Annotated in this window: 420 protein-coding genes, 7 tRNA genes, 2 rRNA genes and 12 pseudogenes (2 of these 441 only partly in view); 154 read left to right on the top strand and 287 right to left on the bottom strand. The window is 28.3% G+C overall.

All coding sequences use genetic code 11. From position 1 onward, the window contains the following. Window positions 1-434 carry the end of an NAD-dependent DNA ligase LigA gene (gene ligA / locus BPP43_RS10375; protein WP_015274899.1) on the top strand. 1,558 nt of this gene lie to the left of the window's left edge, so 434 of the gene's 1,992 nt are visible here — the last part of the coding sequence; the start codon falls outside the window, past its left edge; it ends in the stop codon at window positions 432-434. A gap of 133 nt (window positions 435-567) precedes the next feature. On the opposite strand, the gene BPP43_RS10370 is transcribed toward ligA, so the two are convergent. The 3 genes from BPP43_RS10370 to BPP43_RS10360 form a co-directional block, all read right to left on the bottom strand. Beyond that, entirely contained in the window at window positions 568-1,032 is a 465-nt protein-coding gene (locus BPP43_RS10370; protein WP_015274898.1) for a hypothetical protein, read from the bottom strand. 570 nt (window positions 1,033-1,602) lie between these two features. Further along, a complete protein-coding gene (locus BPP43_RS10365) occupies window positions 1,603-2,640 on the bottom strand; it encodes a hypothetical protein (RefSeq protein ID WP_015274896.1) in 1,038 nt (345 codons plus the stop codon). Next, a complete protein-coding gene (locus BPP43_RS10360) occupies window positions 2,628-3,380 on the bottom strand; it encodes a hypothetical protein (RefSeq protein ID WP_015274895.1) in 753 nt (250 codons plus the stop codon). The genes BPP43_RS10365 and BPP43_RS10360 overlap by 13 nt, the downstream gene beginning before the upstream one ends. 147 nt (window positions 3,381-3,527) lie before the next feature. Here BPP43_RS10360 and BPP43_RS10355 point away from each other — a divergent pair, with 147 nt between their 5' ends. Together BPP43_RS10355 and BPP43_RS10350 are read left to right on the top strand one after the other, a co-directional pair. Continuing rightward, a complete protein-coding gene (locus BPP43_RS10355) occupies window positions 3,528-4,313 on the top strand; it encodes a DUF4037 domain-containing protein (RefSeq protein ID WP_013243770.1) in 786 nt (261 codons plus the stop codon). A 101-nt stretch (window positions 4,314-4,414) separates the two neighbouring features. Then, window positions 4,415-5,023, top strand: a complete 609-nt coding sequence (locus BPP43_RS10350) for a response regulator (RefSeq protein WP_013243771.1) — start codon at window positions 4,415-4,417, stop codon at window positions 5,021-5,023. Here BPP43_RS10350 and priA read toward each other — a convergent pair. The 11 genes from priA to BPP43_RS10295 all read right to left on the bottom strand — a co-directional run bounded on the left by priA (window position 5,020) and on the right by BPP43_RS10295 (window position 16,634). Beyond that, window positions 5,020-7,014, bottom strand: coding sequence for a replication restart helicase PriA (gene priA, locus BPP43_RS10345; RefSeq protein WP_013243772.1), 1,995 nt, complete (start codon window positions 7,012-7,014; stop codon window positions 5,020-5,022). The genes BPP43_RS10350 and priA overlap by 4 nt on opposite strands. Then, window positions 7,014-7,379 (bottom strand): TraR/DksA family transcriptional regulator, encoded by a 366-nt coding sequence (locus BPP43_RS10340; protein WP_013243773.1) that lies wholly within the window; start codon window positions 7,377-7,379, stop codon window positions 7,014-7,016. Before BPP43_RS10340 ends, priA begins: the two co-directional genes overlap by 1 nt. Before the next feature lie 43 nt (window positions 7,380-7,422). After that, window positions 7,423-7,821, bottom strand: coding sequence for a 30S ribosomal protein S9 (gene rpsI / locus BPP43_RS10335; protein ID WP_013243774.1), 399 nt, complete (start codon window positions 7,819-7,821; stop codon window positions 7,423-7,425). Window positions 7,822-7,835: 14 nt separating this feature from the next. Then, window positions 7,836-8,291: a 50S ribosomal protein L13 gene (rplM, locus tag BPP43_RS10330; RefSeq protein WP_013243775.1), complete on the bottom strand. Its 456-nt coding sequence runs from the start codon at window positions 8,289-8,291 to the stop codon at window positions 7,836-7,838. 208 nt (window positions 8,292-8,499) lie between these two features. Further along, a complete protein-coding gene (aroF, locus tag BPP43_RS10325) occupies window positions 8,500-9,543 on the bottom strand; it encodes a 3-deoxy-7-phosphoheptulonate synthase (protein WP_013243776.1) in 1,044 nt (347 codons plus the stop codon). Between the two features lie 41 nt (window positions 9,544-9,584). Continuing rightward, window positions 9,585-10,328, bottom strand: a complete 744-nt coding sequence (truA, locus tag BPP43_RS10320) for a tRNA pseudouridine(38-40) synthase TruA (protein ID WP_013243777.1) — start codon at window positions 10,326-10,328, stop codon at window positions 9,585-9,587. A gap of 521 nt (window positions 10,329-10,849) precedes the next feature. Continuing rightward, complete coding sequence (locus BPP43_RS10315) at window positions 10,850-12,358, bottom strand: Do family serine endopeptidase (RefSeq protein WP_013243778.1); 1,509 nt, start codon at window positions 12,356-12,358, stop codon at window positions 10,850-10,852. A gap of 109 nt (window positions 12,359-12,467) precedes the next feature. Continuing rightward, window positions 12,468-13,397, bottom strand: a complete 930-nt coding sequence (locus BPP43_RS10310) for a lysophospholipid acyltransferase family protein (RefSeq protein ID WP_015274894.1) — start codon at window positions 13,395-13,397, stop codon at window positions 12,468-12,470. Between the two features lie 322 nt (window positions 13,398-13,719). After that, a complete protein-coding gene (locus BPP43_RS10305; RefSeq protein WP_015274893.1) occupies window positions 13,720-15,297 on the bottom strand; it encodes a hypothetical protein in 1,578 nt (525 codons plus the stop codon). Window positions 15,298-15,327: 30 nt separating this feature from the next. Next, window positions 15,328-16,107 (bottom strand): SDR family NAD(P)-dependent oxidoreductase, encoded by a 780-nt coding sequence (locus tag BPP43_RS10300; protein WP_013243781.1) that lies wholly within the window; start codon window positions 16,105-16,107, stop codon window positions 15,328-15,330. 20 nt (window positions 16,108-16,127) lie between these two features. Further along, window positions 16,128-16,634 carry a hypothetical protein gene (locus BPP43_RS10295; RefSeq protein WP_014935424.1) on the bottom strand — a complete coding sequence of 169 codons (507 nt, stop codon included), beginning with the start codon at window positions 16,632-16,634 and terminating at the stop codon, window positions 16,128-16,130. A gap of 221 nt (window positions 16,635-16,855) precedes the next feature. On the opposite strand from BPP43_RS10295, the gene BPP43_RS10290 reads away from it, so the two are divergent. Both BPP43_RS10290 and BPP43_RS10285 read left to right on the top strand, forming a co-directional pair. Beyond that, window positions 16,856-17,542: a potassium channel family protein gene (locus tag BPP43_RS10290; RefSeq protein WP_013243783.1), complete on the top strand. Its 687-nt coding sequence runs from the start codon at window positions 16,856-16,858 to the stop codon at window positions 17,540-17,542. 30 nt (window positions 17,543-17,572) lie between these two features. Next, window positions 17,573-17,782, top strand: a complete 210-nt coding sequence (locus BPP43_RS10285; protein ID WP_014933747.1) for a DUF2905 domain-containing protein — start codon at window positions 17,573-17,575, stop codon at window positions 17,780-17,782. 36 nt (window positions 17,783-17,818) lie between these two features. Here BPP43_RS10285 and BPP43_RS10280 read toward each other — a convergent pair whose 3' ends face one another. Next, a complete protein-coding gene (locus BPP43_RS10280; protein ID WP_217284017.1) occupies window positions 17,819-18,775 on the bottom strand; it encodes an FkbM family methyltransferase in 957 nt (318 codons plus the stop codon). Between the two features lie 151 nt (window positions 18,776-18,926). Here BPP43_RS10280 and fabV point away from each other — a divergent pair, with 151 nt between their 5' ends. Beyond that, window positions 18,927-20,102, top strand: coding sequence for an enoyl-ACP reductase FabV (fabV, locus tag BPP43_RS10275; RefSeq protein ID WP_013243786.1), 1,176 nt, complete (start codon window positions 18,927-18,929; stop codon window positions 20,100-20,102). A gap of 79 nt (window positions 20,103-20,181) precedes the next feature. Here the strand turns inward: fabV and rarD are convergent, their stop codons facing one another. From rarD to BPP43_RS10250, 5 genes are all read right to left on the bottom strand, one after another. Then, window positions 20,182-21,042 (bottom strand): EamA family transporter RarD, encoded by an 861-nt coding sequence (gene rarD / locus BPP43_RS10270; protein WP_015274891.1) that lies wholly within the window; start codon window positions 21,040-21,042, stop codon window positions 20,182-20,184. A 139-nt stretch (window positions 21,043-21,181) separates the two neighbouring features. After that, on the bottom strand, window positions 21,182-21,718 hold the full coding sequence (rbr, locus tag BPP43_RS10265) for a rubrerythrin (RefSeq protein ID WP_013243788.1): 537 nt from the start codon (window positions 21,716-21,718) through the stop codon (window positions 21,182-21,184). Between the two features lie 36 nt (window positions 21,719-21,754). After that, window positions 21,755-22,351: a superoxide dismutase gene (locus BPP43_RS10260; protein ID WP_013243789.1), complete on the bottom strand. Its 597-nt coding sequence runs from the start codon at window positions 22,349-22,351 to the stop codon at window positions 21,755-21,757. A 158-nt stretch (window positions 22,352-22,509) separates the two neighbouring features. Next, window positions 22,510-23,526: a hypothetical protein gene (locus BPP43_RS10255; RefSeq protein WP_013243790.1), complete on the bottom strand. Its 1,017-nt coding sequence runs from the start codon at window positions 23,524-23,526 to the stop codon at window positions 22,510-22,512. Window positions 23,527-23,545: 19 nt separating this feature from the next. After that, window positions 23,546-24,928 (bottom strand): DNA polymerase III delta subunit-related protein, encoded by a 1,383-nt coding sequence (locus BPP43_RS10250; protein ID WP_015274890.1) that lies wholly within the window; start codon window positions 24,926-24,928, stop codon window positions 23,546-23,548. A 128-nt stretch (window positions 24,929-25,056) separates the two neighbouring features. On the opposite strand from BPP43_RS10250, the gene BPP43_RS10245 reads away from it, so the two are divergent. The 8 genes and pseudogenes from BPP43_RS10245 (at window position 25,057) to BPP43_RS10215 (ending at window position 31,908) form a co-directional block, all read left to right on the top strand. Beyond that, the gene (locus BPP43_RS10245) at window positions 25,057-27,198 is read left to right on the top strand and encodes a hypothetical protein (RefSeq protein ID WP_015274888.1); all 2,142 of its coding nucleotides are present in this window, start codon (window positions 25,057-25,059) and stop codon (window positions 27,196-27,198) included. Window positions 27,199-27,201: 3 nt separating this feature from the next. Then, window positions 27,202-27,866: pseudogene (rnhB, locus tag BPP43_RS12695) on the top strand (ribonuclease HII). 1 nt (window position 27,867) lies between these two features. After that, complete coding sequence (locus BPP43_RS10235) at window positions 27,868-28,929, top strand: hypothetical protein (RefSeq protein WP_015274887.1); 1,062 nt, start codon at window positions 27,868-27,870, stop codon at window positions 28,927-28,929. Beyond that, window positions 28,913-29,174 (top strand): annotated as a pseudogene (locus BPP43_RS10230) (EscU/YscU/HrcU family type III secretion system export apparatus switch protein). The gene BPP43_RS10235 and the pseudogene BPP43_RS10230 overlap by 17 nt, the downstream one beginning before the upstream one ends. 10 nt (window positions 29,175-29,184) lie before the next feature. Further along, a complete protein-coding gene (locus BPP43_RS10225; RefSeq protein ID WP_015274886.1) occupies window positions 29,185-30,414 on the top strand; it encodes an HD-GYP domain-containing protein in 1,230 nt (409 codons plus the stop codon). Then, window positions 30,415-30,780, top strand: a complete 366-nt coding sequence (locus BPP43_RS10220; protein WP_013243797.1) for a YraN family protein — start codon at window positions 30,415-30,417, stop codon at window positions 30,778-30,780. Window positions 30,781-30,789: 9 nt separating this feature from the next. Beyond that, window positions 30,790-30,918: a hypothetical protein gene (locus BPP43_RS12590; protein ID WP_013243798.1), complete on the top strand. Its 129-nt coding sequence runs from the start codon at window positions 30,790-30,792 to the stop codon at window positions 30,916-30,918. Between the two features lie 18 nt (window positions 30,919-30,936). Continuing rightward, window positions 30,937-31,908 carry a KpsF/GutQ family sugar-phosphate isomerase gene (locus BPP43_RS10215; protein ID WP_014933758.1) on the top strand — a complete coding sequence of 324 codons (972 nt, stop codon included), beginning with the start codon at window positions 30,937-30,939 and terminating at the stop codon, window positions 31,906-31,908. Here the strand turns inward: BPP43_RS10215 and BPP43_RS10210 are convergent. After that, on the bottom strand, window positions 31,905-32,834 hold the full coding sequence (locus BPP43_RS10210; RefSeq protein ID WP_013243800.1) for a hypothetical protein: 930 nt from the start codon (window positions 32,832-32,834) through the stop codon (window positions 31,905-31,907). The two genes, BPP43_RS10215 and BPP43_RS10210, sit on opposite strands and share 4 nt — an antisense overlap. 21 nt (window positions 32,835-32,855) lie before the next feature. Then, window positions 32,856-34,319 (bottom strand): cardiolipin synthase, encoded by a 1,464-nt coding sequence (cls, locus tag BPP43_RS10205; protein ID WP_015274885.1) that lies wholly within the window; start codon window positions 34,317-34,319, stop codon window positions 32,856-32,858. A 697-nt stretch (window positions 34,320-35,016) separates the two neighbouring features. Here cls and BPP43_RS10200 point away from each other — a divergent pair. The 5 genes from BPP43_RS10200 to BPP43_RS10180 all read left to right on the top strand — a co-directional run bounded on the left by BPP43_RS10200 (window position 35,017) and on the right by BPP43_RS10180 (window position 42,888). Next, complete coding sequence (locus BPP43_RS10200; RefSeq protein ID WP_015274884.1) at window positions 35,017-35,871, top strand: DUF4261 domain-containing protein; 855 nt, start codon at window positions 35,017-35,019, stop codon at window positions 35,869-35,871. A gap of 275 nt (window positions 35,872-36,146) precedes the next feature. Beyond that, a complete protein-coding gene (locus BPP43_RS10195) occupies window positions 36,147-38,126 on the top strand; it encodes a ribonuclease R family protein (RefSeq protein WP_041752844.1) in 1,980 nt (659 codons plus the stop codon). Window positions 38,127-38,208: 82 nt separating this feature from the next. Further along, on the top strand, window positions 38,209-40,566 hold the full coding sequence (locus BPP43_RS10190) for an ankyrin repeat domain-containing protein (RefSeq protein WP_015274882.1): 2,358 nt from the start codon (window positions 38,209-38,211) through the stop codon (window positions 40,564-40,566). A gap of 157 nt (window positions 40,567-40,723) precedes the next feature. Further along, complete coding sequence (gene ruvB / locus BPP43_RS10185) at window positions 40,724-41,758, top strand: Holliday junction branch migration DNA helicase RuvB (RefSeq protein WP_013243805.1); 1,035 nt, start codon at window positions 40,724-40,726, stop codon at window positions 41,756-41,758. Window positions 41,759-41,829: 71 nt separating this feature from the next. Next, window positions 41,830-42,888, top strand: coding sequence for a M23 family metallopeptidase (locus tag BPP43_RS10180; protein WP_228369502.1), 1,059 nt, complete (start codon window positions 41,830-41,832; stop codon window positions 42,886-42,888). A 70-nt stretch (window positions 42,889-42,958) separates the two neighbouring features. Here BPP43_RS10180 and BPP43_RS10175 read toward each other — a convergent pair whose 3' ends face one another. The 9 genes from BPP43_RS10175 to BPP43_RS10135 form a co-directional block, all read right to left on the bottom strand. After that, window positions 42,959-44,392, bottom strand: coding sequence for a sodium:solute symporter family protein (locus BPP43_RS10175; protein WP_014935404.1), 1,434 nt, complete (start codon window positions 44,390-44,392; stop codon window positions 42,959-42,961). A 105-nt stretch (window positions 44,393-44,497) separates the two neighbouring features. After that, window positions 44,498-45,289: a prohibitin family protein gene (locus BPP43_RS10170; protein ID WP_013243808.1), complete on the bottom strand. Its 792-nt coding sequence runs from the start codon at window positions 45,287-45,289 to the stop codon at window positions 44,498-44,500. A 62-nt stretch (window positions 45,290-45,351) separates the two neighbouring features. Continuing rightward, a complete protein-coding gene (locus tag BPP43_RS10165; RefSeq protein ID WP_015274880.1) occupies window positions 45,352-46,587 on the bottom strand; it encodes an anaerobic sulfatase maturase in 1,236 nt (411 codons plus the stop codon). Window positions 46,588-46,744: 157 nt separating this feature from the next. Beyond that, the gene (locus BPP43_RS10160; protein ID WP_015274879.1) at window positions 46,745-49,111 is read right to left on the bottom strand and encodes an arylsulfatase; all 2,367 of its coding nucleotides are present in this window, start codon (window positions 49,109-49,111) and stop codon (window positions 46,745-46,747) included. Window positions 49,112-49,139: 28 nt separating this feature from the next. Then, complete coding sequence (locus BPP43_RS10155; protein WP_015274878.1) at window positions 49,140-51,509, bottom strand: sulfatase-like hydrolase/transferase; 2,370 nt, start codon at window positions 51,507-51,509, stop codon at window positions 49,140-49,142. Between the two features lie 369 nt (window positions 51,510-51,878). Continuing rightward, on the bottom strand, window positions 51,879-54,158 hold the full coding sequence (locus BPP43_RS10150) for an arylsulfatase (protein WP_015274877.1): 2,280 nt from the start codon (window positions 54,156-54,158) through the stop codon (window positions 51,879-51,881). Window positions 54,159-54,528: 370 nt separating this feature from the next. Continuing rightward, window positions 54,529-55,461: a sugar-binding transcriptional regulator gene (locus tag BPP43_RS10145; RefSeq protein ID WP_015274876.1), complete on the bottom strand. Its 933-nt coding sequence runs from the start codon at window positions 55,459-55,461 to the stop codon at window positions 54,529-54,531. Window positions 55,462-55,530: 69 nt separating this feature from the next. Next, entirely contained in the window at window positions 55,531-56,295 is a 765-nt protein-coding gene (locus BPP43_RS10140; protein ID WP_015274875.1) for a hypothetical protein, read from the bottom strand. A gap of 222 nt (window positions 56,296-56,517) precedes the next feature. Beyond that, window positions 56,518-58,905, bottom strand: coding sequence for a sodium-translocating pyrophosphatase (locus BPP43_RS10135; RefSeq protein WP_013243816.1), 2,388 nt, complete (start codon window positions 58,903-58,905; stop codon window positions 56,518-56,520). A gap of 187 nt (window positions 58,906-59,092) precedes the next feature. Here BPP43_RS10135 and mltG point away from each other — a divergent pair, with 187 nt between their 5' ends. Next, window positions 59,093-60,100, top strand: a complete 1,008-nt coding sequence (gene mltG, locus BPP43_RS10130) for an endolytic transglycosylase MltG (RefSeq protein ID WP_015274874.1) — start codon at window positions 59,093-59,095, stop codon at window positions 60,098-60,100. A 282-nt stretch (window positions 60,101-60,382) separates the two neighbouring features. Here mltG and BPP43_RS10125 read toward each other — a convergent pair whose 3' ends face one another. The 5 genes from BPP43_RS10125 to BPP43_RS10105 all read right to left on the bottom strand — a co-directional run bounded on the left by BPP43_RS10125 (window position 60,383) and on the right by BPP43_RS10105 (window position 66,859). Then, window positions 60,383-61,555, bottom strand: a complete 1,173-nt coding sequence (locus tag BPP43_RS10125) for an iron-containing alcohol dehydrogenase (protein ID WP_015274873.1) — start codon at window positions 61,553-61,555, stop codon at window positions 60,383-60,385. 153 nt (window positions 61,556-61,708) lie between these two features. Then, window positions 61,709-62,413: a 2,3,4,5-tetrahydropyridine-2,6-dicarboxylate N-acetyltransferase gene (gene dapD / locus BPP43_RS10120; RefSeq protein WP_015274872.1), complete on the bottom strand. Its 705-nt coding sequence runs from the start codon at window positions 62,411-62,413 to the stop codon at window positions 61,709-61,711. 193 nt (window positions 62,414-62,606) lie between these two features. Next, complete coding sequence (locus BPP43_RS10115; protein WP_013243820.1) at window positions 62,607-63,347, bottom strand: HNH endonuclease; 741 nt, start codon at window positions 63,345-63,347, stop codon at window positions 62,607-62,609. Next, window positions 63,348-64,829 (bottom strand): AAA family ATPase, encoded by a 1,482-nt coding sequence (locus tag BPP43_RS10110; protein WP_015274871.1) that lies wholly within the window; start codon window positions 64,827-64,829, stop codon window positions 63,348-63,350. It abuts the gene before it with no gap. Between the two features lie 86 nt (window positions 64,830-64,915). Further along, entirely contained in the window at window positions 64,916-66,859 is a 1,944-nt protein-coding gene (locus BPP43_RS10105) for a fructose-bisphosphatase class III (protein WP_014932259.1), read from the bottom strand. A gap of 197 nt (window positions 66,860-67,056) precedes the next feature. On the opposite strand from BPP43_RS10105, the gene BPP43_RS10100 reads away from it, so the two are divergent. Further along, on the top strand, window positions 67,057-67,881 hold the full coding sequence (locus tag BPP43_RS10100) for an SAVED domain-containing protein (RefSeq protein WP_015274870.1): 825 nt from the start codon (window positions 67,057-67,059) through the stop codon (window positions 67,879-67,881). 28 nt (window positions 67,882-67,909) lie between these two features. Here BPP43_RS10100 and BPP43_RS10095 read toward each other — a convergent pair whose 3' ends face one another. From BPP43_RS10095 to BPP43_RS10080, 4 genes are all read right to left on the bottom strand, one after another. After that, window positions 67,910-69,499 carry a peptide ABC transporter substrate-binding protein gene (locus BPP43_RS10095; protein WP_015274869.1) on the bottom strand — a complete coding sequence of 530 codons (1,590 nt, stop codon included), beginning with the start codon at window positions 69,497-69,499 and terminating at the stop codon, window positions 67,910-67,912. Window positions 69,500-69,580: 81 nt separating this feature from the next. Next, the gene (locus BPP43_RS10090; RefSeq protein ID WP_013243825.1) at window positions 69,581-69,955 is read right to left on the bottom strand and encodes a hypothetical protein; all 375 of its coding nucleotides are present in this window, start codon (window positions 69,953-69,955) and stop codon (window positions 69,581-69,583) included. 112 nt (window positions 69,956-70,067) lie between these two features. After that, on the bottom strand, window positions 70,068-70,397 hold the full coding sequence (locus BPP43_RS10085) for a hypothetical protein (RefSeq protein ID WP_015274868.1): 330 nt from the start codon (window positions 70,395-70,397) through the stop codon (window positions 70,068-70,070). 24 nt (window positions 70,398-70,421) lie between these two features. Continuing rightward, a complete protein-coding gene (locus BPP43_RS10080) occupies window positions 70,422-71,594 on the bottom strand; it encodes an MFS transporter (protein ID WP_015274867.1) in 1,173 nt (390 codons plus the stop codon). 323 nt (window positions 71,595-71,917) lie between these two features. On the opposite strand from BPP43_RS10080, the gene BPP43_RS12445 reads away from it, so the two are divergent. After that, a complete protein-coding gene (locus BPP43_RS12445) occupies window positions 71,918-72,115 on the top strand; it encodes a hypothetical protein (RefSeq protein ID WP_015274866.1) in 198 nt (65 codons plus the stop codon). A 3-nt stretch (window positions 72,116-72,118) separates the two neighbouring features. Here BPP43_RS12445 and BPP43_RS10070 read toward each other — a convergent pair whose 3' ends face one another. From BPP43_RS10070 to fmt, 6 genes are all read right to left on the bottom strand, one after another. Further along, complete coding sequence (locus BPP43_RS10070; protein ID WP_015274865.1) at window positions 72,119-73,249, bottom strand: hypothetical protein; 1,131 nt, start codon at window positions 73,247-73,249, stop codon at window positions 72,119-72,121. Between the two features lie 9 nt (window positions 73,250-73,258). Continuing rightward, complete coding sequence (gene rfaE1 / locus BPP43_RS10065) at window positions 73,259-74,251, bottom strand: D-glycero-beta-D-manno-heptose-7-phosphate kinase (RefSeq protein WP_013243830.1); 993 nt, start codon at window positions 74,249-74,251, stop codon at window positions 73,259-73,261. 73 nt (window positions 74,252-74,324) lie between these two features. After that, window positions 74,325-76,040, bottom strand: a complete 1,716-nt coding sequence (locus BPP43_RS10060; RefSeq protein ID WP_013243831.1) for a flagellar assembly protein A — start codon at window positions 76,038-76,040, stop codon at window positions 74,325-74,327. Between the two features lie 20 nt (window positions 76,041-76,060). Continuing rightward, entirely contained in the window at window positions 76,061-76,861 is an 801-nt protein-coding gene (locus BPP43_RS10055; RefSeq protein WP_013243832.1) for a class I SAM-dependent methyltransferase, read from the bottom strand. Window positions 76,862-76,967: 106 nt separating this feature from the next. Beyond that, a complete protein-coding gene (locus BPP43_RS10050) occupies window positions 76,968-77,615 on the bottom strand; it encodes a PASTA domain-containing protein (protein WP_013243833.1) in 648 nt (215 codons plus the stop codon). A 29-nt stretch (window positions 77,616-77,644) separates the two neighbouring features. Then, entirely contained in the window at window positions 77,645-78,583 is a 939-nt protein-coding gene (fmt, locus tag BPP43_RS10045; protein WP_013243834.1) for a methionyl-tRNA formyltransferase, read from the bottom strand. Between the two features lie 128 nt (window positions 78,584-78,711). On the opposite strand from fmt, the gene BPP43_RS10040 reads away from it, so the two are divergent. Together BPP43_RS10040 and BPP43_RS10035 are read left to right on the top strand one after the other, a co-directional pair. Next, the gene (locus BPP43_RS10040; protein WP_015274864.1) at window positions 78,712-79,464 is read left to right on the top strand and encodes a DUF3108 domain-containing protein; all 753 of its coding nucleotides are present in this window, start codon (window positions 78,712-78,714) and stop codon (window positions 79,462-79,464) included. Then, entirely contained in the window at window positions 79,461-81,098 is a 1,638-nt protein-coding gene (locus BPP43_RS10035) for a motility associated factor glycosyltransferase family protein (RefSeq protein ID WP_015274863.1), read from the top strand. Before BPP43_RS10040 ends, BPP43_RS10035 begins: the two co-directional genes overlap by 4 nt. Here BPP43_RS10035 and BPP43_RS10030 read toward each other — a convergent pair. Genes BPP43_RS10030 through BPP43_RS10005 form a run of 6 tightly spaced genes read right to left on the bottom strand, consistent with a single transcriptional unit; the run spans window position 81,082 to window position 86,296 of the window. Further along, entirely contained in the window at window positions 81,082-81,708 is a 627-nt protein-coding gene (locus BPP43_RS10030) for a CatA-like O-acetyltransferase (protein ID WP_015274862.1), read from the bottom strand. The two genes, BPP43_RS10035 and BPP43_RS10030, sit on opposite strands and share 17 nt — an antisense overlap. A gap of 39 nt (window positions 81,709-81,747) precedes the next feature. Next, on the bottom strand, window positions 81,748-82,602 hold the full coding sequence (locus BPP43_RS10025; protein ID WP_041752841.1) for an aldo/keto reductase: 855 nt from the start codon (window positions 82,600-82,602) through the stop codon (window positions 81,748-81,750). An 11-nt stretch (window positions 82,603-82,613) separates the two neighbouring features. Further along, window positions 82,614-84,242, bottom strand: coding sequence for an AMP-binding protein (locus BPP43_RS10020; protein WP_015274860.1), 1,629 nt, complete (start codon window positions 84,240-84,242; stop codon window positions 82,614-82,616). A gap of 23 nt (window positions 84,243-84,265) precedes the next feature. After that, on the bottom strand, window positions 84,266-84,922 hold the full coding sequence (locus BPP43_RS10015) for a hemolysin III family protein (protein ID WP_013243840.1): 657 nt from the start codon (window positions 84,920-84,922) through the stop codon (window positions 84,266-84,268). A 57-nt stretch (window positions 84,923-84,979) separates the two neighbouring features. Further along, window positions 84,980-85,432 carry a dual specificity protein phosphatase family protein gene (locus tag BPP43_RS10010; protein WP_014933793.1) on the bottom strand — a complete coding sequence of 151 codons (453 nt, stop codon included), beginning with the start codon at window positions 85,430-85,432 and terminating at the stop codon, window positions 84,980-84,982. Between the two features lie 15 nt (window positions 85,433-85,447). After that, window positions 85,448-86,296, bottom strand: a complete 849-nt coding sequence (locus BPP43_RS10005) for a D-glycero-alpha-D-manno-heptose-1,7-bisphosphate 7-phosphatase (RefSeq protein ID WP_015274859.1) — start codon at window positions 86,294-86,296, stop codon at window positions 85,448-85,450. A gap of 205 nt (window positions 86,297-86,501) precedes the next feature. Here BPP43_RS10005 and BPP43_RS12775 point away from each other — a divergent pair, with 205 nt between their 5' ends. The 3 genes from BPP43_RS12775 to hisJ all read left to right on the top strand — a co-directional run bounded on the left by BPP43_RS12775 (window position 86,502) and on the right by hisJ (window position 90,797). Further along, on the top strand, window positions 86,502-88,064 hold the full coding sequence (locus tag BPP43_RS12775) for a PEP/pyruvate-binding domain-containing protein (RefSeq protein ID WP_252832320.1): 1,563 nt from the start codon (window positions 86,502-86,504) through the stop codon (window positions 88,062-88,064). Beyond that, a complete protein-coding gene (locus BPP43_RS12770; protein ID WP_252832319.1) occupies window positions 88,033-89,355 on the top strand; it encodes a putative PEP-binding protein in 1,323 nt (440 codons plus the stop codon). The genes BPP43_RS12775 and BPP43_RS12770 overlap by 32 nt, the downstream gene beginning before the upstream one ends. A 614-nt stretch (window positions 89,356-89,969) precedes the next feature. Beyond that, window positions 89,970-90,797, top strand: coding sequence for a histidinol-phosphatase HisJ (gene hisJ / locus BPP43_RS09995; RefSeq protein ID WP_015274857.1), 828 nt, complete (start codon window positions 89,970-89,972; stop codon window positions 90,795-90,797). Here the strand turns inward: hisJ and BPP43_RS09990 are convergent, their stop codons facing one another. The 6 genes and pseudogenes from BPP43_RS09990 to pfkA all read right to left on the bottom strand — a co-directional run bounded on the left by BPP43_RS09990 (window position 90,798) and on the right by pfkA (window position 97,997). Next, window positions 90,798-91,172 carry a rod-binding protein gene (locus BPP43_RS09990; protein ID WP_013243845.1) on the bottom strand — a complete coding sequence of 125 codons (375 nt, stop codon included), beginning with the start codon at window positions 91,170-91,172 and terminating at the stop codon, window positions 90,798-90,800. 78 nt (window positions 91,173-91,250) lie between these two features. After that, a complete protein-coding gene (locus tag BPP43_RS12430; RefSeq protein WP_252832318.1) occupies window positions 91,251-92,681 on the bottom strand; it encodes a methyl-accepting chemotaxis protein in 1,431 nt (476 codons plus the stop codon). Window positions 92,682-92,694: 13 nt separating this feature from the next. Then, entirely contained in the window at window positions 92,695-94,146 is a 1,452-nt protein-coding gene (locus tag BPP43_RS12425; RefSeq protein WP_252832317.1) for a PDC sensor domain-containing protein, read from the bottom strand. A 130-nt stretch (window positions 94,147-94,276) separates the two neighbouring features. Then, window positions 94,277-95,883, bottom strand: a pseudogene (gene murJ, locus BPP43_RS09980) (murein biosynthesis integral membrane protein MurJ). 85 nt (window positions 95,884-95,968) lie between these two features. Continuing rightward, window positions 95,969-96,997 (bottom strand): WecB/TagA/CpsF family glycosyltransferase, encoded by a 1,029-nt coding sequence (locus tag BPP43_RS09975; protein ID WP_015274856.1) that lies wholly within the window; start codon window positions 96,995-96,997, stop codon window positions 95,969-95,971. Window positions 96,998-97,016: 19 nt separating this feature from the next. Next, a complete protein-coding gene (pfkA, locus tag BPP43_RS09970) occupies window positions 97,017-97,997 on the bottom strand; it encodes a 6-phosphofructokinase (protein ID WP_013243849.1) in 981 nt (326 codons plus the stop codon). A gap of 129 nt (window positions 97,998-98,126) precedes the next feature. On the opposite strand from pfkA, the gene mgtE reads away from it, so the two are divergent. The 3 genes from mgtE (at window position 98,127) to BPP43_RS12585 (ending at window position 100,321) form a co-directional block, all read left to right on the top strand. Then, window positions 98,127-99,488: a magnesium transporter gene (mgtE, locus tag BPP43_RS09965; protein WP_014935367.1), complete on the top strand. Its 1,362-nt coding sequence runs from the start codon at window positions 98,127-98,129 to the stop codon at window positions 99,486-99,488. Window positions 99,489-99,578: 90 nt separating this feature from the next. Next, window positions 99,579-100,145 carry a hypothetical protein gene (locus BPP43_RS09960; RefSeq protein ID WP_013243852.1) on the top strand — a complete coding sequence of 189 codons (567 nt, stop codon included), beginning with the start codon at window positions 99,579-99,581 and terminating at the stop codon, window positions 100,143-100,145. A gap of 44 nt (window positions 100,146-100,189) precedes the next feature. Then, on the top strand, window positions 100,190-100,321 hold the full coding sequence (locus BPP43_RS12585) for a hypothetical protein (RefSeq protein WP_013243853.1): 132 nt from the start codon (window positions 100,190-100,192) through the stop codon (window positions 100,319-100,321). Between the two features lie 78 nt (window positions 100,322-100,399). Here BPP43_RS12585 and BPP43_RS09955 read toward each other — a convergent pair whose 3' ends face one another. From BPP43_RS09955 to BPP43_RS09860, 21 genes are all read right to left on the bottom strand, one after another. Beyond that, complete coding sequence (locus BPP43_RS09955) at window positions 100,400-101,464, bottom strand: hypothetical protein (RefSeq protein ID WP_015274855.1); 1,065 nt, start codon at window positions 101,462-101,464, stop codon at window positions 100,400-100,402. 23 nt (window positions 101,465-101,487) lie between these two features. Beyond that, entirely contained in the window at window positions 101,488-102,168 is a 681-nt protein-coding gene (locus BPP43_RS09950) for a hypothetical protein (RefSeq protein WP_015274854.1), read from the bottom strand. Then, on the bottom strand, window positions 102,161-103,378 hold the full coding sequence (locus BPP43_RS09945; RefSeq protein ID WP_015274853.1) for an ABC transporter permease: 1,218 nt from the start codon (window positions 103,376-103,378) through the stop codon (window positions 102,161-102,163). Before BPP43_RS09945 ends, BPP43_RS09950 begins: the two co-directional genes overlap by 8 nt. A gap of 259 nt (window positions 103,379-103,637) precedes the next feature. Further along, a complete protein-coding gene (locus BPP43_RS09940) occupies window positions 103,638-104,306 on the bottom strand; it encodes an ABC transporter ATP-binding protein (RefSeq protein WP_015274852.1) in 669 nt (222 codons plus the stop codon). A 2-nt stretch (window positions 104,307-104,308) separates the two neighbouring features. Next, window positions 104,309-105,091, bottom strand: coding sequence for a hypothetical protein (locus BPP43_RS09935; protein WP_015274851.1), 783 nt, complete (start codon window positions 105,089-105,091; stop codon window positions 104,309-104,311). 279 nt (window positions 105,092-105,370) lie between these two features. Continuing rightward, window positions 105,371-106,093, bottom strand: coding sequence for a hypothetical protein (locus BPP43_RS09925; protein ID WP_041752840.1), 723 nt, complete (start codon window positions 106,091-106,093; stop codon window positions 105,371-105,373). 9 nt (window positions 106,094-106,102) lie between these two features. Further along, window positions 106,103-107,107: a hypothetical protein gene (locus tag BPP43_RS09920; protein ID WP_013243861.1), complete on the bottom strand. Its 1,005-nt coding sequence runs from the start codon at window positions 107,105-107,107 to the stop codon at window positions 106,103-106,105. Between the two features lie 90 nt (window positions 107,108-107,197). Then, entirely contained in the window at window positions 107,198-107,854 is a 657-nt protein-coding gene (locus tag BPP43_RS09915; protein ID WP_014933810.1) for a permease prefix domain 1-containing protein, read from the bottom strand. A gap of 2 nt (window positions 107,855-107,856) precedes the next feature. Next, entirely contained in the window at window positions 107,857-108,507 is a 651-nt protein-coding gene (locus BPP43_RS09910; RefSeq protein ID WP_015274848.1) for a permease prefix domain 1-containing protein, read from the bottom strand. A 26-nt stretch (window positions 108,508-108,533) separates the two neighbouring features. Next, on the bottom strand, window positions 108,534-108,863 hold the full coding sequence (locus tag BPP43_RS09905) for a PadR family transcriptional regulator (protein WP_014935355.1): 330 nt from the start codon (window positions 108,861-108,863) through the stop codon (window positions 108,534-108,536). Between the two features lie 423 nt (window positions 108,864-109,286). After that, window positions 109,287-110,003 carry an ABC transporter permease gene (locus BPP43_RS09900; RefSeq protein ID WP_015274847.1) on the bottom strand — a complete coding sequence of 239 codons (717 nt, stop codon included), beginning with the start codon at window positions 110,001-110,003 and terminating at the stop codon, window positions 109,287-109,289. A 177-nt stretch (window positions 110,004-110,180) separates the two neighbouring features. Continuing rightward, on the bottom strand, window positions 110,181-110,876 hold the full coding sequence (locus BPP43_RS09895; protein WP_015274846.1) for an ABC transporter ATP-binding protein: 696 nt from the start codon (window positions 110,874-110,876) through the stop codon (window positions 110,181-110,183). A 131-nt stretch (window positions 110,877-111,007) separates the two neighbouring features. Then, window positions 111,008-111,142, bottom strand: a complete 135-nt coding sequence (locus BPP43_RS12830; RefSeq protein WP_143828168.1) for a streptolysin S family TOMM toxin — start codon at window positions 111,140-111,142, stop codon at window positions 111,008-111,010. A gap of 73 nt (window positions 111,143-111,215) precedes the next feature. After that, complete coding sequence (locus BPP43_RS09890) at window positions 111,216-111,731, bottom strand: hypothetical protein (protein WP_493526474.1); 516 nt, start codon at window positions 111,729-111,731, stop codon at window positions 111,216-111,218. Between the two features lie 221 nt (window positions 111,732-111,952). Continuing rightward, window positions 111,953-112,243, bottom strand: a complete 291-nt coding sequence (locus BPP43_RS12825) for a CPBP family intramembrane glutamic endopeptidase (protein WP_493526473.1) — start codon at window positions 112,241-112,243, stop codon at window positions 111,953-111,955. 5 nt (window positions 112,244-112,248) lie between these two features. Beyond that, window positions 112,249-112,605, bottom strand: a complete 357-nt coding sequence (locus tag BPP43_RS12820) for a hypothetical protein (protein ID WP_493526472.1) — start codon at window positions 112,603-112,605, stop codon at window positions 112,249-112,251. Continuing rightward, complete coding sequence (locus tag BPP43_RS09880; RefSeq protein WP_015274844.1) at window positions 112,580-113,920, bottom strand: YcaO-like family protein; 1,341 nt, start codon at window positions 113,918-113,920, stop codon at window positions 112,580-112,582. Before BPP43_RS09880 ends, BPP43_RS12820 begins: the two co-directional genes overlap by 26 nt. Window positions 113,921-113,975: 55 nt before the next feature. Continuing rightward, window positions 113,976-115,061, bottom strand: coding sequence for a streptolysin associated protein SagC (locus tag BPP43_RS09875; RefSeq protein ID WP_015274843.1), 1,086 nt, complete (start codon window positions 115,059-115,061; stop codon window positions 113,976-113,978). 33 nt (window positions 115,062-115,094) lie between these two features. Next, window positions 115,095-116,105 (bottom strand): SagB/ThcOx family dehydrogenase, encoded by a 1,011-nt coding sequence (locus tag BPP43_RS09870; RefSeq protein ID WP_015274842.1) that lies wholly within the window; start codon window positions 116,103-116,105, stop codon window positions 115,095-115,097. A gap of 152 nt (window positions 116,106-116,257) precedes the next feature. Further along, window positions 116,258-119,035, bottom strand: a complete 2,778-nt coding sequence (locus BPP43_RS09865) for a tetratricopeptide repeat protein (protein ID WP_015274841.1) — start codon at window positions 119,033-119,035, stop codon at window positions 116,258-116,260. Window positions 119,036-119,205: 170 nt separating this feature from the next. After that, window positions 119,206-120,387 carry an AGE family epimerase/isomerase gene (locus tag BPP43_RS09860; RefSeq protein WP_015274840.1) on the bottom strand — a complete coding sequence of 394 codons (1,182 nt, stop codon included), beginning with the start codon at window positions 120,385-120,387 and terminating at the stop codon, window positions 119,206-119,208. A gap of 152 nt (window positions 120,388-120,539) precedes the next feature. Here BPP43_RS09860 and BPP43_RS09855 point away from each other — a divergent pair, with 152 nt between their 5' ends. Further along, a complete protein-coding gene (locus tag BPP43_RS09855) occupies window positions 120,540-120,905 on the top strand; it encodes a DUF1232 domain-containing protein (protein ID WP_013243873.1) in 366 nt (121 codons plus the stop codon). Window positions 120,906-120,978: 73 nt separating this feature from the next. On the opposite strand, the gene BPP43_RS09850 is transcribed toward BPP43_RS09855, so the two are convergent. Beyond that, on the bottom strand, window positions 120,979-122,250 hold the full coding sequence (locus BPP43_RS09850; protein ID WP_015274839.1) for a variable surface protein VspH: 1,272 nt from the start codon (window positions 122,248-122,250) through the stop codon (window positions 120,979-120,981). 88 nt (window positions 122,251-122,338) lie between these two features. Next, on the bottom strand, window positions 122,339-123,646 hold the full coding sequence (locus BPP43_RS09845; RefSeq protein WP_015274838.1) for a sialidase family protein: 1,308 nt from the start codon (window positions 123,644-123,646) through the stop codon (window positions 122,339-122,341). 480 nt (window positions 123,647-124,126) lie between these two features. Here BPP43_RS09845 and BPP43_RS09840 point away from each other — a divergent pair, with 480 nt between their 5' ends. From BPP43_RS09840 to BPP43_RS09825, 4 genes are all read left to right on the top strand, one after another. Further along, complete coding sequence (locus BPP43_RS09840; RefSeq protein ID WP_013243876.1) at window positions 124,127-125,023, top strand: N-acetylneuraminate lyase; 897 nt, start codon at window positions 124,127-124,129, stop codon at window positions 125,021-125,023. Between the two features lie 73 nt (window positions 125,024-125,096). Further along, window positions 125,097-125,561: a NanQ anomerase/TabA/YiaL family protein gene (locus BPP43_RS09835; protein ID WP_013243877.1), complete on the top strand. Its 465-nt coding sequence runs from the start codon at window positions 125,097-125,099 to the stop codon at window positions 125,559-125,561. Window positions 125,562-125,630: 69 nt separating this feature from the next. Further along, entirely contained in the window at window positions 125,631-127,163 is a 1,533-nt protein-coding gene (locus tag BPP43_RS09830) for a sodium:solute symporter family protein (RefSeq protein ID WP_041747649.1), read from the top strand. 38 nt (window positions 127,164-127,201) lie between these two features. Continuing rightward, window positions 127,202-128,356, top strand: coding sequence for a cyclically-permuted mutarotase family protein (locus tag BPP43_RS09825; RefSeq protein WP_015274837.1), 1,155 nt, complete (start codon window positions 127,202-127,204; stop codon window positions 128,354-128,356). A gap of 74 nt (window positions 128,357-128,430) precedes the next feature. Here the strand turns inward: BPP43_RS09825 and BPP43_RS12420 are convergent, their stop codons facing one another. The 3 genes from BPP43_RS12420 to BPP43_RS09815 are packed head-to-tail and all read right to left on the bottom strand — an operon-like array spanning window position 128,431 to window position 129,556. Continuing rightward, complete coding sequence (locus BPP43_RS12420) at window positions 128,431-128,694, bottom strand: hypothetical protein (RefSeq protein ID WP_252832316.1); 264 nt, start codon at window positions 128,692-128,694, stop codon at window positions 128,431-128,433. Continuing rightward, window positions 128,672-129,178 (bottom strand): class I SAM-dependent methyltransferase, encoded by a 507-nt coding sequence (locus tag BPP43_RS09820; protein ID WP_252832315.1) that lies wholly within the window; start codon window positions 129,176-129,178, stop codon window positions 128,672-128,674. Before BPP43_RS09820 ends, BPP43_RS12420 begins: the two co-directional genes overlap by 23 nt. Before the next feature lie 39 nt (window positions 129,179-129,217). Beyond that, complete coding sequence (locus BPP43_RS09815) at window positions 129,218-129,556, bottom strand: hypothetical protein (protein ID WP_014935340.1); 339 nt, start codon at window positions 129,554-129,556, stop codon at window positions 129,218-129,220. Between the two features lie 150 nt (window positions 129,557-129,706). On the opposite strand from BPP43_RS09815, the gene BPP43_RS09810 reads away from it, so the two are divergent. Then, window positions 129,707-130,648: a TDT family transporter gene (locus tag BPP43_RS09810; RefSeq protein WP_014935339.1), complete on the top strand. Its 942-nt coding sequence runs from the start codon at window positions 129,707-129,709 to the stop codon at window positions 130,646-130,648. An 897-nt stretch (window positions 130,649-131,545) separates the two neighbouring features. Here the strand turns inward: BPP43_RS09810 and BPP43_RS09805 are convergent. From BPP43_RS09805 to BPP43_RS09785, 5 genes are all read right to left on the bottom strand, one after another. Then, on the bottom strand, window positions 131,546-131,950 hold the full coding sequence (locus BPP43_RS09805) for an A1S_2505 family phage non-structural protein (protein ID WP_015274836.1): 405 nt from the start codon (window positions 131,948-131,950) through the stop codon (window positions 131,546-131,548). Between the two features lie 24 nt (window positions 131,951-131,974). After that, complete coding sequence (locus BPP43_RS09800) at window positions 131,975-132,745, bottom strand: cell division protein FtsQ/DivIB (RefSeq protein ID WP_013243884.1); 771 nt, start codon at window positions 132,743-132,745, stop codon at window positions 131,975-131,977. 16 nt (window positions 132,746-132,761) lie between these two features. After that, window positions 132,762-134,711, bottom strand: coding sequence for a methionine--tRNA ligase (gene metG, locus BPP43_RS09795; RefSeq protein WP_013243885.1), 1,950 nt, complete (start codon window positions 134,709-134,711; stop codon window positions 132,762-132,764). 489 nt (window positions 134,712-135,200) lie between these two features. After that, window positions 135,201-137,465: a thiamine pyrophosphate-dependent enzyme gene (locus BPP43_RS09790; protein ID WP_013243887.1), complete on the bottom strand. Its 2,265-nt coding sequence runs from the start codon at window positions 137,463-137,465 to the stop codon at window positions 135,201-135,203. Between the two features lie 14 nt (window positions 137,466-137,479). Continuing rightward, complete coding sequence (locus tag BPP43_RS09785) at window positions 137,480-138,511, bottom strand: 2-oxoacid:acceptor oxidoreductase family protein (RefSeq protein ID WP_014933835.1); 1,032 nt, start codon at window positions 138,509-138,511, stop codon at window positions 137,480-137,482. A 256-nt stretch (window positions 138,512-138,767) separates the two neighbouring features. Here BPP43_RS09785 and BPP43_RS09780 point away from each other — a divergent pair, with 256 nt between their 5' ends. Beyond that, a complete protein-coding gene (locus tag BPP43_RS09780) occupies window positions 138,768-140,609 on the top strand; it encodes a methyl-accepting chemotaxis protein (RefSeq protein ID WP_015274835.1) in 1,842 nt (613 codons plus the stop codon). A 75-nt stretch (window positions 140,610-140,684) separates the two neighbouring features. Continuing rightward, window positions 140,685-141,104 (top strand): PepSY-like domain-containing protein, encoded by a 420-nt coding sequence (locus tag BPP43_RS09775; protein WP_015274834.1) that lies wholly within the window; start codon window positions 140,685-140,687, stop codon window positions 141,102-141,104. On the opposite strand, the gene BPP43_RS09770 is transcribed toward BPP43_RS09775, so the two are convergent. The 3 genes from BPP43_RS09770 to BPP43_RS09760 all read right to left on the bottom strand — a co-directional run bounded on the left by BPP43_RS09770 (window position 141,101) and on the right by BPP43_RS09760 (window position 144,449). Then, a complete protein-coding gene (locus BPP43_RS09770) occupies window positions 141,101-142,213 on the bottom strand; it encodes an MGDG synthase family glycosyltransferase (RefSeq protein WP_013243891.1) in 1,113 nt (370 codons plus the stop codon). The genes BPP43_RS09775 and BPP43_RS09770 overlap by 4 nt on opposite strands. 88 nt (window positions 142,214-142,301) lie before the next feature. Then, complete coding sequence (locus BPP43_RS09765) at window positions 142,302-142,730, bottom strand: PepSY-like domain-containing protein (protein ID WP_013243892.1); 429 nt, start codon at window positions 142,728-142,730, stop codon at window positions 142,302-142,304. Window positions 142,731-143,093: 363 nt separating this feature from the next. Continuing rightward, a complete protein-coding gene (locus tag BPP43_RS09760; protein ID WP_015274833.1) occupies window positions 143,094-144,449 on the bottom strand; it encodes an aspartate kinase in 1,356 nt (451 codons plus the stop codon). Window positions 144,450-144,667: 218 nt separating this feature from the next. Here BPP43_RS09760 and BPP43_RS09755 point away from each other — a divergent pair, with 218 nt between their 5' ends. Both BPP43_RS09755 and BPP43_RS09750 read left to right on the top strand, forming a co-directional pair. Beyond that, the gene (locus BPP43_RS09755) at window positions 144,668-146,281 is read left to right on the top strand and encodes a hypothetical protein (RefSeq protein ID WP_015274832.1); all 1,614 of its coding nucleotides are present in this window, start codon (window positions 144,668-144,670) and stop codon (window positions 146,279-146,281) included. Window positions 146,282-146,341: 60 nt separating this feature from the next. Beyond that, window positions 146,342-146,764: a YkvA family protein gene (locus BPP43_RS09750; RefSeq protein ID WP_013243895.1), complete on the top strand. Its 423-nt coding sequence runs from the start codon at window positions 146,342-146,344 to the stop codon at window positions 146,762-146,764. 31 nt (window positions 146,765-146,795) lie between these two features. Here the strand turns inward: BPP43_RS09750 and BPP43_RS09745 are convergent. The 5 genes from BPP43_RS09745 to BPP43_RS09725 all read right to left on the bottom strand — a co-directional run bounded on the left by BPP43_RS09745 (window position 146,796) and on the right by BPP43_RS09725 (window position 147,999). Then, window positions 146,796-146,869 (bottom strand) — tRNA-Arg (locus tag BPP43_RS09745). A 66-nt stretch (window positions 146,870-146,935) separates the two neighbouring features. Further along, window positions 146,936-147,640, bottom strand: coding sequence for a hypothetical protein (locus BPP43_RS09740; protein WP_015274831.1), 705 nt, complete (start codon window positions 147,638-147,640; stop codon window positions 146,936-146,938). 91 nt (window positions 147,641-147,731) lie between these two features. Continuing rightward, window positions 147,732-147,807 (bottom strand) — tRNA-His (locus BPP43_RS09735). 42 nt (window positions 147,808-147,849) lie between these two features. Continuing rightward, window positions 147,850-147,923: transfer RNA gene (locus BPP43_RS09730), tRNA-Arg, on the bottom strand. Window positions 147,924-147,925: 2 nt separating this feature from the next. Beyond that, window positions 147,926-147,999, bottom strand: a tRNA-Pro gene (locus tag BPP43_RS09725). Window positions 148,000-148,132: 133 nt separating this feature from the next. Between BPP43_RS09725 and BPP43_RS09720 the strand changes: the two genes are divergently transcribed. The 4 genes and pseudogenes from BPP43_RS09720 (at window position 148,133) to BPP43_RS09705 (ending at window position 150,524) form a co-directional block, all read left to right on the top strand. Further along, window positions 148,133-148,534 (top strand): hypothetical protein, encoded by a 402-nt coding sequence (locus tag BPP43_RS09720; RefSeq protein ID WP_014935326.1) that lies wholly within the window; start codon window positions 148,133-148,135, stop codon window positions 148,532-148,534. Window positions 148,535-148,550: 16 nt separating this feature from the next. Further along, a complete protein-coding gene (locus BPP43_RS09715; RefSeq protein WP_014935325.1) occupies window positions 148,551-149,036 on the top strand; it encodes a PTS sugar transporter subunit IIA in 486 nt (161 codons plus the stop codon). A 1-nt stretch (window position 149,037) separates the two neighbouring features. Continuing rightward, window positions 149,038-149,799 (top strand): 3-deoxy-manno-octulosonate cytidylyltransferase, encoded by a 762-nt coding sequence (kdsB, locus tag BPP43_RS09710; protein ID WP_013243899.1) that lies wholly within the window; start codon window positions 149,038-149,040, stop codon window positions 149,797-149,799. Then, window positions 149,792-150,524 (top strand): annotated as a pseudogene (locus BPP43_RS09705) (ComF family protein). Before kdsB ends, BPP43_RS09705 begins: the two are co-directional and overlap by 8 nt. A gap of 536 nt (window positions 150,525-151,060) precedes the next feature. On the opposite strand, the gene recG reads toward BPP43_RS09705, so the two are convergent. Further along, the gene (recG, locus tag BPP43_RS09700) at window positions 151,061-153,133 is read right to left on the bottom strand and encodes an ATP-dependent DNA helicase RecG (protein ID WP_015274827.1); all 2,073 of its coding nucleotides are present in this window, start codon (window positions 153,131-153,133) and stop codon (window positions 151,061-151,063) included. A 173-nt stretch (window positions 153,134-153,306) separates the two neighbouring features. Here recG and rpsF point away from each other — a divergent pair, with 173 nt between their 5' ends. The 4 genes from rpsF (at window position 153,307) to BPP43_RS09680 (ending at window position 155,395) form a co-directional block, all read left to right on the top strand. Further along, complete coding sequence (rpsF, locus tag BPP43_RS09695) at window positions 153,307-153,639, top strand: 30S ribosomal protein S6 (RefSeq protein ID WP_014933851.1); 333 nt, start codon at window positions 153,307-153,309, stop codon at window positions 153,637-153,639. A 31-nt stretch (window positions 153,640-153,670) separates the two neighbouring features. After that, window positions 153,671-154,108, top strand: coding sequence for a single-stranded DNA-binding protein (locus tag BPP43_RS09690; RefSeq protein WP_013243902.1), 438 nt, complete (start codon window positions 153,671-153,673; stop codon window positions 154,106-154,108). Between the two features lie 24 nt (window positions 154,109-154,132). Next, window positions 154,133-154,474: a 30S ribosomal protein S18 gene (gene rpsR / locus BPP43_RS09685; RefSeq protein ID WP_014935320.1), complete on the top strand. Its 342-nt coding sequence runs from the start codon at window positions 154,133-154,135 to the stop codon at window positions 154,472-154,474. A 105-nt stretch (window positions 154,475-154,579) separates the two neighbouring features. Next, on the top strand, window positions 154,580-155,395 hold the full coding sequence (locus BPP43_RS09680) for a thioredoxin fold domain-containing protein (protein WP_015274826.1): 816 nt from the start codon (window positions 154,580-154,582) through the stop codon (window positions 155,393-155,395). 57 nt (window positions 155,396-155,452) lie between these two features. On the opposite strand, the gene BPP43_RS09675 is transcribed toward BPP43_RS09680, so the two are convergent. From BPP43_RS09675 to BPP43_RS09660, 4 genes are all read right to left on the bottom strand, one after another. Then, window positions 155,453-156,193 carry an early set domain-containing protein gene (locus tag BPP43_RS09675; protein ID WP_015274825.1) on the bottom strand — a complete coding sequence of 247 codons (741 nt, stop codon included), beginning with the start codon at window positions 156,191-156,193 and terminating at the stop codon, window positions 155,453-155,455. Between the two features lie 2 nt (window positions 156,194-156,195). Further along, a complete protein-coding gene (fliS, locus tag BPP43_RS09670) occupies window positions 156,196-156,723 on the bottom strand; it encodes a flagellar export chaperone FliS (RefSeq protein ID WP_013243906.1) in 528 nt (175 codons plus the stop codon). Between the two features lie 211 nt (window positions 156,724-156,934). Next, entirely contained in the window at window positions 156,935-158,410 is a 1,476-nt protein-coding gene (locus BPP43_RS09665; protein WP_015274824.1) for a glycoside hydrolase family 32 protein, read from the bottom strand. A gap of 26 nt (window positions 158,411-158,436) precedes the next feature. Then, window positions 158,437-159,858: a PTS transporter subunit EIIC gene (locus BPP43_RS09660; RefSeq protein WP_015274823.1), complete on the bottom strand. Its 1,422-nt coding sequence runs from the start codon at window positions 159,856-159,858 to the stop codon at window positions 158,437-158,439. 161 nt (window positions 159,859-160,019) lie between these two features. On the opposite strand from BPP43_RS09660, the gene BPP43_RS09655 reads away from it, so the two are divergent. Beyond that, window positions 160,020-161,012 (top strand): LacI family DNA-binding transcriptional regulator, encoded by a 993-nt coding sequence (locus BPP43_RS09655; RefSeq protein ID WP_013243909.1) that lies wholly within the window; start codon window positions 160,020-160,022, stop codon window positions 161,010-161,012. A 7-nt stretch (window positions 161,013-161,019) separates the two neighbouring features. Here BPP43_RS09655 and BPP43_RS09650 read toward each other — a convergent pair whose 3' ends face one another. The 4 genes from BPP43_RS09650 to BPP43_RS09635 form a co-directional block, all read right to left on the bottom strand. Further along, complete coding sequence (locus BPP43_RS09650; RefSeq protein WP_015274821.1) at window positions 161,020-161,316, bottom strand: hypothetical protein; 297 nt, start codon at window positions 161,314-161,316, stop codon at window positions 161,020-161,022. Between the two features lie 51 nt (window positions 161,317-161,367). Beyond that, complete coding sequence (locus BPP43_RS09645) at window positions 161,368-161,598, bottom strand: hypothetical protein (protein WP_013243911.1); 231 nt, start codon at window positions 161,596-161,598, stop codon at window positions 161,368-161,370. 89 nt (window positions 161,599-161,687) lie between these two features. Beyond that, a 5S ribosomal RNA gene (gene rrf, locus BPP43_RS09640) occupies window positions 161,688-161,804 on the bottom strand. A 117-nt stretch (window positions 161,805-161,921) separates the two neighbouring features. Further along, window positions 161,922-164,910, bottom strand: a 23S ribosomal RNA gene (locus tag BPP43_RS09635). A gap of 532 nt (window positions 164,911-165,442) precedes the next feature. On the opposite strand from BPP43_RS09635, the pseudogene BPP43_RS12685 reads away from it, so the two are divergent. From BPP43_RS12685 to BPP43_RS09605, 5 genes and pseudogenes are all read left to right on the top strand, one after another. Beyond that, window positions 165,443-167,936: pseudogene (locus BPP43_RS12685) on the top strand (DUF8509 domain-containing protein). A gap of 98 nt (window positions 167,937-168,034) precedes the next feature. After that, window positions 168,035-169,168: a pyridoxal phosphate-dependent aminotransferase gene (locus BPP43_RS09620; RefSeq protein ID WP_014935314.1), complete on the top strand. Its 1,134-nt coding sequence runs from the start codon at window positions 168,035-168,037 to the stop codon at window positions 169,166-169,168. A 200-nt stretch (window positions 169,169-169,368) separates the two neighbouring features. Then, complete coding sequence (gene lon / locus BPP43_RS09615; protein ID WP_015274817.1) at window positions 169,369-171,918, top strand: endopeptidase La; 2,550 nt, start codon at window positions 169,369-169,371, stop codon at window positions 171,916-171,918. A gap of 121 nt (window positions 171,919-172,039) precedes the next feature. Further along, entirely contained in the window at window positions 172,040-173,473 is a 1,434-nt protein-coding gene (locus tag BPP43_RS09610) for a class I SAM-dependent methyltransferase (protein WP_015274816.1), read from the top strand. Between the two features lie 149 nt (window positions 173,474-173,622). Next, window positions 173,623-174,906, top strand: a complete 1,284-nt coding sequence (locus tag BPP43_RS09605) for an adenylosuccinate synthase (protein WP_013243916.1) — start codon at window positions 173,623-173,625, stop codon at window positions 174,904-174,906. Window positions 174,907-175,172: 266 nt separating this feature from the next. Here BPP43_RS09605 and BPP43_RS09600 read toward each other — a convergent pair. The 4 genes and pseudogenes from BPP43_RS09600 to BPP43_RS09585 form a co-directional block, all read right to left on the bottom strand. Next, a pseudogene (locus tag BPP43_RS09600) lies at window positions 175,173-176,360 on the bottom strand (cell surface protein); the annotation flags it as partial. A 359-nt stretch (window positions 176,361-176,719) separates the two neighbouring features. Then, window positions 176,720-178,690: a TRAP transporter permease gene (locus BPP43_RS09595; RefSeq protein ID WP_013243918.1), complete on the bottom strand. Its 1,971-nt coding sequence runs from the start codon at window positions 178,688-178,690 to the stop codon at window positions 176,720-176,722. Next, a complete protein-coding gene (locus BPP43_RS09590) occupies window positions 178,687-179,175 on the bottom strand; it encodes a DUF1850 domain-containing protein (protein WP_013243919.1) in 489 nt (162 codons plus the stop codon). Before BPP43_RS09590 ends, BPP43_RS09595 begins: the two co-directional genes overlap by 4 nt. 20 nt (window positions 179,176-179,195) lie before the next feature. Continuing rightward, window positions 179,196-180,140 (bottom strand): TAXI family TRAP transporter solute-binding subunit, encoded by a 945-nt coding sequence (locus BPP43_RS09585; RefSeq protein ID WP_015274814.1) that lies wholly within the window; start codon window positions 180,138-180,140, stop codon window positions 179,196-179,198. A 295-nt stretch (window positions 180,141-180,435) separates the two neighbouring features. On the opposite strand from BPP43_RS09585, the gene BPP43_RS09580 reads away from it, so the two are divergent. The 3 genes from BPP43_RS09580 (at window position 180,436) to BPP43_RS09570 (ending at window position 184,493) form a co-directional block, all read left to right on the top strand. Beyond that, entirely contained in the window at window positions 180,436-182,130 is a 1,695-nt protein-coding gene (locus BPP43_RS09580; RefSeq protein WP_015274813.1) for an FAD-dependent oxidoreductase, read from the top strand. A 302-nt stretch (window positions 182,131-182,432) separates the two neighbouring features. After that, on the top strand, window positions 182,433-183,431 hold the full coding sequence (locus BPP43_RS09575) for a leucine-rich repeat domain-containing protein (protein ID WP_015274812.1): 999 nt from the start codon (window positions 182,433-182,435) through the stop codon (window positions 183,429-183,431). A 45-nt stretch (window positions 183,432-183,476) separates the two neighbouring features. Next, on the top strand, window positions 183,477-184,493 hold the full coding sequence (locus BPP43_RS09570; protein WP_015274811.1) for a leucine-rich repeat domain-containing protein: 1,017 nt from the start codon (window positions 183,477-183,479) through the stop codon (window positions 184,491-184,493). Window positions 184,494-184,562: 69 nt separating this feature from the next. On the opposite strand, the gene BPP43_RS09565 is transcribed toward BPP43_RS09570, so the two are convergent. From BPP43_RS09565 to BPP43_RS09545, 5 genes and pseudogenes are all read right to left on the bottom strand, one after another. Then, complete coding sequence (locus tag BPP43_RS09565; RefSeq protein WP_015274810.1) at window positions 184,563-186,293, bottom strand: RNB domain-containing ribonuclease; 1,731 nt, start codon at window positions 186,291-186,293, stop codon at window positions 184,563-184,565. A 385-nt stretch (window positions 186,294-186,678) separates the two neighbouring features. Continuing rightward, window positions 186,679-189,538: pseudogene (locus tag BPP43_RS09560) on the bottom strand (chromosome segregation SMC family protein). A 142-nt stretch (window positions 189,539-189,680) separates the two neighbouring features. Continuing rightward, window positions 189,681-190,118: a PepSY-like domain-containing protein gene (locus BPP43_RS09555; RefSeq protein WP_013243927.1), complete on the bottom strand. Its 438-nt coding sequence runs from the start codon at window positions 190,116-190,118 to the stop codon at window positions 189,681-189,683. A gap of 144 nt (window positions 190,119-190,262) precedes the next feature. Continuing rightward, complete coding sequence (gene rpsT / locus BPP43_RS09550) at window positions 190,263-190,526, bottom strand: 30S ribosomal protein S20 (protein WP_013243928.1); 264 nt, start codon at window positions 190,524-190,526, stop codon at window positions 190,263-190,265. Between the two features lie 38 nt (window positions 190,527-190,564). Further along, window positions 190,565-190,639: transfer RNA gene (locus BPP43_RS09545), tRNA-Asp, on the bottom strand. Between the two features lie 192 nt (window positions 190,640-190,831). On the opposite strand from BPP43_RS09545, the gene gpmA reads away from it, so the two are divergent. The 7 genes and pseudogenes from gpmA (at window position 190,832) to BPP43_RS09510 (ending at window position 197,970) form a co-directional block, all read left to right on the top strand. After that, window positions 190,832-191,578, top strand: coding sequence for a 2,3-diphosphoglycerate-dependent phosphoglycerate mutase (gene gpmA, locus BPP43_RS09540; protein ID WP_013243929.1), 747 nt, complete (start codon window positions 190,832-190,834; stop codon window positions 191,576-191,578). A 207-nt stretch (window positions 191,579-191,785) separates the two neighbouring features. Then, window positions 191,786-192,701, top strand: a pseudogene (gene lgt / locus BPP43_RS09535) (prolipoprotein diacylglyceryl transferase). Between the two features lie 9 nt (window positions 192,702-192,710). Next, window positions 192,711-193,838 (top strand): tRNA guanosine(34) transglycosylase Tgt, encoded by a 1,128-nt coding sequence (tgt, locus tag BPP43_RS09530; RefSeq protein WP_014935298.1) that lies wholly within the window; start codon window positions 192,711-192,713, stop codon window positions 193,836-193,838. 76 nt (window positions 193,839-193,914) lie between these two features. After that, window positions 193,915-194,736: a tetratricopeptide repeat protein gene (locus BPP43_RS09525; protein ID WP_013243932.1), complete on the top strand. Its 822-nt coding sequence runs from the start codon at window positions 193,915-193,917 to the stop codon at window positions 194,734-194,736. A gap of 293 nt (window positions 194,737-195,029) precedes the next feature. Continuing rightward, window positions 195,030-195,836, top strand: coding sequence for an amino acid ABC transporter substrate-binding protein (locus BPP43_RS09520; protein ID WP_015274809.1), 807 nt, complete (start codon window positions 195,030-195,032; stop codon window positions 195,834-195,836). A 283-nt stretch (window positions 195,837-196,119) separates the two neighbouring features. Beyond that, window positions 196,120-196,935 (top strand): amino acid ABC transporter substrate-binding protein, encoded by an 816-nt coding sequence (locus tag BPP43_RS09515; protein WP_013243934.1) that lies wholly within the window; start codon window positions 196,120-196,122, stop codon window positions 196,933-196,935. Window positions 196,936-197,154: 219 nt separating this feature from the next. After that, window positions 197,155-197,970 (top strand): amino acid ABC transporter substrate-binding protein, encoded by an 816-nt coding sequence (locus tag BPP43_RS09510; RefSeq protein ID WP_013243935.1) that lies wholly within the window; start codon window positions 197,155-197,157, stop codon window positions 197,968-197,970. A 69-nt stretch (window positions 197,971-198,039) separates the two neighbouring features. Here the strand turns inward: BPP43_RS09510 and BPP43_RS09505 are convergent, their stop codons facing one another. From BPP43_RS09505 to BPP43_RS09490, 4 genes are read right to left on the bottom strand one after another with little or no spacing between them, the layout of a single operon-like run. Further along, a complete protein-coding gene (locus BPP43_RS09505; RefSeq protein WP_014933884.1) occupies window positions 198,040-199,167 on the bottom strand; it encodes a sodium ion-translocating decarboxylase subunit beta in 1,128 nt (375 codons plus the stop codon). 20 nt (window positions 199,168-199,187) lie between these two features. Beyond that, entirely contained in the window at window positions 199,188-199,607 is a 420-nt protein-coding gene (locus BPP43_RS09500; protein ID WP_014935294.1) for a biotin/lipoyl-containing protein, read from the bottom strand. A 37-nt stretch (window positions 199,608-199,644) separates the two neighbouring features. Beyond that, complete coding sequence (locus tag BPP43_RS09495; RefSeq protein WP_015274808.1) at window positions 199,645-199,950, bottom strand: OadG family protein; 306 nt, start codon at window positions 199,948-199,950, stop codon at window positions 199,645-199,647. Between the two features lie 38 nt (window positions 199,951-199,988). Then, complete coding sequence (locus BPP43_RS09490) at window positions 199,989-201,533, bottom strand: acyl-CoA carboxylase subunit beta (protein WP_013243939.1); 1,545 nt, start codon at window positions 201,531-201,533, stop codon at window positions 199,989-199,991. Window positions 201,534-201,840: 307 nt separating this feature from the next. On the opposite strand from BPP43_RS09490, the gene BPP43_RS09485 reads away from it, so the two are divergent. Together BPP43_RS09485 and BPP43_RS09480 are read left to right on the top strand one after the other, a co-directional pair. Then, entirely contained in the window at window positions 201,841-202,485 is a 645-nt protein-coding gene (locus BPP43_RS09485; protein WP_014935291.1) for a hypothetical protein, read from the top strand. Window positions 202,486-202,682: 197 nt separating this feature from the next. Beyond that, window positions 202,683-203,267, top strand: coding sequence for a hypothetical protein (locus BPP43_RS09480; protein ID WP_015274807.1), 585 nt, complete (start codon window positions 202,683-202,685; stop codon window positions 203,265-203,267). Window positions 203,268-203,334: 67 nt separating this feature from the next. Here the strand turns inward: BPP43_RS09480 and dnaX are convergent, their stop codons facing one another. From dnaX to BPP43_RS09265, 44 genes and pseudogenes are all read right to left on the bottom strand, one after another. Then, window positions 203,335-204,900 carry a DNA polymerase III subunit gamma/tau gene (gene dnaX / locus BPP43_RS09475; RefSeq protein ID WP_013243942.1) on the bottom strand — a complete coding sequence of 522 codons (1,566 nt, stop codon included), beginning with the start codon at window positions 204,898-204,900 and terminating at the stop codon, window positions 203,335-203,337. Window positions 204,901-205,585: 685 nt separating this feature from the next. After that, complete coding sequence (locus tag BPP43_RS09470; protein ID WP_014933888.1) at window positions 205,586-206,170, bottom strand: Smr/MutS family protein; 585 nt, start codon at window positions 206,168-206,170, stop codon at window positions 205,586-205,588. Between the two features lie 13 nt (window positions 206,171-206,183). Beyond that, window positions 206,184-207,653: a transcription termination factor Rho gene (gene rho / locus BPP43_RS09465; RefSeq protein ID WP_015274806.1), complete on the bottom strand. Its 1,470-nt coding sequence runs from the start codon at window positions 207,651-207,653 to the stop codon at window positions 206,184-206,186. Between the two features lie 130 nt (window positions 207,654-207,783). Then, entirely contained in the window at window positions 207,784-208,173 is a 390-nt protein-coding gene (gene rplQ, locus BPP43_RS09460; protein WP_013243945.1) for a 50S ribosomal protein L17, read from the bottom strand. Between the two features lie 18 nt (window positions 208,174-208,191). Beyond that, window positions 208,192-209,169 carry a DNA-directed RNA polymerase subunit alpha gene (locus tag BPP43_RS09455; RefSeq protein ID WP_013243946.1) on the bottom strand — a complete coding sequence of 326 codons (978 nt, stop codon included), beginning with the start codon at window positions 209,167-209,169 and terminating at the stop codon, window positions 208,192-208,194. 30 nt (window positions 209,170-209,199) lie between these two features. After that, window positions 209,200-209,826 carry a 30S ribosomal protein S4 gene (gene rpsD, locus BPP43_RS09450; RefSeq protein ID WP_013243947.1) on the bottom strand — a complete coding sequence of 209 codons (627 nt, stop codon included), beginning with the start codon at window positions 209,824-209,826 and terminating at the stop codon, window positions 209,200-209,202. Between the two features lie 21 nt (window positions 209,827-209,847). After that, complete coding sequence (gene rpsK, locus BPP43_RS09445) at window positions 209,848-210,258, bottom strand: 30S ribosomal protein S11 (RefSeq protein ID WP_013243948.1); 411 nt, start codon at window positions 210,256-210,258, stop codon at window positions 209,848-209,850. Between the two features lie 22 nt (window positions 210,259-210,280). Next, a complete protein-coding gene (rpsM, locus tag BPP43_RS09440; protein WP_013243949.1) occupies window positions 210,281-210,670 on the bottom strand; it encodes a 30S ribosomal protein S13 in 390 nt (129 codons plus the stop codon). A gap of 22 nt (window positions 210,671-210,692) precedes the next feature. Next, entirely contained in the window at window positions 210,693-210,809 is a 117-nt protein-coding gene (rpmJ, locus tag BPP43_RS09435; protein WP_014933892.1) for a 50S ribosomal protein L36, read from the bottom strand. A gap of 20 nt (window positions 210,810-210,829) precedes the next feature. Next, complete coding sequence (gene infA, locus BPP43_RS09430) at window positions 210,830-211,048, bottom strand: translation initiation factor IF-1 (protein ID WP_013243950.1); 219 nt, start codon at window positions 211,046-211,048, stop codon at window positions 210,830-210,832. Between the two features lie 5 nt (window positions 211,049-211,053). Further along, window positions 211,054-212,394 (bottom strand): preprotein translocase subunit SecY, encoded by a 1,341-nt coding sequence (gene secY, locus BPP43_RS09425; RefSeq protein ID WP_013243951.1) that lies wholly within the window; start codon window positions 212,392-212,394, stop codon window positions 211,054-211,056. Window positions 212,395-212,406: 12 nt separating this feature from the next. Continuing rightward, window positions 212,407-212,886 carry a 50S ribosomal protein L15 gene (gene rplO, locus BPP43_RS09420; protein ID WP_013243952.1) on the bottom strand — a complete coding sequence of 160 codons (480 nt, stop codon included), beginning with the start codon at window positions 212,884-212,886 and terminating at the stop codon, window positions 212,407-212,409. A 10-nt stretch (window positions 212,887-212,896) separates the two neighbouring features. Beyond that, complete coding sequence (gene rpmD / locus BPP43_RS09415; RefSeq protein ID WP_013243953.1) at window positions 212,897-213,076, bottom strand: 50S ribosomal protein L30; 180 nt, start codon at window positions 213,074-213,076, stop codon at window positions 212,897-212,899. After that, complete coding sequence (gene rpsE, locus BPP43_RS09410) at window positions 213,076-213,588, bottom strand: 30S ribosomal protein S5 (RefSeq protein ID WP_014933894.1); 513 nt, start codon at window positions 213,586-213,588, stop codon at window positions 213,076-213,078. Before rpsE ends, rpmD begins: the two co-directional genes overlap by 1 nt. Before the next feature lie 11 nt (window positions 213,589-213,599). After that, window positions 213,600-213,956 (bottom strand): 50S ribosomal protein L18, encoded by a 357-nt coding sequence (gene rplR / locus BPP43_RS09405; protein ID WP_013243955.1) that lies wholly within the window; start codon window positions 213,954-213,956, stop codon window positions 213,600-213,602. Between the two features lie 12 nt (window positions 213,957-213,968). Continuing rightward, window positions 213,969-214,541 (bottom strand): 50S ribosomal protein L6, encoded by a 573-nt coding sequence (rplF, locus tag BPP43_RS09400; RefSeq protein ID WP_013243956.1) that lies wholly within the window; start codon window positions 214,539-214,541, stop codon window positions 213,969-213,971. A 25-nt stretch (window positions 214,542-214,566) separates the two neighbouring features. Then, window positions 214,567-214,968, bottom strand: coding sequence for a 30S ribosomal protein S8 (gene rpsH / locus BPP43_RS09395; protein ID WP_013243957.1), 402 nt, complete (start codon window positions 214,966-214,968; stop codon window positions 214,567-214,569). An 18-nt stretch (window positions 214,969-214,986) separates the two neighbouring features. Further along, the gene (locus tag BPP43_RS09390) at window positions 214,987-215,172 is read right to left on the bottom strand and encodes a type Z 30S ribosomal protein S14 (RefSeq protein WP_008723403.1); all 186 of its coding nucleotides are present in this window, start codon (window positions 215,170-215,172) and stop codon (window positions 214,987-214,989) included. Next, window positions 215,172-215,735: a 50S ribosomal protein L5 gene (rplE, locus tag BPP43_RS09385; RefSeq protein WP_013243958.1), complete on the bottom strand. Its 564-nt coding sequence runs from the start codon at window positions 215,733-215,735 to the stop codon at window positions 215,172-215,174. Before rplE ends, BPP43_RS09390 begins: the two co-directional genes overlap by 1 nt. A gap of 16 nt (window positions 215,736-215,751) precedes the next feature. After that, window positions 215,752-216,093 carry a 50S ribosomal protein L24 gene (gene rplX / locus BPP43_RS09380; RefSeq protein ID WP_013243959.1) on the bottom strand — a complete coding sequence of 114 codons (342 nt, stop codon included), beginning with the start codon at window positions 216,091-216,093 and terminating at the stop codon, window positions 215,752-215,754. 2 nt (window positions 216,094-216,095) lie between these two features. Further along, window positions 216,096-216,465, bottom strand: a pseudogene (rplN, locus tag BPP43_RS09375) (50S ribosomal protein L14). Window positions 216,466-216,470: 5 nt separating this feature from the next. Further along, a complete protein-coding gene (gene rpsQ / locus BPP43_RS12395; protein WP_013243961.1) occupies window positions 216,471-216,833 on the bottom strand; it encodes a 30S ribosomal protein S17 in 363 nt (120 codons plus the stop codon). 14 nt (window positions 216,834-216,847) lie between these two features. Then, window positions 216,848-217,054 (bottom strand): 50S ribosomal protein L29, encoded by a 207-nt coding sequence (rpmC, locus tag BPP43_RS09365; protein ID WP_013243962.1) that lies wholly within the window; start codon window positions 217,052-217,054, stop codon window positions 216,848-216,850. Further along, a complete protein-coding gene (rplP, locus tag BPP43_RS09360; protein ID WP_014933897.1) occupies window positions 217,054-217,467 on the bottom strand; it encodes a 50S ribosomal protein L16 in 414 nt (137 codons plus the stop codon). The genes rpmC and rplP overlap by 1 nt, the downstream gene beginning before the upstream one ends. After that, entirely contained in the window at window positions 217,467-218,204 is a 738-nt protein-coding gene (rpsC, locus tag BPP43_RS09355) for a 30S ribosomal protein S3 (protein ID WP_013243964.1), read from the bottom strand. The genes rplP and rpsC overlap by 1 nt, the downstream gene beginning before the upstream one ends. Window positions 218,205-218,207: 3 nt before the next feature. After that, the gene (rplV, locus tag BPP43_RS09350) at window positions 218,208-218,612 is read right to left on the bottom strand and encodes a 50S ribosomal protein L22 (protein WP_014933898.1); all 405 of its coding nucleotides are present in this window, start codon (window positions 218,610-218,612) and stop codon (window positions 218,208-218,210) included. A gap of 11 nt (window positions 218,613-218,623) precedes the next feature. Then, on the bottom strand, window positions 218,624-218,893 hold the full coding sequence (gene rpsS, locus BPP43_RS09345) for a 30S ribosomal protein S19 (RefSeq protein WP_013243966.1): 270 nt from the start codon (window positions 218,891-218,893) through the stop codon (window positions 218,624-218,626). Next, window positions 218,893-219,729: a 50S ribosomal protein L2 gene (rplB, locus tag BPP43_RS09340; RefSeq protein ID WP_013243967.1), complete on the bottom strand. Its 837-nt coding sequence runs from the start codon at window positions 219,727-219,729 to the stop codon at window positions 218,893-218,895. The genes rpsS and rplB overlap by 1 nt, the downstream gene beginning before the upstream one ends. A gap of 14 nt (window positions 219,730-219,743) precedes the next feature. Further along, complete coding sequence (gene rplW / locus BPP43_RS09335) at window positions 219,744-220,037, bottom strand: 50S ribosomal protein L23 (protein WP_173385055.1); 294 nt, start codon at window positions 220,035-220,037, stop codon at window positions 219,744-219,746. Window positions 220,038-220,048: 11 nt separating this feature from the next. Beyond that, the gene (gene rplD / locus BPP43_RS09330) at window positions 220,049-220,696 is read right to left on the bottom strand and encodes a 50S ribosomal protein L4 (RefSeq protein WP_013243969.1); all 648 of its coding nucleotides are present in this window, start codon (window positions 220,694-220,696) and stop codon (window positions 220,049-220,051) included. An 18-nt stretch (window positions 220,697-220,714) separates the two neighbouring features. After that, on the bottom strand, window positions 220,715-221,371 hold the full coding sequence (gene rplC / locus BPP43_RS09325) for a 50S ribosomal protein L3 (protein WP_013243970.1): 657 nt from the start codon (window positions 221,369-221,371) through the stop codon (window positions 220,715-220,717). Between the two features lie 125 nt (window positions 221,372-221,496). After that, window positions 221,497-221,802, bottom strand: a complete 306-nt coding sequence (gene rpsJ, locus BPP43_RS09320; protein WP_013243971.1) for a 30S ribosomal protein S10 — start codon at window positions 221,800-221,802, stop codon at window positions 221,497-221,499. Window positions 221,803-221,883: 81 nt separating this feature from the next. Beyond that, the gene (gene tuf, locus BPP43_RS09315) at window positions 221,884-223,110 is read right to left on the bottom strand and encodes an elongation factor Tu (protein ID WP_013243972.1); all 1,227 of its coding nucleotides are present in this window, start codon (window positions 223,108-223,110) and stop codon (window positions 221,884-221,886) included. Between the two features lie 66 nt (window positions 223,111-223,176). After that, the gene (gene fusA, locus BPP43_RS09310; protein WP_015274804.1) at window positions 223,177-225,258 is read right to left on the bottom strand and encodes an elongation factor G; all 2,082 of its coding nucleotides are present in this window, start codon (window positions 225,256-225,258) and stop codon (window positions 223,177-223,179) included. A gap of 20 nt (window positions 225,259-225,278) precedes the next feature. After that, window positions 225,279-225,749, bottom strand: a complete 471-nt coding sequence (gene rpsG, locus BPP43_RS09305; protein ID WP_013243974.1) for a 30S ribosomal protein S7 — start codon at window positions 225,747-225,749, stop codon at window positions 225,279-225,281. A 14-nt stretch (window positions 225,750-225,763) separates the two neighbouring features. Next, the gene (gene rpsL, locus BPP43_RS09300; protein ID WP_015274803.1) at window positions 225,764-226,138 is read right to left on the bottom strand and encodes a 30S ribosomal protein S12; all 375 of its coding nucleotides are present in this window, start codon (window positions 226,136-226,138) and stop codon (window positions 225,764-225,766) included. Between the two features lie 431 nt (window positions 226,139-226,569). Further along, complete coding sequence (locus tag BPP43_RS09295; RefSeq protein WP_228369497.1) at window positions 226,570-227,025, bottom strand: ATPase; 456 nt, start codon at window positions 227,023-227,025, stop codon at window positions 226,570-226,572. Between the two features lie 80 nt (window positions 227,026-227,105). Then, complete coding sequence (locus BPP43_RS09290) at window positions 227,106-228,965, bottom strand: V-type ATP synthase subunit I (RefSeq protein ID WP_015274802.1); 1,860 nt, start codon at window positions 228,963-228,965, stop codon at window positions 227,106-227,108. After that, the gene (locus tag BPP43_RS12390; RefSeq protein WP_252832308.1) at window positions 228,962-229,135 is read right to left on the bottom strand and encodes a V-type ATP synthase subunit D; all 174 of its coding nucleotides are present in this window, start codon (window positions 229,133-229,135) and stop codon (window positions 228,962-228,964) included. Before BPP43_RS12390 ends, BPP43_RS09290 begins: the two co-directional genes overlap by 4 nt. Next, window positions 229,104-229,487, bottom strand: a complete 384-nt coding sequence (locus BPP43_RS12385; protein ID WP_252832307.1) for a V-type ATP synthase subunit D — start codon at window positions 229,485-229,487, stop codon at window positions 229,104-229,106. The genes BPP43_RS12390 and BPP43_RS12385 overlap by 32 nt, the downstream gene beginning before the upstream one ends. Before the next feature lie 93 nt (window positions 229,488-229,580). Further along, window positions 229,581-230,906, bottom strand: a complete 1,326-nt coding sequence (locus BPP43_RS09280) for a V-type ATP synthase subunit B (RefSeq protein ID WP_013243979.1) — start codon at window positions 230,904-230,906, stop codon at window positions 229,581-229,583. Continuing rightward, entirely contained in the window at window positions 230,899-232,662 is a 1,764-nt protein-coding gene (locus BPP43_RS09275) for a V-type ATP synthase subunit A (protein WP_013243980.1), read from the bottom strand. The genes BPP43_RS09280 and BPP43_RS09275 overlap by 8 nt, the downstream gene beginning before the upstream one ends. 25 nt (window positions 232,663-232,687) lie before the next feature. After that, window positions 232,688-233,521 carry a DUF2764 family protein gene (locus tag BPP43_RS09270; protein ID WP_014935267.1) on the bottom strand — a complete coding sequence of 278 codons (834 nt, stop codon included), beginning with the start codon at window positions 233,519-233,521 and terminating at the stop codon, window positions 232,688-232,690. Between the two features lie 11 nt (window positions 233,522-233,532). Further along, entirely contained in the window at window positions 233,533-234,147 is a 615-nt protein-coding gene (locus BPP43_RS09265) for an ATP synthase subunit E (RefSeq protein WP_013243982.1), read from the bottom strand. A 737-nt stretch (window positions 234,148-234,884) separates the two neighbouring features. Here BPP43_RS09265 and BPP43_RS12380 point away from each other — a divergent pair. The 5 genes from BPP43_RS12380 (at window position 234,885) to hpt (ending at window position 238,983) form a co-directional block, all read left to right on the top strand. Next, complete coding sequence (locus BPP43_RS12380; protein WP_015274800.1) at window positions 234,885-235,076, top strand: MaoC/PaaZ C-terminal domain-containing protein; 192 nt, start codon at window positions 234,885-234,887, stop codon at window positions 235,074-235,076. Between the two features lie 127 nt (window positions 235,077-235,203). Then, window positions 235,204-236,349, top strand: a complete 1,146-nt coding sequence (locus BPP43_RS09255; RefSeq protein WP_014933920.1) for an acyl-CoA dehydrogenase — start codon at window positions 235,204-235,206, stop codon at window positions 236,347-236,349. A gap of 37 nt (window positions 236,350-236,386) precedes the next feature. Next, window positions 236,387-237,172, top strand: coding sequence for an electron transfer flavoprotein subunit beta/FixA family protein (locus BPP43_RS09250; protein WP_013243985.1), 786 nt, complete (start codon window positions 236,387-236,389; stop codon window positions 237,170-237,172). A gap of 38 nt (window positions 237,173-237,210) precedes the next feature. Next, window positions 237,211-238,230 carry an electron transfer flavoprotein subunit alpha/FixB family protein gene (locus BPP43_RS09245; protein ID WP_014933921.1) on the top strand — a complete coding sequence of 340 codons (1,020 nt, stop codon included), beginning with the start codon at window positions 237,211-237,213 and terminating at the stop codon, window positions 238,228-238,230. A 228-nt stretch (window positions 238,231-238,458) separates the two neighbouring features. Then, the gene (gene hpt, locus BPP43_RS09240) at window positions 238,459-238,983 is read left to right on the top strand and encodes a hypoxanthine phosphoribosyltransferase (protein WP_013243987.1); all 525 of its coding nucleotides are present in this window, start codon (window positions 238,459-238,461) and stop codon (window positions 238,981-238,983) included. A gap of 440 nt (window positions 238,984-239,423) precedes the next feature. Here the strand turns inward: hpt and BPP43_RS09235 are convergent, their stop codons facing one another. The 3 genes from BPP43_RS09235 to ispG form a co-directional block, all read right to left on the bottom strand. After that, window positions 239,424-240,341 carry an energy transducer TonB family protein gene (locus BPP43_RS09235; RefSeq protein ID WP_014933922.1) on the bottom strand — a complete coding sequence of 306 codons (918 nt, stop codon included), beginning with the start codon at window positions 240,339-240,341 and terminating at the stop codon, window positions 239,424-239,426. A gap of 441 nt (window positions 240,342-240,782) precedes the next feature. Continuing rightward, on the bottom strand, window positions 240,783-241,796 hold the full coding sequence (locus BPP43_RS09230; RefSeq protein ID WP_015274799.1) for an FAD:protein FMN transferase: 1,014 nt from the start codon (window positions 241,794-241,796) through the stop codon (window positions 240,783-240,785). 225 nt (window positions 241,797-242,021) lie between these two features. Next, entirely contained in the window at window positions 242,022-243,056 is a 1,035-nt protein-coding gene (gene ispG / locus BPP43_RS09225; RefSeq protein WP_014933924.1) for a flavodoxin-dependent (E)-4-hydroxy-3-methylbut-2-enyl-diphosphate synthase, read from the bottom strand. Between the two features lie 200 nt (window positions 243,057-243,256). Here ispG and BPP43_RS09220 point away from each other — a divergent pair, with 200 nt between their 5' ends. Then, window positions 243,257-243,832, top strand: a complete 576-nt coding sequence (locus BPP43_RS09220) for a CarD family transcriptional regulator (protein WP_013243991.1) — start codon at window positions 243,257-243,259, stop codon at window positions 243,830-243,832. Between the two features lie 94 nt (window positions 243,833-243,926). Then, window positions 243,927-244,934, top strand: a complete 1,008-nt coding sequence (locus BPP43_RS09215; RefSeq protein WP_013243992.1) for a PIN/TRAM domain-containing protein — start codon at window positions 243,927-243,929, stop codon at window positions 244,932-244,934. A gap of 139 nt (window positions 244,935-245,073) precedes the next feature. On the opposite strand, the gene mreD is transcribed toward BPP43_RS09215, so the two are convergent. From mreD to BPP43_RS09180, 7 genes are read right to left on the bottom strand one after another with little or no spacing between them, the layout of a single operon-like run. After that, complete coding sequence (gene mreD / locus BPP43_RS09210) at window positions 245,074-245,613, bottom strand: rod shape-determining protein MreD (protein ID WP_013243993.1); 540 nt, start codon at window positions 245,611-245,613, stop codon at window positions 245,074-245,076. Continuing rightward, complete coding sequence (gene mreC, locus BPP43_RS09205) at window positions 245,610-246,488, bottom strand: rod shape-determining protein MreC (protein WP_373367254.1); 879 nt, start codon at window positions 246,486-246,488, stop codon at window positions 245,610-245,612. The genes mreD and mreC overlap by 4 nt, the downstream gene beginning before the upstream one ends. 12 nt (window positions 246,489-246,500) lie before the next feature. After that, window positions 246,501-247,526: a rod shape-determining protein gene (locus tag BPP43_RS09200; protein ID WP_014933928.1), complete on the bottom strand. Its 1,026-nt coding sequence runs from the start codon at window positions 247,524-247,526 to the stop codon at window positions 246,501-246,503. Between the two features lie 5 nt (window positions 247,527-247,531). Then, window positions 247,532-248,470: a tetratricopeptide repeat protein gene (locus tag BPP43_RS09195; RefSeq protein WP_015274797.1), complete on the bottom strand. Its 939-nt coding sequence runs from the start codon at window positions 248,468-248,470 to the stop codon at window positions 247,532-247,534. 8 nt (window positions 248,471-248,478) lie between these two features. Further along, on the bottom strand, window positions 248,479-248,880 hold the full coding sequence (locus BPP43_RS09190; protein WP_013243997.1) for a bactofilin family protein: 402 nt from the start codon (window positions 248,878-248,880) through the stop codon (window positions 248,479-248,481). After that, complete coding sequence (locus BPP43_RS09185; protein ID WP_013243998.1) at window positions 248,880-249,710, bottom strand: CheR family methyltransferase; 831 nt, start codon at window positions 249,708-249,710, stop codon at window positions 248,880-248,882. The genes BPP43_RS09190 and BPP43_RS09185 overlap by 1 nt, the downstream gene beginning before the upstream one ends. Window positions 249,711-249,733: 23 nt before the next feature. Further along, a complete protein-coding gene (locus tag BPP43_RS09180) occupies window positions 249,734-250,150 on the bottom strand; it encodes a response regulator (RefSeq protein WP_013243999.1) in 417 nt (138 codons plus the stop codon). 231 nt (window positions 250,151-250,381) lie between these two features. Between BPP43_RS09180 and BPP43_RS09175 the strand changes: the two genes are divergently transcribed. The 3 genes and pseudogenes from BPP43_RS09175 to BPP43_RS09165 all read left to right on the top strand — a co-directional run bounded on the left by BPP43_RS09175 (window position 250,382) and on the right by BPP43_RS09165 (window position 252,660). Further along, window positions 250,382-251,383 carry a hypothetical protein gene (locus tag BPP43_RS09175; RefSeq protein WP_015274796.1) on the top strand — a complete coding sequence of 334 codons (1,002 nt, stop codon included), beginning with the start codon at window positions 250,382-250,384 and terminating at the stop codon, window positions 251,381-251,383. A 137-nt stretch (window positions 251,384-251,520) separates the two neighbouring features. Continuing rightward, complete coding sequence (efp, locus tag BPP43_RS09170; RefSeq protein WP_013244001.1) at window positions 251,521-252,081, top strand: elongation factor P; 561 nt, start codon at window positions 251,521-251,523, stop codon at window positions 252,079-252,081. Between the two features lie 2 nt (window positions 252,082-252,083). Beyond that, window positions 252,084-252,660, top strand: a pseudogene (locus BPP43_RS09165) (energy-coupling factor transporter transmembrane component T family protein). On the opposite strand, the gene BPP43_RS09160 reads toward BPP43_RS09165, so the two are convergent. After that, window positions 252,654-253,016, bottom strand: a complete 363-nt coding sequence (locus BPP43_RS09160) for a hypothetical protein (protein ID WP_013244003.1) — start codon at window positions 253,014-253,016, stop codon at window positions 252,654-252,656. The pseudogene BPP43_RS09165 and the gene BPP43_RS09160 overlap by 7 nt on opposite strands. Window positions 253,017-253,200: 184 nt before the next feature. Between BPP43_RS09160 and BPP43_RS09155 the strand changes: the two genes are divergently transcribed. Then, a complete protein-coding gene (locus BPP43_RS09155) occupies window positions 253,201-254,304 on the top strand; it encodes an ATP-binding protein (RefSeq protein ID WP_015274794.1) in 1,104 nt (367 codons plus the stop codon). Window positions 254,305-254,773: 469 nt separating this feature from the next. Then, window positions 254,774-255,925 carry an iron-containing alcohol dehydrogenase gene (locus BPP43_RS09150; RefSeq protein ID WP_013244005.1) on the top strand — a complete coding sequence of 384 codons (1,152 nt, stop codon included), beginning with the start codon at window positions 254,774-254,776 and terminating at the stop codon, window positions 255,923-255,925. Window positions 255,926-255,927: 2 nt separating this feature from the next. Here the strand turns inward: BPP43_RS09150 and BPP43_RS09145 are convergent, their stop codons facing one another. Further along, window positions 255,928-256,821 (bottom strand): ribonuclease H-like domain-containing protein, encoded by an 894-nt coding sequence (locus tag BPP43_RS09145; protein ID WP_015274793.1) that lies wholly within the window; start codon window positions 256,819-256,821, stop codon window positions 255,928-255,930. Continuing rightward, window positions 256,796-258,205, bottom strand: a complete 1,410-nt coding sequence (gene cysS / locus BPP43_RS09140; protein WP_015274792.1) for a cysteine--tRNA ligase — start codon at window positions 258,203-258,205, stop codon at window positions 256,796-256,798. Before cysS ends, BPP43_RS09145 begins: the two co-directional genes overlap by 26 nt. A gap of 249 nt (window positions 258,206-258,454) precedes the next feature. Between cysS and BPP43_RS09135 the strand changes: the two genes are divergently transcribed. Continuing rightward, a tRNA-Ile gene (locus tag BPP43_RS09135) sits at window positions 258,455-258,528 on the top strand. Between the two features lie 34 nt (window positions 258,529-258,562). Here the strand turns inward: BPP43_RS09135 and BPP43_RS09130 are convergent. After that, entirely contained in the window at window positions 258,563-259,768 is a 1,206-nt protein-coding gene (locus BPP43_RS09130) for a hypothetical protein (protein ID WP_015274791.1), read from the bottom strand. Window positions 259,769-260,007: 239 nt separating this feature from the next. On the opposite strand from BPP43_RS09130, the gene BPP43_RS09125 reads away from it, so the two are divergent. From BPP43_RS09125 to pyrF, 7 genes are all read left to right on the top strand, one after another. Next, a complete protein-coding gene (locus BPP43_RS09125) occupies window positions 260,008-260,520 on the top strand; it encodes a hypothetical protein (protein WP_015274790.1) in 513 nt (170 codons plus the stop codon). A 55-nt stretch (window positions 260,521-260,575) separates the two neighbouring features. Beyond that, complete coding sequence (locus BPP43_RS09120) at window positions 260,576-261,037, top strand: ComF family protein (RefSeq protein ID WP_015274789.1); 462 nt, start codon at window positions 260,576-260,578, stop codon at window positions 261,035-261,037. 88 nt (window positions 261,038-261,125) lie between these two features. Next, the gene (locus tag BPP43_RS12375) at window positions 261,126-261,431 is read left to right on the top strand and encodes a hypothetical protein (RefSeq protein ID WP_015274788.1); all 306 of its coding nucleotides are present in this window, start codon (window positions 261,126-261,128) and stop codon (window positions 261,429-261,431) included. A gap of 32 nt (window positions 261,432-261,463) precedes the next feature. Further along, the gene (locus BPP43_RS12370; protein ID WP_015274787.1) at window positions 261,464-261,967 is read left to right on the top strand and encodes a DinB family protein; all 504 of its coding nucleotides are present in this window, start codon (window positions 261,464-261,466) and stop codon (window positions 261,965-261,967) included. A 24-nt stretch (window positions 261,968-261,991) separates the two neighbouring features. Beyond that, window positions 261,992-262,762, top strand: a complete 771-nt coding sequence (locus BPP43_RS09105; RefSeq protein ID WP_015274786.1) for a dihydroorotate dehydrogenase electron transfer subunit — start codon at window positions 261,992-261,994, stop codon at window positions 262,760-262,762. Further along, window positions 262,752-263,666 (top strand): dihydroorotate dehydrogenase, encoded by a 915-nt coding sequence (locus BPP43_RS09100; RefSeq protein WP_041752834.1) that lies wholly within the window; start codon window positions 262,752-262,754, stop codon window positions 263,664-263,666. The genes BPP43_RS09105 and BPP43_RS09100 overlap by 11 nt, the downstream gene beginning before the upstream one ends. Beyond that, window positions 263,663-265,018 (top strand): orotidine-5'-phosphate decarboxylase, encoded by a 1,356-nt coding sequence (gene pyrF / locus BPP43_RS09095; RefSeq protein ID WP_013244014.1) that lies wholly within the window; start codon window positions 263,663-263,665, stop codon window positions 265,016-265,018. Before BPP43_RS09100 ends, pyrF begins: the two co-directional genes overlap by 4 nt. 482 nt (window positions 265,019-265,500) lie before the next feature. Here pyrF and BPP43_RS09090 read toward each other — a convergent pair whose 3' ends face one another. Together BPP43_RS09090 and BPP43_RS09085 are read right to left on the bottom strand one after the other, a co-directional pair. Next, window positions 265,501-266,022 carry a shikimate kinase gene (locus tag BPP43_RS09090; protein WP_013244015.1) on the bottom strand — a complete coding sequence of 174 codons (522 nt, stop codon included), beginning with the start codon at window positions 266,020-266,022 and terminating at the stop codon, window positions 265,501-265,503. After that, window positions 266,015-267,124 carry a chorismate mutase gene (locus BPP43_RS09085; protein WP_015274784.1) on the bottom strand — a complete coding sequence of 370 codons (1,110 nt, stop codon included), beginning with the start codon at window positions 267,122-267,124 and terminating at the stop codon, window positions 266,015-266,017. The genes BPP43_RS09090 and BPP43_RS09085 overlap by 8 nt, the downstream gene beginning before the upstream one ends. A 244-nt stretch (window positions 267,125-267,368) precedes the next feature. On the opposite strand from BPP43_RS09085, the gene BPP43_RS09080 reads away from it, so the two are divergent. The 8 genes from BPP43_RS09080 (at window position 267,369) to BPP43_RS09045 (ending at window position 275,387) form a co-directional block, all read left to right on the top strand. Further along, window positions 267,369-268,085, top strand: coding sequence for a DUF4241 domain-containing protein (locus tag BPP43_RS09080; protein ID WP_015274783.1), 717 nt, complete (start codon window positions 267,369-267,371; stop codon window positions 268,083-268,085). Between the two features lie 58 nt (window positions 268,086-268,143). After that, window positions 268,144-269,661 (top strand): DUF5312 family protein, encoded by a 1,518-nt coding sequence (locus BPP43_RS09075; RefSeq protein WP_015274782.1) that lies wholly within the window; start codon window positions 268,144-268,146, stop codon window positions 269,659-269,661. A gap of 24 nt (window positions 269,662-269,685) precedes the next feature. Continuing rightward, complete coding sequence (locus BPP43_RS09070; protein WP_015274781.1) at window positions 269,686-270,678, top strand: lysylphosphatidylglycerol synthase transmembrane domain-containing protein; 993 nt, start codon at window positions 269,686-269,688, stop codon at window positions 270,676-270,678. A gap of 19 nt (window positions 270,679-270,697) precedes the next feature. Further along, complete coding sequence (locus tag BPP43_RS09065; protein WP_013244020.1) at window positions 270,698-271,657, top strand: glycosyltransferase family 8 protein; 960 nt, start codon at window positions 270,698-270,700, stop codon at window positions 271,655-271,657. A 220-nt stretch (window positions 271,658-271,877) separates the two neighbouring features. Further along, complete coding sequence (locus BPP43_RS09060; protein WP_015274780.1) at window positions 271,878-273,047, top strand: iron-containing alcohol dehydrogenase; 1,170 nt, start codon at window positions 271,878-271,880, stop codon at window positions 273,045-273,047. Window positions 273,048-273,265: 218 nt separating this feature from the next. Next, entirely contained in the window at window positions 273,266-273,652 is a 387-nt protein-coding gene (locus tag BPP43_RS09055) for a hypothetical protein (protein ID WP_013244022.1), read from the top strand. Window positions 273,653-273,715: 63 nt separating this feature from the next. Then, entirely contained in the window at window positions 273,716-274,210 is a 495-nt protein-coding gene (locus BPP43_RS09050; RefSeq protein WP_013244023.1) for a hypothetical protein, read from the top strand. Then, window positions 274,203-275,387 carry a bifunctional ornithine acetyltransferase/N-acetylglutamate synthase gene (locus tag BPP43_RS09045; protein WP_014935234.1) on the top strand — a complete coding sequence of 395 codons (1,185 nt, stop codon included), beginning with the start codon at window positions 274,203-274,205 and terminating at the stop codon, window positions 275,385-275,387. The genes BPP43_RS09050 and BPP43_RS09045 overlap by 8 nt, the downstream gene beginning before the upstream one ends. Here BPP43_RS09045 and BPP43_RS09040 read toward each other — a convergent pair. From BPP43_RS09040 to BPP43_RS09000, 10 genes are all read right to left on the bottom strand, one after another. Then, the gene (locus BPP43_RS09040; RefSeq protein WP_015274779.1) at window positions 275,384-277,642 is read right to left on the bottom strand and encodes a transglycosylase domain-containing protein; all 2,259 of its coding nucleotides are present in this window, start codon (window positions 277,640-277,642) and stop codon (window positions 275,384-275,386) included. The genes BPP43_RS09045 and BPP43_RS09040 overlap by 4 nt on opposite strands. A gap of 264 nt (window positions 277,643-277,906) precedes the next feature. Beyond that, window positions 277,907-279,175 carry a PTS ascorbate transporter subunit IIC gene (gene ulaA, locus BPP43_RS09035; protein WP_013244026.1) on the bottom strand — a complete coding sequence of 423 codons (1,269 nt, stop codon included), beginning with the start codon at window positions 279,173-279,175 and terminating at the stop codon, window positions 277,907-277,909. Window positions 279,176-279,197: 22 nt separating this feature from the next. Then, window positions 279,198-279,482, bottom strand: a complete 285-nt coding sequence (locus tag BPP43_RS09030; protein WP_014933959.1) for a PTS sugar transporter subunit IIB — start codon at window positions 279,480-279,482, stop codon at window positions 279,198-279,200. An 18-nt stretch (window positions 279,483-279,500) separates the two neighbouring features. Further along, window positions 279,501-279,767: a PTS sugar transporter subunit IIA gene (locus BPP43_RS12365; protein WP_015274778.1), complete on the bottom strand. Its 267-nt coding sequence runs from the start codon at window positions 279,765-279,767 to the stop codon at window positions 279,501-279,503. Then, window positions 279,739-279,972 (bottom strand): PTS sugar transporter subunit IIA, encoded by a 234-nt coding sequence (locus BPP43_RS12360; protein WP_015274777.1) that lies wholly within the window; start codon window positions 279,970-279,972, stop codon window positions 279,739-279,741. Before BPP43_RS12360 ends, BPP43_RS12365 begins: the two co-directional genes overlap by 29 nt. 23 nt (window positions 279,973-279,995) lie before the next feature. After that, a complete protein-coding gene (locus BPP43_RS09020) occupies window positions 279,996-280,943 on the bottom strand; it encodes a transketolase family protein (protein WP_013244029.1) in 948 nt (315 codons plus the stop codon). A 21-nt stretch (window positions 280,944-280,964) separates the two neighbouring features. Then, a complete protein-coding gene (locus BPP43_RS09015; RefSeq protein ID WP_013244030.1) occupies window positions 280,965-281,774 on the bottom strand; it encodes a transketolase in 810 nt (269 codons plus the stop codon). A gap of 50 nt (window positions 281,775-281,824) precedes the next feature. Beyond that, the gene (gene ulaA / locus BPP43_RS09010; protein WP_013244031.1) at window positions 281,825-283,096 is read right to left on the bottom strand and encodes a PTS ascorbate transporter subunit IIC; all 1,272 of its coding nucleotides are present in this window, start codon (window positions 283,094-283,096) and stop codon (window positions 281,825-281,827) included. A 36-nt stretch (window positions 283,097-283,132) separates the two neighbouring features. After that, window positions 283,133-283,408 (bottom strand): PTS sugar transporter subunit IIB, encoded by a 276-nt coding sequence (locus BPP43_RS09005; RefSeq protein WP_014933961.1) that lies wholly within the window; start codon window positions 283,406-283,408, stop codon window positions 283,133-283,135. Between the two features lie 199 nt (window positions 283,409-283,607). Beyond that, window positions 283,608-285,230, bottom strand: a complete 1,623-nt coding sequence (locus BPP43_RS09000) for a Na+/H+ antiporter NhaC family protein (RefSeq protein WP_015274775.1) — start codon at window positions 285,228-285,230, stop codon at window positions 283,608-283,610. Between the two features lie 334 nt (window positions 285,231-285,564). Here BPP43_RS09000 and BPP43_RS08995 point away from each other — a divergent pair, with 334 nt between their 5' ends. Next, window positions 285,565-286,851: a hypothetical protein gene (locus BPP43_RS08995; RefSeq protein WP_013244034.1), complete on the top strand. Its 1,287-nt coding sequence runs from the start codon at window positions 285,565-285,567 to the stop codon at window positions 286,849-286,851. Here the strand turns inward: BPP43_RS08995 and BPP43_RS08990 are convergent. The 3 genes from BPP43_RS08990 to BPP43_RS08980 form a co-directional block, all read right to left on the bottom strand. Then, window positions 286,848-288,377: an aryl-sulfate sulfotransferase gene (locus BPP43_RS08990; protein ID WP_015274774.1), complete on the bottom strand. Its 1,530-nt coding sequence runs from the start codon at window positions 288,375-288,377 to the stop codon at window positions 286,848-286,850. The genes BPP43_RS08995 and BPP43_RS08990 overlap by 4 nt on opposite strands. Before the next feature lie 239 nt (window positions 288,378-288,616). Beyond that, window positions 288,617-289,600, bottom strand: a complete 984-nt coding sequence (locus tag BPP43_RS08985; protein WP_013244036.1) for an AAA family ATPase — start codon at window positions 289,598-289,600, stop codon at window positions 288,617-288,619. 12 nt (window positions 289,601-289,612) lie between these two features. Continuing rightward, window positions 289,613-290,056: a BatD family protein gene (locus BPP43_RS08980; RefSeq protein WP_014933965.1), complete on the bottom strand. Its 444-nt coding sequence runs from the start codon at window positions 290,054-290,056 to the stop codon at window positions 289,613-289,615. A 179-nt stretch (window positions 290,057-290,235) separates the two neighbouring features. Here BPP43_RS08980 and fsa point away from each other — a divergent pair, with 179 nt between their 5' ends. Both fsa and BPP43_RS08970 read left to right on the top strand, forming a co-directional pair. Next, window positions 290,236-290,889, top strand: a complete 654-nt coding sequence (fsa, locus tag BPP43_RS08975) for a fructose-6-phosphate aldolase (protein WP_014933966.1) — start codon at window positions 290,236-290,238, stop codon at window positions 290,887-290,889. Between the two features lie 66 nt (window positions 290,890-290,955). Further along, entirely contained in the window at window positions 290,956-291,369 is a 414-nt protein-coding gene (locus tag BPP43_RS08970) for a hypothetical protein (protein WP_015274772.1), read from the top strand. Between the two features lie 611 nt (window positions 291,370-291,980). On the opposite strand, the gene rsmG is transcribed toward BPP43_RS08970, so the two are convergent. From rsmG to BPP43_RS08955, 3 genes are read right to left on the bottom strand one after another with little or no spacing between them, the layout of a single operon-like run. Continuing rightward, on the bottom strand, window positions 291,981-292,610 hold the full coding sequence (rsmG, locus tag BPP43_RS08965; protein WP_015274771.1) for a 16S rRNA (guanine(527)-N(7))-methyltransferase RsmG: 630 nt from the start codon (window positions 292,608-292,610) through the stop codon (window positions 291,981-291,983). A gap of 1 nt (window position 292,611) precedes the next feature. Beyond that, complete coding sequence (locus BPP43_RS08960) at window positions 292,612-293,334, bottom strand: hypothetical protein (protein WP_013244041.1); 723 nt, start codon at window positions 293,332-293,334, stop codon at window positions 292,612-292,614. 31 nt (window positions 293,335-293,365) lie between these two features. Next, on the bottom strand, window positions 293,366-295,303 hold the full coding sequence (locus BPP43_RS08955) for a tetratricopeptide repeat protein (RefSeq protein WP_015274770.1): 1,938 nt from the start codon (window positions 295,301-295,303) through the stop codon (window positions 293,366-293,368). 217 nt (window positions 295,304-295,520) lie between these two features. On the opposite strand from BPP43_RS08955, the gene BPP43_RS08950 reads away from it, so the two are divergent. Beyond that, complete coding sequence (locus BPP43_RS08950; protein ID WP_015274769.1) at window positions 295,521-297,089, top strand: AAA family ATPase; 1,569 nt, start codon at window positions 295,521-295,523, stop codon at window positions 297,087-297,089. Next, window positions 297,073-298,476 carry a VWA domain-containing protein gene (locus BPP43_RS08945; protein WP_015274768.1) on the top strand — a complete coding sequence of 468 codons (1,404 nt, stop codon included), beginning with the start codon at window positions 297,073-297,075 and terminating at the stop codon, window positions 298,474-298,476. The genes BPP43_RS08950 and BPP43_RS08945 overlap by 17 nt, the downstream gene beginning before the upstream one ends. Here the strand turns inward: BPP43_RS08945 and tilS are convergent. From tilS to BPP43_RS08935, 3 genes are read right to left on the bottom strand one after another with little or no spacing between them, the layout of a single operon-like run. Next, entirely contained in the window at window positions 298,469-299,680 is a 1,212-nt protein-coding gene (gene tilS, locus BPP43_RS08940) for a tRNA lysidine(34) synthetase TilS (protein ID WP_252832428.1), read from the bottom strand. The genes BPP43_RS08945 and tilS overlap by 8 nt on opposite strands. 19 nt (window positions 299,681-299,699) lie before the next feature. Then, window positions 299,700-299,837 carry a hypothetical protein gene (locus BPP43_RS12355; protein WP_252832306.1) on the bottom strand — a complete coding sequence of 46 codons (138 nt, stop codon included), beginning with the start codon at window positions 299,835-299,837 and terminating at the stop codon, window positions 299,700-299,702. Window positions 299,838-299,852: 15 nt separating this feature from the next. Further along, the gene (locus BPP43_RS08935) at window positions 299,853-301,442 is read right to left on the bottom strand and encodes an arginine--tRNA ligase (RefSeq protein WP_015274766.1); all 1,590 of its coding nucleotides are present in this window, start codon (window positions 301,440-301,442) and stop codon (window positions 299,853-299,855) included. Window positions 301,443-301,638: 196 nt separating this feature from the next. Between BPP43_RS08935 and BPP43_RS08930 the strand changes: the two genes are divergently transcribed. The 4 genes from BPP43_RS08930 to BPP43_RS08915 all read left to right on the top strand — a co-directional run bounded on the left by BPP43_RS08930 (window position 301,639) and on the right by BPP43_RS08915 (window position 303,846). Further along, on the top strand, window positions 301,639-302,307 hold the full coding sequence (locus BPP43_RS08930) for a hypothetical protein (protein WP_015274765.1): 669 nt from the start codon (window positions 301,639-301,641) through the stop codon (window positions 302,305-302,307). A 131-nt stretch (window positions 302,308-302,438) separates the two neighbouring features. After that, a complete protein-coding gene (locus tag BPP43_RS08925) occupies window positions 302,439-302,846 on the top strand; it encodes a nitrous oxide-stimulated promoter family protein (protein WP_015274764.1) in 408 nt (135 codons plus the stop codon). Further along, entirely contained in the window at window positions 302,843-303,205 is a 363-nt protein-coding gene (locus BPP43_RS08920; RefSeq protein ID WP_015274763.1) for a YbaN family protein, read from the top strand. The genes BPP43_RS08925 and BPP43_RS08920 overlap by 4 nt, the downstream gene beginning before the upstream one ends. Window positions 303,206-303,240: 35 nt before the next feature. Continuing rightward, window positions 303,241-303,846, top strand: coding sequence for a hypothetical protein (locus BPP43_RS08915; RefSeq protein WP_013244050.1), 606 nt, complete (start codon window positions 303,241-303,243; stop codon window positions 303,844-303,846). 591 nt (window positions 303,847-304,437) lie between these two features. Here the strand turns inward: BPP43_RS08915 and purD are convergent. Beyond that, window positions 304,438-305,694 carry a phosphoribosylamine--glycine ligase gene (gene purD / locus BPP43_RS08910; RefSeq protein ID WP_015274762.1) on the bottom strand — a complete coding sequence of 419 codons (1,257 nt, stop codon included), beginning with the start codon at window positions 305,692-305,694 and terminating at the stop codon, window positions 304,438-304,440. Window positions 305,695-305,840: 146 nt separating this feature from the next. Between purD and BPP43_RS08905 the strand changes: the two genes are divergently transcribed. The 6 genes and pseudogenes from BPP43_RS08905 to BPP43_RS08880 all read left to right on the top strand — a co-directional run bounded on the left by BPP43_RS08905 (window position 305,841) and on the right by BPP43_RS08880 (window position 311,958). Then, the gene (locus BPP43_RS08905) at window positions 305,841-306,509 is read left to right on the top strand and encodes a hypothetical protein (protein ID WP_015274761.1); all 669 of its coding nucleotides are present in this window, start codon (window positions 305,841-305,843) and stop codon (window positions 306,507-306,509) included. An 83-nt stretch (window positions 306,510-306,592) separates the two neighbouring features. After that, window positions 306,593-306,988 carry a YbaN family protein gene (locus BPP43_RS08900; RefSeq protein ID WP_015274760.1) on the top strand — a complete coding sequence of 132 codons (396 nt, stop codon included), beginning with the start codon at window positions 306,593-306,595 and terminating at the stop codon, window positions 306,986-306,988. 15 nt (window positions 306,989-307,003) lie between these two features. Beyond that, window positions 307,004-307,610: pseudogene (locus BPP43_RS08895) on the top strand (hypothetical protein). Between the two features lie 48 nt (window positions 307,611-307,658). After that, window positions 307,659-308,216 (top strand): TetR/AcrR family transcriptional regulator, encoded by a 558-nt coding sequence (locus BPP43_RS08890; RefSeq protein ID WP_015274758.1) that lies wholly within the window; start codon window positions 307,659-307,661, stop codon window positions 308,214-308,216. Between the two features lie 24 nt (window positions 308,217-308,240). After that, entirely contained in the window at window positions 308,241-309,989 is a 1,749-nt protein-coding gene (locus BPP43_RS08885) for an ABC transporter ATP-binding protein/permease (RefSeq protein ID WP_015274757.1), read from the top strand. A 316-nt stretch (window positions 309,990-310,305) separates the two neighbouring features. Next, window positions 310,306-311,958, top strand: coding sequence for an amino acid ABC transporter ATP-binding/permease protein (locus BPP43_RS08880; protein WP_015274756.1), 1,653 nt, complete (start codon window positions 310,306-310,308; stop codon window positions 311,956-311,958). A gap of 246 nt (window positions 311,959-312,204) precedes the next feature. Here BPP43_RS08880 and BPP43_RS08875 read toward each other — a convergent pair whose 3' ends face one another. The 8 genes from BPP43_RS08875 to BPP43_RS08840 form a co-directional block, all read right to left on the bottom strand. Beyond that, complete coding sequence (locus BPP43_RS08875) at window positions 312,205-314,079, bottom strand: PTS fructose transporter subunit IIABC (protein ID WP_015274755.1); 1,875 nt, start codon at window positions 314,077-314,079, stop codon at window positions 312,205-312,207. Window positions 314,080-314,111: 32 nt separating this feature from the next. Further along, window positions 314,112-315,029 carry a 1-phosphofructokinase gene (gene pfkB / locus BPP43_RS08870; protein WP_014933990.1) on the bottom strand — a complete coding sequence of 306 codons (918 nt, stop codon included), beginning with the start codon at window positions 315,027-315,029 and terminating at the stop codon, window positions 314,112-314,114. 18 nt (window positions 315,030-315,047) lie between these two features. Beyond that, window positions 315,048-315,788, bottom strand: coding sequence for a DeoR/GlpR family DNA-binding transcription regulator (locus BPP43_RS08865; protein ID WP_013244065.1), 741 nt, complete (start codon window positions 315,786-315,788; stop codon window positions 315,048-315,050). Window positions 315,789-315,983: 195 nt separating this feature from the next. Beyond that, complete coding sequence (locus BPP43_RS08860; protein ID WP_013244066.1) at window positions 315,984-317,453, bottom strand: leucyl aminopeptidase family protein; 1,470 nt, start codon at window positions 317,451-317,453, stop codon at window positions 315,984-315,986. Between the two features lie 68 nt (window positions 317,454-317,521). After that, window positions 317,522-318,061, bottom strand: a complete 540-nt coding sequence (locus tag BPP43_RS08855; protein WP_014935199.1) for a hypothetical protein — start codon at window positions 318,059-318,061, stop codon at window positions 317,522-317,524. Window positions 318,062-318,098: 37 nt separating this feature from the next. Further along, window positions 318,099-318,758, bottom strand: coding sequence for a late competence development ComFB family protein (locus BPP43_RS08850; protein WP_014933993.1), 660 nt, complete (start codon window positions 318,756-318,758; stop codon window positions 318,099-318,101). A gap of 135 nt (window positions 318,759-318,893) precedes the next feature. Continuing rightward, complete coding sequence (purC, locus tag BPP43_RS08845) at window positions 318,894-319,589, bottom strand: phosphoribosylaminoimidazolesuccinocarboxamide synthase (RefSeq protein WP_015274754.1); 696 nt, start codon at window positions 319,587-319,589, stop codon at window positions 318,894-318,896. Window positions 319,590-319,703: 114 nt separating this feature from the next. Then, the gene (locus BPP43_RS08840; RefSeq protein WP_013244080.1) at window positions 319,704-320,258 is read right to left on the bottom strand and encodes a TetR/AcrR family transcriptional regulator; all 555 of its coding nucleotides are present in this window, start codon (window positions 320,256-320,258) and stop codon (window positions 319,704-319,706) included. 649 nt (window positions 320,259-320,907) lie between these two features. Between BPP43_RS08840 and BPP43_RS08835 the strand changes: the two genes are divergently transcribed. Both BPP43_RS08835 and BPP43_RS08830 read left to right on the top strand, forming a co-directional pair. Then, window positions 320,908-322,410 carry a TolC family protein gene (locus BPP43_RS08835; RefSeq protein ID WP_013244081.1) on the top strand — a complete coding sequence of 501 codons (1,503 nt, stop codon included), beginning with the start codon at window positions 320,908-320,910 and terminating at the stop codon, window positions 322,408-322,410. A gap of 41 nt (window positions 322,411-322,451) precedes the next feature. Then, window positions 322,452-325,619, top strand: a complete 3,168-nt coding sequence (locus tag BPP43_RS08830) for an efflux RND transporter permease subunit (protein ID WP_015274753.1) — start codon at window positions 322,452-322,454, stop codon at window positions 325,617-325,619. Between the two features lie 506 nt (window positions 325,620-326,125). Here BPP43_RS08830 and purE read toward each other — a convergent pair. From purE to BPP43_RS08815, 3 genes are all read right to left on the bottom strand, one after another. Further along, complete coding sequence (purE, locus tag BPP43_RS08825) at window positions 326,126-326,614, bottom strand: 5-(carboxyamino)imidazole ribonucleotide mutase (protein WP_014934006.1); 489 nt, start codon at window positions 326,612-326,614, stop codon at window positions 326,126-326,128. Between the two features lie 355 nt (window positions 326,615-326,969). Beyond that, entirely contained in the window at window positions 326,970-330,122 is a 3,153-nt protein-coding gene (locus tag BPP43_RS08820) for a glycoside hydrolase family 2 TIM barrel-domain containing protein (RefSeq protein WP_015274752.1), read from the bottom strand. Window positions 330,123-330,137: 15 nt separating this feature from the next. Next, window positions 330,138-331,583 (bottom strand): amino acid permease, encoded by a 1,446-nt coding sequence (locus tag BPP43_RS08815; RefSeq protein ID WP_015274751.1) that lies wholly within the window; start codon window positions 331,581-331,583, stop codon window positions 330,138-330,140. A gap of 285 nt (window positions 331,584-331,868) precedes the next feature. Here BPP43_RS08815 and BPP43_RS08810 point away from each other — a divergent pair, with 285 nt between their 5' ends. Continuing rightward, window positions 331,869-333,191 carry an NfeD family protein gene (locus tag BPP43_RS08810; RefSeq protein ID WP_015274750.1) on the top strand — a complete coding sequence of 441 codons (1,323 nt, stop codon included), beginning with the start codon at window positions 331,869-331,871 and terminating at the stop codon, window positions 333,189-333,191. Window positions 333,192-333,235: 44 nt separating this feature from the next. On the opposite strand, the gene BPP43_RS08805 is transcribed toward BPP43_RS08810, so the two are convergent. Then, a complete protein-coding gene (locus tag BPP43_RS08805) occupies window positions 333,236-333,466 on the bottom strand; it encodes a hypothetical protein (protein WP_013244085.1) in 231 nt (76 codons plus the stop codon). A 291-nt stretch (window positions 333,467-333,757) separates the two neighbouring features. Here BPP43_RS08805 and BPP43_RS08800 point away from each other — a divergent pair, with 291 nt between their 5' ends. Next, window positions 333,758-335,341, top strand: coding sequence for a peptide ABC transporter substrate-binding protein (locus BPP43_RS08800; protein ID WP_015274749.1), 1,584 nt, complete (start codon window positions 333,758-333,760; stop codon window positions 335,339-335,341). Window positions 335,342-335,404: 63 nt separating this feature from the next. Here BPP43_RS08800 and BPP43_RS08795 read toward each other — a convergent pair whose 3' ends face one another. The 5 genes from BPP43_RS08795 to pnuC all read right to left on the bottom strand — a co-directional run bounded on the left by BPP43_RS08795 (window position 335,405) and on the right by pnuC (window position 342,530). After that, window positions 335,405-339,151 carry a phosphoribosylformylglycinamidine synthase gene (locus BPP43_RS08795; RefSeq protein WP_015274748.1) on the bottom strand — a complete coding sequence of 1,249 codons (3,747 nt, stop codon included), beginning with the start codon at window positions 339,149-339,151 and terminating at the stop codon, window positions 335,405-335,407. Window positions 339,152-339,234: 83 nt separating this feature from the next. Then, window positions 339,235-340,305: a dGTP triphosphohydrolase gene (gene dgt / locus BPP43_RS08790; RefSeq protein ID WP_015274747.1), complete on the bottom strand. Its 1,071-nt coding sequence runs from the start codon at window positions 340,303-340,305 to the stop codon at window positions 339,235-339,237. Then, window positions 340,277-340,633: an HD domain-containing protein gene (locus tag BPP43_RS11505; protein ID WP_015274746.1), complete on the bottom strand. Its 357-nt coding sequence runs from the start codon at window positions 340,631-340,633 to the stop codon at window positions 340,277-340,279. Before BPP43_RS11505 ends, dgt begins: the two co-directional genes overlap by 29 nt. A 164-nt stretch (window positions 340,634-340,797) precedes the next feature. Continuing rightward, complete coding sequence (locus BPP43_RS08785; protein ID WP_015274745.1) at window positions 340,798-341,811, bottom strand: AAA family ATPase; 1,014 nt, start codon at window positions 341,809-341,811, stop codon at window positions 340,798-340,800. Between the two features lie 20 nt (window positions 341,812-341,831). After that, a complete protein-coding gene (gene pnuC / locus BPP43_RS08780; RefSeq protein ID WP_041752832.1) occupies window positions 341,832-342,530 on the bottom strand; it encodes a nicotinamide riboside transporter PnuC in 699 nt (232 codons plus the stop codon). A 176-nt stretch (window positions 342,531-342,706) separates the two neighbouring features. Between pnuC and BPP43_RS08775 the strand changes: the two genes are divergently transcribed. The 3 genes from BPP43_RS08775 to BPP43_RS08765 all read left to right on the top strand — a co-directional run bounded on the left by BPP43_RS08775 (window position 342,707) and on the right by BPP43_RS08765 (window position 345,134). Next, window positions 342,707-343,456, top strand: coding sequence for an SDR family oxidoreductase (locus BPP43_RS08775; protein ID WP_015274743.1), 750 nt, complete (start codon window positions 342,707-342,709; stop codon window positions 343,454-343,456). Between the two features lie 426 nt (window positions 343,457-343,882). Then, window positions 343,883-344,821, top strand: coding sequence for a UDP-glucuronic acid decarboxylase family protein (locus BPP43_RS08770; protein ID WP_015274742.1), 939 nt, complete (start codon window positions 343,883-343,885; stop codon window positions 344,819-344,821). A 70-nt stretch (window positions 344,822-344,891) separates the two neighbouring features. Further along, the gene (locus BPP43_RS08765; RefSeq protein ID WP_013244092.1) at window positions 344,892-345,134 is read left to right on the top strand and encodes a (2Fe-2S)-binding protein; all 243 of its coding nucleotides are present in this window, start codon (window positions 344,892-344,894) and stop codon (window positions 345,132-345,134) included. On the opposite strand, the gene BPP43_RS08760 is transcribed toward BPP43_RS08765, so the two are convergent. The 5 genes from BPP43_RS08760 to BPP43_RS08740 form a co-directional block, all read right to left on the bottom strand. Beyond that, complete coding sequence (locus BPP43_RS08760; protein ID WP_015274741.1) at window positions 345,131-346,321, bottom strand: MFS transporter; 1,191 nt, start codon at window positions 346,319-346,321, stop codon at window positions 345,131-345,133. The two genes, BPP43_RS08765 and BPP43_RS08760, sit on opposite strands and share 4 nt — an antisense overlap. A 169-nt stretch (window positions 346,322-346,490) precedes the next feature. Further along, window positions 346,491-347,939 (bottom strand): Asp-tRNA(Asn)/Glu-tRNA(Gln) amidotransferase subunit GatA, encoded by a 1,449-nt coding sequence (gene gatA / locus BPP43_RS08755; protein ID WP_015274740.1) that lies wholly within the window; start codon window positions 347,937-347,939, stop codon window positions 346,491-346,493. 126 nt (window positions 347,940-348,065) lie between these two features. After that, on the bottom strand, window positions 348,066-348,956 hold the full coding sequence (locus BPP43_RS08750) for a hypothetical protein (protein WP_015274739.1): 891 nt from the start codon (window positions 348,954-348,956) through the stop codon (window positions 348,066-348,068). 122 nt (window positions 348,957-349,078) lie between these two features. Beyond that, on the bottom strand, window positions 349,079-350,071 hold the full coding sequence (locus tag BPP43_RS08745) for an N-acetylneuraminate synthase family protein (protein WP_015274738.1): 993 nt from the start codon (window positions 350,069-350,071) through the stop codon (window positions 349,079-349,081). 139 nt (window positions 350,072-350,210) lie between these two features. Next, a tRNA-Thr gene (locus tag BPP43_RS08740) sits at window positions 350,211-350,283 on the bottom strand. Window positions 350,284-350,559: 276 nt separating this feature from the next. Here BPP43_RS08740 and BPP43_RS08735 point away from each other — a divergent pair. Then, the gene (locus BPP43_RS08735) at window positions 350,560-351,180 is read left to right on the top strand and encodes a hypothetical protein (protein WP_013244097.1); all 621 of its coding nucleotides are present in this window, start codon (window positions 350,560-350,562) and stop codon (window positions 351,178-351,180) included. A gap of 32 nt (window positions 351,181-351,212) precedes the next feature. After that, window positions 351,213-352,904 (top strand): LysM peptidoglycan-binding domain-containing protein, encoded by a 1,692-nt coding sequence (locus BPP43_RS08730; RefSeq protein WP_013244098.1) that lies wholly within the window; start codon window positions 351,213-351,215, stop codon window positions 352,902-352,904. A gap of 238 nt (window positions 352,905-353,142) precedes the next feature. Here BPP43_RS08730 and BPP43_RS08725 read toward each other — a convergent pair whose 3' ends face one another. Beyond that, window positions 353,143-354,270 carry a restriction endonuclease subunit S gene (locus BPP43_RS08725; protein WP_015274737.1) on the bottom strand — a complete coding sequence of 376 codons (1,128 nt, stop codon included), beginning with the start codon at window positions 354,268-354,270 and terminating at the stop codon, window positions 353,143-353,145. 156 nt (window positions 354,271-354,426) lie between these two features. On the opposite strand from BPP43_RS08725, the gene BPP43_RS08720 reads away from it, so the two are divergent. Then, a complete protein-coding gene (locus BPP43_RS08720) occupies window positions 354,427-356,031 on the top strand; it encodes a peptide ABC transporter substrate-binding protein (RefSeq protein WP_015274736.1) in 1,605 nt (534 codons plus the stop codon). Between the two features lie 272 nt (window positions 356,032-356,303). Here the strand turns inward: BPP43_RS08720 and BPP43_RS08715 are convergent, their stop codons facing one another. From BPP43_RS08715 to BPP43_RS08660, 12 genes are all read right to left on the bottom strand, one after another. Continuing rightward, a complete protein-coding gene (locus BPP43_RS08715; RefSeq protein ID WP_015274735.1) occupies window positions 356,304-356,804 on the bottom strand; it encodes a type 1 glutamine amidotransferase domain-containing protein in 501 nt (166 codons plus the stop codon). A 361-nt stretch (window positions 356,805-357,165) separates the two neighbouring features. Next, window positions 357,166-358,857 carry a phospho-sugar mutase gene (locus BPP43_RS08710; protein WP_015274734.1) on the bottom strand — a complete coding sequence of 564 codons (1,692 nt, stop codon included), beginning with the start codon at window positions 358,855-358,857 and terminating at the stop codon, window positions 357,166-357,168. Window positions 358,858-359,007: 150 nt separating this feature from the next. Then, window positions 359,008-360,132, bottom strand: coding sequence for a leucine-rich repeat domain-containing protein (locus BPP43_RS08705; protein WP_013244103.1), 1,125 nt, complete (start codon window positions 360,130-360,132; stop codon window positions 359,008-359,010). Window positions 360,133-360,348: 216 nt separating this feature from the next. Beyond that, window positions 360,349-361,404, bottom strand: coding sequence for a pseudouridine synthase (locus BPP43_RS08700; protein ID WP_015274733.1), 1,056 nt, complete (start codon window positions 361,402-361,404; stop codon window positions 360,349-360,351). Between the two features lie 352 nt (window positions 361,405-361,756). Next, entirely contained in the window at window positions 361,757-362,185 is a 429-nt protein-coding gene (locus BPP43_RS08695) for an OmpH family outer membrane protein (RefSeq protein WP_013244105.1), read from the bottom strand. 85 nt (window positions 362,186-362,270) lie between these two features. Continuing rightward, window positions 362,271-364,889: an outer membrane protein assembly factor BamA gene (gene bamA / locus BPP43_RS08690; RefSeq protein ID WP_015274732.1), complete on the bottom strand. Its 2,619-nt coding sequence runs from the start codon at window positions 364,887-364,889 to the stop codon at window positions 362,271-362,273. Continuing rightward, complete coding sequence (locus BPP43_RS08685; protein WP_015274731.1) at window positions 364,889-369,334, bottom strand: translocation/assembly module TamB domain-containing protein; 4,446 nt, start codon at window positions 369,332-369,334, stop codon at window positions 364,889-364,891. Before BPP43_RS08685 ends, bamA begins: the two co-directional genes overlap by 1 nt. 141 nt (window positions 369,335-369,475) lie before the next feature. Continuing rightward, on the bottom strand, window positions 369,476-370,189 hold the full coding sequence (gene ispD, locus BPP43_RS08680) for a 2-C-methyl-D-erythritol 4-phosphate cytidylyltransferase (protein WP_014936904.1): 714 nt from the start codon (window positions 370,187-370,189) through the stop codon (window positions 369,476-369,478). After that, on the bottom strand, window positions 370,176-372,017 hold the full coding sequence (locus tag BPP43_RS08675) for an MATE family efflux transporter (protein WP_015274730.1): 1,842 nt from the start codon (window positions 372,015-372,017) through the stop codon (window positions 370,176-370,178). Before BPP43_RS08675 ends, ispD begins: the two co-directional genes overlap by 14 nt. A gap of 130 nt (window positions 372,018-372,147) precedes the next feature. Beyond that, window positions 372,148-373,101 (bottom strand): M28 family peptidase, encoded by a 954-nt coding sequence (locus BPP43_RS08670; RefSeq protein ID WP_015274729.1) that lies wholly within the window; start codon window positions 373,099-373,101, stop codon window positions 372,148-372,150. A gap of 306 nt (window positions 373,102-373,407) precedes the next feature. Further along, complete coding sequence (locus BPP43_RS08665; protein WP_013244111.1) at window positions 373,408-374,508, bottom strand: aspartate-semialdehyde dehydrogenase; 1,101 nt, start codon at window positions 374,506-374,508, stop codon at window positions 373,408-373,410. A gap of 114 nt (window positions 374,509-374,622) precedes the next feature. After that, a complete protein-coding gene (locus BPP43_RS08660) occupies window positions 374,623-375,426 on the bottom strand; it encodes a M55 family metallopeptidase (protein WP_014934105.1) in 804 nt (267 codons plus the stop codon). 131 nt (window positions 375,427-375,557) lie between these two features. On the opposite strand from BPP43_RS08660, the gene BPP43_RS08655 reads away from it, so the two are divergent. The 6 genes from BPP43_RS08655 (at window position 375,558) to BPP43_RS12345 (ending at window position 381,095) form a co-directional block, all read left to right on the top strand. Then, a complete protein-coding gene (locus tag BPP43_RS08655) occupies window positions 375,558-376,706 on the top strand; it encodes a glycosyltransferase family protein (protein ID WP_013244113.1) in 1,149 nt (382 codons plus the stop codon). Window positions 376,707-376,875: 169 nt separating this feature from the next. After that, window positions 376,876-378,180 carry a CHAT domain-containing protein gene (locus BPP43_RS08650; protein WP_015274728.1) on the top strand — a complete coding sequence of 435 codons (1,305 nt, stop codon included), beginning with the start codon at window positions 376,876-376,878 and terminating at the stop codon, window positions 378,178-378,180. After that, window positions 378,173-379,216 (top strand): N-acetylmuramoyl-L-alanine amidase, encoded by a 1,044-nt coding sequence (locus BPP43_RS08645; protein ID WP_014934108.1) that lies wholly within the window; start codon window positions 378,173-378,175, stop codon window positions 379,214-379,216. Before BPP43_RS08650 ends, BPP43_RS08645 begins: the two co-directional genes overlap by 8 nt. Before the next feature lie 4 nt (window positions 379,217-379,220). Then, complete coding sequence (locus BPP43_RS08640; RefSeq protein ID WP_013244116.1) at window positions 379,221-379,895, top strand: SAM-dependent methyltransferase; 675 nt, start codon at window positions 379,221-379,223, stop codon at window positions 379,893-379,895. A 59-nt stretch (window positions 379,896-379,954) separates the two neighbouring features. After that, window positions 379,955-380,629 (top strand): HD-GYP domain-containing protein, encoded by a 675-nt coding sequence (locus BPP43_RS12350; RefSeq protein WP_252832304.1) that lies wholly within the window; start codon window positions 379,955-379,957, stop codon window positions 380,627-380,629. Window positions 380,630-380,639: 10 nt separating this feature from the next. After that, window positions 380,640-381,095: an HD-GYP domain-containing protein gene (locus tag BPP43_RS12345; RefSeq protein WP_232471247.1), complete on the top strand. Its 456-nt coding sequence runs from the start codon at window positions 380,640-380,642 to the stop codon at window positions 381,093-381,095. A 497-nt stretch (window positions 381,096-381,592) separates the two neighbouring features. On the opposite strand, the gene BPP43_RS08630 is transcribed toward BPP43_RS12345, so the two are convergent. The 8 genes from BPP43_RS08630 to BPP43_RS08595 all read right to left on the bottom strand — a co-directional run bounded on the left by BPP43_RS08630 (window position 381,593) and on the right by BPP43_RS08595 (window position 388,233). Next, window positions 381,593-383,539: an ankyrin repeat domain-containing protein gene (locus tag BPP43_RS08630; RefSeq protein ID WP_015274727.1), complete on the bottom strand. Its 1,947-nt coding sequence runs from the start codon at window positions 383,537-383,539 to the stop codon at window positions 381,593-381,595. An 85-nt stretch (window positions 383,540-383,624) separates the two neighbouring features. Beyond that, on the bottom strand, window positions 383,625-383,837 hold the full coding sequence (locus tag BPP43_RS08625) for a hypothetical protein (protein ID WP_013244119.1): 213 nt from the start codon (window positions 383,835-383,837) through the stop codon (window positions 383,625-383,627). Window positions 383,838-383,879: 42 nt separating this feature from the next. Then, window positions 383,880-384,170 (bottom strand): hypothetical protein, encoded by a 291-nt coding sequence (locus BPP43_RS08620; protein ID WP_014934112.1) that lies wholly within the window; start codon window positions 384,168-384,170, stop codon window positions 383,880-383,882. Between the two features lie 19 nt (window positions 384,171-384,189). Further along, the gene (locus BPP43_RS08615) at window positions 384,190-384,369 is read right to left on the bottom strand and encodes a hypothetical protein (protein ID WP_013244121.1); all 180 of its coding nucleotides are present in this window, start codon (window positions 384,367-384,369) and stop codon (window positions 384,190-384,192) included. 169 nt (window positions 384,370-384,538) lie between these two features. Continuing rightward, window positions 384,539-385,393, bottom strand: a complete 855-nt coding sequence (locus tag BPP43_RS08610) for a DMT family transporter (RefSeq protein WP_014936915.1) — start codon at window positions 385,391-385,393, stop codon at window positions 384,539-384,541. 303 nt (window positions 385,394-385,696) lie between these two features. Continuing rightward, a complete protein-coding gene (locus BPP43_RS08605; protein WP_015274726.1) occupies window positions 385,697-386,857 on the bottom strand; it encodes a tetratricopeptide repeat protein in 1,161 nt (386 codons plus the stop codon). Between the two features lie 13 nt (window positions 386,858-386,870). Further along, window positions 386,871-387,572, bottom strand: coding sequence for a phosphatase PAP2 family protein (locus BPP43_RS08600; protein ID WP_013244124.1), 702 nt, complete (start codon window positions 387,570-387,572; stop codon window positions 386,871-386,873). 13 nt (window positions 387,573-387,585) lie between these two features. Further along, complete coding sequence (locus tag BPP43_RS08595) at window positions 387,586-388,233, bottom strand: redox-sensing transcriptional repressor Rex (RefSeq protein ID WP_013244125.1); 648 nt, start codon at window positions 388,231-388,233, stop codon at window positions 387,586-387,588. Window positions 388,234-388,520: 287 nt separating this feature from the next. Here BPP43_RS08595 and BPP43_RS08590 point away from each other — a divergent pair, with 287 nt between their 5' ends. Beyond that, window positions 388,521-389,252: an SIR2 family NAD-dependent protein deacylase gene (locus tag BPP43_RS08590; protein WP_041752884.1), complete on the top strand. Its 732-nt coding sequence runs from the start codon at window positions 388,521-388,523 to the stop codon at window positions 389,250-389,252. A gap of 221 nt (window positions 389,253-389,473) precedes the next feature. On the opposite strand, the gene BPP43_RS08585 is transcribed toward BPP43_RS08590, so the two are convergent. Further along, window positions 389,474-390,364: a cysteine hydrolase family protein gene (locus tag BPP43_RS08585; RefSeq protein ID WP_015274725.1), complete on the bottom strand. Its 891-nt coding sequence runs from the start codon at window positions 390,362-390,364 to the stop codon at window positions 389,474-389,476. Window positions 390,365-390,821: 457 nt separating this feature from the next. Between BPP43_RS08585 and BPP43_RS08580 the strand changes: the two genes are divergently transcribed. Beyond that, on the top strand, window positions 390,822-391,982 hold the full coding sequence (locus BPP43_RS08580) for a peptidase M30 (protein WP_041752831.1): 1,161 nt from the start codon (window positions 390,822-390,824) through the stop codon (window positions 391,980-391,982). Between the two features lie 380 nt (window positions 391,983-392,362). Here the strand turns inward: BPP43_RS08580 and BPP43_RS08575 are convergent, their stop codons facing one another. After that, window positions 392,363-394,033, bottom strand: coding sequence for an SWIM zinc finger family protein (locus BPP43_RS08575; RefSeq protein WP_015274723.1), 1,671 nt, complete (start codon window positions 394,031-394,033; stop codon window positions 392,363-392,365). A gap of 190 nt (window positions 394,034-394,223) precedes the next feature. On the opposite strand from BPP43_RS08575, the gene BPP43_RS08570 reads away from it, so the two are divergent. Both BPP43_RS08570 and ruvX read left to right on the top strand, forming a co-directional pair. After that, window positions 394,224-395,456, top strand: coding sequence for a peptidase U32 family protein (locus BPP43_RS08570; protein WP_015274722.1), 1,233 nt, complete (start codon window positions 394,224-394,226; stop codon window positions 395,454-395,456). A gap of 35 nt (window positions 395,457-395,491) precedes the next feature. Further along, window positions 395,492-395,902: a Holliday junction resolvase RuvX gene (ruvX, locus tag BPP43_RS08565; RefSeq protein WP_015274721.1), complete on the top strand. Its 411-nt coding sequence runs from the start codon at window positions 395,492-395,494 to the stop codon at window positions 395,900-395,902. Window positions 395,903-395,945: 43 nt separating this feature from the next. On the opposite strand, the gene ruvC is transcribed toward ruvX, so the two are convergent. From ruvC to BPP43_RS08550, 3 genes are all read right to left on the bottom strand, one after another. Then, window positions 395,946-396,419, bottom strand: coding sequence for a crossover junction endodeoxyribonuclease RuvC (ruvC, locus tag BPP43_RS08560; protein WP_015274720.1), 474 nt, complete (start codon window positions 396,417-396,419; stop codon window positions 395,946-395,948). 9 nt (window positions 396,420-396,428) lie between these two features. Further along, window positions 396,429-397,175: a YebC/PmpR family DNA-binding transcriptional regulator gene (locus tag BPP43_RS08555; protein WP_013244133.1), complete on the bottom strand. Its 747-nt coding sequence runs from the start codon at window positions 397,173-397,175 to the stop codon at window positions 396,429-396,431. A 1,152-nt stretch (window positions 397,176-398,327) separates the two neighbouring features. Further along, a complete protein-coding gene (locus BPP43_RS08550) occupies window positions 398,328-399,164 on the bottom strand; it encodes a flagellin N-terminal helical domain-containing protein (protein WP_015274718.1) in 837 nt (278 codons plus the stop codon). 375 nt (window positions 399,165-399,539) lie between these two features. Here BPP43_RS08550 and purM point away from each other — a divergent pair, with 375 nt between their 5' ends. Together purM and purN are read left to right on the top strand one after the other, a co-directional pair. Then, window positions 399,540-400,550: a phosphoribosylformylglycinamidine cyclo-ligase gene (gene purM, locus BPP43_RS08545; protein ID WP_013244136.1), complete on the top strand. Its 1,011-nt coding sequence runs from the start codon at window positions 399,540-399,542 to the stop codon at window positions 400,548-400,550. After that, window positions 400,538-401,116 (top strand): phosphoribosylglycinamide formyltransferase, encoded by a 579-nt coding sequence (purN, locus tag BPP43_RS08540; RefSeq protein WP_014934126.1) that lies wholly within the window; start codon window positions 400,538-400,540, stop codon window positions 401,114-401,116. Before purM ends, purN begins: the two co-directional genes overlap by 13 nt. A gap of 188 nt (window positions 401,117-401,304) precedes the next feature. Here purN and BPP43_RS08535 read toward each other — a convergent pair whose 3' ends face one another. From BPP43_RS08535 to BPP43_RS08430, 22 genes are all read right to left on the bottom strand, one after another. After that, the gene (locus BPP43_RS08535) at window positions 401,305-402,303 is read right to left on the bottom strand and encodes an Ldh family oxidoreductase (protein ID WP_015274717.1); all 999 of its coding nucleotides are present in this window, start codon (window positions 402,301-402,303) and stop codon (window positions 401,305-401,307) included. Window positions 402,304-402,372: 69 nt separating this feature from the next. Beyond that, window positions 402,373-402,612 (bottom strand): hypothetical protein, encoded by a 240-nt coding sequence (locus tag BPP43_RS08530; protein WP_013244139.1) that lies wholly within the window; start codon window positions 402,610-402,612, stop codon window positions 402,373-402,375. 35 nt (window positions 402,613-402,647) lie between these two features. Further along, entirely contained in the window at window positions 402,648-403,007 is a 360-nt protein-coding gene (locus BPP43_RS08525; protein WP_015274716.1) for a hypothetical protein, read from the bottom strand. 788 nt (window positions 403,008-403,795) lie between these two features. Further along, window positions 403,796-405,166, bottom strand: a complete 1,371-nt coding sequence (locus BPP43_RS08520; protein WP_015274715.1) for a hypothetical protein — start codon at window positions 405,164-405,166, stop codon at window positions 403,796-403,798. 34 nt (window positions 405,167-405,200) lie between these two features. Continuing rightward, the gene (locus BPP43_RS08515; protein ID WP_015274714.1) at window positions 405,201-405,470 is read right to left on the bottom strand and encodes a hypothetical protein; all 270 of its coding nucleotides are present in this window, start codon (window positions 405,468-405,470) and stop codon (window positions 405,201-405,203) included. Continuing rightward, window positions 405,448-406,011 (bottom strand): hypothetical protein, encoded by a 564-nt coding sequence (locus BPP43_RS08510; RefSeq protein WP_015274713.1) that lies wholly within the window; start codon window positions 406,009-406,011, stop codon window positions 405,448-405,450. Before BPP43_RS08510 ends, BPP43_RS08515 begins: the two co-directional genes overlap by 23 nt. Before the next feature lie 46 nt (window positions 406,012-406,057). Next, window positions 406,058-406,435, bottom strand: a complete 378-nt coding sequence (locus BPP43_RS08505; RefSeq protein WP_013244144.1) for a hypothetical protein — start codon at window positions 406,433-406,435, stop codon at window positions 406,058-406,060. 393 nt (window positions 406,436-406,828) lie between these two features. Next, window positions 406,829-407,128: a hypothetical protein gene (locus BPP43_RS08500; protein WP_014934140.1), complete on the bottom strand. Its 300-nt coding sequence runs from the start codon at window positions 407,126-407,128 to the stop codon at window positions 406,829-406,831. A 108-nt stretch (window positions 407,129-407,236) separates the two neighbouring features. Beyond that, entirely contained in the window at window positions 407,237-408,286 is a 1,050-nt protein-coding gene (locus BPP43_RS08495) for a hypothetical protein (RefSeq protein WP_014936939.1), read from the bottom strand. 22 nt (window positions 408,287-408,308) lie between these two features. Then, window positions 408,309-408,671 carry a hypothetical protein gene (locus tag BPP43_RS08490; protein ID WP_015274712.1) on the bottom strand — a complete coding sequence of 121 codons (363 nt, stop codon included), beginning with the start codon at window positions 408,669-408,671 and terminating at the stop codon, window positions 408,309-408,311. Between the two features lie 260 nt (window positions 408,672-408,931). Beyond that, on the bottom strand, window positions 408,932-409,816 hold the full coding sequence (locus BPP43_RS08485; RefSeq protein ID WP_015274711.1) for a hypothetical protein: 885 nt from the start codon (window positions 409,814-409,816) through the stop codon (window positions 408,932-408,934). 161 nt (window positions 409,817-409,977) lie between these two features. Further along, window positions 409,978-411,189: a hypothetical protein gene (locus tag BPP43_RS08480; RefSeq protein WP_015274710.1), complete on the bottom strand. Its 1,212-nt coding sequence runs from the start codon at window positions 411,187-411,189 to the stop codon at window positions 409,978-409,980. A gap of 425 nt (window positions 411,190-411,614) precedes the next feature. Next, entirely contained in the window at window positions 411,615-411,794 is a 180-nt protein-coding gene (locus BPP43_RS08475; protein WP_015274709.1) for a hypothetical protein, read from the bottom strand. A 38-nt stretch (window positions 411,795-411,832) separates the two neighbouring features. After that, window positions 411,833-412,162: a hypothetical protein gene (locus BPP43_RS08470; protein WP_015274708.1), complete on the bottom strand. Its 330-nt coding sequence runs from the start codon at window positions 412,160-412,162 to the stop codon at window positions 411,833-411,835. Beyond that, window positions 412,131-412,409: a hypothetical protein gene (locus tag BPP43_RS08465; RefSeq protein WP_015274707.1), complete on the bottom strand. Its 279-nt coding sequence runs from the start codon at window positions 412,407-412,409 to the stop codon at window positions 412,131-412,133. The genes BPP43_RS08470 and BPP43_RS08465 overlap by 32 nt, the downstream gene beginning before the upstream one ends. 6 nt (window positions 412,410-412,415) lie before the next feature. Then, window positions 412,416-412,880: a hypothetical protein gene (locus BPP43_RS08460; protein WP_015274706.1), complete on the bottom strand. Its 465-nt coding sequence runs from the start codon at window positions 412,878-412,880 to the stop codon at window positions 412,416-412,418. An 11-nt stretch (window positions 412,881-412,891) separates the two neighbouring features. After that, window positions 412,892-413,470, bottom strand: coding sequence for a glycoside hydrolase family 19 protein (locus tag BPP43_RS08455; RefSeq protein WP_015274705.1), 579 nt, complete (start codon window positions 413,468-413,470; stop codon window positions 412,892-412,894). Between the two features lie 11 nt (window positions 413,471-413,481). Continuing rightward, complete coding sequence (locus BPP43_RS08450; protein ID WP_015274704.1) at window positions 413,482-414,078, bottom strand: hypothetical protein; 597 nt, start codon at window positions 414,076-414,078, stop codon at window positions 413,482-413,484. 1 nt (window position 414,079) lies between these two features. Further along, window positions 414,080-416,485: a hypothetical protein gene (locus BPP43_RS08445; protein WP_015274703.1), complete on the bottom strand. Its 2,406-nt coding sequence runs from the start codon at window positions 416,483-416,485 to the stop codon at window positions 414,080-414,082. Between the two features lie 187 nt (window positions 416,486-416,672). Further along, a complete protein-coding gene (locus BPP43_RS08440; protein WP_015274702.1) occupies window positions 416,673-417,551 on the bottom strand; it encodes a hypothetical protein in 879 nt (292 codons plus the stop codon). 264 nt (window positions 417,552-417,815) lie between these two features. After that, window positions 417,816-419,417, bottom strand: a complete 1,602-nt coding sequence (locus tag BPP43_RS08435; RefSeq protein WP_015274701.1) for a hypothetical protein — start codon at window positions 419,415-419,417, stop codon at window positions 417,816-417,818. After that, window positions 419,414-420,214 (bottom strand): hypothetical protein, encoded by an 801-nt coding sequence (locus BPP43_RS08430; protein WP_015274700.1) that lies wholly within the window; start codon window positions 420,212-420,214, stop codon window positions 419,414-419,416. The genes BPP43_RS08435 and BPP43_RS08430 overlap by 4 nt, the downstream gene beginning before the upstream one ends. 532 nt (window positions 420,215-420,746) lie before the next feature. Here BPP43_RS08430 and BPP43_RS08425 point away from each other — a divergent pair. Both BPP43_RS08425 and BPP43_RS08420 read left to right on the top strand, forming a co-directional pair. After that, window positions 420,747-421,487: a hypothetical protein gene (locus tag BPP43_RS08425; protein WP_013244162.1), complete on the top strand. Its 741-nt coding sequence runs from the start codon at window positions 420,747-420,749 to the stop codon at window positions 421,485-421,487. A 4-nt stretch (window positions 421,488-421,491) separates the two neighbouring features. After that, a complete protein-coding gene (locus tag BPP43_RS08420; RefSeq protein ID WP_015274699.1) occupies window positions 421,492-422,454 on the top strand; it encodes a helix-turn-helix domain-containing protein in 963 nt (320 codons plus the stop codon). A gap of 82 nt (window positions 422,455-422,536) precedes the next feature. Here the strand turns inward: BPP43_RS08420 and BPP43_RS08415 are convergent, their stop codons facing one another. Both BPP43_RS08415 and rsmI read right to left on the bottom strand, forming a co-directional pair. Next, on the bottom strand, window positions 422,537-422,833 hold the full coding sequence (locus tag BPP43_RS08415) for a flagellar biosynthesis anti-sigma factor FlgM (protein WP_013244164.1): 297 nt from the start codon (window positions 422,831-422,833) through the stop codon (window positions 422,537-422,539). Next, window positions 422,823-423,602 (bottom strand): 16S rRNA (cytidine(1402)-2'-O)-methyltransferase, encoded by a 780-nt coding sequence (gene rsmI / locus BPP43_RS08410; RefSeq protein WP_015274698.1) that lies wholly within the window; start codon window positions 423,600-423,602, stop codon window positions 422,823-422,825. The genes BPP43_RS08415 and rsmI overlap by 11 nt, the downstream gene beginning before the upstream one ends. Before the next feature lie 236 nt (window positions 423,603-423,838). Between rsmI and BPP43_RS08405 the strand changes: the two genes are divergently transcribed. Beyond that, entirely contained in the window at window positions 423,839-424,165 is a 327-nt protein-coding gene (locus BPP43_RS08405) for a cupin domain-containing protein (RefSeq protein WP_014932030.1), read from the top strand. Here the strand turns inward: BPP43_RS08405 and BPP43_RS08400 are convergent. From BPP43_RS08400 to BPP43_RS08390, 3 genes are all read right to left on the bottom strand, one after another. Further along, window positions 424,162-424,947, bottom strand: a complete 786-nt coding sequence (locus tag BPP43_RS08400) for a RecB family exonuclease (protein WP_013244167.1) — start codon at window positions 424,945-424,947, stop codon at window positions 424,162-424,164. The genes BPP43_RS08405 and BPP43_RS08400 overlap by 4 nt on opposite strands. Window positions 424,948-424,951: 4 nt before the next feature. Continuing rightward, window positions 424,952-425,773 carry an ankyrin repeat domain-containing protein gene (locus BPP43_RS08395; RefSeq protein ID WP_014932031.1) on the bottom strand — a complete coding sequence of 274 codons (822 nt, stop codon included), beginning with the start codon at window positions 425,771-425,773 and terminating at the stop codon, window positions 424,952-424,954. Window positions 425,774-425,938: 165 nt separating this feature from the next. Then, window positions 425,939-426,535, bottom strand: a complete 597-nt coding sequence (locus BPP43_RS08390; RefSeq protein ID WP_015274697.1) for a regulatory protein RecX — start codon at window positions 426,533-426,535, stop codon at window positions 425,939-425,941. A 465-nt stretch (window positions 426,536-427,000) separates the two neighbouring features. Here BPP43_RS08390 and BPP43_RS08385 point away from each other — a divergent pair, with 465 nt between their 5' ends. Further along, window positions 427,001-428,392: an L-cystine transporter gene (locus tag BPP43_RS08385; RefSeq protein ID WP_014932032.1), complete on the top strand. Its 1,392-nt coding sequence runs from the start codon at window positions 427,001-427,003 to the stop codon at window positions 428,390-428,392. Window positions 428,393-428,474: 82 nt separating this feature from the next. Here BPP43_RS08385 and BPP43_RS08380 read toward each other — a convergent pair whose 3' ends face one another. Then, window positions 428,475-429,080: a metal-sensing transcriptional repressor gene (locus BPP43_RS08380; RefSeq protein WP_013244171.1), complete on the bottom strand. Its 606-nt coding sequence runs from the start codon at window positions 429,078-429,080 to the stop codon at window positions 428,475-428,477. 76 nt (window positions 429,081-429,156) lie between these two features. Next, window positions 429,157-430,209: an O-fucosyltransferase family protein gene (locus BPP43_RS08375; RefSeq protein ID WP_015274696.1), complete on the bottom strand. Its 1,053-nt coding sequence runs from the start codon at window positions 430,207-430,209 to the stop codon at window positions 429,157-429,159. 129 nt (window positions 430,210-430,338) lie between these two features. Between BPP43_RS08375 and BPP43_RS12765 the strand changes: the two are divergent. Both BPP43_RS12765 and BPP43_RS08360 read left to right on the top strand, forming a co-directional pair. Further along, window positions 430,339-431,455: pseudogene (locus BPP43_RS12765) on the top strand (glyocosyltransferase). 69 nt (window positions 431,456-431,524) lie between these two features. Next, a complete protein-coding gene (locus tag BPP43_RS08360; RefSeq protein WP_015274695.1) occupies window positions 431,525-432,523 on the top strand; it encodes a hypothetical protein in 999 nt (332 codons plus the stop codon). A gap of 32 nt (window positions 432,524-432,555) precedes the next feature. Here BPP43_RS08360 and BPP43_RS08355 read toward each other — a convergent pair whose 3' ends face one another. Continuing rightward, window positions 432,556-433,590, bottom strand: a complete 1,035-nt coding sequence (locus tag BPP43_RS08355; RefSeq protein WP_015274694.1) for an O-fucosyltransferase family protein — start codon at window positions 433,588-433,590, stop codon at window positions 432,556-432,558. Window positions 433,591-433,797: 207 nt separating this feature from the next. On the opposite strand from BPP43_RS08355, the gene alaS reads away from it, so the two are divergent. The 7 genes from alaS to BPP43_RS08320 all read left to right on the top strand — a co-directional run bounded on the left by alaS (window position 433,798) and on the right by BPP43_RS08320 (window position 440,647). Then, on the top strand, window positions 433,798-436,392 hold the full coding sequence (gene alaS, locus BPP43_RS08350) for an alanine--tRNA ligase (RefSeq protein ID WP_015274693.1): 2,595 nt from the start codon (window positions 433,798-433,800) through the stop codon (window positions 436,390-436,392). Next, window positions 436,393-437,010, top strand: coding sequence for a HEAT repeat domain-containing protein (locus BPP43_RS08345; protein ID WP_013244177.1), 618 nt, complete (start codon window positions 436,393-436,395; stop codon window positions 437,008-437,010). A 9-nt stretch (window positions 437,011-437,019) separates the two neighbouring features. After that, a complete protein-coding gene (locus tag BPP43_RS08340; RefSeq protein WP_014932039.1) occupies window positions 437,020-437,817 on the top strand; it encodes a hypothetical protein in 798 nt (265 codons plus the stop codon). Next, complete coding sequence (locus tag BPP43_RS08335) at window positions 437,817-438,107, top strand: hypothetical protein (RefSeq protein ID WP_013244179.1); 291 nt, start codon at window positions 437,817-437,819, stop codon at window positions 438,105-438,107. Before BPP43_RS08340 ends, BPP43_RS08335 begins: the two co-directional genes overlap by 1 nt. A 121-nt stretch (window positions 438,108-438,228) precedes the next feature. Next, a complete protein-coding gene (locus tag BPP43_RS08330) occupies window positions 438,229-439,137 on the top strand; it encodes a D-alanine--D-alanine ligase family protein (protein ID WP_015274692.1) in 909 nt (302 codons plus the stop codon). A 96-nt stretch (window positions 439,138-439,233) separates the two neighbouring features. After that, complete coding sequence (locus tag BPP43_RS08325) at window positions 439,234-439,620, top strand: Fur family transcriptional regulator (protein ID WP_013244181.1); 387 nt, start codon at window positions 439,234-439,236, stop codon at window positions 439,618-439,620. Between the two features lie 181 nt (window positions 439,621-439,801). Beyond that, window positions 439,802-440,647 (top strand): bifunctional 5,10-methylenetetrahydrofolate dehydrogenase/5,10-methenyltetrahydrofolate cyclohydrolase, encoded by an 846-nt coding sequence (locus BPP43_RS08320; RefSeq protein WP_015274691.1) that lies wholly within the window; start codon window positions 439,802-439,804, stop codon window positions 440,645-440,647. A 219-nt stretch (window positions 440,648-440,866) separates the two neighbouring features. Here BPP43_RS08320 and BPP43_RS08315 read toward each other — a convergent pair whose 3' ends face one another. From BPP43_RS08315 to BPP43_RS08295, 5 genes are all read right to left on the bottom strand, one after another. Beyond that, window positions 440,867-441,574, bottom strand: a complete 708-nt coding sequence (locus BPP43_RS08315; protein WP_013244183.1) for an LrgB family protein — start codon at window positions 441,572-441,574, stop codon at window positions 440,867-440,869. Further along, entirely contained in the window at window positions 441,571-441,936 is a 366-nt protein-coding gene (locus tag BPP43_RS08310; RefSeq protein WP_013244184.1) for a CidA/LrgA family protein, read from the bottom strand. The genes BPP43_RS08315 and BPP43_RS08310 overlap by 4 nt, the downstream gene beginning before the upstream one ends. A gap of 412 nt (window positions 441,937-442,348) precedes the next feature. Further along, window positions 442,349-443,440: a DUF3810 domain-containing protein gene (locus tag BPP43_RS08305; protein ID WP_014932051.1), complete on the bottom strand. Its 1,092-nt coding sequence runs from the start codon at window positions 443,438-443,440 to the stop codon at window positions 442,349-442,351. 50 nt (window positions 443,441-443,490) lie between these two features. Further along, window positions 443,491-444,039 carry a 16S rRNA (guanine(966)-N(2))-methyltransferase RsmD gene (rsmD, locus tag BPP43_RS08300; protein WP_013244186.1) on the bottom strand — a complete coding sequence of 183 codons (549 nt, stop codon included), beginning with the start codon at window positions 444,037-444,039 and terminating at the stop codon, window positions 443,491-443,493. A gap of 20 nt (window positions 444,040-444,059) precedes the next feature. Continuing rightward, window positions 444,060-444,734, bottom strand: a complete 675-nt coding sequence (locus tag BPP43_RS08295) for a hypothetical protein (RefSeq protein ID WP_013244187.1) — start codon at window positions 444,732-444,734, stop codon at window positions 444,060-444,062. Window positions 444,735-444,933: 199 nt separating this feature from the next. Between BPP43_RS08295 and BPP43_RS08290 the strand changes: the two genes are divergently transcribed. From BPP43_RS08290 to BPP43_RS08265, 6 genes are all read left to right on the top strand, one after another. Next, entirely contained in the window at window positions 444,934-445,371 is a 438-nt protein-coding gene (locus BPP43_RS08290) for a bactofilin family protein (RefSeq protein ID WP_013244188.1), read from the top strand. Window positions 445,372-445,393: 22 nt separating this feature from the next. Further along, a complete protein-coding gene (gene map / locus BPP43_RS08285; RefSeq protein WP_013244189.1) occupies window positions 445,394-446,188 on the top strand; it encodes a type I methionyl aminopeptidase in 795 nt (264 codons plus the stop codon). Window positions 446,189-446,271: 83 nt separating this feature from the next. Further along, on the top strand, window positions 446,272-447,066 hold the full coding sequence (locus BPP43_RS08280) for a tetratricopeptide repeat protein (RefSeq protein ID WP_013244190.1): 795 nt from the start codon (window positions 446,272-446,274) through the stop codon (window positions 447,064-447,066). A 12-nt stretch (window positions 447,067-447,078) separates the two neighbouring features. Next, complete coding sequence (locus BPP43_RS08275) at window positions 447,079-448,041, top strand: acetylxylan esterase (RefSeq protein WP_015274690.1); 963 nt, start codon at window positions 447,079-447,081, stop codon at window positions 448,039-448,041. Between the two features lie 427 nt (window positions 448,042-448,468). Continuing rightward, a complete protein-coding gene (locus BPP43_RS08270; RefSeq protein ID WP_015274689.1) occupies window positions 448,469-450,460 on the top strand; it encodes an ATP-dependent helicase in 1,992 nt (663 codons plus the stop codon). 472 nt (window positions 450,461-450,932) lie between these two features. Then, the gene (locus tag BPP43_RS08265) at window positions 450,933-451,703 is read left to right on the top strand and encodes a 4Fe-4S binding protein (RefSeq protein ID WP_015274688.1); all 771 of its coding nucleotides are present in this window, start codon (window positions 450,933-450,935) and stop codon (window positions 451,701-451,703) included. A gap of 230 nt (window positions 451,704-451,933) precedes the next feature. Here BPP43_RS08265 and BPP43_RS08260 read toward each other — a convergent pair whose 3' ends face one another. Beyond that, window positions 451,934-452,446 carry a PaaI family thioesterase gene (locus BPP43_RS08260; RefSeq protein ID WP_013244193.1) on the bottom strand — a complete coding sequence of 171 codons (513 nt, stop codon included), beginning with the start codon at window positions 452,444-452,446 and terminating at the stop codon, window positions 451,934-451,936. 130 nt (window positions 452,447-452,576) lie between these two features. Between BPP43_RS08260 and BPP43_RS12330 the strand changes: the two genes are divergently transcribed. The 3 genes from BPP43_RS12330 to BPP43_RS08250 are packed head-to-tail and all read left to right on the top strand — an operon-like array spanning window position 452,577 to window position 454,922. Continuing rightward, the gene (locus BPP43_RS12330; protein ID WP_252832302.1) at window positions 452,577-453,158 is read left to right on the top strand and encodes a glycosyltransferase family 2 protein; all 582 of its coding nucleotides are present in this window, start codon (window positions 452,577-452,579) and stop codon (window positions 453,156-453,158) included. Continuing rightward, window positions 453,133-453,744 (top strand): hypothetical protein, encoded by a 612-nt coding sequence (locus BPP43_RS12325; RefSeq protein ID WP_252832301.1) that lies wholly within the window; start codon window positions 453,133-453,135, stop codon window positions 453,742-453,744. The genes BPP43_RS12330 and BPP43_RS12325 overlap by 26 nt, the downstream gene beginning before the upstream one ends. Before the next feature lie 50 nt (window positions 453,745-453,794). Then, window positions 453,795-454,922, top strand: a complete 1,128-nt coding sequence (locus tag BPP43_RS08250) for a glycosyltransferase family 2 protein (protein WP_051013562.1) — start codon at window positions 453,795-453,797, stop codon at window positions 454,920-454,922. Between the two features lie 80 nt (window positions 454,923-455,002). Here the strand turns inward: BPP43_RS08250 and feoB are convergent, their stop codons facing one another. Next, window positions 455,003-457,495: a ferrous iron transport protein B gene (gene feoB / locus BPP43_RS08245; protein ID WP_015274686.1), complete on the bottom strand. Its 2,493-nt coding sequence runs from the start codon at window positions 457,493-457,495 to the stop codon at window positions 455,003-455,005. A 110-nt stretch (window positions 457,496-457,605) separates the two neighbouring features. Then, the gene (locus BPP43_RS08240; RefSeq protein WP_015274685.1) at window positions 457,606-457,893 is read right to left on the bottom strand and encodes a DUF6506 family protein; all 288 of its coding nucleotides are present in this window, start codon (window positions 457,891-457,893) and stop codon (window positions 457,606-457,608) included. A gap of 331 nt (window positions 457,894-458,224) precedes the next feature. Here BPP43_RS08240 and BPP43_RS08235 point away from each other — a divergent pair, with 331 nt between their 5' ends. Beyond that, window positions 458,225-458,881, top strand: coding sequence for a hypothetical protein (locus tag BPP43_RS08235; protein ID WP_015274684.1), 657 nt, complete (start codon window positions 458,225-458,227; stop codon window positions 458,879-458,881). 270 nt (window positions 458,882-459,151) lie between these two features. Here the strand turns inward: BPP43_RS08235 and BPP43_RS08230 are convergent, their stop codons facing one another. Beyond that, the gene (locus tag BPP43_RS08230; RefSeq protein WP_015274683.1) at window positions 459,152-460,342 is read right to left on the bottom strand and encodes a M24 family metallopeptidase; all 1,191 of its coding nucleotides are present in this window, start codon (window positions 460,340-460,342) and stop codon (window positions 459,152-459,154) included. A gap of 25 nt (window positions 460,343-460,367) precedes the next feature. Further along, window positions 460,368-461,373: the 3' portion of an AbgT family transporter gene (locus BPP43_RS08225; protein WP_013244201.1), read on the bottom strand. The gene runs 548 nt beyond the window's last position; the window shows 1,006 of its 1,554 coding nt (coding positions 549-1,554); its start codon lies off the right edge, out of view — the gene reads right to left on this strand; its stop codon occupies window positions 460,368-460,370.

The raw sequence follows: 461,373 nt of genomic DNA, 5'->3' as shown, positions 1-461,373 counted from the left end.
CTGACTTGCTTGCTAAATATTTTACTTCGGTAGAGAATTTCAAAAAAGCTACTATTGATGATTTACAAAATATTGAGGGCATAGGAGAAATCAGTGCTAAAAGTATTTACGATTTTCTTCATAATAAAAAGACATTGAAATTGATAGATGATTTGCTTGATGCAGGGGTTAATCCTGTATTTGAAAAACTTACAACTGTAGAATCACCTCTCACTGGAAAAAATGTTGTAATAACAGGCTCTATAGAAGGCTTTACAAGGACTTCAGCAAAAGAGGCTGCCGAGAGATTAGGTGCAACTGTTCAATCTGCAGTATCAAAAAACACAGATATTTTGATTGTAGGAGAAAAAGCAGGAAGCAAATTAAAAAAAGCTCAAGAATTAGGCATTCAAATAATGGAAGCCGATGATTTTATAAAGCTTGCTAATATATAAAAAAGCTAAAATAATAATATAGTTATTATTTTTATTATATTTTAAAATAAAGTTATGATGAGATTATAAAAGGCTTCGCCTGAAAATTTTTTAAACCTTCAAGCAAAGCCTTTTTAATTTTTTTAATGATTGATTATTGTTTTTTATTGCAAACTATATCTTTATTTAACATTATCTCATTTTTATCATCTGTGTTTTTACTATAATTAATAGTAACACTAGAACCATCAGAAGAAAATTTTAAAGTACCTACAACTGAATTAGGTGTGCCTGAACTATCAGAAAGAGAAAAACTATAATCAGTACCAGCTCCTGTTACACTAAAATAACCTAAATAACTAGGTTCAGTAGTGTTGTCATTACTTGGAAGAGTTGCAGCTTTACCATCTTTTATTGATATCCATAAATAAGCATCTTTATCTAATCCAACACTTGTACCATCAAAACTATCTTTTGATACATAAGTATTGCCGTTAAACTGCTCTATACCTTTTGAATCGTCAATAGTAGAACCCGTTTTGTCAGAATTGGAACAGCTTACACTAAATACACCTACTAAAAATAAACTAAAAATGATTGATAAGATTTTTTTGTTCATAATGAACTCTCCTTAAAATTAATTTTATTATAAACATTCTTAAAAAATGTTTACCCTCATATACTAGGATTTCAAGCTCGCATAGAAGAAAGTCTATATTCATACTATTGTTATCATACATACTCCTCTCAAAAACTAGGGTTTCAAGCTCTTTTAAAATACTTTGATTAATAGTTGAAATTATTAAGATATATACGTTATTAAAAACTGTATGACTAAAAAAATCGTGCAACGAAAATATCGACTGAAAATAATATAAAATAGATAATAATAAATCATTTGAAAAGTTTAAACTTATCTCATTGTCTTGTCTTGTCTTGTCTTGTCTTGTCTTGTCTTGTCTTGTCTTGTCTTGTCTTGTCTTGTTAATAAATTAAATCTTTTCATATGAAAATATTATACTTTACATAATTATTTTGTCAACTTTTTATATGATTATAATTGAAATTGTTTAAAAAAATTTATTAAATTAAAAATTAAAAACCGCACGATGAATGAATTTTATATAAAAAATAAAATTATCATTATAAATAAAATTATATTTTTAACCTAACTCACCGTGCGGATAAATTATCTTGTAAACATCTTAACGTATCTTTCTCTATATTTGTAGCTTAATAGTTTTTTGTTATACAACTCAGAAAGCTCTTTGATTTCTGTATTATCCATTTTATCTGTGTCTATTGCATAAATATAGCTATCTTCTTTGAAACCTTTAATCATAATCTTCATATAACCATTAAATTTTTTCTCCAAAAATGTCTTAAAGAAAAATATAGAAAATACTAAAATTAAAGAATTAACTATAACATAAGCCAAAATAAAAATATAATAAGAATAAACAAACTTCTTTCCGCTGCCAAGTATAAAGAATCCCTCTCCCTGATATATAGCTGTCTCAAATAATAAATGTTTTTTCTTAAAAGTATTCCAATCTTCAATCTGATATTTAAGTTCATTATCATAATATATTAAAGCTGCATCATAAGTATTTGCAAATCCTTCATATTCTACATTATCAGATTCTAAAGAAAAAGTAGTCTGTGCCTCATATATAATATTATCTCTTATATCATTATAAGAACTAGAAATCTTTCCATCAAATGCCCAATTCAAAATGCTGTATAATATTATAAATATAAAAGCTACAACTATTGATACACATACTACAAAATTTGAGGATAAAGAAGAGAAAAAAGTATTGTTATTTTCAATGCTAAATAAATAGAAAAAATATATTATATGACTAATATAAAAAATAAATATCACATGATAAATCCTAGTTAAAAAAGAAGCAATTATACTTTCTCTTAAAAATATCCTATCAAGCGAAAAGAAATTAAAAGCATAAAATAATCCAAATATAGATAATATAAAAGGCATCAAATAAACAACCAAATAAAAAAACAACTCAATTCTAGAATATTTTTTAACATTATAGAAAAATATACATACAAAATAAAATGAACATAAAAATTCCAGACAAATTAATATATTCATTACATATTTATTAATATCAAGTATCATATATGCACACATAGATATAATAGTTAAAGAAGATATTGCCGCTACTATAAAATTAATATTATGTTTAATTAGTTTTTCCACTCTATTTCCCCTATTTTTACTATATCATACAATTTTTTAATCATATTATAATCCAATCCTAAAAATGAAGCATTATTAACTAAATTATATATAGCACTTACAAATATAGGCTGCGTATATAATATATTTTCTTCAACATATGGATATGACGATATTATCCTAGATATATTAAACAATATTGATATAAGCCTTGATGAAGAAGATAATTCATTATTTTTTATAGAATATGGTAATATACTCTTAGCAGCTATTGCTATAAATATTGGATTAATATTTTCTAAAGTAGATATATTATCAATTGAATTATCTATCATTTCTTTTGCTTTATCTCTAAACTCTTTTACATCATATTTATACTCATTGTAAATAGGAAGATATGCTATATAACTTGTATGCATTATATCTTTTAATATTAAAAGCACAGATAAATAATTAACTAATTCATCATCTGAAAGATTAAATTTATCATCATTAATAAAAGAATACTCTTCCCCGTTTTCATTTTTTATACGAGCTAATACTATTTGTTTTATTATATTACTTTTTAGAGTTTGATAAGTATATGCCGCATAATCTATAAAAGCTTCATTATTATTAGATTTTTTTATAAGTTTAATGATAGATTCTTTTTGAACTTCATAATTCTTATCATATCCAGGTATATGTGATAGAAACTCAAAATTAATATTATTTTCAACATATTCTGTAAATTTGTTATAAGCATCATTTCCTAAAAGCACGAAACCAATCCTATATTAATATAATCCTGTTTATTATATTCGGTAAAATTTATATATAGATAAGATAATTATTTTTTCTAATAGATTTCTTATATTTTTATAAAAATTATATTATAATATTTAGAAACAAATTAGGATATTTATTATATGAACACCAATATAAACAAAATCATAAACGATTATATAGAATACGCAACACAAAAAAATAATATAGATGCTATAGTTCTTTCAGGCTCTCAAACAAGCTTAATTAATGATAATATGTCAGATTATGATATTTATGTCTATTCAAAAGAAAAAGTAAATATAGAAATGAGAGAAAAATTTGCAAAAAAATATTCTATAAATTATGAACTAGGAAACAATTATTTTGAATATGGAGATGAGATTATATTAAAAGAAAACAATATTTGTTTAGATTTTATGTATAGAGATATCTCTTATATAGAAAATGAAATTGATTATGTGTGGAGAAAGTGCAATTCAAAAATAGGATATACTACAGCATTTTTATACAATATAAAAAACTCAAAAATACTTTATGAAAGTAATGATTATTTTAGAAATTTTCAAAAAGAACTAAATAAAGATTATCCGAAACAGCTTAAAGATAATATAATAGAAAAAAATTATAATGTTATGTACGCAAAACAATCAGCTTCATTCTATGAACAATTAAAAAATGCAATAAAAAGAAAAGATATTGTTAGCATTAATCATAGAACAAGTGCTATATTAGCATCATATTTTGACATATTATTTGCTATAAATGAAGAACTTCATGTTGGAGAGAAAAAACTTATAGATTATGCTAAAAAATTATGTAGCAAATTGCCAAATAATTTTGATAAAGACATAGAAGACATTATAAATAACAACAATATTTTAGAAAAAATAGAAAATCTTATTGGAAATATTAAAAAACTTTTTTAAATTTAAAATATAACTATATATTATTATCTTTATTGACAAATATATAGCTATATATTATTCTATCTTTTTTATATTATTTATTAAAAATTAAAGGAAGGTTAATGGACTTTGATAAAAATGTTATATATGAAGATGATGATTTGCTCTCTCCAATAGACGTGTCAAAAATATTAGGAGTATCGAGAACAACTGTAAATTATTGGGTAAGACATTATGGACTTAAAGCTGATGTTACACCTGGAAAAAGATATAAAATTAGATATGCTGATTTAAAAGTATTTTTAGCATTCAACAAAAGAGATAAGAGAGCTAAATTAAAAAGAAAAGTCTCTAAATATAAAATAGCAATTATAGAACCTATTGAAATTACAAGAAAGAATTATTTACAATGGCTTAGAAATGATTATGAAGTTTCAATAGTATCTAATTTAACAAATCCATTAAATGAATTAAAAAAGATACTTCCAGATATTATTTTAATGGATATTAATTTGTCTGATGATAAGGATTATTTTTATTTATTAGATGAGATAAAAAAAGAAATAAGCTTAAGAATGGCACTTATTATTATAATCACTAAAAAATATAATGAAGATGATGTAGTTAATGGTCTTGAAAAGGGTGCTTGCGATTATGTGCAAAAACCTGTTGGACAAAATGAATTAAATGCAAGAATAAAAAATGCATTAAGATTTTATATAGATGTTTAAAGCATATTAACAGGGTCTATATCAATTTCTATATAGTTACCTTTTTGAGCTATAAAGGATTTATTTAAACTTTCAAAAAACTCTTTTAGAAGTGAATGAGAAGCTGTTTTTATTAATATATTCCATCTATAATATTTATTTAGTTTACTCATAGTACAAGGAACAGCACCTAACACTTCTACTTTTTCTGTATATTGATAAGTGAGAGTTCTAGATAAATCTGCTATAATGTTGGCATCACTTTCTACTTTTTTGGCATCTATTCCACGTACAACAATTCTTACTAGTCTCAAAAAAGGAGGATAAGGCAGTCCTGCGGTATGCTTTCTATTTTCTATTTCTCTATTGTAAAAGGAAATATAATCATGCTCTTTAGCATAAAGTACTGCATAATGATTGGTATTAAATGCCTGAATATAAACAACACCTTTTTTATCTCCCCTTCCGCTTCTTCCAGCAACTTGAGTTATTAAATTAAAAGTTCTCTCAGCACTTCTAAAATCAGGTATATGAAGAGACATATCGGCAAGCAGCACGCCAACCAAAGTAACATTAGGAAAATCAAGCCCCTTAGCTATCATTTGAGTGCCAATTAAAATATCTATTTCTCTATCAGCAAATCTTTTAAATATATCTTCGTATTTCTTTGTGCCGCCGACAGTTTCTTGGTCCATTCTCTCTATAACAGCATTTGGAAATAAAGTATTAAGATTCTCCTCAACTTTTTCTGTACCAGTACCAATTCTCTCAAAATGCCCTATATTACATTTATCACATAGCTCCTCTACAAATTGAGTATAACCGCAGTAATGACACATAACAACATTCTTTTTTTTATGATAGGTAAGCGAAACAGAACAATTAGGGCATTCCAACACCACTCCGCAATGAGAACAGCTCACCACTGGTGCATATCCTTTTCTGTTTAGAAATAATATTATTTGCTCTTTTAATTCCAATTTTTTATTAATCTCTTCCACCAGTGTTTGGGTAAGCATTGGAAAAGAATCAGCCCTCTTTTCTTTTTTTAAATCCAAAATCTTAACTTCAGGCATATTAATTGATGCTGCTCTTTTAGTGAGAGTAAGAAGCTCTATAGTACCATTTAAAGCATGATAATAGCTTTCAAGAGAAGGAGTAGCACTTCCTAAAATAAGAGTGGCATTTTCTCTCTCTTTTCTATAAAAAGCAATTTGCCTAGCATGATACCTTGGAGTTTCATTAGATTTATAACTAGTTTCATGCTCTTCATCTATCACTATAATACCAAGATTAGGAGTAGGAGAAAATATAGCACTTCTTGCCCCTATCACAATTTTTATCTCATTATTTCTTATCATCTGCCAATATCTATATTTAGCAGTTGGAGATAATTTACTGTGAAGTACAGCAATTTTTCCTTCAAATCTTTCAGCAAATCTTTTTATAGTTTGAGGTGTGAGTGATATTTCTGGAAGTATTACAATAGCCTGTTTACCTAAATCTACTACCCTTTTAATAGCCTGTAAATAAACTTCTGTCTTACCGCTTCCAGTAACACCATGAAGCAAGAAGCTTTTAGATTTTTTTTCTTCTTCTATGCTTTTTAATATTGTATTTAAAACACTTTCTTGCTCATCATTAAGCTTTAAATAAGGCTTTTGTTTTACTTTTATTGGTTTTGGAGTGGTTTTCTTTTTTGAAGGATTTCCAGCAGGCAAAGCAGCAAATAATGCCTCACCATAAGAAGAATGATAATATCTGCTCATCCATTTAGCTAAATTAAATTCATTTTCAGAGCATATAGGTTCAAGATCTATTCTAGTTGTGATAGGCAGTACTTTATAATCTCCATCAAGGCTATCGGTTTCTTCTATTACAATACCTTTAGTTCCTCTATTTCTTATAGGAGCTATAACCCTACAACCTATCAAACTATCATTTATATCATCGGGTTTTTTGTATGTAAGTACCTTATCTATAGGAAGGTTAAAAACGACTTTAACATACATTACATTTTTTCACGGCGTTTTTTATCTTCATATTTAGACATACAATTAATACATCTTAAAGTATATGGTATAGCAGTTAATCTCTCTTCATTAATCTCTTCTTTACAATCTATACATTTACCATAAGAACCATCTTCAATTCTTTTAAGAGCATTATTAAGCATATCTAATTTATCTCTTTCTTTTTGCGAAAAAGATACTAAACTTTGTTTCTCATATGCCTGAAAAGCTATATCAGCCAAATCTCCATGAGCTTCTTCTTTAAGTGTTTCATAAGATTCATTACCGCTTAATAGTTCATCTAAAGTCTTTCTTTTTTCTTCCAAGATTAAATCTTTAAATTTCTTTAATTTTTTAGCATTCATTTCTTAAACACCTTATATAATATTTTAAGCGAATAATATATAATTAACGTTTTGAGAATTGGAATAGCTTTCTAGCACCAGATCTACCATATTTTTTACGTTCAACAACACGAGAGTCTCTTGTAAGGAAACCATTACGTTTTAAAGTAGTTCTAAAGTCTTGACTCTCACCTATTAAGGCTTTAGCTATACCATGTCTAACTGCATCAGCTTGAGCAGAAACTCCGCCTCCGCGTACATTAGCATATACATCATATTTGCCTAAATTTCCTGTTACTTTTAGAGCGTCTTCTACAACTTTAAGCAAAGCTGCTCTGTTACAGAAATATTCAGCATAATTTTTACCATTTATTAAAATTTTACCGCTTCCTAAAGCTATACGAACTCTAGCATTAGCAGTTTTTCTTTTGCCTGTGAATATAGTTAATTGTTTAGATGCCATTTTTTAACTCCTAATTATATATTTACAACTGTAGGTTTATTAGCTTCATGCTGATGTTCGCTGCCAGCATATACTTTTAATTTTTTAAGATGCTGTCTGCCTAATGGATTATGTGAAAGCATACCCTTAACAGCTATTTTAACCATTCTTTCAGGATTTCTTTCTAATAATTCACCATAGCTTACAGATTTTATACCACCAGGGTAACCTGTGTGTCTGTAATGTATTTTGCCTTTCTTTTTATTTCCAGTTAATACTATATCTTTAGCATTTATAATAATAACATAGTCACCATTATCCAAGTTGTAGGCATAATCAACTTTATGTTTTCCTTTTAATAAATAAGCTGCTCTGCTTGCAACTCTTCCTAAAGATTTACCTTTAGCATCTATAATAAGCCAGTTTTGTTTTATATCTTTTTGGGATAAAACATAAGTACTATCTTTTGTTTTTAAAGTTTTCTTATCCATAATACACCTTCTAAACGTTTTTAAATATTGTGGTTTTATTCTAAAATGTAACGAGTGATTAATTATAACACAAATACCTAATGAAGTCAAATTTTTTTATAGTTTACTTCACATAAATTTACAAATTCTATACTTTTTATTTAAATTACAAAAACAATAATATATTAATCACATTTCATATTTTTATATTAAAAAATCATATAATTAATTATTTAGTGTAAATTTTACCATTATGTTTTTCTTTTATTTTTGCAACAGTATCAGATATCATATTAACAGACTGCATAATATCATCAAACACCTCAGGCTTTATAGACTGTGCCCCATCACATAAAGCATGCTCAGGGTCATTATGTACTTCTATAATCATACCGTCAGCACCTGCAGAAATTGCTGCAAGAGTTAAAGGAAGTGCCATCCAAGATTTGCCGCTTGCATGCGAAGGGTCACCTATTACAGGTAAATGACTCAAACGCTTTATTGCTGGTATTGCTGATACATCAAAAGTATTTCTTGTGTAAGTTTCAAATGTTCTCACCCCTCTCTCACATAATACCACATTGTCATTACCCTGATTAAGTATATACTCAGCACTCATAAGCCATTCTTCTATAGTATTAGCTAAGCCTCTTTTTAAAAGTATTGGCTTTTTTAATTTTCCCACTTCTTTTAAAAGCTCGAAGTTCTGCATGTTTCTTGCACCTATTTGAATCATATCAACAGTATTTTCAAAATCTTCTAAATGTCTAATAGATACTATTTCACTTACAATAGGTATGCCAACCTCCTCTCTTGCAAGTTTTAATATTTTAAGTCCGTCAAGTGCTAAACCCTGAAAAGCATAAGGTGAAGTTCTAGGTTTAAAAGCTCCTCCTCTAAGCATTGAAGCTCCTGAAGCTTTTACACTTTTTGCTATACTTATTAATTGCTCCTCACTTTCTACAGAACAAGGTCCTGCTATTATTACAGGTTTCTCTCCACCTATTTTTACTCCAGACACATCTACTATAGTATCTTCTTTTTTAAATACTCTATTTGCTCTTTTAAATGGCTCTTGTACTTTTAAAACTTTTGATACTCCAGGTAAAGATGCTATTAAATCTCTATCTATTTTGGAAGTATCCCCCACCATTCCTATTACTGTATAATCCACACCAACACTTTTATGTATTCCGAGTCCTGCATTTTTTAGTCTTTCTATAATACTTTCTACATGCTCTTCTTTGGCATTTGGTTTCATTACTACTATCATAAAAAATCTCCTTAAAAAATAATATTATTTATATATATTTTCTATTTAAAAAAAGCCCTTCTAAAATAAAGTCCATGAGCAGGAGCAGTTACAAAAGCAAGAGTTCTATCCTCTTTTTTTAGTATCTCTTCTATAAAATTAACAGGCATATTCTTTCTTTGCCCCTCAACCAATGTACCAACTATAATGCGAACCATATTATGCAAAAAAGCATTACCCCTTATAATAAAATATATAGTATCTTTCTTTCTTATAGCACGCACTCTCTCAATATATCTAAACTTAGAATCATTCTCATCTTCAGTAGAGCAAAAAGATGTAAAATTATGCTCTCCTACAAGATATTTAGCATATTCATTTATAAGTTTTTCATTTATAATATTTTTTCTATAAAACCAAGAATACCTCTCATAAAAAGGAACTGATATATCACTATTTTGAACTACATATATATATTCTCTAAAAGTAGCAGAAGCCCTAGCATTAAAACTATCATCTACAACTTCAGATTTAATTATTCTTATGTCTTTTGGAAGAGCAGAGTTTAAAGCCCTGGTTACTCTTTCTATAGGCACAAGCATTTTTTCAACTCTAAAATTAGCCACCTGCCCCAAAGCATGCACCCCAGCATCAGTACGTCCGCAGCCATATATAGTGCTTTTTTTTGAATATATTTTTTGAACCGCTTTGTAAATTTCTCCCTGAACCGTTCTCAAATTAGGCTGTATCTGCCAGCCAAAAAAATCTGTACCGTCATATTGTATAGTTATTTTTATGTTTGTCATTATTATTATTACTATTAAAAATTATATTTGAGTAATCATACTATAATAATAAATTAAGTCAAATTATTATACAAACAATTATAAACTTGTTTCAAAAGTACTTGATAAAATTAGTTGAAAAAATAAAAATAATTTTACTTACAAGACAATGTTTTATATGTTATATAATAATAAATTTAAATGTATAGCAGTCTTTTTGCTTCTCGCCGTAGGCAGGCTTCTCCTGTACCAATACCGAAGGTACTTCCTACGTTCGCCCTGAAGGACTCCTTTCAGTCGCCCTGAAGGACTCCTTTCAGTCGCAAAAGAAGTGGGGTTTTACCCTACGGGTACGTTTCGCATGGGGCAAAGCCCAAATTATAAATTTAAAATACTAAAAATTAAACAGTATAACTATATATTAATTTAGTTTTGAAACAAGTCTTATATATTATAATTTTATCATTAATTATAATTATAATAAAAAAAGAGCTGAGAAATCATAATATCCCAGCTCTCAATTAATAATATCTTTATAAGTTTTATTCTTCTATAATTATAACATAAGTCATTCTAGAACGTTTTATTGTAATTGTAAATGACTTATCTTCACCATAAGATTTAACAAACTTATTATAATCATCAATATTAGATATTGTTATTCCATTAATAGCTTTAATTACATCGCCAGGTCTAAGTCCTGCAGAATAAGCTTTAGAGTTTTGAGTCATATTTACTACAACAACACCTCTCTCATTGCTTCTAATCTGAAGTCTTTGAGATATCTCTGGAGTAACATCAGAAACATCTAAGCCCATCCAAGCATTAGCATCTCTTGAGCTTTGTGATGAATTAGAACTAGGTACAACATCTTCATCTTCTTCTCTAGCCTCTATTGTAATTCTTGTGATTTTCTCTTTTCCGTTTCTTAAATATTTAACTTCAACTTTGCTTCCAACTTTAGTAGTAGCAACTTTATTAAATAAATCAACACTCTTAGTCATTCTCTCGCCGTCAAACTCTACAATAATATCACCATCTTGTAAACCGCCCTTAGAAGCAGGAGAATTAGGTATAACCTCACTTACATAAACACCAGAGTTTTGTTTAACATTTAAACCTCTAGAAAGATTTTCATCAATATCTTGTAAATATATTCCTAAATATCCTCTAGTAACTTTTCCATTCTCTTTTAAATCCTTCATAACAGAAGTAGCAATATTAATAGGAGTAGCAAATCCTATACCTATGCTTCCGCCAGAAGTAGAATATATCAAAGTATTAATACCTATAACTTGACCATGTATATTAAATAATGGACCTCCAGAGTTACCTGGGTTTATAGCAACATCTGTTTGAATATATCTCTGATATCTATTAGCACCAACATCGCTTCTACCTTTAGCACTAACTATACCAAAAGTAACAGTATTGTTTAAACCATAAGGGTTACCAATAGCAATAGCAAACTCACCAGGCTCAATAGCATCACTGTCACCCAAAGCTACATAAGGAAATACTCTGTCAGATTCAATTTTTAATAAAGCTAAATCATAAGCCTCATCATAGCCTATTAATTTAGCAGGCAACTCCTCATCTTCACCATATAAAAGCACCATAATCTTAGTAGCACCCTTAACAACATGGTAATTAGAAAGAACATATCCTTCATCATTAACTATGAAACCGCTTCCTAAAGATTTTTGACTTCTTCTTTGTCTAGGCACTTGGTCTCCAAAGAAAAATCTAAAAAACTCATCAGCATATCTATCTTCATAAGTTTGTCCAGATTCAATTTCTGTAGATATATTAACAACTGCAGGCATATTCTTATCAACAACTTCCCTAATAGCACTCTCAACCTCTAAAGCCCCGTCTAAAGAACCATTAAAAGCAGCCTTCTCTGGTGCAGCTTGAGCATGTACAACAAAATCGCCGTCTTTAGAATTCTTTTCATAAGAAAATATAAAAAATGATATTATTATTCCTAATAAAGTAAATGTAAGACCAAGATTGAGAAAAAACATAAATGATTTTTTATTTTGATTCATATATATAACTACCTCCTATAATTGTGGTTTTCTATATAATTAATTTCACTATATTGATTGAATGATGATTTCACTATATAAACCTATTATAAAAAAGTAAAGTAAAAACTTATCTATAATTATTATGCTTGTAAAAAATTTCAGGCTCTCCATTAGGACGAGTATTCCATCTAGGATGCACCCAAAGCCAATTCTCAGGATATTTCCTTATAATATCCTCTAACTTCTTAGTATATCTTTGAGTATTATGATATAAAGTCTCCTCTTTAGTTGCTTTCTCTTCTATATACATTATCTCAGATACAATTATCTTATGATGACCATACCTATCTGGAACATCATAAAGTATAGCTATAGGAGCCTTAGTCTTCATAGCCATTGCAATAGGTCCAACTGCAGTAGCACATTTCTCTCCAAAAAAATCAACATAAATTCCATCTATATAATTCTGATCGCACAAAAAAGCAACAGGCTTATTCTCTCTCAATGTATAAAATATATCTTTTAAATTCCCTTTTCTAGCAATACATTTAACTCCCCTCTTCTCTCTCCACGACTTCATATAAACATCTAATTTAGGGTTATCTAAAGGTCTCACTATAACACTAGGATTATACCCCTTAATACCAAAATATGAAGCTATATATTCCCAATTGCCAATATGTCCAGTAATTGCTACTATACCCTTATTTTCCTCAAGAGCCTTATCAAATATATCTTTGCCTTCTATCTTTATACGTTTTAATATCTCTTCATCAGACATTCTTGAAGCCTTTATAAACTCAGCAAAAGTCATCATCATAGATTTCATAGAACGCCTAGCAATAAGCCTTCTCTCCAAATAAGATTTTTCTGGAAAAGCCTGCTTCAAATTAATTAAAGCAACCTTTCTACTTCCTGGAGCTACATAAAACATTAAAATCCCTATAATCTTTGCAAAAAATATCACAAAAATATAAGGAAAAAATGATATAAACTCCATTAAAACTCTTAATGGAATATATTCAAGCATAATAATTTTTTTCGATTTGTAAGCCAATTCCTACTCCTGACTATTTCCGCTAGCATCATCATCACTATTTTCTTCTTTTGACTCAGATACCTCATCATTTGTATATTCTTTTTCTAACCTTTTTAAATTATCGTCTAAATCATCTTTTTTTTCATCATTATTAACATTATTATCTTCATCTTTTTTATTATTATATTCTTCTGCTTTTTTAGAGCCTTCTATTAATATTCCAGCACCAGATAATTCCCCTGATGTAATTAAATAATAAAAACCAGATACAAAATAATAAGCCTCTGTTAAAGCTTTTAATACATTATATCCTTGTATCCTTTTTTTACTGCCGCTGACATCAAGAAAAGAAAGTTAATATGTCATTAGGGTTTGCTATTATTCTCTCTCTCTCTACTTTATCTAATAATAATTTATCTAATTTCTTTTTTAAAGATGATATAATAGAAACTATATGCGATTTTAAGTTTTTAGCAGTATAAGATATTTGTCCATTTTTTTCAGCTAGCATTGATACCCTCTGCTCAAATCTAAGAGATGTATCTCGTTCTACTTTTAAAGCATTCTTACACATATCGCTATACTCTAAAAATCTAGAATTAGAATCTGATAATGATAAAAAGATATTATTAAAATCACTCTTATAATCTGTTCTAACCAAATTATCATAAAGCAAATTATATTTTACTTTATTAGAAACAAATAATACAGAATACTCTCTATCTAAAAAATCTAATAACACTTTTATTCTGTATATTTTATCATCATCTGATACATTGAAAAAAGGGTCGCCTTCTATCTCTATATTATTATCTGCCTTTCTAAATGAAACTACTTTCTCTATAAGTTTTACACCAATAGATTCTATTTTCATTAATTTCTCTTCTTCATTATCTTCAGAAGTTTTAGTATCTTTTGTTTCTTCTTTCTGCTGTTTTGTAGTTTCTTCTTTAAGCTTTAAATCTCTTTCTTTTTTTAATTTAGTATAATATCCAACTATATCTGTTTCTGTAATTCCTAGAAAATTATTAATATCAGATAATGTTTCTAACTTTTCTTTGCAGGCATACTGAAGTAAAGAAAATAATTTTGGATAATATTTTGAATATATTAAATCAACATCTTTTTTAAAATTAGATATTCTAGGATTAATAACACCTTTGCTAATATTGTCAACTATAGAATATGCAATTAAAGCCTTTTCACCAGCTAGTTTTAATTTTGAAGAATAAGCATGCAAAATATATAGAGGCTTAAACATAGCTTTAAGTTCATTAACATAACTGCTTGCTTTTGTAGGAGAATGTAAATCTTTATATTGTCTTAAAAAAGTTTTATAAATATTTTCATCATACTGGTCTCTTATACGTTCCAAAAGTTCAATATCTTCTAAATCATTAGAAAATTGAGCTAATATTTTTTCTTTTTTACTTTTAGGCTCTAAAGAATTATCATCTATTGGATTTAAAGCATTGAATATAAGAGTATCCATTTCTAAAAATGCTGAAATAACACTCTTATCTATAAATCCCAAAAACTTATTATGTACATTTCCGCCAAATGTTGTTATGGTTTTACTAGATAAAGCATCTAACCATAATTTTAAACCTAAAAACATACTTTTTTGTTTTTTTACAATTAATGTATTGTTTGGCTTTTCTTTTTTAGTAGATTGAGGTGTATTAGTATAAACGTAATTTCCTCTTGGCGTATTATTATTAGGATAATTATTTTTAGGCTTATTATAATTATTAGGAGTAGTTTTTCTGCTAGATGAAGAATCTGAAGCGGTTTGTTTTTTTCTATTAGTTACTACCTCACCGCCTGCATCTACAAATTTATTAAATAAATTTCTTCTGTCATCTTCTTTAAGATTATCCAGCTTTAATCTATTTCTAGTATTATCTATATCACCCATAGAAAATAACTCCTAAAAATATAATATATTTTATTTACCCCTATGTATCATAGTGGCTGTAGCCTGATTACCTGCTAAAATAGTCATACTAGATATTTGAACATGTCTTTTTCTAGTAATAACGTATTCTATATTATCGGCTATATCTTCTGCATATAAAGGGTCAAAACCCTTGTAAACATTATCAGCCTTCTCTTTATCTCCTTTAAATCTAACTGTAGAAAACTCTGTGTTTACCGCACCTGGCTTTATATTTGTTACCCTTATAGGTTTGTCTATTAATTCAACTCTTAAAACATCTCCAAACATCTCTACAAAAGATTTACTAGAACAATAAATAGCTCCGCCAAAATATGCTTCATCTGCAGCAGTGGAAGCTAAATTAATGATATCAGCATTTTTACTGTTAAGCATTAAAGGTATTATCATTCTAGTTAATACTATTAAGCCTTCGCAGTTTACTCTTATCATCTGTAAGCTGTCTTCTATATCATTGTTGTAAAAATAATCCTTACCTAAAGCAAGTCCTGCATTATTAATAAGTATATCTATATTCTTCCATTCATTTTCTAATGAAGATACAGCATTTTTTATACTATTGGTATCAGCATAATCTACTTTTATAACCTTTACTTTTACATTATAATCTTTTTCCAACATACTTTTTAGAGACTCTAATTTCTCAATTCTCCTAGCTGTTAAAATAAGATTAACGCCATTAGAAGCAAGCATCTTAGCAACCGCTTCACCAATACCAGCACTAGCTCCAGATATAAAAGCTAATCTTCCTTTAATATCCTCTTTATACATAAAAGCGCCTTTATAATTATTTATTGCTCATAAGTTCTTATTCTGCCAGCAACATCTTCAGCAGTATATTGCATACCAACCTCTTGAAGATATTTTGAAATTAAAGTATCCATTTGTTTTTTTAACCCTTTTGAATATAATTCAGCAACAACAGTACAGTTTTGTTTAGAATCCCATTTGCTCTCAACTATAGATACCCCTCTCACTCTTCCTGCAACTCTCTCTTGTATTACATACTCATCTATCATACCTTTTTCTGTAGAGCTTAAAGATTCTACATAAGAACCAACTATTTTAGCTACTATTTTATTTTTAGCATCTAGCTCTGCAGCCTGTCTTGATGCAACTTCTCTTCTAAACTTATCATCAGTATCTATATCTTCACTAGGAGAACCCATTCCCATTACCCTAAAAGTATCATCATTTATCCAACCTTCAGGATTGTTTCTGCTAACTCCAGTTCCGCAAGAAGATAATACTATCATCATCATAATAGTTATAATCAAGTATAATTGTTTATTTTTCATATAGTGTACCTCCAATTCTTTCATAATATAACTATATCTAATATTATATATATTAATAATATGATTGCAATAGTGTAAATCAAAATTTAATATTGTATAATTACACATATGACACTTATATTTTAATTTTGTTTTTGACAATTTTTTATATTAAACTATAATAAAAACATATTTAAACTAAATTTTAAAATTAAAAAAATTATTTTTATAGAGGTATTCAAATGCTACAATATGCTGTTATAGGAGTTGGTACTTTAGGTAAGGCTCTAATAAATAGATTAATGAATAAACCTTCAATAGAAGTATTGGCAATAGATAATGACATCAATGAAATAGAAGCTATAAAAAATAGTGTTACTCAGGCTATGAAATTAGATTCTACTCAAAGAGAAGCATTAGAGGCTATAGAAATTAATAAATTCGATGCTGTTATAGTTACTATAGGTGAAGATATTATGACAAGCATATTAACTTCACTAATATTAAAAGAATTAAATGTAAAAAATATAATAGCAAGATATTCTGATGAAAGACATAAAGCAATATTAAGTAAAATAGGAATCACACACCTTGTAAGCCCAGAAGAATCTATGGGTATACATATAGCAGAACAGCTTGAAGTTGGAGATTCTCTGCTTTTATATGACTTAACTGAATATCACTCTATAGTAGAGTTTCCTGTGCATGCTGGGCTTGCAGGTAAAAACTTAAAAGAACTTGATTTGAGAAAAAAATATAAAATCAATGTTGTAGCTATAAAAAAAGAAACAACTAGTATATTAGGAGAGAAAAAGATTATAGTTGATTGTACTCCAGACCCTGATGAATCTATGGTTGAGGGAGATATACTTGTAATAGCCGGACATGATAAAGATATAGAAAAATTAAATAGAAAACTTTCTGAATAATTTTTTATATATAATTTAAAGAGCAATATAATGAATAACTACTTTGCAAAAATGCTTATTGTTGTAGGAATCATTGCTATAATAATAGGCATATTAATATTATTAAAAATTCCAATTGGAAAACTTCCTGGTGATATTGTAATAAAAAAAGAAAATTTCACCTTTGTCTTCCCAATAGTAACTTCTATAATAGCGAGTATAGTATTATCTTTTATAATGTGGATAATCTCTAAATTCTAATAAAAATATTGTATTAATATATATATATTTTTTTATTTATTTTTCTTTAGGCTTGCAAAAAAGAATTGTCTCCCCTCCCCAAGGTGAATAGCTTCTTATATAATACTCATAATCATCAGCAATAGTTTTTATAAATACTGGAATCTTAAAAAAATCTTCCATAAAAAGCTCCCCTCCATGATAAATTGCAACTGCTAAACTTGGTCTATATTTTTTTATTGTGTTTACAGCACCCTCTAAAATTTTCTGTTCGGCTCCTTCAACATCCATCTTTATATAATCAATTTTTTTTATGTTATTTCTATCTACAAACATATCCAAAGTAATAGCATGCTTTTTTATTGTAGGAGTGTTAGGAGTCATAGAAACAAAATCTATATCTCTCTCATAATCTAAAAAAATCTCATTTTCTAATATTACATTATTAAGATTATATTTATCTTTAATATTTTTAAGAACATTGTAAGCATTATTATCAGGTTCAAAAGCATATATTTTAGCATTATTAGAGCTTCTCTTAGAAAAAAAGTAAGTGCTGTCCCCCTTCCAAGCACCAACATCAAATAATACATTATCTCCTTTCACTTCAAATACATCTTTTACATTATACTGCTCTAAACCAAATATATAAAACAACAAAAAATTCTCTATTTCATTAGGATATTTATGCTTTTTTAAATAAAATAATACCCTCTTTATTCCCCAAAAAAATATGTTTATAATTCCATATTTCATGCTTAACTTTATTTTTTTATTTATATTAGTATACGCATCGCTATAAAAGGCAAGCATATATCTATATAATACAATTTTCTTAAAAATATTTTTTGAATAATCTTCTTCAAGCATACTATAAAAAATATCAAAATTATCTGTATTAATCAATGCCTTTATAAAACTGTCGCTATTTTCTTTTTCTTCTATAAACTCTTTTGTAAATTTGTTTCCAAGCTTTTTTCTGCAATCAGTTAATAATTCATTAGATACACTCATAAAAATGCCATAAAAGTTTTTCTTATAGTATAACATATAAAAAATATTTATCTAACTATTATTATAAATTTTATTTTATTGAAAAAAATACAATTCTATTATAAAGTATATGTATATTTAAGATAATAATACTATTAAAGGAGATGCATAAATGATAGTAGCACCTAAAATATTGAATAATATATGTACTACAGCTCACCCATTAGGATGCAGGAAAGAGGTAGAAAATCAAATAAACTATGTAAAATCTAAAGGAAAAATAAAATCAAATGTAAAAAATGCTCTTATATTAGGAAGCTCTGGAGGATATGGTCTTGCAAGCAGAATTGCTATAGCTTATGGACTTGGAGCTAAAACTATGGGAGTTTCATTAGAGAAAGCAGCTACAGAAAGAAGAACAGCTACACCTGGCTGGTATAATAATATGGCTTTCAGTGAGTTTGCTAAAAGAGATGGTATAGAAGAGTTAAGTCTTAATTTGGACGCTTTTTTAAATGCTTCAAAAGAAGAGGTAATAAAAGAGGCTAAAAAGTTTTTTGACGGAAAGATAGATTTATTTATATATAGTTTGGCTGCTCCTGTGAGAACAGATGAAAAAACAGGTACTTTATATCGTTCTGCATTAAAGCCTATAGGTAAAAAATATGAGGGTATGGGAATAGATTTTATGACTGAAGAGTTATTAAATGTTTCTATAGAACCTGCAAATGATGATGATATAAAAAATACTGTAAAAGTTATGGGCGGTGAAGACTGGGAGCTTTGGACTAATGCTTTACTTGAAGCAGATATGCTTGCAGAAAATGCTATTAATATAGCTTATTCTTATATAGGACCAGAAATAACTAAAGCAGTTTATAGAGAAGGAACTATTGGAAGAGCTAAAGATGATATAGAAAGCACAGCTCATAGACTTGATAAAAATATGCAAAAAAAGATAAACGGACATGCTTATATATCTGTTAACAAGGCTGTTGTAACAAGAGCTTCTTCTGTTATACCTACTGTTCCTCTTTATATTGGAATATTATTTAAAATAATGAAGGCTAAAGGCTTACATGAAGGCTGTATTGAACAGATGTATAGGTTATTAAGTGATAAATTATATAATGGAGGCGATATACCTTTAGACTCTGTTAATAGAATTAGACTTGATGATTGGGAGCTTAAAAAAGATGTTCAAGAAGAAGTATTGAATGCTTGGAAAATACTTAATCAGGATAATTTAAAAGAGTTGGCTGATATGTCTATGTTTAGAAAAGATTATATGAATATGCATGGATTTGAAGTTGAGGGAATAGATTATTCTAAAGATGTAGAAATATAATTTTTTATAATAAACAAATTATTAATTAAGGGCTTTACTTTTTGTATAGCCCTTTTTCTTTTTTAAATTATTTATAAAGTTATAATTTTTTATTAGCTTTAGATTTTCTAAATATTGATACAGCGTAAAGAATAGCTGCTAATATAATAATTGCTAATGTAATAGCTCTATTAAAATTCAACTCTTCTTTATATACAAATATAGCAAGCAACGTTGCAAGCAAAGGAACAAAAAATTGCAAAAAACCTAAAGTAGAAACCTCTAAAGATTTAGCAGCTTTTGCATATAAGTATAATGGTATACCTGTTGCCACTCCTGCAAACATTAAAGTTATCCAAGTATTAGTAGGCTGAGGCGTAGCTGGAAAATAAAGTTTAGATATAATAATTGAAGGTATTAATATAGATAAAGTCTCTAAAAATAAACTCTCCCAACCAGAATATATAGTCATCTTTTTTAATATTCCATATACAGAAAAAGTTAAACCTATAAAAAATGCCATTATAGGAGGCTTGCCCAATGTAATAGTTTGATATATCATACCAATAAACATTAAAACAATAGCTAAATATTCTAATACAGTCTTTTTCTCTCTAAAAAATATTATGCCTATTAATATGCTTAAAATAGGAGCTATATAATAAGCAAGCCCTGCCTCTAATACATTACCAGAGTTTACAGTATAAATATATAAATACCAATTAAGACCAAGAAAAATACCTGCTATAAAAATTAAAACAAGAGGTTTTATTCCTCTGTATAAATTAGCTTTTTTAAATATTATTATAATAAGAGTAAATATAAAAGTAGTGATAACTCTCACTCCAAGCACAAAAGCGGAATCAAAGTTCTGAACAGCCTTCCAATATATAGGAAGAAGTCCCCACATTATATAAGCACTAGCCGCAAGAAAAATAGATTTATTGTTATTGTTTGACATAAGTTAATTAATATTCCATTTTAAATTTTTGAAATATAATAAACTCAATTTAAATATTTTCAATATAATATTTTAAAATAAAAATAAAAAAAGGAGGCCTTATTCAAGCCCCCTATTATTTTTAATTAATTATTATAAATTAATAGCTTTCAACTCTAACTTCAAAGAATTTTTTAGCATGTTTACAAGCAGGACAAATTTCAGGAGCAGCTTCGCCTTCATATATATATCCGCAGTTTCTGCATTTCCATTGAACTTTAGTATTTCTTTTGAAAACTGTACCATTTTTTACAGCTTCTCTTAATTTAGCATAACGCTCTCTATGTTCTCTTTCAACGTCACCGATTAATTTCATAGAATGAGCAATCTCATCGAAACCTTCAGCAGCAGCTTCTTTAGACATAGTAGGATACATTTCTTCATACTCATAGTTCTCGCCTTCCCAAGCAGATTGTAAGTTTTGAAGAGTATCACCTATACCATTAAGATATTTAAAATGAACTTTAGCGTGTTCTCTTTCATTTTCTGCAGTTTCAAGGAATATTGCAGCTATTTGCTCATAACCTTCATTTCTAGCAACGCTTGCAAAATATGTATACTTGTTCCTAGCCATAGATTCGCCAGCAAAAGCATCATGTAAGTTCTTTTCTGTTTTTGTTCCTTTTAAATCTTTCATTTTATTTCTCCTTAAATTGTATAATTAAAAATTAAGTTATTTTGCTTTATTTAATCTTTCTGCAACATAATCCCAATTTACTAAATGCTCTACAAAAGTAGTAAGGAAATCAGGTCTTCTGTTTTGATAATCTAAATAATAAGCATGTTCCCAAACATCGCAAGTTAAAACACCATGTACTTTATCAGCAATAGGGTTCATAGCATTAGCATATTTTCTAACTTCTAATTTACCATTATTTAATACCAACCATACCCAGCCAGAACCAAATTGTGTTTTACCGCCTGTAGTGAATGCTTCTTTAAAAGCATCAAAACTACCAAAGTCTGCCTCTATTTTACTTTTTACTTCAGCAGGTATAGCAACATCTTTTTTTAACATCTTGAAAAACTCTTCATGGTTATAAACCTGACCAGCATTATTAAATAGTGCTTGTTTTTCACTATTGTTATGAGAAAGAAGTATCAATTCCTCTATACTTTTTCCTTCCAATGATTTGTCTTTAGATACTAAATCATTAACTGTTGTTACATAAGCATTTAAGTGCTTACCATGATGGAAGTCTAAAGTATTTGAAGACATATATGGTGCTAAGTCCTCTTTGCCATAAGGCAATTTCATTAACTCAAACATATTTTATCTCCTTTATTTATTAAACATTAAAAATATTAAACTATTTTTTATTTATGTCAAGTGTATTTATTAAATAATACAATTAACTTATTAGTAATATATATTAATAAGGCATGCCAATTAAAACTGACATGCCTTAAGTTATTTTTTTTATTTTATTATTGTGCTGTTTCTGTATTTTCTGTAGTAGTGTTATTTGCTGTATTAGCTTCGTTTGCTTCTCCCTCTTTATAAACAGGAGCTACATCTCTAGATAATACCTCATCTTCTGTATTAGCATATACAAAACCTAACTCATCATAATATTTAGAATATATAGCTTTAAATCTATCAGAAGTTGTATATAACACTTTATGATATTTAGTGATAAGAAGTTTATACTTAGCAGATTTAATATTTTCATCTTCATTTTTCAAAGTAGTTAAATCCCATAAGTTATTGAACATTTCATTAAGATAATAAACTTTTCTAATATCTCCAGTATTTCCATTATTAGCTAATAAATAATTAACTCCAGCTAAATAAGTATTAAGCATTATTAAATTGCTAGCAGAGTTCTGATTATTTACTTCATTTTCTAAAGCTTTATTAAAGTGATATCTGCTCATTGAATAATAGCTAGGAGAACCTTTAAATAAATTAAGTATACCAGCATAAAGATTTAATTCATAATCAGTTTTAGCAAGTTCATTAGTTTTTCCTAATATTTCATAAGTAGGACGTATGCTATTATATAAATCTATAGCTTTATAAATTTCTCTAAGACCCAAATCAACATTGTTATCAGTAGAAATAGGTCTAGCTACTAAATCATAATAGTTAATAGCATTGTAGAACATTTCATTAGTGTCTGTAAAATTAACATTAGTATAATTTTGTAATATTTTATTAGCTTTATATAATACTCTAAAAAGATAATCATCTCTTATAATATTTAAATTAGTTTGAAGAATATTATACTCTTTATCTAAATTAGCATCATCTACATTTCTCAAATCAGCAAAATTAGGTGAGAAAGGCACTATACCTTCTACAGTATTAGTATTTTCTGCAGTATCAGTATTTTGCTCTTGAGTTGTTGTCTGCTGTTCAGTAGTTTGTTGTGCTTCATCCTGAGCATAAACAAGATTTAATGATAAAATCATTACACTTAATACAAGAAATAACTTTTTCATGTATAACTCCTATAGGTTTTTAATAATTATTTAGCCATATATAAATGTTGCTTAAAGCCTTATAAAGTATCATTTTTGGCTGACTATTAGTATTTAATAAAGTATTAATTAAAGAATCTAATTCATCTATAGCCCATATAATACTTATATCGGAAACGGAATTAGGAAGTATATAGCTTCTTTCTTCTATTTCCAAATATTTATCTTCCAGAGATTTTTTAAGAATATTAATTAATTCTCTTATGGTATCTATAATATCATACTCGCCTTCTGAGAGGAGTGTAATGATAGAAGACACTTTTGAGGCATTATTCTTTAAACTTGCATCTATGAAAGACAATAATACTTCCCTAATATTATCGCTTGTATTTGATTTTTTGTCAAGCAAATATTTTATAGCTTTAGACATACTTCCTGAAGAATATTGAAGTGCTAGGGCTGTTTTCTCTTCGCTTAGCCTTAATCTTTTCATTAGTATAGACCTTAAAGTGTTTTCTGAAAGAGATGAAAACCTAAGCTCCATCATACGTGATATTAAAGGCTTCATTCCGTCTTGAACTAATTTGTTTGTATCTGAAGTTATCAAAATAAATATATTGTTATCAGACGGCTCTTCTAATGTACGCAAAAATATATTAGGGGCTCTTTTATCCATTAATTCTATACCTTCAATTATTATTACCCTCTTTCTGCCTAATCTTGGTTTTCTGTATGTCATTTCTATTATATTTCTAATAGTATCTAATGGTATAACTGTATGAATTATATTATAATGTATCTTCTTCAATGCTGTAAAAAAATCACCATCTATAGAATATTTCTTTTTGCCGCCTTTTGCTTTTACTATATTAAGTGCATCTTTAGATTTAGTCCTAAAAATAGAATCTATAAACTCAACATTATCCTCATTAAGCTCATTTAAAGTATAATTAACAGCCAAATAGTAAGGCTCTATTAAAGCATATCTAGAACTTTCTTTTTTGTTTCCAAGCATATACTCTTTAGGCTCGCTTGATGGATAATTATCATAGCTATCAAAAAGCATAGATTCTACTTTATAAAGTATAGAACGGCATTCTGTATAAAAATTATTAAATAAATGAGGAAGTTTATATTCTAAATACTGATTAAAATATATTTCAGCATTTCTAAACCTCTCATCAGTGCCGGCAACTACTACATCAGGGTGCTTATAATTATCTACCATCTTGCAAGATTCACATTCATCACAGTAAGTGCCGTTATTTCTCTCGCATAAAAGAACTTTAGCATAATTTAAAGCACTTTCATATTTCCCAACTCCCTCTTCTCCATAAAACAAATAGGCATGATGAAGTCTGCCGCTTTTATATATACCAGCCATTATTTTTAAAGGGGTTGTTTGCCCTAATACTTTAGCCAATTATCTCTCTCCATTTTTTTATATTTAATTTATAAATTATAACAAAATTTATAGCAATATAAATTTGATATTTTACATATATGTTATATATTATATATATAAAGAAATAAATTTTTAAGGATTTTATTATGTCATTAGAAAATAACAATAATAATATATCAAGAGAAGATTTAGAAGAAATGGAAAAAAAGAATAAGAGATTATTCAAAAAAATATTATTAAACTCTGAAAGATTAGATAATGCCGAAGAAGGAATAAATAATTTACAATATCATATAGAAGCCTTAAATAGAAACCTAGATTCTATAAATGACATAGACTTAAAAATAGAAATTCTATTAGAAAAGGCAAATGAGCTAATAGAAGAAAATATTCAAAAAAATGAAATACTAATACAAAATGCAAATAAAAAGCTCGAAGAACAAAATAGTGAATTTGAAAAATCTATAAATGAAAAGTTTAAAGAAAAACTAGAAGAACAAAATATTAAAAATCATGATATTATAAAAAATATTAATGAAGTAATAAATCTAAAATTAGAAGATAATAACATAAAAAATACTAAATTAAATGAAGAGCTATTAAAGAAAACAGCAGAACTATTAGAAGAAAATACTAAGAAAAATGAAATATTAATACAAAATGCAAATAAAAAGCTAGAAGAACAAGGCAGCGAACTTATAAATAATATCAATGATGAAATAAAAGAAAAATTAAAAGAGCAAAATATTAAAAATGAACAATTCATAAAAACTCTTAATGAGATTATGAATACAAAATTAGAAGAACAAGATAAAAGAAATGATATTAAGTTAGAAGAAAACAGCAAAAAAGCTAAAGACATAAATGAAAATATCATAAAAACAACAAATGAAATGCTTGAGAAATATGACAAAAGCCATGAGGTATTAATTGACTATACTAATAAAAAGCTAGAAGAACAAGTTAAAAAGAATGATGAGTTTCTCAAAACTATTAATAACTCTATAAATATAAGATTTGAAGAGCAGGACAAAAAAAATAAAGAGTTTAATGATTTAATAAACAAAAATCATAATGAAATAATAAAAACAACAAATGAGATGCTTGAGAAATATGATAAAAGTCATGAGGTATTAATTGATTATACTAATAAAAAGTTAGAAGAGCAGAATATTAAAAATAATGAATTAATTAAAACTATTAATAATTCTGTAAATACAAAACTTGAAGAACATGACAAAAAAAATAAAGAGTTCAATGACTTAATAAATAAAAATCATAATGAAATATTAGCAAGAACAAATAGCATGCTTGAAAAATACGACAAAAGTCATGAGGCTATTATAGATTATACAAATAGAAAAATTGAAGAAAATGATATAAAAAATAAAGAGTTCTTAAAAACTCTAAATAATGCAATGAATGATAAATTGCAAGAGCAAGAGAAGAAAAATAATGAGTTCAATCAGTTAATCAATAAAAATTATGATGAAATACTTTCTAAAGCAAATAATATGCTTGAGAAATATGACAAAAGCCATGAAGTATTGATTGATTATACTAATAAAAAAATAGAAGAACAAGATATTAAAAATAAAGAATTCTTTAATACAATGAATAAGTCAATAAATGAAAAACTTGAAGAACAAGATAAAAAAAATAAAGAGTTTAATGACTTAATGAATAAAAATCATAGCGAAATATTATCAAAAACAAATAATATGCTTGAGAAATATGATAAAAACTATGACACATTAATAGAATATACAAATAAAAAAATAGAAGAGCAAAATAATAAAAATAATGAGCTTGTAAAAAATATTAATAATGCTGTTAACTTAAAGATGGAAGAGCAGGATAGAAAAAATAGAGATTTCAGCAACAGTATGGAAACAAGAATGAATGATATGCTCAAAAAATATGATAGAAATTATGAAACATTGATAGATTATACAAATAAAAAAATAGAAGAAAACAGCATAAAAAATAGTAATTACATAACAACTCTAAACAATGCTAAAAATATTATAAATGAGTTTAATAGCGACAAAGAAAAATTAAAAGAATATACAGACAGACAAATAGAAAAACAAGAGCAAAAAAATAAAGAGTTTAGAGATGATATGGCTAGACAATATGATAATATGTTTAAGACAACTGATGCAATGCTCATAAGACAAAAAGAAGCAGAATTATCATCAAAAAACAAAGCAAACAACTTTGCTATAATTATGGGTTCTTTAGCTGCGGTAGTTATAGTAGTTGTTATAGCTTTACAGATACTATAAATTATGTACTTTTTTGATAATGAAGAAAATGAAGAAATAGATAAACTGCATTATGAGAAATATTATTTAGACTTGGGCTATAAATATATTTGCGGTATAGATGAAGTTGGACGCGGTTCGCTTTTTGGAGAGGTTACTGCCTGTGCTGTTATAATGCCTTTAGATGATGATATAATAAAAGAGGCAAACGATTCCAAAAAACTTACCGCAAAAAAAGAGAAGAGCTATATAAAATTATCATACAAAAAGCATTATCATATTCAGTATATTCTGTAGCTGCAAATACTATAGACAAAATTAATATATATAATGCTACAAAACTAGCTATGCTTAAAGCAGTTGAAGGTTTAAGCATAAAACCTGATATATTATTAATAGATGCCATGAAAATCGATACTGAAATAAAACAAGAATCTATAATAAAAGGCGATTTAAAATCATATTCTATAGCATGTGCAAGTATAGTTGCAAAAGTAAGCAGAGATAAAGCTATGGATAGATTATCAGAGAAAAATAAAGAATATGATAAATACAAAATATCAAAAAACAAAGGCTACGGTACAAAAGAGCATATTGAAGCTATAAAAAAATATGGTGCAAGCGATTTACATAGATTATCATTTGAACCTATAAAATCTATAAAAGAAGAAAATAGTTTTTTTATATAAAATGCTAAACATTAATAATAAATACTCAAACATAATAATAAATAGCAAAAACTCTCAAAACATTAAAGATGGAGATATTGTAAGATATTCTCTCATGCGTAAACTGGATAACAATAAAGCTATTATTAATATAATGGGCAATAAGGTTGTGGCATTATTCAAAGATGGAATGCAAGATAAAGGATTTGCAGTCATTAACAAAGAAAATGGCAAAATAGTATTAAAGCTTCTTAAAGATGTAAACAGCATTAAAGAAGCAAGAGAGGCTATAAATAACAATGCCGTGAAAGATACTTTAGTTTTAAATAGCAATAAAGAAAATAATACTGAAATCTCTTCTATACTATTAAAAAATTCTATTAAACAAAGCCCTGAAAATATCACATATTTAGAGAGAATTATTAAATATATACCTCAATTAGATGATAAAAAAATGAAGTTTATACTGCATTCTATGTCTAATGGAATATATTTTAGTATAGATGAATTAGAAATGTTTGAGAATATTTTTTCAAAATTTAATAATTTGCATTCTATTATAAAAAACTCTAACAAAAATATTGAAAAAACCGAAATATTACTAACGCTTTTAAAAGAAATTAATGATACTGACAAAAGCCTAAAAAACTATATATCTTCAAATGGAAATTTGAGTGTATGGTTTATGCTCTTTGATATGCTTCAAGATGAATTATCTTCTGATAGTTCTAATATGCTTAATCTTCTTTTAAAGATATTATCCTCCAATAGGAGAAATAAAACTTTTAGAGAAGGTTCTTTTTTAATACCAATACCTTTTATGGTTAATAATGAATTAAAAGAGGTACTTCTTTATATAAATAGAAAAGATAATAAAGCTAAAAATTTAGAGTTTATAGCTTATGATAATAATAAAGAACTATGCAAAATAGAAATTGTAAAAGATAATAAATATATTATTAATTTGTTTTTATTTGATAAAAAATTATTTTTAAAATGCCAAAATATAAAAACAAATATAGATAAAGAATTAGAAAAGTTTGATAATATAGAATTGGAGATAAATTATGAAAAAAGAGATTGAAAATGCTGTTGCTTTGCTTTATGAGAGAGAGATACATAATGCTCCAATAGTGATATCAAAAGGTGAAAAACTTTTAGCTAAAAGAATGATAGAAATAGACTAAAAAAAATAAAGTGCCTATAGTATCAGATGAAGATACTGTAAAAGAACTTATGCATTTAGAAATAGGAGAAGAGATACCATATTCAGTTTATGAAGCAGTTAGTATAATATTAAAATATGTATATAAATTAAAGGCAGAGTAAAAAAATAATTATGGACAAGATTACTAGCATTAAAGTAGATGATATCAAGACCAAAATTGATAAGCAGGATATTTATATCTATAATGGTTTTATGGCTATTAGTAAATATATAAAATCTATAGATGAAGATATAAAAAGATTAAAAAAATGGGATATAGAAGAAGTATTTATAAAAGACTCTGATGCTAATGCTGATGGATATCAAACTCCTGAAGATTTTGAAAAGTTTGCTAGAGAATGTATAGTATACAAAAATATATACATGGGTATATTAGAAAAAGTAAAAACAAGCCTAGGAGATTTTAGATATAATAATATAGTTAATATATCCAATTTAAAATCAATCATAGACAGTATATTAGACCTTATTAATAAAAATATGAATGCAGCCATAGCATTATTAAATATTGAAAACTTAAGCAGAGATGACTATTATTATATAAGGTCATTAAATGTATCTATGATATCTTTAATGCTTGGCAAAGTAATGAAATTTCCTGAAGATAAATTACAAAAATTAGGACTAGGTGCTATACTTTATGATATAGGACTTATTAGAATACAAGATAAAGTTTTAAATAAACATGAACAATTTACTCCAGAAGAATATATTGAAATAAAAAAACATACAGTATTTGGTTATAAAATAATAAAAACAAATTTTAGATTAGAAGAAGAGATAGCAGTTATTCCTCTAGAACATCATGAACATTATAACGGCAAAGGATATCCAAGAGGAATTAGCGGCAATCAAATACATTTATATCCAAAAATCGTTGCTGTTGCACATTCTTTAGAAAAAATATTAAAACCTATAAGAATATCAAAAGACAGTAAAAGAACACCTACATATGCAAAAATTGTTAATGGTGTTAAAACGGTTGAAAATAAAACATTATCTGATGCTGTAAGAGAAATAATAAAAGGAGCTAATATTAAATTTGACCCTATAATAGCAAAGCTTGTTGTAGGAACTTTTAGTGTTTATCCTGTAGGAACAGTTGTGGTTTTGAATGACAATAGGAAGGGCTTAGTATTTGCTACTAATATTAGTTATCCTATTAGGCCAATAATAAAAATAGTATCCGATGAAAATGATAATTTTATTGAAGACGGAGAAGTAATTAATTTGATAGAAACTAATAAATTATTAATAAGCGGGGTAGATAAAGATAGTAATATTTTAGAGGAGGTAAAGTCAAGACTATTGGATAAAAAAGAAAATAATGATGGCAATTAAATGAAAAGTAAAAAAGAAATAGGCAATCTTGGAGAAGATATTGCCTTAAATTATCTCGAAAATCTTGGGTATGAATTATTAGAAAGAAATTATAAAAGCAGCATAACAAGAGGAGAGATAGATTTAATAATGACAAAAGGAGTTGTTATTGTGTTTGTAGAAGTAAAATATCGAAGACAGGGAAGTTTTGGATATGCAGCTGATGCTATCACAGAGCGTAAGAAACAAAAGCTCTATGAGACAGCTGAGGAATACTTAATTAAAAAAGGATTAAGTTTAAGTCAAAAATGTTCCTTTGGGGCAGTTTTAATAGACGATACCAACTATAGTAGAGAAATTTCTTTTGTAGAAGACATTTTTATATAGGGGTATTGTATGAAAACGGCTGTTAAAATAAATTATGAAAAAATAGAAATTTATAAAAAGAAATTAAAAGATAAAAAGTATGTAGATAAAGCTATAGAAAGGCTTGCTGGACACTTAATTAGTGCTGTTATAGATTAATATAATTAAGGGTATAAAATGAATATAATAGACAGAGGTAAATTAACTTTATTATTAGAAAGTGAAAGCTTAAAATTATTATCAGAAAAATTAGATGATAATTTTGAAAAAGCAGTTAATGAGTTATTTAATATTAAAGGCAGAGTAATAACCTCTGGAGTTGGTAAGAGCGGACATATTGCAAGAAAAGCAGCTTCAACTTTCGCTTCAACCGGAACACCTAGTTTTTTCGTTGACCCTAATGAATGTTTGCATGGCGACTTTGGTATGATAACTAAAAATGATTATTTAGTATTATATTCTAAAGGCGGAGAGTCAAGAGAGATAATAGAATTGGTAAATTGGTCTTGCAGGCAGAATATACCATATATAGCAATTACCAATGATGAGTCTTCTACTCTATCAAAAAATGCAAAAATAACATTACTCACACATGTAAAAGAAGAAGCTTGTCCTTTAAAATTGGCACCAACTGTTAGTACAACAGCTTCTTTAGCTTTATCTGATGCTTTGGCTACTGCTTTAATGGAGCTTAGAGGATTTAAAGCTGAAGACTTTGCTATATTTCACCCAGGCGGAAGTTTAGGAAGGCAATTAGCTAAAGTAAAAACTATTATGCATACCGATAACTTGCCAATTATAAATTTGGAAACATCTCTATATGATGCTTTATTTAAAATCATAGAATGTAAATTAGGCATTGCAATTATTACAGATGATAATGGTATTCTTAAAGGCATTATTGTAGATGGTGATTTAAAAAGATTATTGGTAAAAGACAAACAAATAGAAAACATTCTAAAAATCAAAGTAAAAGATATAATGAATAACAACCCTAAAGTAATATATCAAGATACACTTATAGGTGAAGCCTTGCATTTAATGGAAGGAAAAATCACTAATCTTGTAGTGGTTGAAGATACTAAAGACGGCAAAAAACCTATAGGTATAGTTCATATACATGATATTCTAAAAATAAAGGCTTTTTAAGCTTCTAAATAGCCTTTATCTAATAGAGATTTTTTTATTTTATTCGTTTCTAATTTATCATCAGTTGTAACTGTGATATATTTTAAACTATCCATACTAGATAATTTTTCTATATTAAAACCTCTAACATTTTCTAGTATAAGTATTTTAATTTTTTTATTATTAAATATTGGCTCTAAATCTTCTAAACTTCTCAAATTTCTTAGTATTACTTTTTCTAAGTTCTCTAATTTTGATAAATCTGGAATATATTTTAATTCTGATATAGAGTTTAATTCTATTACTCTTAAATTCTTTAGCTCATTTAAAAAATCTAAAGTATTTATACCCTTCCCTTTTTCAATATATATTTCTTCTAAATTAGGCATTCTCTTTGGAATCTCATCAATATGAGTAGCAGATGAGAGTATTGATAATTTTTTTAGCTGACTCATCTTAGTAAAATGCTCCACTCTAATATTTGAAGCCCCTATATCGCAAAAACTTTTTCTACTTTCTATATAAACAGAATGTTTAAGACTAAAACCATTTTCCAAATAAAAACTGCTAAGCGTTTCAATACTGTCAAGCGGACTTAAAGCAACATCTTTATCAATATTTCCGTTGATATGCAAACTTATCAAATTGCCAAGTCTTGAAAAAAGATTTAAATTACTTATAGGATTTTTTAGAGAAGCATAAAATATTAAATTTCTTACTTCTGGTATAAATTTAATAATGTCTTCTCCAGATAAATTAGAACCGCTGTCTTTTTCTGAAGAAATATTTAAAAAGAAATCAGGTCTCTCTTTTAATACATCATTTAAAAAGGGTATCATGTCTTTTGATATGCCGCTATTATCTATAAATAAAGATATTCTCTCTTTGGAAGTTTTTAATTCTAATAAATCATTTTCATTTAATGATGAGATTTTTACGTTTTTCATAATTCCTCCATTTAATAAAAATTAAAGCACAGGGGCAATAATTCTACAAGCTGAATTTCTAAGTCTAATAAGAATAGATTGCTTTTTATATTCTTCCATAGTTATTTTATGAGACCTTGAAACATCATCTTTAAAAATTCTTTCAAATTTCAAAGCTGTATCTATATCATATATAACCGCATTCATCTCATAATGCAAATAAAAACTTCTTATATCCATATTACAAGTACCACAAGACACAATCCTTCCGTCTATAGCACAAAACTTACTATGCAAAAAACCGCTCTCATATAAATAAATATTAACCCCCGCTTTAAGTAAAGTTTCAAAATAAGTTTGAGCAACCCACCAAGCTACTAATTTATCAGGCTTACCCGTAATCATTAAATTAACATTTATTCCAGATAAAGCAGCATTTTCCAAATCATGCAAAAATCCATCATCAGGCACAAAATAAGGACTTTCTATATAAATACTTTCTCTAGCATCGGCTATCATTTTTGAATAAATCTTTTGTATAGAATCCCATTTAGAATCAGGACCAGAAGATATTATTTGCATAGGGAGATATTTATCTGTAGTAGAAGAAGGAAATAATTCCTGCATAAGTGAAGAGCCATTATCCATTAAATTATCTAAATCTCTTCCTCCTGCATTATGCCAATCACATACAAAAACATTCTGTATAAGATTACATGCATCGCCTACTATACGCATATGAGTATCTCGCCAAGAAGCAAATCTCTTTCCGCCGTCAATATATTCCTGCCCTAAATTCATTCCCCCCATATAAGCAACTATTCCGTCTATAACTACTATCTTTCTGTGATTGCGGTAATTAACATATCTAGTCCAGAATATAGAAAATGGGTCATGATAATATAAAAACTCTATACCATTTTTTTTAAGCTCTCTTTTGTATTTTCTGCTTATCCTAAGCATAGAGCCAAGTCCGTCAAATATAATCCTAACTTTAACACCCTCTTTAGATTTTTTTATTAGTATATCTTTTATTTTATTTCCTAATTTATCGCTTCTCCATATAAAATATTCCATATGTATTGTTTTTTCAGCGAGTTTTAAATTATTAATTAAATCATCAAATAAATCTTTGCCTTCATCAAAAACATAAACTTGATTTTGAACAGTAATTGGAGAGTATCCGCTTTTTATTGCAAGCTTTACTAAATTAGTATGTTTTGCATAATTACCGCCCATGTTATCTATGATATTCATTTGTTCTTCGAGCAAAGAAGAGAAATGTTTTCTTATCATATCTTCAGGAAGTCTTGCAGAAAGTTTTTTTCTAGATTTTTTCCAATTTACACCCAAGAATAAATAAAAAATAGCCCCAACATATGGTAAAAACACCAACACAGTAAGCCAAGCTATAAAAGAATAAGGCGGTCTATTTTCAAGAAGCATTTTTATTGCTATTAATATGACATATAGAAAAAATATAATAGTCAATATATAAATAAACATTTAATTAAAATCTCTAATTTAAAATATAAGCTTACATATTATTATTTATAGTATATAAGACAAATACAAAAAGTCAATGAATGCTTAATATATTTTAATATGCACTAAAAATTTTTTACTTTGGTTATTTTAATTTATTTGCAGGGCTTTGCCCCGCACCCCACTTCTTTTGGTGACCCAAAGAAGCAAAAAGACTGCATTTTTTAACTTAAAATACAGGTATTATCTTACATTTTATTTATATTCCAAACATACAAAGCTAAAATACTTGCACTTTTTGCAACTTTGACGAAGTCCGCACCGCGACCGAAGAGAGTACCTTTAGGTGCGAAGGCGGGAAAAAGAACAAGAAAAAACCTGATAAAAAATAATTGTTTCAATATGCACTAAAAATTTTTTACTTTAGTTATTTTAATTATTTGTGAGGACTAGCCCCCCTGCAAAGCGTGCCCGTATGGTACACACCCTCAGTTCTTTTACCAAGTAGGTACCTTTCGGTATTGGTATAAAAGAACCTTATATCCTTCGGATACGCTTCGCGAAGAACTGCATTTATGCTCCAAATTGATATAGCTTTTTTATAAAATTATTGTAAAAAATTAATAATACCTTTATAAAAATATATAAATTGACAAAACCAATATGTTTCAATATAATGATTTTTGTATTAGATTTTATATAAAAAATAGGAATAAAAATGGATAACAAAAAATTAGAAAGCACTGAAGAGGCTCTTTTTTCTCATGTATATTTTTATAAAATTTTATTTAAAGAGAAACCACAGCTGCCAAATATAGAATTGATAAAACAAAAATTAAGAGCTCTATATAATAATATAGAAACAATCTCTGAAGATAAAAACCTATACAGCATAATGATTAATGACCTTAAAGTAAAATTTCAAGATGATAAAGAATTGGGTGTTCAAGTTTTTATGTATGAGCCTATAGAGTTTGATTATAATGGCATAAGCGATGAAGTTTATAATCAGGCTTGGGATATAAAAGATACTAAAGAATTATTAAAAGAGTGCAAATATCAAGTAATGTTAAGCGACTTTTTGGCTGGCGGATTAGATTATAAAGACAGAACTACCCTACTAAACAATTGGCTTAATATAGCATTGAATATATTTCCTGATGCTATTGCCGTATATAACGAACAAAGCGGTAAAATTTTACTTAGAGAACAATTATTAAAAAATCAATACCCAAAAAATTTAAGATTCTTATATTCAGGATTAAATATTAGATTTTTTAAAGTGCAAAATACTAATGATATGATAGTTGATACCTTTGGGCTTTATTCTATAGGGCTTTCTGATATTCAGTACCATTTCCATGATTTGAACCCAAACAATATAATACAGCATGCTATGAATATTGCTGCTTATATATTTGAAAATGGCAACATTATAAAAAGTAATGATGAAATAGAGAGTATATTTAATGGCGTAAAATGGTTATGCAGATACGAAAAATCTTTAACTAAACCGTATAGAGAGGTATTAGATATTAATACTCTTGAATATGCTTCTGGAAAAAGAAATTAAATATATAAAAAAATAAGAATTTTTAAAATAAATTCAAAATAAAGTATTGACATGTTCTAAAAATATGTTAGAATAAACTAACAAATAGTTAGAGACTATAGTTGTTTTAAGCAAATTCTTTTTGTATCCTTAAATTGATACAATATATTTTATAACCTTCATTTAATTAAACTGTTTTGGCACCTTTACAAATAGTAGGGGTGCTAATTTTTTATTAACATCAAACAAAAACATTTATTTGACATTATCTCTTTTACTGCTATAATAAAAATATTATGAAAGTGATTAAATTGTTAAGAAGAATAGATAAAAAAGGTCAAGTAAGTATAAAAGACTATAAAGCTGAATATGTTGAAAATAAAAAAGATAAATTAAGATTCGATAAAATGCTTCATAAGGCTAGTTCTATGGGGCTTATCATAAAAAAAGGTGATGTATTAAAACTCACAAAAGAAGGAAAATACTATTTAGATTCAAGCAGTAATGAAAGAGATGAAAGACAAAGTTCAAAAAAACAAGAGTTAAAAAAATCCTCTTCCAAAAAAACATCTAAAAAAGAAAACAGCACTAAAACTAATGTTATAGAAAAGCCAGATATAAAAGTAGAAATAAACAATGCCAAAAAAGATGCTGAGATAGTAGCTAATGCATATAATATACCTACTGATTTTCCAAAGAAATGTCTTGAAGAAGCTAAAATACTTCCAGATAGCATGGAAAATGTTGGGCTTGAGTTTGACAGAATAGATTTAAGGAATATAAGAACTGTAACAATAGACGGCGCTGATTCTAAAGATTTTGATGATGCTATAAGTGTAGAGAAATTAAATGACGGATACAAAATAGGCGTGCATATTGCTGATGTAAGTTTTTTTGTAGCTGAGGGTTCTGCATTAGACAGGGAAGCAAGAAAGAGAGGAAATAGTGTTTATTTAATTGATACAGTATATCCAATGTTTCCGCATGAGCTTTCAAATGGAATATGTTCACTTAATGAAGGTGTAAGCAGATTCACAATGACAGTGTTTATCACTATAGATAATAAAGGAAATATAAAAGAAAGCACTTTTCATAAAAGCGTTATAAAGTCAAGCAGAAGATTAACTTACGATTATGCTCAAGATGTTTTGGACGGCATAGAACAAGATGAAGATTGGCTATTAGAACTTTTAAAAAATGCTGATGACATAAAAAAAATACTTCTTCAAAAAAGAATAGATAATGGAAGTATAGAGTTTAACCTTAATGAAACACAAATAATATTAGATAAAGGCGGAAACCCAAAAGACTTTTTTATAGGTGAGAGAAAAGAGACTCATAAGATAATAGAAGAATTTATGCTTCTTGCAAACTGCGAGGTTGCTAAGAGATTAAAAAATATAAAGGGTGCCATTTATAGAGTGCATGACAGTCCAGATTCTGAAAAGCTAGACACATTTAGAAGAATAGCATTCAACAGAGGCTACAGACTTACAACTGACAATGAAGGCAATTTGGATTTTCATTCGTTTATAGAATCTATTATTGGAAAGCCTGATGAAAAACTTCTGCTTACCCTACTCTTACGCTCTATGAAGCAGGCTATATATGATATTAATAATATAGGGCATTTCGGTCTTGGTTTTGAATATTATACTCACTTCACTTCGCCTATAAGAAGATATACTGACTTACTTACACATAGACTTTTAAAACTATCATTAGAAGGTGCTCAAAATATGAAACCTTCTATGCAAAAGATGTTTGATAATTGTGCTAAATGGTGCTCTAGAACAGAGAGAGTTGCTGTGGAATGCGAGAGAAGTTTATATAAAGTAAAAGCTGCGAGGTTTATGAAAGAAAAAGTAGGCAAAGAATACAACGGCATCATAAGCGGCATTACTAAATTTGGTATATTTGTTGAAATAGAAGATAGAGGAATAGAGGGCTTAATAAGATATGCAGATTTGAGACATCATTATCATTATGATGAAAATGAGCAGGCAGCATACAGCAATGAAGAAGCTAAATGGTATACGCTTGGAGATAAAATAAGAATAGTTGTTCATAGAGTAAATATAGAAGAGCTATTTATAGACTTTTTGCCTGCAAGCGAATTTGATAATGCATTAGATGACAGAGATATAATAGACAGCAGAGATTTTTTAAAGAAGAAGAAAGGCAGTAAGAATAAAAAAGAAATATACTCAAGAAAATCTAAACCTTTTAAAAACAAAAGCAGAAAAGAAAAAAAGAAATCTAAAAAGAAAAGATAACACTTGATTGATATTTATAATTATTGACAATGAATACTTTTCAATATACAATCAAATTGGTTTTAAGATATATGGGGTATATATGAAAAATATTATTTCTATTTTTGTTTTAATACTTTCGATAATTTCCTGCAGCGGCGGTAACAGCGGCAATACTAAACAAACAGAAAATACTCAAACTAATCAAACTCAAACAAATGAACAAGTATATATTAATCCAACAACTACAAATACTAATGAATATGTTCAAGTTACAAAAATGTATCCTATGTATTCTCAGACTTTCTTTTTAGCTGTACAATATAATAACATAGAAGGAGTTAAATCATATTTAGCTAAAGGAGCAAATCCAAATGCTCAAGATGAATACGGTTTTACAGCATTAATGTACGCTGCTTTAATGGGATATGATGATATAGCAAAATTACTTATAGAAGAAGGTACTGATGTCAATATTAAAGATAATGCAGGTGCTACAGCATTAATGTATGCTGCTAGAGATACAAATTATGAAATGGTTGAATTTTTATTAAAAAATGGTGCTGATGTAAACATTAGAGATACAGCAGGAGAAACTGCATTATATTATAGTATTAAGCATGATAGTTTCGGGCAAGAAAATGCTATAAAAATACTTAATTTATTAATAAAATACGGTGCTGATGTAAATACTAAAAACTATGAAGGAACATCTCTCCTTGATGTATCCTATAGAATTTCAGAATCTTTTGATAAAAATAAAGAAATGTTTAAAATATTAGTTGAAAATGGTTTTGATTTAGAGTCAAGAATAAAGACGGGTAGATCTGATTATGATTATACTCCTTTAATGATAGCAGCTTTAAGAAATGATTATGATATGGTTAAATATTTGCTTGATAAAGGTGCCAATCCTAATACAGCAAATAATGAAAAGAAAACTGCTTTAACGATTGCTAATGATTATGGAAAATTTGATATTTCAAAATTACTTATACAACAAGGTGCAAATATAAACACACAAGATGAACACGGTCTTACAGCATTAATGAACGCTGCTATGATAGGAGACTATGAAATGGTTAAATTTTTATTAGAAAATGGTGCCAATATAAATACTAAAGACAATGATGGAAACACTGTATTATATTACAATATTCGCTATGATCATTACGAAAAAGAAGAAATGCTAGAAAATGCTAAAAAAATATTTAATTTATTAATAAAATATGGTGCTGATGTAAATACTAAAGACAATTATGGAGCATCACTTCTTGATACAGCTTATACAACAGAATTGGCACTAAATAGAGAAATGTTTAAAGTATTAGTAGAAAATGGTTTTAACTTAGAATCAAGAATAAAGGGTAGGGAGTATTATTCTCCTGCTGATTATGATTATACTCCTTTAATGATAGCAGCTTTAAGAAATGACTATGATATGGTTAAATTTTTAGTTGAAAAAGGTGCTGATGTAAATGCTAAAACACATTCTGAACATAGCTCAGTAGAAACTCCCCTATTACTCTCATTAGATAATGAACATCCTGACTATAGATATTATTATTATAAAAATGAAAATTCATCTGCTGCAGAATTTTTAATAAATAATGGTGCAGATATAAATGTAACAAATGAGGATGGAGAAACACCTTTAATGTATGCTTCCAAACTTCATAATATAAAAGTGGTAGAACTTCTAATACAAAAAGGTGCTGATATAAATGTAACAAATGAGGATGGAGAGACACCTTTAATGTATGCTTCCAAACTTCATAACATAAAAGTGGTAGAACTTCTAATACAAAAAGGTGCTGATATAAATGCTTTCGATAATTATGGAAATACAGCCTTAATGTATGGTGTAAATAATTTAGAAACAGTAAAATTATTAGTTGAAAACGGTGCTGATGTAAACTCTCAGAAAGGAGGAAGTACTGCTTTAATATTAGCATGTAAACCTAGTTTGGAAATAAATATAGACGTAATAAAATATTTAGTTTCAAAAAATGCTGATATAAATGCCCAAGATAATGAAGGATACACAGCTTTAAACAAAACTCTTACTACTATGCCAGACTTTGAAATAGCTCATTTTTTAATAGAGCAAGGTGCTGATGTAAACATAAAGAATAAAAACCAATATACTCCTTTGATATATCTTGGTATGCTTGAAGGTAGTTTTTATAATATAAGTTTTCAGGAAAATCGTATAAAATTAGCTGAAGTTTTATTAGAAAAAGGTGCAGATATTAATGCAAAAGATTATAATGGATACACTTCTTTAATGTGGGCTTGTACAAGAAAATCTAATGAATCATTTGTTAAATTTCTAGTAGAAAAAGGAGCCGATGTAAATATAGAAGATGACGATGGAGATACTGCTTTAGATATGGCAGAGAATCTTGAACTTAGAGAAATTGCAGATATTCTAAAAAAAGCTCAAAGAAATGGAAAGTAAATTTTTATAATAGAGTACTTAAAAAACTAATATATAATTTAATAAAACTATATTTATTTACATAAAAAATAATAATATTTATATAAAAAATAAATTTGTTATTAATCATTTTTTATAATATAATATATGCACAATTAAATAATATGGATTTTAAATATTGGATAAAGAAAGTATAACTAACTCCAATGAAAACTCTTATGATGTTAATAATTCTTCTATAAGACCAAAAGGATTCAATGATTTTATAGGGCAAGAAAATATAAAATCTAAATTAAAAGTTTTTATAGATAGTGCTAAAAAAAGAGATGTTTCTTTGGATCATATATTATTTTACGGACCTCCTGGTTTAGGCAAAACTACTCTAGCTCAAATAATAGCAGAAGAGTTAGGAAGCAATATCAAAGCAACTTCTGCCCCAGTAATAGAACGCCCTGGTGATTTAGCATCTATACTAACAACATTAGGGGAAAAAGATATATTATTTATAGATGAAATACATAGACTTAGAACGGTTGTTGAAGAAGTACTTTATTCGGCAATGGAAGATTTTTTTGTTGATATAAAGGTAGGAGAAGGTACAAGTGCTAAAAGCTTTAGAGTAAAACTTCCAAAATTTACTTTAATAGGAGCTACAACAAGAAGCGGACTATTAAGCACTCCTTTATATGATAGATTTGGAATAGTGGAGAGACTTGAGTTTTATACAAACGAAGATTTAGCAGATATAGTAAAAAGAAGCTCAAAGTTTCTTAATATCGATATAACAGACTCGGCTGCAATTTCTATAGCATCAAGGTCTAGAGGAACACCTAGAATAGTTAATAGATTACTTAGAAGAGTGTTTGACTTTGCTACGGTTTCTGATGTTTTAAAAATAGATGAAAAGTTTGCATCCGAATCTTTAGAGAAGTTGGGTGTTGACAAAAATGGCTTTGAAGCCCTTGACAAACAGTACTTAGATACTATAATAAAAAATTATAATGGAGGACCTGTTGGTGTAGATACTATATCTGTTTCATTATCTGAGCAGATAGAAACTATAGAAGATGTAATAGAACCATATTTAATACAATCTGGTTTTATTAAAAGAACACCAAAAGGAAGAGTTGCTACAATAAAAGCGTATAGCTATTTAAATATTAATGTAAAAAATAACGATAATTATAAAGAGAATACTTTATTTGATTTATAAGCTGGAGGTCTATTATTCAAACGCGAGATACTTTTGAGACAAAATCTAATATCAAATTAGACGAATATTATATACAGGAAACATCTAAAGATAAAAGTAAAGTAGCTAATAAATTTGTAAATAATTTTAAATCTAATAATAAAAAACAAGCTGCGAAATATCCAAAATATTATAATAAAAAAACAACATACAAAAAAAATCATAATAAGCTTTATCATTTGAAAATATCTATTTCTAAAATATATGATTCAACTTTGCCTATAAGAAATTTCTTCAATAAAATAATATCAGCTATCATGAAAAAAGGTAATCATGAAAGAAGCATATTAATATTTTACAATAATGAAGAAAAAGGCTTAAGCTTACCTATTAATAATTTTATGATACTATTTTTTGTATTAATTTTTGCATCTTTAATCTATACAGGTTTTGATGCATATTATAAACAAAAAGAAGCAAGAGATTTTTATAATACATTATCAGCTACAGAGGCTAAAACTTATAGTTTAATTACAGAATATAAAGATTCACTTAACAGATATTCAAAATCTTTAAAAGACTATAATGATACTATAAAAAATATTTCTTATTTGATAGATTATAATAACAACTCTTCTTTTAATAATAATAGCAACAATGATAATGATATAAATAAAACTTTAAATGAAATAGATAGATATCAAAAAAATATTTTAACATTTATGGACGTATCTTCTATAATACATAAAGAAATACCAGTAGGCTGGCCGGTTGCAGGCGGCGGAAGAATATCAAGCGGATTTGGTGCTAGACTTTCTCCTTTTACTCAGGAAAAAAGTTATCACTATGGTGTTGATATTGCAGGTCCTTATGGTACACCAATATTAGCAGCTGCTGATGGTAAAGTTGTTTTTGCAGGTTGGAAAAATGGTTATGGTTGGTTTGTACTTATAGAGCATGCTAACGGATATCAAACAGGTTATGGTCATAATTCAGAGCTTTTGGTACATGGAGGTCAGCAAGTAAAAAGAGGACAAAAAATTGCTATGATTGGAAATACTGGAAGAACAACTGGTATACACTGTCACTTTGAAGTGAGAATAGCAGGCGACCATAAAAACCCTATGCCTTATTTGAATGCTAGATTTTAAATAATAAAAAATTGTTAAAAACTAAGAGGAATATATTTTTTTAATATACTCCTCTTTTTTTATTGTTTAATTAATTATTCATATTTGAAGCATTAGGTTTTGGCTGTATTAATGTGGATAGAATTAAAAATACTATTAAACTAGCAACAATACCAGGTATTATAGGGTCTACTCCAAATAGATTGATATTTTTATTGTATTGGAAAAATATTGTAACAACACTTCCAGCTATCAATGAACCCATACTAGCTACTGCTGATAATTTTTTCTTAGTATAGTTTCCAAATAAATATGGTATAAATACTCCAGCAGCACGCAAACTAAATGAAAACATAAGTATAGTTATTAAATTAGCAGCTCTAAAAGCTATAAACATAGATATAAGTCCCACTACAACCATACAAGCTCTTCCCAAGAAAAGTAATTGTTTATCTGTAGCATCTTTATTTATGTATTTTTTATATATATCGTTTGTTGCTATTACAGAAACTGCAAGCATATCAGAGTCAGCCGAAGACATAGTAGCAGATATTAAAGCAGAAAATAATAATCCAACTATAACAGGAGGCATAGTATGAATTGCAAGCACTGGTAAAATATATCTGCTTCCCTCAGAGGTTAATAATTCTGAAGTGAGAAGGCCATCTTTTACAACGCTAGAAGCAATCAACCCCAAAAAAGCAGGAAATAAAGAATATAATATACAAACTAACCCACCCATTAAAGAACCTATCATAAGTGATTTAGAATCTCTTGCAGAAAAGAATCTCTGACTAATTTCAGGTCCAACAGAATATGATGCTATATACATTATAGTAAGTGATATTATAGTAGGCCAACCCATACCAGCAGTAAGTGATTTTTGTGCAGGTGTGAGATTAGAAATTACATGTTCAAAACCTCCGGCATAATTCAAAGCAAAAGGTATAGCAACCAAACTTCCAATAAATACTAAAGAACCTTGTATTAAATCAGTAAAAGCAACACCCCAAAGTCCGCCCATAGAAGAATATGCTGTAACTACAACTGTAACTATTACAACAGATACTTTATAATTCCAACCTGTCATAACAGTTAAAATACTTGCAGAAGCTATAATCTGAGCAGCAGTAATACCTATCATAGGAAGCCCCATAATAATAGAAGTAACTAATGCATTTGCTTTACCGTATCTATTATAAAAATATTCAGATACAGTAGTAACCATAGCATTTCTAAACCTCTGAGCCAAAAAAGCAAGTACTAAATATGCCAAAGATGCCGTAATTACATACCAAACAGCAGAAAAACCCCATTTACCAAAAGCCTGTTCTGCCAAACCAAGCGAAGTACCACCTCCAATATTTGTAGCAGCCAAAGTTCCTGCCAAAAGTATTGGTCCTAAATTCCTACCCGCCAAGGCAAAATCATTACTATTACTAATCTTTTTACTAGAATATACACCTATAAAAAGCATAGCTATTAGGTATACTATTACTATTACTATAACAATAGCTTGTCCCATATAAAACTCCAAAAAATTATTATAAAATTATTATATAATAATTTTTTAGAAAAATACATAAACTTTACAAAAAAAGTAAGATTTTTTTATATTAAATTGTAAAAATTATTTTACTTGTATCATAGGAGTAACACCAGAACCAGAAACTTGAGGCATTTTACCGTCCCATTTCTCTATATACATTCTCTGTATTAAAAGAGGTGTTAAAGATTCCTGCATTATTCTATTAGCTTCAGCTATACCCTTAGCTTTAGTAATTTCAGCTTCTGCCTCATATTTAACTTTTTCCAAATCATTTTGAGCAGTAAGAGCATTTTGAGAAGCTATTAATTTTCTCTCTATTGCCTGGTCAAACTCATCTGAAAAATCATGCTCTATAATAGAACAAGCTGCAACTGTAATGCCGTAATTCTGAAAATCTGCCATAACCTCTTTTAAAAGTTCTCCGGCCATTTCGTTTCTTTTTGTAATAAACTCTTCTATTGTGTATCTTGCAGAAACAGCATTAAGACTCTCTGATATTCTTGGATTAACTAATTTATTTTTATAATCTGTACCAAATTTTTTATATAATTCTAAAGCATCGCCAGTTATAGAATATTGAACATTCAAAGTCATTGATATAGTTTGCATATCTTTTGATGATACTGCATAAGTTTTTTCAACAGTTTGCTCTCTCACTTCCATAGTTCTAATACTATCTATAAAAGGTATTCTAAAATGAAGTCCAGGTTCTTCTTCTGATATAGCCTTACCTAATCTGCTTCTTATACCAACCTCACCTGTTGATACTATTGTAACGCTAGAAAAAATTAAAAAACCTACTATTAAAACAATAGGAAGCAGTATAAAAAGTATAGAATGTAATTTGTTAGTATTAATATTAATAATTCTCATAAACTTTAATCTCCTAAAAAACATTTTATATATACTAAAATATAAAGTATATTTTTGCAATATTATAGTTTATTATTTTTCACTATTACAATAGGGCTTTCCTTTATTCTCATAATCTCTCTAATATCTATATTATTTTCTAAAAGCTCCCTCATAGCTTTCATATAAGGGTGAATATGATAAAAATATTTTTTGTATCCTTCACATAAATAATTTTTTCCTTCCTCTCCGTCATAAAATTTATCGAATCTATTTTTAGGGCATTCTCCCTGGCATGCAAATAAGCAATCGCATCTTAAACAATTTTTAGGTAAATTGTTTTTTTTAAGTCCGAAAGTTTTTTGCTTATCTGAATCAATTATACTTCTAGGATTATCAGTTATTATATTACCTATTTTATAATCAGGATAAACATAATGGTCACAGCTATAAATATCTCCATTATGCTCAACTACAGTACAGCCGCTGCATTCTTTTGTAAATAAACATATTGTATTTTCTAATCCAAGCCAAGAAGTCAAAGCCCATTCAAAGTTCATAACAAATATTTCTCCAACATCTTTTTTAACCCACTCATCAAAAATAGATATTAAAAAGTCTCCGTAAGATTCAGGCTCTACAGAATAATCAGTAACTTTTTCATTTGAACTGCTGTTTGGTATAGAATGAGTTAGAGAAAGTTTTTTAGCTTCTTCATCTGGAAGCCTTTCTACTATAGGAGAAAATTGTATATATTTAATTTTATTTTCTTTGAAGAAATTATATATTTCCAATGGATATTTAGAAGAATATTTACTTACAGAAGACAAAACATTAAAATCTATATTATAATCCTGAAGCAGTTTCAAAGAATTAAAAACTCTATCAAAAGTTCCATTTCCTAAAATATCTTTTCTATATTTATCATGTATATCTTTATTTCCATCTAAACTCAAACCAACAAGAAAATTATTTTCTTTTAAAAATTTACACCAATCATCATCTATTAAAAGTCCATTAGTTTGTAATGAATTAGTAATTTTTTTATTACCAGAATATTTTTTTTGAAGTTTTACAACATCTTTATAAAAATCCAAAGAAGCAAGCATAGGCTCACCTCCCTGCCACACGAAACTTATTTCCGGTATATCCTGAGTTTCTATATATTTTTTTATATAATTTTCTAATACCTCATAAGACATTTTGTATTTTTCATTTTCTTGAAATAATGATTTTTTCTCTAAATAAAAACAATATTCACATTTTATATTACATATAGGTCCGAAAGGCTTAGCCATTAAATGATAACCTCTATTCATATAATCCTCCTTATAGTTAATAATATATAAAAAAATAAAATCCGCACACAATTTAATAGTATGCGGTATAAGAGAAAATAAAAATAAAAAAAATTTAAAAATATTAAATTTAAGAGGGTGTAATTTCACCCTCTTAAAATAAAAACTAGAATATTAATTATTTAAGTAAATCATCTCCTAAATTAATATTAACATCTCCCACTTTTCCATTAAAAGCATAATTATCTTTATAATCTAAACTTACTTTAGAGCCTACATCTTCACCTATGCTAAAATAGTCATAAGAAATCATTATAGGAAGCATTTTTATAGTAGAGCTTGCAACGGCATTTCCATCTATAATCATATCAATAACTCCGCTGTTTACATTATCTTTTTTATAGCTCATCATTATATTATGATTTCCTTTAGATAAAGCTGCAGGTGATATTACTTTTTGTCTTTCACCTAAATAATTATATTCATATACTAAATTACCATCATCATTTACATATAGTGCATATCCGCCGTCTAAACCTCCGTTTGCATATATAACACCTTTAGAATTATCATCTATTTCTATATCAACATTAATATTATGAGAGACTGCTCCTGTATGTGCTGCTGATAATGAGAAGAAATATCCATCATCTTTTTTGTATGTATAATTAGTTGCTCTTAATTTTGATGAAGGAGGTCTATACCAAACTGAACCTACACCAGCATATCCTATACCTTCAGGAACAAAACTAAAGAATCTATATAATCTCATATATTCTTCTGCCTCTTTTGAAACAGCCTTACCTGTCTGCATAGAAGTAAGTACATCTTTTGCTAATTGTCCATAACGCTCTATTAATATTTTACTGTCTACTCTATGAGCAAAATCAATTAATAAATTTTGTGCTCCATTAAAATCTCTCTTAACGCTTTCCTCATATTTTGCAGCCATCTCTTTTACTTTATCTGGCATAGAAGAAGCTAAATTTTTCATTTGAGTAGGGTCATTATTTATATCATAAAGCTCCCATTCTTGAGTTTTAGGATTAGTTACTATGATGTATCCGCTTCCATCTGCATAAGTTCTGTCAAGCATCATCATTAAAGCTATTTCTTTTCTAGGATTAGTCATAGGTGCTGAACTTTCAAAACTCTCTTTAAAAGATATACCCTGCATTTTTTCCTGTTTAACACCATTAACTTCTGTAAGAGGTTCAAAACCTAATACATCAAGCATTGTAGGTGAAATATCAAATACAGCTATCATCTCTTTTGATATTCTGCCTTTATCAGCTATACCATTAGCCCAAGAAGCTATGCAGAAAGTTTTAACTCCGCCGTAATGTGCTTTAGTTTTGAAATATCTTAATGGTGTATTTGAAACATTAGCCCAACCCATATTATATTCTGTTCCATATACAGCACTTCCAAACTCATCCATTAAATTATATTGAGTATCTATATCATGAACATATAAGTTTTCATTAGCATGTGCCATTAAACTTCCATTTCTTCCGCCATTATAATTTGCTCCATTATCTGAAACAATTATAAATATAGTATTATCATAAACTCCGCGTTTTTTCATTTCTGAAATTAAGCGTCCTATCTGTTCATCAGTATGCTCTAAAAATCCTGCATAAGTTTCCATATGCCTTGCAGCAACTGCTTTTTCTTTATCTGTTAAACTATCCCAAGCAGGTACATCTTCATTTCTTGGAGAAAATACTGCATCAGCAGGAATTATACCTAATTCTTTTTGTCTTTCAAATATCTTTTCTCTCTCAACGTCCCAACCATGATCAAATTTACCTTTGTATTTGTCTATATATTTTTTAGCAACATTGAAAGGTCCATGCATAGCTCCAAATGCTACATAAGCAAAGAATGGCTCATTCTTAGATTCATCAATATATTCTAAAGTTTTATCAACTATATCTTGGCTTAAATGATAATTAGGATCTGATGTATCTGGAACTATAAACTCATCTCCCTCTATCATACCACCTGGCTGATTCTGATTAGCCTGACTAGCTACAAAGTTGTAATTTTTATCAAAACCTTTTCCTGATGGCCAATGATATTTATCTCCATCTGGTGTAAACTCATCATAAGGGCCTAAATGCCATTTACCTATAGCATAAGTATTATATCCATTAGCCTGCAATGTATGAGTAAAAGGGGCATGTTCTTTTTTTATTCTTCCTGTAATATTTGGAGCTAATTCTCCGAAATCAACATCGCTTACAACTCCCATTCCAACTTTATTGGCTTCGCACCCTGTAAGAAGTGATGCTCTGCTTGGCGAACTTAAAGGAGAAGTAAAATAATTAACATACCTTATACCATTTTGAGCCAAAGCATCAATATTCGGTGTAGATATGCTTGAACCATAACAGCCCAAATCACCGAATCCCATATCATCTAATACTATATAAACTATATTAGGTTTCTCTGATTGAGTTTCAGTTGAACATGATACTGCAGATGCAGCCACCATTAAAGATGTACTGAAACAAAATCCTTTTTTGAATTTATTTGTCATATATCAATACTCCTTTTATAAAATATTTCTATTTTAATAAATCATCTCCAAGTACTATATTTACTTCATCTACCTTGCCATTAAATACATAATCATCTTTATAATCTAAACTCACTTTAGAGCCTACATCTTCACCTATACTGAAATAATCATAAGAAATCATTATAGGAAGCATTTTTACAGGAGAACTTGCAACTATATTTCCATCTATAATCATATCAATGACTCCGCTATTTACTTTGTCTTTCTTATAATCCATAACTATATTGTATTTACCCTCTTTCATTATTTCAGGTGATATAACTTTTTGTCTTTCACCTAAATAATTATATTCGTATACAAGGTTTCCATTATCATTTATATAAAGTGCATATCCTCCATCTAAACCGCCGTTGGCATATATAACACCTTTAGCATTATTAGGCACTTCTATATCAACATTAATCTTATGAGAAACTGGGCCTGTTCTTGCTGCTGATAATGAGAAGAAATACCCGTCTTCTTTTTTGTATGTATAGTTTGTTGCTCTAAATTTAGATGTTGAAGGATAATACCAAACAGAGCCTACTCCTGTATATCCTGCACCTTCTGGAGTATAACTAAAGAATTTATAAAGTCTTAAATATTCTTCTGCATCTTTTGATACAGCCTTACCAGTTTTTAGAGAAGTAAGTACATCTGAAGCTAATTGTCCGTAGCGTTTTGTTAATGTTTCAGGACTAGTTTTATGTACTATATCCATAAGTAAATTTTCTGAGTCATGGAATTCTCTTCTTACTGTTTCATATTTCAAAGCCATTTCTTTTACTTTATCTGGCATAGAAGAAGCTAAATTTTTCATTTGAGTAGGGTCATTATTTATATCATATAATTCCCATTCCTGAGTTTTAGGATTAGTTACTATAATGTATCCGCTTCCATCTGCATAAGTTCTATCAAGCATCATAAGCAAAGCTATTTCTTTTCTAGGATTAGTCATAGGATTAGAACTTTCAAAACTTTCTTTGAATGATATACCCTGCATATTTTCCTGCTTCACTCCGTTAACTTGACTTAAAGGTTCTGCTCCTATAATATCAAGCATAGTAGGAGTTATATCAAATACAGCTATCATATCTTTTGAAATCCTGCCTTTATCAGCTATGCCATTAGCCCAAGAAGCTATACAGAAAGTTTTAACTCCGCCGTAATGTGTTTTTGTTTTAAAATATCTTAATGGTGTATTTGAAACATTAGCCCAGCCTTTATTATATTCTGTTCCATATAAAGCACTTCCGAATTCATCTAATAAACTATATTGCGTATCTAAATCATGAACATATAAATTTTCATTGGCATGATTCATTATACTTCCATTTCTTCCACCATTATAATTAGCTCCATTATCTGAAACAATTATAAATATAGTATTATCATAAACTCCGCGTTTTTTCATTTCTGAAATTAAGCGTCCTATCTGTTCATCAGTATGCTCTAAGAATCCAGCATAAGTTTCCATATGTCTTGCAGCAACCGCTTTTTCTTTTTCTGTTAAACTATCCCAAGCAGGTACTTCATCATTTCTTTCTGATAATACTGCATCAGCTGGCATTATTCCCAATTCTTTTTGTCTTTCAAATATTTTTTCTCTTTCAACGTCCCAACCATGATCAAATTTGCCTTTATATTTATCTATATATTTTTTAGCAACATTGAAAGGTCCATGCATAGCTCCGAATGCCACATAAGCAAAGAAAGGTTTATTTTTAGATTCATCAATATATTTTAATGTTCTATCAACTATATCTCTACTCAAATGATAATTAGGGTCTGAAGTATCAGGAACTATAAACTCATCACCTTCTATAATACCGCCCGGCTGAAATTGATTAGCCTGTCCTGCTATAAAATTATAATTCTTATCGAACCCCTTTCCTGAAGGCCAATGATATTTATCTCCGTCTGGTGTAAACTCATCATAAGGACCTAAATGCCATTTACCTATAGCATAAGTATTATATCCATTTGCTTTTAAAGTATGAGTTATAGGAGCATGTTCGGGCTTTATTCTTCCTGACATATTAGGTGCTAAATCTCCGAAATCAACCTGACTTACCGCTCCCATTCCAACCTTATTAGCTTCGCACCCTGTAAGAAGTGATGCTCTGCTTGGAGAACTTAAAGGAGAAGTAAAATAATTAACATACCTTATACCATTATTAGCTAAAGCATCAATATTTGGTGTGGATATGCTTGAACCATAACAACCCAAATCACCGAATCCCATATCATCTAATACTATATAAACAATATTAGGCTTTTCTGATTTAGTTTCACTTGAGCATGACACTGCAGATGCAGCCATGAGTACAGATGAACCTATACAAAAACCTTTAGTTAAATTATTATTTTTTCTCATATACTATTTTATTCTCCTTGCAATTCGTATTTTTTATATATACTGAAAATTTTTAAGTTTGTCATTTTTTAGTCAACTTTTTCCCGCCGCAAAAAGTGCAAATATAAAATTAGTACGAAATAATACTAAAATTATCTTATATGTAAGATACTTTATTAAATTTAAGATAAAATATAGCCATTCGCCGAAAAGCTGGCTTCATATGTGTTAATACCACAGGCACTCCCTACGGTCGCAAAAAAATGGATCTTGCCTAAGCACGCAGAGCTGTGGGTCTAGTCCACACAAATACCTAAATTTAAAATGGTGTTTGGGCAAACTAAAATCATTTCAATATAAATATAAAATCTCCTCTAAATTCTTAATTTATCACATAGCTATTTTGTTATAATCATTATGTCCTTCAACTGTTACTTTCTCTAAATCTCCGCTGTATTCAAAATGTCCTCTGCCTTCATATCTTTCGCTTACATTGCCTTGTAAATCTCTTCCTGCTGACATTCCGTCTGTTGTATTTGCTGTCATTGGATATACTTTAGGTAATGCAAGTTTTCCGACTTCTTTATCATTTACTAATAATGAGGCTTCTCCTGAATCTTTACCTGTTTTACTGTATTTCACTTTTATAACTAACTCACCTAAAGGCAAAGGCTCATTTACTTCTATATGATATTTTGTGTCATCGTATATATATTCATAATTTAATTTATTATTTATTATATATAATGAATATCCGCCATAATGATTACCGAATGCCAATAATACGCCTTCCTCTGCGGTAGATTTTCTATTTAAATATGCTGTTATATCATAAGAACGGTTCAATGCTGTAGGTATAGCCGATATATTAACATTTATACTTGATGTATTTGGGTATAATGTTAAAGAGTTTTTCTTTTCTATATTCGCACTTAATTGCTTAGCTATTAGTTCAACATGCACTCTGTCATCAAGAGGATTAACTCCATATTTTTCTGCCTCTTTATCCCATAAGTTTTTCATCTCTTTTAATTTGCTTTCATTCTCTTTTGAAATATCTTTAAGCTGAGAGAAATCAGTATTTAAATCATAAAGAGCAAAATTATCATTATCAAAACTATCACCCTTTTTATGAGAAACTGATAAGAAGTATCCATTATCATATAAACCTCTATTACCGTAAAGCTCAAAATACTGAGTGGTTCTTTTAGTATCAGCATTTGCATCATTGAAAGTAGGAACTAAACTATATCCATGTAAAGGCATTTGTTCTATACCATCAACTGTTTTAGGTTCTTTTATGCCTGTAATATCCAATACAGTTTTTGCTATATCTGTAACAAAACTAAATTGTGTTCTTATGCTTCCATTCTGTGATTTATCAATGCCTTTAGGATAATGTATTATTAAAGGCACTCTTATTCCTCCTAAATAATTTGCACTTTCTTTATAATATCTAAAAGGAGTAGCAGAAACCTGTGCCCAGCCTTGAGGATAATTAGGTGCTAATTTAGAAAATTCATTTATTCTCTTAACATCTTTTTCTATATCTGACATAATACCATTTTTTATATTAACAGTATTTAAAGTTCCTGTAGCTTTTCCAGAAGGAGAAGGACCATTATCAGCTATTAAGAATATTACAGTATTATCAAGCTCTCCCATATCTTCTAATGCTTTTATTAGTCTTCCTATTTGTGCATCAGTATGCTCTATGAAAGCTGCATAATGTTTTTCGTATTCTATAAATAATCTTTTTGTATCTTCATCAAGTTCATTCCAAGGCTTAACATTTTCATTTAATGGAGAGAGTTCTGCATCCATTGGTACTATGCCTAATTCTTTTTGTTTTTTTAATCTTTCCTCTCTTATTTTATCCCAGCCAACATTATAAACATTCTCATACTTCTTCACATATTCTTCCGGTACCTGATGAGGTGAATGTGCTGCTCCTGTTGCATAGTAAAGCATGAAAGGTTTTTCTTTTGATATTGATTTATGGCTTTTAATATAATAAATAGCTCTGTCTGTAATATCTTCTGTTAAATGATAATTATCATCATATACAGTATCAACATGAGTATTTCCATCAACAAGTTCAGGATTAAATTGATCAGTTTCTCCGTCCATAAATCCATAAAACTTATCGAATCCTCTTCCTAAAGGCCAATTATTATAAGGTCCTATACTGCTGGTTTCCCATAAAGGAGCCACATGCCATTTACCTACTGCATAAGTATTATAATTATTATCTTTAAGTAGTCTTGGTGTTAAAGCTGCTGTATTTGTTATTTGTGCTGTAGAATGAGGAGCATCTAAAGTATAATTAGCAAGTCTTCCCATACCTACTGAATGAGAATTTCTTCCGCTTAAAAGTGCTGCTCTTGTTGGTGAACTTAAAGGAGTAACACAAAAATTATTATAGCGAAGTCCATTTTCTGCTAGCCTATCTATATTAGGTGTACTTATCTCTGAACCATAACAGCCTAAGTCTGAAAATCCCATATCATCTATAACTATATAAACAATATTGGGCTTTTCTATATTATTATTAGCTAAAACTACACTGTTATCAGCTACCGCATTATTATTACAGCTTACACTTATCATTGATGAACTTAATGCACCTGTAAATAATAATGATTTAGAAACAATATTCTCTTTATTCATAAATATTAATAAACTCCATTGTAAATATTAAGAACTAATGTTCTGAACAAATTTTCTATAATTATATAATATGATAATTTATTGTCAACAAATTTTTGAAATATTTTTCAGAAAAAATTCTCAAAAAAGATAAAAATTATATACGCACGAAAAACAAAATTCTATTATATAAACAATAATACTATTAGTAATTAACCTATAAAAAATAGTTATACTCTGCGTGCGGTAATAATATAGTAAATCTTATAAAAATTATGCTAGGCGTTGATAAAATTTAAAAAATATACAAAAAATAAAATAATTTTAAATAAATCAATAAATATCTAGAGTAGGATTTAAAAATAAAGTAAAAAAGAAATATTGATAAAAATTAAATCTTAAAAGAAGATACTATATAATCAGCAGTTGTTTTATCTGTAATTAAAATATTAAAATATTTATTAATAGCTGCAAATTTTATTATATCTATTTTCTGATTTCCAGTTACTACGCAAACTATATTTTTTATTTTTTTAAGTTCAGAAAGCATTATACAATTAATATAATACTTATCAGGATACTTAAAAGTTTTACCATCATTCATAAAAAAACTTCCAAGTACCATTCCTTCAATATTATCAATATTAAGCTTATCTACTTTTGGGATATCTTTTATATACGAGTTATAAGATTCATGTTTGCTGCTTAAACCTATTACAGCAACATCTAAATCAGTCCAAAATTTTTTAAACTCTTCTAATTTTTCCATATCATTATTATTAAGATATTTTTTTTCTGTTATTGCTGGATAATTATTAAAATAAGCTCTTGAATTAAACTTCTCTGCAAATCTATCAACTATATTATTTATTTGCAAATAAGGGTTGTTATTATTACCTAAATTTCCAACAAGAGGATAGAATATTTTTTCTTTATCAGAATCATTATATTTTAATTCTATTGAAATATTATATAAAGTTTCATTCCAACCTATACCTATTTTTTTATTTTTTCCTATTATACTTGATAAATATTCTGATGATTTTACATATAAAAGTTTATTATCATTAGAATCATCTACTATTAATACATCTTTAAGACCTAAATGTTGTTTTATTTTTTCTTCTGTCTCATCATCTTTTAAATTGTTAGGCATTGATATTTCTATTTTTACTATCTCTAGCTCTCTAGCTCTTTTTAAAATCCTTGATATTTGAGGTCTTGATATATTAAGTAATTTAGCAATATCACCTTGAGAATAATCTTCTATATAATAATATTTAGCAACTTTATATAAAAGACTTAGATCATCAAAAATATTCATTTATTTTATCCAAATTAATTTTTAAATTTATTATACAGAAAAAAATTAATTTGTCAAAATTATAGCTTTTTAATTATATCCGTCGCTTCTTCCAAAAGATATACCTAAAATTAAACCAATAGAAAAATCAGAGAAATTATATTGATTATATATATTGCCGCCTAAATTATTATTAACAACATCTGTTTTGTACTGCATACCAAAATTATACATCATATAGCCTCCAAGAGTAACAGCAAAATTAGAAACTAAATACAAAAATCCTTCAATAGTGAGTTTTATATAAGGCATTATTGGAGCTTTAAATAGATTTCTCATATCATTAACATTCCAATTATCTAAATCATCAGGTGCTGACATAACCCCGCCATATTTACTTGAAGCAACCATAGCATATAAAGGAGCTATTATTCCTGTACCTAATCCTATAGACATTTTACTGAAATTTAATTTAACAGTTGCCCCAACCAGCATAGAATAAAATCCAAGTACCTCTGTATATTTATTATTATTCTCTTTATAATCAGACATCAAAGCATTAATACTAAAACCAATATCTCCAAATAAACTCACACCTTTAATAATTCTTGTATAATCATCTTCAAATAATTTAAAGTAATTTCCTATTTGGAAAAACAAAGTTCCTTCAAAACCTAAAGTACCATCAACGCTGTCATAAATAGTGTTTTTATAATTATCATTTACTTTTATAGAATTAAATGGAAAAGCAATTCCATAATGTCCTTGAAAATTTATCTCTAAACTGGCAAATGCACTGTATGTAATAGTTATAATAAAAATGTTTATCAATAAAAAATATTTTACAAACTTCATAATAAATCCAAAAAACTTTATATTAAAAATAACAAAACCAAAATGATATCGTAAATACCTAAAATTAATAATATTAAGTATGATTAGTATTATAAATAAATATAAAATTACCATTATTTTACAATTATTCTATAATAAAAAGAATTATAGTTCATAGTTAAATAAAAAAAGCTGCCTAACTAATTAAAGTCAGACAGCTTATAATATATTTAATAAAATTTATTACTTAATAATTTGGTCAGCTATTCCAAGTAAAGCTTGAATTTTTGGTGAGAAAGCAACAACAGCACCAGCAAATACAACACTTATTAAGCTCATAAGTTTAATAAGAATGTTTAAGCTTGGTCCAGAAGTATCTTTGAATGGGTCACCAACAGTATCACCTATAACAGCAGCAGCATGATTAGGGTTAGTGATTTTGTTGCCATTTTCATCAAGTATCTTTTTACCGCCTAAATTACCAGCTTCAATATATTTTTTAGCATTGTCCCAAGCACCACCTGCATTAGACATCATAACAGCCATAGCAAAACCAGAAGTTAAACCGCCAACTAACATACCTATAACAGCAGGTACACCAAATATAAAGCCAACAACAACAGGAACAACTATAGCAAGTACAGAAGGAACAATCATCTCTTTTTGAGCAGATTTAGTACAGATTTCAACAGCTTTTTCGTAATCAGCTTTTACTCCAGCCTCTCCAGCTAATAAACCTTTAATCTCTCTAAATTGTCTTCTAACTTCCTCAACAACTCCAGCAGCAGCACGTCCAACAGCTTTCATAGTTAAAGCACAGAAGAAGAATACTAACATAGCACCGATAAATATACCAACTAATACTTTAGGGTTCATCAAGTGAATATTGAAAGCATTCATAAACTCATTCATATGTAAGCTGTAAACTATTTTCTGATATAATTCTGCAGGTGTATTAGCAGTATATTCTATAGTACCTATATTAATAGAAGTCAAATTACCAGAATTAATCATTCTGCCTAAAGAAACTTTAATCTCTTCTATATAAGCAGCAATTAAAGCCATAGCAGTTAAAGCAGCAGAACAAATAGCAAAACCTTTACCAGTAGCAGCAGTAGTATTACCTAAAGAGTCTAAAGCATCAGTTCTCTCTCTAACACTCTCAGGAAGACCAGACATCTCAGCATTACCGCCAGCATTGTCAGCTATAGGACCATAAGCATCTGTAGCTAATGTAATACCTAAAGTAGATAACATACCAACAGAAGCTAAAGCAATACCATATAAACCTTGAGAGAATGCAGAAGCACCAGCACCAAAACCGCCTGCAAAACCAAATGCTAATATAATAGAAACAACTACTGTAACAACAGGTATTAAAGTAGATTGCATACCAACAGCAAGTCCGCCGATGATAACAGTAGCAGGACCAGTTTTAGATTGTTCAGCAACCCATTGAGTAGGTTTATATTCAGCAGCAGTATAGTATTCTGTAAAGAAACCAACTACGTTACCAGCTATAAGTCCTACAATTATAGAAACAAATAATCCCAAATTGTTTGGAAGAAGCATTTTTACTAATATAAAAGCAACAACTATTATTATAGCACTGCTTACATAAACACCAACTCTTAAAGATTTTAACAATTCTCCCATAGTAGCACCTTCTTTAGTTTTAACGAAGAATACACCTATTATAGAAGAAAGAGTACCAATTGCAGCAAGTATCATAGGAAGAGATACAGCATATATAGGGCTAATATCAGGATTAATATAACCAAAAGCAGCAGAACCTAAACTCATAGCAGCAAGTATAGAACCTGCATAAGATTCATATAGGTCAGCACCCATACCAGCAACGTCACCAACGTTATCACCAACGTTATCAGCTATAACAGCAGGGTTTCTAGGGTCATCTTCTGGTATTCCAGCTTCAACTTTACCTACCAAGTCAGCACCAACGTCAGCAGCTTTTGTAAATATACCGCCACCAACACGAGCAAATAAAGCTTGGAAAGAAGCACCTACACCAAAGCTAAGCATTGTAGTAGTAACAAAGTGCATCTTAGCAGAAATAAACTCTGAAGAATCACGAGCAATATTACCTAAAGCTAAGAAGTCAGTATTAAACCAACTATTATCAAGCCAAGCATTAAGTATTATAAACCACATAGATATATCAAATAAAGCTAAACCAACAACGGTAAGACCCATAACAGCACCAGAACGGAAAGCTATAGTTAAACCTTGGTTTAGTGATTTGCTAGCTGCATTAGCAGTTCTTGCTGATGCATAAGTAGCAGTTTTCATACCTAAGAATCCAGAAAGTGTTGAGAAGAAACCTCCTGTTAAGAAACCTATAGGAATGAAAGGATTTTGTACTTTTAAAGCATAAGAAAGAATAGCAAAAATAATGAAAGCTCCAGCAAAGAAGAAAGCTATAACTCTATATTGTTGTTTAAGATAAGCTATAGCACCAGAGCGAACATGTGAAGCAATTTCTTTCATTTTGTCTGTACCTTCATCTTGCTTACGCATCCATTTGTAGAAATAGAATGCAAAAGCTAAGGTTAGAATTGCCGCTGATATTGTAAAAAAGCGGGCATTTTGAGCTAAAATTTCGTATTTCATATACTTACCCTATTTTTTGAATTTTGTTAGAAATTATACAGTTATGTAGTATATCATAAAACACATAAATTGTCAATGATTTTTGTACAATTATTATATATAGTATTATCTACTATTTTGACAATTTCTATTTATTTGGTTATAATTATTAATCAATAATCAATCATATAAAGGTTTATGCAAAATTATGAAAAGAGCTTTAATTATAATAGTTTCTATAGCTGTAATATTTGCTATATCAATAGCTAGTTTAATAGTATATACAGTTTCACCAGTAGCAAAAGATTCTCAAAAAGTATACTTTGAAATTAAGCAAGGAGAAGGTGCTTATAATATATCAAAAAAACTACAAGAACAAGGACTTATAAGAAACTCAAGATTATTCGTTGTATTAGCTAAACATTTAAAATATGACAGAAAGCTTTTAAGCGGTTATTATGAGCTTAATAAAAATATGAGCATGATAGATATAATGAAGCATTTAAATAGCGGTAAACAGGCTATGGTAAGGCTCACCATTGCAGAAGGTAAAAATATATACGAAATAGCTAACTACTTAGAAACTCAAGGTTTTACTACAAAAGAAGAGTTTTTAAAAGCATGTCATGATAAAAAAATATTGGAAAAATATAGTATTCCTTCTGATAGTGTAGAAGGATATATATTTCCTTCTACATATTATATAGTAAAAGGTAATCCTGCAGAAGTATTAGTTACTCATATGATAGATTCACTTTTTAAACAGTTTCCAGATTTGGAAGAGAGAGCCAAAAAAATTGGAAGAACTGTACATGAAGTATTAACTATGGCTTCTATTGTAGAGAAAGAAATGGGACCTAATGATGACCCTAAATTAATAGCTTCTGTATATTATAATAGATTAAATATAGATAAAAGACTAGAAGCAGACCCTACAACAATTTATGCTATGACTTTGGTAAAAGGTGATTATATAGAAAAGCCAAATCTAAAATATGATGACTTGCGTATGGTTCACCCTTATAACACTTATAAAAATACAGGACTTCCTCCAGGACCAATATGTTCAAGCAGTGCTAAAGCTATAGAGGCATCATTAAACCCTGCCAAAACAGATTATATATTTTTTGTAGCGGACGGCACAGGAAAACATGCTTTCTCTGTAACCTATGAAGAGCATTTAAAAAACATTGATAAATATATTTTTAAAAGATAACAAACAAGTATATTTTGTTATTATAAGTTTTTGTTTTTCTATCAACTTTTTCCCGTAGCACACTGTGTGGACTTCGTCAAAGTTGCAAAAAGTACAAATTTTAGCTTTATATGTTTGGAATATATAATTAAGATAATACCAACATTTTAAGCTAAATAATGCAGTTCTTTGCGAAGCGTATACGAAGCATATAAAGTTTTTTTATACCAATAAAAGATATATGGTGCGATTCAAAACCCTGTAAATAACTAAAATAAAAAAGTTAAAAATTCTTAATGCATATCAAACATTACAGCTTCTAAATATATTAAACACATCGTCTTTATTTAAAGCTCTAAAATGATTAAAAGTTAAACTGCCATTTTTTGTGGTTCTATTGGTAAGTAAATTGAGCATATCATCGTCTTGAATGCCTATTCCTAATTCTGTAAAATTGGTAGGCATATTAATTTGTTTGAAATATTCTATAGTTTTATTTATTCCTTCTAGAGCATCATCAACATTCCACACATTTTTTGCATATTTTCTAAATCTCTCTCTTGTATAATCAGAATAGTCATAACAATATTTAGCCCAATGCCCCCAAACTGTAGCAAGACTAGCTCCATGTGCTACATCAAACTGGGCACTAAGTTCATGACCAAATTTATGTGCTATAAAATCAAACTCATTACCTAAACCTGTTAAAGTATTATGAGACAAACTTCCGCACCACATAAGCTCGCTCATAGCATCATAGTTATTTTTATCTTTCATAGCTATAATACCATTTTTTATAACAACTCTAAGTAATGCCTCAGCAATAGCATCTGTAGTTTCATTGAAGCAATTATCAGCAAAATATCTATCTAAAGTATGCATCATAATATCCACTATTCCGCATGCCACTTGATAATAAGGCAAAGTAAAAGTAAAACAAGGATTCATTATAGCAAATTTAGGACGATTAAACTCTGTATTAAGCCCTCTCTTCTCTAAAGTTTCATCATTAGTAAGCACTGCTGATGTACTAGTTTCACTTCCTGCAGCAGAAATTGTAACTATGCATCCTACATTAATAGTTTTTTCTAGAGTTTTTTTGTATGTCCAAAAATCCCAAATATCAACATGAGGATTAGCTGCTCCTATTGCTATTGCTTTTGCAGTGTCTATTACGCTTCCTCCGCCTATCCCTAAAATTAAATCAGCATTAAACTCTATAGCTTTTTTTACTCCAACTCTAGCATGAGAAAGTAGAGGATTAGCTTTTACATTATTAAAAAAAGTATAATCAATATTCTCTTTTTTTAACATGTTTTCTATATTTTCTAATAACCCATTTTCTTTTATTCTATTAGAACCATAAACTATAAATACTTTTTTAGCATTTAATTTTTTTATTTCTGAAACAGTACTATCTTGAGCATTTTTTCCAAATATTACTTTAGTAGGAAGCTGTAAATTAAAACTTTGCATATTTCAAACCTTCATAAAAACAATAAATTAAAATGATTGCACTTCATTAAAATTTTAATTTTTTACAAAATAATATTTATTAATAAATTATATTTATAAAAAATCAAAAATTAAAAAATGCAATCATTTGAAAATAGTATAAAATATTTAAAATTATTTTCTTAAATCATCAACTAATTTTGTCTTATCAATAGTTTTACTGTCTTTTTCTTTAATAACTTTAGCAGGATTACCAGCAACAACTTGATTATCAGGCACATCTTCTATAACAACAGCACCCGCACCAATAACAGCATTCTTACCAATATGAACACCCTCTAATACAACAGCATTAGCTCCTATTACAACATTATCTTCTACTATAACAGGCTTAGCAGAAGGAGGCTCTATCACCCCAGCCAATACTGCACCCGCACCAATATGACAATTCTTACCAACAATAGCACGTCCGCCTAATACAGCACCCATATCTATCATAGTGCCATCTCCTACTTCAGCACCAATATTGATAATAGCTCCCATCATTATAACAGCATTGTTGCCTATTTTTACTTTGTCTCTTATTATAGCGCCAGGCTCAATTCTCGCATTAACATCAAAATAACTTAATGTAGGTACTCCAGAGTTTCTTCTGTCATTTTCTAAATAATAATCCATTATAAACTCTTTATACTCTTCCAATATTCTTTTTACTTCATCATAATCACCAACTATAAAATTAAAATCTCCATAAGAAAAAATTTTAGCATTAGTTTTTATATTTGATAAAGTTCCTTTTATATACGCTTTAACAGGTGTTTTTTTAGTAGAGTTTTTTATATAAGCAATTATATCTTCAGATTTTTCTAACATATCCATTTTTCACTCCAATGTTTAAATTTGTAGATTAACATAATACACAATTAATTAAAATTTGTCAAAAAGAATTTATTAAATAATAGCATGATTTATTATATAAAAATATATGTTTTTATTATAAATTTATATTTAATTCTTTTAACATAATGATTAAAAAATAAAATTAGATAGGATTAATAATATTATAAGAACATTAATTATTCATTATATAATTATAAACTTTTTGAAAATCATCTAAAATAGATTTATAAAAATATCTCAAATGTATTTTTGTTGAAGTTTCATATCTATTTCTTATTTCATTATATAAACCATTATAATCAATTCTTTTATAATACGCTCTATCATTATTAAATAAAGAATTAGCAGCCATTGAATATCTTTCTGAAAGTTTTAATATTTCAATAAACTGTTTTATATTCTTGTCTATATTATCATTAATATTATATCTAAAAACTAAATTTGTTTTTTCAATAATTATTTCTAGTTTAAACAAATCTACATTAAGAATATCAATTTTATGTATATATGGATGTATATTTATAATTTTTGTTAGTTTACTTTTATTACAATTATGACAAGAAGGTACTAGATTATAATAAAATAATATAAATTCTGGATATAAATATTTTGGTAAAAAATGATCTATTTCTGTGATTTCTCCAAAACCACAATATGGACATTCACTAACGGACTTTTTAATTTTATCATAATGTCCCTCCCATTTCTTAGATACAAACTCATTTTTATATAAATCTTTAAGTATACTAACTTCTTTATCATTTTCATCAAAACATGGAGATATGATACTTATATCTTTTAAATATAAATTTTCTTGTGATTTAATCATATTTAAAATTGAATCATTTATTTTAGTTTTTAATAATGGTATATTATCAAACTTATATATATTCTCATCATCTATAAAGTACATTTAATAATCCTTATTTGCTAATAATGTAGCAATAATACTTCTTCCTTCTAACCCTATTTGGTTATCATATTTCTTCAATATACCTTCATAACTTTCACCATTATTTACTTCTTCCTTTAATGCTTCATAAAACCCACTATTTTCTACTTCTAATCTAAAAACTTCTCTAGTTAATGTTCCAATATTTTCAGCAAAAGTTTCTATACTTGGTTTTCTAATAGATATTTCATTACCAAATCTATTCAAAACATATACACAAGACTTTGGTATTTCTTGTAATACAACTGGAGAATGTGTAGCTAAAATAGCAAAACCATTTCTTTGTATCAAAAAATATGACATAGCTCTTATTAAAGATGCTAATAAAGGTGGATGTAAATGATTTTCTGGTTCATCAATAATTACTAACGATTTTGGAGTAATCATTTCAACTATTTTAGTTATAGTTAATAAAATAAATTTATGACCAGAACTTGATTTTTTATATTTATTTATAATATCTTTTATAGATTGTTCTATATCGTCTTTATCTATATTTGCTAATTCTAATTCTTTAAATAAAGGATCCGTTTCTAATTTTTTTATTGTATTTTTCCATAATTTCTCCGTGATTTTATTATTTAAACATATTTTCAAGCTTTTTTCTAAATCATCTATATTATTATCATATCTATCTATAATTTTAATATCTCTATTTTTTGTATTCATAATATCTTTTAAATCATTATTTATATTTATTGGTATATATATAATTTGCTTGAACCTAATATTAAACAATTGTAATTTTGTATAAAAATTATTCTCAATATTATCATCATAATAAGATAAATCATTAATATAATTATAATAATATTTAAAAATTGCTTCTAATAGTTGTGTCTTTCCAGAAGAATTTCTACCTATAAATGCATGTATATTAGTAGGAGGAGTTGAATCAGGATGCACATCTATTATTATTTTATCATCTATATCTCTATCTAGTTTTATACCTAAAGAAAAACGAGTGTTAATATATTGATTTTGAAAAATCATTTGAGAATATTCTTCTTTTATATCTTCATAATTTGTATCTCTTAATAAGGATGTTTTCATAACAATAGAATCTTCAAATTTATTAAATATTGAAGGGTTATAAATACAATCTTTTATAACTTCTAATAGATATTTCTTTATATCATCATCCAAAGACATTAAATTTTCATAAAAATTAAATAGACCTATTGAAGCACAGCTATCATCTAAATATTTATAATCATTTTCTATTAATATTTTTTCTATAGTAGTATTAGATTTTACTGACATAATTTTAGTTTCACCAAGATAATAATACTCCATATTATTATCAACATAATGTACTTCATATAAATTTTGATATCCAAAATCATCCCAATGTTCATGTGCCAATATAATTTGATTTTTAGTTTTATAGTCTACATGACTTTGATTATGTCTCCATTGTTTATATACAATTTTAATATCCATGATAATCCTTTATTAAATTTATTGTTCAAATAATATTTATTATTTAAACGCTCAATATATATAAATTATTTGTTTTAATATTAAAATCAATTCACCTTCTCTTTTACTATACCGTTTCTATATGCATTGAGTAATTCTTCCAAATCACTTATTCTTTTGTTTAAGCCAATACCAATATCAGTTTCACCTACTGTAATTCTAGTTACAAACCTATCTACTATAGTTGTTTTTGGAGATATTCTAAAACCAGATTCTACTACTTCAGCAAAAGGTCTATGCTCTGCTATAATCATGGCATTGGAGTTTGATATTAAAGTGTAGCCTCCTATGCCTGTGCTTTTATGATAAGCCTTAGAAAGTCCTCCGTCTATTACTAAAAGTATTCCACCGCCTTTAATTGGGCTTTCACCTTTATGAGTCTTTACAGGTACATGCCCATTAACTATATGTGATTTATGTATATCCAAATCAAACTCTTTTAATATGCTCTCGCAATAATCTTTTTTGTCTATATGATAATAATATGAATTATAACTTTCTTTATGAGTTTCTTTATCTTCTATAAAATATCTTTCAAAGGTTGTCATTTTATTTTTACCGAATAATGGAGATTTTGGACCGCACCATAAATACCAGCAATAATCCAAAGCATTAAGCTGTTCTTCGCTTCCAACTTCGCAGTAAAATGCTTTACGCACCTTGTCTTCAACTTGCTTTAAATATCTCTTTCCAGATAAATATTGTCCGTCTATATATACATCATCAAAACTGCCGTCTTCTTTTGTAGGTATGCATCCATGATAAAGAAGATTTCCATTAAATATTTTATATATTCCGCCTTTAGCATAAATATAATTAGTATGCTTTTGAAGTGTTGGGCTATTGATAAAAGAAAAAGCTAAACTCTGTATTAAAGTATTTTCTCCTTCTGTAAGCTCAAAAGGGTTTTTAGGATTTATTGTTGGGAAGTTTTTATCTTTAAGCTCATAGGTTTTACCGTCAATATTAATAGTACCTTTTTTATAATCAATCTTATCAAGAAGTATACGTTCGTCCATAGCATAATTTGGGTGTCTTTTTATAAGCTGACATTCCAACTTAAACTGTATTATTGATATAGCCTTATGCATCTTTGAAGCTAAATCTTTATCAACCTCATCATATATATTTTTATCTAGAGTATTAGGTTTAAACACTTCGCAAGGGTCATCTTTATAAACCTCATTAGCAAATGATGATAAAGCCCTTAAATTTATGCCATAACTATATTCAAGCAAATCAAAATTATTATATCTCACAGCCAAACGAACAGCATTAGCAACACAAATTAAACTACCCTTAGCAGCCCCAAGCCAATGTATATCATGATTGCCCCAAGCCATGTCAACTTCATTAAAGTTCATTATACTCTCAATTACCTTATCTGGGTGAGGTCCTCTGTCATAAATATCACCTACAATATGAAGCCTGTCTATACTGCATTTTCTTATCAAAGCACATAATGCCATAATAAACTTTTCTGATGCCGACACATCTATTATAGAATCTATTATAGAAAAATAATAATTCTCTTTATTGTCTTCAACAGATGTTTGTAAAAGTTCATCAAGTATATAAGCAAAGTTCTGAGGCATCTTCTTTCTAATCTTTGACCTTGTATATTTGCTAGTAACAAGCTTGCATATTCTAATAAGTCTGTATATAGTTATTCTGCACCAATCATTAAAATCTTCTTTAGATGCTTTTTTATTAATCATATTCTTTGTATCTACTATAAGTATTTGAAGTTCTATTCTCTCATTTTCTGTTAAAGTATTTCTAAATAATATTTCTATTTTCTCTTTTATAACACCAGATGAAGTGCCTATTAAATATTCAAAGCCTTCAGATTCTCCATGTATATCGCTTAAAAAATACTCAGTACCCTTTGGTAATTTGCATATAGCTTTTAAATTAATAATTTCAACAGAAGCATCGTCTATAGTGGGGTACTTTTGAGATAATAACTCTAAATAATCCTTATCTTTCATAATAAAAAATCTCCAAAATATTGTTTAAAATACAAAAATATATATGAAAATATTTTTTTATTGTAGAATAACTCCGATATAATATATAAGTATATACAAAAAATCATATTAATCTATGATTATGAAAAATATAATAATAAATTTAAATAATTTTTTATTATACTAATATATAATTAATATAAAAAAGAGTAATGTTTATGGCTGAAAATAAAAATGTTAAAATATTTCATTCTATAAGAGGTGTCTCTCAAAACTTCGGAGAAATACCAAAAGTTGATTTAGAAATTGACTTAAATAATGAATATAATATATACAAATATAAAGATGATAATATTATAAAAAAACTTAAAAATATAATAATATCAAAATTGGAAGAAGCAAATATCACAAAGCAAGATAAAATTATACTTTATGCAATAGCACCAAACAGCATACTAGTGTCTATAGCATATATATTAGAAAAATATAAATATAATTTTGATTTTCTACCAAAACCAAAAGATTCACTTGTATGGGGATATAGAGATATTGATATTGCTGACCCGGAATTAACAAATTTTATAGAAAGCAAATCAACACAATTGAGAATATCAAATATAAATCAGCCAATAGGCATAATATTATCAGGTAGGTCTAACGTTGATAATATAGAAGAAGTTTATAAAGACAATGAAAATCTAATTATAAATAAAGGCTTTGATTACTCATACACAAACATTATAACTATCACACATGAAATAAGGCTGCAAGAAAACTCAGATAAAAGCTTAGTAAATAAAAAATGTTATGACATATTTGTAAGCGAAATAAACTCTATTTTTAATGATATAGTGTCATATAAAAATATTAAAGAAGTTCATATATTAAGTTCTATACCAGCGAATGGGCTTTTATATTTGGGAAAGAAAATGGCTAGTTATAAAAATAATCATCTCACATTTTATATTTATAATTACATCAGCAATAATAACAGATATGAATTAGGCACCATATTAAACAGCAATTTAATAGATGAATATTAAAATAATAGCTTTATAAAAATATTATTATTTATTGTAAATAAGAATAAAAAAATCTTCTTATTTCCAAAGTATCAACTACAACATCTTTTAATTTAGGGCTTTTCATTGAAGGTGCTGTATAATAATATAAAGGTATTAAAGCCATATCATCACCTATAAGCATATCTTCTGCTATATGCATATTATTCATTCTTCTATTATTATCTATTGTAGACTGTGCATCTTTTATAAGGCTGTCATAATTAATGTTGCTGTATCCTACTCTGTTGCCTGCACTTGTTGAAGTGAATAATTGAGCAAAAGTCATAGGGTCCAAATAATCACCAATCCAATCTGCACGACATACTGTATAATTTCTTGTTTGTCTATTCTTTTGAAAAACTGACCATTCTTCTTGAGTGATAGACATATCTACATTTAAATTTTCTTTCCACATCTGCTGCACCGCTTCAGCTATAGTAACTCCAGCTCCAGGATTTGTTTTAAACTCTAAAACAGGAAAATTAACTCCGTTGCTGTATCCCGCTTCAGCGAGAAGTCTTTTTGCCTCTTTAATATTTGACTCATAATCTTCTTTTGATACGCTAAAATAATTTCCGCCGTTTTCTCTAAAATCTCCACTTACATCTTTAAGTCCAAATGGAATAAATGCTCCAGCAGGTACTTCTCCGCCTTTAGTGATATTTTCTACTATATAGTTTCTGTCTATTGCTAATGCCAATGCCTTACGCACTCTTTTATCTTTTAAAACTTCATTTGTATTATTTACAGCATAATAAGCAGTACCTAAAGATGGAGTTATAACTAAATATCCTTCTTTTCTTAAAAGTTCTATATCATTATTTTGTATTCTTGATGAGTAATGTAATGAACCTTCCTTTAATGCTGGGTATGCTGTTGATACATCTGAAAGCATTATAAAATCTATTCTATTAGCAACTATATTGTCTTTATTCCAATAATTTGTATTTAACTCTAATGATATTGATTCATCTACTTTTCTCTCTATCATCTTATAAGGACCATTACCTATATATGTGTTTGGATAAAAAGTCCATTTCTCATTGTCTTCAATATAGTCAGCTCTTAATGGCGAAAATATAGGTATGCAAAATAATTCCAAAAAATATGCTGTTGGAGTTTCGAATTTTATTAATAAAGTTTTTTCATCTATTGCCTCAATTCCTAACTCTTCCTTTCTAAGTTTGCCGGCCATTATTTTATCAGCGTTTTTAATTGGCGAAGCTAAAAAACCATAAGAAGAAGCTGTATTAGGATCAACCAATCTTCTAAAAGAATATACAAACTCATCTGCAGTAATTTTTTTACCGTCAGACCATTTAGCATTATCTCTCAAATGAAATATAATATTTAAACCATCAGGAGAAACTTCCCAACTCTCTGCAACTCCTCCTACAATATTGCCTTCTTTATCTTTTGTTACTAATCCCTCAAATACATGCACAGCATAAATCATACTGTCAATTGCAGATAAATATGAAGGGTCTATACTCTGAGGCTCCGCCCCAACAGTAACCTTTATCACTTCATTATTGTTTATATTATTAGAACAAGCTAAAATAAAAATACAAGATAATACTGCAAATATTCTTTTCATTTGTTAATCCTATTTTTTTAATTATGTTAACATTAAATTATAAATATTAAATTGTCAATATTTTTTTATTTTATAATCAAATTATTGTTTAATTAAATTTCCAGAAACTTCTTTACCTATCTCTTTATATACAAAATAAAAGCCATTTGAAAAATCCAAAAAAATATAATAATCAGCCCTTTGAATCTCATATTTTTTATCTGATAATTTTGTCATATAATTAGAATCTGTATAAAAATAAATATTTTCATTATTTAATGTTATATCAACTGTAACATCTCCATTATCATTAATATCTATACTAACAACAGCATCTACATAAAAGCTATTAAATATAACTTCATCTCCTAAATATGTGCCTTTATAATTAACAAGCTCGCTTAAATAAGAAGTATTATTTTTTCTGCATGCTATCAAAAGAAAAACTACAAAAAATATTTTTAATAATTTTCCCATAAATAATTCCCTTGATAATAATTTATAATAAAATTAATTATCAATATTTTTATTTTTTATTATAAAAAATTATTGCTTAGTTAAATTACCAGAATAATTGTATGAACCTTGATTATATAATAAAAAAAAGCCCACTTGAAAAATCTAATGATAAATATTGACCTGCACTATTAACTTCAAACTTAGTGCTTGATAGTTCTTTTACTAAATCAGCATCTGCATAAAAATTAATTGTTTGATTAGACCATTTTATTTCAAGAGTAACTTTTCCGCTCTCTTCAACTGTAATTGCAGCAACAGCATCTATAGCACTTCCATTATATGTAATATCATTTGCAGTATATGTGCCTTTATATTTAATAATATTATTTACTGAAGTATTATTATTTGTACAGCCTATAAAAACAAAAACTACAAAAATTATTTTAAATAAATTACTCATAATTTGAACTCCATATAATAAAAATCATTGTTTATTAAAATTATTTAACATCACAACACTAATAAAAGCTAATACAGATAATACAGCTCCACCAAAACCAACCCATTTAAGACCAAAACTATTAAATATGCTGCTTCCAACAAATGAACCTAAAGCTATACCAAAATTAAATGAAAAAGAATTATTAGAAGAAGCTAAAGTAATGCAAGAAGGATAATCTCTCTCAGTAAAATCTAAAATATTTAATTGTACAGGAGAGTTCATCAAATACATTAAAAAACCTATACATAATATCACTACAGCAGAAGTTATATAATTATTAAGAGCAAACGGCAAAACAATCATACATATAAACTGAAGTATAAATATAAATCTTAAATTATAAACTCCATTATGCTCTGCTAATTTTCCAGAAAGTAAATTACTAAAAAGAACTGTTATACCAAAAATAAGTAATGCAGCACTAATATATTTATTATCTATATGAACATAATTTAAAAATATAGGTTTTAAATAAGTATAAAGCACATAAGAAGAAGCCGCTCCGAAAAGAATTGTCAATGTGCTTAATATAAATCGAATATCTTTAAAAAGAACAAATTGATGAAGCAGCTTTATTTTATATTGAGCAGTATTTTTTGGCAGAGAAATAAACATCATTATAAGCATAAAAATACTAAAAACAGATATAAAAATAAAAGAAGCCCTCCAGCCAAATTTATAACTTATAGTAGTGCCTATAGGAACACCAAAAATAGAAGCAATACTAAAACCAGAATAAATCCAAGCTACAACCATAGGTCTTTTTTCTTTAGAAGCAACATATGGAGTAAAAGATATTGATACAGAAATTAATGCCCCAGAAATAATTGCTAAAAATATTCTTATTATCATTAAAAAATTATAATCAAAGGCCAAAGAACATAAAAAATTACCAATAATAAAAAGTATGCTTGCAAATATTATAAAATTAAATCTATTAAACTTACCCGCAATAGCAGCAGAAAAAGGAGTAAATATAGAATAAGATAAAGCAAACATAGAAACTAATCCGCCAGCAATAACCTCACTCACATTAAAGCTTTCTGCAATATCAGTTAAAACACCTATTACTATAAACTCGCAAGTACCCAAAGCAAAACTTAATAATACTAAAGATACAATAGCCAATATATTATTTTTATTATTATCATTCATATTTTCACTCTTTTAAAATTTGTTATTATAGTATATGATAAATATCAAAAAAACAATTTAGTTTTTGTGAAATTATAAAAAAATATTAAATTATCAAAAAGTATTTATTAAATGAGGTAATCTATTTATAGAAAAAAATAATAAAAAAAATTTTAATAATTTCATCTATCACTATTTTTATATATTCATGTACAAATAATACAGGCGTAAGTAAATATCAAGGTACATATAGAGGAAGTGTTAATACAACACTAGGTTCAGAAAGACAATTAATTGTTAACACTGCTACAGTAACAATAAATGCCAATGACTCTATTAATGTAATGATGGAAGGCGGAAACATTTATGATAAAAATGTAGATATAGCAAAAGAAGAATTAACTAAAGTAAATGATGATACATATAATGCACAAAAAAATGGAAATAGTTACACATTTGATTTTTACAAAGATTATTTATCATTAACTATTACTAATACTGATAACTCTATAACAGAAGGAAAACTTTCAAAAGCTCAATAAGTTTTAAAAATTATTAAACTTTATTTTTCCATCTTCAAATAAAAATCCATAAATAGAGTCATTAAACATATTAATTCCTCTTAATTTATTAAAATCATCAGTACCCAAATATTCTTTACTGAAGTTCTGCGATACAAATGGATTAGTTTTTATAATAAAATAAAGTCCATTATCCATACCAGTATATATCACTCTGCCATTATCAGACATTCCAACCGCAAGAGCATTGTCTCTCGATGCAAGCTTATATGCCTCTTTTAAATTAAAATTATCAAAAGAAGTAGTAAATATTATATCCTCTTTATGCTTGCCGTTTTCTATACTCATTGTAAGTATAGCTAAAACATTTTTATCTGTTATATATTTACAATCTACTATTTCCCTATAAGACATAGTAGCTTCATCTGTAGTCTCTACATTATCTAAAATATATCTGTTTTCTTTTGCTCCAGTATTAATATTATATACATCTAATATAGGTACTCTCTTATCATCTCTTTTTAATACAGCAAACTTATCATTAGTTAAATAAATTAGCTTTATAACCTTTTCGTATTCATTATCTATTATAGAAGATATGCTATATAATGTTTTACCCTCTGGAGATATTTTGTTTAAAGATACAAGACCTACTTTAGTATAATTAGTATTAGTTACCTGTATAATATAAGTTTTTAAATCCGGCACATCATTTCCTTCAACTAATGGTCCCTCTGAAGGAAGAGACATTAATACATTAGTAATTGTAATATCTCCAATATATGCCAAATTATATCCTGTTATATATACATTGCTGCTATTATCTATAAAAGATATTTTAGAAGTTTCAAGACTATTATATTCCAAATCAAAAGAACTAATATTACTTCCATTAGCTATAACCATTCTAGAATTAGAAACATCTATAGCATAAACGGTATTATTTTTAATATAATAAAAATCTCCAAAATAATATTCTCCATTAACTTCATATATTTTTGGACTATTTAAATCAACTATCTCATCTTTATACACATAAATATCTTTGCCAAGCACAAGTTCTGTAACAGTTTTTGCAGGAGCAATAGGAGGCTTTGGCAAACATGCAAATACCCATATAGATAAGATAATAACTAAAAATAATAATTTTTTCATACATAGTCCTTATAAAGCTTTTATAAGCTCATCTAAAGTTAAAGTAGAAGTACCCCTTTTACCAACAACAACACCAGCAGCCGTATTAGCAATTTCAGATGCCTCTTTAAAAGAAAAACCAACAGAAAGACACATTCCAAGCACCGATATAACAGTATCCCCCGCACCAGAAACATCAAATACACTTTTAGCCTTAGTAGGTATTATATAAACTTCATCTTTAAATGTTTGTATATCCTTATCAAATAATGCCATACCATTAGCACCAAGTGTAATCATAAGCTTTGATAAACTTAATTTTTTTACTATATCATTTCCTAATTTATTTATAGAATCCGTATTGAAATTATAAAAAGGTATTTTGCTGTCAGAGCCTTCTACAGCTTCTTTTAAATTTGGAGTCATTAAAGTAGCCTTTTTATAATAAGAAAAATGTTTTATAGCAGGATCAACCAATACTTGTACATTGTTTTTGTTGCAAGTGTCTATAATCTTTTTTGCTAACTCTTTAGTAATAACTCCTTTAGCATAATCACTTATAATAACAACATTATATTCTTTTAATTTATCTACAAAAACCTTCTCTATTTTTTTATAAATATCCTTTGAATACGGCTCAACATTCTCTTCATCTATTCTCACTATTTGCTGAGTGCCAGCAACTATTCTAGTTTTTGTTATAGTAGGTCTAGTTTCATCTACTATAATACCAGCATTAGATATATTCCAATTATGCATGCTTTCTATAATAGTTTCTGATGACTTATCATTTCCTATAACACCAATAATGCCTATATCGCCTCTTCCTTCCATGTTTAACAATGAAGCAATATTTCTTGCCACATTTCCAGCACCGCCTAAATAATTTTCTTCATGATTAACATGCAAAACAGGAACAGGAGCTTCTGGAGATATTCTAATAACGTCCCCATAAGTGAATCTATCTAACATTAAATCACCAATTACTAATACTCTAGCTTTTATAATATCTTTTATTTTCATATAATACTATTCCTAATCATTATAATTAAATATTATAAACAAAATAAAGAAATTTGTAAATGATGAAAAAAGATTAACTATTTGGTCTTGTATACTCTGATTCATCTAAATGTTTAGGAGCTTTTTCAGAAATATCTCTTTTTTCTTTAGAGTAAAAATATTCTGTACCAGATATCTTATTTGAAATATATTTTCTTATATTAGAGATATATATAGTAACACCTGGGAAAAAACCTTCCATAGAAGTAATACTGCTTCCAGATAATCTTTCAAACTCTTCAGACATTTCATTTCTTTTTTGCTCTAAATCATTAGTTTCTTTTATCAAATTAGTAATTCTTTTTAATATTCCTTTTATAGCTTCTCTTTTATCTGGAGCTATTCTTGCTATGAATGCTCTTGGGTCTCTAAAATATTCAGAGCCAAGTAATGATTTAATCTTGCTAATTTCTTCTTTATTAGTTTTTAGGGTATTTGTAATTTCTTTAAATAAAGCATCTGCTTCAGGGTCTCTTCCAACCATTATAGTAGTTTTTGATTCACTTATAGCACCAATACTTCTAGCCCAAACACCATTCAATGCTTTAATAGAACCGCCAATTATAACACCCTTACCTTCTAATACTATCACTCTGTTACTGCTTGATATATCAGAATTAACTATCTGCTGACTTATAACATCATCTTTACACATAATCTTAGCATTTCTAATAAAAGATGAATAAATTTTTCCTTTTATATTAATATCGCTGTCAGGTCCGCCAATAATACCTCCGGAAACAATTAAATTACCTCCGCAATCTATTTTAGCATCTTCTATGTTACCATAAACTTCTATATTGCCCTCTGTTTTTATACTAAAACCAGGAGTAACATTTTCTTTAATAATAACAGACCCATCAACTTCTATATTACCAGTAGATAAATCCACCTTATCTATCTCAACAGTGTCGCTGACAGATAAAGTATTATTACTGCTGTTTACAAGTATGCCCCTAATTGCACTTCTTATAGTAATACCATCTTCATCAACTTTGAGATTATTACCAATCTTATAACAAGGGTCCTCATCAAAATGAGCATCAATAATTTCATTATATATATCTATGCCATCAACAGCAGGTTTCTCTGGAATAAAATGTGCCACTTGAACATTAGCATCTATATTATGTACAAAACTCCTTTCTTTAAAATCAATAGAACCATCTTCAGATTTCTTTCCAGTACCTATAGATAAATCATAATCTAAAACAACCTTCTGAACATTTCCATCAACCGGCTTTCTTCCTTCAACAAATACACATGAAACACCCTCATTATTTTTGATATTATGTTCTACAACCTCAGCAATCTTATCATAATCAACCATAAGTTTTATAGGTATCTCAGAAACCATCATTTGTATCTCTTCAAGAGTAAGCTGCCTTTTTGCTTCTTTTTGCGGAGGAAGCACTAATACACCTCTCCATTTATATGAAACATTTATAACAGGAATAACTGATACAGATTTTAATCCATTATAAGAAACATAACCATAAGTAGTACTTCTATATACACCTGTCATCTTGTCAAATTTTACATTTTTACTAGCTTTTATACCCTCTCTCTTTGATATAGACTTCAATATCTGCACTCCAGGTACAACATAATATCTTAAAAGTTCATCATATAAAGTTTGGTCATCACTATTAGAATCAACTATTTTGTCATATACTTCTCTTATGTCAATAGAATCATCAAAGGCAAATTCATAATTACTTTTGTCGATATTAAGATTACTATTAGTCATTTTTGTCTCCTTTTATTAAATTACTTCTTGCATAAGAAAAGCATAACATCGCCTTTGTTAAATTTTTTAACAAATTTATCAAAAAACTTTTTTACTATCTTATTAGGTTTCTTCTCTATAGGTATACTTCCCCAAGAAAAATCACTTATTATATTAAATCCAACTTGTTGTAAATAATTTGAAAGTACAGGTTTTGAAAATAGCCATAAATGCTGAGGCATCACAGCTCTCCAATTACCGCCATATTTTTTAGCAAACATTCCATCAGCATTCGGAGTAGTAATAGCCAAATAACCGCCTTTAGCAAGTATTCTATAAATCTCTTTTAAAGTATCTGCCGGATTTGGAACATGCTCTATAACATGAGAAAAATGTATAAAAGAAAAATAATTGTCAGGAAAACCAACATCTATAAGAGGCTTTTCATAAATATTTAAATTATAGTGCTTTCTTGCATATTCTGCAGAAGCTGAACAAATTTCTATTCCAGTAGTATCATAGCCTTTGCTCTTTAAATAATTAAGAGTCATACCAGTAGCACAGCCTATATCTAATACATTTTTGTTTGGAAGTTCATTTTCTATTCTTTCAAAACCTATATCTTTTAGAGCAAGCTGTATCAATGCAAAAAAATTATCATGATTAGCTACTTCATATTCAAAATAGTTATCATCATATATAGCATCTATTTCCTCTTGAGTGATAATAGGGTCTTGAAATATAAGTCCGCAATTTGAACACTTACTATAACTTACTAAATCTGTTTTTATATATGGTTTATATTCATCGCTATGACAAAATTCACATTTTCGTTTTTCCACAATACACCTCTTCCATTCGTAAAAATCGGAAATAAACTACATTTCTTTAGCAATTAATAATTTTTATATATAGAGAATATAATAAAATAATAAAAAAATACAAATATTACTCTGTTTTGTTATTAACAGTTAGTATGATTTCTGTATTAATTCCTATAACTTCATTGGCATTAGGAACTTGAGACAATACTACATTATTATCATAAGCTGAATTATTATCATTTAGTTTTGGAAGTATTGTAACACTAGGTATTTTTGAGATAATTTCATTTGATATTATACTAACAGCATCATCATAGGATTTTCCTGTAAGGTCTGGCATTTTTACCAAAGCCTGTTCTGGTACATTTACAACTAAATAAACAGTTCTTCCTCTTTTTACTCTCATTCCGCCTTTAGGCTCTTGACTAACTATTGTACCTAATGGATAATCTTTGAAATAATGTGACTGTATATTTAAATTCATATCTTCTTTAGCAAGTATATTAAAAGCCTCAAACGCTTCTACTCCCTGTACATCAGGAAGCACAAAAGACTCTCCTCCAGCTTTCACAACTATAAAAACAACAACTGAAACTATTATTCCCTGCAAAACAAATAAAAACAAAGCAAAAATTATTAGCCTTTTTATTACTAAAAGAGATTTATCTTCTGTTAATATTCCCTTAGGAAGTATTTTATTCATAAACTTCTTTATATAAGCATTATAAAAATTATTAAACTTAGATTTAATTTTTTTGAATAACTCTTTCATAGATATAATTATTACTCCAATTTATTTTATCAATTAAAATATTCATTTATATTTAATTTATTTCCGCATAAAAACTCTTTTACGCTTTGTCTTTTTTTGCCCTCTCTCTGAAGCTCTTTTATAATATATATTCCATTTAATGCTTGAACATGTATGCCTTCATTATCAATATGAACTATTTTACCAAAATCATTGCTGTTATTACTGCTTTCTTTATATTCGCTTTTAAAAACCTTTATAGAAACATCATTATAATAACAATAAGCAACAGGCCAGCGTACAAAAGCTTTAGTCATATTATGAAGCTCTAAAGCACTTTTATTAAAATATAGTCTTCCATCTTCTTTTTTTATTTTAGTACAATAAGTAGCTTTGCTGTCATCTTGTTTTTTTAGATTAGATATGTATTTATTAGCATCATCAAAAAACTCTTTTAAGATGTAAACTCCGCTTTTTTTTATATTATCATAAAGTTCATTAAATTGCCAATTACTATCTATATCAAACTCATCTTGCAATATAACATCGCCCTCATCAAGTTTATAATCCATTTTTTGCAATGTAGTACCTGTTTTAGAAAAGCCATAAAGCAAAGCATGTTCAACAGGGCTTGCACCTCTTAATATTGGCAAAAGTGAACCGTGTATATTCATAGGCATTATTTTTGGTATAGACAATGTTCTTTTTGAAAGTATCTTGCCATATGCTACAACTATAAAAAAATCAGCATTTAAATCAACTAATGTGTTATAAAAATCATCGCTGTTAATATTTTCTGGTTTTAATAAATTAAGATTATTTTCTAAAGCTGTAACGGTTACAGGGTTTGGTATAATATTGCCTTTTCTATCTTTTTTTGTGTCTATTGTAGAAATTACTGCTGATATATTTACATTATCTAATTTCATTAATTGCAAAATACAATCTGAAGTAAAATCTGTAGAACCTGCTATTATTACATTATACATGGGGTTTATTATATCTATAATATACTTAAAAGTCAATTATAATAAAAACGAATAAAAATATTTTTATAATTGTGTTTTTATTTTATTATTTTATAATAAATTTATAAAACCTAACAAGAGGAATGTTTATGATTAAATATGTTTTAACACTAACAATACTAATATCAAACATAGTTTTCTGCTATAATCAAACATTTAAAGAAGGCGAATATATTAAGTATGATGTATTAGCACAGGTGCCTGAGTTTAATATAAGCGGAAAAGTTGGAACACTTGAAGCTAAGGTGTTAGCTATTAGCAATGTAGATGGAGTTCCTGCTTATCACTTGTATGCACATGTTTATGGTACTGGTGCTGCTAATCTTATATATAAAATAAGCGATGTATTTGAGGCTTGGGTATCTACAAATGATTTTACTCCTTTACTTATAGTTAAAGATGCTCAAGAAGGTGAATGGACTAATTATGAAACTTCACGTTTTAATCATGAAGAAAGATATTTTATTTATAATGATAAAAGAACAACTGATGAAAAAATTACTTATGATGGTTTAGCTTTTGATGCTTTGTCTTTAGTATTTTTTATGAGATTTGTTGATAAAAATATTGGAACATTTTCAATTGATTGGCTTGAAGCTAAAAATGTAAAAAAGGATATTAGATTTATAATAGAAGAAGGTCCGGAAATAAAAACAAAATTAGAAAGAGGAAAATTAAAAACTGTAAGAATATATGAAAAGGGAAAATATGGTACAGATGCTTTAGTTGCAAAAGATAAATATAATCAAGTGCCTTTAGATGTTATAATAGCAGAGCAAAAATTATATGGGCTAACTATTAGAGTAAGAGGAATTATAAGAGAGTATAAAGACGGAAAATGATATTAAAAAAAAATATAGAAGCTTTAAATAAATATAATATAAATACTATAAAAAAACTTGAAAATATTAATAATAATGATAGCTATGAAATAAAGTTTAATAAAAACAATTTAATAAGCGTATCATACAAAAATAAAGCTCTCACTTCTCTTTATGCCCCAATAGAAGAAGCTAAAAGACTAATAGAGCAGTATATAAAAAATAATGATGCAGATTATACAGCTATATTTTTATCTATTGCTTCTTTTTATCATATAGATTATTTTTTGTCATTAAACAATAAAAATAAAGCTATAATAATAGAAAAAGATATAGAGTTATTAAAATTAATACTTTCAAATATAGAAATAAGATATGCTGATAGAATAATTATATTGTCAGAAGAAAATGATGTTTTATTGTTTTTTAATAATTTTATTCGAGAAGATAATGTTAAAAAGCTTGTAGTTATAAGACATATAAGAGCTTCTAATGTTAGCGAAGAAAATAAAAACTATTATGACAATATTACAATACAATTATCAAATATTATAAAAGAGAGATTAATGTCTCTTACATCTAATTATTATTTTGCTCCTATATGGGCAAGAAACATTATTTACAATATGCATTCTAATTGTTCTTCTAATTATTCTATAGAAAGCTTTAAAAACTATTTAAATAAAGAAACACCTCTTCTTTTAGTATCAGCAGGTGCTTCTATAGATAACTATATAGAAAAAATAAAAGAGTTATCAGAAAGCCATTTTGTTTTAGCAGTGTCTCATTCATTAAACACTCTTCTTAATAATAACATAAAACCAAACGCAGTAGTATCTACAGACGGAGGTTTTTATTCTTTAACGCATATATTAAGCCTTTTTAAAGAAGATGATATATTGCTATTTACAACTCATACATCATACCCAGTAAACAGCATAAAAAACGAAAGAAAGTTTTTTTTCTCACACAATGAAAGCCTTGAAAAAATATTATACAACACAAAAGATAATATTTATTTTCCTATGGAAGGAAGCGTTATTATGCCTGCTTTAAGAATAGCAGAGTTTTTGAATCCTAAATATATTCTTCTTGCTGGGTGTGATTTCTGTCATGTTGATGATAAGAGCCATTCAAAATATTCAAATGCAATAGCTTTAGATTTTATTACAAGCAACAAAATAAATACTTTTGAAACAAAAAAATATAAAAGACTAAATGATTATAACAAAATAAAATGCTTTGATGATTGTTTAAGAAATACTTCCTCTTCTCTTTTAAGCTATAAAAATCATTTTGAAAGTTTAGTTGCAGATTTATCAAAGAATATAGATTTTTTCACCCTCACAAAAGAATCAGCAAAAATAGAAAATGTAAATATATATAATATGCAAAAATCTTCTAATAAACAATTAAAAGATTTTAAACATATAAAAGAAAAACAAAACAAAGAACTATTAAAAAATAAATTAGAATCATTAATAAAAAATATTAACTCTAATAATTTTAATAATTTTTCTGATGATATAAATGATATATTAAATATGATTTCTCCATGGCATAGAGATTCATTTATAGAAGAAAAAATAAAATACGATGAATTAAAAGAGTATATAAATAAATGGTATAATGATATATCTATTTTTTTAGATTAAAAATATTTTCTTGCAAACTTTCTGCAAATAAACCTACATGATAACCGTCGCAAACTCTATGATTAACCTGTATGGCAATAGGCATTAATATTTTATTAGAATCATTAAAATATTTTCCTATAGTGAATATCGGAGGCAAATAATCAAAACAATTATTGATATTTAAATTAAAACCCTCAAAAGATACCCAAGGGATAGATGATATATTAAATAAATTTTTGATATTACAAGGTTTTGGCGAAAATGATGTGCTAATGCTATAAGTTTTTATATCTTCAATACAATTTTTATAAAACAAATTAAAATCATCATTATACTCTGTGTATATAGATGAGAAAGTTTTAGAATTATTATTAAATATAGTATAGCTTGGATTTACAATATCATAATAGCCAAGTTTAGAATCCTCAAAAGACATCTTAAACTCTTTTATATCGTTTACAGTCTTTGATATTAAATATATAATTGTAGGATAAAATTTAAAAGAACTATTTACTATATTTGACACTTCCAATTTTAAAGTAATACTATAAGTGCATTGATTAACATTAGAATAATGATAATAATGCTCTTTTCTCTCCCAATTTTCAATATCAATTATATTAAACATTAATTACACATACCTTTTAATTTTTTTATAAAATTATTTTTAAACTATATCTAAAGGCATTTTTCTGTTAGGCTTAGGAAACTCTTTATTTAAAAGCTCTATATCTTCTTTATCTAATATAATATTTTGAGAGTTAATATTTTCTAATACATGTTTTTCGCTAGAGCTTTTTGGTATAGGCACCCTCTTATCAAAAGACATTATAAAAGCCAATGCTATTTGACTTGATGTTGCATTATGTTTTTTTGCTATATTTTTAATGACACTATTGTTTAATATATCATTGCCTAAATTTCCAGCCTGTGCTAAAGGACAATAAGCCATTAATACTATATTTCTCTCAAGCATATAGGAAGCCAAATCAAAATCAACACCTCTTGAAGCTAAATGATATAACACCTGATTAACACTACATTTATCTCCATTTTTTATACTCTCAAGCTCTTTCATATCATCTATATCAAAATTAGAAACTCCCCAATCTTTTATAAGCCCCTCTTTCTTAGCCTCTTCCATACATTCAACTGTCTCTCTTAAAGGTACTCTACCCCTCCAATGAAGCAAATACATATCCAAATAATCAAGCCCCAAACGACTTAGAGATTTTTTTAAACTAGTAAATAAATTATCTCTACCCGCATTATGAGGATAAACCTTAGAAACTATAAAAAGCTCTTCTCGCTTTATGTTTGCTTTCTTTAAGGCTTCTCCAACTATTATCTCAGCTCCTCCCTCTCCATACATCTCTGCAGTATCTATTAACCTTACTCCGTTTTTTAAAGCATAATATATAGCATTAATTTCTACACTGCTTTTACTCTCGTTCTCGCCCATTCTCCAAGTGCCTATTCCAAATTTAGGCATAATATTCGAAGATTTTAAAATATAACTCATTAGCCAAATATTTATTTATATAAAAATCTTTTAATCTTTTTAGTAGGATTTTTTTCAAACTCTTCTTTTTGTATTTCAAAGCTTGATACTCTAGCAAAATCTGGAAGAAGTTTATTAAGATTATTTCTCACTTCATCTAATTTTGTTTTTATCTCTTCATCGTTAAGATTTGCAACCTGTTCAGCATCTAAATATACCAAAGCACAAAGTTTATTTTCTCTTTGAACAATTAAAGATTCTAATATATAAGGCATAGTATTTAATTTACTTTCAATCTCTTCAGGATAAATATTCTGTCCGCTAGGTCCAAGAAGCATATTTTTACTTCTTCCTCTTATAAATATTCTCTTTCCATCTACAAGCACACCCAAATCATTAGTCCTAAGCCAACCATCGCGAGATAAAACATCTGTAGTAGCTTTAGGGTTCTTGTAGTATCCAAGCATAACGTTTTCACCCTTAACCATAATATCCCCAACTTCTTCAGGGCTGTTAGAATCAATTTTTATCTCTAATGTATCTATTATGCATCCGCAGCTTCTAGCAACATGCTTATCCCAAGGTGCATAACTAATAAGAGGACCGCATTCTGTCATACCATAACCAACAGTAAACTTAAAACCTATATCCATTAAAAATCTTTCAACTTCTTCATTTAAAGCACTTCCTCCAACTATTACCTCATGGAAGTTAGCACCAAAAGATTCTGTTAATTTATCTCTAATTTTATTTTTTAATATTTTAGATATAAAAGGAAAAGTTAATAATTTTTTCATTATAGGCTTATCTATTGTAGGCTTTAATTTCTTGAAATAAATTTTCTCCAAAATTAAAGGTACCATAAGTATTAAGTTTGGTTTTACCTCATCAAAAGCCTTAAGCAAAATATTAGGACTAGGTATAGCACTAAGCATATATATACAAGCACCTTTGGAGAAAGGAAATAAAAAGTCAAACAAACAGCCAAATACATGTGCTAATGGCAAAAAAGAAAGTATATGGTCATTTGGTTTTATAGGCATATTATCTATTGCAAATCTTATATTAGCAGCAAGTGAATTATGATTAAGCATAACGCCTTTACTAAAACCTGTAGTGCCGGAAGTATATATTATAGTAGCCAAAGTGTCATTTTCAAACATTGTTAATGAAAAAGTTTCTCTGCTGAAATTTTCTAATTGTACATCAAGAATCTCATTATATTCTTCTGTTAAATCATTTTTATGGTCAAATATAGTTAAATTATCCAAATAAAATATTCTGTTTAAAAAACTAAATTTTTCTTTGTCAATCTTTTCTATTATGTTTTTATCCATAAAAAGATATTTAGAACCAGAATCATTCAATATAGAAATAATATCATCTTTAGAAAAATCAACGAGTATAGGCACAACTACAGCACCATAGCTTACTATAGATAAATAAGTTAAAGCCCAATTAGCAGAGTTAGAACCGCATAATGCAATTTTATCTCCTTTATATATCTCCATTCTTTTAAATATGGTATGCATTTTTAATATATGTTTAGCCACATCAGAATATTTTATAAAATTATCCTTACCATAATCACAAAAAGCATTAATATCCCAATTTTCTTTAATAGAGTTAAAAATATACTCAGTCAATTTTTCATTAATCATAAACATAATCTCCTTAAAAAATATTAAACTATATTAGCAACATATCTAAACATAAAAACAGCATGACATATATTAGACAGAATTAGAAGCGAATAAAATAGAGGAAGAAATAAAGTATATCTTTTATTAACTTCATACATAGCAAGTCTATAAAATACCATAGCAATATTTAGAAGTAAAAAAGCAGTTAAATAAAGTATAGCACCATACTCTCCAACAGCCAATGAAATTTTTTGTATAGCAATAAGCCAAACCCAATTTAGAAGAAAGTAATATATAGTCTCCGTAAATCCTCTCCACCTATAGCTAAATACGCTTCTTAAAGTAATACCAAGTACACAAAGCCCAGTAATAACTCCAAAAAAACTCCAGCCCCAACCATCTTGAAGCGATATTAAACAAGGCGGTATATAAACTCCCCATATCATCATAATAAAAAAAGCATGCGAAAGTATATAAAATACTTTTTTAGCTTTGTTATTGAAAGGGAAAAAATGATATATAGCATTAATTATATAAAATATTATTAAAAAACTAGAATAGAGAGAAAAAGAAGTAATCTCTATACCTGTTTTAGAATTTATTAAAAGCCCCACCAATACAGCAATGGCTGAACTTGCACATATTATGCATATAATAGCACATATTATTGAAACATTTTTTTTAATTAAAACACTCATAATATTCTATCTTATATTTTATTTAATATAAAGTAAATGGTCATTTTTAACTATTTGCTAAAATTGCATTATGTCATTCCAATACCTATCAAAGTACCTATGCATGCCTAATCCAGCAGAAAAATAATTATAAATTTTATGAAAATCTTTTGAAGCCTCTTTAAAAGAAGAATTATTAATATAACCTTTCTTAGCCATATAAAGCAAACATATAGAAGGCGAACGTGACATACCAAAATTGCAATGAACCAAAACTTTTTTATCTTTAATTTTTCTATCTATAAAATCTATAGACCTTTTAATCATAGGAGAAGCATAATCATAAGAAAGACTAGATATATCAAGCAAGTTTAAATACAAATCATCATTGTTTTCATAAAAAGTTTTGTTACCAACAGCACCATTAACACCTCTTACAAAACAGCTCTGACAAGCATGCACTATAGCACCTTCAAAAACGCTGCAATCATGGTCATTTCCCACATATAAATTATGACAAAGCTCAAACATAAAAATCTCCAATTATTATATCAAAAATGAATATATGTCATTAACTTCTACTATATTATCTACATTAACTATATCATATACATCTGTCTTTATTAGCAAAGTTTTTAAAAAAGGTATTTTTACAATGTCGCTGTCTCTGTCCCCTATCATAAAAGAAGAAGTTAAATCTATATTGTATTTTTTACAAGCACTTAAATGCATAGCAGCTTCAGGTTTTCTTAGTACTGAAAGAAGTTTATACTCTTCAACATTTCCTTTTATATGATACGGGCAATAATAAAAATCATCTATAATAGCATCATGTTTTTTATATTCTTCATACAAGTAGTTATGAACATTTTTTACATCATCATTTGTATAGTAATTGTAAGAAACTCCTGCCTGATTTGTAGTTACTATTGTAATATAATTTTTTTCGTTGGCATATTTTACTATATCTGTAAACTCTTTTTTTATTTTTACTCTCTCAACCTCTCCAATATAACCCACATCTTCCATAAGCACACCATCTCTATCTAGAAACAAAGCTTTATTAACTTTCTTATTTGCATCTGGAATATATAAAGGTATGCCATATAGATTTCCATTATTAAATGCTTCATCTATAACCAAATTAAAACTTTCATTATACTCAAATACTTTATTATCATACACAAGTAAGTTTGATATAGAATATCCTGATAACGGATTTTGAATATTATCTTTTGTTATCTTGTAGTTATCGTCTATGGTATATAATTTATTTTCATTATTAAAACAAAACGTAAGCCCAACAACTATAGCTTTACTATTATTTAAGTTGTTATAAAACGAAAGAAAAAAACTTTTTATTTTATCATATACTATTTTATCAAAATTATTCATAGATAATAATATATTATAGTTTAATCAATATTTCAAATTTTAATAAATGAAACGAATCAGCTTTTTTAAATATTACTTTTTTTAGTAATTTGTTTTAATAAAAATTGACAAGCAAAAAAATAAAACTATACTATATATATAAGAAAAAATTTATTTTTTAATCTAAGTAAAAAATCTATCAAAATAATAATAGTAGGAGATTATCATGGCAACAAAAAAGATGGTTTACTTCTTTGGTAATGGTAAATCTGAAGGAGCTAAAGAGACAAAAGCATTATTAGGCGGTAAAGGTTTAGGTCTTGCCCAAATGACAGAAAGTAAAGTACCTGTTCCAGCAGGTTTTACAATTACAACGGAAGTTTGTGATTACTATTCAAAAAACAAATCATACCCTAAGGGACTAGAAAAGATAGTTGATGAAAACATCAAAAAGCTAGAAAAGGCTATGGGAATGGAGTTTGGTAATGCAGACAAGCCTCTTCTTGTATCTGTTCGTTCTGGTGCTGCTATATCTATGCCTGGTATGATGGATACAATACTTAATCTTGGTATTAACGAAAATGTAGTTAATGGAATTATTAAAAAAACTAATAATCCTAGATTTGCTTGGGACGCTTATAGAAGATTTATTCAAATGTTCGGCGATGTAGCTATGGGTGTTGATCATGACAAATTTGAAGAAATTCTTGATGAAAGAAAAAAAGCTATAGCACCAAAAATTGGTAAAGCTGAAAAAGAAGTTAAAGATACTGATTTAGATGTAGAAGAATTAAAAATTGTAGTAGAAAAATATAAAGCTATGTATAAACAAGAAATGGGCGAAGCTTTCCCAGATGACCCTAAAGTACAATTATGGCATGCTATTAATGCTGTATTTAGGAGCTGGAACAACCCTAGAGCTGAAGCTTATAGAAAATTAAATGATATAAGAAATCTTTTAGGTACAGCTGTTAACGTTCAAGCTATGGTATTTGGTAATATGGGAGATACTTCTGCTACTGGTGTATGTTTCTCTCGTAACCCTTCTACTGGTGAAAACAAATTCTACGGAGAGTTTTTAATTAATGCACAAGGTGAAGACGTTGTTGCTGGTATTAGAACTCCTCAAGAAATTACATTAGAAGGAAGTAAAGAATGGGCTAAAAATAATGGTATAAGCGAAGAAGATAGAAAAGCTAAATACCCTTCTCTTGAAGAGGTTATGCCTGATGTTTATAAACAATTAGTAAGCTATAAAAATCAATTAGAAAAATACTACAGCGATATGCAGGATATGGAGTTTACTATTCAGGAAGGCAAACTTTATATGCTTCAAACTCGTAATGGTAAGAGAACTGCTGCTGCTGCTGTAAGGATTGCTGTTGAGCTTGCTGAGGCTAAAATTATTTCCAAAGAAGAGGCTTTAATGAGAGTTAATCCTGCTGATTTGGATCAGTTGCTTCACCCTATGTTTGACCCTAATGCTAAAAAGACTGCTAAAGTACTTGCTAAGGGATTAAATGCTTCTCCTGGTGCTGCTGTTGGTAAGGCTGTATTTGCTGCTGAGAGGGCTGAAGCTATGAAAGAGGCTGGAGAATCTGTTATACTTGTTCGTATAGAAACTAGCCCTGAAGATATTAAAGGAATGAATGCTGCTGAAGGTATATTGACTGCAAGAGGAGGTGCTACTTCACATGCTGCTGTTGTTGCCCGCGGTATGGGTAAATGCTGTGTTGCTGGTTGTAGTGCATTAGATATTGACTATAATACAAAAAATCATGAAAGTTAATGACACTATAGTTCATGAAGGCGATTATATTTCTATAGATGGTTCCACTGGTGAGGTAATGCTTGGACAGGTTACTACTAAAGAGGCTGATATGTCTGAAGACTTTAGAAAACTTATGCAGTGGGCTGATGAGATTAGAATTAAAAATAAATTTGAAGTTCATACTAATGCTGATACTCCTAATGATGCACAAATTGCTAGAAAATTCGGTGCTGAAGGTATTGGTTTGTGCCGTACTGAACACATGTTCTTCAATGCTGACAGAATTAAAAGCGTAAGACAGCTTATACTTGTTGCTGAAGAAGTTAAACAATTAAGAGAAAAATTAGAAGAAGCTAAAAAAATTGGCAAAGCAGATTTAGTTGAAGAATTAGAAAGACTTTATAAAGAACCAAGAAAACTTTATGATGATGCTTTGAATAGTTTATTCCCTATGCAAATGGAAGACTTTGTGGGTATATTTACTGCTATGAGCGGATATCCTGTAACTGTAAGACTTCTTGACCCGCCTTTGCATGAGTTTATTCCTCATGAAGATTCTCAATTACAAGAGCTTGCTAATGAAATGAATGTTCCTTTTGAAAAATTAAGAGCTATTAGAGATTCTTTACATGAGTTTAACCCAATGCTCGGACACAGAGGCTGCCGTCTTGGTATCACTTATCCAGAAATCTACGACATGCAGGCTAGAGCTATTATTGAAGCTGCTGTTAAAGTTAAGAAAAACGGCGTAGATGTTCACCCTGAAATAATGATTCCTCTTGTTGGTACTCTAAAAGAGCTTAAAATGATAAAAGAAAGAATTGTAAAAATAGCTGATGAAGTATTCTCTAAAGTTGGAGATAAAGTTGCTTATAAGGTTGGTACTATGATAGAAGTTCCTAGAGCTGCTTTGGTTGCTGATAAGATTGCTCAAGAAGCTGAGTTCTTCTCATTTGGTACTAATGACTTAACTCAAATGGGCGGCGGTTTCTCAAGAGATGATGCTGGTAAGTTCTTAAAAGACTATGTTGATAAAGAAATATACGAAAAAGACCCTTTCCAATCATTAGACCAAGAAGGTATTGGAGAGCTTTTAAGAATAGGTGTTACTAAAGGAAGAGCTACTAACAAAAAACTTACTGTTGGTATATGCGGTGAGCATGGAGGTGACCCTGCTACTGTTATGTTCTGTTATGATATAGGTCTTAACTATGTAAGCTGTTCTCCTTACAGAGTGCCTATTGCTAGACTTGCTGCTGCTCAAGGTATAATTAATGCTTCTGCAAAAAAACAAAAAAGCAAATGTTAAAAAAGAAGTGAAAAAAGCAGTTAAAACAAGTAAAAAAAGAAGTAAAGAAAGAGATTAAAAAAGATGCTAAAAAGGCAGCTTCTACAGTAAAAAAAGCTTCAAAAGATAGTAAAAAAAGCAACTAAAGAAATAAAGAAAGTTGCTAAGGCTGTAAAAAATACTGTTAAAAAAGAAGTAAAAAAAGCAGTATCAAAAAAAACAAACTCTAAAAAATAATCTTTTATCTTTATAATTTGTAGCCTGTGTGCATATGAGCATGCAGGCTTTTTTATTGTATACTAAAAAGTTTATCAATTTTTATTATTGTTCTTTTTCCCGTAGCCACACATTGTAGACTTCGTCAAAATTTTTTACCCTTTGCCTAGCTCCACGAAAAACTGGATTTTTAAGCTAAATAATTTGCACTTTTTGCAACTTTTTGCGGCGGGAAAAAGTTGAATAAAAAAACTTATATGACCAAATATAGTTATTTTAGTATATACTTAAAATTTTTAAGTTTATCAAAAATATTTTTTAATCTTTTTATTTTTAGCGGCTAGTCTAATAATACAATAAAATTTATAAAATATAATTGCATATATTTACAAACATAAAATATAAAATATAATAAAACAATGAAATATATATCAAACCTACACACTCACACAACATACTGCGATGGTAAAAACTCTATAGAAGAAAATATATTATACGCAATAGAAAAAAACTTTATAAGCTTAGGCTTCTCAGGACATTCCTATTTACCTTTTGATAATTCATCTATGTCTATAGAAAATACAATTAAATATTTAGAAGATATAAAAAAATTAAAAGAAATATACAAAGATAAAATTCAAATATATTCAGGCATAGAAGCAGACTATTATTCAAACCTAAATAAAATCACAGATAAAGAAATGATGTTGGATTATAGAATAGGCTCTGTACATTTTATAAAAGACGATGAAAATAATTATTTTTCTATAGACTCCTCAAAACAAAACTTTGAAAACACATTAAAGCATTTTGGAACTATTAAAGAAGTAGTATTGAGATATTATAATAATCTAATAGATATGATAAATACTCAAAAACCAGATATCATAGGACATTTAGATTTAATTAGAAAATATAATTTTAATAAAGAATATTTTACAGAAGAAGAAGATTGGTATATAAAAAAACTAGATGAAGTATTAGAAGTAATAAAAAAATCAAACTCCATAGTAGAAATTAATACTAGAAAAATGAATAAATATAATTTAAACGCCCACTACCCAAGTAATGATACTATAAAAAAATTATTAAAATTAAATATACCTATTATAATAAATACAGATGCACACTCTGCAAACACTCTGGATTATTTTTATTATGAAATGGCAGAAGAATTAAAAAAACTAAGATACACTAAAATAAAAATGCTTATAGATAACTCATTTAAAGATATGAGCATAAATTAATTAAACATATTTTTCCATTTGGTTATAAATAATTTCTGCTAAACCAAATGTCTTAGTTTTAGAGAACTCCTTAGCATATTCATCATATAACATGTCTTCAAATATCTCTTCAGCCATACCGCCGTCTACAAGTCCGCTTTTATTAACAGTCTTTCTCATCTCTTTGAGCATTTGATTAATCATTAAAGATTCAAAATCCTCTGAAACTTCTCTTAAACGTTTTTTTTGAAATTCTTTATCATTAGCAACATTTTCTTCAGAAGTATTTTCTACACTAAATTTTGTACCATAATTCTGATACTCTCTTTTAGTATTATTAAGTTTATTTAAATTAGCAGTTCCAATACTTAAATTATATTTATCAGTAATATTCATATATTAATACCTCTATAAAAACATATACTACTTTATTACTATCGGAAAATATATAAAGCTTATTAATATAATTTTTTATTACCAAGTAACAATATATTCTGTATAAATATAACCATTGCTAATAGATTTAGAAATTTCTACTTTAGCAGAATTTGGATATCTATATCTAAATATATTATTGATTAACTCATCAAAATATATTTCCATCATAGAATCATAATTAGGGAAATAATATAAATGATAAATAATCTTTCTCTTCTCAGATTTTACAACATCTATATGTATATTTTTAAATCTTTTATTACTGAATTTAATAAGTAAATCAGCTAAAGTACGTCCTTTATAAAATCTTATCTTAACTTTATTTAAAACACTGCATTTTCTAAAACCATATTTAGCAACATCTCTTATACAATCAGTACTTCCCTCATAAAACTCATTCATAATTATAGTAATAGGAATGAAAAATGAACTAGATAATACAAATTTCTTTTTAAACTTCACTTTCTTCACATCACTATATATAATTTTAGCATCTTCAGGCATTTTGGCAATTAAAGCAATAGTTTTTTCCTTACCAAAAGTCTCTATCATAAATTTATAGAATCTCTTTATAAGTGCATATTTAGCATAAGCCCTTTCACCATCATTAATACTGCTGATTTTTCCAGCCATCACCTCTTCAAAATCTTTAACAACATATGCAGACATCTCTCTATCTAATGTTTCAATAGAATCTCCAGAAATATTTGAAAGCAACTCTATCTCTTTAATCAAATTAAATACATCATTAATACGAGCACTCATATCCTGTGTTTTGCTAACTATATCGTCTGAATTTTTAGAGATTAATTTCATAGCCTCATCATTTTTCTTAGAGAAATCTGATAAATTAACCAAATCATCTTTAGCAACAGATATTCTTCCATGCAATGATGTATATTGTTCTTTAATATCTTTAATAGCATTAGTAAGACGTTCTATAGCAATATTCATATCTTTTGTACTTACATATTTATCATCTACTACTTTTTTTACTTTAGTCATAGTATCTACAAAGTTATTTACTTTAGATATCATATTTTCTATAATATTCATTCTCTCTGCCATTTTTTCTATCATCAAATTCATCTCTTTTTCTATCTCTCTAAGTATTCTATGGGCTTTCTCAGATTGAACATTTGTAGTAGTAGCTAATTTTCTTATCTCTTCAGCAACAACAGCGAAACCCTTTCCCTGCTCACCTGCATGTGCAGCTTCTATTGCCGCATTCATCGCAAGCATGTTTGTCTGCTGTGAAATATCTATTGTAGAGTTAACAAACTCAGATATTCCTCTAATAGAAGAAACCAAATTTCTAGTAATATTTTCTGTTTTTAATATCTTATCTCTACTGTCATTTGATAATGATAACATTACCTCAGATTCATCTTTAGCCTTAGCAACAGACTCTGATACCTCTTCCATATCTTTTTGTATAGATAATGTTAAAGAGTTAATCTGATTCAAACTTATAGCCTGCTCATCTAATTTTTATTTGAAGGTCATTAGTCATCTGGTCTATGGATACAAGTTCAGAAAGGTTTGAAGCTATTATCTTATAAATTTCCAAGTTACTGCTTTCAAAAGCTTTAAACTCTTTTTGCTGATAAGATATATTATCTACAATTAAGTTTACAGATTCAGTCATAGAACCAGCAACATTAGAAATATCAGAAGTTTTATTTTTTAATGATGTAATTTGTGCCTTAAATACTGATAAAGTTTTTGATACAGTAGAGAATACATGCTGAACCATATCAAAGAATATAATTATCCAGCTGCTTAAATACCCCAATGAATCTTTAGAGTTTATCTTTGTAATATTAATAAACATATTATTATTAAATACACCCTCTTCAAGTTCATGAGATATTCTATCTAAAGGCTTTAATGATATTGGTATTGTAATGCTTAATATAATAATTATTACTATAATAGCAAATATCAAAATCACAAATATAGTATTATTAGTTTGGTCTAATACACTTGAGAAATATGAACTAGGCACAAACATAAATAAGTTATATAAACCGCTGCTAAATTGTCTAACAAATATATGATAAGGTACATCATCAATCATTACTTTATTTTTTATAATTGTATTTGTAGATATATCCAAATTATTTATAGCAGCATTAAACCATGGAAAATCATTTACATTGCTTAATATATATTTAGGATTATCATGATATACTATTTTATTATTTCTTGTGTCATATATTATTGTATTAAAAGGTCCTGTTTTTACTATATTGGTTAATACTTCATGTGCTATATCAAGTGAAACATCTGATAAAGAAACACCTATAAGTCTAGAATTATCTGTTGAATATATAGGAGAAGAAAATGATATTACTTTTTGAGGCTTATCCAAATTTTTCATGTATGGAGAAGAATAATAAACATCTTGAGGTCTTTTAGCTTCTCTGTTCCAATTATTAGGAAGGGCCAATGAATAAAACTCTTCATTTATATAATTATCCATAATAGTTCCAAACTGAGGCTCCATAGTGCCAGCATCAGGAACATCATACAAATATAAAGAATATAGATTTCTTAAATTAGTATTTTCTGTTATTACATTAGGTTCAAAATATATACCATTTGCTATAACATGGTGTAAATTAAGCTGTGATTTATGAAATCTGTAAATTATATCTCTAAGACTTCTTTGAGGATTTTCTATATTACCAACATCATACAATTCATAAGCTACTGTAGCTATATCTGATAATGAAACTGTACCAACAGATGTAGTAGAATATATATTATTAAATGTTGATACTATATCATAAAAATAATTTTGCGTAACTGTCATAGCATTATCATACAATGCTTTTCTATTTGTTGTACTATTAATAAAAATAGTAGGAGATAAAGACAATGCAACTACTAAAATAACAGAAAAAAGTACCTTATTTTTTAAACTCATATACAGAAACCTTATTTTTTTTTACTTACAAAATTATTACTTAAATTATCGGATATTGCAAGCATATTTTTGATAGTCTTAAATATTTATTTTTTTATCAATCTAAATATTATGTAATTTACAAAAACTTTTATTTTTTTACTATTCTTTTTTTAAATAAATTAAAAATAGAAATAAAGTCTTCATTCTTTAAAATAACATTAGATATCACATATATTATAACACCTATAAATATAACAACAAATACTTTTATTATAAAAATTATCCTTGTACTATTTAAACTATCTCTAAAAATATAAAATCTGCTAGAATAAACTGCCATAGCCATAATAATACTAGATAATAAAGTTTTAATAGTATTAATTTTACCTCTATTAAGCGAAAAAGCCATATTCATTCTTTTCATAAGAAGTATATATAATATAATAAAAGAAATAATGTTTGCCAGTACGCTTGAAATAGAAATACCTATAATATCAAAATGAAATATATAAACGCATAAATAATTGCTAATAGCATTAATAATAAAAGCAAAAAAAGCTATATATACAGGAGTTTTCATATCTTTCATAGCATAAAAAGACTGAACAACAATCCTATAACTAGCAACAAAAAAAAGAGAAATAGATAAATACCTCAAAGCATTAGACACAAGCAAAGTAGATTTTTCTGAAAAAGCACCATATTGAAAAATCATAGCAACAATTTCTCTTCCAAGTATCATAAATCCAAAAGTAGCAGGTATAGTTATTAATGCCACCAACCTCAAAGAATAAGATAATGTATCTTTTGCCTCATCATACTTCTCATTAGCTATTAATTTGCTTAAAGTAGGAAGCATAACAGTAGCTATACTAACAGCAAAAACTCCCAAAACAAACTCATGTATTCTATTAGCAAAAGTAACAGCCGATACCCTGCCCTCTCCAATAGCACCAGCAAAAGCAGTAGATACAAGCAAATTAATCTGATAAATACTAGCACCAAATATACCAGGAGCAAATAGTTTAATCATCTTTATAACATAACTATCTCTAAAATTAAAATTAGGCAAAAAATTAAAACCAAGCCTATTAACAAAAGGAATCTGATAAGCAAACTGCACCATTCCTCCAATAAGTACCGCTATAGCAAAAACATAAGACATATTATTAAAAACATTAGGAAGCAAAAAATAAAATATTAATGCTAAAGATATAATAACAATATTAAGAAGTATTGGACTTGCTGCAGATATAGAATAATATCCCCTCACATTCAAAACACCTTGCATCAAAGCGGCAAGTGAAATAAACAAAAGATAAGGAAACATTATCCTTGATAAATCAACAGCCAAACTATAAGCCTCATAGCTTGCCGATTTATAAAGCAGCTTTACTAATAAAGGTGAAATTATTATACCGATAAAAACTATAAATATTAGTATTAATGACAATAATGTAAAAACAGCCCTAAAAAAACTTTGGAAGCTTCAATACCTTTATTTTTTTCAAGGTCAGTAAAAACAGGTATAAAACTAGCAACCATATTGCCCTCAGCAAATAATCTCCTCAAAAGGTTTGGAAGTATAAAGCCTATTGCAAAGGCATCTGCTATAAAACTAGTTCCAAGTAAAATAGCCTGTATCTGGTCGCGTACAAGTCCAAAAATCCTGCTTATGGTAGTTACAACAGACATCTTCAAACTTGATTTTACTATACTTTCTTTTGTATTTACTTTCTCATTTTTCTCTTGCATACAATTATCTCTTATATCATTATTATTTATATATAACTATTATTAATTAAAATAAGAAAAATACTGAAATTATATTATTGATTAATTATTCTTTTTTGTCTTCTTCTTGCAAAGTTTTTTTATCTTTTTTTAAAGCTTTCTTCTCTTTTTTTAGAGCTTTCTTTTCTTCTTTTAAAGCTTTTTTAGCTTCTTTCAAAGCCTGCTTCTCCTCTTTTTTTAATTCCTTAGCCCTAATTTTTTCTCCCTTAGCTTCCTTCTTAGCTTCTTTTTTAGATTCTTTTAAGGCTTTCTTTTCTTCTTTCTTTAATTCTTTAGCTTTAATTTTTTCTAGCTTAACTTCCCTCTTAGCCTCTTTTTTAGCATTTTTTATAATTCTCTTTTTAGCTCTATTTACAGAAATCTTTTCAAAAAAAACTAATATCCAAAACTTTATATAATCACAATATAAAAATATTCTAAAAATATTTCTTTTAAGATAAAAAGACTCATCTTTATTTGCTTCAATTATTTTCAAACTCGGTGATTTTTTCTTTCCGCAAAAACAGTCCAAAGGTCTAGACATAGGCACACATAATTTCATACCTAATTTACCATTGTTTTCATTGAACCAATACAAAGATTTTTTAAAAGGCATATATATAAAAAATACATCTGGATTCATTTTTTTAAATCCAATAAAAGCCTTATCCAATTCTGATTTATTTTTTGTATTTTGATAAGTGCCAAGTATACTAATATCAGGATATATTTTTTTCATTTTTTCGGTGATTGTAAAAAAATACTTCTCTTCATCACCAAATAAAAACATAGTCATCTTTCTTTGTTCTATATAAGATAATATATCAGAAAATAAACTAAAGTCTTTAATATATTCTAATTCTTCTTTATATATAAACTTATATGCTTTAGAGATGGAAGGATGGGCAGCAATAACTAAAGAAGCATTTTCTATAATATTTTTTAATTTTTTATTAAAACGAACATTTAATAATTGATGCACATCCAATGTTACTATCAGAACATCATTTCCATCTTTTAGTTGATCTAAAGCAGCATATAAATCATTGTTAAAAGTATCTATTCTAATACCTAACAAAGAATTTTTATTTATCATAAAATGTTAAATCCTATAATTATATAGCAAGAGTTCTGCACAACTCTAAATCTATAGGATCAACTTTAGGAACTTTTTTAACAGCATCAGCCAAAGGAGTGTAAGTATATTCACCTTTCCATATACCAACAGCAACATTTCTCTTACCTTCTAATAATGCCTTAACTGCAATATAACCAAATCTTGCAGCCATAAGACGTTCACGAGAAGTAGGAGAACCGCCTCTTTGCATGTGTCCAAGTATAGTAACACGAGTATCAAAACCAGTTTTACCTTCTATTTGTTTAGCTACCTCCATAGCTCCGCCAGACTCATCTCCCTCAGCAACCACTATTATAGAAGATTTTTTACCTCTCTTTTTTGCTATTTGTAAGTTTTCTACTATTTTGTCAATATCAGTAGTAGTTTCTGGAATAAGTATGTCTTCAGCACCAGAAGCTATACCAACTTCTAAGGCAATATAACCAGCATGTCTTCCCATAACCTCAACTACAAAACATCTTCCGTGGCTAGTAGCAGTATCTCTTAATTTGTCTATAGCCTCCATTGCAACGTTTACAGCTGTATCATATCCTATAGTATAATCAGTACCAAATATATCATTATCTATAGTACCAGGTATACCAATAACAGGAAACTCTTCATGATGATTAGCAAAATCTAATGCTCCTTTATAAGTACCATCACCGCCTATAACAACCAAAGCATCTATTCCGTTATATTTCATATTATCAGCTGCTTTTTTCATTCCTTCTTCAGTTTGAAACTCTGGAGACCTTGCAGAAAACAAAATTGTACCGCCATGATTAATAATGCCGCCAACAGAACCAGCATCCATTTTATAAACATTATTATACATTAAACCCTGATACCCCTCTCTTATTCCAACTACCTCTAAACCATTAGCTATAGCTGTTCTAACAACGCTTCTTATAGTAGGGTTCATTCCTGAAGCATCTCCTCCACTTGTTAATACTCCTATTTTCTTTATATCAGCCATATTGAAATAACTCCTTATAAAACATATAATGTTTAATTATATTATTATTTATTTTATCTAATTTTTTGTTATATATATTATATATTAATAATAAAAGAATTGATATACAAAAAAAGAAAAAAAATAAACATGATAAATTCACAGTACATTGAAATAATTAACATCATAGAAAATAAAAGATGGGATAAGCTTAAATATCTCTTAAACGATATGCACCCTATAGAAATAGTGGACATAATGCGTATATTAGAAAGCAGTAAAGATAAAACCATTCTTTTTAGATTATTATCCACAGAAAAATCAGCTTTAGTATTTGCAGAATTAGATGCTAATGAACAGGAAGAATTAATATCTTCTATGAACGATAAAGAAATAGAAGAGTTAATGCATGAAATGAGTCCTGATGACAGAACTTCTCTTTTTGAAGAGCTTCCAGAAGAAATAAATAAAAAAATATTTTCTTTAATGGAAAAAGAAGATTTGGATATCACTAAAAAATTATTAGCATATCCTGAATATAGTGTCGGCCGTATAATGACTACGGAATATATATCTATCTCTCCGAACTTCTCTGTAAATCAGACTTTAGAATATATTAGAAAATACGGAAAAGACTCTGAAACTTTTGAGGTTATATATATAGTTGATAATAAAAATACATTATTAGGATATATTTTATTAAAAGATTTATTATTTGCTAATAGAACTGATATAATAGAAAATCTTATGCATACAGACATTATATATCTTTCTGCATATTCAGACCAAGAAGAGGCTGTACTTGTTGGAAGGAAATATGATTTATTATATATACCTGTAGTAGATGCCAAAAATGCTTTAATAGGGATTGTTACTATTGATGATATATTTGACATCGCTGAAGAAGAAGAAACTGAAGACTTTCACAAATTAGGTGCTATAAGTATAGATGATGACTTTACAGGAAATATTAAACAAGCACCAATATTAACTTTATACAAAAAAAGAATTACTTGGCTTTTTATATTAGTATTTATAAATATATTTTCTGGATATTTTATAGGAATATTTGAAGAGACTATAAGCAAATATGTTTCTTTAATATTCTTTTTACCGCTTCTAATTGACAGTGCTGGAAATGCCGGAGCTCAATCTTCCACGCTCATAATAAGAAGTTTATCGCTTGGAGATGTAAAAAAAAGCGACTGGCTGTTTATGTTTTTTAAAGAGATTGCTATATCTTCTATACTTGGTATTACTATGAGTTTAGCTGTTTCGCTTCTTGCTATATTTAGAGGAGGATTAATGATAGCTTTGGTGGTATCATTATCTATGATATGTGTTGTAGTGATAGGAAGTCTTATAGGGTTATGTTTGCCTTTTATATTTGTTAAATTAAAAAAAGACCCTACTACAAGCAGCGTGCCTTTAGTAACTTCTATTTGTGATATTACAGGTACTTCTATATATTTATTATTAGCAAGCATTATACTCACAAAAATTAATATATAAATACTATATCAAAATAATTTAAAAAATAAAAAACGAATGTAATATTAAACTATTCCGATAATAATTAAAACTATTTCAGGAATTTTAATTATGAAAAAATATATAGTTTTAATATTTATATTTGCTGTATGCACTATATATGCAAACAATTATGAGAGTATGATAAAATCAATGCAATTAGAAAATATAGAAGAACTATCTATATCAGATGAAAACTCAACTATTACATTCAATCAATTAGCAGAATATTATGCAAGCATAGTAACAGACAAAAATGCAACCCCTGAACAATTAGAAGCTTTAGGAAATATTATTAAATTGTGGACTGATACTATAAACCAAAACTTCTCTAAAGAAGAAATATTTACTAAATACAGTACAGTAACATCAACTCTATCATCTATGTCTATACTTCTAATATTAAGAATAGCAATAAAAGACAATAATATACCAACAGAAGAAATGCAAAAAAGTATTTATGAATCAATTAATAATAAATTTATACCATCATTTGCACAATTTAAAAATGACGGCTGGAAAACAGATTTTAACTTTTATGTAATAAATATGTCAGCTGCAGTTTGTAAGTGGTATGAAGATAAATCTAAAAAACTAGATTATCCAGATTTCAAAGTATGGAGAGACGGAGATTTTTAAATTTTAATATATAAATAAAAAATATTCACGGAGGAATAAAAATCATGGAAGCACAAGTTCAAGAGAGAGAAGATGTTATCACTATTGAAGCTAAAGATGACATTAGAACTTTAATTACAAAGTATAAAGAGCAAAATATTATAACTATCACAAGCAAAAAAATTAAAGCATTATAAATAGCAAATAAAAGGCAATTATTAAAAATAATGGTTGCCTTTTTTAGCTAAAAATATAATTTGAATATTTATATATTTTTAATAATTATATTCTAAACTAATCTCAAATATATGCTCTAAAATCTCATCATTTTTTAAAGGCGTATAATAATTAAAAGTAAAACTAAAATTATTATAGTTTATAAGAAGCTTAGTATTTAAATCCATTTTATAATTAGGTGAATGAGAGAAATAAGTTATTATATTAAATAAATTATTAAGAAAAGATAAATAAAGCCCTATAGAATAAAATGAATGACTATCCTCATAAAAGTATTCCACATATGGACTAAGTATAAAATCATAATTATAAACAAAAGTATAATTTATTCCTAAAAGGCTTTTTATATCATTAAGACTTTTTCCAATATTATCACTGCTTAAAATATTGTAAGTAACATTTCCATAAAGCTTAAAGCCTATATCAAATATATATGAAGCCTCAAAACCAAGCATTAAATTATTTTTCTTTTGTAAATCATAAGTATATTTGGTTATCCCCATTAAACCCAAATGAGAAGAAGAATATTTTAAATAATACCAAGAAGTATAATACTGCGGTTCTTTTAACAAGTCTATTGATTTGGTGTCTGTTATAAATCCTATAGAGTGGGTAATATTTCCTTGATAAAAATTAAGCTCTGTATTATATAAAGCCTCATAATCATTATACAACACGCTCTCACCCACAAACATATATTGCCTATTAAAACCTTCACCAAAATGGAACTTTCTCTTTCCTATATAAAAGCCTAAAATTTCATTTATATAATTAAACTGTATTTCATCAAAATTAAAAGAAATATAAGCGTTATTGTCATTTTGTTTTATAAGCTTTCCATTATCATAAATAAACTCTCTATTGTCTTTGGTATATATTCTAATTGCAGGCTTAAATGAAAAATAAAAATTATTATTAAGATATTCAAAACCTAAATAAAAATAAGTATCATTGCTTAATATAGAATTTGGTATATATTCATTTTCTTTTAAATCTATATAACTAAAATTATTTTTTATACCAAATTTAGGAGTGATATCAGCAAATACCATAGATGATACAGCAAATATAAAAAAAGTTAAATATATTTTTATGCGATGCATTTATTACCAAATATTTTTTATTATTATTTAAACAAACTAAAAAGCATTTTCATGTTCTCGCTTCTAAAATATGCACTTGATGAACTTGAAGGCTCTATTTTTGATATATTGCATATTGTGCTTGTATTAGTATTAATAATCAAATTATAAAACTCCATATCATTAAAATAATTATCTTTTATTTTGTATATACCTCTTTTTAATGCTTTTCCGCTATTATCAAAAAAATCTACACTATAACCGCCTGCAATTTTTTTGAGTGTAGCTTTAGCATAAGGAACACTCCTATTTTTCTTTACTAAATTTATTTCTTCATCACTCACAACTTTGTCAAGTTTATAATCATCAGTAAAGTTTATAGACATCAAATCATTCATATTAGCAGCACCTGTAACAACATAGCTTCCTGAAATTTTTAAAGGAGAAGTCTGATTTCTTGACTGCACAAAAAATCCCTGATTATTAGCAAGAAAAAGAGTATTATTATTTTTTAAATACATCAATTTATAATCTTTTCCAACTATCATATCAAAATTATTAACTTTCTTTTTGCCGTCTTTTATATCAGTGAAAGTACCTGACATCTTGTAACTTTTTCCATCTCTATTATAAATTTTTACAAAATCATCAAATATATTCTGACTATACAAATTAAAAGATAGAATGCTTATTATAAATAAAATTTTAATTATTTTGTTACACATATTTTATTACCTCTATTATAGGCATTTTAATAACCTTTATTATTGGATAAATACCTGCTAATATTGATACAGATAACACCCATGCAAATATTAAAACAGTATCTTTAAATGTTAGTAATAAGCTTAAAGGATAACCGTCAGTAGCACCAGGAAATTTCATTATAAAGTTTGAAGCATTTAATATACTAGCAGCACCGTAAGAAATAATTATTGAAATAAGAGAACTTAATACTGCCATTATAATAATTTCCAAAAATAAAAGCAAAGTTACATTTTTTATATTTATTCCTAATGCACGCATTGTACCAAACTCATTTAAACGCTCTAAAAAATTTGTTGTAAGCATCTGCATAACCGAAACAAATACTAATATGCTTAATATAAATAAGGCTATTAAATAATTATTAGTATTCATCTCTATTACAGAAAGTAAAAATGCATTCAAATCCTTCCAATCTTTAGCCTCATAGTTGAGATTATTCTCATTAAAATATTGATTAAGATTATTTTTTATTTCAGTTGCCTTTTTATAATCTTTTAAATATACGAGCAAATTATGAGCATTACCATACTCAAGACCAAATATTTCATAAATAGCATTTAGAGGTGAGTAAATAGTAATAGCATCTGAAGCACTGTTATTTAAAGAAATTGCCCCTACAGCCATTAAAGAACCTAAACTTATACCCTCTCCAAAATCTGTCATTAAATTTAAATAAGGCTCTTCATTATAATTAAGATTAAAAAACTCTCCCAAATCTTTACCCAAAACAAAAGTATTAATATCATCATCAAATATAGGAGTTCCTTCTTTTATAGAAACTGTTGACATTATTTTTGAAGGTTTTTCATAAGCATAACCTGAAAAGAATTTACTTTTACTTTCATTGCCTACAAGCCCGCTTATATCAAGTTTTTTCTGATAATCATTAACTTCGCCTATAGTATCAAGTTTTTTATAAATTATGTCAAAATCGTTATTACTAAGCATATTAATTTTTTCGCTTTTTGTATCCCAATAAGATTTATCAGCTATTACAACAGAGCCTCCGCTTGTATTAACGCTTATAATAATACCTTCTTTTGTAAAGTTATTATATCCGCTTATCATCATAAGTGAAATAAAAGACACTATAATAAGTATCATATTTAGAATTGTTCTGGTTTTATTATACCAAAGATTATCGAATGCTAATTTTATTATATTCATTTATTTATCCATTATAATTATTATATTTCGGGGACTAGTCCCCGAACCCCTACTTCTTTTGTTGCCACAAAGAAGCAAAAAGGCTACATTATAACTTTAATTTAATAATTTCATCTTACAGTAAAAATAGAATATGCAAGATTTAATTACTAATTTTATACTTGCACTTTTTGCAACTTTTTGCGGCTGGAAAAAGTTGAAAAAAATTTAAAACATAATATTTAATGTATATGGAAAATAACTATTATTTATATATACATTAATTTAGTAATAATATGCCCTCTCTCATAATATATTTTTTGTCCGCATAATCTTCTATCAATTCATCATGCGAAATAAAAAATCCTATGCCGTTTCTTTTCTTTATAGTCTCTCTTATATATTCATAAATAAATTTGCTCGTTTCTGTATCCAAATTCGCACTAATCTCATCGCCGAATATATAAGGAGCTTCGCTTACCAATGCCCTTGCAATTGCAACTCTCTGTTTCTGACCTCCTGAAAGCTGTTCTGGTTTTTTATTTTTTAAATTATCTATTTTTAAGTTTTCTAATATTTCATTAACTTTTTTATTGATATTAGAAGAACTCTCATTTAAAAACTTAAGAGGAAGTGCTACATTATCAAACACACTCTGAGTTTTTAAAAGTTCAAGCGACTGTAAAATAAGTCCTATATTTGAAAGCCTGAAACTGCTTCTTTCTTTATCGCTTAATTTTGAAACCTCATCATTATTCCAATAAACGGAACCTTCTGTAGGAATATCTATGCTTGATAATATATGAAGAAGTGTACTTTTACCAGCCCCAGAAACTCCAGCAACCCATACAATTTCACCATCTTTTATTTCTAAACTAATGTTCTTATTTGCAGCTATATTATAATCTTTAGTTTTATATATTTTTGATATGTTTTCACATCTTATCATAATTAAAAATCAGCACCCTCCGCACTCAAAAATCCGTCCTTACCTTTATCATAAGAACTCTTTAATAAATATCCGTAAAAACCTTTAGGATACATTTTTAAAGCTTCATCTAATTCTTTAAAAGCCTTGTCTGTTTCATTTACTTTCATATATGCCATAGACCTATAAATATAAGCCCTATAAATCATATAATCTGGCAAATTACTCGTATTATTTAAAGAACTTATTACAGAATAAAAAGCAGCGTTATTATAAAAACCTAAAGTAGCTATTTGCCACATTCCATATACTTGTTTTGCTCTTATATTATTTTTATCTTTTAATAATGCCAAACGAGAATAAGTATACATATCAACTATAACACTATAAGGGTATTTATTATTAAAAAAAGCAAGTGAAGTAAAAGAGTTTGCAAAGTTGGCATAAGAAGCATAAATATCAGAAGAGCCTTTTTTGAAAACTTTATCTTTTTTAAGGTTATTATATATCTCTCCTAAAGCTTTATAATCTTCTTCAAAAGTTCCGCTTGCAATAGATACATTAGCCCAAAGACTGTAGCATTCTATACTTAAATGCATTTTCTCTTCTTCGCTTAAATTGCTGTTTTTAACTCTATTTAAAATATCCTTAGCTTCGCTCGTTCTTACAAGTCTTGAGCCTGAATGGTATTCATTATTTTTATTATCTATTTCTTTTAATATAGCATTAGCCTCGCTTGAAATCTCTCCGTATAATCCGCATAAAAAGAAAACGTTAATAAAAATCAAAACAATCACTCTAAGCATTTTAATATCCTTATTATAGCAATTACAATTTTTTATTTTAATATTTGCAGGGCTTTGCCCCGCACCCCAGTTCTTTTATTGGTATAAAAGAACCAAAAGAACTGCATTTTATAAACTCAACTTTAGGTATAGCTAAAATATATATGTTATCTTATATTTTATATATATTCAAAACATATAAAGCTAAAAAACTTGCACTTTTTGGTTCTTTTTGCGGCGGGAAAAAGAACAACAAAAAAATTGATAAACTTAAAAATTTTTAGTATATTTAATCATATCTTAATTAAACATTCCTTTTCCTTTAGCGTTCATATCAACAACATTCTTTATAAAAGCTCCTTCTGGAAATATATCTTTTGCCATCTTCATATATTTCTCATAATTAGCTTTATCATTATTCTTAAAATAAGCCTGAGAAGTCCATAAATAAACTATATGCTTTTCCCATTTCTCTTTAGCATTGCTTTCAGCTTTTTTAAATATTGGAAGCGATTTATCTATTCCTCCCCCTACAAACTCTGGGCTGTATGCTGTGAGTATTGCTTTACCTAATAGAGAAGGAAAATGATTAGCATTAATTTTTAAAGCATTATCATATATCTCCCCAGCCTTTCCAGAAAGTTTTACAACCTCATTAAATGAAGAATAATTAATAGCACTGCTCATCACATCAGCAACAGAAGCCATATAATCAGCATCTTTTTCTGTTAATAATGGAGTATTCTTTTTTATATTATCATTCAATAATTTGTAAGATTCCCTTTTACTTCTAGGATTCATATATATATCCATAAGCAAAATAAGATTCTCATAGGTTTGCTTTTCTGTCTTTCCATAATTTCCGTTTTTTATTTTTTCTATAGCCTTATATAAATCACCAGCTTTATTGGTATTAGCCATATAATAAAGATTATAAAGTTCATTAAAATCTCTGCTGTACGAAAAAGCCGAAAAACTAAAAATCAAAGTTAAAAATAAAACTGTAAAAATCTTTCTCATTATAAACCCTCCTTAAAATACTATAGTGCTGATTATCAAATTCATAACCAAACTATTATTATTATCAACACCGAAAGTCAATTGTAAAGGTGTTGAGCCGTAGAGATTGTAGCCTATTCCGCCTCCTACAACATATAATAAATTGCCTTTATCAATACTACTTTCAAAATATTTTCCATACCCTACATTTCCAAAAGCAACTAAGTATATATCATTAAAACCAGAAGGAAGAAATCTCATAAAAAACTTATATTCAAGATGTACAAATGTAAGAAAGTCCATGTTTTTAAGATGTGCTTCCAAATTACTTAAAGGCATCATCATAAGAGAGTATAAATACTTAAACCCTATAGAATATTTTTTCTCGCTTTTATCAAAATAAGCACTGTATCCTATATAAGGCATAATTCCAAGCTCGCCCCAATAATGAAAAAACGAATAAGGCATACTAGCTGAAACATTATAAGAATACTGCTTTTCATTAGGTATAATGCTCGCACCCACTCCAGCATTAAACTTTAATTTATTAACTCCGTCATCTACAAATGTAGAACTTAAACCAATATTTTGATTAATCTTAAATATAGAACTTAATCTATAAACCTCTCTTTCAGAAGTTAATATTTTGCCTATATTCATTCCATAATAAATACTTACATTATCAAAAGAATAGCCTAATTTGAGTTGGCCGTAATATTCTAAATCTTTATAATTAAACGTAGCAAATGGAGGAGTTATTCCTTGTTTGTAATTTAAATCTATAAAAAATCTTCTGTATCTGTATTCCATTCCAAGATTGGCAAATATTCCAAATGATGATTCTGCACCATAGTCAAAACTTATTCCTACACGCGGAACATATACAAAATGTGAATTCTTTTTATACGCATATCCTAAATCAACAGAAAATGGAAATCCAAAATAATTATAACTATAATGAAAACCTGAGTTTACAAAATCATTCTGAGCAAAAAGGAAACTTGACAATATAAAAAATATTAATAGTAATTTCTTCATAAAACGCAACTCACATATATTCAACTATATTAATATTATAACAAAAGTATTATGTCTGTCAATATACTTTGTATAAAATATCAATATTTTTTATTTCTTATATTCAAATATACTGCTTCTAAATAAATAATAATCTGCAATTATAGAAATAGTCCAATTTAATATACCAACAAAAGGCCACATAAACCACAAATAATTATTATATTTATATGTGATGACATTTACAATAATCATTATCACAGAATAAATTACAACAGCAATAATAGAGTTTTTTAAATTAATTTTATATATATCATAACTATACTTTCTTATTTTAGGTTTTATATTATCAGAGAAATTCCAAAAAGAATAAATAACTATATAAATAAATAATACCAAATAAAAATAAGGCATAGTAAGTTTATAACCTATTTTAGTAGTTTCATTAAAAAAAGTTAAACTATCTATAATCACACCAAAAGTAAAAGCTAAAATAGCTGTAGAAAAAGATGATATTAAAACTGTTAATATTTTTATATATAAATTATGTACAATTTTTGCATCTTTGCTTATATCTTCAAAAACTTCATCAATATTGCCAAGCTCATCTATAGATTTACTGCAAGCTTCTTCATATTTCATTCCATTTTTTACATAATGCTGAACTTTAGAATTAAGCATATCTTTTATTTCATCTAATTGCTCAAGGACTTCTTTAGTATTAGGGTATTTCTTTTTAATATTTTTATAAAACTCATTAATATTCATCATTATTTCCTGTTAATATTTTTATCAGAATTTTTAAAAAATCTATAAAAGAAAAATACAGTCAAAGGCCAAGATAAAAAGTATATAATAACAAATACAAACCAAATATGATGCGGAGTAAAAAACATATTAAATATAAATACTGCTATAGATATAATTAAAAAACCTATTATAGAATATTTTAAATTTATTTTATAATCATTATAAGTATATTCAAAAGTTTCGTATATATTACGCATATTAATAAACTGTATAACTGTAGTTAAAAAAATAACAACAATTCCAGAAACAATAAAAAATATACTTGGAATTAATGAATTATTTATATAAGAGAAAAATGATATATTATTGTTTTTTAAAGATATAAAGCATAATAATAAACTTAAAAAAGCCACAATAAAAATATCAATAATTCCAGCAAATAAATATAATTTAGATTTATTAATAATTTTTGCATCCTTTGATAATTCTTCAAGAAGTGAGTCCACATCGCCAAAAGATTTAAGTGCCTTTTTAAAAGCCTCATCTTCGCTTTCATCTATATATTCTTCACTTTTCATGTATAAATAATTTCTAAGCTCTTCAATTTGGTCTCTAATTTTTTGAGTATTAGGATATTTATTTTTTAATTCATTACAAAAATCATCTATCATAATATTTTATCTCTATATAAAAACATTTATTCAATATCAAGAAGTTTATCTATTATCTTTTTAGTAAACAGCCATATTTCTCTCTCTTCATCTAAAAACTTTCTGCCTTCTTCAGTAATTTTATAATATTTTCTTCTTCCTCCCTGACTTTCATCTCCCCAATAACTTTCTATTAACTTTTTGCCTTCAAGTCTTCTTATAGCACTGTATAAAGTCTGGCCATTAATCTCATATTCTCCATTAGTTTTATCAGTAATTAATTTAGAAAGCTCATAACCATATGAATCATTATCTTTCAAAAAATGCAAAACAACAGCATCTATATGACCTCGTATGATATCACTTTCTATATACATTAATTTTTATTCCTAAACTAATTATAATTTATTTTTTAAAGTAAGATAAATATAGAATTTTGTCAACAACTAAAAAATAATTTATACTTGTTTCAAAACATTAGCTGATAAAATTCTATATAAAATTATTATAATTTTTTTATTATAAATATAATATATTGCATATACTGAAATTTTTAAGTTTGTCAACTAATGCACTTTATATAAATGTTATCAACTTTTTTGCCGCACAAAAAAGTTGCAAAAAACGCAAATATTACAACCTTATATTATTAGAATATGTATTAAATATATGATAACACCTAAAATTGAGGTTAAAAATCCAGTCTTTTGCCGTAGGCACGAAGCCCAAAATATCAAAACAAAAATATAAATTTATTTTTGACAAAATATATTTATTTAGGTATAAAAATAACCCTATTATTATTTATCAACATATCTGAAAGTATTAACTGCAAGAATTAAAGCAATTATTAAACAAGATAAAAGCACTGCTAAACCAATAAAATATGACTGAAAATCAAAATAATAGGCTCCCCTAACAGCATTCAAAAAATACTGAAAAATATTTAATTTGCTTAAAAACTTCACTACACTTGGAGCATTATACAAAGAATAATAACCGTCACTCAAAAACATAGAACCCATTAAAATAATATTATATAGTATGCTAGCAGTTTCATTATTTTTTACCAAACTAGAAACAAAGAAGCTTATAAATATATAAACTAAAGATGCCGCTATAATGATAGGCAAAAATAAAAGTATAGAAACAAAAGAAAACTCTAATTTAAAAAATAAAGCACAAGAAATAAATACAAACAAAGAGCTTATAATAGATATCATCACCCAAGCACAAGAAGAGCTTATAATATATTTGTATAAAGGAAGAGGAGTTACTTTAAGCAAATTATAAACGCCCCTTCTTCTTTGACTTAATACATTAAAACTAGTAGTCATAAAAGAATAAGCAAGCACGCTCACACAAGTCATAGCAGTAAGTATATGAATAGTATAGCTTTCGGTATTAAATAATATACCCAATGCTATTATTGTAACTATTGGGAAGAATATAGACCAAAATATAAGGAAAGGGTCTCTTATAGCTTTTTTTATAGTGAGTTTAAATATCGTTTTCATAATAATTTTTTAATATATATTTATAATTTTTTGTTATTCTTTTTCTCGCCTTACACACCTAAAGGTACTCCCTTCGGTCGCCCTGAAGGACTTCTTTCAGTCGCGGTGCGTACTTCATCAAAGAAGCATACGAAGTACGCCTACGGCAAAAGTGCAAATATATAATTAATACTAAAATTAATAATTAGTAATATGCAAATAAACTTTCTCCAAACTGTCAAAATTATACTTCTTTAAAAGTTCTTCTTTACTGCCCTTTTCTAATATCTCTCCTTTATATAAAAATACTATTTTACTAGCTATATCTTCTACCTCCTCCAAATCATGAGAAGTAAAAAGTATAGTCTTATTATTTTTAGCAAGCTCTAATATCATGTTTTTTATATTATATCTTTCCCTAGGGTCTAAACTTGCTGTAGGCTCATCAAATATAAGTAAATCAGGGTTTTGCATAGTAGCTATCATTATAGCAAGTTTTTTCTGCTCTCCACCTGAAAGCTTTATAGCAGGTGTTTTGGGATTAAGATTATATTTATTAAGAATACTTTCTATTTTTTCATCGCTCATCTTAATGTCATAAAGAGCGGAAAACATTAATATATTATCTTTTACATTGTAGCCTTCAAAAAAAGGAGTAGATTGCAATTGAAGACCTATATGTTTTTTATAATTTTCTATATTAATTTTTAATTCACCCTTATCAGCTTTTAATATTCCTAATAATATATTAATTAATGTAGTTTTGCCGGAACCGTTTGGACCAACAAGTGCTATTACTTCGCCTTTATTTATATCTAAACTTACATCTTTTAGAATAATATTTTTATTAAACTTTTTTTCTATATTTTTAGCACTTATTAATACTTCTTGCATTAAGACCAACTCTATTTGATAAAAACTATAATTATTAAAACAACATATATTAAAAATGTCAATACATATAAGCCCGCTGCATCATAACAATGCAGCAGACATACAAATTTATTATAAAAAATTATAATAAATTAATTGTTAGTTGTAGTTGTTACATTAACACAACAAGAACAACAACAAGAACAGCAACATCCTCCAGGAGTCAATACCGCAGATTGGCTCTTTAAAGAACATGTTGTGCGTACTTTTGAAGAATATTTAATCATATAAATAACTCCTTTAGATGTATTATATTAAACTCTTTAATAGTTTTAATATCAAAGAGAGTAATACCAATTTTTATGAATATATTCCCATATTTTCAAACTGACCAAAATAGTATATTGTAAAAAAAACACTAGCAAATATTGGTGCAATTAAACTATTAGTATATTCAAAAGAAATAGCATTAATAGCTGTAATAATAAAACAAGAAACTATAAAAATTAAAGCCTCTTTGAAATTATTAAGCCTAAGCATCTCTTCAAAAGAAAATAATAAAGCAACTACAAGAATTATAAAAAATAAATTAAACTCCTGAAATTGATTTTTAATAGATAAATATATTATTCCATTAAAAAATAAACATTTAATTACACTTGCTAATAATATTAAAGTCCACTTCTTATTATTTCTTGAAGAATACAATAAACTAATAGGAGCAGACGATAATATATTATTAAATATAACATTTGTTTTTATATTTTTATTAAATAAACTTATAATTGCTAATATTATTTCAAAAGCAGAAATAAGAGCAAAAATATTAATAAAAATATAAATAATATATTTTCTTTCTACAAATAAATATAACAAAATATTTTGTTTTTGCAAAAAACTAATAATAATTGCAAATATAATTATAAAAAACCAATATATATAGGTGCTTATATAAATATAAATATCATCATAATCCTTTTTAGAATAATTCATAATATTAAAACATAGATTATTTATGATATTTTTATAATTTAAGAATTTTATTATACTTCCTAATATAAAGCATATTATAATATAAGGTATAAGTTTTAAAAATATCAATTTATATCCTCTCTTTTTTTGCTTAATATATATAAAATCATATTTTGACAAAAATGAGTAATAGCTGGTATTATCACGCTAAAAGAAGAATATACAAACAACAAAGAATATATTATACCCACTATAAACTTTTGAAATACGGCATTAGCACCAAAATATATATGATTAATAGAATATATAAAAGCTGATATTATAATAACAATAAAAATATTTAATTCTAATATGTTATATAAAATATTAAAAAATACCTGCCTAAAAATAATCTCCTCGCAAAGAGCACCTATCAATATAATTATAATATCAAAAAAACATTATTTTTATTTATAATTTCATGAACTGATATTTTTTTAATCCAGAACTTATATTTAATAAAATGAACAGCATAAGCTTCAATTATCTCTACAGCAATGCATACAAAAGACATAATAAAAGCTAACACAACAAAATAAATATTAACATTATAATTAATACTTCCAACATACCCTGTAAAAAATGCCATTATTACAAATAAAAAATAACTTAAAGCATTAGGCAAAATAGTGCTTATTCTTCCAAGATTTAATTTTAAAAATATACCAATCAAAGAAGTAGGAAAAGAAACAGCAATTAGTACAACAATAGCACTAAGGTAATGGGTGTGGAAATTCATTATTTGAAATTCCTCCATTTTTAATTATTCTAGGGTGCTTACTATATGGGAAAGCAGGCATAGACATTTGCACAAGCTCTGGAACATATACACGCATTACATGCAAATCTTTATCCACTATTTCTGTAGGCGTAATATCCAAATAAACTGCATATTTTGAAATATTATAAAGCCCATTAAATAAATACTCCAAATCAGTATTTTCTTCAAGGTTTTTATATTTTTTTAATTCAATTTTTTCTGTAACTTTGCTGTTAATAAATTTAAGTTTTTTATCTTTATCATCTAAAGAAGCCCAATAATTAACATTGCTGTCAAGGTTAAGATAAGTTTTTTGATATTTAGTTTCCAAATAATCAGCCGGCATTGATAATGGTCCGTTAATATTTAATGTAAGTATAGCCAAAGCCTCCATAAAAGCCCTGTATATCACTTTTTTAGGATTAAGACCAGAAGAAGCACCTACCACAATATATGGACTTTTTTCGCTTTTGTTTATAAGCATCACAGTAAAAACATAGCCTAACTTTTTATCAACAGTATAATCAAACACTCTTATTTTATAATCAATATCTTTTAAAATTGTATTAATAGTTTCATTAAGAACATCATCATCAATAACAACTTCTTTAACTTTGCTGTCTGTATACCATTTTATCATACAAGCGTCGCATTCTATAATTTCAGTTATAGCAGATTTTAAAGCTAATTTAATATTTTTATGGCTAGCACTTCCTTTAGAAAATCCGCCTATAAACACTTTTTCATTTTTATCTTTTCTTATTATATGAGATAAAAAGAAATTCTGTGCTGGAATATAATACTCTTTTTCTTTATCAAACAAAGAAGGAAGAAGCACCCAAGATAATATATCATCTTCTGTAATATTTTCTAAAATTCCTATGCTGTTTAATTTATTGCAATCTTCATCGCTGTATATTTTAACATATTCAAAAGGTATTACATTATTAGGATACTTTTCTTTTAATTGATTATAGGAAGCATATTTTAATTTTTCTTCAAAATACAAATTTGCTGTAAATAATGCATATCTCTCAACACCTTCGCCTAATAATCTTATAATAGCTTCATCTCTATAAATGCCATAACCAGAAAGATGATAATTAACTTCAGCATTATCGCCTAATAATATTTTATGATAATCTGGAAGCATAGAAGTACAAGTATTAATATTTTGAGCAATAACAGAATTAGCCTGCATTACAATAATAGAATCCATAATACCAGTCTGATGTCCGCAAAGAGAATTGTATTTATTTAAAACATTTTTATGGCTTGGGTAATATTTAATCATATGTTTTCCATTTTTATATAATTTATAAAAAAATAAAATATTTTCAATTATTTAATTATTTTATTATTACTTTGCTTGAAAACTTCTCTATTATCTCCTTTGAAGAAGTATACATTTCATTATATTTAGCCTTGCTTATATGTCCGCATGCCGCACAGAAAGGTACTCTGAGTAAATCCTGAATTTGAATTTCTATAGAAGGTATATAAACATTAATTACGCGTCCTGAAAGTTTGCATTTTCCTATAGTGGCAAATAAAAAAGCTTCATATAATGCAATAGAAGTAAATGTTTGCAAAATAGGAGTTATATAAGTTTTTTTATTATTTGATTTTAAATTAATAGTTTGTTTAACGAATTTATTATAAACTGATAAACTTTCATTTCTTGCTATCACTCTATTTTCAAAACATTCATAACAAGCTGTTTCTTTTGCTTTTATAGTAGTTATATTTAAAAACGGTCCGTCTAATATTGATATAATCATAGGAATTGATTTTTCAAGTAAAAGCCTGTTAATATTTCTAAGTAAATTTAATCTAGGCTTCTCTATACTTACAACCACACAAGATATATCATCAAACAACTTTAATAATTCTTTTTGCTTTTCAATATTTTCAATAGCATCAGTTGTATCTGTGAGATTTGCTTTTTCTAGTTTTTTTATGTCATCAACATTCATCATAACAACATTCATATACAAATCTTCTGACATTAATTTAGCATATTCTTTTAGCCTTTCACTATCTGTTATAAACATTACTTTGTTTTTTTGAACCTTGCTTTCATCTGGTATATCATAAAAATATTCCCCTATAAGCTCATAAACACTATTAAGCATATTGTTCTCATCATACTCTAAAAATCTGTTGCCTATAAGAGAAGATATAATTTCATTCAAAAAATTACTGTCTTTTTCATCAAGAGAAAATTTCTTAACCACATTATCAAAAGAAATTAATTTATCATCAAAAAGTTCTTTAGCAATAAATATTAAAGCTTCCCTTACACCATCACTCAAATCATTAAGCTCTAAAGAAGCCTCTTCAAAGTTCCATATCCCTTTTCTAAATCTAATCTCATCATCAGAATTAAAAAACACACTCGCATTATCATAAAGTTTAATATTTTTCTTAGCCATTTTAACAAACCTACTATTTATTTTTTATAAAAATTATTTTGAAAGCAAAGTTAAATGCACAACATGATTAGTCTGTCCATCTAGATTTAATAACTCTTCAGATAAAGTTTTATTAAATCCTCCAATGTCGCATGCTAAAATACCGCTTGCAGCAGCAGTAAGCTGTATATTTTGTGCAATCTCTCCAGTCTCTATCAAAGCAAACTGCAAAGCCATATCTCCATATTTTCTAGTGTTTTCATATATACTATACACATAATAAACAGATAAAGCAGTTTTTCTTAAATCTATTCCCCCGCCAAAAACATTATTATTATAATAATTTTCTAAATCATCATTATTAAATAATTTTATTTTTTCAAGAGAATGAGTAAAAGGCATATATTTGTATATACCCTTTTCAAGATTATTTATATTAAGTGCCGCAACATACAAATAAATAGGATAAAGCCCTCCGCCTGAAGGAGCAGTACGAAGCTTAGACATGTATTTATCGCCAAAAGTTATAGTGCCGTATTCTTCTTTGTTTAAATTAAAATCAAAATCCCCAGAAATTCCATCTCCATAATAAAGCAAGGTGGACAAATCACTTAATGTTAATGGTTTACCTTTAAAATCTCTCCTGCTTCTTCTAGACCTTATAACCGAACCTATAGGAGCATTAATATTTTTATATGGTGGAAGTTTTATAGCATTTCCTTTTTTATGCACCTCTTCCTCAAGTAACACTCTATTACTTAAAGCAGCATCTATTGGAAATGATGAATAGCTTGTTACATTAAACATAGAAGATAAATCTATTGATGATTTTTTTGAGTTTAATAAATACTCTTCGCTTATATTTCTATTTACTTCAGAGTGCATTGCTCCTCTATAAGAAGATTCTGAAGTTTTTATTCCTATAGTGTCAGCATACATAGAAACAGGTATATTTGAAGAAAAATTTACAACGCTAAAAAGTAATGGTATCTCTCTAGCGTCTAACTCTTCTTTACTTATCTCTATTTTTTTTATATCTTTTTTCTTCTTTTTTATAATAGACACATAATATTCCTATTTTTATAAATTACATCTCATATATAATACTAAAAAATTTATTTTGTAAAATTAAAATATAAATAAAAAAGACCATAAAAAACATATTATTTTTTAATAAATAATATTCTCAACTTTAATTAATGATATATAGTAATTTATCATCTTAAAGGAGCTTCTGATATAAGAACTTTTATATTATCTAATTTATTTTTATCAGTATTTTTTTCATGTAAAATTTTTCTTATATATTCAGCAAGCGATTCATTATTTTCAACTTTAGAACCTATTATAATTTCTTTTATATAATTTGTGTTTTTATTAAAAAGTTTTAAATAATCTATATAAAGTTTATTATTAATTCTATCTGCTTGTATCTCTTTAGATTTATAATCAGAAGTTACAAGCATTCTTAATTCTTGTTCTTCAAAAAATGCTTCATGTTTTATTATGTATTTTATATTTTCAAATAAATAATTATATAGTTTAGGGTTAATATTTTTTTCTTTAATTTTTCTAGTATATTCAAATATCTTTGAAAATGCATATTTAATCTTATTTTCAATCGTGTCATCTTCTTTTAATTTTTCTTTATAATTATTTATACCGTTCAAATCAATAACATTGCTTGAATATTTTAAGTCTTCTTTATTGAAAACAAGTTTATTTGATTTTTCATCATAATAAAGTACCCAATATAAATTTCTTTTATTTTCTTCTTTTTTTATTTTTTCATTATCTTCATTATTTTTTACACTGTTTTTATTATTTTTATCTTCACTATTATATAGATTATCTACATTAACATCATAATAAGAAAAAGGTGAAGTATATGAATTGGTAAAATATTCACTATCTAAAACCAAACATATACCAGTAGCTTCTTTATTTTCTTTTTTACCATATAATCTAAACATAGTAAGAGAATCTCTGTTTCTCGAATATGATGTTTGCAATGTCACAGCTTTTTCATCACTTCCTATTTTTATATCTATATCATTTCTATTGAAAATACTTTCTAAAATATCTCCTTCTTTAGGGTCATTAGCAGTTGTTATATTATTTATTCTTATGTTTCCTGCTTCTTCTGATTTTTCATTCCCTAATAATATTAATAAAATATTCAATGATGTATAATGAGATATTTCTATATTTTTATCATTAGTATCGAAAGTTAATATTTTAAGTAAAAAATATTCATATAAAATTAAATATTTAATATTTTCAATAAGTTTATTGTCTAATTTTTCAGTCTCTTCAAAATGAAAAATTAAATTAGTAATGGGCTCATTCTTCCATAATTCTTTATTTTCATCTATCACTAATAGTTTAAAAAATTTATTAATATCATTATATTTATTAAATTCTTGAAGAATTTTTATAATAGTTATATCAAAGGCATCATTATTATTTTTAGCAAATATTTTAAAATCATTAACAGCTTGCTTATATTTTTTTAAATTTATTTTTAATATGGCTCTATTAAAATATGCATCTTCATCATTTGGATTTAATTTTATGGCTTTATTAAAATCTTCTATAGCTTCTTCATATTTTTTTAATTCATAATTAGAAATTCCTCTATTGAAATATAACTTTTCATCATTTGGATTTAATTTTATGGCTTTATTAAAATCTTTTATAGATTTTTTATATAGTCCTAATATTAATTTTAAAAAACCTTTATTAAAGTATGCATATTCATTATTTGGATTTAATTCTATAGCTTTATTAAAATCTGCTATAGCTTCTTCGTATCTTTCTAATTTCGCTTTTGAAACTCCTCTATTAAAATATGCTTCTTCATTATTATCTGGATTTAATTCTATGGCTTTATTAAAATCTTCTATAGCTTCTTCATATCTTTCCAATTTTACTTTTGAAACTCCTCTATTTAAATATGCTCTTTCATTATTTGGATTTAATTCTATAGCTTTATTAAAATCTGCTATAGATTCTTTATACTGTCCTAAATCTGCTTTGGCAAGTCCTCTAAAAAAATATGCTTCTTTATTATTTGGATTTAATTCTATAACTTTATTAAAATCTGCTATAGATTCTTCATATTTTTTTAATTCATAATTAGAAACACCTCTTGCAAAATATGATATTTCATTCTTTGGATTTAATTCTATAACTTTATTAAAATCCGCTATAGATTCCTCATACTTTTCTAATTTCGCTTTTGAAACTCCTCTATTAAAATATGCTTCTTCATTATTATCTGGATTTAATGCTATAGACTTATTAAAATCCACTATAGATTCTTCATACTTTTCTAATTTCGCTTTTGAAAGCCCTCTATAAAAATATACTTCTTCATTATTATCTGGATTTAATGCTATAGACTTATTAAAATCCGCTATAGATTCTTTATACTTTTTTAATTTTAGTTTTGAAAGCCCTCTATTAAAATATGCTCTTTTATTATTTGGATTTAATTCTATAACCTTATTAAAATCTTCTATAGCTTCTTCATGTTTTTCTAATTCTACTTTTGAAAGTCCTATACTAAAATATGTTCTTTCATTATTTGGATTTAATTCTATAGCTTTATTAAAATCTTCTATAGCTTCTTTATATTTTTCTAATTGTGCTTTTGAGAACCCTCTACTAAAATATGCTCTTTCATTATTTGGATTTAATTCTATAGCTTTATTAAAATCTTCAATAGCTTCTTTATATTGTCCTAAATCTGCTTTGGCAAGTCCTCTAAAAAAATATACTTCTTTATTTTTAGCTTTTAATTCTATAGATTTATTAAAATCTTCTATGCCTTCATTAGTTTTATTATTCATTGAATAAAGTACTCCTCTATTCAAATATAAATCTGAATCATTATTATCTTTTTCTATAGCTTCATCAATCAGTTTTATTGCTTCTTCTACTTTTTTTGAGGATACTAATTCTTTTATTTTATCTTTTAATTCTTCTGTCATGAAATAATCCAAATATTTTTTATATATTATAAACTGCAAACTTATTTTATAAAACAATATAAATATTACTTTTTAATTTTTTTAGTATTTGCTTATATTTGTACTTATTGCAAATAAAAAGACTAGACTTTAATTAAAAAGCCTAGCCTTGATAATCATATATTTAATTATTATTTTGCATTAATAGCATCTATTATCTCTACGCATTTCATATACATTCTAGGAATATGGAAAGGTCCTTTATACATGTTACCTTTTAAGTCTGTAGATATTCTTCCGTCTCTGTGAAGATAACCATACCATTCACCGTATTCTGTGTCAATGAATTTTTTAGTGTATTCTTTAACCATATCATGCTTTTCTAAATATTTATCATCTTTAGTAAAGTAATAACAATATAAAGCAGCAATAGCAGCTTCAGTCTGAGGCCACCAGAATTTCATATCATGATGATATTCACTTTTTGGCTTTCCAAGTACGTCCATATATTGAATAATTCCGCCGTACTCTTTGTCCCAGCCCCATTCCCACATCCAGTCAAATATTTTAAGTCCTAGGGCTTTTAATTTTTCATCATGTCCTCTCTCAATAGACTCTCTTAATATAAACCAAGATGATTCTATAGCATGTCCTGGGTTTAATAATCTACCTTCAAAATGGTCTTGCAAAGTGCCGTCAGGGTTACATTGTTCAAGTACTGCTTTTTTATCTTCATATAAGAATAACTGAATATTAGATAAAAGATTATCAATATATTTATTATAATAATCTTTATTTTCTGGGTCTGCTTTTCTTAATTCCTGAACAGTGGCAAGCATTATCATAGGAGGTCCGAAAGCTATAGTAGGTCTGTTGCCTGCATCAAATTTTGGAATTAAAAGACCTTCTTTTTGATAGCGGTCTATATTATCAAGTATCTCTCTTGCCTTTTTAGCATAACTTTTATCTCCGCTAGCTCTTGAATATGCCGCCATAGCAACTAAGCAGAATGTTTCAGAATAGTAATATCTTAATCTCTTTATAATAGGTTTACCATCTTCTGTAACTCTAAAATACATTCTTCCGTCACCTGATTTGTCAAAACAATATTTTTCTAAGAAGTCTATTCCAGATTTTGCAGCATCAAGGTATTCTTGTTTTTTTTCAAAGTCAGCATAAAGAGTTGATAATACCCAAGCAAATCTTCCTTGAAACCATACAGATTTATCAGTTTCTATAAGGCTTCCTTTTCTGTCTAATGCAGTGTAGTATCCACCATGTTTTTTATCAAGTCCGTTTTTAAGCCAAAATGGTATAATATTATCTTTTAGCATATGAAGATATTCATTCTTTACTTCATTTAAATTACTCATAAAAAATCCTTATATCTATTTTTTAATAAATTGATATATTAATATTAACCTATCAATTTTTTTAAATCAATAAAAAATTTTTCTTTTTATTTTAAAAATAGTATTATATATTTATTATAAAAAGTAATTATATTATTAAGGTAATTTTATTTATGAATGAAAATGATTATAAAGAAATACCAGATGAAGATATAGAAATATTAGGCAAAGATGGAATATACAGAAAATATTCAGAATATAAAGAAAAAACTGAAAAGAAAAAAATAGTATATTGGATTCCATTTATTTTAGCTTTAATATATGTATTATCACCTATTGATATAGTACCAGATAGAATACCGATAGGCAGATTAGATGATATATTTTTACTTTCTATTACGTTTTTTTATGGAATAAAAAAGTCTAGTTTTGTACAAAATCAATTTTTAAATATGATAATTAAGAATATAATATTATCAACAACTATCACACTATTTGTATTAATGATTATTATATATATAGTAGCTATTTTAATGTAAAAAACTTCGAGAGAATAACAAATATTCCCCCGAAGTAGAAAAGGTTTTATTATTTAATTATTTTTAGTTTCAATTAAAAATACCAAGTTATACCGGTAGATGCATTAAATACTATAGTAGTAGAGCTTGCAGTTGACAAATCTCCAGCAACTGTTGATCCTCCAGTTTGAAGTTCAGTATACCATTCTAAATTTTTAACAGGTCTTATATAAAGTTCAGCATAAACAACATATCCAAAAGCATAGAAAGGATTTGTTCTTCTATGCCTAGAAGCTACATCTTCCCAAGCATGTTGTCCAAATGTATATATTTCTTTAGCATTAACTATAGTTAAAGATAAAGCTGGCTCAAAGTAGAAAGATATATTTTCATCAGCAGAAGTAGCAGTAAAACCTACAGGTATAGCTAGTCCAAGTCTATAAGGTTCTTTAGCATAATAACCAGAAGGGATAGAAGCTATATATCCACCTTGCAATGTTCCAGAAGCATTAGCACCACCAGCTGCTATATTAGCACCAGTACCACCAGGATCATCAGGAATAAAACCTTTTGCACTTACTGCATAACTATCTAAAATACTGCCTCTATTAGCTTCATCTATATTTTTGTATGTAGTAGCCAAAGCAGCATCGAATCTTACTCTAAATATAGGTTCAATTTTTATATTTTCTGTCAATATTTTGAAATACATTCTAAACTCACCGCCTACAGACTGTTGAGTAAATGATGCATCTTTAAAATCTAATGCCTTTATTGTTGAATTACCATAATTAAAATAGAATCTTAAATGACTCAAAGCAGGTATATCTTCTGCAAAATAATATCTTCCTTCAATTGCTGTAGAAATAACCATAGTACCTTTTAAACTTTTATCATTGACATAAGACTTTTGACCAACACCTATAGAAATAGGAATATTTATTCTAAAACTGTCATTTAAAGCTGTCATATGAAGTATTGGAGTATGTACCATATATGTAGGGCTTTTCCAATTGAACTCATAACCAGCAGCTATACCAAATAAATCAGAATCATACCCAAAAGCAACCAATGCAGATGGTACAAATTTGTCTACACCTTTTTTATAATTATTTTCAGTATTTTCTTGTTGAGTATTAGGAGCACCTGTATTATGTAGAATTAAACCAGATGCAATATTAGCTCCTGTTAAACCAGCAACAAATCTCCAATTTCTAGGACCAGCAAGAACACCTAATCTATCAGTTCTAATTCTCATTTGATTAGAATGTACCAACATATCTATCATATTATCTGATTTATAGTAAGCAAATAATTGTATAGATAAAACTATCATTAACAATATCGACATTAATATTCTTTTCATAAAATTATTACCTTTTAGTTTATTTTTTAATAATGATTAAGTATGATTTTTTAATATAAAATCATACTTAATATATATCATATATTTTTTACCAAGTTTGTGTGTAAGTTTCACCATTAAATGCTTTTAAATTAAATCTTCTAAATACTATATCATAAGTACCACTACCACTAGCAGTATCTAGATTTTGTTCTTCAGCTAAAATACCTATAGTACCGTCACCTAAAACCATTATAGAAGAATAAGCAGCATTTTTTGTAGAAGAATCTTGAAGTTGTTTATTATTAGCCCAAGTTACACCTTCATCCTCACTCATAACTAATGATAAATTTTTTCTAGTGCTACTATTATTCAAATATACATGCAATATTCTATTTTTAGCATGACCATCTTTTTTAAGAGTATATCTCATACCTTCAGCATCTATAGTAGGATCAACAAAAGCACCTGCTGTAGCTTCGGTATATGTAGAAATAGATGATGCCTCTCCTTGATTTTCATCAAGTAAGAAAAATCTTCTTTTTTTAGCTGTTGATGGTCTAACAGATAATAACAATTTTCCAGTATGTGTACCTTCTGCTATTCTTGTTACTACTTTAGGCTCATCATTATCATTATCTTCTAATACACCTATTACTTTCCAAGTTGATCCATTATCTGTAGACTTTATTACAACTGTTCCTTTTTTACTATGACCAGTATTACCAACTAGAACAGCAGCATATAATGCCCCTGTATCTGGGTCAGTATATCCTCTTCCAGAAGCAGCAAATCCTTTAATGAAACCTTTTCCTTGAACTGTAGTATTATCATATATTACTTTTTGAATTTCAGTCCACTGACTCCAGCTTTGACCATCATCTGTACTTTTTGACATTTTTATTAAAGAATTACCATTATATTCTTGCTTCCATGCATTTCCTGCAGCACATAAAACAACTAATGTACCATCTTTACAAGAAAATATAAGTGGATCACCATGTGAGTCTTCTTTCTTTGTTGCTAAAGGAGGTATTGAAACTGCTTGTCCCCAAGTTTTACCTCCATCTGTACTCCTTTTTACAACCACATCAATATTTGCAGCTGCATTAAATCCAACATCTGATTCAGATGTTTTTCTGCTGTCTGATACAGCTACTAAAGTTCCCTTTGTTGTTTCAACTATACCAGCTATTCTATAAATATCGCCTTGTTTTGAATCAAAAACTATTACAGGATTAGGCTGATAAACTGATGATTGCTGAGCATCAGATAAATACCAAGAAGGTTTACCATCAGGGGTAGTACCTCCACCTCCATTACCACCTTCTGTAGTATCATTACCAGGATCATTTGGATTAGCGCATGATATCAGCAGTGAAGATGCTAATATCAAAAATAGTTTTAACTTGCTCATAATAAGCTCCTTATAAATATTTGTTGTATATAAAAAAAATTACTAATCATAACTTTATAATAATAAAAAACGAACTAAAGTAGGAAAAAGTACTCTATATTTCATATACAGTTTACAAGTATAGTAAAATAATTTCATATTGCAAGAATTTTCATATTATTTTTTGATATTTATTATCTTTTTTTGATTATTAATAGATACAATATACCCTTATTATGTGTTTTTACATATATTTATTTATATATTAATTTCAATAAAAATAACTTAATAAAATCAATACAATATCATTTATTAAAAAATATACTAGTAAACATTACATAAAAATTACTACTAAAAGAATTAATTTGTATAAAAATCACATTTTTTTTATTTTTATTTAAAAAATCATATTAAAAGATATTGATAAAATTAAACTTATTTATACAATATATAGATATAGCTATAACATAAATGATTAAAATAATTTTAAGGAGAAACAGCATGAATAAATGTGAAGGTATATTATCAGCTCTAATGACTCCATTCAACAAAAGTGGAAAATTAGATGAAAAAGTATTGAGAAAGTATGTAAGACATAATATTGACCGTATGAAAGTTAATGGTTTATATGTTGGCGGTTCTACTGGAGAAGGACTATTAATGTCTAAAGAGGAAAGAATAGCTGTATTTGAAATTACTAAAGAAGAAGTTAATGGAAAAATACCTCTAATAGCACATGTGGGTACATTGAATCTTAATGAAGCTTGTGAAATGGCACAAAAAGCAGAAGAATTAGGATATGATTTAATATCAGCTGTTACTCCATATTATTATCCATTCTCATTTAATGACATTAGCAAATATTATAATACTATTTTAAAGGCAACAAATAAAATTCCTTTGGTAATATATTTCTTGCCTAGCTTATCAAACAACAGCATATCATTAAATGATTTCGGAAAACTTTTTGAAGATAAAAGAGTGATGGGAATAAAATACACTTCATCAGATTTATTCTTATTAGAAAGATTAATACAAAAATTCCCAGACAAAATGATGTGGGCTGGTTTTGATGAATTATTAATAGCATATGCTTCTTATGGTTTAAGGTCAGGAATTGGTTCTACATACAACATACAAGCTCCTTTAGCAAGAAAAGTAATAGATGCTGTTGAGGCTAAAGATTTATCTAAAGCTTTGAAAATACAGCATGACATGAATGATATAATTAAAACTTTATTAAGCGTAGGAATATATCCAGCACTTAAAGAATGTATTACTTTCTATGATTCTTCAGCTGTTTCTTATTGCAGAGCACCTATGGGTTCAAAACCTCTTGGTAAATCAGAGAAAAAAATATTAAAAGATATGTTTGATAAATATTTGTCTAAACTATAATATATTTTAGGGTGCTGCCTTTTTATTGCGGCACTCTTATTTTTAATTAATTTTTATAAAAGGAAGTTGTTTTATGATATTAAAGCCAATAAAAAGTGAGTTCAATCAAAATTTTCACGATACTATATGGAAAGCTAAAAATTATATTAGAGAGCATTACGAAGAATTAAAAAAATTACCTAATGGAAAACACTTACTTGATAAAGAGATATGCGAAGGTGCTTTTATAAATGTTACAGAATATGATAATAAAGATAATCCGCCTTGGGAATCACATTTAAAATATGTAGATGTTCAAATAATTTTTGAAGGCTCTGAAGATTTTATTATAGCAAACACATCAACATTAAAACCAAAAACTTATGATGAAGCTTCAGATTATCATGATTGGGAAGGCGAAGGAACTCTACGTTTAACTTTATCTCAAGGAGAAATGCTTATACTTCTTCCTTACGACGCTCATAGAGTAGGACTTCCTCCAAAAAGCGGTAAAAATCACGTTAAAAAAGCTATAGTAAAAGTTCCATACAAAGATTAACAAACTATACTTTCTTAAAAACAAATAACATTTTTTATAAATAATATTTTAATAATAGGAGAAAATTATATGGCTTGGCATTGGTTTGACTGGATAGTCATAGGACTATACTTTGTCGTAATGTTTTTTATTGGTATGTTCTTTGCTAAAAGAACAAAATCTACAGATGATTATTTTAAAGCTGGAGGAAGGGTTCCTGCTTTAGTAACTGCAATGAGTATTTATGCTACTGCTTTATCATCTATTTCGTTTATTGCTATACCTGCTTCTGTTTATAACAATAGCTGGTTGCTTGGTATGGCACCATTGGGAATTATCTTAATGGTATTATGGGCAGCATACACTTTTGTACCTTTCTTTAGAAGAGTTAATGTTACTACTGCTTATGAATATTTAGGAAGAAGATTTGATAATTCTTTCAGACTTGTTGGTAGTTTAACATTTATACTTTTCCACGTTGTAAGAATGGCAATAGTAATTTACCTTCCTACTTTAGCTATACAACAAGTTGTGCCAACATTAAACCCAGTACTAATCACTATTGTAGTGTCAATATTCTGTGTTGCTTATACATCTATGGGAGGTATTGAGGCTGTATTATGGTCTGATGCTATACAAACTGTTGTACTTCTTTTGGGTGCTTTCTTAGTAATTATAGTAGGTTTCTCTTCTGCTCCTGAAGGTGTAGGACAAGGTTTCAAGCTTTTAGCTGATGATGGTAAAATTATAAGCCCTGATTTCTTCTCTTTAGATTTAGCTAAATCTAGTATTTGGGTTATGATAGTTGGAGGATTTGTAAACTCTATTTATTCTTATGTAGGTAGCCAAGACATAGTTCAAAGATATGCTACAAACAAAGATGAACATGAAGCTAAAAAAAGTTTATTTATGAATGTTCCTTTGCTTTGTACTAGTATTGTAATATTTATAGGTATGGGTTCTGCTTTATATATTTATTTCCACTTTAAAGCTACTTTACCAGAAAACATTAATGGTAATGCTATACTTCCATACTTTATAGTAAATGCTTTACCTGTTGGTATATCTGGTCTTGTAATAGCTGCTATATTTGCTGCTGCTCAATCTACAGTATCTTCAAGTTTAAACTCTGTTTCTACTTGTATGACTGCTGATATTTTAGAATATTTCAAATCTGGAATGGAAGACAAAAGCAAACTTAAATTTGCAAGAGTTTCAAGCTGGATAGTTGGTATATTTAGTACATTGCTTGCTATTTACTTTATATATAATGGTCAAGGAGATATGTTCTTGTACTTCCAAGCTATTACTGGTCTTTTAGGCGGTCCTATAGCCGGAGTATTCTTAATTGGTATATTCTTTGATAAAGTAGAATCTAAAGCTGTATGGATTGGTTTTATAGTTTCTGTAATAATTGCATTCTATGTAAGCGACCCTGCTGGTATGCTTACTAAGTTTATACCTGGTTATGTTAAACCTAAAATATTTGAGTTTATGTTATCATTTATAATTATAGGCTCTAGTGTAATAGTATCTTTTATAGCTTCTTTCTTCTTTGGAAGACCAAGCGAAGAAAAAATAAAAGGTTTAACTTATTCTACTACTATTAAAAATCAAAAATAATAGTGGAATTATTTTGGTTTTATTATAAGGAAATAACAATGAAAAAATTATGTTTAATATTATCTATTATATTTGCTGTTAGCTGTTCAAGCAATACTACTTCTTCTAGCAGCAATGTAAACGTATTAGATTCTAAAACTGACAAAAAAATAGTTTGGGAGATGGGAGGACGTTTACCTGCTCAAACTGGAATGGATAAAAATATTGGTACTGCTGGTTTATTGTATGGTTCTTTAGAAAACAAATATATTGTTGTTGGAGGAGGAGCTAACTTCCCTGAAGAATCTGTACTTAACGGCGGAGCTAAAAAAACTTATTCTGACATTTATATGCTTGAAGATAATAACGGCGTATTAGAAGTTGTTGAGCATATTAACTGGGAAAACGAATTAGGATATGGTGCTTCTATTACTACTACAAACGGTATATATTATATAGGCGGCTCTTCAAATCCTGAGGCTGATGATGATATATTATTTATCACATTAAAAAATAATAAATTAAATGTTGAAAAAATAGGCGATTTACCTTTTACATTACAAAATGGTGTTGCTGTTTATAAAGACAATAAATTATATATTATCACTGGTAAACAATCAGGCAAAGGAAGCGACAAAGTTTATGAATATGATTTAGCTACAAAAGAGACTAAAGAATTAGCTCCTGTACCTAATCAAGCTAGCAGAACTCAAGCTGTTGCACAATTACTAAACGGCAATATATATGTATTTAGCGGAGGAGATGCTACTGCTTATACTGATGGTTATAAATATGATTTTGCCAACAACACTTGGGATCAAGTTTCTGATGTTGCTCTTAACAATGAAGGAATATCTTTACTTGGTGCTGTATCAGTTAAGCTTAATGAACAAGAAATGCTTGTTATAGGCGGTTTTAATAAAGCTGTTTATGATGATGCTGTTTATAACTTGGGCAATCTTCAAGAAGAAGCATTAGCTGATTTTAGAGCTGGTTATTTTGGTGCTGACCCTTATGAGTTTGATTGGAACAGCAAAATATTAATTTATAACTGTGAATCTAATACTTGGAAAACAATAGGAGATGTTCCTTTTGATGCTCCTTGCGGAGAGGGTTTAATATTAATAGGAAACAAAATATATTCTATTAATGGTGAAATTAAGCCTGGTGTTAGAACTGACAAAATGTATGTTGGCACTATAATGGCTAAATAAAAATTATTAGTTTAAGAAAAAGAAAAGGGTTTTATCTATAAAAAGATAGAGCCCTTTTTTATTGCATTAAAAACTTATTTAAAACACAATGTAGCCCAGAAGGTAGGTACATTATATTCATGAAGCACTCCCTCTCCGTTAGTGTCTTCATAAATATCAATTAGCTTAAAACCACATTTTAATTGGCCTCTTATCTGCTCCTCAATAGTGTGAGAAAATTGAATGCCGTCATTTTTATTTAATAATTCATCTAATAATTTTTTATCTTTTAATGGATTAAATGGAAGTTTGTATTTAATCTCTTTACTATTTTCATCAAATAAAAAAGTTAATTCCATTATCAAGCCCAGACATAAGCCTGCCACCTTTTTTTAATACTCTATAGCATTCACTCCATATATGAGAAACATTCTCTACATAACAATTAGAAACAGGATGAAAAATCAAATCAAAGCTTTCATCTTCAAAAGGAAACTTTTTTGTCATATCATATTTTATGGCGTTTATATTATAATTTTCTCTTTTTGACACAAATATATCATTATCTATCTGTTTTTGAGAATAATCTATTAATGTGCATTTAGCTCCCAAAGCTGCAAATATTGGCATCTGCTGACCGCCTCCAGAAGCAAGCCCCAATACATTTTTAGTTTCCAAATTTCCAAACCATTCTTTAGGAACATTTTTAGTTGGTGTTAAAAGCATATCCCACTTTCCAGTTTTAGCTTCTAGAAACTTCTTATGGGTAATAGGCACACCCCATACCCAACCATCTTCAACCCATTTATCTATAGTTAAAGAATTAATTTTTGTATAATCCATATAAGACCTTATTATTAGATTATTACTATATTATAAAATTTATTGCTTTGTGAAAACTCCGCTTTTTCCGTCTGCTTGAACATTTGCTGTAGTATCACTTGTAAATACAAGATCAACTGTAAAAGTTTTACCAGCAACTGTTGTACTTGCTGAATAATGACTATCGCTATGTTTTGTTATTAAAGCTGCTGGAATAGTAATATTATCATATTTTAATGAACCATCAGAATTAATTGTAACAGTTTTCCCTAGAATATCGCCTTCGGTACAAACCCAAGTGCCTTCATAATTTTTACTTAAACCTAATATATTATCAGTTTTACAACCTATTATAACAATACTTAAAATACTTAAATATAATAAAACTAATTTTTTCATTTTTTACAAACTCTCCTTAATTGTTATATACTAATACAATAATATATTTATAGCAATTATTTAAATAGATTTTTTTTATTTTTTAATATATAATATTTTCACACAATATAAGGAGTTAAGAATTATTATAAATTCTTTTTTAATTTTATTATGATAAACAAAATAAACAAAATGCCTACAGCACTTACAGGTTTAGCACTTGGCGTAGGCGGTATATTCAACGCTTGGACTATATTTACAGGAAAAAAATATTTTGCATACATTGGAGCTTTAATATCATCTGTATTAATACTTACAATAATAACAAAAATATTTTCATCATTCAAAGCATTTATTAAAGATTTAGAGCACCCAGTAGCAGGAAGTACAATACCTACTTTAGATATGGCTATTATGGTAATATCAAGCTCTGTAGTACAATTTATAAGGCCGCTTGGTATTGCTATGTGGCTTACAGCTATAGTAATACATACAATATTTGCAATCACTTTTATAGCTCATAGAATAAACTTAAAAGACAGACATAATATGGTGCCTAGCTGGTTTGTTCCGCCTATTGGTATAGTTGTAGCTTCTGTTAGCGGAAGTGCTATGGGTTTTCCTACTTTATCACAGTATATAGTTTATATAGGAATGGTTATATATATAATAATGTTTCCTTTTATTTTCTATAGAATCATTTTCCATGAACCTTTAGCTGAAGATAAGTTTCCTGCTTTCGCTGTAATGGGAGCACCTGCTAATTTATGTTTATGCGGATATTTAACTGCATTTCAAACATACAACACTGCTATACTTAATTTATTTTTAGCATTAGGATTAATCACAACATTTAAAGTTTATTTATCTTTAATAAAAGCTTTTAGAATAAAGTTTATACCATTATTTGCAGCATACACTTTCCCTCTTGCAATAGGTGCACAGGCTCTTTTGAAATTTGCTAACTATTCAAAATCTATGGGCGGAGAATATTATTATATATGGAGATATGTTGCTATAATAGAGCTTATAATTGCTAGTTTGATGATATTATATGTATTTTTAAATATGATGTCTTTCATACATTTCAATGTTATAAAAGATAAGGAATAAAATATAATTGATTGTGTTTTGTTATAATATTTAGTTTTTATAATTTTTTATTTTATTCAATTTTTTATTGTTCTTTTTCCCGCGTACGAGCTGTACCACCTTGCCGCACGGTAATGCTATGCTTTTAATTATAATTTCTTAGTCGTGCGGAGGAGTGCATTTTAATGCACAATTAAATTATAAAATTTATAATAAAAATGCAGTTCTTCGCGAAGCGTATCCGAAGGATATAAGGTTCTTTTATACCAATACCGAAAGGTACCTTGCCGCAGGCACGCAGAGCGTCGGTAAAAGAACTGGGGTGCTACCCTACGGGCACGCTTCGCAGAGGGCAAAGCCCTGCAAATAATTAAAATAAAAGAGTCAAAAATTTTTACTATTATATTAAACTATTATTTTTTATAATTTTTTGTTGTTCTTTTTCCCGCGTACGAGCTGTACCACCTTGCCGCACGGTAATGCTATGCTTTTAATTATAATTTCTTAGTCGTGCGGAGGAGTGCATTTTAATGCACAATTAAATTATAAAATTTATAATAAAAATGCAGTTCTTCGCGAAGCGTATCCGAAGGATATAAGGTTCTTTTATACCAATACCGAAAGGTACCTTGCCGCAGGCACGCAGAGCGTCGGTAAAAGAACTGGGGTGCTACCCTACGGGCACGCTTCGCAGGGGGCAAAGCCCTGCAAATAATTAAAATAAAATAGTCAAAAATTTTTACTATATATTAAACTATTATTTTTTATAATTTTTTGTTGTTCTTTTTCCCGACTTACGCGGTGCGGACTTCTTCAAAGAACCAAAAAGTGCAAATATTTTGGCTTTATATATTTTGAATATGAATAAAATATAAAATAATACTTGTATTTTTTACTAACTTAAAAATTTTTAGTATATCAATAATTATCTTTTAAATAATTAATAAATCTCTCTGGTAAATACACATTACTATATTCTAATGCCTTTCTAAATAAAGGAGCTATTTCTGATACTTTAAATCCCGCTATGCCGCAGCCTATCTCTGTAACAAAAAATTTTTTATCTTTGTTTTTTATAGTAAAATCTAAAAACTCATCGACATATTTTTTTATTTCATCAATGCTCATCTTCCCACTTCTCGTATAATCAACAGTAGGAATAGCAAAAGTTTTACCCTGAAGACCAAAAGCCTTGCCATATACAGCTCCCCAATTCATAGCCATTCTTGCAGCTCCTCCTGCATGCATACCTTCTGTGTTGCTTCCAAATACAAAAACTTCATCGTCTTCTAATTTATCAATATGTTTTGCTGATACTCTCATAAATATAAACCTAATAGTGATTGGTTAATTGATTATAGCTTCATTAAATCTAAAATCTATTCTATAAGTTAAAGTAGCCTGATCATGCACAGTTTTTAATATAGCAGCAAGATCAACAAATTTATTAGCAGTAACATACTTGTCTAATATCACCTGAACCTGATAGCCCCTTGGATAAAGTATTAAATCCTTTCCAAAAGCATTTATCTCTGAAATAAGATTATATATATCATAATTGTTAGTTTTTAATTCATATAAAACGCTTCTTAAATATTTTGTATAATCATTTTCTATTTTTTCATTTGTTGAAGTGATAGTTAAACCTGTAATATAAGGTACATCATAATTATAAATAGATGAATTTCTTATAATATATCCGTCATCGGTAATTTCATATATACCATTTTGGGACTCTGCTAAAAATAAAGTCTCTCTCTCTTTTATATTCACGATAAGTAAATCTGGAAAAGATATTTTTATGCTTTCTACTTGAAGCCTGATATTTTTTTCTATTCTTTGTTTTATTTCTTTTTTCGGTATCAAAAATAAACTTTTATTATTATAATCACTCAAATTAGCTTCTTCTATTATAGTAATCGGCGCTATTAATTTAAGCCCTCTTATCTCAACTCTCAAAACTTTTGCTTTATTAAAAACAAAAATAATGCCAACGATAAATATTATTAACAAAAAATATAATACTATTTTCTTTATTAATTTTTTTTGTTTTTGATTTAATTTATTTTTTTGAAGCTTTTTTCTTAATTTGCTTTCATTAAAAGTTTTATTTTTCATTTTTTATATTTATTTTTTAATTTACTTCGCATCCAGATTTAAAACCTTTCTCAGTTACCATAAGAGAAAGAGTCTCTCCATTATCTGCCAAAAGAAGCATACCATGTGAATTAACGCCTCTAAACTTTTTAGGTTTTAAATTAGCAAGATAAAGCACAGTCTTTCCAACCATATCCTCTGGTTTATAATACTCAGCTATAGATGATACAACAACTCTCTGCTCGCCTCCGCCTATATCAACTACAAACTTTAAAAGCTTATCAGCATTTTCTACCTTCTCAGCAACAACTATTGTAGCAGTCAATAATTCTAACTTCTCAAAATCTTCTTTTTCTATGTATGGTTTATGTTTATCTTCTTTAGGAGGATTAACTTCTTTTTTGTTTTCCTCTGAAGAAGCACCTATCTCTTTTTCTATATCATATCTATTAAACAAAGGCTCTCCTTTCTCTATCTTTATGCCAGCCTTTAAAGAACCCCATTTCTTAGCATCTTCCAAAGGTACACTGTCGCCAAGTCCAAGTCTATTAAATACCTTTTTAGGAGTCTCTACAAAAAATATCTGTAAATAAGCAGTTACTATATAATATGCCTGAAAAGATATATACATTACATTAGCTAAATGGTCTCTTTTACTTTCATCTTTAGCAAGATTCCAAGGAGCACTCTCTTCAACATATTTGTTCACCATTCTTATCACTTCCCAAATATTAAATAAAGCCTCTTGAAACTTAAAACTGTCTAGTGCAGATTCTACATTAGCATCTAAAGTAAGCACTGCCTTTTTTAATTCTCTCTCTCTATCAGAATAAACACTCTCAACCTCTTCTGGAAGAATACCGTCAAAATATTTGCCAAGCATTGTAGTAATTCTATGCCACAAATTACCATAATCATTAGCCAAATCGCTGTTAATTCTCTTTAAGAAAATCTCTTGTGAATAAAATCCATCAACACCAAAATTAATCTCTCTCATAAGAAAATATCTTAAAGCATCAACACCGTATTTATCTATTAAAGCATTAGGATCAACAACATTTCCCCTACTCTTACTCATCTTCTTACCATCATCAAAAAGTACCCAGCCATGACCAAATACTTTTTTAGGAAGCGGTATATCAAGCATTTTAAGCATTATAGGCCATATAATAGCATGGAAACGAACAATCTCCTTACCAACAAAATGAACATCACAAGGCCAATATTTTTTATATAGCTCATCTTCTTCACTATAGCCTAAAGCTGTAATATAATTTGATAAAGCATCAATCCATACATATATACTATGCTCATTATCTATAGGGCAAGGTATACCCCATTTTAAGCCCTTACGAGTAACAGCTAAATCTTCAAGACCAGGAAGCAAGAAATTCTTAAGCATCTCATTTTGTCTCTCTTTTGGCTCTAAAAATTCAGGGTGCTCTTTATAATAATTGATAAGCCAATCTCCAAACTCAGAAAGTTTAAGATAATAACATTCCTCTTCTTTATATTCCAATTCTTTCTCACAATCAGGGCAGTAACATTTTCCATCATCTTTTTTTACAACCTGACTCTCTGTAAAAAATGCTTCATCGCTTACACAGTAAAGACCTTTATATGAACCTTTGTAAATATAACCTTTATCATAAAGCTGTTTAAATATATTTTGTACTCTTCTTTCATGATAATCATCAGTTGTTCTTATATAATGACTATAATCTATATGAAGTCTTTTCCACAATTTTTTTGTAGCATCTACTATATTATCAACATATTCTTTGGGAGTAGTTTTAGCTTCTTCTGCTTTTCTTTGAATCTTCTCTCCATGTTCATCAGTACCTGTTAAAAAATAAACATCATAACCCATTATTTTTTTATATCTAGCCATGGTGTCTGTTGCTATAGTACAGTAACAATGTCCTATGTGTAAATAATCTGAAGGGTAATATATTGGAGTTGTGATATAAAATTTTTTGTCTGTCATTTATTATTTCTCCCTAAAACTATGTTTAGACAATTATACTAAAATAAATGCTTTTTGTAAAGATAAAATTTTTATATATATTTAAATAATCTTTTCTAAACCCCACCCTTTTATATTTGTTGCTTAACTTTATAATTGTTAATATTAATTATGTTTATTGCTTTATAAGAAATGTTAACACCCACCCAAGTTTTATTTAAATTAAAAACCTATTTAACGCACGTTTAGTTGATTGTTTTTTATAGTTTAAATTATATTCTTAATTAGTTTATATTTAAAGCTTTACTCTGCGTGCGGTGAATAATTCAATAATTTTAAAAAAATTTAGGGCGGGAACTATATTTTCCGTGAAAGCAATTAAAAAAATAAGTTTTCATTTTTCATTTTAAATAAAAAAGAATAATGGGCGGGATTTAGAAAAAAGCAAAAAATAACGGCTGCTAATATTTCATTAACAACCGTTATATTTATTTATGTTCTAATAATTTATTATAGAACAGGACTTTCATGCATAGCTTTTAAGCGAGCCCATCTGTTATCAACATCTGCTTGGAATTTATCAAGTATGTCTTGATGTTTAAGAAGGTGCTTAGTTTTACCCATTAATTTTAACCATTCAGTAACAGGTTGTTTTTTGTCATCAGCTACCATATTAGTGATAGTAGTGATACCTTGTTCAACCTCATATAATGGGAAGAAACAACAATCAACAGCAGCTTTAATAATATCTTTACCCATATCATCTGGAGTTTTCCAGTTTAATGGACAAGTGATAAGAAGTTTAACGAAAGCAGTACCAACGTTATTAGCATACCATTGAGCTTTAGCAGCTTTTTTAACTAAATCTAAAGGATAAGCTTCACAGCCAGTAGCAATATAAGGTATATGACAACCATTAAATATTTGAGCTACGTCTTTGTGACCGAATTGTTTACCAACTTCAGCTTTACCAACGTTAGAAGTAGAAGTTCTATGTCCTAATGGAGTAGAGAATGATAATTGGTTACCAGTGTTCATGTATCCTTCATTATCATATTCTAAGATAATCATTTTGTGATTTCTAATAGCAGCACCAATAGAAGGTCCCATACCTATATCATGACCACCGTCACCAGTAACCATTATGAATGTAGGATCTTCTGGTCCGTCAATTTCTCCTCTTCTTTTTCTCTCATGATACATTTCTACAATACCAGAAAGAGTAGCAGCACCGTTTTGGAACAAGTTGTGAACATAAGTAGTTCTATAAGAGCTGTAAGGATAACCAGTAGTAACAACCATAGAACAACCAGTATGTACCAAAAGTACAACAGAACCTTCTATACCTTTCATGAAAGTATTGATACCAGAGAATATACCACAACCGTTACAAGCACCATGACCTTGAGCATAACGATAAGCTTTACCAGTTAATTCTCTAAGAGGTGGAACTTTAACATCAAGTTTATGAGTTTGTTCGTTCATAGTAACAGTAATGCCTGATTTTTGGCTCTCTAAAGTTAAAGGTTCATGTATAGGTTTCATTTTAACATTAGGGTCACCCATATATTGTTCTAAATAAGAGTGTTTTTCAACAGAACCAGCTTTAGCTAATTCTTTTAAACCTAATTCAAATAATTCTTTAGCTTTGTCAAGAGTAAACTCAGTACCGCCAAGACCATAAACTCTGCTAACAATAGAAGATTTGTTGTTAGGGTCATTTTTAAGAGCAGCTCTAATCTCAGTAGACATATTACCGCCCATACCAGAATAAGTATCTTGTCTATCACCTACAACAACTACTTTAACATTAGCAAGTAATTTTTGTAATTCTTTTTCAGGGAAAGGACGAATCTGAGTAATAGCGAAAGCACCAATTTTAAGATTAGGATTAGCTTTTCTCATTTCATCAACAGCCAAAGTACCAGTTTCATAAGCAGAACCGCAAAGCATTAAAGCAACTTCAGCTCCTTCCATGTTATGAGTTTCTATAGGAGAGTATTTTCTTCCAGAAAGAGAAGCAAACTCTTCAAATACTTCAGCAATAATAGCTCTAGAATCTTCTAAAGCTTGAGAAAGTTGTAATTTACTACCTGTTAATTCGTCTTCATTCATGTAAGGCCCAATAGTAACAGGGTTCTTAGTAGGCTCAACAGAAGTAACTTCAGGAGTATATTTACCTAAGAAATCTTGAACATCTTTATCATTTTTGAAAAGGTGGATTTTTTTCTTTTGGTGAGAAGTAAAGAATCCGTCAGAAGAAACAATGATAGGAAGTTTAGCTTTCTCAGCAATTTTTAATGCAAATATATTGAAGTCATAAACCATCTGAGTAGTATGAGCCATAATGATAATCCAACCAGTGTTAAGAGCCATCATTATGTCAGATTGGTCACATTTAATATCTAATGGACCAGAAACAGTTCTGTTTACAACGTTTAATACCATAGGGAATCTAGTACCAGCTTGAACAGGTAATTGTTCCATAGCAAAAAGTAAACCGTTAGCAGAAGTAGCATTGAATACTCTTCCTCCTGCAGTAGTAGCACCATAACAGATACCAGCTGCACCATGTTCACCGTCACCAGGAATCATGCAAACAGTATGTCTGCCATTAGCTTTCATTTCATCTAAGTACTCAGCAATTTGAGTAGATGGAGTGATTGGGTAGTAACCCATAACGTGATAATTGATTTGAGCGGCTGCAATGGCTGCTAATTCATTACCACTTTCAAGTATGTTTTCTTGCTCAGCAAGATTATATTTTTGTGCCATTTATACGCTCCTTATTATTTTTTATAACGTCTGTATGTAAGTTTATCAACATCACAATTAGCTTCTACTTCTATTCTTAAAGCCTGCTGATCTTTTTCAAATTTACCAGAATAAGGTCCTTTAGGGCAAGCTCTAACACATTTTAAACAACCTTTACAGTATTGATAATCTATACCCATCATATTCATAGCAGTTTTATTAGGGTCTTTCCTGTCTGGTCCTTTTTCCCAAACGATACAAAGGTCAGGACAAACAACTTCACAGTTAGCACAATCAATACAGTTAGCAGGATTGAATACAGGTATATTACCAGTACGAGTAACTTGTAAATCTTTTAAAGTAGAGTTACCAGCAGCATTGATATAACCGCCTGTTAATTGGTTATTTTTACCATATACAGGTTCTGGTTTTTTATAAGGAATATAAGGATATTTTCCGTCAGCTTTGAATTCTTTAACAACAGATTCACTTCCGCCTTTTCTGAAAGCTTCAATATTTGGCTCAACTAATTCAGCTTTTCTTCCGCCGAATTGTTTTCTGATTTGCTCTTCAAACTTAGCAGAATCTATGAAATCAAGCTGATTAACCATAGCACCCATTATGATAGTATTAGCAGCTTGTGAAGGAAGTTTTAAATCATTAGCGATTTTTATTGCATCAATACAAACTACTTTACCGCCATGTAATTTAGCAAAATCTCTTGCCTCATCAGGTGTTTTATTAGTGTTAAAAATAACAATAGCATCTTCTTTAACACCAGCTAATGTAAGAGGGTTTTTTAGAAGATTCATGTGGAACACTGCCACTACATGTGGTTCTTCTACAGTAGAGTTTACTCTAACTTCAGTTTCTGAAAACCTTACAAAAGATTTTACTGGAGAACCTTTCTTTTCTGAACCATAACTTGAGAATGCAGCACCATAGAAACCTTGTGTTAAAACGCCTACTTCTGCAAGCATTTTACCAGCACTATTAGCACCCATTCCACCGATACTTTCGAGACGGATCTCGAAAAATCCTAAATCATTGACTTTTGGGAGTTTCACAGTTTTATTCTCCTTTTATTATTAAAATATGTGATTTTTGGGTTAATACTCTTATATATCAACCTATATATTCTACTACAAAATACATAAAAGTCAAATTAAATATTATTATTATACATATAAATATTTTAATGAATTTTAAAAACTTTTAAAACAAAAAACATAAAAATATGTTTGACATACCTAAAAAACTATAATACTATATACCCTATACAGGTAAAAATAATAGAAATATATATATAGAGAGTTTAATAAAATGAAAAATAAATTTAATAGTCTAACAATACAAATACCTATGGCAATTAATATATTTATTACTTCATTGATGTTTATATCGATTTTTACATTAGTAAGTATGTCTTCAAAAGCTATAGATAAAGCTACATATGACGGTTTTCAAACTACTGTAAAAGGATATACTACTTTTATAAACTCATGGTCTGAAAATCAGCTTGTATTAGCGGATACTTACTCTTCATTATCATTTGTTATTAATTATATGATACAAAGAAATGTTGAAGCAGAAGCTAATATGCTTACTGTACTAGGGTTAATGGGAGCAAAAAACCAATATGTAATTAGCTTATCATTAGTAGAAAAAGACAGCACTATTATAAACAGCTCTTCAAAAGGAGATAATATCACTGGTAAAAAAATATCTGAATTATTTCCAGAACTGTGGCAAAAATTTAACAATGTAAAAAAACCTACATTATCAGACTATATATATAAAAATAATGACGGAAGATGGATTATAGGCTGTATATCTCCTGTGCTTTCAAGGACTGATAAAAGCTATTTGGGAGCTATGCTTGTAATATTAGATTGGTCTAAAGTTGTTGATGAGATGCTAATTAATATAGGAGATAATTTTGATAATGATAGAAGAATTTTTATTATAAATCAAAAAAATATTATAATGCATAATTTATTAGAGAATATTGGTAAAGAGTTTCCAAAAGAGTTCAATAATATAATTAATGAAAAAGAAGGTTATTTATCATTTACAGAATCATCTGTTGAAAAATCATGCTTCTTCTATTCTGCTAATAATCTTCCTTGGAAATTGGCTATTGCTATACCAAATAAACTATTAAATCAAAATAAAAATAAATTAATAACTACAGGAATTATTATAGGAATAATAGGAATTATTCTTGGATATATAATAGGATATTTTTACACAAAAATAAAAATCTCTCCTTTAAAAGTTGTAGCAAAAGAAGCAAAAGATATGTCAAAAGGAAATTTTGTATTAGAAGAGCATAAGTTTCAAAATAATGAAATAGGAGAAATAGCAGATTCTTTTAGAGAGATGAGAGATGCATTATCTAACATAATCAATGAGGTTAATAATACTTCAGAAAAAATTAATGAGTCTGCCTTAATATTATCTAGAGGAAGCAATGATTTAGAGCAAAGAACTGAAGAACAGGCAAGCAGCCTAGAAGAAACATCATCTGCAATACAGCAAATGGCTTCTACAATAAAAAGTTCAACTGCAAACTCTGTAGATGGAAATAATATGATGGCATCATCTAAAGAAGCCGTAGAAAATGGTGCTAAGAGTATATCAGAAACTACAAGAAATATAGAAGAAGTTTATGAGGATAGCGAAAAAATTAAAACTATCACAAAAACAATAGAAGATATTGCTTTTCAAACTAATATACTTGCTCTCAATGCCTCTGTGGAAGCTGCACGTGCAGGAGAACATGGAAAGGGTTTTGCTGTTGTGGCATCAGAAGTTAGAAACTTGGCTCAAAACTCACAAACTTCAGCTAAAGACATAACATTATTAATAGATAACATATATGAAAAAATTAATAAATCTGCAGAAACTGCCAGAGAATCTAAATTAATATTTGATGATATACAATCAAAAGTGGAAAACACTGCTAAAATAATGAATGAGATAAGCACAACTGCATTAGAACAAGAAACATCTATAGAACATGTAAATATATCTATATCAAAAATAGATGCCATTACTAATAAAAATGTTTCTTTAGTAGATGAGACAGCATTATCATCAAAAGAAATTTTAGAACAAGCACAAAATTTACAAGAATTAATGAAATTCTTTAAAATGAATTAATTTACTAAAAAATTGACATTAAAAAATATTATATATATAATCCTTTGTATATAAATAATAATTCTGGAGAAAATAATGAAAAAAACATTGTATATCATTTTTATATTATCAATAATGAATATCTATTTATACTCACAGTCTATTGGATTAAGTGAAGTACCTAAAAGCTCTATAATGTTTGCTGATAAATATTTCTCAGATTATTATCTATATAGAGCTGCTAAATCATCTGGAGGATATGTTTTAATATTTAAAGGCGGATTAAAAATATATGTAAACTTTAATGGAGATTGGCATACTATAAGCGGCGGCGGCGATGAAATATCTATAGATTATATAGAAGAAAAAATACAAAATATCGTAAAAAAAGAATTCCCAGATGAAAAAGTAATATATATACAGAAAAAAAGCAAAGAATACAAAATACAATTCAAAAGCAGAAGAAAAATCACGGTAGACTTTGACGGTAATATTACAAAAGGCAAAAGAGATTAAATATTATCTGCTAAATATTTAACAATATCATCTCTAACATTTCTGCCATAATAATCAAATTGTGCCTCTCGCATTTTTACAAGGTTTTCTCTATTATTAGCAATGAGTAAGTCTATTTTATTAAATATATCATCTGTAGATTTTGAATCTAAACCTAAACCATTTTGCTGTATATAAATAGGATTCTCCTCTTCCTGACCTGGTAAAGCCCCCATAGATACTATTGGAATAATGCAATTAACTGCCTCTATTATGGCTGTAGGACCTGACCTTGTTATTAATATATCATTATCATGAAAAAGTTTTGCTATATTTTGAGTGTAGCCTATTATCTGAGGACTATAACTTCTTGAAGCATAAAATTTATTTAGCTTATTATATGTATGCTTATTTCTTCCGCATATTATTGTAACTTCGCAATTATATCTGCTATAAAGATTTTTTATTATATATAAAAGTCTTTTTGTCTTTTCAGAATTATTGAGTATTAATATTTTTAACTTTCCATTTATATTTGTATTTTTAATAATATCTTCTTTGCTTGCAAAAGGAGCATCAAAACCATTTCTTACAGGAAGACCGAATGTTATAAGCTTTTCTCTGTCTATTCCATTTTTTATCATATACTCTGTAGCTTCTTTTGAAGGGCTTATTATTTTATCTGCTCTATTATCAAACCAAATCTTTGTTATTGTAATTAAATCTGTAATAAGTATAAAAAACTTCACATCTAATTTCTTCTTCTCTATTATATTTAATAAACTTCCGCTAAATAGAGGATGCACATTCAAAATTAAATCTGGCTTATACTGTTTATAAATCTTTAAAAAACTTCTCTTAATTGTTATAGAATTATTTTTATTAATAAAGTCTTTGTTTTTAAATGAAAACTTAAAAATCTTCTCCCAAAGTTTAGGAAAATATTTTACACATTGATTATAAAGTCTCTCAGCTGCTAATAAATCAGGACCTCCCAAAGTAAAGCCATTTACTACTTTTATCTCAACACTATCTTTATATAATTTTTCAAAACCTTGAATAAGAGCAGTATGTACACTTTTATGCCCATGACCTGTATATTCTGAAGATATTATAAGTATTTTTTTCATTTTTTTACCTTTTTACTATAACTATTAAGATATCATTAATAATATTATAATAAATTGATATCTTTTGTCAATCTAATCATTAATTGTTTTAAATAATATTTCCTTCTTTATCAAAAGAAACTATTTTGCCATCATCAACTTTAAATTGATAGCCTTTAGATTTTTTATATATTGAGTTTATTTTAGTATATTTTGATTTTAGAGTATTTATAATATTTGAAGGTATAAATCTGCCTGCTTTTTCAAATGGTATAATATTTCTATTGCCTATAATATTAATCCATTCTCCTTTAAAATTAAATTGAATAGAACTTCCGCCTTTAAATACTACTATATAATGATGGCTCATCATAGTATTATGTATTGTATAATCATTAAAATTATTTTCTATAAATTCTTTTGAAATATCAGGAAGCCTTTCATAAGGTATCATAGTAAAATTACTATCATCATAAAAATATAAATAACCAGAGCTAAAAAAACTTAAAAACAATAAAAATAAATAAAGCTTTTTCATTATTATTTTCTCTATATAATATAATTAATTATGTACAACTAATTATAATATAATAAAATATTTATTATATTGTATCTGCTTTTTTACAAATATTATTAAGTTTATATTGCAAAATAAGATGCATTTACTATATACTACCATATTTATAATAAAAATACTTAAAAGAAAGCCCGCAAGTAAAGAAACTTAATAATACTTCAATCAACATATTAATATATTTTTACCTGTGAAATATTTTATTTATATTATAGTTTTATATATACAAAAAAATAATCCACAGGTAAGTATATTAAGCAAAAGAAGTAAATGAATTGGAAGTATTACTCCTTTTTTATAAACAAATTTTCTCCAACTTATTACTAATTATTGTTCAGTAAAAAAAGCCTTATAAACAGCATTAATAGCCTTGTTTAAATCTTTTTCCTTAACCCCTATCATAATACTAGCTTCACTGATACTCTGGTTAAGCATTTCAATATTAACATTAGCCTTCTCAATAGCATTCATAGCCCTAGCAGAAATTCCAACAACCTCCTGCATACCTTCTCCCACAAGCATTACTAAAGCCAATTCATTATCAAAGAAAACATTATCAACATTAAGTTCATCACGTACCCTCTCATAAATGCGTTTCTCTTTCTCTTTTGTTAAAGTAGAACCTCTAACTATTACAGATATATTATCTATACCAGAAGGAGCGTGCTGATATGGTATTCCTTCATCTTCTATTATAGCCAACAATTTTCTTCCAAAACCAACTTCCCTATTCATAAGATATTTACTAACATAAAGACAAGAAAAGTCAGATTCTCCAGAAACACCAACAACCGGATTTTTTAATTTATCTCTCTTTGCAACTATTTTAGTACCTTTTGAAGCAGTGTTATTAGTATTAAGTATATGAACAGGTATATTAGCTTCATAAACAGGCTGAAGTGCCTCTGCATGAAGTACATTAAAACCGCCATAACTAAGCTCTCTCATCTCTCTATATGTAAACTCATCTATAAGTTTAGGATTATCTACTATACTAGGAGAAGCAGCCAAAACTCCATCTACATCAGTAAAGTTTTCGTATACTTCAGCATTCACTGCCTTAGCAAGTATAGAACCAGTAATATCGCTTCCGCCCCTTGGGAAAGTTACAACATCTCCCTTCTGTGTATATCCAAAAAATCCAGGGAAAACTACTATAGCACTTTCATCTTTTAATTTAGCTAAATTCTTATAAGAAACATCAAGTACAGCAGCATTTCCAAACTCTTCTGACAATAATAGCCCAGCATCTTTAGGATTAACATATTTTGCCTCTACTCCTAAACTGTTAATATATGAAGCTACTACCTTAGCATTAATATCCTCTCCTAATGCCTTAACTCCATCTGTAAACTTTGTAGCAATACTTTTATCTTCTGATATCCTCTTTTTTATGTCTCTGTCAATCTCTTCTAAAAGCGAATTAGATAATCCTAAATCATCTATTATACTTTTAAATCTTTCTAATATTATCTTTAATTCATGATTGCCGTCTTTTCCAGCAAGTATTGCATCAGCAAGTGCTATGAGCAAATCGGTAACTTTAGTATCTTCTTTTACTCTCTTACCAGGTGCAGAAACCACAACTATTCTTCTATCTTTATCAGATAAAACTATATCTACAACTTTTTTTATCTGTGAAGCATTAGCAAGTGAAGAACCTCCAAATTTTGCCACTTTCATAATTTATATCCTCCGAAAAAACGCAAATATATTACTATTTATAATAACATAAATAATACTTTTATTCAATTATCAATTATAAAATTAATTAAAATAATAATACGGAATTTTGTATTTAATAATTAATAAATTATATTAAAGTAAACAATATATTTTCATAATTTAATTATATAACTAAAATGACGAAAATAATTAATTGTGTATAGGGTATATAAAATATGATAAGCATTAAAAGAAGACGTCAAATAAAAGCAACTATTATAATATCATCTATATTAATAATAATTTTAGCTGTAGGGTTGGTAATAGGATACTATCCTTTTGGACTGCATCAAAAGAATATGAAAAATATTAATATGCCAAAAGATAGTATTATATATATAAGTGCTAAAAGTATAAATGAAAGTATATCAAAATTTACTAGCTCTGTATATGCTTATAGAATTTCTCATGATGAATCGATGTATGATTTTTCTATAATGATAAAAACTATTGATGCTTTCTTTTATAATTTAAAAAATAATTCAAATTTCTTTATAAAACAGTTTTCTAAAATTTTAACCTCCAGAAATGCCTCCATACTCCTATGGAAATATAATAATAGTCTTTCAAATTCAGAATTATTGTATTTTTTTGATGTGGGTAAAATTAATACTTTTTTAGCAAATGTTTTTTTTAATTTGAAAACAGTAAATATAGGAACTGTAAAATATGAAATAAAAAAAGAAGTATATAACAATTATAAAGTATTTGGACTAATAAATGATAAGCCTTTAATTTATTTTTCTTTTTATAATGGTATTGTTATAATAAGCAAAAATTATTCAAGCATAAAAAAAATTATAGACTTCTTTGATGCTAGAGCTGGAAGTTTTGAAAATATAAGCATATTACAAAACTCATCATTAAATTATAATCCTGATATTTCTTTTTATATAAATAAAAAGTTGTTTGATGATAATAAATGCGAAGGCTCTATGCTGTTTAATCCAATAAAATATTTTAGAGATGTTTATAATATATATGGAAATATAAAACTATATGATGATAATGGCAAAATGGATATTTTTGTTGATTATAAATATGGAGGCTCTGATAAGTTTGAGCTTTATAATTTAAATAAACAAAATAATATACAAAATTATTTGCCTTATCAAAATACTGTTGTTTATTTATCATTAAAATCTTATATTTCTGGGCTATACCCTATTATATATAATGATTTAAAAAATGATAATAATACAAAAATAAAAAGAGAATTGTTAAACTTATTTAATAAGATGAATAACAAATATTCTTTTTTAAGTATTATTAGTGATTTATACGGAGAGATGGCATTAGCTTATATAGAATCAAGTAAGATAATTTATCCTATTATGATATTTAATATAGAAAACTATGATAATATTTTACCGAAATTAGAAAATGAGTTATTAAAAAAATATATTAACATCACAAAGTTAGAAAAAAAATATAATAATGGTTATATATATTCTTATACTTTTCCTAATGGTTCATCATTATATTACACATTTGTAGATAAAATATACTTTTTTAGTGAAAACGTAAAAGCAATAGAAACAGCAATAAATAACATAAATACTAAAAACACCTTAAATGAAATGACAAAGAAAATAGATGACTATAATCCAAATTATATATTTACAATACAATTAGAAAAAGCAAATAGAATATTAAAATATTTTAATGTGCCTCTTAGAAACTGGAGCTATCCTAATAATTTAGTAATAGGAAGCAGTGTAAACTCAAATTATACGCATATAAATATAAGCTTTGATGCAAATTTCAGAAAATTAAAAAATAATCAATAGCACTATTTAAAATTATAAATTATAATTAATAATATTATTTTGTTTATAGGATATATAAAAATGTATTTAAAAAACAAAGCAAAAAAAATATGGTTATCTATAACATCTAATATCAATCATGATAAATTAGAATCTTTACTTTTAAAAACTAAAGAAATATTTAATACAATGCAATCATCAGATAGACTTTATTTATTTAAAGACAAAATAGAAATATTTATTAGTATGATAAAAGACTATATATCTGGCAATTATAAAAATGTTCCTTGGAAAGTAATATCTGCAATAGCGGCATCATTACTTTATTTGCTTCTTCCATTTGATGCTATAGCAGATTTTTTTCCATTAATAGGATTATTAGACGATGCTTTTATTATAGGTTTATGTATAAAATCTTTTAATGATGAAATAGAGAAGTATAGAGAGTGGAAATATGGCATTTATGATTACACAGATGATGATGAAACATATAAAGAAGAATAAACATCTAAAGAAAACGAAGAATAAAAAATTACGCGTCTGAGAGGATTCGAACCCCCAACCGACGGAACCGAAATCCGCTGCTCTATCCAATTGAGCCACAGACGCTTTTTTAATCTTTATATTAATTAATAGTAATTAATTATCGGTAAATATTTTTATTATTATACAATATTATAGTTTAGGAGCAAATCTTAAACCCAATTGCAAACCCAAATCAAAACTATCAACACTTGTATATTCATTGTCTATAGTATTTTTTTCAGCAAGACCAAAATCATAACCTAAATAAGCCCCAACATTCAAAGCCATTTTAGAGCCAAAATATATAGAATAATCAAAAGTAAGTTTAATATACGGAATAACATTTCTGCTAAACTGTTCTATATCTTTTCTTTTCAAATCATATTTAAATTTTTCATTCACTCCAAAAACAGTAGCATCTGTCTCATAAGTAGCAGCAATAGGTATCTTAACACCAGCACCAACACCTATAGCAAATTGACCTATATTGATTTTTGGAAGCAAGCCAACTTGAAAGCTATGAGTATACATGTTTAAATTCATTTCAGTTTTTTGACCTAAAATTTCAGACTGAAGCAAATACATTTTATAGCTGTCATAACTATAACCAAACTCACCCAATATGCTAATCCCCAATTTACCAATACCTATCATATATCCAATTTGAGCAGTAACTCCAGAATCAAAGCCAACTTTACCTTTATCAGATAAAGCCTCATAAGTACCAGTAGGAACACCAATAGATAAACCTAAAGGCACATTAATTATAGCTTCAAAACCGCTAGCAGCAAATACTGATATATTGCTTATAGCCAAAAGAGTAAATATTAATAGTAATTTTTTAATTTTTTCCATTTTGTAGCCTCCATAATAGAAATGTTATATTAAAGAGGAAAAATATCAAGTATGATTGTTTTTTATTTATTATTGCTTTTTTATTTAGGAAGGGCGAAAGACGGGACTTGAACCCGCGACATCCAGATCCACAATCTGGCGCTCTAACCAACTGAGCTACATTCGCCATAATAAAGAAAAAAAAGAGTCTTTTTATTTAAGACCCTATGCGCGCCAGACAGGAATCGAACCTGTAACCTACTGCTTAGAAGGCAGTTGCTCTATCCAATTGAGCTACTAGCGCATTCGGGATGGTGAGACTCGAACTCACAACCCCCTGCTCCCAAAGCAGGTACGCTAACCAATTGCGCTACATCCCGTTAAATATGTTCCTCAATTATATATTAATTTCTTTTTTTGTCAACTAATTTATTGTATTATTTTTATTTGATAAATTATCAAAAACTTGACTTATTAAAAAAAAAATATATCATAAGTCTTTATAAGGTTATAATGATTATGTCTAAATATATACTTCCAGAAAACGATATCATAAGAACGGCAAATTGGATAAGTAATTTCTTAATAAGAGAAGGATATCATATTGATTATACTCTTCAAAGCCTAAAAGAAATTGATAAGTTCTTCAAAGAAAAAATAAACAAAATATTAGAAAATGATGATAATAGCAGAAACTTTATATTTGCTATAGCTACATATATTGGAGAAATTATTAAAATGCATTTTGACGGCAAATGGGTAATTTCTAGAGAAGTTGATTTAGACGATGAAGCTATAGGAATAGATTTTAAAAATCATAGCACTATATATCCGCTTAATATAACATTAGAGCTTATTCAAAAACAATATACATTAGAGCAATATATAAAAGAAAATTTTAATACAGATATTTAAAAAAGGACTTACTCTTATGATGAGTTTGAATGAAATATTAGATGATATTAAAAAATCGTATATCATACTCGACTTAAAAGCAAATAATAAACAAGAAGCTATAAGTGAAATGCTGATATATGCAGAATCTAATGGACTTAGAATAAATATTTCTAAAACTATAGAGTGTATGTTTAAAAAAGAAAATATTATATCAAGCGGTTTAGGTTATGGCGTAGCTTTTCCGCATTTAAGAACTAAAGAAGTTCAGGAAAATGAATTAATATTTGCAATATCAAAGCCAGGTATTAACTATTATGCTCTAGATCAAAAACCTGTTCATCTGCTTACTATGTTTTTAACTCCTATAGATAAAAGCGATAAGTATTTGCAATTATTATCACTTATGACAAAGATATCAAAATTAAGCATGTATACTGTATTATTATTAGAATCAAAAACTCAAGAAGAGTTTAAAAATAAATTATCAGATATGGTAAAAGACATTATAGGTGGTAAATAAAATGAGAAAAGTAACAGCTATAATACCTGCAAGATATGATTCCACAAGATTTCCAAAAAAGCTCACTTATGAATTATTAGGCAAGCCTATAATCATTGCTGTATATGACAATGTTAAAGCTACTAGAAATATAAATGATGTTATAGTGGCAACAGATTCTAAAGAGATAATGGACATATGCGAAAAAAACAATGCTAAAGCAGTTATGACTTCAAAGCATCATACTTCCGGCACTTCAAGAATAACAGAAGTTGCTAAAAATATAGACTCTGACATTATTATTAATGTTCAGGGTGATGAGCCATTAATTAATGAAGATATACTTAAACCTGTTATAGATGCTTTTGATGATGAGAATGTTGATATAGCTACTTTAAAAACAAAAATTGATGATTACAGCCCTTTGATTAAAGATGAAAATGCTGTTAAAGTTGTATGCGATTATAAAGATTATGCAATGTATTTTTCAAGGGCTACTATACCATATAAAAGATTTGACCAAGATATATTAGTTAAATATTATAAACATATTGGAGTTTATGCTTTTAGAAGAGAGGCTCTTTTAAAAATAGAAAACTTACAAGAATGTGAATACGAAAAAATAGAAAAGCTTGAGCAGTTGAGATGGCTTTATCATGGAATGAAAATAAAAGTATTAGAAACTAATCATTTTATACATGGAATTGATACAAAAGAAGATTTAGAGATTGTTCAAGAGTATTTAAAAAAAGAAGCATTAATAAAATTAGGAAATAATGCTTAAAAAATTTTTTGCTGTTGTTTTTAATATACTGTTTCCAAATCATTGCATCATATGCAAAAATATTATTCAAAGCGATAAAATAAATTATATATGCTTAGATTGTATTAATAAATTAAGCTATATTCATAGAGATGATTATATAAGATGCAATCGCTGCGGAAGAATAATAGACACAAAAGATTCAACTTGCATATGCTCATACGAAAACATTTATTTTGATGAATGTAAATCAATGCTTTATTATGATGATAAAACAAGTAATTTAATTCATAAGATGAAGTTTAGCCATAGATATTTAATTTGTAAAGATTTTGCTGTTATGCTTTCTTTTTATTATAAAGACTATATTAATAAATTCGATGCTGTTTCGTTTGTGCCTCTTGGAAAAAACAGACTGCTTGAAAGAGGCTATAATCAAAGCGAACTTATAGCAAGACACATATACAAAAATAGTAAATATACCATTAATAGAAAATATAATAATTAGAAAAAAAGAAAGTAAACCTCTTAGCATGATAAAAGGAAAAGAGCTTAGAGAGAAAGCAATAAAAAACGCTTTTAAAATAAACCAAAAGTATAAGTTTAATGACAATAAAAAAATAAATATTTTAATAATAGATGATGTATTTACAACAGGTTCAACTTTAAATGAGATGTCATTAGAATTAAGAAAATTGGATTTTATAGAAAGGATAGGCGTACTTACGGTAGCGTCAGCTAGATAAAAAATTATTGTTTTAATATATACTAAAAATTTTTAACTTTTTTATTTTTATTATTTGCAGGGCTTTGCCCCGCACCCCACTTCTTTTGGTGGCCCAAAGAAGCAAAAGGACTGCAATTTTTTAGCTTAAAATATTGGTATTACAATATAGTTTATACATACTCCAAACATACAAAGCTAAAGCACTTGCACTTTCGCGAAGCGTGCCCGAAGGGCAAAAACTTTTTGCTGCGGGAAAAAGTTGATAACATTCCTATAATTTACAAAGGATAGCAATATATATTTGCTAAAGTATATAATGAATTTTTTTATTTTTTAATATTTGCAGGGCTTTGCCCCCTGCGAAGCGTGCCCATAGGGTAGCACCCAACTTCTTTTGCTGCCGCAAAGAACCAAAAAGGCTGCATTTTTAAGTCAAAACAATAGTTTATCTTAAAACTAAAATATTTTTTATTAATATACAACAACATTTTATTTCATAAAAAAATTATAATTAATATTCTATATCAATAGTTTTGAAACAGTTGTAATAAAAAACTAAATATTCATTTCTTTCTTTAAATAATTCGCTTTAATAACAAAATCCTCATTCTCTCTAAAAAACTCTTCTCTATCAAGCTTCAATAATTCTCGCATCTCATCTTTTGCCTTACGCATAATCTCAGCATCTTTTACAATATTGCCAAGCTTAAAATCTGCTATGCCGCTTTGCTTATCTCCCAAAAACTCTCCAGCACCCCTAAGCTCTAAATCTTTTTCAGCTATCTTAAAACCATCAGTAGTTTCGCATATTACATTAATTCTCTCTTTTATTATATCATTAAGCTCACTATGAAGTATTAAGTAACAATAGCCAAGCTTATCGCCACGGCCAACTCTTCCTCTAAGCTGATGAAGCTGCGATAATCCAAAACGCTCTGCTCCTTCTATTAATATTGTCGTGGCGTTGGGGTTGTCTATACCTACCTCAATTACAGTTGTTGAAAAAAGCACCTTTATCTCACCGTTTGAAAACCTATTCATAATATACTCTTTCTCTTCATCTTTCATCTTGCCATGTATTATTTCTATGTTTATATTTTCAAAATAGGTTTGCTTAGCCCTCTCAAACTCGCTTGATAAAGTTATTATACTGCTGTCATCATTCTCTATAAAAGGAAAAACCACATAACCCTGCTCGCCTTTTGCTATTCTGCTTTTTAAAAACTTATAACAATGGTCTCTTTCGTATAACTCTTTATATTTGGTAAGCACTCCCTTTCTTCCTTTTGGCATGCTCTTAATAATAGATAAATCCAACTCTCCAAACAAAGTTAAAGCTAAAGACTGAGGTATTGGTGTTGCTGTCATTAATAGATAATCAACATTATTTCCTTTTGACAATAATTTATTTCTTTGATTAACTCCAAATCTCTGCTGTTCATCTACTATAGCATAAGCAAGATTTTTAAATACAACTTCGTCATATAATATAGAATGCGTTCCTACTAATATATGCGTTTTACCTTCTCTAAGTCTTTTTAATGTATATGCTCTTTCATTTTGACTCACAGATGAAGTAAGTATATCTATTTTTATAACATCTTCTAAGTTGGCATTTTTTATTATTTTTTTAAAAGTATAATAATGCTGAAGTGCTAATATTTCTGTGGGAGCTAAAAAAGCTGTTTGAAAATTAGATTCTGTTGGTATTAATGCCGTTAGAAATGCAACAATTGTTTTTCCAGCCCCAACATCTCCCTGAAGAAGCCTAAATAATTGCCTATTAGAAAACATATCTTTTTTTATCTCTTCTATGGCGTTATTCTGGTCATCTGTGAGGCTAAAACCTAAACTTAATTTTACCCTCTCTAATAAATTACTGCTATTATACCTTTCTTCTTTTATAAGTATATTTGGTCTTCTCTCACTTAAATGTATATACTGAAAAGTTAAAAACTCTTCAAAAACTAAACTCTCTCTTGCCTCTTCCAATGCCTCAAAAGATGTAGGAAAATGCATCTCCATTATAGAGCTTACAAAACTTTTTAATCTATACTTTTTTTTAATTACTTTAGGTATATCATATTGCATGTTCTTTTCAAATCTTTCTAATTCACTTACAATTAAAGTTCTTAATTTTTTTTGTGAAAGTCCTTCTGTAAGAGGATATATAGGCACTATTTTTCCATAGGATAAAGAATTTGAAGAAGGCTTTTCAAACTCCACAAACCTACATTGCACCTTACCCCTCATATTGCGTACAAACTTCCCTGTGAGGTACAATTTTGCTCCTTTAGTTGCTCCAGCAGGAACACGTCCGCCGTATATAGGAACTTCGCATAATGTGATGCCGTCTGTAACTATTATTAATGGCTTCTTTCTAAACTGAAAGGTAAAACTACCCACATCTATAACTTCAACATACACCACAGAGTTTTTATCCGGATTTTTTAATGCTTCATTTATCTTTAATGTATTTCTTCTGTCATCATATGTTCTTGGGAAAAATGTTATTAAATCATAAAGTGTAAATATATTTTTTTTAGCGAGTGTTTCTGCGTATTTTGGTCCTACGCCTTTTAAATATTTTATATCTGTTGTAAAAATCTCTTTATTATAGTCTTTCATATAACAACCATTTTATATTAATATATATTATTTCATCATAAAATTCTATACCCAAATTTATATAATAAAATTCATTGACTTTTTAGCAAAAAAATATATAATCGCTAGAATAAAAATAATATTAAATACTTCGCTTCTATAAATATGAAGCCTTGTCCAAGGAGTTTACAAAAATGAGAGAATATGAAATTCTTTTCGTTACAGAGATAAATGACTCTGTACATCAAAAAGCAAAAGAACATGTCAAATCAATCCTACAAAACTATCATTGTGAAATCTTCAATGAATCAGATTATGGCATTCACAAACTAAGCTACCCTATTCGTAAAGTAAATGAGGGTAAATTCTATTTCTATCATTTCAAATGTGATGGTAAAAGCTTACAAACAATTGAAAAAGAATTGAGATATGAGCTTAGTATATTAAGATTTATAATAGTTCGTTTAGATGAAATTATGCAAAAAAAAGAAGTTAAAAAAGAAGAATCTAATAGTCAAGAAGCATAATTATTCATTAATCTAAGAGGCTTAAATTATTATGTCAGATGTAAATAATGTAACTTTAATAGGCAGACTTACTGCTGACCCAATGCTAAAATATTTGCCAAGCGGAAGTGCTGTTGTAGAATTTTCTATAGCAAATAACTATTATGTAAGCACTAAAAATGCTAATGAGGTTAACTATTTTGATGTAGTTGCTTTTGGTAAAACTGCAGAAACTATAAGCAAATATTTAACTAAAGGCAAACAAATAGCTATTAATGGATCTTTAAGACAGGATAGATGGCAAGATAAAGATACAAATACCACAAAATCAAGAATTAGAATCATAGTTAATAGTATGCAAATGCTAGGTGCTAATGGTCAATCTGGCTCAATGGATACAACATATACTCCTTCTGCTTCTGTTGGCGGAGGAATGTCTGATGGTATTGATATAGGTAATTTTTCTGACGATGATGAAGTGCCATTTTAATTAAATATTTGAGGAGATAAAACAATGGAATTAGAAAACACAGAAAATATAGAAAATACTTCTAATAATGAAGAAGAAAATAAAGTTAAAGCTGATAAAAAACAGCATTTTAACAAAGAAGTAAATGAAAAAGATGCAGCTAGCAGAAAAAAATTCTTTAAGAAAAAAATATGCTATTTCTGCAAAAACAATATTGATGTATTAGATTATAAAGACATAAAATTATTAAAAAAATATGTTAAAGAAAGCGGAAAAATTATACCTAAACGCTTAAATGGTACTTGCTCTAAACATCAAAGATTAGTTACTAAAGCTATAAAAAGAGCTAGAAATATTGCTCTTCTTCCTTATGAAACTAAATATTAATAATTAGTTTTATATAAACACTTGATAATAAAATAACAGTCATTATATTTTATATATGATGGCTGTTTTTTTATACTGAATAAAAAATAAATTAGGATATATAAAATGAAAAATATTTTTATTATAGCATTTAGTATATTATTATTATTGTCTTGTAATAATAATCAAAATACACAATTAATAAACTGGGAAACTAATTATAATACAGCATTAGAAAAAGCTATAAAAGAAAATAAAAGTATAATGATAGATTTTTATACGGATTGGTGTACAATTTGTAAGATAATGGAGACTAATGTTTATTTAGATAGAGAAATTGCTTCTAATATTAATTACAACTTTGTGCCTTTAAAAATTAATGCTGAAGATAATGATAAAAAACTTCTTACAAACCAATATAATATTAGTGCCTTCCCTACTACAGTTTTTATAAATACAAATGGCTTTATTATAAAAAAGATATTAGGCTATATTGATACAAATGATTTACTTGAAGAGATAAAAAAAATAGAAGAAAAATCAGCAAATATTAACAGAGAGTTTTCTAATAATAATCCTACTATAGAAAAATTAAAAATATATATAGACTCTGAGTATTATAAAGAAGCAATGGAAATGTATGATATTTTAATAAAAGAAAACAAAATAGAAAAAGAAGACATACCAACATATTTAATAGATATAGGAACACTTTTGTTTTACAATGAACAGTTTGATGAAGGTATTAAATATTTTAATGAAGTATTAAACAATTATAGTAATTCTCAAAAGCTATATGAGGCTATATATTTTAACGGCATTTATAAAATAATTATGGGAAACAAAGAAGAAGGAATAAACTATCTAAAAAGCTTTACTAACAGCATAACAAATGATGAATTAAGAAATCAATATATAGAAGCGATAGAATATTATCAATAATAATAAAAAATAATAAAAAGGCTCGTATTATTATATATAATATGAGCCTTTAATATCTTATTTTATTAGATTTGTATTATTATAATTTATAGTAGTAAATGAGTGAAGTCTTCCATCATTACCTTTATAAACATTCAAATTAAGAGGGTCTATTTCCCATACTCTATCAACTACAAAGTTATAGTAATAAGGACCTTGCTCTGCTCTTAAAGTAATTGTCCATAAATTATTAGAATAAGTCATAGGATATCTTAAGCTGTCAAAACCTAATTTATCTGATGTAAACATAACTTCTGATGCAGTATCATTGCTGTAGAAGAATGTTACTGTGCCGTCTGCATTATATATAGGATTTTGTTCATAAAAACCAATATCATTTCCTAATACAAAATAACTAACTTCTTGATTATTATTGTCATATTCTACATTTTGGTTTATAGGGTCATTAATCCAAACACCATTAACTCTGTATCTGTATAAATATTTACCAGCCTTTAAAGGAGTTTGCCATAAATAATAAAATATACCGTAAGAGTTTTTTATAAGAGGTATGCTATCTTCCCAATTATTAAAATCTCCAGACACTTCCACAGAATCATAATTTTCTGCAAAAGTAAATAATATACCGTCATCTACAACTCTTGGCGGAGTTACTTCTTGTATATTGTAATATTTTAGTATCTGAGCATTTTGCATTCTAGCTTGATACTGTTCAAGAGTCTCTTTAGTTCTATCACCGCAAGATACAGCAATTATAAAAACTATAAATATAAAAATATAAAAACAAATCTTTTTCATCATCAACCCGTAATATTTAATTTTGATGTAACAGCTTTATCATCTTTTTTCATAAATTTTTTATCATAACTTTTATTATCAGCAGGAGTAGAATTAGTTTGAGGAGCAGGATTACTATCTTCTTTTGTAGTATTATTATTATCAGCATTATTAGAAGATAATTTTTGCTCAACACCCTCCCAAGCACCTTTTAATTCTTTAAGATATTTTATAACCTCTAATATAGGCGGTTTAGTTTTAGATATATTTGCTTCTGTTAATCTCTGATTCATATAAGTATAAATAGAAGCTAATCTTTCAGCTATTTCTTTAGCATCATAGTTTAGAGAAGAGAGAAGTTCATATATAATCTCTTGAGCCTTCATTATATTATTATGAGCTTCTTCTGTACCATGTTTTTTGTCAATAGCATTACAAGCATTCTCAAGAAACTTGATAGCACCGTCATAAAGCATAATAACTAGTCTATTTTGAGATGCTGTACTAACATCAATTTTTTTATATTTTTGATAACCGTTATTAGTAGACAATTAAATCCCCCCATAAATTAATATTTATTATAAAATTATTATCGGAAAATAGAAAAAAGCATAAAATATTTTTTACTATTTCTAATAAAAGATGCATACATATACTATATTATACCGAAACAAGCATAATTTGTCAAAAATGTGTTTTAATTTTTTTGAGATTTTACTATATAGTGTTTTAACTATTATAATAAAACCATTAAAAACAAATTTAATAGTTAAATGATTTTAATTTATATATTGTTAAACTCATATCCCCTGAAACTCTAAAAGAATATTCATCTGGATAATACCTAGTAGTAAATACCATCTCGCCTTCATTTATAAATATCTCTATAGATGAAGTATCTATTAATATTCTTATGTTTTCTAACTTTTCTAAATATGCACTTCTTTTTATTCTGCCGCCGCCTATTTGTTTTCCTCTATCATTTAGAAACTCTAATATAAATTTATTCTCTTTATATTTAATAGAACAACCTTCAGAAATTAATAACTCAAAATCATTAGAACTTTTTATATTGTCAATTAAGACTTCGTAAGAGTTAATATCAGAAATTAAATTATCAGATAATGAAGAATAAGAACATTTATTTTCAAATATTTTTTTCTCTCTTAATTTTTCTAAACTTCTATGAGGCTTTTGATATAGTTTGCCATTTTTGAAACTTAATTCTCTTGCCACAGTTAAACAATGCTGCCAGCCATATTGAATGCTTAAGTTTTTATGAGTCTCTTCAGTATCAGGAACACCCATCCAACCTATAAGAACTCTATTTCCATTTTCATCTAAAAATGTCTGCGGAGCATAAAAATCAAAACCTCTATCTAATACAGTAAAATTAGCTGCCTCAAGAGAATCTTTATGCCTGTAATCATCATTAATTAAAAAATATCCAGAGAGATAAATATTTTCGTATACACTCTCAATTTGCTTCACACCCTGCGGACAAGTAATTAAAATATTCTGACCATCTAAATTAAACAAGTCGGGGCATTCCCACATATAACCAAATCTCTCTTTAGTGTTTATAGTGCTTATATGTTTCCAATTTCTTTTGTCTTTTGAAGAAAATACTAATACCTCACCAATATCATTATCTCTATCAGTTCCATATTTCCTTGCACCTTGAACCATATAATAACAATCTTTTTCTTTCCACACTTTAGGGTCTCTTATATGATTTGTTATGCCATTAGGATAATCTTTCATCTCCATTAAACATTCTTTTTCAGAGAAATTAATACCGTCATCAGAAACAATAAGCATAGTATTAGCCTCTCTTCCGCTTTCAATATAATCATGCTTGCCTAAAAGCTTTACATTGCCTGTATAATATACATACATCTTATTATCTTCTATAAAAGCAGAACCAGAATATACCCCATGACAATCATACTTTTGGTCTGGATATAATGAAACTCCTATATATTTATAATTGATTAAGTCTTTAGTTGTGTAATGACCCCAAAACTTTAATCCTCCATCAACATCAAAAGGGGAATATTGAAAAAATATATGATACTCACCTTTAAAATAAGATAAAGCATTAGGGTCATTAAGCCAACCTACAGGAGGCATTAAATGAAAATTTAATCTCCATTTTTTATTTTCCCTATTATTCTTAATATATTCAATCTCTTTTTGTTTTATTGCCTCTTCAAATACTTTAGCAACCAAATTCATTTGATTATCCTTAATATAACTATTTTTTACTCTTCATCTTCTTGCATATATTCATCAGGCACACCAAAAAACCAAGTAATAGTAAAAGATAGAACAACAGTAATTAAAGCAACGGCAATATAACCTATTAATTGTTTGCTGTCATAAATATAAAGCAATACACCAGGTATACCAGTAACACCATTAGCAGTAGCCTGTAAGTTTAATAATCTTGCAATCAACCCTGTTATACCAGCAGCAATAGCACCGCAAACCATAGGCTTTATTCCATATCTTATATTAATACCAAATATAGCAGGCTCTGTTATTCCAAGCCAAGCTGATAATGTAGCACCATAACCCATAGCTTTTACACTCTTTCTTCTAGTCTTTAATGTAACAGCCAAACAAGCAGCACCAGCAGCTAAATTTGCAACAGATAAAAGAGGATTGATTGGATTTAATGTAGTTGCAGCAAGAAAAGATATTTCTATTAAATTCATTATATGGTGAACGCCAGTAACAACTATAAATATTATTCCAAAACCTATTATAAATCCTCCAATTCCAAAAGGTAATGATAAAGAGAAATTAATAGCTACCAATATCCACTGTTCAACTATATGGAAAATTGGTCCAATTACAGCTAAAGATAATATAAGCATTATAAGTAAAGTTAAAAAAGGAGTAGCAAGTATATCTATTATATTAGGTATTACTTTTCTTAAATTTAATTCCACTTTAGAGCCTATAATACCAGCGATAAGTGCTGGAAGTATGCTTCCTTGATAGCCCACTATAGGTATAAAATTAAAAAGCATTATAGGTTTCACACCGCTGTCAGGATTGGCAACCAAATACGCATTAGGCAAAGCAGGAGAAACTAACATTAAACCTAACAATATACCCAATATAGGAGAGCCTCCAAATACCCTAAAAGTAGACCAACATACCAAAGCAGGCAAAAATGCAAATGTTGTCTCTGTAAGTACGCTCATAAATGTCATAACAGAAACTGGTATGTCTGATACTTGTAAATTAAACATGCTTAAAAAACTATCATTAATTAAAGCACCCTTAAGCCCTAAAAATAAACCTGTTGCAATCATAGCAGGCATTATAGGTACAAATACATCAGCAAATATACGAATAAACTTTCTAAAACTGTTTTTTTCTGTAGATTTATTTGACTCTTCTGCACTCTGATTTGATGAACCTTCAATTCCTAAATTAATAACCTCGGCATAAACTTTATTTACAACACCAGTTCCTAATATTATCTGATACTGTCCAGAATTAAAAAATACTCCCTTAACACCATCTATCTTTTGAACATCAGAATCTTTTATGCTCTCTCTGTCTTTTACTATTAATCTTAATCTAGTAGCACAGAAAGCAGCAGATATGATATTTTCTTTATTTACTACTCTAATAATTTCTTCAGCGGTTTTTTTATAATTTATAGCCATAATAAAAATCCTAATATATATGTAATCGGTTACATATTATTTTATCATATTTTTATATACTGTCAACTATAATTAAAAAAAATTTACAAAAAATAAAGTTGCATATTTGATTTTTAATATAAAAGATATATACTCTCTAAAAATACAGAATAAGAGTTCTAATGATGAAAACTGAAAACAAAAAAATAACAATGAAAGAAATAGCAGAACTTGCTGGTGTTACAAAAACTACAATATCAAGATACTTTAACGGCGGATATATAAAAAAAGAAACTAAAGAAAAAATTGCCAAAATAATAAAAAAATATAATTATGAGCCTAATACTTTTGCTAGATTAAAAGCAAGAAGAAGCTATATGATAGGAATTATAGTACCTGCTTTAGACTCAATAATAACATCAAGAGTGCTTACTGGTTTAGAGAGGACTTTTAGAGAAAAAAATTATATGCCAATAATAATGAATACTAATCATGAAAATGAGTTAGAAATTAAATATATAGAAAAACTAAAGAGATTAAATGTTGATGGAATAGTATTAAGTGCAACATATATTACAGCTGAACATAAAAAAATATTAAAAAAATTAGATATACCTTTTGTAATTTATGGGCAAGAATATAGTGATGGTATAAGTATAATTAATGATGATTATAATGCTGGAGTAGAGATAGGAGAATATATTGCTAAGAGAAATCATAAAAATATAGGCTTTATTAGCGTTGATGAAAAAGATGTTGCTATTGGTGTTAATAGAAGAAATGGTATAATAGACGGCTTAAAAAAATATAAGATACAACAAATAAATATTGAAATAGCAGATTTTTCTTATGATAGTTCAAAAATTGCAGCCAAAAAATTATTAAAAAATAAAAAATTAGATACAATAATATGTTCTACAGATAGGCAAGCTCATAGTGTTTATATGGTTGCAAAGGAAATGGGGCTTAAAATTCCAGATGATATATCTGTAATATCGTTTGGAGGATATGAGATTGATAAAATAATAGAGCCTGAACTTTCAACTATAAAATTTGATTCATTTAATGCTGGAGTATCCGCTGCTAATACTTTGATAAATTTAATTAATAATGTAAAAGTAGAAAAAGTATTTTATATTGATTATACATTCATAGAAGGTAAAAGCGTAAAATAAATACAGATTAATTATATTTACTATCTTCTTTAGCTATTTTCTTTATAATAACTGAAAAAATCATAGTAAAAATAAGTAATACAATCTTATAAAAAATTAGCATCAATAATTGAATTATTGTAAAAGCTATTAAAAAAGATAAAAGATATTTTAAAAAAGTATTTGGAAGAAAAGAAACATTTTCCAATTTAAGATTATAAATAAGAAAAGTGAGAGGCAGAGTAATTATAATAGTTAATATAGTAACTGATAATATAGATATACCCATTATTTTTTTATTTACTTTTTTATTTTTTCTATTCATTTTTAGTAATATCCCTATTAATTATGAGAATTAAAAAATATCTATCTATTATTAATCTTTCATTTTTTTATTTATAATTTTTATTAAAATAACACATAATAATATAGCAATTATAAATGGCAAAGCAAAAATAAAAGAAATATTTGCTGAAGCAGAAGCACCATCAAATTTAATAGCATAAAACATATAACCATAATTAAAAGATACAACTGTAACCATCATATAAGAAAATAAATATGCTATAATTCTAATAGTTTTTATAATTCTTTGTTTATTATTCATTTTATTAATCTAAGTAGTTTTTTATAAAAAATTTAAATATAAAAAATCCCAACAGAAATAATCTATTGGGATAAAAATATATAATATATACCCGGCAACGTTCTACTCTCCCGTAAAGCTACCCTTACAGTACCATCGACGATGAAAGGCTTAACTGCCGTGTTCGGAATGGGAACGGGTGTATCACTTTCTCTATGGTCACCGAAATAATATTAGCAAATTAAAGAACAAATTATTGATGATATTGCCAGATATATAGGAGCGTAGATTGTCTCATTCTGATTGATTATGTTTTCTGTTGTTTGTAAGAAGAAAACGATAATATGGTCAAGCCATTGGTCTGATTAGTGCTGCTCAGCTGAACAGGTATTTCTTCCCTGCTTACACTTGCAGTCTATCAACGTCGTAGTCTCCAACGAAACTCATAGGGAAAATTAATCTTGAAGGAGGCTTCCCACTTAGATGCTTTCAGCGGTTATCCCGTCCGCACATAGCTACTCTGCGATGCCCTTGGCAGAACAACAGATACACCAGAGGTGCGTTCATTTCGGTCCTCTCGTACTAAAAATGACTCTTCTCAATTTTCCAACGCCCGCAACGGATAGGGACCAAACTGTCTCACGACGTTCTGAACCCAGCTCGCGTACCGCTTTAATTGGCGAACAGCCAAACCCTTGGGACCTGCTCCAGCCCCAGGATGCGATGAGCCGACATCGAGGTGCCAAACCTCCCCGTCGATATGAACTCTTGGGGGAGATAAGCCTGTTATCCCCGGAGTACCTTTTGTCCGTTTAGCGATGGCCCTTCCACTCGGGACCACCGGATCACTAAGACCTGCTTTCGCACCTGCTCGAGATGTCTCTCTCGCAGTTAAGCCACCTTATGCCTTTATACTCTACTACCGATTTCTATTCGGTTTGAGGTGACCTTTGCACGCCTCCGTTACTCTTTAGGAGGCGACCGCCCCAGTCAAACTACCCGCCTGACAATGTCCGACTGCCGGATAACGGCTAATCGTTAGAATCCCATTTTGCGAAGGATGGTATTTCAACGATGGCTCCATGAAAGCTGGCGCTCCCACTTCAAAGCCTCCCATCTATTCTACACATCACAAAACAAAACTCAATGTCAAGTTATAGTAAAGGTTCACGGGGTCTTTCCGTCCTGTTGCGGGTAATCAGCATCTTCACTGATAATTCAATTTCACCGAGTTCTTCCCCGAGACAGTGCCCGGATCGTTACACCATTCGTGCAGGTCGGAACTTACCCGACAAGGAATTTCGCTACCTTAGGACCGTCATAGTTACGGCCGCCGTTTACTGGGGCTTCAATTCGAAGCTTCGCTTACGCTAACCTCTCCTTTTAACCTTCCAGCACTGGGCAGGTGTCAATCCCTATACATCCATTTACATGTTTGCAGAGATCTGTGTTTTTGTTAAACAGTCGGCCAGGCCTTTTCACTGCGACTCTCCTCCCGATATTGCTACCGAGATTCAAGCGTCTCTTTTTCCGAAGTTACAAGACTAATTTGCAGAGTTCCTTAGGGAAGATTATCTCGAGCGCCTTAGAATACTCATCTCACCCACCTGTGTCGGTTTGCGGTACGATTATAATATGCCTAACCTTAGGAATTATTTCTAGACAGCCTAATTCACGCAACTTCCTGAACCCGAAAGCCCAGTCACTATCCACCTCAACCTTAAAGCAGCAAGCATTTTACTCACCACAAGTCTCGGCTATTCGACGAGGATAACCATCACCTCGCGTACGCAAACAATCTGTGTCATTCCATCGAAACATACTATAGTACAGGAATATTTACCTGTTTCCCATCGACTACGCTTTTCAGCCTCATCTTAGGGGTCGACTAACCCTAGGCAGATTAGCTTTACCTAGGAAACCTTGGGTTTGCGGCGAACGGGTTTCGCACCCGTTTTCTCGTTACTCATGCCTGCATCCTCACTTCTTATACCTCCAGCATACCTTACGATACACCTTCAACGGCTTAAAGAACGCTCTCCTACCAATCATAGATTAACTCTATAATTCCCTAGCTTCGGTACTATGTTTGAGCCCCGTTACATTTTCGGCGCAAAAACACTCGACCAGTGAGCTGTTACGCACTCTTTAAAGGAATGGCTGCTTCTAAGCCAACCTCCTGGCTGTTTAAGTATTCTCACATCCTTTCCCACTTAACATAGATTTTGGGACCTTAGCTGAGGATCTGGGCTGTTTCCCTTTTGACAATGACGCTTATCCGCCGCTGTCTAACTGCCATGCTCTTAACTTACGGTATTCGGAGTTTAGTTGGGTTTGGTACTCGGTTAGGAGCCCTAGTCCATTTAGTGCTCTACCCCCGCAAGTAAACACATAACGCTGCCCCTAAAGACATTTCGGAGAGAACCAGCTATCTCCAAGTTTGATTAGCCTTTCACTCCTACCCACAAGTCATCCAAAGCCTTTTCACGGCCACTGGTTCGCACCTCCACTCAATGTTACTCGAGTTTCGCGCTGCTCATAGGTAGATCACTTGGCTTCGGGTCGTATAGCATGCAACTAATTTCGCCCTATTAAGGCTCGCTTTCACTACGACTACAAGGCTATTACCTCTTAATCTTGCTACATACTATAAGTCGCAGGCTCATTCTACAAAAGGCACGCCATCAGGCCTTCTACTATTGCTAGCAGGGTTCCCTCTGACTACTTGTAAGCTTAAGGTTTCAGGTTCTATTTAATAACCCTCAACGGGAGACTTTTCACCTTTCCCTCACGGTACTCTACACTATTGGTCACTGGTTAGTATTTTGCCTTGGATAGTGGTCTACCCAGATTCAAACAGGGTTTCACGTGCCCCGCCCTACTCAGGAACGACAAAACCTTGTATATATGATTTCGTGTACAGGGCTATCACCCACTATGGCCTGCTTTTCCAAAACAGTTCCACTATCATATATAGCAAAGTCGATGTATGTAAGTATACCACTCGCCGCCCTACAACACCGCAATAACAACGCCTTACAACTTGACATTATTACGGTTTAGGCTCTTCCCCTTTCGCTCGCCACTACTGAGGGAATCTCAATTTTGATTACTCTTCCTCCAGGTACTTAGATGTTTCAGTTCCCTGGGTGTTGCCTTATACACCTATGGATTCAGTGTATAATATAGAAGGTTTACTTCTATAGGTTTTCCCATTCGGTGATCTACGGATCATAGAATATTTGCTTCTCCCCGTAGCTTATCGCAGCTTGTCACGACCTTCATCGCCTTCCAGTGCCTAGGCATCCACCTTAAGCCCTTACTTACTTGACCATATTATCCTTTTCTTCTTATTGCTAAGTTTCTAAGTTTAATACGTCTTGAATGAGACTATTAGCTAATTAAAGCTGTTTCTTCTAATTCTTTAGTAACGTCCGCTTAATTGTTTCTACTCTAAGACACACAATCTAATTGTGTTTTCTTTTCTTATCAAGTGAAGATTTTTATAATTGCTGACTTTCCGTTTCTTAATTGGAAATACTTTATAAAAATCTACGCTCTTATATATCTGTCAAAGATCATCTTTTGTTTCTCATTGATGTTTTTTATTTATCATCAATGTTTTATTAGTATAGCATGCAGCCAAAAAAACGCAATACTATTTTTGCCGTTAAACACAAATTTTTTGCATTTTTTTTCTAAAAATAGGTTTATATTATACATTTTATACATATTTTTAAAGCCAAATTCTCTAAATAAAATTAAAACAAAATATTTAACCAAAAATTCGCTTTTTTTTACAAAAAAACTTATAATTGTATTATTATTTTTATAATTTATCATAAATAATTTTAGAGAGTTTGATATGAATATACCCGAAGAAAATGGAATAAAAAATCTTACACCAAATACTACTATATATCATGAAGGCGAAAAAATTAAAAACATTTCTATTATCACTAAAGGTGAAATTGATGTTTATATATCTTCTAGAGAATTAATAGGGATAGAAGATGAAGAAGAAATTATGAAATATAGTTGTAAACTTTTTTCTATACCTAGAAATATTATGATTGGAATCGGAGCTTTTATGTATGATTCTAATTATATATTTTCTTTTAAGTCTAAAAATGATAATGAAATATATACAATAAATATTCCTGATATAGAATATATAAAAACATTCTTTAATAGCAATAGAACATATCTAACTAATATGTATCATTCTCTTGCTTATATGATAATGAAAACTTATGACGAATATATTAAAATTAAAAAAATTAATGATGAACTTAAAATAGTAACTACAAATCTTGGGGTTATGTATTTTAATTTAAATGCTAAAAATAAAAATATTAAATCTGAATTATTTCTAAAAACAAAAGAAGTTTTTGAATATGCTACAAATGATGGTTTTAATTTCCCTACAGATTTCAATACTGATTTTATAAAAGAAGACCATGAAGAGATATATAATAATAATAAAAATAAAATCGTAGAAGAAAATGAAAAATTAGAATTTGAAATTGAATATATAAAAAGATTTTTAACTATGCCTAAAGAAATTAAAGCTCCTTTCTTTAGCTATGATGTTAATATGACTCTATCTGCTACTGCTATATTATATCAAACTTTAAAAGATATAGCTGATATGTTGAAATTCGAATTTATAAGCACTATGGAAAATATATCTTTTCTATATTCAAACAATCAAGAATCTCTATTTACAGAATATTCTAAAATGGCTTTTGAATTAGAAAAACAAGGAAAAAATTATGAAGTATGGGCTAGATATTCTAGATATATAGCAAATACTACAAAAGATGTATGCGAAAAAATTAAAAATAAATATGACTATGATTTAAATATAGATATAGATGAATTAGAAAGCACTATAAAAAAACTTACAGAAAATATAAACTCACATAATAATGATGAATCGAATAGCGAAGAAAATAATGTTCAAGTAATTATGGGTGTAGAAGCTATTCCTGAAGAGATTAGAAACCCTAGCAAAAAATAATAGAAATGGCTGGAATACCTGAAGATAGAGCTTCAACATTCTTTAAATCTTTAAATGCATTCAAAAAATTAAAAGATAAATTTAGCACTGAAGATGATGCTAGAAAAATCAGAAGAAGTGTTACAAATGTATTCTTTGAAGTTTATAAAGAAATAGCTAAAAAATATATTATAAACAGTGAAAAAAATAAATTATTTTCTATGTTCTTAAACTTCGGATACATGGACGACCAATTACTTACTCCAAATCAAATTGTTGATTTATACGAAGTAAAAGATAAAACATCTACTAAAAAAATTAATGTATTTTATATAGATGAATGGCTTCAAAAAATTTATGATAAAGAAGAGCCTCCTTCAGTTAATGGTTTCGGACAAGACTATAGAGAAGCTTTAAGAGAGATGAAAAAAAGAGGTATTATTAGCGACCATGAATTAGAAGAACATTGGGAAAGCCCTCTTAAAAGACTTGAATATGAAATAGATAATATGATTGAAACTACTCATAGATTATGTTATGGTCAAATAAGTGTTTATTTCCCTATTCTTCACAAGGACATGATAATTAAAGATTTCAAAGATTCTTTAATTAAAAGAGAAGCAATGGAAAACACTTTAAACTCTATATTAGAAATAGATTTTTCTGCTTTCTACAGAGAAGTTTTATATAAAAATAAAGAGCTAAACATAGAAAAAGAATTAGTTATGCAGGAAGTACTTCCAAACATTATATTAATGCCTACATACGGTTCTCGTGCTATAATGTGGGAAGAGCTTTCAAGCAGACAAAAAAATAGTACAGCTAGATTCCTACTTCCTATATTTACATCAGAAGATTTGGAAGGTTTAACTCTTCCTATGATGGGTGCTTTCAGATGGGAGCTTTGTAAAACTATGCTTGGTCCTGCTTGGAATGATATTACTCAAATGTCTATCACTTCAGAATACAGCGATTATATTCAGTTCTACAAGAAAAATAGAAATCTCTCTGATGATGCTAAAAGAAAAATTAAAAGTACAAATTAAAAAATGCAGAAACAATTTAAGAGAAGTATTTGTATCAGATTATGTTATATGGGCTTAAATACGAAAGTAAAGGTATTATGCGTCTAAACAGAGTAGCAAGAGGCATACTATACAGACAAGTTCCTTTTGCTAAAAACATAAGAGATGAACTTGAAAAACAGCCTATGTTTGCTGATATGGCTAATAGATTTAAAAACATAAGAAATAAAAAAGCCACTGAATTAGAAAATAGATATTTCAAATTCACTAAAACAGGTAATCCTTTGCCTGAAGAGTTGCAAAATCATATAGATTTTTATAAGAAAATGTAACCATAATAAAATTGACAAAAAAATAGTTTTTATATATAATATTACTCTATATAATAATATTTTAAACTCAATTTCTATTTTTTATGGAGACAACAAAAATGCAGCTTAATAAAAATATATTAGAAGTACCATATTCGTTAATAAGAGAACTTACAGAAAAAGCACAAAAAAAACAAGACAGCATAATGCTCACAATAGGAGAACCAGATTTACAGCCTCCGAAAGAATTAATTGATTATGGCTGTGAATATGCTAAAACACATGCTCTGCCATACACTCAATCCGGCGGAAGCGAACATTTAAGAGATTTGGTTGCTAAGCATTATAATAAATATTATGGTTCAAATGTTAATGCTAATAATATCACTATGCATATTGGTTCTATGGAAGGTATATCATCTGTATTTAGAACTATATTAAACATTGATGATGAAGTTATAATACCTACTCCATTTTTTTCACCATATGAACAAGCAGTTAAATTGTCTTATGGTAAAGTTGTATTTCTAGACACAAGAGAAGATAATCTTGTATTAAAGCCTGAAAAGATAGAAAAAGTTATAACTAATAAAACAAAAGCAATTCTTTTTAGTAATCCTGGAAACCCATCTGGATATATGCTAAAAAAAGAAGAGGTTGATGAGCTTGTAAAATATTTTGAAAAAAAAGATATATTTGTTATAGCCGATGAAATATATTCTGCTATATCATTTTATCCATTTACATCTTTTGCTTCATACCCTTCTATAAAAGATAAAGTGATAATATTAAATGGTTTTTCAAAGTCGCATTCTATGACTGGCTGGAGAATAGGATACAGTATAACTCCTGAAGATGTGAGAAAATATTTAGTTAATGCTAGTTTTAATAATGTGGGAAGTATGGTTAGTTTGTCTTGTGCTATTGCTGAATATGCTTTAGAAAAATATCCTATCATAGAAAGTTATAGAGATATTTATAAAGAGAGGGCTTTTACTATGTCTAAAGAATTAACTGATTTAGGTTTTGATGTAATAGAGCCTAGGGGAGCTTTTTATTTGTTTGTAGGATACAGTAAGTTTTCTAAAGAGCCTTCACTTGATTTTTCTATGAGATTATTAGATGAAACTGGTGTTGCTGTTGTACCGGGTATTGCTTTTGGAAGTGAAAATTATTTTAGAATAGCTTTAACTCAAGAGATACCTATATTAAAAGAGGCTGTTAAGAGAATTAAAGATTTTTTAAATAAATAAAAACAATAAATAAAATAATTAAAAAAATAATAATATAATGGGGCTTTAAAAGCCCCTTGTTTTTTGAGATAGTTTTAATTTTTTATTAGTAAATATGGTTATATATAAAAATAATTATTTATTATTTTTTATTTAATATTAAATTTTGACAAAATAATTAGTTTGTTTATAATGTAAAAACATATTTTGGAGAAAACACAATGAGTGAAAATAATGAAAATAAAGAAAACAAAAATAACGATATAGAAAAAAATGAAAATATAGAAAATAAAACTGAAGATAAAACTATTGAAACAAATCAAGAAAACGATTCTGATAATGCTGTATCAATAGTTGAAGATAAACTTCCCTCAAGACTAATAATAATACCTGTAATGGGAAAGCCATTATTTCCAGGTCTTTATGCACCATTTCCAATACCAGCTTCTCAAGCTAATGCTGTAAACAAAGCCATTGCTGAAAATGATGGTTTTTTAGGTCTTAATTTGTATATACAAGATGAGCCTAAAGACATAAAAAAAACAACTATCGATGAAATATATAAAGTGGGCGTTGTTGTAAAAGTATTTAAAAAACTTAATCTTCCAGATGGAGGACTTAATCTCCTTATTAATTCAATTAAAAGATATAAAATAATTAGATACATTTCAACTGACCCTGTAATTAGAGCAGAGCCTTTATATATACCAGACATAGTAACAACAAATAATGATAAAGAGGCAAAAGAAATAAAAGCATATACAAGAGCTTTACTTTCTGAGGTAAAATCATTAAGCGAAAACAACCCTCTTTTTACAGAAGAGATGCGTCTTACAATGGTAAATGTAGATGACCCTGGTAAATTAGCAGATTTTGTTACTTCTATGATAAATGTTGAAAGAGCTAGTCAGCAGGAAATATTAGAAACTTTTGATGTACAGGAAAGATTAGAAAAAGTTTTACTTCTTCTTCAAAAAGAGAGAGAAATAACAAAACTTCAGCAAAAAATTCAAGGAAGCATTAACTCTAAAATACAAAAACAGCAAAGAGATTATTTTCTAAAAGAACAACTAAAAGAGATAAAAAAAGAATTAGGCTACGACACAGACCCTAAACAAAAAGATATAGATAAATATAAAAAAGAGTTAAAAGAATTAAAAATAGTAGATGAAGTAAGAGAGAGAATGGAGCAGGAAATAGAAAAAATTTCTACAATAGATACGCATTCTCCAGAGTACACAGTGTCAAAAAATTATCTTGATACATTGTTTGCACTCCCTTGGAACAAAGAAAACAAAGAGAGAGAAGACATAACAAAAAGCAAAAAAATATTAGACAGAGACCATTATGGACTTGAAGATGTAAAAGAGAGAATATATGAGTTTTTGGCAGTTAGAAAACTAAACCCAGATAAAAAATCTTCAATACTATGTTTTGTAGGCCCTCCTGGTGTTGGTAAAACATCTATAGGAAAAAGCATTGCAGAAGCATTAGACAGACCATTCTTTAGATTCTCATTAGGCGGTATGAGAGATGAGGCAGAAATTAAAGGACACAGAAGAACATATATTGGTGCTATGCCTGGTAAAATAATTGAGGCTCTAAAAATTGTTAAATCTAAAAATCCAGTTTTAATGCTTGATGAAATAGATAAATTAGGAGCAAGCTTTCAGGGAGACCCTTCTAGTGCATTGCTTGAAGTATTAGACCCAGAGCAAAACTCTTCTTTTAGAGACCATTATCTTGATTTGCCTTTTGATTTATCTAATATTTTGTTTATTACAACAGCAAACACATTAGACACTATTCCAAGACCATTGCTTGACAGAATGGAAGTAATTAGACTATCTGGCTACATCATGGAAGAGAAAATAAAAATTGCTACAAAATATATAATACCAAGACAATTAAAAGCACATGGTTTGATTGCTAAAAATGTTAAGTTTACAAACAAGGCTATAGCAGATATAGTTAATGGTTATGCAAGAGAGGCTGGGGTGCGTAACTTCGAGAGAATGATAGAGAAAATATGCAGAAAAATTGCAGCCGATGTAGTTTCAAACAACAAGGAAAATTATAACATAACTATAGATTCTAAAGATTTAGAAAAGTACTTAAAAAAGCCAATTTTTACAGAAGACTTCACAGAAAAAGACTTAAAGCCAGGAAATGCAATAGGTTTAGCTTGGACTTCTATGGGCGGGGCTACATTAACTATAGAATCTATTAAAGTACAAGAGAAAAAAGATGCAGGCACTATAAACATAACAGGACAGCTTGGAGAGGTGATGACAGAGAGCGTGCAGATTGCCTATAGCTATGTAAAAAGTGTTGCTAAAAATTACGGCGTTGATGAAAATTATTTTAATGACGCTATAATACACTTACACATACCAGAAGGTGCTACTCCAAAAGACGGCCCTTCTGCCGGTATTACTTTAGCTACTGCTTTATTATCGCTTGCTATGAATAAAGTTATTAGAAATGATACTGCTATGACAGGTGAGCTTTCTCTCAATGGAAAAGTGCTTCCTATTGGAGGGCTTAAAGAAAAAACTATAGCTGCTAAGAGATTAGGTTTTATTAAACATATTATAATACCTTTTGAAAATAAAAGAGATTTAGATGAAATACCTGATAAAGTTAAAAGTTCTCTTATTTTCCACCCTGTAAAGCAGGTAGAAGAGGTATTTGACTTTATGTTTAAATTAAATAAGCAAAACAAAAAAACTGATAAAGCATCAACTAAATCTAAAAAAACAAAAAAATAATTATTAAAATATTTATAATATAAAAGGCTTAAACTTAAAAGTTTGAGTCTTTTTTATTATTGTTGATTTTATTTATTATTAATTTAGAATAAATAAAACCTATATAAAAGATCTATTAATTATGAAACAAAAAACAATTATTAATCAGTTAGAAACAGATAAAAAATTAATATCTATACTTAAAAAGCTTCCTAACAATTATTGGGATTTCAAAAATGAAAACACAAAAGAATATACTATACATAGCTATCCAGCTGTAATGGTGCCTCATATAAGCAGAAATATTATTAATATAGTTAAGCAAATTATGGAGGTTGATTCTTTGTTTGACCCATTTTCTGGCTCAGGTACAGTTCTTGTTGAAGGTATGCTTGCTAATATTAAAACAGTGTATGGAAACGATATTAATCCTCTTGCTATATTTATTTCAAAGGTAAAAACTAATAAACTTGATATACATGAGCTTAAAAAAGAAGTTTCAGTTTTATTAGAAAATATTAATAATGATTATAAAAAAAATATAGATTTTTATGAAGGGGCAGACGAGTATTGTAAAAAAAGTCTTGATATTACATCAAAAAATGGTTGGGGAGATAATGCTCCAAAATATCTTAGAGAATATATAAAATTAAATAAAATTAATTTTGAAGTACCTGATTTTAAAAATATTGGCTATTGGTTTAAGCCTAGAGTGATATTAAAGCTTCAAATGATTAAAAACCATATTCTAACAATCAAAAAAGAAAATATAAGAAATTTTATCTTTGTGGCATTTAGTGAATTAGTTAGGATTGTATCTAATAGAAGAAATGGAGAGTTCAAAATGTTTAGAATGCTTCCTGCAAAAGTTGAAAGTTTTAATCCAGATGTATTAAAAGAATTCACTTATATTTTAGAAAATAATATTAAAAAAATGCATAGTTTTGTTGAAGCTTGCAAAAACAATAACAGTAATTCAAAAGTTAAAATATTTAATAATAATGTTATAGACTTATTTTGTATTCCTGATTCATCTATTGATTTAGTAATTACATCTCCTCCTTATGGCGACAGCAGAACAACTGTTGCTTATGGAGAATATAGCAGATTATCTCTTCAATGGTTAGATTTATTTGAACTTTCTCAAAAAGAAATAATGATGCTTGATAAAAGATTGATGGGAGGAGTTAAGTTTAAAAATGGATTTGAATTTTCAATTCCAAGTAAAACTTTAAATAAATCTCTTAACACTATAAAAAATATTGATTTAGAGCGTGCAGGCGATGTATATAGTTTTTATTTAGATTTAGAAAAAGCAATATCTTCAATTTCCAAGAAAACTAAAAAAGGAGGATATCAATTTTGGGTAGTTGCTAATAGAACTGTTAAAGGAGAACTTTTAAAAACAGATAAGATAATAACAGAAATTGCAAGTAAATATAATATGGATTATGTTTATACAATTGACAGAAACATAATTAACAAAGTAATGCCATCATTAAACTCACCAACGAATATAGCAGGCAAAAAATCAGAAACTATGTGTAATGAACATATTGTAATTCTTAGAAAATAATAATATATAAGATTTCAATTAAAACAAAAAATAAATAAAAACTTTATTGGTTTTTAAAGCTTGAAATTGTGATAATTTCTTTATATAATATCTTTCGTGTGTTTTTTCTAAAAAGTTTTTACACACACATTTTACTAGGAGGAAATATTATGGCTTCAGTTATTATTGTAGGTACACAGTGGGGTGATGAAGGCAAAGGAAAAATTGTTGATTATCTTGCTAATAAGGCTCAATATGTAGTTCGTTCTCAGGGCGGAAGTAATGCAGGACACACCGTTGTTGTTGATAATGTAAAATATAAATTAAGGCTTCTTCCTTCTGGTATACTTCATAAAGATAAAGTATGCATTATAGGTAATGGTGTTGTAATAGAGCCTAAGGTGTTTTTAAGTGAAATTGACGGTCTTATAGAAAAAAAAGTTAATATGTCTAATTTAAAAATATCTAACAGAGCTCATGTTCTTATGCCTTATCATAAAATATTAGATGAACTTCAAGAAGAGGATTTGGGTGAAAATAAACTCGGCACTACTAAAAACGGAATAGGTCCTTGTTATATGGATAAAGCAAGCCGTTTGGGTATAAGAATAGTTGATTTAATGAATAAAGAAGTGTTTGCTAAAAAATTAAAGTTTAATGTTGAACTTAAAAACAAACTTCTTAAAAAGCTTTATAATCATGAAGGAATTAATTACGAAGAGTTATTAAAAGAGTATTTGGAATATGCTGAGAGATTAAGACCTTATGTTGCTGACACTACTACAATATTAAATAAAGCAATAAAAGAAAAGAAAAACATATTATTTGAAGGTGCTCAGGCTACTATGCTTGACTTAGACCATGGTACATATCCTTTTGTAACATCATCATACCCTGCTGCGGGCGGTGCTTGTACTGGTTCTGGAGTTGGACCTAGAAAGATAGATAATGTTATAGGAGTTGTTAAGGCTTATTCTACAAGAGTTGGAGAAGGACCTTTCCCTTCAGAGCTTTTCGATGATGTAGGGCAGTTTATAAGAGACAAAGGCGGGGAATACGGTACTGTTACAGGAAGAGCAAGAAGATGCGGTTGGCTTGATGCTTGCGTTATAAAATATGCTTCATACATAAATGGGCTTGATTCTGTAGCAATTACTAGACTCGATATATTAGATGAATTAGAAAAGCTAAAAATATGCGTTGCATACAAATATAACGGCGAAATATTAGAAGACTATCCAGCTGATTTGGATATACTTTCAAAAGTTGAACCTGTATATGAAGAGTTTGACGGTTGGAAAACAAGCACTACAAACATTAGAGAATATGATAAGCTTCCAGAAAATGCTAAAAAATACTTAAAAAGATTAAGCGAAGTAATAGACACAGAAATATCAATAGTGTCTGTTGGAGCTGGAAGAGATGAAACTATCATCATAAAAGATATTTTTTAATTGAACATTAAAGTTATTTTATAGTATTCTGACTTTTAGTTTCTATTTGCTATAATGAGTTTAATATAGTTGTATTAATTTGAAATAATAATTATTTTGTAATGTATATTTATTTTAATCTTTACAATTAAAATACATCAATTATCTTATTCTTAGCAAAACTTTTATATAATATTTAATAAATACCCATACAAGAAAACTAAATTTGAAATATAAAAAAGGGAGGCAGTTAAGCCCCCCTTATTTTTTAAGCTTTTAACACTCTATTATAGAGTAGGTAAATACCAAGTAATACCAGTAGCACCGTTAAACTGAAGAGTATTTTTAGCGAATGCATCGCCACCGTTACCAATTTCAGCTTCGAAATACCATTGTAAGTCTTTAACAGGGTTGATATAAATCTCACCATAAGCATTCCATCTCATAGAATGAAGAATACCAGTATTAGCAGCATTAGCAGAATTAAATTTATAACCTGTATCTACAGCACCATAACCTAAACCAGCTCCAACATATATAGAAACTATATCGCTGTTAGCAGACATACCTAAAGTAGGGAGTATATTCAATGCCCAAGGGTTATGCTCATAACCACCTGTAACAGCATCAACAAAAATAACACCTGAAGAAGATTTAACACCATAAGTATCACTATAACTTCCATCAACCGCACCATTTATATCAGCAACTTTATATGCTACTTTTCCTTTAGCACCTAAAGCTGTATCATAAGTAACTTTTAAGAAAGGCTTAAGAGCAACATCGCCTACTGTAGCACCAAAATATGCTCTGAAGTCAAAACCAAAAGATTCTGCTTTTTGTTTACTATTAGCTACTTCTGTTGTTTCTGTTTGATTTATACCATATTTAACATAAAGTCTTATTTCATTGAAAGCTTCAATACCAGTGTAGTATCTGATTTGTGGATCCATACTTACACCTAAATATTTATATCCATCTGAATAATTAGCAATATCACCATTTTTAACAGCTACTTGTATAGGTATAGCTATTCTTAAGCTATCATTCATAGCTGTCATAGTTAATACAGGAGTATGTTCACTTAAACCATAACCATTTTTAGTAACTCCTCTAAGTGTAGAGTGATGATATCTATAGTTATAACCAACACCAATGCTGAATATATCAGAAGTATAACCTATACCAGCAGAAACTGTAGGTATAAAGTTTAAGAATTGTTTAGTAGCACTACCATTTGGAGTATATGTATCAGGATTAAATATAGCACCAAACTGAGTTTCACTCTCATCTCTAACACCAACAACACCTCTAATCATATCGTTACCTAAAACGAATCCCATTTGACGAACTCTAAATCTTAATTGATTTGCATCTACAAGGAAATCAATCCAGTCAGAGTTAGCGCCATAATAACCAAACACTGATGTACTTGCTATAGTTAATAAAGCTATAGCGGTTAATAAAACCTTTTTCTATTTTTTTTCTCCTAAATTTTTTTATAGTTATACCCTTTAGGGCATTAACTCCTAAAATAAAAAATAAATGAAAATGTTCCCACTTAAGAGAACTAATTACTCATAGTTTTAAATATATGGAATTTTAGAAAAATGTCAATATGATTTTTGATAAATTTAGGACAAAACTTTTAATTTGTCTATAAAATAACAACAAAAAACACATTTTTGTAAAATATTTTTTTAAAAAATCATAAATTAACATAATACAAACTAGTTAAAAAATACGAAATTGTAAAAAAAATAAAGGGGCTTTCCCAAACGTACGCAGACGCGAAACCCCCTCATTTTATTTAATACTTAAAATAATTATTTCTTTAAGCAATAGCCTTTTTCTTTCTTGTTATTATCTGTAATATTATAAGAGCAGCTATTAAACCTATTCCTATTATATCAGTGTAGAATTCTGGATATATAGATAAAAGACCAGCCACTATAAATAAAATCCTCTCAATAAAGTTACATTTTCTAAATACATATCCCTCAAGACCAGCAGATACTCCAAACATACCAATAAGCGAAGTAATAAGTATAGGTATCACCTCAACAAAAGTAGTATTAATCATAAGTATTTGCGGATTAAATATAAACATATAAGGTATAATAAAAGCACCTATAGAAAGCTTCGTAGCCTCAAAACCAGTCTTAAGCGGGTCAGACTTAGCAATAGCAGCACCAGCCATAGCAGCCAAAGCAACAGGAGGAGTAACGTCTGCTATTATACCAAAATAAAATACAAACATGTGAGCCGCTAAAGGTTCAAATCCAAGCCCTATTATAGCACCAGCCGCAATAGTAGAAGTAATTAAATAATTCGCAGTAGTAGGAACTCCCATACCAAGTATAATAGAACTAATCATAGTAAGCATAAGGAGAAGTATAGATATTCCGCCTGATATAGATATAAGCCCTGCACCAATTTTTAAACCTAAACCTGTTAATGTAATAACTCCTATTATAATTCCAGCCATAGCACAAGCAACAGCAACACTTATAATGTTTCTTGCCCCATTAACAAATACATCTATTAAGTCATTAAAAGTAAAGCTTCTCTCTCTCTTAAGAATTATATCAACTATAGAGTTAATAATAGCAACCAACCCAGCAGCAATTATTCCCATAAGTCCAGCATATATAGCTGTTTTACCAAGTACAAAGAAATATATTATAGTGGCAAGAGGAATAACCAAATAACCCTTCTTCATTAAAAGCTCGCCAATCTTCGGAAGTGAATCTCTTGATAAACCTTTAAGCCCAGTCTTTTTAGCTTCCAAATGCACCATTATAAATATACCAGTAAAATAAAGTATAGCAGGTATAATAGCAGCCTTAGCAACTTCTTTATAAGGAATCCCTAAACTTTCAGCCATCAAAAAAGAAGCAGCACCCATTATAGGAGGCATTAATTGTCCTCCAGTAGAAGCAGAAGCCTCAACAGCACCCGCAAACTCTGGTCTATATCCTAAAGACTTCATCATAGGTATAGTAAAACTTCCTGTACCAACAGTATTAGAAACAGAACTTCCAGAAACAGTACCAAACATAGCACTAGTAAGTACAGCAACCTTTGCAGGACCTCCGTCATAACTTCCAGCTATAGCATTACATATATCTATAAAAAATTGACCTATTCCTGTCTTATCAAGCAAAGCACCAAAAAATATAAACAAAAATATAAATGTAGCAGATGCCCCAATAGGAGTACCCATTATACCTTCAGTGTTATAATATAAATGTGAAACAAGTCTCTGTATAGAATATCCTCTGTGATTTAAAAATCCAGGTGCATATGCCCCAAATAAAGCATAAACTATAAAAACTAATGATATTATAAGTATAGGTGTACCCACTATTCTTCTGCAAGCCTCAAACAAAATTAATATACCTACAATACCTATAATAATATCAGTAGTATTGTATATACCTGCCCTTCTTACTAAACTGTCAAAATTAATACTAATATAAAGCCAAGAACAAGCACCAACTATCGCAATTATCACGTCATACCAAGGAAGTTTATCTTTAGGCATATCCTTCTTCATAGGAAATAGTAAATATGCAAGTGCCATAACAAAAGCTAAATGCGTAGCCCTCACCACCTGAGCAGTTATCTTACCAGACAAAATAGAATAAAGCTGAAACAAACAAAAAGCCACAGATATAACTATAATTAAATATTTCTTCCAATCTTTAAATCTTCTATATCTCGATTCACTGTCATATTTACTCATGTAATCATCTAACTCTTCTGCAGTTACATGTATAATATCATGATTATTATGCTTCATTTACGCCCCCTTATCATATTTTTTATTAATTCTATTAACGATACATTTCTATATTTTATATTTATATTAGTCTGAGGTTTAAACAAACTTTTAAGCATTATTTCATTATCATCTATCGTTATGCTATGCTCAGCAATAATGCCTACAAATAAATAAAAATCTTTAATGATTCTATTTATATTATTAATTTCAATATTATCATCTTTAATAATAATATTTTCATTATTTTCAGGTTCAGCTATACCAGCACCATAAGAAACGAAAGTTGTTTTATCTAATATTATATTACCATTTTCATCTATAATATAATAATCTCTCACCCTTCCCTTATTAACTGAATGCGTGTATGAAATTATAAATTCTTTTTTTTCTAAATGATATATATATTTATTATTATCTTTTACGCTTTTTAGTACTAATCTTGGAAATATAGGAATAGTAATAAAAAGCAGTAAAGATAATAATACTACAATAATTTTTTTCATATAAAATAATATTAATTATATTATTTTACCTGATATCCTAATTCTTGATAATATTTTAAAGCACCAGGGTGGAAAGGTATAGATATTCCTTCATAAGATTGATTAATATCTAATTCCTCACCTTTAGCATGTGCTGTAATTAAATCAGCTTTTTTATCAAATAAAGTTTTTAGCATATTATAAACATCTTCTTCAGGTATATTGTTATTAACAGCTATTGTAGCTTTTACAGCAACAGCTTTAGTATCAGCAACAACACCCTTATAAGTATTAGCAGGTATTACTACTTCTGTATAATAATTATATTTTTTCATTATATCAGCAATCTCAACATCGTCCAAACCAACCATTACTATATCAGTAGATAATGATAATTCCTGTAAAGCAGCATTAGGAATTCCTGCAACTATAAAACAAGCATCTAATGTGCCATTTTGTAAACCATCGCTAGATTCTTTGAAAGAAAGACTTGATTTTTGTATATCATTAAAAGTTAAACCATAAGCTTCTAATATTTGTTTAGCATTAAACTCTGTTCCGCTTCCAGCATCTCCAACAGATACTCTCTTTCCTTTCATGCTTGCTATATTAGTAATACCGCTTGCTTTTGTAGCAGCTATTTGAACAATCTCAGGGTATAATGTGAGCATTGCAGAAAAATTAGTTAAAACCTCTCCGTCAAAAATATCAGTTCCATTATAAGCATAATACATAACATCATTTTGAACTAATGCTAAATCTGCTTCATGCATATTTAATAATCTTAAGTTTTCAGCAGAAGCACCAGTAGATTGAGCAGTAACATTCATAGCTTCTATATTACTATTCCATATATTAGCGATAGCTCCTCCAAATGAATAATAAGTACCGCTAGTACCGCCTGTAGCAAAAATGTAATTTTTATTATTACTTTTACTGCAGCTAAATAATAATAATAAACTGAACATAATAATAATTTTTTTCATAACAATTCCCCTTAACATAAGTTACTTGATTATAATATAATTTATTGGTAAAAAGTCAATATTACTACTTACAATAATAAAATATTTTTATATATTTTTACAACACAATAATTTACACATTAAAACATAATGTTAGTACAATAAAACTTTTTTAATAAATATTAAAATACATATAAAGACTTTTAATAAAATATTTTTTCTTAAAAAATTAAAAAAAAATACAAAATAAATTTGACTTTATTTTTAATATACCTATACTATGTACATAGAAAAAATAAAAATGGGAGATTATTTAATGAAAAAAATACTAATAGTTGGCGGAGTAGCTGGCGGAGCTTCTGCAGCTGCAAGACTTAGAAGATTAAACGAAGAAGATAAAATTATATTATTTGAAAAAGGCCCGCATGTTTCTTTTTCCAACTGTTCTCTTCCTTATTATGTCGGAGGCCTCATACCAAATGAGGAAACTTTGCTTTTAATGTCTCCCGAAAAGTTTTTGAAACAGTTTAATGTAGATGCAAGAACTAATAGTGAGGTTGTATCAATAGACAGAGCGAAAAAAGAAGTTACGGTGATAAGCGAGGGTAAGGAATATAAAGAGAGCTACGACAAACTGATATTATCTATGGGTGCTAAACCTATAGTTCCTCCGATCAAAGGAATTGAAAAAGTTAACATTTTCACTGTTAGAAATGTTGTTGATATAGCTAAAATACATTCTTTCTTAGGCGGCAAAAAAAATGCTAAAGTTGCTGTTATTGGAGGCGGTTTCATTGGTATAGAAATGGCTGAAAATATTAAAGAAGCTGGTCATGATGTAACTATTATAGAAGCTTTGCCTCAAATTATGAAGCCTTTCGATTATGATATGGTTCAAATTCTTCATAGAGAACTTATAGATAATGGCGTTAATTTAATAGTAGAAGATAAAGTTGAGAGCTTTGAAGAGAATACTGTTGTACTTGCTTCTGGTAAAAAGATAGAGGCTGATGCTGTTATACTTGCTATAGGTGTTGCTCCTGAAACTGATATTGCTGTTAAGGCTGGTATTGAACTTGGTAAAACTAAATCTATTAAAGTTGATGCTAATTACAGAACTAATGATAAAGATATTTATGCTATAGGAGACGTTATAGAAATTTACGGAGCTTTATGTCAGGATTATTACAGACTTGCTTTAGCTGGTCCTGCTCAAAAACAAGCTCGTGCTGTAGCTGACCATATTAATGGAAGAACTGTTGACAACAGAGGATATATTGGCTCTTCTGTAATTAAAGTATTTAGATATAATGGTGCTTCTACTGGTCTTTCTGAAGGCTATATTAAAGCAATGAATCTAAATATCAATTATGATACTGTAGATATTATACCTTTTGATAGTGTTTCTATTATGCCTAGTGCTAAGCTTTTACATTTCAAATTAATATATGAAGTACCTACTGGTAAAGTATTAGGTGCTCAGGCTATTGGAAGAGGAAATGTTGATAAGAGAATAGATGTTATTGCTACATTAATAAAATTCGGCGGTACTATTTATGATTTGAAAGATTTAGAATTATGTTATGCTCCTTCTTTCGGTACTGCTAAAGATGTTGTAAACTTCGCTGGTTATGTTGCTTCTAACCTTATGAATGGCGATTTCAAACAAATACATTATAGTGATGTAAGAAATATTTTAGAAAAAGACCCTGAAGCTTATTTCTTAGATGTAAGACTTAAAGAAGATTTCGAAGCTGGTCATTTAGAAAAAGCTGTTAATATACCTCTTGGTGCTTTAAGAAGCAGATTCGATGAAGTACCTAAAGACAGACCTGTTTATATTACATGTAAAACTGGATTAACTAGTTATACAGCTTGTAGAATATTAATTAATTTAGGATTCACCAATGTTGTTAATGTTTCAGGTGGATTCATAGGTTTATCACAGTATGAATATTACAATGATAAATTCTATAATAGAAAACCGATACTAACTAAATATTTTGCATAACTTCTTATATTGTTGTATATGGGAGGCTGTTCTAGCCTCTCATTTTTTTTTGCATATTAAAAAAATATTGTTACTACATGTAATAATATATCATATTTACATACATAAAAGATTTTTTTATGTAATTTTATGTAACATTTTTAAAAAATATTGTTATTTATTATATAATAAATTTGACCTTTTATATATAAATGATATCTTTAAAAAAAGAGCTTATAAATATAATAGCCCATATACAACAAAATAGAAGTATAAAAAATACAACAATATAAGATATTATGCAATTAGAGGTTTATAGAAAAATGAAAAAAATTATAATATTTATTTTAATTACAGTTTTAATGCTATTATCATGCAAAAATAATTCAACAAATATAGATACTGATAATAATAATGGAAGCAACACAGGCGAAAACAATAATAGTGGAAACAATGGAGGCTCTACTGTAACCCCAGAAGAACTTGAAAAATACGGTATAGAGATAGACTCTGCAACAACAGAAAACATAGAAAAAGCTTTAAATCAATATTACCAAGATAAAGGAGAATACAAAGTAATTTTCAAAGGAAATTCAACTATTCAATATATTAGGCTTACATCAATAGCTTCATTACTTAATGACATAACATTAAAAAATATAAATGTAATAGTAAGTTTTGAACATGTTAATTTTCAAAATAACAAACTAAATGAACGTATATTACAAGGAAATCAAGACAATTCAAACATAGTTAAAGTAATTCTTCCAGATAATATAACAACTATAGGAAGATATGCATTTTCTTGTGTTAATCTTACAAATGTTAATATGCCTAAGAATTTAAAAACAATAGAAAGTGCAGCTTTTGATAAATTGAAAATGGAAAAACTTATATTTCCTGATGGATTAGAAACTATAGAAGGTTTTGCTTTTAGTGTATGTAATATAAAAACTTTAATAATACCTGATTCTGTAACATCAATTGGAGAGCAAGCATTTGAGAGTTGTACAAATTTAATAGAAGTAAAGCTGCCTAATAATTTAACAACTTTAGAGCCAGACGTTTTTGCAAACTGCAACAAATTAAAAAGTATAACAATACCGGCTTCTGTTGAAGAAATAAAAGAATCTGCATTTTATTCTTGCGATTCTTTAGATAATATTACATTTCTATCAGTAAATCCTCCAATTATAGGAGATTATGTTTTTTATGGTACAGCTTTAAAAACTATTTATGTGCCAAAAGGAAGCGAAACACTATATGAAGCATTAAAAGGTAAATATGGTATACCAGACAATATTAATATAATAGGACAATAATATAGTAAAAATATAATAACAATAAAATTAAGAGGTTTATATAAAATGAAAAAAATTATAATATTTATTTTAATTACAGCTTTAATGATATTATCATGTAAAGAAGTGCCAACAGATGTAAACACTTCACCAGATAATAATAACTCAAGCAACACAGGTGATAATAACAATGGTGAAAATAATGATAATATCTCTACTGTAACACAAGAAGAACTTGATAAATACGGCATAGATATAGACTCTGCAACAACAGAAAAAGTAAAAGAAGCTTTAAATATGTACTATCAAGATAAAGGAGAATACAAATTAATTCTTAAAGGAACTTCTACAAAAACTTACAATGGCAGAAAAAATGGAGATACCATTGCTGGAATGGTAGAAAATACTAAAATTAAAAATGTAATAGTATCTTCAGAAAATGTAAAGTTTATAAATAATAAAATTCCAGATTGTTTATTTGGAGGAGAACAAAATTATAATACAAGTATAGCAAAAATAATTATACCAAATACTATAACTGAAATAGGAAAAGATGCATTTGATTGCCATATATTAACAAATCTAAATATACCTAAAAACTTAGTTACAGTTAGAAGTAATGCTGTTTATGGAATACAAATGAAAAAATTAGAATTACCTGAAACATTAACATATATAGATGACAGAGGTTTTTATGCATCTCAACAACTTGAAGAAATATATATACCAGATTCAGTAACTTATATGGGAGTAAGTGCATTTGGTTCTTGTATAAAGGTAAAGAAAATACATATTCCAAACAATTTAGAGATTTTAAATGACACTGTATTTGAAAATTGCCCTTTATTAGAAAATATAACTATACCTGCTTCTGTTAAAGAAATAAAAAAGTATGCTTTCCATATGGCTCAATCTTTAACAACTGTTACATTTTTATCACCTACTCCTCCTATCATTGCTAGAAATGCTTTTAATTATTGTAGTAACTTAAAAACTATTAATGTGCCAAAAGGAAGTAAAACATTATACGAACAATTAAAAGGTAATGGTATACCAGGCGCTGCTAAAATAATAGAATATTAGAATTAATAAATATTTAATAATGAAGAAAGAAATTATATTCTTTTTTCATTATTAATTTTTTATAATTATTTAAAGAGAAAAATATATCTTTCCTGTTTCTATATTCGCTTTTACAACAAAAATCTTAACCCTGTCCCCAAGTTCATACATCTTAACTTTATCAATATAAATACTTTGCATATCCTCATAAAATCTATAATTCGCACCAACATAAGTTGCCTCAATAAAACCTTCTATATCAAGCCCCTCTATCTCAACTGTAATACCGTTTCTTGAAAGCAAACTAATAAAGCCGTAATATTCATCTCCAAGCCTATCTTTCATATACCTTGCCGCTTTTATTTGTCTTAAATTTCTCTCTGCTTTTTTTGATGTTCTGTCAAGCAAAGTACATTCATCTGCTACACTCTTATATTTGTTATCATCATTAGTATATGTTTTTTTGTCTATAATATAATCTTTTACTATTCTATGTATTGTTAAATCAACATACCTTCTTATAGGCGAAGTAAAATAAGTATAATAATCAAAACCCAAACCGAAATGACTTTTATTAATTACACTATATGATGATGGTGTCATAGAACGCATTAAAACACCAGTAAGAAGTTTCTCTTCTGACTTTCCTTTTATCTTTTCTAAAAAATCAATTAAATCATAATTATCTTCATCTAACTTTTTTAATTCATAGCCTTTATTATGTGCTAATATCTTAAAATTATTAAATCTATAATTATCAGGTGCACCATGATAACGGTATATTACACCCTCATAATCTTTTAACTTTTTTGCTATTTCACTATTAGCCAAAAGCATTAAAGATTCTATTATAAGCATAGACTCCTTTTTCTCTTCAGCATAAAACTCTATAGGTACCCCATTATCATCTAATACTATATTAATATCATCATTCTCAAAGTCTACACCCTTGCTTCTTTTTTTATGCAATATGTTTTTTACTTCCAAAGCATTATTTATTAGTTCCATAAGCCAATCTTCATCATTAGCCTTTTTGTTTATAATATCTTCTACGTAATTGTAGGATAATTTTTTGTCTGAGTTTATAATGCTTTTAACAACATCACTCTCTAAAATATTTCCATCTTTATCTATAACACAAATTAAAGTCAAAGTAAATCTATCAACTTTTTCATTGAGTGAAATTATTCCATTTGAAAGAATCTCTGGAAACATGTTATATACTTTATCTATTAAATAGGTTGAGTTTCCTCTTTTTTTTGCTTCTATGTCAAGAGGAGAGTTAGGTTCTATAAAGTGGCTGACATCAGAAATATGCACATACACTTTATAATTATCATCTACCCTTTCTATACTGAATGCATCATCTAAGTCTTTTGAATGCTCTGAGTCTATTGTAACAGTTTTTAAACTCCTCAAATCAACCCTGTCAGTAGTATCATTAAAATTAGCATTGTTATTAATATTTTCTGCTAACTTCAATAAATCATCAGAAAAGTTTAATTTAATATTATAAGCATCTGCTATTATCTCTGAATCTAATTTCGCATTATCTATATTAATATTTATTTTTTTAGCATGAACAGGAGTTTTTACAGCTTCCTTGTTGGCACTATTGGGGTTTATAAATAAATGTCCAGCTTTAGTTACCTTAAGTAAATTGCTGTCAGTTTTTTGTATATATCCGTCGCTGATTGCTTTTCTTATTAAATTAGTAAGAGAAGTTTTTTCTAACGGTGTTTTGGCATTAAACTTTATAAATACATTATAGTCCATTTGATTTTTAGACAATTTTGCTATAAGCTCTTCTATGGTTTTCATAAATACTCTCTAAAAAATAATAATAAATTATACTAAAGTGATTGCATTTTGTCAAAAATTATTTTTATAATTTTGAATACTTGCTAGGACTAGCCCACACAAATATTTTAAATTACAAAATATAACTTTTAACAAACTTAAGAATTTTAGTATATATCTAAACAACTATATTTTGTCATATAGGTTTTTATTTTATTCAACTTTTTCCCGCCGCTCGCGGTGCGGACTTCGTCAAAAGAACCAAAAAGTGCAAATAAAAAAACAATACCAAATAATAATATTATATTTTATATATAGTTATAGATTATATGTTTATAGAAAAATATAGTAAGCATATTAACATAAAAATACAATAAAAAATTATAAACTTACAATTTTACTATATTTATTCGTTTGTAACTAGCTTCTCTTCGCTGCCGTTTACAGCGCCGTCTTTATCAACCTTAACTGTAAATATCTTAGATACGCCCTTCTCTTCCGCTGTAATTCCATAATAAGCATCGGCTATAGTGGCAGATACCTCATCGTGCGTGATAATTAAGAATTGAGTTTTATCTGACAAGCCCTTAACCATATTCTTGTATCTTATAATGTTTGCTCCGTCTAAAGCAGCGTCCACCTCATCGAGTATACAAAATGGACTAGGTCTATACAAAAATATAGCAAATACCAAAGCAAGCCCTGTCATGGTAAGCTCACCACCAGAGTATGACACTATGTTTTCCATTTTCTTGCCCGGCGGCTGTGCGAATATATCAATAGGACTGTTTAATAAATCTTCTTCGTTCTGTATTTTTAAACCAGCATTACCGCCGCCAAATAATATCTTAAATGTCTCAGAGAATTTTTTGTTTATTTCGTTAAATGTTTTAAGAAAATCTTCTCCTGCCTTTTTGTTGGCATCTGCTATTATTTTTAATATCTCTTCTTTTGATTTTTCCAAATCTTCTTTTTGTTTACTTAAAAACTCAAATCTATTTTTTGCTTCTTGATATTCATCGAGTGCCATCTCATTAATATGACCTAAATTCTTAATCTTGTCATTAATAGTGTTAAGTTTATTTCTAAAAACTTCTTCGTCAATTAAGCCTTCAGTAACAGCCTCATACTCTTTCAAGTTAATAGCATTAGTTTCATAGAAATTATTATATATATCATTAATCTTATCTTTTGTTTGATTAATTCTCTCGCTTATTCTTGTAATATTCTCATTTGTTTCGTTTAACTTTTTTATATGTTTAGAATGGTTAACATCAAAGTTAGATAAAGCAGATTCAGCCTTTTTGATTTCACTAGCCTTTAATCTTGCTTCACTCTCCATTTTTGTTTTTTTCTTTTCGAGTTCTTTAAAATTATTTATATTGTCTTTAAGCTCTTTATCTAATAATTTATAATCTTCTTCTTGTTTTTGTATCTTATCATTTAATGTTGCAAACTCTTCTTCTACAATAGCTATGCTTTTTATTATCATCTCTTTTCTATCTTCAGAAGCCTTTTTATTTGTCTCATATTTTGCTTTTGATATTGTAAGAGTAGTAAGATTAGAGTTTGATAAATTAATATTTTCTGTTGCTTTTTTTATTTCATTGTTAAGCTCTTCTATTCTGTCAAGATTGCTTTGAATAGAAGATTCCAAAGAAGCTATCTCTTTATCTATAGCCTCTTTTTGCATATAAGTACCCTCTTTATCAAATAATAAATCAACAAAAGGGTCTTTTATTTTAGTGTATTCCTTAAAAATATCTTGTAAAAGCAATGCATCTCTTTTTTCTGTATCAAGCATCTCTTTTAAGTTTCTTACAAATGATGATAAAGAATTAAAACTAAGCTCATTAAGATTATCTAAAACACCATCATCTTCAAACTCTTTTATAGTGTTCATTTTGGTATTAATAGAACCAAGCAAGTTATTAAAACCTATATCAATATCAGCCTCATGCTTTCCTATATTCTGATAAAAACTATTACCCATTATATCTTTTTTCTTTTCATCAATCTCGGTAATTATTTTATTTATCACTTCAAGCTGTCTTTCTCTAGCATCGGCTATTTTTAAAGTATTGTTTTGGTTATTTTGAGTGAGTATTGCTATTTCATCATTGCAGCTGGCTATTTTATTCTGCTCGCTTGCAATATTGCCCTCTTCTATCTCTTGTTCTTTTAATGCTAACTCAATATTTTCTAATATGTTTTTTATGTCTTTATCTAATTCTAATATTTGATTTTTATCTTCTTCTATTCTTTTAGCTAAAGTGTTTTTTCTATTTATAGTTTCTTCTTTTTCTTTAAACTTATTTTCTAATTGTATCTTTAATTGACTAGACATTTTTTCTATATGAGTAAGTTCTGTTACTATTAATGACACCTGTTTGTCAAGCTCTATAGATAAGTTTCTTGTCTCTTCAAATTTTAATAGCTCCTGCTGTTTTTGATTATCTAAATCTAATAGGTTCTTCTCAAGTTCTTGCTTTTTATTGTTAAGCTCTTCAAGATTTTTATTATAATCCTCTAAAGTGATTTTTGCTTTTTTTAATCTGATTAACATTTATGCTTATGCTTATCTTTTTTTTATCATCTATAAGTGAATAATATTTTTCTGTGCGTGCCGCTTGGTCTTTTAATGATTTATAATTTTTTTCAGCATTCTTTATATCTATCTTAACATTATCAAGGTTTCTTTCAGAGTCTTCAAGTTTTTTTGTAGCCTCTCTTCTTCTTTCAAGATATTTACTAATACCGGCAGCATTTTCTATTATGGTTCTTCTCTCTTCCGGCTTTTGTTTTGCAATCTCTGAAACTGTTCCCTGTTTAATTACAGAATATGCATTTTTACCAAGACCAGTATCAAGAAACATATCTATTATATCTTTAAGCCTTACCTGCTCATCATTAATATAATATTCTGATAAACCCTTTCTATAATACTTCCTTGTAACTATTATCTCATCTTTATCATATTTTTTTATCCATCTTGAAGTATTATCTAAAGTTAAAGCTACTTGTGCCAAAGAAGAAGGTTTTCTAGTGTCTGTACCATGAAATATAACACTCTCAAGACCTTTAGAACTATCAATTCTTAATCTGCTTGCAGACTGCTCCCCCATTACCCATAAAAAGGCCTCTACTATATTACTTTTACCTATACCATTAGGTCCAAGCACTACAGTAACACCCTCATTAAACTCTATATTAGTTTCTATGGCAAATGATTTGAATCCATGCAAATTAAGATTCTTTATATACATTTTCTTTCCTGTTTCTATATACTAATTAACAATTTTATAATAATTATCGTCATCTACAATAATTAATTACAGTATAAATCTTAAAACATTATACAATCGTATTAAAAAAAAGCAATGAATTTATAATTATAAACACTTTTTACTATTCTTCCAAATTTTTCTTAGATACTATAATGCCATACCCTGTAATTTCTAACTCCACATTATTATTAAGCACAATAGTAAAAAACTTATTTTCTCTAGTTATAGAAGTTATTTTTGAAGAAGGATATTCATTATCTATTACCTTAACCATACTTCTATGTATACAGCTTCTTGGTATGCCGTTTGGATTATTTTCCAAATTGTTTATTTTAATGCTTTTCCAAAGTCCACTTTGATAAAATATAATATTAAAGCCTAATTTAGTATTAACTTCATACCCTCCTCCATTTTGATACAGACTAACAGTATCTACACTATCTCCCTCTAAATTAAGATTAATAAAATTTTTAGCCTGAAGCGGTAAAGAAGCCTCTGTAATATCTTGTGTGTATAGAAAAGAATACAAAATTATAAAAAATAATAAAACTTTCTTCATATGATAAAAAATAAATACAATATATATTTGTTATATATTCGTATTTTATTTATTTTAATTTAACATATATTATATAAAAAATTAAGGCTACAGCAAAAAGCCATAGCCTCAATATGAACACACAACTTGAGAATTATCTTAAAATTATTTCAAAGCATTAATTTTTTTCATCATCTCAGATTTTTTCACACTAGCTCTATTGCTATGAATAACAGATTTTCTAGCAGCTTTATCTAAAGCACTAGCATATTTATTATATTCAGCTATAGAAGCATTTTTATCATTAGCATCTATAGATTTTAATACTTTTTTCTTTTGAGTATTTAAAAAACTTTTAATTTTTCTGTTATAAAGATTTCTAGTAGAGTTCTGTCTTAATCTTTTAGAAGCTGATCTTATATTAGGCATTCATTATACTCCAGTGAAAAATTAGTTAAAATAAAAATCGGAGTTAACGGGGCTCGAACCCGCGACCTCCTGCGTGACAGGCAGGCGCTCTAACCAAACTGAGCTACAACTCCAAAAAACTTTTTAAGTTTAATCATTATACTACAATTATATTTTTTGTCAAGTGCAAAATTACTTTTTTATTAACAATTTAAAAATATTTAAAATAAACTAATATAAAAACAAATAATTAATGAAGATTCTTTGATTTTTTATACTTTTGACTATATAATAAATAAAAATACACTTTTATGAGGAGTTTATTAATGACTAAAGTTGTTTTAATAAGACATGGTGAGAGTGTTTGGAATAAAGAAAACCTTTTTACTGGTTGGGCTGATGTTACTTTATCAGAAAAAGGTATTGAAGAAGCTAAATCTGGCGGTGTAGAACTTAAAAAAGCTGGTTTTACTTTTGATAAAGCTTACACTTCTACTCTTACTCGTGCAATCAAAACTTTAAACTTAGTATTGGAAGAAATGGGACTTTTATGGATACCTGTAGAGAAATGCTGGCAATTAAATGAAAGACATTATGGTGCTTTACAGGGATTAAATAAATCTCAAACTGCTGAAAAATATGGTGAGGACCAAGTAAAAATATGGAGAAGAAGTTATGATACTCCGCCTCCTGCTTTAGAAAAATCTGATGAAAGATATCCTGGAAATGACCCTCGCTATAAAAACTTATCTGAAAAAGAACTTCCTCTTACAGAATGTTTAAAAGACACTGTTGCAAGAGTTGTTCCTTTCTGGGAAAACGTTATACTTCCAGATATTAAAGCTGGTAAAAAAATCATCATCGCTGCTCATGGTAATAGCTTAAGAGCATTAGTTAAATATTTAGATAATATTTCTGATGCGGATATTACAGAACTTAATATACCTACTGGAATGCCTTTGGTTTACGAGCTTGATGATAATTTCAAAGCTGTTAATAAACAATATTTAGGAGACCCTGAAGCTGTTAAAAAAGCTATGGAAGCTGTAGCTAATCAAGGCAAGAAAAAGTAATCAAAATAAAAAAATTAATTAAAAGGAAGTCTTTAAACGGCTTCCTTTTTTAATAAATAAAAATACATTTCTATTAAAAAAATTATATATTTAAATCAAAATATTTAATAAACATACAAATAATTGATTTAATGCATTATTGATTTTTTGATGCATAACATATAATATAAAATTACAAATAATATAAAATAATAATAAGGAATATTGATGAAATACCCTGAATTTTTTACTCCGTTTGTATTTCCAGAAAACATACCATTGCTTGGTGCTATTAGATGGTATGGACTTATGTATATAGTAGGAATTGCAGTTTCTTGTTTAATACTTAATCATTTAGAAAAAAAAGGCTGGATTAAATTTAACAACTCAAAAGAAGGCGGTGCTTATGATATGGTTTTTTATGCCGCTGTTGGTGCTATAGTTGGAGCAAGAATTGGATATTTTTTTACTTTACTCACCTTCATCTTTTTTAAGACCTTGGGAGATATTAGGATTTAATCTTGATAATGGAATAACTTTCTTAGGTTTTGCGGGAATGTCTTTTCATGGCGGACTTATAGGAATGATTATTGGAGGATATATATTCAGCAAAAAATATAAATACGAATTTTTAACTATAGCAGACCATGCCACACTTCCTTCAAGTTTTGCTTTATTTTTTGGAAGAATAGGTAATTTTATGAATGCAGAGCTTTACGGAAGAGTTACTGATTCGCCTCTTGGAATGATATTTCCAAATTATGATGCAGTTGGAGGATACGAAAATTGGAAGGCTATGATACCTGCAATTAGACCATATACAGAATTAAGATACCCTTCACAATTATATGAAGCATTTCTTGAAGGTATAGTGCTTGCTTTGGTGTCTTATATAATATTAGCATTAAGTCAAAAAAATAAAAATATAAGAAAAGGTACAAGATTATTCGTGTGGATATTTTTATACGGACTTTTTAGAGCTATAATAGAACAGTTCTTTAGAGATGTTACAGAATGGACTATAGGACCTATCACATCTGGAGCAATATATTCTATGATAATGATGGTAGTATCTTTAATAATGCTTATATATATTTACACAAAAAAGCCAAATACAAAAACATTAAAACAAAAAAATAAATAAAGGTTTATTATGTCATTTTCTTTTGAAGTATTAAAAAACTCTAGTCAGACACATGCTAGACTTGGTAAAATAGAAGTTAATGGTGTTGTAATAGATACACCTGTTTTTATGCCTGTAGGAACTAAGGCTACAGTAAAAGCATTAACGCCTGCTATGATAGAAGAAACTGAAAGTAAGATTATACTTGCTAATACTTATCATTTGGTTTTAAAACCTGGTTTAGAGGTGATAAAAAAATTCGGCGGAGTTAAAAAGTTTATGAATTGGAAAGGGGCAATGCTTACAGATTCCGGCGGTTTTCAGGTTTTTTCACTTGCTCAATTAAGAAAAATTACTGATGAAGGAGTTGAGTTTAGGTCTCATATAGACGGCTCAAAATATTTCTTTACACCAAAAAGCGTAATGGAAGCAGAGCATATTATAGGTGCTGACTTTATAATGAGTTTTGATGAATGCTGTAAGGCAGATGCTGATTATAATTATGCTAAAGAGGCAATGCTTAGAACTCATAAGTGGGCTAAAGAATGTAAAGAATATCATGACAGTACCCCTAACAGCGAATATCAGTATTTAGGCGGTATAATACAGGGCGGAATGTTTGATGATTTGAGAAAAGAAAGTGCTGAAACTTTGGTTAATATGGATTTTCCTTTTTATTCTATTGGCGGGCTTTCTGTTGGAGAGACTCCAGAGAAGATGCATGAGGTGCTTTCTAAAGTTATGCTATATACAAACAAGCAAAAACCTCGTTATTTGATGGGAGTTAGTGAGCCTCGTGATATACTTAATGCTGTAATGGAAGGCATTGATATGTTTGACTGCGTGATGCCTACTAGAAATGCTAGAAATGGTGAAGCTTTTACTATGAATGGGGTTGTGAGGATTAGAAACTCAAAATATAGAATGGACGATACTGTGTTAGAAGAAGGCTGCGACTGCTATACTTGTAAAAATTTCTCTAAGGCTTATCTTAATCATCTTGACAAATCTCATGAAATACTATTTTCTATACTTATGACTATACATAATATAAGATTTATGCAGAGATTTATGAAAGATTTAAGAAATAGTATAGAAAATGATAATTTTAGCGAATATAGAAATACTATGATGAGAAAATTTTACGATAATGAATAATAATGATTTTTTAAAGGAGGAGGAAATAAAAATTATTAGTAATATTTTAATATAATAATTTTTATTGTTATATATTATGGCAAAAGATTATAGCGAACAGATAAAAAAATATAATGAAATATTAAATAATAACCCTAATGATATTAACGCCCTCACTTCTTTAGCAAGAATATATATAAAAGAAAACAAATTAAATGAGGCTGAAAAATATTATAATAAAATATTAGAAAACAATTCTGATAATACTGAAGCTTTGTATATTATAGGTTTTATTAATATGCAAAGAAATAATTATAAAAAAGCAATAGAGAATTTTATTAAATTAATAGAACTTGGCATAGATAATTCTTTTATATATGAATATTTATCTATAATGGATAAAAACAACAGAGAAACATTTTTAAATAAAGCAATAGAAAAGCATAATACAGACAAATTAAGAAAAAAAGATTATGAAAGAATATCATATATGGCTTATCAAAGCTATAAATGGAGAATGTATGATTTTGCTTTGCATTATGCTGAGCTTGCCTATTCAATAAAGCAAACTAATGATATTATAAACCTTCTTGGCTGTATTTGTTTTTATAAAGGAGAATATGACAAAGCACTTTCATATTTTCATGAGCTTAATTTTAATTGCAATAAAACAAATATATATGCATTATGCAATATTGCTTCTTGTTACAGAAAGAAAAACAGCAATAATATGGCTATAAAATATTTAGATAAAGCAAAAGAATTAGATGATAGTAATAAATTAATATATTTTAACATAGGAACTATATACGATAAACTTGGAAATAGAAAATCAGCATTAGAAAACTTCAATAAAGCTATAGAGATAGATTCTAATTATACTGAAGCAATAGATGCCAAAAACTTAATATCTATATAATTTTTTATAAAAATTTAATAAAAAACATAAAAATATATATAATGTCTATTGACATTTTTGTAAATAGTATTACAATTAATAGTAAGAAAATCAAATTAGGAGATAAAAATGAATAAGATGTATTTTTCTACACTTCAATTATCACAATTCTCTTCTCCTAAACATCATCATCATCATCAATAATCATTTCTTTGATAAACAAATATAAAAAACAATTTTAAAAACATTATTTTTTTATTACGTTTATATAGATTAATTTTAAAAAAAATTATTTAACTTAGGAGGAAAAAACTATGAAACGTATATTAATTTTATTTTCTATGATTATTTTTGCTATATCTTGTTCAAAAACAGAAACGCAAAACACTCAAACAGGAGCTGATAACTCTCTACAAAAAGTAAAAGAAAAAGGCAAATTGGTATTAGGATTAGATGATACTTTTGCACCTATGGGTTTTAGAGATGAGGCTGGAAATGTAGTTGGTTTTGATATAGATTTAGCTCAGGAAGTAGCTAATCGTTTGGGAGTAAAATTAGAAGTTAAGCCTATAGATTGGGCAAGCGGTATATTAAGCTTAAACAAGGGTGATGTTGATATGCTATGGAATGGTTTTACAATAAATGAAACTAGAAAACAGCAAATTAATTTCTCTAAGCCATATCTTAATAACAGACTTATAATAGTAAAATCTTCTGACAGAAAAGATATTAACAGCAAAGAAGATTTGAAAGGAAAAGTTTTAGGTGTACAGGTTGGAAGCAATCAGGAAGCATTAGAAGCTGACCCTATAAGTAAAGAAGCTAAAGAGGTTAGACCTTATGATGTTAATGTTAATGCTTTCTTAGATTTACAAGCTAAGAGAATAGATGTTGTTGTAATAGATGAAGTAGCAGCACGTTATTATATAGCTGAAGAAAATGTTAATTTTGAGGTTGTAGAAAATAGCCCATTAACTGAAGAGCTTTATGGTATAGGTTTTAGAAAAAATGATGTAGAATTATTAAATGCTGTTGACAAAGCTTTAGATGATATGAGAGCTGATGGAAAAGCAGCAGAGATTTCTACTAAATGGTTTGGTAAAGACATCGTTGTAAAATAACAAAAAATTAATGGGGGCTAAAAAACAATATAAAGCCTCCATTAAATAATAAAAAAACAAATAATTCAAAAAAATAGGAGATAAAAAAATGAATAACAGCAAATGCTTTTTCAAAGTTCAATTCTTAAGACAATATTCTCCTAAACATCATCATCATCAATAATTTCTTTTTGTTTTATAAACATCAATTTTAAAACAATATTATATTTATTAACTTAAGAAAAAAAATTTATTTAAAAATTATAATTTATGAATTTAAAAATTTAAAAAACAGGAGAAAACTATGAAACGTATAATAACTTTATTCTTTATATTTATTTTTGCTATATCTTGCTCAAAAACACAAAATGCCTCACAAGCATCTTCTGCCGCAGATAATTCTTTACAAAAAGTGAAAGAAAGCGGAAAACTTGTATTAGGTTTAGATGATACTTTTGCACCTATGGGTTTTAGAGATGAAGAAGGAAATATAGTTGGCTTTGATATAGACTTAGCCAAAGAAGTTGCAAACCGCCTCGGGGTGGAGTTGGTTGCTAAACCTGTAGATTGGTCTAGCGTCGTATTGAGCTTAAAGAAAGGAGATGTTGATGTGGTATGGAATGGATTTGCTATTAATGAAACTAGAAAAGAGCAAGTTAATTTTACTAAACCATATCTTAATAACAGACTTATGATAGTGAAAAATGCTGACAGAGATGATATTAAAACTAAAGATGATTTAAAAGGAAAAATATTAGGAGTACAAACAGGAAGCAGCAATTATGAATCATTAGAAGCTGACCCTATAAGCAAAGAAACTAAAGAAATTAGACAATATGATATTTATGCTAATGCTTTTTTAGATTTAGAGGCTAAGAGAATAGATGCTGTGATAGTAGATGAAATAGTGGCTCGTTATTATATATCTAAAGAGAATGCTGATTTTGAACTTTTAGAAGAATACCCAATTACAGCTAAATCATTTGGAGTTGGAGTTAGAAAGACAGATACAGAATTATTAAATGCTATTGATAAAGCTTTAGATGATATGAGAGATGATGGAAAAGCTGCCGAAATATCTACTAAATGGTTTGGTAAAGATGTTTTTGTAAGAGGATAATTATAATTCAATATAGGCTAATATAGCAGCATTAAAACTAAATAAAATAGGAGTTTAAAAATGAATAATAACTTTTATACAATGCAATTATTAAAAAACTATTCTCCTAGGCATCATCATCATTAATAATTTTTTATAAGTATTAATTAAGATTATTTTTTATTAGGTTCGTATTATATATATTAATTAAAAAATTATTAAAAAAATAGGAGAAAAACAATGAAACGTATAATAACTTTATTCTTTATATTTATTTTTGCTATATCTTGCTCAAAAACTCAAACACAAAATACTGAAGTATCTTCAGCAGATAATTCTCTACAAAAAGTAAAAGAGAATGGAAAACTAGTATTAGGTTTAGATGATACTTTAGCTCCTATGGGTTTTAGAGATGATAATGGAGAGATAGTTGGCTTTGATATAGATTTAGCTAGGGAAGTTGCTAATCGTTTAGGTGTAGAGCTTGAGGCTAAGCCTATAGATTGGTCTAGTGCTATATTAAGCTTAAAGAAAGGAGATGTTGATGTTATATGGAATGGATTTGCAGTTAATGAAAGCAGAAAACAGCAAGTTAATTTCACTAAACCATATCTTTACAATAGGCTTATGATAGCAAAATATTCTGATAGAGATGATATTAATAGCAAAGAAGAGTTAAAAGGGAAAATAGTAGGTGTGCAAAGCGGAAGCAGTAATTATGAAACATTAGTAAATGACCCTGTAAGTAAAGAAATTAAAGAGATTAGACAGTATGATTCTTATGTTAATGCTTTTTTGGATTTGGAAGCTAAAAGAATAGATGCTGTGATAGTAGATGAGATTGTTGCTCGTTATTATATATCTAAAGAGAATGCTGATTTTACATTATTAGAAGATAAGCCTATTACATCTCAATATCTTAGTGTAGGCCTTAGAAAAACAGATACAGAATTGTTAAATGCTATTGATAAAGCTTTAGATGATATGAGAGCCGATGGAAAGGCTGCCGAAATATCTACTAAATGGTTTGGTAAAGATGTATTTATAAAAGGATAATTATATAATAATTAGAACAGAGTGTTTAATAACTCTGTTCTAAAAATTTATATAAAAAAACAATATATATCAATTATGGAAAAAAGTAAGAAATATACCAACAGTTATAGCTCCAGAAATGATACCAGAAATATTAACTGCCATAGCATGAAGAAGTAAACAGTTAGAAGAACTATTTTCCTGTCCATATATATGAGCACCCCAAGCAGGCACTGGGAAAGCACTAAGCCCTGCAGAACCTATTATAGGATTAACCTTGCCGCCTGTAAGTACATTAATAATCTTAGCAACTATAACACCTATTACAGTATTTAATATTAATGATACAAAACCAAATACAAATATTAATATAGTGCTTAAAGATATAAAAGTATCAGCAGAAGCAGAAGAACCTATAGCTATACCAATAAGCATAGTAAGAATACCTGTTAAAGATTTCTGTAAAGTAACAGAGAAGTTCTTAATAATATCAGATTCTCTTAAAATACTTCCAAAAAGAAGTGCAGCTATAAGCGGGAATGAGTTAGCTAAAAATATACCGCAAAGACTCATAGCAATTACCGCAAATATAATCTTCTCTCCCCTTGAAACATGTCTTAAATATGACATAGATATAGTTCTTTCTTTTTTTGTAGTTAAAAACTTAGTAACACCAATCTGTAATATAGGCAAAAGCTCCATATAAAGATATGAGGCCATCACAATAGGAGCAAAATATCTAGCATCAGTTACCAAAGTAGTCATATACATAGCTAAAGAACCGTCAGCAGCACCTATAATAGAAGTAGCAGCAGCCACATCAGAACCCATTAAATTGCTAATCATAAAAAACACAACAAATATACCAATCTGAGAACTAGCACCTATAAAAAAGTTTTTAGGGTCAGCAAGCACAAGACCTAAATCTATCATAGTTCCAACTGCGAAAAATACAAGCACAGAATAAACACCACTGCTAGCACCATTATATATCATACCCAAAAAACCATTAATAACATCTTCAGTTATTTTTGGCAAAGGCATATTAGCAGCTAGTATGGCAACACCCATAGGCAAAAGAAGTAAAGGTTTCTTATTATAATATATAGACATATAAATTAAATAAGCACCTATCAATATCATTATTATTTGAGAAAAAGACGGCGGATAAAAACCAGCAAATAAATAGTTAAAATCCAACCCTAAAGCATTATTCATATTCACCTCTCAAAACTACATTACTTAATCTGCAATATCACTTGACCTTCTACAACAGATGAACCTTTCTCAACATGTATAGATATAACCTCTCCAGAAGCAGGAGCAGTAAGTTCATTTTCCATCTTCATAGCTTCTAATACAGCAACAACCTGACCCTCTGTTACCTTATCTCCTATAGCAACATTAAATGATAATATAGTTCCAGGCATAGTAGCTTTTACAGATATAGCATTCTCATCTATAGCAGGAGCTTTTACAGCAGCTGCTGCTGGTTTTGCAACTGGTGCAGAAGCTTTTGTATTTACTGCCTGATTACTTACAGCATTATTAACAGCAGTAGATAAAACTTTATTTGAAGCAACAGACTCATTTCTTATCTCTTCAACAGATACATCATAACTTTTTCCATTAACAGTTACTTTATAATTTTTAATCATCATTTATCTCCTAAATTATTTTTTATTTTCTCTTTTTTTATTTTATTCTGTCAGCCATACCCCATACAGGAGTTTTAGACTCTTTTATTGAAGTTATTACAAATTTAGAATTACCGCTATAAGCAGTTATACAAGCAGTAATAGCCGCTACAAGCTCGCTGTCATCTAATAAATCTTCTTCTTTAGTTTTACTCTCTTCTACAACCTTACTAATCTCTTCTTCTTTTTTTGTGTTTCTTGACTTAAAAATGATACCCAAAAATAAAGCCAAAACATAAAAAACTAAAGCGACAATTAAAACAGATATTATACCAAATATTGTAATAGCAGCATTATGATCCATAATTTATTTACTCCTTTTATTATAATTACAATATAAAATTACAAAGGTATATTACCATGTTTGCGAGGAAGTCTAGTCTCTCTCTTGCTTACTAATAAATGAAGTGCATTAATAAGATAGCTTCTAGTATATTCAGGCTCTATTACATCATCAACATATCCTCTAACAGCAGCTCTGTAAGGATTAGCAAACTCTTTTTTGTATTCTTCTATCTTTTCAGCTCTCATTTTCTTAGGGTCTTCAGCTTTATCTATTTCTTTTTTAAATATAATGTTAGCCGCACCATCAGGTCCCATAACAGCAATCTCAGCAGAAGGCCAAGCATAAACCATATCAGCACCTAAATGTTTAGAACACATAGCTATATAAGCTCCGCCGTATGACTTTCTTATAATAAGAGTAATCTTTGGAGCAGTAGCCTCAGAATAAGCATATAAAAGTTTAGCACCATGTCTAATAACTCCATTATGCTCCTGACCTACACCAGGTAAATATCCTGCAGTATCAACCAATGTAACCAATGGAATATTAAAACTATCGCAGAAACGAATGAAACGAGCAGCTTTGTCTGCAGCATTAATATCAAGTACGCCTGCCATAGAATTAGGCTGATTAGCTATTATACCAACAGATTTACCGTCAAGACGAGCAAAACATATAACTATATTAGTAGCGAATAAAGGCTGAAGCTCAAAAAACTCACCATTATCAACTACTCTTTTTATAATCTCTTTTATATCATAAGGCTTATTAGGACTGTCTGGAAGTATGTTTGATAACTCCTCATCATTTCTATTAGGGTCATCATTAGTATTTTCTAAAGGCACATCTTCCAAATTATTTTGAGGTATATAAGAAAGTAATTTTTTAACACCTTCTAAAGTAGATATCTCATCAGGGAACATTAAAGAAGCAACACCAGAAGTTTTGCTATGAACAAAAGCTCCTCCAAGCTCTTCTGCAGAAACCTGTTCACCTGTTACAGCCTTTACAACCTGAGGACCTGTAATAAACATATTAGCAGTTTTATCAGTCATAAGTATAAAGTCCATCAAAGCAGGAGAATAAACAGCTCCTCCGGCACAAGGTCCCATTATTACACATATTTGAGGAATTACACCAGAAGCCTGTACATTTCTATAGAAAATATCACCATAGCCTCTTAATGAATCAATACCCTCTTGTATTCTAGCTCCGCCTGAATCGTTAATACCAATACAAGGGCAGCCTAATTTTATTGCCATATCTTGTACTTTACAAATTTTAGCAGCATGCATTTGTCCTAATGAACCGCCTATTACTGTAAAATCCTGAGCATATACACATACTTGTCTGCCGTTAATTTTACCGTATCCTGTAACTACACCTTCGCCTGCTACTTTATTTTTTTCCATACCAAAATCACTGCATCTATGTTCTATAAAAGCATCAATCTCGCAAAAAGTGCCTTCGTCTAAAAGATGCAATATACGTTCTCTTGCTGTTAATTTACCTTTAGCATGACGTTCTTCTATTTTATCTTTACCGCCAGCCTCTTCTATCTTTTCTTTTCTTTTCTTAAGTTCATTTATTTTTTCTTGCATATTTGAAACCTTTTATTTAATTATATTTTTTATTAAAAGTTAATTCTGCTAAATTAAAAAATACAACTAATTACCATTTATTGCAATCATATTTTATCATTTTTGTACTTTTTAACAATTTAGTCGAAAGTTAAAAAATACAAAAAATAACTTGCAAAAAAGTTAGAATAGTCTTACAATATGAAAAATTAATAATTCAAATAACATTATAGCATAGAGAATAAATAAACAAATTATTATATAGTTTATTTTTCTTAATGACTATAATTTAGTATATAGATACAAATTTTTTAGGAGAAAGAATAAAATGAAAAAATTAATTATAATAACAAGTATATTAGCAATGAGCATAAGCAGCGGACTTATGGCTAAAACAGGATTTGGTTTAGGGTTAATGATACCTCTTGGAGCAAGCTTCAGCAGTTTCAGCGGAAATGAGGCTCAACATGTAAAATCTGATACTGGATTTGAATTTGGTATTCATTTACAGCCTGCATATTATTTTGGGTTTGATAATTTATCATTCGGTTTAGGATTAGATTTAGGATACAATAGAGATGTGTTTGCTTTCAAAGCAGTTATTGATGAAAAATCAAAAGGCGGATTAACTTTCGATAGCTTAATGGTAGGAATACTTCCTAGAATAGATGTTTGGTTTGTATCAATAGGTGTTGGTGCTGGTGTAAAAATACCTTTAGCAGGAAGCAGTTACTTTAGAGAAAGTGACGGAGGATACACTTCTCAAGGATATGATTATAAAAGACTTAAAGATACTTTTAAAAATCCTTATATACCTTATGTAAAAGGGGTTGTTGATTTCTTATTGCCTTATAACCTAGTTTTAGGTATATATGCTTCTTATGATATACCTTTGGTAGAATATAAAGACCCTAATAATAATATTAAAATGTCTTCATTTGATTTAGGCGGAGAAATTGGATTAAGATTCTAATAAAAATTAATTAAAAATAATATTTAAGGAATGCATATTTAATAATATGTATTCCTTTTTTTAATAGTTTTTTATTATAAATAGATTATTACTATTGCCGACTATAAAAAATAGTACATACAATATAAAGGACTGTAAAAAATGAAAAAATAGTGATAATTGCGAGCTTACTAGTAATTGGATTAAGCGGAAATTTGATGGCAAAGACAGGTTTTGAAGTAAATATTCTTCTTCCTTTTGGATTTAGTTTGGGTACTTATACTGGTACTGATGCTTCAAAATATACTAAGGCTGATGCTGGTTTTGAATTTGGAATACATGTTATACCTGGATATTATTTTGGAATCAGCAATATAGGTTTAGGAATTGGTTTTGATATTGGGTATCAGAAAGATGTATTTGCTTTTGGGTTAAAATCTCAAAGCGGAAGATATGGTGCTTCTTTTGATAGTTTTAATTTAGGATTATTGCCTAGAATTGATATTGGATTTGTATCTTTAGGAGTTGGAGGAGGATTCAAGTTTCCTATAGCTGGTCTTATGTATCAAAGAGATGGTGCTGACGGCATAGGTCAGGCGAGTATGTATGATACAAAGAATATTTATAAAGAGTTTAATAAGCCTTTTATACCTTATGTAAAAGTTATGCTTGATTTTATATTACCGCTTAATTTAACAGCAGGTATTTATATTGCTTATGATATACCATTTATGGAAAGTAAAAGTCATAATTTCAAACTTTCTAGTGTAGATTTGGGAGCACAATTAGGTGTGAGATTTTAAAAAAGAGTAAAAAATAAAAAGAGCTTATAGAAATACTATAGGCTCTTTTTTATTTATCATTTATTTATTATAAAGAACTCTCGTCAACCTCTGTTGCCTGAAGACGGGTTTTTAATTTATCTATCATATTGCCTTCTACTGCCTTTTGAAACTGTATGGCTACATCTTTATTTTTTGTAAATCTTGGTATCGCACTTGCTATTAATGCTGATATTCTTTTATCAGATTGAACCATATCGTAAATATGTTCTGGAATAGCTACTATTAATGTTGCACCTTTACTTTCTATTGGGTTTCCTTGAGATAACAAAGAATATATTGTTGGGCTTTCTGTTTCAACATATGAAAGAATTTTATTGTAAAATATATGCCTTTTGTCATTCGGACTAAGAGGAACATCATATGCTGGTTTAGGAGCATTATTAATTTCTTTAGGTTTTTGAATATTATCATTACTAAGCCCATAGTCTTCATTAGTGTCAGAAACAGTTTGAACATTGCTTGAAGATATAATGTCTACAGGGCGAATCAAATTATCTGTATCAAGAAGCAAAAGCATACGCATCTCAAATATTACTCTAGCATTGGAAGCATTTCTTATACGCTCTTCTACATTTAATATATAATCAAGTATACGCTCAATCTCATCATCGCTGTAATTGTTAGCAAAAGTTTTTAAATCATCTCTCTCATTTTCTGTTATCTCTAATAATTTAATATCATCAATACCGCTTTTTATCATTAGCACAACACGCATATACTCAATTAAATTATTAATGAATGTTCTTGGGTCTACAGACTCTTCAAAAAGCTTTTTAACAAATTGAAAATAATTTTTTTTATCTTTTGAAATCATTACATCAAAAAAATCTTTAACAAAAGAAAAATTATTACCCCCAACCACAGCTATAACATCACCACTAGTAATATGCTTCTTGTCTGCAGTATAGGCTATCATCTTTTCTAATATCGTTTCACTATCACGAACAGAACCCCTAGCCTGCTTTGCTATCAAAAATATAGCCTCATCATCATATGCAATATTTTCTTTGTCTAAAATACCCTTAAGAATCTTCTCTAAATCTTCTATACCCAAAGACTTAAAAATATACTGCTGACATCGGCTTCTTATTGTAGGAAGTACTCTGTCTGCTTCGGTAGTAGCAAGTATAAATACAACATGAGCAGGCGGCTCTTCTAATGTTTTAAGTAAAGCATTAAAAGCTTCATTAGTAATCTGGTGAACCTCATCTATAATATATACTTTATATTTACCAGCAACAGGCGATATGCGTACATTTTCTATTATTGTTCTTATATTTTCTATACCCCTATTGCTTGCACCGTCTATTTCAATAACATCTAAAGGAGTACCGTTTTCTATTTGCGTACAAGAAGGACAAACTCCGCATGGTTTATCTGTAGGACCATTAACACAGTTTAAGGCTTTTGCTATAATTCTTGCAAGAGAAGTTTTACCTACACCATGAGCACCAGAAAAAAGATAAGCATGTGCTATTTTTTTTTGTGCTATACTTTTAGATATTGTTTTTGTGATATGTTCCTGCCCTATTACCTCTTCAAAAGTTTGCGGACGATATTTTCTTGCTATTACTTTATAATTTTTATCCATCAAAAAATCCAAATTAATGTATGTTTTTATATTTTAACAAAATAGAGTTAGTTTGTCAATTTATTAGTATATACCTAAACAACTATATCTTGTCAATTTATATATTTTTATAAAAGTTTTATCAACTTTTTCACGCCGCTACGCGGTGTGGACTTCGTCAAAGTTTTCTCCCTTCGGGCACGCTTCGCAAAAGTGCAAGTGCTATATCTAATATCCTAGGAATATATAAAAAGATAATACCAATATTTTTAGCTAAAAAATTGCAGTCTTTTTGGTTCTTTTGGCCACAAAAAGAACTGGGGTGCGGGGCAAAGCCCTGCAAATAACTAAAATAAAAGAGTCAAAATTTTTAATATATATTAGAATAATAATTTTTTATCCACTTTTTTGTTGTTCTTTTTCCCGCAGCAAAAAGAACCAAAAAGTGCAAGTTTTTTGGTTTTATATATTAGAGATATATATTAAATGTAGTATAAAACCTGAATTTAGTATTAGATGCTGTGGACTTCATCAAATGCAGTTCTTTTGCTTCTTTTATACAAATACCGAGTAGGTGCCTATCGGCAAAAGAAGTGGGGGTGTGTACCACTAGGGCACGCTTCGCAGGGGGCAAAGCCACCACAAATAAAAACATAAAAACAATATTTTGACAAATTTAAAAATTTTCAGTATATAGTACATCTAATTACAAATTCAAATAAATTAATTTAGCACCAGAGCCTCCTAATTCCCTCGGAGCATCTGAAGCATATTTTATATAAGGCTTTCCCTCTGTAGCAATATAATATTCAACTGTGTTTTTTAATACTGGAATTTTATTTTCGCTTCCAAATCCTTTTCCATGTATTATAAGTATTGGGCTTATTTTATTTTTTTTGCATTCACCAATAAAATGCTTTACCTCAATTAATGCCCTATCAGCTGTAAGACCATGCAAATCTATTCTTTCTTTTGGAACGGCATTTTTTACTTTTGGCTTAAATTTGATATTCTTTTTTGGAAGCTCTTTTTTTGAATGATTGCTGCAATCAAGGTTTTTAATAGCATTTATAAATAAAAGTCTTTCTTCTTCACTTACAGTATAATTATTCGTTATATTATCTTTAAGGGTTTCTTTATGTTCTTCGTTTTTAGCTGAATGATTAAGAGTATTTTTATTTGATGTTTCAATATCTTTTTTTAGCACTTTATTTTCTTCATAATCTCTAGGAAAATATCCATGCTCTACAAAAAATTTAAATAGCCTCTCATCATCATATTTGTCAGACATTTATACTAAAACCTCATGAGTTTAATAACTTTAAAAACTCAGAATTATCTTTAGTATTTTTCATTTTAGCTATCATCTTCTCAATAAAGTCATATTCATCAATATTGATACCCTGACCCTGAACGCTTCTAACAAGATTCATCTTAGCAAGCTCTTCCTCATTAAGAAGTAAGTCATCTCTTCTAGTAGAAGAAGAATCAATATCAATAGCAGGGAATATTCTTCTATTAGCAAACTTCCTCTCTAAATGAAGCTCCATATTACCAGTACCCTTAAACTCTTCGTAAATATAATCGTCCATCTTACTTCCAGTATCAACTAAAGCAGAAGCGATTATTGTAAGAGAGCCGCCCTCTTCTATATTACGTGCAGCACCGAAGAATTTTTTAGGTTTATGAAGTGCATTAGAATCTACACCTCCTGTTAATACCTTACCGCTTGCAGGCACTACTAAGTTGTAAGCCCTTGAAAGTCTTGTTATAGAATCTAATATAATTACAACATCATGTTTATTTTCAACTAATCTCTTAGCCTTCTCTAATACCATCTCTGAAACTTGACAATGCTTCTCTGGAAGTTCATCAAAAGTAGAAGCTATAACTTCAGCCTCTGGAACTTGTCTTTTCATGTCAGTAACCTCTTCAGGACGCTCATCTATAAGAAGAATGAAAAGTTTAATATCAGGATAGTTTTTACATATAGCATTAGCAATCTCTTGAAGCATCATAGTTTTACCAGCTTTAGGAGGTGCTACTATTAATCCCCTCTGGCCTTTACCTATAGGAGATACTAAGTTTATAATACGAGTAGAAATTTTATTTGGAGCAAACTCTAAATTAATTCTTTCATTAGGAAATATTGGTGTGAGTTTATCAAATAAAGGTCTTCTATGCAAATTATCAGGTTTTTCGCCATTAACAGATTCTATTCTAAGTAAAGCAAAAAACTTTTCACCTGCATTATCTTTAGGAGGTCTTACTTCTCCGCTAATAACGTCTCCTGTTCTAAGTCCGAAAAGCCTAATTTGTGCAGGAGAGATATATATGTCATCAGAACCTACTAAGTAATTTGTGTTTTTAGAACGTAAGAAACCAAATCCGTCTTGCAAAGTTTCTAAAGTACCCTCTGCAACAACTTTACCTTCTAAATTAATATGAGATTTTACTATTAAATGCATTAATTCCTGTCTTCTTAAATTGCTGTTAGTATCTTTCTTAATGCCGTAATTTTCAGCAAAATCTATTAATTCGTCAAAAGTTAAAACGCTTAATTGGCTAATATAAAGTACATCAAAAGGTCTTTGAATTTTATTACTATTCTCTTCCTCTTTATTATCTTCATCATTAGTAGTAGGAATTTCTTCTTTTTCTTCTTCTTGAACTTTAGCAACAACCTTTCTAACAACTTTTCTTACTTTTCTTACCTTCTTCAAAGGCACAACATTTTCATCAGCAGAAAACTCTAAATTGTTATCTTCAGACATAAGGAACCTCCATAAACCTTATATGTAAGTTATAGTCTATAAAAACTATAACCAACACATAAAATTTACTTTTGTTTATATATAATTAGATTAATAAACGATTATTATTTTAAATTATTAAAATTATTTTTTATTTTGCTTCAGTTTTATTAGCAGATGAGCTATCAGAATCGCATAACATCACAATACACATATCAGCTCCATCACCAAATCTTTTGTATGATAAGATTTTTCTTACAAATCCGCCATTTTTGTTAGCATATTTAGGAGCGATATCTTTGAAAAGTTTAGCAAGTATTGCTTTATCTTTTACATATTTAGAAACTAATCTTCTATTATGAACATTATCAACTTTAGCTCTATAAATTAACTTATCAGCTAATTGTTTTAAAGCTCTACCTTTCTCTTTAGTAGTTTCAATTTTCTCATATTTGAAAAGAGAAGTTATCATATTGTTAAACATAGCCTTTTTGTGGGCACTAGTTTTATTAAATTTTTTAACAGTAACTCTATGTCTCATACATTATCCTTAATTTTATTAGCCTCTCATACCAAGATGAGCATTATATTCTGCAAGCTTTTCTTTAATCTCTTCTATAATCATTTCATTAGCACCAATTAATCTTAACAAATCAGCATCAGTTTTAAGAGCAACTTTATCTAAAGTTTTAAGATCAGAAGATATCAAGAAATTAGCAGTTCTAACAGAAAACTCAACTTCTTCAACATGTTTATCTTTTAAAGAATCAAGTACAGAATCTTTAGGAGTTTCTTCGATTTTTTCATCATCACCATTAGCCTCTTCAGGAAGCATAAAAGGAGTGAGATTATCTCTAAGTAATTTAGCTGCCCAAGATAGAGCTTTTTCAGGGGCAATATTACCTTTAGTTTCTATTTCTAAAGTAAGTTTACCATAATAATTTATACGCTGACCCACTCTAACATCATCAACAGCAAATTTCACACTTACTATAGGAGAATATATAGCATCTATAGCTATAGCATTCACATCTTCAAGCAACTCCATATTAACTTCAGCAGGCACATAGTTATAACCTGATTCTATCTGAACATCCATTTCAAAAGTATAACCTTCAGCTATAGTAGCAATATGATGTTCAGGATTAAATACAGATACATCAGCATCAGCAGAAGCGAAATCAGCAGCAGTAACTGTACAAGGACCTTCTTTTTTAATATGTATAGTTTTAGCATCAACATTTTCAGGAAGAGCTACCACAACATTTTTAAGATGCATAATCATCACTATTGTGTCTTCTTTCATACCAGGAACATTTTCAAATTCATTAGTAACGCCATCTATTTTGATAGCAGTGATAGCATATCCAGGTATAGATGATAATAATACTCTTCTTAGAGCATTTCCAATAGTAGTGGCATATCCTCTTTCAAAAGGCTGTGCTACAAATTTACCATAATTAGGAGTTAAATCTCTAGCTTCAAATGTAACTCTATGCGGATGTCTAATAGATTCTAATATTTCTTTTAATGCCATTCTTTCAATACCCCTTATCAAAGAGTTCCATTACTTAGAATAATACTCAATAATGAGCTGTTCATTAATAGGATACTCTATATGCTCTCTTATTGGTAATGTTACTATTTCACCTTGTTTAGCAGACAAATCTAAACTTAACCAAGCAGGAACATATTCACTTTTTAAACCATCAAGCAATTCTTTTACTTGAGTAATAGAATTTCCTCTCTGAGAGAAAGAAACCTTATCTCCAACTTTCATACTATAAGAAGGTACAGACATAGTTTTTCCATTAACATTAATGAAACCATGTTGTACGAATTGTCTAGCCTGAGCTCTGCTTTTAGCAAGACCAAGTCTATAAACAACATTATCAAGGCGAAGCTCTAATAATCTGAGCAAGTTTTCACCAGTAACACCAGCTACACGGTTAGCCTCATGATAATAGTTTCTGAATTGTTTTTCTAATATTCCATAAATACGTTTAACTTTTTGTTTTTCTCTCATCTGAATACCGTATTCTGACAATTGTTTCATTTTACGGTTAGTAGGACCTGGAACTTCTCTCTTTTTTGTTATAGCACATTTAGCCGTAAGACATCTCTCGCCTTTAAGCATAAGTTTCATTTTTTCACGACGGCATAATCTGCAACTTGCATCTCTATATCTAGCCATAATTATTTATCTCCCAATTAATTATATTCTTCTTCTTTTTTGAGGACGGCAACCATTATGAGGCATTGGTGTAACATCCTTAATAAGTTTTACTTTTAATCCTGCAGCTTCTACAGCTCTGATTGAGCTTTCTCTACCCATACCAGGACCTTTTACATAAACTTCAACTTCTCTTACACCCATCTCATAAGCTTTTTTAGATGCCTTCTCACTAGCAACCTGTGCAGCAAATGGAGTAGATTTTTTACTACTTTTATATTCTCCATCTAAGCCAGCACTAGCCCAAGATAAAGTATCACCGTTTCTATCAGTGATAGTAACTATTGTATTATTAAAGCTAGCTTTTATATGCACTATACCAAAAGCTTCTACTTTTCTATCTTTTTTTATTTTTTTATCTTTTAGTGTTTTTTTACCTTTTTGAGTAGCCACTATTCTCCCCCATTATTTATTTTTACTTCTTACCTGGTGCTTTTTTCTTACCAGCTATAGCTTTTCTAGCTCCGCCACCTCTAGCGTTACGAGAGTTAGTTCTTGTTCTTTGTCCGCGTACTGGAAGTCTTTTTATATGACGCATTCCGCGATATGAGTGAATATCTTTTAAACGTTTAATATTATTAAAAAGCTCTGTACGCAAATCTCCTTCCACTTTAGTTGTGGCTTCTATTGCATCTCTTAAAGCTGTAATTTGAGCATCTGTAAGGTCTTTAGCTTTAATAGAATAATCTATATTAGCCTTATCACAAATTACATGTGCTAAAGTACGTCCTATACCATATATATCTGTTAGGGCGATTTCTATTCTTTTATTATTTCTTATTTCAACACCCATTAAACGTGCCATACTAATTATCTCCTTAAATTAATTACTTCTGTTTTTGTTTATGTCTTGGGTTTTTCTTACATATGACTCTAACTACGCCTTTTCTTCTTACTATTTGACAGTCATTACAACGTTTTTTTACCGAACTTTTTACTTTCATATTAAATGTTCTCCATTATTTTACTTATAACGATAAATTATTCTACCCTTTGTTAAATCGTAGGGCGACATTTCTATAGTTACCTTATCTCCAGGAAGTATACGAATAAAGTTCATACGCATCTTTCCAGAAATATGTGCCAATATCTTATGACCATTCTCTAACTCTACTCTGAAAGTAGCATTAGGAAGAGGCTCTACTACTGTACCTTCTACCTCTATATTTTCTTTCTCTGCCATATTAATTACCTTCTCACCTTAGACTTCTTCAATATACCATCATAGTTATGCATCTGCAAGTAAGACTCTATTTGTTTTAATAATTCAACAGCAACACTTACACTAATCATTACAGATGTACCGCCCATCAAATAAACCAAAGAATTGTTAGTTCCTTTGAAAGGAGCAAATACAGGAATCTTAGACATTAAATCTGGGAACACAGCAATAGCAGCCAAGAATAATGAACCGCCTATTGTTATTCTGCTTAATACTGTTTTAAGATATTCAGCAGTTTGTGTACCAGGTCTGTAACCAGGAATAAATCCGCCTTGTTTTTTAAGATTCTCTGCTATATCATCTGGATTAAATTGTACAGATGTATAAACATAGGCAAACATAATAACCAAAAGACAATAAAGAATTATATAAGCCCAGCTTCCATAAGAGAAAAATCTAAGCAAAGCGTCCAACCATCTCCATTGAACACCTCTTGTTAAACTAGCAATCTGTGCTGGAATAGCCATCAAAGCAGATGCGAATATTATAGGTATAACGCCAGATGGGTTAATCTTGAAAGGTATATGAGTAGATTGTGCACCAAAAACCTTTCTTCCTACAACTCTCTTAGCATATTGAACAGGTATTCTTCTTTGTCCGCTTTCTTCATAAACTACGCAGAATATCACTATAGCAAATATTATAAAGAAAAGAACTATTACTAATGAGTTTAAGTAATCAGTATCTTTTTTCTGTATAACATCATAGAATCCTGCAGGAATACGAGCAACAATACCAGCGAAAATTATTACAGATATACCATTACCAAGGCCGCGTTCTGTAATTTGGTCACCTAGCCACATTAAGAACATGGTACCAGTAGTAGCTGTAATCACTACGAGAAGTATAAAACCTAAACCAGGTCTCATAAATATCATAGCACCTTCATTTATACTTTGAATCCAGCTAGCCATAGCTGCAGATTGAACCACACAAAGACCAAGTGTTAGATATCTAACATATTGGTTAATTTTTTTACGACCGCTTTCACCTTCTTTTTGCATTCTCTCAAGTGCTGGTATAACAACACCTAAAAGCTGCATGATGATAGAAGCGGATATATAAGGCATAATTCCAAGTGCTAATATAGAAAATCTAAACAAAGCACCGCCAGAAAATAAATCCATAATAGTTAAAAGACCGCCGCCGCCTTGAGCTGATGATAAAAAGCCCAAAAGAGCAGTTGGGTCTATACCTGGAGTTGGAATATGACTGCCTATTCTATATACCAAAATAGCAAGAACTGTAAACAGTATCCTGCTTCTTAATTCTGGTACTCTAAATATATTAGTTAATGACTTAAACATTTATAAACAACCTTATTTCTTTTCTCTAATATATTTTTTACGTTCATGTATTATAACTTTACCGCCAGATTTTTCAATCTTTTCTATAGCTTTTTTGCTAGCAAGATCAACGGTAATAGTAATAGCACTTTTTACTTCACCCATAGAAAGAAGTTTTATATAATCTTTAGTAGAAGATAAATAACCTAATTTAACTAAAGCTTCTCTAGATATTTCGTTAGAACCTAATGAATCTAAGTCTCCAACATTGATAACATCTACAGACTTTTTGAAAGCAGCATTAGTGAAACCGCTTTTAGGAATTCTTCTATGTAAAGGCATCTGTCCGCCTTCAAAACCAGCTCTTCTGCTGTAACCTGCACGAGACTGAGCACCTTTATCACCTCTTCCTGCAGTACAACCCCAACCAGAACCTTGTCCGCGTCCTACTCTATGACGATTTTTGCTCGATCCTTTTGGAGCTCTTAATATTTTTGTATTTTCCTGTGCCATTCTCTAGCCCTCACTTATACTCTACTTTTAAAAGATGTGATATTTTATTAATCATTCCATTTATTTGAGGAGTTGCTTCGTGTTCTACAACTCTTCTTCTCTTTTTGAAACCTAAAGCTACAACAGTATCTCTTTGAGACTTTTCATAGCCTATAGGAGATTTAACTAATGTTATTACAACTTTAGCCATTATTCAGCCCTCCCATAAATCTGGTCAACACTAATTCCTCTTTTATTAGCCATATCTTGAACAGTTTGTAAAGATTTTAAACCTTCAAAAGTAGCTTTAGCTAAGTTCATAGAATTGTTATTACCTAAAGATTTTGAAAGAATATTTTTTACACCTGCTAATTCTAATACAGCACGTGCAGGACCGCCTGAAATAACTCCAGTACCTTTAGAAGCTGGTTTCATTATTATTCTGCTGCTTCTAAATACACCAACTGTATTATGAGGAATAGTTTCACCTTTAAGGTTAACTTCTATCATATTCTTTTTAGCCTGTTCTATAGCTTTTCTTATAGCATCAGGTACTTCATTAGCTTTACCGTAACCTAAACCAACATGTCCGTTTTTATCACCTAAAACCATTAAAGCTGCAAATCTAAAACGTCTTCCACCTTTCATAACTTTAGCTACTCTGTTTAAAGTTATTAGACGCTCTTCAAACATACTTTTTTCTTCGTTATTATCGTGTGCCAAGGTTATACTCCTTAAAATTTCAATCCTGCTTCACGAGCACCGTCAGCTAAGGATTTTATTTTTCCATGATATATATAGCCGTTTCTATCAAACACTACTTCACTAATATTTTTTTCTTTTGCTCTAGTAGCTAATACTTTACCTATCTCTTTAGCTATATCTACATTTTTACCGCTTTTTAAATCTTTCTCTTGAGAAGATGCTGATACTAAAGTTAATCCTTTACTATCATCTATTATTTGAGCAGATACATATTTAAGACTTTTATAAACTGTAAGTCTAGGACGCTTTGAACTTCCTTCTATTTTTATACGTATACTTCTCTTTCTTCTTTCACGTTGAGCTTTAATTTTTTCTCTTAAACTCATATAGCTTACCCCTTACTTAGCAGCTTTTTTACTTTCTTTCATTTTAACATACTCGCCTTCAAATCTTACACCTTTACCTTTATAAGGCTCAACAGGTCTTTTCTTTTTAATATTCATAGCGAGTTCGCCTACTTTCTCTTTATCATTACCTTCTATAATGATTTTAGTGTCTTTTTCTACTGTTACTTTGATACCCTCAGGGATTTTCATTTTTACATCACTAGAGAAACCTAATTGTAATGTTAAAGTATCTCCCTGAACATTAGAACGGTAACCTGTACCTTCTAATTGTAATACTTTTTTATAACCAGTATTAACACCTTCTATCATGTTAGAAATAAGTTTCCAAACTAAACCTAATTTAGCAGAATACTTAGCTTTATTTTCTTTTATAGCTTCTTCATCAGTGCTATCAATCTTAGGAGGTTTAACCCAAAGAGAATTATTTTCAAGTTCAAGTATTATATAATCAAAAAACTCTCTTGTCAACTCCCCTCTTTTACCTTTTACGACTACTTTGTGGCCGTCAATTTTTACTTCAACGCCTTGAGGAATCGCTATAGGCTTATTTGATAATCTACTCATTATAAATACCCTCTCTCAATTTATATTACCATACATAACATAAAACTTCGCCGCCAACTTTCTCTTTTCTAGCTTCTTTATCAGTCATTACACCTTTACTAGTAGAGATTACAGATATACCGAAACCATTTTTTACTTGAGGAATAGTATCTACTGATGTATAAACTCTAAGACCTGGAGTTGATACTCTTTGAATACCTTCTATAACAGAATTTCCCTCATAATATTTCAAATCTATTTCTATGCGGAAGAAATTTTTATCTTTTACTTCTACTTTTTTGAAGTCATTAATATACCCTTCTTTTTTCAAAATTGCAAGTATATTTTCCATTTTTGTAGAAAAAGGTATAGTTACATTCTCTTTTTTTGCTCTACAACCATTTCTAATCACAGTTAAAGCATCTGCTATTGGATCATGTACGCTCATTTATATACTCTCCTTAAATTACCAACTAGACTTAGTTACGCCCGGAATTAAACCTTTATTTGCTAAATCTCTAAAACAGATTCTACACATTTTATACTGTCTTATATAAGCACGAGGTCTTCCACATATAGGGCAGCGATTATATTGTCTTGTTTTATATTTTTGTTTTTTTGTAGCTTTAACTTTAAGTGCCAATCTAGCCATTATTTATTCTCCTGACTTTTAGGTGCAGCACGAAATGGCAAACCTATACGTTCTAATAAAGTGCGAGCCATATCGTCATTATCTGCAGTTGTTACTATTGTTATATTTAATCCCTTAACAGCATCTGTTTTGTCGAAACTTATTTCTGGGAATATAATATGCTCTTTTATACCTAAATTGTAATTACCTCTTCCGTCAAAACCTCTTCTAGGAATACCTTGGAAGTCTCTTACTCTTGGTAAAGCTATAAATATTAACCTTTCCAAGAAGTCATACATTCTTTCTCCTCTCAAAGTTACTCTACAACCTATAGGCATACCTTGTCTTAATTTGAAGTTAGCTATAGACTTTTTAGCTCTAGTGATAACAGCTCTCTGACCTGCTATTTGACTTAGTTCTTCTACAGCAGAGTCAACATATTTTTTATCTGTTACAGCTTGAGTAATACCCATATTGATAATAATTTTCTCTATTTTAGGTATAGCCATAGAGGAGCTTAAATTCATATCTTTTAATAAAGATTGTCTTATTTCTTTTTCATATCTATCTTTTAATACTGACATATTTAATAACTCCTACTTACTTATCAAGAACTTCGCCTGATTTTTTAGCATATCTTTTTAATTTTCCATCAACTTCTTTTCTTCCAACCCTAGTAGTTTTACCGCCTTTGTCAACCAACATAAGATTAGATATATGTATAGAAGCTTCTTTCTCAACTATACCGCCTTTTTGATTCTCTTGACTTTTAGGCATAGTTTTTTTAATCATGTTAATATTCTTTACGAAAGCTCTTCCCTTTGCTCTGTCTATAGACAATACTTCACCGCGTTCTCCACTCTGTTCTCCAGCTATCACTTCAACAGTATCGCCTTTTTTTATTTTGTATTTTGTATTACTAAAATCTTTTTTCTTTATCATAATTATATTACCTCTGGTGCAAGTGATACGATTTTCATAAAGCCTTTATCCCTAAGTTCACGAGCTACAGGTCCGAATATACGTTTACCACGAGGCTCTCTTTTATCGTCTACTATAACAGCAGCATTCTCATCAAAACGTATGTATGAACCATCAGGGCGTCTAACTTCTTTTTTTACTCTTACTATTACAGCTTTTACAACTTTACCTTTTTCTTATAGAGCAAGTAGGGATTATATCAGTTACAGAACAAACTATAACATCTCCTAAAGTAGCATATCTGCGTCTACTTCCTCCTAATACCTTAATACATTTCAACTTCTTTACGCCTGTGTTGTCGGCTACATTAAGAGTAGTTGGTACTTGTATCATAATTCTTACTCTCCTTCAACCTGTGAAGAAACTGCTGCTTCTGGAGCATGCTTCTCACGTTTTAATACGCTTTCTACATCGCTATCCATAGAATCTTTCTCTACACGCTCAGACTTCTTAACGATTTTTACTAATCTAAATTTTTTATCTTTACTAATAGGTCTGCACTCTATTATTCTTACTAAATCGCCTTCAAAACATTCATTTTTTTCATCATGAGCTTTATAGCGTTTATTCTTACTTATAGTCTTACCATAAAGGGGGTGTTTCTGTTTACTTTCAACTTTTACAACTATAGTTTTATCCATTTTATCAGAAACTACAATTCCTTCAAGTACTCTTTTATATTTTTTTGCTTTGTTTTCCACAGTAATACCTCACACTATTTTTTTATGCCAAGTTCATGCTGACGTATAAATGTCTTAACTCTAGCTATATCTTTGCGAGCTTTTTTTAATTGATGAGTTTGTCTTGCATCACCAACTACTTTTTCAAATCTATGCTCTTGATATTCTTTTTCTAATTTTAGAAGTTCACCCTTAAGCTCTTCTAAACCTAATGACTTATAATCTTTATTATTCTTAGCCATTATATAGCCTCCCTCTTAATGAACTTAGTTTTAATAGGAAGCTTGAAACCAGCTAATCTGAAAGCAGACTGTGCTAATTCTTCTGGTACACCTGCTATTTCAAATATAACTTTACCTGGCTTTACAACTGCTACCCAATATTCAACGTTACCTTTACCTTTACCCATTCTTGTTTCTGCTGGCTTTTTAGTATAAGGTTTGTCTGGAAATACTTTTATCCACATTTTACCTACACGCTTAACATGTCTTGATATAGCAATACGTGCAGCTTCAATTTGTCTATCTGTAAGCCATACAGGCTCTAATGCCATTAAACCATAATCTCCAAAAGTTAAGTTACTTCCTCTTTTGGACTTACCTTTCATTCTACCTCTATGCTGTTTACGATACTTAGTTCTTGATGGTTGTAACATTATCTATCTCCTTTAGCACTGATAACTTTACCCGCATCATCTTGTTTGCTTTCTTTCTTATCAAGAATCTCGCCTTTATATATCCACACTTTTACCCCGATGATACCAAATGTAGTAGAAGCTTCAGCAGTACCATAATCTATATTTGCTCTTATTGTATGAAGAGGTACTGAACCATTTTTGTACTGTTCTGTTCTAGCGATATCAGCACCTGCTAAACGACCAGAACACATAACTTTTATACCTTTAGCACCTTTCTTCATAGCTTGAGTAATAACACTCTTCATAGCTCTTCTGAAAGCAACACGCATTTCTAATTGACGAGCTACGCTTTGTGCTGCCAATGTAGCATCTAATTCAGCCTCTTTGATTTCTGATATAGAAACATTAATAGGCTTTTTTACTAACTTTTGTACAGCAGCCTTAACAGCCTCAACTCTCTGACCCTTAGGACCTACAACTACTCCTACTCTTGCAGTAGAAATAAATACATTGATTCTATCTGGGAAACGTACTATTTGTATGTCAGATATAGCAGGATCAAAAGACTCTTTCTTTCCGCCAATTTTTTTCTGTTCTTCTTTTAATGTCTTATAATAATAGTTCATTATATAGCGTCTTATAGATAAATCTTCATGCAAACTATCTGCATAAGTTCTGCCATCTTCGAACCATTTACTAGACCAAGTTTTATTAACTCCGAGTCTTAAACCTATTGGACTAACCTTTTGACCCATAGTTTATACCTCCGCTACTTTAGCTGCTTCTTCTTTTTTTGCAACTCTCTTAATTTTTTTCTTCTCAGGTTTTTTTTCATCACTTAATACTATAGTAATATGTGAATTTCTTTTTAATATAGGATCAGCACTACCACGACTTGCTGCTCTTATGCGTTTCAATGATGGTGCTTTATCAACAAAAGCTGTCTTAACCCATAAAGTGTCTGGGTTAATAGTTCTAGTCTGAGAAATAGCATTTGCTATACCGCTTTTTATAGCTTTTCTAAGTACAACTGATGACATTTGTGGCATAGTTGTAAGATTAGCGATAGCATGGTTAACATACTCACCTTTAACGAAAGGAAGTAATCTTGCTACTTTCCTGCGACCTATGCGTAAATAACGTACCTTTACCTTATATTCCATAGTCCAATTCCTTATTTCTTAGCTACCTTAGCTGCACCTGCATGTGAACGAAAAGTTCTAGTAGGAGCAAATTCACCTAATTTATGACCTATCATATTCTCTTGTACATAAACTGCTACAAATGTTTTACCATTATGTACATTGATTGTAAAACCTATCATCTCTGGAATAATTGTTGAAGCACGGCTATAAGTTTTTATTTGGTGCTTGTTATCTCCAGCTTGTATCTTCTTGAAAAGATTTTTATCTACAAAAGGTCCTTTCTTAATAGAGCGAGACATTATTTCTTACCCCCTCTTCTCTTAATTATTAATCTGTCAGAATATTTGTTTTTCTTTCTAGTCTTATATCCCTTAGTAGGTACACCTGTAGGAGATACTGGATGTGGGTTACCCTGTCCACTCTTACCTTCACCACCACCGTGTGGGTGATCTACTGGGTTCATTACAACACCTCTTACTTTTGGTCTTCTACCTTTATGTCTAGTAGTACCAGCTTTACCGTCTGTAGTGTTGAAATGGTCTAAGTTACCGATTTGTCCTATAGTAGCATAACAATCTTCTAATATTCTTCTCTCTTCACCAGAGCGAAGTCTTATTACACAATAACCACCAGATTTTGCTGTTATCTGAGCACCACCGCCTGCTGCTCTAACAAGCTGACCACCTTTTCCTGGTGTTATTTCTATGTTATGTATTATAGTACCTAAAGGTATCTTTCTTAAAGGTAAAGTGCAACCTACTTTTACTTTAGCATTTTCTCCGCTAACAACTCTGTCGCCTACATTAAGTCCCAATGGCCATATTATATATCTTTTTTCACCATCTGTGTAATGTAAAAGAGCTATACGAGCTGTTCTGTTAGGATCATACTCTATAGAAACTACTTTAGCTTCTATATCATGCTTATCTCTTCTAAAATCTACTAATCTAAATAATTTCTTGTGTCCACCACCGCGACGACGCATAGTGATACGACCGTTTGAACCTCTTCCGCTTATGCGTTTTTTACCGCATACTAATGATTTACAAGGCTCATTTGTTGTTATATCCGAAAAATCAACTACTGTACGATAACGTAAACTTGGTGTTGTCGGTTTAAATTTCTTAATAGCCATCGGTATCCCTCAACTTATTTTACTATATCTATTGATTCTTTGCCATCGAGAACTATTATCGCTTTTTTATAACTGCGTGTATAACCGCGTCTGCTCATTCTGCGATTTTTCTTCTTAGGCTTTACATTTATTATCTTACAATCTAGCGGATGTACATTAAATATTTTTTCAACCGCTTTCTTCAACTCTTGCTTATTAGCGTCCTGTCTTACTCTAAATACATAATAACGCTTCTCTGTTCCTTTAGGCTCAGTTCTAAGGATATTACTCTTTTCTGTAAGTATAGGCTCAATTAAAAGTGAATACATGCTCATATTTCTTATCCCTTAATTCTAGCATTTAATTTAGATAAAGCTGTTTTAGTAAAGTATACTTCATCAGCATAATATAAAGGATGTATAGACATACTGTCTGCATTTACAAGCTTTAAATCTTTGATGTTTCTTAAAGATAATAATAACTTATTGTAATTATCACCTAATGACTCATCTTTACCTACTACAAATGCTACTTTTCTGCTATTTGGCTCTTTAACCTTACTTATAAAACTTGCCATTCTTTTTGTCTTTGGAGCATCAAAAGTGAAATCCTCAAAAACTTTAAGAACATTGTTACCATATTTCAAAGATAAAACAGACAATAGAGCCTTACGTTTCATCTTTTTAGGCAATCTATAACTATAATCTCTAGGCTTAGGAGTATGTGTTTTACCACCGCCTACCCAAATTGGTGAACGTGTAGAACCTGCTCTTGCTCTACCTGTACCTTTTTGTCTCCAAGGCTTTTTACCGCCTCCTGAAACTTCTGCTCTTGTTTTAGTAGAGTGAGTTCCTTGACGTCTGTTCGCCAACTCATTTTTGATTGCTTCGTAAAGTAGATTGTTGTTAACTTCTGATTTGAATATCTCGTCAACTACCTCTAAATTACCTACGCTATCTCCATTTTCATTTAGTATTACTACTTCCATTTTATCATCCTGCTTTTATTATTTAGTCATTGAGTTCTTCTTCTTATTTTTCTTCTTAGCTGCTTGAGTGATTTTTACTATACCGTTTATAGCTCCAGGTATAGAACCTTTAATCATAATCAAGTTATCTTCTGGTCTTATTTCAACTACTTTTAAGTTTTGTATAGTAGTTAAAGTATTACCCATATGACCAGGCATACCTTTGCCTTTCCATACTCTTGCAGGGTAACTGTTACAACCTATAGAACCTGCTCTTCTTCTGAAATTAGAACCATGACTCATAGGACCACCATCGTAATTATGTCTTTTCATTACGCCGGCAAATCCTCTACCTTTGCTCAAAGAACTAACATCTATAAAATCGCCCGCTTGAAATATATCTACTTTAAGTTCCTGACCAACTGTATAAGCACTTGAATCATCTAACCTAAATTCTTTTAAATATTTCTTAGGCTCTAAATTTGCTTTTTTAAATTGCCCTATTTGTGGCTTTTTTAAATGCTTTTCTTTTACAGCACCATAACCTAATTGAATAGCATTATAGCCATCTTTCTCATTATCTCTAACCTGCATAACTGTGCATGGCCCAGCCTCTACAACTGTTACTGCTATAGCATTGCCAGTTTCATCGAAAACTGTTGTCATACCCAATTTTCTGCCAATTATTCCTACCATCGGCTAATCCTCTATAATGATTTTACTACTTCTTTTTTTACCAATTTTTAAGTCAAACTATTAAAATTATAACCATACAAACAAAACGTAGTAAAGTTTTATTCACACGGTTTAAAAAACCTTTCTTACTTCAACTGTACATCTACGCCAGCTGGAAGTGCCAACTTCTTCAAAGACTCAGTTGTTTGAGGTGTTACATCAAAGATATCTATTAATCTCTTGTAAACTCTCATCTCGAACTGCTCTCTTGACTTAATGTTTACATGCGGACTTCTTATTACTGTTACCTTTCTTATGCTTGTAGGTAGTGGTATAGGTCCTGATACTCTTGCACCTGTCTTCTTTACACTAGCAACTATTGACTGAGCTGATTGATCAATTAATTCTATATCAAAGGCTTTTAATTTAACTCTTATTTTCTGTTCTTTCATAGTTTGAATTACTCGCTTTTATTCTTTATATTAAGGGATACATTTAATATTAAAACATATCCCTTTATTTCTTTCCTTAAATTATTCTAATATTTTTGTTACAACACCGTTACCTACTGTCTTACCACCTTCACGTATAGCGAATCTTTGTTTCTCTTCCATAGCGATTTGGCTGATTAACTCTATAGTTAAGTTAGCGTTATCACCTGGCATTATCATTGGAGAACCTTCTGGTAAGTTGATAACTCCTGTTACGTCTGTTGTTCTGAAGTACATTTGTGGTCTGTAACCGCTTACGAAACCGCTATGTCTTCCACCTTCTTCTTTTTTCAAGATATAAACTTCTGCTTCGAATTTTTTATGAGGTGTGATTGTACCTGGTTTAGCTAATACCTGTCCTCTTTCTACTTCTTTACGTTCAATACCTCTTAAAAGACATCCAACGTTATAACCAGCTATACCAACAACTTCTTTCTTGAACATTTCTACACCAGTACAAGTAGTTTTCTTAGTTTCTCTTAAACCAACGATTTCTACTTCGTCACCTTTTTTGATTTGTCCTCTTTCTATTCTACCTGTAACAACTGTACCTCTTCCAGGGATTGAGTATACGTCTTCGATTGACATTAAGAAGTCTTTATCTGTTTCACGTACTGGATCTGGAATATAAGTATCAAGTGCGTTTAATAGGTCTAATATACATTTACAATCTGGATCAGTTCTTGGATCTTTTCCTGCTTCGATTGCTTGAATAGCTTTGATTGCAGAACCTCTAATAATAGGAGTTTTAGAGCCATCGAAACCATAGTGGTCTAATACGTCTACTACTTCTGCTTCTACTATTTCTGCCATTTCTGGGTCATCTAATTTATCACATTTGTTTAAGAATACAACGATGTAGTTTACACCTACTTGTCTTGAAAGAAGTACGTGTTCTTTTGTTTGTGGCATTACACCGTCTTCTGCTGATACTACTAAGATAGCACCGTCCATCTGAGCAGCACCTGTAATCATGTTTTTAATATAGTCAGCGTGACCTGGACAGTCTACGTGAGCATAGTGTCTGTTATCTGATTCATATTCTACGTGTGAAGTAGCGATTGTCAAAATTTTTGTAGGGTCTCTTCTACCTTGACTCTCAGAAGCTTTTGCTACTGAATCGTATGCAACTTTTTGTACTGTTGCTGGAAACATTGCAGATGATACTGCAGTTATTGCTGATGTTAATGTTGTTTTACCATGGTCAACGTGACCGATAGTACCAACGTTTACGTGTGTTTTTGTACCTTCATAAGTTCCTTTAGCCATTTTTATCCTCCAATTATTTATCCCTATTCTCTAGGAAATTGTTTTTTTATTTATTTTTATTTTTTGTTATTTAGCGTTACCCATTCTAGCACCTATTATCTCTTCTGCTACGTTCTTAGGTACTTCCTCGTAGTGTGAGAACTGCATTGTGTAGCTTGCTCTACCTTGTGATACGTTTCTTATACTTGTTGTATAACCAAACATCTCTGCAAGAGGTACTGTAGCATTAATAGATTTGTAACCAGACTTATCTGTAAATCCGTGAACCTGTCCTCTTCTTGAAGCTAAGTCACCGATAATATCACCCATATAATCTTCTGGTGTTACAACTTCTACGCTCATCATAGGCTCTAACAAGTAAGGATCTGCTTTTTTACATCCATCTTTGAAACCCATTGAAGCAGCAATTTTGAATGCCATTTCTGATGAGTCTACTGGGTGGAATGAACCATCAAATGCTGATACTATAACGTCTAGCATTGGATAGTTAGCAAGAACACCTGTATTCATAGCCTCAACACAACCTTTCTCTACAGCTGGTATATATTCTTTTGGAACAACACCACCAACGATTTCGTTATTAAACTTGAATCCTGCATTAGGCTCATTAGGTCCAATTCTCAACCATACATCACCGTACTGACCTTTACCGCCTGACTGACGTACGAATTTACCTTCAACTTCAACTGTCTTCTTAATACCTTCTCTGTAAGATACTTGAGGACGACCTACATTTGCCTCAACTTTGTATTCTCTTTTCATTCTATCACAGATAATCTCTAAGTGAAGCTCACCCATACCTGCGATAATTGTTTGACCTGTTTCTTCATCAAAACTAACTCTGAATGTTGGGTCTTCTTCAGCAAGTCTTGATAAAGCTATAGACATTTTATCTCTATCACCTTTTGTTTTAGGCTCTATAGCAACGTTAATTACTGGCTCTGGGAAGTTGATTGATTCCAAGATGATAGGAGCATTTTCTGGACATAATGTATCACCTGTTGTAGTTTCTTTAAGTCCTACTGCTGCTGCTATATCACCGCAATATACTTGTTCAATCTCTTCTCTTTTGTTAGCGTGCATCTGAAGTATTCTTCCGATACGCTCTCTTTTTCCTTTTGTAGCATTATAAACATAAGAACCAGCTTCTAATATTCCAGAGTAAACTCTTAAGAATGCTATTTTTCCAACGTGTGGATCTGTCATTATTTTGAATGCTAATGCACTGAATTTCTCATCATCTGCTACTTTTCTTTTTATAACATTACCATCTAAATCTGTACCTTCTATTTCAGGTTTATCTAATGGAGATGGTAAATAATCAACTACAGCATCTATTAATACTTGAATACCTTTGTTTTTGAAAGCTGTACCACAGAACATTGGGAAGAAGTCTGCTGTTAATGTAGCTGTTCTTATAAGTCTTTTGATTGTAGGAATATCTATTTCCTCACCTTCAAAGAACTTATTCATAGCATCATCATCATATTCAACGATTGCTTCTAATAATTCATTTCTATATTTTTCTGCTTGTTCTTTTAGTTCGGCTCTGATTTCTCTCTCTTCCATCTTCATACCATCTTCAGATACCCAAACTATCTCTTTCATTTTTACTAAGTCAACAACACCCTCGAAGTTGCTTTCTGCACCTATAGGTATAACTACTGGGTGACTGTTTGCTTTTAATCTATCTCTTGTTTGATCTAAAACAGCGTAGAAGTTAGCACCAATCCTGTCCATTTTATTAACAAAAATAGCTCTTGGGATTTTATAGTTACTTGCTTGTCTCCATACTGTTTCACTTTGAGGCTGAACACCGCCTACAGAACAAAAAACTCCTACAGCACTATCTAATACTCTTAAAGACCTTTCTACCTCAGCAGTAAAGTCAACGTGCCCTGGAGTATCTATTAAGTTAATTCTATGACCATTCCAAAAACAAGTAGTTGCAGCAGAAGTAATTGTAATACCTCTTTCTCTCTCCTGCTCCATCCAGTCCATTTCAGCTGCACCTTCATGAACCTCACCTAATCTATGTGTCTTACCTGTAAAGAATAATATACGCTCACTTAAAGTAGTTTTACCAGCATCAATGTGAGCCATAATACCAATATTACGTGTATTTTCTAACGAAATTTGACGTGCCACTTATTCTCTCTCCTTAAACCTTACCACCTAAAGTGTGCAAATGCTTTGTTACCTTCAGCCATTCTATGTACTGTATCTCTCTTAGCAACTGCTTGACCTTTACCTTCTATTGCATCAGCTATCTCATTTGATAAACGCTCTATCATGCTTCTTCCGCCTCTTTTTCTTGAAGCATCTATAAGCCATGTGAAAGCTAATGAGTTTTGTCTGTCTGGTCTAACTTCAACAGGTACTTGATAAGTAGAACCGCCAACTCTTCTTGATTTTACTTCTACTTGTGGTTTTATGTTGTTAATAGCTTCATTGAAAGCTTCTAAACCATCTTTTCCTGTTTTCTCTTTTACCAAATCCATAGCTTTATAAAAAATGTTTTCAGCTTTACTTTTTTTGCCGTCATACATTAATTTGTTTATAAACTTACTTATAACAACACTGCCATAAATTGGGTCAGCATTTATCTTTCTTGTTTGTGCTCTTCTTCTTCTTGCCATATTAATTCACTCCATTAAGCCTTAGGTTTTTTAGTACCATATTTACTTCTAGACTTCATTCTCTTCTCTACACCAGAAGCTTCACGGCTTCCTCTAACTATGTGATAACGACAACCAGGTAAGTCTTTAACCCTTCCGCCTCTTATAAGTACACGGTTGTGTTCTTGTAATGTATGGTCTATACCAGGAATATATGCTGTTACTTCCATACCGTTTGTTATTCTTACACGAGCTATTTTACGCATAGCTGAGTTAGGTTTTTTTGGTGTAGTTGTTGTTACACGAGTACAAACACCTTCTCTTTGCGGACATTTCATTAACGCAGGTGATTTAGTCTTATTTACTATACGTTTACGACCTTTTCTTACTAATTGATTAATTGTAGGCATACAATACAAAACCTCTAATCTTTATTTTTTTTATTTTTACCCTTTATTAAAAAGGATTTATATATATTAAAATTTTATCTTCAAACGAAACAGCTTATAACAGCCGAGCTTTTATAGTATTTATTCACATAAACATGAAGAAATCCAATACTATACGCTTTAATCGCTTCTCTGAAAGTTAGAAAATTATAAACCAACAAAATAAAAAAATCAATAGCATTTTTAACATTTTTAATCTTTTTTTTAATAAATTTCAAAAACAATTACATATTTATATAAAAACTAAACTTAGTAATTTATGAAAATATGCTATTTATCTAAATATTTTATATAATTTTTTCTTATATACTTATATAAATAAAAAAATCCGTAAGAGCCTAATTACAACTCCTACGGATTTTATTTATTTCACTTTTATTAATCAATAATTATTAAGCACCTAAAACACCGCTGATTAAGAATGCTGTAGCGAAAGAAACGATAGCGTAAAGTTCTGGGAATACAGCAACGATGATAGTGTTACCAAATACATCATAACCATTACCTATAGCTTCAACACCGTTAGCACAAACTTTACCTTGGAATATAGCTGAAACCATACAAGCTAAACCAACAGCAATACCAGCACCTAATATAGCAGCACCTTGGAAGATAGTGATGTCAGCAGTCAAATAAGGTTGCATAATGAAGAAAGCAGCAAAACCATAAAGACCTTGTGTACCAGGCAAAGCACTTAAAACAAGACAGCTACCAAATGCATCTTTATTTTTTTTCAAAGCTCCAACAGTAGTCATAGCAGAAATAGAAGTACCAACCGCACTACCAATACCAGACATACCTACCATTATACCCGCTCCTATATATCCTAATAAAAGCGCTGTGTTCATTGTAAAACCCATAATTAAAATCTCCTTTTTTAGATTATTTTCTTTTTTAATTATTAAATATTTATATATAAAAAAACTAATTAAGCTACCTTTTTAAGTGGCTTATATTCTTTACCGCCGCCCTCAAAACCAACGTTATTGTAGAACTCTACAAATGTTAATCTCAAAGGGTGTACCAAAGCACCAAGTATGTTTAATGCGAATATTGCAATGTGTCCAAATACTAAGAACACAACCATTATAACAACACCAACACCCGGTATAGCTTTGAAACTCATACCTATTTGGTTTATTACTAATGCCAATATAGAACCAGAAGCACCTAATGCAAACAAACGTATATAAGAAAGTGTATCACCCATTATACCAGTTGCCGCAAAATAAACACCAAGTATAGAGTTTAATACATCTGGCTTTTTACCAACATTAGAAAGTATTACTAAAAATACCAAACCAACAATCATAGCTACATAATATATAGAGCTAAATTGTTTGATAACTTGCATCTTTTGCATATCGCCCAAGAACCATAAAACAAGGCTTGGTATAAATAAAAGTTTACCAATAGCTCCAAATATATCACCTATAGAACTAGTTTTTATTCTGTCTATAACACCAACTACTAAAGCAAAACATATATGAAGTACACCTATAAGTAATGCTGTATTAAATGGAGTTAAGAACCAATTTTCTTTAATGTCTGTAATTATTAAATACTTACTTAAAGTAGCAAATATAGGTATTTGAGTATTTGAAGGTATGCTTACACCAAAGAAACTTCCTCCATTTATAACACCCATAATAGTAGTACATATTCCAAGTGTTAAAGCAAGTATACCAATACCTCTTAATTGTCCTTTTAACACAGTAAATAATCCTACCAAAGCTACTATAGTTAATACTATACCATAACCAGAGTCCCCAAAACAATAAGCGAAAAATAACGGATAGAAAACTGCTATCATAGGAGTTAAATCTATCTCGAAATAATTAGGCAATTGGAACAATTTTGTAATAAGCTCATAAGCAGAAGAATACTTATTGTTTTTAAGCTCAACAGGTACATTATCATCTTTTGTAGGCTCTTCCATTATGTAAGCTATTTTTTCTCTGTCTAGTACTGTTTTTACCTCAGACTCTTTGTCTTTAGGTACATAAGCTTCAACATAAAGTATCTTGCCTTCAGTAACTTCACTAGCTACAAAACTCTCTTTAGCCTCTTCAAAATGATTCTGTATATTAAGACTATCAACTTCTTTATTAATAGCTTCTATATATACCTGATTTTTTATTATATCATTTTCAATATCTTCTATTCTTTTATCAAGTTCAGATATTTGAGTTTTTAATTCATCATAAGATTTATTAGGCATATTGATAATGTCAAAAGGAATAACCTCTTCGCTGCCCTCTTTCTTGAAAGCAACAAAATAAACCTTACCAGCCTCTTCTTTTACAGCATAAGTAAATATCTCTCCAAAATTATAAGCTTGATACTCTTTTATAGGAGCATTAAAAAATGATACATCATAAGAAGTCTTTTCTTTTAAGTTATTAATCTTATCAAAACTAAAACTTCCAAAAGGAGCTATAATAGATAATTCTTTTTTAAGGTTATCTCTTTCAGCTTTTAATTTATCAGAAGATTGAGATAACTGTAAAACATTGTCTATTACATCAGATGCTTTTTTGCTAGTGTCAGCTGCTTTTAGGCTAGATACATCTTTTTTAGCTTTTTTAGCATCAGACAAAGCATTATTTATAATAGTTTTAGCTCTATTAGCATCATTCTTTTGAGCTGCAATGTTTTCTATATTTTCACTAGAAACACCATTAGCAATTTCTATATGTACAACTCCAAGAGAAGCTAAATCATTTAGAGTTTTTTCCCTATCCTCATGAAAGACAAAGAGAGAGAGTTTCTTCATTTTTCTAATCATAAAGACGCCTCCTTAGCTCTGTTTCTTTCTTTTACTATCTTTTGAGAAGACTTACTTAAATTTTCTTCATCTTCCATATACCTTTTAATTTTGATTATAGCTGTTTTATACTCAGGAATTTGTACTTTCTCATAAAGGTTAACTTTCTGAGTAGTTTTTTTCCTTAGCATAAGCCAAAGCATTAAGTCTATTTTCTGTCATTTCAATTTTTATTTGTAATGTCATAAGTAGCTCAAACATATTAATGGCAAGCCTAATCCAAGAAGGCATATTAAACATGCTGACATTTTCAATATCAAAATCTATACCTGTTAATATAGAAACTTTAACACCGGCAATATTTTTTTGCTCAGAGTTTACATTTCTAATCTTAACAATCTCAGGAAACTCAGTCCAAAAACCATTATAGTTTTGATTTTGTTTCACAAGTTTTTGATACTCATCTTTAAGTAATTCAATCTCAGCGGTAATCTTTCTCACCTCAAGACGAAGTGCTGCCTCTTTACTTTTCAAAGTAGGCAAAGCTTTCTCACGAATAGAAAGCTGGCGTCTTAGGTTTTGAAGAGCCGTTTTATTGTATTGAAACTTTAATGCCATATTTTTTAACCTACTTTATTAATTATTTGTCCATTTACCGTATTGTTCTACCAAAGATTCTTTTATACCAACTTCTGCTTTACTAAAGTATTTGGACATTAATTCCCAGCCTGTTTCTAACATTTCATCAATTTTAATGTTAATGTCTATTGCTAATAATCTTTCAGAATATTCAGCAGCATATTTCAAACATCTTTCATCATATTCAGTTAAGTCGAAACCGTTTTCTTTTTTCATTTTAGCATTAGCAGCATCTGAATAAAGACGAACCAAAGTGTTCATTACAGCAGGGTGGTCTTCTCTAGTTTTCTTACCTATAACCAACTGTTTCAAACGTGAAAGACTTCTGAATGGGTCGATGATTGTTTTACCTATATCAGAGTCACGTCTTAAATAAAGCTGACCTTCAGTGATGTAACCAGTGTTGTCTGGTACAGCGTGAGTAATATCACCTTCGTTAAGAGTAGTAACAGCGATAATAGTAATAGAACCGCCATCAGGGAACTGAGCTGCTTTTTCATATATTTTAGCAAGGTCAGAATATAATGAACCAGGCATAGAGTCTTTAGAAGGAATCTGGTCCATTTTGTTTGATACTATAGCTAAAGCGTCAGCATAAAGAGTCATGTCTGTAAGAAGAACAAGAACTTTTTGCTTATGCTCAACTGCGAAATATTCTGCAGCTGTACAAGCCATATCAGGTATCAAAAGTCTTTCTACTGGAGGGTCATCAGTAGTGTTGATGAAACATATAATTTTATCTAATGCTCCAGCTTCAGTAAATGTATTTTTAAATGATAAGTAGTCATCGTTAGAAAGTCCCATACCGCCAAGGATAATCTTGTCAGCTTCAGCTCTCAAAGCAACCTGTGCAAGTACTGCGTTATAAGGTTGGTCTGGGTCTGCGAAGAATGGGATTTTTTGTCCTGTAACAAGTGTGTTGTTAAGGTCAATACCAGCAATACCAGTAGCAATAAGTTCAGAAGGCTGTTTTCTTCTAACAGGGTTTACAGAAGGTCCTCCGATTTCTACCTCTTTACCTTCAACTTCAGCACCTCCGTCAATAGGCTCACCATAAGCATTAAAGAATCTTCCTGCAAGAAGTTCGCTTACTTTAAGTCTAGGAGGTCTGCCTAAAAATACAACTTCAGCGTTTGTAGGTATACCTTCAGTACCTTGGAAAACCTGAAGCGTAACAATATCTCCAATCATTTTTACAACCTGAGCAGGTCTGCCAGCTACTAGAGCCATCTCATCGTTACCAACATTTTCTGCTCTTAAAGATACAGTTGCTTTAGTAATTTGTACTAATTTTGTATATACTTTTTGAAATGCTTTAGGCATGTGTTATACTCCTTTCAGCAAATATTGATTCCATCTCAGCTGTGTATTTTTTATGTTCTTCAGACTGATATACAGAATAGTTCATCTGTTTGAATGCGTTAATAAGTCTTTTGAAATAAGTACCTACTTCGCTATAATCATCAAATCTGTAATCAGCTTCTACAACTTTCATAACTTGATTTAATAATTCTTTTTGTCTCTCTATTGGGCAGTTTTTATCTACTTTATCGAAAGCATCTTGCTGTAAGATAACGAAGTCTATAAGCTCAGCTTTCCATAAACGCTGATGGTATTCAAGAGGTACTGCGTCGTCACCCAAAATGCTTATCTGGTCGCTTGCTTCCTGACCTCTTCTAGCTATATCTTTTGCTCTAATAACTTTCTCAGACCAGCCTTTTTCTATATAAGTGTCTGAAAACTCTACGAACTCTGGATATTCTATGTATTTAGAATAAGAATCTAATGGGTCAACAGCAGGATATCTTTTACTGTCAGCACGTTTTTGTGATAATGCGTAGAAACATCTAGCTGCTTTACGAGTAGATTCTGTTACAGGCTCTTTCAAGTTACCGCCTGCAGGTGATACTGTACCTATGAATGTAATAGAACCAGTCTCTCCGTTATTTAAGTATACGAAACCTGCTCTAGCATAGAAACTAGAAATAATAGCAGGCAAGTCGATAGGGAACGCATCTGGTCCAGGTAATTCTTCAAGTCTGTTAGACATCTCTCTCAAAGCTTGTGCCCAACGAGAAGTAGAGTCAGCAAGAAGAAGAACTTTAAGTCCCATTGACCTATAATATTCAGCTACTGTCATACCTACATAAACTGAAGCTTCACGAGCAGCAACAGGCATGTTTGAAGTGTTACAGATGATTGTAGTTCTTTCCATCAAGCTTCTTCCAGTTCTAGGGTCTATAAGCTCTGGGAACTCTGTAAATATTTCTACTACCTCATTAGCTCTCTCACCGCAAGCTGTCATTATAATCAAGTCAGCGTTTGCGTTAGTAGCCAAAGCGTGCTGTAATACTGTTTTACCTGCACCGAATGGTCCTGGAATAAATCCTGTACCGCCTTCAGTGATAGGGTTAAATGTATCTATAGTTCTAACACCAGTTTCTAACAATTTGAATGGTCTTGGTTTTTCTTTGTAAGCTTTAATAGTAAGTTTTACAGGCCAAGTTTGTACCATTGTTACATTGACTTTTTCGCCTTTAGAATCTTTTATAACAGCAAGAGTATCTTCTAAAGCATAATTTCCAGCAGAAACTACACTTTCAACAACACCTTTACCTTCAAATTTGAAAGGAACCATTATTTTATGGTCAATCCAACCCTCTTTAACAGCACCAATCCAATCTCCTGCCTCAACTTCATCACCAACTTTAGCTATAGGTGTAAAGTCGTATCTAGCATCTTTATCTTCAGTAAGGTTGTTATATTTACCTCTCTCTAAGAATACACCTTTTAATTTATCAAGGTCATTTTGAAGTCCGTCAAAGTTTTTACCTAAAAGTCCAGGTCCTAATTCAATCTCTAACATTGAACCAGTAAACTCTACGGCATCGCCTAATTTCATTCCCCTTGTAGATTCAAATACCTGAGCACTAGCACTAGTACCTGATATTTTAATAACCTCTGCCATTAGTTTGGCTTCCCCGCAAGATACAAAACATATCTCGTTTTGTGAAACAGGTCCGTCTACCTCTATTGAAATTAGGTTTGATATAATAGCAGTTACTTTACCTTTAGTCATTTCAATCTCCTAATTAATTTACATTTTATAATGACGCTTTGCTTTTTAATGTTTCTACAAGCGTCTCTAAATGTTTCTTACCTTCCTCTTCATCTCTTCCGTTGATACTAACGGCATAGTTAAGATTTATATAATAAGCAAAAATATTATCTGTTGTGAAAGATTTTATAGATGTTAACTTATCCAAAAACTCCCCTACCAAAGAACATTCTATATTTTCCATATTATATGGATCAGCTTTATCTGATGAGTTAAATGTCTCTATAATAGTGTTAATATAAGGTATCTCCCTACCTACACCAAAATCGGAAGCTGTAGATTTGCTTAATGCAGATATTAAAGAATAATCTCCTATAAGCTCTTTAGCTATCTTGTCGCCATTAAAACCTAAAGCTCTTCCATTTAAAGCTGCTAAAACATTCTTCATGTCTCTCATAAATAATGCATAATTCTTTATGAAATTATTGCCACTATTTATCATTTCTTCATAATACAAATTCAATAAACTATTTTCTATATGCCTAACACTTTCCCATTCAACATTCTTATTATCTTCTAAAAATTTGCTCATATAAGTAGGTAAATTAGAGATATTACTGTATTTTTGTATCTCTTCTTTGCTAAATATACAAGGCTCTAAATGCTTTGTATAAGGGCTAAATAAACCCTTTTGTTTTGCTATAGCATTTACTAAATTTTTATTGTCATTTTGATAAATAAGATATTTAAAAAACTTAGCATCTTTAGCACTTAAACTAGATAATATGCTTTGAGTAATTTCATTAATATCATACTTAGCCTTAGCATCAGATAATTTCACTTCGGGAAGACCTGAGATAAGATAATAATATGATCCCATACTCGCCCCTCTTATTTACTAAATATTACTTCTTCTGTTTTAGCTTTGATATAATCACTGAAGAACTCTACAAAATCCTCATCTGTAAATTGTAATTGATAATTGCCATTATTTGGTACTATTTTGAAACCGTTTGATAATTTCTTATCAAAATTAATAGTAGCATTATTAATAGCTGATTTTATAGACTTCTCAAATGCAGCATCTATATCTGCTTTTTTTGATTCTGGGAAATATACTGTTACATCAGAGTTACCTGAAGCTATATCCCATTTTTTTACTACCTCTAAAATTAAATCTTTTAAGAATGCAGTATCAGCAAAAGCTCCTTTTAAGCCTTCTTCCAATACTTTAGAGGTTACTAAATCTTTTACTCTTTGCTTTAAAGCACTTATTGACTGCTCACCTGCCATACGAACATCAGTTATGGTGTTCTTTTTTAGCTCTTCTGATTTTCTTTGAGCTTCTTTGATGATTTCTTCTGATTTTGATTCTGCTTCTTTAATAATTCTATCTGCTTCATTTTTAGCATTAGAAATTATTTCATCAGCTTTCTTATTAGATTTTTCAACACCGTCTTGATATATACGTTCTAGAAGAGAGTCAAGTTTTTTATCTTCAGCCATGATATCTCCTTAACTTATAAATTATGTAATTATAAACATTATACGATATTAAACTATTTTAAGCAATTATGAAAAAAAATGCAAGCAAAATATAAATTTTAAAACAATCTACATATATATTTAAATAACACTATTTTTTAATACATAATAATTAAGTAATTATTAAATACAATATATTTTATTCAAATACATTTTTAGGTCAAATATTAAACAAAAAGTTATTTTTATCACATTATGAATTGATTTTTAGAAAAAAATCCACTATAATTAACATATAGTTAATTTAATTATTTTTTAAAAGATGTTCTCTTACTAGTATAACAAATTAAGCATAAGACAAATTAAGTATAGTATTTAAAGTTCTTGCTCTTAATAAAGAACAAGTTTTATAAAATCTTATACTAATATATGGAATATATAAACAATAGTTATAATTTGTATTATACTTATTAGATTTGTTGTTGTATGATATAAAACATTAAATCGTATTGGCAAAATATGTAAAAGTATTTTTGGCCAATATTTTTTTTAATCTTTAATTTATATTTTACACTAATAAGATATTTTTTAAAAAATAAAAAATAATTAGGAGAGATTATTATGAAATTTGAAGAGTTAAAAGTTGGAATGAAGGCTGAAGTTTCCAAAACTATAACTAAAACCAATGAATTCTATATTACAGGATTACACTTAACACAAATTAAGCCCACTTAAACGAAGTTCATGCACAGCAAACTATGTTCAAGCATAGAATAGCTAATGGAATGCTTACCGCTAAACTTATATCGGAAGTATTAGGAACAAAACTTCCAGGAGAAGGAACTATTTATATGGGACAAGAATTAAAATTCTTAGCTCCAGTATATTTCGGAGATACAATTACAGCTACTGCTGAAATTATAGAACTTATCCCTGAAAAAACAGAGTAATACTTTCAACTACTTGTACTAATCAAGATGGAAAAGTAGTTTTAAGCGGAAAAGCAACTGTAATGAAACAATGAAAAAATTAATTATATATTAAAAAATTGATAAAGTAATTATCAGGAGGACTAGAATGGAATTTAATTTGTCTAAAACACATGAACTTTTCAGACAAATGATTAGAGAATTTGCTGAAAAAGAGGTAAAACCTTTAGCAACAGAAGTTGACGAGGAAGAGAGATTCCCTGTTGAAACTGTTAAGAAAATGGCTGAAATTGGACTTATGGGTATACCTATTCCTAAAGAATATGGCGGAGCTGGCGGAGATAACTTAATGTACGCTATGGCTGTTGAAGAATTATCAAGAGTTTGCGGTACTACTGGTGTTATTCTTTCTGCTCATACTTCTCTTGGAACTTGGCCTATATTACAATTCGGTACAGACGCTCAAAAACAAAAATATGTTCCTAAAATGGCTAGCGGTGAATGGCTTGGAGCATTCGGACTTACAGAGCCAAATGCAGGTACAGATGCTGCAGGTCAGCAAACTACTGCTGTACTAGATGAAGCTACTCAGGAATGGGTAATTAATGGTTCTAAAATCTTCATAACAAATTCTGGATATGCTGATGTATATGTAATATTTGCTATGACAGATAAATCACAAGGTTTAAAAGGAATTTCTTCATTTATAGTAGAAAAAGACACTCCAGGATTTACTGTTGGTAAAAAAGAGAAAAAATTAGGTATAAGAGGTTCTGCTACTTGCGAATTAATATTTGAAAATGCAAGAATACCTAAAGAAAACCTATTAGGAGAATTAGGAAAAGGATTTAAAATTGCTATGATGACTCTTGACGGAGGAAGAATAGGAATTGCTTCTCAGGCATTAGGAATTGCACAAGGAGCTCTTGATGAAACTGTAGCTTATGTAAAAGAAAGAAAACAGTTCGGAAGAACAATAGCTAATTTCCAAAATACTCAATTCCAATTAGCTAACCTTGAAGTAAAAGTAGAAGCTGCTAGACTTTTAGTTTACAAAGCAGCTTGGAGAGAAAGCAATCATCTTCCATATTCAGTAGATGCAGCAAGAGCTAAGCTATTTGCTTCTGAAACTGCAATGGAAGTTACAACTAAAGCCGTTCAGCTTCATGGCGGATATGGATATACTAGAGAATATCCTGTTGAAAGAATGATGAGAGATGCAAAAATCACAGAAATTTATGAAGGTACATCAGAAGTTCAAAGAATGGTAATAGCAGGAAACCTTTTAAAATAATCCAATTAGTAAATAAAACATTTATGGAGGAATAGAAATGAAAATAGTAGTTTGTATAAAACAGGTTCCAGATACAACTGAAATTAAACTAGACCCTGTAAAAGGTACATTAATAAGAGATGGAGTTCCTAGTATAATGAACCCTGATGATAAAGGCGGATTAGAAGAGGCTCTAAAATTAAAAGATAAATATGGTGCTCATGTAACTGTAGTAACTATGGGACCTCCTCAAGCTGAAGCTATATTAAGAGAAGCTTATGCTATGGGAGCTGACAGAGCTATACTTATAACAGATAGAAAATTCGGCGGTGCTGATACTTTAGCTACTTCCAACACATTAGCTGCTGCTTTAAGAACTTTAGAATATGATATTATTATTTCGGGAAGACAAGCTATAGACGGCGATACTGCTCAAGTTGGTCCTCAAATTGCTGAGCATTTACAAATACCTCAAGTTTCTTATGCTAAAGAAATTCAATACAATGAAGCTGATAAATCATTAACTATAAAAAGAGTAATAGAAGATGGATATTACTTGCTAAACGTTCAATTACCAGCTTTAGTAACAGTATTATCAGAAGCTAATAGCCCTAGATACATGAGAGTTAAAGGAATTGTTGAAGCTTATGATAAAGAAGTTGAAATTTGGTCTTCTGAAACTATAAAAATTGACCCTTCTTTAATAGGTCTTACTGGCTCTCCTACAAAAGTAAAAAAATCATTTACTAAAGGAGCTAAACAAGCTGGTAAAGTATTTGAAGTGGATACAAAAGAAGCTGTTAATATCATAATTGAAAAATTAAAAGAAAAATTTGTTATTTAATTTTAATTAACAAAGAACCTTATAAAAGGAGATAGATAATGAATTTAAGTGATTATAAAGGAATATTAGTATTTGCTGAGCAAAGAGACTGTGTAATTCAAAATGTAGGTTTAGAATTAATAGGAGAGGCAAAAAAACTTGCAGCTAAATTAAATGTAACTGTTACAGCAGCTTTGATAGGATATAAAGTAGAAGGTTTAGCTCAAAATTTGATTGAGTATGGTGCTGATAAAGTTGTAGTTGTTGATAATGAACTATTAAAACAATATGATACAGAAGCTTATGCTCAGGCATTAAAAGCAATAATAGATGATAAAAAACCTGAAATAGTATTATTAGGTGCAACTACTTTGGGAAGAGATTTAGCTCCTAGAGTATCTTCAAGACTTGCTACAGGGCTTACTGCTGACTGTACAAAACTAGAAATAGATGATGAGACAAAAGTTTTCGGAATGACAAGACCTGCATTCGGCGGAAACTTAATGGCTACTATTGTTTGTCCTAATCATAGACCTCAAATGGCTACTGTAAGACCTGGCGTAATGCAAAAACTTCCTAAAGAAGAAGGAAAGAAAGGTGAAATTGAAGTATTGCCTGTAACAATAGATACTTCCAAAATAAAAGTAAAAATCTTAGATGTAGTAAAAGAAACTGCTAAAAAGGTTGATATTACAGAAGCTAAAATATTGGTATCTGGTGGTAGAGGTGTAGGTTCTAAAGAAAACTTTAAAAATCTTGAGGCTGTAGCTTCTAAAATTGGTGCAACTGTTTCTGCTTCAAGGGCTGCTGTAGATGCTGGATTTATAGAGCAATCTAGACAAGTAGGTCAAACAGGTAAAACAGTAAGACCTAATATATATTTCGCTTGCGGTATATCTGGTGCTATTCAGCATATGGCTGGTATGGAAGAATCTGAATATATTATTGCTATAAACAAAGATAAAGATGCTCCTATGTTTGGAATCGCTGATTTGGGTATAGTAGGTGATGTAAACAAAGTACTTCCTCTATTAGCTGAAGAGTTAGCTAAAGCAATAGAGGCTAAAAAAGCTAATTAATTCAACTTAAACTTTTAATTAAAAAAACAAAGCCAATAGATAGAATAAACTTTTTTATCTATTGGCTATTTTTAATAATATAATTAATTTCAATTTTTATTAAAACTTCATATACATACTATAAAAAATTATAATTAATATGTTATAATATATTTTTAATTTAATTATTATCTATATACGATAATATATAACACAAAATTATTAATAAAAGATTTTAAGGAATAATTTATGAGAAAAGATGAGAATATATCAAAGATACTTATATCTGAAGAGAATATAAATAAAAAAGTTAAAGAATTAGCACAAAAAATAAACAATGATTATAAAGATAAAACTCCTTGTTTAATAGGGCTTCTTAAGGGTTCTTTTGTATTTATTGCAGATTTAGCAAGAGAAATTGATACTAATATAGAGGTTGATTTTATGATAGTATCTAGTTATGGAAATGAGAAGATAGGCTCTGAAATTAAAATACTTAAAGATGTTGATATACCTTTAACAGGCAAAGATGTTATTATAGTAGAAGATATTATTGACACAGGATACACTTTAGAGAAAATTTGCGAAATATTACAAACTAGAAATGTTGCTTCGCTTAAAATATGTACACTTCTTAATAAGCCTTCAAGAAGAAAAGTTGATATAAAAATTGATTATAATGGTTTTGATATAGAAGATGAGTTTGTTGTAGGATACGGCATTGACTATGCACAGAAATATAGAAACTTACCTTATATTGGAGTTGTAGAATAATAATATAAAAGTTATTATCTACCTACCGCACGCAGAGTAAATTTTATAATTATAACAAATTTATAATTCTCATTTTATTATATATTAAAACGTATTAACCGTGCGTTTAGTGTATTTTAAATCTAATTAAAACTTGGGCGGGGGCAAAAATATAATTTAAACCTTTGAATGTAATTAAACATTTAAATAAAAATGAGTTATCAATACTAAAGGGTGGGGTACGTAAGTAAAATTCAATTTTTTTGTTGTTCTTTTTCCCGCCGCTCGCACCCATACCCACAGGTACTTCTTACGGTCGCAGGCACTTCCTTCGGTTGCGGTGCGTACTTCGTCAAAAGAACCAAAAAGTGCAAGTTAAGAAAGTAATACTAATTATGTTTTACATACTAAATATTAAAACAATATAAATATTTATTTAGAAATAAATTTTAAAAAAATTATCACTCTCTGCTGAAATTTTGATATATGAACTTAAAAGGTATATATATTTTGCCATTTTCTGCATAATCTCGAACCAAACCTTGTGGAGGAGGCTTTAACTTTTTGGCATATTCTATAGCCTTTGAGCATGAATTATCCAAACTGCTTTGACCTAATTTTGAATTGCTTAAGAATTTCTCAAAAATAATATTTCCGTCTAAATCTATAGATATAAGCACCTCTACCTCATCACTTCTTAAAAGACCCAAAAAATGTGCCTGATTAGGAATAGTTAAATACCAAGAATCTCTTATAGAGCCAACTAAAGTGTAAAAATACCAAAAATATTCCTGTGCCTTTGTACCAAGCTGTATGCTTCCTGTTTCACTAGATAAAACTACCGCCCTATCTGCTCCGTCTTCAAATGATGCTGGTATTTTTGTATCTCCTTTAAGACCTGGATTTTTTGGCTTATAAGGAACTACATCTTCCCTGCTTATATCATTACCTAAATCTTTTTGCTTTTGTAAATTGTTATTATTGTTTGGATTTATATTATCGCGTCTTTCAACTATTGGACTATTGGCACCGTCACCCAAAAAAGAAAACACAGAAGCATCTGAAAATACTTTTGAAGGTTTTACATCTATCTGTCCTCTTGATACTAATGACTTATCTGAAGCAAATGGTGTATCTTCATTATTTTCCTCTTCTTCTACATCTGGAGTCTCTACCAAAAACATATAATCATCTTTTTTATTCTTTTCTTCTTCTAATAGTTTTTCTAATTTATCATTATACGCAAACAAAGATTCCATTATATAAGTATTTACCAAACTCAATACAAATATATGAAGTATAAATGAAACTATTACTGCGAATATAGTATCTTTCTTTTTAACTATTATAGTTTTTAATTTACCTAAAAAATCTTTCATAATATGTTTTTATAATAAAAAAGCTATATGTTCAATTATAAATTAAAACTCTAAAAATTTGAATATAGTCAAATGGTTTAATAAACTAATAATTATATTTCATTATATAAGTTTTTATTTTATTCAACTTTTTCCCGCGTACGAGCTGTACCACCTTTCCGCACGGTAATACTTTGCTTTAATTATAACCTCTTAGGCGTGCGGGGGAGGGCATTTTAATGTACAATTAAATTATAAAATTTATAATAAAAATGCAGTTCTTCGCGAAGCGTATCCGAAGGATATAATGTTCTTTTATACCAATACCGAGTAGGTGCCTTGCCGCAGGCACGCAGAGCGTCGGCAAAAGAACTGGGGGCGTGTACCCTAAGGGCACACTTCGCAGGGGGCAAAGCCACCACAAATAATAAACTCAAAAATTTTTAATATATAACAAAATTATCAAAAACTCTCGTTCGTTGCTATATATAAGTCTCCATTAGAATCAACTATATAAGCTTCTCTATAATTATAATTCTCATTAGTGAAAAAATTAGTGCCCATAAGAAAAGCTGTTGTAGATAAAGCATCAGCCTCTTCTGCATTGGTGTGTACAATAGTAGCTGACATTGCATTATAAGTTGGATAACCTATTTTTGCATCTATTATATGATGATAATTAGTGCCGTTTTCTGTAAAAAATCTCTCATAATCTCCGCTTGTTACTATAGTATAATTTGTAGCTTGTATTAAACCTAAATATCCATCTTCATCGTTTCTAGGATTTCTTATTGCTATCACCCAAGGATTACCTTTAGAGTTTACACCATTAGCATAAGTGTCTCCGCCGTAATCTATTAAATAGTTTTTTATATTATAATTTTTAAACACATCTATAAGTTTAGTAACAATATAACCCTTTCCATAAGAGCCAAAATCAAAAGTTAAATTATCCCTAAGCTCTATAAACTTTTTTCCATTGTTTGTAATAATGCTTACCTTTGAATAATCTATTTTCTTTAATGCACTTTCAATCTCTTCTCTCTTTGGAACAGTTTGATTTTCTTTAACACCAAATCCCCAAAGCTCAATTAACGGCCTCACACTTATATCAAAAGAAGGATTTATCTTAGAATATCTTAATCCTGTTTCAAATAAATGTGCCATATCTTCAGAAACTTCTATTCTTAGAACATCTTCTTTATTTTCTAAACTTTTTTTATTTATAATTGCTATTTCACTATTTGTATTATACGGATTTAATATATTATCCATTCTGTTAATTTCATTCGTTATAGAAGCAACTAAATCATACATTTTCTTTTCTGTAGTTTGAGCTGTGATGTTTAATATAGTATCGCTTATCGCTATTGTTGTAGATATATACTTTTCTTTATTTTTATAAACAAAAATTGTAGCAATTAATGCCGCTACTACAACTAAAATTAATAGATAATATTTTTTCTTTGATGTCATAAAATCTTCTCTCTAAAATAATTATTCTTATTAATAAACTTATTAAATTATAATATAGTTAAACAACCATGTTTTGTCAAAAACTAAATTTTTTATTTTAATTATTGCAGGGCTTTGCCACCTGCGAAGCGAGCTTGTAGGGTAAAAACTTTGACGAAGTCCGCAAAGCGAAGGCATGAAAAAGTTGAATAAAATAAAAATTATATGACAAAATATAATTACATACTAAAACTCTTCTATCTTCTTTGTGATAAAACTTATAATATTTTCTTTTGATACCTTTATAGGCTCATTATCTTTTTCAAAATATATAAAGTTTCCGTCTGCACTTCCTGCCACGCCAAAATCTGCATGCTTAGCCTCTCCAGGTCCATTAACCACACAGCCCATTATAGCAATAGTGATATTTTTCTTTATATTTTGTACATGCTTTTCTATAAAGCTAGCAACCTCCTCAACATTCACCTGACATCTTCCGCAAGTAGGACATGATATTATCTCAACAGTAGGCTCTTTTCTTAAACCCAAAAACTTAAGAAGCATCTTTCCTGCCATTACTTCTTCAACAGGGTCCCCTGTAATAGAATATCTTATAGTGTCCCCTATTCCTTGCATAAGTAAATACGATAAAGCACTAGTACTTTTAATTAAAGAACTTCTTAATGTACCCGCCTCCGTAACACCTAAATGTATAGGATAATCAAATTTCTCTCTAAATAATGTATTTGCCTCTATTGTTGTTTTGATATCAGATGCTTTTAATGATACTTTTATATTTGTAAAGTTTAAGTCTTCCATTAGTTTTATATGCTCAGAAGCACTTTTTACCATATTTTGAGCATTTACTTCTTTATATATAGCCCTATCCAAGCTTCCGCCATTAACACCAACTCTTATAGTTAAATCTCTTTGCTTTGCCTCTTTTATCACCTCTTTTACCTTATCTTTATCTTTTATATTACCAGGATTAAGCCTCAAAGCATCAATACCGCTTTTCATACTCTCTAGAGCAAGCCTATAATCAAAATGTATATCCGCTATTAAAGGAAGTTTAGTTTGTTTTTTTATCTCTTTTATAGCTTGAGCTGCTTCCATATCAAGTACAGCAAGCCTTACAATATCAACACCCGCCTCTTCAAGAGATTTTAATTGATTAACAGTTTCTTTAACATTTCTAGTATCAGTATTTGTCATAGATTGTATGCTAACAGGATTTCCGCCTCCTATTAGTATATTTCCAATCTTTACTATTTTACTCATCATTATCCTCATAATAAATTTATAAATATAATACCGATTTTATATCTAATAAAAAAATTGTCAAAGTATTTTTATATAGTATTGGGGTTAGTTTATTTTTTCCTTGATTTTTTGCTTTTTTAGTATATAATACTTCTAGATATTTTTTAAATTAGTATAATAAATTACTAGAATAAATAAAGGCTTATTTAAAAAGAATTATGTATAAAGTAAATAGTTATGTTGTTTACCCTATGTATGGAATATGTAAAGTCATAGGTATAGCAGATAATAAAGTAAATTCTTCCGTTGTAGAATGCTATGTACTTGAATGTGAAGGTGAAAACATCACATTAAAAGTTCCTATAAATAGAGTTAAAGAATATCGTATACGTAAGATAATATCTAAAGCAGAAGCTGAAAATTTTTTGAACCTACTACAAACTAAACCTCATGATATAGAAAATAATTGGAAAATTCGTTATCAAGAAAATGAAGAAAAATTAAGAAGCGGTGAAATTAAAGATACTATAGAAGTGGCAAGAAGTTTGTTTACTAGAAATAAATTAAAAGAATTATCTGCAAGCGAAAAACGTTTGTATGAAAAAGCATATATGTTTATAGTAAATGAAATTAGTATAGCATTAAAAAAAGATAGAGACCAAATTGAAGATATAGTGTCTAATGCATTAGAAAAATCAGCTAAAAAGTTTAAAACTAAACCTGCTGAAAAAGAACTTATTAAACCAACTAAAGCTGCTGCTAAGCCTGCCAAAAAAAAGAAAAAAGAAGAGTGAAATATTTATTAATTTATTCTATTTGAAACTAATAAAAAAATATAAAAACATAAAAATAACTCGAGCTCTTTTTAGTTTTTAAGGAGAAACTGTTATGTGGAGAATAATTTATTTTGCTTGTTCTATTTTAGCACTTATATTTGATTATATTTATAATAAACTTTTTAATATAAATACTATTATATTTTTTGTTGTAAGTTCTATTTTTATAATATTATTGGATTTATTTTTTATAAGAAAAAAATCTTCAAAAACAACTTTAGTCATTTTTGTATCATTTGTTCTTACAATAATAACTGTAATACTTACTTTAAATGTTATAAATATAATAGGCATAAATTTATCATTAAACAACAAGCTTATAATACTATTTATTGAAGGATATTTGACTTTCTCTATAATATCATCATTGATACCAAATATATCAAATATGCTCAAACTTACAAAAACTGATAAAATAAAAACAGCTAAAATATTAGATACTTCTGTAATAGTAGACGGAAGAGTATATGATATAGCAGAGAAAAAATTCTTTGACGGACTTTTAATACTTCCAGAGTTTGTAATAAAAGAAATACAATTTTTAAGTGATTCAAGAGACCCTCAAAAAAGAATAAGAGGAAGAAGAGCTTTAGAAATATTAAATAAAATGAAATCTTCAAAAAATATATTACTTTCTGTAACAGATGTAGATTTTCCAAACATCAAGGAAGTAGATTTAAAACTCATAGAGCTTGCCAAAAAAATGGACGCTAAAGTAATTACTAATGACTTTAACTTGATGAAGGTGGCTTCTATTCATGGAGTTGATATATTAAATATTAATGATTTAGCTAATTGTTTGCAAGTAGTTGTGCTTCCTGGAGAGACCATAAAGATAGATTTGATAAGAGAAGGAAAAGATAAACAGGCATTAGGTTATTTAGAAGACGGCACTATGATAGTTGTAGATAATGCCAAACATTTAATAGGCAAAAGTGTTGATATAGAAATAGACAATGTGCTTCCTAAAGAGGCTGGAAGAGTAATATTTGCTTCTTTGGTAAGTAAACAAAATAATCAGCAAAACAATAAGAAAAAACAAAATAGAGAGCATAAATAATTTTTAATTAATTTTATAACTTTCTTTTATAGATATATTTTTTAAGAAACACCAAATAAAATACATTTATATATTTAATTATTGAAAAAAGCTGATAATAATTAATAAAAATATATTTGTTTATATATAATTAAAAAAATCAATCTTCGTAAGTTTTGGTGCTATCATCTACATGTATTTTGTTTTTGTCATACACTATAGGAGCAATCTTTTCAAATAGTATAAATAACGGTGAAGAAAGTATTACTGTGAGAGGAAGACCTATAAATAACTCTGAACGCATAAGCACAGCAACACTTGATAAATCTGCATATATTGCCATTACAAAAAATAATGCAATAATCTTTATTAAATATCCAATTAAAGTAACAAATATACCCGCAGCAATTTGCTTAATAAATATTCTGCTGTTAAAGAAACCAACAACCAAACCAATATTAAGAAATATTATAGCATAAGAACCAAATGTAGAGCTAGAAACAATATCTTGCATTATTCCTATAAAAAAGCCGTATATTATTCCTTCAAAAGAACCATATCTAAATGACAAAAATACTAAAAATATAAGAAGCAAATCAGGCTTAGCACCCAATGTTATTCTAATCAAATCATAAGCAGGAGAAGATTGTATTATTAAAAGGATTAATGAACTTATTATAACAGTTATTGCTCTTTTCATTTATTTGTAACTTCACCCTCTTCATATTCTTCATTAGCAAGCATAATAATTTCTCTGTCTGGAATCTTTTTTATCACATACACATTCTCTAAAGTTGAAAAATCTACTATAGGCTCAATATACAAATCGTGAAATAGTCCATAATTCTTTTTCTCAACTTTAAACACATTTCCAACCAATATTCCGCTTGGGAAAACTCCGCCCATTCCGCTAGTATAAACTTTTTCTCCCTCTTCAACATCAATCTGCAAATCAATATATTGTAAATGTGTTTGAGTGGAACGAGGATTCTGCCCGCTCATAATACCAGTAGCCTTAGAACTATCAAGCATAACAGATATTTGAGACCTTTCATCTATAAGAGATAAAACTCTGCTGTTATATTTTCTCACTTCCACAACCTTACCAACAAGCCCCTTATATCCATTTTTATATGATATAACAGGCATACCCACAACAATACCATGAGCCCTTCCTTTGTTAATCACTATAGTGTTGTAGAAGTTTTGAGGGTCTTTTGAAACTATCTCAGCATACTCTAATGGGTACTCATCTGTTGGAGCTTCATTTAATAATGCTCTTAACCTTGAGTTCTCCTGACGAAGCTGTTCATATTCTAAAGCTGTGCCGTTTAATTCTGCTATTCTATCTCTAAGTACTTGAAGCTGACTTTGAAGTGTAAATATATCTGTAACGCTTGTGTAAAGATAAACAAAAGCCTTTGATATATTTTGTGTAGCACTCTGTATTGGGTATACACCGAGTGCATATATAGAACGCAAATCAAAAACAAAATTACTCCTATTAAGCACCATAAATATTGACGCTATAAGGCTAAGCGTAATATAAAGTATAAGTAATTTGTGTTTTAATATATTATTCACTTTTTAAGAAAATCTTCTATAATTTTTTAAATTTCTAGTCTCTTCTATAAACTTACCGCATCCAATAGCCACACAAGTAAGAGGACTCTCAGCAAGTATAACAGGAACCCCAGTCTCTATAGATATTAAATCTGTAAAACCAGGAAGTAAAGAAGTTCCTCCACTCATAACAATACCTCTCTCAACAATATCAGCAGCTATCTCTGGAGGTGTCTGATTAAGTACATATTTTACAGCCTCTAATATCTCAAGCAATATATCAGATATAGCATCTTTTACTTCAGCACTATTGATAGTTAAAGTTTTAGGAAGACCAGATACAGAGTCTCTTCCTCTTATATCCATAGTCTTAGATATATCACCCTTATAAGCATGACCAATATTAATCTTAATCTCTTCAGCAGTTTTTTCACCAATATATAAGTTGTGAGTTCTTTGCATATATTTAATAATAGCATCATCAAGCTCATCACCGCCCACACGTATAGAAGCACTGCGCACCATACTTCCAAGTGAAAGTACAGCAACCTCAGTAGTACCTCCTCCTATCTCTATAATCATATTACCATGAGGCTCATTGATAGGCATATCAGCACCAATTGCAGCAGCCCTTGCTTGCTCTATTAAAAATATAGTTCTAGCTCCAGCCTGCTCGCAGCTTTCACGTACAGCACGCCTCTCAACTTCTGTAATGCCTGTAGGAATACCTATAGCAATTCTAGGTTTTACCAAAGTTTTTTTATTGTGAACTTTATTGATAAAATATCTTATCATCTTTTCAACAGTTTCAAAATCTGCAATAACCCCGTCTCTCATAGGTCTAATAGCAGCTATAGAATTTGGCACTTTACCAAGCATTCTTTTAGCCTCATTACCAACAGCTATAACATTACCAGTGCTTTTCTCTATAGCAACTACAGAAGGCTCTGCTAAAACAATCCCCTCTCCCTTAACATAAACTAAAGTGTTTGCAGTACCTAAATCTATTCCCATATCACTTGAGAACATATTATACAACCAACTAAACATATATACTATAATCTCCTTAATGCGTCCCTAGCGGGTTTATAGTTATTATCTATTTTTAATGCTTCTCTAAACATAGCAATTGCTTCGTTTATCCGCTTTGTTTTTCTAAATAATTCCCCTATACTATAATATAAATCCGGATTTTTGTCATCTAATAATAGTGCTTTTTTGTAAAAAAATTCGCTTTCTTTATATAATCCTTGTCTGTAATATAAATCACCAAGCTTAGAATATGATTTAGCTTCAAGCTTATAATCATTATTAAACTTACCGTCTATATAGGAAAGTATTTGTATTGCTTTAGTGTAATTTTTGTTTCCTTCATAAGCAACAGCAAGTTCATAATATAATTCTAAGTTTAAAAACTCTTTGTTATTTTCTGTATCTCTTTTTATAGCATATTCTAAATTCTCTATTGCCTCTTCGTAATATCCAATTCTGTAACATATCTTAGCAAGCTCTATAACAGTAGATACTCTATTATCGCCATTTTTTATAGCCTCTAAATAAGAATTATAAGCATCTATATAATAAGAACTTCCAAGCCTCTGAAATCCATAAGCTAATCTCTGATATATTATATATTTATTTTTGATAAACTTTGATGTTAATAACATCTGCTTTGCATATTTAGTAATATTTTCGCTTGCTGTTGTAATAATATCTTTATCTGTGGTTATTAGAAGAATATTATAATACAAATCAATTCCTGCCATTAATATGTTTTTATTTAAAGGCTTTCTGCTGTAAAGGTCTTTAAATATAAAAGAAGCATTATCATAATCTTCTAAGGCTATATAATCATAAATATATCTAATTCTTTTTCTTTCTATATAATTTGAAATAAATAAATAAGAGAGTACTGCAGTTACAACAATACCCGCCAAAGTTGCAATAATGATTTTTGCATTAATCTTTCTTTCAACATCATATAAATAAGGCATATTATATATTATTGATTATTATTTGAAGAGTTATATAAATTAAGTATAGTTTCTCTAGGGTTAGTTTTAGGATCAGGCGATACTATACAAACTCCTTCAAGTATAACACCATTTTGTATAATAAGCTCAGGAGTGCGAATCTCGCCAAGAACTCTGCTTGTAGGCATAAGCATTACTCTATTTTTTGCCTCAATATTTCCTATTACTATTCCTTCAATAATAGCTGAATTAGTTTTTATATTAGATTTTACCTTTCCGCTGTTTCCTACAGTAAGGCTGTCAACTTCAAGATTATCTCCCTCATAACAACCATCTATCCTTAAACTGCCATTAAGTGTAAACTCACCTCTAAAATATGAACCTTCACCTATTATAGAATTTGATTCTGATATTTCATTTTTTCTAAACATTAAAATACCTCCTCACTTTTGGTATATACAATCGAATTATCTATATTATTAAATTTAAATTTCGTATCAAGCCCAAATAAAGACTCGCTATGACCTATAAATAAAAATCCATGTTTATTTAATATATCATAAAATCTATTAACAGTCAATTTAACAGATTCATTATCAAAATATATAAGTACATTCCTGCAAAAAACTATATCTATATTCAAATATCTATTATTAGGAGTAATAAGATTATGATACTCAAAACTAACCATATCTTTTATATAATCTTTTACTTTATATTTGCCATTTGGCATTTCATCAAAATATTTATTTAAATACTCATCGCTTATATTAGCAACTTTATCTTTATCATACACCCCCATCTTTGCAACCTCTAAAGATTGCATGGAAATATCTGTTGCATATATTTTAACTTTTTCCGGATAAATTTTTGATGTTTCTAAACAAGTCATTGCTATAGAATAAGGCTCCTCTCCTGTAGAACAGCCTGAACTCCATATATATATAGGTTCTGAATATTTTTTATTGTTCAATACTATAGGCAAAACTTTATTTTTTAATAAATTAAAATTACTCTCTGTTCTAAAAAATTTAGTAAGATTTGTAGTTATATTATCTAAAAACAGCTTCAGTTCCTGTTTATCAGTAGAAATAAGATGAAAATAGTCTCCTACATTAAAAATATTTCTCTCTTTCATAGAAGACTCTATTCTAGATTCTAGTATTACCTGATTAATGAGATTAAAACGTATACCGCTTTTATTATATATAAACTCCTTGAATAATTCTAAGTATTCTTCAGTTAAACCATTATTACTCAAATTAATAATACCGTATTTTTAAATCATTTCTTATCTAGAACCATTTTTATACGCTCTAGAACTTTCTTTCTATCCAAAGGTTTAGTAATATAATTTTTAGCACCAGCAAGAAGTGCCTTTTTAACCATATCCTCTTTACCTAAAGCACTAACCATAACAACTTTAGCATTTTTATCAAACTCTATTATTTTAGTAAGAGCTGTAATACCGTCCATTTTAGGCATAGTAATATCCATAGTAACAACATCAGGCTTTAACTCTTTATACATCATTACGCCCTCTTCTCCGTTTTCTGCTGTTCCTACTACACTATACTGCTCTGATACCAATATTTGCTGTAATTGTTTCACTACAAATGCTGAATCATCTACTAATAAAACTCTAAAAGATTTACCAAACTCATTTATACCATCTGCCACTTTTTTATTTATATCAGACATATTATATTACTCCTTAAACTCTAAAAAATATTATCGTATTAGAAATTCTTATAATTTAGTGTAAATTTATAAAATTCTACTAGTATGTATTATTATATATACGTCTATTTTATCAAAATAATAATTTTTTGCAAGTAAAGATTTAAATTACATTATTATTTTTAATGAAAATATTGACAACTTCTTTAAAAAACATATAATTTCCGCTAAAAAATCTAGAGAAAATATAAAATGATTAAACATACATTACTGTGCTTTATACTTCTTACTATTATACTAAATGCTCAAAATACAAACTCTTTAGAACAAAAAATGGAAAGCTATTCACAAAAAGTAAAAACTCAGTGGAAATATAACCCTCTAAGAAATCCAGAAACTGATAAATACTTTTCAGGCTACGCAGACATAAATAACTACAACACAAAATTCTGGTTTGGAACAATATTTAATGCAAATAAGCTTTATAATAATAAAAACTTCACTATAGATAAAGTAATAATATTTCATAGCCCAACATTATCAACAGAATTAGCCCCTATAGCTTTTAATATAAATGAAGAAACACATAGAATAAGAATAGGTGTAGCTTATTCTGCAAAGTTTAATTTTGCACACTATCAATACAAATACGACAAACTATACGGCACTAGTTTTTTATTCAGCACCTACATGCAAGTAGAAGCATATTTTGACTACATATTTAAAAATAAGCTTAAAATAAGATTTGCTCCTTTAAAACATGTATGCTACCACATGGGCGGCGATATATTAGGAGATGATTCATTGCATAACAAAATAGATGATGAGTTTATAGATGTAGGTTTTGAACAGATGCATATTGCTGCATATTATAGATGGGGTTGGTTTTCTTTTTATGGGGGTACTTTATTTGCAATTACTGGTTTTAAAAAGTCTAATTTAGTTAATATATTTACCATATATGCAGGAAGTGATTTTAGATTTCCTTTGTGGGGAGAGATGAATTTAATTGCAGGATTTTATGTAGCTGGTGAATATGATGAGTTTAATAGAATAGATAGAAAGGCTGCTGGAGAGGGATATAATGCTATAGAATCTATTTATAAATGGTCGCCTTCTGTATCTGTAGCTTTAGGATTAGAAATTTACAGATTTGCAATTGGAATAAAATATGAATATCTTCGCTCTAGACAGCTTTATGCTTTTAAAAAGATGGAAAGCAAGATTGGTTTAGAGGCTAGTTTATTCTTTTAAAGCTATATTATAATAAATAAACTTATAAATAAAAATTAATTATTGCATTATTAAATTATTTGCTTTTTTTCTGCTAATAAAATATAATGCTTAAACTATCTATCTTAAAAAATATATTATAATCAGAGGTTTTATTTATGGATGTTAATGATTTAAGAAAAGGCGATGCTATTATATTAGACGGCGAAACTTATCTAGTAATAGATGCTCACTTTCATAGAGCTCAGCAGAGAAAAGCCAATGTAAGAACTAAATTAAAAAACATGATTAAAGGCAATATGGTTGAAAAAACTTTTGCTTCTACTGAGACTGTTGAAGAGGCTGATATTGCATACAAAAAAGCTCAATATCTATATAGCGAAGGAAATGAGTATATATTCATGATACTTGATAACTATGAACAAGTGCATGTTAATGAAGATATTTTAGGCGATAACAAATATTATTTATTAGATAACAGCGAAGTTGATTTGCAATATATAAATGAAGAAGTTACTGCTGTAAGATTCCCTATACATGTAATCTTGGAAGTTACTTATACAGAACCTGGTTTTAAAGGAGATACTACTGGAAGTACTTTAAAGCCTGCTAAATTAGAAACTGGTATAGAAGTTAATGTACCATTATTCATAAATATTGGAGATAAAATTAAAGTAGATACTAGAGATGACAGTTATGTTGAACGCGTAAATAAATAATTATGCTTTATATAACTTCTATTATATTAGCTTTATTCTTATTCATAATCATTTTTACTGTAAAAGTAAACATATTAATATATATAGCAGTAGCCTTATTTATAGTTCATATAATACTTACAAAGTCTTTATATAAAACTATAAAAAGGCTATTGCATCTTATACCATATTTTTTGGCCGTATTCATTATTCAAGGATTAAACTCTAGAGGAGAATATTATAATATATTAGGCATATACATAGACAAAGTAGGTGCCAATTTTACAATAATATACTTCATTAGAATATTAAGCTTATTATATTTCTTATCTATATTTTTTATTCTTATAAAGAAAATTAAAATACCAAACGGAATAATTTTTGATGAGATGATAAGAATTAATATATTTATGAATATAGTAAAAAAATCATTTTTTTTAGAGTTTAATAAAATAAAAGATAAAAATAAAACTTTTAAAAGAAAAAATCAATTTAGTAAAAAAACTACTAGAAAATGTTTATAGGGATTCTTTTAAGCTTTACCCATACGATAGATTCATTAATAATTATAGAAAATCTCAAAATATCAAAACTTACTGACTTCCAAATAAAAACTGAGCACAATTACCGCATAAATAATTCTTAAGCAAAACAGCAACAACAATAGTATCTTCTCTGCTCTCTGTCATAAATATACCATTAGGATTTTTATAATATTTATATTTTAACATTTTGTTTCTGCCATCTTTCAATTCTATATTAATGGAAATATAATTCTCTTTAAAATTATTATTTACCATGTTTTTATATCTAGGTTTTATTTTTATATGCAAACTAGATATAGAGTGAACATTAATAGTGATGGTATTATCAATGATGTTAAAATATGCTTCAAATATATGATATTCATTTGTATCGCCTTCAATACATTTTGGAGGCACTATTGCATATATCATACCAAACTCCTTCTTATATTGTTTTAGTAGTTATTATTTTATATTTTTATAAAATTATGAAAACAATATATAGTTCATGTTTTATATAAATTCATATTAAAACCCACAAAAGTTTGAAAACAAATTATTTATAATATATACTAAAATGATAATTAAAATAACAATTAATACAAAAGAGAATAAAATGCCAAATAATAATAATAATCAACATCAAAAGCCATTAATGGAAGAACTTTACAAAGAAGAATTGGAAATATTAAAAAGCAGAGATAAAAATCTAAAGCCAAAAAATTGGAAATTATCGCCTCAAGCAGTGAGAGATTTTATACTCGGCAAAAAGTTTGAAGACGGCACTATTATAAAAAAGAAGTTTTACGGAGATGATGCTTTAGTTGAAAGAGCAATAATTACATTAGCAGGCAACAGAGGATTGATGCTTGTAGGAGAGCCAGGAACAGCAAAAACAATGCTTAGCGAATTATTATCTGCAGCTATTAGCGGAAACAGCACAATCACAATACAAGGAACTGCAGGAACTAACGAAGATAATATAAAATATTCTTGGAACTATGCTTTGCTATTTGCTAAAGGTCCTGTTGATGAGGCATTAATACCTTCTCCTATTTATACAGGCATGAGTAATGGCTTTATAACAAGATTTGAAGAGATTACAAGATGCCCTATTGAAATACAAGACTCTTTAATAAGTATATTAAGCGATAAGATAATGAATATACCAGAGCAAAACAGAGTATTATTTGCAAATGCCGGATTTAATATAATAGCTACAGCAAATACAAGAGATAAAGGCATTAATGAAATGAGCAGTGCTTTAAAGAGAAGATTTAATTTTGAAACTGTTGAACCTATAAAGGATATAAAACTAGAATCTGAAATAATAACTAATCAATGCGAAAGTTTATTTGAACTTGCTAATATTGATATGAATATAGATTATGATGTAGTTAATGTACTTGCCACTACTTTTAATGAACTTAGAAACGGAATAAGCGAAGATAATGCTAAACTTCAGGAGCTTAATTCTATAATGAGTACAGCTGAGGCGGTTTCAGTTTATTATCAGTCAGCACTTCATTCATACTATTATGCTGATGGAAATATTAATATGTCTACAGTAGTTGAAAACCTTATTGGAAGCGTTGTAAAAGAAAATAAAGACGATGTATCAAAACTACAACACTATTTTAATAATGCTGTAAAAATAAAAGCACAAAAATTAGGCCGCAGATGGCAGGAATATTATGAGAGCAGAAATATTATTAGATAGTTAAATTTAGATATACCTAAACAACTATATTTTATCATGTAAATTTTTCTTTTATTCAACTTTTTCCCGCGTACGAGCTGTACCACCTTGCCGCACGGTAATGCTATGCTTTAATTATAACTTCTTAGTCGTGCGGGGGAGTGCTTTTTAATGTACAATTAAATTATAAAATTTATAATAAAAATGCAGTTCTTCGCGAAGCGTATCCGAAGGATATAAGATTCTTTTATACCAATACCGAAAGGTACCTTGCCTCAGGCACGCAGAGCGTCGGTAAAAGAACTGGGGTGCTACCCTACGGGCACGCTTCGCATGGGGAAAAGCCATGAAAACAAAAAACTTAAAAATATTTTCTACAAACTATTAAATATCTACTATATACACAAAAAATAATATTTCACTTAAAAAATAAACATACTTTTTCCGAGAATTAATATAGTAAAATTAATTTTTATTATGATGAGTAAATATGGCTATAATAGAGTTTAAATTACCAACTAGGATAAAATTCGGAATTGATTCTATAGAATGTCTTCATGACACAATTAAACAATACGGCGGAAGAGTTGTTGTTGTAACAGATGGAAACTCTTTCAATCAAATAGGCGTAATAGATAGAATAGTAAGCAAATTAGAAGATAATCTAATGAATGTTATGGTTTATTCTAAAGTAAGCTCAAGTTCTAATAGTGATGCTTCAGATGTTATAGCCAACTTAGTAAGATATAGTAAAGCAGAATGTATAGTTGCTATAGGAGGATTTAAAGTTCAAAATATAGCTAAAGGTGCTTCTGTTGTAGTTACTAACAGCGGTGAAGCTTCAGATTATGTTGGTGGTCAAACTGTATATCATAAGCCATTCCCATTAATAAGCGTGCCTACTATACTTGGTTCTTTATCAGAAATTACTACTGGAATGTATTTGGTAGATAAATATGATGGAATATGCAAAGAATCTACTGATAAAAACATATATGCAAGTGATTGTATAATAGACCCTGCATTATATACAACAGTGCCTGTAAAATATTCTATAAGCAGTGCTTTGAGTGTATTTGCTATGGCTTTTGATTTGTATATGAGCACTACTTTAAATGAAATTAATGCTCCTATTATTAAAAATGCTATGAGATTAAGCATTAAAGGTTTAGGAAAACTTATATTAGACAGCTCAAATGTAGACAATATATCAAATATAGCTATGGCTAATATGATGTGTGCTATGGCTAGTTCTAATGCTAGTCTTGGAGCTTCAAGGGCTTTATCTATTGCTATTAATAATATGTATAATGTTAATAAATCTATCATTTCATCAATGCTTCTTCCTCATATTATGGAATATTATATACCTGTTGTACCTGATAAATATACAATACTTGCAGATTTCATTAACGGAGTTGACCCTGAAATGACTCCTTTTGAAATAGCAAGCCAAAGCGGTGAATATATCAAAAAGCTTCTTCATGACCTCAACTTACCTAGAAGACTTAATGAAATAAATATGGATAGAAGCAAATTTAACAATGTTGCAGATATAGCTTTAACTTACAGCGGTATGGATAAACTGCCTAAAGTTATGACGCATGATGCTATCACTACAATATTAGACCAAGCTTATTAATTTTAATCATCATTTTTAGGTGAATATTTATGAGGGTGTTTGTGAAGATAGTCTATTAATTTTTTATTAGGCTTATATTTACTCACAGAAGGAAGCTCTTTATAGTCTAAAAGAGAAGTTTTATATTTTTCAGCATATTTATTGTAGGCAAGACATAATAAATATTCCAAATCAATAGTATCAAGCAAATTATAATGTATGAGAGAATCTATTGCTGTTTCATCTTTAGTGTCTAAATAATAATTCCAAAGCAAAACGGCGGTGTATCCATTCACACCAAGCATATCGTCTCCCCTATCAATACCGACATCTTTTTCTATTTTTTTTAATCCGCCGGTATAACCCAAGTCCTTTAATACAAAACGCAAATCTATCTGAGCACATTTTATTTTTGTATTAAAATATCTCTCCAAAAATGGTATATCAAAACAAGAACCATTAAAAGTAACAACAATAGAATAATTTTTTATATAATCTAGAAAATCTCTCTCATTTTTTCCATGAATAAATACCTGCATATCCTTGCCGTCATAACAGCCTATCACTGTAACATAAGATTTTGCAGGCTTCATACCTGTAGTTTCTATATCCAAAAATACAGTTTTATCCATAAACATAGGATAAAGTCTATATAATATTTGATTAGGAAACTTCTTTAAAAAATAATCATAATTTTTTGAGTTCAAATTATATATAGATTTTGGAAGTTCATCTTTTAAGGCTTCTCTTATAGAATTAGGCATTGCATAATAATTAATATTTTTTAATGCACTTTGCCAATCTGTTAAACCTTCTTCCCAAAGCAGGGCTTCTTTTTTAGGACCAATACCGCTTATATGCTGATAAGTATTAGTAATTAAATCTATTATATTATTTTCTTTTCCATCTAACGCCATTTGGTGTATCCATTATCTCTATTCCCATACTGTTAAGTTCATCTCTTATCTCATCTGCTCTTTTATAATTTTTCTCTTTTTTAGCTAGAGTACGTTCTTCTATGAGTTTATTAATTTTTTCTTCTTCTGAACTTTCTATTTCTTTCTCTCCATTCATATTAAAACAGTTTATTATATTATTTACTCTCTCTATAAACTTTATTATAGCATCTCTTGAACTAACATTAATAGAATCAAAAGAAATATTTATACTCTTTATAAAACTAAAAAATACTCCCAAAGCCTCAGAAACATTTAAATCATCATAAATAGATTCAAAGAAGTTTTTATTAGCCTCTTCAAGTTCCTTCATTACAGCACTATCATCAGCATCAGTTTTATTAACATCTTTAAGTCTAAATATAAGGTCATTAACTCTGTCTATTGCACTTTGAGATTGATTAATACCTTCTATAGTAAAGTTTAATTGCTTTCTATAATGAGAGTTCATAAGCGAATATCTTATAGCCTCAGCAGATAAGCCTTTATTAAGCAAATCTCTAAGAGTATAGAAATTTCCTTTAGACTTTGACATCTTCTCACCATCAACAATTAAATGCTCACAGTGAAGCCAATAGTTAACAAACTTCTCATTAAAAGCAGCTTCATTTTGTGCTATTTCGTTTTCATGATGAGGAAATTTATTATCAACTCCTCCAGTATGTATATCAAAATGCTTGCCCAAATATTTGCAGCTCATAGCAGAACATTCTATATGCCAGCCAGGTCTTCCCTTTCCAAAAGGAGAATCCCAATAAACATCTCCGTCTTCTTCTGTATATGCCTTCCAAAGTACAAAGTCGCTTGCATTTTCTTTATCATATTCATCGCTTGAAACTCTTCCAGAAGCTCCCTCTTTTAATTCCTGCTTATCAAGGTTAGCTAATTCGCCATACTCTGGAAATGTGCTTATCTTAAAATATATAGAACCGTCTGCCTCATAAGTATGACCGTTTTTTTCTAGAAGTTTTATTATATCTATCATCTCTTTTATATGTTCTGTAGCAGAAGGATTTACTGTTGCGGGCTTTATTCTTAAAGTTTTTATATCTTCAAAAAAAGCCTCTTTATATTTTTTTGTATATTCACTTAATGATATATGGTTTTCTTTTGAGTTTCTTATAGTTTTATCATCAACATCTGTTAAGTTCATTACTAGTTTTACATTGTATCCGTAATCTTCTAAAACTCTTCTCACCAAATCACTAAATATATAAGCTCTAAAATTACCAATATGAGCATAATTATAAACAGTAGGTCCGCAAGAATACATTCCAACCTCTTTTTCATTCATCGGCTTAAACTCTTCTTTTTGCCTAGTTAATGAATTATAAAACTTAATCATAAAACTATTTCCTTAATAATAACTCTATTCAATAAAAATATTTCTACCATTTTACTTAAAAGGCTTTATTTGTCAAGGTTTTTAAGGGCTCTTTTTGCAAACTAAAATTACATATTATCAATTAAAATAACACAATTAATACAATTATAAATGATATTATTAAATTAAACAAAAAAAATACTGCTTTTACTCTTGACTTTTTTAATAGTCTGCTATAGAATAGCAAAATCAAAACAAACAAAAATATAGGGGCCAGTAGCTCAGTCGGTTAGAGCAGATGACTCATAATCATCGGGTCCGGGGTTCAAGTCCCTGCTGGCCCACTTATTTCCCCTTAAAAATCTTAATTAATCAATCTCACATGCTAGCAAAGAAAAACGGTAAGATAAAACATATAATCAAAAACCATACTAAATAAATATAAACAAATATCATATGCTTAGTATTGTCTATACATATATCCTTCATTACAATACACTCTTCAAATGATGTCTTAAATGTTTTTACAACGTTAATCGCAATATAAATAAGATGTGCTAAAAACAATATACAATTTATTAAAAGTATAAGTTTACTCATAGAAAAGCCATAATTTATAATTCTATATATTACACTGCTAAACACAATCAAATCTAATAATGATATAGAAATCACAACCAAACAATATATTATTTTAGTTAATATAGTAGCCTTTTTATCTAATCTTGTAAACAACATGTTTATCATCATAAGAGAAAGTGCTATATTATAAACTACAAAACTACTTGTATTGCCATAAGGTCTAAACTCGGCAGATAATAATGCGATAAAAAGTATAAATATAACTATCAAGCTAAATATCATAATCATTCTTGATAAATATATTGATATAATAGACTTAGTTTTTTTGTATAAGAAATAAGATACAAATAAAGCTAGACTGTACAAAAATATTATTAAAGAAATAGCAATTTTTGCAAGTATAAATCCTGCCTCATCATAAGAATAAAGCAGCGAAGCTAAAGAAGCACCCACTATAAAAACTGAAAAATATGCTATTGAAACTAAAACACTGCTTGCCGTATTAACAATAAAAAGCCAAGAGAAAGTCTCTCCAACCACAGTAAAAAACTCAGAAATATTTTTTGTATCTTTTAAATCAAAATTGATATAAGAAATAATCATTATAATAAAAAATATACAAGGCACAAATACTAAATTGTTTATAATAACATAAAAATCTTCAGAATCATATGGAGGCATTGTGACATAATTAAACATAAAATGAAAAGAAAATAAAAGTAAACTTACAAGCAAAAAAGACAAAAAAGTCATCACTATTACTTTAATTTTTAATACATCTGTATGAAAGAATATAGTAAAGCAAAATAAATAAAAAAATGAAAATGGATAACTTTTTACAACAAATAAAATCAATGTATTTGCTTCTATTATATCAATACTAAAAAGATATATATATAACGGCACATTTGAAAATAGTATTGCAAATATACTAAGTAATATTTTTAAGTTTTTATTTAGTGTGATATCAGTATTTATTATATTTAAAATTTTTTTATACATTGTTTCCATAGACAAATATATTATATTATAAACAAAAAAATTCAATTGATAGTATATGTATTTGTTATATAAGTTTTTTATTCAACTTTTTCCTGTCGTTATACGGTGTGAACTTCGTCAAAGTTTTCGTCCTTCGGGCACACTTCGCGAAAAGTGAATATATTTCACCATATTTAAAAAAACTCTATATTATGATATATTATTTATAGCTTAAAATAAATAATACAAGGAATAACACTATGATTAGTAGTTTGGCTATAAAAAAAATAAAATTAGAAAGTTTAATTCTTATATCTTTAATAGCAGTGAGTATAATATCTCCTATTGCTATACACTTTGTAGGACTTAAAGGCACAGAGTTTCTTCCAATATTCTTTGCTTTATCTATAGGCACTTTTATTCTAAGCCCAATTTATTTAATAGCTCTTTCAATATTATCCCCGCTTGTAAACTATTTAATATTTCAAATGCCTAATGTTCCTATTTTATATTTTTTAATGTTTGAGGGAATAGTTTATTCTTTGTTAATATCAGCTATTAAACATTTTTTTAAAAACACTAATTATGTTATTATTTTATCTATCCTTTCTTTTATAGCAGCAAGGTTTTCATCTATTTTATTATTAAATATATTTAATTATGATATGTGGTTTAATTCTTTAATTAATGGATATAAAGGAATAATTATAAACTCTATCTATATAGCTTTAACATATATTATAATAAACAAAAAAGGCAGCAAACATTTTTAAACCATATAAAACTTTTTATTTAGATAATAATATAAGAGTATCTGCTCTTGGTGATTTGGATTTAGAGCTTGGAGATGAACTTAGAGCTTTTAAAAAAGGCAGTATAAATAATACTCCTTTAATATTTGAAAGTTTTTTTAATTGCTATAAATATTTAAATACTAATTTTGATTTGCTTTTATATGTACCTTCAAATAAAAATAATAATGTTATGAACTTTTTTGCTAATACAATATCAAAAACACTCAATATAAAAAAATCTGATGATATTCTATTAAATAAAAATATAAAAGAGCAAAAAGTATTAGAAACATTAAAAGAAAGAGAAGACAACATAAAAAATGCATTCACTATAAAAAATATAGAAAACATTAAAAATAAAAAACTTCTTATTATAGACGATGTTTATGCATCGGGGGCTACATTAAAAGAGCTTATAAAATTATTAAAAGAAAACAATATTACAAACATAGAAGTAATAGTATTTTGCTATAGAAATTATAATTTTGAGCAATAAATAATTAATAATTATTTGACAAAAATAAATTTCTCTATTACTATTAATCAATTGCTGTTTTTATTATATCAGCAAAAAGGAATCATTTATGATAGACCATAAAATCAATTTATTAGAAAAAAAAATAAACTCAGAATTAAATAGATTAAATAAAAAGTCAGAAGAAATTGATATATTAAAATCAAGTATTATAAGCAATCTAAATAAAAATTTAAAAGAATTGAAAAGTAAAAAATTAAAGAAGCTAAGAGAAGAGAAAAAATTAATATATGATAATTTATTAGAATTAAGAAATGATTTTTCAGAAATAAAAAAAGAGTACAAAAAAACTAAAAAAAATAAATCAAAAAAAAATCTGATAAAGAAAAATCTGAAATCTCAGAAAATATCATAAAAACAATCACATCACAAAGAGTTCTTACTCTTATGGCAGAATATAATAGAAAAGCCAATAGAATGCTTATAAGTATTTTTAGAGATATACAAAAAATTAATGAATCAGATTTATATAAAGAGACAGGAAGTTATTTTAACTCATTAATAAATAGCTTCACTCATATTATAAAAACAGATATTTATTTCTTTTCTATTTTAAGAAAATACTCAAGCAAGAAAATAATAGCGAATGAAGAGATATTAACATACCTTAATGATAATTTTTTGTTTAATAAGCCGATAGATGCTAATTTGGATACTTTATTTGATACAAGAAAAAAATTAGATGACATTATAATAGATGTGATAAACAGCATAGATGATTATAATGTAATAATAAAAATAGATTTTGCTGATGATACAATAAAAAAGCCAATCTATCATATAATAATGCATGAATTAAATCATAACACTCATCATAGAGGAGAAATATCTGCTATGCTTGATATGATGGGATATGTAAATGATTATTCTAATTTAATTACTATAATTTAATTTTATTACTGGTTGTATAGGATTATGTTTTTAGAAGATTGTGAGATAGTAGAAAACAAAAAAATAGCAGAGGATAAATATATTCTCAAAGTAAAATCAAAAGAAGCTTTTAGGCATATTAAGGCAGGACAATTTTTTATGCTAAAAAGCAGCACATATTTAAGAAGACCTATAAGTGTTCATTATGTTTCTAATGATATGGTAGAGTTTTATTATCAGGTAAAAGGCGAAGGCACAAAATATTTATCTAGTCTAAAAGAAAAAGTTAATATACAAGGACCTTTAGGAAACGGTTTTGACACTAATATTAATAATAAAAAAGTGCTTATAGCAGCAGGCGGAATGGGTATTGCCCCTATAAAGCTTTTAATAGAAAAACTAATAAACAATAATGATATCACTCTTGTAATGGGAGGAGCAAATAAAGACGCCCTCAACATAATGGAGAGATTTGATACTAATAATATTAAATTACATATAGTTACAGATGATGGCTCTATTGGTGATAAATGTAATGCTGTAGAGAAAACAAACGAAATAATAAAAAAAGAAAAGTTTGATATAATATACACTTGCGGTCCTACCATTATGATGAATGGAATAATAAAAATAGCATTATCAAACAACATATTATGCTATGCTTCTCTTGAGAGGAGAATGGCTTGCGGAGTTAATGCTTGTTTGGGGTGCAATGTGGAAGTTAGTTATGACAATAAAACAGTAGTATTAAAAAAGGCTTGCTCTGACGGACCTGTATTTGATGCTAAATATTTATGGATTAAAAATGAAAAGTAAACTAAATATTAATTTTTTAGGTAAAGAATTAAAAAACCCAGTGATAACTTCATCTGGCTGTTTTGGTTTTGGAGAAGAGTATAATAATTATTTTGATGTTAATGAACTTGGTGCTGTAAACTTAAAAGGCATAACATTAAATAAGAGAGATGGAAATAGCGGAGTTCGCATCGCAGAAACACCAAGCGGAATGATTAATTGTATAGGCTTAGAAAATCCTGGTATAGAATATTTTAGAGATGAGATTATAAAAAATATAAAATACTCAACACCTATTATTTTAAATATTAATGGAAGCACATTAGAAGAATATGTTAAAGTGGCAGAGATTGCTAATGAGATAGATAGAGTTGATTTTATAGAACTTAATATATCTTGCCCTAATGTAAAAAACGGAGGTATGGCTTTTGGTGCTAGCTGTGAAAGTGCTGAAAAGACTACAAAAGAGGTAAAAAAAGTATTAACAAAAAAGCCTTTAATAGTAAAATTATCTCCAAATGTTACTGATATTGTAAGCATTGCTAAATCTGTAGAATATGCAGGTGCTGACAGTGTTTCTTTGGTTAATACTTTTTTAGCCATGAAGATAGACATAAAAACAAAAAAACCATTATTGGGCAACACTTTCGGCGGGCTTTCTGGAGCAGCTATAATGCCTATTGCTTTGAGAATGGTTTATCAAGTTTATAAGGCTGTTAAAATACCTATAGTTGGAATGGGAGGCATTCAAAAATATGAAGATGCTTTAGAGTTTATAATGGCTGGTGCTTCAGTTGTTTCTATAGGCTCTGGTATATTTTCTAACCCAATACTACCTATAGAAATAATAAAACAAATAAATAATTATCTTGAAGAAAATAATATAAACAATATAAAAGATTTAATAGGAGTAGCACATTTATGATAATAGCAGATAATAATCCAAAAGATAGGCTTATAGTAGCATTAGATTTTAATTCTATGTCTGAGGCTGTAGCGTTAATAGATGAACTTGGCGATGAAGCTGTGTTTTATAAAGTTGGTCTTGAGTTATTTTTGTATACTAAAGGCGAGATAATAGAATATTTAGCTAACAAAAATAAAAAAGTATTTCTAGACTTAAAATTTCACGACATACCAAATACAACAGCTATGGCTTCACTTTTTGCTGCTAAACAGAATGTATTTATGTTTAATGTGCATACAAGCGGCGGAAAGAAGATGATGGAAAAGACTGTTGAAGAGATAAAAAAATTAAACAAAGAAAACTTAATAATAGGTGTAACAGTTTTAACTAGTCTTTCAGAAAATGATATTAAAAACATGTTTACTTCAAGCATAGCATTAAAAGACTTGGCTGTTAATTGGGCAAAACTTGGAAAAGAGGCAGGACTTGATGGAGTTGTATGTTCACCTAAAGAGGCTGCTATTATAAAAAAAGAATGCGGTGAGAGATTTAGAACAGTATGTCCAGGAGTTCGTCCTAAGTGGGCTAGTGTTGATGACCAAGAGAGGATTATGACTCCAAAAGAGGCTATAGAAAATGGATGCGATTATCTTGTAGTTGGACGCCCTATAACAAGAAGCGAAGACAGAGTTAAAGCTTGCAGAATGATTGTTGAAGAGATTGCAGAGGGTATGGAACACAATAAAAAAAGCAAGGCTCAAAAAATAGCTATGGCTTTGCTTTCATCTCAAGCTGTTAAACTTAATGTTAAAGAGCCTTTTACTTTTGTATCTGGAATAAAAAGTCCTATATATTGCGACAACAGATATGTAATAGGTTTCCCTGAATATAGAAAAGTAATAGTTGAATCTTTCGTAAATATATTAAAATTAAAAGATTTTGATATAGTAGCTGGTACTGCAACAGCTGGTATACCTTGGGCTTCTTTTATAGCATATGAACTTGATAAGCCTATGTGTTATATTAGAGCTGAGAAAAAGGAGCATGGCAGAGGAAGGCAGATTGAAGGAGCTGATTGTAACGGCAAAAGATTAATACTTATAGAAGATTTAATTTCAACAGGCGGTAGTTCTATAAAAGCATTTGAGGCAGCTAAAGCAGAAGGAGCTATTGGTCTTGAGATTATTTCAATATTTTCTTATGAGTTTGAAAAGGCTAAGAAGAACTTTGAAGAAGCAAATATAAAATTCTCTTCTCTTTCTAATTTCTCATCATTAATGGAAATAGCAAAAGATGAGAAATATATAAGCGAAGATGAATTGAAGAAAGCTTTAGAGTGGAACAAAGATCCAGAAAATTGGAATGTTTGATAATAATTTTATAAAATACACCGCACGGTAAACAAGGCAAAAGTATAAATTTTATTAACAATTGCAATGAATAAAAAACTAGCATTAGTTAACCGTGCGTAGAGTTAAGTTTTAAATTTAAAAAATCTTGGGCGGGCGTTAACATTTCTAAACAGGCAGTAAAAATAATTTAAATTAGAATTTTAAAATAAGCTATAAAAATAAAGGGCGGGGTATGTAATAAAAGTTTTAAAACTTAATTACACTCCCCACCCTATAGGCTTTTTGTAATTATTTGATATCTTTGTATTATATTTCTTTTTTGCTTACTAGAGTTATTTTTGTGCCCCACCCTAGATTTTTTTAAATTTGTTGCTAGTTTACCGCACGATAAGAAAATTTAATTTAATGTATTTGATAATAATATAATTTAAATAATATATATAATCCTATTTACCGTGCGTTGGATTATTATTTTTTATAAATATAACTATTCTAAAAAACTAAATATAAGAACCAACACATTCATAGAATTTTTTAAAAGTCTCTTTTATATCGTTATCCCAAGTATTATGATTAAAAATTACTTTAGCACATTCTCTATATAGAGCATCTCTTTTTTTTGATAGCTCAATTAATTTATTTTTGTCTTGCACGAGTAATGGTCGTTCTGATACATTTATATTGTTTACTATAAGCTCGGCGGGTCTGTCAATAAAAATAACTATACCTCGCTCTTTCATCAAAGCTCTGTTTTTTTCTTTTAATATTGCTCCGCCGCCGGTAGATATAACAGCATTTTTTATATTTGACAACTCTTCAAGTACATCGCTTTCTACTTCTCTAAAATATTCTTCTCCGTTATCTTCAAATATCTTGTTTATAGTTTTTTTCTCTCTGCTTTCTATAACCTTATCCATATCAAAAAAACTATAATTAATATATTCTGCTAAAAGTTTTGATAAATCACTCTTGCCGCTTCCTGGAAGACCAATAACAAATATAGTTTTTTTTAAATCATTCATCATAAACCCCAAGCACTATAAAATTCTCTACACTGTTTTTAAAATCTTCAAAAACTTTCTTAGCCTCATCACTCTCAAAATCTCCAACCATATCAATATAAAAATAATACTGCCATTTTCTCTCAATATGAGGCCTGCTTACTATTGATGTTAAATTAAATATCTTTAGCTTATCTAAAACATCAGCAAGAGAACCATTTTCATGCGGAAGTAAAAATCTCATAGTCATTTTATTTCCAGAGTTTAAAGCATTATCATAATTGCTCACTATTATAAACCTTGTAGTGTTTCCTTTTATGTTTTCAATATTTTCTTTTAATATATTTAAATTATAAATCTTATAAGCATTTTTATTGGATATAGAAGCTATATAATCATCATTACTGTTTGATACAAAAAAAGCAGCCTCTGCAGTATTTGTAGAGAAAATCTCTTCATAATTATTCTCTTTTATAAAATTAGAACATTGTTTTAGTGCCTGATGATGCGATATTACTTTTTTTATATTATCTATATTAGTATTCTTATTTGCCATAAGTGCATATTCTATTGTAAGATAAACCTCACCAACTATTTTGCAATTATAATCAGCAAGTATATCAAGCACCTCATTAACCATGCCTGTAGAAGAGTTTTCAAGCGGTAAAACCCCATAATAACTCTCAGAACTTCTTATACTCTCAAGAACATCTTCAAAACTCTTTTTCTTTACCAATTTAGCCTCATCGCCAAAAAACTTTTTAGCAGCCTCATAACCATTTCCGCCCTCTCTTCCTTGATACGCTATAACAGAATCGTATTTTATTTTTTTATTACTATTTTCTTTAGTGTTATTATCAATCAAATGCTTTTGAATCTGCTTTGATGTGTACATTATATCATTATAAATAGTAGTAATTAAGTTTGATAATTCCTTGTTTTCAAGAAGATTTATTCTGCTTGCTATAACTTCTTTTTCTCTTTTAGGGTCGAATATCGGAGCATTGTTTTTTTTCTTAATCTCCCCAACCTTCACACTAACTTTCATTCTCTCATCTATTAACCTTACAATATCTCTGTCTATCTCATCAATTTTTTTTCTTAAATCCTTTAACTCTTCCATTATATCCTGCCATTATAAAATATATTAAATTAATAATAATATGATCCTTACTACTAATAATAATTATTATACAAAATGCCTAAAAATTGTAAAGTCTATAATATCATATTTTAATTTTCTTTACATTATAATTAAATTTGTTGACTTTTTTACTTATTACTATAAAATAAAATGCAACTATATTTTAATATATCTACAAATTTCATTTATTGTATATAGAATTATTTTGTTTACAGAGGATACTATGCAAGTTTCTAAAGAGTGGCTTGAAAAATATTCTAAAATAAAAAATATGCTAAAAGCACAAGATAATTTAGAAGAAGCATTCACAAAAAAAGAAATAAATGATGCAAAATTAGAAATATTAGATTTAGGCGAAGTTAATATAGAAAGCGGAAAAATTGTAGTATGCGACCCATTGGCATATTTAGATGAAGAATCTTTATCATTTATACAAGAAATAAAACCCAATAAATATAAAGTATTTGCCGGTGTTTTAGAAGATGAAGAGAGATACGCTATTGTAAAACTTCAAATATCAGACAAAGCACCTAAATATTATGATTTGGCATTAACTGGTGTAGAAGAGTTAGAACATGTAGAAGATGGAGATTTTTTTGGATTTCCTGTGGATGCTGGTATGGCTTGTATATGTGATTATAATGCTCTTAATGATTTTATAAAGTTTGAAGATAAATTAATAGAATCAAAGGGAGATGATTATAATAGATATGATGATTTATTTGCAGGTCTATTAGAAGATAATGCTAAAAAATATCCTAAATATCAAAGTGAATATGGTGATTGGCTTAATTTTAATATACCAGAAAGCAAATACAATATAGTTTTATTTCAAAGCGGATATGGAGATGGTTTTTATCCTTCATATTTTGCTTATGATGATAATGATGAAATTTGTGCTTTATATATTGTTTTTATAGATTTATTCGCTGATGATTAATAATTTTCTTATATATAGACATTTTATTTAATAGAATATTAGGAGTATATAGAATAATATGAATGTTTTAGATTATATAAAATACAATTTCTTTAATATAAGAACTCCAAGCTTGGTAGAAAAAGTGCGTTTGCAGGAATATGCTGCAAGAATACAAAATAATAAGTATCATTTTGTAGATTTAAAAACAGGTGCTCTAACAGATACGCTTGCTAAGTTTGTATTTGATATGTATAAAGTAATTGGACCATTATTACACTCTTTAAAAGAAGAGTTTATTATTAAAGATGGCAAACAATTTTCATATTATTTAATAGAAGTATCATTTAATGATGAAATGAAAAACTTGTATCTCACGCTTAACAAAGAATATATGACAGAAAAATTAAAAAGCGGAGAAAAAATTAATAACGTATTTAATGATGTAAAAGATAATTTCAGTAAGTTTAAAAAGTTTATTAGCAGCGATAATGGAAGAGAAATAAATTTAACTTTTAATTTGCTTAAAGACTTTGCAGCTATATCAAATTTTGATTTCTTTTTATTTTTAAGAGCTTTTTGTCCTTCTTTTGTAGATGGTGCATATAATTCTAATCCTACATTCAAAAGTACATCAAACATTCAGGTAGTAGATGACTTAATAAGATTAGATGAAGCTGTAAAAAGTATAGTAATAAGAAAAGAATTGGCTAGTGCTTTAAAAATATTTCAAAAATACATAGGTGTTCCTGAAATACCTGAAAATAATATAAAAACTTTTTTGGCTAGAGTAAAATATTTGCAAACACCAAATTTATTGAGTGATATTATTATTTATCTGCTAAAAGATTTTACATATAAATCTCCATCAAACTCATCTAACGTAAATATATTTGTAAACTACATAACAGACTGCACTAATAATCTAAAAAAAGATATGAATGAAATAGTATCAGAAATAAAAGCTAATAAAATTACCACTATGAGAGAAAAGACTTTTAGCGGAATAGAAATAATGAAGATGAGTAATATTAATGATGATAAAAATGAGCTTTTAGAAAAATATGAGTGCAATACTTTTACTTGTATAGAGCCTTTAGAGTATATAAAAACTTTTGTTGTAGAGATATTCGATATAAAATATAAATCTCCTTTAAATGATATGTTTTTGGGTGTAGATTTTGTTAATAAAGAAAGAAATTCTATGGGGCTTGATGCATTTTATACTTTAAACGATTCTAATACAGAAATTGTTAATTTTGATGCACAATTAAGCCCAGAATCTGAAAACTTCAAAAGATTTAAAGGCTGGACTATTACAAAAAATAAGGCCTTAACAAGCAGAGAATTAATAGAAGCTATGGTAAAAAAGTTAGATGATGAAGGCAACAAGATTATTATTAATGCCTACAATTCTGTATTAGATTTAACAAGCATAGTAAAAAATGTTATAGAAGATTATAATAACGGCACTAAAAATGAGATTCTTAATGCTAATAAAATACCTACTTTAGAAAAATTCAATTTAAATATAGCTAAAGAGATGCTTGATGATTTTGAAAACTTTATATCATTATTAAAAAACTTTGTAAGGTAACAAATAAATATTTAGAGAGTTCGTATGTATAAAAAATATAAAACAGCTATTAATATCACTATTGGTATAATTATAAGTATTGCATGTTTATACTTTGCTTTTAGAGGCATTGATATAAAAGGCTCTATTGAAGTAGTAAAAAATATTAATGTAACATATTTTATTATATCTTTAATACTCAGTGTAGTTATAATTGCTTTAAGAGGTTTAAGATGGGAATGTTTTATACCTTTAAAAAAACCCATTAAAAAAAGAACTGTAGTAATGGCTACATATATAGGTTTTATGGCTAATAATATACTTCCTGCTAAACTTGGTGAAGTTGCACGTGCTTATATATTAGGAATTAAAGAAGATGTTAGTAAATCTGCTTTAATAGCCTCTGTTGTTACAGAGAGATTATTTGATGTTATTACCGGCGGAGTTATACTTACTATTTCTGTGGCATTTATTCCAAATTTGCCAAAAACTGTGACTTATGCTGCAATTGCTTTATTTGTTGTATCTATTGTTGGTTTTTTGGTGTTAATGTTTTTAGTATGGCAGAAAGATTTTGCTCATAAAGTTTTTCACAAAGTGTTTGGAATACTGCCTCAAAAAATTGGCTCAAAATTAATAGAGTTCTCTTGCAATTTTATAGATGGTATAGGTTTTAAAAATGACCCTAAACATATATTTTTAATATTTTTCTATACAATTCTTTATCTTATAGGTCAAATATTTACTATAGGTTTTTTACTATCAGCTTTTAATATAAAGGCTTCCCCAATAATAGCATTATTTGTATTTGCTATTGGAGGCTTTGGTTTTGCTGTACCTTCTGCACCTTCTGGAATAGGACCTTTTGAATGGGCTATTATTTTTGGGCTTTCATTGATAGGTGTTGAAAAAACAGTAGCTGCTCCTTATGCTTTAGTTTATCATATGATGGGTATTGTACCTATTACTATAGTTGGATTTATATTCCTATTTATTATGGGTATTAATCTAAAAGATGCTACTGCTCAAAAAGAATAATTTATTTAAGGATTTTACTATGAAAGAATATAATATATGTCTTTGTTCAGATGATAATTTTACACCATATATGGAAGCATTGATTGTTTCTATACTAAAACATTCTTTAGATGATGAAAAGTTTATTTTTCATATTATAACTTTAAACTTCTCTGACAATTCTTTAAAAAAAATAGAGTATTTAAAAAAAATAAAAGATTTTGAAATAAAAATTCACAAACCTATAAATTTGGAAAAATACACAAAATGGTATAATGATAAATCTGGTGGAAAATGGAGTGTACATGTTTTTTTAAAACTTGATATACCAATTATTCTTAAAGATATAGAAAGGGTATTATATATAGATTCTGATATGATAGTTTTAGGAAGTTTAAAAGAATTTTTTGATTCTGATATGGAAGGATATTATATAGGCGGAGTTAATGATTTAAATATTAGTAAAAGTCACAGAAATAAATTAGGAATAGGATATAATACTAATTATTTTAATGGTGGTTTGATATTGTTTAATACTAAAAAATATAATGAAGATAATATTCCTCAAAAGATAGAAGAATATGTTAATACACATGAAAAAATATTTTTCTTAGAACAAGACATATTAAATTATTTACTTAAAGATAAAATCAAATATTTTAGTGAAAATTATAATTTTACTTCAGCTATAGCTAAAAAACATAATAATAATATAGAAAATGTTATAATTCCACATTTTACTTTAGTGAAACCGCTATATCATAATACGCCAATATTTAAAAATAGATTCTACTATGAATTTTGGAAATGTTTTGTAGAAACTAAAAGTTTTAAAGATGAAAGCTTAAAATATGCTATTATCTTAATTGATCAAAACGATCCTAAAATAGCAGGGCATAATAAACTTATAGATAAATTATCTTGGTGGATACCTTTCAGAGAAATGAGAAATAATTTTAAAATTAAATATAAAAGAGACATAAAAGAAAAATTTGAATAAATGATATTGATATTAATTTATTACAATCTTTAGTATTAACAATTTTGAATTAGTAATAATATAGCATATTAATAATTTTATAAGCAATAATTATATACACTTTACTATCTTTTATTACACCTTTTATCATAAAAAAGAATAATATAAAATAATATAATTGACAAGTTTTCTATAAATGTTATAATTTGGTACAATAAAAACATATTTTAGGAGATTAAAGATGTCAAGATTTACAATTCCTAGAGATTTATACTATGGCGATAACGCTATGGAAGAATTAAAGAACTTAAAAGGTTATAAAAAAGCTATAATAGTTACAGGCGGTTCATCTATGAAAAGAGGTGGATTTCTTGATAAATGCGAAAAAATATTAAAAGACACTGGTTTAGAGGTTAAAATTTTTGACGGTGTTGAGCCAGACCCTTCTATAGAAACTGTTTATAAGGGTGCTGAGGCTATGAGAGAGTTTAATCCTGATGTAATAGTGGCATTAGGAGGCGGTTCTGCTCTTGATGCTGCTAAAGCTATGTGGGTGTTCTATGAATATCCTGAAAAGAAATTCGATGATATTAAAACACCTTTTACTATGCCTAAACTTAGAAAAAAAGCAATATTTGCTGCTATTCCTTCTACAAGCGGTACAGCTTCAGAAGTTACAGCTTTCTCAGTTATCACAGACTATTCTACTAACATTAAATACCCTTTAGCAGACTTTGAAATTACTCCAGACATTGCTATACTTGATTATTCTATTCCTATGACAATGCCTGAAACAGTTTCTGCTGATACTGGTATGGACGCTTTAACTCACTCTATAGAAGCTTATGTAGCAGGACTTAGAACTGATATAACTGATGCTTTAGCTATGAAAGCAATAGATATGATTGTTCATAATATAGAAAAAGCTGTTAAAGGAGATAAAGAAGGAAGAGCAAAACTACATGTTGCTCAATGTTTAGCTGGTATGTCTTTCTCTAATGCTTTACTTGGTATAGTACATAGTCTAGCTCACAAAACAGGTGCTGAGTTCCACATCACACATGGCAGATGTAATGCTATACTTCTTCCTTATGTTATAGAGTATAATTCAAAAGTTTGTGCTGATAGATTTGCTGATATAGCTAGAATGCTTAAACTTTCTGGAAATACTGATGCAGAACTTACAGCTTCTTTAGTAAATAAAGTTAAAGAATTAAATGTTAAATTAGGCATCAAACAAACTTACAAAGATAACGGCGTTACTGAAGATCATTTCAAACAAAAATGCGATGATATAGCTAAAAATGCTGTTGCTGACCCTTGTACAGGCTCTAACCCAAGAGAGACTGATGTTGCTAATATGAAAAAAGTATTAGAAGCAGCTTATTATGGAAATGCTGTAAACTTTTAATTAATATATTTTAATCATAGTTTTTCCCCGAGTATCATTTATATGATGCTTGGGGTTTTTATATGGCTTAGAAATATATATTTTTAATTCTTATTTTTAAATAAAAAAATAATATAAAAAAACTTCATATATAATATGCTGTAATTTATAAAAAATGACTTGACAAAAAAAAGTATTGTATTATGATAGCCTTAAAATTACGATAAAATGGAGTAAATATGGAAAAATTAGAATGTCTTAGTTTTTTTAATATTATAGAAATGTTAAATGGATATTTTGCTAAATTTGATGATGACTTCGATGATGATGATTATGATGATTATGATGACGAAGAAGAAGATTATGATGATGAAGATGATTATGATGATGATGACGATTTCGATGATGATTTTGACGATGATTTAGATGATGATGAAGATTATGACGATGATGAAGATTTAGATGATGAATACTATGATGATGATGAAGACTTTGATGATGATTATGATGATGATTTAGACTTTGATGATGATTTTGACGATGACTTTGATGATGATGACTTCGATGATGATGATTTCGACGACGATGAAGATTATGATGATGACGATTTTGACGACGAAGATTAATAATATATAAGCAATATTGATATTACAGTAATATTAATATTGCTTGTAATTGTAGGTTTTGTAATGGCTGAAAGAAATAACAATAATAGATTTAAAAATAACTATAATAATTTTCACAACAAAAAAAAGAAAGATAATAATTCTTACAACAACAGAAAAAAAAATAACCATAATCAATATAGAAATAAAAAAACTATAGAAGAATATGAAAAAATCTATCTTAGCAATAAGATGAAAGATAAATCAGAAAAAGCAATATGTCCTATATGCAATGAACCTATATATATACCAGAAGAAGGCATAATGCATAATGTTACAAATAAGCTAGCTCATTTTGAATGTATATTAAAAGAGATAAAAAGCAATAATGAAGAAGAGATGGAAGAAAATGATAAAATAGTTTATTTAGGTTCCGGTACTTTTGGTATTATACAAGAAAGAAAAAATTCTAAAGGCACTAAGCTTTTTGTAAGAAAGAGAATAAATTACGAAAACAGAAAAGTAAAAAAGGTGGAAGACGACTCAGATCCTGAAGAGGAGGATTTGTTTAATGTATAATATGCCTAAGGGATTTTCCTCTGCGGCAATAAAAGCTGGTCTAAAAAACAATGATTATGATTTAGCTATAATAAAAAGTGAATTGCCTAGCACAGTATCTGCATTATATACTCAAAATAAACTGCAAGCAGCTCCTATACAATTTTCTAAAAATAATGATAAAAATAAAATTGAATTATTAATAGTAAATAGCAAGTCTGCTAATTCTCTCACTGGAAAAAAAGGCTATCAAGATGTTTTAGATATAGCTAAACATTCAAGTGATGTTTTTAAATGCAAAAAAGAAAATATAATGATGGCTTCTACAGGCATTATAGGTATTCCTCTGGAAGTAGAAAAGATAAAAAATGCTATTACTAATTCTAAACTTAATACAGGCTTTGATGAAAATATTATAAAAGCAATTCAAACTAGAGATAGAATAGATAAAGTATATAAAACCCAATTACAAATAGAAGATAAAACAGCAAACTTTTTGGCAATAGCTAAAGGAAGCTCAATAGTTCACCCTAATATGGCTACTGTATTATTATTTATATTTACAGATTTGAATGTAGAAAAAAAGACATTAAATAAAGCATTTAAATATGCAGTAGAACATACATTAAACAGAATATCAATAGACGGTGAAACATCTACTAATGATATGGCTTTGATAATGGCAAATGGAGCATTAGAAAATAAACAAATTAATGAGAAAAATAAAAAGCTATTTTTAGAGCTTCAGCAAAAATTAGAAGAGATATGTGCTGTTATATCAAAGATGATACTATTAGACGGCGAAGGAATGAGCAAAACTATTATGGTATCTGTAAAAAAAGCAAAAACTCAAAAAGATGCCTTTGAAATAGCAAACAAAATATCAAAATCTAATCTTGTAAAAATTTTATTTATATCTAATGAAATAGAACATCGTAAATTATTATCAACTATAGGAAATATGAACGTTAATGTAGATAAAATGTCTATAACAGTAGATAATATTAATATTTACAAAAACGGCAAAATAAACGAAAATCAAGATGAACTAAAAATATTAAATAATAGTTTAAATAAAGATAAAAACGAACATCATATTATATTAGATTGCGGATACAATACAAAGTTTGAAGACTACTATTATTTTACAGATATAAGTCAGGAATATATATCAATACATTCAAGTTATAATATTTAGCTTCTTATATTACCAACAGTAGGATCATATATTACTTCTTCTGGAAGTGTATAAATATTATTATTATTTTCTGTATTAGTGTTTTCATTTGTATAATTATTATTTTCATCTAATGGAGGATAATAATATTCTTCTTCATCATCTGCCATATTAGTTGCATTATTGTTATTATTTCTTCTAGTACCGCTTCTTATATGGTCAATATTACATTGAGTACTAAGGTCAATATTTCCTCCAACAGTAAGAGGAGTAGTATTAACACAAGTATGATTTCTAGGAAGTCCAGAATCTTGACAAATCTCTACAATAAATACATCTTCAGGCACTTTCCAATGAAACTCTCTTTTATTTACAGGAGTAATTGCATCTAAATATTGAAATGTAGCCAAAGCAGTAGTAGCTCCTCCAGTAACATTATTAGGAAGAACATCATTTCTGTCGCTTCCAATCCAAGCAACAGTTACAATCTCATCATTATAAGCAACAAACCAGTTATCTCTATGCTCGCTAGTAGTACCTGTTTTAGCAGAATATGAAGGACTTTGAAAACCATAAGTACTAGCACTTCTGTATGCTGTACCTCCTGGAGCTATTACTTTTTGAAGAGTAGAGTTTAAAAAATAATATGATGCCTGTGAAGTTGAGCTTATTTTTTTAGGAGTTCTATCTGCAAGAGCAGTTACACTTAATTCATTTCCGTCTATATCTATTACTTTATCTACTATATAATTATTGTATCTTGTACCATTATTAGCAAGCCCGCCGTAAGCAGTAGCCAAATCTAAAGGACTCATCTCTATAGTACCCAAACCAATAGATAATGCATTTGGTATATAGGCATCATTTCCAAAAAACTCCCTCGCATGATCAACAAAATAAGCAAGACCAATATCATTTAATAATTTAACAGCAACTGTATTGATAGATTTTGTTAAAGCAGTTTCTAAAGTAATTTCACCCATATATCTTCTATTAAAGTTTCTAGGAGAATATGCAGGTTTCCCTGGTCCTTGAGGATAGCTGTAATTTGTATCAAGCATAGTAGAAAAAGGCTGAGCACCTCCTTCAAATGCATACAAATATATAAAAGGCTTTATTACACTTCCTATTTGTCTTTTTGCCTGCACTGCCCTATTAAACTGATTTTGCAAAGTGTATCCGTCACCGCCTATCATTACAAGTATACCGCCTGTTTTTGGGTCTATAGAAACCATTGCTCCTTGATAGCTTCTGTTGGAAGTAGATGCTTGAAGATTTCTTATTTTTTCTTTCATCACAGCATCTGCCACTCTGTAATATCTTTCATTTATTGTTGTGTATATTTTAAGACCAGACAAAGCAAGTTCATCTTTATTGAAATAGTTTAATAATTCTTGTCTTACATATTCATTAGCATAGGGTGTTCTGTTTACAGTCATTTTCCACTGAGCACCTTTTACCTGCTTGCTTATGTTTGTATATTTTTGGTCAAATAATTCTAATTCTGCCTTTTTAGTTTCTTCATCTATAATTTTATTTTTAACAAGTCTTGATAAAATCTGCTCAACTTTTTTTCTGCTGTTGTCTGGATTATTTACTATAGAGTAATATGTAGGGTTTGGAAGCATACCAACCATTATGGCAAACTCTAATAATCTGCATTGCCTTAAAGGTTTTTGAAAATAATAATTAGCAGCTGCCTCAAAACCATAATTTCCATCACCCAAGTAAACAGTATTAAAATACATAGCAAGTATTTCTTTTTTTGTATATTTAGCCTCTATCTCTCTTGCCGCAAACATCTCAAACAATTTTCTCTCTATTGTTCTTTCACTTTTTGTAAATAACAATTTTGCTAATTGCTGTGTAAGTGTTGAACCTCCGCCTACTATCTTCCTAGTTAAAACAGTTTGTATTGCCAAATATGCAGACCTAAAATAATTTATACCCTTATGCGAATAAAATTTCTGGTCTTCCATTAAAAGAAGCGTTTTTTCTAAAAGCGGATTAATATCATCAACATTTACAACCTCATAAGCAGGAGGCATATATTCCCCTATGAGTATATTGTTTTTATCATAAATCTTTGTAGGAGGAGAATCACCAAAAGGATTTAGAGGGTTAAAATATCTTATTCTCTTTTCATTTCCTCTTATTACTATTATATTATAGTATTCCTCAAGCATGGCCATACTTTGGTCTCTCTTAGAAACCCAGTCTTTATATATATTTCCTACATAAAGACTAAGTATTATACCGCCAGTTGCAGAAATCAAAAGTATAATAATAAATGCACTTATTAAAAATTTTTTAAGTTTTGATTTTTTCTTTTTTGATAGTTTTATCTTTAGTAGCCATTATACACCAATTAACATAATATTTATTTAATATAATACTATGATATAATTAACTTTGCAAGTCAATACATAGCAATTTTTTGTATCTTATAAAAAACAAATCTTCAATATATATAGTAAAAAATATAAAAAAAGAGCATCAATAACTTATGATGCCCTTATTTATATAATTATATAATTTTTTTATTTTATCAAGCTAGTGATAAATCCTATAATACCGCCCACAGCTACAAAGTCAGCATCGCTGAAAGTAGTATTTTGGAAACCTAAATCTCCAAGTATAGGAAGTAATATAATAGGAAGGAAAGCAAGAAGAAGACCATTAATGAAAGAACCTATAATACAGCCTCTTCTTCCGCCAGTAGCATTACCAAATACACCAGCAGTAGCACCAACAAAGAAATGCGGTACAACACCAGGTATAATTAAAACGCCGCCTACAGCACCAAGTATAGCTAAACCAACTAATCCGCCTATAAAGCTTGTAATAAATCCTATTAAAACAGCATTAGGAGCATAAGGGAATACTACAGGACAATCCAAAGCAGGTATAGCATTAGGAACAATCTTTTCAGATATACCTTTGAAAGCAGGAATAATTTCACCTAATATCATTCTAACACCAGATAATACAACAGAAACACCAGCAGCAAAAGTAACACCCTGTATAAGAGCAAATACTAAATAATTCTGACCATTAGATAATTCTTTTTCTATATAAGCACTTCCTGCAGCAATAGCAACTATGATATAAATAATAGACATAGTTAAAGCTATAGCAAGTATATTGTCTCTCATGAAGCTTAAACCTTTAGGTAATTTTAAATCCTCAACAGAAGGAGAATTTCCTCCCACTATTTTACCAATAAGAGCAGAAATACTATAAGTAACATTAGAGAAGTGACCTAAAGCAACCTGACTAGTGCTGTCTCCTATAACTTTAGGCATAGCCCAATAGCTTAATAAAGGAGAAATACTCATAGCAAGAGCATTTATTAAAGAAGCAGCTATTATAAGAGTAACACCGCTTAAACCTGCTACTGCTAATATAACTGTAATCATTACACCCATGTAGAATATATGGTGACCTGTTAAGAATATAAATTTCAATGGTGAGAATTTAGCTATGATTATATGGAATATCATAGAAAGTATCATAACCATAGAAACTTGAGTACCATACTTTGTTAATGCTAAAGATACTATAGCCTCATTATTTGGCACAACACCTTGAACATTAAAAGCAACCTCTACCATATTTCCAAAAGGAGCTAATGAAGTTGTAATAACTGTAGCACCAGCACCAAGCAAAATAAAACCTATTAAAGATTTCATAGAACCTGCTATTATTTCATTAATAGGCTTTTTTAATAGAATAAGACCTACCATAGTAAATAAAGCTACAAGTATTGAAGCTTGGCTAAGTAAGTCAACTAAAAATTTTAATACCATTATACAAACTCCTAAATATTATTTATTGAATATTAAGTTTTTCTTTTATTTTGTTTCTTAATTCATCTACACTTAATATACTTTGTAATACTATTATTTTTTCTTTATCTATAGAACTTACTGCTGATGACTCTGCAACATCTCTGCCTAATACATAATAATCAGCATTTTTAAATACAGCATTTGATATATCGCTATGTTCTACTTCAGCTTCTATGCCAAGTTCTTTTAAAACTTTAGATACATTCATAGAAACCATTAAAGATGATCCTAAACCGGATCCGCAAGCTGCTATAAATTTTAACATATAAATCTTCCTTTTTTATTAATTAGATTTTTTATTTAAAAGATAATTAATAATCTCTTCTTCAGAGTTCATATTTCTTAATTCATTCGCAACAACCCCATCTTCTTCGCTTCCAAATATATCTAATATATCAGACATAATCTCTATATGCGAATCATTATCCACAGCAGCTAATCCTATTAAACAATAAATGGGATTATTAGAATGATTCTCAAAATTAACTCCATTTTTTACTACAAGCAAAGTAATGCCATTTTTAAAAACCCCAGATTCTTCTTTTAGCATGAGGCATAGCTAAATGTTTACCTATAAGATAGTAAAAATTAAGTTCCTTACCAGAATCTATAACCTTTTGTATATACTCTTTATTAATATACTCTTTTTTTAGTAAAGGCTTAAAACATTCTTCAACTGCATCCTGCCAATTATTAGTATTATCAATAATCTTGACAGAATCAAGTTCTTTTAGCATATCTACCAAACCAGACATAAAATATATCCTTTATATTAATTTTATTTTATTACTTCTTTTACTCTGCTTAAAACATTTTCTCCAGATACGCCGTATTTAGCTTTTAATTCTGTAGATTTACCAGATTCAGTGAAAGTATCCTGACATCCAACTATTTTTAAAGGAGCAACATCTTTATGCTCAGCAAGCACCTCAGCTATAGCACTTCCCAAACCGCCTATAACACTATGGTTCTCTAAACTTACAACACATTTTACTTGTTTAGCATTCTCTATAATGTTTTTGCTGTCTAATGGCTTTAAAGAACGAACATGTATTAAACGATAAGTAATATTATTTTTCTCTAATAAGTTAGCAGCTGCAATAGCTTGTTCAAAAGAAGAACCGTCAAAGAATAAAGCAACATCATCACCAGTTTTAGCAATTTCTTTATTTGTAATATCAAAATTAGCCTCTTCAGGAGAATTATAAATTATAGGTACAGGCTCTCTTGATACTCTTACATAATAAAGACCTTTATTGTTAAGAGCATAAGTAATAGCAGATTTTACATCATTTTCATCAAGAGGAAGAAGTACATTCATATTTGGAACACAACGCATTAAAGCCATATCTTGTGTAGCTTGGTGGCTTGCACCGTCTGGACCAGCATCTAAACCTGGGTGAGTAGCTATTATTTTAAGATTAGCTTTAGCATAAGCAGCCTGTCTAATTTGTGTCCATATAGTACCAGTAGCAAATATAGCAAAATTAACATATACAGGATACATTCCTTCTAATGCTAAACCAGTAGCAGCACTCAAAGAACTTTGCTCACCAATACCTAATTCCCAATAATTTTTTGGGAAAGTTTTAGTTACATCATAAGAAGATGTTGAAGTACCTAAATCATTGTCTATAACTATAATCTTATTATTTTTTTCTATTAAACTAGTTAAATGTTTTCCTATTATCGCTCTAGGAGCTGAATTTTTTTCTATGTTTATCATAAATATTATTCCCCTTTTTTATTACATATCTAAATCTTTTTTTACTTGCTCAAAATCTTTATCACTTATAGTTACAGAATGGCAATTAGGGTTATTTTCTAAGAAAGAAACACCTTTACCTTTTACTGTTTTCATTATAATAGCAACAGGTTTTCCATTTAATTTATCTAATTTGTCTAATGCTTCAACAACATCTTTCATATTGTTTCCGTCTTTTACTGTTATTACATTCCAATTAAAGCTATTAAACTTATCTTCCAAAGAACCTAAATTAATAACTTCATTAACAGGGTCATGTGAAGATAGTCCGTTATTATCTATAATAGCTACTAAATTATCCAATTTGAAATGTGCAGCCTGCTGAACAGTTTCCCAAATTTGACCTTCATGAAGCTCAGCATCACCGCATAAAGCAAATATTTTATTGCTGTTATTATTTAATTTTCTAGCATAAGCCATACCCATAGCAACAGCTAAACCCTGACCTAAAAGACCAGTATTCATCTCTGTTTCTGGTATCTTGTTAATATCTGGGTGTCCTTGAAGATGGCTATTAACATGCTTTAATGTTTTTAGCTCTTCCATAGGTATAATACCCATATTAGCAAATATAGCATATTGCATAACAACAACATGTCCTTTAGATAATACAAAACGAGATCTATTACTATCTTTTAAATCATTAATATATTTATCATACACAGCAACAGCCATATCCATAGCAGATAAAGATCCGCCTAAATGTGCTACACCTTTTGAATCATAAACCATTTGAAGAAGTGTTTGTCTGCATTTCTTCGCTTTCTTTTCTAATTCTTCTATAGAACTCATCTATTTTTCTCCTATTTTATTATTTTTATATATTATAACATTATTTTATATTAATTGAATATGCTTAATATAGCATTTAATATTAAACCAACACTAACAAAGTCTGTTTCTGGGAAAGAAGTACCTGTTAAACCTATAGAACTCATTATAGGGTATATTAAAGCAGGTCCAACAGCTATAAGTATACCAGTGATAAATCCTCCAGCAATAGCACCTTTCCAACCGCCTGTAGCATTACCAAATACACCAGCAGTAGCACCTATGAAGAAATAAGGAACAGCAACAGGTATAATTACAGGTGTTTTTAAAGCTATAAATACAGGTATACATAATAAACCGCCTATATAAGCAGATAAGAATCCTATAACAGTAGCAGTAGGAGCATACTGGAATACTACAGGACAGTCTAAAGCAGGTTTTGCATTAGGAATAAGTTTTTCAGAAATACCAACAAATGCAGAAACTATTTCACCTAATACCATTCTTACACCAGTGATGATTATAAATAATGAAGCTGCAAATGATAATGATTGTAAAAATGGGAATAATATCCAGCTAACATTTCCAGATAAAGCCTCAACTTCTGCTTTACCAGCCATAAATGCTGATATATAATAGAACACTGCAACAGATAAAGCTACTGAAACAACATAATCTTTAAATATCATAAGCCAAGAAGGTAATTTTAATTTTTCAGTACTGTCTTCTGGTTTACCAACTTTAGAACCTATGAAAGATGATAAAGCATAAGCTAATGTAACATAGTGTCCCATAGCTATCTCATTTTCACCAGTAATTTTCTTCATACCTCTTTGTGCTATAGCAGGGAATAATGCTGCAGAAGCTCCTAATATAATAGCTCCCAATCCTATAGTAAGACCATCAGATACACCGTTTGCTTTAAATATTACAGTTAAAAGTGCTGCTAAATATAAATTGTGCTGACCTGTTAAAAATATGTATTTAAATGGAGTTAATCTAGCTATTATTAAATTAGCTATAAAACCGGTAACCATTATTAAAGCAACTATAGGTCCAAATTTATTTTGAGCCAATGCTGTAACAGCTTCAGCTAAAGGTAATACTCCTTCCAAATTAAATGCTTTTGTAAATAAAGTTTGGAAAGAATTTAATGAACTAGTTGCCAAAGAAGAACCAGCACTAAAAATTATAAATCCAACTATTGTTTTTATAGTACCGATTACAACCTTATCCCATTTCTTCTTTTGTAAGATAAGACCAAACATAGCTATAAAACCAACTAATATAGAACTAGTACCTAATAAATCATAAACTATAAAATTTAATATTCCTGTAATCATTTGAATTTTCTCCTTATAATGTTATTACTGTGATGCTTATTTGCTTAAAGCTTCTGATATTTTAGATTTTATTTCTTCTTTATTTGTGATAGATTCTATACCGATTACTATAGGGAATCTGCCTTGAAGTTCATCAGCTAAATCTTTCATCGTAACTAATATATCAACATCATTATATCCATCTATAGCTGATGTTACATCATGATACACCTCTGCATCTGCATTTAATGCTGATACAGCCTGTTCTACTTTTATTTTGAGAAGCATACTACTTCCCATGCCTGTTCGGCAAACGACCAAAATTTTTTTCATAAAATTTCCTTAATTTATTAAAATTTTCTAATTATTATATAAAAAAGGTATAAAAAACTCAATAATAAAATACCAAACTATTACTTTATATAGAAATAAAGTACTTTAAATATTATTAATTAAATATGAAAAAAACAAAAAAAGTCTCATAATATAAGAAATTATGAGACTTTTTAGAATTAATAAAATATTTTTAATATTATTTTATCATTTTTCTATCATAAAATTTTGGTGCTAGTATAGCCATTATACACATTATTACAAATCCTGTTAATAAAGCCAAGAAAGGATTTAAAGTAATACCTCCAACTATAACTCCTATAAATGAAGCAATAGCTACCAAACTAGCATAAGGAAGCTGTGTACTAACGTGTTCCAATAAAGGACAGTTACTTCCAGTAGAAGAAAGTATAGTAGTATCAGATATAGGAGAGCAGTGGTCTCCAAATACAGCACCAGAAACCAAAGAACCTACACTAATAAGAAGTACATTCAAAAGCTGTTCTCCAGAATAACCATTAGCATTAGCAAGACCTGTAGCAATAGGTATTACTATAGGAATAAGTATAGCAAAAGTACCCCAGCTTGTTCCAGTAGAGAAAGCTATAACACAGCCAAGCAAATAACCAATAGCAGGAAGAAGCCAAAGAGGGAAACCGCCGCCTTTAACAACTTCTGATAGGAAAGAAGCTAAACCTAAACCGCCTTCTTCTGGAGATGATTTTATAACATTACCAATAGTCCAAGCCAAAGCTAATACTACCAAAGCAGGCACCATTGATTTTATACCTTCCATTATAGCATTACCGGCAGAACGAACATTTAATAGTCTTCTAGCAACATAATAAATATACATTATTATAAGCGAAATAACTGCTCCATAAAACAAAGCTTTAGAAGCATCTGTTTGTATAAAAGCATTTGTAATAGTAGTACTGTTAAAAGCTTGTGATAAAGTTTCTATACCATCAGAACCAACTAAGCCCATATATGTTGTAATAGGAAACATCACTATACAAACCAATATTAATACTACTATAGCTATAACCATGTCATACCATTTAGCACTGTCGCCTGAAATAGTCTCTAAATTACCAGGACAAGCACCATATAAATCTTCATTAAATAATTTACCATTAGCAGCATCATCTTCACTTCTTTTCATAGGTCCGAAATCTTTAAAAAATAGTGAAATTAATACTACAAAAGCCAAAGCTAAAAGCGGATAAACCGAATAAGGTATCATTTTTATAAAGAAGATAAACTCACTCATATTCAAAGATTCAAACCCCTCAGAATCTCTAATATAGCTCATAACAGTTACAACCCAAGTAGATATAGGTGCAAGTATACAAACAGGAGCAGCAGTAGAATCTAATATATAAGCAAGTTTAGCTCTAGAAATCTTTTTTTCATCGAAAGCAGGGCGCATTACAGTACCCACAGAAAGACTATTAAAATAATCGTCTATAAATATAATAAGTCCAAAAAACCAAGTAAATATTAATACACTCTTTTTAGTTTTAAGGTATTTACTAGCCCATAAACCAAAAGCTTTAGTAGCACCTGTTTTTGAAAGCATGCTTACAAATGCACCAAGCAAAGCACAAAACAAAAGTATTCTTACATTCCAAGAGTCCCCAGTCATAGCAGCAACTTTATCTGTAAATATAGTGATAGCAGTAAATATGTTGCCATGTGCAAGTATTAAAGTACCGGAAAGTATACCAACAGTTAAAGAGATTATTACCTCTTTTGTAAGAAGGGCGAGTATTATAGCCAAAAGCGGAGGTATAATACCAAATAAACCGTAATGTTCCATTTTTAATCAGCTCCTATTTTTTTATGTATTATATTCAAATAAAAAAGCCCCCCGTATTTTAAGGGAGCTTTTAAATTGCTAAACTATATAAATAATGAATAAATAATTTAACACTCCCAAACGAAAAGAGGTTTATTATGTTTCTTAAATCTATTCATTATTTTCCTACTTTCTTTTTATAGTAATTTATTCTACTACAAAATATTAACTTTGTCAATAACAAAAAATAATATAATAATAAATGCTTTCGTATAAAACAACTACAAAATATATATTGATATAATAATAAAAAATGTTATTATATATAATATTATAATATGTACATATAAATTTTATGAATATTGAGTTTTTACTTAGTGCTAAATTTAATAGGGCTCTTCCTACAAAAGACAGACTATTTAAATCAATAGTATCATCTCTAAACGAAGTAAATATTAACCCTCTTGTAATGCTATCAGAATATTCTATCTTAGATGAAGATAACTCAAGCACATTAATATACTCTTTTCACCCAGCTTCTGACCCTGTATATTTTGAATATAAAGAAGGCACATTATATGTAACTATTAATAGCGGTATTTTGGGTGCTGGGTATCATAGATTTATAATTTCTGTATTAGGCAGAATTGCAACAAGATTAGATATTGTATTTGAAGAAGATAAAACATATAAAGACTACAGCGGATATTTTAAAGAAAAAAAATTTGATAAATTAAAAAATTTCTTTGCAGCAGCATTAAATGAATATTCAGAGAGTTTGCTTGCTAATGAAGAGTTTAAAGACTTTATGATATCTATGCCTTATGATTACCCTATGATAGAAAAAGAATATTATGCACTTTCTCCTTTGGGATATTGGGGTAAATCTTGGTTTAATAATTTAGTTAATGCTCCTTTAGAAGATAAATATAATTTTGCAAGAGAGTTTTTTATTTGGAATGATGAAGAGATTAATGCTGATTTTTGGTTTAAGAGTTTAAATAGCATTATATGGCTTTATTTCCCTTTTAGAGAGATTATAGATGATAAAGAGAGAGATGTATATAAAAAAATAATTTACTGTTTTCAAGAGGCATACAAAAAAGATAAAACACTGCCATATCCTTGGAAAATACTTTCTGATATAGCATACTATTTAGACGATGATAATTTAGCTAAATTTATAGAATCCAATAAACAAAATAATATTCAAATGGTTAATACTGATATTGGATTTAGAAAAGAATATGCAAGATACTCTATAGCAGGCGGATTTAATATTTCTCTTCCTATGAGTTTTAACATTTACAGAGATGATAAAACCTTAGTAGAGTTTAAAAACATACATACATACATTGCAATGCAGGTATATTCTTTTGCAAATGATGAAATTGACGCTATAATGGAATATGTTATAAAACAGATGGACGTAACAAAAGAAGAAAAAGGCGACCTTACAGATATAAAAATAAAAGATATAAAATCTGCTGTATACAAAAAATCTATGAGTAATGATGATTATGTATTTACTGTAGTAGCAGTTTCAAAAAAGCTAGCACTTCTTGCATGGTTTACATACAATGGCAAAGAAAACGAAGAATTATGTATAGAGGCTATAAAATCTATAAGCATATATAATTAATTCTTCATATTAGCATCTTCAAAGTACTCTCTTCCCTCTTCATAATATAAAGGTAATTTGTCTGCTCTGTAATATAATTCAGATTTAGGCATATCAAACTTAGCTTTAAATAAAACTTCTTTTGTTTGTTTATCTACTTCTAATACAGTTCTTATAGTTCCATAAGTTAAAAGTAAATTATTTCCTTTAATGTCAGCATCTGAAGTAATTCTCGAATAAAGCGAAGCATCTCTAAACTCATCTGTTTTAATCGCAGTATAATAACCATGCTCTCCTGTAATATTATACTCTACATATCTTGAGCCTTTAGAGTTTCTGTTGGCATCTCCCTGATTATCAAGCATGCCTAAGTTTCCATTTTCTAAAAGTATTAATGCATGCTGATTTTTTGGTCCATCTGTGAGTGCATCTCCTTTTACTCTGTATGCATCCAATGAAGGCAAATCTCCTAAATTATCTTTATAAGGAATCTGACCATATGCATTTCCTGTTCTTGTGTTTAATGTTTCATCTGCAAACCACCATATAAGTTTCCAATCGCTGTAATCAATTGCAAATACTCCTAAATTCCTTGAAGAGATATAAAGTATATCAGTATCTTTATCATAAACAAGTGAATTAGCATGAAACCAGTCTATAGATTTCTGCTCTCCGTTTTCATCTATAAATATATTGTTTTCATCAAACACTATTCTGTTTAATATTCTTATTTCATTTTTATCATTATTAGGAACTACTATATCTCTTATAATAGAAGCAAAACTCATCTTCCTAACTATATTTCCATAAAAGTCAATCTCTGTAATCTCATCATCTCCGCCCCATTTGCTTGCAGATAAATAAATATAATTATCATCTTTTTTTATAGTGTCATGATGAGAATTGCTCGGATATTTTACAAGTTCCTTTCCAAGCATATTATAAATTTTGCCTTCATACATAGGATATATTAAAAACTTATTGCCCTCTATAGCGATTTTTGAAGCAGTAACTCCTTTAATAAAATATCTCACATAACCATTTTTTGATATACCTATAGTAGCAGTAGGATACCAGCCATTAAAATATTGAATAAAATATAATTCAGGATTATTTCCGTCGTCGTTTGTAAGTTTATTAACTTCTACAGCATATTTTGAATCAATATATACATCATCATGATAAATCTTTTTTATATAATGATTTTCTACAATTTCTCTTCCTGCATCATTGATAATAATTGTATTTGTAGCCTCTGGGAAAAGTCCATGTATTTCAAACTCTTTGCCGTAATTAGCTGGATATGTATGAATTATATCAGGTTCATTGTATAGCCCTTTAACAGTTACAGTTATTGGATAGTTGTTTGTATTGCTTATAACATAAGAAGCAGATAATGGAGCTATATCATAAGGGTTTAATATTATAGTGCCTAATGGTGTGAGTTTATTAGGCTCAATAATATTTTCTTCTAACTCCTTTTCATTTGCACTACAGTTTACTATAAATAAAAAACTAAATAAAAAGGTTAATAGAATGTTTTTCATAAGCAGCACCTAAATATAATATATATATACTAAAAAATTTTTTATTTTCTAATAACTTAAATTTTAAATATTTGCATGTCTTTGCCCTTAACGAAGTCCACACCGCGACCGAAGGAAGTACCTTTAGGTGTGTAGCTGCGGGAAAAAGAACAATAAAATATTAATAACTTAAAATTTTTAAATATATATTTTAATTTTTAAAAATTATATTAATATGCTCAAAACTTCTTATACAACTTTTAAGGCACATTGATGTTTGAAAGAAGTTCCTCTATAATCATATCGCTGCTTACATTCTCAGCTTGTGCCTCATAACTTACACTTATTCTATGTCTTAAAACCTCATAAGCAACAGCTCTAATATCTTCCGGTATCACAAAGCCTCTGCCGCTCATCATAGCATTAGCCTTAGCTGCTTTTGTAAGATATATACCAGCTCTAGGAGAAGCACCATAATCAATATACTCCTCTTTAAGTTTATATTCTATTGGGTTTCTTGTCGCATCTATTATATTAACTATATAGTCTAATAATTTATCTTCTATATATATTTGTTTAGCTAATATTCTTAATTTGTTTATTGTTTCTATTGTTGTGATAGGTTTTACTTCCTCTGGTTTTGAAGAAGACATATTTTTTATTATAGTTTTCTCTTCGCTTTTTAGGGGGTATTTTACAATTACTTTTAGCATAAATCTATCAACTTGTGCCTCTGGTAAAGGATAAGTACCTTCCTGCTCTATTGGGTTTTGAGTAGCTAATACTAAAAATACTTCTGGAAGTTTATATGTTTTATCGCCTATTGTAACTTGATGTTCTTCCATGGCCTCAAGCAAAGCAGATTGCACTTTAGCAGGAGAACGGTTTATCTCGTCTGCAAGTATGATGTTTGAAAATATTGGTCCTTGCTTTGGTAAGAAAACTGAATTTTTAATATCATATATCTCTGTACCTATTATATCTGCAGGAAGCAAATCGGGTGTAAACTGTATTCTTTTAAAAGTAGCATCTATTGTAGAAGCTAAAGTTTTTACTGTAAGCGTTTTTGCAAGACCAGGTACCCCTTCAAGCAATACGTGCCCATCACATACTATGCCAAGCAAAAGCTTATCTATCATATTCTCTTGCCCAACTATTACTTTTTTAATCTCATCTTTTACTGCATTCACAACATCTAATGCCGCATTGGCTGCTTCTGAAATAGCCTGTAAATCCTTAGTCATAAACTCTCCATTTTAATTTTTATGCTGTTTTTTTATAAATTTATATAATAAATACACTATAAGAACTATAAGTACCCATTGCCCAATCATTATAATTAAAAATGAATTGCCAAAAACTCTAATGTTGTATTCACTCAAAGGCTCTTCATTTGGTATTAAATTATTTCCCCTCTCAAGTTCATAATAACGAGCCTCTAATTCTGGTATTTTTAATTTACCTTTATTAATAGGTTTTAATGTATATATTATTTTGTATACAGTTTTTATATCGGAATTATCTTTATCTATGGTTTCGCTTTCTATTCTTTTGTTTATTATTTCAAAATCGCTTATAGAGTTTTCGTCTAATCCTTCAGCCTTAAAACTATTCGCATCTCCTGTAAAAGTTAAAGTATATTTTATGTTCTGCCATTTATATATACTCTTTCTATTAACCTTACCTTCAACAGAAACCATTGGAAAAACTGTTCCGCTGATAAATAATATAAGCAAAATAATATAATATCTCATAGCTTTTTAGATTATAATAAAACGCAAAAAAGTCAACCTAATTAAATGTATTATATAATAAATTGAAATTAAATAAAATTAAATATATAATTGATAAAACAAAATATATTTATAGGAGTGTTGTAATGAAATTTTTCATAGATACAGCTAATGTTGATGATATAAGAAAAGCTAATGATATGGGCGTGATATGCGGAGTTACTACAAACCCATCATTAATAGCAAAAGAAGGAAGAGATTTTAAAAAAACAATAGAAGAAATAACTACAATTGTTGATGGACCTATTTCCGGAGAGGTAAAAGCTACTACTGTAAAAGCAGAAGATATGATAGCTGAAGGAAGAGAAATAGCTAAAATACATAAAAACATGGTAGTAAAAATTCCTATGACTGTAGAAGGATTAAAAGCTGTAAAAGTATTATCTAAAGAAGGAATAAAAACTAATGTTACTTTAATATTCTCAGCTAATCAGGCATTACTTGCTGCAAGAGCAGGTGCAACTTATGTTTCTCCTTTCTTAGGAAGACTTGATGACATATCTACTGACGGTCTTGAACTTATTAGAACAATATCTGATATTTTTGCTACACATGCAATAGAAACAGAAATAATTTCAGCAAGTGTTCGCCACCCTATACATGTTACAGAATGTGCTTTAGCTGGTGCTGATATTGCTACTGTACCTTATAATGTAATTGAACAAATGACTAAACACCCTCTCACTGACCAAGGTATAGAAAAATTCAAAAAAGATTATGAAGCTGTTTTTGGTAAATAATTTATAAATATTATATTAGCTTTGCATATAGTACTTAGTGCAAAGCTAATTTTTTTATTATAGTAAATGAAAAACAATATCAAAAAAAACATAAAAAAACTTATAAGCCTAATACCGTTATTTATTATTGTTATACTAATTCTATGGTACAAAACCCCAATCAACGGTATAAATTGCTACCCTCAAAGTGTAGAAAAAATTACTCTAGAATATCAAAATAAAATATTAAACATCACAAATACAAATGATATAGAGTTTATTATAAAAAGCTTAAACAGCATATCTCTAAATAAAACAATACCAATTATTAAAGCAAACACTAACAGCTATAAAATAAATATAATAAGCACAAATAAAAATATACCAAATGATATTATAATATATTCAAAAGACACAGCATCAATTGGATATTTCTATTATACAGATAAAAACTCAATGCTTCCATATGATTATATAAAGAATATATTTTCTAATAAATAAAAGATATTTTTTAAGTTTTTTATTTGTGGTGGCTTTGCCCCCCTGCGAAGCGTGCCCGTAAGGGTACACACCCCCACTTCTTTTGCCGACGCTCTGCGTGCCTGCGGCAAGGCACCTACTCGGTATTGATATAAAAGAACCTTATATCCTTCGGATACGCTTCGCGAAGAACTGCATTTTTTAGCTTAAGATGTTGGTATTACAATATAAGTTTATACATATTCCAAACATACAAAGTTATAGTACTTGCACTTTTTGGTTCTTTTGACGAAGTCCACACCGCAACCGAAGGAAGTGCCTGCGACCGAAGGGAGTCCTTCAGGTCGACCATAGGAAGTACCTTTAGGTATGGGTGCGAGCTGCGGGAAAAAGAACAAGAAAAAAATCAATAGAAAACTATTGTTTCAATATATTATAAAAATTTTAAACTCTTTTATTTTATATTATTTGCAGGGCTTTGCCCCGCACCCCAGTTCTTTTACCGAGTAGGTACCTTTCGGTATTGGTATAAAAGAACCTTATATCCTTCGGATACGCTTCGCGAAGAACTGCATTTTTTTAATCATAATATAACCATTATCTTATATTCAATTTATATTTTAAACATATAACTATTTGTCTCTTATTATCACTAAATGTCTTTCTTTTTCCTTTGAAGCTAACTTCACTATATTAACATCATATTTATGTATATCGTTAATCTCTTTAAGCTCTTCTTCTATTGTTTGAAGTTTTCCCTTATATGCTATTAGAGAGGCATTTTTAGTCTTTATCTTTTTAAATATTCTAATAAGAGTTTTTATATCAGAAAAAGCCCTTGATGTAATTGTGTCATATTTCTCTTTTAATTCATATACATTTTTTGATGCAATATTTATATTAGTAAGATGCAATTTCTCTTTAGCTATAACTAAAAAATCAGACTTCTTATTTTTAGACTCGCATAATGTAAACTTTTTATCATTATACATTATAGCAAGCGGAATAGAAGGAAGTCCTGCCCCGCTTCCAACATCTATAATATTATCATAATCTCTAAATACATCTAATGCCAAAAGAGAATCAAGAATATGCTCATCTAAAAATGTCTGAATATCTTTAGCACCTGTTATATTTATATTTTTATTATAATCCATAACTAAAGATGCATAATCTATTATCTTTCTTTTTTTTAAATCATTATCATCATCTTTAAATAAAGATAATTTATCTAATTCAATACATAAATCATCATAAATCATATTACCAGCCTAATTTTTTAGCTGCATTTTTAGCATTATTACCAGCAGAAACATTTGTTACATTGTAGCGAATTTCTCTTTTATCAGTTTTACTTTTCATAATAAACTCTTTAGGATACGGTATATTATTAACTGTAGTATAAGAACCAAATTCAACATTAACAACATTATCCATAAATGAAGTAGAAAAACTTCTTACACGGAAAGTAGAAGCAGAAAAAACTATAGTATCAACTCTGTCATTATATCCAATTTTTAGAGTATGCCAATTTTTACCTAATGTGATATTGCTGCTTATTATTTTTTTATTTAAATCTATAAATTTATAATCTAATATATCAGCATAAAGTTTAGGAAAACGCATAATAGGAGCTTCTAATGCAAATGTATTAAAGTTTCTTTTAATAGTTTCACCAGAATCTTGTGTGTATAATGTAAGTTCATTGTTAATAACTTTAGCGTCCATTATAACACCGCCCAAAAGCCCGTCTAATGCTGTCATATATTTATTATTATTTTCATTTTTATAATAATTAACTATCATAGGCATTTGGTCTAAATCATCTCCGCTGTAAAAAGCACCTCCAGATGAATAAAGCGAAGTAAATGGAGATTTTGAAAACTTATCAAAAGCCTCTTTCATTACTTCCTGTTCATTTTGAGCAAATACTGTAGCTGCAGAAAATATAAATAAACATATATAAATTATTCTTTTTTTCATCATTATTTTAAACCTCTCTTATTTTGTTTTTTAGTTATTGTTTGTTATTTTCTATTGATGATATTCTCTCTTCTATTCTCTTTGAATCAAAGCTATTATCTTTATAAATAGAAGAAATTGATTTTCTATAATATTTTAATGCATTGTTAAAATCTTTTTTAGCATAATAAACATCTGCCAAATGTGAATAAATTTCAGCCTCAGATGTTTCATCTGCATAAAATGCTGCCTTTAACAATAATTTTAAAGACTCATCATAATTGCCTTTTAAATAATATCCAAAACCTAAAGTATCTATATAATGAGGAGATTTAGGCTCTATTTTTACAGCATCTTTAGCAAGCGATATTCCTTTATCTATATCAATATTCAAATATATCAAAGCCCAAGCTAAACTATTTAATCCTTCAGCAGAATCTTTATCTATAGAATATTTAAAATTGGCATATTCCATAATAGAGTTAGTATTAGAAACAGAAAGTGCTGTAACATAAGGTATATTTAATCTATAATCATTAGTATTAAGATTTTTATTTCTCTTAAAAAACTCTAAATCTTTATTTAAAAAGTTATTAGCATTATCAAAGTCATTATTTAAATAATATACATAAGATTTCAAATAACTATAAGAATCTTTTTCTTTTTCAAACTTTTCAATATTTTTTATAGCAAAATCATATTCGCCTATATCAGAAGAAGTCATAACCAAAGATACTAATTCATTTTCTGCTATATTGCCTTTTTTTAATGAAGCATATTTATAAAGCATCTCTTTGGCAGCTTCTTTATTATTTTGCTCTTCAAATTTCAAAGCAGCTTGCAAATATAATGTATATAGTTTTTCATTTTTACTGTCATAATTAATAATATTTTCTATATGTTTAGGCAAAGCATCTATATTGCCAAGCATTAAATAAAAACTAATAATATCCATCTCTGCTTTTATTTTTTCTTCTTTGCTTCCTACTTCATTTACAAGTTTATAGTATGTTTGAATTATATCCAAATCTATTTTTGCTCTGTCTATATCTGTTTCTATAATATTTAAAGCATTGCTGTAGCCATTATTTTTAGCTTCTATAATAACAGACAACACTTGCGGAATATTAACACTATTATTAATTTGTGAGAATAATTCTTCATTATATTTGTCAGCCATAAAACTTAAATAAGCACTTAAAATAGAAGCATTAGGGTTTTCTAAACTTTTACTATATGCCTCATCATAGTTTTCTAATGCTTGATAACTCTTTATTACAGCAAATGAAGCATCTTGCCTATCTTTATCTGATAAAGAATCATAATTAAGTTTATTTAGTCTATCTATTGCATTTTGAAATCTGCTTAAATAAAAATTGCACATTCCATAATAAAAATTATAATACTGCAAATAATTCTTACTAGCTGGTTTTGAAGTATTTACCTTATCAAAATAATAAACAGCATTTTGAAAATCTCTATCATTAAAATTAATAAAACCTAATAATATCAAAGTATCATTATAATTTCTGTCTATCTCATAAGCATTTTCAAGATAATATTTTGCCTTTTTAAAATCTCCTACAAAAAATATGTTTCTCTCAGCAGCCTTGATTAATATATCTATATTTTGAGGATTGTTTAATACAAGAGAATCATATATTTTTATACTCTCCTCAATTTCTCCTAAAGCCTCATGAGTTTCAGCAAGAGAAATATATATATCATCATCTTGTATATATTTTAAAACTTCTTTTAATATAACTTTAGCATTTTCTAAATTATTAATACTCTCTTCATTGCGTACACCACTTGCTAATGCTTTTTCTTTATAGTATAGAGCAAAACTATATGCTGCCCTTGCCTCTTCTTCATTTCTAATATATCCATTTTCACTATAGCTATTTGTAGAAGAATAATCATTGCTTAAAGAAGTTTGTGCATTAAGAATATTCAACCCAATTATGAATATTAGTAATATATATTTATACATATTTACCCCGCATAGGCTTATTAAATTTATTTATTAATTATTATATATTCGTCAATTATATAAAAAAGCATAAGAGAACTATTTTTGTAAAATGATTTATTTAACTTTTTTATTAATTATATCAAAAAAACATATAAAAGTAAATTAAGCATTATTAAATATAATTACTTTAAATAATAATACAGCTATGATATACTTAAATAAGTGAGAGAGTTTTATGAAAAATACTGATATATTTAAAAAAATAGAAAATATTATAAAATTACTTTCTAATGGTCTTTATGAGAGAGAAAATATTGTAGCATTAACTCTATTAAGTGCTATAGCAGGAAAACCAATATTTTTATACGGCCCTCCTGGAACAGCAAAAAGCTTTATAGCAAAGAGAATATCTTATGCATTCAAAGATTCAAAATATTTTGGATACTTAATGCAAAGATTCAGCACACCAGAAGATATATTCGGCCCTATTAGTTTGGAAGAATTAAAAAACGATAGATATATAAGAAAAATTGAAGGATATTTGCCAGATGCTGACTTTGCTTTTTTAGATGAAATTTGGAAAAGCAGCCCCGCTATATTAAACACACTTCTTACCATAATAAATGAAAGAATATTTAAAAATGGTGTTAATGAAATAAAAGTGCCATTAAAAGCATTAATCTCAGCAAGCAATGAAACTCCTCCAGAAGGTCAAGGTCTTGAAGCATTGTATGATAGATTTATAATGCGTTTAAATATAACAAATATAAAAACTAAAGATAACTTTGAAAAAATACTTCAAAACACAGAACTATCTTCTTTTGTAGATATAGATGATAACTTAAAAATATCAACAGATGAATGGTTAGAAATTAGAAATAATGCTAATAATATTAAACTTTCAAAAACTGTTATTGATATTATTCATTATATAAAGCTTTCTATAGAGAAGTTTAATGAAGAGAATATTAATATATATGTATCAGACAGAAGATGGCAGCATATAGCATATTTATTAAAGCTGTCGGCTTATTTAAGTGCTAAAGAAGAAGTTGATATTTATGATTGCTTTATTATTTATAATTGTTTATGGAGTAAAGAAGAGCATATTGATATTGTAAAAAAGATTACTGAAAACGCTATTAGAGAATATTATAATTTTAATGATTTAATAGATGAATGGAAAAATGATTTTGAAAATATAAAAATAAATAATGAATGTTTTTATTTAGAGAAAGTTTATGATACAGAAAACATTGATGATAAGTATTATATAGCAAAAAGTTTTGATGTTGTTATGGACGAATATAATAATAAAGCTGAAACTATTATTTATATACCAATAAAACAATTACAGAAAAACGGATATTTTTATCCATTAGACATTAGCAGAAATCAAACAAAAAAGTTTAGATGCAATTTTTTTGGAAGTGATAAATGTGTTGTTGAAATAAACTCTGCTATAAAAACAAATGGTTTATTATCAAACAGACTTTCAAAAAATTATGAAGCATTGTTTGAGTTTGAGCCTGAATATCATATTAAAAGATTAAAAGCTAAAAAAATAGAAAAAGAAAAAAAAGAAAAATATATAAATATTCTAAATGACTTATTATTAAAGATTGATAATATTATCTCCAATATTAAAAATAATTTTGAAATATCAAGAAATATATTTATGTCTGATGAAGAGTTTAATTTTTTTAGAGAGATATTTGATGATTACATAGAGAATCTCGAAAGCGAAAAATTAAACGCTGAAAAGCTAAAAAATGAAATAGAAAACCATGAAACAATTTATTAATAATAATTCTTATAAAGAAGAAATAAAAAAAACAGAAAAAATGGCAAGAGGCGTTTTTTACGGCTCATTTAATAAAGATGAAAGAATAGAAAAAGAATTAGAAACAAAAATTGAAAAATGGAAAAAAGATTTAAATGATTATATATCTAGCAATAATCCATATATAGAAAATAGAAGAGAATTAGAAATAGCAAAAAAAGAATTAGAGAAAAAAGATATTAGCAAAAAAGATATAATAAATAATTTGAATATGTTTAACTCTCTTGATATAGACACAAAATTTTGGATTGATAAATTAGAAAACAATAATAATAATTTAAACGCTATAAAGAAAAATATAATATCAAATTGGAATGAAGTTTATAATAAAAAAAATAATGAATGGACTATAAATGCTATCAAAGAAAAAAGATATAAGTTTATTAATGATATAGAATCTTGGATTAAATTATTAAAGAGATTAAGATATATGTCTAATATACTTAGAATAAAAACAGGTGTGTTATGGGATTTTAGAGTTGGGGAATTAAAAGAAGAAGATATTTCTTTATTAGAGAGATGGGTTAAGTTTATAGATAATATTGATAAAAATAATTATATAGAAAAAATAGCAGACTCTATAGGCAAAAAAATAGATATAGAAAAAATAACAAAAAATATAGAATTAAAAAATAACTATTCATACACAAATAAAAAGATTGATTCTAAAGATGAGATATCTGGAATTTATTTTTCTAAAGATATAGAAAACATTATTCCAGAGGAGCTTTCACTTCTTTGCAATGATGAAGCAGAAAAGTTGTTTAAGCTAAAATATATAGAAAATAGGATTATGTGCTTTGATAAAAGTTACTATGCATTTGATGAATTAGATAAAGACAAAACCGCATCGGGCTATAAAGACTCAAAAGGCGATATGATTATATGCATAGACACAAGCGGCTCTATGAAAGGGGTAAACGAATATATTGCCAAATCTATAATGTTTAAAATATTAATGAAAGCTATAGCAGAAAATAGAAATGCTTATCTTATTAACTTCAGCACAGAAATATACACATATAAGTTTGATAGTAGTAGCGGCGTAGATGAACTTATAAAATTTTTAAAACTTAGCTACTACGGAGGTTCTGATATATACAAGGCTCTCTATGAAGCAAATAGAATAATGAAAAAATATAATAATAATGATGTACTTGTGATATCAGATTTTATAATGGAAGATATGCCTCAATATTTGGTTGATATATGTTTAAAGCAGAGAAAAGAGGGAAACAATTTTTTTGCTGTGTCTATTGGTAAGTTTCCATTTGGATATTCTTATAAAAAAGTTTTTAATAGGCATTGGGTATTCGATATAGAAAATGGAATAAAAGAAATTAGTTAATTAATATCTCTAATGCATAATCATCGTTATTTTTTAATGCATAATTTTTTGATACTCTATTAATTCCATAAGGCTCTAAATATATTGCAGCTATTTCATTTTCTGATTCTATTATAGGAATTAAATCTCTCTCTTTAGAAGGAACTTTTAAATCTATTAAAATGTTTCTTAAATATTTTTTATTTCCATTTGGATAGCTATATAAAAAATCTCCTTCTTTTCTTTTTCGTATAACAATAGGGAAAGTTTTTTTTATGTATATATTTTTTTTATAATCAATATCCTTGTTTAAAACAGTTTTTATATTTATGGTTTTACCAGCAAAATTGTAAACTCCGTCATTATAAACTGTAATTGAATCTGTATTAATATCGTTAGTTTTTACAATTTCTAATAAACAATAACTCTTTGCTAAATTATAATCATCAAGCCTTAATATTATATTTGGTTTTTTTGAATAAATTATTTTTAATATCTCTAATAATCTTTTTTCTGTTATCTCAATATTATTTTTAAAAAGAAACTTTATAATTATTTTTTTTAATACAAGTTTGTTTTTTATATTTTTTATATTTATTTTATTTCTGCTGATTTCTATTTTTTTATATGTTTTATTAACTTTTTTTCTTAATATATTTGACTCTTCATAAACTCTATAAGCAAACTTTATTATATTATTTTTTGCTTGTAAGTTTATCTCTTCGAGCATTGGTATAATGACATTTCTTAATTTGTTTCTTGAATATTTATTTGTTTTGTTTGATGAATCTTCTCTGTGAGATAAGCTGTTTTCTTTAGCATACTCTTCAATATCTTTTCTGTAGAAGTTTAATATTGGTCTTAATACATATTTTCTTTTTTTGCTTAGGGCTTTATAAATATTTGTGCCCGAACCTTTAATCATTCTATAAATTATAGTTTCTGTTAAATCATCTTTATTATGAGCTATAAGCAAATAGTCATATATTTTTTTATTGTATAGTTCTTTGAAAAATAAGTATCTGTCTTTTCTTGCTTCTAATTGAGTGTTTTTATTATTGTAGCTTCCTTTCTCTATATGTTTTACGTAAATATCTATATTATAATTTTTGGCAGTTTCTCTTGCAAACATTTCATCGCCGATAGACTCTTCGCCTCTCAAATTATAATTAACATGAATTGCTATAAGGTTATAATTTAGCTTATCTTTAAGTTTGTATGCTATATTTAAAAGTACTTGTGAATCAATACCGCCGGAATATGCTACAGCAAAAGTTTATTTTTTTTTCTTTATTAGAAGAACTATTAGAAATATTCTTTTTATTATTTTCTTCATTTTCTTTTATTGCTTCTAATAAAAACTGCTCTACTTCTTTTAACATATTCTTTAGCTTATTTTAATTGTTGTCATACATTCTTTCTATTTTTGTTATACCTATAATATCAAAACATATGCCAAGAATCTTTTTAACAGCTCTTATTAAAGTAAGTCTTTCCTGTCTTATATCATCATTTTCTTCTAATACAATATTGTCATAATAAAACTTATGCAAAGCAGAAGCAACATCATAAGTATAATTTAATAAAGTATAAACCTCTAAAGACTTAGCAGACTCATAAATCTCATCTGGGAATCTTAATATCATCTTAGCAAGTTTTAAAGTGCTTTCATTAGATATTTTATTAATGTCAAATTTTTTATTATAATCATACTTCATGTTTTTCTCTTCTAATTTGAAGAAAATATTACAAACTCTCGCATAAGCATATTGAACATAATAAACAGGGTTATCATTATCCTTCTTTTTTGCAAGCTCCAAGTCAAAATCTAATGAACTAGAATATGAACGCATAAGAAGAAAATATCTAGTAGGGTCAACACCAATCTCATCAATAACCTCTTCAAGACTAATCATATCCCCAGTTCTTTTGCTCATTCTTACAAGCTCATTTCCTCTGTACAAACGAACCAACTGACCTAGTATAACTTTTAAATCAGCAGTATCATCGCTCACAGCTCTCACAGCAGCAGTAATTCTTGGAACATAACCATGATGGTCAGCACCCAATATATCTATTAAATATTTATATCCTCTGTCTATTTTGTTTTTGTGATATGTAATATCTGGTGCAAAATAAGTGTATGAACCATTACTTTTTTTAACTACCCTATCTTTATCATCGCCGTATTCAGTACTTCTAAACCAAGTAGCATTATCCTCTTCAAATAAAAGCCCCTTTTCATTTAAATAATCTATAGTCTTTTCTAATTCTCCGCCCTCTCTTATCTTAAGTTCAGAAGCATAATTGTCCATATATGTGCGAAATCTCTCTAACAATTTTCTCTGCTGTTCTAATATAATATCCTTAGGCACTCCTTCCATTTTAGCAATATCTTTAATATAAGCACCATGATATCCGTCTTCAGGAATCTCTCTTCCTTCTTTTACAGCATTAACACTCTCATTAAGCTTTGTTATCTGCTCTCCCGCATCATTAACATAAAACTCTTGATACACATCATGACCAACATATTTAAGTATATTTGATAAAGCACTTCCAATAGCAGCCCATCTTCCATGACCAATATGAAGCGGACCTGTAGGATTGGCACTAACATATTCAACTAGTATTTTTTTCTTATCTTCTGCAGAGTTCTTGCCGTAATCATCATCTTCTAATAATTGATTTATACATTCATTTATATAATCTTTTGATAATGTTAAATTTATAAATCCAGGTCTAGCAACCTCAACATTATCAAAATATTTTTTATCTATTAGTTTTACAATATCATTAGCTATATCAAAAGGATTTTTTTTAAGTGCTTTTGCAAGCCTCATAGCTACAGGCGAAGCATAATCTCCAAACTTCTCATCTACAGTGTATCCTATATCTATATAAGAATCTATATTCTCTACATCTGTGTCTTTTAAATAATTGCATAAAGCTTCTTTTATTATATCTGATACTATTTTTTTAAGCATACCCTCTCCACAAAAAATATTTAGAAAATAGCCTTTATAGTATATCAAAGTTTATAACTTCTGCAAGTATAATATTTTAATGTATTGTAATAATTGTTTATTGTTAATAATTAAATATAATATTGACATTTTTTTAAATAATGTTAGAATATACTAACATTATTTAAGTACTAGCAAACATATAAAGGAACTTGCTATGAAATATATAATACTAATCGCTATCATAACAAATATGCTATATAGTTATAATTCAAAAGAAATAAATGATTTTTATAATAATTACTACTCTTCAAAAAACTATGATATTAATTTATTAAAAGCAAATAATTCTCAAACTTACAAAAATATATATAACCTGATAACTTCAAAAAATATATCAAGCGATAAAGAAAAATTTAATTATTTAAAAAAGGCAATAGATGAAAATAAAAATTATATAACATCAAAAGACATTGATTATTTAATAAGTATATCAGAATTAATGAATTATATTATATATTATTCATCACTTCCTGATAAAATTTCTTATGGGAAAAAATCTAAAGAGATATATCAAAACATTTTAAAAATTGACAGCAGCAACTTTTTTGCACTTCTTGGCACAGCTATAGGATATATGCATGCTCCGGCAATAGCAGGAGGAAGCGATAAAAAAGCATTTGAATATTTTAACAAAGCTTTAGATAACTCAAAAGAAAAATACCAAAAATATTTATCATATATATGGCTTTCACAATATTATTTCAAAATAAAAGATAATGAAAACTATAAAAAATACATAGATATGAGCAGAAGTATCTACCAAGATGGCAAGTTGTTAAATGAGGCTATAGAAATAAATAAAACAAAAAATAAACCTTTATAAAAATAGTTTATAAGGTTAATTAATATAATAAATATTTTTTATTTGGACTTTTTTATTAAAATATTGATTTTTGGGAATAGTATATTGGGTATCAAAAAAAGATGCCCAATATATAAAAAAGAGCTGTAAAAATGTGCTTAAAAAAAACAAATGACAAACTATGTAAAAAAAGAGAAAATGAAAAAAGAGTAATGTTTTATATGATAAATCTTTACTGTAAACATCATCATAAAGATTATCAAAAGATTTGCTTAAAAACATTTGGAAGCAAACCATTATGCAAAGAGTGCGAAGAAATATACAATTACTCAACAGATAGAACAGACAAATGCATATTTATAGAAACAAAAACTTTTTGCAGTGCTTGTCCAAGGCAATGCTACAAAATAAATATAAAAAATAAAGTAAAACAAATTATGTCTTTTTCTGGAAAAATAATGCTAATATATCACCCTATAATAGCACTTAAACATATATTTGTTATGATTAAGCATAATTTTATAAAAAATAAAAAATTAGATTTTAAAGGTATTATATGAAAACATTATTAATAGTTTTAGGATTTATATGTGTGGCTATAGGAGCTGTCGGAATAGTTGTGCCTATACTTCCTACAACTCCTTTTTTGCTATTAGCATCATTCTTTTTTGCTAAAGGCTCTAAAAAGTTTCATGATTGGTTTATGTCTACAAAATTGTATAAAAAACATTTAGAGAGTTTTGTTAATTCTAGAGCTATGACTTTAAAATCTAAATTAACAATACTTCTTCCTGTTAGCTGTATGCTTATAGCTACTTTTATATTTGTTAATAATTTGCATGCAAGGATTTTGTTAGTTGTATTATTTATTAGTAAATATTTATACTTCTTCACGCAAATAAAAACAATAAAAGAATAACTATAAATTTAACGAATACTGGGAAAATAAATTTAATGAAAAAATACATACTTATAATAAATATAATATTTTTATCTTTGTTTGATATACTATACTCTCAAGAAAATGATAACAATGAAAAAAAAGGCTTTCAGTCTGTACTTGATAATAGATTTTTTTCTATAGGTTTATTCAGCAGTGCAGATTCAATAAAAACATCTGTAAATATAGAGTTTGGTTTTAAGCTAATGAAATACAATAACTTTCAAATAAAAAGCTACACATCTATTGCTGGTTCAAAGATATACGATGACAATCCTCATATGTATCAATTAGGGCTTATGCAAAAGTTTATATTTGGAGGAGATGACGAATACAAAGGAGCTATAAGCATATCAAGGTATGGTTTTGCTTTTGGAAGTTTTGGATTTTTATCTTTTGATGCTGATAAAAGCGGAAAGTTTTTATTCAGTGCTCCATATTATTTTGAAGTTGGTGGTGGGGCTGGTTTTAATATAAATGTAAGTAAGCATGTGGGTATAATATTAGAGTTTGGAGGTGGGCTTCATATGGTTGTAAATGGAAAAGAGTTAGGATATCCTGCCAAAATAAATAAAGCTGGATTTGGAAGAATGAGTATTGGAGCAAGGTATTATTTTTAATATATATTTATAAAATTTTATTTACACTCCCCACCCTTTTTATTTTTATAACTTTATTTTGATATTATAATTTATATTATATTTAATGTTTAATTAGAAATATCACACCCGCCCAGGATTTTTTAAATTTATAGTTTTAACTCCACGCGGTAATATAAATTTTAATTTATAGAAATTTTACAACCATTGAGTATCTATATCTTTAAAGTAAGTTCAACGCGTGATTAAAAATATATCAACTTTTTTGTGCCCAAAAAAGTTGCAAAAAAGACTAATTAATTTGGTAATATTAATAAGTTTATTTTAATTATACGACTTTGAGAGTTTGAAATTTTATTTTAAAATAATAAATTTGATATATATTTAGTGTCTATAAACTAAGATTATACACCAGCAAAGAGTTTTTTAAATTTGATATTTTTTAATACACGCGGTAAACAAACTTTTTGTTTATAGTTATAATGCAATTATTAATTAAATTTGTTTTTATAACTAGCTTAACGCGTGATAAAATAAACTTTATTAAATAAAAAAGCCCACCTTAAAATATTAAGATAGGCTTTTATTATATAATTTTTTGCTTATATAATTTTACAGCTTAATTAAACCAATATCTTTTCTAAAATATTTATCTTTAAAATCTATCTTTTCAATATCGTTATAAGTAAGTTTTCTTGCTTCTTCCAAACTATCAGCAATATTCACAACATTCAAAACCCTTCCGCCGCTTGTAATAATATTTTTATTTTCATCGAGTTTAGCACCAGCTATAAAACATTTGCCGTTTATATTGTTTATGCCAGTAATTTTATATCCCTTGTTATAACTAGAAGGATATCCGCCAGAAGCCATAACCACACAGCAAGCATGTTTATCTTTCCATTTTATATCTATGTCTTTTAATTTCTTATCCATAGCACTTTCTATTAAAGATAAATAATCACTCTCCATGAGCATAAGCACAGCCTGTGTCTCTGGGTCTCCCATTCTCACATTATACTCAAGCAAATACACTCCATTTTTTGTAATCATAAGCCCAAAAAATATTATACCAGCAAAACTTATATTTTCTCTCTTCATTCCTTCGAGAGTAGGATTTAAAATATCTTTTATAAATAAACTTTCTGCCTCTTTTGTATAATAAGGGTTTGGTGATATTACACCCATTCCTCCAGTGTTTAATCCGCCATCATTATCCAACGCTTTTTTATGGTCTTTTGCAGATATAAAAGGTATTATAGTGTTACCATCTGTTATAGATAAAATAGAAGCCTCATAACCTTCCAAAAACTCTTCTATTACAATCTCATTACAAGCATCACCAAATACTTTTTTTATCATCATATCTTCTAATGCATTATTGGCTTCTTTTATATCTTTACATATAATTACACCCTTACCTAAAGCAAGTCCGCTAGCCTTTATAACAATAGGATAATTTATACTTTTTAAATATTCTTTTGCATTATTATAGTCATTAAATGTTTTGTACTCAGCTGTTTTAATTCCGTATTTTTTCATAAACTCTTTAGCATAAGCCTTAGAGCCCTCAAGCATAGCACCTTTTTTATCAGGTCCAAAGATTTTTAAATTGTTCTTTTCAAATATATCTACTATGCCGGCAACAAGAAGCTCCTCACTTCCTACTATAGTTAAATCAATACTCTTCTCTTTTGCAAAATTAACAAACTCATCAATTCCGTTTAATTTCACATTCTCACATTTATTTTCATAAAAAGTTCCAGCATTACCCTCAGAACAGTATATCTTCTCTACTCTTTCATTCTTTGATAAGCTAAAAGCTATAGCATGTTCTCTTCCGCCAGAGCCTATGATTAGTATTTTCATTATACAAAACCTTTATTTTTTTTCTTATATTATAAATTAATAATCATATTTAGTCTATAAAATAATTGATTTTTAATTGACAAAAATATATTTTTATATAAAATGAACAATGTTCAGTTAAAGCACTTAATTTAGGAGTATAATCTATGAAATATATAATTTTGCTGTTGACAATATTTTACACTTCTCTATATTCATATAATTCTAAAGAAATTAATGATTTTTATAATGATTATTATTCATCTTATTATGATATAAAAAATATAGAAGCTAATTCATCTCAAACATATCAAAACTTATATTTCTTAGTACAATCAAAATATATAAAAGATGAAAAAGAAAAATACAATTTTTTAAAAGATGCAATTAATAAAAACAATGATTATGAAAGCTCTGATGATATTGATTATTTAATTAGCGTATCAGAATTAATGAATTATATAATCTATTATTGCAATGTTCCAGAAAAAATTTCTTTTGGTTCAAAGAGTAAAGATATATATAAAACTATATTAGATAAAGATGATAAAAATTTCTTTGCTCTTTTAGGCACAGCTGTGGGATATATGCATGCTCCTAAAATAGCTGGAGGAAGCAGTAAAAAAGCTTTTCAATATTTTAATAAAGCTTTAATGAATGCTAAAGAAAAATATCAGAAATATTTAGCCTATGTTTGGCTGTCGCAATATTATTTTAAAATAAATGATAATGAAAACTATATTAAGTATATAAAAATGAGTAAAGAAATATATTCAAACGGCTATCTATTAGAATATGCAATGGATAGGAATTTTAATTACAAAAAAACACTATAAAGTTCATATTTATTATTGACTAAAAAGTACTATTAATTTATAATGAACATTGTTCACTATGATATATTAGGAATGCTTTGTTTATGAGAATATTATACATAGTTTTAGCTTTTTTGTTTATGGGACTTGGAATAATAGGAGTAGCTCTCCCAATACTTCCAACTGCTCCATTTCTTTTGCTTGCTGCTTTTTTCTTTGCAAAAGGCTCTCAAAAGTTTCATAATTGGTTTATATCAACAAAACTTTACAAAAAACATTTAGAGAGTTTTGTAAAATCAAAAGCTATGACATTAAAATCTAAACTTAGCATACTCATACCTGTAAGTATTATGCTTATAATTGCTTTTATATTAGTAAATAATTTGCATGCAAGAATTGCATTAGTTGTATTACTTACAATAAAATATTTTTATTTTTTTGTATGTATAAAGACCATAAAAGAATATAAAGAAAACACAAATATTGAATTTGATGAATAGAAAACAGGTATTATTATGAAGGTATATAAATATATTGCTGTAATAAATATTATAACTTTAAGTTTTTTTGTATATTGCATATACAGAGGAGGAAGATAAAAAAAATAAAGTTTTATCTGGAATAGATAATAGATTTTTTTCTATAGGGTTATACAGCAGTGCTGATACTATAAAGACAAGTGTTAATATAGAGTTTGGTTTTAAACTATTTAAGTATAACAATTTTGAGATGAAAAGTTATACTTCTATAGTAGGCTCAAAAATATATGATGATAACCCGGACATGTATCAATTAGGTTTTATGCAGAAAATTACTTTTGGAAGCAAAGATGTGTATACAGGAGAAATAAGCATAGCAAGATATGCATTTGCTTTTGCAAGTTTTGGTTTTTTATCATTTGGTGCTGATACAGACCATAAATTTTTATTTTCAGAGCCTTTATATTGGGAAGTTGGCGGAGGTGCTGGATTTAATATAAATGTAAGCAAACATGTAGGTATAGTGTTAGAGTTTGGCGGGGGACTTCATGATATTTATAATGGGGCAAAACTTGGATATCCTAGAAAATTGAATATGGTTGGTTTTGGAAGAATGAGCATGGGTGTAAGATATTATATTTAGTAATAAATTAATAAAATAAGTATTAAAAAATTAAAGGAAGTAAATATTATGAATAAAAATATAACTTCAAAAGAAGAAATACTTAATATAAGCAGAGAACTTATAAAAAAGAAAGGTTTTAATTCAATCAATATAAGAACAATAGCTGAAAACTGTAATATAGCTATTGGTTCTATATATAATTATTTTAATTCAAAAGAGGAGTTAACTATATCTATAATAGGAAGCATATGGCTTGATATATTTCACCCTTCAAATATATGTATACAATCTAATAGTTTTATGGAAGTGATAGATACAATTTTTAAGAGTATTGAAAAAGGAAATAAAGAATATCCAAATTTTTTCTTGATGCATTCTACTATATTATTTGGAAAAAATAAAACCAAGGCTATTGGTATGATGAATAATATAAAAACACATATTAGAGATGGTTTATATAAAAATCTTATGAATGATAAGAATGTGAGAAAAGATGCATTCAATGAAAGTTTTACTGCGGATAAGTTTATAGATATAATATTGTCATTTATAATAAGTGCTATGACTAGAGAGGATTATGACAGTTCTGGGATAAAAGAGATAATAAAAAGAAGTATTTATTAATAATTAAAAAATAAAGGAAAGTTTATGATAAATAAAAGGCTTATAGCTTTAATGGGAGAAGCTAAAAAATATATCGCTTGGCATGTAATAATACAGCTTGCCAATTTAGCTCTCAATATAGCTGCAATATTTTTTATGGCAGATATTATACAAAAAGCATATCAAAAAAATATAACTAAAGAAGATATTATAACATTATGTATTGCTTTTCTTGTTATAATAGTATTAAGATTTAGATTTAATATTTTATTATCGCAAATGTCATATTATGCTTCTGGCAGAGTAAAACAAACTTTAAGAGAGAAAATGTACTCAAAACTTCTTACGCTTGGAAGCAGATACAAAGAAAAATTTTCAACAAGCGAAATTGTTCAAATATCAATGGAAGGTGTTGATCAATTAGAAACTTATTTTGGACGTTACTTGCCTCAATTCTTTTATAGTATGATAGCTCCTATTGTGCTTTTTTGTGTGCTTTCTACTATAAGTATAAAATCAGCTGTTATACTTTTAATATGTGTTCCTCTTATACCTTTATCAATAGTTGCTATAGTGCAAATTGCTAAGAAAATATTAAAAAAATACTGGGGAAGCTATAGCGATTTGGGAGAGATATTTTTAGAAGATGTACAGGGACTTACCACTTTAAAAATATATAAGGCCGATGAAAAGAAAAATGAAGAGATGAATATAGAAGCAGAAAAGTTTAGAATTGCTACGATGAATCTACTATTTATGCAATTAAACTCCACAACTATAATGGACATAATCGCATACGGCGGAGCTGCTTTGGGAGTGATAATATCTATACTTGAATATATAAAAGGAAACATTAACCTTGCAGGCACATTCACTATAATAATGCTTTCTGCAGAGTTTTTTATCCCTTTAAGGCTTTTGGGTTCATTCTTCCACATAGCTATGAATGGAATATCTGCAAGCGACAAGATGTTTGAAATACTTGATATGCCTGAAGACAAAAACAGAGTAAACAAAATAAATAAAGATAATGAAGAGATTATTTTTAACAATGTAAGTTTTGCCTACAACGAAGATAAAACCATATTAAAAAATATAAATCTCAATATCAAAGAAAAATCATTTGTTTCTATAGTAGGGGTTTCTGGTTCTGGAAAAAGCACCATTGCAGGACTCATATCATTAAAAAATGAAAATTATAAAGGCTCTATAAAAATAGGTGATATTGAACTCTCTACAATAGAAAAAGATGATTTATATAAAAAAATAGTTGTAGTTGATCATAACAGTTATTTATTTGAAGGCACTGTATATGATAACTTAAAAATGGCAGGAAGCACTATCACAGAAAGAAAGATGAATGAAGCATTAAAAAAAGTGGAGCTTTATGATTTTTTACAAACTGAAGACGGACTTAATACAAAGATAATGGAGAAAGCTTCCAATCTATCTGGAGGACAAAAACAGAGATTAGCATTAGCAAGGGCTATACTTTTTAATGCTGATATATATATATTTGATGAGGCTACTTCTAATGTTGATGTTGAAAGTGAGGAGAGCATTATGGAGATTATAAGAGATATTGCTAAAGAGAAGACAGTTATATTAATATCTCATAGACTTTACAACTGCATACCTTCAGACAAGATATATTTCTTAAAAGACGGCGTTATAGAGGAAGAAGGCACGCATAATGAATTGATGAGTATAAATGGAGAGTATGCGAGAATATTTAATGAACAAACAAATTTAGAGAGCATAACAAAAGGAGAGAGTCTAAGCATAGCGATATAATTATATATTTTAAAAATTTTATTTTATTCAACTTTTTCCCGCCTTACACGGTGTGGACTTCGTCAAAGTTGCAAAAAGTGCAAATAATAATAGCTATAAAATAATTGATTATATTTTAGACATATAATTATAAAGCTATTCAAAATATAGCCTTTTTGCTTCTTTGTGGCAATACCGAAGGCACTTCCTACGGTCGTCCTGAAGGACTCCCTTCGGTCGCAAAAGAAGTGGGGGTGTGTACCCTAGGGGCACGCTTCGCAGGGGGCTAGTCCCTACAAATAATAATACTAAAAAATAATAAATTGGAGTTTAAATGATGCGAAGAAGCGGTATTAAAATTATGGCACAATTAATCGGGCTAATTGCTCCTCTTATGCATGTTATGATATTGGCAATAACTACAGGAGTTTTAGGATTCTTGTGTGCTATATCTATAACAATACTTGGCGGATATGCAATATTAACTTTTTTGGGGTTAAATAATTTCTTTACAATAAAAACAATATTCATTACTGTTTTGGTGCTTGCAGCCTTAAGAGGTTTGCTTCACTATGTTGAACAGCTAAGCAATCATTTTATAGCTTTTAAATTGCTTGCTCTTATTAGAGATAAAGTTTTTAAGGCTTTAAGAAAATTATCACCTGCAAAACTTGAAGGAAGAGATAAAGGAAATTTAATAGCACTCATCACAAGCGATATTGAACTTCTTGAAGTGTTTTATGCTCATACAATTTCACCAATAGCTATAGGAGTATTAACTTCAATGATTATGACAATATTTATAGGAAGTTTTAATATTATCTTAGGGGCTATTGCATTATTAGGATATTTTACTATAGGTTTTGTAATTCCTTATTTTTCATCAAAGTTTGGAAAAAATGCTGGAATGGAATATAGAAATAATTTTGGTAAATTAAACAGCTATTTTCTTGACAGTTTATGGGGAATAAAAGAGATACTTCAATTTGGATACGGTGAAAAAAGAATACAAGCAATAGAAAATAAAACTGATGACTTAATGGATTTAAATAAAAAACTAAAACACTATGAAGGCATAATATCAGGACTTACCACTTCAGCAGTATCATTATTTACATTAGCTATTCTTGTTGTGAGTGTATTAATATCAAAAGACAAAAATTTCTCTAACATATTAATACCTACTATAGCAATGGCAAGTTCTTTCGGACCTGTGATAGCATTGAGTAATTTATCAAACAATTTATTTATGACATTGGCAAGCGGAGAGAGAATATTAAATTTACTTAATGAAAAACCAATTATTGAAGAAGTTTATGATGGTGAGAGTATTTTAGAGTTTAATGGGCTTGAATGCGAGAATGTATGCTTTGATTATGAAGGCGAAGAAATATTAAATGATTACAACTTACAAATAGAGCCTAATAAGATAATAGGAATAAGCGGAAAAAGCGGAAGCGGTAAATCAACACTTTTAAAACTTTTTATGCGATTTTGGGATATAAAAAAAGGAAGCTTAAAAATATCTGGCTCTAATATAAAAGATATTAATACTGATTCTCTTAGAGATTTAGAAAGCTATGTAACACAAGAGACTTCAATATTTAAAGACACCATAGAAAACAATATAAAAATAGCAGATAAAAATGCCACAAGAGAAGAGGTTATTGAAGCATGCAAAAAGGCATCATTACATGACTTTATAATGAGTCTTCCAAATGGATATGATACTAATGTAGGAGAACTTGGAGATACTTTATCTGGCGGAGAAAAACAACGTATTGGCATAGCTAGAAGTTTTTTACACAAGGCACCATTCATGCTTCTTGATGAGCCTACAAGCAATCTTGATAGTTTAAATGAAGCTGTTATATTAAAATCTGTAAAAGATAATAGTAAAGATAGAACCGTTGTTTTGGTATCGCATAGACTCTCTACGCTTAATATAGCTGACAAAGTGTATAAGATGAAAACAGACAGAGTGAGTTAAAAAAGTAAATTAAGTTTAAAAAAAGAAGTATAGGAAATTCCTATACTTCTATATATCTCTAAACAATTATATTTTGTAATTTTTTATATTTGAGTATTAAAAAATGCAGTCTTTTTGCTTCTTTGGGTCATACCCACAGGCACTTCCTTCGGTCGCCAAAAGAAGTGGGGTGTTACCCTACGGGTACGCTTCGCAGGGGGCAAAGCCCCACAAATATTCTAAATTTAAAAAATCTGTTTTTTTATTTTATTCATTAACAGGCTTTTTAATAAATCCAAGAAGTACCGCTGTAACTACAGAACCTATTACTATAGCAAGCAAATACATTATAGGATTATTAACTATAGGCAAAACAAATATACCACCATGAGGAGCTCTTAATTCTATATGAAAAGCCATAGATAAAGCCCCAGAAATTGCAGCACCTATCATACAAGAAGGAATAACTCTTATAGGGTCAGAAGCAGCAAATGGTATAGCTCCTTCAGTAATAAATGAAAGCCCCATAACATAACAAGTTTTTCCAGCATCTCTTTCATCAGCAGAGAATTTATTTCTAAATATTGTAGTAGCTAATGCTATACCCAAAGGAGGAACCATACCTCCAGCCATAACAGCAGCATGAGGAGCATATTGACCAGAAGCTATCATTGCTATACCGAATGTGAAAGCAGCTTTATTTATAGGGCCTCCCATATCAGTGGACATCATAGCACCAAGCAAAGCACCTAATAATATTAAGTTTCCTGTACCTAAGTTTTTCAAGAAATTAGAAAGTCCTGTATTGATTGCAGCTATTGGATTAACAATGAATAAATACATTATAGCACCAGTAATAAATATACCAAATAAAGGATATAATAAAACAGGCTTAATTCCGTCCAAACTTTCAGGCAATTTATTAAATACTTTTTTTAATAAAAGAGTGATATATCCTCCTAAGAATCCGCCTATCAAACCGCCCAAAAATCCGCCGCCGCTATTTAAAGAAATTAATCCTCCAACCATAGCAGGAGCAAAACCAGGTCTGTCAGCAATACTCATACCAATAAATCCTGCCATTACAGGAACCATTAGAAAGAATGCATTTCCTCCTCCAATGTCATTTAAAAGCTTAGCAAAATAATTGTATGAAGGATCATTAGGGTTGCTTGCATTAATACCAAACATAAATGAAAATGCTATCAATATACCTCCGCCTACAACAAATGGAAGCATATTTGATACTCCTGACATTAAATGTTTATATACTCCTGTTTTTGGTTTCTTAGCAAATTTATTTGAAGATTGAGTGTTATCTTCACTGCTATGATATATAGGAGCTGTTTGATTTATGGCATTGTTTATTAATCTTTCAGGGTCTTTTATTGCCTCTTTTACTCCTACTATATCAACATTCTTTCCAGCAAATCTCTCCATAGCAACATTTTTATCAGCTGCTACTATTATTCCTTTTGCATTTTTTATCTCTTCTTTTGTAAGTTCATTTTTTACACCGCTTGAACCATTAGTTTCTACTTTGATAGTAATACCAAGTTCTTTACCTTTTTTAAGTAAGGCATCTGCTGCCATATAAGTATGTGCTATTCCTGTAGGGCATGCTGTTACTGCTAATACTTGATATGAATCGTTATTAGTTTCTTGATTTAATGATGAGTTTTCATTATCTTTCTCAGCATTCTTTATTAATATATCCAATACTTCTTCTTTACTTTTTGCATTGATAAGTGCTTCTCTAATATCATCTTCAAGAAGAAGTGTTGTTATTTTTGATAATAATTCAATATGAGAATTATTAGAATTTGCTGGTGCTGCTATCATAAAAAATAAATGTGAAGGCTTACCGTCTAATGATTCATAATCAACACCTTTTTTAGAAATACCTATTGCAACTGTAGGAATCTTTACAGCATCAGTTTTACCATGAGGTATTGCTATTCCTTCTTCCATTCCTGTTGAGCTTTGAGCTTCTCTCTTTAATATTTCTTTTTTATACTCTTCTCTGTCATTTAATTTGCCGTTATTATAGAGAATGTCTACCATTTCATCTATAATTTCTGATTTTGTTTGTCCCTTTAAATCTATATTTATACAATCTAAAGTTATAACATCTTTTAACATCCTATTCCTCCATTTATATAATTACATAAACTTTAATTAATTTTTTTTATTTCAACTTTTTCTAAAAACTTATTCATATTTTCAAATGTAGTTAACATTTCAGAACATGCAGTAGAGCTTCCGCTTGCTATAGCATATTTATAAGAATCAACTATACTTAAATTATTGCTTAATCCATAAACTATACCAGCAACCATAGAATCTCCAGCACCTACAGAACTTATTAATTTTCCTTTAGGAGCATTTCCTATATAAACTTCATTTTCTGTTACTAATACAGAACCATCTTTTCCTAAAGATACTATCACATTTTTACTTCCGTCTTTTATTAATTCTCTAGCATATTTTATGATGTCATCTGTTGATTCTATTTTTTTATTAAAATATTCACCTAACTCTTTTTTATTAGGTTTTGTGAGAAATACTTTTTCTCTTAATCCTATTTTAAATGCCTCGTCTCTAGCATCTAATATCACTTTTATATTTTTATTTGCATTTGATATAATATCTTTATATATACTGCTTTCAATAGAATTAGGAACGCTTCCAGATAAAACTAATATATCATTTTCTTTTATATTATTTTTTATATAGTTTAATAGTTCATGAACTTTTTCTTTTGATATATTTGGAGATTTGCCTGCTATTTCACTTTCTGACTTACTTGTTTTTAATTTAATATTTATTCTTGTAGCTTCTTCTAAATAAATAAAATTTTCTTTAATGCCGCATTCTTTAATATCTTTTTTTATATAATCCCCAGTAAATCCGCCGCAAAAACCTAATGCAGTAGATTCAATATTAAAATTTTTTAAAACCTTAGAAACATTTATTCCCTTACCTCCTGCCAATGTATAGGCATTATTCACTTTGTTTAAATCTCCCTCTTCAAAGCTTTCCATGTCTATATAATAGTCAACAGCAGGATTTAATGTTAAAGTATATATCATAAATTAATCCTCCTATTTTTAATTAACAATATATAATCCTTTTAATTTTCTTTTTATATTTTCATTTATTTCTTTAGCATTTGTTATTAAATAAGAATCTTCCAAATTGAAAAAATTCATTAAACTGTTTTTATTTAATTTTGATTCATCGCATAAGAAATAAGTTTTCTTTGCCTTTGAAGCAGCCTCATTTTTTATCAAAGCCTCCTCATTATCAGGAGTAGAATACCCATTCACATCTACTCCATTTGCCCCCATAAATGCTAAATCAAAATTAAAACTTTTTAGATATAAAACAGCACTTGCACCTACTAAAGCCCCAGTAAGCATTTTCATTTTTCCGCCAATTAAATAACTCTCTATTTTTTTGTTGCAAAGCTCTTCTATATGGTTTAATCCGTTAGTTACTACTTTTATATTTTCTATTCCAGATAAATATTTAATCATAGCAGAAACACTTGTACCAGCATCTAAATATATAATATTTCCGCTTTTTACTAATGAAGCAGCAAACTTTCCTATCCTTTCCTTTTCTTCAGAGTATATTTCTTTTTTGTATAATAAGCTCTCTTCCTGTGTATCAACTAATATTGCACCGCCATGAACTCTTCTTATTTTTCCTGCCTTTTCAAGAAAACTTAAATCGCGTCTTATTGTAGCCTCTGATACATTTAGCCTCTCAATTAGTTCTTCTACTTTTATATTTCTCTTCTCTCTTATAACTTCTAATATCAATTCATATCTGCTTACTTTTAACATAATTTCTTACCTCTTCATAATTATAGTATATAAAATTTTCATAAAAAATCAATCATAAATAGTCAAAAATAATCAAAATCAATCAAAAATATAAACACTTTTCCTTAAAATATTGTAATTTTGTTAAAATAAAAAAGCCCTGCCAATACAAAGTATTTAGCAGGACTATTAAAAAATATATAATAATAATTATTATTAATTAATTTCTATTAACTTCTCAATTGTTTTTTCTAATAAATAAACTCCAACACCAGTAGCACCTTTAGTTAAATATTTATCATTAGAATCAGATATAGAAGTGCAAGCTATATCCAAGTGAGCCCATTTAGTTCCTTCAGTGAAGTATGAAAGAAATTGTGCTGCAGTGATAGTGCCGGCATTTCTTCCGCCAGTGTTTTTAATATCTGCAACATCAGATTTTATTTGCTCTTTATACTCATCAAACATAGGAAGCTCCCATACTCTTTCATAAGTATCATCACCAGCATCTTTAATAGCTCTTGACAATTTATCATCTGTAGAAAGAAGTCCTGTAGCATGTCTTCCTAAAGCTATAGAACAAGCACCTGTTAATGTAGCAATATCTATTATATAATCAGGTTTATATTTATCTATTCCATAAGCAAGAGCATCAGCAAGTATTAATCTTCCCTCAGCATCAGTATTAACAACCTCAACAGTAACACCATTATACATCTTTAATATGTCTCCTGGGTTAATAGCACCGCTTCCTGTTTTGTTGTCTGTTAATGGACAAATAGCAGTAACATTAGCATCAAGATTCATATCAGCAGCCAAAAATAAAGCTCCAGAAACTGCAGCAGCACCAGCCATATCATCTTTCATTCCAAGCATGCTGTCAGCAGGCTTCAAACTCATTCCGCCAGTATCAAATGTTATACCCTTACCAACTAGTACTATATTCTTTTTAGCCTTAGCTTTTTTATATTGCATACAAAGAAGTCTTGGAGGATTCTTGCTTCCAGCATTAACACCTAATATTCCATTCATCTTTAATGACTTTAATTGCTTTTCATCTAATATAGAAACAGTGATTTTTTTCTTCTCAGCAATCTTTTTTGCTCTATCTATAAAAGTTAAAGAATTAATAACATTGCTAGGCTCATTAACCATATCTCTAGCCCAGCAAATATGCTCAGATATATTAGAAGCAATATTAATAGCATTCTCTGTATCTTTTTTATGGTCAGAAACAAGTAAAATATTATTAATATTGTTTTTCTCTTTAAGTCTCTTCTCGCCAAGATGATAATTAAAACTATAAGAAGCTAAAAACATTCCTAAACAAAATTGTATATAAGATTCCTGAGAACCAATTTCAGCAAATAATTCTGCCATATCCACTTCTATATCAGATATATGAAGCTGATTCATTATGCTTATTAAAGAAGCTCCTGCATTTTTCCAAGTTTCATAAATATAATTTTTCACTTCTTTGTAAGTAATATAAATTACTCTAGTATTACTAGAAAAAGCAAATGCAAATGGAGTTGATATAGTATAATATTTGTCTTTTACTAAACTGTTAAATAGTTTTATATACTCATCATTAAATGTACAAACTTTAGGCTTCTCTTTTTCAACCTTAACAAAGATTGCAACTGTATCTTTTTTTATAAAATTGTTTGTATGTTTGAGTTTCATCGATAAGTCCTTTAAGAATTCTATAATTGATATTTTAAATATTATATATAATGTTTGTTTTATGTCAATTAATTAATTTTCAAATTCACATAATCTATAGATAACTCATCTTTAGTTTTTGTTATAACTAATTTATACTTATCGCCATAATGACTATAAATCTCAGCTAAAATACTTCCATCAGAAGCTTCTATATTCTCATCTTCCAATGCTATATTATTGTTTTCTAAGTTTTTAAATATACTGCTTAAAGACATATCAATATTATTAGTAATATTTAGTGTAATTTGCTCTATTTTTTTTTCAGAAATAAATACATTAATTTCAGCATTATTATCATATATATTTATATTTTTTTTCAAAATATTATTATAAATCATATTTCTATCTATATTAAATAGATTAGATAAATCATCAAACGATGTTGTGAAAGAAAGGGAAGCTAAAGATTTTACCTCCCCATTTACACAATAAAGTATATCATTATAAGAAAAAGGACGAACCATATTTTTTTTATCATACACGGCTTTATTTTTTTGTATGATATTCAATATCATTATACCAAATATAATAAAACATACTAATACTACAAACTTTACGAATCTCATTAATCTACAACAATACTAATTTACAAATATTTTTTATTTATTTATTTTCTATAAGTGATATATCATTAACTTCTTCAACTGAAAATAATGGCATGTCTCCTGCATTATAATATTCAGGCTGTACAGTAAAAGTTAAAGAACTCTTAAACTTCTGATAATTCTCAGCTTCTACTACTATATCCAAATTAACATCTATCTTTTTATTAGAATCTGTTTTTTGCGGCATAAAACAAAACATATATTTACCAGCAACATTTTTAGCAACTATAGCAGGATTAGGAAAATTAACTCCATATCCTTTTAATAAAGCATTATTGCTGAACATATAAACCTTAGCACTCTCTATTCTGTCAGTATTATTAGAAGCAAATAAATTACCCATTATACTAGGATAAGTAATATAATAACCGCTTTCTTCTATAACAGGTATAGTATCTGAAGCATTGCTCTCTCTTCTTTTTGTAACAACCTCACAAGCTTGAGAGATAATATTTAAAACTTCTTTATTATCTTCTATAGGGTCTTTATAACTGTATAATACACCTCTAGCACTTGTAACATATTCTGGTTTTACTCTATTTAATGTATATGCAATAATATCCATACGCATATTGCTATTAACTGGAATATTTTTCTTTTGTAAATATGCATCTGCCAACTTAGAAACTTTCTGTTCCATTAGGTTTACTAAGTACATAACAAAACTCCTTAAACTTTATAGTACATTATACAAAATTATGTATTATTTGTCAAAGTAAATATAATAAATATATGTAAAAATGAAAGGGCTAAACTAATAGTAAAGCCCTTAAAAATAACGATATGAATTTATTTACATATTATTAAGTCTGTTTAATACTTCTATATAAGCTTCTTCTATAGAACCCAAATCTCTTCTAAATCTATCTTTATCTAATTTTTTTCCAGTAGCCTTATCCCAGAAACGGCAAGTATCAGGTGTAATTTCATCTGCTAAAAGTATTTCACCTTTTGAGTTCTTACCAAACTCTACTTTAAAATCTACCAAAGTAATGCCTATTTTATCTAAAGCTTCTTTTAATAAATTATTTACTTTAGAAGTTACTTCATATATATATTTTAATTCATCATAAGTAGCAAGATTTAAAGCAACAGCATGATGGTCATTAATAAGAGGGTCGCCGTATGCATCATTTTTATAGCATATTTCAAAAATAGTATTAGGAGGAACTGTACCTTCTTCTATGCCAAGTCTTTTAGCCATAGAACCTGCTATTAAGTTTCTTACTATCACTTCCAATGGAAATATTTTTACTTTCTGGCAAAGCTGTTCTCTGTCAGATAACTTTTCTATAAAATGCGTCTTAACACCATTCTTCTCCAACATTTTAAAGAGTAAAGTAGTAATTTCATTATTCATAACGCCTTTATCTTTTATAGAGCCTTTTTTCTCGCCGTTAAAAGCTGTGGCATCATCTTTGTAATAAACTATTATTTCATCAGCATTATCAGTAGAATAAACTTTCTTTGCTTTACCTTCATAAATCATTTTCTTTTTTTTCTTTGGACATAACCTATACTCCTATTTATTAAAACGATTATTTATTATATACCCTTTTTTATTATTTTACTATATTTTTTTTATTAAAACTAATATATTAAACTATTTTAAACTCTTCTCTAATAGCTTACATATATTATTAATTAAAATATTTTTATCTATATTCTTATCTTCCTTTATCCAATGATATATTATGGAAACTAATCCTCCAGATATAAACTCCTGTATTACTATATTCTCCTCATCTTTTAACCATTCATTTAAATATCCCAATAAAATCTTATGAAGAAGAGATATAAATAAAAGAGTATTGTTATAATTAACTAATGAAGTATTAAAATATTGTTTGTTGTTATCAAAATAGTTTATTATTTTCTCTATTATTTTCCTGTAGTTCTTTTTAAAATTATAAATTAAATTATCATCTCTCAATTCTTTTATAATATCTTCTTTTATATCTTCTATGATGCTATTTAAAAGTTCTTCTTTATTATTGTAGTGGTCATAAAAGGTAACTCTATTAATCATAGATTTTTCGCATATTTCTGTAACTGTGATATCATTAAAAGAGTGAGTTTTAAAAAGTTCGAGTAAAGATTGTTTTAATAATTTTTGAGTTTTTATTATTCTCAAATCTTTTTTCTTTTCTTCTATCATAGTTAGATTATACTGAAACAATCATATTTTGTCAAAATTTAGTTTTTAAGTTTTTTATTATTTGCGGGGACTAGCCCCATACGAAGCGTGCCCGTAAGGTAGCACCACAAAAATGCACTCACCCGCACGACTAAGAAGTTATAATTAAACCATAGCATTACCGTGCGGCAAGGTGGTACAGCTCGTACGCGGGAAAAAATTGATAAAAGCGTGTAATGCTGGAAAAAGAACAACAAAAAGCTGAATAAAAAATTGTTGTTTTAATATACACTAAAAATTTTTAACTCTTTTATATTTTATTTATCTGCAGGGCTTTGCCCCCTGCGAAGCGTACCCTTAGGGTAGCACCCCACTTCTTTTGCCGACGCTCTGCGTGCCTGCGGCAAGGCACCTACTCGGTATTGGTATAAAAGAAGCAAAATAACTGCATTTAATAAAGTCAATCTTCTTATGTATATACAATATATATATTATTTCATATTTTTATATGTTGTTTAGAATATATTAGTAATAAGATTAATTTATATCAAAATAATTTACAAAAATAAAAATATGTAGTTTATAATACAATAGTAATTTTTCTGTACTTGATATAATAATAATCATAAATAAAATATAAAGTATAATAATAATGAGGTTTTGTACAAAAGTGTCAAAAAAATTATTATATTATTTTACCGCATTTTTATTTTTATTAAGCAGTTCAATATACACTCAAACCAATGCTGAAATACTCTCTTATGCAGAATATATTGAAAGAATAAAAAACATAATACCAGAGATGAAATTAACAGCCATACAAGAGAGTAATGCCTATAATAATCTAACCAAAGCAAAAAGCTCTGGAGATGTTAAGTTTGATTTGCAGGCAGGTGCAATAGGTACACAAAAACACTTTGATGAATATAATATTATACCAACAGCAGACTTTATGCATAACGGTATGAGAATAGGTGCTGGTTTCAGCGGACTTATACCATATTCTGGCACAAGATGGTCTGTAAAAATACAGCATGACAGCTACTTTGGTGATTTAAAAATGGGAGAGGTAGAAATACCTGTAGATACACCGCTCGGCACAGTTGTAGGAAGACTTCCAAATTTAAGCACAAACAATTTTAAATATTATGCCCCAAGCATAGAGATACAAATAGCTCAGCCAATATTGAGAGACTTTTTTGGTAAATTAGATATGTACCCAATAAAGGATGCAGAATATCAGCTTACAATAGCAAAACTAAAAAGAATAATAGATGATAACAGCGTATTAACATCATATCAGAAAATATATTATCAGTGGATTATGTCTCAAAAACTAATTAAACTCTATGATGAAATGATTAGAGAGGCTAAGGCTTTTGAGAATCAAATATACAAAAGATACACAAGCGGAGTAATAGATAATGACGCTTATCAAAATGCTAGAAGACAAACTTTAAAATATAGAGAAGCAAGAAACAAGTCAGAGTTAATTTTAAAAAAGATAATTAGAAATATACAGTTTTTTATACCAGAAGAGAATGTTGAGCCTAATGAAGATGATTGGGAGAGTATGTTAGAAACTTCAATTAATACAAAAATAAATGTTGTGCCATTTTTGGAGAGTGCTCAGGGGCAGATGGCTTATCAATTAAAATTAAGAAGCGAATATGCATTATCTATAATGAAAAACAATTCACTTCCAGATTTATCTATAGTGGGAAGTGTGTCATTATCTACTTTAGATGATAGCGGTTATTTTAATTCTTTTTCAACTATGACGAATGTTGAATATTTTGTGGGTTTAATGTTTTCTTATCCTATAGGCGGAAGAGATGCTAAAGCTAAGATGGAAGATGCATACAATGCTTTAACAGCAGTTACTGCAGATTTTGATAGAGTAAACAGAGATTTTGACGTACAAATTGGTACTTATTACGATGAGTTTGAAGCTTACAAAACAATGCTTGAAGATAAAAAACTTGAAGTACAGGCTCTAGCTTCGAGAGTGAGAACTCAAAATGAAAGGTTTAGGCAGGGAAGGCTTCCTGTTGATGAGATAATTAATGCAAGATTAGATTTAGTAAATGCTCGGGCAGAACTTCTTAATTTGGAATATATGATAATAAGCACGGTGATGGATTATAATTCGCTTGTGCTTCTTAACAACTAAAAACATAATAAAACTCGAGGTATTATTAATAAAGAGGTATTATGGATAAAATTGTAGAACTATTTGCTAAAAACAGATTATTAGTAAATGTAATAATATTAATCACCATAGCAGTTGGTATGTTTTCTTATACTGCCATAAAAAAAGAGGCTTTCCCTTCTACAAACTTTGATGTAATGATAGTGCAGGTAATATATCCTGGTGCTTCGCCAGAAGATGTTGAACAAAATGCTATGATACCTATAGAAGATGAGCTTCAAACTATAGCGGGTATTGATGAGTTTTATTCTATAATGATAGAAAATGCAGGTATTCTTACAATTAGAATAGACATGAAAATAAAAGATACAAGACCTATAAAAGATGAAATATTTAGAAGGCTTCAAAATGCACCGAATGTATCTAAAGATGTTACAGAGATAAAAATTACAGAGGCTAATGCTAACAGGCTTCCAATATACAATATAGGAATAAAATTCAAAGAAGGAATGGAAGGCACAGAAAAAGAGCTTTATGATATATCAAAAAGATTTGAAAAAGAGCTTAAATATGTTGATGGAGTAGCCACCGTTGAAGTATACGGAAGAACAGACCCAGAGATTCAGATTATAGCAGACCCATACAAACTTCAAGAATACTACACTTCATTAAGTGAAATAGTACAGGCATTATCTTTAAGAAATGTGAGACTTACAAGCGGAAGCATGAAGCCGGACGAAAGCGAAGGGATTGATGCTAACAATAAATTACTAGTTACAACAGGCCAATTTCAAGACCCTCTATCAATTACAAATGTTATAGTTCGTTCTATATTCAACGGAAAGCCTATAAGAATAGCTGATGTTGCAAGAGTGGAAGAGATGTTTGTTGATAAAACTGTGTATATGAGAGTGAATAAAGAAAATGGATACTCTATAAATATAGTAAAAAAAGAAGATGCTGATATATTAAAAACAATAGAAAATGTTAATGCTTACTTTGAAAAAAATAAATCCACTATTCCAAGCAATATAGAAATAGTTCCTATGTTTGACAACTCAAGAACTATTAACGACCTTCTTAATGCTGTATCATCAAACATCATCACTGGTTTTATTATTATATTTATAATATTAATAATATTTTTGGATTTTAAGAGTGCAATATTTACTTCTCTCGGAATGCTTATTGTTATATCGGTTTCTTTGATATTTATGACATACTCTGGAATTACATTTAATATTATATCTCTTGGCGGACTTATCACTGTACTTGGTATGATTGTAGATAACTCTATAGTTGTATCAGAGAATATATTTAACTTTCACCAAAGAGGTTTTAAAGGTTTAGATGCCACAAAGAATGCTGTTCATGAAGTATTTATGCCTATGTTAATATCAACACTCACAACAGTTGCTTCTTTTGTGCCTATTCTTTTTGTGGGCGGCACTATGGGAAGGCTTCTTAATCAATATCCTAAAGTTGTAATTATAGCTTTAATTGCAAGTATATTTCAGGCTGTATTAATACTTCCAAACAACTTAATAACTAATGAAGAATTAACAGGCATAAAAAAGAAAAAAAGATTTAATTTTAAAAATCCTCTCGACTTCGATAAAGATAAATTATTCGATAAGCTAAAAATACCTTTTGTTAAATTTTTGAAACTTACTCTTAAACATAGATATTTAGTTTTAATATTTTTTATAAGTATATTTATTGTAAGCATATTTATATTTAAAATAGTATTTTCTCAGTTTATACTTGTTTATGATACTAGTGCTGATGTTGTCGTTATTAATATGGACGCAGGTGTTGGAGCTCCATTATATAAGACAGAAAAATATTTAAGCGAAATAGAAGATATTATTTATAAAACAGTAGACACTAATGATATGATTGCAGTTTATAGTTTACTTGGAAAGCAATTAGACAAAAACACAGTTGATATTTCTGAAGAGATGGACAATCTCGCAGGAACAATTATATATTTAGTGCCTGCAAACAACAGAAAAAAAGTAGCCTATGACATAGCAGATGATTTAGAGAAAGCAGTTGAAGAAGCTGGGCTTAGAGATGAATTGGCACTTCTTACAATACACACAAAACTCCCTATAACACCAGGTAAGGCTGTTGATGTAAAAATAATAGGAAATGATACTGAAAAAGTTAAAGAAGTAAAAGACAAAATAAAGGCACATTTATTAACATTAGAAGGTGTTGTAAACTATGATGATGATGATAAGATTGGTATGGAAGAGCTTAGAGTGTTATTTGATTATGACAGAATGAGCGAACTTGGTGTAAACGTGGCCTATGCTGCAAGAGAATTAAGAGCTGCATATTCTGGAATAGTTGCCACTTCCATTCAGCAATTTGAAAACAAACTTGATTTTAGGGTACGAATGGATAAAAAATACACCTACGATACAAATGTATTAAATAATTTATATATGCCAAGCACATACGGAAGACTCATACAATTAAAAGATATAGCAACAATAGAAGTTACAAATAATCAATCAAGCATAAGGCACTATAACGGTAAAAAATCCATAACCCTAACAACTGATATAGTATTAGGTAAAACAACTGCTATAAGAGTAACTGACTCTGTTCAAAAATTCTTTGATTCTATTTCTAAAGATTATCCTAATATAACTATAGAGTTTGGAGGAGAAGTAAAAGAAACTAAAGAGCCTATGAAAAGCATAGCATATGGATATGTTGTAGCAATTATAGCGATATATTTAATACTTTTATTACAATTCAATAAATTTATTCAGCCTCTTATGATACTTGGAATAATACCTTTTGGGGTTGTGGGAGTTATATTAGGTTTTGCTGCCCATAGAATGCCTATGTCATTTGTTGGAGCTGTTGGTATAGTAGGTCTTGCGGGAGTAGTTGTTAACAATGGTATTATAATGGTTGACCTGATAAACAGAATATTAGAAGAAGGAAACATACAATCAAAACAAGATGTATTTAATGCTGTAGTTGAAGGAGCAGGAGACAGATTTAGAGCAATATTTTTAACAACAGTTACTACAATATTTGGTCTTCTTCCTACAGTTTATGGAATTGGCGGTAATGCAGATTTAATTGTACCTATGGTTATGGCTATGGCTTATGGACTTTTATTTGCTTCGCTTTTAACATTAATATTTTTGCCGAGCTTGTTTATGATATCAGTAGATTTGAAATTAGTAAAAGTAAAATACAAATGATTTTAAGTTTTTGTTTGCTTTTCTTCGGCACTCATAGTTTTTTATTGATATAAAAAAGCAAAAGGACTGCATTTTATTATAAATTTTATAATTTAATTGTACATTAAAATGCACTCCCCCGCACAACTAAGAAGTTATAATTAAAGCATAGCATTACCGTGCGGCAAGGTGGTACAGCTCGTACACAGGAAAAAGTTGATAGAAAATTATTATTTAATACACAAAAATATTTTTTAAGTTTTATTGTTCTCGGGGGCTAGCCCCCCTGCGAAGCGTGCCCGTAGGGTAGAACCCCTACTTCTTTTATTGGTATAAAAGAAGCAAAAGAACTGCATTAAAAAAAAACTAGCTTTTAAGCATATTACAAAATGCAGATATTATATTATATTAATACATATTCCAACATATAGAGTGCACTTTCTCGAAGCGTGCCCGAAGGGCGAAAACTTTTTGACGAAGTCCGCACAGAGTTTATACTTAATCCTCGCCAATATGTTACAACTCTATTAAATACCAAAATCTATTGGCTTCTCGTTATCTGATATAAAATCTTCTTTCATCTTCTTTCTATATTCTATTAATTTATTTCTCACACTCTCATATTTTAAAGACAACATTTCAACAGCAAGCATACCTGCATTATAAGAATTATTTATACCAACCGTAGCAACAGTTATAGGCTTTGGCATTTGCACTATAGAGAGTAAAGCGTCCATTCCGTCAAGTACACTAGCACTAATAGGAACCCCTATTACAGGAAGTATTGTTTTAGAAGCTATCACTCCAGGTAAATGAGCAGCAAGCCCAGCACCAGCGATTATAACTTCGAAGTTTTGATTTTCTATATCTTTAATAGTTTTCTCAAGATGTTCAGGCACTCTATGAGCAGACAATACAAAAGCCTTATATTCAATACCAAACTCTTTTAAACATAATGCAGCATTTTTCATTTTATCAGTATCGCTTCTGCTTCCAAAAATAATAGCTACTTTCATATATATAACTCCTATAAATAAAAATTTTGAAATAATTATATATTCTATTGTTTATTTATCAATATTTCTATGTTCATAAGGCTTAATAATATTAAAAAGCTCATTATCATAAAGTTTTTTATTAGTTTTAATTTATATATTATAGCATATAATATAACCATGAATATTTATATTGATTTAAATTTATGATCAGATTTTGAAAAAAATAAATATATATAATATTAATAGCATCAAAAAATACTAATTTTTTTATTTAATTTAAAAATATTATACTTAAATAATCTTTCAACACAATTTTTATATAAAAATAGATATGGTTATAATATTACAACCATATCTATTATTTTATATATTATTATTTATATCTTCTCTTTGCTTCTATATAATCTGAAACCTCTTTTGCAGAATATGCACTTAACCTTACTTTAAACTCAAAATCTTCAAATTTACATCTATAAGGCTCCAATTGATCCTGTCCACATGAATGAGTACCAAGTCCGTTTTGTTTATATTCCAATCTAAATGATATAAAATCACTTTTTTTGATTTCATGTCTATGCTTAGCTTGCTCCAAATCACTAATAGTATAGAAATGGGCACTAAAATCCATACTATTTTCAGCTACAGCCATAAGCCCTATTTGACGCATACTCTGTAATCTTACCCATTTAACATCTGTTCTGTTTCCATTCTCTTGAGGTTTTACATAATTAGTATGAGTTGATTCTACATCTGAGTCATATACCCCAAACAAATTAGCTTGTTTTGAATCAGAATAAGATTCACCAGGTCCTCTTCCATACCATCTTAATAAATCATATTCCTTAGCTATTTCAAAATCTAATCCTATTCTTGGAAGCATTTTAGGTATAACAGATAATCCTCTCATAGCCTCACTAGCAGAACCTTCAGATGATAATAGAGATGGGTGAGGCTCTTTCATACCAGATGCCTTTCCAGATACAGATAATAATACATTACCATCATCTAATACTTCATATATATACTTAGATTCATAATACCAAGCAGCATTAGGGGCAGAGTTGATAGTATCTACTTCTATTATTATAGAATTGTTTGTTTCTTTTAATACAACACTCTCGGTAGATTCTCTCATTAAATGTACAAAGTATTGTTTTTTCCACTCTTCTAATATATACATATCATTATCTATAGGAGCTCTCCAGAATCCTAAAGCAGGCCCTTTTCTCATAATAAGCTCACCATCATAACTCCAAGTAATTATATTACCCAATACCTTATCAAATCTAATTATAGATTTTCCGCTATGTATTTCATACTCAAAATCTTTTTCTATCACTTTTGGTTTAGAAGTTAGATTAATAACAGGGCTTTCTTTTTTAACAGGCAATAAGAATTGTGCTGTTGCTATCTTATGCTCAGTATTTGCCCATGCATTTTCTTTTCTTAATTTAAATACTATATTTAGATAATAATCAACACCAACTTTAACATTAAATTTTTCTACATTAATAGCAAACTCTTTAGAAGTATACGGTTTAATACCTTTAATCTCTTCATAAATAGTATCACTGCATATGATTTCATTTTCAGAATTATATATGCTCCAGTTTAATTCTAAATGGTCAAGAGTGATGAAGTCATATCTGTTAGTTACTCTTATTTTATAGCTACTACTGTCTATCATTTCAACTAAAACAGGTTCAAATATTTTTTTAAGCTCTATCAAACCAGGAGAAGGTACTCTGTCTGGCATCAATAAACCATCAATACAGAAGTTTCCATTAGTAGGGTCATCGCCAAAATCTCCGCCGTAAGCATAATAAGCAGTTCCATTTTCATCATGCTGCAATATACCATGATCATACCATTCCCATATAAATCCTCCCTGTAAAAAAGGATATTTATAGAATAATTCTTGATATTCTAATAATCCTCCAGGTCCATTACCCATAGCATGACAATATTCACATAAGATATGAGGTTTTGTTGTAGTAGCAATAATATCTTTCATCAATCTTCCAGGACTATATCTCTCTTTTATCCAAGTATACATAGTGCTATTTACATCAGCAACCTCAACCTTCATATCTCCTTCATAATGAACTAATCTTGTAGGGTCTTCTTTCTTACAATATTCTGCCATAGCTACAAAATTGCATCCAAATGCAGATTCATTACCCAAAGACCACATAATTATGGAAGGGTGATTCTTATCTCTTTTTAGAGTTCTTATAATTCTATCTAAATAAGCCTCTTCCCAATCCTTATCATCTGTAATCCAAGTATAATGTGTAGATAATTCAAAACCATGACATTCCAAATCAGCTTCGTCCATTACATAGAATCCTAATTTATCAGCTAATTTATATAAATAAGGAGAATCAGGATAATGTGAAGTTCTTATGGCATTGATATTATGTTTTTTCATTAATAACATATCTTTTAATATGTCTTCTTCAGAAACTACTCTTCCGTATACAGGATGATAATCATGTCTGTTCACACCCTTTATTAAAATAGGTGTTCCATTAACTCTAAATTGTTTATTTTTAGTATCAACATCTATATCTCTGAAACCTACACAATGAGTAATAGTTTCTATAGTATTATTATTTTCAATTACATTTATAATCAATGTATATAAATTGGGTTCTTCAGCATTCCATAACAATATATTTGAAACTTCTTTAGAGAATTTTATGTTTTTGTTTTCAAAATTAGTCTCTTCTTCAAATACTATATTATTATTTTTATCGAGCAGTTTAATCAAAGCCTTTCTATTTTTACAATCTTCATAAGCATACAATTTTACTGATAAATCTGATTTGGTATAATTATCTTTCATAAAAGTATTTATAGCAAAATCAAATATTCCTTTTTTAGGTTCTACTAAAAGCTCAACATCTCTAAATATTCCGCTAAGCCACCACATATCTTGGTCTTCTAAATAAGTACCATCAGTCCATTGATAAACCTTGACAGCAATTAAGTTTTCACCCTCTTTTACAAATTTAGATATATCAAATTCTGCTGTTAATCTTGCCCCTTTAGAAAATCCTGCAAACTCTCCATTAACCCAAAAATGAAAACCAGAATCAACACCATGAAATCTAATTATCATTTTATTTTTAATATCCTCTGCAGAAACATAAAAATATTTTCTGTATAATCCAGTAGGATTGAATGAAGGTACATAAGGCGGTCTTATAGAAAAATTGTACCATAAATCAGAATAATGCATCTTTCCATATCCATCTAATTGCCAGTTATGAGGTACAGATACTTTATTCCAACTATCATCTAATAAATAATTCTCTTTCTCAAAATTTTTAGGTGCATAATCTGGAGATTCTACAAACCTAAAATCCCAAACTCCATTTAAAAGTGAATAGCCATAAGTGTTGAAGTTATCACCATATAATGCTGATTCTTCATCTCTATATGCTACAAATGATGTTCTTGCATCTAAACGATTTCTATGCATTAAATGAATATTTTCAAAATCTTTATATTCTCTTTTCATTTTTAACTCCATTTATTATTTATTATTCTTTTGTCCTCTATACCATAATAGAAAAGCAAAACCTAAAAATATTACTACACCGCCAATTTGATATAATACAGCAAATACAGGGTGAGGTGTTCCTTTAGGCAATGTACCTCCTTTCATTAATATAAATATAGACTCTAATGGCACTATTGATATGATAAATGTTATAGAAAATAATATAAGTAATAACACGCCGAACAATATACCTATAATAGGATTATTAGATAATTTAAAATCTCTTTTTGTTTGCTCATGATTTTTTCTAAAATTAATATAAGCTACTAAAAAGAATAATACAGGTAATAGAGATGTAGAAGCTGTCATATTTATTAAAAATTTTAATAATCCATCAACTTCTCCTATTCCAAGACCAGGTATGATTAATATAACACTAACAACTATAGCCTGTAAATATAATGCATTAACAGGTGTTCCGTCATCAGTAAGTTTTGTAATCTTTTCAGGCAATATTCCCTTAGGTGTCTCAGAGAAAAATACTTTTACAGGTGCTGATGCCCATAATACCAAACTTCCTGCAGAAGCTAAAAATAAAATGAGTCCTACAACATTAGAAATTCCTTTAGTTATACCAATATTAGCACCCAATAAATTAAAAGCATCATACATAACATTACTATAGTTATTTTCCAATATATTAGTTGGTATAATAAGTCCAACAGCTATACAACCTAAAGAATAAACTACTCCAACAAACAATGCTGAAAATATCATAGTTCTTATAAATGACTTATTTCCGCCTTTTAAATCTTTAATATATACTCCTATACTTTCAGCTCCTCCAACAGCTTGTAATATCCAAGCAAAAGTTGCTATATAATTAAAATCAAATTTTGGTGTTATTGTCTCTGCTGAAAAAGTTTGAGCTGGTTCTTTGCCAAATATAAATACCAAAGCAAATGCTATTACTATAAATACTATACCCATAATCAATCTTGCACTGCCGGATATATTTGTAACCATTGATATACCTTTAGCACCTTTTGTAGTAATAAAAGTAGCTATCCATAATAGTATAATAGAAATTATAGATACCAATAAAGAACCTTCTTGAGGAAATATGTTTTTACCTAAAAATGTGTATGATAATGATATTATCATTCCAGGTAATATTGAAGAAAAGAAAAACAAGTTTACAAAAAAGTAAGTCCAAGAAGCAACAAAAGCCCATTTATCACCTAAAGAACTTTTTATCCAACTTGTATATCCTGACTCACTATCTGGATTGGCTGAAGCAAATTCACCTATCATTAAAGAAAATGGTATGAAGTATGCTATTGTAGCAAACATAAATGATGGAATACTAGCAAGACCTATGCTTACACTGTTGTTAATAACTTGGTTAAAGCTAAATATAGCAGTAAAAGTCATCATTAACAGGGCAAAAGATCCTATAGTTTTTCTATCTTTCGACATTGTATAACTCCTATATTGAAAAATTCATAATATAGATTATATTCACTAAATTTCATTAATCAACAAAAATTCTTATTTTTTTACAAAAAATCACAAAAAAATAAGTTTATTTATAACAAATTACTATAAAAAGTTTTTTTATAAATTAATTTACGTAACAATATTATAAAATTAATAATTTATATTAAATATAACTTTGTTAAAAAACAAATATAAATAATTAGACTTTTAGATATTTTTATTTTAATATATAATAAAATAAATAACATAAACGGACGAACAATTATGAAAAAAGTTTTTTATATAGCTATTCTTTTTACTCTTATTTTCTCAAACATATATGCAAAAGATAAAGTGTACGTTATAAAAAAATTAGAGTTTCAGGAGGTAAATAGATGGTACGCCTCATATATAAAAAATGGATTAGAAGAGGCTAAAAAAAATGATGCTTCTTTGATAATACTTGAAATAGACACACCAGGCGGACTTTTGTCATCTGCATTAGAGATAAAAAACGCATTGATAGAAAGCGATATACCAGTGGTCGCATATATAAACAAAAATGCATTGTCTGCAGGAGCTTTGATATCTTTGAGTTGTTCAGAGATTTATATGTCTGACGGTAGTATCATAGGGGCTGCTACACCAATATATCTTCAAGGCGGAGAGCCAAAGAAGGCAAGCGAAAAAGAGGTCAGTGCTATGCGTGCTGCTATGAGGGCTTCTGCTGAAAACTCTAAAAAAAATGCAAAGGCTGCTGAGGCTATGGTTGATGAAACTATTGTATTAACTAAAAGAGATGACGGAATTGATTTGGACGATAAAACACTCCTTACATTGAGTGCTGATGAGGCTATAAAAATAAATATTGCAAATAGCAAAGCAAACTCTGTAGAAGAAATATTAAAAATAAAAAATATTGATGATTATGAGATAATAAATTTTGAAGAAGGTCAGTATGATTTTATTTTAAGATTTTTAAGTAATCCTGCAGTATTAAGCATATTAATATCAATTGCTATAGCTGGAATATATTTAGAGATAAAAACACCTGGTTTTGGCGTAGGCGGTGTGGTTGCTATAGTATGTTTCTTTTTGTTTTTTACGGCACAATTTCTTATTGGCGACAGCGGATTTATTTCGCCTGCGGTGTTTGTGCTTGGTATAATATTGCTTGCTTTAGAGATTTTTGTTATACCTGGTTTTGGAGTTACAGGAATTGCCGGAATAATTGCTATATTTGCAAGCATATTTATGTCTTTTGGTATAGCTAATATATCTCAGGCTGTATTTGTAATTTTTGTTTCACTTATCATAGACATTATACTTATTATATTAATGGCAAGATTCATGACAAAATCTAAAGTTTTTAAAAGTAAAATGTTCTTAGAAACAGATACATCAGGATATCATTCAAGCGAGTCTTATGATGATTTACTTGGACTTGAAGGAATAGCTTATACACCTTTTAGACCGTCAGGAAATATTTTAATTGATGATAAAAAATATGACGCTATTAGTGAAGGTGAATTTATACAAAAAGATGCCAAATTAAAAGTTATACTTGTAAATGGAAATAAGATAGTAGTAAAAGAAATAAAAGAATAACAACAATATGCAGATAAGTTTACCTGCATATTGTAATTATATTTTTAAGCTAAAGTACTGAAAGCTCTTACTGAAGCTATATCTATTCTAAGTTGAAGTATATATCTTTTACCATCTCTTCCCATAGCATAAGTATATCTGCTAGAAAGAGGAGACATATTTTGAGCCTGCTGATTCATATTAGTAGGTTTTACTTCTACTATATTTGGCTTAGTATTAATTGAAGTAGCACTCATTTGCATAACATTGTTAGAAGATATACCGCTTATAGTCATATAATTTCTCCTTAAATTAATTAACTATAATAATTAACGGCAATTTATAAAAAAGTTTAGTATTTTATTTAATTATTTAACAAAAATATATACATTATTTTAATATGGTTTATAATTAATATATTGGACAATTTATGGAACTTTTTATATTAAGAAATATATTTTTTTATTTTCTCTTTACTCAAAGGCATAAAATTCCGCCAGACATGTCAATCTAAAGTAGGCAGTTAGTCTATATAAAAACAATCATTATAATAATTTTATTTCCAAAAATTAATCAAAGGACATAATATGAAAAAATATATTTTAATATTATTTTTTATAATAATATCTTGCAGCAAAAATAATACAGATAATTCTCTAATAGTAAATATAGGTCCAGAACCAAAAACTCTAGACCCAACATATACAGAAACCTATGACGGTTCAGCATATATAGCACATACATTTGAAGGATTAACTTCAAGAGATAAAGATGATAAATTAATACCGGCAGTTGCTGAAAGTTGGGATATTAGCGAAGACTATTTAACATATACATTCTATTTAAGAACAAATGCTAAATGGTCTGACGGTAAAACAGTTACAGCTAATGATTTTGTATATGCATGGCAAAGAGCAGTTGATCCAAAAGTAGCAAGCTCTGTAAGCTATCAATTAAACCCAATAAAAAATGCATCAAAAATCATAAAAGGAGAATTGCCACTAACAGAACTTGGAGTAAAAGCTATTGATGACTATACATTAGAAGTAAACTTAGAAAGCCCTACAGCATATTTCTTGGATTTACTTTCTATTACAATATATAGCCCGCTTAGAAAAGATATAATAGAGAAATACGGCGATGCTTGGACTCAAGAAGAATATATAGGAAATGGACCTTTTTTTGTTAAAGAACATATAAACAATGATAAAATAATAATGGAAAAAAATACTAATTATTGGAACAAAGAAACAATAATACCTCAAACAATAACATTTTCATTATTAGATAATCCAAATACAATAGTAGCATCTATACAAGATGGAACATTATTATTTGGAAGCAATCCTCCATTACAAGACATACCAAAATTAACAGAAGAAGGCTATATTGATTATGTACCTTTGCTTGGAATATATTTTCTCTCTATAAACACAACAAATGAAGTGTTAAAAAACAAGAATGTAAGAAAAGCTCTTTCTTTAGCAATAGACAGAAATTATATAGTAGAAAAAGTTACAAAAGGAAATGAAATACCAGCTGCTGCATTAGTACCATATTCTGTATTTGATATAGATGGTTCTTTCAGAGAAAAAGGCGGAAATTATTTTAGTGTAAATGAAAATGATTATCAAAAAAACATAGAAGAAGCTAGAAGACTATTAGCAGAAGCAGGTTATAGTAATGGCAGCAACTTCCCTGTGTTGGAATATAGCGTAGAATCTCAAAGTTCATTAAATATATTTGAAGCTATTCAGCAGATGTGGAAAGAAAATCTTAATATAGATACTAGAGTTAATCAGCTTGAATGGGGAGTTTTTATGCAAACAACTAGAGGAGATAAAAATTTTGAAATAGCACGCTCTGGTTGGATGGGTGATTATAATGACCCTATGACATTTTTAGATACATTTTTAAGCTATAGCCCTCAAAACACTGGAAGCTATTACAACAAAGAATATGAACAATTAATTCAATCAGCACTTACTAATGGTGATAAAATATCTAGAATGCAAACATTACATAAAGCAGAAGATGTATTAATGGAAGATATGCCTTTTATTCCTTTATATTTTTATAATAGAGTAATACTTGTTAGACCAGAATTAAAAGATGTTATGATAAGCAATGTAATACCTCCAAGATTTTTCTATGCTTATGTAGAGAAGTAAATTGATTTTTTATAATAAAAAAGGGGGAAACTAATCCCCCTATTAAAATAATTAATTTAATAATTATTTGAAATAATTAACTCCATTTTCAAATATGTTGTAAATATCTTTTGTGATTATGTTTTTGTATAGATTATTTCCGTATCTCTCACTATGCCCCATTTTACCAAATACTTTTCCGTCTTCTGAAAGTATACCTTCTATTGCATAAGCTGAACCATTAGGATTAAATCTAAACTCATTAGTAGGTTTTGACTCAAAATTAACATACTGAGTAGCAATCTGTCCTTTTTTGATTAATTCTTTTATTATATCTTCATCAGCAAAGAATCTTCCCTCACCATGAGAAACAGGTACAACTAGCTCACTTCCTAAAGGTATGTTATATAACCAAGGAGAATTGTTTGATACTACTTTTGTTGTTACCATTTGAGAAATATGTCTTCCTATTTTGTTAAATGTAAGAGTAGGAGATTTTTCTGTAATGTTTCCTATTTTTCCATAAGGAAGAAGCCCTGATTTTATTAATGCCTGAAAACCGTTACATATACCCAAAACAAGCCCGTCGCGTTCTAAGAGCTTATGTATATATGTTTTTATTTTTTCATTTGTAAGTATTGCAGAGATAAACTTTCCAGAACCGTCAGGCTCATCTGCCGCACTGAAGCCTCCTGGAATCATAAATATTTGAGAGTTATCAATTTTTTTAGACATCTCTTCGATTGATTCTTTTATATATTCTGGCTTAATGTTTCTAAATACAAAAATATCAGTGTTTGCTCCAGCATCAGAGAAAGCTTTTTGAGTGTCATATTCACAGTTAGTGCCTAAGAATGCAGATATTAAAACATTAGGTTTAGCTGTTTTATTTTTGCATATAAATGGTGCTTCTCTTTTATATTCAGCTAGCTGGTAAGTTTCTATATCCTCATAAGTTTTATAAGGGAATACTGTTGATAATTTATCAAGCCATAATTTTTCTAATTCCTCTAAATCCACTATTTCACCGCATACTTTTATTTTGTATTCATTAATAGTTTTTCCTATAAGTATAGCATTTTTATAATTTAATTCTTCTTTAGTCTCCACTATAAATGAAGCAGGCATTAAGTTAAAGAAATAAAGCTCATCTTTTATATCAACTCCTATTCTGTTGCCGAAAGACATTTTTGTTAGAGCTTCAGCAATGCCTCCGAATTTAATAGTGTAAGCTGATAATATTTTTTTGTCTTTTATATTTTTATGTATGAATTCAAAATTCTCTTTTATTTCTGCCACATTAGGCATATAGTTTTCAAGCATATTATGCTTTATTAAATACACATAATTATTAGAAGATTTGAACTCTGGAGATATAACATCATTGCTATCAACAGTTGATACTGCAAATGATATTAAAGTTGAAGGCACTGATATATTATTAAAAGTACCGCTCATAGAGTCTTTACCGCCTATAGCAGGTATATCAAATTCAGTTTGTGCATATATTGTGCCGAGTAATGCCGAATAAACCTTACCCCATTTTTTAGGGTCATTACCTAATTTCTCAAAATACTCTTGAAATGATAATCTTATCTTTTTGTAATCAGCACCAATAGAAACAAGTTTTGACATTGATTCTATTACAGAGTATATTCCTCCATGAAACTCTGACCATTTCATTATAGAAGGATTATAACCCCAAGATATAGCAGAAGCAGTATTTATTTGTTTGGCATTGTTGTCAAATATAGGTATTTTTTGAATGCTTACATCGCTTGGAGTCATTTGATATTTTCCACCGAAAGGCATAAGTACAGTAGTAGCCCCTATTGATGAGTCAAACATTTCAATGAGTCCCTTTTGAGAAGCAACATTTAAATTTTCTGCCATATTAAACCAATGCGATGTTAGAGAACATGCATTCTTTGTGTTAAATGGATTATTTTCAAAATTAATATCTTTAAGAATAGCATTAGTCTCTTGTTTAGCTCCGTTGGTGTCTAAAAACTTACGGCTTATATCTACAATTTTTTTTCCTTTTAAATACATTACAAGTCTGTTAGTGTCTGTTATAGTGGCAACCTTTGTAGCTTCAATATTTTCTTTGTTGGCAAGTTTTATAAAATTATCTGCATCCTTACTTTCAACAACAACAGCCATTCTCTCTTGTGATTCTGATATAGCAAGCTCAGTGCCATTTAATCCTAAATATTTAACAGGCAAAACATCAAGATTAATGTCAATTCCGTCTGATAATTCACCTATAGCAACAGAAACTCCTCCCGCACCAAAGTCATTACATTTTTTTATTAATTTAGTAACCTCTTTATTTCTAAATAGTCTTTGAATCTTTCTCTCTTCTGGAGCATTACCTTTCTGTACTTCTGCACCGCAAAGCCTTAAAGATGTATCAGTGTGGCTTTTTGATGAACCAGTAGCCCCGCCGCAGCCGTCTCTTCCTGTTCTTCCTCCAAGCACTATAACTATGTCTCCTGCTTTTGGCTTTTCTCTGCGTACATAATCCACAGGAACAGCTCCAACAACAGCACCTACTTCAAGCCTTTTTGCCTTATATCCTTCATCATATATCTCATTAACTAAACAGGTTGTAAGCCCTATTTGATTACCGTAAGAAGAATATCCTGCTGCTGCAGTTGTTGTTATTTTCTTTTGAGGAAGTTTTCCAGGTAAAGTATCTTCTAATTTTTCTAATGGATTTGCACTTCCTGTAACTCTTATAGCCTGGTATACATAGCTTCTTCCAGAAAGCGGGTCTCTTATAGCTCCGCCCAAACATGTAGAAGCTCCCCCGAAAGGTTCAATCTCTGTAGGGTGATTATGAGTTTCATTTTTAAACATTAATAAATATTTTTCTGTTTTGTTTTTTCCATTCTCATCTATAGCATCAACATCTATATAAATAGAACAAGCATTTATCTCATCAGAAATCTCTAAATCTTCAAGTTTTCCTTTTTTCTTTATATATTTAGCAGATACAGTTGCCATGTCCATTAAATTAATATCTCTTTTACTGTCAACATCTTCTCCGTAAAGCTCTTTTCTCATGCTGTAATATTTATTAATAGCATTAAGTATCACTTCTGAAAAATTACTCTTATCATTTTCTAATTTTACATCATTAATCTTTGTCATAAACGTAGTATGCCTGCAATGGTCAGACCAATATGTATCAAGAACTTTTATCTCTGTTTCTGTTGGGTTTCTTTTCTCTTCATTTTTGAAATAATTCTGCACAAACTCTATATCTTTATAAGTCATAGCCAAATCAAGATTATCTCTATATTTGTGAAGCTCTTCTGTATTTAAGTTAATAAAGTTTTCTACGTCTTTTATATCATCAGCTTTTTGATGAGGCTCTATTTCTAATTTGCTTAAATCTTTTTCTCTGCTTTCTACTGGGTTAATATAGAACTTTTTTATTTTCTCTATTGTGATGTCATCTATATTTCCATCAAAAAGTATAACCTTGCCGCTTACTATAGTTACTTCTTCTATATCATTATAAATAAGCTTCAAACATTGTAATGCAGAATCAGCTCTCTGGTCGAATTGTCCAGGTAAATATTCCACAGCAAAATGTTTTAAACTCTCAAAATCTTTTTTTTCAACTACCCTATCTGTTGGAGGCTCTGAGAATATTACATTAATAGAGTTTTTTAATTTACTTTCCTCTATATTAAAAATGTCATAAACATTAAGAAGTCTTACACCACTTTTTATTTGGAAATTCTCTTTTAATTGGCTTTCTAATCTCTTAGCTTCTAAATCAAAACCTTCTTTTTTCTCTATGAAGATACGATAGTTCATTGAATATACCTCATTATTATATGGAGTTTTTATAATAGTAGATTATATATGCAATGCTTATTATATCAATAGTTTTTATGTAATTAATAAATATCTATTGAATTAAGTTTTCTATATAGATTTATACAATAACTATCTGTCATACCTGATATATAATCAGTTATTAAAAGAAATGAATAATAATAAATTTCTTCTTTAAAATCTGAAAAACCTTTATTATCCATAATATCTTTTAATTTTGTTTCATATAATTTTTTATAGCTTTTTGATATTAATTTATATGAATTATTTTGTATATCTATTTTATTTTCACTATATTTTAGTTTAATAAATACACATTTGGCAAATTCTTCTTTTGAAAATTCATTTAAAAATAAAGTTGTTAAAAATGTTAATGCTTTACCACCTGATATTTCAGTCTGTATTATTCTATGATCTGATAATATTAGTTTATCTAGTATATTTTTTAATTTTTCTCTTAGATTTTTACTTTCAGACTCTAACAATAATTCATATTTATAATTTCCATTCATAATATCATTATAATGTTTCATGAATTCTTGTACAACATCCTCTATCATTTTTTCTTGTATATTAACTCTCAAATAAATTATGGCGTTTTCTTCTATATAGCTTTCTTTAATGGATTTATTTATTTTTTCCAATCTATCTTTCCCTATATCATCTTTTATTTCATTTAATATATCTGTTATTGTAAATATTCCTTTTTTAACGCCATCCTCTATATCACCTATTGAATAAGCTATATCATCTGCTGCCTCTAATAAAAATGCCAAAGGATGTCTATATATATTATTATTACTATCTAGCAATCCCGTTTCTGTCAGAACTTTTTTAGCAAATTCTTCTTCTGATTTAAAATAGCCAAATTTTTTATAACGAATATCTTGATCACTTTTATTTGTTTTTTTATTTCCAGTACAAGAATTAACAGGATATTTCATAGAAGTAGCAAGAGTAGAATATGTTAAATTTAAACCATGTGTATCTTTTATTGATTCTAAAAAACTTACTATTCTGAAAGTTTGAGGATTTCCATCAAAATTAATAAAATCATTTTGTTTATCCTCTGATATTATATTTTTATTTTTTTCAAAAAATTTTTTAAAATGTATTCTGTATTGCTCTTTCACCTGCATGGCCAAATGGTGTATTTCCTAAATCATGCATTAAGCCAGCTGATGCTAATATAGTTGGTATTGATTCATATGACAATTCATTATTATCTTGAGATTTTATAAAATCTTTTACTCTAAGTCCTATTAACTTAGCTATAGAAGAAACTTCCAATGAATGAGTTAATCTTGTCCTTACAAAATCATTTACCTCTAATGGAAAAACTTGTGCTTTATCTTGAAGCCTCCTAAATGGAGGAGTAAATATTATTTTGCTGTAATCATCTTCAAAATAGAATATTATATCATCTTTTTTATCTTTACTTTCTTTTGTATTTATTTTCATTTAAAAGCTTTTCCCATTTTAATTTCATAATAATATCCTATTTTTATCTTTTATAAAGAATACTTGAAAATAAAAAAATAAAAACAATATATAGTTCATAAAAACTATATATTGTTTTTATTTTCTAATTTTATATCAATAAGTTTATAAATAGATTTTTATTATTAAAAGTTTTTTTGTAAAAGACTATCAACAATAGAAACAGCTTTTTTAAATCTTTTTTGATAATCTCCGCTTATAGAATGATATTTTATATTCATATTATTAAGTATATCTTTTATTTTACCGCTATATTTTATTCTGTCATTTTTTATAACTTCGCTTCTGTCTCCGTCCTGAACAAAATCAACATCAGGCTCTAAAAATAATATAGCATCATATTTGTTTATATGTATAATTGCCTTTGCAAGTCTTTCATTATCAATAATATTTTCATCTTCCAAAAAATGCATATAAAAGTTTGTAATTATTGCATCAGTATCTACAAATAATATTTTATTGCTATGCTCTATTGCTTTTATTTCATTTAATTTATGAGTAAGAAGTATCTCTGTAAAATCTTCTGAAAGCATAAGCAAATCAGTTCCAGACTTTTCTGATAATTCTCTTCCTGCTTCTTCTATATAATTGGTATTATAATAATTTGCTAAATTAATTGTGAGAGTTGATTTTCCTGTGCTTTCACTTCCTAAAAGTAAAACCTTTTTTGTATAATAAGGCTTTACTATATTAGGCAAATAATCCCAATACTTATAAACATTCTCTCTAATTTTTGAAGAACTTATTTCATCTCTCTCTATAAATATTAACTCTGAATCTTTATAATGTCTTGTATAAAAAGAATCTTTATTTTTATAATCATCTCCGCAAAATACTGCGTCAATTTTTTCTCCTATAGCATTTTTTATTTTTACAGAATCCTCTTCCCATAAATCTTCAGTATATTCTTCTTTTGTGTTTGCATTATCTTCTATAAATATAATCTTCACATTTCCAATATGCTTTGTTAATTGATAAAGCCAACGGTATCTTACTTTTTTATCAATTTCATTTCTATTATTTCCCACAGCTAAAACAATATAAAGTTTTTTACATTGATTAGCAGCTTCTATTATGCATCTTACATGACCAAGATGAAGAGGATTAAAAGAACCGCCGTACATTCCTACATTATACATAAAGCCTCCGAATTATTTTTTTAGTTTATCTGCTGATTTTTATTATTTGACTCTCTATACCACTTAATAAACATAAATACCGCATTAACTAAATAAACACTCCACATAAGCAAAGTAGCTATATTATCTCCCCCGCTTGCAAAATTAATATACCATATAGAAATATTTAAAATGTTTACAAGTATCCACATTATCCATTGTTCAGTACATCTCTTTACGCATAGTATTTGTGCAGTTATGGCAAACACTGTACTTGCACTATCTACAAAAGGAAGAGAACCTCCTAATTTTTTTAATATAAATCCATAAATAAATATTGATATAAAAGATAAAGCAAATATTATAATTTTGTATTTATTATTTAATTTTGTTTTTATTACCTCTTGATTTTCACTATTCATATTTCTGCTCCATAATATAAAACCCACTATATTCATAGGTATATAATAAAATACATTGAGCATAAACTCTCCATAGTATTTTGCATTAAAAGCTATAATAGAATAAAGAATAGTATTAATCATTCCAAATAAATATGAAGATAATTTTCCTTTACCTGTGAGAATCACGCATAATATACCGCTTATTGATGACACTATACCAATAATATTTTCTTTCCAATATATAGAAAGTGATAATATTATACTGCATGCTATTATAATCCATATCACTTCTATAGATTTCCAATTTTGAAGTTCGTTTTTAATAATTCTTTTCATATGAGTTATTTAAAAAATAGATTTTGCTTATTATATTATTATTCTATACAAAATCAATATAAATTATTTTGTTAACAAATAAAATGAATTTTTTATTTTTATAAAAATAGATTTGAAAATATTAGATATTTAATTATATTATATAAATAAATATTAACAATTAGGAAGTTTATAAAATGAAAAATAAAGTTTGCGTTATAACAGGTGCTGCTAACGGAATAGGAAAAGAAATAGCATTGCATTTTGCTAAAAATAATTGCGATATAGCTTTTATTGATAAAGACAAAGAAAATGGTTTAAAACTAATAGAAGAAATAAAAAATATTAAAAAAGAATGTCTATTTATTAATGATAATATAGACAATGAAAAATCTGTTAATAATTTTACAAATGAAATAATAAAAAAATTTGGCAATGTTGACTATTTAATTAATAATGCCTGCTATTCAAATAATGGATTATTAAGTAATTGCAGTTATGATGACTTTTTAGAGATTTTTAAAGTATCAGTTGCATCCGCTTATCAAATAACAAAAAACTTAATGAATAATTTTAATAAAAATGCATGCATAATAAATATAGCTTCCACAAGGGCTTTTATGTCTCAAAAAGACAGTGAAAGCTACAGTGCCTCAAAAGGTGCTATTATATCTCTTACACATTCTATGGCTATAAGCTTATCTCATAAAGTACGTGTAAACTCAATCAGCCCAGGTTGGATAAATACTTCTAATGATTCTAACTTTAGCAAAGAGGATATACTTCAGCATCCATCTGCTAAAATAGGCGATGTGTCAGATATAGCTACTACAGCTTGGTTTATTTGCAATAACAACTTTATAAATGCTCAAAATATTACAGTAGATGGCGGAATGACAAAGCTAATGATATATCATAATGATGAAAATTGGACTCTAAGTATTTAATAACTTAAAAAAAATTTATTTACACTCCCCACCATCTAGGCTTTTTATATTTTCTGTTATTTTTAAATTATTTTTTATTTTTGTTTAACACTCTAATTTTAGCACCCACCCTAGCTTTTTTAAAATTTAAAATCTACTCAACGCACGGTAAGGAAAATAAAAAATATAAATTATATTGAAATTAAAATTTAAATAATTTACCGTGCGTTAAAAAAATTGTTTATATAATAAATACTTGGGCGGGTGTGCTTTTTTAATTAAGCATAATAAAAAATAAAGCAATATAATATTTTAATTAATACAAAAAGCTTAATTGGGCGGGATTTAATATAAAGCAAATAAATATTGTAAACTTATAAAATATATTGAAAAATACAAAAATATTATGTATTATATATAAAAATTTTCTTTAAGGAATAAAAATCTATGAAAAGAATAATTGTAACGGGCGGAGCTGGTTTTTTAGGTTCTCATCTATGCGAAAGATTATTAAAAGAAGGAAATTATGTAATATCTGTTGATAATTTTTATACAGCATCTAAAGAAAACATTAAACATTTATTAGACAACAAAAACTTTGAAAGTGTGAGACATGATATAACAGAACCAATACATATAGAATGCGATGAAATATACAATTTTGCTTGCCCTGCTTCTCCAATACATTATCAAAAAAACCCTGTTGCAACTTTTAAAACTAATGTACTTGGTATAATAAATATGCTTGATTTAGCTAGAGATTGTAATGCTAGAATACTTCAAGCTTCTACAAGCGAAGTTTATGGAGACCCATTAGAACATCCTCAAAAAGAAACTTACTGGGGACATGTAAATCCAGACGGAGTGAGAAGCTGCTATGATGAAGGTAAAAGAAGTGCTGAAACTTTAATGATGGATTATCATAGACAATATAATACTGATATAAAAATCATAAGAATATTTAATACATACGGACCTAGAATGAATGAAAATGACGGAAGAGTTGTTTCAAACTTTATTATACAGGCTCTGCAAAATATTGATATAACTGTTTATGGAGACGGAAGTCAGACTAGAAGTTTTTGTTACTGCGATGATTTAATTGACGGTGCTGTAAGAATGATGAATAGTGAAAACTTTATTGGTCCTGTTAATCTAGGAAATCCTCATGAAATGACTGTTTTAGAATTCGCTAAAAAAATAATAGAAATGACTAATTCAAAATCAAAAATAATTTTTAAAGAACTTCCTAAAGATGACCCTGTAAAAAGACAGCCTGATATTAGTTTGGCTAAAGAAAAACTAAATTGGCAGCCGAATTATAAGTTGGAAGAAGGTTTGAAGAAAACAATAGAATATTTTGATAACTATTTAAGAAATAAATAATTACACATATATTCTTGAATTTTCTCATAAAAATGTTAAAATAAAAAAAAATGTTTTTGGATAAACTATTATGGATTTAAATATAGAAGACTTAAAGTGTCAAACATCTATAAATTATGATAAAATGCTTTGCAATTGCAAAAATGTATCATATAGACAAGCATATTCCGCAATAGCAGCAGATAAACTCACAACTGTAGAAAGTGTATCTGAAAAAACTCAAGCAGGTACAGGCTGCGGCGGATGCAAAGAAAAAATAGAGCATTTAATAGAATATGCTAAAAAAAATGAATATGCTCCATTAAACTTTTAAGCTTTATATTTTTTATCTGCTTCTTCTATTAATCTGTCAAATTTTTCTTTTATGATGGTAGTTCTCTTTCTCTGCCACATTAAATATATAGCTATACTATAACATATTAAAGATATTATCATCATAAATAAAAAAGCTATAAAATATGAGAAATTTGAAGCTAAATATCCAACTATAAAAGGTATCACCAAAGCAGCAACACCCGTCAAAGCTTCATTAACAGCCACATTAGCACTGTCTCTCTCCTGGTCAGCCAAAGCATAATAAAGACCAAAGAAATATCCAAATCCGCTCACAAAACCTAAAAATACAAATGATACAAAAAATACCCAAAAATTATTTGAAATTAAAAGTAAAGTTAAAGCAATAGGAGTAAGCAAACCAACAACGGTAAATACCCTCTTTCTTTCTAATATTCTAAAATAGAATGCAGAAAAAAGTGCCCCCAAAGACATAACCCCAGATAATACACCAACTAAAAATGTAGCACTGCTTTTTTGAAGCCCAACTTCTTTTATGCCATAATCCAAAAACATAAACCTTAATGTATGAAGCACTAAAGCACCGACAAATATTATAAGCCAGCCTATATAAACTTTATATCTTGGAGCTCTCATAAAAGGCTCTTCCCATTTATGTCTTTTAGGCTTGAAATGTAAATGTCTTGATAAATAAAATAATATAAACATCAAAACACTCATAGCTATTACAATAAAAAATCCAATATCAGAACTAAAATTATAAACAAAACCTGTAACTATAGGTCCAACAGATAATCCTAAAGTCCAAGAAAATATAAAAAGCCCGCTGCTTATCCTCACAGGCAAATCTTTTGATACGCTGTCAAGCAATGATTGAAAACATACAAAAAATATAGTTGTGTTTGAACCATATAAAAATGAATATAAAAGAGATAACTCATTATTTAAATATATTACGCAAAGTATACTCAATAATGCCTGAATACAAGATTGTATATATAATAATTTAGGATATATTCTCTTTGGTATTTTAAACTTAGAAAAAGTACTAGCAGAAACCATCATACCCATACCATAAAATACTGCTAAAAGAGAAATAAAAAAAGCACTAGCACCCATTTCTGATGAATTAATAACTAAAACTGTTGAAAATATACTGGAACATAAATAAACCAAAAAAGGCATTGAATAAACCAATAATATCATTTTATTTTCCCTCAACAAAATAATATAATAATATATAAATTATTTTTAAAAAAGATATAGCAAATCAATATTTTTATTTAATAATATGAAAAAATTTATTAATATAAAAATAAAGAGCTTAAACTATTAATAATAGTAAAAGCCCTTTATATTTTTATTAAAACTATAATTATTTGTAATTTATTTCATGAGCATAAGCCATTTTAAACATAGAAGCCTCATCAAACTGCTTAGCTATAAACTGTATACCTATAGGCATATTGTTTTTATCAACTCCGCAAGGCACGCTCATAGCAGGAAGACCTACCAAGTTAATATTAGAAGCATAACTATCGGCTAAGAATCCTAAAGCACTGTCTGTTTGGTCTCTTGTACCTAAAAGACCTGCAGTTATAGGAGAAGTTGGAGATATTATGATATCAACATTTTTGAATGCATTATCAAAGTCCATTTGCATTAGTTTTCTCACTTTTAGAGCATGCTGATAATGGCTGTAGAAGAATTTTTTACCAGTCATTAAAGTACCAAATAATATTCTAGCTCTAGTTTCAAAAGCAAGACCAGCACTTCTTGAAGCATAATAATATTCATCTAAATTAAAATCGCCTTTAGGGTGATAACCATATCTTATACCGTCATACCTTCCCATATTAGAAGCAACCTCAACCGCCATAACAGCAGTATAAACCCTAGAACCATATTTAGCATTAGGCAAAGATATATCTACTATCTCAGCACCCTGAGACTTAAGATTATCTATGGCCTTCATTACATTTTCTCTCACTTCATTATTTAATAAATCAGTTTCATAATACTCTTTAGCAAGTCCAATTTTCATGCCCTTAACATTTCCATCTAAAAGAGAATTATAATCAGGCACAGGTATGTTTAAAGTAGTAGATTCTTTAGGGTCAAAACCAGCAATAATTTTAGTCATCAAAGCAGCATCTTTAACATCTTTCGCAAGAGGACCAACTTGATCTAAACTGCTAGCCATAGCCACACATCCAAGTCTAGGAACTCTTCCATAAGTAGGCTTAACACCAACTATACCGCAGAAAGAAGCAGGCTGTCTGATAGAACCGCCAGTATCACTTCCCAATGCACCAAAAGCAAAGTTAGCAGAAACAGCAGCAGCAGAACCGCCTGAAGAACCTCCAGGAACATGTGCTCTATTAACAGGGTTTCTAGTTATTCCATAATTAGAAGTTTCTGTAGTACCGCCCATAGCAAACTCGTCCATATTAGTTCTTCCAATTATAATAGCACCATTGTCTATTAATCTCTGAACTGTAGGAGCTGTATATGGAGCTTTGTAACCTTCAAGCATTTTTGAAGAAGCTGTCATTAAATGGTCTTTATAACATAAATTGTCTTTAATAGCTAAAGGAACTCCAAGAAGAGGCAAATCTTCACCTTTGTTAATTCTCTCTTGTGCTTTTTTTGCTTGCTCTATTGCCTCATCTTTAAAAATTTCTAAATAAGCATATATTTTATCTTCTCTTTTATCATCTTCTTCTATTTTCTTTATAATAGATTCTGTTAAACTAACAGCGTCTATTTCTTTATTTTTTAATTTCTCTCTAATTTGAATTATGCTCAATTCATTTAAATCCATTGTAGGAAACCTCTTAAATAAATAATAAATTTTAAGTTTCATTATATCATATATATATTTTTTTGCAAAAAAAAAGAGAGACTAAAATATAGCCTCTCTTTATTATATTTATACAACTTAATTTTATTACTGATTATTTTCAGCAGTTGTTTGATTATTGTTTTTATCTTTATTTAATTTTTTTACCTCAGGTGGTATTCCAACTGGTACATCAGCTATATCATTTACATCTTCATAAATTTTATTTTGGAATCTATAATAAATAGGTCTCATTCTATAGTTATCAACATAAGAAGCAACGAAGTTAATATTTTTCATAGCGTATTTAGCATAGAATACAGATAAAGAAGTATCAGCCTGTCCATTAATATAGTTTCCATAATACATAGAAGCAAAATCATCTAAAGTTCTTACAAGACTATTATCAAATCCGCCGTATTTTGTTATGAAACCATTTAAAGTTCTATTGAATAAACCTGAAGACATAACATATCCAGGATTTGCATATTCATTATCAGGATTTCTTTGCTTATATTGTTCTAAAGCACCGTCGCCTTGATAACGAGAACTTACAGCAAATAATTTATCATTATGGAAGAAGAATTTATAAACCCATTTAGTATTTTTTCCTGCTAAAGTACTATCTTCTGATAAATTTTCAGCAGTTATAGTCATACATTTAAACTCATCATCTAATGTATAATTAAAATATAAAAGATTTAAATCTCTCTTAAATAAATCAGACATCTCATTAGTAGTAAATTTTATATTAACCCATTTTAAAGTTTGAGGATTATACCAAGCTAAATCTGGATCAGGATATGAAGATATATAAAAAGTACCACTTACAGCCTGTCCTTCTGTTGTTATAAAACTATTAGACATAAGTATTTCATTTACTTCATCAGGAGATACACCATAAGGAACGATATTATTAAACATATAAGGTATAGTTTCATAAGCATGAAGGGCAATACTCATGGATATAAACAAAGATATTGCTAGCAATTTTTTCATTTTTTCATTCTCCAAATTTTTATTATTATAACTTTGTTTTATTATACTATATTGAAGAATTAAATCAAATAGATTATGTTTACTTTAATACTATTTTTAAATAAAATAAATTTTATTAATTGCTATTTTTTTAAATCGCTAGTACTCAATGCTGTAAAAGATTTTTTATCAAGTTTTAACTTTTTTCCAACAACTTTATCATAATCTTTTGCAGATATACCAACACATGGTCTTAAAGTTATTAAATCTTTTTCTGTTATCACTTCATTTTTAAGCATGCTATGATTAAGATATATACCCCTCTTAGCATAAACAAGCTCTTTTTTCTCTTGCTTGCTCATTTTCTTTTCATTTTTTAAAGCATCGTTTCCGCCAAGCATTTTATTAGTATCTTTTAATTTGGAAATCATTTCTTTCATAGAATTAGTATCTAAACTTATTATATGGTCGCCCGATTTTTTTTCTGGAGTTATTGTAAAATGCTTTTCTATGATTTTAGCACCAAGAGTATATGCTATAATAGGTGCATCTATGCCTATAGTATGGTCAGAATATCCTATAATATTTTTTTTGAAAAGTTTATTCATAACAACTATTCTATTTAATCTTGCATTCTCTAAAGGTGTAGGATACTCAACAGAACAATGAAGTAAAGCTACCTCATTATTTTTCAAAATATTTAAAGCATTTTTTATATCTTTATTTGTAGCCAAACCAGTAGATAGTATCACAGGTTTTTTAGTAGAAGCAACTTTTCTCAAAAGAGGAATATTATCTATGTCACAAGAAGCTATTTTGTATATAGGAACATATTTATCCATATCATCAACAGCCTCAACAGAAAATGGAGTGCTCATTAAAATAATTTTATTTTTGTTAGCTTCTTTATATAGAGTTTCATACCACTCTTTTTTTAATACTATATCATCAACATTATCTAATGCATTTTCTGGTATTTTAAGTATTTTAGTATATTCTTTATGTGCAAATAGAGTTTTTGAAGTAAAGCTTTGAAACTTCACAGCATTAGCCCCGGCTTTAGAAGCTTCTCTAATTAATTGAACAGCATCATCTATAGAGCCTTCATGATTAGAACCCGATTCTGCGATTAACAAAAAAGTTATTTTTTTTAATTAAGTCTTTTAATTTAAGATTTGCCATAATGTTATCCCAAGAAGATATTAAAAATATATAGAATCATTATCGAAAAGAAAAATAGATTTATTAATATGAAAAAAGATAAGTAAAGAGATGAGCTGGTGATGGGACTTGAACCCGCAACCGGCTGATTACAAATCAGCTGCTCTGCCAATTGAGCTACACCAGCAAAATGATTTAATCATTATACTATATAATAAAAAAATTGCAAGTAGTATTTTTAAAACATTTAATATTTTTAATAATTTATAGCTTAATTAATTTTACTTTTTTCCTTTTAAACAATTTAAATTAATAGTAGATTTTAGTATTAGTCTAATTTTTATTGTATGCCTTCTATAATTAAAATAACTTGACTTTTTAATTATTTAAGCGATAATGTTGTTAACATATTATTTTTTTATATTTTTTACATATATTAAAAAACAGGAGGAATTGTATTAATATGAGTTTAAAAGAAAAGACAGCTCTAATAGTAGCATTATCTTTCTTTGTAATGTCTTGCGGAGGGCTTCCTACAAAAGATTATGAGAGAGTTACTGCATTAAGAGAAACTGTAAACAAGTATACTGAAATTAAAACTTTTGCTCAAGATGATTATGATATCGCTGAGAAAGGATACGCAGAGGCTGATATCATTATGAAGGCAGAAAACAAAGATGAAGCTGAAAAAGCTAAAGAGCTTCTTCTTACAGCTGAAACTAATTATAATTTAGTTTTAGATAAAGGTTTAGCACCTTATTCTGAAATACTAAAAAAACAAACTGATGAAAATTATACTAATGCTAGTCAAATTAAAGCTAATGTTATGTATGGTGAAGAATATGCTCAAGCTGAAACAATATACAATGAAGCAAATGCTATGTATACTGCTGAAACTAAAGATTATAGAGTATTAGTAGATAAACTTTATACAGCAAAAGAGGCTTATTTAGCTTTATATAATAAAACTAAAGAACAATTTGATAAAAGTGATGAAGCTTTAACTAAAGTAAAAGAGCGTTTAGCTGAACTTGAAGCTATGGTAAAAGAGCTTGAAACTTTAGAGCAAGAGCAACAAAGCTAATATTTTAATATTTTAAGGAGTATAAAAGAAAAATGAGTACTTTAATAAAGAAAATCGTAGCTTATATAGCTTTAATCTCTTTTAGTTTTAGCGTATTACCTGCTCAAACTTATGATGATGCGGCTAGAATTACTGGAGAAGCTGAGACTTTACAAAATGACGGAGAATACCAAAAGTCTTATGATAAATCTCAAGAGGCTTCTGACTCTATAGATAAAACTACTGTATCATTATTTTATAGATTAATGAACTTAAGAATAGCTAAAGCAAAAAATGATGCAAATAAGACTATTAATGAAATAGAACAATTAGGTGCTTCTACTGATAATGAATTTAAAACAAAATATCAAGAAGCTCTAAAATTCTTTGAAGAAGGAAATAATAGTATTACTAACTTACCTCCAGAACCGCAAACTCCTCCTACAGATGAAGAGTTTACTGCTTCTTCAAACACATTCACTACAGTATATAATTCTTTCAACAATGCTTTACAATCTGCTAACAGTGTAAAAGAAGGTTATCTTAATAGAGAAAGAGCAATAGCTTCAAAATCCATTAATGATGCTAGAAACAAATATAAAGCAGAATTAGGCAAGAGTGTAAAAGCAGGCGATGCTAATGATAGAAATATTAATGGTGCTTTAACTAGAGCTGATGAAGCACTTAGCAATGACAATTTTGCAAGCGTTCAGCAGAATGTATCTACTGCATTAGCTGGTATAAATAAAGCTATAGCAGATGCTAAGGCGAAAGCTGAGGCAGAAGCTAAAGCAAAAGCTGCTGCTGAAGCTAAGGCAAGAGCTGAAGCAGAGGCTAAAGCGAAAGCAGAAGCTGCTGCTAAAGCAAAAGCTGAAGCAGAGGCTAAAGCGAAAGCAGATGCAATAGCAAAAGCTAAAAAAGACATAGAAGATGCACAAAATAAATATAATAATTTAGTTAATGATCAAGTAATAGCTAAAGGTGATGATAATGATAAAAACGTATCAAAACTTTTAACTGATGCTAATAATGCTTTACAAAACACTCCTCAAACTGCAAGCGATAAAGCTTTAGAAGCTTCTAAAACTATGGATAATATATTAAACACTGCTAATCAATTGAAAAAAGAAGAAGCTGTTAAAAATCTAGAGCAATTAAAGGCAAGAAGAGACAGACTTATAAGCGAAGGTTATTTAACTAAAGACAGCGAAGAAGAACAAAAGTTATCTCAAACTATTAAAGAAGCTGAAGATGCTTTAAATAACAATGATTATGTTTTAGCTGACCAAAAAATGCAGGAAGCTAATCTTAACATGAATGCTATAGAAGAGAGAGGACCTATTGACGGACAAGTTATACCTGGTGAAATGGGCGGTAACGAAACTGGTCAAATAATTGATGCTACTACTGGTCAAGAAGTAAATACAGAAGGAAAAGTTACTGTATTACCTCAATATTATGTTGTAGTAAGAAGAGTACCTCTAACTGATGCTTTATGGAGAATTGCTGGATACAGCTACATATACAACAACCCTATAGAATGGTACAGAATATATGAAGCTAACAGAAATGTACTTAGAGACCCTAATAACCCTGATTTAATACTTCCTGGTCAAAGATTAATAATACCTAGCCTTAATGGTGAAGAGAGAAGCGGTGATTATAATCCTGATTTAGAGTATTTGACTTATGATGAGGTTATGCAGTTAAGACAGCAAAATAACACTACTCAAGCACAACAGTAAGAAATAAACTTATAAAATACAAAAGGTCATGCATTTAATATGTATGACCTTTTTTTGTACGAGCTACTCACCTAGCTATGCACTCCCTACGGTCGAGGGCTTACCGCACGGTAATACTCTGTTTTAATCATAGCCTTTCAGACGTGCGGGGTACGAGCTGTACCACCTTGCCGCACGGTAATGCTCTGTCTTAATCATAACCTCTTAGGCGTGCGTGGGAGTGATCTTTTATTCACAATTATTTTTTCTTTTCTTTAAAAGTTAATAGCTTATCCCTATAATACTCGTATTGCTTTTTACGCAACTCAATCTCAGCAGGAAGCCCTTTAGTGATATCATTACACAATGCATCAAACTTGTCTAATATGTTTACGATACGTTCCTGCTCCTCTAACGGCGGTACTGGAACAGGATAATTATCTAGCATTGGTCTTCTAATTGAAGTCACAGAAGAATGGAAAGAAGTTTTTTCTATATATGATAAGAAAGTTGTTTTCATATAATAAAAATAATATTTTGGTATTACATTCTCATCAATAATATGAATTCTGTAAGCTCTTTGATGTAAAGCATATTTTCCTTCAATATAATGAAATATTTTTCCAACACCTACACCATCACCTGAAGTTATAATAGCTGTTTCATCATATTCATATTCATTTTTACTGCGAACTTCTTGAGAACGTACAAAGAATGGATATTTACCATTTTCAATTTCTTCATTTGTATTGCTACTACCTGTGCCTATTTCAGCAATTTCAGATAAGTTTTTCCATTCAACATCATCATTAAAAGTAAGAAGCTTATCCCTATAATACTCATACTGCTTTTTTCTTAAAATCGTCTCTCTATGCAAAAGCTCCTGTAATTTTGTTGTCTTCTCTGTAAACTCATCTAATATACGTACTATCTCTTTTTGTACTTCTATTGGTGGTAATGGTATCATAAATTTTGAATATTTTTCTATCCATTGACGTGTATGGTCTAATGGAACGTACTTTATATTTTTCATGCAATAATATAAATATCTAAAATTTGATTTATTTTCATCTATCACTTTAAGCATTTTCATTGCAGATGATTTCACTTTAAAATTAAAATCAACCCAATGAAAAGAAGTTGTAAAATCATCAAATATAATTACAGGTTCTTTTTTACTAGCTTTATATATTCCATCTTTTTCATTTGTATAACCAAGTATAAAAGTTTGACCTGCTGTTAAAACAGGAGTATCATAATCATCATTGTATTTAGTATTTTCTACAATATATTTTGATGGCTGTTCATAATTGATTACAGAACTCAACTCTACATATTCCACGCCGTCAGGACATTCTTTATTCAATAACTCTTCTAACTTACTCATAACTCAATCATTATAAACAATTATACTCTTTTTCACAATTACATTTTTATCTCTAAAAAATATTTTTATTATATCATTATATCAATAATAACTATTGACTTTATAAGCATTAATTAATAGAATTACGCATTCTAATAATTTTAAAGAGAGAAGAAAATGAAAAAAGCTATATATATCATTTTTTTAATATTATCAATAATTTCATGCAATAATAACAATAAAACTACATCAAATAATGAAATATCTATATCTCTTGGCGGAGAGCCTAAAACTCTAGACCCTACATTAAACTCGCTTAGTTTCGGCTCAATATATATGATACATTTCTTTGAAGGGCTTACTAAAAAAGACAAAAATGATGAAGTTGTAGCTGGTATGGCTAAAAGCTGGGACATATCTGAAGATGGTCTCACATATACTTTCTATTTAAGAGATAATGCTAAATGGTCTGACGGTGAAAAAGTAAAAGCTCAAGATTTTGAATATGCTCTAAAGAGAGCAGCAGACCCTAAAACAGCAGCAGCCTATTCTCATATGCTTAATGTTGTTAAAAATGGAAGTTTGGTTATAAGTGGTAAAACTAATGTTGATGCTTTAGGTGTAAAGGCTATTGATGACAGCACTTTAGAGATTGTATTAGAAAACCCTACTCCATATTTTCTAGAATATTTATCTGTGAGCAGTGCTTATTTTCCTGTTAGAAAAGATATTGTGGAAAAATACGGCGATGATTGGTCTAGAAACCCAGAAACATATATTGTAAATGGGGCTTATGTAATGACAGAGAGAAAAACTGATGAAAAAATCGTTATGGAAGTAAATACTAATTATTATGATAAAGACAGCATTATTGCCAAAAAAATTAATGTTATTATAATGAGCGATTCAAACACTTCTCTTGCCGCTATAAAAAGAGGAGACATACAATTTTCTGTAATAGAAGCTCCGCTTGGAGAGATATCTTCTCTTATAAAAGAAAATTATATATTACAAGAGCCTGCTTATGGAATATATTTCTTAGAGATTAATTCTAAAAAAGGAGTGCTTACAAATAAAAACATAAGAAAAGCATTAGCATTAGCATTTGACAGAAACTATATAATATCAAACATTACAAAGATGAATCAAACTCCGGCATATGCATTTGTGCCTTATGGAATGAAAGATGGCGATGGCAAAGACTTTAGAGAAAATGGAAGCAATTATCTTAATCTTGGAAGCTATGATGCAAACATAAAAGAAGCTAAAAGACTTATGGAGTTATCAGGATATACAAACGGAGATAACTTTCCTGTACTTGAGATAAGAACAACTCCAGGATATTTTACTTTAATATGCGAAGCTATGCAGGAGATGTATAAAGAGAATTTAGGAATAGATGTTACAATAAAGTCTGAAGAATACAACGAAACATTTCAAGCTATGGTTGAGAAGAATTATGATTTAGCCCGCACTGGTTGGACTGCAGACTATAGCGACCCTTTAGCTATGATTAGTTTCTTTTCAGAAGTAAGTGCTGTTAATCATAGCGGATTTAGCAGCAGAGAGTTTAATGACTTATTGAAATTTGCTTCAAGCACAACTAATACTGATGAAAGAACAAAAGCATTACATAAAGCAGAAGATTTAATATTTGACTATATGCCTATAATACCAATAATATATAGAATGGACCCATTTATGATTAATCCAAAACTAAAAGGTGCAATATTTAATCCTCTTGGAAGATACAGATTTCACTATGCATATTTAGAGAAATAATTTAAATAGCTTAATTGACCGCACGTTAAGCTAAATAAAAAATATAAATAAGCTATAAATAACAAATTTTTTATATATATAAACTTATTCACCGTGCGGTTAAATAGATTAAAAAAATAATAAAAATTAGGGCGAGGGTGCTTTTTATAATTGAGCTACAAAATAAATATAAATTATATTTTTTAGTTTAAACTATAAAACTTAAAGGGCGGGAATTCTAATAAAACAAAAAAAGAAGCCCTGTATTAGAGCCTCTTTTATTTTTAAATCTATTATTTTAATTTCTTTATTATCTCTTTAGCAAAATATGGCAAATCATCAGGACATCTTGAAGTTATGATATTTCCGCATACTACTACTTTTTCATCTTTATAATTAGCTTTAGCATTGATTAAATCATCTTTTATAGCTATATAACATGTAGCATCTTTTCCTTCTAATACTTTTGCAGATATTAAAGTTTGCTGTCCATGACAAATAGCCCCTATAGTAAGGTTATTATCAACAAAGTATTTTATTATTTTTTTAACATTCTCATTGCCTCTTATAGCCTCGGGTGCTCTTCCTCCAGGTATTATCAATGCTTTATAATTTGAAGGCTCCACTTCTGAAAAATCTAATTTAGCCTCAACTTTGAAAAAGTATTCTCCTTTAATTTTTCCTTTATTTAGAGCTGCTATATCAACATCAATACCTTCCTCTAATAATCTAAAATATGGATAAAATAATTCTGAATCTTCAAATAAATTATCTGTAATAATTAATGCTTTCATTTATATATTTCCTTTATGTAAAGATGATGTATTATATAATATTTTTCACATTGTTGCTAGTGATAAATTGGAATATTATAATGTAATTTCTTAAGCACACGATAAAACAATTATAAAAATAAAATTAATTAATAATTACACTAAAACAATAAATATAAATTTATTTACCGCGTGATTTTAAAACCAGAAAATAAAAAAAATCTTGGGTGGGTGTGCTTTTTATAATTGGGCTTTAAAACAAATAGAAATTATATTTTAGTATACGCAATAAAACTTAAAGGGCGGGAATTCTAATAAAACAAAAAAAGAAGAAACCCTATTATTAAGAGCTTCTTCTTTTTTATTAATACTTAAATTAAAATTATTCTTTTATAAACTTCTTGAAATTAGCTACTTTTTCTTTGGCTATATTTACTCTCTTATCTTTGCTTTCTTTTACACAAACTTCAAAATAGAACTTTATTTTTGGTTCAGTACCAGAAGGTCTTACTGTAATTTTAGTTTTATCAGCAAGTATATACTGAAGAACATTAGATTTTGGAAGAGCAATATCGCTTATTTTTTTACCGCTGTTGTCATAAACTTCTTTTTTCTCATAATCGCTTATGCTTACAACTTCAACACCAGAAATCTCTTTAGGTAAATTGTTTCTATAATAAGTCATTAAATCAGCTATAGCCTTAGCTCCGTCAGCACCTTTTTTAGTGATAGATATAGTCTCTTCATAGAAGTAACCATATTTTTCATAAATGCTCTCTAAGTAGTCAGCTAATGTCATATTATTATCTTTACAATAAGCAAGCACTTCAGCAAGCATCAAACAAGAACTAACACCGTCTTTATCGCGTACATTTGAGTTAATACAGTATCCAAAGCTCTCTTCAAAACCAAATAAATATGTACCCTCTTTTGTTCTTTCTATAATATCAGCAATCCATTTAAAACCTGTAAGCACATCATAAAGCTTAACATTATTAGCATCAGCAATAGCCCTAGCAAGCTCAGTAGTAACTATAGTTTTTACTATATAAGGGTCTTTAACATTCTTTTTATTTGTTATAAGATAATAAGAAATAATAGAGCCTATTTGGTTTCCAGTAAGATACATATAAGAGCCGTCTTTAGTAAGCAAAGCACAACCCATTCTATCACAGTCAGGGTCAGTACCCATAACAAGTTCAGCACCTATCTCTTTAGCCTTATTAACAGCTATTTGTAATGCCTCTGGATTTTCTGGATTAGGTGATTCAACTGTAGGGAAGTTTCCATTAGGAGGCTGAGCACCTTCTAAAGTTGTTAAATTAGTAAATCCAGCCTTTCTTAAAGCCATAGGAACCATTTTGTATCCAGAACCATGAATAGGTGTATAAACTATCTTTATATCATGATGTTTTTTTATAATATCAGGATTAACCAAATAACCCATTAAATCATTCATATATTTATCTTCAATATCTTTTCCTATAAGCGTAACTCTTGAAGCATCTCCAGTTTTTACCTCTTCAGGCTTAACTTTTAATACTTCTTCTATTATATTTTTATCATGAGGAGGAATAACTTGAGCACCGTCAGTCCAATATACTTTATAACCATTATATTCTTTAGGGTTATGACTAGCAGTAACAACTACTCCGGCAATACAGCCTAAACTTCTAACAGCATAAGAAAGTAATGATATAGGGTGAATATCATCATACAAATAAACGCTTATACCATTTGAAGAAAGTATCTCAGCAGCAGCCTTTGAAAATACATCAGAATTATTTCTTGAATCATAGCCTATAGCAACTTTATAATCACTTCCGCCTTGTTTAAGTATATAGTTAGCTAAACCTTGAGTAGCAACACCAACAGTATATTTATTCATTCTGTTAGTACCAACACCCATTATCCCTCTAAGTCCGCCTGTACCAAACTCTAAATCTCTATAAAAAGCATCTGTTAATTCTTTTTCATTACCAGAATCTAATAATGCCTTAATCTCTTTTTTTGTCTCTTCATCATAAGGACCATTAAGCCAAGAATTAATTCTATCTTGTACATTTTTTTCCATAAGTTATTACACCTCTAATTTGTTTTTCTAATTTTAATATTATATGTTTAAAGTATATTATATAAAAAGCATATAATCAAGTAAATGTTTAATATTATTTATATAAAAAAAGAGAACCTATATATATTATAAGTTCTCTATTATTTTGTTTTAATTTACAGGCATAGGGGTTTTATATCTTATCTTGCCAGACCAAGAATAACCCAAAAATTTATTCCATTTATCTTTAATTGATATATCTGTTGGTTCTTCTACATAAGGTAAATATAAATTATTAGGCATAGAATTATCAAATATATTACCTAAACAATTTATAGCTTCAGGATTTGTACCTAAATACTCAACATCTGATAATGAAGTACAATCTGGAAATATCTCTATTCCTACTACTCCCAATTGTGTTAAACTGCTTGGCAAAGATATACTTGAAAGAGAAGTACATTGATAAAAAGCATAGTGATAAATAGATTGAATTTGATTATTAAAATTAACTTTTTTTAATTTACTACATCCAGCAAATACAAATGTTCCTATAGTTTGGAATTTTTCTGGTAAAGTAATCTCTTCTAATGATATACAATAACTAAAAGCACTATTCTCTATAATTAATAATTCATCAGGAAATACTATTTTACTTAAATTGTCACAGCTATTAAAAACTTGATCATTTAATACAGTTATTTTTGTATCTTTTAAATCAGCTTCTATCAAACTAATACAACTTCTAAATGCACCATTTCCTATTTTCGTTAAAGAAGAAGGGAAATTAATTTCTGTTAACTTTTCAGAACTTCCAAAAGCATTATTTCCTATACTAGTTAAAGTATCTGGAAGTTTTACAGAATATAAATATTTATTTCCATAAAATGAATTGTCAGCTATTTCTGTCATTGTAGTGTAGCTTAAATCTAATGATATTCCTTCAGTATAAGCATTTTTATTTATAACAGAATTAATTTTTGATATTGTATTATTTTGTTTTATGTCTGCTTCAGTACCTTCAACAAAAGCTAGATATTTCTGATTTTTTTCATAATATTTTTGAATCTTACTTTGTATTATATCTTCAGTATCAGTAGCTACTATAATAAACTCAGATTCAGGTTTTGGTTCTGGAGTTGGGTCTGGCTGTTCTGGTTTTTCATCAATAATAGGAGAATCTGGTTCTTCTGGAGGAGTACTTCCCAAGGAATCTAGAGTAGGACGCGTTACAGCCCTTCTGCAAGATATGACTAAAATAAATATTATAAGTAAATATATTGCCTTCTTAAACATACAACCCCCTTTTTATATAAAACCAATATAATCTAACTTTGTAATTTATTTTTATACATATTTTTTTTAAAATATAACAAAAATAAAATAAAAAACATAGTATTTTTATTGATTTTTTTTGTTCTATAGTGTATTATTAAGAGCAATAATATGTATATACTTCTATGATTTTAATATATTAATAAAGTGATAGCCCTATAGCTTTTATAGGGCTAATTATTTACTTCTCTTACTTAAAGATTTTGAATTCTTTTTTAATGACTTTTTAACAGATTTTTTTACTTGTTTTAATTTCTTTTCTTTAACAGAAGCAGAACTCTTTTTAGCAGTCATTTTTTTGTTAATAGTAGATTTTTTAGGAGATAATCTTTTTTTCTTAGGCTTAGCTTTAGCCCATTTAGATTTATCATGTTGTTTTTTCTCTTCTTTTTTATCTTCATTTTCTTTTAAGAACTCTTCTTCATTAAACTCTTCATCAATAATAGTATTATTAGAAAATAAAGATTCTATCTCTTTTAGTTTTTTATCTTTTTGCTTAAAGAAAAACTCTATCTCTTTTTTTGTTAAATCTCTAATATGACCAGCCTCTAAAGTACCAGATATATCATCATATTTACTAACACAGCCTACAGATATTCTCTCCAAATCAATTACCTTATAACCCAAATAATCAAATATCTTTCTTATCTCTCTGTTTTTACCTTCATTTATTGTAAGGCGAATCTTACTTTGCACTCTTCCTTTTGAAAGAATTTTAAATTTAAATGGAGAATAAGTAACATTTTTTATAGTAATGCCGGCACTTGCCTTTAATAAAGCTTCAGAATCTATTTTGCCATTAACAGTAACATCATAAACTTTTAATATTTCATAAGATGGGTGCGTAATAATATTTGCAAACTCACCGTCATTTGTAATAATCATAATACCGCGTGATTCAGAGTCAAGCCTTCCAGCATAAAAAAGCCTTTCTTTAATACCCTTAAAAAACTCTGTAATAATTCTTCTTCCAGGCAAATATTTAGTAGTGCTTACAACGCCTAAAGGTTTATATAAAGCCATATACCTTTTAGTTTGCCTTTCTATAATATTTCTATCTATTGAAACAGAGTCGCTTTCTTTAACCCTATAAGCAGGGTCTAATATCACCTGATTGTTTACTCTCACCCTTCCAGACATTATAGCCTTCTCACAATTTCTTCTGCTTGCAAAACCAGATTCTAATATTACTTTAACAAGCCTTACATTTTCTTTATTTGTCTTATTGTCCATATTTACTCTCTAATTGTTTTATGTGTTGGGTTTTTTATTTGATATAGTAGTGAATAATATATTTATAAATCATAATATAAAAAAGCTCCGCTTTAGCCGTATGCGACATAAATGCACCTAACTTTATAGTTAGGTGGGCTCTTCAGAAACATGACCTTGATTTCTCTATACCATATCGCGATAATGGCGAGCCTATCATTGATGCTTCGCTCCAGATCCCGTTAGCATTAAATTATAGTGGTGCAAGAATGTCATCGCTTCACGTACTAAGCAGAGTGATATTAATATAAAGTTTTTTTGATTATTTGTCAATAGTATGTATTTTTAAAGAAATAATACTATTTTTTAATAATTACTTTCTCATAACAGATTCTTTTACATCTTTAATAACAGCATCTGTAATATCAAAATTTCTATCTGCATAAAGGATAGCGTACTCTGTTCTTTCAAGTATTAAAGTGTATCCTTCTTTTTTTACAATACCAATAAGTGATGAAGCAACCTGTCTTTTAACTTGTCCTCTCAAAGAATTATCTCTAGGGTTAGTATTTATTTCTGTATTATTAGTTTCTGCCGCCATGTCTCTATTATTTTGCTCTTCCATTTTTAATTTTAAATTCTCAACAAAAACTTCGTCTTTAGTAACTTCTTTTACAACCCTATCCAAATCAACATAACCAACTTTAGTAAGCCTATATGATTGAGTAAAAACTCTTGGGCTTATTATAGATAAACTTAAAAAAGATAAAAACATCAAAGCAAAAATATAATATTTTTTCATAATTTATTTTCTCCTTTTTTATTACTGACAAATTATTTATATACTAAAAATTATAATAAAAACTGCAAAATAGCAATATAATTTTTTAATAGAATGGGTGGTTCATTGTAAAGGCAATTCCCCAACCTCTTCCAAGCCACTTACCAAGAGGAGAATAAGTATCACCCTCAAAGTCTTGGAAGCCCTTACCAAATCCAATATCCTCTTTATTATAAACAAATCTTTTAGCAAAATAAAATCTAATATTAAATATAGGTATAGTAAGTCTCAAACCAAAACCTACAGAATACATATATTGTGAAGGATCAAATATATCTTTAATATCCATAAACTGTGAAGGATAATTATAAGCATCTCCGTCAAAATTAAGACCAGTAGAATGAGGAAGCCATAATTGACCAGCATCAAGAAAACCAACAAATCCCAAAGTTTTAGGTATAATAGGTATACGAAGCTCTGCAAAGAATCTTACTTTAGCTCTACCATAACTCCAAGAATCTTTTTGACCATTTTCATTTGGCAAGTCATAAGTACTCAAGCCTCTATTATGTTTAAATATAGTATATTTAGAAGTATCCCAACCTCTAACATCTTCAAATGGGTTAAGATAATAAAGTACATCGGCATCGTTTTGAATAGGAAGACCAGGAATAGCAACAATCTGACCAATCTCTCCATAGAATGCAAATGATAACCATTTTGTAGCAGGTATAGCTAAGAATCCTGTAGCATTTAATCTCATTAATTGAGTGTGGTTAAAGTAGAAGTCCACTGTACCTCTTAAGAAACTTCCCTTTGTAGGGTTAAGATAATCGTTTCTGCTGTCTCTAAGAAGTGAGTATGACACTATAAAAGTAGTAAACCAATCACTCTGCCATCTTTGGAAGCTTCCGTCTTTTTTATTTATTCTATGAACTAAATATTTTCTAATATCATTCAATACGTGGTCTGGACCTGCTGCACTTGCACCTTGGTCATACCACTGCTGATACTGCTGTACAATGGTGTCAAATGTTAAGAAAGTTGAATAGTAGTCAAAGAAATAATAACCAACTCTAGCAATACCTTCAAAACCATGTCTTGTATAATAAGAATATTTAGGAAGACCAAATTGATCTGTACCTATCTGGTCGCCTGTATTAACACTTTCATTAAAGTAAGATAAATCAAATCCCAAATATATAGGCAAATTAAGCAAATAAGGCTCTGCAAAGTTAACTGCTATTCTCTTTTGAGTTTGACCAAATTCACCGCTTAAACCTAATTGTAAGCCTCTTCCTAAGAAGTTATTTTCTCTAATGGAAGCAAATACCTTAAATCCGGAACCAGTAGAAAAACCGCCTCCTCCAGACACCATAGCAGACTTACCATCAGTAACATTAAGTCCAAGCTCCATAAGTCCTTCAGCAGAACCAGGTTTTACGTTAATATTAATATTGTCAAAGAATTGCGTATTATATAATCTCTCTTGTACACGCTGTATTTTAGCAGAGTTGAATACTTCACCAGGTTTTATATCAATATATCTCTGTATAACAAAGTCTTTAGTTTTAGTGTTTCCTGCTATTGTAATATTTTCTATGTGTGCTTTATCGTTTTCAACTATATCATACATTATATTAACTATTTTATTTTCTTCATTAACTGATATAACAGGAATAACTTGTCTGAATATATAACCCTTTTCAGAATATTTATTTTGTATGCCCTGATAATCAGACATATGATAAGTATAATTATATAAAGCACCTTTTTTTGATTTTATATCTGCCTGTATAACATCTGAAGGTATAACAAAATTACCCTTAAAGCCAATATCTCCAAAATAATATTTATCACCCTCTGTTATATAAATATCTATAATCAAGTCCTGCTCATTTTTTACTTGAGGGTCTCTCCACTGATAAGTATATTGAACATTATTAACCTTAGCCTTATAATAACCTCTATCAGCATAATACTTTACTATTTTAGACTTATCTTCTTCAAACTTAAACTCATTAAACTTACCCAAAGATAAGAAACCATTTTCTTTTGTAGACATTTGTCTTTTTAATTCATTAGGAGAGAAGTGGGTATTACCATGAAAACGAATGCTTGATACCTTAACCTCATTACCCTCTACAATATTCATCTCTATCACAACATCAGAAGCCTCTTTATCTTCTGTAACCTTAGGCTCAACATAAGCCTTTAAATATCCTTTGTCTTGATAGTTTGTAATTATAGCATTAACAGCATCATTCAACTTCTGAGGTATATAAGGGTCTCCCACACGCATTATTGGTTTTATAGCATCATTTAAAGCTGTTCTGCTTAAACGCTTATTTCCATTGTATATTATATCTTTAATAATGAATCTCTCTGCTACCACTATATTAAGTATAATACCGTCATCTTCTCTAGTAACATCTATGGCAACTCTATCAAAAGATTCTGTATTAAATAAACTTTTGATTGCATTATTAATTTCGGCTCTAGCAAATTTACTTCCTTTTTTAATGGGGAAATTATTTTTTATCTGATCCTCAGTAAGTCTTACTTCGCCTGTAACTATTATATCTTTAATAGTAAGACCTTCATAGACTGCAATATTTTGTGAAGTTTGTAAATTGTCAAAATCACTTTCAGCCGCCCTTAAAAATAAAAAAGCAGTTAAAAGTATAGTAATAAAAATAATAAAACGATTCTTTATAAATTTCACTAAAATCTCCAACGCGTAACTATGTTAAAGTCTTGTCCTGTTCCTTTTATATTGAAAGGGTTAATTTTATACTCAAATACAAAATTTGCAAGTCTGTAATTTTTTAGTAAAGACACCTCAAATCCAAATTGATGGTCAAAATAATAAGCATCAACCGGTCTTCCTAACTCACTAGGTCTTGAAGCATCATTAACTCTATAAGTAACATCATATTTCAAATACAAATATTTAGAAATATATTTTCCTATCCCTACGCTAGTGTTGTCCCAAACGGAAGAAGCACTAAGATTATTGTTATTTGTAACAAACAATAAGTTATTCACCACCGTAGGGCTTAAGTTAATATAATCTATACCCAAAAACTGCCTTACCCAACGCTCTACTGGTCTTAATACTGTACTTCTCAATATCAAATCACTATAATTCATAGTAAGCTGCTGCAATTGAGCATTATTCATATTGTTAGCAGAGTTTATACTGTTGAAATTCTCGGCATAAACTTGATTTTCTCTATTACCAAAAGTACCCTGAGGTATGCCTGCCAACTGATTAACCTGATACTGTCCAAGCGAAGGAATAGTGTAGAACCTTACAGGAGAAACGCCGCCTGTACTATCGGTTAATAATTGAGAAACACGGGCATTCATCTCCATATAAAGCGTAACACTCTCACCAGAGTTTTGATATTCCAAAGAATCAGCAGAAACTGTAGTATTTGGAGAATAATATTTTTTGTATGTAAAAGCAGTTGCCTCTATTATAGGGTCATAGCTATTAACATCTGGGAAAGTTAAAGTACCATTTTCTATTTGATAAACATTTTGTAAATAATATATACTTCCTCTATCAAAATTAATAGTACCTTCCAATTCTAATCCATCTCTCAATGTGCTGTATACACTCATTTTAGAGCCGTCTTCAAGATAAACATCTCCAACCAAATTGTGTGCTACCCTCACCTGCTGCCAAGCTTCTATAACAAAGTCCCAATAAATTTTACTAGCCATTCCATAAACATGCTCTTTATATGTGTTTTGAGGATTGATAGATAATTGAACATCGCTTTTCATTAATGTTAATGTTCCGCCTATTCTTGGTTCTGCTATATTTCCTCCAACTTGTAAATCTACGTGTAAAGGTCCTCTTATTTTTACAACATTAAGGTCTAATGAACCATTCAAAAGACCTAATTGCTCGTCTGATGAAAGTAAATCAAAAGCCATATAATTTATATTGTTTTTAAATATCTCAGCTTCGCCTGTAATAGCTAAATTCTTCTTACCCTTATAAGTAAATGTAAGATTATTTACATTAAACATATTTCCATCAAAATTAAAATCTACAACTGTGCTGTCAAATACATCAGAGAAATATGCTATCTTTACCTTCTTACCATGTCCTAAAAATCTTCCATTAATTGCAATATCATCTTTAGGTCCATGAACTTTTGCATATAAAGTATAAGGCTTATTGTCAACCATAAAGTTAGTAGGTGCTGATTGTATCTCTGTAAATAATACATTAAATATCTCAAATATCTCTACATTAAGTCTATCTGATGTAAGAAGCAAATCAACTTGGTCTTTACCAGTATCTTTTATACTTCCGTCAATATTGAGAATATTATAATTATCATAAACATACTTTAATGCTGTTTCGCTAACTCCATCTTTATTAGAAATAGTTCCTGATATACCATGACTTTTATTGTTTTCAAAAGTAATATAATCTTTTTTATAATTTACTACAGTGCCAAACTCTGGAAGCTTTCTTTTATTAATTGTAATAGGGGTTGTTTGTATTCTAAACTCTTTACTTCCATCTGCCAAAGAACGCATATTATAATTAATTGTACCTGAATAAGTACTTAAATAAAATAACTTATCAACTTCTATAGTCATATTATGCAAATCTTTTGAAAAATAAGCATAAGGTATTTTTAACTGTTCGCCTGTCTTTTTAAATGTTCTTGATTTTACAATACCAATAGAGCCTGTTTTACTCATAAGCACATCTTTTATTTCAAGCTCATCTGTTTTATAATAACCAGTTAAAGAAACATCATACCTGTCGCCAAGAATCTCAAAATCTTTTATATTAAACTTATCTAAATATACAACAGGGTCATTAAGAAGACCTATTACAGTAGCTTTTGCTGTAATTATTCCATACATTCCGCCTGCTGTAGTAAGATTAAAAGGCAAATCAGATATAGTAAGATTTCCAAATAAATTATTCTGATTAATAGAAGCATCTAAAGCAACAACTCCTGTATTATCAGCATCTTTAAGCAAAGCTGTAAACTTATTAACTCCGTCAGAAGAAGAAAGAATACCCTCTCCATATACCCTATTATCACCATAATCTACTATTATATTTGTAAATACTATACTAGTATTTGAAAGCTCAAATTGAGTATCTAAAGCAACAACAGGAGATAGATTCTTATTAAATTTAACATCTCCATATAAATATATAGGCTTATTTCTATAATTATCTATAGATACATCAGCATTAAAAGATATGTCTTTAACTTTTAACTCATTTGGTGTTGATATGTTTAGCTCAAAATCTCCATTAGTTTTTATAGAACCATTTGCAACTATCTCTGAGTTTTCAGTAGAAGCATATAATATTCTGCTTCCATTAGTAGCTGTAAGAGTAAATCCGTTTACACTATAATCACCAATAGGAGTCTTTACAGTTCCATTAGCTTTTACATTGAAATTTTTGTCATATTCTACAACAGCATTAGCATTAATACCGCCGTCTTCAGAAAGCCTGTAAAATATATCATTAATTTCTACCTTGTTGCTGTAAGCTAAAGCACCTACCCTAATTAAATATTCTTCTGTATAAATCTTTCTAGATGATAAATTTAATACATGAACATTTCCCTTTCCATCTGTATATGAAGCATTACTCAAACTATATTTAACATTTAAAGAAGATAAATTATCAATAGGATTGCCGCCCAAAAATACAACAAACAACTCTTGCGGTATAATACCATTAGCATCTATTAATACCGGTCTAGTATTGTCTAATGATATATTAACATCAAAAGGCTCAATATACTCATTAGCACTCAAATTCATATCTATATACTTTTCTTTTTTCATGTACCTTACAACCCATTTTAAAGGGTGTTTCAAAGCATTCTCATAAGATAATTCTGATATTGTAAAACTAGAAGATAATTCTTCATCATTAACTCTTATAGGTGTTAATGATAATGAAGCAGATAATCTATTAACTCCAGCTGATATATCATTAATATTTAAACTCAATACGCTTGAAACAGGGTCATTCAATGGAACTATACCGCTAAGTATAATATTTCCATCTAAAGTATTTACATTGAGATTTGAAAGTATTAGATTATTGTTTGTAATTTCTGCATCAGCATATAAATTAAATAATTTGTCACTAGCTCTAATATCAAAATCTACATATATGTCTTTATTAACCTCATAATCACCATAAGCATTAATTTTTAAATAGTCAAAACGATTAATAGCATTACTAATCATTTTTATATTATCATCATCTGGCTTTATAGTACTGTATATTAACGGAGTATCTAATGCTATATTTACAAACTTATAAACTGTATTTTTATCTATATTAGCATCTAAAAGCTCAAAGTTAAGCTTCTTATTGTTATAATCATAATTAAGATTTAATAAATCTTTTTTTTCTGTGTTTTTTAAATTTAATTTTACAAAATCATTGTTATTTGTAGCATTTATATCATATTTAAATAACTCTCTCTCGCTGTCTTTAGCATTAATTAAACATGTCAAATAAGATAAATCAGGATTTACTTCTGTAGAAAAGTTTACAATTGTTTCATCAGGTAGATTTAAATCATAAGTAAGAAAATATTTATATGACCTAAAGTTTCCATTGAGAGATGTAATAGAAACCTGTGTTGTATTTCCTTCTTTATCTTCTATTTTTGTATTAAAATTCCTAACAAGAATGTTTTTATCTAATAATATATCTGTAACATTTTTAATAATCTCTCTATAATCTGTATTGGCATTAGTATTCGATTGAAAAATAGAAGTATCTAAAAACTCAGGGTAAAAATCAGCCTTAGTAACATCAACATCACTAAGCATATAAAATACATCTTTTTTTATAAGAAGCCTCAATGGATTAAACTTCAAAAAAGCCCTATCCATGCTAGCAAATTCATTATCATTGCCCTTAGAATAAAGCTTTACATTATCAAGAATTATTTCCAAGCTAAATGATAAACTTATATCCTCTATATAAATATTAATAGGCGATACTTTATTTACGTAAGATATAATATTATCCAAATACTTCTGTTTATTAGAAAAAACAAAAGACACACTAAACAAAGTAGGTATTAAAAAAGCTATCAAGGTAGTAGCTAAATAAAGTTTAAAACGTGAGTGCTTTTTAGTACGCACTCATATACCTCCAAAGGCTATAAGTAACTACTATAATAACCTATTTAAATAAAAATTGTTATATAAAATTTTCGGATATATACTTATTAAAATATATCTTATATATATACAAAAATACATATATATATTAAATATACAAAATTATATACCTTTTAGTTTTTTAAAAATAGATAAATCTTCTTTATTTGTTATTTTTATGTTATTTGAAGAACATTCTATAATGCCTACATTGCCAGAATATTTACTGTATATTTCAGCATCATCTGTTGCTAACTTTTTGCTTTTGGCTTTCATATATTTATTTATAGATTTTAAGTATTTATTAAAATTAAAAGCCTGAGGAGTAGCTGCTCTGTATAGATAAGTTCTGTCTATAGTTTCTGTAATATTTTTATTATCATCAACTTTTTTTATAGTATCTGTTACTTTAGAGGCTAATATTGCAGCATCATTTTTTAATATATAATTATAAAGACTTAATATTTCTTTTTTTGTTACTAATGGTCTTACTCCGTCATGAATAAATACATAATCAGTTTTTATATTATTATCATTTAAATATTTAATGGCATTATAAACAGAATAAACTCTCTCGCTTCCGCCTTCTATATAATGCATTATTTTCTTATTACTGTTATTTATAGCATTTTCTTTTTCTATATACTTTTTTATATTATTTATTTCATCTTTTGAACTTACTAAAACAATATTATCAAATTTAAACTTTAGTATATTGATTAGAGTATGTATAAATATAGGCTTATTATCAACTTTAATAAACTGCTTTTTAACTTTTCCGCCAAATCTTTTTGACTGTCCTGCTATAAGTAAAATTAATGTATTATAGTTCTTCATTTTTATTATTCTTTAAATTTTTTCTCTCTTCAATTTGTTTTTCTTTTTCAATTTTTCTCTCTTCTCTAAGCTTATGCCTTGCCTCTCTTCTTAATCTTACATTTTCTGATATTTGCTGTCTTTTAGCTTCTTTTTCTTTTTTTCTCTCTTCATTGTATTTTCTGCGCTCTTCATTCATTTTCTCTCTATTTTGCTTTATCTCTTCAATCTGTCTTTTCCACTCAGCAACATCTTTTGCCCTCTTTTCTTCTCTCTCTCTTATTCTCTCTTCACGCTCTTCCATTCTTTTTAATCTTTCTTCTTCTCTTTTTTCAAACTTTGATAATTTAATAGGGTCTGTAATATTTTTAATTTTATTTTTTAATTTTAATGTATAATCTTTTCTTTTTCCAATATTTTTAGGGAAGAACCTTGCCCCAAGCCCATCAACAAATAATTTCGCCCTAAGCATAAATATATTCTGTGTCTGCATATTAATAACAGATACCCAAGGAATTCTAGTGATAATAATGAATGCTATAACACCAGCCATAGTGTTTGAGAATAAATTACCCCAAAATACTGACCAATATGATAAATATTTGGTAGTAACTATTATAAATATAAACCTCAAGAACCATATCCTAAGTATACTTATTATGAGAGGCACCCGCGTACGCCCAAGACCTATCAAAGCACCCTGTGCCACCATCGTTATACCAAACCCTAAAACTCCTAAAGCAAATATAGGCAAAGCCCCATTAGCAACATATAAATCTTCTGGGTTTCTTGTAAAAAGTATAGTCATATGCGGTGTTAAAGGCACTACAATTGCTATAAGAACAATTGCAGTAATAGCACTTAATAACATTCCTGTATAGCATGATTTTTTTGCCTTATCTGCATATTTAGCTCCTATATTCATACTAACCATTGTAGTAACCGCAGAACCAAATGCTGCAGGCAAATTAAAACATACTGCTGTAATGTTGTTAGCTATACCTTGACCGTTTAACACTGTAGCACCATATTTTTCAACTTCGCTATTTATTAAGAAGAATCCTAAATTGCTTAAAAATGTGGTAAGCATTGAAGGAACACCTATTATCATAAGTTCTTTTAAAATGCTTGAATCAAATTTAAACTCTTTTAAAGATAATCTATCATCACCTTCTTTTATAAATAAATCATAATACATCCAAGCTGTAACTATAGCATAAGTAGAAAAAGATGCTAATACGCTTCCTACTACCTCTAAATGCAAAAAATAAACATATACAAAATTGAAAACAATCTTTAATAAAAGCAATATAACACTTCTTATAAAAGTAGCTTCAGGCTTACCATTAGCATTTTTTATACCATTATATAAAGCAGCCAAAAAAGTCATAGGCATAACAAAGCTGTATAATGATAAATATTGATATACATTTTCCTTAATGCCTGAATGTAAATTCATAGAAACAAGTATGCTTACCAAATATAGCGTAGGTCCCATAGCAATACCAAATAAAACACCTGTAACTACTATTTGTGTAGATATTCTTTTGGCATTTTTAAAGTCGCCCAATCCATTATATTGACCAACTATAGCCATAGCAGCAACACCCAAACCTTGAGATAATGCTGTCATCATCATGATTATAGGCTCTGCAAAGTTTACACTGCTTGCTATAATAGTATTAGTAACATTATTAAGAAAAAGTCCGTCCATTAGAGGTATCATTGATTGTACTAAAGTCATCATCAATGTAGGGATAGAAAGCATTATTAATGTGTTTGTTATAGAGCCATGAAGTATTAAATCCCTTCTTGCCTCTGTAGATTGACTCTTAAAAAAATTGACCATATATTTCCTTATATTTCCTTCTAAATTGTTGTATAATAAATAATATAAAAATATAAAATATTATAACAATAATAATAAACTTTTAAAGATATTTTTGATTATTTTGTTTAGAATAAATAATATTTTTTTATTATTTAATAGTATTAACTATTGTATACTCTATAGTTTTTCCAACAGCTTCCAAAGTATTAATATCTATTTTGTCTATTGTATCATTTTGAGTATGATGATATTTATAGCTCATATCTATAACATCTATAAAAGGTATGTTGTTAAAAATAAAAGGAGTATGGTCATCTATTATGCCGCCGTAAAAATCATTCACAAAAAACTTTTCATAACCTAAATATCTAGCATTAGACCATACATTTTTATAAATATCAGAATAATAAGTATAAGCAAAGTTTTCGTATTTAAATAAAGCCTCACTGCTTCCAACCATATCAAGAAGTATGCCGAACTTAATTTTATTTTTATCTACTACATTATCATTTACAAAAGCAATGCTTCCCTGTATCCAATCAGTTTCAATAGGTGAAGTACCTTCCACACCAAATAAATTGCCGTCATCTTCAAGGTCAAACAATACAAAACATATACTATAATCAAGCTCATAATTTTTCAAAGCATTCATAAGCTCAAGCAAAACCCCAGAACTGCTTGCCCCATCATTAGCACCATCTATTGGTTTATTTCTGTTTTCTGCTACAGGGTCTTTTTCTGCAACGCTTCTGCTGTCATAATGACTAGCTATTATAATATATTTATCTGTTTTGCCATTTAAAAATGCATATATGTTCTCGCCTTCTCTTCCTTTAATGTATGGAGCTTCAAATTTATGACTAAATACTTCATATCCCATGTTAGAAATTTCTTTTTTAAAATATTCTCTCACATTTTTATGTGCTTCACTTCCATAAACGCGAGGTCCTAAATCTGTTTGAGCTTTCACATAATCATATGCCTTTTTAGAGTCAAAATATAATTGGGAATTGTTAGAAGATAAATTATTATTTAAAGCATTAACATTATTGCAAGAAAACAAAAGCATACAAATTAAAACGGCAAAAATATTTTTAATCATAAATTAATCACTTTTAAGTTTTTTAATATATTTTAGTCTAATATAAATAAATTAAAAGTCAATGAAATAAAATAAAACTCATATAATAAAATATAGTTATTTTTTTATTATTTGCAGGGCTTTGCCCCGCACCCCAGTTCTTTTATTGGTATAAAAGAACCAAAAGAACTGCATTTTTACAGAATATGGTCACAAACATATAGCATTATTTTATATATATTTATAAGCAGTAAAATTAAAACAATATAAATAAAAAAGGCACTCAATATAATTGAATGCCTTATAGTTTTCTACTAAATAATATTATTATTTATCAGTCTTTTTTACTTCTTTTTTTGCTGCAGCTTTTTTTGGCTTGCAAACTCTCTTTTTTGGAGCTTCTTCTTTTTTAGATTCTTTATCTAATAAAGGCAACACCAACTCAGCAATTTGTACAGCATTTGTAGCAGCACCTTTTCTTATTTGGTCGCCTGCACACCAGAAAGTTAAAGAGTTTTTAGCACTGATGTCTTCTCTTATTCTTCCAACAAATATATTATCTTGGTCTGTTGTATCTAAAGGCATAGGATATTTAAATTGTGAAGGATTGTCTACTACTTTTACACCTTTAGCTTTTGATAATAATTCTTTAGCTTTTTTAGCTGTTAATTTCTTTTCTGTTTCTATTGTTATAGATTCACTGTGGCTTCTTAAAACAGGCACTCTAACACAAGTGCAGCTTACTTGTAAATCTGGAGCATGTAATATTTTTCTGCCCTCATTAGTCATTTTTAATTCTTCTTTAGTGTATCCTGTTTTGCTGTCAAATGCATCTATTTGAGGAATTAAGTTAAATAATATTTGATATTTGAAAGCTTTAATATTTAACTTTTTTTGCTCTGCATAATCATAAACTTGCTGCTGAAGTTCTTCCATACCCTCTTTACCAGCACCAGATACTGCCTGATATGTAGAAGCTATTACTCTTTTAATTTTAGCAAATTTATGTAATGGAGCTAATGCCACCAAAGCAATAATAGTACTGCAATTAGGGTTAGCTATAATACCTTTATGAAGCTTAACATCTTCAGGGTTAACCTCTGGAACTACTAAAGGAACATTTTTATCCATTCTAAAAGCACTGCTGTTATCAATAACAACGCTTCCAGCTTTTGCAGCCAAAGGACTTAACTTTTTACTTTCATCGCTTCCTACAGCAACCAAAGTAATATCCATATCTTTAAAAGAATCTTTAGTAGGCTTTTCTATGGTGTATTCTTTATTATTAAAAATAACCTTTTGACCTGCTGTCTTATTACCTAATAATCTTAATTCATTAACAGGAAATTTTCTCTCTTGCAATATCTTGAGCATCTCTTTACCAACGGCACCAGAAGCACCCAATAAACAAACATTTACTTTTTTCATAAATTAGTCCATATATTAAATTATTTTTTGTAGTAATATTATATAATATAATTTTTTAAAAGCAATATTATTATATTCAATTACATAATGCTTATTCAATAAAATTAATAAAAATTATAAAACAAACTTCATAGCTCTAAGTATCTCATAATAATCATTGCTCTCATAAACAATAGTATTATCATTAACCTTTTTAGCATTAGGATAAAATGACATCTTGTAAGCATAGCCATGTTCTTTATAAGTTACTTCAAGCTTAAAAGTCTTTGGAAGTTTTAAACATTTCAAATCTTGCTTTAAAGCTTCTTCAGTTTTTTCTTTAATAGTTTTAATCATAAGATTAGGAGAATAGTTAATAGTAGCATAACCAGCACCCTCTTTTACAGCAACTGTTATTAAACTAGGGTGATTAGGGTCCATATTGTTAGCATCATCGCAAAGACCTTTATCACCAGACAAAAATACTGAAGGCACATTTCTATAAGCTGCAGCATAACTAAAAAACATAAACTCGCTTGCTACAACATCATTTAATTTTATACTAAAAACTTTAGCATTGCTCATAGTATGCGATAAAGGATTGCTTCCGCTTGTAGCAGGACTATGATAGCCTATAAACATAGCAGCATCAAAACTCTCATCTATACCCTCAACCATAGAATAAGGGTCTCCGCTCCATCTTCTATGCACTTTTACAATATCAGGCAAAGCAGTTTGGTCTATGTTCATGGCAGAATCATGAGCATCTTTAACAAATATCTCTTTAGCTCCTGCAAGTATTGCCCCCTCGCAAGCAGCATTAACTTCTTTAGTCATTTGTAATGCATGCTCTTTATAAGTCAATGAACCAACATCTGTATCTGGCCATTGTGTAGTAGTTGTTACACCTTCTATATCGGCACTAATAAATACTTTCATTTTTCTTTCCTTATTAAAATAATTTTTTGTAATATATACTATTATATTTTTTATTTTATACAATATATTTTATTTTATCAAATATATTGTATAATCCTATAAAATAAAGCAATAAAATAAAAGGTATACCAATGAACAATATATCATCATTTTTTAAAACATATAAAAAAGAATTAACAACTATATTTTTATTTTTTATTGCAACAAGAATAATATTTGCTTTGATGCTTAATATAGGATACTATTATCTTCCAAAAGGTTATGATGTATATGATAATGTTCATAAACCATTAGATATAATATTTCAATTTAATGATATTTCTAATTTTTTATATATAGCACAAAATGGATATAATGGCTCTTTATATGCATTTGCTCCTCTATACCCTGTAATGATAAAATTATTATCTCCAATATTTTTTGGTTCATATGAATGGGCTGCTTTTACAATATCAAATATATCATTCATCATTGTTATACTGCTTCTATTTTATTATTTAATAGAATATATTGGAAAAACTGCTTCTATGTATGCAACTATAGCATTGATAATATATCCTGCCTCACATTATAATTCTGTACCATATAGTGAAGCTTTATATTTTTTAATGATTTTAATATCAATAATATCCTATAAAAATAAAGATTATATGATAGCTGCAATTTTTTGCGGACTATCTATACTTACAAGAATAAACGGTATTGCATTGCTTGCTGCCTATGGTCTTGATATGCTTGTAAACTATATAAAACAAAAAAATTATAATATAAAATCAACTTCACAATTAATTAAAAATGGAATTAGCTTTTTAGTAGTAGTGATGGCATTATATGGTTTGTGGCTTGTATATATGTATGCTAAAACAGATAATGCTTTGTATTTTTTGGAAGCTCAAAAAACATGGTCAAGAGAAACTCCAAGTCCTCTTATTATACCATTTATAATAAAACTTTTTATTAGAATATTTCAATACCCTGCTTTAAGAACTACTTTAGAATTCTTATGCCCAATTACTATGCTTATATTCTCTATACTTTCAGTTAAAAAAATGCCTATATATTTTTCTTTCTATTCAATATTTACAGTGCTAATGCCTTTAACTACAAACAGTACTTGGTCTTTAACAAGACTTCCTATGGTGGCTTTAGCAGCATATGCATTCATTGGAATAAAATCTGAAAAAAGTAAAGTATTTAGAATAATATGGTTTTTAATATCATTAACATTATTTGTAATATTTACTAGTACTATGGGACAATTAAGAGCTACTTTTATATAAAAATTATAAATATAAACTTTTATTTTATAAATGTTTAATATATAATACAAATACTTGATAGGAATTAATATTAAATAATAACTTTTTATTATTGCACTCTGAATTAAAAAATTATTTAGAGTTTTTATATTAAGAATCCTTAAAAACAATAATTTATGTAAAAAACTTTATGAGTAATTATATTATAACGCAAAATAAAAACTTTTTTGACTCTTCAAATTTTGAATGCATCAAAATAAAAAAAACTCAATTTAAAAAAATAAACAAGAAAGAAAAAATAAATATCTTTTTATACGACAATGAAAAAAATAAATTATACGGCACATATGAAATAGATTTAAATACTAAAACTGAAGAAGATAGTTTTTTATATTTAAACATAACAGACACTTATAAAAAAAGAAGAGGAATATATTACAATCTCAAAGAAAAATATAATGACTTTTCAATTTATAATATAGATGAAAATATTTTTTCAAAGTTAAAAGAGAGATTAGTTTTATTAAATGAAAATATCTCTCAAACATTTTTAAGCTGCTCTATAGAAAAGCATAAAGAAAAACATAATAAAAAAGAATATATATTTCATTATAAAGCAATAGAAACTTATCCGTCATTATATATTGCAGAATATAAAAAGCCTTTTGATTTTGATGCATACAACAGCATATATAAAGAATATTTAAGATTATTAAAAAAAGCAAATAGCGAAAATGATAATATAAGCAAGTATTTAGAAATTGGAAATTATTTAATGAATATGCTCATACCAGAAAAGGATTTTAGAGAACATTTATTTGAAGGATTTAGAATAGTTTATTTAAATCTTGATGAAACAACTTCTTCAATACCTTGGGATATATTATCATACAATAATAAATTCTTATCCGAAAAAATAATATTTTCTTATATTAGTGCTGTTAATGTGATGCATAAAAAAATTACAAATAGTAGAAAAATAGCTGTAGTATCAATACCATATGATGATATAAATGATGAAAAAGAAATTGATTTATTAAAAAAATTATCTGCTAATAACAATTTAAATATTGATGTGTATAAAAAAGAACATAATTATTTTGAGTTTGTAAAAGTTTTAGAAAATTATGATATAGTGCATATTATTACGCATGGTCATTCGAATGGTTTATCTTTAAGTAAAGATTATATATTGAATAATATTTCTGCATTAGAGAATCCGCCTAAATTGATTTTTATTAATGCATGCAATATGAATGACAGCAATATAGTAAAATCATTTTTATCATGCGGTGTAAACACTGTAGTTTCTGGAATTGGAAGTTTATCCGATAATATATATAATGATTTTGTTATGAGTTTTTATTCAAATTTACTTCATAAGCATTCTAGAATAAATACGGCTCAGGCATTTCATTTTGCACATATAGAGATAAAAGACAATTATAATGGTTTTATGCGTTATAGATTTAATGGAGTAGCTTGTTATGTTTAAAAATATTTTTATGTTGCTGATTGTAAGTATAGTTATTTCTTGCTCAAACAACACAGAAGAAATTACTGCCCCTGCCATAAACAAAAGAAAAAAAGCCCCTAGAATATCAACACTTTATAAATCTGGTTCATACAATTTAAGAATTAATTATATAATACTTCACTACACAGCATTAGATGATGATATGTCTCTAAAAGTATTAACAGACCCTGGTGTATCTTCGCATTATTTAATAACAACAAGAGCTAATGAACCTATATATAAACTTGTAGATGACACAAACAGAGCTTGGCATGCTGGAATTACAATGTACCAAAATAGATACAGCATTAATGATAGTTCTGTTGGAATAGAAATTGTAAATTTGGGATATATACAAAAAGTAACAAACACCCCGCAGCAGCTTGCAAGAATGAATAAAAGACAGCTTGAAAATTTATACTTTACTCCATATGATGAATATTTAGAGTATGATGAATCACAAATAGAGAAAGTAGCATATCTTCTTAGAGAGCTTGTAGATAAATATGGAGTGAGACCTTATAATATATTAGGGCATTCAGATATAGCACCATACAGAAAAAAAGACCCAGGACCAAAATTCCCTTGGAAAAGATTATACGATGAATATGATTTGGGTATATGGTATGATGAAGAAGATTATAGTAACTTTATGATGAGTAATGATTATAGAAGAGCTACTGTAATGGATATAAAAAATGAGTTTATAAAATATGGATATACAAGTATGCCTACTAATAATGTGTGGGATTATGAATCAAGAAAAGTGCTATATGCTTTTCAATGCAGGTTTAGAACTAATGATATAGACGGCAACATAGACAAAGAAACATACAGTATAGCAAGAGCTTTGAACCTAAAAGTTAAAAAACTTAATGAAGCTTATGAACGCTCTAAAGCTAATAACTTCCTTACAAATACATTCTTTACAAATATATTTATAAGCAATAATATAGTAAATAATAATTGGGATTATATGCATACTAATAAAAATATTATAATGAGGAGAAAATAATTTGATGCCTGTAGTTTATATAGCTTCGAGAGATATTGGTAATTACAAAGATAACACAGAGAGGCTTAAAGAAATATTAACTGAAAGCGACATTATATTGGTTGAAAGTTTTAGAGAGGCTACTACGCTTTTTAAAAATCTTAACCTTAATATAGATAAATCAAAATTAATAGAGTTTAGCGAGCATACAAAAAAAGGTAAAGACATTGATGATATAATGATAAAAATATTAAATTGTAAGACTGTCTCTCTCATCAGTGATTGCGGAACACCGGCTTTGGAAGACCCAGGAAGAGAGCTTCTTGAATATTGTTATTCTTATAATATAAAAGTAAAACCCATACCCGGTGTAAGCAGTGTTACAGCGGCTATTATGTGTTTACCTTTTAATTTTAGAGAGTTTTATTATGCCGGTCTTTTGCCTAGAGATGACAGAGAAAGAGAGAGAAAGCTGATAGAATTAAAAAAATTAAATGTTCCTGTTATAGTTTTGGATACTCCTTATAGGCTTTCAAAAGTGCTTAATGCTGTTAAAAAAATATATTCAAAAAACAAAATAGTTGCTTTATGTATGGATTTAACTCTGCCTACAGAAGATATTATAATAGATGAAATTGGAGTTCTTTGTTCTAAATATGCTGAAAACAAAAAAAGAGAGTTTGTATTAGTAATAAAATAATATAATTGCATTAAACAATATTTAATTCCGAAAAATATATATAAAAAAACGGAGAGAATATGTTTACTATACCAACAATAGAGCTTAAAGAAGGAATGAAAATAGCTTCTAATGTATATGACAGCGATGATAATATTATAATAGATATGGGTTCTATTGTAACAAAAAGTACCATAGAATTATTAAAAAGAAAATATATTACTACAGTATCTGTTGTTGAATTAATAGACAATAAATATCAAAATAATTTTGATAACAGCATAAAAAATCAATTAAATAAAAAAGTGATAATAGAAGAAGACGGCAAAGAGATACTAAAAATTGACAGCCAAAAAGCTTTGGACGTAAATAATACAACAATGGAAAAAACTAAAAATGCTTACAACATAGCAAAAAATAATGGTACTGTTGATTTTATAGAATTAAAAAAAGATGTTGATATTATGCTTAATTCTATATTAGAAAATAGAGAAGCTCATTCTTATTTAGCTATATTAAAAAGAAAAGATGAATCTATATATAAACATGCAGTGGACGTTGCTGCATTATCTGCCATTACTGCAATAGAAATGAATTTAACAAAGGCTGATATATCTAATATTATGCTTGGTGCTTTGCTTCATGATATAGGAAAAGTATTAGTTCAAGAATATTTATTAAACAAAAAAAATTTAACTGCAGATGAAATTAATATATTAAAAAGAACATACAACGCACGGATACAAACTTGCTAAGAGAGATAATTTGGAAGACAATATTGCAGATATAATATTAGAACATCATGAGAAATATGACGGAAGCGGTTATCCTTTTGGTAAGGGAAACAGAGATATAGGGCTTTACAGTAAAGTGGTTTCTATAGCAAATAAGTTTAATAATCTCATTGTTAATGGAAATGACGGTTTAATTTGCTCTGCAGATAAGGCAATGAAAATTATTATATCGCTTTCAAAAAAAGACTTTGATATGGATATAGTAAAACATTTTCAAAAGGCTATAGGTTTTTATCCGAATAATACAAAAGTAAAATTATCTAACGGACAAACTGCTAGAGTAATACAGCAAAACACCAATTTACCTTTAAGACCAATACTTTCTATTGAAAAAAATGAAGACGGAAGCGATGCTAATTATCTTGAGGTTTTAGACCTTTCAAAATCGAATAATTTGTTTATAAGAGAAGTGATGCATTATATGTAAGCAGAGTGTATACATCTTCAAATAAAATTTATTGTATTTGATAAGAATAAAGTACTTGCCGTTTTGATGGTTAAAAAAATTTAATAAAATAAATATTTATTTTGTTTTTATTTTAATTATTTGTGGGGACTAGCCCCCACACCCCCACTTCTTTTATTGCCATAAAGAAGCAAAAAGGCTGCATTTTTTAGCTTGAAATGTTGGTATTACAATATAGTTTATACATATTCCAAATATACAAAGTTAAAACACTTGCACTTTCGCGAAGCGTGCCCGAAGGGCGAAAACTCTGCGACCGAAGGAAGTACCTTTAGGTGCGTAAGGCGGGAAAAAGTTGAATAAAAAAACTTATACAAACAGTAAATTAAAACAAGATAAATATTTATTAATTTAGTTTTTAAATAAATCTAATAAAATTTATATAAAAAATACAATAAAAAAAGAGGCTTAAAAATTATTTTTAAACCTCTTTATTTTTTTATTCAATAATTATTATTTTACCACCACTTTTTAGATAAATCTCTTTTCTTGTTATATTCTGGAAGTACAATACTTGGCTTAACATTTTCTGTATTATTTTGATTATTATAATTTACAGTACCGCCTAAATATTCAACTATAGTATAATAAGAATTATTAGCAGCTATATCTGAAGCAGTAAAATTATCATCATTTACTATAGTTTTATCAGCATTAAACTCTTCAACCAATAATACAACAGCTTCCATATTACCATAATTAGCAGCATAGTGTAATGGAGTATATCCTAAAGAATCTTTTTTGTTAATATCTATTTGTCCGTTAGTGATTATAGATGATAATATATCATTATCGCTTACAACGATGGCATAATAAATAGGAGCAATTCCTTCATTGTTTTCTACACTTGCCAAAGAAGAATCAGCCTCAAGTAAAACATTAACAGTATTAACATCGCCATACATAGCAGCATAATGTAAAACAGTATTTCCGTCAGAGTTTGCAAGTTTTGTATCTGCACCGTTTGCAAGAAGAAGTGAGATAGTATCTGTTTGATTTTTTATAGAAGCCCAATGTAATGGAGTATCTTTCATGCTGTCTGCTTCATTTATTAAAGTGTTATCTTTATTTAGAAGAATATTAATAACTTCATTGTTTCCATTTGCAGAAGCTATATGTATAGTAGTAGCACCATCTATATCATCTTTTGCTCTTATATCACTTCCTGCCTCTATTAAAGCATTAACTATATCAGCATTTCCAGTATATGAAGCAACAAGTAAAGGAGTAGCTCCTCCCAAATACCAATCATCAACACTTGCCTCATAAGGAAGTTTAATTTCTGTATCTATATCTTTGTAGCTAAGCAAAACATTAACTACATCTAAATTATTATTTAATACAGCTCTATGTAATGGTGAATAACCTTCTTCATCTACGAAATTAGGATTAACATTTTCTTTTAATAAAGCATTAACAGCTATAATATCATTATTTTTTACAGCGATTAAAAGCTCTAATTGTTTAGGGTCTAAATCTACTACAGTGGGATCAACTATGCTTCCATTTTGAGTAGTATCTAATTCATTATTTAATTCATCTTCTGCAATAGTTTCAGAAGTTTCAGTATTTTCAGTAGTTTCTTCTGTTTCTGTAGTTTCTTCTTCTACAACTTCTTCAGTATCTTCTCTTCCTATTTTTCCGCCAGATAAATAAGTTTTTATAGTTTCATCTTTAGCATAATTAACAGGAATGTTGCCGTCTTTTGTAAGGCTATTTTTATCTGCACCATTATCTACTAAAGCCTCAACTGTTTGAAGTGAAGCAAAAGCAGCAGCATAATGTAAAGCAGTCCAATTATCTATATCCTTAGCTTCTATATCAGCACCATTCTCTATAAGAAGTGAAACTGTATCAGCTCTGTCTTTCATAGAAGCCCAATGTAATGGAGTATTTCCTCTATTGTCTACATCATTTATATTTGAAGCATCTACATCTAATAAAATATTAATAACATCATTCTTTCCGTTTGCCGCAGCTAAATGTATAGCCATACAGCCATCAACATCATCTTTAGCCTTAACATCTACGCCTTTCTCTATTAACGCATTTACAATATCAGTATATCCTAAATATGAAGCTAATATTAAAGGTGTAGCTCCTCCTAAATACCAACCGTCTATTGAAACTTCTATTCCCAATTTTGAATTAACATCAATATTCTCATTCTTTAAAAGTTCCATCACAGTGTTTAAATCATTATTAACAATAGCTCTGTGCAAAGATGTGTATCCTTCCATATCAGAAGCATTAATGTTAATGTCTGGAGAACTGCTTAGTATTGTAGAAACATTTTGATAATCTTTTCTGTTTACAGCATCAAATAAACTTTGCTCAGCTTCTGTTAAAGCAAACAACGAAAAATTAAAAACCAATAATACTAATAAATATTTAATATACTTCACCTTTATACTCCGAGAAAATATTATTATATAAGTATATTAAATAATTTATAAATAGCAAGCATAAAATATTCCTCAAATATATTAATTATAGCTTATGCCAAATCTTTTTCAAAAATGCCACACCTATAACAGCAACTATACCTAAAACAATAAGCTCAAATACACCCTCTACTATATCATCTAAATTATCTAATAAATAATAATTTAAATATCCTGGGTTTCCTCTAAAAAGAAAAACCATTCCTACAATTATAAATATAAAAAATATTGATACTAAAGATATTATTAAATATTTCATAAATATTACTCCTTTTTTAATTAACTTTAAATTAATGCTTATTTAATTATCTTTGTTGCTCTTTATATCATAAACCCTAGAGCTATCTCTTTTTACTATATCAGTTCTGTTATTATCCTCTTCTTCTCTATGATAAGAAAATCTCTTAGAACTGTTAGAACTGTTTGAATCTTCTCTCAAAATTTTTTTAATAAAATACATAGCAACTAGTATCATAGCTATAATACCAAGTACCTGAGCAACATCTTCAAATAAAAACTCAAATGTATCTTCTATTAAATCAAAGCCATAAAGAAAATTACATGATATTATAAATATTATTATTTTTTTCATTGTAACTCCAAATACCAAATCAATTAGACTTTCTTAAATACTTCCTTACAAAATAAAATATAACGGCTATTATCACTATTACACCAATCACCTTAGCCAAATCATCAAATATAAAATCAAAAGTATCTTCTATTAAATCAAAACCATAAGCCTTTAATCCAACAACTAAACTCATAGCCAAAATTATTAAACTTCTCATAAATAATCTCCTTTTTTTATGTATTTAAGGAATTATTTAACCTTATATTATAATTATAGTATATTTTAATTGTTTTGTAAAGAAGTATAAATTAATTTTACAAAAAATATTGTATTGTAAATATAATGTAAACTATACTACGCTACATTTTATACAAATTTTGAAAGCTTTACTTAAACTTTAACTTGTAAAAATACACAATTAAAGCAGCAGAAATAGTTAAAAGCATTCCTATAATAGAATAAAAGTCTATTAACTCATTAAAAAATAAAACGCTTATCAAATAAGAAAATATAAGACCAGTATAATTGAATATGCTTACAGTAGAAACAGGAGCTTCTTTATAAGAGACTGTTAAAAAGAATTGACCAAAGCCTGCAAATACGCCTATTAGAATAAGCATTAAAAACTCATACAAATTAGGCATTACAAAAGTTTTAGCAAATATTAAAGAAAGAACAGATGATATAAAAGAGAAATAAAGTATTATAATAGAGTTTCTTTCTTTGCCTTTAAGATAACCTATCATAGTGTAAGCTAATCCTGCAAACATTGCTCCGGATAATGCCACTAAAGAAGGAAATATATTAGAATTAAAAGAAGGCTTAATAACAAACATTGCCCCAATTATAGCTATTATTAATGCGAGCCATTGAACTTTAAAAATCTTTTCTTTTATTATGAGAAATGCAAAAAATGTTGCCCAAAAAGGAGAGGTATTTTGAAGTATAGAAGCATCTGCTAAAATCATATTATTAAAAGCGTAGAATGATGCGACCACCCCTAAAAAACCAAATAAAGACCTTAATATTAAAGGTATAATACTTTCTTTGTTTGGCAAAAAACTTTCTTTATTTTTTAATAACACAATTATACTGATTATCATTATTATTAAATTGCGTGAGAAAACCTGCTGCATTACAGGAATGCTTTTACCAGAAATTTTTACACTCATCTGCATCAAGCTAAAAGATAAAGCAGAAAGTATCATTAAAAATATTGCTAATTTAGTTTTGTTTTTCATAAATCCCCATTTATTATCAATTAAAAATTTTTAGTTTATAAAAAATCTATTTTTTTTATTATTTGCAGTGCTTTGCCCCCTGCGAAGCGTGCCCGTAAGGTAGCACCCCAATTCTTTTACCGACGCTCTGCGTGCCTGCGGCAAGGTACCTTTCGGTATTGGTATAAAAGAACCTTATATCCTTCGGATACGCTTCGCGAAGAACTGCATTTATTAAGTCAAAATATAATATCGTATTAAGTTTTATATGTATTCATAACATATTAGGTTAAAAAACTTGCATTTTTCGCAAAGCGTATAAAATTATTTCATTCTATTCTCTATAGACTTTATTTTTGTTTGGGTTCTATTCTTTTTAGCCGTGTATTTATCATAAAGTGAAGCATTAGGTTTCTCATTGTTTATAATATACAAATGATAATTTATTGCCTCCATTAGCTTATTATAATAAAGATAGGCATTCTCATAGTCCCCAATAGATTCATAAAGTTTAGCAAGCTCCTCTATTGCCTCATCATCATTATTGTCTATACTAATTATTTTATTAAGATACTCTATTATTTTATTTGCATTCTTATTAAAGTCTCTGTTTAATATACCTAAAACCTCTTTTATTAAACTAGTGTTATTATCACTCAAAATAATTGCATTCTCATAATATTTCAAAGCATTATCATAATCATTTTTTAGCAAATAAGCCTTAGCTAATTTCTCATTATATAAATAAGAATTAGGTTTTAGTTTTATAGCCTCCTCATAATTTAAAATACTCTTTTCTATATCATCATATATAACATTTACTTTATAATCATTATAATATTTTATTCCAAGAACATAAAAATAATAATGATTCTTTTTATCAATTGTTTTTAATATATCAGAAATAAAATCATTTGCATTCCCATTATTAACAAATAAATATTCCAAATAATCCATATTGAAATAAATATTATCCTTGTGAAAACTATAAAACAAATTATAAATATTATCATTAGACATAATATCAGAATAATATCCAATAAGAGAAATATATTCATCTTCTTTTATATAATTATCTCTAGAAATATTTACATTATTCATTTTATAAAAATCATCTAAAACTTTATTGACAGCATTAAACATATTAGTTTCTCTAAAATAATATTCATTCTCATACCATCTGTTAGAATTATTATAAATAATGTAATTAAGTAAAAAACCATCTCCAAAAGTTTTTATATTATACAAAATAGAAATGTCAGAATTATTTTTTGCACTCAATTCTTTTATCTTTGATTTAATTTGATTGTAATTATTATTTTCTTTTGTTTCTATAATTTTAAAATGAGAATAAAGAAAAATATTTTTAGTAAGCAAATCATAAATAGCCCTATGCATATAATCGCTATTATTTTGAAATACCATTACAGAGTTTTGTGCGAATGTTATAGTAGTTATTAACAGGAATATAAAAAATATTTTCATGCATTACATTATATCAAAGATGACCAATCATAGGAAGACCTGTTATATAATAAAAAAGCAAATTAGTACATGCCCCTATAATAGTGCCTGATATTATTCCAGATATAACATCAAAAGGATAATGAAGTCCAACATAAACTCTGCTGAATGCTATTAAAAAAGCAATGCTATAAAATAATAAAACAGAATATAAACTATAGCTTCCCATAGAAAAAGATATTGCAAAAGCTACCATAGTGTGTCCAGATGGAAAAGAATGCTTATCTGGAGGATACATTATAGGTATTTTGCCATGCTTTTTATATGGACGAATACGGCTGAAAAAATTCTTGGTGTATAAAAAAACAAATATACATATAATAGCTGCTGTTAATGCACGAGAAAAATATACTAAAGCATAATCTATTCTAAACATATAAAATATAAGATAAATACCAGCCCACACATAACCATCACCAAGCCTGCTCATAAACTTCATAAAACTTTTAAAATAGCCTTTTCTATTATCTTTAAAAATCTTTAAAAATAATTTGTCATCTATTTTGGATAATAGTTTTATTAATGGAAGACTGTTGATATATGCTATTCTTTTTTTCTTTCTTCTACGCTTTAATATTTTTTTTAATTTTTTTCTTTTAAGCCTTTTTCTATGCAACTCTACATCATTTTTTTTTATATCTTCGTCTTGATTATTTATATTATTTTGCTGTTCCATAATCTAAAAAAGCTTATTTTTTCTCTTTAGATTTCTTTGAAGAAGGCAATTTAACATCATTGATAAAATAGAACAATGACTCTATTTCATCAGCTATATTAACATCATTAATAATACAATCTGGTCTTTCTAATAATTTTATAGGTGCAAAGTTTAATACACCCTTAATACCAGCATTACATATCACATCAAACATTCTTTGTGCTTCCAAATCTGGAACTGTTAATATTGCTATCTCTATTTTGTTGTTAATAATAAAATCTTTTAACTCATCTATAGGAAGTATTGGTGTAGGAGCATTTCTATCTATTTTGTCAGGGTTATGGTCGAAGGCTGCTATTATCTTTATAGCCTCATTTTCAAAGCCTCTGTAATTAACCAAAGCTTTACCTATTTTTCCGTAACCTATTAATATTATATTATGTGATATTTGTTTTCCTAATATATTATCTATTTGGTCTAATAAATCATCTATATTATAGCCGCCTTTCTTGTTGCCGGATATATTAAATAATGAAAAATCTTTTCTTACCTGGACAGAGGTTATTCCTATTGCATCACCTAAGTTATTGGAATATGCTTTGATAAAACCAAAACTCTTCATTCTTCTTAATGCATTTTTATATTTTAATAGTCGCATTATCTGTGTTCTGCTAATCATTTTAAATACCTCTACAGTCTTTTTTATTACATATACTCATTATATTATATCATAAAAATATTACTGTCAATGATTTATGATTATTTATGTGATTGTTTAATAATACAATAATATCATTTTTATATATTTTATTTTGGTATAATATATTATTATATGTATCTTTAAGTATATAAAATATAAACAAAAAGTAAAATATAAACACACATTTTTTTTATTTTTTATTAAATATTGGAATTTATTCAAAAATTATTGTGGAAATAATATCTTTTTATTATATAATAATAAGTATGATAGATTATAAAGAGATAGCAGACAAAATAAAAGCATCAAAATATGCCGTAGCATTCACTGGTGCTGGCATAAGTGTAGAAAGCGGAGTGCCTCCTTTTAGGGGAGAAAATGGGCTTTGGGAAAAACATGGAAGCCAATTTGCTGAAATTTCATACTTCACAAGACACCCTAAAGAATCTTGGCATTCATTAAAAAAGGTATTCTACGAACCTATAGACAACGTTAAGCCTAATAAAGCTCATTTAGTATTAGCAGAATTAGAAAAAAAAGGCATAATGCGTTCTGTAATCACTCAAAATATAGATAATCTTCATCAAGAAGCAGGAAGCAAAATTGTATATGAACTTCATGGTACTGCACAATATGCTGTATGTATGAAATGTCATAATAAATATAAAATAGATAAAAAAATATTATCAATGGACCCTCCTACTTGCGAAAATTGTAATTCCATATTAAAGCCGAATTTTGTATTTTTTGGAGAGGCTTTACCAACTTATGATTTTCAAAGCTCTGTAGAAGACGCTCAAAAATGTGATTTATTTATCATAATAGGCACAGGCGGCGAGGTTATGCCTGCAGCTCAGATTCCTCATATAGCAAAGAGAGCCGGTGCAACAATAATGGAGATTAACCCAGAGCCTTCTAATTTTACAAACTCAATAGTTGATATTTATATAAAAGAGAAAGCAGGCGTTGCATTCACAGAAATAGAGAAATATTTATAATTTTTTATTTTAGTATTGTAAATTATAATACATTAAATAATATTCTTAGAGTATAAAACTTTTACATTTGCACTTTTTGGTTCTTTTGACGAAGTCCGCACCGCGACTGAAAGGAGTCCTTCAGGGCAGACTGAAGTGAGTACCTGCGACCGTAGGAAGTACCTTTAGGTATAGGTGCGAGCGGCGGGAAAAGAACAACAAAAAAATTAATAAACTAATAATTATATCTCTATCAAGTTTATGCCGTATTTCTTCGACAACTCTTTATATTTCAAATTGCATTTTATTTCATCGCCTATAGAACTGCAGCAATTCATCATCACATAAAGCTTGCTTCTAACACTGCTGTCATACTCTTCGCATAATTGCTTAACAGTTTCATAAACACAATAATCTTTTGCCTCTCCGCATATATATATTTTATCATAATCTTTCATTGTATAAATCCAAGTATGAGAGTTATTAGAAGTATACTTACTTACAACTTCTTGTTTTATAGCTCCGTACATTTCGCTAAACTTATCTGTGCCTTTAACTATTCTATTAACTGTAGTATTTTTTGCTCTCTCATAAAAAAGCAGCATATTAGATAATTGTTTTTCTATAAGCCAGCCGTCTGTAGCATATATACAATGATAAGGCCAAACAATTAGGTTTTGACTGCCTTGTGATTTTAAAGTTCTTACATAATCAATTTGAATATCTTCAAAGACAGGTATTACTTCTTTATTTTCTATTTTTTCTATTGTAATTTCTGTAAAAGGCTTAACATCATTACCTTCTTTATCTTTCCATAAACAAGGGTGAAATATAGCATCATATCTATGAGTATCTATTGTAGTGTATATCGCTGAAATTGAGTTTATATTCTCAAAAATAAATTTAGTTATTCTTGAAATATCTTGTTTAGCACCGCGTACAGGCAATGCACCTTTTTCTGTATCTATAAAATCTCTCTGAGCATCAACTATAAGCATTGCATAATTATTTTCTGATTTTTTATTATCGCTGCTTTTAGCAAACTCTTCTGCCAATTTATATATATCGCTTTGTTTGATTGGGTTTTCTTCTTTAGCTATATAATCTTCATTAACTATTTGTTTATATTCCATAAATAAATCCCCTTATAAGATTTATATAAATCATAATATAATAATAATTTTTGTAAAGCATTTTTGTTTTATAATTGTCATCTAAGTTTTTATTTTATTCAACTTTTTCCCGCCGCTACACGGTGTGGACTTCGTCAAAGTTGCAAAAAGTGCAAGTTAAGAAAGTAATACTAATTGTATTTTAGATACTAAATATTAAATCAAAAACAATAGAAATATTTATAAATATCATTTTGAAAGAAATCCATTTTATATGCTTTGATAAAAACATTATTTGCCGAGAATTTATATTGAAAATATATATTTAAAATATTACGATGCAAAATTGAAGTAAAAATGCAGTCCTTTTGCTTCTTTGGGCCACCACCGAGTAGGTGCCTATTCGGCAAAAGAAGTAGGGGTTCGGGGACTAGTCCCCGAAAATACTAAAAAATATAAAAATAATTGAGGTGCTATTATGATGAAAAAAATCTTTGTATTAATCTTAATATCATTAAACACATTAATACTAAATGCAAACATCAATAGCATATTAAATCAAAATAAAACCTACGAAATATATAAAGCTGATTATAAAGAAAAAACATTTAATGCTGTAAGATATATTAATAACAATTATTCAAAAGATAAAATAAAAGCAAAAAATATATACTCAACTTCAAGTATAGATGTGTATTTAGAAAATGGACTAACAGTAGATGAAAAAATATTAAAAGAAATATTATCTCAAACAATGAAAGCATATGAATTAGAAAAATATTTATACGGAAATATAAAAACGAAATTAATACTTCTTATAATGGATATAAACGGCGGACACACAGGAGCTAAACCATATATGCAAGGCTACTCCATATTTGAAGGTAATTATAATGAAATAGAAAACGAAAACAAAAATATAATATTTTTAGATTATATAAACGGCTGGGATAATGTTGATTCTGTATTAAACACAATAATTCATGAACTTCAGCATATAATTCATTACAGCAATTTGAGAGAAAGCAAAAAAACAGATTTTGATGTGTGGGTGGACGAAGCATTATCCGAAGCAGCAGTAATAGCATACAGAGGATATTTACCAGAAAATCGTCTTCAATACTATAACAGTGATTCTATGTATCTTATAACCAAAGGAGATTATTTTGTTAATTGGTCTAGCGGATACACTGTGCATAAATATGCAACTGTTTCACTTTTTATGTATTGGCTAGCTATACATTCAAAAAACGGCTTTGAAATATATAAAGACATAGCAAACGCACCAGAAGAATATAAACACACTTACAAAGCAATTCTATATGCTGCAAATAAAAACATAAAGCAGTTTAAAGATTGGAGCGAACTATATGCTACTTGGCTTGAAGCTAATTATAAAAATGAAACAAGCGGTTTATATGGATATAAAGGAATAATAAACACAAAACCAAAAGTGATAACAGCATCTGCCAACTTCCCAATGTCTCCGGGAGCTGCAATATATGTACAGGGAGATTTTTTCTCTGATGACAAACTTCTTAGATATGTTGAGCTTGGCAACAATGTTTATGTGGTTTATAATCCAGATGTTAATGCTAAAGGCAAAGACAGATATTTGATACTAAACTCATATTATTGAGATATACTTAGGTAATTATATTTTATTACACAATTTTCTGTTTTATTTAAGTTTTTTATTTGTGGGGACTAGCCCCCTGTGAAGCGTGCCCTTAGGGTACACACCCCCACTTCTTTTGCCGATTAGGCACCTACTCGGTGGTGACCCAAAGAGCAAAAGGACTGCATTTTTAATCAAAATAAATAATTTATAATATATTTAATAAATATTCTATTAATATAAAACTTTAGTATTTGCGTTTTTCGCGAAGCGTACCCGTAGGGTAAAAACTTTTTGACGAAGTTCGCACCGCGAGAGCGACAAAAAAGTTGATAATATATTTATTAATAAAGATAAAAATCAACAAAATATATTCGTTTTCAATATATACTAAAAGCGTTTTAAAAATATATATTTATAACTGCATTAATATTTATTATACTAATTGGCTTTATTGCAAAATTACTCTTTTTAAGAACTATAAATTTATCTTTGTCAATCTTTGAGTTCTTATAATTTTTTATAAACTTTATTCCATGCTTGTTTATATTATTATATTTTATACTAAGCGTTAGAGTTTCTTTTTTGCTGTTTAATATATCAAAATAAAATATCTGATTAATCTTATCAAATCTTATATTTTCAATTCTTTCAAACTCTGTGATAATTATTTTATAATTTTCTTTTTTAAAAAAATAACCATAATCAAAACTAATATTTTTTATTTTCTCATAGCTTTCAAAAAAAATATCTTCTAAATCTTTTTTTATAGAATCAATAAACTTAAAATTAACACGTTCTTTTAATTGAAAATTAGTACTTTTATTTAATGAGATTTTATTGTCATTATTGGTTCTAAAATTTTCAATACTGCTTTTATTTTTTGATAAATCTTCTATTGATAAATTATTAATATTCTTTTTTGTGTAATTTAATTTTATATTGTCATAAATACTAAAATTATTATTGCTTTCATAAAAAGTAGGCATTATATTTGATATAGAATATATTTCTTTATTATTCAAATTATAAACATAAGAAGTAGAACCCATATATCCGCTTGAAAAAACAAATGGATAAGCACCTATTCCAATAAACTCAGAATATCTATTTTCTACATATTTGCTTTTTTTCTCTCCTATTAGTTTATTTAATGTTTCATTATCTGAAGCCTCTATATATCTTATTAAATTATAAATTTTGGCAATCGTATTAAACATCAATAATTTATTAAAATAAGCTTTTTTATTAATCATAGCATCAATTCCATTAGCAACACTTCTAAAAAGTTTTGAAAGTGATGGTATATCTTTTATTAATAATTGTGTAGCAATATATTCTGCCTTATCAAAATCATTTTCATTGCAGGAGTATATTCCCTTTTTAAAAATATCTTCTACAAACATTTTTGAAAATGAAATTAAATTATAATCTATTTGTTTATATTCTTCTTTTATATCTTCAAGATTATTATAAAACTCTTTGTATTTTAATATGGCTGCTATTTTATGATAGCATAAATTATTATCCTTACAGATAGAGCAGATTGATTTTTCTATACGGCTGTTTTTTTCAAAATAAATTACAGCTTCTTTTAATTTTATTTCTAATATTTTATCTTCTTTTATATTTATTTCTGGAGTATTTTTAAAAATATCCAATGCATATTCAAAGTTTTTTTTGCTTGAGATTTTTTTTAATTCATCTACTGAAATATTTATTATGTAGTCAAAATTATTTTTATTAAAAGACTCTTCTTCTTTAGAATTATAATCTATTTTAGAGAGATAATCTTTTATATATAGAATTGATATTATTACATGCTTACAAATAGTTTTTGATGGGCAGGAACATACTGAGTTTTTTATTTCATCATTTTTAAATATTACTTCTACATCTTCAAAAGAGACTTTTATATTATCATCATCAAATTTTATATTTATAATATCTTTAATCTTTTCAAAATCTTTTAAAGCTCTGTTGTATATGCCTTTATTTGTAAGGGATATAAGAAAGTCTTCTTTGCAATATCTTTCTAATTCTTTTAATTTTTGAAACAACTCATCATTCATATTGGTTCTATAATATAATAAAATAAAAAACTGTAAAGCGAAGTTATTGAAATATTTAACTTATTAAAATATACTGATGTTTAACTTTTTTACTTAAATAACATTATAACATAAAAAATTATTGACTTTATAAAAATTTAAAATAACAAAACAATTAAAAGAACATAACAATAAATGGAGATAAATAAAAATGGAATTACTAGCACCAGCAGGCAATAAAGAAAAATTGGAAGTAGCATATCATTATGGAGCAGATGCAGCTTATATAGGAGGTGCTTTATTTAATTTAAGACATCAAAGCAAAAACACAACCATAGAAGAACTTGCTCAATGTTCAGATATTGCTAAAAGCCTAAACAAAAAAATATACCTTACATTAAATGCTTTCCTACATGAATATGATAAAAATAATTTAAAAGATTATTTAAAAGAAATATCAAGTTTAAATATAGATGCTTTTATAGTTTCTGACTTAGGAGTGTTGGCAGCAGTTAAAGAAGTTATGCCAGATGCCACTATTCACATAAGCACACAAGCATCAGTTACAAATAGTTATTCTTGCAAAATATATGAAAGCCTTGGAGCAAGCAGAATAATATTAGCAAGAGAGTTATCACTTGATGAGATAAAAGAAATTAGAGATAATACTGATTTGGAATTAGAGAGTTTTGTGCATGGGGCAGTATGTATGTCTTATTCTGGAAGATGCTTACTTTCAAACTTTTTAAATAACAGAGATGCAAACGGCGGAGAATGCTCACAAGTTTGCAGATGGAATTTTAAAACATACATAGAAGAGAAAACAAGACCAGGCGAGTTTATGGAGATAGAAGAGGGTGATGACCATTCTACAATATTGAGCAGCAGAGATTTACAAATGGCAGAATATTTGCATTTACTTCAGAAGGCTGGAATTGATTCTATAAAAATTGAAGGCAGAATGAAGAGTGTTTATTATGTTGCTAATACTGTGAGAGTTTATAGAGTATTACTAGATTTACTTGAAAAAATCGGCTATGAATCCTACGATGAAGCTATAAAAAAAGAGCCTATTGCAAGTTATTTAAAAGAGTTAGACACAATAAGCAGAAGAGAAAGCGATACAGGTTTTTATTTTGGGCGTGATAACATAAAGCCAACATTAAAAGGATATCTAAAAGGCAGAAGGCTTATGGGTATGATTGCAGATGACAGCGAAGAATATGCAAAAATAACTGTTTATAACACAATTAAAAATGGAGATGAATTAATTTATATAGGCAAAGATTTTTTAAAGCATAATGATAATAGATTTAAACTATTTATAAAAACAGAAGAAAATGAATTTATAGAAGTTGATAATATTAGAAACGTAGATAATGCTTATATAAAATCAAGTGTTCATAATTTCAAGAAATACGACATTATCACTATAGAAGAATAATATAGGAATAAGAGAATAGAAAAAATAAATATATGATGATATTAGCTGTAGATTTCGGACGCAAAAAAACAGGAACCGCTTTTATGGATATGAACATAAAGATTCCTTTTCCATGCAAACTAATAGAAGAAAGCAATGCAAGAAAAGTAAAACGTGCTTTGATGGACATAATAGAAGAGAAAAAAATTGATACTGTTGTTTTTGGACTTCCTTTATCTGATGAAGGAAAAGAAAGCGAGTGGTGTGCCGAAATAAGAAGATTTTCTGAGTTTCTTTTAAAAAGCGTAAAAGTAAATATTGTTTTTGTAGATGAATATGGCACTTCAAAAGAGGCCGATTTTATTTTGAGAGGAAAAAAGAAAAGTGTTAAAAAAAAGGCTAATGATTTGATTGCTGCCGTTTTAATATTAGAAAACTATTTAAATATTTTAAATAAAAATAATTAATATAAATTAAAAATAAACAAAAAACTTTACAAAGTTAAAAAAATTATTTCAAAATTCTGTTTCTTGAAGCATGTGCCAAAGCAATAGCTACAGCATCAGCAGTGTCATCTTGCTTAATATTCGAGCCTGTAAAAAGATTAACCATTTTTATAACAGCATCTTTATTAGCGTTTCCATTTCCTGTTATTTGTGATTTTATTTCTCTTGGCTTATATTCTCTAAACTCTATATTATTTAAAGTAAGTGCTAATATTATAACACCTCTTGCCTCAGCAACTTTTATTGCAGTTTTAGTATTCTTTGAAAAGAAAAGCTCTTCTATTGAAGCATTGTCTGGTTTGTATTGTTTAATAAGTGAATCTAATTGAGTATATATAAATGAAAGTCTTTGATTATATTTTTCGTTTGAAAAGGTTTCGATAAGCCCAGAATTTACTATTTTGTACTCCGAGTTTTTAGACTCTACAAAAGCATAACCGCATCTAGCAAATCCCGGGTCTATACCTAAAGTTATCATTAAATAATATTATTCTTCTTCTATTAAGTTATCTGTAATCTCTAAATTAGTAGCTACAGCAGAAACATCATCATGATCTTCAAAAAGAGAAATTATTTTCATAACTTTTTTAGCATCATTTTCAGCTATAGTCATAGTATTATCAGCAATACGTACTATTTCAGCACTTTCAGGCTCAATATTTTTAGCTTTTAAAGCATCAACTATAGAAGATAAAGCTTCCATAGGTCCAGTGATAGTAAATACTTCTTCATCTTGTTCAATATCTTCAGCACCAGCATCTAAAACTATATCCATTAAGCTCTCTTCAGTATTACCAGCAGCAGGAATGATAACAACAGCTTTTTTCTTAAATTGCCAAGAAACAGCACCGTTTTCTGCTAAGTTTCCGCCGTTTTTGCTGAATATTGATCTTATCTCAGCAGCAGTTCTGTTTTTATTATCTGTAGCAACATCTACTATGATTGCAACGCCGCCTGGAGCATAACCCTCATAAGACATTTCTTCTATATTAGCACCTTCACCAGCACCAGCACCTCTTTTAATGGCTCTGTCTATATTATCATTAGGCATGTTAGTACCTTTAGCTTTAACTATAACCATTCTTAATCTTGCATTTTGGTCTGGGTCTGGGCTACCACCTTCTTTTACTGCGATTGTAATTTCTTTTGCTATTTTTGACCAAATCTTACCTTTTTTTGAATCATTTGCGGCTTTTTTATGTTTAATACTAGCCCACTTGGAGTGTCCTGACATATTACACCTCTGTTTTATTAGATTTTTTATTTATAGATTTTATTTAAAATATTACTTGCCTAGATTATATAACAAAAACTAACTATTGTCAAATTTTATTTATTTATTTTAAAAACAAATTAAGGCATTATAATAGGAATTACAATACACTAAAAATTTATTATTATTTATTTTTTGTATAATTTACTAAAGTACCAGGATAAAAACCACCTGAACCATCTGTATATGTAAATTTAAAATTAAACTTACAATTATTTTCATCTGTAAAGTCAAGTGTCATCTCTAATATAGCTTGTTGATCTTTATAAGTGGTTTTAAACCAATAAGCTTGATAAGATGTTTCTGTATTTTTTAATATTTTACTAGCAGGTATACTAAAAACTACTCCGGAATTATTATGCTCTATAGAACCATCTTCTTTAATTGTTAAAGTATAACTTTTAGTATCATTACATTTCCAAGTACCAACATATTTATTATCTATACCTGTTGTTTTTTGTTCTTTTTTGAGAGTTCCATTTATAGGAATATCTTTACTAGAAAAATAATTATATTGTACACCTTCAATACTAGCATTATTTTCATCATTAAAGGTAATAGTAGCATCTATTTTCTTTTTTGGCTCTTTATCATATAAAAACTTATATTGAGTATCAGATAATTTTTCACCGCTTTCTATTAAAATAGGTCCAGAACCAGAACTGCTTGATGCGCTATATATAAAGTATCCTTCTTCTCCTATTACATAAACTTTATATCCATCTTTCCAAGCACCTGCATATTTAGCTAATGGAGATTGTGTCTGACCGCCGTCGCCTGTATTACCTCCATCACCTGTGCTGCCTCCTGTATCACCTCCGTCTGATACATTACCGCTTTCTGAACTATTTGGATTATTGGGATTATTTTTGGCACAAGATAATATAAAAAAGAAAGATAAAATAATAATAACTATAATTTTTTATACATAAAAACCTCCTAATTTTATTATATAAAAAATATATTAGTATTATCATAAATAACCTTATATAATTATAGTCTAATAAATAGGGGTTAGTAAATCAAATTTTTATGCAATTTTTTTAAAAAAAAAGACCCATTAGTATAAAAATACCAATGAGCTTAAACTATATTTGTAATAAGACGACTAAATTATCCTATAATTCTCATTATAGACTGATTTTTCATATTAGCATTAGCTAACATAGCAGCACCAGTTTGTTGTAAGATTTGTTCACGAGTATAAGCAACCATAGCTTGAGCCATATCAGCGTCTCTTATAACACTTTCAGAAGCGATAGTGTTTTCAGTAGCTATCATTAAGCTTTTTACCATAGATTCCATTCTGTTTTGAACAGCACCTAATTCAGCTCTTTGAGCTACTACCATTTGAATACCTTCATCTATTCTTCCTAAAGCTTGGTTAGCAGTTTCAACAGAAGAAATAGAAATAGGAGTATCACCACCAACTTGTAAGTTAGCAGCAGTCATAGCACCGATATTTACAGATACTCTTTGATCCATATTAGCACCAATGTGGAAAGTCATAGGAGTTTGAGCATCAGCAGCAAAACGACCTGTTAACATGTTCATTTTGTTGAATTCAGCTTGAGAAGCGATTCTGTCAACTTCAGCTACTAATTGATTAACTTCTACTTGAATTAAAGCTCTGTCGCTATCAGAATATATACCGTTAGCAGACTGAATAGCTAATTCTCTCATTCTTTGCATAATGTTAGTAGTTTCATTTAAATAACCTTCAGTTGTTTGAATGAAAGATATACCGTTTTGAGCATTTCTAGTAGCTTGTTGTAAACCACGGTATTGAGAACGCATTTTTTCAGATACTGCTAATCCAGAAGCATCGTCTCCTGCAGTATTGATTCTCATACCACTTGAAAGTTGAGCAATTGTTTTTGTCATTTGATTGCCAGTTAAATTTAACTGCCTGTTTGCATTTAATGCAGAAACATTATTGTTGATAATCATTGTTACTACCCTCCATGAATAGTCATTAAAAAATTATAATTTCCGAATTTATTATGTTTTAATATATTATTTAGTCATCCCCTACAAAATAATAACATAATATATAAATATATTATAATATTTTTTAAAAAAAGTAAATACTAATTTTTTTAAAAAAAATACCGATAATGGTAATTCGATTTTTATTCAACGCTTATCTTCATTAATATATTTAAAAATAAATTAATATACAATAAAATAATACCTCATATAGTTCTTAATATATCATAAATTAATAATATTATAAACAAAATAAAAAATTATGCTTGTACTATAAAATATTTTTTGTTATACTAAAGAACATATTAACTCCTATTATAAAAAAGGAATAAATTTATGTCTGTTTCTTATGAAGAAAGCGGTGTAAGCAGAGAAGAAGGCTATAAAGCTGTATCTCTCATGAAAGAAGTAGTTGCAAAAACTATGAACAACAATGTATTAAATAACATTGGAAGTTTTGGGGCTATGTATGAACTTGGTAAATACTCTAACCCTGTTTTAGTATCTGGTACTGACGGAGTAGGTACTAAATTAGAAATTGCATTTTCAATGAAAAAATATGATACTGTTGGAATTGATGCGGTAGCTATGTGTGTTAATGACGTGCTTTGTCATGGGGCTAAGCCTATTTTCTTTTTGGATTATCTTGCTTGCGGAAAACTTAATAGTGAAACTGCTGCCCTTATAGTAAAAGGTATAGCTGATGGGTGCTATGATGCTGGTGCTGCTTTGATTGGGGGAGAAACTGCTGAGATGCCTGGTTTTTACAAAGAAGGCGATTATGATATTGCTGGTTTTTGTGTAGGCGTTGTTGAAAAAGATAAAATTATAGACGGAAGTAAGGTTAAAGAAGATGATGTTATAATAGGAATAGCTTCTTCTGGTTTTCATAGCAATGGTTTTTCTCTTATAAGAAAATTGGTAAGAGATTATAATGCTACATTTGAAGATAAAAAAATTGGTGAAGTACTTCTTACACCTACTAGAATATATGTTAAAACAATTCTTAAATTACTAGAAAAATACAATATTAAAGGTATGGCTCATATTACAGGAGGCGGATTAATAGAGAATGTTCCTAGAGCTTTCAAAAAAGATTATAAGGCTGTGATAAATAAAAATAGTTTTAATACGCCTGAAATATTTAAGTATATTCAATATCTTGGAAACATAAAAGAAGAAGAAATGTATAATACTTTTAATATGGGTATTGGTTTTGTAATTATTGTTGATAAAGATGAAAAAGATAATATTATAAATGAATTAAAAGAAATGAAAGAAACTGTTTATGAGATTGGACATATAGAAAAAAATAATGGAGAAAGCAGCGGAATATGTTTAATATAGCGGTATTAATTTCCGGAGGCGGAAGCAATTTAAAATCGTTAATAGACAATCAAAAAGAATATTACAAAATAAATGTAGTCATTGCTGATAGAGATTGCGGAGGGCTAAATATTGCTAGAGAAGCAAATATAGATGCTGTTTTAATAGACAGAAAAGAATATAGAGAAAAGTTATCAAAAAAAATTGATGAAGAGCTTAAAAAATATAATATTGATTTAATAGTTCTTGCTGGTTATTTATCTATAGTAGACAGTAATTTTATATCTAAATGGAAAAACAAAATAATAAATATTCACCCATCACTTTTGCCTAAATTTGGAGGTAAAGGAATGTATGGAATGAAGGTTCATGAAGCTGTTATAAAAAACAAAGAAAAAGAATCAGGCTGCACTGTGCATTATGTAACAGAGATGGTAGATGGAGGCGACATCATAATGCAAAACAAAGTAGATGTATTAGAAGATGATACTCCTGAAATACTTCAAAAAAGGGTATTGGTAGAAGAGCATAAAATACTACCAGCAACCGTTATAAAGCTAGCTTCTCAAAGCCATGCAAATAAATAAAAGAGTTAAAAATTTTTGGTATATATTGAAATAATAATTTTTTATTTAATTTTTTTGTTGTTCTTTTTCCCGCAGCAAAAAGAACCAAAAAGTGCCAATATTTTAGTTTTTATATTCTAAAAATACATATTAAATGTAAGATAACTATGATAAATTTCAATATACACTAAAAATTTTGTTATATTCAATCAATCTTCAAAAACATATTTATAAACTTTCTCAGATAAAGGTATGCCGTTTTTTAAATAATCTCTATAACAAGCTTCTTTTCTCTCACCCGGTATTGTTATAGGTTTATTTTCATCTAACGAAGGCTCTTTTCTTATATCATCTATAAATGATTGAACTGTATCCAAATAATATTCATTATAAACAAAAGGATCAACTACAAGCATAAATGTTGAAAGATTTCTTTTTTTATCCATATCTCCATACATCTTAACCAAATTATTACAATAAACATTACCAATTAAAAGACCAGTAAAAGCCTCTATCATGGTCATAATAACATAACCCTTAGCACCTCCAAAAGGAGTAACATATTTTATTTTTTTAGGGTCATCTGTAGAGTTTCCATTTTCATCAACACCCCAATTAATAGGCACTTTTTCGTTATTATCACGTGCAGTAAATATTCTACCTAAAGCAACCTCACTAGTAGCCATGTCTCCAAGCAAAAAGTCCTTTTTAGCAGGAAAGCCGTAACTTATAGGATTAGTGCCGAAAAAAGCTCTCTTGCCTCCATATGGTATAACTCCAGGGTCAGTATTTGCCATTATAAGAGATACCTTTTTTTTATCTATTGCCATTTTATTGTAGTACGACAATGCACCGCAATGACTGTTGTTCTCTATACCTATTACAGCTATTCCTTGTTTATCTGCAGTTTCTATTGCCCACTCTGTAGCTTTCTTCATGGCAATATGGCCAAAACCTCCATCTGCATCCATTAATGCAAATGAAAGCTTTTTTGCTTCTATATTAAAATTAGATTTTAAATTTATTCCTCCGGCTTTTATTCTCTTTATATAATGCTCAAGTCTCAAAGCTCCATGAGAATGAATACCCCTCACATCAGCATAACATAAAACATCAGCAACAATTTCAGCATCAGACTCACTAACATCTGCTAGTACTAACTTTTTTATTACAGCTTCTTTTAATTTTTCAAATCTAACATTTATCATAACTTTAATTCCTGAATAATTTTTTATACCAAGAATTAAAGTTTACATAATATTTTGTTAATGTCAATATCATCTCTTCTCACGAATCAAACTCTTAAACTTGTAAATAGCATAATTAAGCCCAAGCCTCAAATAATCATCTTCATCATATTTAGTTAAAACATATCTATCGCTTATTATCTGATACCATGCCTCAACTATTATCTTGCCCCAAAAATTAAAGGCGGTATACAAACTCAAAATACCATCTTCTAAATAACAAAAATCATTTGCCTTTATATCTCTATTATTAAAAGCATAAGTAACCAAATTATTAATTTCGGCTTGCTCTATAGAAGTTATTTTTATAAAGCTCGCCTCTCTAACAAAAAACTCTTTATCACCTGAGCAAACTCATTAATATCTTTTGTGCTCCATTTATCAAGTAAGCTTGTAGCTAATTCATCATTAATCCTCACATCAAGCCAAACAAATATATCATCATCTGTGTTATTGTTTTCTTTGGCCTTCACATAATCAAGATTCTCTCTAAAAGTTGGTCTGCTAATTGTTATAATGTCTTCATCATTAAACTTATCCCCCAAAGTAGAGCGGCTATATATTTTAATTGGTATAAGCTCATTATTATCAGACTCTTTATAAACAGTCTCTTCTACAATGTATCTATTAAAAAACTCTTTGCATTTAAAAGTATTTTTTTGCATTTAATATACTCCTTTTTTATAGTTGATATATTTGATTATAAAGATATAATTTAAATAGGTTTTTTATTATGAAAAAATTTTTATTAATACTTATATTTTATAGTATTACATTATACTCATATAATTTTTTATTCTTTCCGCTAAATAACTATTATACAAATAATTTTATTAATAATAATTTATATTTTAATAACTATTTTCAAAGCTGTTTTAAAAACATATATAAGGATTTATTTCTTTATCAAACCAACATTACATCAAGCATTTATTATAACTCTTCTATAATATCAAAAAATTATTTTAACTTTGATTATAAACCCAATAAACAACCTTACGAATATTCAAACAGCACTTTTTTATCAAACATGATAATGAAAGAAAAAGACAAATACAACTCGTTTTTCAGAAGTAGGAATTAATTATTATATAACTAAACAATTATATTTTGATATATAAGTTTTTGTTTTATTCAACTTTTTCACGCCTTCGCACCCACAGGCACTTCCTTCGGTCGCAGTGCGGACTTCGTCAAAGTTGCAAAAAGTGCAAATATTTACACTTTGTATATATAAGATATAAATAAAATATAAGGTAATACAATATTTTAAATTAAATGCAGTTCTTTTGCTTCTTTTATACCAATACCTAAAGGTACTTCCTTCGGTCGTAAAAGAAGTGGTGGTCGTACCCTAGGGGCACGCTTCGCAGGGGGCTAGTCTCTGCAAATACAAAAATAAAAAACTGTTTCTTTTAGTAATTATTTGATAGAAAAAATTATACTTACAAAACTAAAATAACTCCTCTCTGTCTGTGAAGGCTATCAAATAATTATTCTTCATCTCAATAGAATCTTCTGAAGCTTTAAAATTGTTTAATGAAACTGAAATATCTTTAGCCTCAATAGTAGGAAAAGAAGGGCTTCCAGAAACATCTGCACTCACAAATATAAATGGATAATCTTTGCCTCTAAATTTTGTTTTACTGTATATTACAAATGACTGTCTATCACCATTTAAAACACGATTATAAAAAAGCTCTTTTGACTGAGTATTAAAAACTGCATTTCCAGAAAAAGTTAAAGTAAATTTGTTGTTTGGGAAATTGTATCTCTTTGCTGATACATTAAATTTTTCTTCTTTAGTCCATTCAAAAGCAATAGCAATATCAGAAACAGAAGTAGCCTCTGTGCCGTTAATAAAAAGTTTTGTTGGATATTTTGAAGTTTGAGCCATTACAACATCTCTCTCTTCTGCTCTCTCTTCTTTAAGAATAGTGTCTTTATCTAAAGTGTGTTCATCAGATGCCCATAGCGAAGAAGTTATTTGTGTTAATGCTTTATTGGCAAAATTAAAACTCATTGACTTACTTTCACAGCCTATATACTGAATGCCTTCAATATTTTTTGATGAGTCAAATAATGCTAAGTTATAATATTGCGTCTCTCCGAATCTTGGCGAAATTATATTTACAAATCTTGGATATAGTTTTTTAGCTTCTTCACTAAATACTCCGCTCTCTATAAACCCAACTCTCTTAAAGCTAATTAAATAATTATCTTCTTCAAACTCTTTTAAAAAATTACTAAAATCTACTTGGTCATTCTTATCGCCTGTAATTAAAAACGCTTTTATATTTTTTATGTTGTTTATAGCATCAATTAATTCTTGCTGAGTCATAGAGTCATATATATCAATAAAATCGCTATAAAAACTATTTTCATCTTCTCTAATAATCTCAAGCATAGTTATAGTGTTTTCATTTTTATGCATCTTAACAGAAAAATCACTAAAACAATTAATGCAAATAATGTTTCCTGTATTTTCTTTTGTATGCACATTAGCCCATATCAAACTCATATAATAAGCATTAGAGTTTACAAAAGCCCCAAAAGAAATATCTCCCGCATAAGTTGTAGCTCCCAAATAGGATTCTGATGAAGGAGAGCCTATATAATCTTTTGTTAAGCTCTCTGTAGCAGGAGTAAGACCAACAGAAGAAGGATAAATTAAATATTTTCCTTTAACATCATCACTAGTAAAATCTACCCTCTCATCTCTGTTACTTGTTTTAGCAATTCTAACTTTATATGAAGAGCCGTTTATAATATTTAATCCCTCTTCATCTTTCATTAAATTTCCTTTTATATCAAATATACTCATATAATGAACCTTTTATAATTTTAGTTAAAAAATTTTATGCAGTTGCCTCAAGCACAACGTTTTCTAATATATCTCTGTCTTCAACTGTTATAGTGCCTTGCTTTGTGTTATATCCTTCCAAACTCACCTCATATTGAAGAGTTTCCCCTTTCTTATATGCATCAAAATATTTATCTTCTCCGTCTATCTTTATAACGGCATTTGAAGGAGTAGAAACAATCTTTACCTTATAAACATTACCCCTTAAACTTAAATAATCTTTTACCTTTTGATTAACTCTCTCAATATTTCTGAAAAACTTCATCTTCATAACTCCCAGTCATTATTTTAAAATTTATATAAAGAGAAAAACTCACCCCCCTAATAGATGAGAAATCATTAAACTGTTTCTTACTGTTTTCCACATCAAAAGTAGGAGAATCCCATTTAATAACAGGAGATAATGCAATTCTCTCACCCTCATCATTTAGCTTTGACACCCAATAGCGTGAAGCCTGATTCAAAGCAATAGGTATCATAGTGTATGCTAAAAAAGATTCTCCAGCCTTAAGCTCTTTATAAACTTCTGCTTTTAAACATATATCATCAGTAAAACCTGCACTATCTCCTATATATGAGTTTCCTCCTTTGCTCTCGCCCTCAGATATAGTAGCCCATAAAAAAGATTTACTCATAGATTTAATATTGCCCAAACTAAAACAGTCAATTTTTAATTTGTCATCTAAAAGTTTATTAAGCTCCCCATCACCTTTAACTTTATTTCCAGCAAAATCTATATAATCATCTGCCATAAAGTTCATAAAATTATCTAAAACATATAAAATGCTATTTTTAAAATGTATCATATATATAAAACCCTATTTAAAAAATATTTAAAAATAAAAAAAATAATTAAGGCTTTCTTATGTCCCCATCAAGCCTCACACTCTCATAAGATAAATCACCAGAAATAAATGCAGATAAATCTTTTATAGCAAGTTCTTTTAGTCTCAAGCTCTCATTTCTTATAAAGTTTATTAAATCACTGTTTGATACAAAATTAACCGTTAAAAGCCTAGCCACCTCATAGCATATATAATTTTTTATAGCTATATATGGAAGCTTATTTTCTTCAGTAGGCTCTGTATAGTTCATATTAAGAATTGTTTTTCTAAATTGTAAAGTATAATTTTTTAATTGGCTTTCGATAAAATCTAAATCCATATTATCATAGTCAAACATTGTAAATATGCTTTTAAAATAATTTAAATCTGGTTCATATATATACATTTATATTTCTTCCTTTCGTTATTATTTTAAATATTGAAACAAATATGTTTTATCAATCTTTTGTTGTTCTATTTTATACAAATGCTCTAATTTTATATCAATTCAGTTCTTTTGCTTCTTTATATACCAATACCACAGGCACTTCCTTCGGTCGTAAAAGAAGTGGGGGGGTAGTCCCCGCAAATAACAAATTAAAAATTAACGAACTTAAAAAGTTTACTACATACTAAAATGATTATATTTTATTAATTTGATTTTTTATAAATTATTATCAACTTTTTTGTCGCTCAAAAAAGTTGCAAAAAACGCAAATATTATAGCTAATATTTTAGAAATATGTATTAAATATAAGGTAATACCATTTTTGATAAAACATAATTATTTAACTATACACTAAGCCTCAAGCGACTTTATCTTTTCCTTTAAGCTTTTATTTTCCTCTTTCAAATAATTTATCACATCATTAGGCTTCATCTTCTCGCGTACAAGCTCCTCTGCCTCTTCTTTGCTTATTATTACAAAAGAATCTGTAAGAGAAATATTCAAATCACTCTCTATCAAAACCTTGCACCTTCTCTCATGAACATCTCTAAAAAAATACCCCACCTTAGCAACAACATAATCATTAGCCTTAATATCTTTATGAACTATACTAGCGTCTACAAAATGAAGTAAAGACTTTTTATTATTCATCATCTCTCCCAAAAAACATATATATAAAAAAACAAGAGAAGAAAAAACAATTTTCCTCTCTTGAATAAAAATAAATATTTAATAAAGAACTTTTAAAACATCATTAAATTAAGCATCTGCCAATTTCAAATCTATCTTACAGAAGCCATAAGGGTTAGAAGCTACTGTGCATCTCTTTGTTCTGCTTCTCCACAAATTGTTGCCCAATATATCAACTTCTCTTATATCATGATTCAAATATACAACCTCTTTTATAGAAGCCATATCCAAAATATTAGATGAAGTTGTAAACATATAAATAGAAGAACCTGTCCATATATCAGTAAGGTTTTCTAATTGATATTTTTGCTCAACTTCATGATCATCAGCAACCCTAAAAGCAGTACCTACAACTGTTATACCGCTTGTTACAGCATTAAATATATCCGGCTTAAATGCTTTATATTTGCCGTCATTAGAATTGCCTATCATAGATACATAATTAGAAAATAATCTAAATAATCCCTGAAGCTTTACATAAACATCTATAGGTATCACTATATAAAGTTTCTGTCCATTGTTTTGCACTTCCATCTGGTCATTAAACAAATTGCCGCCTACAGCATAATTTAAATACTTTGCCAAATCTATAAAAGAACTAAAGAAATTATCAATATCAGTTTCTGTCCAAGAGCTTATAGCTTTAGCAGTTAAATCTACTGTATTAGAACTTCCATACAAAGAAGCATCTGTAACTTTTGCAGCTAAATTTCTCTCTCTCAAAAGTCCAAGCCTAGATACTAACTTTTGTGCTATATAATTTAATATCTCTTCTCCAGCTTTTTTCTCATCTTTAGAATAAAGTTCATTAATCTCCTCTATTCTATTTATGTCTATGCCAATATAATATTCTTCAGGCTCCATCTTAAAAACTCTTGACTCATGTCTTGGATAATCATTAAATATATTAAGCCCGCCCAAAGAAGTTCCGCCGTACATATTTTTGAGATTAAAAGCAGTGTTGTCTAAATCTCCGCCTATAGCACCTTGAGAGACTCCTACAAAAATCTCTGGTATATATTTACTTACAAAGTTTGTCTGCCCCATATATTTTGGAAGCTCTTGATTGATTATAGGAAAAAGTTTATTTTGTATACTTTGAAAATTTGGTACGCTCATTATTACTCCTTATAATAAATTATTAAATAGTTTTTAAAAGTACTTCTATATGAGAATTAGCATTGCCTCCGCGAATAACTATGCCAACTCCATTACCATCTAATGACTTTTTAAATCCATCAACTGAAGGCACAACTACATCTCCTGCAGCTAAACTCTCTGCCGCAACGCAATTAACATTTCCAGTGTAGCACACAGATATGCAATTAGACTTAAGTCCGAAATCCACATAACTATATGCATCTTCTAAGGCAACCCCAACAAAGGTAAACCCTTCTTCATATAAGGCATAAACTCCTTTTCCATCTTTATTTTTAATGGATACAGGAAAGCCTTTCTTTGGTAATTTATCTTCATCATTACCTATGCCAGATTTTATTATCATAGCAACTCCTAATATTATTTATTTTTTAGTAATTATTAGACTTATATCAAAATCAAATTAATAAATATTTACACTGTTTTTTATTTATAACTGGGGCTTTGCCTCCCTGCGAAGCGTACCCGTAGGGTAAGACCCCAGTTCTTTTGGCGACCGAAGGAAGTGCCCTTGCGGCGTGACCCAAAGAACCAAAAAGACTGCAATTTTATAGCGAAAATTATACAACTAATTCTGTCAACTAGTTTTGAGATAAGTCTATTTAATTATTTAAACATCCTTGAAATCTCTTCATACTTATTCTTGCCCATAGCTGATAAACTAACTCTCTCATAACCTCCAATAGGAACTAAATCATCTCTCACTATAGACATTATTTCTTCTTTACTTAAACCAGCCTTGAAAAGTTTTTTGGCCTTCACATAAGTATCACTCTCAGATTTTGAAGAGCATCTTACTGCATTCTGACTTTCTGCATATTCATTACACCAATCACCATAAGTAATAGCAGATAAATTTGATTTTGATAAACTCTTTTCAGTAATCTTAAACTTCTCTAAAAGTAAATCTATTATCATGTTTTGAAATACTTCATCATTTCTAAATATATTCAAAAATTCTTCTTTTGCTTTTTCTTTTGTAGCTTCATCATTAAGTTTATTTAAAATATTTTTTATGTTATTTATATAATCTTCATTAACTTCAATAACCCCGCTTGCACATAATAAATCAACACTCTTACTAGCAGGATATTCAACAGCAGCAATAGCCTTAATCTCACAATTCTCCCAATAAATAAACTCATCATCTTCTTTAACTTTTTTTCCAACCATCTCTATAGAAGGATAAAACGATTTTTTATCTGTTATGCTTTCATCAAACCATTCTATAGTGGCGTATATTCCAATAGCTTCATTATCTTTTTCTAACTTCAATACCTTACCAATAGCAACCCTCTCTTCTTCCTCTTTATGCCCCATATAAACAAATATTTCTACATTACTCTTTTCAAATGAAGATATAATCTCTTCTACATTCTTCTCAGTAATCTTATTAGTTTTAGTTTCTGAGAAAGTATTTTTGGAAACAGCTATATATTGTTTAAAGCTATCTCCAAGAATTTTATATTTTTTTACTTTGTTTTCTTGCATATGGAATTCTCCTTTTTTATAGTTTTATAATTTTGTAGTTTTGAAAATTGTCATAGTTCTTATAATTTTTAATTCAGATTTTTTTAATAAATAAAAAAGAGATTAAGCAAAAAACCTAAATCTCTTTAATATATTTATAAAATATAGAGGTTTATGAATTATCAATCTTTATTTACTGAATGTTTAATCCTGAAATAATCGCATTCTCCTAATAGCCTTAAACTTTTAAAATTCAAATCAAAGTATCTCTTCATAAAACTGTCATTTATATTATTGATAATGCCTTCCACAATATCGCTTGCCATAAGTAAGGCGTTTGCTTGAGTGAGGTCTGCTAAATTTTTTGTTGCTCCTTTGTTTAACCCTAACGCTTTAATGTCTACCCCTTTGTTTTTAAAAAGTGTTGAAAGCATACTATCTCTAAAGCTATACCATTCATTAGCATCTATACTCTCAATCTTTTCTATTTTTCCATATTTTGAAATAAATATTCCCCCGCCATTATTAACAAAATTTCTTATCTCCCTCTCAACCTCTTTCCTCTTACTATCATTAAGCTCGCAATTTGACACAAAATTAAAACTATGCTCGCCTATATTTTTTAAGTTTCTATTAAAACTATTGTCCATAGATTCAAGCACCTGCCAAAGTGAATAAGCACTATACAAAAAAGGCTTACCTATTACATCGCCTGTAATATCTCCATAAGTAGAATAACCCGCTATTGCCAAATCAAAATTTATATTTGTAATAGTAGAATTATTTTTATTTATTATGCTGATAGACTCAATCTCATCAATATCTTCTTTTGAAAAATTAAAACTGCTTATAGAAGAAACATCATAAAATTTAAAACCTCTTAAACCGTCAAGCTTACCCTTAAATCCATAATTCTTTGCAGACAAAACTTCTAACTTTGGAGTAAAAAAACAAAAGCCATAAACTAAAGAATTATAAGCAGCATTAACTATTAAACTCTTAAGCCCGCCTGCTCTTTTAAATTGTTTGTCTATAAAGTTATAAGCATTTCTTACCTTCGCACTCTCAAAATATTCATCTGTCTTTTCTAATTCATAATTAAAAGAATTAAAAATCCCCCTATAAAATTGAAGTATTGGCTCTAAATAAATAGAGTTCTCCATTCTTTTACAAGTTAAAGCCCATTTATTTGGAAAAGAAAAATCATCGCCAAAATCTCCTCTATTAGAATGCAAATCGGGCACCCCATTATAGTAATTATTTGTAGATATTTTATTAAGCTCTTCATTTAGTTTTTCTATCTCTAAAGTCTTATCTTTTAATTTTGTATCATAGCTCTCTATTATTTTCTCTATTACGGTTTGATTGTTTTGAGTTTCATTATTCTCAAGCATTTTTTTATTCTCCGTTTTTTAATACTTTATAATATATATAAAAAATATAAGTGATTATAAGTAAATATTCACAGCACGTTAAACAAAATAAAAAATATTAATAAAATGAAAATTATAATTTTTATTATAAATAAAATATTTCTAACCGTGCGGAAAGTGTATGCAAAACAAATAAAAGCTTGGGCGGGAGTTAATATTTCTAAAAAAACAATAAAAATAATTTAAACTAAAATTTCAAAATATCCTATAAAAAATAAAGGGCGGGGTATGTAAATAAAGTTTTAAAATTTAATTACACTTGCCCACCCTATATACTTTTTATGCTATCTGTAATTTCTATAATATTTTTATTTTTAATTTTATACTGATATTTTTACTGCCCACCCAAATCTTATTTTTAAATTTAATCTTCATCTGCCACCCAATTAGTTTGAATTGCTATAATAAAAATAATTGCTTCCTACTTGTATATTATACCAGTTTTGCCAATGGGAAATTTTTATAGTGGCATCTTTATAGCTTTTTAATAAATCCTTTTTTGTTTTAACATCTTTTATAATATATATTGATGGAGGAGGCGTTAAATCACAAACATTATTACTCACACTGCTGCAAGAACAAAAAAAATAAATTAATCAATAAACTAATTAAAAGAACTATAAAAATCTTTCTTAATTGTATCAACAATATATTTAGTTTCATTATCCAAAACCTCATTAGTCATTTTATTAATAAGTGCTGTGCTGTTTGAAAAACTTTTTATTACATCAATTTGCTTTTCTTTAAACATTAAATCTTTATATAAAAAAGAATTGCTGTTATTAAGAAACTTTATTTCTATTTTTAAATCATCTATTTTTTTATTTTTACTTTGCAAACTTAAATTTAAAAACAAAATATAAGAACAAATAATTAATACAAACAAAATTATATAAGTATTTTTATTTGTGAGAATCTTTATTAATGCTATCACCTTTAATATTCCTTATTATTAAACTTAAATCTACCCCATACATTACAGAAGAACAGCCTAGCATAAATATTATTATAGATATACTTGCTTCTTTGCTTGGTATTGTTTTATTAAAATAAACAACATAGCAATATATTATTATACCAATTATAAAAGTAATAAATTTTGTAATGAGGCTTAATTTTTTTCCAATGCCTTTTGAAGAAAATATTTCATCTACTTTTTTATTAAAATTTTTACTATTCATTTACTATCACCCTAACTTATTTGCAAAAAAAACTATGCTTCCTATAATTGTGCTAAGTGCAACTATTACAGCTCCAAGACCTATTATTATATTTTTTATCTTTACTATGCTCTTTGTTGTAATGCTGTCTTGTAATGCAGATTTTATTTCTTTAATGTCTGTTTTAGTTGAAGAGATTTCTTTTTCTATAAAGTTTCTTGTATTTTGATGCTCTTTTAATATGTATTCCAATTCTCCTAGTTTGAATTTTATGTTATTAATATCTTTCTGTATGTCTTTTAAGTTTTCTTTATTTTCATTCATATCTCTATTAAAACATTCAAGCATATTAATAATTCCATTTCCATTTGGAGTGCCGTTATTATTTATGCCTACTATTGTTTCTATTTGAGTTAATCTATTTTCAAAATTATTTTTTTTATTATAGGTTTTATTGTAGTTAAATATTTTTTTATCCAAACTATTATTCATAAAATGCCTTTTTAAAGATTTTCTATTTTTTTGTATCTTTTAATTCTATCTTCTAAACCATTGTATCCGCCGTTAATTTTTTTAGTTGCCTTTCTTATATCATCAATACTCAAAAGCCCTCTATTTATCCAATAACAGCAAGCAACATTAACAGCAACATTTCTCTCTAAAAGCCAATCAGGATTATTAACCAAATCAATATTAAGAAGTTTTCCATAATAAATATAATTGCTTTTTCCTGTAAGCTGTATTATTCCTCTTCCTCTGTATTTATACCCCTCATCAAAATTATTTCCAAGCCTTCCTCCGTATACTCTATTTGCAAGAGCCTCATCTCCTCTATATAAGATATCTTTTGCCTCTTCAAGAGTTTTAAAATATTTTGGAAAGACTTTTATTAAAACTTCTGGTCTATATTTGAAACTCTCTTCAAGTCTTTTATAACTTAAACTCTCATGACTAGTTTGAGCTAAAAACATCTTTATATCTTTTTCTTTTGTGATGTTGTATGCAAGTAAATATTTTTTTAATATACTCTCCCAAGAAGAATCTATATTAAGAGCAGATAAATATTTTTTTATATCAATCATATATTATTACCTCATAATATTTTTTTGTATTGAGTTTTTATCTTGGCTCTGTTATCTTCTATAGTTTTAAGTACTTCAATTTGATTTTCATTCAATAATCCTTGAGAAGCTAAACTATTAAGAACACTATCTAAAAGCTCTGCTCTAACTCCGTCTAGGTTTTGAGAATATTCACTTTGCCTTTGATTAATTATACAGCTATTATACTCTTCTTTTGTTATTAGATTTTCTTTATATTTTTCTTCTATAGTTTTTTCTATTATGTATTTTTTACCGTTTTTTTCTGATATCTTTTTACTTTTATCTAGATTCTCTAACCCTCTTTCAATCATTACAATATAATCATCTTCATAATTTTTATTTAATTCTCTAATTATACCGTTATCTATTATTTCATTATCTTTAAGAGCTATTATTTTTTCTTTCAATTGCTCTTCTAATGTCTTTACAGAACCATCATCATTATAAGCTCTTATATCTGTTTGACTTAAATCACTGCTATTATGCGCTTTTATAACTTCATTAGGCTTTAACTTAAAATCATTAATACTTTGCCCCTCAACAAAATAGCATTTATAAGTATTTTTATCATATATAACAAATACCATATTAAAACTCCTCCATTATCTCATTTACTGATTTATCATTAATTGTAAGCAGTTTATATATTCTCATTAATCTGTTTCTTACTCTAAACTCATTAGCAGTAGCATAAGCACGTGATAAATCTAATCTAATATTATACCTTGTATCTTTCACATCTCCTACACCATAAGCAAAAGTATCACCACCAAAAAAAACTCCATAAGCTCCATTTGTATCTGACATTAGACCAGAACCATAATTATGTCCAAATGTTCCAGTAGCATTTCTGCCTGCATCATTTTGAATTCCATTACTGCGTTCAACATTTGCTAAATTACCCTCTGTCCTAAAATAAACACTTTCCGAATTAAATATTATTTGCCAAGTAGTATTAACGTTATACATCTTTTTGAACCACACAGAAGGCTCTTCATTAGAGTTAAAATTGCCGCTTAAATCTGCATACTGTACATAATAAGGATTAATCATATACCTTAAGGCTAAACTCTCTCCAAGCTCTTGAACATTGCTAACATTCTTGTAAATAGGATTGAGTGAAGAGTTTTTATTTGGTATAAGATTAAAAGTAAATACATCTTCTGATTGAATCTCACTTCCATCTTGATAGGCCAATAAAAAAGCATAAATTATACCCTCAGAAGTAGATACTGTTTTTATTTTATATTTTAAAGCCTTACCAGAACTTGATAGTATATCTGAAGTATTAATATAATCTCCATCTAAAATAAAATAATTTGGTATGATACTATTTATTATATAAAATGATGTTTCTGTTCCTTGTGCCAAATTATTTATACTGCCTTTTATTACAGAAGTACTATTGTTTTTTTCTAAAGATAAAGTTTTATATTGTATATTAGCTGAATTTATAATAGGCAAACAAAATAAATTACTATCTTGATTTCTTAATACTCTATTTTTTATATTAATATTTACTGTATAATTAGATTGAGAAATTGGATTATCATCTTGTCTTTTTATAACAATATATATAGATGATAACATAGTAACTATTGCAAATTTAAAAGAGCTCTCTATTTCAGAAATACTGCATTCATCTAATTCTAAATTTGTATAATTTATATTAGATAAATCTTTATTAGATATGATATTAATATTATCAAAGAATTGTAATAAAACATTTGACATGCCATGCTGCTTTGTTTCACTTTCAATAGATGTTATATGCATCATTATCATACCATTCATAGGAGATATATTATTTAAATTAGATTTAAGTCTATAGCTTCCGTCTTCTTGTTTTGTAATAGATGCAGAATAATTATTTGTGCCGTCATTAAGCAATAATTTTATATTTTCTGATATAACATTTTTAAATTTTGGAAAATCATAGTCATCTGTTTTATATACTAAATTAGTTTTAGAATTATCATATAAAATATTGTTAGCTAAATTTAAATTTCCTGTTGGAATTTTATTGTCTATTTCTTTTTTTAATTTTTCTATAGCAAGCTGAATATTATTTGTATTATCTCCAAAAGAAGTATTATTATCATCATAAAATATATTAGAAGCTTTTGATAATATTTCTATTTTGTTATCTCTTAATAAATCATTCCATATAGGATTTTCTGCATAATCTAAAACCAAATAAAATAATCCATTCTTTATTATAATCTGATTTTTATAAATCTTTTTAATACCATCAAACCAATTTATTATTTCAATTAGAGGTTTAATAAAATCATAAATCTCATTTTCTTCGCTATAAATAAAATTTTTACTTACCGAAAAAAAATTATTCTCATACTCTAAAATATCTCCAACATTATAACTATTTCCAATTTCTAAACTTTTAAAAGGTGTAAGAAGAGAGCAATTAGATTTTAAATAATAATCAGAATCATCACTTAAAAAATCTTTATTTACTTTATACAAATAGCCATTATGTTTTATAATATCATTTATTTTATAATTAGTTTTATTATAATAATTTTTTATAGGGTAATCTATATCAAGGCTGTTAATCTTTTTTGCAATATAATCAAACATCCAAGAGCTTAATGTTGTATTATAGGCGGTAATGGAATATTCAAATTTTTTATTTAAATGAGTTACCGACAAAAAAATTATACTCTTAAAATTAATATCATTTTTTATTAAATATATTTTATTTTCTTCTACCTCTTCCAATTCTCTAATACAATTAATATCATCTAATAAGAGAGGATAGGCCCTAACACCATCTAAAATAAACTCCATATCCTCCAAAGCACCATTTATACCGTATCCTATATCAACACAAAATAATCTCTCACCTTCAAAAACTTTTATCTGACTGTTATCCTCACTTAGTTGCAATGAATTATTTATTTTTTCTAATTTAAAACTATTCTCGCTTATCTTGTATTGAAAAGGAGCTTGTAAATTATTTTCATTAAGAAACATATATATTTACTCCAAATATTTTTATTATGATTGTTTGTTGTTTACAGACTTGTTTCAAAACATATTGAAAAGATTAATATAAAAGTAGTTCTTTTGCTTCTTTTATACCAATAAAAGAAGTGGGAGTTCGGGGGCTAGTCCCCGAAAACAATAAAATATAAAAATTAAATTTTGATAAACTTAATTTTTATTTGCTGCGTACCAAAAAATATAATGTGGCTTTTATACTATTACTGCCGTTATTTTTTAAAGCCAACACTGGTTTTTTATCTTCCAAAATAGGAAAGCTCATTAAATTTGGAAGCCCGCTAAAATTACCTATTATATTTTTTTGAAACTCACCTCCAAAATATTTATAGCTCGCATAACTTCCAAAATAACCTATCAAAGGAGTACTATCAGAAATATCACTAAAAAGTCCAAATGAAGATAAGCTTATAAGAGCATTAGTATCACCTTCTACTATTCCGCATACTTGTAAATACTCTAAATCTTCCCTCCAATTTAATGCCCAATTTTGATTGCCTTCTCCTGTTTTTGTTATAACTTCTTTTAATACAAAAGTAGAATTATTTTTAATAGCTTCTATTTTGTTATTTATATCCTCAATATATGAAGGCACTCCAATAGTTCTTTCAAACATATCATTAAGAACATCACTTGTTATTGAAGTTGTTATATATCTTCCGCTTACTATTCTAAATTTTTTGCCTGCATAGATTGAGCTTAAAAAATAAGTACCTCTTAAACCTTCTTTATTAAACCAAAAAACTTCATTTTCTTTAGGCGTGTATTTATCATTTCCAATGTCTCCAATAATTGGATTTAAATCTGCTATTTTTTTGTTTGTGTTTGGGTCTATTACTTGAAGTATAGAATCATTCAAAAAAGAAAGTGAAGTTGTTAAAAGGCCTGTGCTTACTGCAACATAATCAGCATTTTTGAATGGGCTTAAAAGAGGTATATCAAAATCTAAATCATGAACCTCTTGTAATGCATTCTCATCTGTAAATGGATTATATGTGTTTGCAAGCCCGAAATAATTTAATATAGTTCCTGATGACATAAAATTTCCTTAAGATAAATTTTGAAATAATAGAATAAAATATAATTAATATTGATTACTCGCGGGGACTAGCCCCCTGCGAAGCGTGCCCTTAGGGTGCACACCCCCAGTTCTTTTGGCGACCGAAGGAAGTGCCTGTGGGTATGACACAAAGAACCAAAAAGACTGCATTTAGCTTAAATTTAGGTATTATGATATATCTGAAGAATATCATATTAATATACAGAAATATTTTATTAATTAAAAAAATTAATAATTTATAAATTAGCTCTCAGAATAGGTTAAAAGACTCTCCAACTTCTTCCTTCGCTCTTCCTGATCATACAAATAATTAGTGCGTTTTACATTCATCTTTGATAACTCCGCATCAACTGTTAAATGATTGTTTTCAAACTTATAATTAATACTTCTTACATTCATCTCTACTGTCTTAGAACCACAGTCAAAAAAACATATAAACTTCTCATAAAGTATATTGCTTCTCTCTGATGTTATTATAATATTTCTTTTGTCATATCCTGAAACATCAAATAAAGCAAAACCATTTTTACAATATTTTCTTTGCGTATGCTCTCCGTCTTCAACCTGAAACAATGCACTAACATTACTTTCTTTATCTTCCAAACCATCAGAAAAAAATATAGCTATCTTTGTAATATTATAAACATGATTACATACATCTTTATAATACTTATCTATATCAGAAAGTTTCACACTGTTTTGCTGTTTGTAGTTTGGATATTTTCTTGTCTCTATTGCATTATCAATGTCTATTATATCGCTTGAATAAATATCATTTAAATGGCTTTCTATAATAGTGAAATCATTGAAATCTATTATCTTATAAAAATTGTTTGTAGGCTTTAATATGCACTCTACACATTCATTTATATTAATATCTGTTAAGTTGTAATTTATGTTTTTTAGCTGAACGCTCTCTTTCTTCTCTTGATTGGTTAAAAACTGATAAGCATATTCATAGGTAAGGTCATAATTTTCAAGTTTATAATTAAGTTCAAAAATATCTGTTTTTATTCCTATCTCTTTTTCTAATGGTATGGCAGGATATAGTTTATCTGCACCAACTATCTTTGGAAGAGCTCTATAAACTTCTTTAACCTCTCCGTTTTCATCTGTAATGCTGTCTTTCATTTTTATTATATATCTGCTTACCAAATCTGAAGAATCTTCTGTATATTCACTCTCTGAAAAATGATTATTATGCCAATTAAGCTTTTTAGTTGAAATATTAGAAAACTCTTTGAAATAAAATGTATTGTTAATATCAACACCCCAAGAGTATCTTTTTGATATATTCTCTTCAACCTCATCAAGTATGTCAGAAACATTCTTCCCGCTAAAAGATATTGTTATTTGTTTGTCATTATTTAAATCAATATTTTTCTCATCAAAAATTATACCCATCTCTTCTATTTTTTCTCTGAGTGATAAAACTATATCAAGGACTCCTTTTGTAGATTCTAAAATTAAATCGCCTTGTATATATTGATGGATAAGCCTTCCCCATATAGGAATAACTGTAACATTTAAGCCAGAATTATCAATGCTTTCAATATAGCCAACAAACTTTTTAGTGCCATTTAAAAAATATTCCACTTTGTCATTTATATTTATATTGTCTAGAGGAATATTAAAACTTATTTTTCCAGAGCTTCCGCCTCTTTTATTTAAATTAAACTCATAGGCTTTATAAAAGTTTTCTGTATATATTATCTCTCTTTCTGTATAATATTTATTGTTATAGTAGGGAATTATTTTTATATAGCTTCCAGTTTCTTCAAATTTTTTATATTCACTTGGAGGAAGTTTGTATATACCGCTTAAAAAATGATAAGGCATCATCATATTAAAACACCCCTTCTGTATCTTATATAGGCATTTGTGCAAGTTTGATTGGTATCTAAATAAAATATATTATCTCCAACATTAAGTTCTGGCCTTATGCCTTTATAATCATATATAACACCATTTACTTTTAAAACTTCTCCGTCAAAATCAACTATGCATCTTTCAAAATTTATATTTTTTATGTTTGCCTCTATTCCAAAATTCTGCTTGTTTGCAAATAAGAAATATAATTCATCTCCAATTATATTGTTAAACTCTAAGCTAAATGACACAGCAGTAGGCACTAAACTTAAAGATTTGTAATATATATCCTGTTTACTATCATTCGTGATGTTTAATTTATAAGTGTCTTCTTTTTGCCTTAAAAAAGTTTTGTCCAATGATTCAAGAGAAATGTTTATAACGCCTAAATTGTTTATGTATTTTACAGTATATCCTCCAACAGAAGTCATTATATATTCTGCCTCATAAATCTCATTTTCAAACTCTATTCTTATAAAATATCTATTTGAGTTATTTGAAAGAATCATAGTAGTATATTTTGTATATTGAGATTCTATTTTTACCCATTTTCCTAAATTATCTTTATATTCAAAAATAGGTATTGCAAAATCAAGTTTTCTTCCTGATGATATTATTCCTATGCCAGATTTTATTGATGTAAATTTATTGCCTTCTATTGTCTTTAAGTCTAATTTTATATCTGATAATTTTATCTGAGAACTTAAATCTATTAAATCTAAAATCTCTTCATTATGCCCATTTCTAACTATTAACTTAAAATTATATGACATATTAGCTCCAGATATGTTATTTTTTATATAATCTATGTATAAAATATAAGTGATTATAAGAAATGTTAATAAATTGTTAATAAGTGTATAATAATTATCAACTTGCTAACTAAATTTTAAAATAAATTTTTTATAAATTTTATTTTTGAATTTATGAAATTTACTTAATTAAATATTTGTTTATAATGAATAACTTATCAACATCTTATAAAAGATTTTTTTTAGTTTCTTCTTATATGCAAAACTTATCAACATATTAACGCTGTAATAATAACAATAAATTTTTAAAATTTAAAAATATATTATATTAATATAGTATCTATATCCAATACTTTATAAATTGAATTCAAATTTTATAAATTTAATAATTGAATTCATTTATAAATCATGTTGATAAGTTGTTTATAATGTTGATAAGTTTAAATAAATATTATGAATTTGTTATTAAAATTTATAATATAAATTCATATTATAAATTCATTTTTTGAATTCAAAATTAGATTTTTTAAAATTTGTATGTTATAATAAAAATATGAGAAAAACTCTTTATACCAATAAGAAAATAAAATCACTTATATCTAACATTATATATGATATACAAAACTATAATTTCACAATATCTAAATACGCAGAAAATATTGATAAAACTGATAATATAAATGAAGATAAAGACTCTATTATAAGACAATCATTTCTTATAGATACAACCATGAAAGCTTTTAATGATTTTAATGATATAACACTTGGTAATTTATCATTGAATAAAAATATAGAAAATATAAATATTTTAATAAATAATGTAATAGATAATTGTTATAGTTTATTTATTTCAAAAAGGGTAAAAATAAAATTAGGTGAAGAGATAAGCACTAATTTTAATATTTTAGTAGATAAAAATAAAATAGCCAATTCTATATTTTATGTTTTTATGTTTATTTACAATTTAATAAAATCTAATAGTTTTATAGATGTGGCATATAGTTTTGTTAATTATGAAGATGAGAGATTTTTATTTTTTAATGAGAAAAGTTCTTTATTAAATTTTAGTAAGGATAATGTTCTTATAAGTATTAGTTTTGATTCTAATAATATACCTGAAGATATAAAAAGGAAGCTTTTCAAAACTCCATTAATAAGTTATAATGGCAGACATTTTAATAATATATTTTTGTATACAGCTTATTATATTATTAATAGGCATTCGGGAAATATTTGGTTTGATAGTATAGGAAGTAAAACAAGAATAAATATTATATTTCCTATTAAAAAGTAGTTTTATGAATTATGTATTTAATTATTTGCTTTTAATATTTTACTTATTATCATTTGTGATAGGTTTTTCTACAATATTTTATTCTATTGTATATTATATAATAGAGAGGGTTTTGTGGCTTAAATATTATATAATATTTTTATTTACATTTGGAATATTAATTTTTATAAGAACTATAAAGCTGATAACTCTTCTAACTCTGCCTTCTTTTACTTCTAATAATATTTTTAATATGCTTTATTTCTTTATATTAACTTTGGCTATGGCATTAATGCTATATTTTATACCTGCATTTTTATATAGGTTTTTAAAAATAAAATGGAGCATAAAAACTAATTTATCTTATTTGATTTTATCTGTATTTTATTTTGTATTAAGCATTATAGGAATACTTACATCTTTTAATATATATATATTATCTAGTATGATATTTTATATATCTATATTTTATTTGCTAGTAGTAGGATTTTTGAATTATAAAAATATAGAAGATAAAACTATTAAATTTATAGTAAAAGTTTTGGGTATAATAACTATATTAATTTATCCGGTTTTAATTTATCAATTAATTATTTATAGAAAAGACTTTATGAATATAAACTCTATAGATGTAACTTTGATGTTATTTTATACATGGTGGAATTTAGTAATGTTGGGTTATTTGCTATGGTATTTCATAAGTATGATAAAGTCTAATAATAATAGGATTTCTGATAGTTTATGTGAGAAAAATGATGAATCAGATAATAATATAAAATTAGAAGAGAAAATTGAGGTTAATGATTTTAATTTAACTAAAAGAGAGAAACAAATATTATCTTATTTACTTTCAGGAAAAACTAATAAAGAAATATCTTTGATTTTTGATATATCATTAAATACAGTTAATAACCATGTAGCAAATATATATTATAAATCTGGGGTAAAAAACAGAGTAGAACTTGTTAATAAGTTTTCTAAGTATTAATTAACATATTAATTTTGCATAAAAAATAGTAAGCCAATAAAGCTTACTATTTAATAATTTTTAATTAATAACAAATTTATTATTACTCATCTATAGGCATAACATCTAAAATAGAATTAGCCAAAGAGTTTAATACTTCTTTTCTTAAAGCACCATCTTTCATATACATTTCTAGTCTTTTTTTAGCTTCAGCAACTTTTTCTTCTCTAATATCAGGAGATTGTTTAACTATATCAACTAATTTTTTATTTTGCAAAGCTATTTTAGATTCATTAGATATATCAATTCTATCAGAACCTAATTGAGATGGTTTATCTGAATATTTTACTTTAGAATTAAATTGTATATTTTGTGTGCCGCCTATTTTATCAATTGTCATAATCTGACTCCTTACATAATATATTTTCGGCATTAGCTTTGCATACTTTAGATTTTCTATTATCAATAATGATGCAAAATTCTCCTTTATCAAGTATACTATTATTAGTAAAAAAAGCAAGTATATTGGAAGCCTTATCTCTTATGATTTGTTCGAATTTTTTGGTAAGTTCTCTTCCGATAACAATGTAAGTATTTTCTCCAAATATGTTAACAATATCTTCTATGCATGCTTTTATTCTATGCACAGATTCATATAATACTATAATATTTTTTTCATTTGAGTATAATTCTTTTAATTGATTTTTTCTTTTGCCAGATTTGTTTGATAGAAATCCTACAAACAAAGTATTGCCAGAAATACCAGAAGCAGATAGCAAAGTAGTAAAAGCAGATATACCACCAACAGGAATAATTTTAATATTATTTTCTATAGCCTTAGTAATTATGCTTACACCAGGGTCGCTTATACAAGGAGTACCAGCATCGCTTACAATAGCAACAGAGCTTCCATTTATAATATTTTTTATATACTCATCAATCTTTTTTTCTGTTGAATGACTATGATATGAATAAACAGTTTTTTTAATATTGTAAGCGTTTAAAAGTTTGAGTGTTACTCTAGTATCTTCTGCCAAAATGAAGTCAACATTAGTTAATATTTTCAAAGCTCTTATAGTTATATCTTCCATATTTCCTATAGGAGTAGCCACTACATATATAGCAGAGTTTTCTATGTTTATGTTATCGTTTAAGTTAATATTTTCCATATATTCATTTTAATTTAATAAAATATAATTTGCAATAGTTTATATGTTTCACATGAAACATTTTGCTTTATTTTTTAGTATTTAAAAATATTAGTTATATAAATATTTATATAAAAATTAAAACAATATAAATATTTATTAATTATGTTTTAATATGTTTCATGTGAAACATTTTGTTTTTGCCTGCTAATTTTTAAAACCTTTTATCCGAAATTTATAGCCGTGAGGATGATAAAATGACTGAGCAAAAATTTTACTATAAATCTAATACACTAAAAGAATTTAATTGCGATAATAATGACGAAAAATTAATACATATACTAAATAATAAAGGATATAATATCTACTCTATTAAACAAAAAACTAATCAGCTTATACCTTACCATGAACACCCTTCCGAAGAAATGGTTATTGTATTAAGCGGTAAAATTAGATACGTTGTAGAAGAAGAAGTAGTTGACTTAGAAGAAGGCGATGTTATAAAAGTTAAGCCTCATTCTATACACTCTATGATTAGTATAGCAGAAGAAACTTATTCTAATCTTTTATTAATATTCCTTTAATCTTCAATTAATATTTCTTCTGTATTGTTTGTGCCGTTGCAAATTTTATTGAAATCACAAAATTCGCAGTGTGTACCTACCCTTTTATCAAAACCTCTGTCATATCTTATGTCATTTATTATTTCGTCAAACCACTCACCTATATATTGTATGGATTCCTTTGTAAAATCTATTGTGTCAAATTTGTCTTCATCAAAATGATAATATGAACCATTTGTTACTTTAAAATTTAATGAGTCCAATATAAAAGCATAAAGTTTAAGCTGAAGAGTTTTTCTCTCTCTCTCTGTATTATCTTCTCCCAAATCATAATACTTATTTGTTTTATAATCCACTATCTGTAAAGAACCGTCTGCAGATAAATCTATTCTGTCTATACGTCCAAATAATATATAATCTTTTATCTTTGTTTCTTTATAGCTTTCTATTTGATAAGGCACTTTTTGTCCAAAAGAATTAAAGAAATTTGAAAGCATATATAATCCCTTCTCTCCTAATTCCTTCTCTTCTTCTCTGCTGTTAAAAAAAGACCTTATGCCGCTTCTCTTCCAAACTTCTCTAAATATATTGTGCAAGCTATCTAAAGTTCTCTCTTCAGCACGTAATTGATAAAATTCTTTACATGCTAAATGTATAGCATTACCAAATATAAAATATACATTTACTCCCCTTTTATATTTCTTAAAAGGTTTTTCTATATAAGTGTATCTATACTTTCTAGGACAAAGTAAATATGTGGACATACTATATTCGCTAAATCTTTGAAGCTTTTTTGATTCCATATTTTTATCTATTTGTATATTTGTTTAACAACTCAACTATATCAGTATCAGTAGTTAAATCAATAGGTTTATCATCATTAACATTTTCTAAATTAGCATCAGCCTTATTTTTTAATAATATCTCAACTGCCTTATAACTTTGTGAAGCAGCTGCAAAATGTAAAGCACTCCAGCCATCATAATCCTGAGCATTAATATTAGCACCATATTTTAATAATATATTTATTGCAGGTATTTGATTGTTCATAGATGCCCACATTAAAGGTGTTGTTCCTGTATCATCTTCTATGTCTACAAGATTATTTATTTTTTTTGCAGCAAAGGATTGCATTATTATCTCTATTATATCTGAATATCCTCTTGATGCAGCTATATGTATTGCCATAGCAGAATCTATACTATCTCTTGCCTCAAGATTAGCCCCATAATTTAAAAGTGTCTCAACTATTTCTCCATATCCATAATAACAAGCAAGAAGAAGAGGAGTCTCCCCATCAGCATACCATTTTTCATTATCATTAGTTATTATAGTATCTTTTGGAAGCTTAACTTCTATATCTATTTTTTTATTTTTTAATAATTCATTAACTACAGATATATTATTATATTCAACAGCCCTATGTAATAAACTCCAGCCATACTCATCTTTTATATTAACATTAGTTCCAAACTTTATTATATTTAGAGCAATATCTGTTTTTCCGTCTTTTAAAGCGTTAAATAATCCATTATTATCAATATCATATTTTTGATTATTGTTTTGAGCATGGATATTAGAAATTAGTAAAATGTTAAATAATAATATAAATAATGCTATTTTTCTCATCAAGCCAGCCCCAAAATTATGTTAATTTATTTATTATTATAGTACATTTTAACACAATTATCAATATATCATATAAATATCTTTTGAAATAATTAAATTCTTTTATAGAGTAATTTTATTTAAACATGAAATATTAAAAACAATACAGTATAAATTTATACTATATTAATTTTTATGAGGTCTGTATTTGTCTAATAGCTTTTTTATAGAATCATATTTAAAACCTTTTCTCATTAAGGTTCTTATAATATAATCATTTATTTTTTCTTTGTTTTCATAGATTTTATAATATTTTCTAATAGCATTTTTTAATGATCTTACTTCGCTTTTTTCTGTTATTAAATGAGAAACTCTATCTATTGTTTTGTTTTTTAATTTAGCTTTTTTAAGAGCATCAAGTATATATCTTTTACTTTTGCCTTTTAATTTTAGGCTATTGACAGTAATTTTAGCAAATCTCTTATCATCTATAAGTTCATATTCTTTGCAATAAGCTATAGCATAATTAATAAATCTTTTTTTATGCCCTTTTTTAAGCAGCTTATCTCTAAGCATACCCTCGCTTAAAAAACCTCTTCTCAAAGCATTAACAGCAGATTTTTTAGCAGCAGCCTCATAAGCTCTCATTCTTATATGCGGTATTTCATCATATTCTAATTCCATACCTTCATAAATATCCAGCTCATAAGTACCGTTTTTTGGTATTGTAAAATATGCTCCGCCGGAAACTTTTATATAGATTTTATCGTTTTTTAATTTCATTTTAAGGATAGTCATAATTATAATATATATTAAAAATATCAGTTTTTCAATATTATAGTTTATATAACCGCACGGTAAGCTAAACAAAAAAATTAAAATAATTTTAGCTTGCAGTTTTGATTATGTTTTTTAATTTGTTTAACGTGCGTGAAACAGATAAAAAATTTAATAAAAGCTTGGGTGGGCTTTAACATTTCTAATTAGTTAGTAAAACAAAAAAAATATTAATTTTTTAAATGAAAACATCAAATTTAAAAGGGCGGTGAATTAAAATAAGTTTTAAAATTTAAATTATATCCCCTACCCTTTCGATGTTTTATATATTATTTTTTTATTATATACAGCACACTAAACAAAAATATAAAGTAATTTAACATGCTTTAAAAATTAATATTAATTTTGACAAACTTAAAAATTTAAGTATAATCTACGCATTAATATAAAAATCATAAGGAGTCAATTTATATGTGGGTTTATACACTCATTAATATAATAGTTTTATTATTAATAATATTTCTATTATATTTCATGGAAAAAAAACATTTAAATTTCACAGTTAGAGTATTAAGTGCATTAATATTAGGTTTATTATTAGGTTTTGTATTAAGAAACATTTATGCACAAAATACAGATGTTATAACTAATACAATGATTTGGTATAATGTTGTTGGAAGCGGTTATGTAAGATTATTACAAATGTTAGTTATGCCTTTAATATTTATTTCTATCACTATGGCGTTATTAAATATAAAAGGCGATTCTAATATAGCAAAGATGACTATGATAATAATAGCAATTCTAATGATAACAACAGCTATATCTGCTTTAGTTGGTATATTAATTTCTAAAGGATTCGGATTAGACGCTTCAAAGATACAAGCTATAGTTGGAGATTATTCTCAAGGAGCTTTAAATTATGAAAACAGATTAGAAGCATTTAATTCTAAACCTGTGCCTCAGCAATTACTTGAGATTATACCTACAAATCCATTTAGTGCTTTAGCAGGCGGCGGCGGTTCACCTACTTTGTCTGTTGTATTTTTCTCTGCTTTTGTTGGAATGGCTGCCTTGGGTATCAAAAAGAAAAAGCCTGAAGTTTTTGATTTCTTTAGAAAGATAATGTTCTCTTTACATGAGATTGTAATGAGAATAGTTAGCATAGTAATGAGATTAACTCCTTATGGTGTATTAGCTTTAATGGCTAAGTTTATGGCTACTAGTGATTTAAAAGCCTTTGCACAATTAGGTCAATTCTTATTGGCTTCATATATAGCAATATTTATCATGCTTATAGTTCATAGTGTTATACTTATAATATTTGGATATAATCCTGTTAAATATTATTCTAAAGCATTACCTACATTAGCTTTTGCTTTTTCATCAAGAACTAGTGCTGGTACTTTGCCTATGACAGTAGATACTTTAAAAAATAAAATGGGTATATCTGAAGGAGTTTCTAACCTATCAGCTTCACTTGCTGTTACTATAGGGCAAAATGGATGTGCTGGAATATATCCTGCTATGGTTGTTGCTATGATAGCACCTACTTTGGGAATAAATGTTTTTGAACCTGTATTTTTAATAAAGGTTGTAATAATAATAGCTATAGGAAGTTTTGGTATAGCTGGAGTTGGAGGCGGTGCTACTAATGCTGCTCTTATCACACTTTCCGCTTTAAACTTCCCTGTTGAATTAGTTGCTATACTTTTAGGAATAGAGCCGTTAATTGATATGGGCAGAACTTTGCTTAATGTTAATGATGGTATGATTACAGCTGCTGCTACTGGAAAGATTTGTAAGGAAGTAGATATGAATAAGTTTAATACTAATGATACAGCTGCTTCTGAAAATTCTTAAATTAATATTATAAGATTATAAAAAAGCCCTCCTGATGAAAATGTCAGAAGGGTTTTTTATTATAAAAAATTTGTTTCAAAATTTATTTTATTAATTTTTTCATGTATCTAAAGAAATCTTCTTTTTCTTTTGGTGAAATCATACAAGTATTTAAAAACACTTCCATAATCTCTTGATTAACACTTGCCATAGCAGCCTTAACAGCTAAAGCCTGATTAAGTATATCCCCGCAATACTCTCCTTTAATGAGCATTTTTTTCATGCCGTTTATCTGTCCTTCTATTCTATTTAATCTAATTATAAGTTTTTTTCTTTTTTCTATAATTTCTTCTCTGCTGAATTTAGAAACTTTAGTATCATCTCCTAAATATTTATTCCAAGCTTTAAGTCCGCCTTCAAGTACATATAAATTTTCAAAACCTACACTTTTCATATATGAAGCAGCATCAATTCCTAATTTACCAACAGAACAGTAAATAAGATAAATATTATTTTTATCAAGTTTCTCTATCTCTCTTTTAAATACTCTAGGTCTTAAAAAATCTATTAGCAAAGAATTTTCTATCATTCCTTCATAATTATGTTCTAATTCTGTTCTCACATCAATAATTGTAAAATCATCTAATTCTTGCATTTTCTTTTCGAATTCTGAAGGTGTTAATACAATAACTCCATTATCTAATGTCATATAAAATCCTTGAATTTAAAATAATACCATTATTTATATTATATAACAAAAATTAGTTTTTACAAAATATTTTAAATTATTTTTTATTATATTGATTTATGTTTTCAGGAGTTATTAAAATTTTATCATAAAACTCATTAAATTCATAAGAAACTTTACAAAAATTTCCAGAAGAAGCTATTTGATATTGACATTTACTTATTAAATAAAAATCAAAGCAACCTTTTTCATTTGAATTAATATTAACTATTTCATAGTCATATATATTTTTTATATTAGATATTATATTTTCATTTACCCAATCTAAATCATCTGAGAAAAAGAAAATTTTAATTTTATCATTTATTTTATTTTCTATAATTTCAAATGCTCTTTTATAGTAATCGAAATTTAATTCTACATAATAATGAAATTTTATATAATCAGTTCTTCTTATATGACAAGCTACAGTATTCTTAGTATTAATTATGTTATTATAAACTTCTTTATTTTTTTCATCTAGCATAGGAATAAAATATTTGTCTAGTCTCAATACATCTGTATAATTTAATAATTTAAATATATTTGGTATTTCTAATTTAAATTTATCCTCTCTTACTACAAAAGTCTGAGTTAATGCCATAATACCAACTAAATATGATATTTTTTCTTTATTAAGATATTCAAGAGATTTATAAGCTCTTTCATTTATAAAATCACCCCAAAAATCTATATGGTTAGATTGTTTAGCTAAATATATTTCATCTTCATTAGCTAAATTAAATTCTACATCTTTAAAAATATTTGTAAACTCAAAATATCTTTTGTATTTTTTATCATAATCCATACCATCGGTTTCATACCAACTTATATCAAATAAAATTTTTTTATTGTAAAATTTTTCTAAAGATTTAGCTACTACATATGTTCTTATTTGATCTGTAAATCCGCCATCTACTGCAATAACAGCAATATTTTTATTTTCTTGGAATATTTTATTCGTGATGATATTTAAATGGTTTATAATTTGTTTATTTTCTTTTTCTATATTTTCTATTTTTTTTAAGTATTCTCTTATTAAATATCTTAATTTTTTGAAAGGACACCACCATAATACATCATCTAAATATTTATGAAATTGCTTATCCACTTATAACTCCATAAAATTTTATGATTATTATATGTTAATAATTGTATTTGTCAAATTTCATATTTTTATTGACTAATTAATTATATGCTATATAATTTGTTCGATAGTGCAATAAATTAGGATATTTTTATGAAAAAAGCAGTACTTTTTATAATTTTTAAAAGAGAAGAGTTAACTAATAGAGTTTTTGAAGCTATAAGAGAAGCTAAACCGCCTCGTTTATATGTTGTAGCAGATGGCCCTAGAGAAGATGTAGAAGGTGAATATAAAAAGTGTATGGAAACTAGAAAAATTATTGAAAGAGTAGATTGGGATTGTGAAGTAAAAACTTTATTTAGAGAAAAAAATGTTGGATGCAGATTATCTATATCTGGCGGAATAAGTTGGTTTTTTGAAAATGAAGAAGATGGTATAATACTTGAAGATGATTGTTTACCTAATCGATCTTTCTTTTATTTTTGTGAGGAGTTATTAGATTATTATAAAGATAATGAAAAAATAATGAGTATAGGCGGTTTTCATTATGGGGAACCTTGTACAAAATATAGTTATTATTTTTCTTCTATAATGCAATGTTGGGGTTGGGCTACTTGGAGAAGGGCTTGGAAACATTATGATACTAATTTAGAGAAATATTCTTATGAAGATATATGCCAAAAAATAGATAAAATATATAAAGATGCATATATGAGGAGACATTGGAAAGATATAGCTTATATGATGAAAAAATCCTGAAATTCAAAAAGAAAGAAAAATAGATAGTTGGTCATACACTTGGACTATTTCAATAATTCAAGACGATGGTATATGTATAGATCCCAATATAAATTTGGTAAGTAATATAGGTTGGGGTATAGACAGTGTTCATTGTAATTATAAAGATCATTATCTAGCTAATACAGCAACCTATGATATAGGGAAAATAACTCATCCGAATGTAATAGAGACTGATGTTGATATTGATGAATACGTATGCTACTATAGATTTTCTTTTAGAAATGCTGAAGAATATATGCAAATGTTAGAATATGATAAAACACAATTAAATATTCAATTTGAAAATAAAGTTAAAGAATTAGATACTAAAATAAAAGAATTAGAAATAATTAATAGTGAATTAGAAAATATAAAAAATAATATTATTATTAATATAAAAAACATTATAAATAAAATAGCTTGGTATATACCTATAAAAAAACAAAGAGATAAGTTTAGGGAAAAATTATATAAAAAAATTGGCATTTAATTATATTTTATTGATTAATTTTATTATATGTTATATACTTTTATAAATTATAATAATTAAGGTGTGTTTATGAAAAAAGCCGTTTTGTTTATTATATTTAATAGACCAGATACTACTAGCAAAGTTTTTGAAGCTATAAGAGAAGCTAAACCGCCTCGTTTATATATAGCGGCAGATGGTCCTAGAAAAGATGTAAAAGATGATTATAAAAGATGTATGTCTACTAGAGATATTATAAAAAAAGTAGATTGGGATTGTGAGGTAAAAACTTTATTTAGAGATAAAAATTTAGGATGTGGTTTGGGTCCTGCAGAAGCAATAAGTTGGTTTTTTGAAAATGAAGAAGATGGTATAATACTTGAAGATGACTGTTTACCAAATCAATCTTTTTTTTATTTTTGCGAAGAGTTATTAGATTATTATAAAGATAATGATAAAATAATGCATATACATAGCAATCATATAGGTAAACCATATTCTAATTATAGTTATTATTTTTCATCTATGGAAAGATGTTGGGGTTGGGCTACTTGGAGAAGAGCTTGGAATCTTTATGATTATAAATTAGAAAAATATTCGTATGATTTAATAGCTAAGAAGATAGAAGAAGTATATTTTTCTGATTTTTATATTGATTATTGGAAAAGTATATTAGATGAAATGATTGAATACCATAAAAAAAATAAAAATGATATTTGGGATTATCAATGGAGTTTTAGTATATTAGCTAATGATGGTTTATGTATATGTCCTAATATTAATCTTGTAAGTAATATAGGATTTGGAAAAGATGCAACACATTGTTCTTATGAAAATGACCCTCTTCATAATATGGTTTCATATAAAATAGATAAAATTATACATCCGCCAATTATAAAAAGAGATTTATTTATAGATGAAGATTCTATGTCTAAAAATTTTCATTATGTTAAATCAGACGCAGAATATAGATTAAATACTATTACCTCTAACATTAGAAAAATTGTTAATAAATTAGCTTGGTATATACCTATTAGAAAATTAAGAGATAAATTTAGAGATGATTTATGTAAAAAGATAGGAATATAAATAAGATCTTTTGTTAATAAAATCTAATTTAACTAATTAATAGATTCTGGTGTTATTAACATTTTATCATTAAATTCATTAAATTGATGAGCTACTTTACAAAAGTTTCCAGAAGAAGCTATTTGATATTGACATTTACTGATTAGATAAAAATCAAAATATCCTCTATTATTGTTATTTATATCAACTATCTTATAGTCATATATATTTTTTATATTAGGAATTATATTTTTATTTACCCAATCTAAATCATCTGAAAAAAAGAAAATTTTAATTTTATTATTTATTTTCTTTTCTATAGTTTCAAATGCATTTTTATAATAATTAAAATTTAAATCTATATAATAAGGAAAATTGATATAATCAGTTCTTCTTATATGGCAAGCTACAGTATTTTTACTATTAATAATATCATTATAAATTTCTTTATTTTTTTCATCTAATATTGGAATGAAATATTTATCTAAAGTTAATACATCTGTATAATTTAATAATTGAAATATATTTGGTATTTCAATTTTTATTTTATTTTTTATAGCAAATTTTTCATTTAATGCTAAAATACCGTACATATATTGTATTTGTTCATCATTAATATTTTCTAATAAATTTGAAGCTTTAATATTTTCAAAATACCACCAAAAATCTATATAGTTAGATTGCTTACTTAAAAATATTTGTTCTTCTGTAGCTAAATTAAATTCTATATCTTTAAATATATTTATTAATTCAAAACGTCTTTCATTTATTTTAGAATCATCCATGCCATTTGTTTTATACCAGCTTATATCAAATAAAATTTTTTTGTTGTAAAATTTTTCTAAAGATTTAGCTACTAAATATATTCTTATTTGATCTGCAAATCCACCATCCACAGCAATAACAGCAACATTTTTATTTTCTGGAAATATTTTATTTGTGATGATATTTAAATGATTTATAATTTGTTTATTTTCTTTTTCTATATCTTCTATTTTATTTAAGTATTCTCTTATTAGATATCTTAATTTTTTGAAAGGACACCACCATAATACATCATCTAAATATTTATGGAATTGTTTATTCATTAATTTACTCACATCTTCGAATTAATTATATTATAAAATAAGAATAGTATTTGTCAAATTTTGTTAATTTACAAATATTTTTTATAATTTTATTAAAAATAGTTTATTTGTAAATTTAGCTTGCAAAACGAGGCATTTAATTATATTATTAATGAGTTAATTTTTAATATAATAGTTTTTAATACATAATGTTATAGCGGAGATATTATGACACATTTAGAATTGAGAGAAAAGTTTAAAGAGTTTTTTAAAAGTAAAAAACATGCTATAGAGAAATCATCATCATTAATACCAATAGATGACCCTAGTTTATTATTTACAACAGCAGGTATGCTTCAGTTTAAGCCATATTATGCTGGAATAAAAAAAGCACCATATTCAAGAGTAGCTACTATACAGAAATGTTTTAGATTATCAGATTTAGAGAATATTGGTAAAACAGCAAGACACCATACATTTTTTGAGATGTTTGGTAATTTTTGTTTTATGGGAGACTATTTCAAGAAAGAAGCTATTGAGTTTGCTTGGGAGTTTTCTACACAGGTGATAAAGCTTCCTGTTGAGAGAATATATGTATCTATTTATGAGAAAGATGATGATGCATTTAAAATTTGGAATGAACATATAGGAATACCAAAAGAGAAGATTGTTAGACTTGGAAAGAAAGATAATTTCTGGGGACCTGCGGGAGATTCTGGAGCTTGTGGACCTTGCAGTGAACTTTATATTGATATGGGTGAGGAGAAAGGATGCGGTAAGCCTGATTGTTTTGTGGGTTGTGATTGTGAGAGGTATTTAGAGTTTTGGAATTTAGTATTTAATGAGTTTTTCCAAGATGTTGATGGCAATTTGACTCCGCTTAAAAATGTTGGTATAGATACAGGAATGGGGCTTGAGAGACTTTGCTATATTATGCAGGGAGTTGAGAGCAATTATCAAACTGATGTAATGAAGCCTATAGTTGATGCTATTTTAAATAAGCTTAATGTTAAATATGAAGGAAACAATAAGACAAAGATAAACTTATTGGCTGACCATTTAAGAGCTTTAGTATTTGTTTTGGCAGAGGGTTGTAAGCCGTCTAATGAGGGAAGGGGATATGTACTTAGAAGACTTTTAAGAAGAGCTTTAAAAACTGCTAATGATTTAGGTCATAAAGGAGCTTTCTTAAATGAGCTTACTTCTGCTGTAATTAATGTTTATAAAGATATATATGATTATCTTCCAAAAGAAGAAGAGAATATTAAAAAAATATTAAAAGAAGAAGAGAATAAATTTTTAAGCACAATATCTGCAGGCATGAATAAGCTTTACAGTGTAATGGAAGAAAACAAAGAAAGCAAAGTAATATCAGGTAAAGATGCATTTATGCTTTTTGATACTTACGGACTTCCTTTTGACATCACAGAAGAAGAGGCTAATGACCATGGTTTCACAGTTGATAAAAAAGGCTTTGAAGATGCAATGGAGGAACAGAAAAAAAGAAGCAGAGGAACAGGAGAGGATAAAAAGTCTAAATTTGGTTTTGTTGAAAATTATGAAACAAAATATGTCGGCGAAGATAGAGATAGTTTAATTAATGGAATAAAATCAAAGATAGTTGCCCTATATGAGAATGGAGAGAAAAAAGAAAGTGCATCATCTTCTAACGTAGCTGTAATTACAGAGTCATCACCTTTTTATGGAGAGATGGGAGGACAGGTTGGAGATAATGGCTTTATAGAGATTTCAAGCGGAGAGAAACTAAAAGTATTAGATACGCAAAAAAAAGAAAACACTATTATACATATAGTTGATTGCGGCAATAAAACTTTAAAAGTTGGAGAAGAGATAAAACTTTTAGTTAATTTTGACAGAAGAAGTGCTATAAGAAAAAACCACACAGCAACACATATACTTCAAAAGGTTTTAGAGCTCACACTTGGAAATCATATTAATCAGGCAGGAAGCTTTGTTTGTGAAGATTATTTGAGATTTGACTTTACTCACCCAGATTCTATTAATGAAGAGACTTTAATAAATATAGAAAATCAAGTTAATGAAATAGTATTTAAATCAATGCCTGCTGTAATAAAATATATGCCGAAAGAAGAGGCTATAGCTTCTGGAGCTAAGGCATTATTTGGAGAGAAATATCCTGACACTGTAAGAATACTTGATATAGGCGAAGGTTTTTCTGTTGAGCTTTGCGGTGGAAGCCATTTGACAAATACATCTGAAGTTGGTTATTTTCATATAGTAAGTGAAGGTTCTGTTGCAAGCGGTGTGAGAAGAATTGAAGCTATTACTGGGCTTAATGCTGCTAGAGAGGCTACAAATTTATTTAATAAAGTAAAAAGTTTAAGCCATATACTTAATGCAAATAAAATAGATGAACTTACAACTAGAGCTGAAAACCTACAAACAGAAATAAAAAAATTACAAAAAGAAAATAAACAATTAAAGACATCAGGCTCATCTTCTAAAGCGTTTATAGATAATTGCGAAGATTTAAATGGAATTAAGTTTTACAATTTGGAGTTTGACGAAGATATAAAAGATATAAGACTTTATGCTGATACTATAAAAGAGAGAGTTAAAGATTCTATAGCCTTTATGATAAGTAAAACCAATAATTCTATAATAGTTCAAGTTACTGGTAAGGCTTTAAAAGAAAAAAACATATTGGCTAATTCTTTAATTAAAGATATAATAGCAGCTGCAGGAGGCAGAGGCGGAGGAAAAGATAGTTTTGCTCAAGGCTCTATAGAAAATATCGAAAAAGCAAAAGAGGCTATTAATAAAATAAAGAGTAGTTTATAAATGAAAAAAGTTTTAAGCATTATCATTATAATATTATTTTCTGTATCTTGTTCTCAGAAAGATTTAACTTTAAGAAGACTTGATGATGTTAATAGGGCTTCTAAGAAGTTGCAAGATAATAAAGATAATGAAGAGGTTTTATTAGAAGTACTTAATGCTGCACAAAACGGCGGAAGGGAAGTGAGAGCTGAGGCTATATGGGTACTTGGAAATATTGAGGCAGAAATAGCTTATAGTGATTTTTTAAAGTCTAGTGTTGAAGACCCTGATTTTAATGTGCGTTGTTTGTCTATACATGGTTTAGGAAGGCTTGAAGCTAAAACTCCTGAGGCAATAGACAGTATAAAAAGAGCTATATCTGATACCGATTTGCAGGTACAAATAGAGGCTTTAAAAGTTGCTGGTAATTTAAAAGCTCCTGAACTTTTAAACTCTATACTTGGAAGCTTATCTAGTAAAAATAAATGGGTGAGAATGGCGGCAATTGAAGCTTTGAAAGATTATGAAGATAAAAGAGTTGACCGTTCTCTTAATTTGCTTTCTTCTACAGATAATGATTATGCTGTGAAATCTACTATAGAGCAGGTTTTAAAATATAGAAATGAAAAAGGAATATAAAAATAATATATGCTTTTTAATAAAAAAATAATTTATTCATTAATAACTTTCTCTTTTATAAGTATTTTTATTTTCTCATGCAGAAGTATGGGAAATTCTGTTGTTGTAGTAGATGATATAATATCGACAAATAGAATAGTTGCAATTGCTTCTTTTACTTTCCCAAAAAGCATGACTAATGTAAATATAGATAGATTAAAATATTTGAATACAGAGATATATACAGATGTTGTATTAAAAAGCTTTATAAGTAATTTTAATTCCCAAAGTGAGTTAATAAAACTTGTAACTTTAGAAGAAGCATTAGGTACTTTGGCTTTTTCTAAACTTCCAAATCATTATATATTAGGTTCTGATTATGTGGCTGCTACTGGAACTATAGCTACAAATAAATTAGATGATGATACTATATCTTTACTTAGAGATAAAAATATATCAGGAGTTATGTATGCTAATTCTGAAATGTCTTTTTGGGCACAGAGTATTGATATAAACTTTGATATGTATGATTTAAATGGCAATAATTTATGGCTTGATACTTTGGAGGGATATTCTTATTATATTATAGGAGATACAGGTTCTCCTACTAAACAAATGAATTATCAGATAGTAATAGCTGATGTTGTAAAGTTTCAACAAAAGCATGCTGATGAATTATATATTATAATAGATGAAGCAGTATCTAACGGAGTATACACTTTAAAAAATAAAGTGCCATATGCTTTTAGTACTAATGATATTTTGTTTACTCAAAAGACATTTAGTTTAACTAATGAAGAATATGCAAAAAAGGCAGGTATTAAATAATGGCAGATAGACAAAAGATAGAATTAAGTTTTAGTGATATTGATGAGTTTAGATTTAAAAGACCTTTAAAAGGTTATATTACAAAACTTGATAATGATAGATATGTTATTAGTAATGATGATTTAGCTATTAGGGGTACTGGTAAAACTCCGAAAGAGGCTGCCGAGATGATTAAAGAGCAGTTTATTAATTTGGCAAATGATGTTATGTATAAATCTAAATATGCTCCTTTAAGCGAGAGAGAGAGAAAAAAAGTAAGTATTATACAATCTATATGTGATATTATTTAAATATTATATATAGATTTTTTATTATCAAAAAACTTCTATTAACTTTTTAGGAATTAAATATGCTATTAACTAATGAATTAAAAAATAAAATATTAAAAAATTTGAAGGAAAAAAAATAGCCGTGCTTCATGGAGGCATAAGCGATGAGAGGGAAGTTTCTCTTAGAAGCGGTAAGAATGTTTTTGAGGCTTTAACTTCTTATAAAGAATTAAAAGACAGCACAATATTGATAGACGTAAAAGACCATTATGAATTGGTTGAAACTCTAAAAAAAGAAAATGTTGAATATTGTTATAATATATTGCATGGTACTTTTGGAGAAGACGGTACTATTCAAGGTCTTTTGGATTGTCTTAATATTAAATATACAGGCGAAAATACTTTGGTTAGCTCACTTTGTATGAATAAGGTTTATACAAAAAGAATATGGCTTTCTTCAAACATTTCTACTGTAGATTTTCAGCTTCTTGAAGATGCTGTAAAAAACAATAATATATCTTTTAATTTCCCTATAATATTAAAACCTATTTCAAGCGGTTCTAGTGTGGGGGTTTCTTTAATTAAAACTAAAGAAGAATTTGATAATATTGTTAAAGATATAAAAGATACTCATAATTATTTTTTAGAGCCGTATATTAAAGGAAAAGAAGTAACTGTTGGTCTTGTACGTGATAATGATGATATATATGTATTTCCTATACTTGGCATTAATCCAAAAAATGAAATATATGATTATGATGCTAAATATACTCCAGGAAAAACGGAGATGGAGATACCTGCAAAATTAGATAAAGATATAGAAAAAAAATTAATAGAAAATTGTAAAAAGGCTTATGATGTTTTAGGCTGTGAGGGTCTTTGCAGAATAGATGCTATAATTTCTGATGATGGTTTTATTAATTTGATGGAAGTTAATACTCAAGGCGGAATGACAAATACTTCTGATATACCTGCCATGGCAAGAAATATCAATATGCCTTTTGAAGATGTTGTTTTATATATACTTTCTTTATCTTATAGAAATGTATAAAATTATCTATTGACAAATATTAAAAAATTAGTATATTATACTAAATGATATTAATTATTAATTATAAATAATTTCTTCATAAGAGGTTTGTAAAATATGAACAACACCAGAAACACAATACAAAAACAAGTAATATTAAATGCTGTAAGGGAATTAAAAAATCACCCTACATCAGAAGAGGTTTATAATTATATTAAACCAAACTTTCCTTCTATTAGTTTAGGAACAGTTTATAGAAATCTTAATTTGCTTTCAGAGAACAATGAGATACAAAAGATTTCTATAATAGACGATGCTGTAAGGTTTGACCATATCACAGGCGAGCATTATCATTTTCAATGTGATAAATGCAAAAAGTTAATAGATATTAATTTGCCTTATAATAAAGATTTAGATGAAGCTGTTTCTAAAAAATATAATGTAGAAATAGATAAACATGACATTGTATTTATAGGCATTTGTAAATCTTGCAAATCAGAATAATTTTTTATTAAAAAGATAAGTATTTTCTTTTATACTTAAAGCATTGTAAATTTATAAAATATTTTTATTTATTTTATAAAGTATTAAATATAAAACAAACAAAAACATTTGTCATACTTGTTTTTTATCTCTAAAAAATATAGAATAAATTTATTATTTTCATTCTAAAGGAAGCCATAACATGCCAGCTAATATACTTGATGTAAGAGAATTATCAAAAACAATAAGAGCAGAAATTAAAGATAAGGTTGCTTTATTAAACAAGAAGCCTAGAATAGATTTTGTTTATTTTGATGATGATAAATCTACAGAGTTATATTTTACGCATGCAAAGAAAATGGCAGAAAATGCTGGAATGATAGGAGAGCTTCATAAGTTAGGCACAAACACAACAGAAAAAGATTTTATCACTCTAATAGAATATTTAAACGAAGAGAAAGATATTAGCGGTATAATGCTTCAAATGCCTTTGCCTAAGCATATAAGAAGAGAGGTTGTTTATGAGACTATATCTACAAAAAAAGATATTGATGCAATAAGCAATTTAAATCTTGGAAGAATTTTAACTTCTAATGATGAATTAATTCCTTGTACTGTAAAAAGTGTGATGACAATACTTGAACATTATAATATAAAAATAGAAGGTGCTAATGCTGTAGTTGTTGGAAGGAGCGAGATAGTTGGAAAGCCTCTTGCTTTATCACTTTTAAATAAATCTGCTACTGTTACAATAGCTCATTCAAAAACTAAAGATTTAAAAAGTGTTTGTAAGAATGCTGATATATTATGTGTGTCTATTGGAAAGGCAGAGTTTATTAATGCTGAATATATAAAAGAGAATGCTGTTGTTATAGATATAGGAATAAATGTTCTTGAAGATGGTTCTATTAAGGGAGATGTAAAGTTTGATGAGGCAGTTAATATTGCATCTGCTATAACGCCTGTACCTAATGGCGTTGGAAGTTTAACAACAACAATGCTTCTTTCAAACTTGCTTTACTTGCATACGAAGTATAATAATAATTAATTATAACTAATGTATGTTCTTGTTTTATTCAACTTTTTCCCGCCGCAAAAAGTTGCAAAAAGTGCAAGTGTTTTAGCTTTATGGCTTGTGAATATGTAAATCTAAAATAATATATATATTTGCATAAAAAGCTAGATTTTATTGAATGCAGTCCTTTTGCTTCTTTGGGCCACCACAAATAAAAAACTTAAAAAATATTTTTAACAAAGTTAAAAATTTTTACCATATAGTAACAAGCAGTTTATATAGTATAGGAAGAAGTATAACAGTTAAAGCTCCAGCTATACCTATAGCAAGACCAGACATAGCTCCTTCAGTCTCTCCCATCTCTATTGCCTTACTAGTACCAACAGCATGCGATGCAGTGCCTATTGCAATACCTATAGCTAAAGGTGATTTTATTCTAAATATCTTACAAACTATAGGAGCTATTATTGCCCCCACAACTCCAGATACTATAACAGCAAGCACAGTAATAGATTTTACAGCTCCAATACTATCTGCAACATCAACAGCTATTGCAGTAGTTATAGATTTTGGAAGAAGCGATAAAAGTATATTTTCTGATACACCCATAATCTTTGCAGTGAAATATATTCCAACTATTCCAATGGCACTTCCTATAGCAATGCTTAAAAGTATTACTAATAAATTTGCTTTTAATATTGGAAGGTTTCTATATATTGGAAGAGCTAATACAACAGTAGCAGGTCCTATCAATGCATTAATAAATTTTCCGCCGCTTTCATTATAAACACTATAAGGCACACCCATAAAATAAATAGCAAACCCTACAAGTATTACAGTTGTTACTAATGGTGTTAATATTGGAAGTTTTGTTTTATTATAAATATAGTATGCTATGATATATGCTATTAAAGTTATTACTATTGATATTAGAGGATTATCTTGAAATAGTGCTGTCATTTTACTTTCCTTTTTTTATTAACTATATTTTCAAAAAACTGTGCAGATAAACCAGTTGCCGCCATTATCACTACAACAAAAAATATGCATATTATAAGAAAAGGTATTATCTCATCTTTAATATATTTATATTCATCAACTATAGCTAAAGTGGCAGGTACAAATAACAAAGACATATTTTTTATTAATATATCGCTAGCCTCATCAATATGGCTCTCTTTTATAATTCCAAAAACCAAAAGTAAGAATAAAATTAGCATTCCTATTACATTACCAGGTATTGGAAGTTTTAGAGATTTGCTTAAGATGTATGATACTGAATAAATAAGAAATATTATAGAGAATTGTTTAATCAATTTCATTTTAGTAGAATCCAATAAATTATTTTAAAAAATTATTGGGATAAATTATATACCTAAAAAAATGTTTTTCAATAGAATATTTTTATGTACGAGCTGTATCACCTTGCCGCACGATAATGCTCTGCTTTAATTATCACTTCTTAGTTGTGCGGGGGAGTGCTTTTTAATGTACAATTAAATTATAAAATTTATAATAAAAATGCAGTTCTTCGCGAAGCGTATCCGAAGGATATAAGCTTCTTTTATACCAATACCACAGGCACTTCCTTCGGTCGTCCTAAAGGACTCCCTTTGGTCGTAAAAGAAGTGAGGTGCTACCCTACGGGCACGCTTCGCATGGGGCAAAGCCCTGCAAATATTGAAAATTAAAAAATATAATTTTTTATAAACTTTTTTAGTATATAGTATCTTATCATTGTAAAAAACCTTTGCTCATATTGTAATAGATTAAAAGTTTTACTACTCTCGAATAACTCTTTATGCCGTGTATTTGATTGTTTGCTTTTAAATATGTGTCATTTACTTTATGGCTTATATTAGAAAGTTGCCCTCTGTATTGATTCCAAAATTCATAATTGTATCTTATCTCTTCTTTGGTTTTTTCGTTGAGGTTTGAAATAAGCATAGCATAATTTTCATCTCTGTTAAGTTCTGATAAAACATATAATAGTGCTTCAAAAGCTCCTGAATATTGTATAAATAAATCACTATGTTTTGAGCAGGCAAGATATGCAATAAAATTAGCTTCATCTTCGTAGGCGATTCCTATTTTATGTGCCATTTCATGGGCTATAGTATAAGGCATAGATGTATATGGTATAAGAGTATTAACATTTGCTTCTGAAGTAAATGGTGAGTATATTCCTGTTATTTGAAGTCTTAAAAAAAGTTTTGATATTTTTATTGGCTTTGTTCTTGAATAATACATTTCTAAATATGGAAACTCTTCAAAAACTTTATTATATTCACTTTCAACCATTCTGTTTAGAGCTTGATAATTTGTATTGATTGAGGTTTCATATTTCATTTTCGTTTGCAAATCATTTAAATCTTTTATTAATAACTCTGCTAATGAATATAGTTTGTTATACGCTTCTTCATCTGTGATATTATTATTTTCAAAGAAGTAATTTTGATAATTATTTATAAGAGGAAATCTATAATAATTTAATCCCCATACAGACATAAAAACAATATATATAATAATTGCAATACACACTACTACATATAAAAAGTTAAATATTAATTTTAATTTTTCTTGTCCAAATATTATTTTTTTTATAGAGAAAACAAAGAATAAAAGAATTAATATTATAAAAATAAATAAAAGTATTTCAGCAATAGAAAAACTAAAATTTGATGTTACTTTCCCAATACTTCCTGATATAACTTTATAAGCTTTTCTAGAATAAAAATTTTCTATAAACTTTGGTGATAATGTGAGAAGTTTTAATACAATGGCTATAAATATTATACATATTAGAAATGTGATTTTGTTTTTCATTTTTTTATTATAACCAAAATAATTTTATTTGTAAAGCTTAAAAAATTGAATTACATATTTCTAAAAATTATTAAAACGCTCTCACCGTATGTTTTTATTTCGTAGTTTATATTTTGATCGTATTCTTTTATTTTCTCTAAAAAGCTTTTATAGTATTCAAGCCCCATTTCCACAAATAAATATCCATTATCATTTAATAATTTTCTTTCAAATATATTTAAAAATACTTCATAATAAATTTTCGAATGATAAGGCGGATCAAAGAATATTATATCAAAAGTATCATTAGTTCTTTTAACATAGTCATCTGCAGATACTCTTTTTATTTTGTATTGATTTTCTTCAAATATATTTTTTGCATTTGTAAATATTGTTTTAACAGCTTCTCTATCTATTTCTATAAAAGCAGCAAACTTAGCTCCTCTGCTTAAAGCCTCAAACCCCACAGCACCGCTTCCAGCACAAAGGTCTAAAAAAGTTTTATCATTAGCATCTATTATATTAAATAAAGCCTCTCTCACCTTTCCCTGAGTAGGTCTAAAATCCCTCTTTGGTGTAATGATTTTTTTATTTTTTTTGTATCCAGATATTATATGCAATTTATTATCCTTATAAAAAATCAAACATATAATACTCTAATCTGAGCAAAAGCGGCATTAACATTCAAATAAAGTATTTTGTCAGAAGTACCCATAACAAAGTTCATCTCTCCAAAACTTACACTATCCCCAGTAGGTATTGAGATACTGCCGAATGCACTAGAAGCTTTTATATGTATTTGTATATTTTGATTAATTAAAATAACTGTATCAGAAAAAGCACAATTAACATTAACATTTTTATTTCTGTCAATTTGTATATTTGATAAATCTATTGTAGAGCTTTTAAAATTAATATTATAATTTTCTGTTTTATTTTTTGGTAATTTATCTCCAACATAATAAACACCAACTATAATATATATTCCAAGAAATATAATAATCATTCCTATAATCATTCTAAATATAGGAGTGTACAATATAAAAGGCATATTTATATTAAGAGCATATCTTATTAAAATATAAAGTCCTGTAACAATTACTGTGAGAGCTATTATAATTTTTGATGCGTAAAAACCTCTTCCTAGTATTATTGCTATGCCCCATACTATAATTAATATAGATACTATTATTGTAAATACAGGTACATATGCTAATGCTGGTATATATATATGAAAGACATACTGAAGCAAAATATATGCTCCGATGATTAAAACTAAAATTCCTATTATAGTTCTTGAAAAAATAAATTTCATAATAAGCCTTTTAATTAATTTGTATTCAATAATATTAAACAATATTCATTAAAAATCAAGTTATTTTATATAATGAAAAAAATTTAATTATTTTAGTATAAAGTGGTTAAAGTTATTATTGATAAGTATATATAAACTTGACATTTTAGTTTTATACTTATAAAATCAAAATGAAGTATAAATTTGGAGTGTGATTATTATGTCAAAAAGAGAGATGATTAATAGTATAATAGGTGAAGGTTCATATTTCAAAGGAACTTATATAGTAAAAGGCTCTTTTCAAATAGACGGTAAATTTGAAGGAGATTTAAAGATAGACGGGCATTTAATAATAGGTACTAATGGTAAAGTAAAGACAAGTACTATTATTACAGACAGCATAACAATAGCAGGTACTTTGATTGGTAATATATCAGCTTCAAATGAAGTAGTATTAATAGAAACAGGAAGAGTTTTAGGAAACATAGAAGCTCCTAAGATAGATGTTGGAGAGGGTGCTGTTATACAGGGAGAGATGACTATTACAGGCGGACAAAAAAAGAATATTACAAAAGTGGTAGAAGATTCTTTTAGCGATAAAGTTGAGGCAGAAAATACTTTTGAAAATACAAATGATACAGAGAATCAATCAAATTGATAAATAAAGGAAAGCATTAAAAATGGCTATTAAAATAAAGACACAATCAGAAATAAATTTGATGCGTGAAAGCGGACATATATTAGCAAATGTGTTTAAAGAAGTTTCTAAACTTGTTGAGCCTGGCATATCTACAAAAGAGCTTGATAAGTTTGTTTATGATTATATAAGAAAGCAAAATGCAAAGCCTTCTTTTAAGGGTTATGGGAATCCTCCTTTTCCTGCTTCTATATGTGCTTCTATAAATGATGAAATAATACATGGCATACCTAGCAAAAAAAGAGTATTAAAAGACGGCGATATAATAGGTCTTGATATAGGTGTTTATTATAAGGGTTATCATTCAGACAGAGCATTTACTTTTAAGGTTGGTAATGTATCAGCAGAAGCTTCAAGACTTGTAGACACAACAATGGAATCATTTTTTAATGGAATAAAACAGATAAGAGATGGTGTTCATTTGGGAGATGTTTCTTATGCCATACAGAAAACTGCAGAAGATGCTGGTTATTCTTTGGTGAGAGAGTTTAACGGTCATGGTGTTGGAGCTAATTTGCATGAAGAGCCTGCTGTGCCTAATAGAGGTAAAAAAGGTTTTGGTCCTGTGCTTAAAACTAATATGGTAATTGCAATAGAGCCTATGGTTAATATGGGACATCATGCTATATATATTGAAGATGATGATTGGACTGTTGTTACAAGAGACGGTTCTTTATCTGCTCATTATGAACATACTGTTGCTGTTAAAGAAGACGGTGTTGAGATACTTACTGCTTTAGAAGATGATGAGATAGTTAATAAATATATGAATAGTTAAAAAAATATATAAGATAAAGTTTTATTATACCGATATTTAATAATAAGAATTTATAAAAACTATTATTTGCAGTGTAATATCTTATGAAACATTTTGTATTTATATTTTTATTTTTTTGTTTATCTTTATATTCTCAAACAAATACAGCTATTACAAGTTTAAGAATAGATACTAACTTTTTTATGTCATCTTTTGACGGAAAATTGCAGCCTGCTTGGGTTTATATAGGGGAAGCTAAAAGGGCTATAAATGAAGGTAATAGTTCTTATGCTTTATTTATTATGAACAAAACTTTATTATATTATCCTGAAAATGCTGATGCTCATTATTTATTAGGTATGATATATGAAAGTGAAGCCGGTAAGCCTTCAGAGCAAGGCGGAATTGCTACATATCGTTTGGCTGTAGAAGAATATAAAAAATCTATACAATATGCCAATAATCTAACTATACCTTCTTATAAATATGATGCTTATTTTAATTTGCTTGATATATATGAAAAGCTTATAGACCAAACTAATTATTCTCAAACAGAACAAGAGATTATTAATATGGCTGAGAGAAGCTATAATAAAATGGAGAAGGGAAGAATATATTTTAAATTGGCAGAGCATTATGATGCAAGAAACAGAAGAACATCAGCAATTGATTATTATAGACAATCATATTTGAATGGCTACAGACAAAAATTATCTTTATTTAGAATATCTATAATATATAGAAAGATGCGTAATTATGTACAAGAGAAAGAAACTCTTATGCTTGCAAGCGGATACAGTTTTGAAAATGAAGAGCCTTCCAATTTTGAAGTTGAAAAGATTATTATAAACAGATTAGAACAGCTTAAAAATGTAAAAATACCTAGAAAAATATATTAATAGGAAATAATAATGGCTTTTTTTGATTTATCTATAGATGAACTTTATCAATATAAAGGAAGCTCTACAGAACCAAGCGATTTTGACAGTTTTTGGCTTAACACTATAAAAGAAAATAATCATAAACCAGAAGCAAAATATAATTTAATACAAACTCATTTAAAATTTTTTGATGTTTATGAAGTAAGTTTTTTGGGTTACAATAAGCATACTATAAACGGCTGGTATATAGCACCAAAGAACAGTGATAAATTAACTTGTATAGTTCAATATTTAGGATATGGAAACGGTAAGGATTTGCCTATTAATCATATAGTTTTTCCATCTGCAGGATATAGTGTATTTGTGATGGAGACTAGGGGGCAGGGTGCTGAAGACGGCAATGGTGCTTCTACTATTGACCCTGAAGGCTATGGAGTGCATGCTGACGGATTTCTCACAAAGGGCATATTAGACAAAAATGATTATTATTATAAAAGAGTTTTTATAGATGCTCTAAAAGCAGTAGACGCAGTTAGAGAACATCAATCAACAGAGAAAATTGTTATAAATGGTTCTAGTCAGGGGGGAGGAATATCATTAGCTGCATGTGCATTAAGTGAGCTTTCAAATATAAAAATAGATGCAATGATGGCAGATGTTCCTTTTTTGTGTGATTATAAAAGAGCTTCTACAATTACAGATACTTTGCCTTATAATGAAATAGTGAGATACTGCAAAACAAATAGAGATAAAGAGAATATAGTTTTTAATACGCTTTCATATTTTGACGGAGCATTTTTTGCTAAGAGGGCTAAAGCAAAAGCATTATTTTCTGTAGGTCTTATGGATATATTAGTGCCTCCTTCAACAGTATTTGCTGCTTATAATAATTATGCAGGAGAGAAGTCTATTGAGGTTTATACTTTTAATGGGCATGAAGGCGGAGACAATTATCATATAGAAAAGAAGCTAGATTTTTTGAGCAGATTATAATATTTTTAAAGTATACTAAAACAAATAACTTTTATCACTTTCTATTTTTTACAAATATATTATTTATTTTTAGCACATTTATTATAAAACTACATTTAAATATAGATTAATAGTTTGCTTTAAATATAAAATATAATTATATACTTTAATATTAATTTTGTACTTGCACTTTTTGGTTCTTTGACGAAGTCCGCACAGCGAGCTGCGGGAAAAAGAACAACAAAAAAATTAATAGAAAATTATTGTTTTGTATGTTGCTACTAAAGCGTGAAAAGTTAATAACATATCTATAAAAATTTATAAAATATAATAGTTTATACATACACTATTTTTAATAAGCAATTACTATGCTTGTATATATTTCGTTATAATATATAATAAATTTCCAACTTATAATACTTATAATAATAAAGGTTTTTTATTTTTTATGGCATTAATGTTAAATGAAGAGCAAAAAAAAGCTGTAGAGCATATTAATGGACCTATGCTTGCATTAGCCGGTGCAGGAAGTGGTAAGACCAGAGTAATTACAGAGAGAATTGCCTATTTAATAAAAAACGGAATAGACCCTAGCAATATACTTGCTGTTACTTTTACAAATAAAGCTGCTAATGAAATGCGTGAGAGAATAGCTGCTTTGCTTAAAGAAAAACCTAAACAATTAGTAATAAGTACTTTTCATTCTTTTTGTGTGAGGGTGCTTAAGCTTGATATAGATAAATTAGGATACAAAAAAAACTTTAGTATATATTCTTCTTCAGACAGCAGAACTCTTATAAGAAATATTTTGAGAGAGGTTAAAGTAAATACTCTTAATTATGATGAAAACCTCTTTGCTTGGTATATAGACAGATACAAAAACAATTTAATGAAGCCAAATGAAGTAGTGCCTCATGATGATTTGGAGAAGATTGCAAAAAGAGTTTATGAGGTTTATCAGAATTATTTGAAAGGGTATAATGCTGTTGATTTTAATGATCTTATTAATTTAACTATTGATTTATATATTAATTTTCCTGATGTTTTAGATAAGTATCAAGAGAGATTTAAATATATTATGGTTGATGAATATCAAGACACCAATTTAGCACAGTATAAACTCACAAGCCTTTTAGCTTCAAAATATAAAAATATAGTTGTAGTAGGCGATGATGACCAGAGTATATACGCTTTTAGGGGTGCTGATGTATCAAATATACTTTCTTTTGAAAACGAATATCCAGAGGCTAAAATAATTACATTAAACAAAAATTATAGAAGCACTAAGGCAATACTTGAAGCGGCACATGCTGTAATAAGCAACAATACGCAAAGAAAAGCAAAAGAGGTTGTTGCTGTTAATGATGAAGGTATACCTCCTGTTATTATGCCCTGCGAAGATGAGAGAGATGAAGCACAGTTTATAGCAGAAAATATCACACAAACTGCAATAAACAAAAATTTAAACTACGAAAACTTTGCCATACTTTTTAGAATGAACTCTCAGTCGCGTATTTTTGAAGAGGCTTTAAGATTTAGAGGCATTCCATATACTGTTGTTGGTGCTTTTCAGTTTTATGAGAGAAAAGAGATTAAAGATATACTTGCATATTTAAACCTATTTGTTAATCCGGAAGATGAGGTTTCTCTTTTGAGGGTTATTAATATACCAAAAAGGGGAATTGGTGCTGTTGCAATTAATAATCTCAATGAAATAAGTATAAAAAACGGAGTATCATTATATCAAACATTACTTGACTATGAGAATATAGATGATATACCTCCAAAGGCAAAAACAGGAATAAAAGATTTTTTGGATATCATTCATTATTATAATGAAATATTTACAGTTGATAAAAACACATTAGAAAAACCAAAGCTCTACGAAAACATTAATAAATTTTTAGATACAATTGCATATCATAATGAAGTATTAAACTCAAGCGATACAAAAGAGCAGGGAAGTAAAAAAATAGAAAACATTGAATCTCTAATGAACGGTATAGCTGAATATGAGAAAGGAAATAAAAATGCTACTTTAAAAAATTATTTAGATAGAATACTTTTAATGAGCATAGAAGAAAATAATGAAGAAGAGAAAAAGAAAGGTGTAATGCTTATGAGTATACATGCTGCAAAGGGTTTAGAGTTTCCTTATGTTTATATATGCGGCATGGAAGACGGCATACTTCCGCATCATAAAAGTTCATCAGAGAGAGAGATAGAAGAAGAGAGAAGACTTTGCTATGTTGCTATGACGAGGGCAAAAAAGCACCTCACATTAACATATTGCATGAAAAGAAAAAAGCAAGGAAGAGATGTTGAATGCACTCCGTCAATATTTTTGGAAGAGATGAGAAAAGGCCTTCCAGAAGATATGGCGATGGACGAAGAAGAGTTTTTTTCAAACCTCAAAGCCACATTGAAGCCAGATTCTTAATGAATTTTATTATATTTAAAAATTTTTAAATACTATTTTTATATTTAAAATATTTGCAGGGCTTTGCCCTTAACGAAGTACACACCGTGCAGCACCCCAGTTCTTTTGCCGACGCTCTGCGTGCCGTATGCAAGGCACCTACTCGGTATTGGTATAAAAGAACCTTATATCCTTCGGATACGCTTCGCGAAGAACTGCATTTTATTATAAATTTTATAATTTAATTGTATATTAAAAGGTATTCCCCCGCATGTATAAGAAGTTATAATTAAAAACATGGCATTACCGTGCGGCAAGGTGGTACAGCTCGTACGCGGGAAAAGTTGAATAAAATAAAAACTTAAATTACAAAACATACTTCTTTAACTATATACTAAAATTTTCAAGTTCGTTAAAATTTAGTTTTTATGCATATTGATAAACTCAAAAACTTTATTATAATTAAGGAAAATTATGTTTGGAGTTTTTTATTATGAATATATATAAAATTGTTTTTAGCCCAACAGGCGGCACTAAAAAAGTTGCAGATACGGTTGCTTTGGAAATTAGCAAAAATAATAATGCAAGTATAGAAGAAGTTGATTTAACTGATTATAATATGGACTTTTCAAACGTAAAAATATCTCAAGATGATATTGCTATTATTGCAGTACCATCTTATGCAGGCAGAGTTCCAGAGGTAGCATCGAAAAGAATATCTCAAATAAAAGGTAATGGAGCTAATACGGTTATTGTATCTGTTTATGGTAATAGAGATTATGATGACACTTTAATTGAACTTTATGATATAGCAAAAGAATTAAATTTTAAAGTTACTTCTGCTGTAGCTGCAATTGCTAAACATTCCATAGCTTATAAATATGCTTCTAACAGACCAGATGAAAATGATATAAACAAGCTTAAAGAGTTTGCTTCTAAAATAATAAATGCTTCTGACTTTTTAGATGAACATAAATTAAAAGGAAACCGTCCATATAAAAAAGCAGGTAAAGTGCCGTTAGTACCTAAAACTAAAAATAAATGTAATAATTGTAAATTGTGTGCTAAGAAATGCCCAGTTCAAGCAATAAATATTAATAATCCTAAAATAATTGATAGAGATAAATGCATATCTTGTATGAGATGTGTTTCAATATGCAATTACTCAGCTAAATATATTAATAAGATTAAGTTAGATTTAGTTCATTTGGCTTTGAAAAAATCCTGCTCTAAAGCAAAAAATTATGAATTTTATATTAATTAAAATGAACTGCATTTTTATGAAATATAGCCAAAAATATATGATATTATTTTATATGAAACTAAAATATTTGCACTTTTTGCAACTTTTTGCGGCGGGAAAAAGTTGATAAAAAATTATTCTTTCAATATACATTGAAAATTTTTAAGTTTATCAAAATTCAGTTTTTATTGTTATCGGGAGCTAGTCTCCGAATATAATAAAATTTAAGAAATTAAAATAAACAAATTTAATTATGGTATTGCTATAGTTTGAGGGTCTGTTTCTTTTTTCTCCACATACCAATCTTCTTCACTATTTGGATCCATTTCTGCTATTTGCTCTAAGCTCATACATATGTAATTGCCTTTTGCTGTTACGGCTACTGTGTCATCATTAAGAAGTATATACCCTTCTCCTTCATACATTCTGCCATTGCCGTAAGTAATCTTTCCAATTATTCTAATCTCTTCATTAATTGGTACAGGTTTTTTATATTTTGTTGTAAGCGTTGTTGTTACTCCCCATTTATCTTCACCGGTATAAGGCATCATTGCTCTTCCTATAGTTTCATCTAATATAGCAGCAAGTATTCCGCCATGCACTCTTCCCGGGTATCCTTGATGATAATCTTTAAAAGTTACCAAAGCACAAAGTGATTTATCTTCAAGTTCAAAAAACTCTGCCTTCAAACTTAAATCATTTTTAAATCCGCATACTAAACACATTCTTGAATTGTTCTGTTTATTTAATACTTTTAATTCCATAAAAATCTCCTTGCTAATTACAAACAAATATAATTATAACATTATATAGCTAAAAAGTTAATTGTTTAATAGACTAAAATATGAACTTATATTATAATATTAATATATCAAAATAAGAAGGTTATTTTATATGATAAAGGTTAGTGTAATAATACCTGTGTATAATGTAGAAGAATATTTAAAAGAGTGTTTAGATAGCGTTATAAATCAAACATTAAAAGAGATAGAAATAATTTGTATAGATGATTGTTCAACAGATAGTAGTTATAGTATACTTGAAGAATATGCCAAAAAAGATGGCAGAATAGTATTAATTAAAAATAAAGAAAATATGGGAGTTGGATATAATAGAAATATTGGCATTAAAGAAGCTAAAGGAGAGTATATAGGGTTTATAGATTCTGATGATTATATATCAGAAGATTATTACGAAAATTTATACAATACTGCAAAAAAATATAATTCTGATGTTGTTAATACTTTAAATGTTTCTAATGATAAAGAAGGCAATATATTTAATTATTGGTGTCATATTGATAATTTTGTTAAAATAAAAAAATATTATGAATATGAATCTAATAATTTATTTAATAATGTTGATTTTTATTCTAAATATTTAGTAACATTTAATCCTGTTAATAAAATATTTTTAAAAAAATTTATTTTAGATAAAGATATTTATTTCATTGAAAAAAAAACAAAATGCTGCTGAAGATGCAGATTTTATTATTAGATTATTTTTAAACTCTCCAAAAGTATCATTTAATAATCATTCAAAATATTTTTATAGAATTAATTCAAATTCTTCTACTTCTATGTCTTATAAATATTTAAAATATAATTTATCTGCTATAGAGTATATGGAAAATACTATAAATTATTGCAAAGATAAATTTCCATCATATTTAAATTTAGTATATGCTAAAGTATGGCCTTCACCTTTATATCAATTTTATATAGCTTCTAAATCTGTACAAGAGGAATTTTACCCACATTTATATAATTTTGCAAAAAATATAATTTTAAGTTGTGATGATTTTGATTATAAAAATCAATATAAATATGATGAGTATATATTAATAAAATCAAATGAAAATTATAATAAATATTTATTAAATAAAAGAATATTTGATAGAATAAATGATTTAGAATATAAAATTAATAATTTAAAAGAAGATATAAAAAAAGCTGATAATTGGTTTAGATTATTTGGTATTAATAATTCAAAAGATTGTTTAATTCTTATTTTATTTGGAATAAAAATTTCTATTAAGAAAAAAAATGATAAAGATATATAGATTTAATTAGTCTGTTATATTATAATACTTCAAATTTGATAAGGAATTTGATGATGATTAAAATAAGTGTAATAGTACCTGTTTATAATGTAGAGGATTATTTAAAAGAATGTTTAGATAGCATAATTAATCAGACATTAAAAGAAATAGAAATACTTTGCATAGATGATTGCGGAACAGATAACAGCATTGATATATTAAGAGAATATAGTAAAAAAGATAATAGAATAAAAATAATTAGTCATAAAGAGAATAAAGGTTTAGGTCCTGCTCGTAATACTGGTATAAATGAAGCTAAAGGTGAATATATATCTTTTATAGATTCTGATGATTTTATTTCAAAAGATTATTACGAAAATTTGTATAATACTGCTAAAAAATACGACTCTGATATAGTAAATACATTAAATATTAAATTTTATAAAAATAAAAAATTAAGAAAATTTATTTATACGTTTAATGAAAAAGAATTTGAAAGCACTTGGAATCTAAATGATATAGAAAATGTTTATAGTGATAAAGCGATTGTTCCATATGTTTGGAATAAGCTTTATAAGACTTCATTTCTATTAAATAATAATTTATATTTTATGGACATGAAGTTTGGTGTTGAAGATGCAAATTTTACTATAAAATTAATGGCACATAAACCAAAAATTTCTTTTAATAATAGGTCTATTTACTATTATAGACAAAGAGAAAATTCTCTATCAAATTCAAATATTTTGAAAATCACACCTATTAGTGCTAATAATGCAATAATACATATGAATAATGCTTTAAATTATTATAAAGAACATTACATTGATTTTTTAGATGATATTTATTTAAAAGTATTTATACCAACTTTAAACTTTTATTCTGCCAGTTCGCAAAAAACTAAAAGAGAATTATATCAAAAAATTTATGATTTTGTTCAAGAACTTGATATAGATAAATCTAAAATTAATAAAAAGAGTAGTTTTGAAAATGATGTATTTAATGAGTATTTATCTATCAAAATTAGTAAAACATATGATGAATATTTATTTAATAGTCATTTACTTAACAGAGTTAAATATATAGAAAAAGAAGTATATAGTTCTAATAATTGGTTTAGATTATTTGGTATTAATAATACAAAAGAGTATTTAACTATAATTTTATTTGGTATAAAAATTTCTATAAAGAAAATATAACATTATTTAAAAATACAGATACCCAAGCATTAAGCTTAGGTATCTATGATTTTAATAAAAAATAGGTTATATTATGAAGTCTAGATAATTCCAGCTATTCTTCCAGCAATTTGGTAGAATGCGAAACTAACTATCCAAGCCACAGCTAAAGTATAAACAATTAAGAAAGGTATCCAAGCCTTTCCGATTTCAGAACCTATTACAGCTATTGATGCAAAACAAGGGAAGTATAATAGTACAAATAAAAGTAAAGCATAAGCTACTATAGGATTAAACACAGGGTCATTTCTTAATGCTTCTATTAATGTTGTTTCATCTTCTTCTATAGATTTTATCTGTGCTATTGTAGAAACGAATACTTCTTTGGCAGCTCCTCCTGCTATAAGAGCAATACTTATTCTCCAGTCAAAACCTAAAGGCTTCATTACAGGCTCTACAAATGTTCCTAATTTACCAGCAAAACTATGCTTTAAACCTTCAGAAGCTACAAGTCTATCATATTCAGCATTTAAAGCCTCTTCATCACTTACATCTATATTTTCTGATATTAATACGGTTTTTGCTTTATCCATTAACTCAGCAGATTCCTCTTCTGTAGGATTGTATTGAGGGAAAGTCATTAATGCCCATATTAAAACAGAAGCAGCAAATACATAAGTACCAGCTTTTTTTATATACATCCAACCTCTGTCAAACATATGTCTCAAAACAGTTTTTACACGCGGCACTCTGTACGGAGGAAGCTCCATAACAAAAGGAGTTTCATCGCCTTTGAAAAATAATTTTCTTAATATAAATGCCACAAGAAAAGCCATTATTACGCCAATTATATATATACTAAACATTACAGTAGGAGCCATTTTTGGTGAGAAGAATGCAGCTGTAAATAATACATAAACAGGAATTCTAGCACCGCAGCTCATAAATGTGGTTATAAGTACAGTTACAATTCTATCTTTTTTGTTTCTCAAAGTTCTAGCAGCCATAGTAGCGGGTATAGTACAGCCAAAACCTAAGAACATAGGTATAAATGATTGACCATGAAGACCAAACTTATGCATAACCTTATCCATTAAAAATGCAGCTCTAGCCATATAACCGCAGTCTTCAAGGAATGATATACCAACAAATAGTATTAAAACTAATGGGAAGAAAGAAAGCACAGCACCAACACCGCCTATCACACCATCAACCACAACAGACTGTAACAAGCTTCCTTCAGGCAAAAGATTTGATACAAAAGATGATAATGCACTAATACCCATCTCAATCCAGCCTTGAGGATATGCACCAAGTGTAAATGTAACTTTAAATATTAGCCATAATACACCTAAGAATATTGGTATGCCAAGCCATTTATTTAAAAATACTACATCGGCAGCATCTGTAAAATTGAATGCCTGTATATCATCTCTTTTTATAACTTCTTTTAAAGCACCCCTAATATATGAGTATCTTTTATCTGCCATGATAGAGTCTGTTTTGGAGTTTTCTTTTGTCTCTAGTCTTATAATTTCTTTGTTTATAGTCTCTATTACTTCTCCGCCATTGTTGCATTCGCGTCTTACAGAGTGTATAGCTCTTTCATCTTTTTCTAACGCTTTTATAGCAAGCCATCTCTTATGAATGTCTGATATATCTCCATGCATAGAAGCAACTATGTTTTTTATAGATTCCTCAACATCAGCACCATATTCTAAAGCGGCATCTCTATGCAGTTTATTTCCAGATTCATATATTTTTTCTATTTTATCTAATATTAAAAGTACGCTTTCATGTTTATTTCCATGAACTTTCATTACAGGAAGTCTAAATAATTCTTCCAATTTTGATTCATCTATGTTTATACCCTCATTTTCTGCATGCTCATACATATTAAGCACACATAAAATAGGAATACCTAATTCAACCAACTGTAAAGTAAGATAAAGGTTTCTTTCCAAATTTGTAGAGTCAATAACATTTATAATAAAATCAGGTTTTTCATTAAGAAGTACATCGCAAGCTACAACCTCATCTTGAGAATAAGCACTTAAGCTATAAACCCCGGGTAAGTCCATTAAATCATAGGTGTATCCGTTGTATAGCATAGAATATTCTCTTTTTTCAACCGTTACACCGGGGTAGTTAGCAACTTTATAATTAGCACCAGTTAAAGCGTTAAATATTGTTGTTTTACCGCAGTTTGGGTTACCAGCAATTGCTACTTTTAATTTTGTATTGTTTGAAGGAACTTTGAACTTTTTACTAATCTCTTCTTTATCTTCTAAAAATAAATCACAAGTATTGTTTTTTTTCTCTCTTTTTACTTTGCCTGTTTTTATATCGGCCATCTTCTTAATTTCAACATCTGCTTTAGAAACTTCAATTCCATTTGCCTCAGATTTTCTTAAAGATATTTCATAATCCATAATATGAACTTGAATAGGGTCTCCAAGAGGTGCCTTTCTCACAATCCAGCCTTTAGCACCAGCAGTAAAACCCATCTCTATGATTCTCTGCCTTATCTCTCCCTGAGTCTCCACATTATCTACAACAAAACCTTCTTCTATGTCGAGTTCTGTTAGTTTCATAAATAACTCCTTTCACTAATTTTAATAATCTAATAAAGTGTTAGTATATTCTAACATATGTAAAAAAATTGTCAATATAAGTTTGTATAAAAAGTATTAATAAATAATATTTAATGAGAAAATAATCTTTTGTAAATATCATCTTGCTCTTTAAGATGAATTACAAAACCAACAGCTATTTTATTTTCAGTGGCCTCTATTATTTTTTTAGCTCCTTCCTCTCCAAATCCTCCGCAAAGCTCTATGCAGTCAATTCCTTCTTTTTGAAGGTTTTTAGCTGTTTCAATAGCTTCTTCTATATTAGAAACACCAATTATTTGTGAGACTCCATTATGTATTGAAGCTTTATCTTTTTTAGAATCAAATATTTTATCCATTATTAAATAAGCGAATTTCATTTTTGTATAACTCCTAATATATGTATTTTTATATTATAGCATAGAAGATTAATTAATAAAGTTTTAAAATAATTTTAGTTTATTTTCACGCACGTTAAAAAATATATTTGTTTATTAGTAAGATTATAATTGTTATTTAAATTATGTTTATAAATATTTTTAAACGTGCGTTGAGTAGATTAAATACTTAAATAATATTTTTGTGTTTTAATTTTATTATTTATAATGATAGTGATTAATAGTTATACTAAAAAAGTGAAATAATATAGATTTGTTTATAGGTTTATAGTATACTCTATTTGAAGAAGAAATTTTTAGAGTATAATTGATTATGAATAATACATGGTCACAATTAAATAAAGAAATACAATCTAAAATCAAAAAGAAAGATAGCTATAAAGAAGGTATTATTGTATTATTTAATTTGAGAAATATGCTAACAGAAACTCTAAAATCATTTTATAAAGAATTAAGTAGAAAAGATTTTGATGCAATTCCATTTATAAATTCAGACGGATATCATAATAAAACTATTGCATATTCAATTTGGCATATTTTTCGTATTGAAGATATAGTTGCACATACATTAATAGCAGACAATGAGCAAATCTTTTTTTCTAGTAATTATCAAAAACGTATCAATTCACCTATAATTACAACAGGAAATGAACTTATGAAATCTCAGATAGAAGACTTTTCAAGACAGCTTAATTTAGATGAACTTTATTCTTATATTTTTGATGTAAAAAATAGCAGTGAAAATATAATTAATAGTTTATCTTATGATGAATTAAAAAAGAAAATACCAGAAAAAAGAAAAGAAAAGTTAAAATTGTTGAATGTGGTAAGTAATGATAAAGATGCAATTTGGCTTATTGATTATTGGTGTAAAAAAGATGTTCGAGGTTTAATACAAATGCCATTTTCAAGGCATTGGATTATGCATATAGAAGCAAGTTTACGCATAAAAAATAAAATATATTCATAATGAATAAAATAATATATAACATTAAAAGAATTGAGTTTTTTATTATAATTAAATTTTAATAACATACCCCGCCCTTTATTTTTTAGAGCGTGTTTTAAAATTTTAATTTAAATTATTTTTATTGCCTGTTTAGAAATATTAACACCCGCCCAAGTTTTTATTAGGTTAAAAACTATTATTACTTTTATATATTTTTAGAACAAGTTAAATAAAGATAATAAAAAAGGCTCAAGCATAAAAACTCAAGCCTCTTTATATTAAAAACAACTTTTAATCAATATAATGCGGAGCGGCATCAGTAATAATTTCGCATCCATCTTTAGTAACAACAATCATATCTTCTATGTTGTATCCTCCTATACCTTCTATATAGCAAGGAGATTCTATACATAAAACCATATTCTCTTCTATCACTCTAGTTTCATTTTTAGATACGAAAGGAGCTTCAGCAGTTTGAGGCCCCATACTAATGCTATGTCCCATATGTCCTCTTTCATAACCAGGATATTTTCTCTTAACATACTCAAAACCTATATTAAATATCTCAGAAAAAGGAACATTTGGTTTTATATTTTCTATCATTAATGTTCTTGATTCATATAATGTGTCTTTTAATTTAAAAAGCTCTTTATCGGCATTAGGCATTACCCAAGCTCTAGACATATCTGTAGTATAAAAATCCCATTCAGCATTAACTCCGCCGTCAAATTTTATTATATCAGTATCTTTTACTATAGTGTTTCCTGATATTGCTAAAGCAGATGCATTTTCTCCTGTTAAAAAAGCAGACCATGTGCTTGGTACACATATTTTACTTTCCATAACATTGAGCCTGTAAATATCCATAAGCTCTTTTTCTGTAATACCTGGTTTAGCAAATTTACTTGTATGAAGCATAGCTAAAGCACCAACATTTGCTATTTTTTTTATAATATCAATTTCTTCTTTTGTTTTTACAGACCTTGCTTTTATAAATAAAGGACTTGAATTTTTTATTATTATATTTGGAAGCTTTTCTTTTAATAAGTTAAAATAATTAATACTTATAAAATCCAATTCCAAGCCTATAGTTTTATTTTCAAGTCCATACTCTTTTATTAAATTAATTAAAATATCAAGCGAACCAGAAAAGCTTTTGAAGTTTTTTGCTCCAAGTGAACCCTCACTGCTTGTAAGTTTATCAAAAGTTTTAACTCCAACCCAAGTATCATATTGAACAACTTTGCAATTGTCCACTCTATCTTCTAAAGCCTTTTTTTCAAAGTCCATACATATAGCTACAGTTTGAATATTATCATCACTATTTACAAGAGCCATAGATACAGCAGGCATTCTTGAAACTGCATGCTGATGTGATGCTGTTCCTGTAACATAATGAAAGTTTTCTGGAGAAGATACTATTAAAGCATCAATATTCTCCTCTCTCATAATTTTTTTTATATTTTTTTCTCTTGATTTCATTTATCAATCCTATTTCAATATTTAATTACATTCCATAATGTATAGGAGCATTTATACCAACAGGAAGACCTATTAACATCCATATTACTAAAAGAATAATCCAAGCTATTAAAAATGCTATAGAATAAGGAAGCATCATAGTAATAACAGTTCCTACACCGCTGTCTTTATTATATTTTTTTACGAATGCTACTATTAAAGGGAAGAAAGGCATTAAAGGAGCAATTATGTTTGTAGTAGAATCTCCTATTCTGTATGCTACCTGAGTAAGCTCTGGAGATAAACCAAGCTGCATAAACATAGGAACAAATATAGGAGCCATTATAGCCCATTTAGCAGAGTCTACAGCTATAAATATATTGATAAATGCTGTTACTATAATAAATGAAACTATTAAAGGAATTCCAACAAAACCTATTGATTTTAAGAAATTAGCACCAGTTACAGAAAGTATTATTCCAACATTTGAATAATTAAAATAATCAACAAACTGAGCAGCAAAAAATAACAACACTAAAAATCCAGATATAGTAGATATAGTTTTTACCATTAAAGCTACAACCTCTTTATCAGATTTTACAGTACCAGCACCTATACCATAAAATAATCCAGGTATTAAAAAAGCAAACATCATCATTATTATTATACCGCTCATGAAAGGAGATTGAAGTATTCCTCCAGTTTCAGGGTTTCTTAATATACCATTTTTTGGAAGTACTAATGCAAGAATAATAGCTACATAAATTATAAATGATATTATAGCAAATAGCATTCCTCTTTTTTCATTAGCTTCAATATCAGCAACAACAGAATTTTCATCAGGCTGATATTTTCCAAGTCTAGGTTCTATGATTTTATCAGTAACTATTGTTCCTATTATTGTGATGAGGAAAGTAGACACAAACATAAAATACCAGTTGCCTGTAGGCTGTACAGTATAAGAAGGGTCTAATAATCTAGCAGCTTCTGTAGAAAGTCCTGCAAATAAAGGGTCATTAGAACCTATAATTAAATTAGCATTCCACCCACCA

It is taken from the genome of Brachyspira pilosicoli P43/6/78 (genome assembly GCF_000325665.1).
Lineage (GTDB): Bacteria > Spirochaetota > Brachyspiria > Brachyspirales > Brachyspiraceae > Brachyspira > Brachyspira pilosicoli.
Note: the sequence above shows the minus strand (reverse complement) of the source record. Positions and strands in the feature narration are given on the sequence as shown.

What these genes read in the sequence shown, in the direction of transcription:
- BPP43_RS09910 (WP_015274848.1), bottom strand. Translation starts at nt 108,507, where the DNA reads ATGATAGATGATTTTTGTAATGAATTAAAAAATAAATATCCTAATACT.
- purE (WP_014934006.1), bottom strand. Translation starts at nt 326,614, where the DNA reads ATGAAAGTAGCTATTATTTTTGGAAGCAGAAGCGATACTGATAAAATG.
- rarD (WP_015274891.1), bottom strand. Translation starts at nt 21,042, where the DNA reads ATGTCAAACAATAACAATAAATCTATTTTTCTTGCGGCTAGTGCTTAT.
- BPP43_RS08520 (WP_015274715.1), bottom strand. Translation starts at nt 405,166, where the DNA reads ATGAGTATATTTGATATAAAAGGAAATTTAATGAAAGATGAAGAGGGA.
- ruvX (WP_015274721.1), top strand. Translation starts at nt 395,492, where the DNA reads ATGATATTAGCTGTAGATTTCGGACGCAAAAAAACAGGAACCGCTTTT.
- BPP43_RS08450 (WP_015274704.1), bottom strand. Translation starts at nt 414,078, where the DNA reads ATGGTATTTGTTATATATGATAAAAATACTTATAAATGCTATTTTGTT.
- priA (WP_013243772.1), bottom strand. Translation starts at nt 7,014, where the DNA reads ATGTATGTTAAAGTCGTTTTTAACCTTCCTATAGATAAGGTACTTACA.
- BPP43_RS08660 (WP_014934105.1), bottom strand. Translation starts at nt 375,426, where the DNA reads ATGAAAGTATTTATTAGTGCCGATATAGAAGGTGTAACAACTACTACA.
- rplV (WP_014933898.1), bottom strand. Translation starts at nt 218,612, where the DNA reads ATGGAATATAAGGTAAAGGTACGTTATTTACGCATAGGTCGCAGGAAA.
- BPP43_RS08920 (WP_015274763.1), top strand. Translation starts at nt 302,843, where the DNA reads ATGAAAACATTATTAATAGTTTTAGGATTTATATGTGTGGCTATAGGA.
- BPP43_RS09255 (WP_014933920.1), top strand. Translation starts at nt 235,204, where the DNA reads ATGGAATTTAATTTGTCTAAAACACATGAACTTTTCAGACAAATGATT.
- BPP43_RS09230 (WP_015274799.1), bottom strand. Translation starts at nt 241,796, where the DNA reads ATGACATCAAAGAAAAAATATTATCTATTAATTTTAGTTGTAGTAGCG.
- mreD (WP_013243993.1), bottom strand. Translation starts at nt 245,613, where the DNA reads ATGAAAAGAGCAATAACTGTTATAATAAGTTCATTAATCCTTTTAATA.
- BPP43_RS09620 (WP_014935314.1), top strand. Translation starts at nt 168,035, where the DNA reads ATGCAGCTTAATAAAAATATATTAGAAGTACCATATTCGTTAATAAGA.
- BPP43_RS09280 (WP_013243979.1), bottom strand. Translation starts at nt 230,906, where the DNA reads ATGCCTAAAGCATTTCAAAAAGTATATACAAAATTAGTACAAATTACT.
- rplC (WP_013243970.1), bottom strand. Translation starts at nt 221,371, where the DNA reads ATGGTAGGAATAATTGGCAGAAAATTGGGTATGACAACAGTTTTCGAT.
- BPP43_RS09145 (WP_015274793.1), bottom strand. Translation starts at nt 256,821, where the DNA reads ATGGCGTTAGATGGAAAAGAAAATAATATAATAGATTTAATTACTAAT.
- BPP43_RS09605 (WP_013243916.1), top strand. Translation starts at nt 173,623, where the DNA reads ATGGCTTCAGTTATTATTGTAGGTACACAGTGGGGTGATGAAGGCAAA.
- BPP43_RS09270 (WP_014935267.1), bottom strand. Translation starts at nt 233,521, where the DNA reads ATGGGATCATATTATTATCTTATCTCAGGTCTTCCCGAAGTGAAATTA.
- BPP43_RS09000 (WP_015274775.1), bottom strand. Translation starts at nt 285,230, where the DNA reads ATGGAACATTACGGTTTATTTGGTATTATACCTCCGCTTTTGGCTATA.
- BPP43_RS12820 (WP_493526472.1), bottom strand. Translation starts at nt 112,605, where the DNA reads ATGAATTTCCACACCCATTACCTTAGTGCTATTGTTGTACTAATTGCT.
- BPP43_RS09085 (WP_015274784.1), bottom strand. Translation starts at nt 267,124, where the DNA reads ATGGAAGAGTTAAAGGATTTAAGAAAAAAAATTGATGAGATAGACAGA.
- BPP43_RS09750 (WP_013243895.1), top strand. Translation starts at nt 146,342, where the DNA reads ATGTATTTAAAAAACAAAGCAAAAAAAATATGGTTATCTATAACATCT.
- BPP43_RS08590 (WP_041752884.1), top strand. Translation starts at nt 388,521, where the DNA reads ATGATAGATTATAAAGAGATAGCAGACAAAATAAAAGCATCAAAATAT.
- rpsM (WP_013243949.1), bottom strand. Translation starts at nt 210,670, where the DNA reads ATGGCACGTTTAATGGGTGTTGAAATAAGAAATAATAAAAGAATAGAA.
- BPP43_RS09990 (WP_013243845.1), bottom strand. Translation starts at nt 91,172, where the DNA reads ATGAATATTACTGATAAATATAATTTAAGTATTGGAACTGCTAATTTA.
- BPP43_RS10035 (WP_015274863.1), top strand. Translation starts at nt 79,461, where the DNA reads ATGATATTAAAAAAAAATATAGAAGCTTTAAATAAATATAATATAAAT.
- pfkB (WP_014933990.1), bottom strand. Translation starts at nt 315,029, where the DNA reads ATGATATATACTTTAACATTAAATCCTGCTGTTGACTATTATATAGAC.
- BPP43_RS08595 (WP_013244125.1), bottom strand. Translation starts at nt 388,233, where the DNA reads ATGATTAGCAGAACACAGATAATGCGACTATTAAAATATAAAAATGCA.
- BPP43_RS08610 (WP_014936915.1), bottom strand. Translation starts at nt 385,393, where the DNA reads ATGAAAAACAAAACTAAATTAGCAATATTTTTAATGATACTTTCTGCT.
- BPP43_RS08275 (WP_015274690.1), top strand. Translation starts at nt 447,079, where the DNA reads ATGGCTTTTTTTGATTTATCTATAGATGAACTTTATCAATATAAAGGA.
- BPP43_RS09480 (WP_015274807.1), top strand. Translation starts at nt 202,683, where the DNA reads ATGGCAAAGACAGGTTTTGAAGTAAATATTCTTCTTCCTTTTGGATTT.
- BPP43_RS08585 (WP_015274725.1), bottom strand. Translation starts at nt 390,364, where the DNA reads ATGGAATATAAACAAATAGTTAATGAAGATTATATAGCTAAAGAAGAA.
- BPP43_RS09690 (WP_013243902.1), top strand. Translation starts at nt 153,671, where the DNA reads ATGTCAGATGTAAATAATGTAACTTTAATAGGCAGACTTACTGCTGAC.
- dapD (WP_015274872.1), bottom strand. Translation starts at nt 62,413, where the DNA reads ATGGATATGTTAGAAAAATCTGAAGATATAATTGCTTATATAAAAAAC.
- BPP43_RS08915 (WP_013244050.1), top strand. Translation starts at nt 303,241, where the DNA reads ATGAAAAAATACATACTTATAATAAATATAATATTTTTATCTTTGTTT.
- ispD (WP_014936904.1), bottom strand. Translation starts at nt 370,189, where the DNA reads ATGAAGAACTATAATACATTAATTTTACTTATAGCAGGACAGTCAAAA.
- BPP43_RS08730 (WP_013244098.1), top strand. Translation starts at nt 351,213, where the DNA reads ATGAGTACTTTAATAAAGAAAATCGTAGCTTATATAGCTTTAATCTCT.
- BPP43_RS12330 (WP_252832302.1), top strand. Translation starts at nt 452,577, where the DNA reads ATGATAAAGGTTAGTGTAATAATACCTGTGTATAATGTAGAAGAATAT.
- BPP43_RS08670 (WP_015274729.1), bottom strand. Translation starts at nt 373,101, where the DNA reads ATGATTAAAAATATTTTTGCCGTTTTAATTTGTATGCTTTTGTTTTCT.
- feoB (WP_015274686.1), bottom strand. Translation starts at nt 457,495, where the DNA reads ATGAAACTAACAGAACTCGACATAGAAGAAGGTTTTGTTGTAGATAAT.
- BPP43_RS10135 (WP_013243816.1), bottom strand. Translation starts at nt 58,905, where the DNA reads ATGAAATACGAAATTTTAGCTCAAAATGCCCGCTTTTTTACAATATCA.
- BPP43_RS08640 (WP_013244116.1), top strand. Translation starts at nt 379,221, where the DNA reads ATGCCTGTAGTTTATATAGCTTCGAGAGATATTGGTAATTACAAAGAT.
- BPP43_RS08420 (WP_015274699.1), top strand. Translation starts at nt 421,492, where the DNA reads ATGAATTATGTATTTAATTATTTGCTTTTAATATTTTACTTATTATCA.
- fmt (WP_013243834.1), bottom strand. Translation starts at nt 78,583, where the DNA reads ATGTATAATGTAATAATAGCAGGTTCTACAGATTTTACTTCAGATTGT.
- BPP43_RS08765 (WP_013244092.1), top strand. Translation starts at nt 344,892, where the DNA reads ATGGATTTAAATATAGAAGACTTAAAGTGTCAAACATCTATAAATTAT.
- BPP43_RS08665 (WP_013244111.1), bottom strand. Translation starts at nt 374,508, where the DNA reads ATGAAAAAAGTAAATGTTTGTTTATTGGGTGCTTCTGGTGCCGTTGGT.
- BPP43_RS12425 (WP_252832317.1), bottom strand. Translation starts at nt 94,146, where the DNA reads ATGAGTTTAAAAAATAAGGTACTTTTTTCTGTTATTTTAGTAGTTGCA.
- BPP43_RS08735 (WP_013244097.1), top strand. Translation starts at nt 350,560, where the DNA reads ATGAGTTTAAAAGAAAAGACAGCTCTAATAGTAGCATTATCTTTCTTT.
- BPP43_RS10010 (WP_014933793.1), bottom strand. Translation starts at nt 85,432, where the DNA reads ATGTTTGAGCTTTGTCATAATTTATATGTGGGAAATGACCATGATTGC.
- lon (WP_015274817.1), top strand. Translation starts at nt 169,369, where the DNA reads ATGAGTGAAAATAATGAAAATAAAGAAAACAAAAATAACGATATAGAA.
- BPP43_RS09855 (WP_013243873.1), top strand. Translation starts at nt 120,540, where the DNA reads ATGAATGAAAATGATTATAAAGAAATACCAGATGAAGATATAGAAATA.
- BPP43_RS08750 (WP_015274739.1), bottom strand. Translation starts at nt 348,956, where the DNA reads ATGAAAAAATTGCTAGCAATATCTTTGTTTATATCCATGAGTATTGCC.
- BPP43_RS08380 (WP_013244171.1), bottom strand. Translation starts at nt 429,080, where the DNA reads ATGACATTAGATAATGGAGTTATTGTATTAACACCTTCAGAATTCGAA.
- BPP43_RS09650 (WP_015274821.1), bottom strand. Translation starts at nt 161,316, where the DNA reads ATGAATAGAAAAAATAAAAAAGTAAATAAAAAAATAATGGGTATATCT.
- BPP43_RS09760 (WP_015274833.1), bottom strand. Translation starts at nt 144,449, where the DNA reads ATGAAAGTGGCAAAATTTGGAGGTTCTTCACTTGCTAATGCTTCACAG.
- rpsG (WP_013243974.1), bottom strand. Translation starts at nt 225,749, where the DNA reads ATGGCAAGAAGAAGAAGAGCACAAACAAGAAAGATAAATGCTGACCCA.
- BPP43_RS09825 (WP_015274837.1), top strand. Translation starts at nt 127,202, where the DNA reads ATGAAAAAATTATGTTTAATATTATCTATTATATTTGCTGTTAGCTGT.
- BPP43_RS08270 (WP_015274689.1), top strand. Translation starts at nt 448,469, where the DNA reads ATGGCATTAATGTTAAATGAAGAGCAAAAAAAAGCTGTAGAGCATATT.
- ruvC (WP_015274720.1), bottom strand. Translation starts at nt 396,419, where the DNA reads ATGATAACTTTAGGTATAGACCCGGGATTTGCTAGATGCGGTTATGCT.
- BPP43_RS09510 (WP_013243935.1), top strand. Translation starts at nt 197,155, where the DNA reads ATGAAACGTATAATAACTTTATTCTTTATATTTATTTTTGCTATATCT.
- BPP43_RS08970 (WP_015274772.1), top strand. Translation starts at nt 290,956, where the DNA reads ATGAAAAACAATATCAAAAAAAACATAAAAAAACTTATAAGCCTAATA.
- BPP43_RS09470 (WP_014933888.1), bottom strand. Translation starts at nt 206,170, where the DNA reads ATGTCTGACAAATATGATGATGAGAGGCTATTTAAATTTTTTGTAGAG.
- BPP43_RS09200 (WP_014933928.1), bottom strand. Translation starts at nt 247,526, where the DNA reads ATGTTTAGTTGGTTGTATAATATGTTCTCAAGTGATATGGGAATAGAT.
- BPP43_RS09570 (WP_015274811.1), top strand. Translation starts at nt 183,477, where the DNA reads ATGAAAAAAATTATAATATTTATTTTAATTACAGCTTTAATGATATTA.
- BPP43_RS12380 (WP_015274800.1), top strand. Translation starts at nt 234,885, where the DNA reads ATGTTCAAGCATAGAATAGCTAATGGAATGCTTACCGCTAAACTTATA.
- BPP43_RS10090 (WP_013243825.1), bottom strand. Translation starts at nt 69,955, where the DNA reads ATGGGAAAATTATTAAAAATATTTTTTGTAGTTTTTCTTTTGATAGCA.
- BPP43_RS09235 (WP_014933922.1), bottom strand. Translation starts at nt 240,341, where the DNA reads ATGAAAGATTTTTTAGGTAAATTAAAAACTATAATAGTTAAAAAGAAA.
- BPP43_RS08325 (WP_013244181.1), top strand. Translation starts at nt 439,234, where the DNA reads ATGAACAACACCAGAAACACAATACAAAAACAAGTAATATTAAATGCT.
- BPP43_RS12390 (WP_252832308.1), bottom strand. Translation starts at nt 229,135, where the DNA reads ATGCTAAGGAAAAAAACTACTCAGAAAGTTAACCTTTATGAGAAAGTA.
- rsmG (WP_015274771.1), bottom strand. Translation starts at nt 292,610, where the DNA reads ATGATTTATGATGATTTATGTATTGAATTAGATAAATTATCTTTATTT.
- BPP43_RS09190 (WP_013243997.1), bottom strand. Translation starts at nt 248,880, where the DNA reads ATGTTTAGAAAAAATGAAATATCAGAATCAAATTCTATAATAGGTGAA.
- BPP43_RS12355 (WP_252832306.1), bottom strand. Translation starts at nt 299,837, where the DNA reads ATGTTAAAAGAAGTAGAGCAGTTTTTATTAGAAGCAATAAAAGAAAAT.
- BPP43_RS08315 (WP_013244183.1), bottom strand. Translation starts at nt 441,574, where the DNA reads ATGACAGCACTATTTCAAGATAATCCTCTAATATCAATAGTAATAACT.
- BPP43_RS10295 (WP_014935424.1), bottom strand. Translation starts at nt 16,634, where the DNA reads ATGAAAAATAAACAATTATACTTGATTATAACTATTATGATGATGATA.
- rplQ (WP_013243945.1), bottom strand. Translation starts at nt 208,173, where the DNA reads ATGAGACATAGAGTTACTGTTAAAAAATTTAATAAAACTAGTGCCCAC.
- BPP43_RS10215 (WP_014933758.1), top strand. Translation starts at nt 30,937, where the DNA reads ATGAATATAATAGACAGAGGTAAATTAACTTTATTATTAGAAAGTGAA.
- BPP43_RS08885 (WP_015274757.1), top strand. Translation starts at nt 308,241, where the DNA reads ATGATAAATAAAAGGCTTATAGCTTTAATGGGAGAAGCTAAAAAATAT.
- BPP43_RS08305 (WP_014932051.1), bottom strand. Translation starts at nt 443,440, where the DNA reads ATGAAAAACAAAATCACATTTCTAATATGTATAATATTTATAGCCATT.
- rpsR (WP_014935320.1), top strand. Translation starts at nt 154,133, where the DNA reads ATGGAATTAGAAAACACAGAAAATATAGAAAATACTTCTAATAATGAA.
- BPP43_RS08935 (WP_015274766.1), bottom strand. Translation starts at nt 301,442, where the DNA reads ATGCTTAAAAAAATAGTATCAGATATAATAAAAGAAGCTTTATGCAAT.
- BPP43_RS09195 (WP_015274797.1), bottom strand. Translation starts at nt 248,470, where the DNA reads ATGCCTTATTTATATGATGTTGAAAGAAAGATTAATGCAAAAATCATT.
- BPP43_RS10040 (WP_015274864.1), top strand. Translation starts at nt 78,712, where the DNA reads ATGATTAAATATGTTTTAACACTAACAATACTAATATCAAACATAGTT.
- BPP43_RS10195 (WP_041752844.1), top strand. Translation starts at nt 36,147, where the DNA reads ATGAAAGTGATTAAATTGTTAAGAAGAATAGATAAAAAAGGTCAAGTA.
- BPP43_RS10280 (WP_217284017.1), bottom strand. Translation starts at nt 18,775, where the DNA reads ATGAGTGTATCTAATGAATTATTAACTGATTGCAGAAAAAAGCTTGGA.
- BPP43_RS10085 (WP_015274868.1), bottom strand. Translation starts at nt 70,397, where the DNA reads ATGAGTAATTTATTTAAAATAATTTTTGTAGTTTTTGTTTTTATAGGC.
- BPP43_RS09030 (WP_014933959.1), bottom strand. Translation starts at nt 279,482, where the DNA reads ATGTTAAAATTTATAGCAGCTTGCGGATCCGGTTTAGGATCATCTTTA.
- rsmI (WP_015274698.1), bottom strand. Translation starts at nt 423,602, where the DNA reads ATGGAAAATATTAACTTAAACGATAACATAAACATAGAAAACTCTGCT.
- BPP43_RS09080 (WP_015274783.1), top strand. Translation starts at nt 267,369, where the DNA reads ATGCAAGTTTCTAAAGAGTGGCTTGAAAAATATTCTAAAATAAAAAAT.
- BPP43_RS08335 (WP_013244179.1), top strand. Translation starts at nt 437,817, where the DNA reads ATGGCAGATAGACAAAAGATAGAATTAAGTTTTAGTGATATTGATGAG.
- BPP43_RS09940 (WP_015274852.1), bottom strand. Translation starts at nt 104,306, where the DNA reads ATGATAAGATGTGAAAACATATCAAAAATATATAAAACTAAAGATTAT.
- BPP43_RS09720 (WP_014935326.1), top strand. Translation starts at nt 148,133, where the DNA reads ATGATTATGTCTAAATATATACTTCCAGAAAACGATATCATAAGAACG.
- BPP43_RS10355 (WP_013243770.1), top strand. Translation starts at nt 3,528, where the DNA reads ATGAACACCAATATAAACAAAATCATAAACGATTATATAGAATACGCA.
- BPP43_RS08760 (WP_015274741.1), bottom strand. Translation starts at nt 346,321, where the DNA reads ATGATATTATTGGTTTATTCAATGCCTTTTTTGGTTTATTTATGTTCC.
- BPP43_RS12360 (WP_015274777.1), bottom strand. Translation starts at nt 279,972, where the DNA reads ATGTCTGGTTTGGTAGATATGCTAAAAGAACTTGATTCTGTCAAGATT.
- BPP43_RS10015 (WP_013243840.1), bottom strand. Translation starts at nt 84,922, where the DNA reads ATGAGTGTTTTAATTAAAAAAAATGTTTCAATAATATGTGCTATTATA.
- BPP43_RS08705 (WP_013244103.1), bottom strand. Translation starts at nt 360,132, where the DNA reads ATGTTTAAGAAGGCAATATATTTACTTATAATATTTATTTTAGTCATA.
- rpsJ (WP_013243971.1), bottom strand. Translation starts at nt 221,802, where the DNA reads ATGAAAGAACAGAAAATAAGAGTTAAATTAAAAGCCTTTGATATAGAA.
- BPP43_RS09005 (WP_014933961.1), bottom strand. Translation starts at nt 283,408, where the DNA reads ATGAAAAAAATTTTGGTCGTTTGCCGAACAGGCATGGGAAGTAGTATG.
- BPP43_RS09495 (WP_015274808.1), bottom strand. Translation starts at nt 199,950, where the DNA reads ATGGATCATAATGCTGCTATTACAATATTTGGTATAATATCTGTTTTA.
- rpmC (WP_013243962.1), bottom strand. Translation starts at nt 217,054, where the DNA reads ATGGCTAAGAATAATAAAGATTATAAGTCATTAGGTTTAGAAGAGCTT.
- BPP43_RS08400 (WP_013244167.1), bottom strand. Translation starts at nt 424,947, where the DNA reads ATGGAATCAAAAAAGCTTCAAAGATTTAGCGAATATAGTATGTCCACA.
- BPP43_RS09565 (WP_015274810.1), bottom strand. Translation starts at nt 186,293, where the DNA reads ATGAAAACCATAGAAGAGCTTATAGCAAAATTGTCTAAAAATCAAATG.
- BPP43_RS08995 (WP_013244034.1), top strand. Translation starts at nt 285,565, where the DNA reads ATGAATATTGAGTTTTTACTTAGTGCTAAATTTAATAGGGCTCTTCCT.
- BPP43_RS10300 (WP_013243781.1), bottom strand. Translation starts at nt 16,107, where the DNA reads ATGTATAAAGAGGATATTAAAGGAAGATTAGCTTTTATATCTGGAGCT.
- BPP43_RS09075 (WP_015274782.1), top strand. Translation starts at nt 268,144, where the DNA reads ATGAATGTTTTAGATTATATAAAATACAATTTCTTTAATATAAGAACT.
- BPP43_RS08515 (WP_015274714.1), bottom strand. Translation starts at nt 405,470, where the DNA reads ATGAAGTTTTTCAGAAATATTGAGAGAGTTAATCAAAAGGTAAAAGAT.
- BPP43_RS09290 (WP_015274802.1), bottom strand. Translation starts at nt 228,965, where the DNA reads ATGATTAGAAAAATGAAGAAACTCTCTCTCTTTGTCTTTCATGAGGAT.
- BPP43_RS10225 (WP_015274886.1), top strand. Translation starts at nt 29,185, where the DNA reads ATGGACAAGATTACTAGCATTAAAGTAGATGATATCAAGACCAAAATT.
- BPP43_RS08550 (WP_015274718.1), bottom strand. Translation starts at nt 399,164, where the DNA reads ATGATTATCAACAATAATGTTTCTGCATTAAATGCAAACAGGCAGTTA.
- mgtE (WP_014935367.1), top strand. Translation starts at nt 98,127, where the DNA reads ATGATAAATTCACAGTACATTGAAATAATTAACATCATAGAAAATAAA.
- hisJ (WP_015274857.1), top strand. Translation starts at nt 89,970, where the DNA reads ATGAAATATATATCAAACCTACACACTCACACAACATACTGCGATGGT.
- BPP43_RS08230 (WP_015274683.1), bottom strand. Translation starts at nt 460,342, where the DNA reads ATGAAATCAAGAGAAAAAAATATAAAAAAAATTATGAGAGAGGAGAAT.
- BPP43_RS08395 (WP_014932031.1), bottom strand. Translation starts at nt 425,773, where the DNA reads ATGAGAAAAATAGCATTATTTATATTATTATTTAACATTTTACTAATT.
- BPP43_RS08605 (WP_015274726.1), bottom strand. Translation starts at nt 386,857, where the DNA reads ATGAAAATATTTTTTATATTCCTGTTAATAACTACTATAACATTCGCA.
- BPP43_RS09950 (WP_015274854.1), bottom strand. Translation starts at nt 102,168, where the DNA reads ATGTGTAACAAAATAATTAAAATTTTATTTATAATAAGCATTCTATCT.
- BPP43_RS09895 (WP_015274846.1), bottom strand. Translation starts at nt 110,876, where the DNA reads ATGCAAGAAGTATTAATAAGTGCTAAAAATATAGAAAAAAAGTTTAAT.
- BPP43_RS09765 (WP_013243892.1), bottom strand. Translation starts at nt 142,730, where the DNA reads ATGAAAAAGCTTTATTTATTTTTATTGTTTTTAAGTTTTTTTAGCTCT.
- BPP43_RS08345 (WP_013244177.1), top strand. Translation starts at nt 436,393, where the DNA reads ATGAAAAAAGTTTTAAGCATTATCATTATAATATTATTTTCTGTATCT.
- mltG (WP_015274874.1), top strand. Translation starts at nt 59,093, where the DNA reads ATGAAAAGAGCTTTAATTATAATAGTTTCTATAGCTGTAATATTTGCT.
- rpsT (WP_013243928.1), bottom strand. Translation starts at nt 190,526, where the DNA reads ATGCCTAATATAAGATCAGCTTCTAAAAGATTAAGACAGAACTCTACT.
- BPP43_RS09830 (WP_041747649.1), top strand. Translation starts at nt 125,631, where the DNA reads ATGGCTTGGCATTGGTTTGACTGGATAGTCATAGGACTATACTTTGTC.
- BPP43_RS08880 (WP_015274756.1), top strand. Translation starts at nt 310,306, where the DNA reads ATGCGAAGAAGCGGTATTAAAATTATGGCACAATTAATCGGGCTAATT.
- efp (WP_013244001.1), top strand. Translation starts at nt 251,521, where the DNA reads ATGGATGTTAATGATTTAAGAAAAGGCGATGCTATTATATTAGACGGC.
- BPP43_RS09015 (WP_013244030.1), bottom strand. Translation starts at nt 281,774, where the DNA reads ATGAGTTCTATAGAAGAATTAGAAAAGAAAGCGAAGAAATGCAGACAA.
- BPP43_RS09155 (WP_015274794.1), top strand. Translation starts at nt 253,201, where the DNA reads ATGCCAAATAATAATAATAATCAACATCAAAAGCCATTAATGGAAGAA.
- BPP43_RS08715 (WP_015274735.1), bottom strand. Translation starts at nt 356,804, where the DNA reads ATGAAAGCATTAATTATTACAGATAATTTATTTGAAGATTCAGAATTA.
- BPP43_RS09775 (WP_015274834.1), top strand. Translation starts at nt 140,685, where the DNA reads ATGAAAAAAACATTGTATATCATTTTTATATTATCAATAATGAATATC.
- BPP43_RS09575 (WP_015274812.1), top strand. Translation starts at nt 182,433, where the DNA reads ATGAAAAAAATTATAATATTTATTTTAATTACAGTTTTAATGCTATTA.
- rpsS (WP_013243966.1), bottom strand. Translation starts at nt 218,893, where the DNA reads ATGTCTCGCTCTATTAAGAAAGGACCTTTTGTAGATAAAAATCTTTTC.
- BPP43_RS10305 (WP_015274893.1), bottom strand. Translation starts at nt 15,297, where the DNA reads ATGGGTGATATAGATAATACTAGAAATAGATTAAAGCTGGATAATCTT.
- BPP43_RS08815 (WP_015274751.1), bottom strand. Translation starts at nt 331,583, where the DNA reads ATGTCGAAAGATAGAAAAACTATAGGATCTTTTGCCCTGTTAATGATG.
- BPP43_RS08500 (WP_014934140.1), bottom strand. Translation starts at nt 407,128, where the DNA reads ATGAATAATAAAAAGTCTTTACTTCATTTTGTAGACGCTAGTATAGTT.
- BPP43_RS10145 (WP_015274876.1), bottom strand. Translation starts at nt 55,461, where the DNA reads ATGAATATTTTTGATGATCTAAGTCTTTTATATAAAGTTGCTAAATAT.
- BPP43_RS09715 (WP_014935325.1), top strand. Translation starts at nt 148,551, where the DNA reads ATGATGAGTTTGAATGAAATATTAGATGATATTAAAAAATCGTATATC.
- BPP43_RS08435 (WP_015274701.1), bottom strand. Translation starts at nt 419,417, where the DNA reads ATGATGATGCCTTATCATTTTTTAAGCGGTATATACAAACTTCCTCCA.
- BPP43_RS09780 (WP_015274835.1), top strand. Translation starts at nt 138,768, where the DNA reads ATGAAAAATAAATTTAATAGTCTAACAATACAAATACCTATGGCAATT.
- BPP43_RS12445 (WP_015274866.1), top strand. Translation starts at nt 71,918, where the DNA reads ATGATGGAAGGCGGAAACATTTATGATAAAAATGTAGATATAGCAAAA.
- cls (WP_015274885.1), bottom strand. Translation starts at nt 34,319, where the DNA reads ATGTTTATTTATATATTGACTATTATATTTTTTCTATATGTCATATTA.
- BPP43_RS10100 (WP_015274870.1), top strand. Translation starts at nt 67,057, where the DNA reads ATGGCTGAAAATAAAAATGTTAAAATATTTCATTCTATAAGAGGTGTC.
- BPP43_RS10285 (WP_014933747.1), top strand. Translation starts at nt 17,573, where the DNA reads ATGAATAACTACTTTGCAAAAATGCTTATTGTTGTAGGAATCATTGCT.
- recG (WP_015274827.1), bottom strand. Translation starts at nt 153,133, where the DNA reads ATGAAAGACTATAATAAAGAGATTTTTACAACAGATATAAAATATTTA.
- rpsI (WP_013243774.1), bottom strand. Translation starts at nt 7,821, where the DNA reads ATGGCATCTAAACAATTAACTATATTCACAGGCAAAAGAAAAACTGCT.
- BPP43_RS08495 (WP_014936939.1), bottom strand. Translation starts at nt 408,286, where the DNA reads ATGAGCGTACCAAATTTTCAAAGTATACAAAATAAACTTTTTCCTATA.
- purN (WP_014934126.1), top strand. Translation starts at nt 400,538, where the DNA reads ATGTTTAATATAGCGGTATTAATTTCCGGAGGCGGAAGCAATTTAAAA.
- purD (WP_015274762.1), bottom strand. Translation starts at nt 305,694, where the DNA reads ATGAAAATACTAATCATAGGCTCTGGCGGAAGAGAACATGCTATAGCT.
- rpmJ (WP_014933892.1), bottom strand. Translation starts at nt 210,809, where the DNA reads ATGAAAGTAAAAAGTTCGGTAAAAAAACGTTGTAATGACTGTCAAATA.
- rplB (WP_013243967.1), bottom strand. Translation starts at nt 219,729, where the DNA reads ATGGCTATTAAGAAATTTAAACCGACAACACCAAGTTTACGTTATCGT.
- BPP43_RS08615 (WP_013244121.1), bottom strand. Translation starts at nt 384,369, where the DNA reads ATGAGAAGTTTAATAATTTTGGCTATGAGTTTAGTTGTTGGATTAAAG.
- BPP43_RS10050 (WP_013243833.1), bottom strand. Translation starts at nt 77,615, where the DNA reads ATGAAAGAGTTATTCAAAAAAATTAAATCTAAGTTTAATAATTTTTAT.
- BPP43_RS10165 (WP_015274880.1), bottom strand. Translation starts at nt 46,587, where the DNA reads ATGAATAGAGGTTATCATTTAATGGCTAAGCCTTTCGGACCTATATGT.
- BPP43_RS08525 (WP_015274716.1), bottom strand. Translation starts at nt 403,007, where the DNA reads ATGCAAAAAAATACTTTTAAATGCAAAGAGTTTTTTAATAGATACATT.
- ulaA (WP_013244026.1), bottom strand. Translation starts at nt 279,175, where the DNA reads ATGGTATTAAAATTTTTAGTTGACTTACTTAGCCAAGCTTCAATACTT.
- BPP43_RS09660 (WP_015274823.1), bottom strand. Translation starts at nt 159,858, where the DNA reads ATGGCTATAAATTATAAAAAAACCGCTGAAGAAATTATTAGAGTAGTA.
- BPP43_RS09125 (WP_015274790.1), top strand. Translation starts at nt 260,008, where the DNA reads ATGATTAGTAGTTTGGCTATAAAAAAAATAAAATTAGAAAGTTTAATT.
- BPP43_RS08775 (WP_015274743.1), top strand. Translation starts at nt 342,707, where the DNA reads ATGAAAAATAAAGTTTGCGTTATAACAGGTGCTGCTAACGGAATAGGA.
- BPP43_RS09500 (WP_014935294.1), bottom strand. Translation starts at nt 199,607, where the DNA reads ATGATTAAAAATTATAAAGTAACTGTTAATGGAAAAAGTTATGATGTA.
- BPP43_RS08980 (WP_014933965.1), bottom strand. Translation starts at nt 290,056, where the DNA reads ATGGTTTCTGTTGAAGGTAAGGTTAATAGAAAGAGTATATATAAATGG.
- secY (WP_013243951.1), bottom strand. Translation starts at nt 212,394, where the DNA reads ATGTTTAAGTCATTAACTAATATATTTAGAGTACCAGAATTAAGAAGC.
- BPP43_RS10125 (WP_015274873.1), bottom strand. Translation starts at nt 61,555, where the DNA reads ATGCAAAGTTTTAATTTACAGCTTCCTACTAAAGTAATATTTGGAAAA.
- rpsC (WP_013243964.1), bottom strand. Translation starts at nt 218,204, where the DNA reads ATGGGTCAAAAGGTTAGTCCAATAGGTTTAAGACTCGGAGTTAATAAA.
- BPP43_RS08985 (WP_013244036.1), bottom strand. Translation starts at nt 289,600, where the DNA reads ATGACTAAGGATTTACAGGCTATTTCAGAAGCAGCCAATGCGGCATTA.
- rplD (WP_013243969.1), bottom strand. Translation starts at nt 220,696, where the DNA reads ATGGAAGTAGTAATACTAAATGAAAATGGAGATAGCGTAGGTAATTTA.
- BPP43_RS09175 (WP_015274796.1), top strand. Translation starts at nt 250,382, where the DNA reads ATGATTAAACATACATTACTGTGCTTTATACTTCTTACTATTATACTA.
- BPP43_RS09655 (WP_013243909.1), top strand. Translation starts at nt 160,020, where the DNA reads ATGATGAAAACTGAAAACAAAAAAATAACAATGAAAGAAATAGCAGAA.
- pfkA (WP_013243849.1), bottom strand. Translation starts at nt 97,997, where the DNA reads ATGGCTGATATAAAGAAAATAGGAGTATTAACAAGTGGAGGAGATGCT.
- dnaX (WP_013243942.1), bottom strand. Translation starts at nt 204,900, where the DNA reads ATGGATAAAAATTATAAAGTAATAGCAAGAAAATATCGTCCGCAAACT.
- rpsH (WP_013243957.1), bottom strand. Translation starts at nt 214,968, where the DNA reads ATGAGCGTACATGATCCAATAGCAGATGCTTTAACTGTGATTAGAAAT.
- BPP43_RS10110 (WP_015274871.1), bottom strand. Translation starts at nt 64,829, where the DNA reads ATGGATATTAAAATTGTATATAAACAATGGAGACATAATCAAAGTCAT.
- BPP43_RS08490 (WP_015274712.1), bottom strand. Translation starts at nt 408,671, where the DNA reads ATGATAATAAAATCTGGCATAGGTAATGATGAAGATAAATTACCAAAG.
- BPP43_RS08955 (WP_015274770.1), bottom strand. Translation starts at nt 295,303, where the DNA reads ATGTATAAATATATATTACTAATATTCATAATTGGGTTGAATATTCTT.
- BPP43_RS08600 (WP_013244124.1), bottom strand. Translation starts at nt 387,572, where the DNA reads ATGGAACAGCAAAATAATATAAATAATCAAGACGAAGATATAAAAAAA.
- rplX (WP_013243959.1), bottom strand. Translation starts at nt 216,093, where the DNA reads ATGATAAAGAAAAAAGATTTTAGTAATACAAAATACAAAATAAAAAAA.
- map (WP_013244189.1), top strand. Translation starts at nt 445,394, where the DNA reads ATGGCTATTAAAATAAAGACACAATCAGAAATAAATTTGATGCGTGAA.
- BPP43_RS10235 (WP_015274887.1), top strand. Translation starts at nt 27,868, where the DNA reads ATGCTAAACATTAATAATAAATACTCAAACATAATAATAAATAGCAAA.
- fabV (WP_013243786.1), top strand. Translation starts at nt 18,927, where the DNA reads ATGATAGTAGCACCTAAAATATTGAATAATATATGTACTACAGCTCAC.
- BPP43_RS08390 (WP_015274697.1), bottom strand. Translation starts at nt 426,535, where the DNA reads ATGAAATTAAAAAACGATAAAATCTATATAAAAGTTTCCGGCGGAGCA.
- BPP43_RS09790 (WP_013243887.1), bottom strand. Translation starts at nt 137,465, where the DNA reads ATGGCACAAAAATATAATCTTGCTGAGCAAGAAAACATACTTGAAAGT.
- BPP43_RS09665 (WP_015274824.1), bottom strand. Translation starts at nt 158,410, where the DNA reads ATGAATTTGGTTGCTAAAGTATTTGAAGAGGCAATAAAACAAAAAGAG.
- BPP43_RS10200 (WP_015274884.1), top strand. Translation starts at nt 35,017, where the DNA reads ATGGATAACAAAAAATTAGAAAGCACTGAAGAGGCTCTTTTTTCTCAT.
- ispG (WP_014933924.1), bottom strand. Translation starts at nt 243,056, where the DNA reads ATGAGTAAAATAGTAAAGATTGGAAATATACTAATAGGAGGCGGAAAT.
- BPP43_RS08295 (WP_013244187.1), bottom strand. Translation starts at nt 444,734, where the DNA reads ATGAAATTTATTTTTTCAAGAACTATAATAGGAATTTTAGTTTTAATC.
- BPP43_RS08620 (WP_014934112.1), bottom strand. Translation starts at nt 384,170, where the DNA reads ATGAAAAAAATAATAATATTTATAATATCATGTAATTTTCTTTATGGC.
- BPP43_RS08250 (WP_051013562.1), top strand. Translation starts at nt 453,795, where the DNA reads ATGATGATTAAAATAAGTGTAATAGTACCTGTTTATAATGTAGAGGAT.
- rplW (WP_173385055.1), bottom strand. Translation starts at nt 220,037, where the DNA reads ATGTATTCACTTTTAATTGAGCCTATACTTACAGAAAAGAGTAATATC.
- fsa (WP_014933966.1), top strand. Translation starts at nt 290,236, where the DNA reads ATGAAATTTTTCATAGATACAGCTAATGTTGATGATATAAGAAAAGCT.
- BPP43_RS08655 (WP_013244113.1), top strand. Translation starts at nt 375,558, where the DNA reads ATGAACAATATATCATCATTTTTTAAAACATATAAAAAAGAATTAACA.
- BPP43_RS10160 (WP_015274879.1), bottom strand. Translation starts at nt 49,111, where the DNA reads ATGACAAATAAATTCAAAAAAGGATTTTGTTTCAGTACATCTTTAATG.
- BPP43_RS08990 (WP_015274774.1), bottom strand. Translation starts at nt 288,377, where the DNA reads ATGAAAAACATTCTATTAACCTTTTTATTTAGTTTTTTATTTATAGTA.
- BPP43_RS08240 (WP_015274685.1), bottom strand. Translation starts at nt 457,893, where the DNA reads ATGAAATTCGCTTATTTAATAATGGATAAAATATTTGATTCTAAAAAA.
- BPP43_RS10020 (WP_015274860.1), bottom strand. Translation starts at nt 84,242, where the DNA reads ATGATTAATGAAAAATTGACTGAGTATATTTTTAACTCTATTAAAGAA.
- BPP43_RS08415 (WP_013244164.1), bottom strand. Translation starts at nt 422,833, where the DNA reads ATGACAATTGATAAAATAGGCGGCACACAAAATATACAATTTAATTCT.
- BPP43_RS08850 (WP_014933993.1), bottom strand. Translation starts at nt 318,758, where the DNA reads ATGTACTTAGTAAACCTAATGGAACAGAAAGTTTCTAAGTTGGCAGAT.
- BPP43_RS08555 (WP_013244133.1), bottom strand. Translation starts at nt 397,175, where the DNA reads ATGTCAGGACACTCCAAGTGGGCTAGTATTAAACATAAAAAAGCCGCA.
- infA (WP_013243950.1), bottom strand. Translation starts at nt 211,048, where the DNA reads ATGGCAGAGAAAGAAAATATAGAGGTAGAAGGTACAGTAGTAGAGCCT.
- metG (WP_013243885.1), bottom strand. Translation starts at nt 134,711, where the DNA reads ATGACAGACAAAAAATTTTATATCACAACTCCAATATATTACCCTTCA.
- aroF (WP_013243776.1), bottom strand. Translation starts at nt 9,543, where the DNA reads ATGATAGTAGTAATGAAACCAAATGCCAAAGAAGAGCATGTAGAAAGT.
- BPP43_RS09770 (WP_013243891.1), bottom strand. Translation starts at nt 142,213, where the DNA reads ATGAAAAAAATACTTATAATATCTTCAGAATATACAGGTCATGGGCAT.
- BPP43_RS08960 (WP_013244041.1), bottom strand. Translation starts at nt 293,334, where the DNA reads ATGATGAAAAAAAGAATAATTTATATATGTTTATTTATATTTTCTGCA.
- BPP43_RS10340 (WP_013243773.1), bottom strand. Translation starts at nt 7,379, where the DNA reads ATGAATGCTAAAAAATTAAAGAAATTTAAAGATTTAATCTTGGAAGAA.
- BPP43_RS08505 (WP_013244144.1), bottom strand. Translation starts at nt 406,435, where the DNA reads ATGTATATATATGAACCAGATTTAAATTATTTTAAAAGCATATTTACA.
- BPP43_RS09755 (WP_015274832.1), top strand. Translation starts at nt 144,668, where the DNA reads ATGATAAGCATTAAAAGAAGACGTCAAATAAAAGCAACTATTATAATA.
- BPP43_RS08930 (WP_015274765.1), top strand. Translation starts at nt 301,639, where the DNA reads ATGAAATATATAATACTAATCGCTATCATAACAAATATGCTATATAGT.
- BPP43_RS08800 (WP_015274749.1), top strand. Translation starts at nt 333,758, where the DNA reads ATGAAAAAATATATTTTAATATTATTTTTTATAATAATATCTTGCAGC.
- BPP43_RS08355 (WP_015274694.1), bottom strand. Translation starts at nt 433,590, where the DNA reads ATGAATAAACAATTCCATAAATATTTAGATGATGTATTATGGTGGTGT.
- BPP43_RS09850 (WP_015274839.1), bottom strand. Translation starts at nt 122,250, where the DNA reads ATGAAAAGAATATTAATGTCGATATTGTTAATGATAGTTTTATCTATA.
- truA (WP_013243777.1), bottom strand. Translation starts at nt 10,328, where the DNA reads ATGACAAACATAAAAATAACTATACAATATGACGGTACAGATTTTTTT.
- BPP43_RS09815 (WP_014935340.1), bottom strand. Translation starts at nt 129,556, where the DNA reads ATGAAAAAATTAGTTTTATTATATTTAAGTATTTTAAGTATTGTTATA.
- rplM (WP_013243775.1), bottom strand. Translation starts at nt 8,291, where the DNA reads ATGGATAAGAAAACTTTAAAAACAAAAGATAGTACTTATGTTTTATCC.
- BPP43_RS08700 (WP_015274733.1), bottom strand. Translation starts at nt 361,404, where the DNA reads ATGGACAATAAGACAAATAAAGAAAATGTAAGGCTTGTTAAAGTAATA.
- BPP43_RS08860 (WP_013244066.1), bottom strand. Translation starts at nt 317,453, where the DNA reads ATGAAACTCAAACATACAAACAATTTTATAAAAAAAGATACAGTTGCA.
- BPP43_RS08950 (WP_015274769.1), top strand. Translation starts at nt 295,521, where the DNA reads ATGAAAAATACTGATATATTTAAAAAAATAGAAAATATTATAAAATTA.
- BPP43_RS08440 (WP_015274702.1), bottom strand. Translation starts at nt 417,551, where the DNA reads ATGTCATCAGGAACTATATTAAATTATTTCGGGCTTGCAAACACATAT.
- BPP43_RS09070 (WP_015274781.1), top strand. Translation starts at nt 269,686, where the DNA reads ATGTATAAAAAATATAAAACAGCTATTAATATCACTATTGGTATAATT.
- BPP43_RS09215 (WP_013243992.1), top strand. Translation starts at nt 243,927, where the DNA reads ATGTGGAGAATAATTTATTTTGCTTGTTCTATTTTAGCACTTATATTT.
- BPP43_RS08575 (WP_015274723.1), bottom strand. Translation starts at nt 394,033, where the DNA reads ATGAATGATGAGTTGTTTCAAAAATTAAAAGAATTAGAAAGATATTGC.
- BPP43_RS10105 (WP_014932259.1), bottom strand. Translation starts at nt 66,859, where the DNA reads ATGAAAGATAAGGATTATTTAGAGTTATTATCTCAAAAGTACCCCACT.
- BPP43_RS08805 (WP_013244085.1), bottom strand. Translation starts at nt 333,466, where the DNA reads ATGACTATAAGCGGTATATCTTCTAACAATGTTATGCAAATGAGTGCT.
- rho (WP_015274806.1), bottom strand. Translation starts at nt 207,653, where the DNA reads ATGTCTGAAGATAACAATTTAGAGTTTTCTGCTGATGAAAATGTTGTG.
- BPP43_RS09060 (WP_015274780.1), top strand. Translation starts at nt 271,878, where the DNA reads ATGTCAAGATTTACAATTCCTAGAGATTTATACTATGGCGATAACGCT.
- BPP43_RS08280 (WP_013244190.1), top strand. Translation starts at nt 446,272, where the DNA reads ATGAAACATTTTGTATTTATATTTTTATTTTTTTGTTTATCTTTATAT.
- BPP43_RS08265 (WP_015274688.1), top strand. Translation starts at nt 450,933, where the DNA reads ATGAATATATATAAAATTGTTTTTAGCCCAACAGGCGGCACTAAAAAA.
- BPP43_RS09935 (WP_015274851.1), bottom strand. Translation starts at nt 105,091, where the DNA reads ATGCTTAGAGTGATTGTTTTGATTTTTATTAACGTTTTCTTTTTATGC.
- rplE (WP_013243958.1), bottom strand. Translation starts at nt 215,735, where the DNA reads ATGTCAGTATTAAAAGATAGATATGAAAAAGAAATAAGACAATCTTTA.
- BPP43_RS09515 (WP_013243934.1), top strand. Translation starts at nt 196,120, where the DNA reads ATGAAACGTATAATAACTTTATTCTTTATATTTATTTTTGCTATATCT.
- BPP43_RS08840 (WP_013244080.1), bottom strand. Translation starts at nt 320,258, where the DNA reads ATGATAGAAGAAAAGAAAAAAGATTTGAGAATAATAAAAACTCAAAAA.
- BPP43_RS09390 (WP_008723403.1), bottom strand. Translation starts at nt 215,172, where the DNA reads ATGGCTAGATTGGCACTTAAAGTTAAAGCTACAAAAAAACAAAAATAT.
- BPP43_RS12775 (WP_252832320.1), top strand. Translation starts at nt 86,502, where the DNA reads ATGGCAACAAAAAAGATGGTTTACTTCTTTGGTAATGGTAAATCTGAA.
- BPP43_RS10190 (WP_015274882.1), top strand. Translation starts at nt 38,209, where the DNA reads ATGAAAAATATTATTTCTATTTTTGTTTTAATACTTTCGATAATTTCC.
- BPP43_RS08235 (WP_015274684.1), top strand. Translation starts at nt 458,225, where the DNA reads ATGAATAATACATGGTCACAATTAAATAAAGAAATACAATCTAAAATC.
- BPP43_RS09455 (WP_013243946.1), bottom strand. Translation starts at nt 209,169, where the DNA reads ATGGCATTAAAAGAAATATTAGAATCTATTAGACATCCGCATAGAGTT.
- BPP43_RS08260 (WP_013244193.1), bottom strand. Translation starts at nt 452,446, where the DNA reads ATGGAATTAAAAGTATTAAATAAACAGAACAATTCAAGAATGTGTTTA.
- BPP43_RS09875 (WP_015274843.1), bottom strand. Translation starts at nt 115,061, where the DNA reads ATGGCTAAGAAAAATATTAAACTTTATGATAATGCGAGTGTGTTTTTT.
- BPP43_RS10290 (WP_013243783.1), top strand. Translation starts at nt 16,856, where the DNA reads ATGCTACAATATGCTGTTATAGGAGTTGGTACTTTAGGTAAGGCTCTA.
- BPP43_RS12420 (WP_252832316.1), bottom strand. Translation starts at nt 128,694, where the DNA reads ATGGAATTAACTTTTTTATTTGATGAAAATAGTAAAGAGATTAAATAC.
- rpsL (WP_015274803.1), bottom strand. Translation starts at nt 226,138, where the DNA reads ATGCCTACAATTAATCAATTAGTAAGAAAAGGTCGTAAACGTATAGTA.
- BPP43_RS10005 (WP_015274859.1), bottom strand. Translation starts at nt 86,296, where the DNA reads ATGAATAATTTTGATAAAATAGTATATGATAAAATAAAAAGTTTTTTT.
- rpsD (WP_013243947.1), bottom strand. Translation starts at nt 209,826, where the DNA reads ATGGCTAGATATAGAGATGCAAGTTGCAGATTATGCCGTCGTGAAAAA.
- BPP43_RS09520 (WP_015274809.1), top strand. Translation starts at nt 195,030, where the DNA reads ATGAAACGTATATTAATTTTATTTTCTATGATTATTTTTGCTATATCT.
- BPP43_RS10370 (WP_015274898.1), bottom strand. Translation starts at nt 1,032, where the DNA reads ATGAACAAAAAAATCTTATCAATCATTTTTAGTTTATTTTTAGTAGGT.
- BPP43_RS08650 (WP_015274728.1), top strand. Translation starts at nt 376,876, where the DNA reads ATGAGTAATTATATTATAACGCAAAATAAAAACTTTTTTGACTCTTCA.
- BPP43_RS08770 (WP_015274742.1), top strand. Translation starts at nt 343,883, where the DNA reads ATGAAAAGAATAATTGTAACGGGCGGAGCTGGTTTTTTAGGTTCTCAT.
- BPP43_RS09275 (WP_013243980.1), bottom strand. Translation starts at nt 232,662, where the DNA reads ATGACTAAAGGTAAAGTAACTGCTATTATATCAAACCTAATTTCAATA.
- BPP43_RS10150 (WP_015274877.1), bottom strand. Translation starts at nt 54,158, where the DNA reads ATGAATAAAGAGAATATTGTTTCTAAATCATTATTATTTACAGGTGCA.
- BPP43_RS09585 (WP_015274814.1), bottom strand. Translation starts at nt 180,140, where the DNA reads ATGAAAAAAATTATTATTATGTTCAGTTTATTATTATTATTTAGCTGC.
- BPP43_RS09055 (WP_013244022.1), top strand. Translation starts at nt 273,266, where the DNA reads ATGGAAAAATTAGAATGTCTTAGTTTTTTTAATATTATAGAAATGTTA.
- BPP43_RS09645 (WP_013243911.1), bottom strand. Translation starts at nt 161,598, where the DNA reads ATGAATAATAAACAAAGAATTATAAAAACTATTAGAATTATAGCATAT.
- BPP43_RS08810 (WP_015274750.1), top strand. Translation starts at nt 331,869, where the DNA reads ATGAAAAAAGTTTTTTATATAGCTATTCTTTTTACTCTTATTTTCTCA.
- BPP43_RS09960 (WP_013243852.1), top strand. Translation starts at nt 99,579, where the DNA reads ATGAAAAAATATATAGTTTTAATATTTATATTTGCTGTATGCACTATA.
- BPP43_RS09250 (WP_013243985.1), top strand. Translation starts at nt 236,387, where the DNA reads ATGAAAATAGTAGTTTGTATAAAACAGGTTCCAGATACAACTGAAATT.
- BPP43_RS08340 (WP_014932039.1), top strand. Translation starts at nt 437,020, where the DNA reads ATGCTTTTTAATAAAAAAATAATTTATTCATTAATAACTTTCTCTTTT.
- BPP43_RS08385 (WP_014932032.1), top strand. Translation starts at nt 427,001, where the DNA reads ATGTGGGTTTATACACTCATTAATATAATAGTTTTATTATTAATAATA.
- BPP43_RS08535 (WP_015274717.1), bottom strand. Translation starts at nt 402,303, where the DNA reads ATGATAAATGTTAGATTTGAAAAATTAAAAGAAGCTGTAATAAAAAAG.
- ulaA (WP_013244031.1), bottom strand. Translation starts at nt 283,096, where the DNA reads ATGATTACAGGAATATTAAATTTTATAGTTTATGATTTATTAGGTACT.
- BPP43_RS08645 (WP_014934108.1), top strand. Translation starts at nt 378,173, where the DNA reads ATGTTTAAAAATATTTTTATGTTGCTGATTGTAAGTATAGTTATTTCT.
- BPP43_RS08405 (WP_014932030.1), top strand. Translation starts at nt 423,839, where the DNA reads ATGACTGAGCAAAAATTTTACTATAAATCTAATACACTAAAAGAATTT.
- BPP43_RS08510 (WP_015274713.1), bottom strand. Translation starts at nt 406,011, where the DNA reads ATGATACATTTTAAAAATAGCATTTTATATGTTTTAGATAATTTTATG.
- BPP43_RS08460 (WP_015274706.1), bottom strand. Translation starts at nt 412,880, where the DNA reads ATGAATAATAGTTTGGATAAAAAAATATTTAACTACAATAAAACCTAT.
- BPP43_RS09100 (WP_041752834.1), top strand. Translation starts at nt 262,752, where the DNA reads ATGAAAAGTAAACTAAATATTAATTTTTTAGGTAAAGAATTAAAAAAC.
- BPP43_RS08480 (WP_015274710.1), bottom strand. Translation starts at nt 411,189, where the DNA reads ATGCTTGAGAATAATGAAACTCAAAACAATCAAACCGTAATAGAGAAA.
- BPP43_RS09265 (WP_013243982.1), bottom strand. Translation starts at nt 234,147, where the DNA reads ATGGCTGAAGATAAAAAACTTGACTCTCTTCTAGAACGTATATATCAA.
- BPP43_RS08830 (WP_015274753.1), top strand. Translation starts at nt 322,452, where the DNA reads ATGGATAAAATTGTAGAACTATTTGCTAAAAACAGATTATTAGTAAAT.
- BPP43_RS08710 (WP_015274734.1), bottom strand. Translation starts at nt 358,857, where the DNA reads ATGGAAAAAAATGTACAAGATAGAATTAATTCTTGGCTTAATGGTCCT.
- BPP43_RS09675 (WP_015274825.1), bottom strand. Translation starts at nt 156,193, where the DNA reads ATGAAAAAGATTTGTTTTTATATTTTTATATTTATAGTTTTTATAATT.
- BPP43_RS10115 (WP_013243820.1), bottom strand. Translation starts at nt 63,347, where the DNA reads ATGTACTTTATAGATGATGAGAATATATATAAGTTTGATAATATACCA.
- purM (WP_013244136.1), top strand. Translation starts at nt 399,540, where the DNA reads ATGTCTGTTTCTTATGAAGAAAGCGGTGTAAGCAGAGAAGAAGGCTAT.
- rbr (WP_013243788.1), bottom strand. Translation starts at nt 21,718, where the DNA reads ATGAAAGATTTAAAAGGAACAAAAACAGAAAAGAACTTACATGATGCT.
- BPP43_RS12830 (WP_143828168.1), bottom strand. Translation starts at nt 111,142, where the DNA reads ATGATTAAATATTCTTCAAAAGTACGCACAACATGTTCTTTAAAGAGC.
- BPP43_RS10315 (WP_013243778.1), bottom strand. Translation starts at nt 12,358, where the DNA reads ATGAATCAAAATAAAAAATCATTTATGTTTTTTCTCAATCTTGGTCTT.
- BPP43_RS08795 (WP_015274748.1), bottom strand. Translation starts at nt 339,151, where the DNA reads ATGAACTATCGTATCTTCATAGAGAAAAAAGAAGGTTTTGATTTAGAA.
- BPP43_RS10260 (WP_013243789.1), bottom strand. Translation starts at nt 22,351, where the DNA reads ATGTTTGAGTTAATGAAATTGCCTTATGGCAAAGAGGACTTAGCACCA.
- BPP43_RS08720 (WP_015274736.1), top strand. Translation starts at nt 354,427, where the DNA reads ATGAAAAAAGCTATATATATCATTTTTTTAATATTATCAATAATTTCA.
- BPP43_RS09680 (WP_015274826.1), top strand. Translation starts at nt 154,580, where the DNA reads ATGAAAAATATTTTTATTATAGCATTTAGTATATTATTATTATTGTCT.
- rplP (WP_014933897.1), bottom strand. Translation starts at nt 217,467, where the DNA reads ATGTTACAACCATCAAGAACTAAGTATCGTAAACAGCATAGAGGTAGA.
- BPP43_RS10080 (WP_015274867.1), bottom strand. Translation starts at nt 71,594, where the DNA reads ATGAATGATAATAATAAAAATAATATATTGGCTATTGTATCTTTAGTA.
- BPP43_RS08725 (WP_015274737.1), bottom strand. Translation starts at nt 354,270, where the DNA reads ATGAGTAAGTTAGAAGAGTTATTGAATAAAGAATGTCCTGACGGCGTG.
- BPP43_RS08855 (WP_014935199.1), bottom strand. Translation starts at nt 318,061, where the DNA reads ATGAGATTCGTAAAGTTTGTAGTATTAGTATGTTTTATTATATTTGGT.
- BPP43_RS10210 (WP_013243800.1), bottom strand. Translation starts at nt 32,834, where the DNA reads ATGAAAAACGTAAAAATCTCATCATTAAATGAAAATGATTTATTAGAA.
- BPP43_RS09555 (WP_013243927.1), bottom strand. Translation starts at nt 190,118, where the DNA reads ATGAAGAAAGTTTTATTATTTTTTATAATTTTGTATTCTTTTCTATAC.
- BPP43_RS12585 (WP_013243853.1), top strand. Translation starts at nt 100,190, where the DNA reads ATGGAAGCACAAGTTCAAGAGAGAGAAGATGTTATCACTATTGAAGCT.
- BPP43_RS09880 (WP_015274844.1), bottom strand. Translation starts at nt 113,920, where the DNA reads ATGATTAAATATTACCCAAGCCATAAAAATGTTTTAAATAAATACAAT.
- BPP43_RS09245 (WP_014933921.1), top strand. Translation starts at nt 237,211, where the DNA reads ATGAATTTAAGTGATTATAAAGGAATATTAGTATTTGCTGAGCAAAGA.
- BPP43_RS09595 (WP_013243918.1), bottom strand. Translation starts at nt 178,690, where the DNA reads ATGAAGCATAATAATCATGATATTATACATGTAACTGCAGAAGAGTTA.
- alaS (WP_015274693.1), top strand. Translation starts at nt 433,798, where the DNA reads ATGACACATTTAGAATTGAGAGAAAAGTTTAAAGAGTTTTTTAAAAGT.
- BPP43_RS09915 (WP_014933810.1), bottom strand. Translation starts at nt 107,854, where the DNA reads ATGAATATTAATGAGTTTTATAAAAATATTAAAAAGAAATACCCTAAT.
- hpt (WP_013243987.1), top strand. Translation starts at nt 238,459, where the DNA reads ATGAGAAAAGATGAGAATATATCAAAGATACTTATATCTGAAGAGAAT.
- purC (WP_015274754.1), bottom strand. Translation starts at nt 319,589, where the DNA reads ATGATTTATGAAGGTAAAGCAAAGAAAGTTTATTCTACTGATAATGCT.
- BPP43_RS09105 (WP_015274786.1), top strand. Translation starts at nt 261,992, where the DNA reads ATGTTTTTAGAAGATTGTGAGATAGTAGAAAACAAAAAAATAGCAGAG.
- BPP43_RS09835 (WP_013243877.1), top strand. Translation starts at nt 125,097, where the DNA reads ATGATATTAAAGCCAATAAAAAGTGAGTTCAATCAAAATTTTCACGAT.
- BPP43_RS08875 (WP_015274755.1), bottom strand. Translation starts at nt 314,079, where the DNA reads ATGTTAAAAGATGTTATAACTTTAGATTGTATAAATATAGATTTAAAG.
- BPP43_RS09900 (WP_015274847.1), bottom strand. Translation starts at nt 110,003, where the DNA reads ATGAAAACGATATTTAAACTCACTATAAAAAAAGCTATAAGAGACCCT.
- BPP43_RS12370 (WP_015274787.1), top strand. Translation starts at nt 261,464, where the DNA reads ATGGCAGAATATAATAGAAAAGCCAATAGAATGCTTATAAGTATTTTT.
- BPP43_RS12590 (WP_013243798.1), top strand. Translation starts at nt 30,790, where the DNA reads ATGAAAACGGCTGTTAAAATAAATTATGAAAAAATAGAAATTTATAAA.
- BPP43_RS11505 (WP_015274746.1), bottom strand. Translation starts at nt 340,633, where the DNA reads ATGAAAATAAATACAAAAGAAAGTAAAGATAAAAAAGATGATATAATA.
- BPP43_RS08580 (WP_041752831.1), top strand. Translation starts at nt 390,822, where the DNA reads ATGATGAAAAAAATCTTTGTATTAATCTTAATATCATTAAACACATTA.
- BPP43_RS09020 (WP_013244029.1), bottom strand. Translation starts at nt 280,943, where the DNA reads ATGATAAACATAGAAAAAAATTCAGCTCCTAGAGCGATAATAGGAAAA.
- BPP43_RS09805 (WP_015274836.1), bottom strand. Translation starts at nt 131,950, where the DNA reads ATGAGAGTATCAGCAAAACATATTGATAAATTAGAAGACGATGAAGTT.
- BPP43_RS10070 (WP_015274865.1), bottom strand. Translation starts at nt 73,249, where the DNA reads ATGAAAAAATTATTATTTTTAGTTATTATCTTATCTATATGGGTATTT.
- BPP43_RS10245 (WP_015274888.1), top strand. Translation starts at nt 25,057, where the DNA reads ATGTCATTAGAAAATAACAATAATAATATATCAAGAGAAGATTTAGAA.
- BPP43_RS10175 (WP_014935404.1), bottom strand. Translation starts at nt 44,392, where the DNA reads ATGGGACAAGCTATTGTTATAGTAATAGTAATAGTATACCTAATAGCT.
- BPP43_RS10095 (WP_015274869.1), bottom strand. Translation starts at nt 69,499, where the DNA reads ATGAAAAGAATATTTGCAGTATTATCTTGTATTTTTATTTTAGCTTGT.
- BPP43_RS09810 (WP_014935339.1), top strand. Translation starts at nt 129,707, where the DNA reads ATGATAAACAAAATAAACAAAATGCCTACAGCACTTACAGGTTTAGCA.
- rplR (WP_013243955.1), bottom strand. Translation starts at nt 213,956, where the DNA reads ATGAGTTTAAGAGAAAAAATTAAAGCTCAACGTGAAAGAAGAAAGAGA.
- BPP43_RS08570 (WP_015274722.1), top strand. Translation starts at nt 394,224, where the DNA reads ATGGAATTACTAGCACCAGCAGGCAATAAAGAAAAATTGGAAGTAGCA.
- BPP43_RS09150 (WP_013244005.1), top strand. Translation starts at nt 254,774, where the DNA reads ATGGCTATAATAGAGTTTAAATTACCAACTAGGATAAAATTCGGAATT.
- BPP43_RS09580 (WP_015274813.1), top strand. Translation starts at nt 180,436, where the DNA reads ATGAAAAAAATACTAATAGTTGGCGGAGTAGCTGGCGGAGCTTCTGCA.
- BPP43_RS08695 (WP_013244105.1), bottom strand. Translation starts at nt 362,185, where the DNA reads ATGAAAAAATATTATATTTTTGCTTTGATGTTTTTATCTTTTTTAAGT.
- BPP43_RS08310 (WP_013244184.1), bottom strand. Translation starts at nt 441,936, where the DNA reads ATGAAATTGATTAAACAATTCTCTATAATATTTCTTATTTATTCAGTA.
- BPP43_RS09295 (WP_228369497.1), bottom strand. Translation starts at nt 227,025, where the DNA reads ATGAACACAGCGCTTTTATTAGGATATATAGGAGCGGGTATAATGGTA.
- BPP43_RS09740 (WP_015274831.1), bottom strand. Translation starts at nt 147,640, where the DNA reads ATGGAAAAAATTAAAAAATTACTATTAATATTTACTCTTTTGGCTATA.
- BPP43_RS08675 (WP_015274730.1), bottom strand. Translation starts at nt 372,017, where the DNA reads ATGGTCAATTTTTTTAAGAGTCAATCTACAGAGGCAAGAAGGGATTTA.
- BPP43_RS12350 (WP_252832304.1), top strand. Translation starts at nt 379,955, where the DNA reads ATGTTTACTATACCAACAATAGAGCTTAAAGAAGGAATGAAAATAGCT.
- BPP43_RS09065 (WP_013244020.1), top strand. Translation starts at nt 270,698, where the DNA reads ATGAAAGAATATAATATATGTCTTTGTTCAGATGATAATTTTACACCA.
- BPP43_RS09845 (WP_015274838.1), bottom strand. Translation starts at nt 123,646, where the DNA reads ATGAGCAAGTTAAAACTATTTTTGATATTAGCATCTTCACTGCTGATA.
- BPP43_RS09090 (WP_013244015.1), bottom strand. Translation starts at nt 266,022, where the DNA reads ATGAATGATTTAAAAAAAACTATATTTGTTATTGGTCTTCCAGGAAGC.
- tuf (WP_013243972.1), bottom strand. Translation starts at nt 223,110, where the DNA reads ATGGCTAAAGGAACTTATGAAGGTACAAAAACACACGTAAACGTTGGT.
- rpsF (WP_014933851.1), top strand. Translation starts at nt 153,307, where the DNA reads ATGAGAGAATATGAAATTCTTTTCGTTACAGAGATAAATGACTCTGTA.
- rpmD (WP_013243953.1), bottom strand. Translation starts at nt 213,076, where the DNA reads ATGGCTAAAGTTGTAATAACATTAGTTAAATCTCCTATAGGCTATGAA.
- kdsB (WP_013243899.1), top strand. Translation starts at nt 149,038, where the DNA reads ATGAGAAAAGTAACAGCTATAATACCTGCAAGATATGATTCCACAAGA.
- BPP43_RS12375 (WP_015274788.1), top strand. Translation starts at nt 261,126, where the DNA reads ATGATAGACCATAAAATCAATTTATTAGAAAAAAAAATAAACTCAGAA.
- BPP43_RS09905 (WP_014935355.1), bottom strand. Translation starts at nt 108,863, where the DNA reads ATGTATATAGAAAGTGATATCATACGAGGTCATATAGATGCTGTTGTT.
- BPP43_RS09955 (WP_015274855.1), bottom strand. Translation starts at nt 101,464, where the DNA reads ATGCATCGCATAAAAATATATTTAACTTTTTTTATATTTGCTGTATCA.
- BPP43_RS08625 (WP_013244119.1), bottom strand. Translation starts at nt 383,837, where the DNA reads ATGAAATATTTAATAATATCTTTAGTATCAATATTTTTTATATTTATA.
- BPP43_RS08320 (WP_015274691.1), top strand. Translation starts at nt 439,802, where the DNA reads ATGCCAGCTAATATACTTGATGTAAGAGAATTATCAAAAACAATAAGA.
- BPP43_RS09490 (WP_013243939.1), bottom strand. Translation starts at nt 201,533, where the DNA reads ATGCAAGAAAAAATAAATGAACTTAAGAAAAGAAAAGAAAAGATAGAA.
- BPP43_RS08290 (WP_013244188.1), top strand. Translation starts at nt 444,934, where the DNA reads ATGTCAAAAAGAGAGATGATTAATAGTATAATAGGTGAAGGTTCATAT.
- BPP43_RS08465 (WP_015274707.1), bottom strand. Translation starts at nt 412,409, where the DNA reads ATGAATAGTAAAAATTTTAATAAAAAAGTAGATGAAATATTTTCTTCA.
- BPP43_RS10140 (WP_015274875.1), bottom strand. Translation starts at nt 56,295, where the DNA reads ATGAAGTTTGTAAAATATTTTTTATTGATAAACATTTTTATTATAACT.
- BPP43_RS09860 (WP_015274840.1), bottom strand. Translation starts at nt 120,387, where the DNA reads ATGAGTAATTTAAATGAAGTAAAGAATGAATATCTTCATATGCTAAAA.
- BPP43_RS08430 (WP_015274700.1), bottom strand. Translation starts at nt 420,214, where the DNA reads ATGTCATATAATTTTAAGTTAATAGTTAGAAATGGGCATAATGAAGAG.
- BPP43_RS09485 (WP_014935291.1), top strand. Translation starts at nt 201,841, where the DNA reads ATGAAAAAATTAATTATAATAACAAGTATATTAGCAATGAGCATAAGC.
- BPP43_RS08455 (WP_015274705.1), bottom strand. Translation starts at nt 413,470, where the DNA reads ATGATTGATATAAAAAAATATTTATCTGCTCTTAATATAGATTCTTCT.
- cysS (WP_015274792.1), bottom strand. Translation starts at nt 258,205, where the DNA reads ATGATTAAGTTTTATAATTCATTAACTAGGCAAAAAGAAGAGTTTAAG.
- BPP43_RS10170 (WP_013243808.1), bottom strand. Translation starts at nt 45,289, where the DNA reads ATGAGAATTATTAATATTAATACTAACAAATTACATTCTATACTTTTT.
- BPP43_RS10220 (WP_013243797.1), top strand. Translation starts at nt 30,415, where the DNA reads ATGAAAAGTAAAAAAGAAATAGGCAATCTTGGAGAAGATATTGCCTTA.
- BPP43_RS09945 (WP_015274853.1), bottom strand. Translation starts at nt 103,378, where the DNA reads ATGAATATAATAAAATTAGCATTCGATAATCTTTGGTATAATAAAACC.
- BPP43_RS10255 (WP_013243790.1), bottom strand. Translation starts at nt 23,526, where the DNA reads ATGAAAAAGTTATTTCTTGTATTAAGTGTAATGATTTTATCATTAAAT.
- BPP43_RS08900 (WP_015274760.1), top strand. Translation starts at nt 306,593, where the DNA reads ATGAGAATATTATACATAGTTTTAGCTTTTTTGTTTATGGGACTTGGA.
- rfaE1 (WP_013243830.1), bottom strand. Translation starts at nt 74,251, where the DNA reads ATGAAAATAAAAGATATTATAAAAGCTAGAGTATTAGTAATTGGTGAT.
- BPP43_RS08865 (WP_013244065.1), bottom strand. Translation starts at nt 315,788, where the DNA reads ATGTTAAAAGTAAGCAGATATGAATTGATATTAGAAGTTATAAGAGAG.
- BPP43_RS09130 (WP_015274791.1), bottom strand. Translation starts at nt 259,768, where the DNA reads ATGTATAAAAAAATTTTAAATATAATAAATACTGATATCACACTAAAT.
- BPP43_RS08890 (WP_015274758.1), top strand. Translation starts at nt 307,659, where the DNA reads ATGAATAAAAATATAACTTCAAAAGAAGAAATACTTAATATAAGCAGA.
- BPP43_RS08445 (WP_015274703.1), bottom strand. Translation starts at nt 416,485, where the DNA reads ATGTTTCTTAATGAAAATAATTTACAAGCTCCTTTTCAATACAAGATA.
- BPP43_RS08945 (WP_015274768.1), top strand. Translation starts at nt 297,073, where the DNA reads ATGAAACAATTTATTAATAATAATTCTTATAAAGAAGAAATAAAAAAA.
- gpmA (WP_013243929.1), top strand. Translation starts at nt 190,832, where the DNA reads ATGACTAAAGTTGTTTTAATAAGACATGGTGAGAGTGTTTGGAATAAA.
- BPP43_RS09920 (WP_013243861.1), bottom strand. Translation starts at nt 107,107, where the DNA reads ATGAAGAAATTACTATTAATATTTTTTATATTGTCAAGTTTCCTTTTT.
- BPP43_RS08485 (WP_015274711.1), bottom strand. Translation starts at nt 409,816, where the DNA reads ATGCAAGAAAACAAAGTAAAAAAATATAAAATTCTTGGAGATAGCTTT.
- BPP43_RS08360 (WP_015274695.1), top strand. Translation starts at nt 431,525, where the DNA reads ATGAAAAAAGCCGTTTTGTTTATTATATTTAATAGACCAGATACTACT.
- BPP43_RS09180 (WP_013243999.1), bottom strand. Translation starts at nt 250,150, where the DNA reads ATGTCTGATATAAATAAAAAAGTGGCAGATGGTATAAATGAGTTTGGT.
- BPP43_RS09505 (WP_014933884.1), bottom strand. Translation starts at nt 199,167, where the DNA reads ATGAATAATGCTTTAGGGTTGGATTTTAACTATTTATTTGCTGGTTTT.
- BPP43_RS08905 (WP_015274761.1), top strand. Translation starts at nt 305,841, where the DNA reads ATGAAATATATAATTTTGCTGTTGACAATATTTTACACTTCTCTATAT.
- BPP43_RS10060 (WP_013243831.1), bottom strand. Translation starts at nt 76,040, where the DNA reads ATGACTAATAGTAATCTTAATATCGACAAAAGTAATTATGAATTTGCC.
- BPP43_RS09800 (WP_013243884.1), bottom strand. Translation starts at nt 132,745, where the DNA reads ATGAAAAATAAAACTTTTAATGAAAGCAAATTAAGAAAAAAGCTTCAA.
- pyrF (WP_013244014.1), top strand. Translation starts at nt 263,663, where the DNA reads ATGATAATAGCAGATAATAATCCAAAAGATAGGCTTATAGTAGCATTA.
- rplF (WP_013243956.1), bottom strand. Translation starts at nt 214,541, where the DNA reads ATGAGTAGATTATCAAATAAGCCTATAGCGATTCCTCAAGGCGTTGAA.
- BPP43_RS09975 (WP_015274856.1), bottom strand. Translation starts at nt 96,997, where the DNA reads ATGATAAATAAAAATTCTTTGTTAGGTATTAGAATAGATACTTTTAAC.
- BPP43_RS09050 (WP_013244023.1), top strand. Translation starts at nt 273,716, where the DNA reads ATGGCTGAAAGAAATAACAATAATAGATTTAAAAATAACTATAATAAT.
- BPP43_RS09820 (WP_252832315.1), bottom strand. Translation starts at nt 129,178, where the DNA reads ATGGATTATACAAAAATTAATTCTTTAACTATAGATAAATGGGTTGAA.
- BPP43_RS09525 (WP_013243932.1), top strand. Translation starts at nt 193,915, where the DNA reads ATGGCAAAAGATTATAGCGAACAGATAAAAAAATATAATGAAATATTA.
- BPP43_RS09610 (WP_015274816.1), top strand. Translation starts at nt 172,040, where the DNA reads ATGAAACAAAAAACAATTATTAATCAGTTAGAAACAGATAAAAAATTA.
- BPP43_RS08925 (WP_015274764.1), top strand. Translation starts at nt 302,439, where the DNA reads ATGTGCTTAAAAAAAACAAATGACAAACTATGTAAAAAAAGAGAAAAT.
- BPP43_RS10025 (WP_041752841.1), bottom strand. Translation starts at nt 82,602, where the DNA reads ATGAGTTATATTTTAAAATCTTCGAATATTATGCCTAAATTTGGAATA.
- pnuC (WP_041752832.1), bottom strand. Translation starts at nt 342,530, where the DNA reads ATGAAAAGAATTATTAAAAACGAACTTCAAAATTGGAAATCTATAGAA.
- rplO (WP_013243952.1), bottom strand. Translation starts at nt 212,886, where the DNA reads ATGGCACAGGAAAATACAAAAATATTAAGAGCTCCAAAAGGATCGAGC.
- BPP43_RS10350 (WP_013243771.1), top strand. Translation starts at nt 4,415, where the DNA reads ATGGACTTTGATAAAAATGTTATATATGAAGATGATGATTTGCTCTCT.
- BPP43_RS10030 (WP_015274862.1), bottom strand. Translation starts at nt 81,708, where the DNA reads ATGTTTAATATAATTGATATTGAAAATTGGGAGAGAAAAGAGCATTAT.
- BPP43_RS09865 (WP_015274841.1), bottom strand. Translation starts at nt 119,035, where the DNA reads ATGACAGAAGAATTAAAAGATAAAATAAAAGAATTAGTATCCTCAAAA.
- BPP43_RS08820 (WP_015274752.1), bottom strand. Translation starts at nt 330,122, where the DNA reads ATGAAAAGAGAATATAAAGATTTTGAAAATATTCATTTAATGCATAGA.
- BPP43_RS09160 (WP_013244003.1), bottom strand. Translation starts at nt 253,016, where the DNA reads ATGATATATGCAATAGTGCCTCCAAAATGTATTGAAGGCGATACAAAT.
- BPP43_RS08785 (WP_015274745.1), bottom strand. Translation starts at nt 341,811, where the DNA reads ATGTATAATGTAGGAATGTACGGCGGTTCTTTTAATCCTCTTCATCTT.
- BPP43_RS08425 (WP_013244162.1), top strand. Translation starts at nt 420,747, where the DNA reads ATGAGAAAAACTCTTTATACCAATAAGAAAATAAAATCACTTATATCT.
- BPP43_RS10155 (WP_015274878.1), bottom strand. Translation starts at nt 51,509, where the DNA reads ATGAGAAAAAATAATAATTTAACTAAAGGTTTTTGTATAGGTTCATCT.
- BPP43_RS12365 (WP_015274778.1), bottom strand. Translation starts at nt 279,767, where the DNA reads ATGCTAAAAGAAGAATCTGGGGTTTTTAAAAATGGCATTACTTTGCTT.
- BPP43_RS09045 (WP_014935234.1), top strand. Translation starts at nt 274,203, where the DNA reads ATGTATAATATGCCTAAGGGATTTTCCTCTGCGGCAATAAAAGCTGGT.
- BPP43_RS09220 (WP_013243991.1), top strand. Translation starts at nt 243,257, where the DNA reads ATGTATAAAGTAAATAGTTATGTTGTTTACCCTATGTATGGAATATGT.
- BPP43_RS09840 (WP_013243876.1), top strand. Translation starts at nt 124,127, where the DNA reads ATGAATAAATGTGAAGGTATATTATCAGCTCTAATGACTCCATTCAAC.
- tgt (WP_014935298.1), top strand. Translation starts at nt 192,711, where the DNA reads ATGTCATTTTCTTTTGAAGTATTAAAAAACTCTAGTCAGACACATGCT.
- gatA (WP_015274740.1), bottom strand. Translation starts at nt 347,939, where the DNA reads ATGGATTTAAATGAATTGAGCATAATTCAAATTAGAGAGAAATTAAAA.
- BPP43_RS09590 (WP_013243919.1), bottom strand. Translation starts at nt 179,175, where the DNA reads ATGAAAAAAATTATTGTAGTATTATTATCTTTACTGCTTTTTATTACT.